The sequence below is a fragment of the Streptomyces griseofuscus genome (assembly GCF_014673495.1).
In the GTDB taxonomy this organism is placed as follows: domain Bacteria; phylum Actinomycetota; class Actinomycetes; order Streptomycetales; family Streptomycetaceae; genus Streptomyces; species Streptomyces murinus.
Map to the genome: position 1 here is coordinate 6201599 of NZ_CP051006.1, position 333402 is coordinate 6535000.

Sequence of the window (333402 nt, forward strand, 5' to 3'; positions counted from 1 at the left end):
ACAGGTACCCGGGCCGGCCGGGTCGGTCCGGGGCTCACAGGCTCAGCTCCGGGTGCAGCCGGTCCAGCGTCCACACCTGCCGCTTGCGGGCCGCGAGCGCGGTCAGCGCGAGGGCGCCCACGGTGAACGCGGTCAGCACCGCGCACGCCTGCCACACCGGGCCGAGCCCGCCGCCGGTGATCAGCCGGCGCAGCGCCGACACGACGTAACTCATCGGCAGATACGGGTGGATGGCGTTGAAGAAGCCCGGGCTGGTCTGCACCGGATAGGTGCCGCCCGCCGAGGTCAGCTGGAGCATCAGCAGGGCGAGGACCAGGATCCGGCCGGCCGCGCCGAAGCGGGCGTTGAGCCACTGCACGATCGCCGCGAAGCACGCGGTGACCAGGAACAGGAAACCGATGGTGCCGGCCGCCCGGAGCATCTGGAGCCCGATCGCCCAGTGCAGTACGGCCATCAGCGCGCCCACCTGGAGGACGCCCAGCGCGACCACCGGCAGCCAGCCGGCGAGCGCGATCCGCCACGCCGGTGAACCGGCCGCCAGGGCACGCCGGTTGAGCGGTGCGATCAGCATGTAGGCCACCATCGCGCCCACCCACAGGGACAGCGGGATGAAGTACGGGGCGAACCCGGTGCCGTAGTTGGGCGCCTGGTGCAGATCGTGGGAGGCCAGCTGGACCGGGTCGGCCATGACGCCGGTGCGCCGGTCGCGGTCGTGCTTGTCGTAGTCGGGGATCTTCTTGGCGCCGTCGTGCAGCCCGCCGGCGAGCTTCCCGGAGCCGTCGGTCAGCTTGTACAGGCCCCCGTCGAGGGTCTGGGCGCCGGTCTTGGCGGTGCCGATGCCCGCGTCCAGGGTGGTGGCGCCCGTGTCGGCGGTGGTCAGCCCGGTGTGCAGCTTCTTGGCGCCGGCGGCGACCTGCTGCGCGCCGGCGTTCAGCTTGTCGATCTTCTTGACGGCGTCGCTGACGTCCTCGGAGAGGTGGGGCGCGCTCTTCTGGAGGGCGGTCGCCTGCTTCTGGAGGGTGCCCAGGTTGTCCCGCATGGTCGTCAGATCGCCGTTCTGGTCGGCGATCAGGGTGTTCAGGTCGTCGGCGACGCCGGACACGTCCGCGGCGGCCTGCTTCGCCTTCTGGAGCTGCGGGCAGGCCGGGTCGGGGACGGTGGCGCTCTCGCAGCGGTCCTTGTAGACGTCCGCGAGGACGGTGGCGGACAGATGCGCGGCCTTCGCGGCCTGGGGCGCGTGCTTCACCAGGACGTCGAGGTTGTCCTGGACCGTCTTGGCCGAGTCGGCGACCAGGCCGGCGGTGTCCCCGATGGTCTTCTCGTTGTCCTTCAGGAACGGGCCCGCCTGGGCGTAGACGCCGTCCACCTTGTCGGCGAGCGCCTGGGTGCCGTCGGCGACCTGCCGGGAGCCCTCCTGGAGGTCTCCGGAGCCGGTGTGCAGCTTCTTGACGCCCTTGGCGAGTTTTCCGCTGCCGCTCTTGGCGTCCACGAGCCCGTCGGCGAGGTCCTTGGACCCCTTCTCGGCCTTCCCCAGGCCGGTGTTCAGCTTGTCGGCGCCCTTGGCGGCCGTGACCGTCTTGTCGTGGATGCCGGAGAACGAGATGAAGATCTTGTCCAGGAATGACCGCGACGCCTTGCTGGACGCGGCCGAGCGCACCTCGTTGAAGACCGTGCGGGATATCTGCCCGACGATGTAGTTGTTCGCGTCGTTGGTACGCACCCGCAGGGCGCCGGTCTCCGGGTCGTCGCCGGAGCTGGAGGCGATGCGCTCGCTGAAGTCCGTCGGCATGGTGAGCGACAGGTAGTACGTGCCGTCCTCCACGCCCTCGCGGGCCTCGGCGTCGCTGACCTCGTGCCAGTCGAAGGTCTTGCTGTCGCGCAGCCCCGACACGAGGTCGTCGCCCGCGGTGATCTTTTTGCCGCCCGCCGTGGCGCCCTTGTCGTCGTTGACCAGCGCCACGGGGATGCGGTCCAGGCGGCCGTACGGGTTCCAGAAGGACCACAGGTACAGGCCGCCGTAGAGCAGCGGCAGCACGAGCAGGGCGACGAGGGCGGCGCGCGGGAGCCTGCCCCGTCCGAAGCGCCGCAGTTCGAGGGCGGCGAGCCTAGGCGAGCGCATCGGCGTCCTCCTCGGTACGGCTCTCGGTCCGGGGGCTCGGGGCGTCCTCGTCGGTACGGACCGTGGACACGGTGACACAGCCCTCGGGGGCGGTACGGCACACCGCGAGGACCGTGGTGCCCGCGTCCGCCAGTGAGCGCAACAGGTCCCACACCTCGGCGAGTTCGGCCTCCGACAGCTTGGTGTCGAGGTCGTCCACGCCCAGCAGCCGGGGCCGGCCGATGAGCGCCAGGGCGACGGACAGACGCAGCTCCTGCACCCGCTTCAGATCGCGTACGGCCGTCCGGGAGCCCTTGGGCAGCGTCTCCAGGTCGAGCCCCGCCGCGGCGAGCGCCTCGTCCACGCGCAGCCGCGCCTCGTGCGAACGGCCGGCCCGCGGGTGCAGCAGCTCGCGCAGGGAGTCGCCGAACCGGTGCTGGAGCAGGGCGCGTTCGCGCAGGTGCTCGCCGACGGTCAGGGCGGGTTCCAGATCCGTCACCCCGGCCACATCGGCGAGCGCGCTGAAGCGGCGCACGGCCGCCAGGTGCCGGGGAAGTGTGGATCCGCCGATGGTGGCTACTCCCTCACTGCACTTCATCCGACCGGTGAGCGCGAGCAGCAGACACGTACGGCCGGAGCCGGACGGTCCCTCGATCGCGATCAGCGAGCCGGGTTCCGCGTCGAGGGTGACGCCCCGAAAGGCCCACCCCCGTGGTCCCTTGAGCCCGAGGCCCTCGGCCGTGACGTGCGCGCCGTCCACAAGCCCCCCTGCGGTTGGGTAATTTGAACTGACTGGTCAGTACAAAACTATGCCCGACCTTCTCCTGAGGCAAAAGCCCAGGTCGGATCGGATTGTCAGTGGCATACCTCACGATGGGCACATACGGCATCCGTGCCGTCACCCAGACGACAGGAGGTTCGTCATGGCCCACTCCTCCGCAGCCGCCGCATCCCGGCGCCGCGCCCTCGGCCCTGCCCCCTCACTGACCCGCGCCACCCCCTCCGCGACCGGCCCGGCGAGCGATGTGCACCCCGTGCTCCGGCACGCCACGGCCCCGCCCGCCGCCCTCGACCTGCTCGCCCAGGCCCACGCCGGCCTCTCGGAGGCCCTCGCCCTCCGAACGCCGAACGAGCGCTATGCGACGGCCCACCTCGCCGCCCTGCGCACCGCCGCCGCCGTGCTCGCCGCCCGCGGCCGCCCCGAGACCTCCCCGCGCCGCCGCGCCCGGATCCGCAGCGCCTGGGAGGTCCTGCCCGAGATCGCCCCCGAACTGACCGAGTGGAGCGCCCTCTTCGCCTCCGGCGCCGCCCGCCGGGCCCGCGCCGAGGCCGGCATCCAGGGCGCCGCGAGCAGGCGGGACGCCGACGACCTGATACGGGACGTGGCGATGTTCCTGCGCCTCGTGGAGCGGATGCTCGTCCTCCAGCCGGTCCTGCCCCGGCCCCGCCCGGACGCCGAGGAGCCCGGCGCCGCCGGGGGCCCGCGGTGACCTGTCGGATGCGGGCTGACCACGGGTGGTGTGCCCGGCGTCCGCCGAGCGAGACGGACACGGCCGCGACCCCCGCGATGACCAGGCAGAGCGCCGAAGGCAATAGGGTGGAGACGCCTGAAAGACGTCCAGCCCTGCCGAGGAGCCAACTGCCGTGCCGGACCCGATGCGCCCGCCCGTCTCCCCTCCCCACTCGCATACGGCCTCGCTGCGCTCCGACCGTTCCGGCACCCGCGCCTCGCTGCGTACCGCCGTGGTCTCGGAGGTCCTCCAGGACGCCCTCGACCGGCGGGTCAAGGCGACGGGACGGGACGCGCTGGACGTCCTCGACACCGGCGGCGGCAGCGGCAACTTCGCGGTGCCCCTCGCCCGGGCCGGCCACCGGGTGACCGTGGTCGACCCCAGCCCCAACGCGCTGTTCGCGCTGGAGCGCCGCGCCGCCGAGGCCGGCGTCGCCGACCGGGTCAAGGGCGTCCAGGGCGACGCCCACGGCCTGTTCGACGTGGTCGAGCGCGGCGGCTACGACGCGGTGCTGTGCCACGGCGTCCTGGAGTACGTGGACGACCCGGCCGAGGGCATGCGCAACGCGGTCGCGGCCCTGCGCCCCGAGGGCGTCCTCAGCGTGCTGGCCGCGGGCCTCGGCGGCGCCGTGCTCGCCCGCGCCCTCGCCGGCCACTTCACCGACGCCCGGCAGGCCCTCCAGGACCCCGACGGCCGCTGGGGCCCCGGCGACCCGATGCCGCGCCGCTTCACCGCCGAGCAGCTGACCGCGCTGGTCGAGGACGCGGGCCTGCGGGTCGGCGCGGTGCACGGCGTGCGGGTCTTCGCCGACCTGGTGCCCGGCGTCCTGGTGGACACCGAGCCCGCCGCGCTGGACGCGCTGCTGCGGCTGGAGGCCGCCGCGGCCGAGCTGCCCGCGTTCCACTCCGTGGCCACCCAGCTGCATGTGCTCGGCGAGACGCCGGGCGCCACCGAGGTCTGAGCACACGGCCGACCCGCCGCTGATCAGGGCATCGGCGGCGGATGGAGTACAGCACAAGCCCCCCGATCGTGGGGTTTGCGCCGTATGATCGAGGTACACCACCCGGCATGACGGGTCGGCCGCCGGGGAATGGAAGCATCGGCGAGCCGGGACGGCCATGGCGGGACCCCGGTTGGTCAATTGGCGCAGAGGGGCGGGTTTCACGGGGGCGATTCCCTGCCTATCCTGAAGGGACCCCCCGGGTCGCCCCGGCGACCGCACGATGAGGAGGACTCCGTGCCGCTCTCGGAGCACGAGCAGCGCATGCTCGAGCAAATGGAGCGAGCGCTGTACGCCGAAGATCCCAAGTTCGCGTCAGCGCTTGAGGGAAGCGGGCTGCGTACGTACACCCGGCGGCGGGTCTACCAGGCGGTCGCGGGCTTTCTCGTCGGTATCGCGCTCCTCATGGCCGGAATGGTCGCCCAGCTGATCTGGATCAGCGTCGTAGGTTTCCTCGTCATGCTCGGCTGCGCGGTGCTCGCGGTCACGGGCTGGCGCAAGGCGCCCAAGCCCGGGGAACAACCCGCGGGCGCGGTAAGGCGCCCGGTGCGGGCCAAGCGGTCCATGATGGATCGCATCGAGGAGCGGTGGCAAAGACGGCGGGACGAACAGGGACGGTAGCGCTCCGCTGGTTCGGCCGTTCTTGATCTGAGCTTTTCCGAGGGGTGACCACCGGGACCGGTGGTCACCCCTCGGGCTTTGCCTCCAGCTTCGCCGCCGCCTCGCCGTCGTCGGGTGTCCCGCCGTGGTGGCCGGTCGCGCGGTTCCCCGCGCCCCTCGCGGGGCGAGGGGCGCGCGTCCGGCTAACGCTCCGAGGGGCGCGGGCGTCGTAGCGACGGCCGGGCCGCCGTCGCCCGGGTGCGGAGCGTCGACCAGCGGGCCGAGACCGCCCACAGGGCACGGACCGCCGAGCGGGGCAGGAGGCGGGCCCGCAGACGGGCCTTGCGGGGGGCGGTGCCGTAGAGGGCCGCCGCGACCTGGCGTACGTCGTCGGCCACGCCCGGGGCGGGATGCGGCCGGGGGGCGTACAGGACCTGCTCCAAGGCGCCGGCGACGCGGCGGACCGCGGCGCCGGCCGACCCGTCGAGGCGGCCCAGGCGGATGATCCGGTCGGCCGCGCCCCGCGGGGTCAGCGACTCGTCCGGCAGGATGCCCAGGTCCCACGCGCTGTCGGTCAGCTCCTGCCACGCGGCCAGTGTGTGCGCCGCCGCCCCCGCGTCAGTGCGGGCATGCTCACCGAGCCGTACCGACCGCACCCGCGTCCGCCACAGCAGCGGCGCGAGCGGAACGGCCAGCACCACCAGGACGGCCAGCGCGGTCAGCGCGAACCACCAAGGGCCCGGACCGCTGCCGCCCCCGGCCGGGACCGCCGCCGCCGACGGCGTGTCACACGCCCCCGGACCGCCCGCGCAGTCCGCACCGGCCGACGGGGCCGCCGACGGCTTCGACGAGCCGTTCTTGGACGGCAGCGACTGATCCGGCTGCGAGGTGCCGGACGTCACCGACTGGGTGTACGACGGCACCACGCCCCGCGTCGGCGTCGGCTCGAACCGCGTCCAGCCCACGCCCTGGAAGTACAGTTCGGGCCAGGCGTGCGCGTCCTTCAGGCTCACCGCCACCGAACCGTCCGCCTGCGGGGTGCCGGGCGCGAAGCCCACCGCGACCCGGGCCGGAATGCCGAGGGTGCGCGCCATCGCCGCCATCGCGAAGGAGAAGTGGACGCAGAACCCCTGCTTCTTCTTCAGGAAGCTCGCGATGGCGTCCGGACCGCTGCCGACCGCCACCTGGGTGTCGTACTGGAAGCCGCCGTCGGTGGAGAACCAGTCCTGGAGCCGTACGGCCTCCTCGTAGTGGTTCTTCGCGCCCGCCGTGACCTCCCGGGCGGTCCGCGCCACCACCTTCGGCAGCGTGCCCGGCACCTTGGTGTACTCGCGCCGCAGCGCGGCCGGCGGCTCCGGCGCGGTCGCCAGCTCGCCCGCGGTCGGCCGCACGTCCAGGCTGGTCACCTGGTACGTCTTGCCGCGCGTGGTCTGGCCGTGGTCGCCCACCAGCGTCATGCCGACGGGTTCGTACCGCCAGCTGCCGCCGATCTGCACCTTGCTCGGCGGATAGGGCATCGGCAGCCAGTCCTGCGCGTACCAGTCCGCCGCCGTGACGGTGGTTCGCTGGGTGTCCCGCCGGACGTCAGGGCTCAGCCCGGACGGCGCCGGGAAGGTGTTCGGCACGCCCACGATGTGCCGCTGCGCCGGCTTCCAGGTGGTGCCGTCGAAGTCGTCCAGGGAGACGATGCGCAGATACAGGTCCGAGAGGTCGGGGCTGCTGGTGCGCACGGACAGCACTGTGCGGTCGTCGGTGGTGTTCAGGCTGTCGCGCAGCGACACCAGCGGGTTGACCGCGGAGATGGTGCCGCCGCGGCCCGGACCCGCGCCGGCCCCGGCGCCGTCCGCGGCCAGCAGACCGCCCTGCATCGCGGGCAGCACCAGCGGCACCAGCAGGGCCACCCCGAGGGCGACCGCGCCGATCCGCCGCCCGGTGCGCACCGGGGCGGCCGTGCCCCCGTCCGGGGCGCCGCCCTGGGCGCGGGGCGGTGCGCCGAAGACGCGGCCCCACTGGGCGAGCCGGTCCCGGCCCTCGGCGAGCAGCAGCATCAGATAGCCGCCCGCCGCCACCAGGAACCACAGCCAGTCCGGGCCGCCCTGGGACAGCCCGGCGGCCACCGAGTACAGCGCGAGCAGCGGCAGCCCGGCGGGCGCGGCGCTGCGGAAGGTCACCGCGAGGGTGTCCACCAGCAGGCCGATCAGCAGCACACCGCCGATCAGCATCAGCCGGATGCCGTCGGTCAGCGGTGCCGGTATGGCGTACTGGCTCACGTCCTGCGCGCCCTGCCGCAGCAGTTCGGCGAGGTACGAGAAGGTGTCGGGGCCCGGGATCACCCCGGCGATCGCGTGCCCGCGGGCGAAGACCAGGGTGAGCAGCAGCAGCGTGGTCACCGCCTGCACCAGCACGGTCAGCGGCCGGCCGAGCGGCACCCGCCGGGCCGCCGCGCCCACCCCGCTCTGCACGACCACCAGCGGCACCAGCTCCAGCAGCCAGGACGGTCCGTTCACCAGCGGCAGCAGCGCGCACGAGGCCATCAAGGTGGCCGCCGCCGCGCACAGCGCCAAGCGCGCCCGCCCGCTCATGCCCGTGCCTCCCCGGCCACCGCGGCCAGGCCCGAGCGCTCACGGTCCGCCCGGTGCCACAGCTCGTCGAGGGCGGCGCCGCGCGGCACACCGACCACCGTCCAGCCCGCGTCGCGCAGCAGGTGCAGCCGGTCCGGGCGCGGGTCCTCGGGGCGCGGGGGCTCGGCCGGGTCGCGGGTCCAGACGGCCGGATCCAGGACGAAGGCGACGGCGCCGCCGCCGCGCCGGTTCATCCCGGCGACCGTGGTGGCCTGCTCCTCGTCCAGGTCGCCGAGGAAGGCGATCAGCAGGCCCTCGCCGCCGCCGCGCAGCGCGTCATGGGCCCGGGAGAGGTCCTCGCCGCCGGAGTGGTCGATCACCGCGAGGGTGTCCAGGATCAGCCCGGCCGCGTCCGCGGCCTCCTGGCCGCCGCCCGCGAAGCCGTCGGCGCTCTCGCCGGGCACCGCGCTGCCGGTGTCCGTCAGCAGCCGTACCGAGAAGCCCCGTTCGAGCAGGTGCACCAGGGTGGAGGCGGCGCCGGAGACGGCCCATTCGAAGGCCGAGTCGGGGCCCGCGCCCTCGTAGGCGCCGCCGCGGGTGTCCAGCAGGACGGTGCAGCGGGCGCGCCGTGGCTGTTCCTCGCGGCGCACCATCAGCTCGCCGTAGCGCGCGGTGGAGCGCCAGTGCACACGGCGCAGATCATCGCCGTACCGGTAGCCGCGCGGGATCACGTCGTCCTCGCCCGCGAGGGCCAGTGCGCGCCGGTGTCCGTCGCCGTAGCCCTTGGCCTCGCCGGCGAACCTGGCCGGGGCCAGCGGGGTCACCCGGGGGATGACGGTGAGGGTGTCGGACTCCGCGAAGGAGCGGGTCAGTTCGCACATCCCGAAGGGGTCGGTGAGGCGCAGCTGGAGCGGGCCGAGCGGATAGCGGCCGCGCAGGTCCGAGCGGACCCGGTAGGACACCTCGCGCCGGCCGCCCGGCTCCATCCGGTCCAGCACGAACCGGGGCCGGGGCCCGAGCACATAGGGCACCCGGTCCTGGAGCATCAGCAGACCGGTGGGCAGCCGGGAGACGTTGTCCATCCGCAGCCGGACCCGGGCCTCGCCGCCGGCGGGGACGCGCGCGGGGGACAGCGCCCGGGTGCCGGAGACCCGGTAGCGGGTGCGGTAGAGCACGGTCGCGCAGGTCAGCGGCAGCGCGGCCAGCAGCAGGCCGACGCGCAGCAGTTCGCTCTGGCCCAGCACATAGGCGCAGATCGCGGCGGCGATCCCGGCCGCCAGGAAGGAGCGGCCGCGGGTGGTCAGACCGGCCAGCGCGGTACGGATCCCGCCCGCCTCCGGGCGTTCGCCGACTGCCCGCTCCGTCCCCCCGGCGCTCATCACAGACCCCGCGGGGGCTGCTGGGGATAGGCGGGCACGGCGCGGCCGATGCCGTCGAGCCCGCCGCGCGTGCCGGGGGCCGCGGGCACCGGGGTGCGCTGGAGGATCTCCTGCACCACCTGCTCCGCGCTGCGGCGGTTGAGCTGGGCCTGGGCGGTGGGCAGCAGCCGGTGCGCGAGGACGGCCACGGCGAGTTCCTGGACGTCGTCCGGCAGTGTGTACTCCCGGCCGGCCAGGGCGGCGGACGCCTTCGCGGCGCGCAGCAGATGCAGGGTGGCACGCGGGGAGGCGCCGAGTCTGAGATCGGGATGGACGCGGGTGGCGGCGACCAGCTCCACCGCGTACCGGCGCACCGGTTCGGCGACATGGACCCCGCGCACCGCGTCGATCAGCTTCACGATCTCGTGGGCGTGCGCCACCGGCTGGAGGTCGTCCAGCGGGTTGGCCCCGCCGTGCACGTCCAGCATCTGGAGCTCGGCCTCCACGCTGGGGTAGCCGACGGAGACACGGGCCATGAAGCGGTCGCGCTGGGCCTCGGGCAGCGGGTAGGTGCCCTCCATCTCGACCGGGTTCTGGGTGGCCACCACCATGAAAGGACTGGGCAGTGCATAGGACTGTCCGTCGATGGTGACCTGGCGCTCCTCCATGGACTCCAGCAGCGCCGACTGGGTCTTGGGCGAGGCGCGGTTGATCTCGTCGCCGATCACGATCTGCGCGAAGACCGCGCCCGGCTTGAACTCGAAGTCGCGGCGCTGCTGGTCCCAGATGGAGACACCGGTGATGTCCGAGGGCAGCAGGTCGGGCGTGAACTGGATGCGCCGCACCGAGCAGTCGATGGACCGCGCCAGCGCCTTGGCGAGCATCGTCTTGCCCACACCGGGGACGTCCTCGATCAGCAGATGGCCCTCGGCGAGCAGCACGGTCAGCGCGAGCCGTACGACCTCGGGCTTGCCCTCGATCACGCCTTCCACCGAGCCGCGTACCCGTTCCACGGTGGCACTCAGATCGCTGAGGTTCTCTCGACCGTCATAGGTCGTCACCCGGCCCTCCTCGGCCCGTTCTTCCCGGGCCGGCACGCTTGATCACGGCCGGCCCACCCCGAAACACGGACACCACGCGGAAATGGTTCCGCGCGATGTCGCACACCGTATTCTCGCTGCCGTTACCGATTCGTGTCACCGCCTGTGGACAACTGCCCGCACGATGTCGGTCGTACGGACCTTTGGGCCAGGCTTTCGGTACGTTTCGGTGGGGATTGCCTCGGGGGCGGAAGTCGGACGGAAAGTGCCCCGGGCCGCCGGGGCGCCGGTCAGGCCGGGTCCACCTCGCGCAGCGCGCCGGTGCGCACGTCGAAGACGAAGCCGCGCACGTCCGAGGTGCTCAGCAGGAACGGCGAGGTCCGCACCCGCTGCATCGACTGCCGTACGTCCTGGTCGACGTCACGGAAGGACTCCACCGCCCACGCCGGGCGCTGGCCGACCTCCATCTCCAGGTCGTGCCGGAACTCCTCGGTGATGGTCTCCATGCCGCAGCCGGTGTGGTGGATGAGCACCACGCTGCGGGTGCCCAGCGCCCGCTGGCTGATGGTCAGGGAGCGGATGACGTCGTCGGTGACGACCCCGCCCGCGTTGCGGATGGTGTGACAGTCACCCAGTTCGAGGCCGAGGGCGGCGTGCAGGTCGAGACGGGCGTCCATGCACGCCACGACGGCGACCTTGAGCACGGGACGGGCGTCCATGCCGGGATCGGTGAACTCGGCGGCGTACCGCTGGTTGGCCTCCACCAGGCGGTCGGTCACAGCGCCACCGCTACTTATGGCGCCTTCGGATCCAGTGGGAACTGCTGCGGAAGTCGACATACTCATGACGTTACTGGTCACTCGTGGACGCGGCCTGCCGTGAGAGCGGACAAAGAGCGTCATCGTGGCTTGTTGTGAGCTACCCCATACGGACGGCAAACCAGGGCCGGAAGGGTGAATCTGTTCGAAAGACGGCGTCCGTGCGGAGGCGGTGCGCGACGCGCAGGCCGGTTGATTGACCGTGAGACACCGTGGACTAAAGTGACGCGAAGCGGGAGGCGTGCTTCTCCCTGCTGGTGAAACCCCCGGAGACCCGGCACCCGCCCGGACCCGTCTCCCCGCGTGCGCGGCGCGTACGTACGGCTCGGCCTCCTCCCGCTCCCCGGTCGGCTGACGCTTCCGGCGCCGGCCGCGGCCCTGTTCACGAGCTGGCGGGGGCCCGCGGTGCGCACGGCGCCTCGCCGGAATGAGAGGCCCCCTTGAGCCAGAGTCGACACGTCCCGGTGATGCTCCAGCGGTGCCTGGACCTGCTGGCACCCGCCCTGGAGCGCCCGGGAGCGGTGGTCGTCGACTGCACCCTGGGCCTCGGCGGGCACAGCGAGGCACTGCTGGACCGGTTCCCCGAGGCCCGCCTGATCGGCCTCGACCGGGACAAGGAGGCGCTGCGTCTGTCGGGGGAGCGCCTCGCGCCCTTCGGTGAGCGGGCCACCCTGGTGCACGCCGTCTACGACGAACTGCCCGAGGTCCTGGAGCGGCTGCGCGTCCCGCGTGTCCAGGGCGTCCTGTTCGACCTCGGCGTGTCCTCCATGCAACTGGACGAGGCCGACCGCGGCTTCGCCTACGCCCAGGACGCGCCGCTCGACATGCGCATGGACCAGACGACCGGCATGAGCGCCGCCGAGGTCCTCAACACCTACCCGGCGGGCGAACTGGTGCGCATCCTGCGCGCGTACGGCGAGGAGAAGCAGGCCAAACGGATCGTCGGGGCGATCGTGCGCGAGCGCGAGAAGGAGCCGTTCAGCAACAGCGCCCGCCTGGTGGAGCTGATCCGTGACGCGCTGCCGCAGGCCGCCAAGCGCACCGGGGGCAACCCGGCCAAGCGCACCTTCCAGGCGCTGCGCATCGAGGTCAACGGCGAACTGTCGGTCCTGGAACGGGCGATCCCGGCGGCCGTGAAGGCCCTCGCCGTCGGCGGCCGGGTCGCCGTGCTGTCGTACCACTCGCTGGAGGACCGGCTGGTCAAGCAGGTGTTCGCGGCGGGAGCGGCGAACACCGCGCCGCCCGGACTGCCGGTGGTGCCCGAGCGCTACCAGCCGCGGCTCAAGCTGCTCACCCGCGGTGCCGAACTTCCCACCGAGGAAGAGATCGCCGAGAACCGCCGGGCCGCCCCCGCCAGGCTGCGGGGTGCCGAGCGCATCAGGGAGGACGCCGAGTGAGCCGGACGGGTGGGCTGGTCTCCGGGACCTCGGTCCTCGGAACTCACTGGGGGAGCGGTGCCTAGGAAACCCGAACTGAAGGGGCGGGCCGCGCGGCTCGCCCGGCTCTTCCCGGCCGGCCGCGCCAAGGCCGCCCGCACCCCGTTCGTCCTCCTTGTCGTCCTGCTCCTCGGCGGCGGCCTCATCGGGCTGCTGGTGCTGAACTCCGCTCTGAGCGAGGGCTCGTTCAAACTCGCCGACCTCCAGAAGCGCACCCAGAACCTCACCGACGAGGAACAGGCCCTCCAGCGGACCATCGACGCCTACTCGGCCCCCGACGCGCTGGAGCGCCGGGCCCATGAACTCGGCATGGTCCCCGGCGGCGACCCCGCCTTCCTCGACCCGGACGGCACGGTCAAGGGCGTACCCGGCGCCGCCACCCCCGAGGCGGCGGTCCTGGAGGGCCCGCCCGCCCCCGAGGCCCTGGACCTCACCCCGCCGCCCGGCCTCCCGGCCACCCCCACCCCGGTGACCGGGGCGCAGCGTCCCGCGCCGTTCGGAGGCACCTCCGCCGCGGCCCCGGCCGCCTCCACCACCCCCCAGTCCGCTCCCACCCCGACCCCCGGCAGGTGACGGAAGTGTCCGACAGGGAACCCCCGCGCCGCCGCGTGCCCCGCCCCGCGAAGCCGTCCCGGCCGCAGGGCGCCGTACGCCGGCGGCCAGGGCCCGGCGCCCGCCCGGCCCGGCGCCCGAGCACCGGCCGGGTGCCCGCCCAGCGCCCGCTGCGGCTCGGCAGCCCCCGGCCCCGGCTGCGCCTGGTGGGCCTCGCCCTCGGCCTGGTGCTGGCCGTCTTCGTCGTACGACTGCTCCAGGTGCAGGCCGTGGAGGCCAGCGCATACGCGGCCAAGGCCGAGGTCAACCGGTACGTCGTCCATACGCTGGCCGCCGAGCGCGGCGGTATCACCGACCGCAACGGCGTGGCCCTCGCCGTCAGCGAGGACGCCTACGACATCACGGCCGACCCGACGATGTTCAGCGCCAAGCAGCTGAAGATCGCCGACGGACCCGAGCGGGCCGCCGCCCTCCTCGCGCCGATCCTCGGCCAGGACCAGGCCGCCCTGGTCAAGAAGTTGCGGCCCGCCGACAAGAACTCCCGCTACGCGCGGCTCGCCACCCGGCAGACACCCCAGGTCTGGAAGCAGATCAAGGACCTGAAGTCGGCCCTCGCCCAGAAGACCGCCACCGCCAACGTCCTGGCCGGGGTCTTCGCCGATCCCAGCAGCCAGCGCGTGTACCCCAACGGCGACCTCGCCGCCGGGATACTGGGCTGGGTGAACGCCGACGGCCAGGGCGGCGGCGGCATCGAGCAGATGCTGGAGAAGCAGCTCGTCGGGAAGAACGGCAAGATCCGCTACGCCCAGTCCGGCGGCCGCGAGGTGCCCACCGCGGGCTCCGCCGAGACACCCGCCGTGCCCGGCTCCGACGTCGAGCTGACCATCGACCGCGACATCCAGTGGGCGGCCCAGAACGCCATCACCGAGCAGGTGAAGAAGTCCAAGGCCGACCGCGGCTACGTCGTCGTCCAGGACACCCGCACCGGCCAGATCCTCGCCATGGCCGACGCCCCGGGGTTTGACCCCAACGACCTCTCCAAGGCGGACCCGGACGCCCTCGGCAACGCGGCCGTCCAGGACGCCTACGAGCCCGGTTCCACCGCCAAGGTGATGTCCATGGCCGCCGTCCTCCAGGAGAACGCGGCGACCCCGCTCACCCATGTCGTCGTACCCAACCGGCTGCACCGCGGCGACCGGCTCTTCCAGGACGACATCGACCACGCCACCTGGGACCTCACGCTCAACGGCGTGCTCGCCAAGTCCAGCAACATCGGCACCATCCTCGCCACCGGCCAGCTCGGCAGGACCCAGCCGCAGGCCAACAAGGTCCTCTACTCCTATCTGCGCAAGTTCGGCATCGGCGGCTACACCGGGCTGCACTTCCCGGGCGAGACCCCGGGCATCCTGGCGCCGCCGCAGAAGTGGTCCACCTCGCAGCAGTACACGATCCCTTTCGGCCAGGGCTTCTCCATCAACGCCCTCCAGGCCGCGTCCGTGTACTCGACCATCGCCAACGGCGGCGTCCGCATCCAGCCGAGCCTGATCCGCGGCACCAAGGGACCCGACGGCCGGTTCACCCCCGCGGCCAAGCCCGAGGAGACCAGGGTCGTCAGCGCGAAGACCGCCAAGTCGGTCGCCGAGATGCTGGAGTCCGTGGTCGACGACGAACAGGGCACCGGCATCTCCGCGCGGATCCCCGGCTACAACGTCGCCGGTAAGACCGGCACCGCCAACCGAGTGGATCCGGCCACCGGCAAATACCGCGGCTACACCTCGTCCTTCGCCGGCTTCGCCCCCGCGGACAAGCCCCGCATCACGGTCTACTGCGCCATCCAGAACGCCACCTCGGGCGGCTACTTCGGCGGCCAGATCTGCGGGCCCATCTACAAGAAGGTCATGGAGTTCGCCCTGAAGACCCTCCAGGTCCCGCCCACCGGCGCGCCGCCCGCGAACCTGCCGGTCTCCTACAAGCCCTGACCAGCACCGAAAGCACAGGATCCAGCCAGTGACAACGATCACCCCAGGACCCGGGAATCACCGGCCCCCCGAGCCCTCGCTTCGCTCCGAGGCGGGTACGCCCGGTACGCTCACCGCCGTGCCACACGCTGATCAGTCCCAAACCACCCAGAAGGGCGCTTCCGTGACATATCCGGGACCGCCGCGACCGGTCCACGTCTCCGCCACACCCCTCGCGGAGCTGGCCGATCAGCTGGGTGCCGCCGCCCCGGACGCCACCGCCGAGATCACCGGGATCACCCACGACTCGCGCGCCGTCCGCCCCGGCGATCTGTACGCCGCCCTCCCGGGTGCCCGCCTGCACGGCGCCGACTTCGTCACCCAGGCCGCCGGCCTCGGCGCGACCGCCGTGCTCACCGATCCGACCGGCGCCGAGCGCGCCGCCGCGACCGGACTGCCGGTCCTGGTGGTGCCCGACCCGCGGGCCCGGATGGGTGAACTGGCCACCACCATCTACGGCCACCCCGGGCGCGACCTGCTCCAGATCGGCATCACCGGCACCTCAGGCAAGACCACCACGGCCTACCTGGTCGAGGGCGGCCTGCGGACCGCGAAGGCCACCGGGCTGATCGGCACCGTCGAGATGCGCATCGGCGACGAGCGCATCAAGTCCGAGCGCACCACCCCCGAAGCCACCGACCTCCAGGCCCTGTTCGCCGTCATGCGCGAACGCGGCGTCGAGGCGGTCGCCATGGAGGTCTCCAGCCACGCCCTGGTCCTCGGCCGGGTCGACGGCTGCGTCTTCGACATCGCGGTCTTCACCAACCTCAGCCCGGAACACATGGAGTTCCACTCCGACATGGAGGACTACTTCCGGGCCAAGGCTCAGCTCTTCACGCCGAAACGCAGCAAACTCGGCGTCGTCAACGTGGACGACGAATACGGCCGCCGCCTCGCCGCCGAGGCCACCGTCCCCGTCGTCACCTTCTCCGCCGAGGGCCACCCGGACGCCGACTGGCGCGCCGAGCACGTCCAGGTCGGCCCGCTGGACTCGACGTTCACCGTCCTCGGCCCGAACGGCGAGCGGGTGCGGGCCAGGTCGCCGCTGGCCGGCCCCTTCAACGTGGCGAACACCCTCGCCGCCGTCGTCGCCCTCGCCGCAGCCGGCCTGGACGCGCAGACCGCCGCCGACGGCATCGCCGCCGTCCCGGGCGTCCCCGGCCGCCTGGAGCGCGTCGACGCCGGACAGCCCTACCTCGCCGTCGTGGACTACGCCCACAAGACCGACGCGGTCGAGTCGGTGCTCAAGGCGCTGCGCAAGGTCACCAAGGGCCGGCTGCACATCGTCCTGGGCTGCGGCGGCGACCGCGACCAGACCAAGCGCGCCCCGATGGGCGCCGCCGCGGCCCGGCTCGCCGACACGGCCGTACTGACGTCGGACAACCCCCGCTCCGAGGACCCGCTCGCGATCCTCGCGACCATGCTCCAGGGCGCGGCCTCCGTGCCCGCGCACGAGCGCGGCGAGGTGCTCCTCTTCGAGGAGCGGGCCGCCGCCATCGCCGCCGCCGTGGGCCGCGCCCAGGCCGGCGACACCGTGCTGGTCGCGGGCAAGGGCCATGAGCAGGGCCAGGACATCGCCGGTGTGGTCCGTCCCTTCGACGACCGCCAGGTGCTTCGCGAAGCTATCCAGAAGACCCAGGGATGAACTTGTGATCGCCCTCTCCCTCGCCGAGATCGCAGCTGTCGTCGGCGGGCAGACGCACGACATACCGGATCCGTCCGTGCAGGTCACCGGACCGGTCGTCCGGGACTCCCGGGAAGTGGTGCCCGGCAGCCTGTTCGCCGCATTCGTCGGCGAGCGGGTGGACGGCCACGACTTCGCGCCGCAGGTCGTCGAGGCGGGCGCGGTCGCCGTACTGGCGTCGCGCCCCGTCGGCGTGCCCGCGATCGTGGTCGAGGACGTCCAGAACGCCCTCGGCGCCCTCGCCCGGCACGTCGTCGCCCGGCTCGGCGCGACCCTCGTCGCCCTGACCGGCTCGGCCGGCAAGACCAGCACCAAGGACCTCATCGCCCAGGTGCTGAGCGGCAAGGCGCCGACGGTGTTCACACCTGGCTCGTTCAACAACGAGATCGGGCTGCCGCTGACCGCCCTCACCGCGACCGAGGAAACCCGTTTCCTGGTCCTGGAGATGGGCGCCCGCGGCATCGGCCACATCCGCTACCTCACCGGCCTCACCCCGCCGCGGATCGGTGTCGTCCTCAACGTCGGCACCGCCCACATCGGCGAGTTCGGCGGCCGCGAGCAGATCGCCCAGGCCAAGGGCGAGATCATCGAGGGGCTGCCCGAGGACGGCGCGGCCGTGCTCAACGCCGACGATCCGCTGGTGCGCGCCATGGCACCGCGTACCAAGGCGAAGGTGATTCTTTTCGGAGAGTCGGCCGAAGCGGACGTACGTGCCGAGAATGTACGACTCACGGACACCGGACAGCCCACCTTCAGGCTTCACACACCCTCCGGTGCATCTGATGTGACCATGCGCCTGTACGGTGAGCATCACGTGTCGAACGCGCTCGCCGCGGCCGCCGTCGCCCATGAGCTGGGCATGTCCGCGGAAGAGATCGCCACCGCGCTCTCCGGAGCGGGCTCCCTCTCCCGCTGGCGCATGGAGGTCACCGAGCGCCCGGACGGCGTGACCATCGTCAACGACGCCTACAACGCCAACCCCGAGTCCATGCGGGCCGCCCTTCGGGCACTCGCGGCGATGGGCAGGGGACGGCGCACATGGGCGGTGCTCGGCAAGATGGCCGAGCTGGGGGACGAGGCGCTCGCCGAGCACGACGCCGTCGGACGGCTCGCCGTCCGGCTCAACGTCAGCAAGCTCGTCGCCGTCGGGGGGATTGAGGCCTCCTGGCTGCAACTGGGCGCATATAACGAGGGTTCGTGGGGTGAGGAGTCGGTGCACGTGTCCGACGCACAGGCGGCGATCGACCTGTTGCGCAGCGAGTTGCGCCCGGGGGACGTCGTCCTCGTGAAGGCGTCCCGTTCGGTGGGGCTCGAAGGTGTCGCCGCGGCGCTGCTGGAGACCGGTGCCGAGGGTGAGGTTGCCGCCCGATGATGAACCAGATCCTGTTCTCGGGTGTCATTGGCCTCTTCCTCACCCTGGTCGGCACCCCGCTGCTGATCAAGCTGCTGGCCCGCAAGGGCTACGGCCAGTTCATCCGTGACGACGGGCCGCGGGAGCACCTCAGCAAGCGCGGTACGCCGACCATGGGCGGTATCGCCTTCATCTTCGCCACGGTCGCCGCGTACTTCCTGTCCAAGGTGATCACCGGCAAGCCGCCGTCCTTCTCCGGTCTGCTGGTGCTCGGCCTGATGGTCGGCATGGGCCTGGTCGGCTTCCTGGACGACTACATCAAGATCGTCAAGCGGCGTTCGCTGGGTCTGCGCGCCAAGGCGAAGATGGCCGGCCAGCTGATCGTCGGCATCTCCTTCGCCGTCCTGGCGCTGATGTTCCCCGACTCCCGCGGCAACACCCCGGCCTCCACCAAGCTGTCGTTCATCACGGACTTCGGCTGGTCGATCGGCCCGGTGCTGTTCGTGATCTGGGCGCTGTTCATGATCCTCGCGATGTCGAACGGCGTGAACCTGACCGACGGTCTGGACGGCCTCGCCACCGGCGCCTCCGTCCTGGTCTTCGGCGCCTACACGTTCATCGGCGTCTGGCAGTACCAGGAGTCCTGCGCCAACGCGCAGACCCTGACCAACCCGGCCGCCTGCTACGAGGTGCGCGACCCGCTCGACCTCGCCGTGGTCGCCTCCGCGCTGATGGGCGCCTGCCTGGGCTTCCTGTGGTGGAACACGTCCCCGGCGAAGATCTTCATGGGCGACACCGGCTCGCTCGCCCTCGGCGGTGTCCTCACCGGCCTGGCCATCCTCTCCCGCACGGAGCTGCTGGTGGCCATCATGGGCGGCCTGTTCGTCCTCATCACCATGTCGGTCGTCATCCAGGTCGGCTCCTTCCGGCTCACCGGGAAGCGCGTCTTCCGGATGGCGCCACTCCAGCACCACTTCGAACTCAAGGGCTGGTCCGAGGTCCTGGTCGTGGTCCGCTTCTGGATCATCCAAGGCATCTGTGTGATCGTCGGACTGGGCCTCTTCTACGCGGGATGGGCAGCGGAAAAGTGACCACCGGCTCGGCGCCCTTCGACTTCCAGGGCAAGCACGTCACCGTCGCGGGACTCGGCGTCTCCGGTATCCCGGCGGCCAGAGCACTGCACGCGCGCGGCGCGCTCGTCACCGTCGTCAACGACGGCGACGACGCCCGCTCCCGCGAGCAGGCCGAGGCCCTGGAGGCACTCGGCATCACCGTGCGCCTGGGTGACGGCGCGACCCTCCCGGAGGGCACCGAGCTGATCGTCACCACCCCCGGCTGGCAGCCCGGCAAGCCGCTCTTCCAGGCGGCCGCCGAGGCGGGCGTGCCGGTCTGGGGCGACGTGGAGCTGGCCTGGCGGCTGCGGGGGCCCGACGCGGCCCCCTGGCTGGCCGTCACCGGCACCAACGGCAAGACCACCACCGTGCGGATGCTCGCCGCCATCCTGGAGGCGGCGGGCCTGCGCACGGCGGCCGTCGGCAACATCGGCGTCTCGCTGCTGGACGTCGTCCTGGGCGAGGAGACGTACGACGTCCTCGCCGTGGAGCTGTCCAGCTACCAGCTGCACTGGGCGCCCTCGCTGCGCGCCCACTCGGCCGCCGTCCTCAACCTCGCGCCCGACCACCTCGACTGGCACGGCTCCATGGAGGCGTACGCCGCCGACAAGGGCCGTATCTACGCGGGCAACCAGGTCGCCTGTGTCTACAACGTGGCCGACAAGGCCACCGAGGACCTGGTGCGCGAGGCCGACGTCGAAGAGGGCTGCCGGGCCATCGGGTTCACCCTCGGCACCCCCGGACCCTCCCAACTCGGCGTCGTGGACGGCATCCTGGTCGACCGCGCCTTCGTGGAGAACCGGCAGAAGAACGCACAGGAGCTGGCCGAGGTCTCCGACGTCCGTCCCCCGGCCCCGCACAACATCGCCAACGCCCTCGCGGCGGCGGCCCTCGCGCGCGCCTTCGGGGTGCCCGCCCAGGCCGTACGGGACGGACTGCGCTCCTTCAGGCCGGACGCCCACCGCATCGAGCACGTCGCCGACCTCGACGGCGTGGCCTACGTGGACGACTCCAAGGCCACCAACACCCATGCCGCGCAGGCATCGTTGGCGGCGTACGAGTCGATCGTATGGATCGCGGGCGGCCTCGCCAAGGGCGCGACCTTCGACGAACTGGTCGCCGCCTCGGCGAAGCACCTGCGCGCCGTCGTCCTGATCGGCGCCGACCGGGCCCTGATCCGCGAGGCCCTCGCGCGACACGCCCCGGAAGTACCCGTGGTCGACCTCGACCGGACCGACACTGGGGCGATGCTCCAGGCGGTGACGGAGGCCAAGCGGCTCGCGGTCGCCGGCGACACGGTGCTCCTCGCTCCGGCCTGCGCCTCCATGGACATGTTCACCAACTACAACCAGCGCGGTGACGCGTTCGCGACGGCGGTCGGCGAACTCCGCGCCTGACCCCGGCCGCCCGCCGGGCGGATCCTGGGAGGGACGCGAGGGGCGGCCGACGTCCAGTGGAGGCGCCGATGCCCAGTAGCCGTACCGGAAAGCCCCCTGTGCAGCGGGCGTCCCGGCGTCCCGTCGTCCCCCGGCCCGGGCGCGAGAACCCCGTACAGCGGTTCGTCACGCGCGCCCGGCGGGCCTGGGACCGGCCGCTGACCGCCTATTACCTGATCGTCGGCGGCAGCATGCTGATCACGGTGCTCGGCCTGGTGATGGTCTACTCGGCCTCCCAGGTCACCGCGCTCCAGATGTCGCTGCCCGGCTCGTACTTCTTCCGCAAGCAGCTGCTGGCCGCGGTGATCGGCGGCATCCTGCTCTTCGCGGCCTCCCGGATGCCGGTGAAACTGCACCGGGCGCTGGCCTACCCGATCCTCGCCGGCGCCGTCTTCATGATGGCCCTGGTGCAGGTCCCCGGGATAGGGATGTCGGTCAACGGCAACCAGAACTGGATCTCCCTCGGCGGCTCCTTCCAGATCCAGCCCAGCGAGTTCGGCAAGCTCGCCCTGGTGCTGTGGGGCGCCGACCTGATCGCCCGCAAGCAGGAGCGGAAACTGCTGACCCAGTGGAAGCACATGCTGGTGCCGCTGGTGCCGGCCGCCTTCCTGCTGCTCGGACTGATCATGCTCGGCGGCGACATGGGAACCGCGATCATTCTCACAGCGATCCTGTTCGGACTGCTGTGGCTCGCGGGCGCCCCGACCCGGCTGTTCGCGGGCGTGCTCTCGGTCGCGGTCGTGATCGGGGTGATCCTGATCGAGACCAGCCCCAACCGGATGGCCCGCCTCGCCTGCATCGGCGCCACCGAACCGCGGGCCCAGGGCGCCGACTGCTGGCAGGCCGTGCACGGCATCTACGCGCTGGCCTCCGGCGGACTCTTCGGCTCCGGGCTCGGCGCGAGTGTGGAAAAATGGGGTCAACTGCCGGAAGCGCACACCGACTTCATCTTCGCGGTCACCGGTGAGGAACTGGGCCTGGCGGGGACACTGTCGGTGCTCGCCCTGTTCGCGGCTCTAGGCTATGCGGGTATCCGCGTGGCCGGACGCACGAAAGACCCCTTCGTGAGGTACGCCGCGGGAGGCGTGACCACCTGGATCATCGCTCAGGCGGTGATCAACATCGGTGCGGTGCTCGGTCTGCTGCCGATCGCCGGTGTCCCGCTCCCGCTGTTCTCCTACGGAGGATCCGCCCTGCTGCCGACCATGTTCGCCATCGGACTGCTGATCGCGTTCGCGCGCGACGACCCCGCTGCGCGGACGGCGCTTGCGCTGCGGCAACCTCGCTTTGGTAGAAAGCGGGCGGGAGGCTCCGGAGCGGATCGGGGGTCTCGGAGATGGAACACGATGCGACGGCGTGCCTCGGCGGCGCGTTCGTCCGGAGAGCGGTGAATTTCGGTGCATGTCGTACTCGCCGGTGGGGGGACCGCCGGCCACATCGAGCCCGCGCTCGCCCTCGCGGACGCCCTGCGCAGGCAGGACCCGAGCGTGGGGATCACGGCCCTGGGCACGGAGCGTGGCCTGGAGACCCGGCTCGTCCCGGAGCGCGGCTACGAGCTGGCGTTGATCCCCGCGGTGCCGCTGCCACGCAAGCCCACCCCCGAGCTGATCACCGTCCCGGGCCGGCTGCGCGGCACCATCAAGGCCGCCGAGCAGATCCTCGAACGCACCAAGGCGGACGCCGTGGCCGGCTTCGGCGGCTATGTCGCGCTGCCCGCCTACCTCGCTGCCAAGCGGCTCGGCGTGCCCATCGTGATCCACGAGGCCAACGCCCGCCCGGGCCTGGCCAACAAGATCGGGTCCCGGTACGCGGCGCAGGTCGCCGTCTCCACGCCGGACAGCAAGCTGCGCGGCTCCCGCTACATCGGCATCCCGCTGCGCCGCTCCATCGCCACGCTGGACCGCGCGGCCGTGCGCCCGGAGGCCCGGCACCGCTTCGGCCTCGACCCCAACCTGCCCACGCTGCTGGTCTCCGGCGGCTCGCAGGGAGCGCGCCGGCTCAACGAGGTCGTCCAGCAGGTCGCCCCGTGGCTCCAGCAGGCCGGTATCCAGATCCTGCACGCGGTCGGCCCGAAGAACGAACTGCCGCATGTGCAGCAGATGCCGGGGATGCCCCCCTACATCCCGGTAAGTTACCTGGACCGGATGGACCTCGCGTACGCCGCGGCCGACATGATGCTCTGCCGCGCGGGCGCGATGACCGTCGCCGAACTCTCCGCCGTCGGACTGCCGGCCGCCTACGTACCGCTGCCCATCGGCAACGGTGAACAGCGGCTGAACGCCCAGCCGGTGGTCAAGGCGGGCGGCGGACTCCTCGTGGACGACGCGGAACTGACGCCCGAGTGGGTGCAGCACCATGTGCTGCCCGTGCTCGCCGATCCGCACCGGCTCTACGAGATGTCGCGCGCCGCAAGCGAGTTCGGCCGCCGGGATGCCGACGAGCTGCTCGTCGGCATGGTGTACGAGGCCATCGCCTCGCGCCGTTAGGACCGTATGACGAAAGGGTAGTGAGGGTGGCCGGACCGACGACTCGCGAACGCGGGGAACGCCAGCAGGAGTCGTCCGGCCCTCCGCTTGTCCGAAGGATAAAGCGACTACGTCTTCGTACGATCGTCATCCTGGCGATGGCCGTGGTGCTCGTAGCGGCCGGTACCGTCTGGGTGTTGTACGGCTCCTCGTGGCTGCGCGTCACCCGGGTCCCGGTCTCCGGCACCCGGGTGCTGACGCCCGCCGAGGTGCGTGACGCCGCCGCCGTACCGGTGGGGGCGCCTTTGGTGTCGGTCGACACCGATGCCATCGCGGCCCGAATGCGCCGCAAACTGCCACGAATTGACACGGTCGACGTGTCGCGTTCCTGGCCGCACGGCATCGAGCTGAAGGTGACCGAGCGAACCCCGGTCCTCCTGATGCGAAAAGGAAAGAATTTCGTCGAAGTCGACCACAAGGGTGTCCGGTTCGCCACGATCGCGCAGGCCCCCAAGGGCGTTCCGCTGCTGCGGATGTCCGTGTCCTCGTCGGGCTCGGCCGCCGCGAGCCTGCGGCGTTTCGGCACCGACCGGCTGGTGCGCGAGGCGGTCCTGGTGGCCGGCGAACTGCCGGGCTCCGTCCGGCGCCTCACCGGCACCGTCGAGGTGCACTCCTACGACGACATCCGGCTGGAGCTGGCCGACGGCCGCACCGTCGCCTGGGGGAGCGGGGAGAACGGCCGCGCCAAGGCACGGACCCTCACCGCACTCATGAAAGCAGCTTCCGGCGCACGCCACTTCGATGTCAGTGTTCCCACCGCCCCTGTGTCATCGGCGAGTTGACGCGCATCAGTGCAGGCCAGCACCCTGGTTGGGCAGCGCTATGGCTGATCACATAGGGTGAAAAGAAAAACGGGAGGTTCGGCGTGTTCGTTGAACGGGCGCCGCTTGTCGACTTAGTGTCCTGTTCAGAAGACTCCAGGGAACAGACACACTGGTAACCCTAAACTTCAGGCTTAGGGTTCGGGTCGGCGCTACGGACCGTCCCATTCGGCATCTGTCGTCACGGCGCGGGCAACCGCCCGCGGCGGCGACGTAATTCGAGGCGAGAGGCCTTCGACGTGGCAGCACCGCAGAACTACCTCGCAGTCATCAAGGTCATCGGTGTCGGCGGCGGTGGTGTCAATGCCATCAACCGGATGATCGAGGTCGGTCTCAAGGGTGTCGAGTTCATCGCCATCAACACCGACGCACAGGCGCTGTTGATGAGCGACGCCGACGTCAAGCTGGACGTCGGCAGGGAACTCACCCGCGGACTCGGCGCCGGCGCCAACCCGGCCGTCGGCCGCAAGGCCGCCGAGGACCACCGCGAGGAGATCGAGGAGGTCCTCAAGGGGGCCGACATGGTCTTCGTGACCGCCGGTGAAGGCGGCGGCACCGGCACCGGCGGCGCACCCGTCGTGGCCAACATCGCGCGCTCGCTTGGCGCCCTCACCATCGGCGTGGTCACGCGCCCGTTCACCTTCGAGGGACGGCGCCGCGCGAACCAGGCCGAGGACGGCATCGCGGAACTGCGCGAAGAGGTCGACACCCTCATCGTCATTCCGAACGACCGGCTCCTGTCCATCTCGGACCGCCAGGTCTCGGTCCTGGACGCCTTCAAGTCCGCCGACCAGGTCCTGCTCTCCGGTGTCCAGGGCATCACCGACCTCATCACCACCCCGGGCCTGATCAACCTGGACTTCGCCGACGTGAAGTCGGTCATGTCCGAGGCCGGTTCGGCCCTCATGGGCATCGGCTCGGCCCGCGGCGACGACCGCGCGGTGGCCGCCGCCGAGATGGCGATCTCCTCGCCGCTCCTGGAGGCGTCCATCGACGGCGCCCGGGGCGTGCTGCTCTCCATCTCCGGCGGCTCCGACCTCGGCCTCTTCGAGATCAACGAGGCGGCCCAGCTGGTCAGCGAGGCCGCCCACCCCGAGGCCAACATCATCTTCGGCGCGGTCATCGACGACGCCCTCGGCGACGAGGTCCGCGTCACCGTGATCGCGGCCGGCTTCGACGGCGGTCAGCCGCCGGCCCGCCGGGAGAACACCCTGGGCGCGGCCTCCACTTCGGCCCCCGCCCGCCGTGAGGAGCCCACGCCGGTACGGCAGTCCGAGAGCCGCCCGTCCTTCGGCTCGCTCGGCAGCGTGAAGCCGAAGGAGGAGCCCGAGCCGGCCCCCGAGCCGGTGGCCGACATCCCGGTCGCACCGCCGCTCACCCCGGCGCCGCGCCCCGCCTACTCGGACAGCGCGGCCGAGGAACTGGACGTCCCGGACTTCCTGAAGTGATAGGTCGGCGCGAGAGCGTGAGCGGCGCGCACTTCGCCTTCACCGACAGGTGGGGCGGGGTGAGCGCCGCTCCGTATGAGGAGCTGAACCTGGGCGGCGCGGTCGGCGACACGCCCGAGGCGGTGGCGGCCAACCGGAAACTGGCCGCCACGTCGCTCGGCCTGGACCCCGCCCGTGTGGTGTGGATGAACCAGGTGCACGGCGCCGAGGTGGCCGTGGTGGACGAGCCCTGGGGCACCCGTCCGGTGCCGGAGGTCGACGCCCTTGTCACCGCCCGGCGCGGACTCGCCCTCGCGGTCCTCACCGCCGACTGCGTGCCGGTACTGCTCGCCGACCCCGTCGCCGGGATCGCCGCCGCGGCCCACGCGGGCCGGCCCGGCATGGTCAAGGGGGTCGTCCCCGCCGCCGTACGGGCCATGGTCGAACTCGGCGCCGCGCCCGAGCGGATCGCCGCCCGCACCGGACCGGCCGTCTGCGGCCGGTGCTACGAAGTACCCGAGACCATGCGGGCCGAGGTGGCGGCGGTGGAGCCGACGGCGCACGCTGAAACCAGCTGGGGCACACCGGCGGTTGACGTGAGCGCCGGAGTGCACGCGCAGCTCGACCGGCTCGGGGTGTGCGACCGGGCGCATTCGCCGGTGTGCACGCTGGAGTCGGGGGACCACTTCTCATACCGCCGCGACCGCACCACCGGGCGGCTCGCGTCCTATGTCTGGCTGGACTGATGGGGAATGACGGACCGTAAGACCGAACTCGCCGAGAATCTGGCGAATGTGGAGGAGCGCATCGCCCGCGCCTGCGCGACCGCGGGCCGGCGGCGGGAGGAGGTGACCCTGATCGTGGTCACCAAGACCTACCCGGCGAGCGATGTGCGGATCCTGTCGGAGCTCGGTGTGCGCCATGTCGCCGAGAACCGCGACCAGGACGCCGCGCCGAAAGCGGCGGCTTGTGCGGATCTGCCCCTGAAGTGGCACTTTGTCGGCCAGTTGCAGACCAACAAGGTGCGTTCCGTGGTCGGTTACGCCGATGTCGTGCAGTCGATCGACCGCGCACGGCTCGTCACCGCGCTGTCCAAGGAGGCGGCGCGCGCCGGGCGCGAGGTGGGGTGTCTGATCCAGGTCGCGCTCGACGCGGACGCGAGCGGACGGGGGGAGCGCGGGGGCGTGGCCCCCGAGGGAATCGAAGAGTTGGCCGACCTCGTCGCCGGCTCGCCCGGACTGCGGCTCGACGGACTGATGACCGTGGCTCCGCTCACCGGTGAGTACGCGGGACGCGAACAGGCGGCGTTCGAGCGCCTCATGGATTTGTCGACTGACCTGCGCCGAGCCCATCCGGCTGCAACCATGGTGTCGGCAGGGATGAGTGCGGACCTGGAGCAGGCCGTGGCGGCCGGGGCGACACATGTGCGCGTCGGTACTGCGGTACTCGGTGTCCGTCCCCGGCTCGGGTAACGTCGCCAGGAAGTCGGACCACAGCAGAAAATATGGTCAGTGTTCGCGAAACGGACACAACGACCGCGTGGATCGCGGGCACTTGGCAGTCGTCAGCCGATCCACCACAGAGCGGAGGACTCAGAGCATGGCCGGCGCGATGCGCAAGATGGCGGTCTACCTCGGCCTCGTGGAGGACGATGGGTACGACGGCCGCGGATTCGACCCCGATGACGATTTCGAGCCCGAGTTGGACCCGGAGCCCGAGCGGGACCACCGGCGGCACGAGCCGCTGCATCAACCGCATGATGCACATCAGCCCCAAAGGGATGAATCGGTGCGAGTGGTGCAGCCTCCGGCACCCCGTGAACCGGTGTCCCGGGCGGCTTCGCTACCCGCGGAATCCGGTCGCCCGGCGCGGATCGCGCCCGTGGCGTCCATCACACAAGAACGTCAGTCCCTGGAGAAGAACGCGCCGGTGATCATGCCCAAGGTCGTGTCGGAACGAGAGCCTTACCGGATCACCACATTGCACCCACGGACCTACAACGAGGCCCGTACCATCGGGGAACACTTCCGTGAGGGCACCCCGGTGATCATGAATCTGACTGAGATGGATGACACAGACGCCAAGCGACTTGTCGACTTTGCGGCCGGTTTGGTGTTTGGTCTTCACGGCAGTATCGAGCGGGTGACGCAGAAGGTGTTCCTGTTGTCTCCTGCTAACGTCGATGTCACGGCGGAGGACAAGGCCCGCATCGCAGAGGGCGGGTTCTTCAACCAGAGCTGAGACGCAGACCGGACCGCAGTACGCAAGAGCTCGGAACAGGGGAGAGGGAAACACAGGCCATGGGCGTGTTCGCGCAGGTGATCTACATCGCGCTGATGGTGTTTCTCGTCGTGCTCATCTTCCGGCTGGTCATGGACTACGTCTTCCAGTTCGCCCGCTCATGGCAACCCGGCAAGGCGATGGTGGTCGTACTGGAGGCCACCTACACTGTCACCGATCCACCGTTGAAGCTTCTGCGGCGGTTCATTCCGCCGCTGCGTCTCGGGGGCGTGGCGCTCGACCTGTCCTTCTTCGTACTGATGATCATCGTCTACATTCTCATCGCCATCGTGCAGAACTTCGTGAGATGAGCGTGTGGACGATCCGGTCTTGCCGACTGCCGATGACTACGTTGAGGTGAAGAGATGCCGTTGACCCCCGAGGACGTGCGGAACAAGCAGTTCACGACCGTCCGCCTCCGAGAAGGCTATGACGAGGACGAGGTCGATGCCTTCCTCGATGAGGTCGAAGCCGAACTGACCCGTCTGCTCCGGGAGAACGAGGACCTGCGCGCGAAGCTGGCTGCCGCCACGCGAGCCGCGGCGCAGAACCAGCAGAACTCCCGAAAGCCTCCGGAGCAGGAACAGCAGCAGCAGGGCATGCGAGGTCCCGGCGCTCCGGTACCCGCCGGCATATCGGGCCCGCCGCAGCAGCAGATGGGTGGCCCCATGGGTGGTCCGCCCCAGCTGCCGAGCGGTGCCCCGCAGCTGCCCGCCGGTCCCAGTGGGCAGGGTGGTCCGCAGGGTCCCGGCCCGATGGGCCAGGGTCCGATGGGACAGGGCCCGATGGGCCAGGGCTCCATGGGTCAGGGTGGCATGGGCCAGGGCGGTATGGGTCAAGGCGGCATGGGCCAGGGCCCGATGGGTGGCCAGCCGCCCATGCAGCAGCAGATGGGTGGCCCCATGGGTGGCCCGATGGGCGGTCCCATGGGCGGTCCCGGTCAGGGCCCCGGTGGCGACAGCGCCGCCCGTGTCCTCTCGCTGGCCCAGCAGACCGCCGACCAGGCGATCGCCGAGGCCCGCTCCGAGGCCAACAAGATCGTCGGCGAGGCCCGCAGCCGCGCCGAGGGTCTGGAGCGTGACGCCCGTGCCAAGGCCGACGCCCTGGAGCGGGACGCGCAGGAGAAGCACCGCGTCGCGATGGGCTCCCTGGAGTCCGCTCGCGCCACGCTGGAGCGCAAGGTCGAGGACCTGCGCGGCTTCGAACGCGAGTACCGCACGCGCCTGAAGTCGTACCTGGAGTCGCAGCTGCGTCAGCTGGAGACCCAGGCCGACGACTCGCTGGCCCCGCCGCGTACCCCGGCCGCCGCGTCCCTGCCGCCGTCCCCGGCGCCTTCGATGGCTCCGGCCGGCGCGAGTGCCCCGTCCTACGGCGGCAACCAGACGATGGGTGGTTCGCCCGCTCAGACGTCCGGTCCGTCCTACGGCGGTCAGCAGCAGATGACGCCCGCCATGACCCAGCCGATGGCTCCGGTCCGCCCGCAGGGCCCGTCCCCGATGGGCCAGGCCCCCTCGCCGATGCGCGGTTTCCTGATCGACGAGGACGACAACTGAGCGCCGGCCACGGTGAGTAGTACGCCATAGGCGTCGGCAACGCTGAGAACGCGGCCCCGGACTTCGGTCCGGGGCCGCGTTCTTGTGTGCGCGGCGCTCTTTCGAACGGGGCGTGTTGAAGCTTTCAGGGGCGCGGGGAACCGCGCACGACAAGAGTTCCAGGCCGCACCCACCAAGGAAGGCCGCACCCACCAAGAAGGGCCCGCCCTCCGAAGTGGAGGCCGGGCCCTTCTCGAACTACTGGTGGCGCCTACGCCTTGCGCAGCCGGAACACCAGGCTCAGACCCTCGTCGCTGAAGGCGTCCCCATAGCTGTCGTCGGCCTCGCCCTGGGCGAAGTCCGTCGCCAGGACCTCCTCCGCGATCAGCTCGGCATGCTCACCGAGCGCCGCGATCACCGCCGGGTCGGTGGACGTCCACCGCAGCGCGATCCGGTCCGCGACATCCAGGCCGCTGTTCTTGCGCGCCTCCTGGATGAGCCGGATCGCGTCGCGGGCGAGACCCGCCCGGCGCAGCTCCTCCGTGATCTCCAGGTCCAGCGCCACCGTCGCACCGGAGTCGGACGCCACCGACCAACCCTCGCGCGGCGTCTCGGTGATGATCACCTCGTCCGGCGCCAGGGTGATCGTCTCACCGTCGACCTCCACCGAGGCCGTGCCCTGCCGCAGTGCCAGCGACAGCGCGGCGGCGTCGGCTGCGGCGACCGCCTTGGCCACGTCCTGCACCCGCTTGCCGAACCGCTTGCCCAGCGCACGGAAGTTGGCCTTGGCCGTGGTGTCCACCAGGGAGCCGCCGACCTCGGACAGCGAGGCCAGCGAGGAGACGTTCAGCTCCTCCGTGATCTGCGCGTGCAGTTCGCGGTCCAGGGTCTCGAAACCACTCGCCGCGATCAGCGCACGGGACAGCGGCTGACGCGTCTTGACGCCCGACTCGGCACGCGTGGCACGGCCCAGCTCCACGAGCCGGCGCACCAGCACCATCTGCCGGGACAGCTCCGGGTCGATCGCACCGAGGTCCGTCTCCGGCCAGGACGCCAGGTGCACCGACTCCGGCGCGCCCGGGGTGACCGGCGCGATCAGGTCCTGCCACACCCGCTCGGTGATGAACGGGGTGATCGGCGCCATCAGCCGGGTGACCGTCTCCAGCACCTCGTGCAGCGTGCGCAGCGCGGCCTTGTCGCCCTGCCAGAAGCGGCGGCGCGAACGGCGGACGTACCAGTTGGAGAGGTCGTCGACGAACGCGGACAGCAGCTTGCCGGCGCGCTGGGTGTCGTACCCCTCAAGGGCCTGCGTCACCTGGTCGGTGAGCGCGTGCAGTTCGGACAGCAGCCAGCGGTCCAGCAGCGGGCGCTCGGCGGGGGCCGGGTCGGCCGCGCTCGGCGCCCAGTTCGACGTACGGGCGTACAACGCCTGGAAGGCGACCGTGTTCCAGTACGTCAGCAGCGTCTTGCGGACGACCTCCTGGATGGTGCCGTGGCCCACCCGGCGCGCCGCCCAGGGGGAGCCGCCCGCCGCCATGAACCAGCGCACCGCGTCCGCGCCGTGCTGGTCCATCAGCGGGATCGGCTGGAGGATGTTGCCCAGATGCTTGGACATCTTGCGGCCGTCCTCGGCGAGGATGTGGCCGAGGCACACGACGTTCTCGTACGAGGACTTGTCGAACACCAGGGTGCCGACGGCCATCAGCGTGTAGAACCAGCCGCGGGTCTGGTCGATGGCCTCTGAGATGAACTGGGCCGGGTAGCGGCTCTCGAACAGCTCCTTGTTCTTGTACGGGTAGCCCCACTGCGCGAACGGCATCGAACCCGAGTCGTACCAGGCGTCGATGACCTCCGGCACGCGCGTGGCCGTCTTGCCGCAGCCCTCGTGCGGGCAGGCGAAGGTGAGCGCGTCGATGTACGGGCGGTGCGGGTCGAGCTCGGACTGGTCGGTGCCGGTCAGCTCGGACAGTTCGGCGCGGGAGCCGACGCAGGTGAGGTGGTCGTCCTCGCAGCGCCAGATCGGCAGCGGGGTGCCCCAGTAGCGGTTGCGGGACAGCGCCCAGTCGATGTTGTTGTTCAGCCAGTCGCCGAAGCGGCCGTGCTTGACCGTGTCGGGGAACCAGTTGGTCTTCTCGTTCTCCTGGATCAGACGGTCCTTGATGGCCGTCGTACGGATGTACCAGGAGGGCTGCGCGTAGTAGAGCAGCGCGGTGTGGCAGCGCCAGCAGTGCGGGTAGCTGTGCTCGTACGGCAGATGCCGGAAGAGCAGGCCCCGCTGCCCCAGGTCCTCGGTGAGCTGTTCGTCGGCCTTCTTGAAGAAGACGCCGCCGACCAGCGGCACGTCCTCCTCGAAGGTGCCGTCGGGGCGCACCGGGTTGACGACGGGCAGGCCGTAGGAGCGGCAGACCTTGAGGTCGTCCTCACCGAAGGCGGGGGACTGGTGGACCAGGCCCGTACCGTCCTCGGTGGTCACGTAGTCGGCGTTCACCACGTAGTGGGCCGGCTCCGGGAACTCGATCAGCTCGAACGGGCGCTGGTAGGTCCAGCGCTCCATCTCGGCGCCGGTGAAGCTCTGCCCGGTGGGCTCCCAGCCCTCGCCGAGCGCCTTGGCGAGCAGCGGCTCGGCGACGACGACCTTCTCCTCGCCGTTCGTGGCGACGAGGTAGGTGACCTCCGGGTGGGCGGCGACCGCCGTGTTGGAGACCAGGGTCCAGGGGGTCGTCGTCCACACCAGGAGTGCGGCCTCGCCGGCCAGCGGGCCGGAGGTGAGCGGGAAGCGGACGTACACCGAGGGGTCGACGACCGTCTCGTAGCCCTGCGCCAGCTCATGGTCGGACAGGCCGGTGCCGCAGCGGGGGCACCAGGGGGCGACGCGGTGGTCCTGGACCAGCAGGCCCTTGCCGAAGATCTCCTTCAGCGACCACCAGACGGACTCCACGTACTCCGGGTCCATGGTCCGGTAGGCGTCGTCCAGGTCGACCCAGTAGCCCATGCGGGTCGTCAGCTCGGCGAAAGCGTCGGTGTGCCGGGTCACGGACTCGCGGCACTTGTCGTTGAACTCGGCGATGCCGTACGCCTCGATGTCCTGCTTGCCGGAGAAGCCCAGCTCCTTCTCCACGGCCAGCTCCACGGGCAGGCCGTGGCAGTCCCAGCCGGCCTTGCGGGCCACGTGGTAGCCGCGCATGGTGCGGAAGCGGGGGAAGACGTCCTTGAAGACGCGCGCCTCGATGTGGTGGGCGCCGGGCATGCCGTTGGCGGTGGGCGGGCCTTCGTAGAACACCCATTCGGGGCGGCCCTCGGACTGCTCCAGGGTCTTGGCGAAGATCTTCTGCTCACGCCAGAAGTCGAGCACGGCGTGCTCAAGCGCGGGCAGGTCGACCTGTGCGGGCACCTGGCGGTACGTCGGCGCTGTCATCTGCGAGCATCCTCCAACGGACTTGCTGCCTTCCGTCGGAGGGACGAGAGCTTCGATTCGTACGCCGTGTGCGGCGCGCTCCCGCGGTACCACCCTCCTTGGCCCGCCGCCGTGCCTCGGTCGCCGGTGGGCCCCCTCATTGGGTTCGCGAAACCGGTTCTACTGGCCTGGCCCTGCGGCTGCGGCTTTCTTCCGGCGGCTCCGGGGTGATCTTCACGTCGCGCTCGCCCCCGGGCTTCCACCGTCCCCGGGTCGCTCTGGGCTGCGTACGCCGCTACTCGTCCCCATCCATGCTGCTCGCTGCGCCCAGTGTACGGCGCCGCGCGGACAGCGGCCGACCGCTTTTCGGGGGGCCGGTCGGCGGTGGCCCGGTGCGGGTCGCCGGATGCCCCGAATGGCGAGGGTGCGGGGGTGATGCCCGGCGTGGCGGATTACCCGGCGGGGAGCTGGGCACAACGGATGCAGGCCCGTCGCGCCGGGGGTGCGGCCGGGCGAATCGGGCGGTGTGCCCCGTTGCCGCGGGAGGCAAGTCGATTTATCGTCCCAGCACGATTCGCGAGCGAGATCACCCTATGTGAAGGGGCCGCGGCCATGGTGGCGAGAGAGAGCGCGAAGAAGACCGTGGCCAGGAAGTCGGATACCGAGAAAACCACTGCTCACAAGGCCGCTGCCAAGAAGGCGGCGGCGCGGCGGGCGGTGGCCGAGGAGGGGGAAGGGAAGGCGGTGGCCAGGAAGGCCGCCGCCGAGAAGGGAGCCGCCGTGAAGCCGGTCCTGGAGCAGACGGGCGCGGCCGAGGAGGCCGCCGCCCACCCGGTGGCGAGGAAGACGGCCGCCAGGAAGACACCGGAGAAGAAGGCGGCGGCCGAGAGGACCGCGGCGGCCGGGCACAAGACGCCCGCGGCGGCGAAGGCCCCGGCCGGGAAAACGGCGGTCTCGGCCGAGAAGACGGCGGCCGGGAGAACGGCGGGCAAGAAGGCGGCGGCGAAGAAGTCGCCCGCCAGGAGGACCGCGGCCAAGGACACGGCGGCCGGGGACGCGGCCACGGGCGGCACGACGGCCGGGGACGCCACCGCGGCGGGAACCGCCGCCGGGAAGGCCGCGAGGACCGCGGCCCACAAGGCGGAGCCGGACGAGAAGAGCACGGCCAAGAAGGCGGGCGCGGCGCGGGCCGCGAAGCAGACGGGAGCCACGAAGGTGGTTGCGAAGAAGACCCCTGGCACGGCCACGGCGGAGGACACCGCCGTTCCCAAGGCGCGCCTGGCCGCCGCGGACCCCGGCGAGCTGGCGGTGCGCCCCGGCGAGGACCCCTGGACCGACCAGGAGGTTTCCGAGGCGCGTGCGGAGCTCCAGTCCGAGATGGAGCGGCTGCGGCGGGAGATCAGCTCGTCCGAGGAGTCCCTCGTCGGCCTGATGCGCGACTCCGGGGACGGCGCGGGCGACGACCAGGCCGACACCGGGACCAAGAACATCACCCGCGAGCACGAACTGGCGCTGGCCGCCAACGCGCGCGAGATGCTCACCCAGACCGAACGCGCGCTCGAACGACTGGACGCGGGCACCTACGGCCTGTGCGAGAACTGCGGCAACCCCATCGGCAAGGCCCGGATGCAGGCCTTCCCGCGGGCCACCCTGTGCGTGGAGTGCAAGCAGAAGCAGGAACGCCGTTCCTGAGCGTGTGGGGCCGCTCAGGCGTGCCGTAGTCTCGTCCTCAGTCAGGTACCTAGGTCGAGGGACGCACGTGGCAGAGGCGGAGCGCATCATCAATACGCCGGACACCCCGGAGGACGGCGCACATCAGGCCCCCGAGCAGGCGGCGGACCAGGAGCGGGAGCGGACCGGCCGTGGGCGCCGGATCGCCGTGCTGTTCGCCGTGGCCGCGTTCGCGTACGCGCTCGACCTGATCAGCAAGACGCTGGTGGTGGCCAAGCTGGAGGGCCACGCGCCGATCAAGCTCGTCGGGGACCTGCTGGAGCTGCACGCCATCCGCAATCCGGGCGCCGCCTTCGGCTTCGGCGCGGCCTTCACCGTGATCTTCACGGTGATCGCCGCCTCGGTGATCGTGGTGATCATGCGGCTGGCCCGCAAGCTCTACAGCTTCCCCTGGGCCGTCGCGCTCGGCCTGCTGCTCGGCGGCGCGCTCGGCAACCTCACCGACCGGATCTTCCGCTCGCCCGGCGTCTTCAACGGCCAGGTCGTGGACTTCATCGCGCCCAAGGGCTTCGCGATCTTCAACCTCGCCGACTCGGCGATCGTGTGCGGCGGCATCCTGATCGTGCTGCTGTCCTTCCGCGGTCTCGACCCGGACGGCACGGTCCACAAGGACTGACGGCGCGGCCCCGGCGGACCGGGGCCGGAGCCGGTTTTCCACAGGCTCGGTCGGGGCCGTGCCGCCCGTCCGGCATACTCGACGGGTGAGCACGATTCCCGAGATCCGTACCCTGCCCGTGCCCGACGGCCTGGAGGGCGAGCGCGTCGACGCCGCCATCTCCCGCATGTTCGGCTTCTCCCGCACGAAGGCGGCCGAGCTGGCCGCGGCCGGCAAGGTGCAGGTCGACGGCGCGGTCGTCGGCAAATCCGAGCGGGTGCACGGCGGCGCCTGGCTGGAGGTCGAGATGCCGCAGGCCCCCGCGCCGGTGCAGGTGGTCGCCGAGCCCGTCGAGGGCATGGAGATCGTGCATGACGACGATGACGTGGTCGTGATCGTCAAGCCGGTCGGCGTGGCCGCGCACCCCTCCCCGGGCTGGACCGGCCCGACCGTCATCGGCGGTCTCGCCGCCGCCGGCTACCGCATCTCCACCTCCGGCGCCGCCGAGCGCCAGGGCATCGTGCACCGCCTGGACGTGGGCACCTCCGGCCTGATGGTGGTCGCCAAGTCGGAGTACGCCTACACCTCGCTCAAGCGCCAGTTCAAGGAGCGCACGGTCGACAAGCGCTACCACACCCTGGTCCAGGGCCACCCGGACCCGACGAGCGGCACCATCGACGCCCCGATCGGCCGCCACCCGAACCACGACTACAAGTGGGCGGTCACCGCCGACGGCAAGCCCTCGGTGACGCACTACGACCTCATCGAGGCCTTCCGTGCCGCCTCCCTGCTCGATGTGAAGCTGGAGACCGGCCGCACCCACCAGATCCGCGTCCACATGGCCGCCCACCGCCACCCGTGCGTCGGCGACCTCACCTACGGCGCCGACCCCACCCTCGCCAAGCGGCTGCGCATCACCCGCCAGTGGCTGCACGCCGTGCGCCTCGGCTTCGAACACCCGGGCGACGGCCGCTGGGTGGAGTTCTCCTCCGACTACCCCGAGGACCTCCAGCAGGCCCTGGACCTGGTCCGCGAGGAGACCTACGGATGACCGGAGCCCCCACCGTCCGCGTCGCCGAGGACCCCGCCGACCTGGAGGCGTGCTTCGCGGTCCGCAAGGAGGTCTTCGTCCATGAGCAGGGCGTGGACGAAGCCGTCGAGTACGACGTGTACGACGCCGTCGCCGTGCATGTGCTGGCCCTGCGCGCGGACGGCACCCCGCTGGGCACCGGCCGGCTGCTGACCGGTGAGGCGGCCGTCGCCAAGACCGGCGCGGACGCCTCCGTCGGCTCCCTCGGGCGGCTCGCGGTCTCCCGTCGGGCCCGCGGGCTCGGTATCGGCGCCGCCCTGGTGCGGGCCATCGAGGAGGCGGCCCGCGCGCGTGGCCTGGCCGCGGTGGACCTGCACGCGCAGACCCAGGCGCTCGGTTTCTACGAGCGGCTCGGCTACGCGGCGTACGGACCGGAGTTCCTGGACGCCGACATGCCCCACCGGGCGATGCGCCGCGCCCTGTAACCACCGGCGGAAGAGCCGGTGAACGGGGTGCGGTGACACCCCCCGGGGCGATGCCCTGGAACGGCCGGTGGCCGGGCGGCATGGCAGGCTTGAAGCCTCGCGTGCCATGTCGACCCCGGAGCGCCGGCCTTGGATCAGTTGGCTCTGTTGTTCGCCCTGCTGCTCGGGGCCCTGGTGAGCGTCCCGGTGGGCGACCGCCTCGGGGTGCCGGCCCCGGTGCTGATGACGCTGTTCGGCGGGGTCCTCGCGGTGGCCGACTTCGTGCCCAACGTGAACATCCCGCCCGAGCTGATCCTGCCCGGACTGCTGCCGCCGCTGCTGTACGCGGCCGTACGGCGCACCTCCTGGCGACAGTTCACGACCAACAAACGCCCGATCCTGACCCTGGCCGTCGCCCTGGTGTTCGTGACCACGGTGTGCGTCGCCTTCGTGGCCCACGCGATCGTGCCCGGTCTGTCGGTCGCCGCCGCCGTGGCGCTCGGCGCGCTGATCGCCCCGCCCGACCCGGTCGCCGCGACCAGCGTCGCCGGACAACTCGGGCTGCCGCGCCGCCTGGTGTCGGTCCTGGAGGGCGAGGGGCTGTTCAACGACGTGACGGCCATCGTGCTCTACCACGTGGCGATCGCCGCCGCGGTGAGCGGACTGTTCTCGCCGTGGAAGGCCGGGCTCGCGCTGGTGCTGTCCGCCGTGGTCGCGGTGGCCGTGGGGCTGCTGCTCGGCTGGGGCGCGAACCGGATGATGGACCTGCTGGGCGACCCGACCCTCCAGATCGGCCTGACCCTGCTGGTGCCGTACGCCTCCTACGTGCTCGCGGAGAAGCTCCAGGGCTCCGGCGTGCTCGCCGTGCTCACCACGGCCCTCTACCTCTCCGAGTACGCCACCGGCGCCGACGATGTGATGACCCGACTGGCGGGACACACCTTCTGGGACATCATCGACACCCTCGTCACCGGCGTCGCCTTCGGGCTGATCGGCCTGGAGCTGCACAACGCGATCCGTACGGCCAGCGGACGGTGGGGCGAGCTGCTCGGCTGGGCGGTGGCCGTCGCCGGTGTGGTGATCGTCGTACGACTGCTGTGGCTGCTCCCGGCGACCTGGCTGACCAAACGGCTGCACGCCCGGCGCGATGTGGAGGAGGAGATCCCCACGAGCTGGCGGGAGACGGTCGTGATGTGGTGGTCCGGGATGCGCGGGGTGGCCTCGGTCGCGCTGGCGCTGGCCATCCCCCTGGAGACCGACGCCGGCAAGCCCTTCCCGGACCGGGACGAGATCGTCTTCATCGCCTTCGGGGTGATCGTCGCCACCCTGGTGATCCAGGGGCTGACCCTGCCGTGGCTGGTCAGACGGCTGGGGGTGCAGGCCGACTCCGAGCGGGAGAAGGAGTACGAGAAGGAGCTGGCGGTGCGCGCGGCCAAGGCGGCCAAGCGCCGGCTGCGGGAGATCGAGCAGGTGGAGGACCTGCCCGAGGAGCTGTCCGAGCAGATGCTGCGGCAGGCCTTCGACATCGGCATCCGGATCAGCCCCGACATGGGCGAGGAGGAGCGCCGCGAGGCACAGCACCAGCGGGCCAAGCGGCTGAAGCGGATCCGGCGTATCCAGGGCGAGATGCTCAGCGCCGCCCGGCACGAGGTGCTCGCCGCGCGCAGCGAACCGGGGATGGACCCGGAGATCGTGGACCGGGTCCTGCGCCATCTCGATGTGCGCAGCCTGCGCTGACGGCGCCCGGCCGGCCGGGTGTATCGGCCAGCTGTGTATATCCGGTCATACAAATACCCGGTGGCTGTGGACAACCGGAAGCGCCGTCCGCCGCGGACTCCTACTCTCGGATCATGACTCGCAACATCGTGATCAGCGGAGGCGGTACGGGCATCGGGCTGGCGACGGCACGTGCCTTCGCCGCGGACGGGGACCGGGTGCTGCTCCTCGGACGGCGTGCGGAGGTGCTGGAGAAGGCCGGGGTGCCGGGGGCGCTCACCCACGCGGCCGACCTCACCGAGCCCGCCGAGGTGCGGGAGGTTGCCCGGCTCGTCGCCCGGGAGTTCGGCACCGTCGATGTGCTCGTGCACAGCGCGGGGGGCTCCGGCGCCCTGGAGCCACCGGCCGGCAGCGAGGACCCCCTCGACCGGGTGGCCCATGCCTGGACCGTCGCCTTCAGACTCAACACCCTGACCGCGGTGCTGCTCACCGAGGCCCTTCAGGAGCGGCTCGCGGAGCCCGGCGGCCGGGTGCTCTTCCTCAGCTCCATCGCCGCCTACCGCGGCTCGGGCAGCGGCGCCTACGCGGCGGCCAAGGCCGGGCTGCACCCCTACGCCCATGATCTGGCCCGCCGCCTGGGCCACCGGGGCATCACGGTGAACGTGGTCGCGCCCGGTTACATCGAGGACACCGACTTCTTCGGCGGCGGCATGTCCGAGGAGCGGCGCGGACAGCTCGTGGCCGAGACCTCCACCGGCCGGGCGGGCGAGCCGGGCGATGTGGCGGCCACCCTGCACTGGCTGGCCTCGCCAGCCGCCGGGCACATCACCTCACAGATCATCCAGGTCAACGGAGGCGCCGAACGCGGCCATTGAACCGGACCGAGGCGCCCGCCCGCCCCGCTCAGCTCCGTCCGGTGCGCGGGAACTCGTACGCCTTGCGCAGGGAGTGGCGGTCCGGGGAGGGCACGCGGTAGGGCGGCAGCACCGCGTCCGAGGTGTTGACCCGGGGCAGCGCGTAGGGGTGCTCCGCGGACAGCCAGGTGATCATCTGCTCGCGGACGGCGACCCGCACCGTCCAGATGTCGTCGGCGTCCTTCGCCGTCACCAGCGCGCGCACCTCCATGGTGTTGGCGGTGGAGTCGGTGACCACCAGGTTGGAGGCGCGGCCGTCCCAGGCCGGGCACTGGCGCAGGATGTCCCGCAGCTTCTCGCGCATCGCCTCCAGGGGCGCGCTGTGGTCGAGCTGCCAGAACACGATCCCGGTCATCTGCGGGGTGCCCCGCGACCAGTTCTCGAAGGGCTTGGAGGTGAAGTACGACACCGGCATGGTGATCCGGCGCTCGTCCCAGGTCCGTACCGTCAGAAAGGTCAGGGTGATCTCCTCGACCGTGCCCCACTCGCCGTCCACGACCACGGTGTCGCCGATGCGGACCATGTCGCCGAAGGCGATCTGAAGCCCGGCGAACAGGTTCGACAGCGTGGACTGCGCGGCGACACCGGCCACGATGCCGAGGACACCGGCCGAGGCCAGCAGGGAGGCACCCGCGGCCCGCATCGCCGGGAAGGTCAGCAGCATCGCGGCCACCGCGACCACGCCGACGACCGCCGAGACCACCCGCATGATCAGCGTGACCTGGGTGCGCACCCGCCGTACCCGCGCCGCGTCGTGGTGGGCGCGCGCGTAGCGGCTGTACGTCGTCTCGACCACGGCGCCCGCGATCCGGATCGTCAGCCAGGCCGCGGCCCCGATCAGCACCAGGGTCAGGGTCCGGCCGACGCCGACCCGGTGCACCTCGAACAGCTCGGCCTGGTCGTACGAGCCTCTGAGCAGGGCCGCGCACAGGACCAGCTGGTACGGCACACGGGCGCGCCGCAGCCGGTCCCACAGGGGGGTCTCGGGGTGGCGTTCGTCCGCCTTGCGCAGCAGCACGTCGGTGGCCCAGCCGATGAGAACGGTCAGGAACACGGATGCGCCGACCACGATCACAGGGCGCAGTACGGTCTCCATGCCTTGGAACGTAACCGGCTACGGCGATCGTGAACCTGTGACTTGTCCCGCTCCCGGGCACGGCCCCCGGAGCTGGCACCATGGGCTCATGAACATCATGCTCTTTCACTCGACCTATGGGCTCAGGCCCGCGGTGCGCGATGCCGCTGACCGGCTGCGCGCGGCCGGCCACGAGGTGTGGACGCCGGACCTCTTCGAGGGGCGGACGTTCGACACCGTCGAGGAGGGCATGGAGTTCAGCGACGGGGTCGGCAAGGAGGAGCTGCTGAAGCGGGCCGTGCTGGCGGCTGCGCCGTACTCGGAGCGGGGTCTGGTCTACGCCGGGTTCTCGCTCGGCGCCTCCGTGGCGCAGACCCTCGCCCTCGGCGACGACAAGGCGCGCGGGCTGCTGCTTCTGCACGGCACCTCGGACATCGCGCCGAACGCGCACGTGGACGAGCTGCCGGTGCAGCTGCACGTGGCCGAGCCGGACCCGTTCGAGACGGACGACTGGCTCAGCGCCTGGTACCTCCAGATGGGCCGGGCGGGCGCCGATGTGGAGGTCTACCGGTACGCCGGGGCCGGGCATATGTACACCGACCCCGACCTGCCGGATTACGACGCGGAGGCCGCCGAGGCGACCTGGCGCGTGGCGCTCGGCTTCCTCGACGGCCTGCGGGCCGTCTAGGGCCTCTCGTTTGGATCATGCCGGGCTCGGCCTGATCCAAACGAAAGACCCTAGACCGGGTCGTAGGTGCGCTCGACCTTCTGTGTGCCGGTGCGGGTGCGGTACGAGCGCTCCCACTTGACGGTGGCGTTCTGGTCGGTGCGGTCGGAGAGGACGTAGTAGTCCATCTGGGCGCGGTCGGTGGTGATGTCGAGCACGCCGAAGCCGTGCCGGTCGGTGTCCACCCAGTGGACGTGCCGGTTGGCGGCCTCGATGAGCGGCGCGGCGGCCGTGGAGACGAGGCCCTCGGGGACCTTGACGATGTCGTCGAGGTTGTCGGAGGTCACCGAGGTGATGACGAACTCGGTGGCGGCCGACTCCGACAGCGGGTAGGTGCCCGCGTCCACCGGCACGTCGTTGGCCCAGGACATGTGGATGTCACCGGTCAGGAAGACGGTGTTGCCGATGTTGTTCGACGTCAGGTGGTCGAGGAGTTCCCGGCGGTCGTGGGTGTAGCCGTCCCACTGGTCGGTGTTGACGCCTATGCCGCCCTGCGGCAGGTCGAGCAGCTGGGCGAGCGGCTTGAGCAGGTCCGCGGTGAGGGAGCCGATGACGAACGGCGCGATCATCACCGAGTTGCCGACCAGCCGCCACTTGGTGTCGGACGCCTTCAGGCCCGCCTTCAGCCAGTCGAGCTGGGCCCGGCCGGTGATGGTGCGGCTCGCGTCGTCCACCGAGCCGCTGGTGCCGGACACCTGCTGGGAGCGGAAGGAGCGCAGGTCCAGCAGGGACAGGTCGGCGAGCTTGCCGAAGCGCAGCCGCCGGTAGGTGGTGCCCTCGATCGCCGGGCGTACCGGCATCCACTCGAAGTAGGCCTGCTTGGCGGCGGCCTTGCGGGCGGTCCAGGTGCCCTCGGCGCCCTCGGTGTGGTTGACCGCGCCGCCCGACCACGCGTTGTCGGCGAACTCGTGGTCGTCCCAGATCGCGATGACCGGCGCCTTCAGGTGCAGGGCCTGGAGGTCGGCGTCGGTCTTGTACTTGCCGTGCCGGGTGCGGTAGTCGGCGAGCGTGATGGTCTCGTTGGTGGGGGCGTGCTGCCGGATCACCTTGCCGCGGGCCGCGTACTCGCCGGACTTGTACTCGTAGATGTAGTCGCCGAGGTGCAGCCAGGCGTCGAGGTCGCCCCGCGCCGCGAGGTGGCGGTACGAGGAGAAGTAGCCGGCCTCCCAGTTGGCACAGGTGACCACGCCGAAGCGGAGCCCGGAGACGTCCGCGGTGGCGGCCGGGGCGGTGCGGGTGCGCGCGACGGGCGAGTCGGTGCCGCCGCAGGAGAAGCGGAACCAGTAGTCATTGGCCGGCTGGAGGCCGCGGATGTCCGCCTTCACCGTGTGGTCCGAGGCGGCCGTCGCGGTGGTGGAGCCCTTGCTGACGACCTGGGTGAGCGCCTTGTCGGTGGCGACGACCCAGCTCACCACGGTGTCCGGGCCGATACCGGAGCCGGGAGTGGCGTCCGGGGTCGGGGTGATGCGGGTCCACAGCAGGATGCCGTCGGGCAGCGGGTCACCGGAGGCCACACCGTGCAGGAAGGCGGGGGCCTGACCGGAGGCGCGGGCGGGCAGGGCGGCGGCGAGCGGCCCGGCCAGCACAGCCGTCGCCGCCGCGGCCTTGACGACCGTACGGCGGCGAGGGGAAGGGGAGTTGAGGCCCTGGGAGGCCGGGAGTGATCTGTTTCGACTGGTCACGGCCGATCAGGTTACCGAGCGGTAGAACAAAAGAGCGAGCGAACAAGGAATGTTCGCCCGCTCTTCACCGAGCCGTCGGTTTTCGAAGGGGTGCCGGCACCCTGGAGTGCGTCGGCCGGGAGGGAGTCGTCAGCCCTTGACGGCCGCGTCGATGACCTTGTTGAACTCGTCCACCGACGTGATCATGTTGCCGCCGTTGAGCTGCTTGCCGTCCATGACGAAGGCCGGAGTGCCGGTCACGCCGTCCTTGTTGTTGTCGAACTGCTTCGACATGTTCACCGCCCAGGCGTCATAGGTGCCCTTCTTGACGGCGTTCTGGAAGGTGACGTTGCCCTTCAGCGCCGGGACGGTGTCGGCGATCTTGATGAGGTAGTTGTCGTCCTTGAACTTGTCGTCGTTCTCGTCCGGGTGCCACTTCGTGGAGTACAGCGCGGACTTGTAGTCCAGGAACGCCTCGGGGCTGATGTTCAGCGCGGCGCCGAGCGCGCTCAGCGCGTTCTTGGAGCCCACACCGTTGTCATGGGCGTCCAGGAACGTGGCGCCCACGTACTGGTACTTGAACTTGCCGTCGTCGATGTCCTTGTGCAGCGTCGAGCCGACCGTCTGCTCGAACTGGGCGCACACCGGGCAGCGCGGGTCCTCGTACATCTTGAGGGTCTTCTTGGCGCTCGCCTTGCCGATGACGACCGTGGCGCCCTTGGCGCCCTCGGTGTGGGCCGGGGCGACGACCTTCGCGTTCTTCAGACCCTCCCAGTAGCTGGGCTTGTTGGCCTGGACGACGGCGTAGCCGATGCCGCCCGCGGCCGCGAGCGCGACCACGACGCCGCCGGCCACGAACGCCTGGCGCCTGGCCTTGTCGCGCTTGGCCTGGCGCTCGCGCTCCACGCGCAGCCGCTCCCGGGCCGCGTTCTTCGACGCCTGGCTGTTCCGCTTGCTCATCTGGGTGTTCTCCCTGGGGGTCGCGCAGTTGCCCTGCGCGGGGTACGAGTGGGGGACGGGCGCGTCGCTCACCAGGAGGCGAGCGGAGCGGCGCACGGCGGTCCACGCCGTCCCAGGGAGTGGGCGAGAAGCCGGTCACGGGCGGCGGCCCGGCGCCGGGCCGGGCGGGGCGGGCGGCCCTCCGGCAGCCGTCGTACGGCGATCGCGGCCACCGCGAGGAGCAGTGGCCGGAAGGAGGCGGCGGCCACCGCGCGCAGCAGCTGCACCAGGGCGCGCTCGCCCCGGCGCAGCCAGGCGGCGGCCAGCAGGCTCACGCCGATGTGCGCGGCGAGCAGCAGCCAGGCGGTGGCCGGGGAGGCGTTCGCCAGCACCCCGGCGGCCTGCCCGCGGCCCACCTGGGCCAGCGGGGTGCCCACCGCGCCGCCGTGGCACAGCAGGTCGAACCCGAAGGCGTGCAGGGGGCCGGCGACCGGGCCGCCCGCCCGGCCGTAACAGGTCTGCTGGCCGGTGGTGAACACCGTGTCCGCGGCCAGTTCCAGCGGCACCAGCAGGGCCGCGATCCGGCCGAAGCCGCGCTCGCGGCCCGCCAGCGCGTACGCGCCGGTGAAGACACCGGCGGCGACCGCGGCCACGGTCGCGGCCGGCAGCGGGGTCCGGGACAGCAGCACGTGCGACGCGGTGCCGAGGGTCACGACGAAGGCCGTGAACAGCACCGCGCGAACGGCTCTGAGGTAGGTCCCGGATATGTCCATAGCGATAGCAGAGTCTGTCACGAACCGGAGTAAGGGACCCCTAAAGGGGGCCTGTGAGTACGCGCACGCCACCGCCTCGGCGGGGCGCTCTACAGCCCCGGGATCCGGCCGTTGCGGAACAGGTCCACGAAGATCTGGTGGTCCGCGCGGGCCCGTGCGCCGTACGTGTGCGCGAAGTCCACCAGCAGGGGCGCGAAGCCCTCCTCGTGGGCCGCGATCGCCGCGTCGATGGCGCGCTCGGTGGAGAAGGGCACCAGGGACTCGCCGGAGGTGTCGTCCGCCGCCGCGTGCATGGCGGCCGTGGCCCGGCCCAGGTCGGCCACGACCAGCGCGATCTCCTCCGGGTCGTCGAGATCGCTCCAGTCCAGATCGACCGCGTACGGCGAGATCTCGGCGACCAGCTGGCCCGCGCCGTCCAGCTCGGTCCAGCCCAGCCACGGGTCGGCGTGCGCCTGGAGGGCGCGCTGGGAGATCACCGTGCGGTGGCCCTCGTGCTGGAAGTACCCGGCGACGGCCGGATCGGTGATGTGCCGGGAGACGGCCGGGGTCTGGGCCTGCTTGATGTAGATCACGACGTCGTTCTCCAGGGCGTCGCTGTGGCCCTCCAGGAGGATGTTGTACGACGGCAGCCCGGCCGAGCCGATGCCGACGCCCCGGCGGCCCACGACGTCCTTGACCCGGTAGGAGTCCGGGCGGGCCAGGGAGGAGTCGGGCAGCGTCTCCAGATAGCCGTCGAAGGCCGCGAGGATCTTGTAGCGGTCGGCCGCGTCCAGCTCGACGGTGCCGGGACCCGACGCGAACCTGCGTTCAAAGTCGCGGATCTCGGTCATCGAGTCCAGCAGTTCGAACCGGGTGAGCGAGCGGGCCGCGCGCAGCGCGCCGAGCAGCGGGCCCTCCGCGGTGTCCAGGGTGAACGGCGGCACCTCGTCGCTCTTGGCGCCGGTGGCCAGGGCGTGGATCCGCTCCCGGTACGCGTCCGCGTAGACCGTCACCAGCTCGGTGATCTGCTCGTCGCTCAGCGCCTTGGCGTACCCGAGGAGCGCGATCGAGGCGGCGAAGCGCTTCAGGTCCCAGGTGAAGGGGCCGACGTACGCCTCGTCGAAGTCGTTGACGTTGAACACCAGGCGGCCGTACGAGTCCATGTACGTGCCGAAGTTCTCCGCGTGCAGGTCGCCGTGGATCCACACCCGCGAGGTGCGGTCGTCCAGGTAGGGGCCGCCCCGCCGCTCGGCGTCGAGGTCGTGGTAGAAGAGGCACGCCGTGCCCCGGTAGAACGCGAAGGCCGAGGCCGCCATCTTCCGGAACTTCACCCGGAACGCGGCCGGGTCGGCGGCCAGGAGCCTGCCGAAGGCGGTGTCGAATACGGCGAGGATCTCCTCGCCGCGCTGCTCGGCGCTGAGCTTAGGGACCGACATCGCGGGATGCCTCCTGGTGCGGGAGTGGTGCGTCACTGTGTGTCCATGGATACGACAGCGCTTTCGCCGTCTCCAACGGGCGACGCGGCGCGGGAGTGCCCGGTTCCCGACCGACGTACGCGGGGATCCACTCCGGCTGTCAGTGCCAGGGCATAGGATTCGACGCTGTCCCCCAGAGTGTCCGCCCGCCCGTCGCCTGACGTTCTCCGTTGGAGGCCAAACCGTGTCAAAGCCGCCGTTCACGCACCTGCACGTCCACACCCAGTACTCGCTGCTGGACGGTGCCGCGCGGCTGAAGGACATGTTCAATGCCTGCAATGAAATGGGCATGACGCACATCGCCATGTCCGACCACGGCAACCTCCACGGGGCGTACGACTTCTTCCACACGGCCCAGAAGTCCGGGGTCACGCCGATCATCGGGATCGAGGCCTATGTGGCCCCCGAGTCCCGGCGCAACAAGCGCAAGATCCAGTGGGGCCAGCCGCACCAGAAGCGCGACGACGTCTCCGGTTCCGGTGGTTACACCCACAAGACGATGTGGGCGGTGAACCGCACCGGTCTGCACAACCTCTTCCGGCTGTCCTCCGACGCGTACGCCGAGGGCTGGCTCCAGAAGTGGCCCCGGATGGACAAGGAGACCATCTCCCAGTGGTCCGAGGGCATCGTCGCCTCCACCGGCTGCCCCTCCGGCGAGCTCCAGACCCGGCTGCGCCTCGGCCAGTTCGACGAGGCACTCAAGGCCGCCAGCGAGTACCAGGACATCTTCGGCAAGGACAAGTACTTCCTGGAGCTGATGGACCACGGCATCGAGATCGAGCACCGGGTCCGCGACGGCCTCCTGGAGATCGGCAAGAAGCTCGGCATCCCCCCGCTGGTCACCAACGACTCGCACTACACGTACGCCCATGAGGCGACCGCCCATGACGCGCTGCTGTGCATCCAGACCGGCAAGAACCTCTCCGACCCGGACCGCTTCAAGTTCGACGGCACCGGCTACTACCTGAAGTCCACGGACGAGATGTACGCCATCGACTCCTCGGACGCCTGGCAGCAGGGCTGCGCCAACACGCTCCTGGTGGCCGAGATGGTCGACACCACCGGCATGTTCGAGAAGCGCGACCTGATGCCGAAGTTCGACATCCCCGAGGGCTACACCGAGGTCACCTGGTTCAAGGAGGAGGTCAGCCGGGGCATGCAGCGCCGCTTCCCCGGCGGCATCCCCGAGGACCGCCAGAAGCAGGCCGACTACGAGATGGACGTCATCATCTCGATGGGCTTCCCCGGCTACTTCCTCGTGGTCGCCGACTTCATCATGTGGGCCAAGAACAACGGCATCGCGGTCGGCCCCGGCCGAGGCTCCGCGGCCGGTTCGATCGTCGCCTACGCCATGGGCATCACCGACCTCGACCCGATCCCGCACGGCCTGATCTTCGAGCGGTTCCTCAACCCCGAGCGCATCTCGATGCCCGATGTCGACATCGACTTCGACGAGCGCCGGCGCGTCGAGGTGATCCGGTACGTCACCGAGAAGTACGGCGCCGACAAGGTCGCCATGATCGGCACCTACGGCACCATCAAGGCCAAGAACGCGATCAAGGACTCGGCGCGCGTGCTGGGCTACCCGTACGCGATGGGCGACCGCATCACCAAGGCCATGCCCGCCGACGTCCTCGGCAAGGGCATCCCGCTGTCCGGCATCACCGACCCGCAGCACCCCCGCTACTCGGAGGCGGGCGAGGTCCGGGGAATGTACGAGAACGAACCGGACGTGAAGAAGGTCATCGACACCGCGCGCGGCGTGGAGGGCCTGGTCCGGCAGATGGGTGTGCACGCGGCCGGCGTGATCATGTCCAGCGAGACCATCACCGACCACGTCCCGGTCTGGGTCCGGCACACCGACGGCGTGACCATCACACAGTGGGACTACCCGAGCTGTGAGTCGCTCGGCCTGCTGAAGATGGACTTCCTGGGCCTGCGCAACCTCACGATCATGGACGACGCGGTCAAGATGGTGAAGGCCAACAAGGGCCTCGACATCGACCTGCTGTCCCTGCCGCTGGACGACCCCACGACCTTCGAACTGCTCCAGCGCGGCGACACCCTCGGCGTCTTCCAGTTCGACGGCGGCCCCATGCGCTCACTGCTGCGCCTGATGAAGCCCGACAACTTCGAAGACATCTCCGCCGTGTCGGCCCTGTACCGGCCGGGCCCGATGGGCATGAACTCCCACACGAACTACGCCCTGCGCAAGAACGGGCAGCAGGAGATCACGCCGATCCACCCCGAGCTGGAGGAGCCGCTCAAGGAGGTCCTGGACGTCACCTACGGCCTGATCGTCTACCAGGAGCAGGTGCAGAAGGCCGCCCAGATCATCGCCGGATACTCGCTCGGTGAGGCCGACATCCTGCGCCGCGTGATGGGCAAGAAGAAGCCCGAGGAGCTGGCGAAGAACTTCACCATCTTCCAGGGCGGTGCCCGCAAGAACGGCTACAGCGACGAGGCCATCCAGGCGCTGTGGGACGTGCTGGTCCCGTTCGCCGGCTACGCGTTCAACAAGGCGCACTCGGCCGCGTACGGCCTGGTGTCGTACTGGACCGCCTACCTCAAGGCCAACCACCCCGCCGAGTACATGGCCGGACTGCTGACCTCCGTCAAGGACGACAAGGACAAGTCGGCGGTCTACCTCAACGAGTGCCGCCGCATGGGCATCCGGGTGCTGCCGCCGAACGTCAACGAGTCGGAGTCCAACTTCGCCGCCCAGGGTGACGACGTGATCCTCTTCGGCCTCTCCGCGGTGCGCAACGTGGGCACCAACGTGGTCGAGTCGATCATCAAGTGCCGCAAGGCCAAGGGGAAGTACGCCTCCTTCCCCGACTACCTCGACAAGGTCGAGGCGGTCGTCTGCAACAAGCGCACCACCGAGTCGCTGATCAAGGCCGGCGCGTTCGACACCATGGGGCACACCCGCAAGGGCCTCACCGCGCAGTACGAGCCGATGATCGACAACGTGGTCGCGGTCAAGCGCAAGGAGGCCGAGGGCCAGTTCGACCTCTTCGGCGGCATGGGCGACGACAGCGCGGACGAGCCCGGCTTCGGTCTCGACGTGCAGTTCACCGACGACGAGTGGGACAAGACCTATCTACTCGCCCAGGAGCGGGAGATGCTCGGTCTGTACGTCTCCGACCACCCGCTGTTCGGCCTCGAACACGTGCTGTCCGACAAGGCCGACGCGGGCATCTCCCAGCTCACCGGCGGCGAGCACGCGGACGGCGCGGTGGTCACCATCGGCGGCATCATCTCGGGCCTCCAGCGCAAGATGACCAAGCAGGGCAACGCCTGGGCGATCGCCACCGTCGAGGACCTCGCGGGCTCCATCGAGTGCATGTTCTTCCCGGCCACCTATCAGCTGGTGTCGACCCAACTGGTCGAGGACGCCGTGGTGTTCGTCAAGGGCCGCCTCGACAAGCGCGAGGACGTGCCCCGGCTCGTCGCCATGGAACTGATGGTGCCGGACCTGTCCAACGCGGGCGCCAACGCGCCGGTGGTCCTCACCATCCCGGCGACCCGGGTCACCCCGCCCATGGTCAGCCGCCTCGGCGAGATCCTCAGCCACCACAAGGGCGACAGCGAGGTGCGGATCAAGCTCCAGGGGCCCCGCAAGACCACGGTGCTGCGCCTGGACCGGCACCGGGTCAAGCCCGACCCGGCGCTCTTCGGCGACCTGAAGGTGCTGCTCGGCCCGTCCTGTCTCGCGGGCTGAGCCGGCTCCCGGCAGCGTGAGAGGGGCGCACCCGTCAGGGGTGCGCCCCTCTTTTCTTACGCAACAGGCGTCAATCGCCCATTAGTTGTGGCCGAAGCTCTTCTGCTTCTTGCCACGCCCGGTATCACCGGAACTGCCCTGGATGTGTGTCACCGGAGACTCGTGGGCCTCCGTGGTGTGCTGCGCCTGCTCGTGAGCCTGACCGGCGTGCTGCGCGGCGCGGTTCTGCGAGCCACCCTGCTTACGGTTCTTGTTCTTGGCCATGGTGATCTGCCTCCTGCGGGGGATCTAGGGGCCAGGGCCGGATTCAGATTCACATACGCTGACATCAATCGCATGTCGGACAATTACCCTGTGTGACAGGGTAGGTTGGCGAGTAACAGCCGCAAACGCCACGCCGAAGATCGAGTTCGGGCCGTTAACCCCCGCGCGGTCGGGCAGACTCGAAGGAAGTCCGAAGCAAAACCTCCCGGGAAGAGGGTGAGTCGCGTGGACCGCTGCATCGTCCTGGTGGACGCTGGGTATCTGCTGGGCGCAGCCGCCAGCCTCCTCGCGGGCGAGCCCTCGCGGTCCCGGATCACCGTCGACCACACCGCACTGATCCAGGCGCTGCGCGACCGCGCCGAGTCCGACACCGAACGGCCGCTGCTGCGCATCTACTGGTTCGACGGCGCCCCCGACCGGGTTCCCCAGCCGGAGCACCGCCGGCTGCGGGTGATGCCCCGGGTCACCGTCCGCCTCGGCGCCCTCACCCGCAGCGACGGACGCTGGGCGCAGAAGGGCGTGGACGCCGCCATGCACGCCGAGCTGACCGAGCTGGCCCGCAACGGGGCCTGCTCCGACGTCGTCCTCGTCACCGGCGACGGCGATCTGCTGCCGGGCATGATGGCGGCCAAGGAGCACGGCGTCGCCGTACACCTGTGGGCCGTGCAGGCCGCCGACGGCGACTACAACCAGTCCGAGGACCTGGTCGCCGAGGCCGACGAGCGGCGCGTCCTGGACCGGGCCTGGATCACCCAGGCCGTCCGCGCCAAGGAACTGACCGGCGTGTGCGCCCCTCAGCCCGTGCCCCGCCCCGAGATCGCCGCGATCCTCTCCGCCCCGCTGCCCGAGTCCGCGCTCGCCGCGGCCGCCGAGCGCTCCGCCGAGCAGGAGCCGCATCCGCCGAACGGCGCCGCGGACAACGGCGGCCAGGAGCGGGTGCCCGCGGCCAAGGGCGTCCCCACCCCCAAGGACCTCGCCGCGCTGCGCGCCCCCGGTGCCGTCCAGCCCGCACCGCAGCCGACCACCGCGACCCTGCGCTGGTCCTCCGACAAGGGCTGGGTGGACCGGCCGGGCGCGGTGGCCGAACCGGCCGAGGCCGCCGCCATGCCGACGCTCGCCCAGCTGACCACGGCCGAGCAGCGCTGGGCGGACCGCGAGGAGGACATCACCACCGTCGGCGGCGACCCGTACGAGGTGGGGCAGGTCTTCGCCCGCCGCTGGATGTCCCGGCTCGGCGACCAGAGCCATCTCCAGCGGCTGTCCCAGATGTACCCGCGCATCCCGCACCGCATCGACGGAGAGCTGCTGCGCTACGCCGCCCGCTTCGGCCTGCTCGCGCACAAGGACGACCAGATCGACGAACACGACCGCTACGCCATCCGGGCAGGCTTCTGGCGAGAGTTCGACATCCCGGCCGCCGCGGAGCACGCGAACGCGGGGGAATGAGCCGACGGGGTACCGGCGAGCGCCCCGGGGGAGGGCGGGGCGGATCTTTCGGGCGGCAGAGGTTCGGGTGGCCCCAAGGGCGGGTAAAGGTCCCGACCCCGTACCCTCTTCCCTTGTGAGTACGCGCGTGGGGCAGGCACTTCGGCAGGACGAGGTCGTCCGCGTACGCGGGCTCGCCAAGACCTATCCGGCCGTCAAGGGCCGCCGCGGCGCACCCGGCACCCCCGAGGTGCGCGCCACCGACGCCCTGGAACTGACGGTGCGGCGCGGGGAGATCTTCGGACTGCTCGGCCCCAACGGCGCCGGCAAGTCCACCCTCGTACGACAGCTCACCGGGCTGCTGCGCCCCGACCGGGGCAGCGTCGAGATCCTCGGCCACGACATCGTGCGCCACCCCGAGCGGGCCGCCCGCCTCCTCGCCTACCTCGGCCAGGAGTCCACCGCCCTGGACGAGCTGACCGTCTCCCTCGCCGCCGAGACCACCGGCCGCCTGCGCGGCCTGGACGCGGCGCGGGCCCGGGCCGAGCGGGACGCCGTACTGGAGGAACTGGGGCTCACCCCGATCGCCGGGCGGCCGCTGAAGAAGCTGTCCGGCGGTCAGCGCCGGCTCGCCACCTTCGCCGCCGTCCTCGTCGGCGAGCGCCCGCTGCTGGTCCTCGACGAGCCGACCACGGGTATGGACCCGGTGGCCCGGCGCGCGGTCTGGTCCGCCGTGGACCGGCGGCGCGCCGAACACGGCACGACCGTCCTCCTCGTCACCCACAACGTCATCGAGGCCGAGACCGTCCTCGACCGGGTCGCCGTCCTCGACCGGGGCCGGGTCATCGCCTGCGACACCCCCGCCGGGCTGAAGGAACAGGTCGCGGGCGAGGTCCGGGTGGAACTGGTGTGGCGGGAGCGGGCCCCGCTGGACGTGCCCGAGGTCGCCGTGCTGCGCGAACGCGCGGTGGAGGCCGGCCGGCGCTGGACGCTTCGGCTCGCGCCCGAGGAGGCCCGCGCCGCCGTCGCCACGGTGACCGGCGGCGCCGCCTTCGCCGCCCTGGACGACTTCACCCTGGCCACGCCCAGCCTGGAGGACGTCTATCTGGCCCTCGGCGGCGCCGCCCGGCAGGGGCTGGTGAAGGCATGACGGCTGGTGAGGACATGACGGCTGGCGCAGGCATGAGCACACGGGCCGCCGTACGCGGCACGGCCGGTACGACTGCCGTGGGGAAGATCGGTACGACCGCCGTAGGGAAGAGGAGCAGCTCGTCGTGAGTGTCGTACCCGCGCAGGTTCTGCCGGACACAGCCCGGAGCGTGCCGGAGGCGGGGCCGGTCGTCGTGGCCGAGCTCGCCCCCGCGGCGCGGCTGTGGCCGTCGCTGGTGGCCGTGTACCGGGCGCAGCTGTCCCGGGCCCGGGTGGCGCGGATCCCGCTGCTGTTCGTGGCGACCTTCCAGTCCATCGGCATCACCGTGATGATGCGCGGCGTCGTCGACAACGGCTTCGAGGCGCGGTCCGTGGTGGCCGGCTCGGCCGTGCTGGTCGTCGCCTTTGTCGCGCTGAACCTGCTGGCCCAGTACTTCGGGCAGCTGCGGGCCGGCGGCGGGCTCGACCACTACGCCACGCTGCCGGTGCCGCCGGCCGCGGTGGTGCTGGGCACGGCTGCGGCGTACGCCTCCTTCACGGTGCCCGGGACACTGGTGACCGCCGTCTTCGGCTGTGTGCTCTTCGGGCTGCCGCTGGCCAACCTGTGGGTCCTGCTGGCCGTCGTGCCGCTCGCCGGGGCCGCGCTGTCCGGGCTCGGCGCGGCGCTCGGCCTGCTGGCGCCCCGCCCCGAGCTGGCCACGCTGCTCGGCCAGCTGGGCATGTCGGCGGCGCTGCTGCTCGGGGTGCTGCCGCCCGACCGGATGCCGGAGCTCGTCCGGCTGGCACGGGACCTGCTGCCCTCCACCTACGGCGTGGAGGCGTACGCCCGCACCTTCGACACCCACCCGGACTGGGCCGTCGTCCTCGCTGACCTGGGGGTGTGCGCGGGGGTCGGGGTGATCTCGCTGGCCGCGGCCGCGTGGGCGTACCGCAGGGCCGCCGTCCGGTGACGCGGCGCACAGGCCGACCTGGCACGATGGCAGGGTGACCGCACCGCTGAATCCGCCCCCGCCCCCGCACGACCACTCCGCGCACCAGGTCTGGCAGGCGCCGCCCGCCGGGGCGCCGATGGCGGGCGCCTACGAAGAGGACGGCCCCGGGATGAAGACCGAAGCGCGCGAGGCCGCCGTGCTCACCGTGCTGGTGACGGTGTGCGGGGCGCTGCTCGGGCTGCTGTGGTGGCATCTGGCGCCCCAGGTGCCCCTGGTCGGCGACCGGTCGGGCAACAGCTGGGTGGTCTATCTCAAGGACACCGAGGGGGAGCAGGCGGTCGGTGTGGACGGCACGTTCACCCTGCTGGCGCTCGCGTTCGGCGCGGTGAGCGGGCTCGCGGCGTTCCTGTGGCGCAGGCGCGGCGGAGTGCCGCTGGTCGTCGGTCTGGCGCTCGGCGGACTGCTCGGCTCCCTGCTGGCCTGGCGGCTCGGTGTGTGGCTCGGTCCCACGTCCGATGTCATCGCCCATGCCCGCGCGGTCGGCAAGAGGGTCACCTTCCCGGCCCCGCTGCGCCTGGGCGCCAAGGCCGCGCTGCTGTCCTGGCCGTTCGCCGCGGTGCTGGTCCATCTCGGCCTGACCGCGCTGTTCGGCCCCCGCGACCCCGAGCCCCAGCAGCCGGGCGAGGTACCGCTCACGCCCGCCCAGTAGGCGCCCCTCAGCCCCCGGGGCTTCCCTCAGCCCCGGCCGATGGGCGCCGACACCGCTCCGGTCAGCTCCGCCAGGTCGTCCGGCGCCAGCTCCACCTCCAGGCCCCGCCGCCCCGCCGACACACAGATCGTGGCGTGGGTGAGGGCCGAGTCGTCCAGGACGGTGGGCAGCCTCTTGCGCTGGCCGAGCGGGGAGATCCCGCCGCGGACGTAACCGGTGGTGCGCTCGGCGAGGGTCGGATCGGCCATGGCGGCGCGCTTGCCGCCCACCGCCGAGGCCAGGGCCTTCAGATCGAGGGTGCCCGCGACCGGGACGACCCCGACGACGAGGTTGCCGTCCACGTCGGCCACCAGGGTCTTGAAGACGCGGTCGGGGGAGACGCCCATCGCCTCCGCCGCCTCCTCGCCGTAGGAGGGGTGGGAGGGGTCGTGGTCGTAGGCGTGGACCGTGAACTCCACGCCCGCCGCGCTCAGCGCCACCGTCGCCGGGGTACCGCCGGACTGCTGCTGCTTCTTCGACTTCTTCGCCATGAGGTGGTGGACTCAGTTCAGACTGGTCGGCGTCCGCGTCAGCTCGAACGCGGGCAGCGACGGCAGATTACGGATGATGGCGGTCTCGCCGCGCAGGAGCCGCAGTTCGTCCCGCAGCCGGGACGCGGTGTCCGGCGCCTGGAGCAGCCGCTGCTTGGTAGGCGTGTCGTGCACCATGGCGGCCGCCACCAGGTACGACACCACGCTCGGGTCGTCCGGCAGCTCCGCGCTGGTCGCGAGCGACCGCTCCCGGGCCCCCGCCAGCCGCTTCTGGTACTGCCTGAAGGCCCGCAGCACGCCCTCCGCGAGCGCCCCCGCCTCGTCGCCCGGCTCCTCCGCCAGCTCCTCCAGTTCGGCCGTCAGATAGGGCCCTGAGGCGTCCACGGACAGCAGCCGCACCCGGGTCGTACCGGTCGCGAGCACCTCGAAGGTGCCGCCGGGGCGCTCCCGGACGGTCGCCGCGTCCGCGATACAGCCCATCTGGTGGAAGGCCGCGAGCGGGTCCGGGCCGAAGCCCGCGGCCGGGCCCCGCTCGGGCTCCGCCGTGGGGTCGGGCATGCCGGGGGCGCTGGGCGCCACCTCGTACCCGTCGCGGATGGCCACGACGGCGAACCGCCGAGGCTCCTCCTCGGGGGTCTTCAGCAGCTCGCGCATCATGGCGCGATAACGCTCCTCGAAGACGTTCAGCGGCAGCACGAGTCCCGGGAAGAGGACCGTGTTCAGCGGGAAGAGCGGCAGACGGACGGTGGTCACGGCGCCCCAGCCTAATGGTCGGCGACGCGGGCGTGTCCGCGGTGCCCGGGCAGAAGGTCCTCGGGCACCGGCAGCAGCCCGGCCGGAACCGGTGCCCCGCCGCCCGACAGCAGGTGCTCGCGCAGCCGCAGGAAGTGGCCGAGCGGGTCGTCCGAGAACCGGTCCCAGGGGCAGGAGGTCACATAGGGGCCGATCAGCCGCAGCAGGGCGCGGGCGTCCTCGGGGCGGTCCAGGCGCAGCAGCACGTAGAGCAGCTTGTTGCGCACCCCGGCGGGCCAGGGATCGGCCGCAGCGAACCGCGCCGACAGGGTTATCGCCCGGTCGGCCGCCGAGTCCAGCCGCTGCCGCGGCACCCCGGGCCCGCCGCCCTCGGTCAGATAGCCGTACGCGGCCCACGCGGGCAGCATCTGCACCAGCGAGTCCGCCGGCGCGTCCTGCGCGGCCAGTTCGGCGAAGTCGAAGCACGCGCGGTGCGCGGCGCTCGGCACATGCGGGGTGTCCCCGAAGCGGACGCAGCAGAACGCGCCCAGATAGCGCAGGGCTGCCACATGGCAGCCGTAGTGGTGCGGGGCGCGGCGCAGCGCCGCCTCCCACAGTTCCTCGAAGTAGCGGTGCCCGGCCCGTGAGCCGCGCGCGTGGTCCAGCGCGATCCGCCAGGGCACCGGGTCCCGGTCGTCGGCCCGCGCGGCGGCCGTGATCAGCGGGCTGACCTCGCGCAGCAGTTCGGCGCGGGCCGGCGAGGACCACACCCGGTCCACCGCCAGCTGGGCCGCGACCAGCAGGGCGCCGGGGTCGTCCGGCTCGGCCGCCCGCCAGTCCTCGAACCACTCCGAGCGCAGCAGGGCGAACGCGGCCAGCCGCCGGGCGTACCGGTCGTGGTTCTCCCACTCGGCCGCGGCCCGGGTGCCGGCCAGCAGCTCGGCCGCGGCCCGGTACTCGCCCCGCCCGGCGGCGACCAGCGCGGGCGAGAGCCGGTCGTCGGGCGCGTCGAGCACGGCCTCGTCCCCGGAAGGAATCCCCTCGGGTGGGCGCGCGGAATGTCGGGACATCCAGGAGCGGCGGATGAACGCGGGCAGCGGAACCATGGTGCGGACCATTGAAAGTCCGCTGGTCGGGGCTGCGCCAGGGTCTTGAGGGAAGTCATGGAAGGTTGTACGGCCAAGGGTCAAGGACCGGTAAAGGGCGACTGTTCGACTTTTGTACGACGTGTGGGGTCAAGGGCACTCTTTACGCACATGACCGCACATGCCCGCACATCAGCCGCGCCGCAGCAGCCGGCTCGCCCCCGCCGCCACCGTCGTCGCCAGGACCCAGCCCAGCAAGATCATCGCGGCCGACAGCCACACCCAGGGGCCGCGCAGCTGCCACTCACCGACCTGGCCGAGGTCGATCACCGGCAGCAGCAGGTCCAGCGTGAACAGGGCCGGGCTCCAGTAGGGGTGCTCGTCGTGGTTCGTCGGCGGGTGCGCGGCATGTGAGAAGGCGAGGGTGCCCGCCGCCCAGAGCACCGCCATCCACACCGCGGCGCGGCCGGGCCGGTAGCCGTAGGCGACCGTCAGGTCCTGGACGTAGCCCCAGAGCTTGCCCGCCAGCGGCAGTGTCTCCCGGCGCCTGCGCTGCTTGGCGAGCAGCACCTCCCGGGCGTCCTCGTCCTCCCCGGCCTCGCGCAGCACCGAGGCCAGGCGCTCGTACGGCTCCGGGGCGTACTCGGCGGTGGCCGCGGCGATCCAGTCCAGGCGCCGGGCCAGCGGGAACGGGCCCTGCGGCACCAGGTTCTCGTAGGCGAAGCCGCCCATGTGCAGCCGTCCGGCGCCCGGCCAGGCGCCCGCGCGGTCCACCAGGTTCATGATCTGCGCCCCGGACAGCACCACCTTGCCGCGCCCCGGACCGTCCCCGAGGAAGCGCAGCTCGGGCGCGTGCACCCGGCGCAGCGACAGCTCCTGGTCGTCGGTGAGGGTGAACCGGGCCCGCTCCAGGTCCACCGCGTCCCCGAACCGCCCGTCGTCCAGCCGGAGCCCGCCCTGGCACTCGAACCGCTGGATCCGGGTGCCGCGCGCCGGTGTGGTCCCGCTGAGCAGCGGGTTCCCCACGCCGGCCGGGGTCAGGTACAGGGTGCGCTCCACGCTGAGCTGGGGCGCGTTCAGGGCCTGCCGGGAGTACGGGTTGGACAGGCGCGCGCCGCGCAGGCTCAGCGACACCCCGATCTGGGCGCCGCGCAGCCGCAGCTCGCCGTGCGACTCCAGCAGCTCCGCCTGGAGGTCCTGGCCGACATTGAGGCCGTCCGCGGAGATCGAGCGCCCGCTGCGGTCCCGGTACACGATCGCCTGGTTGAGCAGCAGATCGGTGCCGATGTGCGCGTCGGTCAGCCGGACACCGTTCTGGAAGCGGCAGCGCGGCAGATGCAGATCGCCCTCGGTGTGCACCCGGGCCGCCTCCAGGCGCGGCACCGAGCAGTTCACCAGGCGCAGCGTGCTGAACCGCGCCTCCGGCACCAGCACCTGTTCGTCGAAGCGGCAGTCGCGCAGCTCGACGTACGGCTGCACGGTGCCGCCCGCCAGGTCCAGGGCGCCCATGACGCGCACCCCGGCGAGCTTGAGCGCGGACACCCGCCCGGCGAGCGCCGGCGGCCCGTCCAGCAGCAGCCAGGCGATGATGCGCGCCCGCACGGACCGCTCGGGCCCCCAGGGATGCCCGCCGTGCGGATCGTCCACGACGGAGTCGCCGCTGCTCAGGTCGTACACACTGCCGTTGCGGAAGGCCTGCCACATGCCCGCTTCGGCCGCGGTCAGGTCGTCCGGCAGGTCCCCGGCGGCGAAGCCGGTCCCCTCGGTCACCGCTGTTCCTTCTTTCTCCGCTGTTCGGGTGGTTCGTCCAGCCGTTGATGCCCGCTGAGTGACGCGCGGAACACCCGGGGTGAAGGGGATCTTCCGAGTTCCGGCCAGCGTCTGTACCAGGCATTGGTCCACGCCGTGTATCAGCCATTGATACGTGCGGACGACTACGGACGGCGGTCTGAGAGAATTGGGACTGTGATTTCCCGAATCGATCTGCGCGGCGACGCCCTCCCCGAGGGACCCGCCCTGCGTGACCTGCTGCCCCGAGCCGACTTCGACGTTCAGGCCGCCCTGGAGAAGGTGCGTCCGATCTGCGAGGACGTGCATCATCGTGGCGACGCGGCGCTGATCGACTTCGCGGAGAGGTTCGACGGAGTACGGCTGGAATCCGTCCGTGTCCCGGCCCAGGCGCTCGCCGACGCGCTGGCCGGCCTCGACGCGGACGTCCGCGCCGCCCTGGAGGAGTCCATCCGGCGCGCCCGCCTCGTGCACCGCGCGCAGCGCCGCACCGCCCACACCACCCAGGTCGTCCCCGGCGGCTCCGTGACCGAGAAATGGGTCCCGGTCGAGCGCGTCGGGCTGTACGCGCCGGGCGGCCGCTCGGTCTACCCCTCCTCCGTGATCATGAACGCGGTCCCGGCCCAGGAGGCGGGTGTCGAGTCCATCGCGCTCGCCTCTCCGCCGCAGTCCGACTTCGGTGGTCTGCCGCACCCGACGATCCTGGCCGCCTGCGCGCTGCTCGGCGTGGACGAGGTGTACGCGGCCGGCGGCGCCACCGCCGTCGCGATGTTCGCGTACGGCACCGAGTCCTGCCCGCCCGCGAACATGGTCACCGGACCCGGCAACATCTGGGTGGCCGCCGCCAAGCGCTACTTCACCGGCCGGATCGGCATCGACACCGAGGCCGGACCCACCGAGATCGCGATCCTCGCCGACGACACCGCCGATCCGGCGCACGTGGCCGCCGACCTGATCAGCCAGGCCGAGCACGACCCGCTGGCGGCCGCCGTCCTCGTCACCGACTCCCCGGACCTCGCGGACGCGGTGGAGAAGGAGCTGGAGCCGCAGGTCGCGGCCACCAAGCACGTCGACGACCGGATCCGCCCGGCCCTCGCGGGCCGGCAGTCCGCGATCGTCCTGGTGGACGGCGTCGAGGAGGGGCTGAAGGTGGTCGACGCGTACGGCGCCGAGCACCTGGAGATCCAGACCGCCCACGCCACCGCCGTGGCCGACCGGGTGCGCAACGCGGGCGCGATCTTCATCGGCCCCTGGGCCCCCGTCTCCCTCGGCGACTACGCGGCCGGGTCCAACCACGTCCTGCCCACCGGCGGCTGCGCCTGCCACTCCTCGGGCCTGTCCGTGCAGTCCTTCCTGCGCGGCATCCACATCGTCGACTACACCGAGGACGCGCTGGCCGAGGTCGCGCATCACGTGGTCACGCTGGCGGAGGCGGAGGACCTGCCGGCGCACGGCGCGGCGGTCAAGGCGAGGTTCGGCTGGAAGGTACCGGAGAGCAAGTGAGCGACGTAAGGATCGACGACCTCCCCATCCGGGACGAGCTGCGCGGCAAGTCCCCTTACGGCGCGCCCCAGTTGGACGTTCCGGTCCGGCTGAACACCAACGAGAACCCGTATCCGCTGCCCGAGCCGCTGGTCGAGCGGATCGCGGAGCGGGTCCGGGAAGCCGCCCGTGATCTGAACCGCTACCCCGACCGGGACGCGGTCCAACTGCGCACCGAGCTGGCCAAGTACCTCAGCGACACCGGTGGGTTCCCGCTCGCCCTGGAGAACGTCTGGGCGGCCAACGGCTCCAACGAGGTCATCCAGCAGCTGCTCCAGACCTTCGGCGGTCCCGGACGCAGCGCGATCGGCTTCGAGCCGTCGTACTCGATGCACGCGCTCATCGCCCGCGGCACCGGCACCGGCTGGATCTCCGGTCCGCGGGGCGAGGACTTCACCATCGACCCGGCCGCCGCCGCGCGCGCCATCGCCGAGCACCGGCCGGACGTCGTCTTCCTCACCACCCCCAACAACCCCACGGGCAACGCGATTCCGCCCGAGACGGTCCGCGCGCTGTACGACGCGGCGCAGGCGGCCAAGCCGTCGATGGTGGTTGTGGACGAGGCGTACGTCGAGTTCAGCCACGGCGCCTCGCTGCTGCCGCTGCTCGAAGGCCGTCCGCACCTGGTGATCTCGCGCACCATGTCCAAGGCGTTCGGTGCGGCGGGCCTGCGCCTCGGCTACCTCGCGGCCGCCCCGGCCGTGGTGGACGCCGTACAGCTGGTCCGGCTGCCGTACCACCTGTCGGCGATCACCCAGGCGACCGCGCTGGCCGCCCTGGAGCACACCGACACCCTGCTCGGCTATGTCGAGCAGCTGAAGTCCGAGCGGGACCGGCTGGTCGCCGAGTTGCGCGCGATCGGCTACGACGTCGTCGAGTCCGACGCCAACTTCGTGCAGTTCGGCCGGTTCGCCGACGCCCACGGCGTCTGGCAAAAGATCCTCGACCGGGGCGTCCTGGTCCGGGACAACGGCGTACCGGGATGGCTGCGGGTCTCGGCCGGCACCCCCGCGGAGAACGACGCGTTCCTCGACGCCGTACGTGAAGTCAAGAAGGAGCTTGAGGCATGAGCCGCGCAGGGCGCGTCGAGCGCACCACCAAGGAGACCTCGGTCCTGGTCGAGATAGACCTCGACGGCACCGGGCGGACCGACATCGCCACCGGCGTCGGCTTCTACGACCACATGCTCGACCAGCTCGGGCGGCACGGTCTGTTCGACCTGACCGTGAAGACCGACGGCGATCTGCATATCGACTCCCACCACACCATCGAGGACACCGCCCTCGCGCTCGGTGCCGCCTTCAAACAGGCGCTCGGCGACAAGGTGGGCATCTACCGCTTCGGCAACTGCACGGTCCCGCTGGACGAGTCCCTGGCCCAGGTCACCGTCGACCTGTCCGGCCGCCCCTACCTCGTGCACACCGAGCCCGAGCGCATGGCGCCGATGATCGGCGAGTACGACACCACGATGACCCGGCACATCCTGGAGTCCTTCGTGGCCCAGGCGCAGATCGCGTTGCACGTTCACGTACCGTACGGACGTAACGCCCACCACATCGTGGAGTGCCAGTTCAAGGCGCTCGCCAGGGCGCTGCGTTATGCCTCCGAGCGCGACCCGCGCGCGGCCGGCATCCTCCCGTCGACGAAGGGCGCGCTGTAACCATGACCGGTCTGTCGACCATCCTGATCGTCGTCGGCCTCTTCCTGGTCGGCGGCATCATCTCCTTCGTCAAGCAGAAGATGCCCACCAGCCTGATCGTGCTGCTCTCCCTCGCGGCCGGGATGTGCCTGGTCGCCGGCGTCATGCGGCTGGCGGTGTGGAGTTGACCGCCGCCAAGAAGGTCGTCGTCTTCGACTACGGCTTCGGCAATGTCCGCTCGGCCGAGCGCGCGCTGGCGCGGGTCGGCGCCGAGGTGGAGATCACCCGCGACTTCGATACGGCCATGAACGCCGACGGGCTGCTGGTGCCGGGTGTCGGCGCCTTCGCCGCCTGTATGCGCGGCCTGCTCGACGCCCGCGGTGACTGGGTCATCGACCGCCGGCTGTCCGGCGGCCGCCCGGTGATGGGCATCTGCGTCGGCATGCAGATCCTGTTCTCGCGCGGCATCGAGCACGGCGTCCAGGCCGAGGGCCTGGAGGAGTGGCCCGGCACCGTCGGCCCCCTGGCGGCCGATGTCGTGCCCCACATGGGCTGGAACACCGTGGACGCGCCCGCCGACTCCGAGCTGTTCGCCGGCCTGGACGCCGACGCCCGCTTCTACTTCGTGCACTCCTACGCCGTCCATGACTGGACGCAGGAGACCCACAACCCGCTGATCGCCGCGCCCAAGGTCACCTGGGCCACGCACGGCAAGCCCTTCGTCGCGGCGGTGGAGAACGGCGCCCTGTGGGCCACCCAGTTCCACCCCGAGAAGTCCGGCGACGCCGGTGCCCAGCTCCTCACCAACTGGATCGGAAGCCTGTAGACCATGGCCAAGCTCGAACTCCTCCCCGCCGTCGACGTCCGCGACGGCCAGGCCGTACGCCTCGTCCACGGCGAGTCCGGGAGCGAGACCTCCTACGGCTCCCCGCTGGAGGCCGCCCTCGCCTGGCAGCGGTCCGGCGCCGAGTGGCTGCACCTGGTCGACCTGGACGCGGCCTTCGGCACCGGTGACAACCGGGCGCTGATCGCCGAGGTGGCCCGCGCCATGGACATCAAGGTGGAGCTGTCCGGCGGCATCCGCGACGACGACACCCTCGCCGCCGCCCTCGCCACCGGCTGCACCCGCGTCAACCTCGGCACCGCCGCCCTGGAGACCCCCGAGTGGGTCGCCAAGGTGATCGCCGAGCACGGCGACAAGATCGCGGTGGGCCTGGACGTGCGCGGCACCACCCTGCGCGGCCGCGGCTGGACCCGCGACGGCGGCGACCTCTACGAGACGCTGGACCGCCTGAACAAGGAGGGCTGCGCGCGCTACGTCGTCACCGACATCGCCAAGGACGGCACCCTCCAGGGCCCCAACCTGGAGCTGCTGCGCACCGTGTGCGCGGCCACCGACCGGCCGGTCGTGGCATCCGGCGGCGTGTCCTCCCTGGCCGACCTGCGCGCCATCGCCGAACTGGTGCCGCTCGGTGTCGAGGGCTCCATCGTCGGGAAGGCCCTCTACGCGAAGGCGTTCACCCTGGAAGAGGCCTTGGAGGCTGTGGCGTCATGACATCGGAAGGCGCCCGGCGGGTGCAGAGCGGAAGTCCCTGGGAAGAGAGTTTCGGTTTTGCACGCGCCGTGGCGGCGGGGGACCGGGTCCTGGTGGGCGGCACCACGCCCTTCAAGGGCACCGTCCTGTACGGCGAGGGCGATCCGTACGAGCAGACCAGGGTCGCCTTCGGCAACGCCCTGGAGGCGCTCAAGGAGTTCGGGCTCGGCATCGACTCCGTGATCCGCACCCGTATGTACCTGAGCCATGTGCGCGACGTCGACGAGGTGGGCCGAGCCCACAAGGAGATGTTCGACTCCGTGCGCCCGGTGTCGACCCTGCTGGTCGTCGAGGGCTTCGTGGACCCGCGCATCCTGGTCGAAGTAGAACTTGAAGCATTCAGAGGAGCCTGAGCGGTCATGACCCTGGCGGTCCGAGTCATCCCCTGCCTGGACGTGGACAACGGCCGGGTCGTCAAGGGCGTCAACTTCCAGAACCTGCGCGACGCGGGCGACCCCGTCGAGATGGCCAAGGTGTACGACGCCGAGGGCGCCGACGAGCTGACGTTCCTGGACATCACCGCGTCCTCGGGCGACCGGGAGACGACGTACGACGTGGTGCGCCGCACCGCCGAGCAGGTGTTCATCCCGCTCACCGTCGGCGGCGGCGTCCGCACCGCCGAGGACGTGGACAAGCTGCTGCGGGCCGGTGCCGACAAGGTGGGCGTGAACACCGCGGCGATCGCCCGGCCCGAGCTGATCCGCGAGATCGCCGAGCGCTTCGGGCGCCAGGTGCTGGTCCTGTCGGTGGACGCCCGGCGCACCGCGTCCGGGTCCTTCGAGGTGACCACGCACGGCGGCCGCCGGGGCACCGGCATCGACGCCGTCGAGTGGGCGCACCGGGCCGCCGAGCTGGGCGCGGGCGAGATCCTGCTGAACTCGATGGACGCCGACGGCACCAAGGACGGCTACGACCTGGAGATGATCGCGGCCGTCCGCAAGCATGTCTCGGTGCCGGTGATCGCCTCCGGCGGCGCGGGCAGCCTGGCCCACTTCCCGCCGGCGATCGCCGCCGGCGCGGACGCGGTCCTCGCGGCCTCCGTCTTCCACTTCGGTGACCTGCGGATCGGCGAGGTCAAGGCGACCCTGCGGGAGGCGGGACACCCCGTCCGCTGACGCGCGCGTTCCCCGGGCCCCGGTGGCTGAGCCGCCGGGGCCTTCATATGTGCGGATACGAAAGAGAAGTCGCGCAAAGTTTATTGCGCAAGATTTCTTTCGCATCTAAGGTCATGGGCATGGCAGAGAAGGAAAGAGACCGCCGGATCCAGGACATGGGCACGCTCAAGGCGCTCGCCCACCCCCTGCGGATGCGGCTGTACCGGGCCCTGACCCTCACCGGGACCGCCACCGCCTCCCAGCTCGCCGAGCAGGTCGACGAGGCGGTCTCGCTGGCCAGCTACCACCTGCGCAAGCTCGCCGAGCACGGGCTGATCGAGGCGGCGGAGCCGGGCAGCGGGGACGGGCGGGAGCGCTGGTGGCGGCCGGCCTCCGACGGTGTGCGGATCCGTGACGAGGACTTCCGCGACGCCCCCGAGCAGATCGCCGCGCACACCGCCGCGAGCCGGCTCTTCTTCGCCCAGCGGTCCGACATGTACCTGCGCTTCCTGGACGAACGCCCGCACTGGGGCGAGCAGTGGGCACCCGGCGCGGTCTCCTCCGAGGCCGTGCTGCGGCTCACACCGGCCGAACTCGCCGAGCTGACCGGCGAGATGCTCGCCCTCGTGCGGCGGTACGACGAGCTCGGCCGGGCGGCGGAGGCCGCGGGGGACGCCGAGGGCCGCGAGAACGTCGCGGTGCACACGTACGCGTTCCCCTTCCGCACCTGAGCCCCGCCGACGCCTCCCCGGCCCTTAGTCCCGCCCTGCCGCCCCGGCCCCACGCCTTCCGGCCCCCAAGGAGCCCGCCTTGAGCTCGACCCTCGTCACCCCGGCCGCCGTACAGGCCCACCGGGACCCCAATGTGCGGCGCTGGCTGACCGCCTACACGTGCTCCATGCTCGGCGACAGCGTGTACTACCTGGCGCTGTCCTGGGCGGCCGTACGGGCCGGGACCGCGGCGCAGGCCGGTCTGGTGATGTCGGCGAGCGCGCTGCCCCGGGCCGTGCTGATGCTCGGCGGGGGAGTGATCGCCGACCGGCTCGGGCCCCGGCGGGTCGTCATCGGCAGCGACGCCCTGCGCTGCGCCGCCGTCCTCGCGGTGGCCGCCCTGCTGTACCTCACCAGCCCCGGACTGTGGCCGCTCGCCCTGCTCGCACTGGTCTTCGGCACCGTGGACGCCGTGTTCGTGCCCGCCGTGGGCGCCCTCCCCGCCCGGGTCACCGGCAAGGACCAGCTGGCCCGCGTCCAGGGCATGCGCGGTCTGGCCATCCGCTTCGCGAGCGTGGTCGGCGCCCCGCTCGGCGGCCTCGGCGTGGCCGTCGGCGGCGCCTCCGCGGCCTTCGCCCTCGCCGGAGTGCTGATCGCCGTGTCCGTGCCGCTGCTGATCTCCGTGCGGATACGGGAGCTGCCCGGCGACCGCGCGGACGGCCCCCGCGCCACCGCCCGGGCCGATCTCGCGGCCGGGCTGCGCTATATCCGCGGCCACCGTGTCCTCGCCCCGCTGATGCTCGCCATCGCCCTCGGCGACCTCGGCTTCGTCGGCCCGCTCAACGTCGGCCTGACGCTGCTCGCGGACCACCGCGGCTGGGGCGCCTCCGGGATGGGCTGGGTGCTCGCCGGTTTCGGCGTGGGAGCCGGCGCCGCCTCGCTGCTGCTCACCCTGCGGGGCCGGCTGCCGCGCGCCGGACTGGTCGCCGGGGTCACCATCGTGGCCGGATCCCTGGCCATCGGCGCCCTCGCCTACGCGCCCGGCCTCTGGGCGGCCGTCGGCATCGCCCTGCTCGTCGGACTGCTGACCGGGCTCAGCGGCGCCATGTGCGGCGCCCTGCTCCAGACCCAGGCCGACCCCGCCTACCTCGGCCGGGTCACTGCCGTCTCCAGCCTGATCAGCCTCGGCTTCACCCCGCTGAGCATGCCCCTCGCCGCCGCCGCGATCGGCACCTGGGGACTCGGCCCCGTCTATCTGGTCAGCGCCTCCGTGTGCGCCCTCGGCGGGGTCGTCGCCCTCGTCGTACCGGCCCTGCGCCGCGCCGAACTGCCCGCCTGAGGCCCATGACCGCCCGCCTGGCTTCCATGCCCCCCGGCGTTCATCCCTTCGGCTGAACCAGCTGGACCAGATTGCCGCACGTGTCGTCGAACACCGCCGCCAGCACCGGCCCCTGCTCCCGCGGACCATGGGGGAAACGGACACCCAGGCCGCGCAGCCGCCGGTGCTCGGCGGCCAGGTCGTCCACCGAGAAGACGATGCAGGGAATGCCCGCCTCGTACAGCGCACGGCGGTAGGACTCGGCGATGGGGCCCTGGCCGGGCTCCAGGAGGAGCTGGAGGTCGGGCTGGGCGCCCTCGGGCGCGCCGACGGTCACGAAGAGGACGCCGTCCCCGAGATCCGTACGGGTGCGCGTCTCGAAGCCGAGGACGTCCGTGTAGAAGGCATGCGCCCGCGCCACGTCGTCCACGTACACCCCGGTCATCGCGACCTTGATCACGGGCGGCCTCCCTGGTCAGAACCCCAGCTGCTTGGAGGAGTGCAGCTTGTCGATGGCGTCCGCCTCGCCCTCCAGCTCGACCCGCGCCGCCCGGTCCCGGCCGAACGCGAACAGCAGCAGCTCGGAGGGCTCCCCGGTCGCCGTGACCACCGGGACGCCCTTGTGCGCCACCACGGTCTGCCCGTCGGGCCGGCGCAGCACCAGACCCGTCGGCACCCCGCGCCCCAGCAGCCGCGCCGTCCGCTCCAGCCGCGACCACAGCGCGTCCTGGAACACCGGGTCCAGCTCCCGCGCGCTCCAGTCCGGCTGCGCCCGGCGCACGTCCTCGGTGTGCACGTAGAACTCCACCGTGTTCGCGGCCTCGTCCACCTGCTTGACCTGGAACGGCGAGAACCGCGGCGGGCCCGTGCGGATCAGCTGGATCAGCTCCTCGTACGGCTTCGCGGTGTACTCCGCCGTCACCTTCTCCAGGCGTGGCGCGAGCTGCTTGATCAGCGCGCCCCCGGCCGCGTCCGGGCGGCGCTCGCGCACGATCACATGCGCGGCCAGGTCCCGGGTCCGCCAGCCCTCGCACAGAGTCGGCGCGTCCGGGCCCACGGTTTCCAAGAGGTCGGCGAACAGGAGCCGTTCACGCTTGGCGAAGGTCGACATGGGGTCAGCCTACGGCCAGCCACCGGTCCGCGCAGTGGACACCCGCCCGGAGTTGTCAGTGGCGCGCGGCACAATGGCACCCATGACCAGTACGCCCGGCACCCCCCGGCCCAGCAGCCTCGACCCGGAGATCGCCGCCCGCCTCAAGCGCAGCGCCGACGGCCTCCTGCCCGCCATCGCCCAGCAGCACGACACCGGAGAGGTGCTCATGCTCGGCTGGATGGACGACGAGGCGCTGCACCGGACCCTGACCACCGGCCGCTGCACCTACTGGTCGCGCAGCCGCCAGGAGTACTGGGTCAAGGGCGACACCTCCGGCCACGTCCAATGGGTGAAGTCGGTCGCCCTGGACTGCGACGCCGACACCGTGCTGGTCCAGGTCGACCAGGAGGGCGCCGCCTGCCACACCGGCGCGCGCACCTGCTTCGACGAGGACGTACTCCTCAAGGACGCCGGTCTGCCCGCCGGCGCGGACCAGTGAGGCCCGCCGCCATGGACCTGGAGACCTTCCGCAAGCTCGCCGCCGACCGGCGTGTCATCCCGGTCACCCGCAAACTGCTCGCCGACGGCGACACCCCGGTGGCCCTCTACCGCAAGCTGGCCGGCGAACGCCCCGGGACCTTCCTGCTGGAGTCCGCGGAGAACGGCCGCTCCTGGTCGCGTTACTCCTTCGTGGGCGTGCGCAGCGCCGCCACCCTCACCGCCCGCGACGGCGCGGCCCACTGGCTCGGCACCCCGCCGGTCGGCGTCCCCGTCGACGGCGACCCTCTCAAGGCCCTGCGCGCCACCCTCCAGGCCCTGCACACCCCGCACACCGAGGGCCTGCCCCCCTTCACCGGCGGCATGGTCGGCTACCTCGGCTACGACATCGTGCGCCGCCTGGAGAAGATCGGCCCCGGCGAGCGCGACGATCTCAGGCTGCCCGAGCTGACCATGCTCCTGACCAGCGACCTCGCCGTCATGGACCACTGGGAGGGCTCGGTCCTGCTGATCGCCAACGCGATCAACCACAACGACCTGGACACCGGCGTGGACGAGGCGTACCACGACGCGGTGGCCCGTCTCGACGCCATGGAGGCCGACCTCACCCGCGCCGTGGCCCAGCCCCCGGCCGTGCTGCCGCCCTCCGAGCTGCCCGAGTACACCGCGCTGTGGGGCGGCCCCGACTTCCGGCGCGCCGTGGAGGACGTGAAGGAGCGCATCCGCGCGGGCGAGGCCTTCCAGGTCGTCCCCTCCCAGCGCTTCGAGACCCCGTGCACGGCGAGCGCCCTGGACGTCTACCGGGTGCTGCGGGCCACCAACCCCTCGCCGTACATGTACCTGTTCCGCTTCGACGGATTCGATGTCGTCGGCTCGTCCCCCGAGGCCCTGGTCAAGGTCGAGGACGGCCGGGCCATGGTCCACCCCATCGCCGGCACCCGGCACCGCGGCGCCACCCCGCAGGAGGACCAGGCGCTCGCCGAGGAGCTGCTCGCCGACCCCAAGGAGCGCGCCGAGCACCTCATGCTGGTCGACCTCGGGCGCAATGACCTCGGGCGGGTCTGCGAGCCGGGCTCGGTCGAGGTGGTCGACTTCATGTCCGTCGAGCGGTACTCGCATGTGATGCACATCGTCTCCACCGTCACCGGCCGGGTCGCCGGCGGCCGCACCGCCTTCGACGTGCTCACCGCCTGCTTCCCGGCCGGCACCCTCTCCGGCGCCCCCAAGCCCCGCGCGATGCAGATCATCGACGAACTCGAACCGTCCCGGCGCGGTCTGTACGGCGGCTGTGTCGGCTACCTCGACTTCGCGGGCGACTCCGACACCGCGATCGCCATCCGTACCGCCCTGCTGCGTGACGGCACGGCATATGTGCAGGCCGGAGCGGGCATCGTCGCCGACTCCGATCCGGTCGCCGAGGACCAGGAGTGCCGTAACAAGGCCGCGGCGGTGCTGCGGGCGGTGCACACGGCCAACCGGCTCGGCGAATAGGGCGCGTCTCACGGAACCCCGGGTGACACTTCGCCCGGGGTTCAGGCGATAGTGGAGTACGTGACTGCCGTTCCTCACCCCCGTTCCGAAGCCACCGAGCCCGCACGGACCGGCCGCCGGAGCCTCGCCGTGGCCCTCCTGTTCGGCGCGCTCGGCGCGGCCGTGGCGCTGCTCGCCAGCCGGCAGCGCTGGGCGGAGGGCACCGCGTCGGTGGCCGGCGGCGCGTTCCCGCTCACCGCGAAGGGCAGCGATGTCACGGGCGTGCCCGCGGCCCTCGCCATAGTGGGCCTCGCCGCGCTCGTCGCCGTCTTCGCCGTCCGCCGGGCCGGCCGCTTCCTCGTCGCCGCGCTGCTCGCGCTGTCCGGCGCGGGCATCATGGCCGCCGCCCTCATCTCCGCCTCCGACAGCACCGCGCTGGACGAGAAGGCCGCCCAGGCCAGCGGCGACACCACCGCCACCGTCGCGGCGCTGAGCCACACCGGCTGGCCCTATGTGGCGGCCGTCGGCGGCCTGCTGATCCTGCTCGCGGGGCTGCTCGCGCTGCGCTTCGGCAGTGGCTGGCCCGCCATGTCCGGGCGCTACGAGCGCGGCACCGACCGCCCCCGCAAGACGGCCAGGCCGGTCGATCCGGAGCGCCCCGAGGAGATCTGGAAGGCCCTGGACCGGGGCGAGGACCCCACCGGCGCCTGACCCCGCGCGGATGTGGCGAACCAGACGCCACCCCCGCGTCCGACGCGCGTGCGCGTACGGGACAATGGACGGCGAGCGTCCGGCTTGACGGGCGGGCTCGGAGCCGTACGACACGTACGTCGCTCTTCTGGGACACGTACACAGCAACGAGGAGCACAGACATGGCGGGCAGCAGCCACGGCCACGGTCACACCCCGGCCGCCTGGACCGGCGTCATCATTTCCTTCATCGGCTTCCTGGTCGCCGGTGCCTTCATGGTGATGGCCAACGCCATCGGCTTCTGGGTCGGCATGGCTCTCATCATCGGCGGCGCGATCGTCGGCGGCATCATGAAGGCCATGGGCCTCGGCGACCACCAGAAGCCCCTCGCGATGGTCGGCGGTGCGCCCATCGCCGCGCGCGAGCCCGTCGCGGTGGAGAGCTGAGCGGCCGAGTACGGCACCTCTTCGCAAAGGGCGGCCCGGCGGTCCCTGACGGACCCGGGCCGCCTTTTCGCGTCCGCCGGGACCCCGCCGCCCGGGCGCTCTCCCGCGCGCACGGCCGCCGCGTCGGCGAGAATGCCTGACGTGACAGCCGCCGACCGACCGGCCCCGCCCGCCGCGTCCTTCCCCGCCGCCCGGACCGACCGCCGCCCGGCCTCCCAGGGCCAGCCTTCGCCGTCGGACGCCTGGGCCCAGCTGTCAGTGTCGGCCGCTCAGGCCCAGCCTTCATCACCGGCCTCCCAGGCCCAGCCCCCAGTGCCGGACGCCCGCCGCTGGCCCGCAGGTGCCGTCGCCGCGTCGCCGGCCCCCCGGTGGCGGCGCCTCGCCACTCCCGCCGGTGTGCTCGCGGCCGTCGCCGGTGCCTTCGCCTATGTCGGCGTCGTCGATCCGGACCATCCCGGCCACTACCCGGTCTGCCCCCTCTACCGGTTCACCGGCCTGTACTGCCCCGGCTGCGGCGGGCTGCGCAGCGCGCACGCGTTCGTACACGGGGACCTGGCGGCCGCGCTGCACGACAACGCGCCCGCCGTGGCCGGCTACTTCCTCTTCGCGGTGCTGTGGGTGGTCTGGGCCGCACGGGCGTGGCGCGGCCGGCCCGCACGGCTCGAACTCGGCAACGCCCAGATGTGGGTCATCGGCACGCTGCTGCTGGCGTTCACCGTGATCCGCAATCTGCCGTTCGGCGCCTGGCTGCACCCCTGACCTGCGGCGCCGATGTCCAAGGAGTGAAACCGGCGTCCACCGGATGCGAGGCCGGGGCCCTGCTCCGGATACCATCGAGTGACCAAGGGTTTTCACAACCTGAACGAACCTGAAGGAACCAACCGTCTGAAAGGGGGCCGCTCGCGTGAGTGTGCTCGACGAGATCATCGACGGAGTCCGTGCCGACCTCGCGGAGCGGCAGGCACGCGTCAGCCTCGACGAGCTCAAGGAGCGCGCGGCCAAAGCACCCGCCGCCAAGGACGGGGTCGCCGCGCTTCGGGGCGACGGCGTCAAGGTGATCTGCGAGGTCAAGCGCTCCAGCCCCTCCAAGGGCGCGCTGGCCGCGATCGCCGACCCGGCCGGGCTCGCCGCGGACTACGAGGCGGGCGGCGCGGCCGTCATCTCCGTCCTCACCGAACAGCGCCGCTTCGGCGGCTCCCTCGCCGACCTGGAGGCCGTCCGCGCCCGGGTGGACATCCCGGTGCTGCGCAAGGACTTCATCGTCACCTCGTACCAGCTGTGGGAGGCCCGCGCGTACGGCGCCGACCTCGCCCTGCTGATCGTGGCCGCCCTGGAGCAGTCGGCCCTGGAGTCCCTGATCGAGCGCGCCGTCTCCATCGGTCTCACCCCGCTGGTCGAGGTGCACGACGAGGACGAGGTCGAGCGCGCCGTGGCCGCGGGCGCCCGGATCATCGGTGTCAACGCGCGCAACCTCAAGACCCTCCAGGTGGACCGCGGCACCTTCGAGCGGGTCGCCCCGGAGATCCCCGAGGGCATCGTCAAGGTCGCCGAGTCCGGCGTGCGCGGTCCGCACGACCTGATCGCCTACGCCAACGCCGGCGCCGACGCCGTCCTGGTGGGCGAGTCCCTGGTCACCGGCCGCGACCCGAGGACCGCCGTCTCCGACATGGTCGCCGCGGGCGAGCACCCCGCGCTGCGGCACGGCCGCGACTGAGCTCCCGCTAGGCTGACCCCGATGACTGTGACCATGACGACCGCCGCGGACCGCTACGCGCGCCTCGCCCGTGGCTGCCGCCCCCGCGGCTGCCGCGCGCCCGCGCGCCGCGTCCACGGCCGCCGGGTCCGCTACGTCATCGGTGACGAACCGGGGCAGGTCAACGGCATGCGATGGCACCGGCCGACCTTCAGGGGCGCGGGGCAGAGTTGAACTGCGGCTCCGCCGCGTGAGCGCGGCGAGCCATTGACGGCCCGCAGTCGACAGACGACCTCCCGCCCCACGGCGAACAGTGTCTTTTCACCGCACTCACCGTGAGGTTTCCGCATGCCCAGCAACTACTTCTTCCCCGACCCGGAGGGTCAGGTCCCCAGCTCCGAGGGCTACTTCGGAGCGTTCGGCGGCAAGTTCATCCCGGAGGCCCTCGTCGCCGCCGTGGACGAGGTCGCCGTCGAGTACGACAAGGCCAAGCAGGACCCCGAGTTCGCCCGCGAACTGGACGACCTGATGGTCAACTACACCGGCCGCCCCTCGGCGCTCACCGAGGTGCCCCGGTTCGCCGAACACGCCGGTGGCGCACGGGTGTTCCTCAAGCGCGAGGACCTGAACCACACCGGCTCGCACAAGATCAACAACGTGCTCGGCCAGGCGCTGCTCACCAAGCGCATGGGCAAGACCCGGGTCATCGCCGAGACCGGCGCGGGCCAGCACGGCGTCGCCACCGCCACCGCCTGCGCCCTGTTCGGCCTCGACTGCACCATCTACATGGGCGAGATCGACACCGAGCGCCAGGCCCTGAACGTGGCCCGGATGCGGATGCTCGGCGCCGAGGTGGTCGCCGTGAAGTCCGGCAGCCGCACCCTCAAGGACGCCATCAACGAGGCGTTCCGGGACTGGGTCGCCAACGTCGACCGCACCCACTACCTGTTCGGCACCGTCGCGGGACCGCACCCCTTCCCGGCCATGGTCCGCGACTTCCACCGGGTCATCGGCGTCGAGGCCCGCCGCCAGATCCTGGAGCGCGCCGGACGCCTGCCCGACGCGGCCGTCGCCTGCGTCGGCGGCGGCTCCAACGCCATCGGCCTCTTCCACGCCTTCGTGCCCGACGAAGGCGTCCGCCTCATCGGCTGCGAACCGGCGGGCCATGGCCTCGACACCGGCGAGCACGCGGCCACCCTGACCGCGGGCGAGCCCGGTATCCTGCACGGCTCCCGCTCCTACGTCCTCCAGGACGAGGAGGGCCAGATCACCGAGCCCTACTCGATCTCGGCCGGTCTGGACTACCCCGGCATCGGACCCGAGCACGCCTACCTCAAGGACTCGGGCCGCGGCGAGTACCGCGCGGTCACCGACGACGCCGCGATGCAGGCCCTGCGCCTGCTGTCGCGCACCGAGGGCATCATCCCGGCCATCGAGAGCGCCCACGCCCTCGCGGGCGCCCTGGACATCGGCAAGGAGCTGGGCCCGGACGGGCTGATCGTCGTCAACCTCTCCGGTCGCGGCGACAAGGACATGGACACCGCGGCCCGCTACTTCGGGCTGTACGACACCGACGCGGAGGTGGCCGCGGACGCCGCCGCCACCGCCGAGATCGCGGGGGACGCCAAGTGAGCGGAAACATCAAGCTGTTGACGGACACCCTCGCCGCCGCCAAGGCCGAGGGCCGGGCCGCGCTCATCGCCTACCTCCCGGCCGGGTTCCCGACCGTGGACGGCGGCATCGAGGCGATCAAGGCCGTGTTCGACGGCGGTGCCGACGTGGTCGAGGTGGGCCTGCCGCACAGCGACCCGGTCCTGGACGGCCCGGTCATCCAGACCGCCGACGACATCGCCCTGCGCGGCGGTGTCAAGATCGCGGACGTGCTGCGCACGGTCCGGGAGGCCCACGCGGCCACCGGCAAGCCCGTGCTCGTGATGACGTACTGGAACCCCATCGACCGCTACGGCGTCGAGCGGTTCACCGCCGAGCTGGCCGAGGCGGGCGGCGCGGGCTGCATCCTGCCCGACCTGCCGGTGCAGGAGTCCGCGCTGTGGCGGGAGCACGCCGACAAGCACGGCCTCGCCACGGTCTTCGTGGTGGCGCCGAGCAGCAGGGACGCGCGGCTCGCCGAGATCACCGCGGTGGGCAGCGGCTTCGTGTACGCCGCCTCGCTCATGGGCGTCACCGGCACCCGTGCGTCCGTGGGCGCACAGGCCCAGGACCTGGTGCAGCGCACCCGGGTCACCCGTGCCGAGCTGCCCGTGTGCGTAGGACTCGGCGTCTCCAACGCGGTCCAGGCCGCCGAGGTCGCCACCTTCGCCGACGGTGTGATCGTCGGCTCGGCCTTCGTCAAGCGGATGCTGGACGCCCCGGACCACGCGTCCGGCCTCGCGGCGGTGCGCCAACTGGCCGGGGACCTGGCGAAGGGCGTACGCGGCCAGGCGTGACCCGCGGACCGTCGCGGAGCGCCCGGCGCCCGCCGATCGTCATGTATCGGGCATTACGGTCACTCGAACGGGTGGACCTCGGGCCGGGGAGGCGCGCTGCGCCTCCCCGGTTCGTTCTGGGGGTGTGAGCGAGAAGAACCGTGACGGAAAGCGGACCGCCCGCCAGCGGCTGGCGGCCGAACGCGAGAAGCAGAAGTCCGCGGAGAAGCGGCGGCGGTCGCTGATCGTGGGCGCCAGCGCCATCTGCGTCCTGGCCCTCGCGGCGGTGATCGGCGTGATCGCCGCGAACGCGGGCAAGAACAAGGCGAGCAGCGACGCGGGCCCGGTCGTGGCGCCCTCCGGCGCGCAGGGCAAGGACAGTCTCGCGATCCCGGTCGGCAAGGACGGCGCGAAGTCGACGCTCACCATCTGGGAGGACTTCCGCTGCCCCGCCTGCCAGGCCTTCGAGACGGCGTACCGGCCCACCCTCCATGAGCTGGTCGACGCGGGCAAGCTGCGCATCGAGTACCACCTGGTCCGGCTGATCGACGGCAATCTCGGCGGCACCGGCTCGCTGCGCGCGGCCAACGCGGCGGCGTGCGCCCAGGACGCCGGGAGGTTCCGCGGCTACCACGACACGCTGTACTCGAACCAGCCCAAGGAGACCGACGACGCCTTCGCGAGCAACGCCAAGCTGATCACACTGGCCGGCAAGGTCGGCGGCCTGGACACCCCGGCGTTCCAGAAGTGTGTCGACGCGGGGACGCATGACAGCTGGGTGAACCGCTCACAGAAGGCGTTCCAGGGCGGCGGCTTCAGCGGGACGCCCACGGTGCTGCTCGGCGGCAAGAACATCTACCAGGACCAGACGATGTCCCCGGCCAAGCTGAAGCAGATGGTGGAGTCGGCGGACCAGGGGTAGGGGGCCGGGGACAAATGAATCCCATGGCCCTGTTACGGACCCGTAGCCAGGCGGCTTGGTGTCCCCGGGGCCCGGCACGGTAGCGTCGGACTTGCCATGGAACTTGCCTACATTCCCAGTCCGTCCCGCGGGGTGCTGTACCTCGGCCCCATTCCGCTGCGCGGCTACGCCTTCTGCATCATCATCGGCGTCTTCATCGCCGTCTGGCTCGGCAACCGGCGCTGGGTCGCCCGTGGCGGGCAGTCCGGCACGGTCGCCGACATCGCGGTGTGGGCCGTGCCGTTCGGCCTGGTCGGCGGCCGGCTCTACCACGTGATCACGGACTACGAGCTGTACTTCAGCCCCGGCCGTGACTGGGTGGACGCCTTCAAGGTGTGGCAGGGCGGTCTGGGCATCTGGGGCGCGATCGCGCTCGGGGCGCTGGGCGCGTGGATCGGGGCGCGGCGCCGGGGCATCCCGATGCCGGCGTACGCCGACGCGGTGGCGCCCGGAATCGCCCTGGCGCAGGCCATGGGGCGCTGGGGCAACTGGTTCAACCAGGAGCTGTACGGCAGGGAGACCCATCTGCCCTGGGCGCTGCACATCACGTCCTCCGAGGGCGGCCGGGTGCCGGGGTACTACCACCCGACCTTCCTCTACGAGTCCCTGTGGTGCATCGGCGTCGCCTTCCTGGTGATGTGGGCCGACCGCCGCTTCAAGCTGGGCCATGGCCGGGCGTTCGCCCTCTACGTCGCCGCGTACTGCGTGGGCCGCGGCTGGATCGAGTACATGCGGGTGGACGACGCCCACCACATCCTCGGCCTGCGCCTCAACGACTGGACGGCGCTGATCGTCTTCCTCCTGGCGGTCACCTACATGATCGTCTCCTCCCGCCTCCGCCCGGGCCGCGAGGAGACCGTGGAACCCCTCGCCGCCGACGGCCCGACCGACGGCCCGGTCGCCTCCGGCGGTTCGACGGAGGGCACGGAGACGGACGCCGAGGCCGGGAAGCCCGCCGCGTCGGAGCCGAAGGCCGAACCGGCCGACGAGCCAAAGCCGAAGGCGCCTGCCGAGGAACCCGAGTCGGCGACGAAGAAGAGCTGACGCCGGCCTGTACGACCCCGAGGGCGCCCGGATCACCCCGGGCGCCCTCGGCGTTTGCGGCACCGGACGCGGGCGGCCCGGGTATCGCCGTGATGGCCGTGTGCCGGTGATGCCGAGCGGGCCGATGGGCGTGGGCGGGCCGGGTACCCCTGCGGTGGCCGTGTGCCGGTGCGGTCGAGAGGCGGCGGGGGGGGCATGGGTGGGTTGCGGCGGAGGGCCGGTCGCCGGCCGGTCGCGGGTGGTGCACCGGGCGCGGGCGGCCCGGGCATCGCCGTGATGGCCGTGTGCCGGTGATGCCGAGCGGGCCGATGGGCGTGGGCGGGCCGGGTACCCCTGCGGTGGCCGTGTGCCGGTGCGGTCGAGAGGCGGCGGGGGGGGCATGGGTGGGTTGCGGCGGAGGGCCGGTCGCCGGCCGGTCGCGGGTGGTGCACCGGGCGCGGCCGGCACGCCGGGGCGGACGCCGGGAAATAGCGGAGGCCGGGCCGACACGGGACGCATCGTCGGCTCGCCCGTCCGTTGCCCCGTCGCCCCGTTGCCCGATCGCCCCGCGCACGGCGGTTGGCGGTCGGGGACCGCGCGGCGGCGGAAAGCGGGTGCCCGAGCGCCGGGCGCCCGGCCGCACCCTTGCCGCCGCGCCCTCTTTCCGGCGCAACGTCATCGTCTCTGCGCAGGCCCGCTGACCTCTCTGCGCAGGTCTCCTCTCCCTGTAAGCCACTTCTCCCGGCGCCGCCCCCCGGCATCCGCCGCGACGGCGACCGGCGGTGTCCGAGCAGCCGCAGCCCCAACCCGGCCGGAGCCACCGTCGGCGCCAGGGTCCCCGCCCGGTCCTCAGTGCCTCCGGGCCAGTGACAGGGTGCGGTGGGCCGTTGCCACCACCGCCGCGTCGATGAAGCGGCCGTCGGGGAGGGCCTGGGCGCCGGGGGTGGTGGTGGCGGCTTTGAGGATGGTTTCGGCGTGGTCCAGTTCGGCGGGGGTGGGCAGGTAGGCGCGCTCGATGACCGGGAGCTGGCGGGGATGGATCGCGGCGCGGCCGAGGAAGCCGAGGGCGCGGCCGTGGGCGCAGGAGGCGGCCAGGCCGTCGAGGTCGCGGATGTCGGGGTGCACGGTCTGCGCCGGCGGGGGCAGCCCCGCGGCGCGCGCGGCGACGATCACCCGGGAGCGCGGCCAGTCCAGGCCCGAGTCGGCCCGTACCCCGAGGTCCGCCCGCAGGTCCGCCTCCCCGAGGGAGATGCCCCGCAGCGAAGGGTGCGCGCCCGCGATGGCGTACGCGTGCTCGACGGCCAGTGCCGACTCCAGCAGCGCGTACAGGGGGAACGGTACGGCGGCGGCGACCCGGCGTACCTCCGCGGGACCGCTCACCTTCGGCAGCCGTAGCCCCGACAGCCCCCGCAGCCCCCGCAGCGCCGCCAGGTCCGCGCTCGCCCACGGTGTGTCCAGGGCGTTCACCCGCACATGCACCGGCACCGGGTGCGTCTCCGTCAGCAGCTCCGCCGTGGCGGCGCGCGCGTACTCCTTGCGCTCCGGTGCCACCGCGTCCTCCAGGTCGACCACCACCACGTCCGCGCCCGCCACCAGCGCCTTGGTCACCACCTGGGGCCGGTCCCCGGGGACGTACAGCCAGGTCAGCGGCGTCACAGGGCGCCCTCCGCGCGCAGGGCGGCGATATCGGAGGGGGCGAGGCCCAGCTCGGTGAGGACCGCGTCGGTGTCCGCGCCGTGCGGCCGCCCGGCCCAGCGGATCGCGCCGGGCGTGGCGGACAGCCGGAACAGCACGTTCTGAAGGCGCAGCGGACCCAGCTCCGGGTCCGGCACGGTCGTCACCGTGTTCAGCGCCTGGTACTGGGGATCCTCGAACACGTCCCGCACATCCTGCACCGGCGCCACGGCCGCCTCCGCCTTCTCGAACGCCGCGAGCACCTCCGTACGGCTGCGGGCGGCGATCCAGGAGCCGACCGCCGCGTCCAGCACCTCCGCGTGCGCGGCCCGCTCCGCGCCCGTCGCGAACCAGGGCTCCTCGATCAGCTCCGGCCGCCCCACCAGCCGCATCACCCGCTCCGCCACCGACTGCGCGGACGTGGAGACTGCCACCCAGGTGCCGTCGGCGGTGCGATACGTGTTGCGCGGGGCGTTGTTCGCGGACCGGTTGCCGGTGCGTTCCTGGACGTAGCCGAGCTGGTCGTACCAGGTGGGGTGCGGCCCGAGCACGGATAGGATCGGCTCGATGATCGCCATGTCCACGACCTGCCCCGTGCCGGTGCGTTCCCGCGCGGTCAGCGCCGTGAGCACGGCGTACGCGGTGGTGAGGCCCGCGACCGAGTCGGCGAGCCCGAAGGGCGGCAGCACCGGCGGCGCCTCCGGCTCCCCGGTGAGCGCGGCGAAACCGCTCATCGCCTCCGCGAGGGTGCCGAACCCGGGCCGGTGCGCATACGGCCCGAACTGCCCGAACGCGGTGACCCGGGCGAGCACCAGGCGCGGATTGGCCGCGGACAGATCCGCCCAGCCCAGGTCCCATTTCTCCAGCGTCCCGGGGCGGAAGTTCTCGATCACGACATCGGCGGTGGCGGCGAGCCGCAGCAGGGTTGCCCGGCCGCCCGGCCGGGACAGGTCCAGGGTGATCGCCCGCTTGTTGCGACCGAGCACCTTCCACCACAGTCCGATCCCGTCCTTCGCCGGTCCGTGCCCCCGCGACGGATCGGGACGCCCCGGATGCTCGACCTTGATCACTTCGGCGCCGAAGTCACCGAGCAGTGTCGCGGCCATGGGCCCGGCGAAGAGCGTCGCCAGGTCCAGCACCCGCAACCCCTCCAGCGCCCCGGCGCGCGCCGTCGTACCCCCGCTCGCTCCCTCGCTCCTGCCCCCGTTCACGCGGTGAACCGCGCGTCGATCTCCGGGCGGTACGGCATCGACGCCGACGCCCCGGCCCGCTCGACCGAGAGGGAGGCCGCGGCGGCGGCCCAGGACAGGGCCTCCCGTACGGGTTTCTCCTCGGCGAGGGCCACCGCGAGCGCCCCGGTGAAGGTGTCGCCCGCGGCCGTGGTGTCCACGGCCTCGACCCGGGGCGCGGGCACCACCAGCGGCTCGGCGTCCCGGGAGACGTACAGACAGCCGGTGGCGCCCAGGGTGACCACCGCGCGCGGCACCAGTTCGAGCAGTGCGGTGGCGGCCTCGCGCGGGTCGGTGCGGCCGGTGAGGGTGATCGCCTCGTACTGGTTGGGCACCAACAGGTCGGTGGCGGCGAGGAGTTCGGGTGGCAGCGGCTGGATGGGTGAGGGGGTGAGGATCGTCCGGACCCCGTGCCGGTGCGCGGCGGCGGCGCCCGCGACCACCGCCGCCAGCGGGATCTCCAGCTGGAGCAGCAGGGTGTCGGCGGAGGCGATCAGCCCCTCGTCGCCGGGTGAGAGATGGTCGACGGTGCCGTTGGCGCCCGGGATGACGACGATGGAGTTGCCGCCCTCGTCGTCCACCACGATGTGCGCGGTGCCGGAGGGACCCTCGACCGTGCGCAGGAAGTCGGTGTCCACGCCGGAGTGTTCGAGGGTCTCGCGCAGCCGGGTCCCGGCCGCGTCGTTGCCCACGGCGCCGATCATCGAGACGGTCGCGCCGGCCCGCGCGGCGGCGACCGCCTGGTTGGCGCCCTTGCCGCCGGGGATCGTACGGAACTCCCGGCCGGTCACCGTCTCGCCGCGCTGCGGGGCCTTGGCGACGAAGGCGACGAGGTCCATGTTGGTGCTGCCGAGCACGGCGATATGGGTCATGGGCGGTACGCCTCCAGGTGGGTGAGATGGGCGAGGGTGTCGAAGCCGGTGCCGTCGAAGTCGGCGACGGTGGTGGCGAGCCGGTTCTTCAGCGGGGCCCGCCAGTGCTCCGGGATCACGGCGGGGGAGCCCGCGAGCAGCCCGGCGACGCTGCCCGCGCTCGCGCCGACCGAGTCGGTGTCCAGACCGCCCGCCACCGCGCGCCCGATCGAGCCGGTGAAGTCGCCGTCCGCGTGGGTGAGCGCGGCGGCCAGCAGAGCGGTGTTGGGCAGGGCGTGCACCCAGTGGTGGGTGGGGGAGTAGCGGGCGTGGAGTTCGTCCACCACGGCGTCGAAGTCCTCGTGCCGGGCGGCCAGTTGGACGGCGTGGTCGAGGGCCCCGGCGAGCCGGGAGCGGTGCGGGACGACCGAGCGGCCGATCCGCAGACAGGTGTGGACGTCGTGGTCGCCGGTGGCGGCCGCGGCGAGGGTGGCGGCGGCGAACATGGCCGCGTAGACGCCGTTGGCCGTATGGGTCAACACGGCGTCCCTGTAGGCCTGTTCGGCCGCCGCACCCGGGTCGCCCGGGTTGGTCCAGCCGTGGACGTCGGCGCGGATCAGGGCGCCGATCCACTCCCGGAAGGGGTTGCGGTGGCGGGCGGTGTGCGGGGGTTCCACGCCGCTGAGGAGGTTGCGGTAGGCGAGGCGCTCGGCTGTGAACGTGCGCCCCGGCGGCAGCTCGTCCAGCCACAGCCGGGCGACGTCCGCGGTGCTGAAGCCCCTGCCGTGCCGCTGGAGCAACAGGAGGTTGAGCAGCGGGTAGTCGAGGTCGTCGTCCTCAGGCATGCCGTCGATGTTCTCGGCGAGCGAGGTGGCGGCCGAGCGACGGTTCCACGGGTGCGCGTCGAGCAGTTCGGCGGGCACGCCCCGGGCGGTGAAGTAGCCGGTCAGCGGCCAGTTGCCGCTCGCCCGGGCGAGGGCGCGCACGCCGTCCAGGCGCAGCTTCTCGACCGGCTTGCCCAGCAGGCAGCCGGCGGCCCGGCCCAGCCAGGACGCCTCGAAGGCGAGCGGTCCCGGCGTCCCGGCGAGCCGTGCGGTGGGCCAGTCGGGGCAGGCGGCCCGGATCGCGGCCGGCTCGGTCGGCTCGTCGTCGGCCAACCGGCTGGGCAGATCGGCCAGTTCGTCCAGCAGGTCCTCGGCGAGCAGCCGCAGATAGCGGGAGACGCGGTGCGGGGAGGCGCCAGCGCGGTCCGGGGCGTCCGGGCCGCCCGCCGCCCGCCAGCGCTCCTCGATCCGGGACGGCTCGCGGCCGTCGAGGCGGGCCTGGCGCAGCTCGTGCCCGAGCAGGTCCTCGGGCTGGACCCAGGTCAGTCGGAGCACCGCACACCTCCCCGGTCGGAGCGGGACGCGTCGCCGGGCTCCGGCGTGCCGCCCAGGGCCGCGAAGGCCAGCTCATGGGCGCGGCGCCGGCCGTGGTCGAGGGCGAACACCTCGCGCGTGACCTGGGCGAGCGTCCGGGCCGGCTGCCACAGGTCAAGGCGGCTGGCCTCCGCGACCGGCTTCGCCCACTCCTCGGGCACCGGCGAGCCGAGCGCGCCCGCGAGGGCACCGGCCATGGTGGCGATCGAGTCGCAGTCGCGCCCGTAGTTGACCGAGCCGAGCACCGCGTGCCGGTAGTCGCCACCGGAGATCACCAACATGCCGAGGGCGACGGGGAGTTCCTCGATGGAGTGCAGCCGCGAGGGGCGGCGGGCGCCGAGCGAGGGGGCGCGGTAGTCCGGGCCGACGGTGTCGTACGGCTCGACCGCCGCGCGCAGCGGACCGAGCGCCGAGGCGAAGTCGCTGTGCCTGCGGGCCACTTCGCAGACCTTCTCGATCGCCTCCCGGGTGCCGTCCTTGGCCAGCGCGAGACAGGCGGTCACCACCGAGTCCGCCGTCGCGTCCGGCGCGGTGGCGGCGGCGACGGCCGCGGCGAAGACACCGGCCGCCTCCCGGCCGTACGACGACTGGTGCGCACCGGCGATGTCCAGCGCCTCGGCGTAAGCGGCCCGCGGATCGGCCGCGTTGACCAGGCCGACGGGCGCCATGTACATCGCCGCACCGCAGTTGACGATGTTGCCGGTGCCCGCCTCCCGGGGGTCCGCGTGACCGTAGGCGAGCCGGGCCACCAGCCACTTCTCGGCGAGGAAGAGGCGGTGCAGCGGCAGCGCCTCCGCCTCCAGCTCGGGGATCCAGCGGGGGTTGGTCATCAGGTCCGGCACCAGGTGCTCGGCGAGCGCGTAGGCGTCGAGGTGGTCGCGGACGCGGTCGTAGACCCGGACCAGGGCGTGTGTCATCAAGGTGTCGTCGGTGACGTGTCCGTCGCCCTTGTGGTACGGCGCGAGCGGGCGGGCGGTGCGCCAGGCGTCGCCGTGCCAGGGGCCGACGATGCCGTGCACCAGGCCGCCGTGGCGCTCGGCGATCTGGTCGGGGGAGTAGCCCTCGACCGGTCCGCCGAGGGCGTCGCCGACGGCGGCGCCGACGAGGGCGCCGGTGATCCGTTCGTCCAGATCGGGCTGTCCGGTGCCTTTGGGTTGCTTGGGCGTCATGCCCGAATCATCCTCCCGGGTGGGCCGGTTGCGCGGCTTCCAGGAGTCCGGCGAGTTCCACCAGATCGGTGCCGGTGAGGCGGGGCAGGGCGCAGCCGGGCAGTACCCGGCAGGCGTCCCGCCAGGTGTCGGGGATCGCGGCGGCGCCGCCGAGCGCGCCGGTGAGGGCGCCCGTGAGGGCGGGGGCGGAGTCGGCGACCCGGGACAGGCAGGCGGCGGCGGGTACGGCCGCGGCGATACGGCCGTCGGTGGCGGTGGTCAGCGCGAGCGCGACGGGGACGGTCTCGGCGGCGGCGACGCCGTAGCTGTAGACGTGGTCCACGATCTGGTGTTCGAGGAGCGGTACGAGGGCGAAGGCGGACGCGCCGTCCTCGGCGAGCGCGAGCGCGTGCCGGGCGTTGCGGCCGATCTCCGTGTCGGGCGGGAGTTCGGCGAGGGCGGCGGTGACGCAGGTGCGGGTGTCCGCGCCGGTGAGGGCGAGCGAGACGGCCGCGGCCATGGCGCGGGCGCCGTGCACACCGTCGCCGTCCTGGGTGTAGCGGGCGTCGAACTCGGCGAGGGCGGCGGCGCGTTCGGGGTCCCCGGGGTGGGCCACGGCGAGGGCGCAGGCGCGTACACAGGCGGCGTCGTCGAAGTAGTGCGGGTTGTCGTGGCCGCTGGCGGGCGGGCGCAGACCGGTGGCGAGGTTGCCGAGTCCGGCCCGGACCGAGATGCGGGCGCGCAGCGGCAGTACGGCGGACTCGATCTCCGGCGCGCGGTCCGCGGCGGCGGCGACCTCGCAGGCGACGGCGGACCAGGTGAGGTCGATGGCGGCCCGCATACGGCGGTCACGGCTGAGGTCGCCGAGGGCGTCGTCGGGGCCGGCCCGCAGTACCGCCTCCGCGGCGAAGGCCGCCCATTCGGCGTCGTCGGAGGGGCCGAGGCGGAGGGGTTCGGGGGGCTGGTTGAGGGCGATCGGCACCGGGAGGGTGGTGGTCGCGTTCTGCTCCGCGAAGGTGTCCAGCTCGCGGGTGAGCCGACGGGTCCACTCGGGCATCCGCGCGGCGCGGTGCCGGGCGGCGGGCCAGCCGGCGGCGTCCCCGGCCGCCAGCCCCAGCAGCATCCCTTCGACGCGCCCGGCCATCACACGGCCCCCTCGGTGCCGACCCTGGCGGCGCACCCGACCGCGCCCCTGCCGCCGTCCACCGCGACGCCCGCCTCGGCGGTGAGGACGGGGAGGGAGACAGGGACGGGTGCGGGGACGGCGGTCGGCCGATGGGCCGCGAGAGCGGGCAGGGGCGGGGCCGTCGGTTGAAGCGCGGCTGGTGTCGGTTGGGGTGCGGCCGTCGGTCGGGGTGCGGCTGGTGTCGGCTGAGGTGGGGACGTCGTATCGAGGACGGCTGGCGTCGGCTGAGCTGGGGCCGGCGTGTCAAGGGCCGCCGCTGCGGGCCGGGGTGGCTCCGCGGGCTGGAGGAGGAGGTCCGCCAGCTCCAGGACGTGCCGCCCGCCCATCGACGGCAGGCACCTGCCCCGCGCCGGGCCGATCGCGTCCGCCCAGGCCGCCGGGATCGCGGACAGTCCCTGGGTCGCGCCCGACAGCGCGCCCGCCACCGCCGCCGTCGTGTCCGCGTCGCGGCCCATGTTGACGGCGGTCAGGACCGCCTCGCGGAAGTCGCCGTCGGCTGTGGCGTAGGCGCCGAAGGCCAGCGCGACGGCCTCCGGGGCGAGGTCGGTCCAGGGATAGCCGCCGATGACGACCGCGGAGCGGACCGCGCGTTCGCCGCGGTGGGCGACGGCCACCGCGCGGCGCAGCGAACGCGCGGTCCAGGAGTCGTCCGGGATCACCGCGAGGGCCGCGGCGATCACCACCGGGACCGGGGCACCCGCCATCGCCGCGGCCACTCCCGCCGCGACGGCCTGGCCGCCGTAGATCCCCTCGCCCTCGTGGCTGACCGAGCCGTCGATCGCGACCAGCCGGGCCGCCTCCCCGGGGCGGCCCGCCGCGAACACCCCGAAGGGGGCCGCGCGCATCGCGAGCCCGTCGCTCCAGGCGTGCCGGTGCTGCGCGGAGATCGGCGCCGCAAGGCCCCGGCGCAGATTCTCCAGCGTGCCCCGCTCGCTGAAGCCCGCGCCGCGGAACGTGGCCCGCTCGGTGATCCACTCGTGCCAGGCCGCCTCCGCGTGCGCCGGGGTGAGCGCGGAGCCGTGCCGGGCGAGCAGCAGTCCGGAGAAGAGGGCGTACTCGGTGTCGTCCGTACCCTGCGGCCGGTCCGCGACGAACCCGGTGATACGGCCCCAGCGGGCCCGGATCTCGGAGGGCTTCAGATTCTCCGCGGGGGCGCCGAGCGCGTCCCCGACGGCCAGGCCGAGCAGCGCGCCCCGGGCCCGGGAGCGGGGACCGGTGAGCTCCCCGGGCGCCGGGGGCGGGGGAGTGCAGGCGGTCGATGCCATGGGCGGCCTCCTTCGGCGGGGCCCGTCCGGGCCCGCGGACCCTTTGCGGATGTGTGCCACGACGGGCCGCGCTACGTGCCTGGGAAGGGGACCTGTCACCCGCTCGGCAACCTGAGCAGTAAGGGGCACCGATGAGCGCAAAAACCGTAAAGTCGCAGGTTAGCCCAGCCTTTCCTTGCTGGCGGCGCGATCACGAACGGCGTAGATTCTGTGGTGTCGAAAAGTAGAACTCGTCCAAAGTTAGCTTTGGCTAAGCTAAATCGGGGAAGAAGATCATGGCCCTCATCGAGACCACGGCGGCGCTGCACGAAGCGCACCGCGACAACCACACGCACCGCGATGTCAACGGCGGCTGGCTGCGCCCCGCCGTGTTCGGCGCTATGGACGGCCTGGTCTCCAACCTCGCCCTGATGACCGGCGTGGCCGGTGGCGCCGTCGGCCACCAGACCATCGTCATCACCGGGCTCGCGGGCCTCGCCGCCGGCGCCTTCTCCATGGCCGCGGGCGAGTACACCTCCGTCGCCTCCCAGCGCGAGCTGGTCGAGGCCGAGCTGGACGTCGAGCGCCGGGAGCTGCGCCGCCACCCCCAGGACGAGGAGGACGAGCTCGCGGCGCTCTATGCGGCCCGGGGTGTGGCCCCCGAACTGGCCCGCGAGGTCGCCCGGCAGCTGTCCAAGGACCCCGAGCAGGCCCTGGAGATACACGCCCGCGAGGAACTGGGCATCGACCCGAGCGACCTGCCCTCGCCGCTGGTCGCGGCCGTCTCCTCCTTCGGTTCCTTCGCGCTCGGCGCGCTGCTGCCGCTGCTGCCGTATCTGCTCGGCGCGACCGTCCTGTGGCCCGCCCTGCTGCTCGCGCTGATCGGGCTCTTCGGCTGTGGCGCCGTCGTGGCCAAGGTGACCGCGCGCAGCTGGTGGTTCAGCGGTCTGCGGCAGCTCGCGCTGGGCGGTGCGGCCGCCGGTGTGACGTACGCCCTCGGCGCACTGTTCGGAACGGCCGTAGGATGACGCGCGCCGGTACTTATACGTGATGACGAATAAGTAGCCGTTACCCGTTGGTTTCGGATGCGTGACCACGGGGCATGAGCCGTAAGCGCTGTGGGCAATGACGCCTGCCGCACCCCTGTGGGGTGGGCCGACGAAGACCCCCCTGCTCCCCGGACCGATGGACACCGATCCGACCGATGGTGTCGCAGCGGTCCACCCCCCACGCGTTTCGCCGCCACCGCGGCGGCCAGGTCGCCCCGGGCGGTACCGGCCGTCGCGCCATGCGGCACCGGCCGCTTCGTGCGGTACCCGGCCGCCCCGCGCGGCTCCCGGGCACCCGTCATGAACCCCCGTGGTGTCCGCATGATGAAACGGAGTATCCGCTTCCCGAGAACCGGGTCATCATGTAACCTGCACGAAATTTCGCCATCTCCGCAGAGGGCCAACGTCGTCCCTCGGCACACGCCACATGCCATATGACGACGACGGGAGAGCCGATGCGTACGCCGCGCCAGCCGTCCCAGCATTCCGAGAACGGCCAGAACTGGTCGTTCATGGATGCTCGCCCTGCTGCGCAGGGTATGTACGACCCCCGCAACGAACACGACGCCTGCGGCGTCGGTTTCGTCGCCACTCTCACCGGCGAGGCCTCCCACACCCTGGTCGAACAGGCGCTCACCGTGCTGCGCAATCTGGAGCACCGCGGCGCCACCGGCTCCGAGCCGGACTCCGGCGACGGCGCGGGCCTGCTCTCGCAGGTGCCGGACGCCTTCTTCCGAGAGGTGGCCGGATTCGAACTGCCCGCCGCCGGTTCGTACGCCGTCGGTATCGCCTTCCTGCCCGGCGAGGGCATCGAGGACGCCGTCTCGGCGATCGAGACGATCGCCGCCGAGGAGGAGCTGACCGTCCTCGGCTGGCGCGAGGTGCCGGTCGCGCCCGAGCTGCTCGGTGCCACCGCCCGCGCCACCATGCCGGTCTTCCGGCAGATCTTCGTCGCCGACGGCGCCAGCGAGGGCATCGCCCTGGACCGCAAGGCGTTCGTGCTGCGCAAGCGCGCCGAGCGCGAGGCGGGTGTCTACTTCCCGTCGTTGTCCGCGCGCACCATCGTCTACAAGGGCATGCTGACCACCGGCCAGCTGGAGCCCTTCTTCCCGGACCTCTCGGACCGCCGCTTCGCCTCCGCGATCGCGCTGGTGCACTCCCGGTTCTCCACGAACACCTTCCCGTCGTGGCCGCTCGCCCACCCGTACCGCTTCATCGCCCACAACGGCGAGATCAACACGGTCAAGGGCAACCGCAACTGGATGCGGGCCCGCGAGTCCCGGCTGGCCTCCGACCTGTTCGGCCCCGCGGAGAAGCTGGACCGGATCTTCCCGGTCTGCACCCCGGACGCCTCCGACTCCGCCTCCTTCGACGAGGTCCTTGAGCTGCTGCACCTCGGCGGCCGCTCACTGCCGCACTCCGTGCTGATGATGATCCCGGAGGCCTGGGAGAACCACGCCTCCATGGACGCGGCCCGGCGCGCCTTCTACGGCTTCCACGCCACGATGATGGAGCCGTGGGACGGCCCCGCCTGCGTCACCTTCACCGACGGCACCCAGGTCGGCGCCGTGCTCGACCGCAACGGTCTGCGCCCCGGCCGCTACTGGGTCACCGACGAGGGCCTGGTCGTCCTCGGCTCCGAGGTCGGCGTCCTCGACATCGACCCCGCCCGGGTGGTCCGCAAGGGCCGCCTCCAGCCCGGCCGGATGTTCCTCGTGGACACCGCCGAGCACCGCATCGTCGAGGACGACGAGATCAAGGCCTCGCTCACCGGCGCACAGCCGTACGCCGAGTGGCTGGAGGCCGGCGAGATCGAGCTGGGCGACCTGCCCGAGCGCGAGCACATCGTGCACACCCACGCCTCGGTCACCCGCCGCCAGCAGACCTTCGGCTACACCGAGGAGGAACTGCGCGTCATCCTCGCCCCGATGGCCCGCACCGGCGCCGAGCCGATCGGCTCCATGGGCACCGACTCCCCGATCGCGGCCCTGTCCGAGCGCCCCCGGCTGCTCTTCGACTACTTCACCCAGCTGTTCGCCCAGGTCACCAACCCGCCGCTGGACGCCATCCGCGAGGAGCTGGTCACCTCCCTGCGCAGCGCGCTCGGCCCGCAGGGCAATCTGCTCGACCCGACCGCCGCCTCCTGCCGGTCCGTCATGCTGCCCTTCCCGGTGATCGACAACGACGAGCTGGCCAAGCTCATCCACATCAACGCCGACGGCGACATGCCCGGCTTCAAGGCCGCGACCCTCTCCGGACTGTTCCGGGTGAGCGGCGGCGGCGAGTCGCTGGCCGCCCGTATCGAGGAGATCTGCGCCGAGACCGACGCGGCCATCGAGAACGGCGCCCGGCTGATCGTCCTCTCCGACCGGCACTCCGACGCCGAGCACGCCCCGATCCCCTCGCTGCTGCTCACCGCGGCCGTCCACCACCACCTCATCCGCACCAAGCAGCGCACCCACGTGGGTCTGCTGGTCGAGGCCGGTGACGTCCGCGAGGTCCACCATGTCGCCCTGCTGATCGGCTTCGGCGCCGCCGCCGTCAACCCGTACCTTGCGATGGAGTCGGTGGAGGACCTGGTCCGCGCGGGCACCTTCCTCGACGGCGCCGACCCCGAGAAGGCCATCAAGAACCTGATCTACGCCCTCGGCAAGGGCGTCCTGAAGGTCATGTCCAAGATGGGCATCTCCACCGTCGCCTCCTACCGCGGCGCCCAGGTCTTCGAGGCCGTCGGCCTGGACGAGACCTTCGTGGAGAAGTACTTCAACGGCACCGCCACCAAGATCGGCGGCGTCGGCATCGACGTCATCGCCGACGAGGTCGCCGCCCGGCACGCCAAGGCGTACCCCGCCTCCGGCATCGCCCCGGCGCACCGCACCCTGGACATCGGCGGCGAGTACCAGTGGCGCCGCGAGGGCGAGCCGCACCTGTTCGACCCGGAGACGGTCTTCCGCCTCCAGCACTCCACGCGCACCGCGAGCTACGACATCTTCAAGAAGTACACCTCGCGTGTGAACGAGCAGTCCGAGCGCCTGATGACGCTGCGCGGCCTGTTCGGCTTCGACTCGGGCCGGGCGCCGATCCCGGTCGAGGAGGTCGAGCCGGTCAGCGAGATCGTCAAGCGGTTCTCGACCGGCGCGATGTCGTACGGCTCCATCTCCAAGGAGGCGCACGAGACCCTCGCCATCGCCATGAACCAGCTGGGCGGAAAGTCCAACACGGGTGAGGGCGGCGAGGACCCGGACCGTCTGTACGACCCCGCGCGCCGCTCGGCGATCAAGCAGGTCGCCTCCGGCCGCTTCGGCGTCACCTCCGAGTACCTGGTCAACGCGGACGACATCCAGATCAAGATGGCCCAGGGCGCCAAGCCCGGCGAGGGCGGCCAGCTGCCCGGCCACAAGGTCTACCCGTGGGTCGCCAAGACGCGGCACTCGACGCCCGGCGTGGGCCTGATCTCCCCGCCGCCGCACCACGACATCTACTCCATCGAGGATCTCGCCCAGCTGATCCACGACCTCAAGAACGCCAACCCCCGGGCGCGGATCCACGTCAAGCTGGTCTCCGAGGTCGGCGTCGGCACGGTCGCGGCCGGTGTGTCCAAGGCACACGCGGACGTCGTGCTGATCTCCGGCCATGACGGCGGCACCGGCGCCTCCCCGCTGACCTCCCTCAAGCACGCGGGCGGCCCCTGGGAGCTGGGCCTGGCCGAGACCCAGCAGACGCTGCTGCTCAACGGACTGCGCGACCGGATCGTCGTACAGACCGACGGTCAGCTCAAGACGGGCCGCGACGTGGTCATCGCCGCGCTGCTCGGCGCCGAGGAGTTCGGTTTCGCGACCGCGCCGCTCGTCGTCTCCGGCTGCGTCATGATGCGCGTCTGCCACCTGGACACCTGCCCGGTCGGCATCGCCACCCAGAACCCGGTGCTGCGCGAGCGCTTCGCCGGCAAGGCCGAGCACATCGTGAACTTCTTCCGGTTCATCGCCGAGGAGGTCCGCGAGCTGCTCGCCGAGCTGGGCTTCCGCTCCATCGAGGAGGCCGTCGGCCACGCCGAGGTGCTGGACGTGCGGCGCGCCGTCGACCACTGGAAGGCGCAGGGCCTGGAGCTGGCGCCGCTGTTCCATGTGCCGGACCTGCCCGAGGGCGCTGTCCGCCACCGGCAGATCGCGCAGGACCACGGCCTGGAGAAGGCCCTGGACAACCAGCTGATCAAGCTCGCCGCCGACGCCCTGGCCGCCGACGACGCGACCGAGGCCCAGCCGGTGCGCGCCCAGGTCACCATCCGCAACATCAACCGCACGGTCGGCACCATGCTCGGCCACGAGGTGACCCGGAAGTTCGGTGGCGCGGGCCTGCCCGAGGACACCATCGACATCACCTTCACCGGTTCCGCGGGCCAGTCCTTCGGCGCCTTCCTGCCGCGCGGCATCACGCTGCGCCTGGAGGGCGACGCCAACGACTACGTCGGCAAGGGCCTCTCGGGCGGCCGGATCATCGTCCGCCCGGACCGCGCCGCCGACCACCTCGCCGAGTACTCGACGATCGCGGGCAACACCATCGGCTACGGCGCCACCGGCGGCGAGCTGTTCCTGCGCGGTCGTACCGGTGAGCGGTTCTGTGTGCGCAACTCCGGCGCGCTGGTCGTCTCCGAGGGCGTGGGCGACCACGGCTGCGAGTACATGACCGGTGGTCACGCGGTCGTCCTCGGCCCGATCGGCCGCAACTTCGCGGCGGGCATGTCCGGTGGCATCGCCTACGTCATCGACCTCGACCCCGACAACGTCAACGCGGGCAACGCGGACGCCGTCCAGGAGCTCACCGACGCGGACAAGGCGTGGCTGCACGACGTGGTGCGCCGGCACGCCGAGGAGACCGGTTCGACCGTCGCCGCGAAGCTGCTCGCCGACTGGGACGCGGCCGCGGCCCGGTTCAGCAAGATCATCCCCAGCACGTACCAGGCAGTGCTCGCCGCCAAGGACGCCGCCGAGCGAGCCGGTCTCTCCGAGACCGAGATCACCGAGAAGATGATGGAGGCGGCGACCAATGGCTGATCCGAAGGGCTTCCTCAACCACGGCCGCGAGGTCGCCAGGACCCGTCCCGTCGGTGAGCGTGTCCAGGACTGGAACGAGGTCTATGTCCCCGGCTCCCTGCTGCCGATCATCAGCAAGCAGGCCAGCCGGTGCATGGACTGCGGCATCCCGTTCTGCCACAACGGCTGTCCGCTCGGGAACCTGATCCCGGAGTGGAACGACTACGCCTACCGCGAGGACTGGGGCGCCGCCTACGAGCGGCTGCACGCCACCAACAACTTCCCGGAGTTCACCGGGCGGCTGTGCCCCGCGCCGTGCGAGTCGGCGTGTGTGCTCGGCATCAACCAGCAGCCGGTCACCATCAAGAACGTCGAGGTCTCCATCATCGACAAGGCGTGGGAGGGCGGGCACGTCGCCCCGCGCATCCCCGAGCGCCTGTCCGGCAAGACGGTCGCGGTCATCGGCTCGGGCCCCTCCGGGCTGGCCGCCGCCCAGCAGCTGACCCGGGCCGGCCACACGGTCGCCGTCTACGAGCGCGCGGACCGCATCGGGGGCCTGCTGCGCTACGGCATCCCCGAGTTCAAGATGGAGAAGCGGCACATCAACCGCCGTATCGAGCAGATGCGCGCGGAGGGCACCCGCTTCCGTACCGGCGTGGAGGTCGGCCGCGACCTCAACGCCCGCGACCTGAAGAAGCGCTACGACGCGATCGTGATCGCCGCCGGCTCCACCACCGCCCGTGATCTGCCCGTCCCCGGACGGGAGTTGAAGGGCATCTACCAGGCGATGGAGTACCTGCCGCTGGCCAACAAGGTCCAGGAGGGCGACTATGTGGCGGCGCCCGTGACGGCCGAGGGCAAGCATGTCGTCGTGATCGGCGGCGGTGACACCGGCGCGGACTGCGTGGGCACCGCCCACCGCCAGGGCGCGGCCTCGGTCACCCAGCTGGAGATCATGCCCCGCCCGAACGACGAGCGGCACCCGACCGGGCAGCCCTGGCCCACCTTCCCGATCCTCTACAAGGTCACCTCGGCCCACGAGGAGGGCGGCGAGCGGATCTACTCCGCCTCCACCACCCACTTCGAGGGCGACGAGGACGGCAATGTGCAGTGGCTGCACATCGCCGAGGTCGAGTTCGTGGACGGCAGGCTGACCCAGAAGCCGGGCACCGAGCGCCGCATCCCGGCCCAGCTGGTCACCCTGGCGATGGGCTTCACCGGCACCGACCGGGAGAACGGCCTGGTGGAGCAGTTCGGCCTGGAGCTCGACGAGCGCGGTAACATCGCCCGCGACGCCGAATTCCAGACCAACGTGCCGGGAGTGTTCGTCGCCGGTGACGCCGGCCGCGGACAGTCCCTCATCGTCTGGGCGATCGCGGAGGGCCGCTCGGCCGCCCGCGGCGTCGACCGCTACCTGACCGGGGCCAGCGACCTGCCGGCCCCGATCCGCCCGACCGACCGCGCGCTCGCGGTCTGACGGCACCCCGGAACGTCCCGCACAAAGGCGTGCGGAACACCAATGGCGTCTGCCCACCTGTCCCCGACCGGACGACCGGGCAGACGCCGTTGACTTTTCCGCGGCACCGCGCGGTGCCCCGGCTCAGGCGGTGAGCGAGGCCGCCTTCAGCCAGGCGAGCGCGGCCAGCAGGGCGAGCAGGGCCACGCACACCCCCGCCTGCACCAGGGCGCGCCGCGCGTCGCGGGGCGCGTAGGCGTACGCCAGCGTCACCACGGCGCCCGCGAGCAGCCCACCGAGGTGGCCCTGCCAGGAGGTCAGCCCCGCGGAGATCATCAGCCACAGCAGCAGGCCGGCCATGTACCGGTTGACCTCGCGCATGTCGTGGCCGAGGCGGCGGCCCATGACCCAGTAGGCGGCGCCCAGCCCGAAGATCGCACCGGAGGCGCCGACGGTGTACGACTCCGGGATCAGCAGCAGCTCCAGCACCGAGCCGCCGAGCGCCGACAGCAGATACAGGGCGAGGTAGCGCGCCCGGCCCAGCTGGGTCTCCACGACCCGGCCGATGTTCCACAGCGCCACCATGTTGAACAGGATGTGCGTGATCCCGAACGTCCCCTCACCGGGCGTCAGATGCAGGAATGCGCCGGTCAGCAGCCGGTACCAGTCCCCGTGCGCGACCCCCTGCGGGACATAGCCGGCGGGCGTGGTGCCGAGCATCGCGAAGCGGTACTCGAACGACGGCCGGGCCAGCTCCACCAGATACGCCACCACGTTCAGCCCGACCAGTACATAGGTCACCAGCGGCACCGCGGCGATCCGGCCCCCGAACACGGTCCGCGCCTGCCGGATCGAACGGGCGCCCTCCTTCACACAGTCGACGCACTGATGGCCGACGGAGGCGTCCCGCATGCAGGACGGGCAGATGAAGCGGTCGCAGCGGGTGCAGCGGACATACGACTCCACCTGCGGATGGCGGAAACAGGTGGTCACGACGGACTCGGCGGCCACGGGCCGGCTCCTCGAAAAGGGAAGTACGACAAGGAAAGGGGAGGCGCGGGGGGAAGCACAGCGAGCCGGTGGGGCGGCAGCGAACAAAATAGCGAACCTGTGGGGCGGCCGTGACGCCCGGTGCGCGTGATCACGTAGGCTCGGCCCCTCGGAACAGCCGGAGGGGGCGGGCCATGGCCGCGATCAGTCTGCGCAAGGTGGAGGAGACCGCGCCCGCGCTCGTCGGCGCCTACCGCTCGGCCGGGGTCAGCCTGCGCGAACACGGCCTGGACGGGTCGCGGGCCGCGGTCTACCTCGTCCTCGACTACTCCGGCTCCATGCGGCCCTACTACCAGGACGGGAGCGTCCAAGCGCTCGCCGACCGGGTGCTGGGGCTGTCCGCGCACCTGGACGACGACGGCCGGGTGCCGGTGGTGTTCTTCTCCACCGACATCGACGCCGTCACCGAACTCCCCCTCGCCGGTCACGAGGGCAGCGTCGAGCGGATCGTCGCCGGGCTCGGCCACATGGGCAAGACCAGCTACCACCTGGCGATGGACGCCGTCATCGACCACTACCTGGACAGCGGCGCCACCGACCCCGCCCTGGTCGTCTTCCAGACCGACGGGGGCCCGATCAACAAGCTCGCCGCGGAACGCTATCTCTGCAAGTCCGCCAAGCTCCCCCTGTTCTGGCAGTTCATCGGCTTCGGCGACCCGCACAGCAAGCAGTTCGACTTCCTGCGGAGACTGGACGAACTCCCCGTGCCCGGCAGGCGGATCGTGGACAACGCCGGTTTCTTCCACGCGGGCGAGGACCCCCGGCGCGTCCCCGACACCGAGCTGTACGACCGTCTCGTCGCCGAGTTCCCCTCCTGGCTGTCGGCCGCGCGCGCCGCGGGCATCCTCCGCACCTCCTGAACCGGGCCGCTCAGCCGGTCACCTCCCCGAGGGCGTCCGCCAGGACCAGCTCCCGGCACTCCTCGGGCGTCCCCCACGCGCCGCGCAGCGCACGGGCCTTGATGAGCCACAGGGAGAGGTCGTACTCCGCGGTGTAACCGATCGCGCCGTGCAGATGCAGCGCCGTCCGCGCGGTGGTGTACGCCGCCTCGCACGCCCTGAGCTTGGCCGCGGCGACGTCCGCCGGGCGCATCGACACCGCCGCGCCGAGTACGAGGGGCCGGGCGAACTCCAGGGCCGTCTTCGCGTCGGCCAGCCGGTGCTTGACCGCCTGGAAGGAGCCGACGGGCACCCCGAACTGGGTGCGCTGCCTGACATAGCGCACCGTGCGGTCGAGCAGGGCGAGACCCACACCGAGGGCCTGGGCGGCGACGGCCAGCCGAGCCCAGCAAAGAGCCCGTTCGTACGGGGGAGCGGTGAGCAGCGGCGCGCCGTCCGGGGTGAGCGGGGTCAGCCGGCGGGCGGGATCGAGGGACGCGCGCACCGGTCCCGGGGTCGCCAGGTACAGCCCGCCGGGGGTGAGCGCGAGCCGGAGCGCGGCCGCGTCCCCGTCCAGGGCGAGGCCGCCGGGCGGTGCCACGGTGGCCGCCGCCTCGCCCGCCGCGAGCCTCGGCAGAAAGCGCCCGGCGTGCGGCGGCGCGTCCAGGAGCACGGCCCCCGCGACCGTCTCCACCAGCGGCCCGGGCATCGCGTGCCGCCCCAACTCCACGAACGCGAGGGCCAGTTCCACAGGATGCCGCCCCGCCCCGCCGTACTCCTCCGGCACCGCGAGCCCGAACACCCCCGCCGCCCCGAGCCGCGCCCACAACGCCCGCCCGCGCGCGTGCTCGCCACGGCTCCACTCGCGGACCACCGCCGGGGTGTCCGCCGCCGCCAGCAGGGCGCCCAACGCGTCGGTGAAGGCCCGCTGTTCGGCATCGGGCAGGAAGCGCATCAGCGGCGTCCCTTCGGCAGGCCGAGCAGCCGCTCGGCGATGATGTCGCGCTGGATCTCGTTGGTGCCCGCGTAGACCGGCCCGGCCAGCGCGAAGACATACCCCTGCGACCAGGCGCCGTCGGCCGCCTCGCCCTCCGGGCCCAGCAGATCGAGCGCCGTCTCATGCAGTGCGAGGTCCAGCTCGGACCAGAACACCTTGTTCATGCTGGTCTCCGGGCCGAGCCGGTCGCCGGCCAGGAACCGGGAGGCGGCCGCGTAGGTGAACAGCCGGTAGGCACGGGCGCCGATCACCGCGTCCGCCACCCGCTCCCGCGCGTGCTCCGGGCAGCCGCGCGCCCGCCACAGCCCCACCAGCCGGTGCGCCGCCGCGAGGAAGCGGCCCGGTGAACGCAGCGTCAGCCCCCGCTCGTTGCCCGCCGCCGACATCGCGATCCGCCAGCCCTGCCCCGGCTCGCCGATCACGTCCTCGTCCGGCACGAACACCTCGTCCAGGAACAGCTCCGCGAACGCGGGCCTGCCGTCCAGCCGGCCGATCGGACGCACCGCCACCCCGGGGGCCCGTAGATCGAACATCAGATAGGTGAGCCCCTGATGCGGTCGCGCGGCCCCCGGATCGCTGCGGAACAACCCGAAGGCCCGGTCGGCGAAGGCCGCCCGCGAGGACCAGGTCTTCTGCCCGCTGAGCAGCCAGCCGCCGTCCGCGCGCACCGCTCGGGAGGTGAGCGAGGCCAGATCGGAACCCGCTTCCGGCTCCGACCACGCCTGCGCCCACACCACCTCGCCCGAGGCCATCGACGGCAGCACCCGCGCGCACTGCTCCCGCGTCCCGTGCTCCAGCAGGGTCGGCGCCAGCAGATCGACCCCGTTCTGCCCGACCCGGCCCGGCGCGCCCGCCGCCCAGTACTCCTCCTCGAACAGCAGCCACCCCAGCAGCCCCGCGTCCCGCCCGCCGTACCGCCGCGGCCAGGACACCACCGACCAGCGGTCCGCGGCCAGTTCGGCCTCCCAGGCGCGATGGGCGGCGAACCCGGCCGCCGTCTCCAGCGAGGGCAGCGGCACCCGCGGCACATGCGCCGCCAGCCAGGCGCGGGCCTCGGCGCGGAACTCCTCGTCGGCCGGGGAGAAGGTCAGGTCCATGGTCGCTGTCACCATCCTTCCCTAACAAGTGTTTGGTAGGTTAGCTTGGCCCTATGACAGGCGTCGAGAGCCCGGCGTACGTCCCCGGGCACGGACTGCTCAAGGGCCGCACCGCCGTCGTCACCGCGGCGTCCGGCACCGGCATAGGCGGGGCCACCGCGCGCCGCTTCCTGGAAGAGGGCGCCCGCGTCCTGCTCAGCGACGCACACCCCCGGCGCCTCAAGGAGCACGAGGCCGAACTGGCCCGGCGGTTCCCGGGCGCGGTGACCGCCCTGCCCTGCGACGTCACCGACGAGCGGCAGGTCCAGGCCCTGTTCGAGACGGCCGCCGCCGAGCACGGCCGACTGGACATCGTCGTCAACAACGCCGGACTCGGCGGCACTTCGCCCCTCATCGACATGACCGACGACCAGTGGACCCGCGTCCTGGACGTCACCTTGAACGGCACCTTCCGCTGCACCCGCGCCGCCCTGCGCGCCCTGCGGACCACCGGCGGCGGAGTGATCGTCAACAACGCCTCCGTCATCGGCTGGCGCGCCCAGGCAGGTCAGGCCCACTACGCCGCCGCCAAGGCCGGGGTGATGGCCCTGACCCGCTGCGCCGCCATCGAGGCCGCCCCCTACGGGGTGCGGGTCAACGCGGTCGCGCCCAGCCTCGCCCACCACCCCCACCTGGCGAAGGTCACCACCCCCGAACTGCTGGCGGACCTGGCCGGGCGCGAGGCCTTCAAACGCGCCGCCGAGCCCTGGGAGGTGGCCAATGTGATCGTGTTCCTCGCCTCCGGCTACTCCTCGTACATGACCGGCGAGACCGTCGCCGTCAGCAGCCAGCGCGCCTAGGACCGAAGGGGGAGCGTCCAGAATGGGTGCGTGCCGACCAAGAAGAAGCCCCAGGTGACCGCCGCCGCTATCCGGCGCGGCGAACTCCTCAACACCGCCGCCGAAGTGTTCGCCGAACACGGCTACAACGCCACCACGGTCCGCCGCATCGCCGACCACGCCGGCATGCTCGCGGGCAGCCTCTACTACCACTTCGACTCCAAGGAGTCGATGCTGGAAGAGATCCTGCGCACCTTCCTCGACGAGCTGTGGGGCGGCTACGACACCGTCCTCGCCGCCGAACTGGGGCCCCGCGAGACGCTGGAGGCCCTGGTCACCGAGTCCTTCCGGGAGATCGACCGGCACCGCGCCGCCGTCGCCATCTACCAGAAGGAGAGCCGGCAGCTCGTCGCCCAGGACCGGTTCGCCTTCCTCGCCGAGTCCCAGCGCCGGTTCGAACGGGCCTGGCTCTCCACCCTGGAACGCGGGGTCGCCGAACACGTCTTCCGCTCCGACCTGGACGTCCGGCTCACCTACCGGTTCGTCCGCGACACCGTATGGGTCGCCGCCTCCTGGTACCGGCCCGGCGGACAGCACAGCCCCGAGGAGATCGCCCGCCAGTACCTGTCGATGGTGCTGGACGGCATCGCCGTACGCGCGACACAGCACGAAGAGCACAGCGAGAAGAACAGACACAGCGGATAACACCCCTTTCCTGGTGAGGGAGTCGAGTCGCATGGCCGAGGCCTACATCGTCGAAGCGGTCCGCACGCCCGTCGGGCGGCGCGGGGGAGGACTCAGCGGCGTCCACCCGGCCGACCTGGGCGCCCATGTCCTTCGAGCCCTCGTGGAGCGGGCCGGTATCGACCCGGCCGCCGTCGAGGACGTCGTGTTCGGTTGTCTGGACGCGGTGGGTCCCCAGGCCGGGGACATCGCCCGCACCAGCTGGCTGGCCGCCGGACTGCCCGAGGAGGTGCCGGGCGTGACCGTGGACCGGCAGTGCGGCTCCTCGCAGCAGGCCGTGCACTTCGCCGCGCAGGCCGTGCTCTCCGGCACCCAGGACCTGGTGGTCGCGGGCGGTGTGCAGAACATGTCCCAGATCCCCATCGCCTTCGCCTCCCGCCAAGCGGCCGACCCGCTCGGTCTGACCGAGGGCCCCTTCCTCGGCAGCACCGGCTGGCGCGCCCGCTACGGCAACCGGCCCGTCAACCAGTTCGCCGGCGCCGAGGCCATCGCCGCCCAGTGGCGCATCGGCCGCGCCGAGCAGGAGGAGTTCGCCCTGCGCTCGCACCGCCGGGCGGTGTGGGCCATCGACACCGGCCGCTTCGCCCGCGAGACCGTCCCCTACGGCCCGGTCGCCGTGGACGAGGGCCCCCGTCGCGACACCTCCCTGGAGAAGATGGCCGCCCTGAAGCCGGTCCTCGACGGCGGCACCATCAGCGCCGCCTGCTCCTCCCAGACCTCCGACGGCGCCGCCGCCCTCCTCCTCGCCTCCGAACGCGCGGTCCGCGACCACGGGCTGCGTCCCCGCGCCCGCGTCCACCACCTCTCCGCGCGCGGCGAGGACCCCATCCGTATGCTCTCCGCCCCCATCCCGGCCACCGCGCACGCCCTGAAGAAGACCAGCCTGACCATCGACGCCGTCGACCTCGTGGAGATCAACGAGGCCTTCGCCCCGGTCGTACTCGCCTGGCTGAAGGAGACCGGCGCCGACCCCGAGAGGGTCAACGTCAACGGCGGCGCGATCGCCCTCGGCCACCCCCTCGGCGCGACCGGCGCCCGCCTGATGACCACCCTGCTCCACGAACTGGAACGCACCGGCGGCCGCTACGGCCTCCAGACCATGTGCGAGGGCGGCGGCCAGGCCAACGTGACCATCATCGAACGCCTCTGATCGGGGCACGACCCCGGGCGTTCACGGGGCTCGCCCCCGCCCGTTGGCCAGCCGCCTTCGGCTGACCGCTTCTGGCCGACTGCCTCCGGCCGACCGTCTTCGGCCAGTCGCCTCCGGCCGCCCGGCTCCGGGTCTCCAGCCGTCTCCGGGGGTCTTCGCCTGGGGCTGTCGGACTTCCGGTTTCCGGGCCTGGCGCCGATTGGGCTCGCTGCCGATTGGGCCCGCTGGTAACTGGGCTCGCTGGGCAACGGGGCCTGGCGGCGACCGGGCCCGTCGTCGTCCGGGGTCGTCCGCCTCTGGCCGTCCGCCTCTGGCCGACCGTCTTCGGCCAGTCGCCTCCGGCCGCCCGGCTCCGGGTCTCCAGCCGTCTCCGGGGGTCTTCGCCTGGGGCTGTCGGACTTCCGGTTTCCGGGCCTGGCGCCGACTGGGCTCGCTGCCGATTGGGCCCGCTGGTAACTGGGCTCGCTGGGCAACGGGGCCTGGCGCGACCGGGCCCGTCGTCGTCCGGGGTCGTCCGCTGTCCGAGCCCGCCAGCTGGCCGGCCTCGTCGTCCGGGTCCGCTGCCCGAGTCCGTTCGTCGTCCGGGGGCGCCGCCCAAGCCCTTCCGCCGCCCGAGGCTGCCCGTCCGAGTCGGCCCGCAGTCCGGGGTCGCCGTCCGGGTCCGCCGCCCGAGCCCGCCCGCCGTCCGGGTCCCCCCCCCGGGGCGGTCGGCCCCCGGCCCCCGAGGGCTCATGGACCCGTCAGCCCCGTGTGCCTTTCGCCAGGCCGGCCAGCGCTTCCAGCACCTCCTCCGCATCCTTCACCATCCGTTCCACCAGTTCCGCGCACGAGGGCAGGTCCTCGATCACTCCGGCGACCTGTCCGGCCGCCATCACCCCCAGGTCCGTACGGCCGTCCACCATCGCCGACTTGAGCAGCATCGGTGTGTTCGCCGCGAGCAGGAGGCTGCTCCAGGACAGTTCCTTTCCGTGTCGCAGGGCGAGGCCGTCCCGGGCCAGCTGCCGCCAGGTCAGTCCCGACAGCCGCCGGAAGCCGGCCGCCCGCCGCAGCGCGTGCCCGAGGGGCCGTATGCGGCCCGAACGCTCCAGCGCCGCCACCAGGTCCGTGCGCAGCATCCGGTGCGGCAGGCCGTCCACCGCGCGGGTCACGGTGACGTCCCGGACCGTGGCCGCCAGATATCTGGCCTTCACCGGATCCGGCACCGTGGAGTCCGAGGTGAGCAGGAAGCGGGTGCCCATCGCCACCCCCGCTGCCCCGTACGCCAGCGCCGCCACCAGGCCCCGCCCGTCGAAGAACCCGCCCGCCGCCACCACCGGTATCCGCACCGCGTCCACCACCTGCGGCAGCAGCACGCTCGTGGCCACCTCGCCGGTGTGCCCGCCGCCCTCGCCGCCCTGCACGATCACCGCGTCCGCGCCCCACGCCGCCACCTTCTCCGCGTGCCGCCGCGCCCCGACGGACGGGACTACCACCACCCCCGCCTCCTTGAGCCGGGTGATCAGCTCGGCGGAGGGAGCCAGTGCGAAGGAGGCCACCCGGACACCCTCCGCCAGCAGGATCTCCACCCGCTCGGCCGCGTCCTGGGCGTCCGCGCGCAGATTCACCCCGAACGGCGCTCCCGTACGCGACCGCACCTCCCTTATCGCCGCGCGCAGTTGAGCGGGTGTCATCGTGGCCGAGCCCAGGATGCCCAGCGCGCCCGCGTTCGCCGCCGCCGACACCAGCCGGGGTCCGGCCACCCAGCCCATCCCGGTCTGCACCACCGGATGACGGACGCCGGTCAACCGGGTGAGCGCGGTCTCCATCAGCCCCGCACCTCCTCGGGCACCGCACGCTCGCGGGCCCCGTCCGGGTCCAGCACCTCGCGGATCAGCCGCAGTTCCTCGGGCGCGGGCTCCCGGGTGCCCGGCACCTCGTCCGGCACCACGAGGTCAAAGCCGGTCGCCTCTCGCACCTTGGCCACACGCACCCCTGGATGCAGCGAGGCCAGCCGCATCGAGTGGTCCGGCGTCGCGAAGTCGAGGACCCCGAGATCGGAGACGACCCGCCCGAGACGATGGAAGCGGGCCGTCCGGCCGAGCGCGGCCGCCCGGTCGTACCCCACCCCGCACACCATGTCCACCCGCTCCACGAACACCCGCCGGGAGTGCCGGGGGATCCAGTAACTCGTCGGATTGTTCAGCGTGTTGAGGGAGGCCCCGCGCACCCCGAGCAGCTGGCGGCGGGGGCGGGCCCAGTCGCCGACGCAGGAGATGTTCTGACTGCCGTACCGGTCGAGCTGGCTCGCGCCCATCATCACGTGCCGGCGGCCGCCCGCCACCAGCGTCAGATGCTCCCGGAAGGTCAGCCGGCCCTCCGGAGTGCCGTCCGGGCGGACCAGCAGGGCTTCCCCGTCGGTCAGCAGCAGGTCCGGAGCGAAGGTGAGCCGGGCCAGCCGGGCGCCCAGCGAGGGGATCAGGCCCATCGGGCTCGCCAGTATCTCCCCGGCCCCGCGCCATGCCTCGGCGCAGGCGATCACGCAGTACTCGGCCCGGGTCGCCCTCATCGCCCCTCCTCCTTGCGCCACTCGGCCACCGCCGCCCGGTACCCGCCCTCGTCGGCGCCGAGAAACCGCCCGGCGAACTCCGGCCACGGCGTCTTCGCGTACAGCCGCTGGAACTCCTCGTCCCGTTCGTAGTCCGGCGCGCAGGACGTGAAGTGCGCGCCGTTCGGCGCCTCCACCACGCCCGTCACCGCGAGCCGCCGCAGCAGCAGCGACTCCACCGGCGCCTTCTCGGTCAGCTCGGCCGTGTCCACGATCCGCTCGCAGGAGACGTAGGCCGTATCCGCCGCCGCGCAGAACAGATCGTCGAAATACGGGTCCGGGCCCAGGCACTGGCCGGTGCCCAGCCGATCGGCGCGGTGCACATGCACCAGGGCCGCGTCCAGCCGCAGCGCGGGCATCGCCACCAGCGTCTCCCCGTCCTCGTACGGCGAAGTGACCGTCCGCAGACCGGGGTTGACCCGCATGACGTCCGAGCCGACGCCCGCCCGCACCGGCAGGAAGGGCAGCCGGTGCGCCGCCGCCTCCAGGCCGCGCAGCAGCATCCCCTCGTCCACCTCCGCCAGTTCGAGCCCGCCGCGCTCGCGGACCGCACGGTAGTGCGGTTCGAGCGGGATCGAGTCGAGGGTGACGAAGGCCGTGACCAGTCTCCGCAGCCGCCCGGCCGCGGCCAGCATCCCGACGTCCGGGCCGCCGCAGGAGACGACCGTGAGATCGCGTAACCCGGACCGCAGCAGCGCCCGCACCAGGGCCATCGGCTTGCGGCGCGCGCCCCAGCCGCCGATGCCCAGGGTCATCCCGCTCTCCAGCCGGCCGACGACCTCCTCGGCGGTCATCGTCTTGTCGCCCATCTACACCCCCTCCTCCCTGTCCTTGCCGAATGTGTCGCGCACCCGGTCGGCCAGGCCGCTGAGGCCCGCCTCGAAGGTGAAGCCCTGCTCGAATCGGTAGCTGCGGCGCACATCGACCGGATCGATGCCGTTGATCGCGGCCTTCGCCATGCGCAGCAGCCGGCCGTCCTTGGCGGCGATCTCCCGGGCCAGCTCCAGCGCCCCCGCCCGTAACTCCGCGCCCGGTACCACGCGCCACACCGAGCCGTGCCGATGCAGCTCCGCCGCGCTCGCCGTCCGCCCCGTGTAGTACAGGGCGCGCATCAGATGCTGCGGGACCAGCCGGGCCAGATGGGTCGCGGCGCCCAGCGCGCCCCGGTCCAGCTCGGGCAGCCCGAAGACGGCGTCCTCACTCGCCACGATCGCGTCCGCATTGCCCACCAGGCCTATCCCGCCGCCCAGGCAGAACCCCTGCACCGCCGCGACGACGGGTGTCTCGCACTCGTACACCGCGGCGAAGGCGTCGGCGCAGCCCTGGTTCGCGCCGATCAGCGCCCGCTGTCCGTGCGTCTGTATCTCCTTGATGTCCACGCCCGCGTTGAACCCCCGGCCCTCGGCGGCCAGCACCACGCAGCGGACCTCGGGGTCGCGGCCCGCCGCGCGCACGGTCTCGGCCAGCGCGGACCAGCCGGTCACCGGGAGCGCGTTGACCGGCGGGAAGTCGACGGTGACGACGGAAATCCCTTTTTCCGGGGACGAACGGGAGACACCCATGGGCGCATCAGCTACCTTTCCACCAAACATTTGTTAGGTGCGATGGCTTCGAAATTAGCAGCCGCCACGGACCAGCGGGAGGCCCTGTGGAAAACTCGACCGCGCGCCCTGTGGACAACTCCTGGCGCGCCCCGGCCGACTCCCTGCGCGGCCGCACCGTCCTCGTCACCGGCGGCACCCGCGGGGTCGGCGCAGGCATCGCGCGGGCCTTCGCGGACGCGGGCGCCCACGTCCTGACCTGCGCCCGCAGACCTCCCGAACAGCCGCTGGACGGCGTCGAGTTCACCCCGCTCGACCTGCGGGACCCGCCCGCCGTCCGGGCCTTCTTCGGCGCGCTGCCCCGGCTCGACGTACTCGTCAACAACGCGGGCGGGACGCCCTACCGGCGACTGCTCGACGCGGAGGCCGAACGGCACGCCAAGGTCCTGGAACTGAACCTGACCGCCCCGCTGACCGCGTCCCTCGCCGCGTACGAGCAGCTGCGGCGCAGCCGGGGCTCCATCGTGATGATCGGCAGCGTCAGCGGGGGCCGCCCCTCGCCCGGCTCCGCCGCCTACGGCGCGGCCAAGGCGGGGCTCGCCCATCTCGCCGCGTCCATGGCGGTCGAGTGGGCGCCGCATGTACGGGTCAACACGCTGGTGGTGGGCATGGTGCGCACCGAACAGTCCGCCGCGCACTACGGCGGCCCCGACGGCATCGCCGCCGTCGCCCGCACCGTCCCGCTCGGCCGGCTGGCCACTCCCGCCGACGTCGGCGCCGCCGCCGTCTTCCTCGCCTCCGACGCCGCGGCGTACATCAGCGGGGCGAGCCTCCAGGTGCATGGGGGCGGGGAGTGGCCGACGTTTCTGGGGGCGATGGGGCGGGGGCCGACCGGGGACCCGGTTGCGTCCGAGGGGCCGGTCGATGGCCCGGCAGCTTGCACGGAAGGGGGCGAGCCGTCCGATGGCCCGGCATCTGCCGGGGACGGGCGGCCCGGTGGCCCGGGTCCTTCCGCGAAGGGACGGTCCGGTGGCGCGGGGCCTTCCGAGGAGATCCGAGGGGAACGGAGAGGGGAGTGGGGATGAGCGGAATCTGCTCGGGTCGGGTGGTCGTCGTCACCGGTGCGGGGCGGGGGCTGGGGCGGGCGCACGCCCTCGCCTTCGCGGCCGAGGGGGCACGGGTCGTCGTCAACGATCTCGGGGTACGGCTGGACGGCGAGCCCGGCGGTGAGAACCCCGCGGAGGCCGTCGCCGCGGAGATCCGCGCGGCGGGCGGCGAGGCGGTGGCGCACGGCGGGGACATCGCGACGAGCGCGGGCGCGGCATCGCTGGTGCGGACCGCGGTGGAGGCGTACGGGCGGCTCGACACGCTCGTCAACAACGCGGGGTTCCTGCGCGACCGGATGCTCGTCAATCTTGACGAGGACGACTGGGACGCCGTGCTCCGGGTCCATCTCAAGGGGCACTTCCTGCCGCTGAAGCATGCCGCCGCGTACTGGCGGGCCGAGGCGAAGAGCGGGCGCGAGCCGGTCGGGCGGGTCGTCAACACCAGCAGCGGGGCCGGTCTGCTGGGCTCGCTCGGGCAGGGGAACTACAGCGCGGCCAAGGCCGGGATCGTGGCGCTCACCCTGGTCGCGGCGGCCGAACTCGACCGGTACGGCGTCCAGGTCAACGCCATCGCCCCCGCGGCCCGCACCCGGATGACCGAGCGCACCTTCGCGGAGACGATGTCCGTCCCGGCGACCGGCTTCGACGCCATGGCGCCGGAAAACGTCTCGCCGCTGGTGGTGTGGCTGGGTTCGGCCGCGAGCGCGGGTGTGAGCGGACGGGTGTTCGAGATCGGGGGTGGTCGGCTCAGCGTCATGGAGGGCTGGCATCACGGCCCCACGGCGGACAAGGGGGCCCGGTGGGGGGTGGAGGAGGTGGGCAAGGTGGCGCTACGGCTGCTGGGTGAGGCGGAGCGGCCGGGTGCGGTGTACGGGACGGGAACCGGCTGACCGCGCCGCAGCCCAACGATCCCAGTCCCCAGATCGCAGAGCCCAGGCCCCAGCTTTGCAGCCAACTGATCCCAGTCCACGGATCCCAGGCCCCAGGCCCCCGGTCAGACCACGGGACAACCGCGCAACCCCCTGCCGGCCTGCCCCGTCGGCCGCGCCCCCGCTTACGTATCGCACTCCAGCACCACCCCACACAACCCGCACCGCGCCCGCACGCGCCCCCTTACCGGAACCCTGATCCGTTGATGGCAGGTCGGGCAGGGGAAGGTGACGTGGAGGCCGCCGGAGGGATCGGAGCCGAAGGAGTAGGGGGCGCCCGGGGGAGCCGGCGCCGCGTGGCGGCGGTCGTGGGCGTAGCGGCGGCGGCCCGTCCAGCCGGCGCCGGTCAGCGGGGGCTGCCGGCTGTCGTGGCGGGCGCGCGCCAGCCCCTTCGTGTACGCGGTGTACGCCTGCGGGCTGGTGAACCGGATCGAGGGGTCCTCGTCGAAGAGCAGGGCCCGCTTGGCCAGCACGTACCCGAACTCCTCCGGGGTGAGATAGCCCAGCTTCTGCGAGGAGAGCGAGTCCTCCCGGTAGGCGTCCAGCAGCAGCCAGCCCGCGCCCAGGTACGTCGTCACCGTGTCCGTGAGGATCTCGTTCTCCGCCGTCGTGGGGAAGGCGAGGTCCAGGCGGTGCAGATAGACGTGCGCCACCTCGTGCGCGAGCGCCGCGCCGATGTCCTCGCGGTGGGTGCGGAAGCGGTCGTTCAGCTCCACGAAGTACTCGGGCCCCGCCGTCAGTTCGACGTTCGCGGCATGGGTCATCTCCCGGAAGCCGACGATCAGCCGCGCGTCCGGCAACCGGAAGTGCCGCACCATCTCCCGGGCCACCCGCTGCGCCCCCAGATGCAGGTCGTCGGTGTCGCAGAACGCCACGTCCGCGGGGGCCACACTGGTCGCGAAGGTCTGTACGGTCGTCGGCGACAGCCGCCGGTACAGCGCGGTGATCGCCGCCCGTACCGTCTCCAGATGCGGGAACCCGTGCTCCACCGGTCCGCCGTTCGCCATGTCGGCACCCCCAAACCCCGAACAGCCCGCGCCGGTCCCCGACGACCGCTCTTCCAGGGTAGGTGCCGCACCGCCCCCTCACACGGGCAGCAACCGCGGTACCGGCGTCGGCACCGCCCCATCCCCCTCCGCCCCCTCCAGCTCCAGCACCCACACCTCGTTCTCCCCCTCACGCAGCACCGGCCCGGGTACGTACAGCGACCGCTGGGGCCCCACCGACCAGTAGCGGCCCAGGCAGAAGCCGTTGACCCACACGAATCCGCGCGTCAGGCCGGGCAGTTCCAGGCGCGCGTCCCCGGCCGCCCCGAGGACGGTGGCCGTGCCCCGGTACAGCCCGGGCGCCCCCGCCGAGGGCGGCGCGGTGAACGGCACCGCCGACACGCCGTCCTCGAACGCGTCCAGGTCCAGTCCCCGGGCCCGCACCCCGTGCAGGTACTGCCGCTCGTGCAGCACACCCCCGGTGATCCCCTTCGCCTCGCCCAGGAGCGGCCCGTAGTTCACCCGGCCGAGGGACTCCACCCACAGCTCCACCCGCGCCGGACCCGCGACGGGCTCCTTGAGCCGCGGTTCCGCCTCGGTGAGCACCCCGGCCCGCACCCCGTCGACGTACACCACGGCCAGATCCCGCAGCCCCCGTACGGACAGCGGGTACGGCTCGCGCGGTCCGGGCACGTCCACCTCGTAACGCACCAGGCCCCGTGTGATGCCCAGCTCCTCGAACGTGGGCGCCTGGGGGCGTGTCGTCTCCTCGCCGCCCAGGACGGCCAGCACGGCGCCCATAGGAGCCCATTCGGCGAGCGAAACCTCGGTGAGGGAGGCCAAGCGGGCGGGTTCCGGCGGGAGTTCCGGCAACGAGCCCTCCTGGTGGCGCGCCAGTACCTCTCGAAAGCGCCGGAACTTCTCCGTGGGGCGGCCGTATTCGTCCACCGGGGCGTCGTAGTCGTACGACGTCACATCCGGCTGGAGCTCGCCCTCGTGCAGCTCGCCGCCCCGGTTCGCGCCCGCCCAGCCGCCGAAGCTCGTACCGCCGTGCGCCATGTAGAGGTTCACCGAGGCACCGCACTCCAGAATCTCCCGCAGCGCCTCCGCGGCCTCCCCGGGATCACGGACGGCGGGCGTGCCGGACCAGTGGTCGAACCAGCCGCACCAGAACTCCATGCACATCAGCGGGCCCTCGGGGCGATGGCGGCGCAGCGCGGCGAAGGACTCGCGCGCGCGGGAGCCGAAGTTCGCCGTGGCGAGCACCCCGGGCACCGATCCGCCGGTCAGCATGTGGTCCTCGGGGCCGTCGGAGGTGAACAGCGGCACGGTGACACCCTCGGCGCGCAACAGGGCGGCCAGTTCGGCGAGATAGCCCGCGTCGGAGCCGTAGCTGCCGTACTCGTTCTCCACCTGGACCAGGACCACCGGGCCGCCGCGGTCGGCCTGCCGGGACACGATCTCGGGCAGCAGCCGGCCGAACCAGGCGCGGACATGGCGCATGTACCGCTCGTCCCGGGTGCGCATCCGCCCGCCCGGTTGTGCCGTCAGCCAGGCCGGCAGACCGCCGTTCTCCCACTCGGCGCAGATGTAGGGACCGGGCCGCACGATCGCCCACAGGCCCGCCGCGCGTGCCGCGTCCAGGAACCGGCCGACCGCCGCCACGTCCCGGTGGCGCCCCGGGGCGGGCTGGTGCAGATTCCACGGCACGTACGTCTCCACGCAGTTGAGACCCATCGCCCGCAGCATCGCCAGCCGGTGCCCCCACTGCTCCTCGTGCACCCGGAAGTAGTGCAGCGCGCCGGACAGCAGCCGCACCGGCCGCCCGTCCAGCAGGAAGTCCCTCTCGCCCACGCTGAACTCGCTCATACCGCCAAGGCTCACCCCTTCCGGTGCCCGGCGCCATGGACGAAGATCGGCACCACTTGGACAAAAAGCGACCACCGCCGACGCCGGGAGGAGCAGCGATGTACCAGACCTGGATGCGGTTCTTCAGCCCCGGCCCCGCCCACCACCGCCTGGGTCTGGTCTGCCTCGGGGTCGGACTCCAGCACGGCGCGCTGCCCACCGTCGGCCCGCGCACCCTGGACCACCATGTGGCCGTCGTGATCAGCTCCGGCGGCGGCTGGTACGCGGGCGCGGACGGCCGCCGTACGACCGTCACCGCGCCCGTGCTGCTCTGGCTCACCCCAGGCGTGCCCCACCACTACGCACCCGATCCGGACACCGGCTGGGACGAGGGCTTCGTGGACTTCGCCGGGCCCGCCACCGCCACCTACGCGGAACTGGGCTACATCGAGCCCGAGCGGCCCGTGGTGGCCCTCTCCGACGCCGCGGGACCGCGCGCGGTGGTCGCCCGCATCGCCCGCGCCGCCCGCCGCGGCAACCCCCTCCTGGAGGTGGAGACCGGCGCCGCCGTGCACGAGCTCCTGGTCGCTCTGCGCCGTGCCCGCGCCGACCTCGCCCCCGACGGCGACCAGGTGCTCGAAGCCCTCGCCCGGGACGCCTGCGCCCCGCTCAGCGTCGCCGACCACGCCGCCCGGCACGGCATGACCACCGCCGAACTGCGTGGCGCGGTCCGCCGGGCGGCAGGCTGCACCCCCAAGGACTATCTGCTCGGCATCCGGCTCGGCCGCGCCAAGGAACTCCTCGCCGCCACCGAACTGCCCGTCGCCGCCGTCGCCCGCCGCGTCGGCTACGACGATCCCGCCTACTTCTCCCGCCTGTTCACCCGGCGCGTCGGCCTCGCCCCGGTCCGTTTCCGCGCCCAGCAGGGCCGCAGCGTCCCGGGCGGCTGGAGCGACCGGGTCCCGGACCCGGACGATCCCCCGATGATCGACCCTGGATTTCCCCTGAACATCGACCCCGACCCCGGTCTTCCCCCGAAGCCCCGACCATCGATCCGCCCATAGGCCCACCCATGGGCCGGCCCACTGGCCCGCCCATACGTCCGTCCATCGATCCGTCCGGTGATCCATCCATCGGACACCGTATGAGTCCCACCCCGCCGACCACATAGGGTTGGCGACCATGACCACCAGCAACACGGGTACGGGTGACGTGGACCCCGCGGTCCGCCAGGAACTGGAGCGGCTGCGCGACAGCATCGACAACATCGACGCGGCCGTCGTCCATATGCTCGCGGAACGCTTCAAGGCCACCCAGCAGGTCGGCCGGCTCAAGGCCGTGCACCAGCTGCCGCCCGCCGACCCGGCCCGTGAGGCCCGCCAGATCGACCGGCTGCGCCGGCTCGCCGAGAACGCCAAGCTCGATCCCGCGTTCGCCGAGAAGTTTCTGACGTTCATCATCGCCGAAGTGATCAGGCACCACGAACGCATCGCCGAGGACACCAACGGGAGCTGAATCCGGAACCCGGATACCCGGCACCGATTTCCGAACAAGGGGAAGGAAAGGGGCGGGTCGGATAATAACCGTGTAACGCTCCTCCTCTGTGCGCTGTCAGTCCCATCAGGCAGCATGGCGTGTATGTCCGCACTCACGCGCGATGAAGCGCAGCTCCGAGCTCAGCTCCTCGACGTCCACCGCTACACGGTCGAACTGGACCTCACCACCGGGGACGAGACCTTCGACTCCCGTACCGTGATCCGGTTCACCACGCGGTCCGACGGGGACACGTTCCTCGAGGTGAAGCCCGCCGAGCTGCGCTCCGTCACCCTCGACGGACAGCCCCTGGACCCGGATTCGCTGCACGAGGACCGGCTGCCGCTGAAGAACCTCACCGCGGGCGAGCACGAGCTGCGCGCCGAGGCGTCCATGCGCTACTCGCGCACCGGCGAGGGCATGCACCGCTTCACCGACCCGGTCGACGGCGAGACCTACCTGTACACGCAGCTGGCCATGGACGACGTCCAGCGCGTCTTCCCCGCCTTCGACCAGCCCGACCTGAAGGCCGTCTTCGAGGTTTCGGTCAAGGCACCCGACGAATGGACCGTGCTCGCCAACGGCATCACCGAACGCGGCGCCGACGGCATCTGGCGGGCCGCGCCCACCCCGCCGATCTCCACCTACCTGGTCGCCGTCGCCGCCGGCCCCTGGCACTCGGTGCGCACCGAGCACCGCGGGCTGCCCTTCGGCATCCACTGCCGCCGCTCGCTCGCGCCCTACCTCGATGTCGACACCGAGGAGATCTTCGAGGTCACGCGCGCGTGCTACGACCGCTACCACGAGAAGTTCGAGGAGCCGTACCCCTTCGACTCCTACGACCAGGCGTTCGTGCCCGAGTTCAACGCGGGCGCCATGGAGAACCCGGGCCTGGTCACCTTCCGCGACGAGTTCGTCTACCGCTCCGCCGTCACCGACACCGAGCGCCAGCTGCGCGCCATGGTCATCTCGCACGAGATGGCCCACATGTGGTTCGGCGACCTGGTCACCCTCAAGTGGTGGGACGACATCTGGCTGAACGAGTCCTTCGCCGAGTACATGGGCTACCAGACCACCGCCGAGGCCACCCGCTTCAGCGACCCCTGGACCGAGTTCGGCGTCACCCGCAAGGCGTGGGGCTACGAGGCGGACCAGCGCCCCACCACCCACCCGGTCGCTCCCGAGGGGGTGGACGACGCCGCCACCGCCCTGCTCAACTTCGACGGCATCTCGTACGCCAAGGGCGCCTCCGCGCTGCGCCAACTCGCCGCCTGGCTGGGCGAGAAAGACTTCCTGGCGGGCATCAACACCCACTTCGCCCGGCACAGGTTCGGCAACGCGACCCTCGCCGACTTCCTCGACTCCCTCGCCTCCGTCACCGAACGCGATGTGCGCGCCTGGGCCGACAGCTGGCTGCGCACCACCGGCGTCGACACCCTCACACCCGTGATCGAGACCGCCGACGGCGCCCGCACGCTGACCGTCGACCACAAGGGCAGCCGCCCGCACCGCATCGTCGCCGGTCTGTACGACCACGACGTCGCCGACGAGGGCCGGCTGGTCCTGCGCGAGCGCCTCGAACTCGACGTCCCCCAGGACGCCCCGCGCCCCATCGGCAAGCGCCCCGCGCTGCTCCTGCTGAACGACGGCGATCTCACCTACGCCAAGGTCCGCTTCGACGCCGAGTCCTTCGCATCGGTCCGCAGCAGCCTGTCCGGGCTGCCCGACCCGCTCACCCGCGCGATCGTCTGGAACTCCCTGCGGGACGCGGTGCGCGACGGCGAACTCGCGCCCGGCGCCTACCTGGAGATCGCCCGCGCCCATCTGCCGCGCGAGACCGACCTCGCCATCGTGCAGGGCGTGCTCGTCTTCGCGAGCGGCCAGATCGCCGACCAGTACCTGCCGGCCGAGGAGCGCCCGGCCGCGCTCGCCACCCTCACCGCCCTCTGCCGCGACCTGCTGCGCCGCACCGAGGACGGCGACCACCCCGGTCTGCGGCTGATCGCCGTCCGCCACCTGATCAACGTGGCCGCCCACCCGGACACCATCGCCGCCTGGCTGGCCGACGGCACCGTGCCCGGCGGACCCGAGCTCGACCCCGACCTGCGCTGGCGCATCCTGGCCCGGCTCGCCGTGCTCGGCGCCACCGACGAGGCCGCCATCGCCGCCGAACTGGCCCGCGACCCGAGCGCCACCAGCCAGGAGGGCGCCGCCCGCTGCCGCGCCGCCCTGCCCGACGTGGCGGCCAAGCGCGCCGCCTGGGCCGCGATGTTCGAGGGCGACGACCTGTCCAACTACCTGTTCACGGCCACGGCCCACGGCTTCTGGCAGCCCGAACAGGCCGACCTGGTGCGGGAGTACGTGCCGCGCTTCTACGAGGAGTCGGTGCCCCTCGCCGCCCGCCGCGGCCCCGCCATCGCCGCCTCCGTCGGCCGCTGGTGCTTCCCGGCCCACGCCGTCGACGCCGAGCATGTGCGCCTGGGCGAGGCATGCCTGGACCGCGACGACCTCACCCCGTCCCTGCGCCGCGCCCTGGCCGACCGCCTGGACGACCTGGGCCGCGCCCTGCGGGCCCGCGAGGGGGAGGCACGGCAGTAGGTCCGACGGACCAGGGCCTCTCGTTTGGATCAGGCCGGGCTCGCGGGCCCTGGCACCGCGCCTCGCGGCGTTGTCGTCGGTTGCCATGGCTCCGCCATGTCGCCCTCCTCCGCCTTGCGACGCACGGCACCAGACCCCGCTCCCTGATCCGGCCTGAGCCAAACGAAAGACCCTAGGCGCCGCTGGTCCTTGACGCCGATGCGGTGCCCGGACCGCCCTCCTAGGCTCGGGGGGATCGACATGATCGACCGAGCCGGGAGGCAACCATCGTGATCGCAGTGACCGGCGCGACCGGAAACGTGGGCCGCGCCCTGGTGGACCGACTCCTCGCCGCGGGCCGCCCGGTACGCGCGCTGACCCGCGACCCGAAGCGGGCCGCGCTGCCCGAGCGGGCCGAGGTGGTGGAGTTCAGGCCCGAGGAGCCCGCCGCCCTGTTCGACGGGGTGAGCGGGGTCTTCCTCTACGCGCAGGCCGTCACCGAGCCCCTGCTGGCGGCGGCCCGCGCGGCCGGGGTCCGCCACGCCGTCCTGCTCTCCAGCGGCATCGTCCGGGAGGGCGCCGACGAGACCCACCCCATCCATGTCCTGCACGCCAACGCCGAGCGGCTGATCCGCGACAGCGGCCTGGAGTGGACGTTCCTGCGGCCCAACGGGTTCGCCACCAACGCCCTCCAGTGGGCGTCCCAGATCCGCGCCGGGAACACCGTCCGGGGCGTCTACGCGGACGCGGTCGCCGCGCCGATCCACGAGGACGACATCGCCGCCGTCGCCGAGCGCGTGCTCCTGGACGACGGCCATGAGGGCGCCGTACACCGCCTGACCGGACCGGCGGCGGCCACCAACGCCGACCAGGTCGCGGCGATCGGCGCGGCCGTCGGCAGGGAGCTGACCTTCGTCGAGATCGACCCCGCCGCGGCCGGACCCGAGCTGTTCCCCTACCTGGACGCGCACATGCTCGACCGCCTTCTCAAGACCTTCGAGGCCACCATCGGCGTAACCCCGGAGATCACCGACACGGTCGAGCGGATCACGGGCACCCCGGCCCGCACCTTCGCCCGCTGGGCGCGGGACCACGCGGCGGACTTCGGCGCCGATTCCGCGGCCTAGAAGGTACATCGCGGCGCCTGGTGCTCAGCGGCGCCCGAGACCGCCGGGCGGCCTTACCGACGCCGCGGCTCACAAACCCCCGCCCCGGCGCAGCACCGCCCGCCGCACCGCCCTCTCCCGCGGCCCCGGCCTGCGGTTGGCGCCGCTCGGCCCGGACTCCGGGTCCAGGCCGAAGCCGAGCCGCTCCAGGAAGCGTTCCCCGGCGCGCCAGCCGGCCGGGACCGTCGCCGTCACCAGGGGCGGATCCCCGGCCCGCGCCAGCAGGGAGCGGGCCAGCCGGCGGCCGAGGCCGCGGCCCCGGCACCAGGGGGCCAGCAGGAACAGGCCGACGGCCACCGCGCCCGGCTCGGGGTGGTCGCGCACCGCGTCCACGACGCCCGCGACCACCCCGTCCCGCTCCAGCACCAGCAGCACCTTGTCCTCGGGGCGCGCGCCCTCGGGCAGGCCGTAGTACAGGCTCTGCACATCGCCCGGCGCCGACGGCAGCCCGGTGGCCGCCAGGAACCAGTCCTCGCACTCCTCGAACAGCCGGACCAGCGGTGCCTCGTCCGCCGGGGCGAGTTCCCGCACCAGCACTCTCTCGCCGGGCACTTCGAGCATCCACGTCTCCACCATCCGGACGACGGTAGTGGCGGATCCCCCCGCTCCGACAAGTTTTCCCCGTACGGCAGTACCCACGTGCGGGTTCGGCTCGTTGGACATACGGGACACCCGCCCCTCTTCCCGTACCACCCGGAGCCCACGCGGCGCGCCCCCGAGCAGCCCCGAGAGCGGAGGCCAGCCCATGCCCACCCAGCCCCTCGCCTCGGGCCCGTACGGCCCGGACGCCCTCCGCCCGCTCCTGGACACGGTGCTGGACGCGCTGGCGGAAGGCCGGAAGGCGCGCGGCGGCCCCCTCCCCGCGGGCGGACCCGAGGCCACCGCCCGGCGGGTCGCCGACGCCCTCGGGGACGTACTGCCGGACGAGGGCGACCCGGACGGCCTGCGCGCTCTCGTACGGCTCCTCGCCGAGGGTGCCGCCGACCCCGCCGACCCGCTGTGCGCCGGCCATCTGCACTGCCCGCCGCTCGCCGTGGCCACCGCCGCCGACCTCGCGGTCAGCGCCCTCAACCCCTCCCTCGACTCCTGGGACCAGGCCCCCGGCGCCACCGCCCTGGAAGCCGTCGTCACCCAGGCCCTCGCACGGGAGGCCGGACTGGCCGACGCCCTGGTCACCACCGGCGGCACCGAGTCCAACCAACTCGCCCTGCTGCTCGCCCGCGAGGCCGGCCACGGCAGCGTCCAGCTCGTCTGCGGCGCCGCCGCCCACCACTCGCTGGCCCGCGCCGCCTGGCTGCTCGGACTGCCCGACCCGGTGCTCGTCCCGGCCCCCGGCGGCACCCTCGACCCGGCCGCCCTCGACGCCGCCCTCACCGCGCTCCCCGGCCCCCTGCTGGTCGCCGCCACCGCCGGCACCACCGACGCCGGCCTCATCGACCCGCTGCCCGAGATCGCCGCCCTGTGTGCGGCCCACGGCGCCCGGCTGCACATCGACGCCGCCTACGGGGGCGGACTGCTCTTCAGCGACCGGCACCGTGCCAGACTCGCCGGACTCGACGCCGCTCACACCGTCACCCTCGACCTGCACAAACTCGGCTGGCAACCGGTCGCCGCCGGCCTGCTCGCCGTCGCCGACCCGGCCGAACTCGCCGTACTCCACCACCGGGCCGACTATCTGAACGCGGACGACGACACCGAGGCCGGCCACCCCGACCTGCTCGGCCGCTCCCTGCGCACCACCCGCCGCCCCGACATCCTCAAGGCCGCGGTCACCCTGCGGACCCTCGGCCGCCGCGGCCTCGGCGCCCTGGTCGACCAGGTCTGCGACCTGGCCCGCGAGTTCGCCGCGCTCATCGAGGCACACCCCGGCTTCGAGCTGTACGACACCCCCGTCATCAGCACGGTCCTGTTCCGCCCCGCCGAGGCCACCGACGCCGCCGTGGCCGACGCCCGCCGTGAACTGCTGCACGAGGGCCGGGCCGTCCTCGGCCGCGCCCGGCTCGACGGCCGCCTCTGGCTGAAGGCCACCCTCCTCAACCCCCGCACCCGGCCGGACGACCTGGCCCACCTGTTGAAACTCGTCGAAGGAAGCACCCCCAGATGACCCCCCACCCGGTTCCCCAGACGGCCTCCCGCCCCACCCTGCTGCCGCGCCGCGACCCGGACGCCCCCCGCGACCTGGTCGGCATCGGCATCGGCCCCTGCAACCTCTCCCTCGCCGCCCTCGCCCAGCCGCTGCCCGAACTGGACGCCGTCTTCTACGAACAGCGGCCCGGCTTCAGCTGGCACCCCGGCCTGCTCATCGAGGGCTCCACCATCCAGGTGCCCTTCCTCGCCGACCTGGTGAGCCTCGCCGACCCCACCAGCCCCTGGAGCTTCCTCAACTACCTCAGAACCCGCGAACGACTGTTCCCCTTCTACTTCGCCGAGCGCTTCCACATCGAACGCGCGGAGTACGACGCCTACTGCCGCTGGGCCGCCCGGAACCTTCCCGGACTGCGCTTCGGCCACCAGGTCGACGCCGTCCGCTGGAGTTCCGAACGCGCCCTGTTCGAGGTCGACTTCACCCAGCTCGACGCCGAAGGAGAGGCCGACGCCCTGGGCCGCGCCTACACCCGCAACCTGGTCGTCGGCGTCGGCACCGTCCCCCATGTGCCGGCCCCGCTCAAGCCCATGGTGGACGCCGAGGGTCTGCCCGTCGTACACGCCGCCGACTACCTCGACCACCGCGAGGAACTGCTGGCCGCCGGGCACATCACCGTGGTGGGCTCCGGGCAGTCCGGCGCCGAGATCTTCCTCGACCTGCTGCGCCGCCGCCCGGCCGGCGAGGAGCGGCTGCACTGGATCGGCCGCAGCCCCGCGTTCTCCCCGATGGAGTACTCCAAGCTCGGCCTGGAGCACTTCACCCCCGACTACACGCGCTACTTCCACGCCCTCGCCGAACCCGTCCGCGACCGGCTGGTCGGCGCCCAGTGGCAGCTGCACAAGGCCGTCGACGCCGGCACCCTCGCCGCCATCCACGACGAGCTGTACCGGCGCACCGTGAACGGCGGCTGGCCCGACGCCGTCCTCACCCCGGGCGTGCGGGTGCGCACCGCGGGCCGGATCGCCAGCAACAAGATCGAGCTCCATCTGGAGCACCTGGACGAGAGCAGCCGCTCCCGGCTCGCCACCGACGCGGTCGTCCTCGCCACCGGCTACCAGCAGCGGCCCCTCGACCGTCTGCTCGCCGGGCTCGACCCCTATATGCGCCGGGACGCCGGCGAACGGCCGCGCATCGACGCGGACTTCCGCCTGGTCCTCGACCCCTCGGTCACGGGCTCCGTCTACGTCCAGAACGCCGAACTGCACACCCATGGCGTCGGCGCCCCCGACCTGGGCCTCGCCGCCTGGCGCGGCGCCACCATCCTCAACTCGCTCACCGGAAAGGACCCGTACCCCCTGCCGACCCGTACGGCCTTCACCACCTTCGGACTGCGCGAACCGCATACCGTCCCCCAGGCCCGGCACTCCACCCAGCGACTCACCCCGCTCGTCGAAGAGAAGTGAGCGGAATTCGCTCATAGGAGCGGCCGGCCGCACAATTCAACACTTGTCAATAAGGCTTCACGTAAAGGTTGTTGAGTGGTCATGCGGCCCGGAATCTCTACCGACGGGTAAGCCCTAGGCTCGAACCATGCGCCGAGCAAAGATCGTTTGTACATTGGGGCCCGCCACCGACTCGTACGACCAGATCAAGGCACTGGTCGAGGCCGGAATGGACGTCGCCCGCTTCAACCTCAGCCACGGCACCCGCGCCGAACACGAGGAGCGTTACCAGCGCGTGCGCAAGGCTGCTGACGAAACCGGCCGCAGTGTCGGAATCCTCGCCGACCTTCAAGGTCCGAAGATCCGCCTCGGCCGTTTCGCCGAAGGTCCGGTACTCCTTGAACGCGGCGATGAGTTCACCATCACCGTCGAGGACGGCGTGGAGGGCGATCGCCACCGCTGCGGCACCACTTACGCGGGGCTCGCCGGGGACGTCACCCCCGGCGAACGCGTGCTGGTGGACGACGGCCGGGTCTGCCTGGAGGTCACCGCCGTCGACGGCCCCCGGGTGCGCACCCGGGTGATCGAGGGCGGCATGGTCTCCGACCACAAGGGCCTCAATCTGCCCGGCGTCGCCGTCTCGGTGCCCGCCCTGTCCGAGAAGGACGAGGAGGACCTGCGCTGGGCGCTGCACATCGGGGTCGACATCATCGCCCTCTCCTTCGTGCGCAGCGGCGACGACGCCCGGGTGGTGCACCGCATCATGGCCGAGGAGGGCCGCCGCCTCCCGGTGATCGCCAAGATCGAGAAGCCGCAGGCGGTGGCCAACCTGGACGACATCGTGGCCGCCTTCGACGGGCTGATGGTCGCGCGCGGCGACCTCGGGGTGGAGATGCCCCTGGAGCAGGTGCCGATCGTCCAGAAGCGCGCCATCAAGCTCGCCCGGCGCAACGCCAAGCCGGTCATCGTCGCCACCCAGATGCTCGACTCCATGATCGACAACGCCCGGCCCACCCGTGCCGAGGCCTCCGACGTGGCCAACGCGGTCCTCGACGGCACGGACGCGGTGATGCTCTCCGGCGAGACCAGCGTCGGCAAGTACCCGGTCGAGACCGTGCGCACCATGGCGAAGATCGTCATGGCGGCCGAGGAGGACATGCTGGCCAAGGGGCTGCCGCCGCTGACCGAGCGGAACAAGCCGCGCACCCAGGGCGGCGCGGTCGCCCGCGCGGCCGCCGAGATGGGCGACTTCCTCGGCGCCAAGTTCCTGGTGGCCTTCACCCAGTCCGGGGACACCGCCCGCCGGCTCTCCCGCTACCGCCCGCCGATTCCGCTGCTCGCCTTCACCCCCGAGCCGGCCACCCGCTCCCAGCTCAGCCTCACCTGGGGCGCCGAGACCTTCCTCGGCCCGCATGTCGACTCCACCGACGCCATGGTCGAGCAGGTGGACGAACTGCTGCTGCGGTACGGCCGCTGCGAGAAGGGCGACGTCGTGGTGATCACGGCCGGCTCCCCGCCCGGGGTCTCCGGCTCCACCAACATGGTCCGCGTCCACCACATCGGCGAGGACGACGACCCGGAGGCGTGAGCGGCGACCCGGACGCGTGAGCGACGGCCGGGAGCGTACGCGGCCGGGAACGAGAAAGGGCCCCTTCGTCGAAGGGGCCCGCACAAACCTGCGAATCAAGAAAACCGGTGACCTTGGAAAACAAGGAAAAAGTGCCCCGGGTCGGACTCGAACCGACACTGTACGGGTTTTGAATCCGTTGCCTGCTGCCAATTGGGCTACCGGGGCTCGCAGAATCAAAGGTTTCCCCCGACCCTCCGCGCGTCCACCATACCGTAGCTAGGTAGGCTCTTGTCAGCAGTACCCCTGCACCGAACGAGGAGCCCCCGTGACCGCCGAGTCGCCCCAGCCCGTAGACGCGCCCGACGACGACAAGTCGCACGTGCCTCCGCTGACGACCCGTGTCGTCATCGCCGAGGACGAGGCACTGATCCGCCTCGACCTCAAGGAGATGCTGGAGGAGGAGGGGTACACCGTCGTCGGTGAGGCCGGCGACGGCGAGCAGGCGATCGAGCTGGCCCGCGAGCACCGGCCGGACCTGGTCATCCTGGATGTGAAGATGCCCAAGCTGGACGGCATCTCCGCGGCCGAGAAGATCGCCGAGGAGTCCATCGCCCCGGTCCTGATGCTCACCGCCTTCTCCCAGCGCGACCTGGTCGAGCGTGCCCGGGACGCCGGCGCGATGGCGTACCTGGTCAAGCCGTTCAGCAAGAGCGACGTGGTGCCGGCGATCGAGATGGCCGTCTCCCGCTTCACCGAGCTGAAGCAGCTGGAGCAGGAGGTCGCCGACCTCACCCTGCGCCTGGAGACCCGCAAGCTGGTCGACCGCGCCAAGTCCATCCTCCAGACCGAGTACGGCCTGACCGAGCCGGCCGCCTTCCGCTGGATCCAGAAGACCTCCATGGACCGCCGCATGTCGATGCAGCAGGTCGCCGAGGCCGTGATCACGGACAACGAGGAGAAGAAGGCCGCCAAGAACGGCTGAGCCCGTTCCCGCGTACGACGATGCCCGCGCCCCCTGCGGAAAGGGGGCGCGGGCATCGTCGTACCAGAGAGGGTGTCAGTCCTCGCCCAGATACGCCTTGCGGACCGACTCGTCGTGCAGCAGGTCCTGTCCGCTGCCGGACAGCACGATCGAGCCCACCTCCATCACATGGCCCTGGTCGGCGAGCGAGAGCGCCGCCTGGGCGTTCTGCTCGACCAGCAGGATGGTGGTGCCCTGGGACTTCAGCTCCGCGATCGTCGCCAGGATCTTCTGCATCATGATCGGCGACAGACCCATGGACGGCTCGTCCAGCATCAGCAGCTTGGGCCGGGACATCAGCGCCCTGCCCATGGCCAGCATCTGCTGCTCGCCGCCCGATAGGGTGCCCGCGGCCTGCTTGCGCCGCTCTCCCAGGATCGGGAAGAGGTCGTAGGCGCGCTGGATGTCCTGCTCGATGCCGTCCTTGTCCTTGCGCAGGAAGGCGCCGAGCTGGAGGTTCTCCGCGATGCTCAGACGCGGGAAGATGTGCCGGCCCTCGGGGGAGTGGGCGAGTCCCAGGGCGACGATCTTGTGCGCCGGGACGCCGCTGAGCGGCTTGCCGTCGAAAAGGATCTTGCCGCCGACCGGCTTGAGCAGCCCGGACAGGGTGCGCAGGGTGGTCGTCTTACCGGCGCCGTTGGTGCCGATGAGGGTCACGACCTGGCCGGCCTCGACGCTGAACGAGATGCCCTTGACGGCCTCGATCTTGCCGTAGGCGACCCTGAGGTCCTCGACCTCCAGCAGTGCGGTCACTGGGTCTCTCCCTCTGTGCTGTCGGCGGAACCAGCCGCCTCGACGTCGGCCGCCCCGGCCTCCGCCGCCTCGCCCTCGCCCTCGGCCGTGCCGGCCCGCGTCGCGTCGGCCGTGTCGGTCGCGGTCGCCGCGGCCTTCGCCGTGGCCACCGTCCCGGCCGTGTCCGCCGCGGCCGCTCCGGCCTCCGCCGCCTCGACCTCCGCGGCTTCCGCCGCGCCCGGCTCGCCCTCGAAGGGCTCGCCCAGGTAGGCGGCGATGACCCGCTCGTCGGCCTGGACGACCTCGGAGGTGCCCTCGATCAGCTTCTCGCCCTGTACGAGCACGGCGACGCGGTCGCACAGATTGAAGATGAACCGCATGTCGTGCTCGATGACGAGGACGGCGATGCCCATGTCCCGGATGGCGAAGACCAGTTCCTCGGTGGTCCGGGTCTCCTGCGGGTTCATGCCCGCCGTCGGCTCGTCCAGGAGCAGCAGGCCGGGCTCGCTGGCCAGCGCCCGCGCGATCTCCAGCTTGCGCTGCTCGCCGTAGGGCAGATTGCGCGCCAGGTGCTCGCGCTTGTCGGCCAGGCCGACGAACTCCAGGAGTTCCAGGGCCCGCGCCTCGGACTCGCGCTCGGCCTTGCGGAAGCCGGGGCCGCGCAGCAGCGCCGACCACAGGCCCTCCTTGGTCCGCGTGTGGCGGCCCACCAGGACGTTCTCCAGAACGGTCATGTTGGCGAAGAGCCGGATGTTCTGGAAGGTACGGGCGATGCCCGCCTGCGTCACCAGGTGCGGCTTGGGCGGCAGCACCTTGCCCTGGTAGGCGACGGTGCCCTCGGTGGGGACGTACAGGCCGGTGAGGCAGTTGAAGAAGGTGGTCTTGCCTGCGCCGTTCGGCCCAATCAGGCCGACGATCTCGCCGCTGTTCACCGTGAAGTCCACGGACCGTACGGCGGTCAGACCGCCGAACCGCATGGTGACGTCACGGGCTTGGAGTACAGGTGTCGTCATGGTTCCTTACGCCCCTGCCTTGGTGACGGCCGTGTCCTCGGACAGCGTCGTCTGTGCCGGTACGTCGAGCTGGCCGGTCTCGTGGAACTCCAGCTTGCGGCGGCGGTTGGCGATGATGCCCTCCGGCCGGAACCGCATGAGCAGGATCAGCGCCACACCGAAGGCGAGCAGCTCGTAGTTCTGCATGAACTGGAGCTTCTCCGGGATGAGGTAGAGCAGGCTGGCGCCGAGCAGCGGGCCGCTGACGGTGCCCATGCCGCCGAGGACGACGGCGGCCAGCAGGAAGGCCGAGTTGGGCGGGGCGGCGCCGGCGAACTGGTACGGCTGCGGGTTGACGCTGTAGTTCACATGCGCCATCACGGTGCCGGCCAGACCCGCCAGGGAGGCGCCGAGCGCGAACGCGATCAGCTTGACCCGGAAGCCGTTGATGCCCATGGCGGTCGCGGCGGTCTCGTCCTCGCGGATGGCGATCCAGGAGCGGCCGATACGGGAGTCGGCGGCGCGGGTGAAGACGAGCACCACGATGGCCGTGATGATCAGCATCAGGAACAGGTAGTTGGCGAACCGGCCGAGGGTGAACGAGCCGAGGGTGTGGGCGTCGCCCAGGTTGAACCCGAAGAGCTGGATGTCGGGGATCTGGGTGATGCCGTTGGGTCCGCGGGTGACGTTCGGACCGGAGTCGCCGTCCAGGTTGTTGACGGTGATGCGGAAGATCTCTCCGAAGCCGAGCGTCACGATGGCCAGGTAGTCACCGCGCAGCCGCAGCGTCGGACCGCCGATCAGGACACCGAAGACCAGCGAGGCGGCCATGCCGGTGAGCGCGGCGGCCCAGAAGGGGAAGTGCACCTGGAAGGGCGAGTACTCGGAGCCGGAGACCAGGGCGGCCGCGTAGGCGCCGACGCCGAGGAAGGCGACGTAACCGAGGTCGAGCAGACCGGTGAGGCCGACGACGATGTTCAGGCCGAGCGCGACGGTGGCGAAGATGAGGATGTTCACGCCGATGTTGGCGTTGTGGTCGTTGCTCTGCGTGAACGGGAAGATCACGGCGGCCACGAACGCCAGGCAGGCCGCGAAGCCCTTGTGGCGGGTGGACATGGTCGTGTACCGGTCCAGGAGCCCGGCGTGCACCAGGCCCCAGGCGGCGAAGACGCAGATCAGCAGGAAGCCGATGAAGGTCTCGCTGTCATCGTCGTCGATACCGATGCCGTAGGTGAAGACCACCAGGCCGAGGGCGGTGCCGACGGTGACGACGGCGCGTTCCACGAGCGGCGACAGGGTGCCGGGGCGGGGCTGGTCGGGCTTGGTGAGATAGCCCTTGAGACCGGTGCCCGGGGCCGGGTGCGGCAGGGCGAGGGCGCCGAGCACGGGCAGCAGGGAGGCGACCATCGCCACGTATGCGCCCGGGTCGAGGTTGACCAGTCCGCCGAGGTCGACGGCGATGGCGATACCGGTGAACCAGCAGACGGCGAACGCCGACAGAGCGGTCAGGAACACCGGGCTGGTGGCGCCCGCCGGGTTCAGCCAGCCGAGCCCCTTCACCCGCCACAGGGCGAGCACGTACAGCAGGGTGAGCGCGCCGGCGACCAGGGCCAGGATCTGGAGTCCGGCCGGGTAGCCGTAGATGGTCAGGTTGCCGGGGAAGTCGGGCGTCCAGGTCCAGCTCATGAAGGCGCTGGCGATGGTGCCGACGGCGCCGACGGCGATGAGCGGCCGGGCCACGGCGGCCGGGAGCGGCAGGGGGCCGCGCTCCACCGGGGTCTGGAGGGTGGTGTCGGTCATGGTGCTCACGCCCTGTCCGCGACGCGTTCGCCGAGCAGACCTTGTGGTCTGAAGAGGAGTACGAGGATGAGGAGGACGAAGGCCCACACCGGCGCCCAGCCCTGGCCGCCGAGCTGGTGCATGCCGGGGATGTCCGCGATGTAGGCGGTCGCCATGGCCTCGGCGATGCCGAGGACGAGTCCGCCGAGCATGGCGCCGTAGATGTTGCCGATGCCACCGAGGACGGCCGCGGTGAAGGCCTTGAGGCCGGCGAGGAAGCCCATGTCGTAGGAGACCGAGCCGTACTTGAGGCCGTACGCGGTGCCCGCGACCGCCGCGAACAGGCCGCCGATGGCGAACGCGATCACGATGATGCGGTTGGTGTCGATGCCCATCAGCTGGGCGGTGTCCGGGTCCTGCGCGGTGGCCTGCATGGCACGGCCGGTGCGCGAGAGCCGGACGAAGAAGGCGAGGATCGCCATGCACACCGGGGCGGCGATGATCAGGAAGAGGTCGCCGCTCTGCACGGTGACCGAGCCCAGGTGGTAGGGCCCGAAGGGCAGCTGCGGGAAGACCCGGGCGGCCTTGGCGTTCGGGTACAGGTTGAAGACGAGCTGCTGGAGCGCGAGCGAGAGACCGATGGCCGTGATGAGCGGCGCCAGGCGTGGCGCGCCGCGTAGCGGCCGGTAGGCGAAGCGTTCGGCGCCGACGGCGATGAGTACGGCGACCAGGGCGCCGCCGACGAGCATCGCCGGCAGGGCTATCCACATGGATACGCCGTCCGGCAGGACGAGATACACCGTGAGGGCGCCGAAGCCTCCCGTCATGAAGATCTCGCCGTGAGCGAAGTTGATGAGCTGGACGATGCCGTACACCATCGTGTATCCGATGGCGATCAGACCGTACATCGAGCCGAGGAACAGCCCGTTGGCCAGCTGCTGCGGCAGGGTGTTCACCGCATGGCCTCCATGTGGTGGGGAGAGTCAAGGGGGCGGTAGAGGGCGGGCCGCGCGGTGACGGTGGTCATTGCCGCGCGGCCCTGGAGTCGCGATGGGTGCCGCGGGCTACTTGGGGTTGGCGACGCCGCTCTTGACGGACTTCCACGCACCGTTGACGACCTGGTAGACGGTCAGCTGCTTGTTCGTGGTGTCACCGAACTCGTCGAACGAGATCTTGCCGGAGATGCCGTCGAAGGAGTTGTGCTGCACGGCGTCGACGACCTGGGCGCGGGCGTCGTCGGGGAGCTTGCCGTCCTTGATGACCTGGCCGACGGCCTTGATGATCGCGGTGGCGGCGTCGTAGGAGTACGAGCCGTAGGTGCCGTAGTCACCGGGGTACTTCTTGGCCTTGTAGGTGGCCACGAAGTCCTTGGCGGCGGGCAGGGTGTCGACCGGGACGCCGATGGAGGTCGCGAGGTCGCCCTCGGCGGCCTTGCCGGCGGTCTTGATGTAGGTCGGGGTGAACATGCCGTCGCCGCCGAACAGCGGGATGTTGGCGCCGGCGTCCTTGAGCTGCTTGGTCAGCACCTGGGACTCGTCGTACTGGCCGCCGTAGTACAGGATGTCGGCGCCCGAGTTCTTGATCTTGGTGACGAGGGTGGAGAAGTCGCGGTCGCCCACGCTGACGTGGTCGGTACCGATGACCTTGCCGCCCTGCTTGGCGAACTGCTCCTTGAAGATCTTGGAGAGGCCGGCGCCGTAGGTCTGCTTGTCGTCGACGACGAACGCCTTCTTCTTGTGCAGACCGTTGTAGGCGTAGTCCGCCGCGAAGGCGCCCTGGAGGGCGTCCGTGGTCGCGGTGCGGAAGTAGTTCTTGAACGGGCGGACCTTCTTGGTCTGCCAGTCCTTGCCCTGGGTCAGCTCCGGGGCGGTGTTCGACGGGGAGATCTCCACCAGGTTGGCGGTGTTCAGGACCTGCTGCATCTGGGTGGCCACGCCGGAGTTGAGCGGGCCGACCACACCGAGGACGTCCTTCTCGGCGACCAGCTGGGTGGCGTTCTGCTGGCCGGTGGCCGGGATCGCCTTGTCGTCCAGCGCCTTGACCTTGAAGGTCACGCCCGGGACCGTCTTGTTCTTGTTCGCGTCGTCGACCGCTATCTGCGCGCCGTACTGGATGCCGAGGCCGGTCGCGGAGTTCTGGCCGGTCAGCGGGGCGTCCACGCCGATGGTGACCGTCACGTTGCCGCTGTCGCCGCCCTTGCTGTCATTGTTGCGGGAGCCGCAGGCGGTGAGAGTCAGAGCTCCGGTCGTCAGAACGGAGGTAAGAATCACCAGAGAACGCTGTCGCACAATCGATCCTTTCCGCAGGCATGAGCGGTCCCTGGAACGGGACGGCGTAGAGCCGCGTTGGTACCGAACTCCCGTTGGAGCGGTGACTGGCCGTGACTCTAAGCCCGCTATGGAGACCTGGGCAGCGCCGTAGGCGTCCTTGTGACTTTCTTGTTATGACGGCGTGGACGGAAAAGTTCCGCCGGGGATACTCTCGGCCGGTTTGGCGGAATTTCCCCGCGGTCCACATTTTGAGAATGTGCACTTCCGGTTGGCCGTCGGGCCGAGGTCGCGGGCCGGTGGGCGTGGTGCCCCCGGGGCGCCCGGGAAAGATCACCCAGGGGTGCGCCCCCACCGGGGAGCCGACAGGTGCTTATTGCGCGCGCGTTACGCAGCGTTACGCCGGAAAATAAAGGTGCGGCATACAGCAATTTTGGGCGGCCGAAGGTCGATATCTCCACCCCGGTCCCGGTGGACCTCAAGGGGTCGTTCCGGACGGACGAGGGAATTCCACTTTTCCGTATGAGAGATGACGCCGCATCGATGACAAAAATGCCCGGTCGCACCCCTTTTGGGGAGTGGACCGGGCCTTTGCTGAGGTAACGTCAGACCGCTGCGGGTGCCTGCTCGCCGTTCCGGGCGCCGAGGTCGCGGAGCATGCAGGTCAGCCGCGCGCTGCACACCCGACGGCCCTGTTCGTCGCTGATGACGACCTCGTACGTCGCCGTCGACCGGCCCCGGTGCACGGGCGTGGCCACACCGGTCACCAGACCCGAGCGGATCCCGCGGTGATGCGTGCAGTTGAGGTCCACGCCGACCGCGACCTTGGTGCTGCCGCCGTGCAGCATCGCGCCGATCGAGCCCAGCGTCTCCGCGAGCACCGCCGAGGCGCCGCCGTGCAGCAGTCCGTACGGCTGGGTGTTGCCCTCCACCGGCATCGTGCCGACGACCTTCTCGGCGGACGCCTCCAGGATCTGCACACCCATCCGCATGCCGAGGTCACCGGCCGAGAAGAGCGCGGGCAGGTCCACGCCGAGCGCCGCGTACTCCTCGATGACCTCCTGCGGGAACTGCACCTGCTGCTGCTCGCCCATGAGCCGGCTCCGTTCGTCGTACACCTGTCTTAACCTGAGCGAACGCTCAGTCGGTCGCCGATTGTTCCAGACGGCCTTCCACGTGCGCCTCCAGGCGTACGACCACCGACTTGCTGGCCGGGGTGTTGCTGGTGTCGGCGGTCGCGTCCAGCGGCACCAGCACATTGGTCTCCGGGTAGTACGCCGCCGCGCAGCCCCGGGCCGTCGGGTAGAGCACCACCCGGAAGCCGGGCGCCCGCCGCTCCACGCCGTCCCGCCACTCGCTCACCAGATCCACGTACATCCCCTCGGCGAACCCGAGCGCACGCGCGTCCTCGGCGTTCACCAGCACCACCCGGCGGCCGCCCGTGATGCCCCGGTAGCGGTCGTCCAGGCCGTAGATCGTGGTGTTGTACTGGTCGTGCGAGCGCAGCGTCTGCAACAGCAGCCGCCCCTCGGGCAGTTCGGGGTACTCCACCGGCGCCGCGGTGAAGTTCGCCTTGCCGGTGGCGGTCGGGAAGCGGCGCTCGTCGCGCGGCGCGTGCGGCAGCGCGAAACCGCCGGGCCGGGCCACCCGAGCGTTGAAGTCCTCGAACCCCGGGACCACCCGCGCGATCCGGTCGCGGACGGCCGCGTAGTCCTTCTCGAACTCCTCCCACGGCACCACGCTGCGCTCCCCGAGCACCGCGCGCGCCATCCGGCACACGATCGCCGGCTCGGACAGCAGACGCGCGCTCGCGGGCGCCAGCCGGCCGCGCGAGGCGTGCACCATGCCCATGGAGTCCTCGACGGTCACGAACTGCTCGCCGCTCGCCTGCTCGTCGCGCTCGGTACGGCCCAGGGTGGGCAGGATCAGCGCCCGCGCGCCGGTGACCGTGTGCGAGCGGTTCAGCTTGGTCGACACATGCACCGTCAGCCGCGCCCGCCGCATCGCCGCCTCGGTCACCTCGGTGTCCGGGGACGCGGAGACGAAGTTGCCGCCCATGGCGAAGAACACCTTCGCCTCGCCGTCGCGCAGCGCGCGGATCGCCCGTACGACGTCGAAGCCGTGCTCCCGGGGCGGCGCGAACCCGAACTCCCGCTCCAGGGCGTCCAGGAAGGCGGGCGCGGGCCGCTCGAAGATGCCCATCGTGCGGTCGCCCTGCACGTTCGAATGACCGCGCACCGGGCACACGCCCGCGCCCGGCCGGCCGATGTTGCCGCGCAGCAGCAGGAAGTTGACGACCTCGCGGATCGTCGGCACGGAGTGCTTGTGCTGGGTCAGACCCATCGCCCAGCACACGATGGTCCGCTCGGAGGCGAGCACCAGCTCCAGCGCCTGCTCGATCTCCGCGCGGCTCAGACCGGTCGCGGCCAGCGTCTCGTCCCAGTCGGCGGACTCCGCGGCCTTGGCGAACTCCTCGAATCCATGCGTGTGTTCGCGCACGAACTCCTCGTCGACCGCGCCGTCCGTCGCCAGGATCAGCTTGTTGAGGAGCCGGAAGAGCGCCTGGTCGCCGCCGATGCGGATCTGGAGGAACAGATCGGTGAGCGCGGCGCCCTTGAGCATGCCCTGCGGGGTCTGCGGGTTCTTGAACCGCTCCAGGCCCGCCTCGGGCAGCGGGTTGACGCTGACCACCTTCGCGCCGTTCGCCTTGGCCTTCTCCAGCGCGGACAGCATCCGGGGGTGGTTGGTGCCCGGGTTCTGGCCCGCCACGATGATCAGATCGGCCTGGTACAGGTCCTCCAGGAGGACGCTGCCCTTGCCGATGCCGATGGTCTCCGTCAGTGCCGAGCCCGACGACTCGTGGCACATGTTCGAGCAGTCCGGCAGGTTGTTCGTGCCCAGCTCGCGCGCGAAGAGCTGGTACAGGAACGCCGCCTCGTTGCTGGTGCGGCCCGAGGTGTAGAAGACGGCCTCGTCCGGGGAGGCGAGGGCGGCGATCTCCTCGGCGATGATGCCGAAGGCGCGCTCCCAGGTGACCGGCTCGTAGTGCGCCGCCCCTTCGGGGAGGTACATGGGATGGGTGAGCCGCCCCTGCTGGCCCAGCCAGTACCCGCTCCTGGCCGCCAGGTCGGCGACGGGGTGCGCGGCGAAGAACTCCGGGGTGACCCGGCGCAGGGTGGCCTCCTCGGCCACCGCCTTCGCGCCGTTCTCGCAGAACTCCGCGGTGTGCCGGTGCTCCGGCTCCGGCCAGGCGCAGCCCGGGCAGTCGAAGCCGTCCTTCTGGTTCACCCGCAGCAGGGTCAGCGCGGTGCGCCTGACCCCCATCTGCTGCTGGGCGATCCGCAAGGTGTGCCCGATGGCCGGCAACCCCGCCGCCGCGTGCTTCGGCTCCGCGACCTGCGGCGCGTCCTGCACCGGATCACCCTTGGGCGGCTTCGTCGCCATCGCGCGCTCCCCTTCGACTGCGTGTACCACGTACGGGGCCGATCCTCCCATGGGGCACTGACAGGGGGAATGGGCGGCTCCAGGGGGCGAGGAGGGGGCGGCGAGTGGGTGAGGAGGGGGCGGCGAGTGGGCGAGGAGAGGGGCGGCGAGAAGCTGGGGCGCGTCTGCGGGGCCGGGCGTGTCCCCGCTCACCGACAAACGATCACCGACACCGCCCTCCCGCTATCACCCTCCCGGCGATACGGGACCGCCCCGAGGCGCCCGGTCCGGTCGCCGGGCGGCCGCCGTCGTCGTACGCGATCGCCTCGCGGCGCCGCCCCGTGAGCCGCCCCCGGGCCCGCGGCGGCTCGCCCCGCCGCAGGCCCCTCGGGCCGGGCCCGGTGGCGCCGGACCGGGTCCGGCCGGCGCCGTCCGCCCGGCCGCCGGAGGCACACGCGGTCCGGAGTGTCAGTGGGGCGTGGCAGGATCGGTGGCGTGGCAGAGACAGCATCGAAGAAGACCGACAAGACCCCCGGCGGCTCCCGTCCCCGGCTGATGCTCATGGACGGGCACTCGCTGGCCTACCGCGCGTTCTTCGCGCTGCCCGCGGAGAACTTCACCACCGCGACGGGCCAGCCGACGAACGCGATCTACGGGTTCGCGTCGATGCTGGCCAACACCCTGCGTGACGAGTCGCCCACCCACTTCGCGGTGGCCTTCGACGTCTCCCGCAAGACCTGGCGCTCCGAGCGCTTCACCGAGTACAAGGCGAACCGCTCCAAGAGCCCCGACGAGTTCAAGGGCCAGGTCGAGCTGATCGGCGAGCTCCTGGACGCGATGCACGCGCCGCGCTTCGCCGTCGACGGCTTCGAGGCCGACGACATCATCGCCACCCTCGCCACCCAGGCCGAGGCCGAGGGCTTCGACGTACTGATCGTCACCGGCGACCGCGACTCCTTCCAGCTGGTCAGCGAGCACACCACCGTGCTCTACCCGACCAAGGGCGTCTCCGAGCTGACCCGGTTCACCCCGGAGAAGGTTCTGGAGAAGTACGGCTTGACGCCCGCCCAGTACCCCGACTTCGCCGCCCTGCGCGGCGACCCGTCCGACAACCTCCCCGGCATCCCCGGCGTCGGCGAGAAGACCGCCGCGAAGTGGATCAACCAGTTCGGCTCCTTCGCCGAGCTGGTCGAGCGCGTCGAGGAGGTCAAGGGCAAGGCGGGCCAGAACCTCCGCGACCACCTGGAGTCGGTCAAGCTCAACCGCGTCCTCACCGAGCTGGAGCGCCAGGTCGAGCTGCCGAAGGCGGTCACCGACCTGGAGCGCGCGCCGTACGACCGCAAGGGCGTCGCGCTGGTCCTGGACACCCTGGAGATCCGCAACCCGTCCCTGCGCGAGCGCCTCTTCGCCGTCGACCCGGGCGCCGAGGAGGCCGACACCACCCCGGTCACCACCGAGGGCGTCGAGGTCGACGGCACCGTCCTGCGCACCGGCGAGCTGGCCCCCTGGCTCGCCGAGCACGGCACGCAGCCCCTGGGCGTCGCCACCGTCGGCACCTGGGCGCTGGGCACCGGCTCGGTCGCCGAGGTCGCCCTGGCGGCGGCCGGGGGAGCGGCCGCCTGGTTCGACCCCGCGGAGCTGGACGAGGCCGACGAGAACGCGTTCGCGGCCTGGCTGGCGGACACCGAGCGCCCCAAGGTGTTCCACAACGCCAAGGGCGCCATGCGGGTCTTCGCCGAGCACGGCTGGAGCATCGAGGGCGTGCGCATGGACACCGCGCTCGCCGCCTACCTGGTCAAGCCCGGCCGGCGCTCCTTCGACCTGGACGCGCTGTCCCTGGAGTACCTGCACCGCGAGCTGGCCCCCGCCGCCGCGGCCGACGGCCAGCTGGCCTTCGGCACGGACGAGGCAGCCGAGGCCGAGGCCCTGATGATCCAGGCCCGTGCCGTCCTGGACCTCGGCGAGGCGTTCGAGGGCCGCCTGGAGGAGGTCGGCGCCGCCGATCTGCTGCGCGACATGGAGCTGCCCACCTCCGCCCTGCTCGCCCGCATGGAGCGGCACGGCATCGCCGCGGATCGCGCGCACCTCGACGCGATGGAGCAGATGTTCGCGGGCGCGGTGCAGCAGGCCGTGAAGGAGGCGCACGCGGCCGCGGGCCACGAGTTCAACCTGGGCTCGCCCAAGCAGCTCCAGGAAGTCCTCTTCAACGAGCTGGCCCTGCCCAAGACCAAGAAGACCAAGACCGGCTACACCACGGACGCCGACGCCCTGGCCTGGCTCGCCACCCAGACGGACAACGAGCTGCCGGTGATCATGCTCCGCCACCGCGAGCAGGCCAAGCTCCGCGTCACCGTCGAGGGCCTGATCAAGACCATCGCGGGCGACGGCCGTATTCACACCACCTTCAACCAGACGGTGGCCGCGACCGGCCGGCTGTCCTCCACGGACCCGAACCTCCAGAACATCCCGGTCCGCACCGACGAGGGCCGGGCGATCCGCCGCGGCTTCGTCGTCGGCGAGGGCTTCGAGTCCCTGATGACCGCCGACTACAGCCAGATCGAGCTGCGCGTGATGGCCCACCTCTCCGAGGACGAGGGCCTGATCAGGGCGTTCACCTCCGGCGAGGACCTGCACACCACGGCCGCCTCCCAGGTCTTCGGCGTCGAGCCGGCCGCGGTCGACGCGGAGATGCGCCGCAAGATCAAGGCGATGTCGTACGGCCTGGCGTACGGCCTGTCCGCGTTCGGCCTCTCCCAGCAGCTGAACATCGAGGCGGGGGAGTCCCGCGCCCTGATGGACGCGTACTTCGAGCGCTTCGGCGGGGTCCGCGACTACCTGCGCCGCGCCGTGGACGAGGCCAGGGCCACGGGCTACACGGCGACCGTCTTCGGGCGCCGCCGCTATCTGCCCGACCTCAACAGCGACAACCGCCAGCGCCGCGAGGCCGCCGAGCGGATGGCCCTGAACGCGCCCATCCAGGGCACGGCGGCGGACATCGTCAAGATCGCCATGCTCAAGGTGGACACCGCCCTGCGGGCCGCGGACCTGAAGTCCCGGATGCTGCTCCAGGTCCACGACGAAATCGTCCTGGAGATCGCCCCCGGCGAGCGCGCCCGCGTCGAGGAGATCGTCCGCCACGAGATGTCCGGCGCCGTGACCCTCCGGGCCCCTCTGGACGTCTCGGTCGGCGTCGGCCCGGACTGGGAGTCGGCCGCGCACTAGCCCGCGCGGCAACGACCCGGGAGCCGCCGCACCCGGGCCGCACCTGTGAGGGGGTGCCGTATTCCGTCGGAGTACGGCACCCAGCGGCCCGCGCAAGCCGGAATCCCCCATTCCGCACCGGTACCACAAAGACGGCTCAACCCCCGGCGGGACCGTCACTCACGTGGCCCCCGTCAAAACGCCCCGCACCCTCCGCAGCCGCAAAACTGCGGGCATGGGTATACGCATGCTTCACCGCCGGACGCCCGAGGCAGTGACCCGGGTCTGGGCGGACACCGCCTCGGCGCAGGCACTGCCCGCCTCGCCGGTCCCGGCCCTCGCGGCCGACGCAAGCACCGCCCGCATCCCCGCCGACCCGGCCACGACCGTCCGCAGGGCCGCCAGGAAGGTTCGGCGCAGGCTCAAGGACCGCACCGCCAGGACCGGGGCCGCCGCCCGTGCGGGCCACGCCCCCGACTGGCGCCAGTGGGCCGATCTGGCCCGCGGCTATCTCGCGCTCGCGCTCACCCTGATCCCGAGATCCCGCCCCCGCCCCACCCTCACCGTCTTCGTCGCCCCCCTCGACGAACGCCCGGCCCGCCACGATCCCCGCGACCCCGGCCCACGCACCGCCTTCTAGGGCCGCGCCACCCCCTCCCCCCAACTCAAGAGCGGGCCATTGTCACCGCCCTGGCGGGCCGTCGGGCGCGCCCACCTCAACGTCAGGTGGCCAACCGGTGAAAATCGGGCATGAACGGGTGCCCCGGCAAAGCAAGTTGTCGTAGGGTCGCCTGCGGCGCCGTGCCGAGCGCACGGGCCGGACACCGTCACACAGGTGAAAGGGCGGCACAGGAGCAACCGGAACGCCGGGTCGTTCGTCAGACCAGGGCGGGACACACATACGTGGATACGGACGCACGACGTCCTTGGGAGGGGTTCACTCTATGGCGGCGCATTTCGGCAGGCGGCTGCGCAAGGGGGCGGCGACCACCGCCGTGGCCGCGGCAGCGGTCGCGGCTCTCTCCGCGTCCCAGGCTCCGGGAGCGACCGGCGACGACCACGGCAGACAGGCGACGGCCGGCGCGTCCGCCCCCGTACCGGACCCCACCGGCGACGACGCCACGGGCAACTCGCCGTACTACACGGACCTGCCGCCCCTGAACAGCCCCAACCCGAGCCCCTCGCCGAGCGCAGGCACCCCGGTCGTCCAGGGCGCCGCCGAGGCCGGCATACCGGCCACGGTCCTCGACGCGTACAAGAAGGCCGAGGCGGAGCTGCGCGCCTCCAAGCCCGGCTGCAACCTGCCCTGGCAACTACTCGCCGCCATCGGCAAGGTGGAGTCCGGTCAGGCCCGCGGCGGCGAGGTCGACGCCTCCGGCACCACCCTGCGGCCGATCCTCGGCCCGGTCCTCGACGGCAACGGCTTCGCGCTCATCAAGGACACCGACCACGGCGCGTACGACGGCAACGCCCAGTACGACCAGGCCGTCGGGCCCATGCAGTTCATCCCGTCCACCTGGGCCTGGGCCGGCCGCGACGGCAACGGCGACGGCAAGAAGGACCCCAACAACATCTACGACGCCGCGCTCGCCGCCGGCCACTACCTGTGCCGCGGCGACCGGGACCTGTCCCAGGCGGCCGACCTGCACGGCGCGATCCTCGGCTACAACAACTCGCAGGACTACCTGAACACCGTCCTGTCCTGGATGGAGTACTACAGCAAGGGCACCTACTCCGTGCCCGACGGCACCGGCGCCGCGCCCGGCCATCGCAGCGACGACGGCACCCCGCGCACGACCCCGTCCACGCCGGCCGAGCCCGCGAACCCGCACCAGGGCAAGCCGGGTTCGAAGGACCAGGGCGGCCGGCCGAGCCCCTCGCCGACGCCGTCGAAGCCCGGCGGCGGCCAGGACGGCGGCGACCCGGCCCCGCGGCCGCCCGGGACACCGGACCCGACCACGCCCACCCCCACCGACACGGTGGACCACCTGGAGAACGCGGGCACCGCCACGGCCGAGCTCACCGCGACCGCCGGGGACGCCTTCACCGGGACGATCAGCACCCGCGCCGAGACCAAGGCGGGCGCCGCCGTGGCCAAGGTCAGGATCCGGTTCACCATCTCCGGGGACACCGACGCCACCTTCACCGGCGGCGAGGACGTGGCCACGGTCGCCACCGACAGCAAGGGTGTCGCGAAGGCCCCCGCGCTCCAGGCGGGCGAGAAGACCGGCGACTTCAAGGTCACCGCCACCGTCGTGGGCCGCTCGCTCAAGGGCGTCGACTACCAGGCGACCGTCACCGAACGCCCCGCCGACACCCTGACCGCCACCACCAACGGCGACACCCCGCTGACCTGCACCCCCGGCGGCGAGTTCGCCGACCAGGTCCAGTTGAAGGCGACGTACAAGGGCGCCGTCGCGGACAAGGTCGCGGCCACCGCCACCCTGATCAAGTCCGCCACCGACGCCACCGAGAACGACAAGGGCCCCTACTTCAAGGACGCCACCACCGGCAAGGCCGTACGCACCCTCACCGGTCTGAAGACGGACGCCAAGGGCCTGTTGACGCTGCCGAAGCTGTACGCGGACGACACCACCGGCACGTTCCTGCTGCGCGTCACCACCCCCGGCGGCGGCACCCTCACCGTCCGGCTGACGGTGGCCGCCGACGGCACCGCCACGGCGAGCCCGTCCCCGTCCCCGAGCGTATCGGCCGGCTCCTGAGCCGACCGGACCGCCACGGCGCCCTCCCCGCTTCCGGCGGGGAGGGCGCCGTCGTTCGTGGGCGCACCGCTGTTCTCATCTCGTCCGCCCGTTGCTACGGTGCCCGCACCTGACGCCGCATCAGAAACGGCCAGAACACCGACCGGCCACCGGGAGGCCCCGCATGCGCGCCCTGATCGCCGCCGCGACCGGCCTCGCCCTCGCCTTCGCCCTGGTCCTCACGATCGCCGCCCTCGGCGCTCCGTCCGGCCGCACCTCGCCGAAACCGCTGCTGACCACGGTCCCCGCACATCCGTAACCCGCCCGGAAGGGAGGCCGCGATGCGCCGCAAGGCAAGCCTGATCCTGCTCGCCTGTGCCGTCTTCTGCGCGGCACTGTCGCCACTGACACGCTGGTACGCCTTTCCGCGCCTGGCCCGGATCCCCGCGAACCAGTACCAGGACATCGTCCTGGAGGCCAAGAACGCCACCCTCCTCGACTACGGCACCATGCGCGCGAAAAAGGTCCCCGAGGTCACCATCGTGCAGACCCTCAAGGGCGATGTGAGGGCCGCTGAGAAGATCGAGAAGAGCGCACACCGGCCGGTCGTCGTCTGGAACGCCCTGTCCTACGTCCAGGGCCCCGACGGCAAGATGGTCTCCGAGGTCCCCGAGCGCTACATCTTCGACGCCCACAGCCAGGCCCCCGTCCACGCCACCGGCGAGATGGTCGACGGCGACCCGGTCGAGCGGACCGGCATCGAGTTCAAGTGGCCCTTTCTGACCGAGAAACGGGACTACGAGTACTTCGACGCGCAGACCCGCACCACCAGCCCCATCCACTACCGGGGCACCCGCGAGTTCCACGGCCTGAAGGTCTACTACTTCGAACAGACCGTCCCCTGGACCAAGGTCCCCATGCCGAAGTCCATGCCGGTCAAGGGCATCACCCCGCAGACCGTCGCCAGGACCGGCACCACCCGCTGGTACACCACCGTGCGCCGCTTCTGGGTCGAACCGGTCACCGGCGCACCGGTTTACGGCGAGGAGATCCACCAAGAGGAACTGCGCGGCGGCACCCTGCTCGGCGGACGCGCCAAGGTCACCGCGTTCGCCGGGGACGTGAAGATGCGCGAGGACTACGTCGAGCACACGGTCGCCCTCGTCAGACACAACCGCACGCTCGTCCTCGCACTCACCTCCTACGTCCCCCGGGGCTCCCTGACCCTCGGCCTGCTCCTGCTCGCCCTCTCCCTCGTCCTGGAGGCCCGCGCCCGCCACCCCGGGGACCCGACACCCGCCCGGGCGGCGGAACCGCGGCCGGTCAGCGCCTGAGCCGCGCGTTGGTGTGCCGGGTGGGCTCGGCCGCCGCCGGGTCCTCCGGCCACGGGTGCTTCGGATAGCGGCCGCGCAGCTCGGCCCGCACGGCCCGGTAGCCGTCCCGCCAGAACGACGCCAGATCGGCCGTCACCGCGGCGGGCCGCCCGGCGGGGGAGAGCAGATGCACGAGCAGCGGCACACCCGCCACCGACGGCGTCTCGCGCAGCCCGAACATCTCCTGGAGCTTCACCGCGAGCACCGGCCGCTCCGGATCCCGGTAGTCGATCCGGATCCTGGACCCGCTCGGCACGGTCATCCGCTCGGGCGCCAGCTCGTCCAGGCGCACGGCCTCCCCGCTCGCCCAGGGCAGCAGCCGCGACAGCGCCTGCCCGGCGTCGATCCGCGCGAGATCCGCCCGCCGCCGGGCCCGGCCCAGCTCCGGCTCCAGCCACCGCTCCGCACTCGCGTGCAGCGCCTCGTCCGACACATCCGGCCACGGCTCCCCGAGCCGGGCGCCCAGGAACGCCAGCCGCAGCCGCAGCACCTGAGCGTCCGGCGTCCACCGCAGCAGCGCGGGCCCCTCCTGCCGCAACCCTTCGAGCAGCGCCGCGCGCACCAGCTCAGGCGCGGCGTCCTTCAAGGGCCGCACCGTCAACTCGACCGCCCCGAGCCGCTCGACCCGCCGGGCCACGACATCGCCGTCCGCCCAGCGCACCTCGTCCCGCTCGTCCAGCACCGCGCCCGCCGCCGCCCGCGCCACCTCCTCCGACACCGCGGCCCCGAGCCGCACCCGGGCATGCCCCTTCCCGCCCGGCCGGTCGGCCACGGCCACGACGACCCACGGCGCCCCCCGCAACGCCGACCCCTCCACCACCTCGGCCCGCGTCCCGGACACCATGAGGTACGACCCGCCGTCCGACTTCCCGATCCGCTCGGGGAAAGCGAGCGCGGCGACCAGCCCGACGAGGCCGTCCGCACCGGCACCGGCCGACGGGACCGCCTGCGCGGAGCCCCGGATCCCGGTGCCCGGCCCGGGGCTCACCCGGGGCCCGCTCTCCTGGCCGGGCGGGCCGGAGAACTCCGCCGCGACAGACCGCAGCCGCCGTACCTCCGCCGCCCACCGACCCGCGTAGGCGTCACCCCCACGCCGAGCGGAGCGCAACGCACCGGCGAGATCGTCGCCGTACTCCCGCGGCACCTCCTCCGAGAGCAGCGCGACCACCTCCGCCCCCGCCCCGGACGTGTCCAGCAGCGCCCGGCCCAGCCGAGGGTGCAGCCCCAGCCGGGAGAGCCGTACGCCGCGTTCCGTCGCCCGCCCCGCCGAGTCCACCGCGCCCACCGCCACCAGCGCGGAGCGCGCCGCCGCCATCGCACCGCCCGGCGGCGGATCCAACAGGGCAAGACCCGAGGCGTCCGGATCGCCCCAGCAGGCCGTCTGGAGCGCGAACGACGTCAGGTCGGCCACCTTGATCTCCGGCGCCGGGAACGCCGGCAGACGGCCGTCCTCGGCCTCCGCCCAGCACCGGTACACCGCGCCCGGTGCCTCCCGCCCGGCCCGGCCCGCCCGCTGCCGCCCGGCCGCCCGCGACGCCCGTACCGTCGTCAGCCCGCTGAGCCCCCGCGCATGATCCACCCGGGGCTCCCGGGCCAGCCCCGAGTCCACCACCACCCGCACCCCGGGCACGGTCAGCGAGGACTCCGCGACCGACGTCGCCAGCACCACCCGCCGCCGCTCCCCGGCGGACAGCACCGCCTCCTGCACGGCCGCGGGCGCCCGCCCGTGCACCTGGAGCACCTCGACCCCGGCCGGCGCACCCAACTGCGCGGCCACCCGCGCGATCTCGCCGACCCCGGGCAGGAAACACAGCACGTCACCGTCCCGCTCGGCCAGCGCCCGTCGCACCACCGACGCCACATGCGCCAGCAGCGCGGGGTCCACCCGCATCCCGTGCGGCGGCCGCACCGGCCGTACCGGCGGCGCCCACACCACCTCCACGGGATGCGCGGTCCCCGCCGCCTCGACCACCGGCGCCCCGCCCAGCAGCCGCGACCATCCCTGCGCGTCCGTGGTCGCCGACGCGGCCACCAGCCGCAGCTCCGGCCGCAGCGCCTGCCGTACGTCCCACAGGAAGGCCGCCACCGTGTCGGCGTCCAGATGCCGCTCATGGCACTCGTCGAGCACGACGACGTCCACCCCGGCCAGCTCCTGATCGCGCTGGAGCCGCTGGAGCAGCACACCCGTGGTCACGACCTCCACCCGCGTGCACCGCCCCACGGCCCGCTCCCCGCGCACCGTGAAGCCCACGCTCTCGCCGGGCCGCTCGCCCACCAGCCACGCCATCCGCCGCGCCGCCGCGCGCGCCGCGATCCGCCGCGGCTCGGCCACCACGACCCGCCGCGCCGGCCCGTCCCCGACCAGCCCCGCCAGCACCAGCGGCACCAGGGTCGTCTTGCCGGTACCGGGCGGCGCCACCAGGACGGCGGTGCCGTCGGCCGCGAGCGCGTCGGTCAGGGCGGGCAGGGCGGAGCGCACGGGCAGCGCGTCCAGGGCGTCGTAACGGATCACGTCCTAAGTGTCGTACGACGCCCGAACCCGCTCCCTCGTCCCCGATCGGGGAGGTTTCAGTCCCGCTCGCACACGAAGACGGCGGTACCCGGGATCAGACTGCCCCGCAGCGGGGACCAGCCGCCCCACTCCGAGCTGTTCCAGGCCGGCCACTCCGGCTCCACCAGGTCCACCAGGCGGAACCCGGTGGCCACGATGTCGCGGACCCGGTCGCCCAGCGTCCTGTGGTGCTCCACGTAGACCGCCCCGCCCCGCTCGTCCTGCTCCACATAGGGCGTGCGGTCGAAGTACGAGGCGGACACCGACAGGCCCTCGGGACCCGGCTCGTCCGGGAAGGCCCAGCGGATCGGATGGGTCACCGAGAAGACGAATCGGCCGCCGGGCCGCAGCACCCGCCGCACCTCGCTCAGCACCAGGCGCGGATCCGCGACGAACGGCAGCGCGCCGTACGCCGAGCACGCCAGGTCGAAGGAGCCGTCCGCGAAGGGCAGCGCGCCCGCGTCCGCGCACACCAGCGGAAACGATCCGCCGATGCGCAGCGCGTGCTGGAGCTGGCGGTGCGAGAGATCCAGGGCCACCGGACGGGCACCCTGGGCGGCCAGCCAGCGCGCGCACTGCGCCGCGCCCGCGCCGATCTCCAGGACCTCCTTGCCCTTCAGGTCCTCCGGCGGGCCGAGCAGCTCGGCCTCCACCTCGTCCAGACCCTCCGGGCCCCACACGAAGCGGTCGTCGCCGAGGAACGTGCCGTGATCGACCTGGTACTCGTCCGCGTTGCGGTCCCACCAGCTCCGGTTGGCCCGGCTGCTCTCCGCGACATCGGCGTCACGGCGGGTGGCTTCGGGCTCGAACCCCTCGGGCTCGGCCCGTTCGGACTCTTGGATGATCGGCTCCCTCGTCGTAATCTTCCGTCCCGACCCACCGGACGGCGGTACGCCGTGGACGGGGTCGCACGGCCCTGCCGCGCGGTCCTGTGGGACTTTTCGTGCCGGGTATACGGCGATCCGCCCCGGGTGTGCGCCTTCGCGCATTGACCCTTTCCGGCTGCCCCCGTATGCTACAAGTTGCGCTGCGGGCCTGCGCGCCTCAGACGTAGCAGGCTGCGCTCGCATCTGTATGTATGTCCCCTCGGTTTTCGAGGCGCCACCGGGCACCCGGTGTCCTGAAAAGGTGGCGCTTCCTTGGCTGTCCGGCTTCTACAGGGCGAAACAGGCTCCCGGCGTAAGCAGTACCTACGACTTCAATGTCCGTACCGGAGCCCTTTCCCACATGACGAGCAGCACCGAGACCACCGCCACCACCCCGCAGGTAGCGGTCAACGACATCGGTAACGAGGAAGCCTTCCTCGCCGCGATCGACGAGACGATCAAGTACTTCAACGACGGCGACATCGTCGACGGCGTCATCGTGAAGGTCGACCGGGACGAGGTCCTGCTCGACATCGGTTACAAGACCGAAGGTGTCATCCCGAGCCGCGAGCTCTCGATCAAGCACGACGTCGACCCGAACGAGGTCGTGGCCGTCGGCGACGAGATCGAGGCCCTGGTCCTCCAGAAGGAGGACAAGGAAGGCCGCCTGATCCTCTCGAAGAAGCGCGCCCAGTACGAGCGTGCCTGGGGCACCATCGAGAAGATCAAGGAAGAGGACGGCATCGTCACCGGTACCGTCATCGAGGTCGTCAAGGGTGGTCTCATCCTTGACATCGGCCTCCGTGGCTTCCTGCCGGCTTCCCTCGTCGAGATGCGTCGTGTCCGCGACCTCCAGCCGTACGTCGGCAAGGAGCTCGAGGCCAAGATCATCGAGCTGGACAAGAACCGCAACAACGTGGTCCTGTCCCGCCGTGCCTGGCTGGAGCAGACCCAGTCCGAGGTCCGCCAGACGTTCCTCACGACCCTCCAGAAGGGTCAGGTCCGCTCCGGCGTGGTCTCCTCGATCGTCAACTTCGGTGCCTTCGTGGACCTGGGTGGCGTCGACGGTCTGGTCCACGTCTCCGAGCTGTCCTGGAAGCACATCGACCACCCGTCCGAGGTTGTCGAGGTCGGCCAGGAAGTCACCGTCGAGGTCCTCGACGTGGACATGGACCGCGAGCGTGTCTCCCTGTCGCTGAAGGCGACCCAGGAAGACCCGTGGCAGCAGTTCGCCCGCACCCACCAGATCGGCCAGGTCGTGCCCGGTAAGGTCACGAAGCTGGTTCCGTTCGGTGCGTTCGTCCGCGTGGACGAGGGCATCGAGGGTCTGGTCCACATCTCCGAGCTGGCCGAGCGCCACGTGGAGATCCCGGAGCAGGTCGTCCAGGTCAACGACGAGATCTTCGTCAAGGTCATCGACATCGACCTCGAGCGTCGTCGCATCAGCCTCTCGCTGAAGCAGGCCAACGAGTCCTTCGGCGCCGACCCGTCGGTCGTCGAGTTCGACCCGACCCTTTACGGCATGGCCGCGTCCTACGACGACCAGGGCAACTACATCTACCCCGAGGGCTTCGACCCCGAGACCAACGACTGGCTCGAGGGCTACGAGAAGCAGCGCGAGGAGTGGGAGCGCCAGTACGCCGAGGCGCAGTCCCGCTTCGAGCAGCACCAGCAGCAGGTCATCAAGTCCCGCGAGGCCGACGCCGCTGCCGCGGCCGAGGGCGGCGAGGCTGCGGCTCCGGTCGCGACCGGCGGTGGCTCGTACTCCTCCGAGGGTGCGGACACCTCTGGCGCCCTGGCGTCGGACGAGGCGCTGGCTGCGCTGCGCGAGAAGCTCGCGGGCGGCCAGAGCTGAACGCAGGCCGCTGAGGCTTAGCAGGTAGCTGCTGAGGGGCTCCACCTTTCGAGGTGGGGCCCCTCAGGGTTTTTCGGGGGTCCGGCGGTCGTGTTTCGGGTGCGGGTCCGTCGTGGCCGGTCCCGCAGTGCCCCGCGTCCCTAGGGGATCACCGCAGCCCTTGTCAGGAGGTCACCCCGATATTCGTCAGGCCCTTGCCGCCCGTCACCGTGTTCGAGGTGTAGACCGTCGTCTTGCAGTCAGTGCCGTAGTTGGTGACGTCGACGGCCAGCTGGGTGGGGCCCGTGGCGCCGGTCAGGGTGGAGTGGTTGTTTTTGAAGACCGTGCCGCAGCCCCAGCCGGGCTGCTGGGTGTGGGTCTGGTAGCCGTCGTTGCTGGTGCGGGTGCCGGTGTTGTTCTGGACCAGGACGTCGTCGCCCTTCACATCGACCCAGGAGTCGTCGTAGTTCGCGCCGGTCAGGCCGCTGCCGTCGAAGGTGTTGCCGATGATCCGCGTGCCGGTCGTGCCCTCCTTGACGTCGACGTTCTCGCCGCCCACGTCCGGGCCGATGGTGTTGTCGAGGATCTGCACGCGGTCGCTGTTGTCGGAGAGCGTGTTGGCCGTGCCGACGTAGACGCCCTCACCCTTGCCGCCGCCGTCGTTCCCGGTGTCGTAGATCCTTGAGTTCCTGATCACGCCGTCCGTGCTGGAGTCGCGGAAGTGCACGCCCTCCATGGCCAGGCCGTGCACCGTGACGCCGTCCACGATCACGCCCTGGGACGCGTCGATCATGATGCCCTTCTGGCCACCGGTCACGGTCAGGCCGCTGACCGTCCAGTAGGAGGCGCCGTTCAGATGGAGCCCGTAGCCGCCGCTCGCGGTGAGGACGGCCTCGGCGGAGCCGGTGAGGGTGATCCGGGCGGACGCCGTGGCCGGCGCGGTCGCGTTGAAGTTGCCCTTGTAGGCGCCGTCCGCGAGATGGATCGTGACGCCGGGCCGGGCGTTCGCGAGTGCGGTCTTCAGCTGGGCCGCGGTCGTCACCTCGACCGTCGAGGCGGCCATGGCCGGAGCCGGGCCGGTGAGCAGCAGACCACCGGTGACGGTGACCGCGGCGAGCAGGGAGGTGAGCGGCATGGATATGCGCATGGGGGGGGTGCCTTCCTGTCCCAGGGCGAGCTCTTGCGTGAAACCGGTCGATCTCATACGTGAATCACGGCCGTCATGGTGAACAGTGCACCGTGAAGGTACGGACCAGGTGACGGAGCGTCAAGACGGTCCGCGGGAGATCGCTGATCAGCGGCGTGTCGTGGGAATGCCCCCGTTCCAGGGTGCGTTGTAGGGGAGGAACAGGAGGAGGAGCGGTCACAGTGCTTGATCCGCAGGGTTTGTACGCATGGGAGCCGAAGGGCCTCGCCGTGGTCGACATGGCGCTCGCCCAGGAATCGGCCGGCCTTGTCATGCTCTACCACTTCGACGGATACATCGACGCGGGCGAGACCGGTGACCTCATCGTCGACCGGATGCTCGACTCACTGCCCCACCAGGTCGTCGCCCGGTTCGACCACGACCGGCTCGTGGACTACCGGGCCCGCCGGCCTCTGCTCACCTTCAAGCGCGACCGCTGGACCGACTACGAGACCCCGGCCATCGAGGTCCACCTCGTCCAGGACACCACCGGCGCCCCCTTCCTGCTGCTGTCCGGGCCCGAGCCGGACGTGGAGTGGGAGCGCTTCTCGACGGCGGTACGACAGATCGCCGACCGGCTCGGCGTCCGCCTGGCCGTGAACTTCAGCGGTCTGCCCATGGGCGTCCCGCACACCCGCCCGGTGGGCCTCACCCCGCACGGCAACCGCACCGACCTGGTCCCCGGCCACACCAGCCCCTTCGAGGAGGCCCAGGTGCCCGGCAGCGTGGAGCAGCTGGTGGAGTACCGGCTGATGCAGGCCGGTCATGACGTCCTGGGCGTCGCCGCGCATGTCCCGCACTACGTCGCCCGCTCCCCGTACCCGGACGCCGCGCTGACCGTCCTGGAGGCCATCACCGCCGCCACCGGTCTGGTCCTCCCCGGCATCGCGCACTCCCTGCGCACGGACGCACGGCGCACCCAGACCGAGATCGACCGGCAGATCCAGGAGGGCGACGAAGAGCTGACCGCCCTCGTCCAGGGCCTGGAGCACCAGTACGACGCGGCGGCCGGCGCCGAGACGCGGGGCAACATGCTCGCCGAACCGGTGGAGATCCCGTCCGCCGACGAGATCGGGCGGGAGTTCGAGCGATTCCTCGCGGAGCGTGAGGGGGAGGCCTGAGCCCCGGGTTCCGCCGCTGCCCGGCCTCCGGTCCTGCCACTGTCGGTGGCAGGGCCTAAGCTTCCGCTCATGCTGAAAGTTGGCCTGACCGGCGGGATCGGCGCCGGCAAGAGCGAGGTCTCCCGACTGCTCGTGGAGCACGGAGCCGTGCTGATCGACTCGGACCGCATCGCACGGGAGGTCGTGGCCCCCGGCACGCCCGGCCTCGCCGCCGTGGTCGAGGCGTTCGGCCCGGACATCCTTACCGAGGACGGCAGCCTGGACCGGCCCCGCCTCGGCTCGATCGTCTTCGCCGACCCGGACAGACTCGCGGTCCTCAACTCGATCGTGCACCCCCTGGTCGGCGCCCGCTCCCGCGAGCTGGAGGAGGCCGCGACCCCTGACGCCGTGGTGATCCACGACGTACCCCTGCTCACCGAGAACGGCCTGGCGCCGTTCTACGACCTCGTGATCGTCGTGGACGCGAGCCCCGAGACCCAGCTCGACCGGCTGATACGGCTGCGCGGCATGACCGAGGAGGACGCCCGCGCCCGTATCGCCGCCCAGGCCACCCGCGAGCAGCGGCACACGATCGCGGACGTCGTGATCGACAACGACGTGCCCCTGGACGCGCTGCGCAAGCGGGTCGACGCCGTCTGGGACGACCTGGTGCACCGGGCCCACGCACGCTCCACCGGGGAGCGGCCCGCGGAATAGCGGACCGGGCAGGGGCGTTGAACCTCGGGAACAAGGGAAGGACTCTGCCGTGCCCGAGACCAGCGGTTCCCCCGGACCCACTCCGGAGACGCATGTCATCGATTTCCGTGCCGCCGAGCAGCTGCTCCACGCGCGGGATCCGCGGGGTGCGGTGAAGCTGCTCGACGGAGTCATCGCCGCGCATCCCGAGAACACCGCGGCCCGGCTGCTGCGCGCGCGTGCCTTCTTCGCCGCCGCGCAACTGCGGCCCGCCGAACTGGAGTTCACCATCGTCCTGGAGCGCGAGCCGGACAACGCGTTCGCGCACTTCGCGCTGGCCCGCACCTATGAGCGCCAGGGCCGCGCCGACCAGGCCAAGCGCCACTTCCGGCTGGCCGCGGCGCTGGATCCGAACCCGGAGTACCTGAAGGCGGCCCGCTTCGACGGCTGATGCCGTGCCCGTGACGGCTGACGTCCGTCAGGGGTGCCGGTGGCGCGGCGGCCTGGGCCAGGAGGGGCCGCGCCGCGACAGCCGGGGGTGGCGGGGCCCGTCGTCGTCCGGTGGCTGGTACGGCGGTACGTCCCGGCCCGGCTGGTAGTGCGGGCCCTGGTGGAGATGCCGGACGATCATGGCGAGGTCGACGGTGACGACCAGCAGCAGCACCCCGCAGGCGGCCGCCCAGCCGGGGCGTCCGACGAGCGCGAACACCGTCGTGCCGAAGACCGCCCAGATCAGCCCCCACACGCTCAGCCACAACCGCGCCCGCAGAGCACTGCGCGCGGTCGCCGGTTCACTGCCCGTACGCATCGGATCGCCATCTCCTCCTTGCAACGTACTCTCCGGAGCGGTGGGGTGCACGCAGCGGTGAGCGGGGGTGGCCGGAGGTGGTGGGGAGGGTGCGCCTCGGCGCCTCGGCGCCTCGGCTCCTCGGTCGGTTTTCGCGCCGCCGGTTTTCGCTCGGTCGGCTCCCGTTCCGTTCGTTCCCGGTCCCGCGAGTTTCCGTTCCGCGGTGAATCGCTCGAACGGATGAACCGTGGTCGAACGGGAACGGGAGGGCGGGGACGGGCCGTTCTTCGGGCATGACGGTCGAGATGCGTGAGGGATACGAGGGCACAGGCACGGGTGCGATCACCCCGGACGGCTGCGCGGTAGAGGTCTACACACGGCTGCCGATCGGCCCGGAGCCGGACATCATTGCCGCGGCGGTACCGGCCGGGGCGCACATCCTGGAACTGGGCAGCGGAGCGGGCCGGATGACCCACCCGCTGCTGGAACGCGGCTTCACGGTCACCGCGGTGGACGAGTCCGCCGACATGCTCGCCCGGATCCACGGGGCACGCGCCATATGCGCCCCGATCGAGGAACTGGACCTGGGCGGCGAGAAGTTCGACGTGGTGCTGCTCGCCTCGTTCCTGGTCCACGCCGGTGACGAGGAGGTGCGCCGGGGCCTGCTGCGCACCTGCGCCCGCCATGTGGCCGAGGGCGGCTGCGTGCTCATCCAGCGGGAGGGCGCGGACTACCACACCGATGTGCCGAGAGAACGGGTCGACCCGGCCGGCTTCACGATTCGCGTCGCCTCGGTGACCCCCGTCGGCGACGGAGTGGACTCCGTCCATGTGGAGTACGACTTCCCGGACGGCACCTGGACCCAGACCTTCCTCGCCCGGCCCCTGACGAAGGAACAGTTCGAATCGGCGCTTGCGGAGGCGGGACTGGAGGTGGACAAGTACCTCACGCCGGACGGGATGTGGGTACGGGCCGTGCGGACGACGCGGTAGGCGTCAGGGGGGCGTGGCGGGTGCTCAGGGGGCACAGGGGATGTCAGGAGACCTGGTGGGTGCGACGCGGGTGCGGGCCGCTGTGGACTGGTGCGGCGGGCCCGGTGTTGCCCGTCACCGTCCCCGGGGGCGTCCCTCCGGTCCGCTCATGCCACTGCTGAATCCCGGTGGTGTGAGGCCACGCAGGCGTTCCATGTCCCGGCGGTCGCGCTTGGTAGGCCGACCGGTGCCCCGGTCGCGGATCCCGGCGGGGGCGACGGTCTCGCGGGGCGGCGGGGGAGGGGAGTTGTCGATGTAGCACTGCACGGCCACGGGCGCACCGACCCGCTTGCGGATGAGGCGCTTGACGATCACGATCCGCTCCCGGCCCTCGTTCCGCAGGCGGACCTCGTCGCCCACCCGCAGCGAGTAGGCGGGCTTCACCCGCTCACCGTTCACACGCACATGCCCGCCACGGCAGGCGGTGGCGCCCTGGGAACGCGTCTTGATCAGCCGTACCGCCCAGATCCAGCTGTCGATCCGGACCGTCTCACCACTGCCGGGTCCCGCGGCTCCGGCGGCGGCGACCGCTGCGGCGATCTCGGGGTCCACCGGCTCGCCGGCCGAGGGGCCGGCGTTCCCGGCACCCTGGGCGGATTCCGTCCCGGCCGGCCCGTCGGTGCCCCGGTCCACGTTCTCGTCCGCATCCTCGGAAGCCATGTCCCGACCCTAACGCCGGGCGCCGGGTGATCTGGACAGGTTTTCCGGGTGCGGGCCGAAGGCTCGCAGAAGAAAGGGTGGCTGGTTTGAAGGAAGGGGGGTGCCAGTTCGGAGAGGGGGCGCGGAGGGGCCGGTGCGCGGGGGTCGGCGTGGAGCGGCTGGTATCGAGAGGCCAGATCGGACATGGGCGGCGGAGACCTGGGCATACGGTGACCCTATGGACGACAGCAGCCCCCTTGCCCGGTTGGACCGGCGGGTCACGGGCTGCCGGGCCTGCCCCCGGCTGGTGGAGTGGCGCGAGGAGGTGGCGCGGACCAAGCGCGCCGCCTTCGCGGACTGGACGTACTGGGGCCGCCCGGTACCCGGCTTCGGCCCCGCCGACGCCCGGCTGCTGATCATCGGCCTGGCCCCGGCCGCGCACGGCGGCAACCGCACCGGACGCATGTTCACCGGCGACCGCTCCGGCGATGTGCTGTACCAGGCGCTGTACGACCTCGGGCTCGCCAACCGGCCCACCTCGGTCCATATCGACGACGGCCTGGAGCTGTACGGAGTCCGGGTCACCTCCCCGGTGCACTGCGCGCCGCCCGCCAACAAGCCGACCCCCGGTGAGCGCGACACCTGCCGCCCCTGGCTGGTCCAGGAGCTGGGGCTGCTGCGCCCGACACTGCGGGCCGCGGTGGTCCTCGGTGCCTTCGGCTGGCAGGCGGCGCTGCCCGCGTTCACCGAGGCGGGCTGGACGGTGCCCCGGCCCCGTCCGGCCTTCGGCCACGGCACCCGCGTCGCGCTCGACGGCCTGGACCTCTTCGGCTGCTTCCACGTCAGCCAGCGCAACACCTTCACCGGCAAGCTCACGCCGGAGATGCTGCGCGAGGTACTGGGCACTGCGGCGCGAACGGCCGGGCTGCCGGTGTCCTGAACCGCTCCGCCACCGGGCGCCGCGGCGAGCCGTGACCCGCCGGCACCCCTCGATACCCGGCGTTCAGGGCCGCCAGACGTACCTCACATCCGGCTCCCGCTCCTCGTTGCCGCTGCCGTCCGTGGACTCGGCGGCGAGGAAGCCGTGGCGTTCGTAGAAGCGGTGCGCGGGCTTGTTGACCTGGAAGGTCCACAGGGTCAGCCCGTCGGGGCTGCGCTCCTTGGCCAGTGCGACGAACCGGTCCCCAAGGCCCCGCCCCCGCCGCTCCGGCTCCAGGTAGAGCTGGGACAGCAGTGGGCCGTCGAGCACCATCACCCCGATGATCCGCCCGTCCTCCTCCGCCACCCAGGTCTCCCGCGACGGCACGACGACATCCCGGAAGTAGTCGCGGACGTCGTCGTCGGTGCGCGGCCGGACGACCGTGGGCAGGGCGGCGGCGAAGGAACGCAGCCAGACATCGGCGGCGGCCCGCGCGTCGGCGTCCTGCGCCCGCCGGAGGAGGACGACGGTCATCGTCGTACCCCCTCCTCCGCCCGGTCCTCGCCCTCGGCCGTCCCGGCGTCCGGTACCACCGCCGTCGCCGTGATCTCCACCAGCTGACCGGTGTATCCGAGGCAGGCGACCCCGAGCAGGGTGGAGGAGTGCGGTCCCTTGCTCAGTCCCGAGTCCTCCACGACCTCCCAGACCGCGGACAGCGTCGCGGGTTCGGTGCTCACCACGTACACCTCCGTGCTGAGCACATGCGCCAGATCGCTGCCCACGGCGCGCAGTTGCTCCCGCAGGTTGGCGATCACCTGCCGGGCCTGGCGGACCGGATCGCCCGGTCCGACGATCTCACCGCGCTCGTCGAGCGGCACCGATCCGGCGAGGAACGCCAGCTTCGTGCCCGCCTCCACGACGGAGGCATGGGAGTAGGTGGGCGGCGGGAAAAGAGTGGGGACGGTGACACGCTGGATCATGGAGCTGCTCCTACGACGGTCAGCGGACAATCTCCCGATCATCAGCCCCCGCCGGACGCGCGCGCACCCCAATTTCCGGGTGCGGCAAGGGACACGGAGGAAAACTCGCGAGCGAACCCGGCGCACCATGACGCAGGCTGACCCCATGCCTCATCCCGACCCGGGCGCCCGCCCCGACGCCGACTTCCTCTCCGCCACCGCCGACCGGCTGGCCGCGCTCCCCACCGTCCGCGCGGTGGCCCTCGGCGGCTCCCGCGCCCAGGGCACCCACCGCCCGGACAGCGACTGGGACCTGGCGGTCTACTACCGCGGCCCCTTCGACCCCGCCGACCTGCGCGCCCTCGGCTGGCCCGGCGAGGTGAGCGAGGTCGGCGACTGGGGCGGCGGTGTCTTCAACGGCGGCGCCTGGCTGACCGTCGACGGGCGCCGCGTCGATGTGCACTACCGCGATCTGGACGTCGTGGAACACGAGTTGGCCGAGGCGGAGCGGGGACGGTTCCGGGTGGAGCCGCTGCTGTTCCATCTCGCCGGCATCCCCACCTATCTGATCGTCGCCGAGCTCGCCCTCAACCGGGTACTCCGCGGCGACCTGCCCCGCCCGCCCGGCTACCCGGAGCCGCTGCGCCGTACCGCCGCCGAGCACTGGGGCGGCACCGCCCGCGCCACCCTCGGCTATGCCAGGGCCAACCACGCGCCCCAGGGCCGCCTCACCGAGACCGCCGGTGCTCTCGCCACCGCCGCGGCCCAGGCGGCCCACGCGGTCCTCGCGGCCTGTGGCAGGTGAGTCACCAACGAGAAGCGGCTGCTGGAGCGGGCCGGACTGCGGGAGTTCGACGAGGTGACGGGCCGGCTGCGGGCCGCCCCCGACGCCCTGGTCGCGGCCGTCACCAGGGCCGAGGAGATCATCGCCGGAGCACTGCCGCCGACTTGGTGAACAGCGCCGTCGTAAACCAACCGGAGAAAATGCGCGCCTGGGCGATGAATTCCGTGTCCGCCGCCGGTCACCACCCGAACCGACCGTCGGACAGGAGGGCCCATGTCGCTACCGGAGATCGTCTCGCGCGAGCAATGGCGCGCCGCGCGCGAGGAGTTGCGGCGCCGCGAGGAGTCGGCCAGGCGGGAGCGCGAGGCACTCGGCGCCGAGCGGCGGCGGCTGCCCATGGTCGAGGTCGACCCCGAGTACCTCTTCGAGGGCGGCGACGGCAAGGCCACCCTGCTCGACCTCTTCGAGGGGCGTTCCCAACTCGTCGTCCACCACTTCATGTTCGCCCCCGAGTGGGTGACCGGCTGCCCGTGCTGCGCCGCCTTCCTGGACCAGGTCGGCCACCTCGCCCATCTGCGCGCCCGCGACACCTCGTTCGCCGCCGTCTCCCGGGCGCCGTTCACCCGCATCCTGCCGTTCAAGGCGCGGATGGGCTGGACGGTGCCCTGGTACTCCTCGGCGCCGGGCGACTTCAACGACGACTTCGAGGCGACCGTGCGGGACGGCGGGAAACCGGTCGAGCGACCGGGCCTGAGCTGCTTCCTGCGCGACCGCGACCGGGTCTTCCACACCTACTCGGTGTACGACGCCGACCTGGACGAACTGGGAACCACCGCCGCCCTCCTCGACCTGACCGCCCTCGGCCGCCGCCCCGCCGGCAGCCAGGCGCTCCGTCTGCACGACGAGTACGACTTCTGACCCGGACGGCACACTCCGTGTCGATCGGTGACCGAATCATCACGATCTGTGCCGGAATCGTGTCAACCATGTCTCAGTCGGGTCACCGGGCGAGGCGTTCGGCCCCTCCAGCGCGTTAACTCCAAACAGGACGACGCTTTGTGGAGGTGCGCGATGGTGAACGGGCGAACAGTGCTCGAACGCTTTCCCGCCGGCGGCCCGCGCGGATCGTGGCCCGCGGAGGAGTTCGCGCACGCGCGACGTCTGGAGGGCCTGCCCGCCGAGGTCGTCATGGATCTCGCGACGGACACGTTCCTGGTGATCGTGCGGGGGAGCGGGGCGATCGATTGAGGCCCGCGCGACGACGGGCCCTACCGGGTCTTGTCTGGGCAGGGCCCCGCGGTGACGGTGAACCCTACGCGGTGATGGTGCGCGACCAGTCCGGAGTCGTGCCCGTCGCCCGGCACAGCGCCAGGTAGAGGGGGATCGGCGGGGTGTACGGCGCCGTGCCCCCTGGCCGGTGGATCAGTCGCGCGCTACCCCTGACCAGGGCGCCCGGAGCGTACTGGGCGGGACCGGGCCACGGCAGGGCGTAGTCGGAGTCCGACGGGACGATCCACCACCAGTAGGCATCGTCGGCGTACACACATCCCAGCCGCGGCAGCCGCGACACGACGAGCGGCCCGAGCCGGTCGGGTACGCCAACGGCGTCACAGCCCAGCGGCACCGTCATGCCCTCCGGCACCTGGAGCCGGTGGAGCGGCTGCGTGGCCGGACGGCGGCGCTGGAGCCGTACCAGCGTGTCCATGCCCATCGCCCGCTCGGAGCCGGCGGCCTCGGAACGGACGTCGAGACGCCTGCCGGAACCCCGGGCGTCGTGCCGCCCCCGGCCCGTCGCGCCGGTCACGGCCGCTCCCAGAGCCGCGGCTCGGGCGCTCTGTGCGAACGGCGGTCCGGTACGCCGTACCGCTCCTGCGCCCCGTGCCACCGGTGATCCGGGGTCCGCAGCGGGGCCCGGCCGGACGTCTCGTACGGAGGATGCTGCGCCGGCACCCGGTGCGCGGGCTGTTCGAGAGTGCCCCAGAGTCGGTCGGTACCCATGTCACCGTCCATACCGTGATCCGGGCCGTGGCCCTTGTCGTGATCCGAACCGAGACCTGAACCGAGCCCCGGACCGAGATCCAGGCCATGACCCGGACCGCGGCCCGGGCCGTGTCCCATCCCGGGGCCCTCGGCCGGCTCCTCGCCGTCGGAGCCGGCCGGCCGGTCCGGCTTGGGTCGGGCGGCACCCCAGCCCAGGTCGTCGCGCGGCTCGGCACATCCCGGAGGCATCTCGCCCCGGCGAGCCAGCTCCGCCCAGACCAGCAGTCCGGAACCGTGCTCCTGCGCGCCCCAGGACCGGCACAGCGCCTCGACGAGGAGCAGCCCCCTCCCGTGCTCCTCGTCGGGGCGCTGTGGGGACGGGTGGGGCTCGCCGGGGGCGCAGCCCTCGTCACGCACAGCGATGCGCACCAGGTCGTCGCGGTCGTGCAGCTCGCACACCACCCGTGTGCTCGCGGTGTGCACGATCGCGTTGGTGACCAGCTCCGATATGACCAGGGCCGCGCTGTCACAGGTGTCCGCGCACACCGACCAGCCGGTCAGCCGGGCATGCGCCAGGCGCCGTGCCCGGGCCACGGAACCCGGATGCGCGGCCAGCTCGAAGCGGAACCGGCGCTCGACGGCGGCGACACCCCGAGGGGCCGCCGCCGCTGCGGCGCCGCGACCGTGACGGTCTGTGGCGGCGTCTGTTCCTAAAGGCGCGGACGGAATCACGCCTGCCACTATCGCCCCGCCGCGGACACTTGGCAAGGGTCACTCTGAAAATTGCAGAGTGCGGTGTGACTCGGTCAGGCGCCGTGGCACACTGCTCGCAACAGCACGTCGAGCGGCGCCAATTGGGTCCATCGGAGGTCCGACCCGATCTCCGAGTGAGTCTTCGAACGGCGCCGCACGGCTGTCAGGGTTCCTTTGGGAGAAGGCTTTCGGTGGAGGTGGGAGCGTGAGCGAACCGCGGTCCGCGCCGACGGTGGGTCAGGTGGTCCTCGGGCGGCGCCTGCTGGACCTGCGGGAACGCGCCGGACTGAAGCGCGAGGACGCCGCCCGGGTGCTGCGCGTCGCCCCCGCGACCGTCCGCCGCATGGAGATGGCCGAGGTCGCCCTCAAGATCCCGTACCTCCAGCTGCTGCTGAAGGCGTACGGCGTCCCCGACGAGGAGGCCGAAGCCTTCGTCCAGCTGGCCGAGGAGGCCAACCGTCCCGGATGGTGGCAGCGTTTCCACGACATCCTGCCGGGCTGGTTCTCCATGTACGTCAGCCTGGAGGGCGCCGCGAGCCTCATCCGCTCCTACGAGCCGCACTTCGTCCCCGGACTCCTCCAGACCGAGGACTACGCGCGCGGAGTGCTCAGGTCCGGAGCGATCGGCGAGACCAGCCCGGACGACATCGAGCGCCATGTCGCGCTGCGCATGCGACGCCAGGAACTCCTCCACCGCCCCGACGCGCCCCGGTTCTGGGCCGTGATGGACGAGACCGCCCTGCGCCGCCCCGTCGGCGGCCCCGAGGTGATGCGCGCCCAGCTCGAACGGCTCATCGAGGCCGCGAGCCTGCCGAACGTGACGCTCCAGGTCGCCCCGTTCGAGAACGGTCCGCACCCGGGGACGTACGGGCCCTTCGTGCTGTTTCGATTCGCCATGTCAGAACTGCCGGACATGGTCTACAGCGAGTACCTGACCGGCGCCGTCTACCTCGACGCGCGCTCAGAGGTGGCGACCCACCTCGAGGTCATGGACCGCATGGCGGCGCAGGCCGCCACGGCACAACGCACGAAAGAGATCCTCCGGGATCTCTGCAAGGAGCTGTGAATGAAACACATCAAGCCGCGCGCCCGCGTCTACAACGGCATGCCCGCACGGGAGCTGGGCAGCGAGGGCTGGCACAAGCCCTGGAGCGGCGGCAACGGCGGCAACTGCCTGGAGGCGATGAAACTGGCCGACGGCCGGATCGCCGTACGCCAGTCCACCGACCCCGACGGACCGGCCCTGATCTACACCACGGACGAGATGACCGCCTTCATAGAAGGAGCCAAGGCGGGGGAGGCCGACTTCCTGCTCTCCTGACACGTGTCGCTTGTGTTGCTACTTGCTCGACTTCTCGCATTGACAACAGACTTGACTACCCATCACCACAGACGTTTACGGAGTGCCGCATGAGCGGGCAGGACCCGACGGCCGTAGAGATCGACACCAGCAAACCGCATCCCGCACGGATGTACGACTGGTACCTCGGCGGCAAGGACAACTACCCCGTCGACGAGGAAATGGGCCGCCAGATGCTGGCGCTCGAACCCCGCGTCCCGGTCATGGCCCGGGTCAACCGCGCCTTCATGCACCGCGCCACCAGGTGGCTTGCCCAGCAGGGCGTACGGCAGTTCCTCGACATCGGCACCGGCATACCGACCGAGCCGAACCTGCACCAGGTCGCCCAGAAGGTCGCGCCCGACGCCCGGGTCGTCTACTGCGACAACGACCCGATCGTCCTCGCCCACGCGGCCGCCCTGCTGCGCAGCACGCCCCAGGGAGCCACCGAGTACCTCCAGGCCGATGTGCGCGACCCGGACGCGATCATCGCCGGCGCCCGTGAGGTCCTCGACCTGAAGCAGCCGGTCGCCCTCTCCTTGATCGCCCTGCTGCACTTCATCACGGACGCGGACGGCGCCCACGAGCTCGTCGGCCGACTGCTGTCCGAACTGCCCTCCGGCAGCTACCTGATGATGACCCACGCCACCTCGGACTTCACCCCCGAGGACTCCGTCACCGCCACCGACAAGCTCAAGGGCGCCGGCATCACCATCGCCCTGCGCTCCCGCGACGAGTTCACCCGCTTCTTCGACGGACTCGAACTCGTCGACCCCGGCGTCGAGATCGTCCACAAGTGGCACCCGGAACTCGGCGAACCGGTGCCGGGCCAGGACGACGGGGTGATCCCCGGATACGGCGCGGTGGCCCTCAAGCGGTAGGCGATAGGTGGTGAGCGGTAGGCGGTGAGCGGTATGCGGCAGGTCGTGAGCAAGTAGGCCGCAACCGCGATGGGGGTGGCGTCCACGGGCGGGACGGCACCCCCGCTCGCATCCCTGCCGGGCCACTCACACCCGCATCGGCTTGTCCCCGGGGGATATCGGCGCGGGCAACTGCGAACTGCCCGTCAGATACCGGTCGACGGCCGCCGCCACCGCCCGCCCCTCCGCGATCGCCCAGACGATCAACGACTGCCCGCGCGCCGCGTCCCCGGCCGCGAACACCCCTGGAACATTGGTCGCGAAGCCGATGTCCCGGGCGATCGTGCCCCGCTCGTCGAGCACCAGCCCCAACTGCTCGACCAGCCCGTCCTCCCGGTCCGGCCCCGAGAACCCCAGCGCGAGCAGCACCATGTCCGCCGGGATCGTCTGCTCGGTCCCCGGCACCGGCTGCCGCCGCTCGTCCACCTCCACCAGTTCGAGCGCCCGCACATGCCCGCCCTCGTCCCCGGAGAAGCGCAGCGTCGACGCCGCGAACACCCGCGCGTCCGCGTGCGCCGCCGGCGCCGTCCGCAGCTCCCCTGCCTCCTCGTGCGCGGGCGACAACCGGTAGATCTTCGGATACGTCGGCCACGGCTCCGCGTACTCGTCGCGCGCCGCCTCCGGCTGTGCGTAGATGTCCAGCTGGGTCACCGACGCGGCACCCTCCCGCACCGCCGTCCCCAGACAGTCCGCCCCCGTGTCCCCACCACCGACGATCACCACATGCCGGCCCGCCGCCGACAACGGTGAAACCGCCAGATCCCCCTCACCCACCCGGTTGGAGAGCGGCAGATACCGCATCGCCTGATATATCCCCTCCAACTCCCGGCCCGGCACCGGAAGTTCCCGCCACGCCGTGGCACCCGTCGCGAGCACCACCGCGTCGAACCGCGTCCGCAACTCCGCCGCGTCGACATCCCGGCCCACCGACATCGAGGTACGAAACCTCGTCCCCTCGGCCCGCATCTGCCCCAGCCGCCGCTCCAGATGCCGCCTCTCCATCTTGAACGAGGGGATGCCGTACCGCATCAACCCACCGATCCGGTCGTCCTTCTCGTACACCGCGACCGTGTGCCCGGCCCGCGTCAACTGCTGCGCGGCCGCGAGGCCCGTCGGCCCCGAGCCGATCACCGCGACCGTCTTCCCCGACAACCGCTCCGGCGGCCGCGCCGGCACGAACCCCTCCTCCCAGGCCCGGTCGGCGATCGCGCACTCGACGTTCTTGATGGTGACGGCCGGCTGATTGATCGCCAGCACACACCCCGCCTCACAGGGCGCGGGACACAACCGCCCGGTGAACTCCGGGAAGTTGTTCGTCGCGTGCAACCGGTCGCTCGCCGCCCGCCAGTCCTCCCGGGCCACCAGGTCGTTCCACTCCGGGATGAGATTCCCCAGCGGACAGGCCTCATGACAGAACGGCACCCCGCAGTCCATGCACCGGTCCGCCTGCTTGCTGATGATCGGCAGCAGCGCCCCCGGCACATACACCTCGTCCCAGTCCCGCACCCGCTCCTCGACGGGCCGCCGAGCCCACTCCTGACGCGGAGTGGTCATGAACCCCTTGGGATCGGCCATGATCGTCTTCCTCGCCTACGGGCACCCCGTTCCTCGCCTGCCGGTGCCCTCGCCTCGCCTGCGGGCACCCGGCACCGGCCACCCGACCGGCCATATGCCGCCGGACGGCACGTATCGGCATCCTTCCGGCCACGATACGTCCGCGCGGGGGGTGGCGCAGGGCGGGCGATGGCGGGGGGAGAGGTGAGGGGAGGAGAGTAGGGCTCACGGTCTGTAACCGCGGGCACCCGCCCCCGCGCGCCCTCAGCCCACGTCCTCCTCCCCGGCCCCCTGCCACTCCCGCAGCACACCCTCCACGGCAGGGGCGATCCGGCGCCGGGCCTCGTACCGTGACACTCCGCTCATCAGCAGCTGGTCGTACGGCGTGTCCACATGCCGTACGCCCGCCACGACCGCCGAGATCACCGCCCCCTCGGACAACGCCCGCCCCGCCGCACTGCGCCCCACCCGTCCGCTGCCCCGTACAGAGGCATGCGCCGCGATCGCCCGCGCCCGCTCCGCCGGACACCCTGGGAACAGCCTGAGGATCTCCGCCGCGAACGCCGCCGCGAACCGCTCGTCCTCCACCCCCCTGCGCCGCGCGTCCCGCGCCCGTCGCCGACGCCGTGCCTCCGCATCCGCCAGACACCGCTCCTCGGCACGGACCAGCGCCGCCTCCTCCACGAGCACACCCTGCCGCTCGTACCGGCCCTTACGCCGGTTGAACCGCACCACCACCGCCGACAACGCGCTCTCCTCCCGCGACCTGCGGGTCAGCGCCGTGTCACCACGCGGAAGAAGGACCAGGTGTCCGAGATCCGCGCAGTTCAGGCAGCGGGGAGCGCCGCTCTCCAGGACCAGGAGGGACAACGGTCCGCGCCGGCAGGCGGAGCAGCGCTGATGCTTGAGGGGCTGGATGACGACAAGGCCGTGGATGGGGTGGGGAGTTGAGGGGATTCCCATGGTTCCTTTCTTCCCCGTCGGTGGCACCGGCTCCCGTTCGGGTTCGTCGCACTTCGTGTGCGCGGATGCGGTAGCCAGATACCGAGGCCAGGCCGGACGAAAGCGTGATGGAGGGGCCCTGCGCGTGATCGACATCGCCGACAGCAACGCCCTCCGATATCTCGGAGGGGACCGGAGAACGCGTCCAGCCGCTCCTGCGCGTGCAGCTCCGCAGGTCGCCGTCGAAGTCGACTTCATCCTCGCCCCTCTCCGTCCTTGCCCCCTCCGCCCTCTCCCCCCCCACCCCGCCCTCCCCTCCACCCCCCGAACCCACCCGGCATCATGTCCCTGTGCGACTCGAAGCGATCACCTGGGACCGGCTCGCCGAACTGCTCGCCGACCGGCTGGCCGGGCTGGAGCCGGCCGACGGTGGCGCGTGGCTGCGCGTCGCCTTCGACGGGGCCCCGGCCGCCCGTCCCGGCGATCTGGCCGAGCGGGTCGGCGAGGCGCTCCGCGTGCGCGGCCGGCCCTCGCTGGTCGTCGGGGCGGAGGGTTTTCTCCGCCCCGCCTCATTGCGCCTGGAGCACGGGCGACGCGACGCGGAGTCGTACTACGGCGGCTGGCTCGACACCGGCGCCCTGTGGCGGGAGGTGTTCGGCCCGCTCGACCCCGGCGGCAGCGGGCGCGTCCTGCCCGACCTGTGGGACCCGGCCACCGACCGCGCCACCCGCAGCCCGTATGTCCAACTCCGGCCCGGCGGCGTCCTGTTGCTCCATGGCCCCCTACTGCTGCGCCACTGGTTCCCGTTCGATCTGACCGTCCACGTCCTCCTGTCCCCGGCCGCCCTGCGCCGCCGTACTCCCGAAACCGACCACTGGACGCTCCCCGCCTTCGAGCGCTACGAGTCGGAGACCGACCCGGCGGCCTCGGCGGACGTCCTCGTCCGCGCCGACGATCCACGCCACCCCGCCTGGCGCGGCTGACCCTCGACGGCCGTCGCGCAGACCTCCTCCGCCGCACGTGCCGCGTGTGCCGCCCGCGCCGGACCACGGGCCCCGCTGTCGCCCGGCATGCCCGCCGCTCCGGGGGCGGTCGGCGCGGCTCAGAGCCAGCCGTTGCGGCGGAAGCCCCGGTACAGCGCCAGACAGGCCGCCGCCATCACCGCCATGGCCAGCGGATAGCCGAACCGCCAGTGCAGCTCGGGCATGTGGTCGAAGTTCATGCCGTACACCCCGCACACCATGGTCGGTACGGCGATCACGGCCGCCCATGCCGTGATCTTCCGCATGTCCTCGTTCTGCGCGACCGTCACCTGTGCGAGGTGCGCCTGGAGGATGGAGTTGAGCAGTTCGTCGAAGGCGGCTATCTGCTCCTTGGCCCGGGTCAGATGGTCGAGGACATCCCGGAAGTACGCCTGTATGTCCGGGGCGACGACCCGCAGGGGCCGGGTGGCCAGGTCCTCCACGGGGCGGGCCAGCGGCATCACCGCCCGCTTCAGTTCCAGCAGTTCACGCTTCATCTGGTAGATCCGCCCCGGGTCGAGCCGCGCACCCCCTTCCGAGAACACCTCCGTCTCCACCTGGTCGATGTCGGCCTGCACCGCGTCCGTCACACTGAGATAGCCGTCGACCACATGGTCAGCGAGTGCGTGCAGCACCGCGGCCGGGCCCTTGGAAAGCTGGTGCGGGTGTGCTTCCAGCTCTTCGCGCAGCGGCCCGAGCGAGCCATGCCGGCCGTGTCGCACCGTGATGACGAAGTCCTCGCCGACGAAGGCCATGATCTCGCCGGTGTTCACCACCTCGCTGGTCGCCGTCAGCCGTTCGTGCTCCACGTAGCAGACGGTCTTGAACACCGCGAACAGGGTGTTGCCGTAGTGCTCGAGCTTCGGCCGCTGATGGGCCTCGACCGCGTCCTCCACCGCGAGCGGATGCAGGTCGAACAGCTCGGCGACGCCCGCGAACTCGCGGTCCGTCGGCTCGTGCAGCCCCAGCCAGACGAAGCCCTCGCCGGTCTTGCGGACCATCCGCACCGATTCCAGCAGATCGGTGCACTGCGGTACCCGTATGCCGTCCACGTACGTCACGCAGTTGACCACGGAGGAGCCCAGGGGTGAGCGGGCGGGATGGCTCAGGTCCACGCGCGGCCGCCGCCGGGCCAGCTGTGCGACCTTGCGCAGGCCGCCGGCCGTGCCCAGCTTTGTGACCTTCCGCAGATTCCCTGCCATGGACATCTGGATCTCCTCGCGTGGATCCTCCCCGTGCGACGCTTTCGCGCCCTGGCCCGAAAGTGTGCCAGTCCTGAGCAAAGAGCGGGCAAGCCTGTGGGAACGTGGAGTTCCGCTTTGTTCCCGCCTGTGGAAAACCTCCGCCCGTACGCGAGGAGGCGGCCGGCCGCCCCGGGCGAACCGATCAGCCGCGCCTGCGGAGCCGACCCCCCCTACCCGCCCGCCACCTGGGATGATGCGCGGCATGACAGCATCCGACGGGTACCTTCTGGACAACCGGCAGCGCGAGGCGGGGGAGCGCTTCGACGCATTCGCCACCCTGTTCGACCCCACGACGTTCCGGCATATCGAGGCCCTCGGTATCGAGCCGGGCTGGCGCTGTTGGGAGGTCGGGGCGGGCGGCACCTCCGTCGTGTCCTGGCTCGCGCGGCAGGTGGGGCCGGACGGCGCGGTCGTCGCCACCGATATCGACACCTCGCGGCTGGCCCCCGTGGACCACTCGCCGGTGGAGATCCGCACCCACGACGTGGGTGCCGAGGAGCCGCCGGGGGAGGGCTTCGACCTGGTCCACGCCCGGCTCGTCCTCGTCCACGTCCCGGACCGGGCAAGCGCGTTGAGCTCCATGATCAAGGCGCTGAAGCCCGGCGGCCGACTGCTGATCGAGGACGCCGACCCCGCCCTCCAGCCGCTGACCTGCCCCGATGAGCACGGCCCCGAACAGCGGCTCGCCAACCGGCTCCGCCAGGGCTTCCGCAGCCTGCTCGCCGAACGGGGCGCCGACCTCTCCTACGGCCGCCGACTGCCGCGCCTGCTCCGGGAGGCCGGACTGCACGAGGTCGAGGCCGACGGCTTCTTCCCCATGACCTCGCCCGCCTGCACCGCGCTGGAAGCCGCGACCGTCCGCCAGATCCGGGGCCGGCTCCTCGACGCGGGCCTGGCCACCGACGAGGAGATCGACCAGCACCTCGCCAACGTCGAGACCGGCGCCATGGACCTGACCACGGCACCGATGATCTCGGCGTGGGGCCGCAAGGCGTAACACGGGCCGTCAGGCATGGCACGGGCCGGCGGAGGCAACCCGGGCCGCATGGCGTATCCGCCGGTCATAAGTCGCGGCCGGCGCGGCGACCGGCCCGGCCTCTGACGCGGCCGACCCGCCCGCGCCCGCCCCGACCGACACCGACTCAAGTCCCGTTGTCCGGTGGCTCTCTCCGGCGCCCCTCAGTTGCCCCGCGCCCCACTCTCCTCGGTCGCCTCGCCCCGGTGCGGTGGCCTGCCGCCGACCCGGCTCACCGCCCGCGCGCCCGCCCGGCACCCCCGTGCCGCCGCCTCCCGCGGGTCCGCGCCCGCGAGGAGGGCGGCGAGGAAGGCGCCGGTGAAGGCGTCACCGGCGCCCGTGGTGTCCCGCGCACTCGTCGGTACGGCCGGAACTCGCACCGGCGTACCCCCGGAACGGGACACGAGCGCCCCGTCCGCCCCCGCCTTGACCACCACCAGCGGGACGACACGGCTCAACTCGGCCGCCGCGTCGGCCGGTTCCGGCAACCCCGTCAGCAGACACGCCTCGTCCCGGCTGGGCAGCAGTGCGTCCAGCCCCTCGGCGAAGGCGAGGAACCGGCCGACCCCCAGCTCCGCCAGAAAGCCGGCCGACGCCGGATCCATGCTGACCGGCACGCCCCGCGCCCGGGCGGCATCGAGCGCGGTTTTCGCGAGTGCACGACTCGACTCCGTGAAGAGCAGATAACCCGACAGATGCAGCCAGGCGACCCCGTCGAGCAAGGCGTCCGACCAGTCGGCGGGCTCCAGTCGCAACGACGCCCCGCTGTCCGTGAGAAATGTACGTTCAGCCGCCGCGCCCGCGTCGACCAGACACACCACCGTCCCGGTCGCCGCCTGCGGATCGGCCACCAGGAGCGGCCGTACCCCGGACGCGACCAGCTCCCGCCCGTGCCATGCCGCCGCGTCCGCGCCGACCCGGCCGAGCAGCCGTACGTCCGCGCACCCCGAATCGGCCGCCCAACAGGCCACGTTGGCACCCGCGCCGCCCGGCAGCGTCCGGATCACCGCGGCCGTGTCCGTGCCGGTCGCGAGCGGTCCCCGGTGCCGGGCGACCACATCGGTGACGACATCGCCGACGACCAGCAGCGCACCCGTGCGGTCCCCGGTCACCCCCGCGCCCACGCCGTGGCGATCCGCGCCCCCAGCCGCACATTTCCACGCACCGCCGCCAGGTTGGCGCGCAGTGACGCGCCGTCCGTGTGCCGTACCAGGTAGTCGAGGAGGAACGGGGTCACCGCCTGACCGGTGATGCCCCGCTCCGCACAGGCGGCGAGCGCCTCGTCGAGCACACGCGCGTGCAACTCTGGGTCGAGCTGTTCCGCCTCCGGCACCGGATTGGCGACGATCAGCGCCGACTCCGCCACGCCCAGCGCGTCCTGCGCACGCATCACCTCCGCCACCTCCTCGGGGGCGTTCAGCGTCCAGTCGACCGGATGTCCCGAGTCGGAGAGGTAGAAGCCGGGGAACCGGTCCGTGCCGTACCCGGCGACGGCCACGCCCAGCGTCTCCAGGCGTTGCAGGGTCGCGGGCACGTCCAGGATCGACTTCACGCCCGCGCACACCACCGTGATCCCGGTCCGCGCCAGCAGCCCCAGATCGGCCGACTCGTCCTGGGTCACCGTCCACTCCCGGTGCACCCCGCCCAGCCCGCCGGTGGCGAAGACCCGGATGCCCGCCAGTGCGGCCAGCCGCGCGGTCGCCGACACCGTGGTCGCCCCGCTCGCCCGCGCCGCCACGGCGAACGGCAGATCGCGATGGCCCAGCTTGCGGATGCCGCTGTCATTGGCGACCCGCTCCAGCTGCGCCTTGTCCAGACCGATCAGCGGCCGACCGTCGAGGACGGCGACGGTCGCCGGTACCGCGCCCTCGCCGCGAACGGCGTCCTCCAGCTCCAGGGCCACCCGCAGATTGCGCGGGCGGGGCAGACCATGGGCGATGATCGTGGACTCCAGGGCCACCACCGGCCGCCCTGCCTCGATCGCCTCCTGGACCTCTTCCGACACCACCAGCACCATGTGCCCGCCTCCCGTCCGCCGGTCCCTGCCGGTATCTCTGGCGGGCACCGGCCACGGCTAAACGCCCAGGAGCCCGGCGCCGTACACGAAGCGGCCGTACCTGGCCGAACGGCTACCAGCCCTGGCCGGATACGGCGGGGCCGCTCAGAGCCGGATACGGCGAGGCCGTTCAGAACAGCGGCTCGGGAAGCACCCCCTCCAGGGCGAGCAGCTGCCGCTTGGTCTCCAGACCGCCCCCGAAACCCCCGATCCCGCCGTCGCTCTCGACCACCCGGTGGCACGGCACCACCACCGGCAGCGGATTGGCGCCCATCGCCACGCCCACCGCCTGCGCCCCGCCGGGCTGTCCCACCCGGCCGGCGAGATCGCCGTACCCCACCACGCTGCCGTACGGCACCCCGGACGCCAGCTCGCGGAGCACCTGCCGGTTGAACCCGGAGATCAGCGACCAGTCCAGCGGCAGCTCGAAGTCCCGTCGCTCACCCGCGAAGTAAGCCCGCAGCTGGTGTATCGCCTCGACCAGCACCGGCGCCCGCGGGTCAGCCACGGGCGTGCTGCCGAACCGGGTCGCCAGCCGCTCAAGCGTTCGCTCGCGCACCGCGTCGGTGGCGTGGAAGACCACGTTGACCAGTCCGTTCCTGGTCGCCGCCAGCATCAGCGGGCCGATGCCGGTCTCGATGACGGCCCACACCACCCGCTGCTCGTCCTGCCCATGGCTGTCCATGCGCCCACGGTACGACCCACCACTGACAACGCCCGCCGGTCCGGTGCCGCCCGCCCCCGACGACGCGCCCGCCGCTCGCCCGGTCGGGGCCCGGTCACTTCGTGTCCAGCGCCGCTCGCACCACGTCCGCCTTGCTGCTGATGATCCCGTCGACGCCGTACCCGGCGACCTTGCGGGCCGTGGCCTTGTCGTCCACCGTCCAGGCGTACACCCCCAGCGGTCGGCCGTGCGGCCCGCGGACACCGTGCACCGCCGACACGTACGACCTGGTGAGCGATCCGTACGACGGGTTGACCAGGTCGACGAAACGCGCGTACTGCTTCAGCCGCGAGACCGGGGGCGCCCCGAGATAGGCCGTGGTCAGCGCGGGCTTCAGCTCATGGACGGTCCGCACGCTGTCCGCGCTGAAGCTCTGCACGACCAGCCGCTTCAGATGACCGCGGTCCAGCCAGCCCTCGTTGCCGAGGACCTTCAGGATCTGCTGTTCGATGCCCGGATACAGCTCCGGGTTCTTGACCTCCAGGAGCAGACTCTCGTGGTTGTGCTCGACCCGGCGCATGTACTGCTCCAGGGTCGGCACGCGCGTGCCCGCGAAGGCGGGGGAGAACCAGCTGCCCGCGTCCAGCCGGGCGATCTCGGCGGCGGTGAAGTCCTTCACCTTCCACGGCGCCCGGCCGGGGAAGACCTTCTCGGCGTTCGTGGTGCGCTTCAGGCTGTCGTCGTGGATGACCACCAGCTCGCCGTCCTTGGTGCGCTGGACGTCGTTCTCGACCCAGGTGGAGCCCAGCCGTGCCGCCTTGTCGATCGAGGGCAGCGTGTTCTCGGGAGCGTAGGCGGGGGCACCTCGGTGGGCGATCACCAAGGGCGGCCGAACGCCCGCCTTGGCGTCGGAGGTGAGGCTCACCAGGGCCACCGCGGACAACACGGCCAGGACCACGGCGGCCAGAACGGCGACCAGGCGCGCGCGCATGCTTACTCCTCGCGTCGAACGAAAACCCACGCCGGACCGGCGACCGACAGCACCAGAGTGACAGCGGAGAGCCAACGGTACGCGACCGTACGAAGGTCACATATCGCGGTAGGACGCCGCCAGGTGCTCACCGGTGCCCCACAACTGGGGCAAGGCCGTGTTTCTTTGTCGGAAAGTCGTTCGACCATTCCGGTGGCAGTCATACTCTCTGCGACACCCCCGGCCGCCCGCGCGGTCCTGGCACGGCGCGGATCTTCAGGGTTTCCGGGACACACGAGGGCGAAGGGCAGCCGCGGATGCAGGGCACGGTCGACGGTTTTGGCTACGGGGCCGTCACCCCGTTGGTGGCCTTTCTGATGGCCTGCCTCGGTGGCGCCCTCGGGCTGCGCTGCATCACGCGGTCCCTGCTGGTCACGCACGCGCACCGGCCGGCCTGGCTGGCCCTCGGTGCCGCCGCGCTCGGCTGCGGCACCTGGACCATGCACTTCGTCGCCATGATGGGCTTCAGCATCGAGCAGGCACCGGTCCACTACGACGAGCCGGTCACCTACGCGAGCCTCGGACTCGCCGTCCTCATGGTCGGCGTGGGAGTCTTCATCGTCGGCTACCGGGGCGCCACCGGTGCACCGCTCTTCACCGGCGGCACCGTCACCGGACTGGGCGTCGCCTCGATGCACTACCTCGGTATGGCCGGGATGCGTTTCCACGGGAGCTTCGCCTACAGCACGCCCAAAGTCGTCGCCTCCGTCGCCATAGCGGTCGCCGCCGCCACCGCCGCCCTGTGGGCCGCCGGACGCGCCCGCGGCCCGCTGCCGACCGTGGGGGCGAGCCTCCTGATGGGCCTCGCCGTCAGCGGCATGCACTACATGGCCATGGCGGCCCTCAGCGTCCGCCTCGACGGCACCGCCGAGATCGCCGCCGACACACCGGACGCGTCCGCGCTCGTCCCCATGCTGCTCGGCCCCCTCGTCCTCCTGGTCCTCGCCGGGGTCGTCGTGATCCTCGACCCGATGCTGGTCCTGCGCCACCCCGACCGGGCGCCCGCCCTGCCCGCCCCCGGAGTCCCGGCCGCCGCGCTCGCCCCCCGTACCGACCCCCGATCCGCCCCCCACCAGCACATACACCCCGACCGCAGGCCCGTACGGCAGGGCGCCCGCGCCTCGCAGAACCGCTGATCGGGACCCGTTGTCAGTGGGGGGTCGTACGGTTGATGGCATGCGGCCCGTTTCCCACATCGAACGCACGGTGGCGCCCATCGAGGTCGTCAGTCCCTACCAGCCCAGCGGCGACCAGCCGACGGCCATCGCCGACCTGGCCAAGCGCATCAAGGCCGGTGAGAAGGACGTCGTCCTGCTGGGCGCGACCGGCACCGGCAAGTCCGCCACCACCGCGTGGATGATCGAGAAGCTCCAGCGCCCCACCCTGGTGATGGCGCCGAACAAGACACTGGCCGCCCAGCTGGCCAACGAGTTCCGCGAGCTCCTCCCGAACAACGCGGTCGAATACTTCGTCTCGTACTACGACTACTACCAGCCCGAGGCGTACGTCCCGCAGTCGGACACCTACATCGAGAAGGACTCCTCGATCAACGAGGAGGTCGAGCGGCTGCGCCACTCGGCGACCAACTCGCTGCTCACCCGCCGTGACGTCGTCGTGGTCGCCTCGGTGTCCTGCATCTACGGCCTGGGCACCCCGCAGGAGTACGTGGACCGCATGGTCCCCCTCAGAGTCGGCGACGAGATCGACCGGGACGAGCTGCTGCGCCGCTTCGTCGACATCCAGTACACGCGCAACGACCTGGCCTTCACCCGCGGCACCTTCCGCGTCCGCGGCGACACCATCGAGATCTTCCCGGTCTACGAGGAGCTCGCCGTCCGCATCGAGATGTTCGGCGACGAGATCGAGGCGCTGTCCACCCTCCACCCGCTCACCGGCGAGATCATCAGCGACGACCAGCAGCTGTACGTCTTCCCCGCCTCCCACTACATCGCAGGGCCCGAGCGCATGGAGCGGGCCGTCAACGACATCGAGAAGGAGCTGGCCGAGCGCCTGGCCGAGATGGAGAAGCAGGGCAAGCTCCTGGAGGCCCAGCGGCTGCGGATGCGCACCACCTACGACATCGAGATGCTCCGCCAGATCGGCACCTGCTCCGGCGTGGAGAACTACTCGATGCACTTCGACGGCCGCCTGCCCGGCTCCCCGCCCAACACCCTGCTCGACTACTTCCCGGACGACTTCCTGCTCGTCATCGACGAGTCGCACGTCACCGTCCCGCAGATCGGCGCGATGTACGAGGGCGACGCCTCCCGTAAGCGCACCCTCGTGGAGCACGGCTTCCGCCTGCCCTCCGCCCTGGACAACCGGCCCCTGAAGTGGGAGGAGTTCCAGAAGCGCGTCGGACAGACCGTCTACCTGTCGGCCACCCCGGGAAACTACGAGCTGTCGCGCTCCGACGGCGTCGTCGAGCAGATCATCCGCCCGACCGGCCTGGTCGACCCCGAGGTCGTGGTCAAGCCCACCGAGGGCCAGATCGACGACCTGGTGCACGAGATCCGCAAGCGCACCGACAAGGACGAGCGCGTCCTGGTCACCACGCTCACCAAGAAGATGGCGGAGGACCTCACCGACTACTTCCTGGAACTGGGCATCCAGGTGCGCTATCTGCACAGCGACGTCGACACCCTGCGCCGTGTGGAACTGCTGCGCGAACTGCGCGCTGGTGAGTACGACGTCCTGGTCGGCATCAACCTGCTGCGAGAGGGTCTCGACCTGCCCGAGGTCTCCCTGGTGGCGATCCTCGACGCCGACAAGGAGGGCTTCCTGCGCTCCGGTACGTCACTGATCCAGACGATCGGCCGCGCGGCGCGCAACGTCTCCGGTCAGGTTCATATGTACGCCGACAAGATCACCCCGGCGATGGACCGCGCCATCGACGAGACCAACCGCCGCCGCGAGAAGCAGATCGCCTACAACAAGGCCAACGGCATCGACCCGCAGCCGCTGCGCAAGAAGATCAACGACATCGTCGCGCAGATCGCCCGCGAGGAGGTCGACACCGAGCAGCTCCTCGGCAGCGGCTACCGCAAGTCGAAGGACGGCAAGGGCGCCAAGGCCCCCGTGCCCGCGCTGAGCGACAAGGCGGTCAAGGGCGGCAAGGCGGCCAAGGGCGCGAAGGGCAAGGCCGCGGCCACGGTGCCGACGGACCGTCCGGCGGCCGAACTCGCCGAACAGATCGAGGAGATGACCGAGCGCATGCGCGCCGCCGCCGCGGAGCTCCAGTTCGAGATCGCGGCCCGGCTGCGTGACGAGGTCTCGGAGATGAAGAAGGAGCTGCGCCAGATGCGGGAGGCGGGCATCGCCTGATCCACCAGATGCCGCCGGACCTCGGCATACGCGCCCAGAGTGTTGCAACACCGACACAAAGCGCGGGCCGGGGTGCGGCGGTGTCAGTGTCTCTGCGTAGGGTTCTGAATCAGCCGCGCGGTCTGCGGCAACAGGGGACCTTCGAGAGGGGATTCAGCCGTGTCCGTCAACTTGAGCAAGGGTCAGGCCATCAGCCTGGAGAAGAACGACGGGGGCACCCTCACCGCGGTCCGTATGGGGCTGGGCTGGCAGGCGGCCAAGCGCCGCGGTCTGTTCGGCTCGCGCACCAAGGAGATCGACCTGGACGCCTCCGCGGTGCTCTTCGCCGAGAAGCAGCCGGTCGACGTCGTCTTCTTCCGGCACCTGGTGAGCGACGACGGATCGGTGCGCCACACCGGCGACAACCTGGTGGGCGGCGTCGGCCAGGGCGGCGACGACGAGGCGATCCTCGTGGACCTCCAGCGCGTCCCGGTCCACATCGACCAGATCGTCTTCACCGTGAACTCCTTCACGGGCCAGACCTTCCAAGAGGTGGAGAACGCGTTCTGCCGTCTGGTGGACGAGTCCAACGGCCAGGAACTCGCCCGCTACACGCTGGCCGGCGGCGGCGAGTACACCGCCCAGATCATGGCCAAGGTGCACCGTGCGGGCTCGGGCTGGACGATGACCGCCCTCGGCACCGCCGCCAATGGGCGCACCTTCCAGGACCTGATGCCGGCGATCCTGCCGCACCTGTAGCCGCGGATCCGGCGGCCGGGGCTTCACCACAACACGACACGGGGGCGACGGGGATGACGGCCGAGCTGGTGCGGGGACAGAACCACCCGTTGCCCCAGGTCCGGCTGGAGATCCGGATCTCGGTCGGGGTCCCGGTCCTGGCCGGTGCCACGCTCGGCGACGAGAACGGCACGGTGCGCGGCCCCCAGCTGATCGCCCACCCCGGTGCCCCCACGCTCCCCGGTGTCGAGGTCTCCGGGCAGGCAGCCGCCGAACACCGCCTGGCCGTGGACCTGTCGGCCGTGCCCGAGGCCGTCCACCGGGTCGGTGTCTTCCTCGCCCTGCCCATCGGGACCACGGGCCCGCTCCGATTCGGCGCCGTCCCCGCCCCGCGCACCGCGGTGCACGGCCCCGACGGCACCGAGATCGCCCGCTACACCGTCAGCGGCCTGGACACCGAGGCGGCCCTGATCGCCCTGGAGCTGTACCGCAGGCAGGGCGCCTGGAAGATCCGCGCGATGGGCCAGGGCTATGCCGGCGGCCTCCCCGCCCTCTTCGCCGACCAGGGTCTGCCCGAGGCCGGCATGCTCGCCGCCGCCATACACGGGACCACGAACCCCGGCCCCACGGCCGCGTACGACCACGGCACGCACCGCGCGAACGACGCGGCCCGCAACCCGTACGACACCCCGGCGCCGGAAGGCGCCCCCGCCCTCGACACCCCGGCGCCGGCGGGCGCCCCCACCCTCGGCGGGCCGATCGACTACTCCCACCCCCGCCGACCGCGGCACACCGCACCGCCCTCGCCCACGCCTGCGGCCTGCCCGGCCGCCGACGGACAGCCCGCCCCGCCGGTCGCGGGCGACGCCGTGGGGTGGTCGATGGAGGAGCGGCTGTACAACCAGGTCTGGGGCATGTTCGAGGACCTGGCGCGGGCCATGGCCGCGTACCGCGGTGCCGTCGACTTCGCCGACACCCGCCTGGAGAGAGAGCTCGACCAGGCCCTCGCCGACCCGCGCGCCCGCCTCGGCGACGGGAACGCGGCCGCGCGCGAGGCGGCCCAGACCCGCCGGGACCAGCTGGTCGACCAGGCGCGCGCCGTCCTCGACCGCGACCTCGCCCAGCTCACCGCGGAGTCCGAGGTGGTCGAACCGGCGCTCCCGCCCGCCTACGCCCGCTGGGACAGCCCTGCCTGGCACGGCTACCGAGTGCCCGCCGAGCCGCCGATGGCGCTTCGGCTCGGCGATCTGCATCTGCCCGAGAGCCTGCCGTTGCGCATCCCGCTGCTGGTCAGGTTGCCGCTGGAGCACGGTCTGTGGATCGACAGCGGTGCCACGGCCATGCCCGAGGGATCCTTCGCGGACTCGACCGCGCTGCGGCAGGCGGCCATGGAGACGGCGGTGGCGCTCGCGGCCCGGCTGCTCGCCGTGCATCCGGCGGGGGAGTTCGCCGTGCGGGTCATCGACCCGGCCGGCGCGGGGACCCGCGCGCTGTGGCCGCTGACCGGCGCCGGGGTCCTCGCGGCACCGCCCGCGACCGGGGCGGCGGGTGTCATGGACGTACTGGAACGGCTCACCCGGCGGGTCGATCTGGTGCAGATGGCGGTGCGAGGCGGTGCGGCCGGGTCACTGCCGGACGACGTGGACACCGCACGGCAGCTGCTGATCGTCAACGACTTCCCGCACGGCTTCGACGACCGGGCCATCACCCGGCTGCGCTACCTCGCGGACGAGGGCCCGGCGGTCGGCGTGCACCTGGTGCTGGTGGCGGACCGTGCGGACGCCGCAGCCTACGGCCCCCTGCTGGACCCGCTGTGGCGCTCGCTGATGCGCCTCACCCCGGCCCCCGACGAGCACTTCGCCGACCCCTGGGTGGGCCATGCCTGGACCTACGAGCCCGCGCTGGTGCCGGTCGGCAGCCGCATCGTGGAGCAGGTGCTGGCCGAGGTCGCCGCCGCCTTGATCAAGCACAAGTAAAGTCAGCGTGAGCTGCGGATTTGAACTTTCCTTTGCCTTCTACTTTACCAATGCTTGGTAATTGGGGTACTGTCTTCTCAAGCGGAGGGGAGTACTCCCTGACTGCGGCGCACCCGTCAATACGGACCGGTTCCGGTCCCGGGGCGTCGGCCCCCGTGCGGGTGGAAGAGACCTCCGGCAGTGACAACGCATCTGTGCTTGCCATCTCGAAATGCCGGAGGTTGCCGTGGAAGTTTCCATGACCCTGTGGGTCCTGACCGTCATGGGTCTGGTCGCCCTGATCGGAATCGACTTCCTCATAGGGCGCAAGCCCCATGAGGTCTCGATCAAAGAAGCCGGTGTCTGGACCGTCGTCTGGATCGTCCTGGCCGGCCTCTTCGGCCTCGGCCTGTTCCTCTTCGGCGGCGGACAGCCGGCCGGCGAGTTCTTCGCGGGCTACATCACCGAGAAGTCGCTGAGCGTCGACAACCTCTTCATCTTCGTCCTGATCATGACGAAGTTCGCGGTTCCCGCGCTCTACCAACAGCGCGTCCTGCTCATCGGCGTCCTCATAGCCCTGGTGCTGCGAGCGGTGTTCATCGCCGCCGGAGCCGCGATCGTCACGAACTTCTCCTGGGTGTTCTACCTCTTCGGCGCCTTCCTGGTATGGACCGCCTGGAAGCTCGTCCAGGAGGCCCGCGCCGACGACGAGGGTGAGGAGGAGTTCGAGGAGAACCGGCTGCTGAAGGCCGCGGAACGCAGGTTCGGCGTGGCCGACCGGTACCACGGCACCAAGCTGTGGATCCGGCAGAACGGCAAGCGGATCATGACCCCGATGCTGGTCGTGATGCTCGCCATCGGCACCACCGATGTCCTGTTCGCCCTGGACTCGATCCCCGCGATCTTCGGCCTGACCCAGGACCCGTACATCGTCTTCACCGCCAACGCCTTCGCCCTGATGGGCCTGCGCCAGCTGTACTTCCTCCTGGGTGGCCTGCTGAAGAAGCTGGTCCACCTCTCGTACGGCCTGTCGGTGATCCTCGGCTTCATCGGCGTGAAGCTGGTGCTGCACGCCCTGCACGAGTCGGGCGTCCCGGTGCCCGAGATCAGCATCCCGGTGTCGCTCGGCGTGATCTGCGCCGTCCTGGTCGTCACCACGGTCACCAGCCTCATGGCTTCCAGGAAGCAGGCCGCCGTCGCGGCGGGCGCCGACTCCGAAAGCGCGGAGAAGAAGGAGTCCGTGGACGTCTGACCCCACGGCTCGCACGGCGGTTCGTAAGGGCCGCCGCCCACAGGGAGGGCCCTCCGCTTGCGGAGGGCCCTCCTTCGGACACGATCGGACACGCGGAGCCTGGCCCGGGCCGGTCCCGGGGCGCCGCAAGGAAGGGACGGAAGCATCCGGAACGAACAGAATGCGAACCATGTGGCACTCTGCGACGATCGCGGCATGATCACTTGGCTGCGATCGCTCGCCCGGCGATGGACGATCCCCGTGCCGGTGCTCGCGGTCGTCCTGCTGATCCTCACCTGGCACCGTGCCATGCCGGGCCCGGTCATCGCCCTGGTGACGGTGGTGCTCGCCGGGGCCGTCCTCGCGGCGGTGCACCATGCCGAGGTGATCGCCCACCGCATCGGCGAGCCCCTGGGCTCCCTGGTGCTGGCCATCGCCGTCACGGTCATCGAGGTGGCGCTGATCGTCACGCTGATGGCCGACGGCGGTGACAAGAGCTCCACCCTGGCCAGAGACACCGTCTTCGCCGCCGTGATGATCACCTGCAACGGCATCGTCGGCATCTGCCTGCTCGTCGCCTCGCTGCGGCACGGCACCGCCGTCTTCAACCCCGAGGGCTCCGGCGCCGCTCTCGCGACGGTCGCCACCCTCGCCACGCTGAGCCTGGTGCTGCCGACCTTCACCACCAGCAAGCCGGGACCGGAGTTCTCCACGCTCCAGTTGACCTTCGCCGCGCTGTCCTCACTGATCCTCTACGGCCTGTTCGTGGCCACCCAGACGGTGCGGCACCGGGACTACTTCCTGCCCATCACCCGGCAGGGCGAGGTCATCAACAACGAGGACCACGCCAGCCCCCCGTCCAAGCGCACGGCCCTGATCAGCCTGGGCCTGCTCGCTCTGGCGCTGGTCGGGGTGGTCGGCCTGGCCAAGGGCGTGTCACCCGCCATCGAGGCGGGCGTGGCGGCGGCCGGTCTGCGCCAGGCCGTCGTCGGCGTGATCATCGCCCTGCTCGTGCTGCTCCCGGAGACCATCGCCGCGTTGCGGGCCGCACGCCGGGACCGTGTGCAGACCAGCCTCAACCTCGCCCTGGGCTCGGCGATGGCCAGTATCGGACTGACCATCCCGGCCGTGGCACTGGCCTCCCTCTGGCTGCCGGGGCCGCTCGTCCTCGGCCTCGATCCCGTCCATATGCTGCTGCTCGCGCTGACGGTGGTGGTCGCCTCCCTGACCGTGGTGCCGGGCCGGGCCACCCCCTTGCAGGGCGGTGTCCATCTGGTGCTGTTCGCGGCCTACCTGGAGCTGGCGATCAACCCCTGACCGAGCCGGCCACCGGTTCCACCGCGGGCACCGGCGCCGGGTGCGTCTCCGGCAGCAGCGCGAAACATCCCAGGCTGAGCAGCGCCATGCCGGTCAGATAGCCGCCCACGCCCCAGGGGACGCGCCCGCCGCCCTGTACGAGCGCCGTGGCCACGATCGGGGTGAGCGCGCCGCCGAACACCCCGCCGAGGTTGTAGCCCACCGCGGCGCCCGTGCAGCGCACCCGGGCGTCGAACAGCTCCGGCAGATAGGCGGAGACCACCGAGAACACGGTGACGAAGGCGAGCAGCGCGCCCAGCATCCCGAGGAACATCAGCACTGGCTCGCCGGTCGCCAGCAGCGAGACCATGGGCAGCATCCACAGCGCGCAGGCCGCACACCCCATCACGCACAGCGGCCGGCGCCCGTAGCGGTCGCCGAGCAAGGCCGCGGCGGGGATGAGCGGGGCCTGCACGAGCACCGCCGCCATGACACAGGTCAGCATGACGCTCCGGCTCACATCGAGCCGTTCCGTGGCGTACGACAGTGACCAGGTCGTCACCGCGTAGAACACCGCGTACCCGGCGGACAGCGCACCCGCGGCCAGCAGTACCAGCCGTCTGTGGTGCCGTACGACCTCCATGAAGGGCACGCGTGCGTGGTCGTCGATCTCCAGGAACCTGGGGCTCTCGGCGAGCGACGAACGCAGCCACAGACCCGCCAGCGCGGGCACCGCGGCCGCCCAGAACGGCACCCGCCAGCCCCACTGCGCGAACTGCGTGTCGGAGAGCCCGGTGGACAGCGCCAGCGTCACTCCGTTGGCGAGCACGAAACCGATCGCGGGCCCCAGCTGCGGAATGCTCGACCACAGGGCTCGCCGTCCGGCGGGGGCGTGTTCGACGGTGAGCAGTACGGCCCCGCCCCACTCGCCGCCGAGCCCGAACCCTTGCAGAAACCGCAGCAGCAGGAGCAGCACGGGCGCGGCCACGCCGATCGAGGCGTACGAGGGCACACAGCCCACCGCGATTGTCGAGGCGCTGGTGAGCAGCAGCGAGGCGATGAGCACCGGCCGCCGTCCGCGCCGGTCTCCGAGATGCCCGAACAGCACCGAGCCCAGTGGCCTGGCCACGAAACCCACGCCGAACGTCGCGAACGCCGCCAGCGTCCCGGTGGCCGGAGAGAAGGAAGGGAAGAACAGCGGCCCGAGGACCAGCGCGGCCGCGGTCCCGTAGGCATAGAAGTCGTAGAACTCGACCGCGGTGCCGGCGAGGGATGCGGCGGCCAGGCGCGGCAGAGAGGCTGTGGTGACAGCGCGTACGTCGTGCATGGTGCTTCAACTACCCACCGTGATCACGGGTTACGGGGGCGTACAGGGGTGACCGAGTGGCCGAAGCGCGCGCCCGGGGCGAGTGGGGCACGGGGCCGGAGCGCACGCCGGAGCCGTGATAGACCGGGGTCGAGCGGCGGTCGCGGACGCACCGCCCTGAACGACCGGAGGAACCGTGCCCCGCACCCTGGCCAACGCCCCGATCATGATCCTCAACGGGCCCAACCTGAATCTGCTGGGCCAGCGCCAGCCGGAGATCTACGGCAGGGAGACACTTGCCGACGTCGAGGTGCTGTGCGCCGAGGCGGCGGCCGCGCACGGTGGCACGATCGACTTCCGGCAGTCCAACCACGAGGGCGAACTGGTCGACTGGATCCATGAGGCGCGCCTGGGCCACTGCGGCATCGTCATCAACCCCGGCGCCTACTCGCACACTTCGGTGGCGATCCTGGACGCGCTCAACACCTGCGACGGCATGCCCGTTCTTGAGGTGCACATCTCCAACATCCACCAGCGCGAGACGTTCCGGCACCACTCGTACGTCTCGCTGCGTGCCGACGGCGTGATCGCGGGCTGCGGCGTGCAGGGCTACGCGTTCGGCGTCGCGCGTGTCGTGGCACTCCTGGGCGCCACACGGGCAGACGTGTAGCCGCCTGCCGCGCGGGGCCCGCGGCGGTCCTACAGGCGACCCGCCTCGACGATCCGCCGCAGGAAGCGCCGGGTGCGTTCCTGCTGCGGATCCCCGAACACCTGCTCGGCGGTGCCGTGTTCGAGAACGACCCCGCCGTCCAGGAAGCACACCTGGTCGGCGACGTCCCGCGCGAAGCCCATCTCATGGGTGGCCAGCACCATGGTCATGCCCTCGTCCTTCAGCCCCCGGACCACCTCCAGCACCTCGCCCACCAGTTCGGGGTCGAGCGCGGCCGTGATCTCGTCCAGCAGCAACAGCCGGGGCCGCACGGCGAGGGCCCGTACGATCGCCACCCGCTGCTGCTGGCCGCCGCTGAGCCGGTCCGGGTAGGCGTCCGCCTTGCCGGCCAGCCCGAGGCGCTCCAGCAGCCCCCTGGCCCGCTCCTCGGCCTCGGCGCGGGAGGCGCCGTGCACCCGGCGCGGAGCGAGCGTGATGTTGTCCAGCACGGTCATGTGCGGGAAGAGGTTGTACGCCTGGAAGACCACGCCGATCCGGCGCCGCACCGCGTCCTGGTCGGCCCGGGGATCGGTGATCTCCTCGCCGTCCAGCCAGATCGCGCCGTCGTCGATCTCCTCCAAGAGGTTGGCGCACCGCAGCAGCGTCGACTTCCCGGACCCGGAGGCGCCGATCAGCGCGGTCACCGTGTGCGGGGCGACCTCCAGGTCGACGTCCCGCAGGACCACCGACTCGCCAAAGGTCTTGCGGACCGACTCCATGCGCAGCACAGACGCGTCGCTCATAGGGATCCCCCCTGTTCCCGCCGCCGGTCAAGGCGGGCCGTCACCCAGTCCGTGAAGCGGGTCATCGGAATGGTCAGCGCCACGAACACGAGGCCCGCCACGATGTACGGCGTGTAGTTCAGGCTGCGGCCCACGATGATGTCGGCCGCCCGTACGGCGTCCACCGCGCCGCCGATCGACACCAGGCCGGTGTCCTTCTGGAGCGACACCAGGTCGTTGAGCAGCGGCGGCACCTGCCGGCGCACCGCCTGGGGCAGCACCACGTAGCGCAGGGCCTGGCGGTTTGTCAGACCCAGCGAGCGGGCCGCCGCGCGCTGGGAGGGGTGGATCGACTCGATACCGGCCCGGAACACCTCGGCGACGTACGCCGAGTACGTCAGCGTCAGCGCCGTACCGCCGAGCAGCACCGGATCGACCGTCACACCCTGGAGCCGCAGCGCCGGCACGCCCAGCACCACGATCATCAGATTGATGATCAGCGGCAGCCCGCGGAAGAAGTCGGTGTACGCCGCCGCCAGCACCCGCAGCGGGAAGAACACCGGGCCGCGCAGGGTGCGCGCGATCGCGATCAGCATGCCGAGGACCAGGACGGCGACACCGCAGATCAGCAGCAGGCGGACGTTCAGCCACAGCCCTTCGAGGACCTTCGGGAGCGCCTCGCGCGCGTACTGGGCGCTGAAGAACGTCTCCTTGGTGCGCGGCCAGCCGGGCGCGTCCACCACGACCAGGTAGAGCACGGCGGCGGTGACCAGGGTGGACAGCGCCGCGACGGCCGTCGCGCGGCGGGTCCGTGCCCGCTTGTGGCGTTCGCGCGCCAGCCGCCGCGCGGAGGGCACGTAGTCGTCGCCGGGCATGCCGTCCTTGTCGTCGGCCCCCTCTCGGGCCGACTCGCCCTTGGTGACGGTCACTTGAGCACCGGGGCGCCGACGGCGTCGGACAGCCACCGCTGGTCGAGCCGCGCCAGCGTGCCGTCCTTGCGCAGGGCGTCGACGGCGCCGCTCACGCACGGGGTCAGCGCGCTGCCCTTGTCGAGTACCAGGCCGAACTGCTCGGGCGTGCCGCCCTGGTTCTCGAACTGGCCGACGATCTTGGCGTTCGTCACCTCGGCCGAGGTGATGTAGAAAGCGGTCGGCAGGTCGGTGACGACGGCGTCGACCTGACCGTTCTTCAAGGCGGACTTGGCCTGGTCGTTCTTGGCGTAGACGGCGGGGTCCTGCTTCGGCTTCACCACGTCGGTGATGTAGTCGAGGCTGGTCGTGCCCACCTGGGCGCCCAGTTTGAGGCCGCGCAGGTCCGCGATGCTCTTCGCCTCGGCGGCCTTGCCGCCCTTGAGCGCGATGACGGCCTGGCGCACGTCGTAGTAGCCGGAGGAGAAGTCGACGGCCTTTTTGCGTTCGGTGCTGATCGAAACCTGGTTGATGTCGAAGTCGAAGGTCTTCACACCGGGCGCGAACGCCTTGTTGAAGGGCACGCTCTGCCAGACCACCTTGTCCTTGCCGTACCCGAGTTGCTCGGCCACGGCGTAGGCGACCGCGGACTCGAAGCCCTTGCCGTTGGCGGGCTTGTCGTCCTTGAACCACGGCTCGTAGGCGGGCTCGTCCGTCGCGATGGTCAGCTTCCCGGGCGTCTTGGTGGCCTGCTTGCCCTTGACGCAGCTCGCGGCGGCCGAACCGGGCGCGGTGGCCGACGACTTCGCCTCGGGCTGCGGGGCGCAGCCGACGGCGGTGGCGAGCAGGGCGAGGGTGGCGGCCGCTACCGCGCGGCGCACTGTGCGAGAAGCGAGGTGCATGGCGGGAGAGTGGCAGCGAACTCGGCCTTTGTCGAGGTCACGACCATTTTTGTCCGCATAGTGGGAGCGGGTGTTGCGGCCGTGTAACGCGGGCCGGGGCGGCGGTACAGGAGCCCAGGCCCGGGCCGCCGGCCCAGGGCAGGGTGGGCAGACCGGCGGCCCTGCCGCTCGGGAGCCGTCATCCCGGGCGGGGCCGCGACCAGTTGACCGCCTGCCACCGGCTCGGGGGAGCGTGCGTGTGCGCCGGCCGCGTGCGAAGCGTTCACACGGGGCGCGCGGAACGGCATTTGCGCCGGGCGCATGTGCGGGTCGTACGGCATACCCCTTACAGGCGGCCGGAGTTCACCACCCGCGCGCGTGCCACTCCGGCAGATGCGGGCGCTCGGCGCCGAGCGTGGTGTCGTCGCCGTGCCCCGGGTAGACCCAGGTCTCGTCCGGCAGCGCGTCGAAGATCTTCGTCTCCACGTCGTGGATCAGACTGGCGAACGCCTTCGGGTCCTTGCGCGTGTTGCCGACGCCGCCCGGGAAGAGGCAGTCGCCGGTGAAGACGTGCGGATGGCCGTGCGGGTCGTCGTAGACCAGCGCGATGGAGCCCGGTGTGTGCCCGACGAGGTGGCGCGCGGTGAGTTCCACCTGGCCCACCCGGATGACGTCGCCGTCGTCCACGAGCACGTCGGTGGCCACCGTGATGCCGGGCGCGTCCGCGCGGCCGGCGTGCGTGCGCGCGCCCGTAGCGGCCACGACCTCGGCGAGCGCCTGCCAGTGGTCGCCGTGCTGGTGGGTGGTGACGACGGACGCGATGCCGTCGTCACCGATCATCCCCAGGAGCGTCCGCGGCTCGTTCGCGGCGTCGATCAGCAGCTGCTCGTCGGTGGCCCGGCAGCGCAGCAGATAGGCGTTGTTGTCCATCGGCCCGACCGCGATCTTCGTGATCATCAGGTCCTTGAGCTCATGCACATCCGCCGGCCCGCCGACCCTGACCTCGCCCGTGTACGTCATGGTGATCAGCCTATGCCGTCCACGACGGCGGCGACGCCTCACTGACACAAGCGACCCGCACCGCGAACGTCCTCACCGGACGACGCGGATTTCCGGCAGCACGGAGGCGTCGACCCACCTTGACCGTCGCACGCCTCCGAACCGCAGCGCCCGCCTTTCGCCCGGCGCCTTCGCCCGGCACCTTCGTCCGGCGGCGGCAAGCGCTCTGCCGTGCCGCGGGTTCAAAACCTAGAGCGGCGGAAGCTTCGGCAGAGCGTCGCCGTCCGTCGTCAGGGCGGAGCCGTCGCGGCGGCCGGCGAGCCAGCCCAACAGGTCCGCCGGGGTGCCCGCGACGGTGACCTCGGGCTTGTCCGCGGGCCTTCCCGTGGTCCACTCGTGCGTGCCGTCCGTCACACGGGTCGCGGGAACGTCGGGATTGCCGGAGAAGCGCCGGGTCAGGAAGTCGGTCTCGCGCTCCAGGAACTCGGCCGGGAGGTCCTCCAGGTCGTAGCCGATCCCGAGGTCCACATGGTGCAGCTCCACCTCGCCCCACCGGCGGAACGGCACCCGGGCCGCGTCGTCGGTGACCCCGTTGCGCAGCTCCACCGTGCGCGTCCAGTCCGCGGGCGCGTCCCCCGCCGCCCGGAACCGCTCGGTGGACTCGCGCAGGTCGGCGAGCTGGGTCTCCAGAGGGCGCGCGGCGCCGTTGTCGATGTCGGCGTCCCGCGCCTCGGCGCTCGCGTACATGGGACGGCCCTCGAGGACGTTCACGAGCGCGTCCGCGTTGCGGGCGAGGTGGGCGAGGACATGGCCGCGGCTCCAGCCGGGAAGCCGTGACGACTCGGCGAGTGAGGCGTTGTCCAGTTGTGCGACCGCGTTGAGCAGCCGCTCGGTCGCGTCACGTACACATGCCAGGTCATGAGCGTGATCAATCATGGGCTCGACCCTAGCCCCGCCACACGTTCGGGTGAAGCTGGTGAAGCTCGTCCGTAATTCGAATGCGCGTGCTATATGGTCGAAGGCGGCGTCGGGCATGCTGGAAGGCCGGGGGTTGTTATGCAACCGAGCAATCCGACCGGCGTTGTCAGTGGCTCCCCCTAGTGTGAAGAGGCACGGGGGCTTCGCCCCTGTCACTTCCCCCAAGAAAGGTGCGGACCGGCGTGGCCGACCGTCTCATCGTCCGTGGCGCGCGCGAGCACAACCTGAAGAATGTCTCGCTCGACCTGCCTCGTGACTCGCTCATCGTCTTCACGGGCCTGTCCGGGTCGGGCAAGTCCTCCCTGGCCTTCGACACGATCTTCGCCGAGGGCCAGCGACGCTACGTGGAGTCGCTTTCCTCGTACGCACGGCAGTTCCTCGGACAGATGGACAAGCCGGACGTCGACTTCATCGAGGGCCTGTCCCCGGCCGTCTCCATCGACCAGAAGTCGACCTCGCGCAACCCCCGCTCGACCGTCGGCACCATCACCGAGGTCTACGACTACCTCCGGCTGCTCTTCGCACGCATCGGCAAGCCGCACTGCCCCGAGTGCGGCCGCCCGATCACGCGCCAGTCGCCGCAGGCCATCGTGGACAAGGTCCTGGAGCTGTCGGAGGGGAGCCGCTTCCAGGTGCTCTCGCCGCTGGTGCGCGAGCGCAAGGGCGAGTTCGTCGATCTCTTCTCCGACCTCCAGACCAAGGGCTACTCCCGCGCTCGCGTGGACGGCCAGACCATCCAGCTGTCCGAACCGCCCACCCTGAAGAAGCAGGAGAAGCACACCATCGAGGTGGTCGTGGACCGCCTCACGGTGAAGGACTCCGCCAAGCGTCGCCTCACCGACTCCGTGGAGACCGCCCTCGGCCTGTCCGGCGGCATGGTCGTGCTCGACTTCGTGGACCTCCCCGAGGACGACCCCGAGCGCGAGCGCATGTACTCGGAGCACCTGTACTGCCCGTACGACGACCTGTCCTTCGAGGAGCTGGAGCCGCGCTCCTTCTCCTTCAACTCGCCCTTCGGCGCGTGCCCCGAGTGCACCGGCATCGGCACCCGCATGGAGGTCGACGCCGAACTGATCGTCCCGGACCCCGACAAGTCCCTGGACGAAGGCGCCATCCACCCCTGGTCGCACGGACACACCAAGGACTACTTCGGCCGCCTGATCGGCGCCCTCGCGGACGCGCTCGGCTTCCGTACGGACATTCCGTTCGCGGGCCTGCCGCAGCGCGCCAAGAAGGCCCTGCTGTACGGCCACAAGACCCAGATCGAGGTGCGCTACCGCAACCGGTACGGCCGCGAGCGGGTCTACACCACGCCCTTCGAGGGCGCGGTGCCCTTCGTCAAGCGCCGGCACAGCGAGGCCGAGAGCGACGCCAGCCGCGAGCGCTTCGAGGGCTACATGCGCGAGGTGCCCTGCCCCTCCTGCGAGGGCACCCGCCTGAAGCCGATCGTTCTCGCCGTCAGCGTCATGGGGAAGTCGATCGCCGAGGTCTCGGCGATGTCCATCAGCGACTGCGCGGAGTTCCTGGGCGAGCTGAAGCTCAGCGCCCGCGACAAGAAGATCGCCGAACGCGTGCTGAAGGAGGTCAACGAGCGACTGCGCTTCCTGGTCGACGTCGGCCTGGACTACCTCTCGCTCAACCGCGCGGCCGGCACCCTCTCCGGCGGCGAGGCCCAGCGCATCCGCCTGGCCACCCAGATCGGCTCCGGCCTGGTCGGCGTGCTGTACGTGCTGGACGAACCCTCCATCGGTCTGCACCAGCGCGACAACCACCGGCTGATCGAGACCCTGGTCCGGCTGCGCGACATGGGCAACACGCTCATCGTCGTGGAGCACGACGAGGACACCATCAAGGTCGCCGACTGGGTGGTGGACATCGGCCCCGGCGCCGGTGAGCACGGCGGCAAGGTGGTGCACAGCGGCTCCCTGAAGGAGCTGCTCGCCAACACCGAGTCGCAGACCGGCGCCTACCTCTCCGGTCGCAAGGCCATCCCGCTCCCGGACATCAGGCGCCCCCGCGACCCCTCGCGCCAGCTCACCGTGCACGGCGCCCGCGAGAACAACCTCCAGGACATCGACGTGTCCTTCCCGCTGGGTGTGTTCACGGCCGTCACGGGCGTCTCGGGATCCGGTAAGTCCACCCTGGTCAACGACATCCTGTACACCCACCTGGCGCGCGAGCTGAACGGCGCGCGCACCGTCCCCGGCCGCCACACGCGCGTGGCGGGCGACGACCTGGTGGACAAGGTCGTCCATGTCGACCAGTCGCCGATCGGCCGCACCCCGCGGTCCAACCCGGCGACCTACACCGGCGTCTTCGACCACGTCCGCCGCCTGTTCGCCGAGACCACCGAGGCCAAGGTCCGCGGCTACCTGCCCGGGCGCTTCTCCTTCAACGTCAAGGGCGGCCGCTGCGAGAACTGCGCGGGCGACGGCACCATCAAGATCGAGATGAACTTCCTCCCGGACGTCTACGTCCCGTGCGAGGTCTGCCACGGCGCCCGGTACAACCGGGAGACCCTGGAGGTCCACTACAAGGGCAAGTCCATCGCCGAGGTGCTGAACATGCCGATCGAGGAGGCCATGCACTTCTTCGAGGCGGTCCCGGCGATCTCCCGCCACCTGAAGACGCTGCACGACGTGGGCCTCGGCTATGTCCGCCTCGGCCAGTCCGCCACCACGCTCTCCGGCGGCGAGGCCCAGCGTGTGAAGCTCGCCAGCGAACTCCAGAAGCGCTCCACCGGACGCACGGTCTATGTGCTGGACGAGCCGACCACCGGTCTGCACTTCGAGGACATCAGCAAGCTGCTGAAGGTGCTCGGCGGCCTGGTCGACAAGGGCAACACGGTCATCGTCATCGAGCACAACCTCGACGTGATCAAGACCGCCGACTGGCTCGTGGACATGGGCCCGGAGGGCGGCGCCGGCGGTGGCCTGGTGGTCGCCGAGGGCACGCCGGAGGAGGTCGCCGGGGTCCCGGCCAGCCACACCGGCAAGTTCCTGCGCGAGGTCCTCGGCGCCGACCGGGTCAGCGACGCGGAGCCCGTGAAGGCGCCGCGCACCACCAGGAAGACGGCCGCGGCCAGGACACCGGCCAAGAAGACGGTGACGGCCAAGGCCAACAACACGGCGACCAAGAAGGCCGCCGCGGCCACGAAGAAGACGGCTGCGAAGAAGACGGCTGCGAAGAAGACGGCCACGAAGAAGGCGACGCCCGCGAAGAAGACGACGCGGGCGAGCAAAGCCTGACATCGGGTCAGAAAAGTGGCGCCCCGCGGGAACTCCCCGCGGGGCGCCGTTCGTTCCACCATCAGCCGCACGAACCGGCGGCCGCTCCTTGACAAGAGCAGATGGAATACGGACGGCTCACACGCCACCCAGCTCGTCCGCGTACGGCGGCTCCGCCCCCGCCCGAGAACAGGTGATCGCCGCCGCACGCGCCGCGAACCGCAGCAGCCGCGCCCAGCCTTCCGTCCCAAGGGCGGCCAGTGCCTCCCGTGACAGCGCGTCCAGGGCGGACAGACCGTGCAACAGCGCCGCGTTCACGGTGTCACCGGCGCCGATGGTGTCCACGACATGGACCTTCTCACCGGGCACGGAACACTCCCCGCCGTCCCGGGTGTACACGGTCAGACCCTCGCCGCCCCGGGTCACCACCACGGCCGACGGGCCCTCGGCCAGCCATTCGCGCGGCGTCCCGCCCAACCATGCCGCGTCCTCCGCGGACACCTTCAGCAGCGTCACCCAGGGCAGCCAGCTCGCGAAACGCGCCCGATAGGCGTCCGCATCCGGGATCAGTCCCGCCCGGATGTTCGGGTCGAGCGCGGTGAACAGCCCCTGCCCGGCCGCCCGGCGCATCAGCTCCTCATAGGCGCTCGCCCCCGGTTCCAGGACGAGTGACAGGGTGCCGAAGGACACCGCGCGGGTCTCCGCGGGGAGCGAGGCGGGCGCGGTGAAGAGACGGTCGGCGGTGCCGTCGACATGGAAGGAGTAGGACGCCGAGCCGTCGCCGTCGATCGTGGCCACCGCGAGGGTCGTCGGCTCCGGCCCGCGCTGGACGCCCGCCACCTCGACCCCGGCCCGCCGCAGCCCGTCGAGCAGGGCCTCGCCGAAGGCGTCGTACGACGTCCGGGAACAGAAGGCGGTGGGAGAGCCGAGCCGGCCGAGAGCCAGGGCGGTGTTGTACGGGCCGCCGCCGGGCGCCGGTTTCAGGGCCGCGAGGGCGCCGGGGCCCTGCGGTACCAGGTCGATCAGTGCCTCACCGGCGACGACGATCACGAGGTGGTTCCCTTCTCGGACGGGGGCTCGGGCGGGATCTCGGACAGGGCGGCCGACGTGGAGTGCGCGGCTGCCTCGGGCCGCTCGGGTTCCTCCGGGCAGCCGCAGGACGTGCGGTGGACGAACGCGCAGGGCAGCCGCACGGTCCGGGACGGCCGGTCCGGCTCGGCCAGGCGTTCCAGGAGCAGTCGTACGGCCCGGGCGCCCAGTTCCCTGCTGGGCTGGGCGATGGCGGTGAGCCGGGGCGAGAAGAGATCGGCCCAGGGGAAGTCGTCGAAACAGCACAGGGCGATGTCTTCGGGCACGGACCGGCCGTGCCGGCGCAGGGCGCGCAGAGCGCCGAGGGTCATCGCGTTGTTGGCGGTGACGAGCGCGGTGGGCGGATCGGGGAGGGCGAGCAGGGCGGTGGTGGCCCGCTTGGCACCGGCGGACTCGGAGTTGCCGGACACCAGGAGACGGTCGTCGTGCGCGAGGCCCGCCGCGGCGAGGCCGTCCAGATAGCCCGTGACGCGCTCACGCGTCGTGCTGAGCCCCGCCAGCCCGGCGATCAGGCCGACCCTGTGGTGCCCCCGTCCGGCGAGGTGGGTGACGAGGCGGGCCATCGGCCCGGTGCTTTCCGCGCAGACCTGATCGAAGAACGGGGCGCCCTGAGTCGCTGCGGCAGCCGTCCCGTCGCCGGATCCGGGCGGGTCGATCAGCCGGTCAAGGAACACGGTGGGTACGGCATGACGGCCGAGGTAGTCGACCAGCTCGCCCGGCTGCGCGGACGGGGCGACGATCATGCCGTCCACCCGGCGCTCATGGAGGAGTTGCGCGACCTTGCGCTCCTGGAGGGGGTCGTCGTGCGGATCGGCCAGGAGCAGCCCGTAACCGGCCTCCAGGGCCGCGGCCTCGACGCCCTGGAGGATCTCGGTGAAGTACGGATTGCTGATCGCCGACACCGCGAGCCCGATGGAGCGGGTGCGCGCGGTGACCAAGGAGCGGGCCAGGGTGTTGGGGGTGTAGCCGAGGACGTCCACCGCGTCCAGGACGGCCCGACGGGTGCCGGGCGAGACCGGGCGGGTGCCGTTCAGGACGTGGGAGACGGTCGCCACGGAGACTCCGGCGCTCCGCGCGACGTCCGCCATGGTGGCCATCGTGCCCCCTTCCCCTAACCCGCCGTACGGGTGCTCGGCCGGGAACGTACCCCATCGGCTGACCCCGCGTAAACGCTTGCGCAAGCGTTTACGTGCTCGATTTCGCCGTACGGGACACGCCTTCCCGCACGCTGTCGTCCCTCCGCGGTCGCACACCGCACCCCGCTTCAGGCCCGGATTCCAGCCCCGGTATCGTCGCCGTCCACACCCCTTGACCAGTGGAGTTCGAGATGCCTACGCGTCCTTCCGCGAGCCGCCGTACCGTCCTTCGAGGGGCCGCCGTGGTCCCGGTCGCCGGGCTCGGCCTGGCCGCGTGCTCCGGCCCGGGGGGCAGTGGATCGGCCGCCACCCCGAGCGCGCCGGTGGACCTCGGCGCCGAGAGCGATGTCGCCAAGGGCGGCGCCAAGCTCTACAAGGACCACAATGTGGTGGTCAGCCGGGACAAGAGCGGCACGCTGAAGGCGTACAGCACGGTCTGCACGCACGCGGGTTGCCCGATCAACAAGCTCCAGGGCACCACCCTGATCTGCCCCTGCCACGGCAGCGAGTTCGACGCCGTGACCGGCAAGGTGGTCCAGTCGCCGGCCACCGAGCCCCTGACGGAGCTGTCGGTGAAGACGCAGAACGGCAGGATCGTCGCCGGCCCGGCCGCCTGATTCACCCCTGCGCCGGCCGGCCCCAGGTTCAGCGGGGCCACTCCCAGGCGATGCCCACGATGCCCGGCCGGATACGCGGCTCGACCACATGGGCGCAGTGGTGTGGCCCGGTGACGGGGAGTTCCTGCCGGGCGCTGCGCGGGGCCTCCGGCGAGTGCTGGGTGAAGCGCCGGCAGCGCACGGGCAGCGCGGCCGCGTCGAAGCGCACCTGGAGCGCGTACTGACCGCCGGGCGCGTCGAAGTGGTGCAGATACTCGTGGGCGGCCTCGGCGGCGCCGTCCTCGACGGCGTACCGGAAGAGGAAGGTCTCGCCGGCCCGTAGCCGGGTGTCGAAGAGCAGCTCGGCCACCAGCACCCCGGCATCCTGGTCCCGGCGGACACGGCCCGTGCGGCAGTTCTCCAGGGGCCGCACCCCCGTCTCGTGCGGGGCGCAGCCGGGCTCGCCCCGGTGGACGACCAGGAAGCGGTCGACGCCGTCGCGGTGGGCCCGCACGATGTGATGGGCCTCGCGGGCCACCAGCTCCCGTCCGGCGCCGATCCGGACGCACTCATGGTGGCCCAGGGTGTGCAGCCCGCTGTCGGCCGGCCGGTCCAGCTCGGCCCGGAGCCGGTCCAGCACGCCCGCGGCCTCGATCAGCGAGCGGTACGCGCGGCCCGCGGGAGTGTCGGGCTCCCCGTGCGGGTCGGACTCGGCGAGCAGCCGGATCAGGGAATCGTCCGGCAGCTGGAGGATCTCCTCCAGGGCGCGGACGGCGCGCAGCGACTCCGGGCGCTGGGGGCGGCGGGCGCCCTGCTGCCAGTAACTCAGGCTGGTCACACCCACTTTGACGCCATGGCGCGAGAGATGGTGCTGAACGCGCTGAAGCGGCAGCCCGCGCGCGGCGATCGCGGCGCGCAGCGCCACGTGGAAAGGGCCGCCCCGCAGGGCCGTGTCCAGTTCCCCGGTGGGGAGATCCGCGTGCTCTAGGGCATGCCGCATGCCGTGGGGCCTTTCTGTCGGATTCACTACGGCTGGTCAGACCGTCTGCGCGGGTGTGCGGGGCCACCCCCGTGGCGTCGTGGACGCCTGTGGCCGCGCGCGCCGCGCCCCTTCCTGCGCGTGCCGGCCCCGAGTTCCCCCGCATTGAAGCGTGTTGACCAGAACCCGACAACACCTTGGGGTCGTACGCCCCGTACTACTGGCCGGACCGTGTCCCCCGGCGGCCCGTCGGCACCGGCGGGCGGGATCTCCGGCGACCAGCGAAGGGCCCGCCGGACGAGCCGTGTGGCCGGGGTTATCCACAGGCCCGACGCGGTGTCGGCGCTCGCCAGTAGGGTGTGAGACATGGCCGATCCCTCCAGCTACCGCCCCAGGCCGGGTGAGATCCCGGACACCCCCGGGGTGTACAGGTTCCGCGACGAGCACCGCCGGGTGATCTACGTCGGAAAGGCGAAAAGCCTGCGCCAGCGCCTGGCGAACTACTTCCAGGACCTGGCGAACCTGCACCCGCGCACCCGGACGATGGTGACCACCGCCGCGTCCGTGGAATGGACCGTGGTCTCCACCGAGGTCGAGGCGCTACAGCTGGAGTACTCCTGGATCAAGGAGTACGACCCCCGGTTCAACGTCAAGTACCGCGACGACAAGAGCTACCCCTATCTCGCGGTGACGATGAACGAGGAGTTCCCACGCGTCCAGGTGATGCGCGGTCACAAGAAGAAGGGCGTGCGGTACTTCGGGCCGTACGGACACGCGTGGGCCATCCGGGACACCGTCGACCTGCTGCTGCGGGTCTTCCCGGTGCGCACCTGCTCGGCGGGCGTGTTCAAGAACGCCGCCCGCACCGGCCGCCCCTGTCTGCTCGGCTACATCGGCAAGTGCTCCGCCCCGTGCGTCGGCCGGATCAGCCCCGAGGACCACCGGGACCTGGCCGACGAGTTCTGCGACTTCATGGCCGGCCGCACCGGCACCTACCTCCGCCGCCTGGAGAAGCAGATGATGGAGGCGGCCGAGGACATGGAGTACGAACGGGCCGCCCGGCTGCGCGACGACATCGGGGCCCTGAAGAAGGCCATGGAGAAGAGCGCGGTCGTGCTCGCCGACGCGACCGACGCCGACCTCATCGCGGTCGCCGAGGACGAACTGGAGGCGGCCGTGCAGATCTTCCATGTGCGCGGCGGCCGGGTACGCGGCCAGCGCGGCTGGGTGACCGACAAGGTCGAGGAGATCACCACCAGTGCCCTGGTCGAGCACGCCCTCCAGCAGCTGTACGGCGAGGAGACCGGGGACGCCGTGCCCAAGGAGGTGCTGGTCCCGGCGCTGCCCGAGCCGGTCGAGCCGGTCCAGGAATGGCTGACCGGCCGCCGCGGGTCGAACGTGTCGTTGCGCATCCCGCAGCGTGGCGACAAGAAGGCGCTCATGGAGACCGTGCAGCGCAACGCCCAGCAGGCGCTCGCCCTGCACAAGACCAAGCGCGCCTCCGACCTCACGACCCGTTCGCGCGCCCTGGAGGAGATCGCCGACGCCCTCGACCTGGACAGCGCCCCGCTGCGCATCGAGTGCTACGACATCTCGCACCTCCAGGGGGACGACGTGGTCGCCTCCATGGTCGTCTTCGAGGACGGCCTCCAGCGCAAGGGCGAGTACCGCCGCTTCCAGATCAAGGGCTTCGCCGGCCAGGACGACGTCCGCTCCATGCACGAGGTGATCACCCGCCGCTTCAAGCGGTACCTCGCGGAGAAGGAGCGGACGGGGGAGTGGGCCGACGGCGAGGAGCCGGGCACCGACGGCGAGGCCGTCCGCACGGATGACGGGGCCGTGCCCGCCGAGACCGGCGTCACCCTGACGGACGAAGGAACCGCCCCCGCGAACACCGGGATCCCGCTCACGGACGAGCGGCCCGCGCCGACCGACGCCGAGGCCATGCCCGTCGACGCCGGCACCGCGCCGGAAGACACCCCGACCACGCCCCTCGGCACCGCGCCGCCGCTCACCCCCGTCGGCACGGACCCCGGTGCCCCGGCCGACACGGACCCCGGCGCCCCCGCCGGCACGGCGTCCCTCGCGCCCGCCACCCCGGAGACCGCCCCGCGGCCCGCCCCCCTCACCACCAGGCCCGGCCCCACCACGCCCGACCCTCTCGACGACCCCCTCGCCACCCCCCTCAACGGCTCCCTCAAGGACGACGACGGCCGGCCCCGGAAGTTCGCCTACCCGCCCCAGCTGGTCGTGGTGGACGGCGGCCAGCCGCAGGTCGCGGCGGCCCGGCGGGCGCTGGACGAACTGGGGATCGACGACATCGCGGTGTGCGGCCTGGCCAAGCGGCTGGAGGAGGTCTGGCTGCCCGGCGAGGACGACCCCGTGGTGCTGCCCCGCACCAGCGAGGGTCTGTATCTGCTCCAGCGCATCCGGGACGAGGCGCACCGGTTCGCGATCACCTACCAGCGCACCAAGCGCGCCAAGCGCTTCCGCGCCGGCCCCCTGGACGACGTCCCCGGCCTCGGCGAGACGAGGAAACAGGCGCTCATCAAGCATTTCGGCTCGGTGAAGCGGCTGCGGTCCGCCACAATCGAACAGATCCAGGAAGTGCCCGGGATAGGCCGCAAGACGGCCGAGACCATCGCCGCGGCCCTCGCCCAGGCGGCCCCGGCCGCACCCGCCGTGAACACGGCGACCGGAGAGATCATGGAAGACGAGGAACCCGAGACGACGGCGGGTTCCTCGGGGGAGCCCGTGACCGCGGGCCCCCCGGACGAACGACGGGGGCAGGAGACATGAGCGAGAACGACGCACAGCCCACACAGCGCCGAGATCAGGCGCACGCGGACCCGGGCGGGCAGACCGCCCCGCCGCCCGCCGGCCAGGAGAGCGGCCAGGACACGGGCGACCACAACGGAGCACAGCTGAGCACGGGCGGCGAGGCACCCGGGGTGCCCGAAGCGGCGATCCCCGAGCTGGTGATCATCTCCGGCATGTCCGGAGCGGGCCGCTCGACGGCCGCCAAGTGCCTGGAGGACCTCGGCTGGTTCGTCGTGGACAACCTGCCGCCCGCCCTCATCCCCACCATGGTCGAACTGGGCGCCCGCTCCCAGGGGAACGTGGCGCGGATCGCGGTCGTGGTGGACGTCCGCGGCCGGCGCTTCTTCGACAATCTGCGCGAGTCCCTGGCGGACCTGGAGGCCAAGCACGTCACCCGGCGGATCGTCTTCCTGGAGTCCTCCGACGACGCCCTGGTGCGCCGCTTCGAGTCGGTGCGCCGCCCGCACCCCCTCCAGGGCGACGGCCGCATCGTGGACGGCATCGCCGCCGAGCGGGAGCTGCTGCGCGAACTGCGCGGCGACGCCGACCTGGTGATCGACACCTCCAGCCTCAACGTGCACGAACTGCGGGCCAAGATGGACGCCCAGTTCGCCGGCGAGGAGGAGCCCGAACTGCGGGCCACCGTGATGTCCTTCGGGTTCAAGTACGGCCTCCCGGTCGACGCCGACCTCGTCGCGGACATGCGGTTCCTGCCCAACCCGCACTGGGTCCCGGAGCTGCGCCCCTTCACGGGCCTGAACGAGGAGGTCGCCGCCTATGTCTTCAACCAACCCGGCGCCAAGGAGTTCCTGGACCGCTACGCCGAGCTGCTGCGGCTGATCGCGGCCGGCTACCGGCGTGAGGGCAAGCGCTATGTGACCATCGCGATCGGCTGTACCGGGGGCAAGCACCGCTCGGTCGCGATGTCGGAGAAACTCGCCGCGCGCCTCGCGGCCGAGGGTGTGGAAACGGTGGTCGTACACCGGGACATGGGACGGGAATGACGGAACGTACACCGCGGCTGGGCCGGCTGCGCCGGATGGTGCCCGAGGCGCGCTCCGGCCGCTCGGGCGAGACCCGTGCCGGCCGCCCGGTCGAGGCCCGCGGGGGCCGACCCCGCCGCCGGGGCGCACAGCCCAAGGTCGTCGCGCTCGGCGGCGGCATGGGCCTGTCGGCCTCGCTGGCCGCGCTGCGCCGGATCACCGGCGATCTCACCGCCGTCGTCACCGTGGCCGACGACGGCGGCTCCAGCGGACGGCTGCGCGACGAGCTGGGCGTGCTGCCGCCCGGCGATCTGCGCAAGGCGCTGGCCGCGCTGTGTGGGGACGACGACTGGGGCCAGACCTGGTCCCGCGTCATCCAGCACCGCTTCCATTCCCAGGGCGATCTGCACGACCACGCGGTGGGCAATCTGCTGATCGTCGCCTTGTGGGAGCAGCTCGGCGACCATGTCCAGGCGCTGGACCTGGTCGGCAAGCTGCTCGGCGCGCACGGGCGGGTGCTGCCCATGTCGGCCGTGCCGCTGGAGCTCCAGGCCCTCGTCAAGGGGCATGATCCGGAGCACCCGGAGGCCGTGGACACCGTGCGAGGGCAGGCCACCGTGGCGCTGACGCCCGGCGAGGTGCAGTCCGTCCACCTGGTGCCGAACGACCCGCCGGCCGTCCCGGAGGCCCTCGCGGCGGTCCTGGACGCGGACTGGGTGGTGCTCGGCCCCGGGTCCTGGTTCTCCTCGGTGATCCCGCATCTGCTGGTGCCCGAGCTGCTGGACGCCCTGACCGAGACCAAGGCCCGCAAGGTCCTCTCCTTGAACCTCGTTCCGCAGCCGGGGGAAACCGAGGGCTTCTCCCCGCAGCGTCATTTGGAGGTTTTGGGGCGACACGCCCCTAAACTCGCCCTGGACGTGGTGCTGGCCGACGAGGCCGCCGTGCCCGACCGCGACTCGCTCACCGAAGCCGCCAAGCGGCTGGGAGCCGCGGTCGAGCTGGCCCCGGTGGCCCGGACCGACGGAACACCCCGGCATGACCCGGAGCTGTTGGCCGCCGCGTACGACCGTATTTTTCGGATGCATGGAAGGATCGGCCCATGGCGATGACGGCAGCGGTGAAGGACGAGATCTCCCGGCTACCCGTCACCCGGACCTGTTGCAGGAAGGCGGAGGTCTCCGCCGTTCTGCGGTTCGCCGGCGGCCTGCACCTGGTGAGCGGGCGCATCGTGATCGAGGCGGAGCTGGACACGGCGATGGCGGCCCGCCGCCTCAAGCGGGACATCCTGGAGATCTTCGGCCACAGCTCGGAGCTGATCGTGATGGCGCCCGGCGGACTGCGCCGCGGCTCGCGCTATGTCGTCCGGGTCGTCGCCGGCGGGGACCAGCTCGCCCGGCAGACCGGCCTGGTCGACGGCCGCGGCCGGCCGATTCGCGGACTGCCCCCGCAGGTGGTCTCGGGGGCCACCTGTGACGCGGAGGCGGCCTGGCGCGGGGCGTTCCTCGCGCACGGCTCGCTGACCGAGCCCGGCCGCTCCTCTTCCCTGGAGGTGACCTGCCCGGGCCCGGAGGCCGCGCTGGCGCTGGTCGGCGCCGCCCGCAGGCTGTCGATCGCCGCCAAGGCCCGGGAGGTGCGCGGGGTGGACCGCGTGGTCGTCCGGGACGGTGATGCGATCGGCGCGCTGTTGACGCGGCTCGGCGCACACGAGTCGGTGCTGGCCTGGGAGGAGCGCCGGATGCGCCGCGAGGTGCGGGCCACGGCCAACCGGCTCGCCAACTTCGACGATGCGAACCTGCGGCGTTCGGCGCGCGCGGCGGTGGCCGCGGGGGCGCGGGTGCAGCGGGCGCTGGAGATCCTCGGCGAGGAGGTGCCCGAGCATCTCGCGGCGGCGGGACGGCTGCGCATGGAGCACAAGCAGGCCTCGCTGGAGGAGTTGGGCGCCCTCGCCGACCCGCCGCTGACGAAGGACGCGGTCGCGGGCCGGATCCGCCGGCTGCTGGCCATGGCCGACAAGCGCGCGTCGGATCTGGGCATCCCGGGCACGGAGGCCAATCTGGCGGACGAGCTGGCGGACAACCTGGTCGGCTGACCCGAGCCACGCCGACACGCCGGTGCCGTCCCCCGTTCGAGGGGGTTCGGCACCGGCTTTCGTCTGTCCGCGCCCGGTGAACCGGAGTGCTCATACCACAGGTGAGCGGAGCCCTCATCAACGGTGCGGAATCGGGGTAGTCAACAGGTGAGCCGACCCGCTCACGAACGAGTGACATTGGCGTCAACAAGGGGCGACATTCGATAGCAAAAACGGGTGAATCCACTGCCGATCCGAGACGGTCCGTACCTCTACTGCCAGGTACGGAAGGCCTGCCCATGTATGCGTCATCTCGATGTCACCGAGGGGGTCGCGGAGAGGTAGGGTCGGTGGTGGTCGGGGACATCCCAAACAGAGCTCGCCGGCTCGCATGCCGGCGTACCACGAGGAGATCGGTTCGTGACGATCCGCGTAGGCATCAACGGCTTCGGCCGCATCGGTCGTAACTACTTCCGCGCACTGCTGGAGCAGGGTGCGGACATCGAGGTTGTGGCTGTCAACGACCTGGGTGACACGGCCACCACGGCCCACCTGCTCAAGTACGACACGATCCTGGGCCGCCTCAAGCAGGAGGTCTCCCACACCGCCGACACGATCACCGTCGACGGTCACACCATCAAGGTGCTGTCCGAGCGCAACCCGGCCGACATCCCCTGGGGTGAACTGGGCGTCGACATCGTCATCGAGTCGACCGGCATCTTCACCAAGCGCGAGGACGCCGCCAAGCACCTGGCCGGCGGCGCCAAGAAGGTCCTCATCTCGGCTCCGGCCAAGGACGAGGACATCACCATCGTGATGGGCGTCAACCAGGACAAGTACGACGCGGCCAACCACCACGTCATCTCGAACGCGTCCTGCACCACCAACTGTGTGGCCCCGATGGCGAAGGTCCTGGACGAGAACTTCGGCATCGTCAAGGGTCTGATGACCACGGTGCACGCGTACACCAACGACCAGCGCATCCTGGACTTCCCGCACAAGGACCTGCGCCGCGCCCGCGCCGCCGCCGAGAACATCATCCCGACCACCACCGGTGCCGCCAAGGCCACCGCTCTGGTGCTGCCGCAGCTCAAGGGCAAGCTGGACGGCCTGGCCATGCGCGTGCCGGTCCCGACCGGCTCGGTCACCGACCTCGTGGTCGAACTCAGCCGCGAGGTCACCAAGGAAGAGGTCAACGCCGCCTTCCAGAAGGCCGCCGAGGGCGAGCTGAAGGGCCTCCTCGACTACACCGAGGACCCGATCGTCTCCTCGGACATCGTCAACGCCCCGGCGTCCTGCACCTTCGACTCCTCCCTGACCATGGTCCAGGAGGGCAAGAACGTGAAGGTCATCGGCTGGTACGACAACGAGTGGGGCTACTCCAACCGTCTCGTGGACCTCACGGCCTTCGTCGGCAACCAGCTCTGATCGCCGAAGACCGCAGCAGTACGACCGTGACATGAGAGCAGGGCTCGGCCAGCGCACCGTCGCGCTGACCGGGCCCTGTCTCGCGCACGGACCACGTCCTCATACGATCAAGGTGCACCACGAGCCCTCCTCAGGAGTCCACTCAATGAAGACGATCGACGAACTTCTCGCCGACGGCGTAAGCGGCAAGCGGGTCTTCGTCCGCGCCGACCTCAATGTGCCGCTGGCCGACGGGACGATCACCGACGACGGCCGCATCCGCGCCGTGCTGCCCACCGTCAAGGCGCTCGCCGACGCGGGCGCCAAGGTGATCGTCGCCTCGCACCTGGGCCGCCCCAAGGGCGCCCCGGACCCCGCCTTCTCGCTGCTGCCCGCCGCCGAGCGCCTCGGTGAACTGCTCGGCGCCCCGGTCGCCTTCGCCGAGGACACGGTCGGCCCCGCCGCCCATGACGCCGTCGACGGCCTTCAGCCCGGCCAGGTCGCCGTCATCGAGAACCTGCGTTTCAACCCCGGCGAGACCTCCAAGGACGACGCCGAGCGCGGCGAGTTCGCGGACCGACTGGCCGCCCTCGCCGATGTGTACGTCGGCGACGGCTTCGGCGCCGTGCATCGCAAGCACGCCTCCGTCTACGACCTTCCGGCCCGGCTGCCGCACTACGCCGGCTACCTCATCGCCACCGAGGTCGGCGTCCTGAGGAAGCTCACCGAGGACGTCAAGCGCCCCTACGTCGTCGCGCTCGGCGGTGCCAAGGTCTCCGACAAGCTCGCCGTCATCGACCAGCTGCTCGGCAAGGCCGACCGGCTGCTCATCGGCGGCGGCATGGCCTACACCTTCCTCAAGGCCAAGGGCTACGAGGTCGGCATCTCCCTCCTCCAGGAGGACCAGATCCCGGCCGTCACCGAGTACATGGAGCGCGCCGAGAAGCTCGGCGTGGAACTGCTGCTCCCCGTCGACGTCCTGGTCTCCCGGGAGTTCCCGGACCTGAAGACCAAGGCGCCGAGCCAGTACAACACCGTCGACGCGGACAAGATCCCCGCCGACCAGGAGGGCCTGGACATCGGCCCGAAGACCCGGGAGCTGTACGCCTCGAAGCTCGCCGACGCCCAGACCGTGTTCTGGAACGGACCCATGGGCGTCTTCGAGCACCCGGACTACGCCGAGGGCACCAAGGCGGTCGCCCGGGCGCTCGTAGACTCGAACGGTTTCACCGTCGTCGGCGGCGGTGACTCCGCCGCGGCCGTGCGCACGCTCGGCTTCGACGAGAACGCATTCGGCCACATCTCGACCGGTGGCGGCGCCTCCCTCGAATACCTCGAGGGCAAGACGCTTCCCGGTCTCGCCGCACTGGAGGACTGACCCCGTATGACCACCCGCACGCCGCTGATGGCGGGCAACTGGAAGATGAACCTCAACCACCTCGAGGCCATCGCCCACGTCCAGAAGCTCGCCTTCGCCCTGGCCGACAAGGACTACGAGGCCGTCGAGGTCGCCGTCCTGCCGCCCTTCACCGACCTGCGCTCCGTACAGACCCTGGTCGACGGCGACAAGCTCAAGATCAAGTACGGCGCCCAGGACATCTCGCAGCACGACTCCGGTGCCTACACCGGCGAGATCTCCGGCCCGATGCTGTCCAAGCTGAAGTGCGCCTACGTGGTCATCGGCCACTCCGAGCGCCGCCAGTACCACGCCGAGACCGACGAGATCGTCAACGCCAAGGTCAAGGCCGCCTACAAGCACGGCCTGACCCCGATCCTGTGCGTCGGCGAGGAACTGGACGTCCGCGAGGCGGGCAACCACGTCGCCCACACCCTCGCCCAGGTCGAGGGCGGTCTCAAGGACCTCCCGGCCGAGCAGGCCGAGACGATCGTGATCGCCTACGAGCCCGTGTGGGCCATCGGCACCGGCAAGGTCTGCGGCGCCGACGACGCCCAGGAGGTCTGCGCCGCCATCCGCGCCAAGCTCGCCGAGCTGTACTCCCAGGACGTGGCCGACCAGGTCCGCATCCAGTACGGCGGCTCCGTGAAGTCGGGCAATGTCGCCGAGATCATGGCCAAGGCCGACATCGACGGCGCCCTGGTCGGCGGCGCCTCGCTGGACACCGACGAGTTCGTCAAGATCGTGCGCTTTCGCGATCAGTGACGGGTCGGCTACGCCATCCATGAGTAGGCGGTAGCCGCGATACGTCGTACTCTTGCGGGGGCACGGCCCAGGTGCTGTGCCCCCGTCGTCCATCCGAATCCGAGGAAGTTGGTCCAGCCGTGGTTTTGGGGTTCTCGATCGCCCTGATCGTCTTCAGCCTGCTGCTGATGCTGCTGGTGCTGATGCACAAGGGAAAGGGCGGCGGTCTCTCCGACATGTTCGGTGGCGGCATGCAGTCCTCCGTCGGTGGCTCCTCGGTCGCCGAGCGCAACCTCGACCGGATCACCGTCGTGATCGGCGTGCTGTGGATCGCGTGCATCGTGGTCCTCGGCATCCTGATGAAGACGAACAGCTGATCCCGGCCTTCCAGGCACACTCATTCCGTACGTTGAGCCCCATGTTCGGTACGCGCTCCCGAGCGCGGCCTATCATGGGGCTTGCGTCTGGGCGCGGGGGCGGTAACTCCCATCACTGGACGCGCGTTGGGCCTTACGTAGACTGAGGCGCTCGCAGCGAAGCGGTACGCCGACTCGCTTCGCGGCACCATCACGCAGGGAGTTACGACCGTGGCAAGTGGCAACGCGATCCGAGGAAGCCGGGTCGGGGCGGGGCCGATGGGCGAGGCCGAGCGCGGCGAGTCCGCACCGCGGCTGCGCATCTCCTTCTGGTGCTCCAACGGGCACGAGACCCAGCCGAGCTTCGCCAGCGACGCACAGGTCCCCGACACCTGGGACTGCCCGCGCTGTGGCTTTCCGGCCGGCCAGGACCGGGACAACCCGCCGGACCCGCCGCGCACCGAGCCGTACAAGACGCACCTCGCGTATGTACGGGAGCGGCGCAGCGACGCGGACGGCGAGGCGATCCTCGCCGAGGCACTCGCCAAACTGCGCGGCGAGATCTAGACGTTGAGCCCGGCCGGGCACCCTCGGGTGCCTGGCCGGAGCCGTATCCGCGGCTCGCTCCCGATCGATTGTCAGTGGCACCCTCTACGGTTCTCGTGAAGGCGACGACCGCGAGGGGGAGTTGTGACGACGGTGGCGGGGGAGTTGCGGGCGCCCGCGTGGCGCGGGGGCTTCGGGCGGCTGTGGAGTGCCGCCGTGCTGTCCCGCTTCGGTGACGCGCTGCGCACCGCCGCCCTGCCGCTGCTCGCCGCCTCGCTGACCGACCGGCCCCTGCTCATTGCCTCCGTGACCGCCTGCGGCTATCTGCCCTGGATCCTCTTCGGGTTGTGCGGCGGGGCGATCGCCGACCGGGTCGACCAGCGGCGCGCCATGTGGACCGTGGACACGGTACGAGGGGTGCTGGTCGCCGCCTTCGCGGTGGCCGTGGCCCTCGGACACGCCTCGATCGTGCTGCTCGTCGCGCTGGCCTTCACCCTGACCACGCTCCAGACCCTCTTCGACAACGCCTCCACCGCCCTGCTGCCCGCCCTGGTCGGCCCCGAGGCTCTCGGCAGTGCCAATGCCCGGCTGATGACCGGCCAGAAGATCGCGGGCGGGCTGTTCGGAGCGCCCCTCGTACCGGTGCTGCTCGCCGCGGGGGCCGCCGCGCCCTTCCTGGCCGACGCGGGCACCTTCCTGCTGGCCGCCGCGCTGGTCGCCTCCCTGCGTACCGGTGCGCCCGAGCGGGCCCCGAGACCGGCGGGCAGCACCCTGCGCCGGGAGATCGCCGCCGGGGTGCGCACCCTGTGGCAGGACCGGCCGCTGCGCGGACTGTGCGCCGCCACGGCGTTGTGCAACATCGGCATGGGCGCCCTGATCGCCACCCTGGTCGTGCTCGTGACCGGCTGGCTGCACGCGGGCACCGCCGGCTATGCGGCGGTCACCACCGCGTACACCGTCGGCGGCCTGGCCGGGGGTGCGCTGAACCGGCGGCTCATGGCCGCGCTGGGCCCGGTGCGCACTATCCTGCTCGCCGGTACGGCACAGACCGTGACGCTCGTCGTCATGGGCTCCGTGCCCAGCCTGACCGCCCTGGTGGCGGCCATGGCGGCCTTCGGGTTCATGGGGATGCTGTGGAACGTCACCAGCACCACCCTGATGCAGCAGCGCGCTCCCGCCGGCGCCCTCGGCCGGGTCAGCTCCGCCTTCCGCACCCTGGGCGTCGCCGGAGCCCCGCTGGGCGCCCTGCTCGGCGGGGCCGCGGCCACCGCCTGGGGCCGGGGCACACCGGCCCTTTTCGCGGCCGCCTTCTTCGTCCTCTCCGTCCTCGCGCTCATACCGGTCGCCCGGCCGGACGCACCCGTCGCCGCGCCGGGGGACGGCGCCACGACGGCTCGCGTCCCCGGGTGATCAATTAGGTTGGAACCGCTGGGACAGGCACGAAAGAAGGCGGAAGTCGGAAATGAACGCAGACGGCCGTACCAGGCTCAACCAGACGCCCGAGTGGACCGCTCTCGCCAAGCACCGGGAGGAGCTGGCCGACACCCATCTGAGGGAGCTGTTCGCCGCCGACCCCGGGCGCGGCACCGGGTACACGCTGCGGGTCGGCGACCTCCACATCGACTACAGCAAGCACCTGGTCACCGGCGAGACGCTGCGGCTGCTGCGCGAGCTGGCCGCGGCGACGGACGTGTTCGGGCTGCGGGACGCCATGTTCCGCGGCGAGAAGATCAACGTCACCGAGGACCGTGCGGTGCTGCACACCGCGCTGCGCGCGCCCCGGGACGCGGTGATCGAAGTCGACGGCGAGAACGTGGTGCCCAAGGTGCACGCCGTCCTCGACAAGATGAGCGACTTCGCGCAGCGGGTGCGCTCCGGTGCCTGGACCGGCCACACCGGCAAGCGGATCCGCAATGTCGTCAACATCGGTATCGGCGGCTCCGACCTCGGGCCCGCGATGGCGTACGAGGTGCTCCGCAGCTTCGCCGACCGCGATCTGACGGTCCGTTTCGTGTCGAATGTGGACGGCGCGGATCTGCACGAGGCCACCCGCGAACTGGACCCGGCCGAGACGCTGTTCATCATCGCCTCCAAGACCTTCACCACCATCGAGACGATCACCAACGCCACCTCCGCGCGCACCTGGCTGCTGCACGCGCTCGGTGACGACGCCGCGGTGGCCAGGCACTTCGTGGCGCTGTCCACCAACGCGGAGAAGGTCACCGAGTTCGGTATCGACCCGGACAACATGTTCGAGTTCTGGGACTGGGTCGGCGGCCGCTACTCGTACGACTCCGCGATCGGCCTCTCCCTGATGATCGCCATCGGCCCGGACCGGTTCCGGGAGATGCTGGACGGCTTCCGGCTGATGGACGATCACTTCCGCACCGCGCCCGCCGAGGCCAACGCCCCGCTGCTGCTGGGCCTGCTGGGCATCTGGTACGGCAACTTCCATGACGCCCAGTCGCACGCCGTACTGCCGTACAGCCACTACCTGTCCAAGTTCACCGCCTATCTCCAGCAGCTGGACATGGAGTCCAACGGCAAGTCGGTGGCGCGGGACGGCAAGCAGGTCGACTGGGGGACCGGGCCGGTCGTGTGGGGCACGCCGGGCACCAACGGGCAGCACGCGTACTACCAGTTGATCCACCAGGGCACCAAGCTGATCCCGGCCGACTTCATCGGCTTCGCCGAGCCGGTGGCCGAGCTGAGCGGCGAACTGAAGGCGCAGCACGACCTGTTGATGGCCAACTTCTTCGCCCAGACCCAGGCGCTGGCCTTCGGCAAGACGGCCGAGGAGGTCCGCGCGGAGGGCGTGCCCGAGGAGCTGGTGCCGCACAAGACCTTCCAGGGCAACCGGCCCACCACCACCGTCCTGGCCAGGGAGCTGACCCCGTCCGTGCTGGGCCAGCTGATCTCCTTGTACGAGCACAAGGTGTTCGTCCAGGGCGCCGTGTGGAACATCGACTCCTTCGACCAGTGGGGCGTGGAGCTGGGCAAGGTCCTCGCCAAGCGCGTCGAACCGGCCCTCACCGAGGGCGCGGAGGTCCCCGGCCTCGACGCCTCGACCAAGGCGCTGGTCGCCACGTACCGGGAGTTGCGCGGCCGTAGCTGACAAGAGCGGGGAGCACGGGGCACCGGGCGGTCCGCCGGCCGGTGTCCCGTACACTCCGATGATCATGAAAAATGCTACTCGGGGGAGTGCGCAGTGGCACGGGGGAACGGGACGCGGAGCGCCCGGGGCGATCGCAACTATCTGAAGGCCCATCACGCGGCCTGGGCGGTGTTCCATCCCGCCTGGATACCGGAACCGCTCGATCCGGGCGTCGAACAGCTCAAGCGGATCCGGGTGGCCGCGGGCACGGTCGCCGCCGTCGGCGTCTACACCTTCGTGGAGGGCGGCTTCGCCGTCACGGAGATGCTGGAGAACCTGCTGGTCGCCTGCGGGGTCCTGCTGGTGATCGCCCCGCTGACGGTCGGCGTGATGCTGTGGATCTGGCGGCGCGGTGGCAGCCTGCGCACCCTGCGGCCGCCGCTGCTGCGCGCCCTGGGACTGCTGCTCACCTTCGTGGCCGCGGCCGCCCTGACCCTGTTCCTGCTCCAGAACAGCAGCCGGACGGACATGGGACTGCTGATCCTTCCGGCGGGTCTGCTGACGCTGTGGCTGGTCTGGTTCGTCGGTGCCGGGGCCCTGCGCGTCACCGGGAACTTCTTCGGCACGGCCGCCGTGCACCGGGGTCTGCCGCCGCTGCTCGCCATCGTCACCACCTGGCTGATGGCCCTGCCCGACCTGTTCACCGGTGATCTGCACGGCCTCGGGCTCACCCTCGGCATCGTCTTCATCCTCGGCGCCCCGCTGACGGTCACCGGTATCGCGCTGTACGAACTGGCCGTCCTGAAGCGGCGGTTCGGCATACGGTTGGCGGACCATCCGTCGCTGCACCTCGGCCGGACACCGTACGACCCCCGGTACTCGTACGGCCGCTGAGCCCCGAAACGGGAGACGGCGGGGAACATCGGCCCCCGCCGTCTCCTCCGCCTACCCGTCGAGCGATGTCACGGGGACGCCGGCGGATACAGCGAGCGCGGCAGCTGGGAGGCCGCCGCCGAGTCCAGCAGCCACAGGGTGCGGCTCCGGCCGCGGGCGCCCGCCGCCGGGGCCTGGATCTCACCCGCGCCGGACAGCGCGATGGCCGCCGCCTCCGCCTTGTCCTCGCCCGCCGCGAGCAGCCAGACCTCACGGGCCGAGCGGATCGCGGGAAGGGTGAGCGAGATCCGGGTCGGCGGCGGCTTGGGCGCGCCGTGCACGCCCACCACCGTGCGCTCGGTCTCCCGTACGGCCGGCAGCTCCGGGAAGAGCGAGGCCACATGGGTGTCCGGACCGACGCCCAGCATCAGCACGTCGAAGGTGGGTACCGAGCCGTGGTTCTCCGGCCCGGCCGCCTTCGCCAGCTCCGCCGCGTACGCCTCGGCCGCCGCCTCGACGTCCGTGCCGTACGGCCCGTCGGAGGCGGGCATGGCGTGCACGCGCGCCGGGTCCAGCGGGACGGAGTCCAGCAGGGCCGCGCGTGCCTGGGTGATATTGCGCTCCGGGTCGCCCTCGGGCAGATAGCGCTCGTCGCCCCACCACAGGTCGAGACGGGTCCAGTCCACGGCGTCCCGGGCCGGCGCCTGGGCCAGCGCGGCCAGCAGACCGTTACCGTTGCGGCCGCCGGTGAGGACCACGGACGCGGTGCCCCGGGAGGCCTGCGCGTCCACGATCTTCGTGATCAGGCGGGCCGCGGCGGCCTGGGCCATCAGCTCCTTGTCACGGTGGACGACCAGCTGAGGTGTGCTCACTTCGCCGACGCCTTCCTGGAGGGTGCCTTCTTCGCGGCCCGGGACGACGTCGCCTTCTTCGCGGGCGTCTTGGCCGCCTCGGCGGCGGCCGGCTGCGCCGCGTCCGGGGAAGCCGAACCCGAATCCGAGGTCGAACCCGAGTCCGAGGTCGAAGCCGAACCCGAAGCCGAACCCGGCTTCGAAGCCTCCTGCTCCGGGACCGCGTTCAACCGGTCCACCCCGTACCGCAGCGCCGCCGCATAGGTGTCGTCCGGGTCCAGCCGGCGCAGCTCCTCCGCGATCAGCTCGGCGGTGTCGCGCCGCTTGAGCGCCACCGCGCGGCCCGGCTGCCCCTTGATGGACAGCGTGGCCAGCGAGCCGTCCGCGCGGTCCAGGGTGATCGGGCCGCACGTGGTGTCCATGCGGACGCCGGTCAGACCGGGGCCCGCGGACGAAGACCGCCGTACCGGCACGTCCAGCCGGTCCGCGAGCCACATGGCCAGCAGCTCGCAGCTCGGGTTGAACGCCTCGCCCTCCACCTCGACCGCCTGCACCCGGCAGTCGACCTGGTCCAGGGCGGCCGCCAGCATCGAACGCCAGGGCGTGATCCGGGTCCAGGACAGATCGGTGTCGCCGGGGGTGTAGGCGTCGGCGCGGGCCGTGAGTTCCCGCACCGGCTCCTCGGCGGTGTAGGTGTCGGTGACCCGGCGCTGGGCCAGCGCGCCCAGCGGGTCCTTCGCCGGGTCCAGCGGGGCGTTCACCGGCCACCACACGACGACCGGGGCGTCCGGCAGCAGCAGCGGCAGCACGACCGAGTCGGCGTGCTGGGACACCTCGCCGTACAGCCGCAGTATGACGGTCTCGCCGGTGCCCGCTTCCGCGCCCACCCGTACCTCGGCGTCGAGGCGCGAGCTGGTGCGGTCGCGCGGGGTGCGGGAGATCCGCTTGATGACCACCAGCGTGCGCGAGGGGTGCTCGCGCGAGGCGTCGTTGGCGGCCTTCAGAGCGTCGTACGCGTTCTCCTCGTCGGTGACGATGACGAGGGTCAGGACCATGCCGACGGCGGGGGTGCCGATGTCCCGACGCCCCTGCACGAGCGCCTTGTTGATCTCGCCGGCGGTGGTGTCGGTCAGGTCGATCTTCATGGCCTGCGCCAGCTCCGTCCGTCTCGTGCGAGCATCTCGTCCGCCTCGGCGGGGCCCCAGGTGCCCGAGGGGTACTGCGCGGGCCTGCCGTGCTTGTCCCAGTACTGCTCGATCGGATCGAGGATCTTCCAGGACAGCTCGACCTCCTCCGTGCGCGGGAAGAGGTTGGCGTCGCCGAGCAGCACATCCAGGATGAGCCGCTCGTACGCCTCCGGGCTGGACTCCGTGAACGACTCGCCGTAGGCGAAGTCCATGGACACGTCCCGGATCTCCATCGAGGTGCCCGGCACCTTGGAGCCGAAGCGGACCGTGATGCCCTCGTCCGGCTGGACGCGGATCACGATCGCGTTCTGGCCCAGCTCCTCCGTCGCCGTGTGGTCGAAGGGGGAGTGCGGGGCCCGCTGGAAGACGACGGCGATCTCCGTCACCCGGCGGCCGAGCCGCTTGCCGGTGCGCAGATAGAAGGGGACGCCCGCCCAGCGGCGGTTGTCGATGCCCACCTTGATCGCCGCGTACGTGTCGGTCTTCGACTTCGGGTCGATGCCGTCCTCTTCGAGGTAGCCGATGACCTTCTCGCCGCCCTGCCAGCCCGCCGCGTACTGTCCGCGCACGGTGCCCTTGCCCAGGTCCTTCGGCAGCCGTACGGCGCCGAGCACCTTGGTCTTCTCCGCGGCCAGCGCCTGCGCGTCGAAGGAGGCGGGCTCCTCCATCGCGGTCAGCGCGAGCAGCTGGAGCAGATGGTTCTGGATGACGTCACGGGCGGCGCCGATGCCGTCGTAGTAGCCGGCCCGGCCGCCGATGCCGATGTCCTCGGCCATGGTGATCTGGACATGGTCCACGAAGGACCGGTTCCAGATCGGCTCGAACATCGTGTTGGCGAAGCGCAGCGCCAGGATGTTCTGGACGGTCTCCTTGCCGAGGTAGTGGTCGATCCGGAAGACCTGGTCCGGGGCGAACACCTCGTGCACGATGGCGTTCAGTTCCTCGGCCGACTTCAGATCGTGTCCGAACGGCTTCTCGATGACCGCGCGCCGCCAGGAACCGCCGGACTGGTCGGCGAGTCCGTGCTTCTTCAGCTGCTGGATGACCACAGGGAAGGAGCGCGGCGGCACCGACAGGTAGAAGGCGAAGTTGCCGCCCGTGCCCTGTGCCTTGTCCAGCTCCTCGATGGTGGAACGCAGCCGTTCGAACGCCTCGTCGTCGTCGAAGGTGCCCTGCACGAAGCGCATCCCCTGGATGAGCTGCTGCCAGACCTCCTCGCGGAACGGCGTACGGGCGTGCGCCTTGACGGCGTCGTGGACCTCCTGCGCGAAGTCCTCGTTGGCCCACTCGCGGCGGGCGAAGCCCACCAGCGAGAAGCCCGGCGGCAGCAGACCCCGGTTGGCGAGGTCGTACACCGCGGGCATCAGCTTCTTGCGCGACAGGTCGCCCGTGACCCCGAAGATGACCAGACCCGACGGCCCCGCGATACGCGGGAGCCGTCGGTCGGCCGGGTCACGGAGCGGGTTCGCTCCGGATCCCGAAACGGGTGACAAGTCAGCCCTCCGAAGGGGCGAGGCGCTCGAGCTCCGCCTGGGTGGACTTCAGCAGGTCGTTCCAGGACGTCTCGAACTTCTCGACGCCCTCGTCCTCCAGCACCTGGACGACCTCGTCGTACGAGATGCCGATCTTCTCCAGCGCGTCCAGGTCGGCGCGGGCCTCGGCGTAGGTGCCGGTGACCGCGTCGCCGCGGATCTCGCCGTGGTCGTCGGTGGCCTCCAGGGTGGCCTCCGGCATGGTGTTGACCGTGTTCGGCGCGACCAGTTCCTCGACGTACATGGTGTCCTTGTACGCCGGGTCCTTCACACCGGTGGAGGCCCACAGCGGACGCTGCTTGTTGGCGCCCGCGTTCTCCAGCACGTTCCAGCGGTCGGAGGAGAAGACCTCCTCGTACGCCTGGTAGGCGAGGCGCGCGTTGGCCACGCCCGCCTTGCCGCGCAGCGCCTTGGCCTCGTCGGTGCCCATCTCGTCGATACGGCGGTCGATCTCGGTGTCCACCCGGGACACGAAGAAGGACGCCACCGAGTGGATCTTCGACAGGTCCAGGCCGCGCTCCTTGGCCTTCTCCAGACCGGAGAGGTAGGCGTCCATGACCGCGCGGTAGCGCTCCAGGGAGAAGATCAGCGTGACATTGACGCTGATGCCCAGGCCGATGACCTCGGTGATCGCCGGCAGACCGCCCTGGGTGGCCGGGATCTTGATCAGGGTGTTGGGGCGGTCCACCAGCCAGGCCAGCTGCTTGGCCTCGGCGACGGTCGCCTTGGTGTTGTGCGCGAGGCGGGGGTCCACCTCGATGGAGACCCGGCCGTCCTGGCCGTCCGTGGCGTCGAAGACCGGGCGCAGGATGTCGGCGGCGTCGCGGACGTCCGCCGTGGTGATCATGCGGATGGCCTCTTCGACGGTGACCTTGCGGGCGGCGAGGTCCGAGACCTGGAGGTCGTAGCCGTCGCCCCCCGAGATCGCCTTCTGGAAGATCGTCGGGTTCGTGGTGACGCCCACGACGTGCTGCTGGTCGATCAGCTCGGCGAGGTTGCCGGACGTGATCCGCTTGCGCGACAGGTCGTCCAGCCAGATCGCGACGCCTTCGTCGGAGAGGCGCTTGAGTGCGTCTGTCATGGAATTACATCTCCTACGTGTCGTATATGAGCGTCAGCGCTGGGCGGCGGCGATGGATTCCCGGGCCTTCGCGGCCACGTTCTCCGCGGTGAAGCCGAACTCCTGGAAGAGCACCTTGCCGTCGGCGGACGCACCGAAGTGCTCCAGGGAGACGATGCGGCCGGCGTCTCCGACGTACTTGTGCCACGTCAGTCCGATGCCCGCCTCCACGGAGACACGGGCCTTCACGGACGGCGGCAGCACGGAGTCCCGGTACCCCTGGTCCTGCTGCTCGAACCACTCGACCGAGGGCATGGACACGACCCGGGTCGGGACGCCGTCGGCCTGGAGCCGCTCACGCGCCTCGACGGCCACGTGCACCTCGGAACCGGTGGCGATCAGGATGACCTCCGGCTCGCCGCCCTCGGCCTCGAACAGGACGTAACCGCCCTTCGCGGCGTCCTCATTGGGCTCGTACGTCGGCACGCCCTGGCGGGTCAGCGCGAAGCCGTGCGGCTGGCCCTTGCCGAACTCCTTGGTGTAGCGCTTGAGGACCTCGCGCCAGGCGATCGCGGTCTCGTTGGCGTCGGCCGGGCGGATGATGTTCAGGCCCGGGATGGCGCGCAGCGAGGCCAGGTGCTCGACCGGCTGGTGGGTGGGGCCGTCCTCGCCCAGGCCGATGGAGTCGTGCGTCCACACGAACGTCACCGGCAGGTGCATCAGGGCCGACAGACGCACGGCGTTGCGCATGTAGTCGGAGAAGACGAGGAAGGTGCCGCCGTAGACACGGGTGTTGCCGTGCAGCGTGATGCCGTTCAGCTCGGCGCCCATGGAGTGCTCGCGGATGCCGAAGTGGATCGTACGGCCGTACGGGTCGGCCTCCGGCAGCGGATTGCCCTCGGGCAGGAAGGAGCTGGCCTTGTCGATCGTGGTGTTGTTGGAGCCGGCGAGGTCGGCGGAGCCGCCCCACAGCTCGGGGATCACCGGGCCGAGCGCCTGGAGCACCTTGCCGGAGGCGGCACGGGTGGCGACCGACTTGCCGGGCTCGAAGACCGGGATCTTCTCCTCCCAGCCGGTGGGCAGCTCGCCCGCCGCGATGCGGTCGAACTCGGCGGCGCGCTCGGGGTTGTCGTCCCGCCACACCTGAAAGGCCTTCTCCCACTCGGCCTTCGCGCGGGCGCCGCGCTCCAGGGCCTTGCGGGTGTGCGTGATCACGTCGTCCTCGACGGCGAAGGACTGCTCCGGGTCGAAGCCGAGGACGCGCTTGGTGGCCGCGACCTCGTCCGCGCCGAGCGCCGAGCCGTGCGCGGCCTCGGTGTTCTGCGCGTTCGGGGCCGGCCAGGCGATGATCGAGCGCATCGCGATGAAGGAGGGCCGGTCGGTGACCTGCTTGGCCGCCTGGATCGCGGCGAAGATCGCCGCCGGGTCCAGGTCGCCGTCCGCCTTCGGCTCCACGCGCTGCACATGCCAGCCGTACGCCTCGTAGCGCTCGGCGGTGTTCTCGGAGACGGCCGTCTCGGTGTCGCCCTCGATCGAGATGTGGTTGTCGTCCCACAGCAGGATCAGGTTGCCGAGCTTCTGGTGGCCGGCCAGCGAGGACGCCTCGGCGGAGATGCCCTCCTGGAGGCAGCCGTCACCGGCGATGCAGTAGATGAAGTGGTCGAACGGCGACTCGCCCTGGGCGGCCTCCGGGTCGAACAGACCGCGCTCGTAGCGGGCGGCCATCGCCATGCCCACCGCGTTGGCCACACCCTGGCCCAGCGGGCCCGTGGTGGTCTCGACGCCCTTGGTGTGTCCGTACTCCGGGTGGCCCGGGGTCTTGGAGCCCCAGGTGCGGAAGGACTCCAGATCCGCCAGCTCCAGGCCGAAGCCGGCCAGGTAGAGCTGGGTGTAGAGGGTCAGGGAGGAGTGGCCGGCGGACAGCACGAAGCGGTCGCGCCCCACCCACTCCGGGTCGGCCGGGTCGTGCCGCATCACCTTCTGGAAGAGGGTGTAGGCGGCGGGGGCCAGGCTCATCGCCGTACCGGGATGGCCGTTGCCGACCTTCTGTACGGCGTCGGCGGCCAGGACTCGGGCGGTGTCCACGGCCCGCTGGTCCAGGTCGGTCCACTCAAGGTCTGTGGTGGTCGGCTTGGTGCTCACCCTGGGTCAGGGCTCCTCTCCACATGTCGGGCGCCGGTCTTCGGGGCACGCGCCCCACCCGGCCGCCGGCGTGCTTCTGCCCGCCGGCCGTTGTCGAGCCTACCCTCGTAAGGACGTGCGTTTTCGCGGGTGATTCCAGACTGCCGGGCATCGACGGGATCCGCCTCCCGACTGGGCGAGACGGCATTTGGCACATGAATAAAGAGGCGCTCATCTGACCGCTCAAAAGAGTGGTGGGGGCCCTCTTATGCGATCTCCGGCAAAGGGTGTTCCGAGAGGTCCCGGGAGCGCCCCGCGGGGGTCCGTCCGTGTGACCGCCAACACGACCCCACCCCCGCGAAGGCCGGGGTATGGGCAACGTCTAAAGTGGCGTGGTACGCGCGAGCCCTTCATGAAGACCTCATCCGGGGGAGGCTCGCTGGGATGTCTCTGTCAGGGGTGTGCGTGACGGCCGTCGAATCCCGTCCAGCTGCCGTGCTCGGTGATACGAACCCGAGCCCGGCCCACCGGCCGTTCGGGGCCCGTGTCAAGGCATTCGTGGCGCTGACCAAGCCGCGGATCATCGAGCTGCTGCTCATCACCACCGTGCCGGTGATGTTCTTGGCGCAGCAGGGTGTGCCCGACCTGAAGCTGGTGCTGCTGACCTGCCTCGGCGGCTACCTCTCCGCGGGCGGCGCCAACGCGCTGAACATGTACATCGACCGCGACATCGACGCCGTCATGGACCGCACCGCGCAGCGGCCGCTGGTGACCGGCATGGTCAGCCCGCGCGAGTGCCTCGCCTTCGGCATCGGTCTCGGAGTCGTCTCCACGCTGCTGTTCGGTCTGACGGTCAACTGGCTCAGCGCCTGGCTGTCGCTCGGCGCGCTGCTCTTCTACGTCGTCGTCTACACGATGATCCTCAAGCGCCGCACCGCGCAGAACATCGTGTGGGGCGGCATCGCGGGCTGTCTGCCGGTGCTGATCGGCTGGTCCGCGGTCACGGACTCGATGTCCTGGGCGCCGATCATCCTCTTCCTGGTGATGTTCTTCTGGACGCCGCCGCACTACTGGCCGCTGTCCATGAAGGTCAAGGACGACTACGCGCGCGCCGGTGTGCCGATGCTCCCGGTGATCGCCTCCAACAAGGTCGTGGCCCGGCAGATCGTCATCTACAGCTGGGTGATGGTCCTCGTCTCGCTGCTGCTCACCCCGCTGGGGTACACGGGCTGGTTCTACACGGTCGTGGCCCTCGCGGCCGGCGGCTTCTGGCTGTGGGAGGCGCACGGGCTCCAGAACCGGGCGAAGGCCGAGGTCACCGGCGTGAAGCTCAAGGAGATGCGGCTGTTCCACTGGTCGATCACCTATGTGTCGATCCTCTTCGTCGCCGTCGCGGTGGACCCGTTCCTGCGCTGAGGCACCTTCTTCCTGACGCGGGTTTCCGCCGCGGGCGTTCCGCACGGGAGGGGTGCGTGGTCAAGGCCACGCACCCCTCCCGTCGCCGTTCGATCTACTCGTCGGTAGCATCCAGGCATGGCAGACACGCAGCAGGTTGACGCGAAGGCCGAGCGCACGGTGGCCCGGCTCGCCCAGAGGATCAGCGCCTTCTCCAAGGCCCACGGCGGCGCGGAGGGGCAGGTGGCGTACATCGGGGAGCGCGGGGCGCGGATCGTGCTCGTCGGCGAGGACGGCGGCTGGGGCGATGTGGTGGCCCCCTCCTACGCGATCGCCGAGCAGGCGGTGGCGAAGGCCGGAATCACCCGGCACGAGGAGTTCGACGGGGAGTTCGCGGCCAAGGTGACGACCGGGCCGTACGAGTGGAAGCGGATGGCGGGGATCCAGCTCGGGGGCTGATCCCCGGGCCGGCCACGGGCGCGCCGCGGTGTGCGCCCGCGCGGCGGGGCCGTATGCCTGATACCGAATACCGCCCCGCGCGCCCCGGGGGAGCGCCACACTGGGCGGCATGCGGACGCGGACGGAAGCCCTGCTCGGATGTTTTCTCGACGCCCTCACGCCGTTGCGCCCCCGTGCCGTCTGGGCGCACGGCTCGCTCGCCGGCGGTGACTACCAGGAGAGCCGCAGCGATCTCGATCTGATCGCGGTGCTTCCGGGGCCGCCGGGTCTGAAGACCGTACGCGAGGTCGTATCCCTGCACCGGCGGCTGCGCCGGGAGCCGCTCGCCGCGAAGCTGCACTGTAGCTATCTCGCCCCGGCCACCCTCGACGATCCGGGCCGGGCGCATCTCACCTGGGCGCACGGCCATGTGCTGCGCCGCCCGGTCACCCCCGTCACCCGGCGCGAGCTGCACGCCTTCGGGCGGGTGCTGCACGGGGAGGCACCGGGGGGCCTCTTACCGCCGGTTCCGGATCAACACCTGCGCGCGTTCGTCGTGGCGGACCAGCGGGACTACTGGCGGCCCGCCGTGGACCGGGCCCGGCTGTGGCGCCAGGACATCTGGGTCGACCTCGGGCTGCTGACCTTCGCCCGGGCGACCGTGACCCTGCGCGAGGGACGGCTGATCTCCAAGCGGGAGGCCCTGGCCGGGCTGCCGGACCTCGGCGCGCCCGCCGAGGTCGTCGAGGACATCACCCGCAGGCGGTACGAGGACCCGGCGCCGGTGGGTGACGACGCCTGGCTCACCCGGCGCGCCACGCTGACCCGGGCCTACCTGGGCCCGGCGATCGACGCGTTGGTCGCCGGGTACGAGTGAGCGAGGCGGGCGCAGGGGTGCGTCAGGCGTTCGTGGGAACCGTGGCTCCGGCCGCGGGCTCGGGCACCCCGAGCTCCGTCTCCGGGCGCTCGCGCAGCGCCAGCAGGACCCGCAGGACGCCGATCCACACCAGGCAGGAGCCGAGCATGTGGAGGCCGACCAGCAGCTCGGGCAGGTGCGTGAAGTACTGCACGTAGCCGATGACGCCCTGGCTCAGCAGGATCAGGAACAGCTCCCGGGTGCGGGCCAGCGGGCCGTGCGGGGCGTCGACGGCCTTGAGGATGAACCACAGGGCGAACGTCAGCGTCACCACGATCCACGCGAGCACCGCGTGCAGCTTGGCCACGGTCTCCCAGTCGATCGGGATCCGCTGCACATCGCTGGAGTCGCCCGCGTGCGGACCCGCGCCGGTGACCACGGTGCCGACCGCGATCAGCAGCACGGCCGCGACCACCAGGAACCACACCAGCTGCACCACGGCCTTGCCGACCAGCGGCCGGGGCGCGGCGTCGCCCTCGCGGGTGCGCTGCCACATCACCACGGCGACCGTGGTCAGCGCGGTCGCCAGCAGGAAGTGCGCGGCGACGGTGTACGGGTTGAGGCCCACCAGTACCACGATGCCGCCGAGCACCGCATTGCCCATCACCAGCCAGAACTGCGCCCAGCCGAGCCGGGTCAGACCGCGCCGGTACGGCTTCTGGGCGCGGGCGGCGATGATCGCCCAGCCGACCGCCGCGCACAGTACGTAGGTCAGCATGCGATTGCCGAACTCGATGGCGCTGTGATAGCTCAGCGCCTGCGTCGGCGTCAGAGACCCGTCGGTGCACTCGGGCCAGGTCGGGCAGCCGAGACCCGAGCTGGTCAGCCGTACGGCACCGCCGGTGACGACGATCACCACCGACATCACGAGCGCGATGAGGGCCGCCCGCTGCACGGTCCCCGGCTTCGGGGTCCAGCGGTCGGCGATGAAGGCGAGCGGATTACGCAGGGCCGCTACGGCGTCGGCGCGGTTCAGCTTTGGCACGCCCACCATCGTAGGCCGCCGCTTGTGCACGCTTTCACGAGGGTCCCGTACCGGCGCCGTGTCGCCGCTCACTTCCCGGCCGCCCGCCCTCGGGACGGGCCCGCTCACTCCCAGCGGAAGAACTTCCCCGCCGCCGCGAGCCCCACGACCGCCCACACCGCGAGGATCCCCAGATCGCCCCAGGGCATCCCGGCGCCGTGCTGGAGCACGTCCCGCAGGCCGTCGGAGAGGGCGGAGATGGGCAGCAGGCCGAGGATGTGCTGTCCTGCCGAGCCGAACTTGTCCAGCGGCACGATGACCCCGCCGCCGACCAGCAGCAGCAGGAACACCAGGTTGGCCGCGGCCAGCGTCGCCTCCGCCTTCAGGGTGCCGGCCATCAGCAGGCCGAGCCCGGAGAAGGCGGCGGTGCCGAGGACCAGGAGGAGGAGTACGGCGGCCGGGTTGCCGTGCGGGGACCAGCCGAGCGCGAGGGCGATCACCGTCAGGAGGATCACCTGGAGCACCTCGGTGACCAGCACGGACGCCGTCTTCGCGGTCATCAGGCCCCAGCGTGGCAGCGGCGAGGCGGCGAGCCGCTTGAGCACGCCGTAGCGGCGCTCGAAGCCGGTGGCGATGGCCTGCCCGGTGAACGCGGTCGACATCACGGCGAGGGCGAGGATGCCCGGCGCGAGGAAGTCGACGGCCTTGCCCCTGCCGGTGTCCACGATGTCCACGGAGCTGAACAGCACCAGCAGCAGGGTCGGGATGACGACCGTCAGCAGCAGCTGCTCGCCGTTGCGCAGCAGCATCCTGGCCTCCAGGGCCGCCTGCGCCGCGATCATGCGGGGCAGGGGCGCGGCCCCCGGCTTGGGCGCGTACGTACCCGACGCGGTGGTCATGAGCGCAGCTCCTTGCCGGTCAGCTCCAAAAAGACGTCTTCCAGGGTGTGCCGTTCGACCGAGATGCGGTCCGGCATCACCCCGTGCTGGGCGCACCAGGAGGTCACGGTGGCCAGCAGCTGCGGATCGACCTGGCCGACGACGCGGTAGGCGCCCGGGGTCAGCTCGGCGGCCGTGCAGCCGTCCGGGAGCGCCTTGAGCAGCGAGCCGACGTCGAGTCCGGGGCGGCCGGAGAAGCGCAGGGTGTTCTCGGCGCCGCCCCTGCACAGCTCCTCGGGAGAGCCCTGGGCGATGACCTTGCCGCCGTCGATGATCGCGACGTCGTCGGAGAGTTCCTCGGCCTCGTCCATGTGGTGCGTGGTGAGGATCACCGAGACGCCGTCGGCGCGCAGGTCCCGCACCAGGTCCCAGGTGGCCCGGCGGGCCTGCGGGTCGAGGCCGGCGGTCGGCTCGTCCAGGAAGACCAGTTCCGGGCGGCCGACGACGGCCATGGCCAGCGCGAGGCGCTGCTGCTGGCCGCCGGAGAGCCGGCGGTAGGAGGTACGGCCGCAGCCGGCGAGGCCGAGCCGTTCGATCAGGGCGTCCACGTCCAGCGGGTGGGCGTGCAGCCTGGCGACATGGCGCAGCATCTCGTCCGCGCGGGCGCCGGAGTACACGCCGCCGGACTGGAGCATCACACCGATCCGGGGCCGCAGCTCGGCCGACTGCCGCACGGGGTCGAGGCCCAGGACGCGCACCGTGCCGGAATCCGGCTTCCGGTACCCCTCGCAGGTCTCGACCGTCGTCGTCTTGCCGGCGCCGTTGGGTCCGAGTACGGCGGTCACGCCCGCCCCGGCCTCCAGGTCGAGGCCGTTGACCGCGGTCTTCGCGCCGTACCGCTTCACCAGGGCCTGGACCTGGACGACAGGCTCACTTCGCATGGGACCTGAGTCTAGGGAGAGCGCTCGCCGATCAGTCGCGGGGGTGCGGGAACCCACGCGTGACGGGCCTGCGCGCCCTGAGCCACGCCTCGGCGTAGGCCACGGCGTCCGGCACCGGGAACAGCCGGGCGTCGGCCGCGGCCACCGCGCCCCGCAGGACGGGGCGCTCCCGCTCGAAGTCGCGGCCCAGCTCCTCGAAGGGCTCGGAGCTGATCGACACCTCGGTCACCGTCTCCCAGCCGCCGCCGGGCGCGGGCCGGCCGACCCGCACGAACGGGCCGGGTACGCGGTATTCGGCCAGGTGGAAGGCGGTGCAGGTGTGGTAGCCGGTGCCGAGCAGCAGGACCCGGGCGCCCAGTTCCTCCAGGCGGGCCAGGGGGCTTCGCTCGCCGAGCCGGCAGTCGGGGGCGTGGCCGCCGGTGATCTCCCGCGCGCGGGGGCCGAGGGCCGCGAAGGAGGTCTGCGGATGGGCGCTGCGCAGGGCGCCCGGCCAGGTGCGCACCGTCTCCGGGATCACGCCGACGCCGCGGGTGGGGGTGATCAGGGGGTCGTACGGCGGCATGGTGGCCCGGATCCGGTCCCACCATTCCGCGGGCACCGGCGGGTTCCCCCACTCGGCGGGGTCGGAGAGGTCGGAGGACTGGGCCGGGACGACCAGGGTGCCGTGCGGACCGAGGGTGTCGAGAAGTGCCTGGACGACCGCCACGGCTCCGCCGTTCACCCACCCGAGGGAACTTAGGGACGAATGTACGAGGAGTGTCTCGCCGCTTTCGACACCGAGCCGCCGCAGTCCGGCGGCGATGTCGTCCCGGGTGACAAGAGGCCCGGTCGGAGGGGGTGTGGCCATGGCCGGGGAGTCTTCCGGACGGGCGCGCGGGACGCCACCGGATTCCGCGCCGACCGGGCTCAGGATGATCGATCAGAGATCATTTTCGCAGGTCACATTAGGTATACCTAAGTGATGCAGGGCACCGTCGATGATCCCGACGGCGCTTGTCAGGCCCGGATGAATTACGCAACAATGGCGTTGTGAAAAACGTCGACGAGGCTCGGGAGGCCCTCACAGGGGCCCCGCAGGAGGAGCTCGCGACCGGTGAGCGCTCCACGCGCAACCGTGTCGTGCGATCCATCCTGGACCACGGGCCCTCGACCGTCGCCGAACTCGCGGGCCGGCTGGGACTGACCCAGGCGGCCGTCCGGCGCCATCTGGACGCGCTGGCCGCGGACGACGTCGTGGAGGCCCGCGAACAGCGGGTGTACGGCACGCGCACACGCGGCCGTCCCGCCAAGGTCTTCGCGCTCACCGACTGCGGCCGCGACGCCTTCGACCAGTCGTACGACAAGCTGGCCGCGGACGCGCTGCGCTGGATCGCCGAGCACGAGGGCGGGCCCGGCGCGGTCTCCGCCTTCGCCCGTGCCCGGATCGCCTCCCAGGCGAAGGCGTACCGCCGGGCGATCGAGAGCGTGAGCCCCGACAAGCGCGCGGAAGCGCTGGCCAAGGCCTTGAGCGCGGACGGGTACGCTGCTACGGCGCGCAGCGCACCGGTCGGCGAGCAGCTCTGCCAGCACCACTGCCCGGTCGCCCATGTCGCGGAGCAGTACCCGCAGCTGTGCGAGGCGGAGACGGAGATCTTCGCCGAGCTGCTGGGTACCCACGTCCAGCGACTGGCGACCATCGCGCACGGCGACGGCGTCTGCACGACGTTCATTCCCAAGATTTCCACTGACGCACCTGCAAGCACGGCCGGGAGGAACCCCGCATGACTCTCCCCACGGAGACTGCCCACCCTGAGCTGGAGGGCCTGGGCAAGTACGAATACGGCTGGGCCGACTCCGACGTGGCCGGTGCCTCCGCCCGGCGCGGTCTGAACGACGACGTCGTCCGCGACATCTCCGGCAAGAAGTCGGAGCCGGAGTGGATGACCAAGCTGCGCCTCAAGGGCCTCCGGCTCTTCGAGAAGAAGCCCATGCCGAACTGGGGCTCCGACCTCTCGGGCATCGACTTCGACAACATCAAGTACTTCGTGCGCTCCACGGAGAAGCAGGCGGAGTCCTGGGAGGACCTGCCCGAGGACATCAAGAACACCTACGACAAGCTGGGCATCCCCGAGGCCGAGAAGCAGCGCCTGGTCGCCGGTGTGGCCGCCCAGTACGAGTCGGAGGTCGTCTACCACCAGATCCGCGAGGACCTGGAGGAGCAGGGTGTCATCTTCCTGGACACCGACACCGCTCTCAAGGAGCACCCGGAGCTCTTCAAGGAGTACTTCGGCACCGTGATCCCGGCCGGCGACAACAAGTTCGCCGCGCTGAACACGGCCGTGTGGTCCGGCGGCTCCTTCATCTACGTGCCGAAGGGCGTGCACGTGGAGATCCCGCTCCAGGCCTACTTCCGTATCAACACGGAGAACATGGGCCAGTTCGAGCGGACCCTGATCATCGTCGACGAGGGTGCCTACGTGCACTACGTCGAGGGCTGCACCGCGCCGATCTACAAGTCGGACTCGCTGCACAGCGCCGTGGTCGAGATCATCGTCAAGAAGAACGCCCGCTGTCGCTACACGACCATCCAGAACTGGTCGAACAACGTCTACAACCTGGTCACCAAGCGCGCCGTGGCGTACGAGGGCGCGACCATGGAGTGGATCGACGGCAACATCGGCTCCAAGGTGACGATGAAGTACCCGGCCGTCTACCTGATGGGCGAGCACGCCAAGGGCGAGACCCTGTCCATCGCCTTCGCGGGCGAGGGCCAGCACCAGGACGCCGGCTCCAAGATGGTCCACATGGCGCCGAACACGTCGTCCAACATCGTGTCGAAGTCCGTGGCGCGCGGCGGCGGCCGCACCTCGTACCGCGGTCTGGTCGAGATCGGCGAGGGCGCGCACGGCTCCAAGTCGAACGTGCTGTGCGACGCGCTGCTCGTCGACACCATCTCCCGCTCCGACACGTACCCGTACGTCGACGTCCGCGAGGACGACGTGTCCATGGGTCATGAGGCGACCGTCTCCAAGGTCTCCGAGGACCAGCTCTTCTACCTGATGAGCCGCGGTCTGACCGAGTTCGAGGCGATGGCGATGATCGTGCGCGGCTTCGTCGAGCCGATCGCCAAGGAGCTGCCCATGGAGTACGCGCTCGAACTCAACCGGCTGATCGAGCTGCAGATGGAAGGCGCGGTCGGCTGACCGCCCACCGCCCCACCATCACGCCACTGACCTGAGAAAGCGAGCAATACGACAGCCATGGCTGAGGCCCAGAACATCCCGGTGGGCTCCACCACCGCCGGCCAGATCGCGGTGGCCGCGGAGTCGACCGTCGCCACGCGCATGAGCGTGCCCCCGTCCTTCGACGTGGCGGACTTCCCCGTCCCGCACGGCCGCGAGGAGGAGTGGCGGTTCACCCCGCTGGAGCGCCTGCGCGGGCTGCACGACGGCACCGCCGTCGCCACCGGCGACGGCGTGAAGGTCGACGTGCAGGCCCCCGAGGGCGTCGTCGTCGAGACCGTGGGCCGCGAGGACGCGCGCCTCGGCCGGGCCGGCACCCCCGTGGACCGGATCGCCGCCCAGGCGTACTCCGTCTTCGAGCAGGCCTCGGTCGTGACCGTCCCCAAGGAGACCGTGCTCACCGAGCCGGTCCGTATCGCCGTGCACGGCCAGGGCGGCACCGCCTTCGCCCACCAGGTGATCGAGCTGGGCGCCTTCGCCGAGGCCGTGGTCGTCATCGACCACACCGGCGACGCGGTGCTCGCGGCCAACGTGGAGTACGTGCTGGGCGACGGCGCCAAGCTGACCGTCGTCTCCGTCCAGGACTGGGACGACAAGGCCGTCCACACCGCCCAGCACAACGCGCTGATCGGCCGGGACGCGTCCTTCAAGTCGGTCGTCGTCACCTTCGGCGGCGATGTCGTACGGCTGCACCCGCGCGTCTCCTACGCGGGCACCGGCGGCGAGGCCGAGCTGCTCGGCCTGTACTTCACCGACGCCGGGCAGCACCAGGAGCACCGCCTCCTGGTCACCCACAACACCCCGCACTGCAAGTCGCACGTCGTCTACAAGGGCGCGCTCCAGGGTGACGGCGCACACGCGGTCTGGATCGGCGACGTGCTCATCGAGGCCAAGGCCGAGGGCACCGACACCTATGAGATGAACCGCAACCTGGTGCTCACCGACGGCGCCCGCGTCGACTCGGTGCCGAACCTGGAGATCGAGACCGGCGAGATCGTCGGCGCCGGCCACGCCTCCACCACCGGCCGTTTCGACGACGAGCAGCTGTTCTACCTGATGGCCCGCGGCATCGCCGAGCAGGACGCCCGCCGCCTGGTGGTCCGCGGCTTCTTCGCCGAACTCGTCCAGCAGATCGGCGTCGCCGACATCGAGGAGCGCCTGCTCACCAGGATCGAGCAGGAGCTGGAGGCCTCGGTCGCATGAGTTTCGTACGCGCCTGTGGGCTGAGCGAGCTGGCGGAGGACACCCCCAAGCGGGTGGAACTCGACGGCACGCCGGTCTCGGTCGTCCGCACCGAGGGGGAGGTGTTCGCGATCTACGACATCTGCTCCCACGCGAACGTCTCGCTCTCCGAGGGCGAGGTGGAGGACTGCCAGATCGAGTGCTGGCTGCACGGCTCCGCGTTCGACCTGCGCACCGGCAAGCCGTCCGGCCTCCCCGCGACGCGCCCCGTACCCGTATACCCCGTAAAGATCGAAGGGGACGACGTGCTCGTCTCCCTCACCCAGGAGTCCTGAGGCATCCATGGCAACGCTTGAAATCCGAGACCTGCACGTCACCGTCGAGGCCGACAACGCCACGAAGGAGATCCTCAAGGGCGTCGACCTGACCGTGAAGCAGGGCGAGACGCACGCCATCATGGGCCCCAACGGCTCCGGCAAGTCGACCCTCGCCTACTCGCTCGCGGGTCACCCGAAGTACACGATCACCGAGGGCACCGTGCTGCTCGACGGCGAGGACGTCCTGGAGATGTCCGTCGACGAGCGCGCCCGCGCCGGCCTGTTCCTGGCCATGCAGTACCCGGTCGAGGTCCCCGGCGTCTCGGTCTCCAACTTCCTGCGCACCTCCGCCACCGCCGTGCGCGGCGAGGCCCCGAAGCTGCGCACCTGGGTGAAGGAGGTCAAGGAGGCCATGGAGCGTCTCCACATGGACCCCGCCTTCGCCGAGCGCAATGTCAACGAGGGCTTCTCCGGTGGTGAGAAGAAGCGCCACGAGATCCTTCAGCTCGAACTGCTCAAGCCGAAGATGGCGATCCTGGACGAGACCGACTCGGGCCTGGACGTCGACGCGCTGCGCATCGTCTCCGAGGGCGTCAACCGCGTCCGCGAGACGGGCGAGGTCGGCACCCTGCTGATCACGCACTACACGCGCATCCTGCGCTACATCAAGCCCGACCACGTCCATGTGTTCGCCGGCGGCCGCATCGTCGAGTCCGGCGGCCCCGAGCTCGCGGACAAGCTGGAGAACGAGGGCTACGAGGCATATGTGAAGGGTGGCGCATCCGCGTGACACAGCTGTCGGGCCTCCTCGACACCGAGGCGATCCGCAAGGACTTCCCCGTCCTGGACCGTGTCGTCCATGACGGCAAGAAGCTCGTGTACCTGGACAACGCGGCGACCAGCCAGAAGCCGCGCCAGGTACTGGACGCCCTCAACGAGTACTACGAGCGTTACAACGCCAACGTCCACCGCGGCGTGCACGTCCTCGCCGAGGAGGCCACGGCACTCTACGAGGGCGCGCGCGACAAGGTGGCGGAGTTCGTCAACGCGCCGAGCCGCGACGAGGTGATCTTCACCAAGAACGCCTCCGAGTCCCTCAACCTCGTGGCCAACATGCTCGGTTGGGCCGATGAGCCCTACCGGGTCGACCATGAGACCGAGATCGTCATCACGGAGATGGAGCACCACTCCAACATCGTGCCGTGGCAGCTGCTGGCGCAGCGCACCGGCGCGAAGCTGAAGTGGTTCGGCCTGACCGACGACGGCCGCCTGGACCTGTCGAACATCGACGAGGTCATCACCGAGAAGACGAAGATCGTCTCCTTCGTGCTGGTCTCCAACATCCTCGGCACCGTCAACCCGGTCGAGGCGATAGTGCGCCGTGCCCAGGAGGTCGGCGCGCTGGTGTGCGTCGACGCCTCGCAGGCCGCGCCGCACATGCCGCTGGACGTGCAGGCCCTGCAAGCCGACTTCGTGGCCTTCACCGGCCACAAGATGTGCGGTCCGACCGGTATCGGTGTGCTGTGGGGCCGCCAGGAGCTGCTGGAGGACCTGCCGCCGTTCCTGGGCGGCGGCGAGATGATCGAGACCGTCTCGATGCACTCCTCCACGTATGCCCCGGCGCCGCACAAGTTCGAGGCGGGCACGCCCCCGATCGCGCAGGCGGTCGGCCTGGGCGCGGCGATCGACTATCTCCAGTCGATCGGCATGGAGAAGATCCTCGCGCATGAGCACGCGCTCACCCAGTACGCGGTGGAGCGCCTGGCCCAGGTCCCCGATCTGCGGATCATCGGCCCGACCACGGCCGAGGACCGGGGCGCCGCGATCTCCTTCACTCTGGGCGACATCCACCCGCACGACGTGGGCCAGGTCCTGGACGAGCAGGGCATCGCGGTCCGCGTCGGCCACCACTGTGCCCGTCCGGTCTGCCTGCGCTACGGAATTCCCGCGACCACGCGAGCGTCGTTCTATCTGTACTCCACGCCGGCCGAGATCGACGCTCTGGTCGACGGCCTGGAGCACGTACGGAACTTCTTCGGCTGAGAGGCGTGTCGAAAACCGTGAAGCTGGACTCCATGTACCAGGAAGTCATCCTGGACCACTACAAGAACCCGCACGGGCGTGGTCTTCGGGATGGCGACGCCGAGGTGCACCATGTGAACCCGACGTGCGGCGACGAGATCACCCTCCGTGTGAAGTACGACGGCACGAAGATCGCGGATGTCTCGTACGAGGGCCAGGGCTGCTCCATCAGCCAGGCCTCGGCCTCCGTGCTGAACGAACTCCTCGTCGGCAAGGACCTGCCCGACGCGCAGAAGATCCAGGAGACCTTCCTGGAGCTGATGCAGTCCAAGGGCAAGATCGAGCCGGACGACGCGATGGAGGAGGTGCTGGAGGACGCGGTCGCGTTCGCCGGTGTCTCCAAGTACCCCGCGCGGGTCAAGTGCGCCCTCCTGAGCTGGATGGCGTGGAAGGACGCGACGGCCCAGGCGCTGGGTGGCGCCGAAGCCGAAAGGAAGACCGCATGAGCGACACCGTCGAGATGAAGCCGGCCTCGGAGGAGGAACTCCGCGAGGCCCTGATGGACGTGGTCGACCCCGAGCTGGGCATCGACGTCGTCAACCTCGGCCTGATCTACGGCATCCACGTGGACGACTCCAATGTGGCCACCGTGGACATGACCCTGACCTCCGCGGCCTGCCCGCTGACGGACGTCATCGAGGACCAGGCCAAGTCCGCCACGGACGGCATCGTCAACGAGCTCCGGATCAACTGGGTCTGGATGCCGCCGTGGGGCCCGGACAAGATCACGGACGAGGGCCGCGAGCAGCTGCGCGCGCTGGGCTTCAACGTCTGAGGACGGTCTGAGGACGGCCTGAGGGCGTCCGACACAGGGCCTGTGCGAGGGGCCGCGGCAGGAACGCCGTGGCCCCTTTCGCATGCCCGTCGCCCGCCCCGGCGCCCACTGTTCGCCGACCTGTCGCACAGTCGTTGTGTACGACCGTACGCATCATATGTACGCTCGTACACATGGGATATCTGACGCTCGCCGGCGCCATAGCCGCCGAGGTGACCGCCACGACGGCGATGAAGTACAGCCATGGGTTCAGCAGGCTCGGGCCCTCGCTGGTGACGGCGCTGGGGTATCTGGTGTCCTTCCTGCTGCTGGCGCAGACGCTGAAGACGGTGCAGATCGGCACGGCGTACGCGATCTGGTCCGGGGTGGGGACCGCGGCCATCGCCGTGCTCGGGCTGCTGCTGTTCGGGGAGGGGCTCGATACGGTCAAGGTGGCGGGGATCCTGCTGATCATCGGAGGAGTGGTGGTGCTGAACCTCGGCGGGACGAGTCACTGATGGCCCGGCGCTACGACCCCGACCGGCGCCAGCGGATCATCGACGCGGCGATCCGGGTGGCCGGGCGGGACGGGCTCGCCGGGCTGAGCCATCGCACGGTCGCGGCCGAGGCGGACGTACCGCTCGGCTCCACCACGTACCACTTCGCCACCCTGGACGATCTGCTGGTGGCCGCCCTGTGCCAGGCGAACGAGGGGTTCGCCGCGGTGCTCGACGCCAGTGGGGCGCTTGCCGACGACGACCTCGCGGCCGGGCTCGCCCGGGTCCTCGGCGACTGGCTGAACGGCGACCGCCCGGGTGCGGAGCTGGAGTACGAGCTGTACCTCGCCGCGCTGCGCCGCCCGGCACTGCGGCCCGTCGCCGCCCGGTGGGCCGAGGAGACCGGCGCGCGCCTGTCCGCCCGGATCGACGCGGTGACGGCGCGGGCGCTGCTCGCGCTGATGGACGGGATCTGCCTCCAGGTGCTGCTGACGGGCGGCTCGTACGACGAGGAATACGCGCGGGAGGCGTTCGAGCGGGTGATCGGCTGAACGGGAGGCGCCCGGCCGAAAGCGCCCGGCCGAGGGCGGGTGGATGAGGGAGGGCGGATCGGGTGAAGGCGGATCCCGCGACCGGCACATGAGACACGGTTCGCCCCCGCACCCCGCGCCACGTTAGGTTTTGTCCCATGACCGACACTGCTTCCCGTACCACCGGCGCCGTCGCCGCCGGCCTCGCCACGATCGCCTCCGACGGCACCGTTCTCGACACCTGGTTCCCCGCGCCCGAGCTGGTCGCCGAGCCGGGCCCGGCCGGCACCGAGCGGCTGACCGCCGAGCGCGCGGCGGAGCTGCTGGGCGGCGGCGCGACCGCGGCGATCGGCCCGGACGCCCGCAGGGGCGTCGAGGTGGTCGCGGTCCGTACGGTCATCGCCTCGCTGGACGAGAAGCCGCTGGACGCGCACGACACCTATCTGCGGCTGCACCTGCTCTCACACCGCCTGGTCAAGCCGCACGGCCAGAACCTGGACGGCATCTTCGGCCACCTCGCCAACGTCGCCTGGACCTCGCTCGGCCCGGTCGCGGTGGACGACATCGAGAAGGTGCGGCTGAACGCCCGCGCCGAGGGCCTGCACCTCCAGGTCACCTCGATCGACAAGTTCCCCCGTATGACGGACTACGTGGCCCCCAAGGGTGTCCGTATCGCCGACGCCGACCGGGTCCGCCTCGGCGCGCACCTGGCCGAGGGCACCACCGTGATGCACGAGGGCTTCGTCAACTTCAACGCCGGCACGCTCGGCACCTCGATGGTCGAGGGCCGGATCTCCGCCGGTGTCGTCATCGGCGACGGCTCGGACATCGGCGGCGGCGCCTCCACCATGGGCACCCTGTCCGGCGGCGGCAATGTGATCATCTCCGTCGGCGAGCGCTGCCTGGTCGGCGCCGAGGCGGGCGTCGGCATCGCCCTCGGCGACGAGTGCGTGGTCGAGGCGGGTCTGTACGTCACCGCCGGTACCCGTGTCACCATGCCCGACGGACAGATCGTCAAGGCCCGCGACCTGAGCGGCGCCTCCCACATCCTCTTCCGCCGCAACTCGGTCACCGGCACGGTCGAGGCCCGCCCGAACAACGCGGTCTGGGGCGGCCTGAACGACATCCTGCACAGCCACAACTGACCCGCCCGGTACGCCCGGAGCGCCCCTCGCCCGTGTGGTGAGGGGCGCTCGGTCATGTCGGGGGCAGGCCGGCGGCGAACTCCGCCAGGGTGGTGAAGTCGCCCGCGCGCAGGCCGATGCGGGGGTTCACATGGTGCAGGAGGGCCGGGCCGGGGTGGTGGTCGGCCACGAACACCGCGTCCTCGGTGCTCTGTTCGTCGTCGACCCAGGCGAACGGCCGGCCCCCGGCGTACGCCACGATCGTCTCCGTCTTCCAGTGCACCCCGTCGGGCCGGTGCGCGAACAGGCCCGCGCCGAAGTCGACATAGGGCAGTTCGGGCAGTCCGAGGACGGGGGCGATCCAGTGGTTGGCCTCGGCCATCCAGGTCGTCGCCCAGCACAGCTCGTAGTCGAGGGCCAGCAGCGCGGGGCCATGGGCCGGGTTCAGCCACACCCGCAGGGGGCGGCGCGAGGCCAGCGGCACCCGGATCGTCGTATATCCCTCGGGCCGGCGCTCCCGTTGGGCCGCGTACGGGTTCAGCGGACCGTCGACGTCCAGGAAGAGCAGGGGACGGCTCACGGGGACACCGTACGGCAGGCGGGGGGAGCGCGGATCAGGATTCGGTCAGTTCTTCGAAGCGGGCGTGCAGTTCGGCCGTCGTCCCCGGGGCGGCGGGCAGCAGCGGGGCACGGACCGGGCCCGCGGGCAGGCCGAGCCGGGACAGGAGGGCCTTGGCGGTGACCGTCCCGGGCAGGCCCGCGGCCATCATCGACTCGATCAACGGGGTCGCCCTCAACTGGAGTTGCCGCGCCCGCGCGGTGTCGGCCGCGTCGAAGGCGTCCAGGACGGCGCGGATGTGGCGCGGGGCGGCATTGGCGACGGTGCTGATACAGCCGGCCGCGCCGATGGCGTAGAGGGCGAGGTTGTGTTCGTCGCAGCCCGCGTAATAGGCCAACTCCGCCCGGGCCAGCACCTTCTGGGTGCCCAGAAGGTCGTAGGAGCAGTCCTTGACGCCGACGATCCTGGGGTGGCCGGCGAGGCGCAGGATCGTCTCCGGATCGATACGGGTGCCGGTGCGCCCCGGGATGTCGTAGAGCAGGACCGGCAGTCCGCTCGCGTCGGCGACGGCGCGGAAGTGCGCGGCGACGGCCTCCTGCGGCGGCCTGCTGTAGTAGGGCGCCACGACCAGCACGGCGTCGGCGCCCGCCTTCTCGGCCGCCAGGGCCAGTTCGGTGGTGTGCCGGGTGTCGGCGGTGCCGATGCCCGCGATCAGCGGGATCCGCGGCCCGACCGCCTCCCGCACGGCCGTGATCAGCTCCGCCTTCTCGGCGTCGGTGGTGGTCGGCGACTCGCCCGTGGTGCCGTTGAGGACCAGTCCCTCGCAGCCCTCCGCCACCAGATGGGCGGCCAGTTCCTGGGCGCCGGCCCGGTTCAGCGCCCCTTCCGCGGTGAACGGGGTGATCATCGCGCAGAGGGCGCGGCCGAAGGGGGAGGGGGCCTGTGTGATCGTCATACCCGCTAGTGTCGGCAGGTCTTCTGTGTAGCTCTACTTAATTTTCCTTCAGGGTATCGATAAGTTTGCTTACACGTTCAGGTGTGGCGCAAGGTCGTGTGTCCAACTCGGCCGTTCATGGGTCACTATGGGCGAAGGGTCACCATCGACGTCAGCCATGGAGGCACCATGAAGCTCGGCAAGGCACTGGCCACCGGGGTCGCCGAGGAGCGGCCGGACATCCGTGACGAGGAAGAGACGGTCCGGCAGCCCGCCGAGGCCGCCCGTACCGCACCGGCCGAGCCGGCCCGCGAAGAGGTCCCGGCCGGCCGATGAGGCCCCGGCTCCCGGCGGAACGCCCCACGGAGCCGCCGACCGGCTACAAGATCGCCCACCCGGTGCTGTCCCAGGACGGCACCCGGGCGGGGTTCACCGGGGTGTCGCTCGGCGGTGCGCTTCCCTACGGGGTGCTCGACCAGGCGTCCTGCGTCTACGGCCGCAGGCACCGCCCTCCCGCGCGCCTGTGCGACTGCGGTTTCCACTGCGTCCATGAGCGCACCGCCGCCGACGCCCTGCGCTGCACCGCCGAGCACCGCACCGCGCTGCTCCTCGAAGTCTCCGTGCTCGGCGCCTACATCCGCTTCGAGCGCGGATTCCGCTACGCCCGCCAGCGGGTGCGCACCGCCACCGCGGGCCCCTGCGCCTGCGGCGCCACCGCGACCCTGCTGGCCGACGCCGGCTGGGGCCGCCCCGGCTGGCGCGCCCTGGCCCCCGGCTGCGCGGGCTGTGCGCGCGGCCGTACGTCCGTCACCCTCGCGGAGTTCGCCCGGCTCGCCGGGGAGGGCCTGCGGGTACGGGCGGACGGCGGCGTCCCGGCCGAGACCGTCACCGAGTTGACGACGGGCACCGAGATGGGTGTGCCCGAACTGGTCGCCGAGGCAGCCCTGTTGCAGGCGCGGCTCGACTGGTTCCAGTCCCAGCTCGCGCGGCTCGGCGACCGCGGGACCGGGGGAGCGGACAAGGGCTGACGCTCCCCGGGCCGGGTACCCGGATGTTCCCGTACAGAAAGGAGGCGGGACACCGTGACCATGACCTCGCACACGCGACCGCACACGCGCCCCGCACTCGACGGCCACCCCTCCACGGGGGAACTCGTCAATCGGGCCACCGAACAGCTCTCCCTGCTGCTGCGGCAGGAGGTCGCCCTCGCCAAGGCGGAGCTGACCCAGAAGGGCAAGCGCGCCGGAACCGGCGGCGGGCTGCTGGGTGCCGCGGGCGCCCTCGGCTATGTCGGGCTGATCGTGCTGGCCGGCGCGGCCACCGCCGCCCTCGACCTGGTGCTGCCCCTGTGGGCGGCGGCGCTGACCGTCGCGGTCGCGCTGTTCCTGGTGGCCGCCGTGCTGGCCGCCACCGGACGCGCCCAGCTGCGCCGCGCCGGATCGCCCATGCCCGAGGAGACCCTCGGCAGTGTCCGGGCCGATGTCGACGTGATCAAGGAAAGGGCACATCGATGACCCACAGGACCCCGCACGGCTCGGGCGCCAAGGGCCCCGACGAGCTGCGCGCGCAGATCGAGCAGACCAGGAACCAACTCGGCGACACCGTGGCCCAGTTGGTGGACCGCGTCGATGTGAAAGGGCGCGCGCGGGCCCGGGCCGCCGATCTGAAGGACAAGGCCGGTGCCATGAGGGTGCAGCTGCGCTCCAGCGCCGCCCAGGCCGGGCACGGCGCCCAGGGCCGGGCCACGCACGCGGCGCACGCGATGAAGGGACGGGCCGCGCAGGCGGGCCACGCGGTGCAGGGGACGGCCGCGCGCACCGGGCACACACTCCAGAGCCGGGTCGCCCAGCACGGCGGCTCCCAGGACGGGCAGCCGCTGCGGGACCGCGCGCTGGAGGCCGGGCGCCAGGCCCAGAGCAGGGCGATGGACGCCGGGCACCGGGTGCAGGACCGGGCCGCCGTGGCCCAGCGGCAGCTCGCGCCCCCCGCCCGCAAGGCCGCCGAGGGCCTGCGCGGGGTGCCGCGCCCGGTGCTGGTGGCAGGTGCGACCGGGGCGATCGCCCTGATCGCGGCCGGGGTGCTGCGCGGTGGCCGGAGCCGTGGCACGGCCCGTGGCGCGTCCCGCGTCATGAGCCGCCGCCCCTGCTCCTGCTGAGCATCTGAAAGGAGCGTCCGACGGGGCGTCCGAAGGGCTCCCCGGCGCCCGCCCCCGGCCCCCTTTCCAGCCATACCGTTCCACCCTCCCACCGAAAACTAAGGCCGTCTGGACAAAAAAAGTTTTCGGTGGGAGGGTAGGCGCATGCTGGATGTGACCGTGATCGAGGACCCCGAGGCCGCGGCCGTGTCGCTGGACCCCGTCCGGGCCCGGCTGCTCGCCGAACTGGCCGCCGGACCCGCGTCGGCCGCGATGCTGGCCGGCAAGGTCGGACTGCCCCGCCAGAAGGTGAACTACCACCTCAAGACGCTGGAGCGGCACGGACTGGTCGAGCTGGCCGGGGAGCGCCGCAAGGGCAATGTCACCGAGCGGCTGATGCGCGCGAGCGCCGCGTCGTACGTCATCTCGCCCGCCGCCCTGCCCGCCGTGCAGCCCGACCCGGACCGCTTCCGGGACCAGCTGTCCGCGCGCTGGCTGCTGGCGCTCGGCGCCCGCCTGGTGCGCGACGTCGGCACGCTGATCGGCGGCGCGGCCAGGGCCCGCAAGCCGCTCGCGACATACGCCCTGGACGGCGAGGTGCGCTTCGCCTCCGCCGCCGACCGCGCGGCGTTCGTGCGGGAGCTGACGGCGGGCGTCAGCGCCCTGATCCGCAAGTACGACGCCCCGGACGCCGAGGGCGGCCGGGACCACCGGGTCGTCGTCGCCCTGCATCCCACGGTCAAGGACCGGCCCGCAGCCCTGGAACCCGCACCGGAAGCCGAGTAGGAGCCCCCGCCATGAGCAAGGAATTCGAGATCGTCCGCGAGTTCGAGGTAGATGTACCGCCGGAGCAGGTCTGGGCGGCGATCACCACCGGGACCGGGGGCTATCTGTGGCCGATGGAGCCGCCCGAGCCGCGGGAGGGCGGGCGGGGGCCGTTCGGCTCGACCGTCGTGGTCTGGGAGCCGCCGCGCCGCTACGTCAACCGCAGCGAGGACGTGGGCATGCCCACGCAGTCGCTCAACCAGCTCGACCACACCATCGAGCCCCGCGACGAGGGCCGCCGCGCCTTCGTGCGCTACGTCCACAGCGGGATCTTCACCGACGACTGGGACACCCAGTACGACGGCGCGAACAAGCACACCGACTTCTATCTGCACACCCTGCGCGAGTATCTGACGCACTTCGCGCCGGCCCCGGTCGCCTTCGCGCAGGTGAACGGCCCCGCGACCTCGGCCGTACCGGAGGCGCTCGCCATCGCGGCCCGCGCGCTCGGACTGCCGGACGGCGCGACCGCGGGGACGAAGGTGAGCGTCCGCGGACCCGGCGGGCGGGACCTGGACGCCGTACTCGACTACCGCGAGGCGGAGTTCATCGGACTGCGCACCGAGCGTGCCCTCGTCCGCTTCTTCGGCCGGGGCCGCTGGGGCGCGCCGTTCGGCATCAGCGTGCACGACTTCGCGCCGGGCGCCGATGCCGAGACGGACGGGGCCGCCTGGCAGGACTGGCTGAACGGGGTGTTCAGCCAGTCCTGAACCCCTCGTGGCTCAGGGGCGGAAGCGCAGCACCTGCGGGTCGTGGTCGCTGATCTGGTCGTTGAACTCCGAGTTGATGTGCACGCTGTCGTACTGGAACGAGTCGCGGCGCACCGCCGGGCTGATCAGGATCTGGTCCAGGACCTGCGAGTTGCCCTCGTAGTCGTAGGTGTAACGCTCGCTCCTGGGCAGCGACTTGATCGCCGACCACAGCTCGCCGTCACCTTCGAGGATCTTCGCGGTGCCGGAGAACTCGAAGTCGTTCATGTCGCCGAGGGCGAGCACGTTCGCGTTCTTCTGGACCTTCAGGAGGTCCTTGACGAACGCGTTGATCTCCTGCGCCTGGGCGTGGCGCTGGGTCTCCGAGCTGCGCGTGACCGGCTGGTACTGCGCGGTCAGGCTCTGGTCGCCGCCCTTGGAGATCAGGTGGTTGGCGATCACGAAGACGGTCTTGCCCTGGAAGACGAACTGGCCGACGAGCGGCTTGCGGCTGTCCTCCCAGGCGGCGCTGGTGGGGTCGATCCGGCCCGGGGACGCGGTCAGCTGGGCCTTGCCGTGCTCCTTGACGACACCCACCGCGGTGGTGGAGTCGCCGCCCGCGCGGTCCACGAAGGACACCCGCTCGGGGTTGAACAGGAACACCTGGCGGATGTTGCCGCCGGGCTCGCCGCCGTCCTTGTCGTTGACCGGGTCGATGGAACGCCAGTCGTACTTCGGGCCGCCCGCCGCGACGATCGCGTCGATCAGCTTGTTCACCGTGACGCTCGCGTCGACCGTGCCGTCGTCCGTGGCACCGTTGTTGTCCTGGATCTCCTCCAGGGACACGATGTCGGGGGACTGGAGGTTGTGCACGATCGCCGCGGCGTGCTGGTCGAACGTCTTGTCCGACGGGTCGAGGTTCTCGACGTTGTACGTCGCGACCGCGAGCTGCTTGCCGGTCTGCTTCTCCGTGGTCTCGCGCTGGAGACCACCGCTCTTGAGCGTCCCGATCTGGCCGGCGACCAGGGTGTAGCCGCCGTACTGGTTGAAGTCCAGCGGGCCGGTGGTGGTGCCGGTCAGCGTGTCGCCGACATTCGCCTTCGGGAAGTCGGCGGTGGCGCCCAGCGACTGGATCTGGAGGCGGCCGGTGTTCTGCGAGTCGTAGGACCCGTAGACCGTGCCACCGCGGCTGTCGTGGTGCTCGTGCGGCTTGACCGTGACCCACAGCTCGGCGTACCGGTCGGTGGCGGTGACCACATGGGCGTCCTTGACCTGGACGTTCATGCCCTCAAGGGACTCGTAGTAGTCCAGGGCGTACTTCTCGGGCTGGAGCGGCAGGTTGTTGATCGAGCCGCCGTTCGCGGTGTCGCCCTGCGGCGTGTACCGGCTCGGCACCGACTTCGCGTCGATGACGACCGGCGCCGGGACGGCGTTGCCGGTGGAGACGGTGGTGATGGTGGGCTTGGTGATCTCCGTGACGGACTGCTCGCCGGAGGCGACGCCGCCCGGGACGTACTCGGAGACCGTGCCGGTCACCGTCACCGAGTCGCCGACCGCGACCTTCGGCGCGGAGCTGGTGTAGACGAATATGCCCTCGCTGGTGGCGGGGTTGTCGTCGGGCGTCGTGTCCTGGAGCCAGAAGCCCTTGGACGAGCCGTAGGTGCGCGTGGCGGTGACGATGCCCGGCACGTCCGTCACCTTCTGCCCGGCGTACGGCGACAGACGGGTGGTGCCCTGGATGTCGTGGATGCGCACCGCGTCGGCGTGCGCGGGGGAGGTGAGGACGACGGCCGACGCGGCGGAGCAAACAGCGGCGACGGTGAGCGCGGCGAGACGCGCGGTGGACCTGCTCGGCAAGGGATCCCTCCGGGGATGTTACGAGGCGCCGGGACGAGGTGGATCAGCTGCGTGTGGGGGCCGTTGCCCTCCGTGACACGCATAGAGCCGAGTGAACGGTCGTTCCCCGACTTCTACGCGCGTCAATCTCCAGCCTGCGCCCGGGACTTGTCAAGGTTTCGGCCATGTACTGGGGTTGACGAGGAGATGAACCGGGCGGCATGGGCCCAAATCCGTCTAGGCTGAGGGGCTGAGCACGTTTCACGGTCCGAGGAGATCCAGCCGATGTCAGACAGCTCCCCCCTGCCGCCCGTACGGCTGCACTCCGAAGCGGAGCTGGCACGCGCCGCGCTGTCCACGCCCCTGCTCGCGCGGGCGGCCCGGCTCGCCCGCTGGGCCGGCCCCGACACCCGGGTGGACGCGGGCGGCAGCCTGGTCGAGGAGCAGCTTCCCGCCGCCGCAGACCAGCTCGGACTGACCGGCGACGACGCGGCCGCCTACGCCGCCGAGGCCTGGCGGGTCGCGCTGGACTCGGGACTGGTCGAGGTCGCCGACGAGGATCGCGGGACGGTCCGCACCGGCGAGGCGCTGGCCCTGCTCACCGGTTCCCCGCAGGAGGTGCTCACGGTGTGGCTCGCCGCACTGGAGACCGTGCTGGCGGATGCGAGCGTGCCCGATCTGGACGATCTGGTGGACGCGCTCGACGAGGGCGGGGAGATCGATTTCGCGTCACTCGACTGGGACTCCGAGTCCGAGGCCGAGTTCCTCGACGGTGTGCTCGGCAACCTCTATCTCCTGACGGTGAGTGAGGACGGCGCCGGGGACGGGCCGGTCCCGCTGCCCGCCCTCGCCGCGTCGATGATCGTGCCGGACGACATGGGTGAGCCCACCGACGACGTCCTGGAGCAGGTGTCCGACGCGATGATGCGCCTGGACGACCAGTTCCGGACGCTGGAGCCGGTCGGCCTGGTCGAGTACCGGCCGGTGGACGAGGCGTTGATGGCCGACGCCGACGAGGAACTCGCCGCGCCGGTGGAGGAGGCCGACGTCTCCCGCTACGGCATGGTGCGGCTGACCCCGCTCGGCGCCTACGGGCTGCGGGCGCGGCTGATGGAGGCCGGTTTCGAGGCGCCGGTGGTCGGCGAACTCGCCGACAAGGGGGCGGACGTACTGCTCGACGGCACCGCCGCGTTCGGCCCGTCGGCCGCCCTCGCCGAGACCGAGCTGTGGCTGAACCGGCATGAACCGCTCTCCGGCGCAAGGGAGTTGCTGGCCGCGGCCCGGGGCACCGATGCCGGGGGGCCGCTGCGCCGGCTGCGCTGCCAGCAGGCGCTGTCCCTGGTCGGCGGGGAGGCCGAGCCCGCGCTGCGGGAGGTCCTGGACGACCCCGAGCTCGGCGGCCTCGCCCGGGTATGGCTCAGCGAACGGGGCGCCGCCGAGGTGCCCGCGCCCTCCCAGGACCTGGTGTTCTGGCTGACCATCGACACCGTCGCCGCCCAACTGGCCGCCGAGGGCAACAGCGAGGAGCTCCAGGCGCTCGTGGAGGGCCTCGCGGAGCAGCACAGCGGGTTCTTCGCGGCCGCGTGGCGGGTGGAGCACCCGGCGACGGCCGATGTGCTGGAGGCGATGGGCCGGCTGCACCCGGACAAGAAGGTGGCCAAGGAGGCCCGCAAGGCCGCGTTCAAGGCGCGTTCGCAGCAAGGGGGTTGAGCGGGCCGGGGCGCCGCTGTCCGGCCCGGCCCGCTTGCCGAGCTCCGTCGGGGTGAAGAGGGAAGCGCGGGCGGGCTCTGGCGCGGTGGAAGGGGAGTGTGACCGGCGTCGGCGGGACGCCGGCCCGCCTGACGCTTGGTCCGCTCTTGGGATGGCGCATACGGTTTCTTGAACAAGGGTGCCTGTGGTGGCCCAGCGTTCAACTCCCGTTCAGGCGCCGCCGGGAGCGTGTGCGCCGAACGAGGACCGCCGCCCTCCACGGCACACCCATCCGTCACAGGAGACACCATGTCGCTCACCCGCAGGGACTTCGCCAGAACCTCCGCGATCACCGGTGCCGGGATCGCCCTGGCGGGCAGCGCCGGCGTGCTCGCCACCGCGCCGAACGCCCTCGCGTCCACGGAGACCGACACCGCGCACGGGGACGCCGCGGTGGCCCAGGGCCAGGGCCACGGCCTGCCCGGTGTCGGCTACGGCCCCCTGAAGTCCGACCCCAAGGGCATCCTCGCCCTGCCCGCCGGCTTCAGCTACCAGATCATCACCTACAGCGGCAAGACCCGCCTGGAGTCGGGCGAGTTCACGCCGTCCAACCATGACGGCACCTCCACCTTCGAGGGCCCCCGGGGCGCCACCCTCCTCGTCAACAACCACGAGCTGGCGGGTCCGCGCGCCAACTGGACCTACCCGGTGCCGCTCACCGATGGCCTGGTGTACGACCCCGCCGCGGCCGGTGGCTGCACCGTGGTCGAGGTGCGCCGCGACAAGGTCGCCGAGTGGGTCGGCATCGCCGGCACCGCCACCAACTGCGCGGGCGGCAGCACCCCGTGGGGCACCTGGCTGACCTGCGAGGAGACCGAGGACAAGGCCGGCCAGAACGGCATGACCAAGGACCACGGCTACGTCTTCGAGGTGGATCCGCTCGACCACCGGGCCAACCGCGCCCCCAAGCCGATCAAGGCGCTGGGCCGGTACGCCCACGAGGCCGTCGTGGTCGACCCCAAGCGCGGTCACCTCTTCCTCACCGAGGACGCCGCGGGCCCCAACGGCCTGCTCTACCGCTGGACCCCGCCGACCGGTTTCCGCCACGGTCGCGGCAGGCTGCGCACCCTCGCCGCCGACGCGGGCGTCCTCCAGGCCTTCAAGTGCTTCGACTCCGGCGGCCGGTTCGTGGACGACCTCTCCCGCGCCACCAGGACCGGCACGGTCTACGGCGTCGACTGGGTGGACGTGCCCGACCGCGACGCCCGGCAGGTCTCCACGCGCAAGCAGTTCGGCGAGGGCCAGGTCACCCGCGCCCGCAAGCTGGAGGGCATGTGGTGGGGTGACGGCGGCGTCTACATCGTCTCCTCCTTCGCCCGCGCGGAGAGCCCGGTCCAGCACGACGGCCAGGTCTGGTTCTACGACCCCCGGCGCCGGACCCTCACCCTCAAGGTGCTGCTCGGCGTGAACCCGGACCCGGGCAAGGACGGCGCGTTCGACGGCCCGGACAACATCACCGTCTCGCCGTACGGCGGTCTGGTCATCGCCGAGGACGGCGAGGGCGTCCAGCATCTGTTCGGGGCCACCGACAGCGGCCGCACCTATCCGATCGCGCGCAACGAGCTGAACATCGGCACCGAGGCCGAGCCGGAGTACAGCGAGTTCACCGGCGTCACCTTCTCGCCCGACGGACGGACCCTGTACGCCAACATCCAGACCCCGGGCATCATGGTCGCCATCACCGGGCCCTGGAAGCGGCAGAGGAAGTAACGGCCACCGAAGGGGGGCACGGTCCCCGCGCCCCCCTCGCTCAGAGAGCCCTGGCCGCCGGGTCCACCATGTTGCGGACCGTCCGCGCCTTCACGAAGTCGCCGATCGCGGTCATCTCCCACTCGCCGGAGAACTGGCGGATCAGCTTGGCCATCAGCACACCGGTCTGGGGTTCGGCCTGGGTGAGGTCGAAGCGGACCAGCTCCTCGTCCGTCGCGGCGTCCACGAGACGGCAGTACGCCTTGGCGACATCGGTGAACTTCTGGCCGGAGAAGGAGTTGACCGTGAAGACGAGACCGGTGACCTCCTGGGGGATGCGGCCGAGGTCGACCACGATCACCTCGTCGTCGCCCGCGCCCTCGCCCGTGAGGTTGTCGCCGGAGTGCTTGACCGCGCCCTTGAGGATCGTGAGCTTGCCGAAGTAGCAGCTGTCGATGTGGTTGCGCTGCGGGCCGTAGGCGATGACGGAGGCGTCGAGGTCGATGTCGGCGCCCCGGAACGCCGGCTCCCAGCCGAGGCCCATCCGCACCTGGGACAGCAGCGGCCGCCCGCCCTTGACCAGCGACACCGTCTGGTTCTTCTGGAGGCTGACCCGGCCCTTGTCCAGGTTGATCTTCCCCGAGCCCGAACCCGGGGTCGGAGCCGCGGGTGCGGCCGGCGGGGCGGCGGGCATCGGCGGAGCCGTCGAGGGCGCCACCGGAGGTGCCGTCGGCTGCGGGGGCGCCGCCGGAGCCGCCGCCGGTTCCTCCACCGTCACACCGAAGTCCGTCGCGATGCCCGCGAGTCCGTTCGCATACCCCTGGCCGACCGCGCGGGCCTTCCACTGACCGCCTCGGCGGTAGACCTCCACCACCACGAGCGCGGTCTCGGTGCCCAGCTGCGGCGGGGTGAACGTGGCCAGCACCGCACCGCCGTCCGCGTCCCGGATGGTGGCGGTCGGCTCGATGCCCTGGAAGGTCTGCCCGGCCGCGTCCGGGCTGGCCGTGACCACGATCTTCTCGATGTCCGGCGGCACCGCCGCGGTGTCGACCGTGATCGCGTCGGGCGCGGCACCGCCGCCGGACCGGTAGGCCACACCCGGTCCGGACGGCTGGTTGTAGAAGATGAAGTCGTCGTCCGAGCGCACCTTGCCGTCGCCCGTGAGCAGCAGGCCCGAGACGTCCAGCCGCACGGGAGCGGCCACGTCCACCGTGATGCGCGCGGCGGAGAGCGGAACGTTCGAACCAGGGGTCATAGCTGTCATGTGGGGGGTAACGAACGAAACCGCTTTACCGTTCCCTTACCACCGGCATCACCCGTCACCCACGGCACAGCCCTTCAGGGAACGACGACGATCTTCCGTCCCACCCCCGCCGCGAACTGCTCCAGCGCCTGCGGATACCGCTCCAGCGGGAGCCGGTCGCTGATGAAGACCCCCGGGTCCAGGACGCCGTTCGCGAAGAGTTCCGCCGCCCGCTCATAGCTGTGCAGCACCGCCATCGAACCGGTGATGGTGATCTCCTGGTTGTAGATGCGGTACGGGTCGATCTGCACCCGGGTGGCGTAGTCGGCGACACCGAACTGGAGGAAGGTGCCCGCCTTCGCCACCCGGCCCAGACCGTCCTGGATGGCCGCCGCGTTGCCCGTCGCGTCCACCACCACGTCCCAGCCTCCCGGCCGGTCGAGCTCGTCCGCGCCGGCCGCCGCGCCCGAGACCCCGAGCAGCCGGGCCGTCTCCAGGCGGGCCGGGTTCAGATCCACCACGTCCACGCTCGCCGCGCCGGTGCGCTTGGCCAGCTCCAGCATCATCAGGCCCATGGTCCCGGAGCCGTAGATCAGCACATGGGAGCCGAGCCGGGAGCGCAGCACGTCGTAGCCGCGCACCGCGCAGGACAGCGGCTCGATCAGGGCCGCGTCCTCGGTGCGCACATGGTCGGGCAGCTTGACGCAGTTGGCGACGGGGGCGACGGCGTACTGTGCCGCCCCGCCGGCCGTGGTCACGCCGATCGCGGCCCAGCGTTCGCACAGGTTGTTGTGGCCGCTGCGGCAGTAGCGGCACTCGTAGCAGTACAGGGACGGGTCCACGGCCACCCGGTCGCCGGTGGTGATCTCGGTGACCTGGGCGCCGGTGGCGACCACCGTGCCCGCGAACTCATGGCCCGGCACGATCGGCAGCTTGGGCGCGAACTCGCCCTGGAGGATGTGCAGATCGGTGCCGCACAGCCCGCACGCGGCGACCTCGACGACGACCTCGCGGGGCCCCGGCGCCGGGTCGGGGACCTCGGTGACGACGGCACGGCCCAGTGACTCGATGACGGCGGCCTTCATTTCACTGCTCCCAACGACAGGCCCTGGACCAGCTTGTCCTGGGCGGCGAACCCCGCGGCGAGCACCGGCAGGGAGATGACGAGCGAGGCGGCGCACACCTTGGCCAGGAACAGGCCCTGGCTGGTGATGAAGCCGGTCAGGAAGACGGGCGCGGTCTCGGCGACGACACCGGTGAGCACCCGGGCGAACAGCAGCTCGTTCCAGCTGAAGATGAAGCAGATCAGTGCCGTCGCCGCGATGCCGGGCAGCGCGATGGGGGCGACGACCCGGGCGAGGATCGTCGGCAGCCGGGCCCCGTCCACCCGGGCCGCCTCGATGACCGCGACCGGCACCTCGGCGAGGAAGGACTGCATCATCCACACCGCGATCGGCAGGTTCATCGCGGTGTAGAGGACGACCAGCAGCCAGATGTCGTCGAGGGTCCCGGTGTGCTTGGCGAACAGATAGATCGGCAGCAGCCCCGCGACGGCCGGGAGCATCTTCGTGGACAGGAAGAAGAACAGCACGTCCGTCCATTTGCGCACCGGCCGGATCGACAGCGCGTAGGCGGCGGGGAGGGCGAGCAGCAGGACGAAGAGCGTGGAGACCACCGACGCCACCGCCGAGTTGATCAGCGCGGGCCAGGGGCTCGCCCCGCCGCCGACGCCGAAGAACTCGCGGTAACCGTCCAGGGTGAGGGCGGCGCCGAAGGACGGCGGGTTGGTCGCCGCGTCCTGCTCGGAGTGGAAGGACGTCAGCGCCATCCAGGCGATGGGCAGGAAGAAGACGATGCCGGCCAGCCAGGCCACGAGGCCCAGGCCGTGACGTCGCAGCGCGGTCATGAGCGGGCCGCCTCCTCGCGGAACAGGGACGAGACCACGCGCAGGGCGAAGGTCGCGATGACAAGGGAGCCGATGACGACCAGGACGCCCGCGGCCGAGGCCAGCCCGTTCTCATGGGCCTGGTAGAAGCTCTGGTAGACGGTGTACGGCAGGTTCGCCGTGCCGAGGCCGCCGGAGGTGATGGTGAACACCGCGTCGAAGTTCTGCACGATGTAGATCGAGCCGAGCAGGGCGCCCAGTTCGAGGTAGCGGCGCAGATGGGGCAGGGTGAGATGGCGGAAGATCTGCCAGTCGCCCGCGCCGTCGACCCGGGCCGCCTCGATCTGTTCCCGGTCCCGGCTCTGGAGCCCGGCCAGCAGGATCAGCATCATGAACGGTGTCCACTGCCACACCAGGGACGCCTCCACCGCGAGCAGCGGGGTGTTCGAGATCCAGTCCGGCTGGGGGCCGCCGACGTAGTGCAGCAGCCCGTTGAGCAGGCCGTACTCGGGGTTGTAGAGCACATGTTTCCAGAGCAGCGCGGCGGCCACCGGCACCACGAGGAAGGGTGCGATCAGCAGGGTGCGGACGACGCCCCGGCCGCGGAAGCGCCGGTCCAGGAGCAGGGCGAGGAGCAGCCCGAGCACCAGGCTGGCCAGCACCACCGCCACGGTGAGCAGGACCGTCGTCCACACCGAGTGGCGCAGGTCCGCATCGGTGAGCACCTGGCGGTAGTTGGCGAGGCCGGTGAAGCGGCGGGCCTTGGGATAGAGGGCGTTCCAGTCGAAGAACGAGATCACCAGCGTGGCCACGAAGGGCAGTTGGGTGACCGCGATCATGAAGACGAGGGCGGGCAGCAGCGGGGCCCGGGTGGCCCAGGCGCGCAGCCGGGCCGGGGGCCGTTTCAGCGGCCGGGTGGAGGCGGCCGGGTACGGGGCCGTGGTGGTGGCGGTCATCGTCCCTCGTACTCCTTGGAGATCTTCTCGGCGAGCTGCTGGGACTTCTTCAGGGCCGCGTCGACGGACTGGCGCCCGGCGATGGCCGCGCTGATCTCCTGGGAGACCCTGGTGCCGAGATCGGTGAACTCGGGGATGTCGACGAACTGGATGCCGGGCGCGGGACGGGGCTGCACGCCGGGGTCGCCGGGGCGGCTGCTCTCGATGGCCTGCCGGGTCATCTCCTGGAAGGCCGCGGCGGATCGCCGGTAGTCGGCGTTGTCGTACGTCGAAGCCCGTTTGCCCGCCGGGACGTTCGGCCAGCCGCTGGTCTCTCCGACCAGCTGCTCGTACTCCTTGCTCGACGCCCAGGAGACGAACTTCCAGGCCTTGTCGGGGTTGTGGGAGGCGTGCTGGATGCCCCAGGCCCAGGTGTAGAGCCAGCCGGAGGAGGTGGTCCGCTCGACGGGGGCGGGGGCGTAGCCGAGCTTGCCCTCGACCGGGGAGCCCTTCGCCTCCAGGGAGCCGGCCGCGGAGGTGGCGTCGTACCACATGGCGACCTTGCCCTGCGTCATGTCGTTCAGGCACTCGGCGAACCCGGACTGCGCCGCGCCGGACTCGCCGTGCGCGCGGACCAGGTCGACATAGAACTTCGTCGCCCCGCGGAAGGCGGGCGAGTCCAGGCGCGCCTTCCAGTCCTTGTCGAACCAGGTGCCGCCGAAGGTGTTCACGACCGTGGTCAGCGGCGCCGCCATCTCGCCCCAGCCGGGCAGTCCGCGCAGGCAGATGCCCCGCATACCGGGCCGCGCGCCGTCGGCCTTCGCGGCGAGGTCGGCCACCTGCTGCCAGGTGGGGTGGGCGGGCATGGTCAGGCCCTTCGCCGCGAACACGTCCTTGCGGTACATCAGGAAGGACGACTCGCCGTAGAAGGGCTGCCCGTAGAGCTTGCCGTCGTCGCCGGTGAGGGAGGCGCGCATCGGCGCCAGTACGTCCTTCTCGTCGTACGAGGGGTCCTTCGCGACGTAGCCGTCCATCGGGCGCAGCCAGCCGTTGCGGGCGTAGATCGGGATCTCGTAGTTGGAGAGGGTGGCGACGTCGTACTGGCCCGCCTGGTTGGCGAAGTCCTGGCTGATCTTGTCGCGGACGTCGTTCTCCGGCAGCACGGTGAAGTTCACCTTGATGCCGGTCTCCTTGGTGAAATGCGGGGCGGTGAGCTTCTGGAGCTCCACCATCTGGGGGTTGTTGACCATCAGTACGTTGATCGAGTCGCCGCCGGATCCGGCTCCGCCCGCCCCGACCCAGCAGCCGGACAGCAGGGGGGTGAGCAGCGTCCCTGCGGCGGCCAGGACGAGCAGGGCTCGTGGCCTCCGTCGGCTCGGGGTGCGCATGGATCACTCCTGGATGTATGGGGATATAAGGGGTGTTCAGTGGGTGGGGAGCGCCCACGGGGGACGGGGGACGGGCATCTCAGACCCGGATGACCTGCGGGCCCAGCAGGGCGTAGCGATGGGCCTCGGCCACCGGGAGCTGGGTGCTGGTCACGATCGCCTCCAGCGCGCCGACGTCCGCGAACCGGCAGAAGCTCGCCGCGCCGAACTTGGTGTGCACGCCCGCGAACACGGTGCGCCGCGCCGCCCGCATCGCCTGCGCCTTGACCTCGCCGACCGCCGGATCGGGCGTGGTCAGGCCGTGTTCGCGGGAGATGCCGTTGGCGCCGACATAGGCGAGGTCGAGGACGAAGCCGGACAGCATCGTGGTCGTCCAGTGGTCGACGGTGGCCAGCGTGCCGGCCCGTACCCGGCCGCCGAGGAGCAGCACCTGGATGTGGTCCGCGCCGGCGAGGGCGCCCGCGACCGGCAGGGACGCGGTGACCACGGTCAGCGGCCGGTCCCTCGGCAGGGCCTCGGCGATGAGCTGCGGGGTGAAGCCCTCGTCGACGAAGACGGTCTCGGCGTCGCCCAGCAACTCGGCCGCGGCGGCGGCGATCCGGCGTTTCTCGGGCACCTGGCTGGTGGCCCGGAAGGCCAGCGTGGTCTCGAATCCGGCGCTCTCCACCGGGTAGGCCCCGCCATGGGTGCGGCGGATCAGCCCGTGGTCCTCCAGAGCGCGCAGATCACGCCGGACGGTCTCCTTGGCCACGCCCAGTTCGGCGGCGAGCGCGGTGACATCGACCGCGCCGGTGGCGCGCGCGGCCCGCACGATCTCGCGCCGGCGTTCCTCCGTCGTTCCGGTCATCTCGTCATCCTCCTCCCCGCGGAACTGCCCGTTCGGGCCCATGGGGGAAGTTGTACCGTCGGTCCGCCGCCCTGACCAGGCTTGTTGCCCGCCCGATGCTGCCCGCTTGAGCCCGTTTGCCGGGCACGCTGCCCGCCGCGGACCTGCGCGGCGGCGCGGGCCGGTGTGGAAACGGGCGGTGCGCATGCCCGGATGCGGGGCCGGAGAGGTCCGTTCGGCGCCCGTCCGCCCGTTTCCGGGCGGCGCGAGGGGATCCGGTGCGGCGCGATATGGCCCGGAACCGTTCATGGGGCGCCCGGTGTTGACCGCCTCGCGAGGCCCCCTTAGCGTGAGCCCGTTCATGCATATGGACGATGGTCACAACAATGCACGTCAAGGAGTCCGGGTGAAGGCCGCCGCGTTCGTCTACCCCTGGGACGTCAACGGGGACCCCGACGCCCCCGCCCGCATCGCCGGGCTCGGCGTCGAGCAGGTGACCCTCGCCGCCGCCTACCACTCCACCCGCGCCCTGACCCCGCGCCACCCCCGCCACCGCGTCGTCACCGCCGAACACGCGGCCGTCCTCTATCCGCCGGGCGACCACTGGACCGGCCGAATCCCGCGCCCGTACCCCGCAGGCCGCTGGGCCCCCGGCGACGCCCACGGCGAGGCGGCCCGGGCGCTCGCCGGCGCCGGTCTCGCGGTGCACACCTGGGTGGTCCTCGCGCACAACTCCCGCCTGGGCGCGGAACATCCGGACACCTCCGTCGTCAACGCCTACGGCGACCGCTACCCCTGGGCGCCCTGCGTCGCCCAGGAGGCGACCCGCGCCTACCTCGTCGGCCTCGCCGCCGAGGCCGCCGTACGCCCCGGCGCCCAGGGCACCGAGCTGGAGTCCCTCGGCTGGTACGGACTGCCGCATCTGCACGCCCACGACAAGATCTCCGGTGTGCCCCTGGGCGAGGCCGGGGAGTACCTGATGTCCCTGTGCTTCTGTCCCTCCTGTCGTGCGGGCTACGGCGAACAGGGCGTGGGAGACGAGGAGTTGGCGGCTGCCGTACGGGCCGCCCTGGAGCCGCTGTGGCGGGGCGCGGCGGTCGACGGCGGCCTGCCGGCGGTGCCGGAACTGCTCGGCGAGGAGCGGGCCGCCGCCGTCCGGGCCTGGCGGGACAGGACCGCCCGGAGCCTCCAGGAGGAGGCCGTGGCCGCCGTACGCGCCGCCGCGCCCGCCGGGTTCCAGATCCTGCTGCACGCCGACCCCGTCCCCGAGCACTGCGGCGCGAACGCGGGTGTCGATCCGGCCCACATCCTCTCCGTGGCCGACGGCGTCGTGGTCCCCTGCACCGCGGGCACGGCCCTGCTGGCACCCTTCGCCGCGCACGCGGGCGAGCGGACCGTGCTGGCCGCCAACTTCACCGTCGTCTCCGGGATGGGCGGCAGCCCCCGCACCCTCGCGGCGGACGCGGCCCGCGCCCGGGCGGCCGGCGCGACCGAACTGCGGCTGTATCACGCCGGGTTGGCATCGGACGGCGATCTCGCGGCGGTGCGCGAGGCGCTGGCGGCACGCTGAACCAGCGGGACCGCGCTCGCCACCGTCGCCAGGCCGTAGCAGGGCAGCAGCAGCCCGGGACCCACCGGTTCGACCGGAGCGGCGCCCGCGCCGGCGAGGACGCGAGCGCCACCGGGCCGGACGCGGCGGCCCGCGCGATCACCGCGAGCCCGGTCAGGGCTGCGCCCGCCGCCGCGAACCGCCGGGCGGCCAGCAGGCGCGGCGCGGCGCCGATGACGTTCGGTGTGCTCGCGGTGGCCGCACCCGGCCGAGCAGCGCGTCCGGGGGCTCCCGCTGCACGGCGGTGAGCGCGGTCGTCAGCACACAGGGCAGACCGAGACCGGATGCCGATGGGGACGCGAGCGCCACCGGGTCGGACGCGGCGGCCCGCGCGATCACCGCGAGCCCGGTCAGGGCTGTGCCCGCCGCCGCGAACCGCCGGGCGCCCAGCAGGCGCGGCGCGGGGCCGGTGAGCAGCCCGACCGTCACCGAGCCCGCGCCCTGGACGGCGTACGGCACGCCCGCGTAGGCGGGGGAGTGGCCGAGGCGGTCGATCACGGCGTACAGCGCGGCGCCGGCGAGGGAGGTGAGCGGCAGTGTCGTACCGCCCGCCCGGACCAGGGGGCGCAGGCCGTCATGGCGCCACAGGTACCGGACGCCCCCGGCGGCGCCGGTCGCCGCCGTCCGGAAGTACCGGACGCTCCTCGCGCACGCGCAGCAGGGCGCACGGTCCGGCCGCGGCGGCGAAACTGGCCGCGCCCGCCGCCGAAGGCCGTGTACAGAACGGCGCCGGTGAGCGGGGCGACGAGCTTCATGGCCTCGGTGACCGTCATCCGCAGCCCGTCGAAGTCGCCGAGGAGGTCGGCATGCCGAGCCATGGTGGCTCTGAGGAGGGCCTCCGTGGATCGGTCGGATTCCCTGTGCGCCGATGAGTTCCGGGCCGCCGGCCGGTCCACCCCTGAGGAACCCCCTAAGGAGCAGTCCATGACCACGACCATGATCGACCTGGGCCCTCAGACCCGTCTGGTGGCGGAACTGGCCCGGGCGGTCGCCGACGAGCAGCTGGCGGCCCCGACCCCGTGCCCCGAGTACGCGGTACGGGAGTTGCTGGCCCACCTGCACGGGCTGTCCGTCGCCTTCCGCGACGCCGCCCGCAAGGACCTCGGCCCGACCACCGGCACCAGCCCCGGCGCCGCCCTCCCGATCCTCGACCCCGGCTGGCGCGCCGAACTGCCGAAGGCGCTGGACGAACTGGCCGACGCCTGGCGCGACCCGGCCGCCTGGACCGGTATGACCCGCGCGGGCGGGGTGGACCTGCCCGGCGCGGTCGGGGGCGCCGTCGTCGCCGACGAACTGGTCGTCCACGGCTGGGACCTGGCCCGCGCCCTCGGCCACCCCTACACCCCCGACCCGGCCGCGCTGGACGCCGCCCGGTCCTTCCTCCTGGCCGCCGCGCAGGACCCCGGCCGGGGCGGTGGCATCTTCGGCCCTGTCGTCCCGACCCCGGAGGACGCCTCCCCGCTGGACCGCGCGCTCGGCCTGAGCGGTCGTGACCCGGGGTGGCGGCCGGCCGGGTGAGGGGCCGGGGCCGGGGCCGGGTGTCCCACGTCCTGACGGCGCCCTGGGGGAACCTCCTTTGATGCCCGAATTCCCGCCCCGGAACACGGAGTTCCGGGGCGGCGCTCGGACATGGCTGGAAAAAGACGTCCGTATCGATCGGGTAACAGGCCTCGCGGTACCGCTTGTTATGCGCGTAGACAATCCGTGACCTGGTCACTCACTCTAGCCACCAGATCCGGAGAATCCATGCGGAAGTCCCTCAGAGCGGCCGCCGCCGGCGCCGCCTGCGTCGTCGCCGGTGCCGCCCTGTACGGCGCGGGCGCGGCCACCGCCGGTCAGTCGACGGCCAACTCCACCCACGAGCCCTACAACATCGGGCTCCTGACGAAGGACATCGACACCTACTACGGCACCACCGCCGACAGCAACGGCGTCTACCAGGCGTCGCCGACCAGCCCGTACGCCAAGGACCTGGCGCGGATCGACGCGGACGCCAAGAAGTACATCGACCGGGCCGCCCGTACCTCGCGCGCGCGCCACCAGAAGCCCGCCGTCATGTTCGACATCGACGACACGGTGCTGCTGAGCCTCGACTACGAGAAGCGCAACAACTACGGCTACAACTCGGCCACCTGGAACGACTACGTCAACAAGGCCAGCCGTCCCGCCGTCTTCGGCAGCCCCGAGCTGATCCGCTACGCCCAGTCCAAGGGCGTCGCGGTCTTCTACAACTCGGGTCTCACCGAGGCGCAGCGCGGTGCCGCGGTCACCAACCTGAAGAGGGTCGGTGCCGACGTCAACCTGGACGCCGCCCACATGTTCCTCAAGGACTCGGCCAACCCGCCGGCCTACCTGAAGGACTGCGCCACCCCGGGCGCCTGGACGTGCACGACCGTCCAGTACAAGGCCGGTACCCGCGAGCACATCGAGAAGGACCTCGGCTACGAGATCGTCGCCGACTTCGGCGACCAGTACTCGGACCTGGACGGCGGCTACTCCGGCCGTACGTACAAGCTGCCGAACCCCACGTACTTCGTCGGCTGAGGTCTCCCAGACCTTCGTCCGAGGCCCTCGTAGGGCCCTCTGACGCCCGCGCCCCCGCCACCGGCCGCCGCATGGACGGCGCCGTGGCGGGGGCCCGGTGTTCTCGCCGGCTGTCGGTGTGCCAGGGCCTCACTTCTTCAGCGCCGCCGCCATCATGGCCCGCGCCACCGGCGCCGCCAGCCCGTTGCCGCTGACCTCCGAGCGCGCCGCGTCCGACTGCTCGACCATCACCGCGACGGCCACCTCCTTGCCGTTGCTGTCGGACTTGCCGAACGAGGTGAACCAGGCGTACGGCGTCTTGCTGTTGTTCTCGCCGTGCTGCGCGGTACCGGTCTTGCCGCCGACGGTCGCACCGTCGATCAGCGCGTTGGTGCCGGTGCCGTCCTTGACCACGGTCTCCATGGCGGACTGGAGCTGGGCCGCGGTCCGGGCGCTGATGATCCGCTTGGAGCCGGTGTCGGCGTCGTAGTCGTGCACCACGTCACCACCGCTGTCCACGGTCCGGGAGACCATGTGCGGCGAGGGCAGCTCACCGCCGTTGGCGATCGCCGCGGACACCATGGCCATCTGGAGCGGGGTCGCGGTGACGTCGTACTGGCCGATGCCGGTCAGCCCGGTCGAGGACTTGTCCATGTCCTTCGGGTAGACGCTCGGATACGCGCGCACCGGCACGTCCTGGCGGTCGTCGTTGAAGCCGTACTTCTCCGCCATGGCCCGCACCTTGTCCTGGCCGAGGTCGACGGCCATCTTGGCGAAGACGTTGTTGCAGGAGTACTGGAGCGCCACCCGGATCGAGGCGTTGCGGCACGGCGCCGAGGGGTTCTCGTTGGCCAGGTCCCTCAACGTGCCCGGCAGCCGGTACGGATCGGGGCTGTCGGTGTGCTGGTCGACGTTCTCGTACAGCCCGCTCTCCAGCGCGGCCGAGGCCACGACCAGCTTGAACGTGGAGCCGGGCGGCAGCGGCTGGCGCAGCGCCCGGTTGTTCATCGGCTTGTCCGGGTCCGCGTTCAGCCGCTTCCAGGCGCCGCCCGCCGTGTTGGCGTCGGTGAGCTGCGAGGGGTCGTACGACGGGGTCGACACCGCGGCCAGGATGCGGCCGGTCTTCGGGTCGATGGCGACGGCCCCGCCCTTCTTGTCGCCGAGCGCGTCATAGGCGGCCTTCTGCACCGCCGGGTCGATGGTGGTCACGACGTCGCCGGGGTCGGCCCGCTCACCGGTGAGGGTGTCCATGATCGTCTTCAGGCCCGGGTCCGTGCCGTTGAGCAGATCGGTGTAGATGCCCTCAAGCTGGGTGGGCGCGTACGCCTGCGAGGCGTAGCCGGTCACCGCCGCGTACAGCTTGCCGTCCTTGTACGTGCGCTTGTAGGCGAGATCGCCTCCCTTGGTCCGGGCCGAGCCGGTGATGGCGTTTCCGGCCACGATGATGTTCCCGAGCGGCTGCGAGTAGGTCGCGATCGCGTTCCGCCGGTTGTTCGTGTCGTCCGCGAGGGCCTGTCCGTCGTAGAACTGCACCCAGGTCGCCCGCACCAGCAGGGCGATCACCAGCAGCAGTGAGAAGACGGACGCTCGCCTGATCGTCTTGTTCATCCCGTTCATCCCGCACGGAAGACGCGCGGGAAGGGCACGAACGTTCCCGCACGCCGGGATTTCTCATGTCCCGTTCATCCCGAGCGCCCCCGTTCATCCCCTGCTCATGCGTCACTCATGCGTGCAGGACGAGCACGACCTCCTCGATCTCCTCGCCCCGGCCGTTGGCGAAGCCCCGGGCCCGGACGGACTCGCGGAAGCCGCATTTGGCCAGGACCCGCAGCGAGGCGGCGTTGTCGGCCGCCGCCCGCGCGTAGAGCGGCCGCTCGGGAACTTCGGCGAGCAGGGCGCGCAGCGCGGCCGTGGCCACGCCCCGGCCCCAGTGGGCGCGGTCGATCCAGTACGTCACCTCGCGCTCGCCGGGCTCCCCGTAGACCGCCGCGCTGCCGGCCACCCGCCCGTCGGCCAGCACCGTGCGCAGCACGTCGGCAGAGCCGCGGATCCGTTTGAGACGGGCCTCGAACGCGTCCCGGTCGGTCGCATCCTGGGGGCCGAACGCGGCCATCCGCAGGGCCACCGGGTCGGTCATCTGCCGGAAGAACAACGGCAGATCCTCGTCGCGGACGGTCCGCAGCGTGATCTCCATGGGGCCCGAGAATACGACGGTACGAGCGCCGTGCCGGGCCGCGCCGCGCGTGGCCCGCGCTCAGAGCCTGCGGGTCGCCAGGGTCAGCCGGTCGCGGGCCTCGGACAGCGCGTCCTTGATCGTCTGTTCATGGGCGGAGGTCAGCCGGGCCACCGGAACCGAGCAGCTGACCGCGTCGCGGGCCGGGGCCCGGTACGGCAGGGCCACGCCGAAACAGCGCAGGCCCACCGTGTTCTCCTCGCGGTCGACCGCGAAGCCCCGCTCCCGCACCCGGCGCAGCTCCTCGATCAGCCGCTCCCGGTCGGTGATGGTGTGCTCGGTGAGCGCGGGCAGCTCCGGCGGCAGCAGCGCCCGTACCTCGTCATCGGTGTACGTGGCGAGGATCGCCTTGCCGAGGGAGGTGGAGTGGGCCGGCAGGCGCCGTCCGACCCGGGTGAAGGGGCGCAGATAGTGCTGGGACTGGCGGGTGGCGAGGTAGACCACGCTGGTGCCGTCGAGCCGGGCCAGATGGATGGTCTCGGTGGTGTCGTCGGCGAGCCGGTCCAGCGCCGGGCGGGCGGCGGCCACCACCTCGTCGCCGTCGATGTACGAGGTGCCCACCAGCAGGGCCCGCACCCCGATGCCGTACCGCGTGCCCGTCGCGTCCGTCTCCACCCAGCCCAGCTCCACGAGGGTGCGCAGCAACATGTACAGACTGGACTTGGGGTAGCCGACGGCCTCCTGCACGGTCGCGAGGGAGTGCATGCCGGGGCGGCCGGCGAAGTACTCCAGCAGCTCGACCGTCCGTACCGCGGACTTGACCTGAGCCCCGCCCGCGTCGCCTGCCGTCATCGCCCTCGACCCCTTCGCCTCGACGGCGTTCAGTGTAAAGAACGCCGGGAACCGGCGGCACGGGCGCGACGTCCTCCGTGCCATGACCAGTGAACCGACCAGTGAACCCGGAAGCACCCTGGAGATCCGCACCGCGCTGCCCGCCGAGGCCGAGACCATCGCCGAGCTGCATCTGCGCGCGCGCTCGACGTACTACCCGGACGGTGTCCCGCAGGCGGAGTTCGACTGGACCGAGGCATGGCGGGGGTCCATCGAGCGGGCCGACGGACGGGTGCTGTGCGCCGTCGAGGAGGGCCGGCTGGCCGGGATCGCCTCCTTCCGGACGCCGGAGGGAGCCGGCGCGGACACCGTCAAGCTGTTCCAGTTCCATGTCGACCCGGACCGCTGGCGGGGCGGTATCGGTACGGCCCTGCACACGGCCTGCGTGGGGGAGTGGCGGGCGGCCGGGCGGCGCACGGCCGTGCTCGACGTCCATGTGGACAACCTGCGCGCCCAGGGCTTCTACGCCCGGCAGGGCTGGGTGCCGGACCCGGAGAACCCGCCCGCGGCGGGGGACCACCATCTGTTCCTGCGGTACGCCGTGCCGCCGGGGGAATGACCAGGGGCACTTGAACGTTCACGTACTCGGCGGAGATCGTCCCCGCACCCGTACGACCTGGAAAGAGCCGAAGACATGCGCGTCGAGATCTGGAGCGACATCGCCTGCCCCTGGTGCTATGTGGGCAAGGCCCGCTTCGAGAAGGCGCTCGCCGCCTTCCCGCACCGCGAGGACGTCGAGGTGGTGCACCGCTCCTTCGAGCTGGACCCCGGCCGCGCCAAGGGCGATGTCGAGTCCGTGCTCACCATGCTGACCAGGAAGTACGGCATGAGCGAGGCGCAGGCCGAGGCCGGGGAGGACAACCTGGGCGCCCAGGCCGCCGCCGAGGGCCTGGACTACCGCACCCGGGGCCGCGACCACGGCAACACCTTCGACATGCACCGCCTGCTGCACCTGGCCAAGGAGCGCGGCCGGCAGGACGAGCTGATCCAGGCGCTGTACCGGGCCAACTTCGCCGAGGAGCGGTCCGTCTTCGCCGAGGGCGACGAGCGGCTGGTCGAGCTGGCCACCGGCGCCGGGCTCGACGCGGCCGAGGTGCGCGCGGTGCTCGCCGACCCCGAGGCGTACGCCGACGCGGTGCGCGAGGACGAGCGCGAGGCCGCCGAGCTCGGTGCGAACGGCGTCCCCTTCTTCGTGCTCGACCGCAAGTACGGCGTCTCCGGCGCCCAGCCCGCCGAGGTCTTCGCCCAGGCGCTCGGCCAGGCCTGGGGCGAGCGTGCCCCGCTGAAGCCGATCGCCCAGGGCGACGCGGAGGCCTGCGGCCCGGACGGCTGCGCGGTGCCGCCGAGGGGCTGACCGCCCGGGGCGGGAACCCCAGGTCGGCGCGGTCGTATAAGAAACCCTTGGCGCGTCCCCGTGAAAACGCGCAATGGACGGGGGCCCCGCCGACCCGCACAGTGGGCTCATGGAGACCTTCGAGAGCCTCGTCCGCGCCGAGTTCCGCCCGAAGAACACCTATCTGAACACCGCGAGCAGCGGCCTGCTCCCGGCCCGTACCCTCACCGCGCTCCAGGATGCGATGGCGATCCGGGCCGAGGGCCGCCCGCTGGACCCGCTGTTCGAGGACGTCGAGCGCGCCCGCGCCGCCTTCGCCCGGCTGGCCGGGGTCCCGGCGAGCCGGGTGGCGGCCGGTCCCTCGGTCGCCGCGCAGACCGGTCTGATCGCGGCCTCGCTGCCCGCGGGCGCCGAAGTCCTCACCGCCGAGGACGACTTCACCTCCGTGGTGAACCCCTTCCATGTGCGCGGCGACCTCAAGGTGCGCGCCGTACCCCTGGAGCGGATCGCCGAGTCGGTGCGCCCCGGCACCGCGCTGGTCGCGGTCAGCGCCGCGCAGTCCGCCGACGGCCGGGTCGCCGACCTGCCCGCCCTGCGCGCGGCGGCCCGCACCCATGGCGCGCGCACCTATGTCGACTTCTCCCAGGCCGCCGGCTGGCTGCCGATCGACGCGGACGGTTACGACTTCACCGTCGCCACCACCTTCAAGTGGCTGCTCGGCCCGCACGGCGCCGCCTTCCTCGTCGTCCCCGAGGACCTGGGCGGGCTGACCCCGCTGCTCGCGGGCTGGGTCGCGGCCGAGGACCCGTGGGACAGCTGCTACGGCCCGGTCGCCGAACTCGCCCGCTCCGCCCGCCGGTTCGACGTCAGCCCCGGCCTGTTCACCTACAGCGGGGTCCACGCCTCGCTCACCCTGCTCGAGGAGCTGGGCGTGGCCGCCGTGCACGCGCACGACCTGGCGCTCGCCGACCGCTTCACACAGGGGCTCGCCCGGCTGGGGCACGAGCCGCTGCCCGCGCCCGGCTCGGCGATCGTCTCCGTGCCCGGACTCGGCGCGAAGCAGGCCGAGTTGAGCCGCGCCGGCATCCAGGTGTCCGACCGGGCGGGCAATCTGCGCGCGTCCTTCCACCTCTACAACACGGCGGCGGACGTGGACCGGCTGCTCGACGTGCTGGCCGGTTAGCCCCGTCGGGACATGACCGGGCCGGGGCCTCCCGTCCCACACGTGGAGGCCCCGGCCCGGTGCTCAAAAGCGCCTACCTCACCGGGGTGAAGTCGCGCGCGCCGATGAACTCCGGTCGGCGCACCGGCGCGGCGAACGGCTCCACCGCCGTGTTCTCCACGCTGTTGAACACGATGAAGACGTTGCTGCGCGGGAACGGGGTGATGTTGTCCCCGGAGCCGTGCATGCAGTTGCAGTCGAACCAGGTGGCCGAGCCCGGCCTGCCGGTGAACAGCTTGATGCCGTGCTCGCCCGCCAGCTCGGTCAGCGCCGCGTCGGAGGGGGTGCCCGCGTCCTGCATCTGGAGCGACTTCTTGTAGTTGTCCTTGGGCGTCTCGCCCGCGCAGCCCAGGAACGTCCGGTGCGAGCCCGGCATGATCATCAGGCCGCCGTTGGTGTCGTGGTTCTCGGTCAGCGCGATCGAGACGGACACCGTGCGCATGTTCGGCAGACCGTCCTCGGCGTGCCAGGTCTCGAAGTCCGAGTGCCAGTAGAAGCCGCTCGCGCCGAAGCCCGGCTTGACGTTGATCCGCGACTGGTGGACGTACACGTCCGAGCCGAGGATCTGGCGGGCCCGGCCGACCACGCGCTCGTCGCGCACCAGGGCCGCGAACACCTCGCTGATCCGGTGCACCTCGAAGACCGAGCGGATCTCCTGCGACTTCGGCTCCACGATGGAGCGCTCGTCGAAGCGGATCGCCGGGTCGGTGACCAGCCGGTCCAGCTCCTGGCGGTAGATCTCGACCTCGTCGGAGCCGATCAGCTGGTCGACGGAGAGGAAGCCGTCACGCTCGAACGCCTGGAGGTCGGCCGCCGCGATCGGTCCCGGTGTGCTGGGCGAACCCCAGACGACCGGATCCTGGCGCGGGACGGTCACCTCGGTGGCACCACGGGTCGGGTAGAGGTCCTTCACGGTGGCGGTGGTCATGGTCGCTCACACCTCCTCGGGCTCGGGCTCCGTGAGCAGCGGGTAGACGCCGTTCTCGTCGTGGTCCTCCCGTCCGGTGACGGGCGGGTTGAACACGCAGATGCAGTGGAAGTCCTCCTTGACACGCAGCGTGTGCCGCTCGTGCCCGTTCAGGAGGTACATGGTGCCGGGCGTGATGGTGTACGTCTTCCCGGTCTCGCGGTCGGTCAGTTCGGCCTCGCCCCGGGTGCAGACGACGGCCTCGATGTGGTTGGCGTACCACATCTGGGTCTCGGTCCCCGCGTACAGGATGGTCTCGTGCACGGAGAAGCCGACCCGCTCCTTGGCCAGGACGATGCGCTTGCTCTCCCAGGTGCCCGACTTCGACTTGATGTGCCGGTCGGTGCCTTCGATGTCCTTGAACGATCGGACGATCACGGTGGTGCTTCCTCCTGGTCGGACGTTGCGGTCAGACGGTGTGCTTCAGATGGTTCAGACGGTTTCCCGGACGGCGCGGGCGAGGATGCTCAGCCCCTCGTCCAGCTCGTCGGGGGTGATGGTCAGGGCCGGCAGCAGCTTGACGACCTCGCTCTCCGGCCCCGAGGTCTCGATGAGCAGGCCCAGCTCGAAGGCCCGCCGCGCGATGCGCCCGGCCCGGGCCTTGTCGTGGAACTCCATGCCCCACACCAGCCCGCGCCCGCGGTACTCCTTGACGTCGGCGAGGTTCTCCTCGGTGATGGAGATCAGTGCCTGCTCGACCTGCTCGCCGCGGGTCCGGGTCTGCTTCTCCATGGCCGAGCCGTCGGTCCAGTACGCCTCCAGGGCCGCGGCGGCGGTGACGAACGCGGGGTTGTTGCCGCGGAAGGTGCCGTTGTGCTCGCCCGGCTCCCAGACGTCCAGCTCGGGCCGGAACAGGCACAGCGACATCGGCAGGCCGTAGCCGCTGATGGACTTCGACACCGTGACGATGTCGGGGGTGATCCCGGACTCCTCGAAGGAGAAGAAGGCGCCGGTACGGCCGCAGCCCATCTGGATGTCGTCGACGATCAGCAGCATGTCCTGCCGCTCGCACAGCTCCTTGAGCGCGCGCAGCCACTCGGGCCGGGCCACATTGATGCCGCCCTCGCCCTGCACGGTCTCCACGATCACCGCGGCGGGCTTGTTCAGACCGGAGCCCTGGTCCTCCAGCAGCCGCTCGAACCACAGGAAGTCCGGGACGGTGCCCTCGAAGTAGTTGTCGAACGGCATCGGGGTGCCGTGCACCAGCGGGATGCCGGCGCCGGCCCGCTTGAAGGCGTTGCCGGTCACCGCGAGCGAGCCGAGGGACATGCCGTGGAAGGCGTTGGTGAAGGACACGATGGCCTCGCGGCCCTTCACCTTCCGGGCCAGCTTCAGCGCCGACTCCACGGCGTTGGTGCCGGTCGGGCCCGGGAACATGACCTTGTACGGCAGGTCGCGCGGGCGCAGCACCAGGTTCTGGAAGGTCTCCAGGAAGCGGCGCTTGGCCGTGGTCGACATGTCCAGGCCGTGGGTGACACCGTCCCGGGACAGGTAGTCGATCAGCGCCCGTTTGAGTACCGGGTTGTTGTGGCCGTAGTTGAGTGATCCGGCCCCGGCGAAGAAGTCGAGGTAGGCATGGCCGTCCTCGTCGTACATCCGGCTGCCCTGCGCGCGGTCGAACACGGTGGGCCAGCCGCGGCAGTAGCTGCGCACCTCGGACTCGAGGGTCTCGAAGACGCTGAGGTCGGGCTGGGTGATGGTCACGGTGATTCGCTCCTCAGTGGGCGTGGGAATCGGTCGGCGGGCCGATGCGGTAGAGGATTTCGGAGTCGTGCGGGCCGTCCGGGAACAGCTCGGCGGGGAACAGCACCTCGCGGGTGAGGTGCGCGCCGTGCCGCTCGGCGTACGAGGTGAACAGCCGCTCGGAGGCGGTGTTGCCGGGCGTGATGGTGGTCTCGATCCGGGTGACGCCGGACTCGGCGAGCCGCGCGGTCAATCCGTCCAGCAGGGCGGCGGCGATGCCGTGGCCCCGGTGGGCGGAGTCCACGGCGACCTGCCAGACGAGCAGGGTGTCCGGGCGGTCGGGCCGCACGTACCCGGTGATGAATCCGACGGGTGTGCCGTCCGCACCGCGCGCCACCGCCGAGGTGCCGGCGAAGTCCCGGCACCACAGCAGATAGCTGTAGGACGAGTTGAGATCGAGCGTTTTCGAGTCCTTGGCGAGACGCCAGAGCGCGGCGCCGTCGGCCGTTGCCGGTCGGTCTATGAGTAGGTCTGCGGGTGCGGCAGTCATGCGGCACGAATTTAGCGAGGCAAATTAAAAAATGCACGACCGCAGATGCGGCGCCGCTCGGAAAGCTGTGTGGAATGTCAGGATTGCCCCATGGCAAAGTGGGGCAAAATCCCCTCATTGTTGGGTGTGTCACACCCCTGAAACCGTCAGAAATCTCCTGGAAAACTGGCCCGTTTAGCCGTGCAAAAAGCGGGCAGAAGACTATGGGAAGCTACCGTCCGGGAAATTGACGGGAATTGTGAAACTAAATTGAATTCAAGCTCCGGTGGCGCCGTCTATTCGTTCGCGGAGAATGTCCGCGTGTCCGTTGTGGCGGGCGTACTCCTCGATGAGGTGGATCAGCACCCAGCGCACGCTGACCTCCGTCCCGGCCATCGGACCGTCCGCGATCCGGCCGGTGGCCTCCAGCGGCCGCCCGGCGCACAGCTCGCGGCCGCGCGCGATCTCCCGGTGCCAGACGGTCAGCGCCTCGTCCAGCCCGCGCGCCGGATCCAGGCCGTACCCGGACTCCTCCTCGAACAGCGGCGGCAGGTCGAGGCCGCCCAGCACCCGCTGGAACCAGGTCCGCTCGACCTCCGCGAGATGCTGCACCAGGCCCAGCAGGGTCAGCTCCGACGGCTGCGCCGAGGCGGCCCTCGCCTGCCCGTCGGACAGGCCCCGGCACTTCAGCTCCAGCGTGGCCCGGTGGAAGTCCAGCCAGCTCTCCAGCATGGGGCGCTCGGGGCCGGTGGGCAGGGGGATCGGGCGGCCGTCGGGGAGGGCCGGGTGTGCGGAGGTGTGGTCCGGTCGCGGGGTGTGATCGCTCGTCATGGGCGCAGCATGGCAGCCGGGTGTGACAACGGCCCGCGCCTCGGGGCGCGGGCCGTCGTGATGCTCACCGGTGGATGGCGGTTATCGCCAGGCCTGTTCCACGGCCTGCCGGGCGGCCGCCGGGTCCACCGTCGCGCCCTGAGCGGCGAGGGCCGCACCCAGGGCGGCCAGCGAGGCCTGGACGGCGGACTCGGTGGCGTCGGGGCCGTAGTGGTTGACCCGGATCATCTCCTTGGCCAGCGCGCCGCCGCCCGCGGCCAGCGGGAGGGCGGGGTCGGCGGCCAGCGCGGCGGCGACCAGGGCGGAGGCCGTGAGCGACGGCGGGACGCGCAGGGTCGTGGCGACCGGGGCGGCGTCCGCGGCGTCGTGGACGTACGGCTCCAGGCCGCCGCCGAGGGCCGAGGCGCCCGCCCGGGTCGCCGCGGCCGCGCGGCGGTGACGGGCCATCACCGTGTCCGGGCCGGCCGCCTCGATCCGCTCCAGGCAGGCATCCAGCGCCAGCATCTCCAGCTGTGCGGGGGCGTGCGGCAGGGCCCGCCGGCCGGCGTCCAGCCAGCGCTCCTTCCAGTCCAGCAGGGAGAGGTAGGAGCGGCGCGGCGCGTTCGGGTTCGCCGCCATCCGGGCCCAGGCCCGCTCGCTCACCGAGATCGCCGAGACTCCCGCCGGTCCGCCCATCGCCTTCTGCGCGCCGATCACGCACAGGTCCACGCCCCAGGCGTCCGGCAGCACCGGCTCGGCGCCCACCGAGGCGACCGCGTCCAGATAGAACAGCGCGCCCTGCTCCCGCACCGCCGCACCGATCTCCGCGACCGGGTTGGTGTTGCCGGTCGCCGCCTCCGCGTGCACCAGCGAGACGAAGTCGATCTCCGGGTGCTCGGCGAACGCGGCACGGATCTGCTCGGCCCGCACCGCCGTGTGGAAGGGGACCGAGATGTCGTACACGGTCGCGCCGGCGTCCCGCAGCCAGTCACCGAAGGTCTGCCCGTAGGGGCCGGTGATCACGTTCAGGGCCACCGTGCCCGGACCGGCGGCGGCGCGGATCGCGCCCTCCAGCGGCAACAGCGCCTCGCCCTGGGTGATCAGGACGTCCTGCCGGGTGTCCAGCAGCCGGGCCACCCGGTCCTCGATCGCGGCGAAGCGCCGCGCGGTCAGCGGGGGCAGGTCGAGGAGGGGGTGCGTCACGGCGGTGCTCTCTCTTCGTCGGGCGGTTCGCAGGGGTCACGGCGGCCTGCTCCCCCTGATCTTAGGTCCAGGCCCCCCAAGGCCATGGGTTTGGTTTGAGATACCCAAACATTTCCTTATAATCGGAACCTATCGTTCCCTCCTCAGGAGACTCCCCCCATGAAAACGCCCTTCGGACGCCGGACCCGCCTGCTGGCCGCCACCACCGCGACCGCGGGCCTCGTGCTCGTCGTGGCGGGCTGCTCCTCCGGCGGCTCGGGGAGCGGCCAGACCGTGGCCGGCGGTGTCCACCTCGCCAAGGCCGGGCAGCTCACCACCTGCACCCACCTGCCCTACCCGCCGTTCCAGTCGGTGGTCGACGGCAAGGTGCAGGGTTTCGACGTCTCCCTGATCGACCTGGTCGCCAAGGACCTCGGCGTCAAGCAGCAGATCGTGGACACGCCGTTCGAGAACTTCAAGACCGGCGCCTTCCTGAACTCCGGCCAGTGCGACCTGGCCGCCGCCGGTATGACGATCACCGCTGAGCGTGCGAAGAACGTCGACTTCTCCGACCCGTACTTCGAGGCCACCCAGGCCGTGCTGGTCGCCAAGAACAGCGGGATCACCTCGCTCGACGGCGCCAAGGGCAAGAAGCTCGGCGCCCAGGCGCAGACCACCGGTGAGGACTTCGCCAAGAAGAAGGGCCTCGACCCGGTCTCCTTCGCCTCCTCCGACGCCGTGCTCAACGGTCTGCGCACGGGCCAGGTCCAGGCCGTCGTCATCGACTACCCGGTGGTCCAGGGCTGGCTGAAGGACAAGGCCAACGCGGACAAGTTCAAGGTGGTCGACAACCTGAAGACCGGCGAGCAGTACGGCTTCACGGTCAAGAAGGGCAACAAGCCCCTGCTGAAGGCCATCAACAAGGCTCTCAAGGACGCCAAGGCCGACGGCACGTACAAGAAGATCTACGAGAAGTGGATCGGCCCGTACGACTCCTCCGTCGCCTCCCCGGCCGGTTCCTGACCCCATGGCCGACACGGACACCGGCATCCAGCCGAAGCGCACGGGGCTGACGCGCACGCAGAAGCGCAGGCTCTCGCGCGGCGCCCAGTACGCCGTCCTCGCCGCCGCGGTGATCGCCTTCGCGCTCACCGCGGACTGGGGGCGGCTCCAGAACCAGTTCGCGCAGCCCGGCATCGCCAAGCAGCTGTTCCCCGACCTCATCACGGTCGCCCTGAAGAACACCGTGCTGTACACGCTGTCCGGGTTCGTCGTCGGCCTGGCCCTCGGCATGGTCATCGCCCTGATGCGGCTGTCCTCCGTGGGCCCCTACCGCTGGCTCGCCGGCATCTACATCGAGATCTTCCGCGGCCTGCCCGCGCTGCTGATCTTCATCTTCGTCGGCGTCGGGGTGCCGCTGGCCTTCCCGACCGTCCAGTACCCCGGCGGCACCTACGGCAAGGTGGCCGTCGCGCTCGGCCTGGTCTCCGCCGCCTATATGGCCGAGACCATCCGCGCCGGCATCCAGGCGGTGCCCAAGGGGCAGATGGAGGCGGCCCGTTCGCTCGGGTTCTCGCCCGCGCGGGCCATGGTCTCGATCATCCTGCCGCAGGCCTTCCGCATCATCCTGCCGCCGCTGACCAATGAACTCGTCCTGCTCTTCAAGGACTCCTCGCTGGTGCTGTTCCTCGGGGTCACCCTGGAACAGCGCGAACTGTCCAAGTTCGGCAACGACCTGGCCAGCCAGACCGCCAACTCCACGCCGATCCTGGTCGCGGGCCTGTGCTATCTGCTGATCACCATCCCGCTCAGCCTCGTCGTACGCCGTATGGAAACCAAGGCCCTCAGGGAGATCAGGTGACCACCCCCGAGATCCGCGTCCAGGGTCTGCACAAGTCCTTCGGCGACAACCATGTCCTGCGCGGCATCGATCTGGAGATCGCCCAGGGCGAGGTCGTCTGCGTCATCGGCCCGTCCGGCTCCGGCAAGTCCACGCTGCTGCGCTGTGTGAACCTGCTGGAGGAGCCCACCGAGGGGCAGGTCTTCGTCGGCGGCACCGAGGTCACCGACCCGGACGTCGACATCGACGCCGTCCGCCGCCGGATCGGCATGGTCTTCCAGCAGTTCAACCTCTTCCCGCACCTCAGCGTCACCGAGAACCTCACGCTGCCGCAGCGCCGGGTGCTCCGGCGGGACAAGGCGGCGGCCGAGCGCGTCGCCGCCGAGAACCTGGCCCGGGTGGGCCTCGCGGAGAAGGCCGGCGCCTACCCCTCCGCCCTCTCCGGCGGCCAGCAGCAGCGGGTGGCCATCGCCCGCGCCCTCGCCATGGGCCCCGAGGTGATGCTCTTCGACGAGCCGACCTCGGCGCTCGACCCCGAGCTGGTCGGCGATGTCCTCGCGGTGATGCGGTCCCTCGCGCGCGAGGGCATGACGATGATGGTCGTCACCCACGAGATGAGCTTCGCGCGCGAGGTCGCCGACCGGGTCGTCTTCATGGACGGCGGGGTGATCGTGGAACAGGGCCGCCCCGAGCAGGTCATCGGCGCCCCCCGGCACGAACGCACCCGCCACTTCCTCTCCCGCATCCTCGACCCGGCGATGGCCGAGGTGGAGGAGGGGGTCGCGGACCAGGGGGGAACCGGCTGACCCTGGCCCTCTAAGGTGCCGGTATGAGCGATCAGCCGGTGCTGCATGTCAAGGGCGGGGTCCTCGTCGGACCGCGGGACGTACGCGACGAACTGTGGGTGGTCGGCGGCCGGGTGTCGTACGACCGCCCCACCGGGGCCCGGGACGTGCGGACCGTGCGGGGGTGGGCGCTGCCCGGGCTCGTCGACGCGCACTGCCACGTGGGCCTCGACGCGCACGGCCCGGTCGACGCGGAGACCGCCGAGAAGCAGGCGCTGACCGACCGGGAGGCGGGCACCCTGCTGATGCGGGACGCGGGCTCGCCCTCCGACACCCGCTGGATCGACGACCGGGCGGATCTGCCGAAGATCATCCGGGCCGGGCGGCACATCGCGCGCACTCGCCGCTACATCCGCAACTACGCCTGGGAGATCGAGCCGGACGACCTCGTCGCCTACGTCGCCCAGGAGGCCCGGCGCGGTGACGGCTGGGTCAAGCTGGTCGGCGACTGGATCGACCGCGAGGTCGGCGACCTCTCCCCCTGCTGGCCCCGGGAGGCGGTCGAGGCCGCGATCGCCGAGGCCCACCGGCTGGGCGCCCGGGTCACCGCGCACTGCTTCGCCGAGAACTCCCTGCGCGATCTGGTCGAGTCGGGCATCGACTGCATCGAGCACGCCACCGGCCTCACCGAGGACCTGATCCCGCTGTTCGCCGAGCGGGGCGTCGCCATCGTGCCCACCCTCGTCAACATCGCCACCTTCCCGCAGCTCGCGGCAGGCGGTGAGAGCAAGTTCCCGAACTGGTCGGCCCATATGCGGCGGCTGCACGAGCGCCGCTACGACACGGTGCGCTCCGCGTACGACGCCGGGATCCCGGTGTTCGTCGGCACCGACGCGGGCGGCTCGCTGCCGCACGGACTGGTCGCGGCGGAGGTCGCCGAGCTGGTCACCGCGGGCATCCCGCCGATCGAGGCGCTCGCGGCGACCAGCTGGTCCGCGCGCGCGTGGCTGGGCCGGCCGGGCCTGGAGGAGGGCGCCCCGGCTGACCTCGTGGTGTACGACGAGGACCCCCGGGCCGAGGTGGGCGTGCTGGCCGCACCGCGCCGGGTGGTGCTGAACGGGGCGGTGGTGGAGTAGTGCCGATGGGCAGGCGAGGGAACGCGTGTGCACGGTGATTCGAAGAGGCGTACGGAATTTCCACGTTTGAGTGAAGTGACCGAAGTTTGCTGACCGTTCACCCACACTGACGACAAGGTTGACGGGTCCCAAGCAGTTTCAAGTGGGGGGTCCCACCGCCTTGAACAGCACCAACTTCCGTATGCCCGTGCGTCGTCTGGCCGCCGCGGCGACCGTCACCGCACTGGCCACCGCGCCCGCCGTCCTCGGCGCGGGCACGGCGCACGCGACCGGGAATCCCGGCCGCGCCACCGCCGTCGTCCTGCACACCGGGCTCGATGTGTCCCTGCTCGACAAGTCCGTCGACGTTCCGCTCGCCGTCTCCCTCAACGAGGTCACGGCACCGCGGAGCGCCGACCGAACCGCCCTGTCCGCCCGCCTCGACGGGGTGTCCGGCGGCAGTCCGTTCACCGTCCTCAGCGCGGACGTGGCCCAGTCCCGGGCCACCGTCACCGACCGGCGCGCCGCGGGCTCCGTCCGCCTGGTGCACGCCAAGCTGCACGTTCCCGGCCTGCCCCTGCTGTCCCTGATCGAGGTGGACACCGTCACCGCGCAGGCCACCTGTGAGGTGGGCCGGGCCCCGGTCGCCGACTCGAAGATCGTCGGCACCGTCACCGTCCTCGGCCGCAAGGTCTCGGTCACCGCCGGGGGGCCGGTCGAGGTCAAGGTGCCCGGCGTCGGCGAGGTCCGCCTCGACCTCGCCCAGCGCAGCACCACCTCCCGTACGGCGGCCGCGACCGCGCTCCGACTCAAGGTCTCCGTCAATCCGTTGAAGCTGAACGTGGCGGATGTCGAGGGCACGGTCACGCTGGCCAAGGCGACCTGCGAGTCCCCGATGGCGCCGCCCTCGAAGCCCCCGACGCAGAGCCACGACCCGGGCTCCGGCACCAAGCCGGGCTCGGCCTCCGGCACCAAGTCCGACGCCGCCCCGGTCTCCGATGTGAAGCCCCAGGGCGGTGCCTCGGACGCGGACCTCGCGGAGACGGGGGGCGACCCGGCGACGCCGTACATCGCGGGCGGCGCGGTGGCGCTGCTGGCGGCGGGCGGCGGCGCGGTGCTGATGGCCCGCCGCCGCAGGAGCTGACGGCAGGCGGGGGAACGGGGCGGGACCGGTGAGGCCGGGGGAGCCTCGCCGGTCCCGCCCTGTGCGGACAGAGCGGGGGGTATCCGTCAGTCCAGGGCGGTCGCGAGCGCGGCCAGGAAGGCGTTTGTCGTGGGCCGGTCGCGGACGGCGAGGCGTATCCAGTCGGTGCCGAGTCCGGGGAACGTGTCCCCGCGGCGCACGGCATAGCCGAGGGCGCGCAGCCGCTGCCGTACGGCGGCCGCCTCCGGGACGGCGACCAGGACGAAAGAGCCTTCGGCCGGTCCCGCGACCCGCACCCCGCGGGGGGCCAGCGCGGACAGGCCCGCGACCAGGTGCGCCCGGTCACCGGCGATGCGGTGCGCCGCGTGGCCCGCCTCCGCCATGGCGCGGGGCGACACACACGCCTCGGCGGCGGCCAGCGCCGGTGTGGACACCGGCCACAGCGGCTGGGCCCGCTCCAGCTCGGCGATGATCTCCGGCTCGGCCAGCGCATAGCCGATGCGCAGACCCGCGAGGCCCCAGGTCTTGGTGAGGCTGCGCAGCACCACGAGGCCGGGCACGTCCGTCCGCCCGGCCAGCGCCTCCCGCTCGCCCGGCACCGCGTCCATGAACGCCTCGTCGATCACCAGCACCCGCCCGGGCCGGGCGAGTGCGGCGAGCACCGAGGCCGGGTGCAGGACCGACGTCGGGTTCGTCGGATTGCCGATCACCACCAGATCGGCTCGCTCCGGCACCAGCGCGGCATCCAGCCGGAAGCCCTCCTCGGGCCGCAGCAGCACCCGCTCCACCGTGTGCCCGGCGTCCCGCAGCGCCGCCTCGGGCTCGGTGAACTGCGGGTGCACCACGACCGGTTGGCGGACCTTGAGGGCGCGGGCGAGCAGCACGAACGCCTCCGCCGCGCCTGCCGTCAGCAGCACCCGCTCCACCGGCAGCCCGTGCCGCGCCGCCACCGCCGCCCGCGCGGCCCGCCCGTCCGGGTAGGCCGCGAGGGAGGTCAGGGAGGCGGCGATCCGCTCGCGCAGCCAGGGCGGGGGCGTGTCCGCCCGTACGTTGACGGCGAGGTCGACCAGCGCCGCGCCGTCGTCCCGTACCTCGGCGTCCCCGTGATGGCGCAGATCGGGACCGGGGGAGTCCTCAGTGGGCATGGCTGTGCGTGTGCCCGCCGTGGTGGTGTCCGTGCCCGTGGTCATGGCCGTCGTCGTCCGGGTGGAAGTGCGGCTGCTGCGGCAGTCCCACCTTGTCCTCGAAGCCGGGCAGCGCGATCCGGTACACGCAGGAGTCGCAGTTCATGCGCAGATCGCCCTTGACGGCCTCCTCGTACCGTTCGAGCACCAGGTCGAGCAACTCCGGCTCGGGACCGATGACATCGGCCGAGGTCACCGGGGTCTCCGGGTGCGCGGCCGCCCACTCCTCGGTCTGCCGCCGCACCCGGTCCGGCAGGATCCCGGTGAACAGGAAGTAGGGGAGCACGACGATCTTCCGCGCCCCCAGCGCCACACAGCGGTCCAGACCGCTCGGCACGTCCGGCGCCGCGAGCGACACGAACGCCGTCTCCACACCGGCGTACCCCCGGCCCTCCCACAGCAGCCGGGCCGCCTTGAACACCTCCGCGTTGGCGTCCGGGTCGGTCGAGCCGCGGCCGACCAGGAGTACGGTCACCTCCGCGCGGTCCTGGTCGCCGATCGCGTCGTCCAGGCGCCGCTCCAGCACGTTCAGCAGCGCGGGGTGCGGACCCAGCGGGCGGCCGTAGGTGTACGAGATGCCCGGGTGCCGCTCCTTCTCACGGGCCAGCGCGGCCGGGATGTCGCCCTTGGCGTGTCCGGCGGACACCAGCATCAGCGGCACGGCCGCGAACCGGCGTACGCCCCGCTCAACCAGCTCGGCCACCGCGTCGCCGAGCGGCGGCGGGGACAGCTCGATGAAGCCGCCCGCGACGGGCAGGTCGGGACGGCGCAGCCCCAGCTCCCGCACGAAGGCACGGAACGCCTCGGCTCCGGCGTCGTCACGGGTGCCATGGCCGGCGATCAGCAGGGCGGGCGGGGTGGTCACAGGGTCTCCTCGGGTGAGATCGGTTGGTACAGCAGGGCGTTGAGGGCGGCGGCCGCGACCGCCGAGCCGCCCTTCTCGGACACGTTGCTCACGGCGGGCAGCCCGCTCTCGCGCAGCGCGGCCTTGGACTCGGCCGCGCCGACGAAGCCGACGGGCAGACCGATGACGAGCGCCGGGTCGGCGTCCAGGGTCAGCAGCTCCTCCAGGGCGGTCGGCGCACAGCCGATCACCCACAGGGCGCCGGGCCCGACCTCCTCGTGGGCGAGCCGGATCGCATGCGCCGAGCGGGTCAGCCCGGGACCGGACCTGGCGTCCTTGAGGCGGCACACGGTCTCGCGCCGGGTGATCCCGGCCGCGACCATCTCCACGTCCACGACGACCGGCGCCCCGGCGTGCAGCGCGGCATGCGCCTTTGCCAGGTCCGCCTCGGCCAGGACGAGGTCGTTCGCGTACTCCAGGTCGGCGGCGGAGTGGATGACCCGCTCCACCACCGCCCGGGTCAGCGGCGGGAGGTGCGAGGTGTCCAGGCGGGCACGCAGCCGCCGGAAGGACTCCTGCTCGATGGGGTGCACGATCCTGTTCACCGGGTCGCCTCCGGCTGCTCGCTCCGGCCGTTCTGCCAGCGGTAGCCGCGCGGGGTCACCATGCGCCCGGCGACGGTACGGGTCGCGGTGTTGCCCACGGTGACGACCGTCATCATGTCGACGCTCGCCGGATCGAGCCCGGCCAGCGTGCTGACCCGGCTCGATCCGTCCGGCCGCGAGGCGTTGCGTACGACACCCACGGGCGTCGTCGGCGCGCGGTGCTCGGCGAGGATGCCGAGCGCTTTGGGCAGCTGCCAGTCGCGGCCCCGGGAGCGGGGGTTGTAGAAGGTGACCACGAGGTCCGCCTCGGCCGCCGCCCGCACCCGCCGCTCGATGACCTCCCACGGCGTGTGCAGATCGGAGAGGCTGATGGAGACATGGTCGTGGCCCAGCGGCGCGCCGAGGATCGCGGCGGCGGCCAGCGCGGCCGTCACCCCGGGCACCCCGATCACCTCGATGTCGTCGGACGCCTCGGCGAGCGCGGGCGAGGCCATGGCGTACACGCCCGCGTCCCCGCTGCCGATCAGCGCCACCGCGTGCCCGAGCCGGGCCTGTTCGACCGCGGTGCGGGCCCGCTCCTCCTCGGCGCCGAGCCCGGACTCCAGTACCCGGGTGCCGGGCCGCAGCAGATCGCGGATCTGGTCCACGTACTGGTCGAGACCGACCAGCACCGAGGCCCGGCGCAGCTCGGCCGTCGCGCGCGGGGTGAGCAGATCACGGGCGCCGGGTCCGAGCCCCACCACCGCGAGCCGCCCGCGCCCGGGCCTGCGCACCACGGCGCAGGTCGCCATCGCCGGGGAGGCGTCCGACTTCCGCTTGGGGACGAGGAGTTCACCGCCGCCGAGCAGCGCGGCCGCCTCGGCGACCGACGGGGTGCCGACGGCCGCGAGCGGCGCGGCGGAGGGGTTGGGCACCTCGACCGCGGCCAGCTCCTCGGCGGAGTACGTCACCACGGGCACACCCAGCCGCTCGGCGGCGGCCAGGATGCCCGGCTCCTCCGACTTGGCGTCCACGGTGGCGAGTTCGGCGACGGACCGCGGGGACAGCCCCGCCTCCCGCAGCGTCTCCTGGATCAGCCCGAGCACCTCGTCCACCGGGGCGCCCCTGGACGCGCCGACCCCGACGACGAGGGACGGCGGCCGCAACAGCACTTCCCGCGGGCCGGGTTCGACGTCCTTGTCGGTGAGCCGGATCGTGTACGACCCCTGCGGCGACACCGGCAGCGGTGGCAGCGGCCACGCCAACTCGGCATCGAGCGCTACCGGTTCGCCGTCCAGCAGGGCCCGGGACACGGCGGCGACCGCGCCCTCGCAGGGCAGCCCGAGCGTGTCGAGACCGGCCAGTCCCACGGCGTCCGTGGCGGTGGTCACCACCGGCTCGGCGCCGAGCAACTCACCGACTTCCCGGGCGAGTCCGTTGGCGCCGCCGCCGTGTCCGCCGACCAGCGACACCGCGAACCGGCCGCCCTCGTCCACGCAGACCACACCGGGGTCGGCCGCCTTGCCGGCGAGCAGCGGCGCGAGCAGTCGTACCGTCGCGCCCGTCGCCAGGAAGCACACCAGCTGCTCGCACTCGGAAAACGCGGACCGCACCGCCTCCCCGACCGGGCCCTCGTACACCCGGGTGCGGTCCGGCCAGGCCGCGGCCAGCCGGTCCCGTGCCGCCGCCCCCGCCGCGGTGGCGGAAATCAGGCCGATCACTGGTCAACTCCTTCGATGGGAACGGGGGTTCTGACGCCCCAGAGCAGAAACACCGGGTTGGTGGCCGCGAGCCGGGTCACCTCTCCCGGCAGCGGGGCGAGCCGCGAGGACTGGAGCAGCACGCCCTCACAGCCGAACCCGGCGTCGGTCAGCGCCGCGCGGGCCGCGGGCACCCGGTCCAGGGCGGCCATGGCCACCACCACGGACCGGCGCGCCCGCAGTGCGCACGCCCGGATCACGGCGGGCAGCTCGCGCCCCCCGCCGCCGATGAACACGGCGTCCGGATCGTCGGCCAGCGCGGCCAGCGCGTCGGGCGCGGTGCCGTGCACGACATCCACCTCGACGCCATGGGCGCGGGCGTTCTCCCGGATCCGGTCCACCCCGTCCGCGGCCTTCTCGACCGCGACGACGGCCGCGCCGAGCCGCGCGCACTCCACCGCGACCGACCCGGACCCGGCGCCGACGTCCCACACCAGATCCCCGAGCCGCGGCCCGAGCCGGGCCAGCGCCAGCGCGCGCACCTCGAACTTGGTGATCATCGAGTCGCGGTGGGCGAACTCGGCCTCCGCCAGGGCCCAGCGGGCCGGACCTGCGGGCACCCCGGCGACGGTGCGCAGGGGGCCCGGCGCCGAGGGCTCGGCCAGGCACAGCACCACACTGACCGCCGTACCCCAGTCCCGTGCCGCCGCCCGCGCGGGCGTCACCCGCTCCACCCGCTCCCGCTCCGGGTCGCCCAGCGCGGTGGCCACCACGAGGGTCCGGTCGCGGCCGGCGAGCGCGGCGCCCAGTTCGGCGGGGCCCGCGCCCGGTCCGGTGAGGACGGCGACCTTCGGATGCGCGCGGCAGACGTTCGCGGCGGTGCGCAGGTCCCTGCCGTGCGCGCTGACCACGAGCGCGTCGTCCCAGGGCAGCCCGAGCCGGGCGAACGCGGTGGCCACCGAGGAGACCCCGGGCCGTACCGCGAGCCGCTCGGGGCCGAAGCGCTCGGCGAGCGCCCGGACGATCCCGAAGAAACCGGGGTCCCCGGAGGCCAGCACGAGGACCGGCAGCTCCTTGTCGACGTACCCGGCGATGGCGTCCAGGGCGGGCGCCAGCGGGCCGAGCACGATCCGCCCGGCCCCGGCGGGCAGCCGTACCGCGTCCAGATGCCGCCGCCCGCCGACGACGAGCGCGGCGCCCGCCGCGACGTCCTCGGGAAGCGGTGCCCCCGTCCCGGTACCGACGACCGTGATCAACTGCCCGCCCCCCGCTCGCGCAGCGCCCGCCGGGCCCCCGGGTCGGCCTTGCGGAAGCCGTGGAAGTGCCCGGGGTGGTAGAGGTGCGAGCGGGTGCCCTGCGCCGCCAGGGCGGGGCCGACCAGGAACAGCGTGTGCTTCCACAGCTTGTGCTCCTTGACCGTCTCCTCCAGGGTGCCGATCGTGCACCGCACGATCAGCTCCTCCGGCCAGGTCGCCTGGTAGGCGACGATCACCGGCGTGGACGTCGGGTAACCGCCCTCCAGCAGCTCCCGCACCAGCTGACCGCTGCGCGCCGCCGACAGGAAGAGCGCCATCGTGGTGCCGTGCCGGGCGAACTCGCGCACCTCCTCGCCGGGCGGCATCGGCGTCTTGCCGCCGCCGAGCCGGGTGAGGACGACGGACTGCGCCACCTCGGGGATCGTCAGCTCGCGCCGGGCGAGGGCGGCCACCGCGGAGAACGACGACACCCCGGGCACCACCTCGGTGTCGATGCCCAGCTCCGCGCACCGGTCCAGCTGCTCCTGGGTGCCGCCCCACAGCGCCGGATCGCCGGAGTGGATCCGCGCGACCTTCAGGCCCTCGGCGCGCGCCCGCGCGTAGACCGCGACGACCTGCTCCAGGGACATGGCCGCCGAGTCCAGCACCTCCGCGTCCGCGCGCGCGTGCTCCAGCACCTCCGCCTGCACCAGGCTCGCCGCCCAGATCACCACGTCCGCCTCGGCGATCGCCCGCGCGGCCCGGAAGGTCAGCAGATCGGCGGCGCCGGGGCCCGCTCCGACGAAGGTCACTTTTCCGCCACCGTCACCCAGGGGGGTGGCGGCGACGGTCTCGGCGGCGGTTTCGGCGGTGGCGCCGGCAGCGGCGTCCGGGACGGCGTCGGCCATCGGAAAAGTCCTCTCGTACGGAAAGCACACGGCAGTAGCGGGGTGAAATGTCAGGATGCGAGGCGATATGTAAGGCGCTCGATGTGCGCGAAGGCGCCTTCATCGGATAGCAAGTGCCTATGGCGGTCTTCGTCGCGCTCGGCGCGTTCCTGATGACGCTGGCCGGCGGCTGGACGGCTCAGCGAGTGACCGACCGTCGGCATCTCGTCCTGGGACTCGCCGGCGGTCTGATGTTGGGCGTGGTCGGCCTCGACCTGCTGCCGGAGGCGCTGCGCGCCGCCGACCGCGAGATCTTCGGCGTCCCCGCGGCCCTGCTGCTGTTCGTGGCCGGATTTCTGCTGGCCCATCTCGTGGAACGCACCCTCGCCGCGCGCCAGGCCGCCCACGGCGGGGACGAGCACGACCACCACCGGGCGCCCGAGGTGGGTCTCACCGCGGCCGGCGCCATGGTGGGCCACAGCGCCATGGACGGCGTCGCCATCGGCGCCGCCTTCCAGGTCGGCAGCGGCATGGGCACGGCCGTCGCGCTCGCCGTGATCGCCCATGACTTCGCCGACGGCTTCAACACCTTCACCATCACCAGCCTGTACGGCAACGCCCGCCGCCGCGCCATCGGAATGCTGGTCGCGGACGCCTGCGCACCCCTGCTGGGCGCGCTGTCGACCGTCTTCTTCCACATCCCCGAACCGGTGCTCGGCGGCTATCTCGGCCTCTTCGGCGGCGTCCTGCTCTACCTCGCCGCCGCGGAGATCCTGCCCGAAGCCCACCATGAGCACCCCGCCCGCTCCACCCTGCTGTGCACGGTGGCCGGGGCCGCGTTCATCTGGCTGGTGGTCGGCATCTCCGGCTGACCGCGCGGGGCGCCGGGCAACGCTCACAGCTTCCCGCCCCGCCCGCCGTCCCGCCGCGGCGGCGCGATCAGCGTCGACAGATACGGCAGCGGGGAGCCGTTCAGCTCCGCCGCGGGCCGCACCGACTCCTCCGGCAGCCCCAGCGCCGAGCCCCACACCGCGTCCTCCAGCCGCCCGGCCCGCGCCAGCGCCCCGGCGACCTCGGCGGCCTGCCGCCCGAACTTGTACGCCACGACCGTCCCCGGACCGGCCAGCGCCTCCTCCAGCACCGCCGCGCCCGCCGTCACCGGCACCAGCGTCAGCGGCTCGGTGCCCTCGGTCAGCACGGCACCCGAGCGCGCCGCGAGATCCTGCATCGCGGTGATCCCCGGCACGGTCTCCACGACCACCCCGGGCACCAGCTCGGCGATGGTCTGCGCGAGGTAGGTGAACGTCGAGTACACGTTCGGGTCACCGATGGTGGCGAACGCGACCGAGCCGTGCCGCCCCAGCAGCTCCGCGACCCGCGCGCCCGCCGCGTCCCAGGCGGCCTCCCGGCGCACCCGGTCGGACCGCTCGTTCAGCGCGAACACCACGCGGACGATCTTCTCCGCGGACACATAGTGCGCCACGGTCGCCTCGGCCCGCCCGCGCTCACCGCTGTCCATCACGGGTACGACGACCACGTCGGCCGCCCGCAGCGCGTTGACCCCCTTCACGGTCACCAGCTCCGGGTCCCCGGGGCCGACCCCGACACCGATCAGCCTGCTGCTCATGACGTCCGGCACCTCTCCACGAACCGACGGGCCACACCGGGCTCGGACGCCCAGTGCGTGTGCAGATAGCTCGCGTGCACGCCCCGCTGTACAAAACCCTCGACCCGCCGCTCCCGGCCCCGGATGCCCCAGGCGGGCGCGGCACCGGCCCCCGGCTCGACCACGGTGCGATGGAACTCGTGCCCCCGCATCCGCGTCCCGGCGGCGGCCAGCACACTGTCCCCGACGGCCACGGCGTCCCGGTACCCGAGCGTGAGCCGCTCCGCCATCCGCGCGGTGGCGTCCAGCACGCCGCACATGGGACTGCCGTCCAACTCGCGGCACAGGTACAGCAGTCCGGCGCACTCCGCGGCCACCGGCGCCCCGGACCGGGCCAGTTCGGCCACGGCCTTGCGCAGCGGCCCGTTCGCGGACAGCTCGGCCGCGTACACCTCGGGGAAACCGCCACCGATCACCAACCCGGCGGTGCCCTCGGGCAGTTCCTCGTCATGCAGCGGATCGAAGGTGACGACCTCGGCTCCGGCGGCGGTGAGGAGTTCGGTGTGCTCGGCGTAGGAGAAGGTGAAGGCGGGGCCGCCGGCGACGGCGACACGGGGCTTCGGCCCTTCGGCGGACGGCGACGGGCCGTCGTGGGTGGGCGAGAGGCCGGGGGCCCAGGGGGCGGGGTCTCCCGGGACGGTGCCCGCGGAACGCGCCAGCCGCTCCAGCGCGGGCAGGTCGCACCCGCGAGACACCAGCTCCGCCATCTCCGAGACGGCGGACACCGCGAGCGCCCGCCGCTCCGCCACCGGCACCAACCCCAGATGCCGGGACGGCGTCTCCACCGGCCGGGCCCGCCGCAGCGCGCCCAGCACCGGCACCCCCACGGAGTCCAGCGCCTCCCGCAACAGCTCCTCGTGCCGCGCGGACCCCACCTTGTTCAGGATCACGCCCCCGACCCGCACCTGCGGATCCCATGACACGAATCCGTGCACCAGCGCCGCCACCGACCGCGACTGCGCGGACGCGTCCACCACCAGCACCACCGGCGCCCCCAGCAGCTTCGCCACCTGCGCGGTGGACGCCAGCTCACCCTCCCCGGCCGCCCCGTCGTACAGCCCCATCACACCCTCGACCACGGCGATGTCACACCCCCGCGCCCCGTGCAGGAACAGCGGAGCGACCAGCTCCGGCCCGCACAGATACGCGTCCAGGTTCCGCCCCGTCCGCCCGGTCGCGAGCGCGTGGTACCCGGGGTCGATGTAGTCGGGCCCGACCTTGTGCGGGGACACGGCGAGCCCCCGCGCGGCGAACGCGGCCATCAGCCCCGTGGCCACGGTGGTCTTGCCGCTGCCCGAGGAGGGCGCGGCCACGACCAGCCGAGGCGTCGACGGTGTCACCACTCGATCCCCTTCTGGCCCTTCTGCCCCACGTCCATGGGGTGCTTGACCTTGGACATGTCGGTCACCAGATCCGCGAAGTCCACCAGCGCGGCCGGCGCGTTCCGCCCGGTGATCACCACATGCTGGGTACCGGGACGGCCCCGCAGCACCTCCACCACCTCGTCGGTGTCCACCCACCCCCAGTGCATCGGGTACGCGAACTCGTCGAGGACGTAGAACCGGTACGTCTCGGCCGCCAGATCCCGCTTGACCTGCTCCCAGCCCTCCCGCGCCTTCTCCTCGTTGTCCATCTGCGCGTCCCGCTGCACCCAGGACCAGCCCTCGCCCATCTTGTGCCAGTCCACCCGCCCGCCCTCGCCGGAGGCGCCGAGCACGCGCAGCGCGTTCTCCTCGCCGACCTTCCACTTCGCGGACTTGACGAACTGGAACACCCCGATGGGCCACCCCTGGTTCCAGGCCCGCAGCGCCAGCCCGAACGCGGCGGTCGACTTCCCCTTGCCGACGCCCGTGTGCACCACGACCAGCGGCCGGTTGCGCCGCTGACGGGTCGTCAGTCCGTCGTCCGGTACGACACTCGGCTGTCCCTGCGGCATTACGCGGCCCTCCTCGACGTCCCCTGCACATCCCGCACAAGCCCGGCGATGGAGTCCGCCCGCAGCTCGTCCAACGTGACGGCCGTACCCGCGAGTTCACCCGCGAGCCGCCCGGCGAGCCCGAGCCGCACCGGCCCCGACTCGCAGTCCACCACCACCGAGGCGACCTGCTCGGCCGCGAACAGCCGCGCCGCCCGCCCCGCGAGCGCCACCGGCTCAGGACCGCCCGTCGCCCGGCCGTCGGTCACGACGACCAGCAGCGCCCGCCGCGCCGGATCCCGCAGCCGCTCCACCCGCAGCACCTCGTGCGCCTTGAGCAGCCCGGCCGCGAGCGGGGTACGGCCACCCGTCGGCAGCGACTCCAGCCGTACGGCCGCCGCGTCCACCGAGGACGTCGGCGGCAGCGCCACATCCGCGCCCGAGCCCCGGAAGGTCACCAGACCCACCTTGTCCCGCCGCTGATAGGCGTCCAGCAGCAGCGACAGCACGGCGCCCTTCACCGCGCCCATCCGCTGCCGGGCCGCCATCGACCCCGAGGCGTCCACGACGAACAGCACGAGATTGCCCTCGCGGCCCTCCCGGCTCGCCTGCCGCAGATCGTCCCGGCGGATCACCAGACCGGGCCCGGACCGGCCGCGCGCCCGCTGATACGGCGCCGCCGCCTGCACGGTCGCCGCCAGGTGCAGCTTGGTCAGGGCACCCTGCGGCCGGCGCGCCCCCGTGGTCCGCCCGTGCTCGGTCCGCGCCCGCGAACGCCGCCCGGCGGCGCCCTCCCCGATCCCGGGCACGCTGAGCACCTTCGTCCGGAACGGTTCGGCCGCCCGCACCGGGGCCTGCTCGCCCGCACCGGCACCGGCGGGCCGCGGCTCCCCGCCCTCACCGGCCTCCGGGCGCGCGGCGGTGTCCCCGCCGCCCTCGGGGCCGGACTCGGGCGCCGGCTGCCCGCCGCCACCGGGACCGTCGGGATCGTCGTCGCCGTCCCCGTCCTGACCGGCGGACTGCTCCAGCGTCTCGTCCAGCTTGTCCTCGTCCAGGCCCGGCGCGTCGAAGGGGTTGCGGCGCCTGCGGTGCGGCAGCGCGAGCAGCGCCGCCTGCCGTACGTCCTCGGCGAGTACGTCCGTCCGCCCGGCCCACGCGGCCAGCGCGGTCGCCGTGCGCGCCATCACGATGTCGGCGCGCATGCCGTCCACCTCGAAGGCCGCGCAGGTCGCCGCGATCTGCCGCAGTGCCGCGTCACCCAGGCGCACCTGGGGCAGCAACGCCCGTGCCGCGACGATCCGTTGCCGTACGGCGGCCTCCTCGCCTGCCCAGCGCGCGGCGAAGGCGGCGGGGTCGTCGTCGTACGCGAGACGCCGTCGTACGACCTCCACCCGCTGGTCCGGCTCCCGCGAGGCGGCGACCTCCACGGTCAGCCCGAACCGGTCGAGCAGCTGCGGCCGCAGCTCGCCCTCCTCCGGGTTCATGGTCCCGACGAGCAGGAACTTCGAGGCGTGCCGCACGGAGACGCCCTCGCGCTCCACGTACGAGGCGCCCATCGCCGCCGCGTCCAGCAGCAGGTCGACCAGATGGTCGTGGAGCAGATTGACCTCGTCCACGTACAGGATCCCGCGATGTGCGTCGGCCAGCAGGCCCGGCTCGAACGCCTTCACGCCCTCGGCGAGCGCCCGCTCGATGTCCAGCGCGCCGACCAGCCGGTCCTCCGAGGCCCCGACGGGCAACTCGACCATCCGCGCGGCCCGTTCACCGCCCGGGCCCGCCTCGTGCGGCCCGTCCGGGCACCCCGGGTCCGGCGCCCCCGGATCACAGGAGAACCGGCACCCGGGCACCACGGCCACCGCGGGCAGCAGCGCCGACAGGGCCCGCACGGCGGTGCTCTTCGCGGTGCCCTTCTCGCCGCGCACCAGCACACCGCCGACCGCCGGGGACACGGCGTTCAGCAGCAGCGCGAGCCGCAGATCGTCCTGGCCGACAACGGCCGTGAAAGGAAAGGGGGTGGTCACTGGTCGTCGCCCTCCAGGTCGCCCTCAAGCTCCAGATAGGTGGCGCGCAGCCGCTCCAGCGTCTCCGCGTCCGGCTCCGCCCACAGGCCCCGGTCCGCCGCCTCCAGCAGCCGCTCCGTGACGCCGCGCAGCGCCCACGGGTTGGACTTCTTCATGAAGTCCCGGTTCTCCGGGTCGAAGACGTACTCGGCCGACAGCTTCTCGTACATCCAGTCGTCGACCACGCCCGCCGTGGCGTCGTACCCGAACAGGTAGTCCACGGTCGCCGCCATCTCGAAGGCGCCCTTGTACCCGTGCCGGCGCATCGCCGCCATCCAGCGCGGGTTGACCACCCGCGCCCGGAAGACCCGGTGCGTCTCCTCGCCCAGCGTGCGCGTCCTCACCTGGTCCGGCACGGCCGAATCGCCCACGTACGCCTCGGGGTTGGCCCCCGTCAGGTGCCGCACCATGGCGACCATGCCGCCGTGGTACTGGAAGTAGTCGTCGGCGTCGACGAGGTCGTGCTCGCGGGTGTCGACGTTCTTCGCCGCCACCGCGATCCGCTTGAACGCCGTCTCCATGTCCCCGCGCGCCGCCCGCCCGTCCAGGCCCCGGCCGTACGCGTAACCGCCCCACACCGCGTACACCTCGGCGAGGTCCGCGTCGGAGCGCCAGTTGCGCGCGTCGATCAACGGCAGCAGCCCCGCGCCGTACGCGCCCGGCTTGGAGCCGAAGATGCGGGCGGTGGCCCGGCGCCGGTCGCCGTGCTCGGCGGCGTCCTCCTCCACATGCGCCCGCACATAGTTGGACTCGGCAGGCTCCGCCAGCGCGGCCACCGCGCGCACCGCGTCGTCGATCAGCCCGACCACATGCGGGAACGCGTCCCGGAAGAACCCGGAGATGCGGACCGTGACATCGATGCGCGGGCGCCCCAGCTCGGCCGGCGGGATCACCTCGAAGCCGGTCACCCGGCGCGAGGCGTCGTCCCAGACCGGGCGGCAGCCCAGCAGCGCCAGGATCTCGGCGATGTCGTCGCCCTGGGTGCGCATCGCGGACGTGCCCCAGACCGTCAGGCCGACGGACTTCGGGTACGCGCCGGTGTCGGCCAGATACCGCTGCACCAGGGAGTCCGCGAGCGACTGTCCGACCTCCCAACTCAGCCGGGACGGAATGGCCTTGGGGTCGACGGAGTAGAAGTTCCGGCCGGTCGGCAGGACGTTCACCAGTCCGCGGGTCGGCGAGCCGGAGGGCCCCGCCGGGACGTAACCGCCGTCCAGCGCCCGCAGGATGTGCCCGATCTCGTCCGTGGTGCGCGCGAGCCGCGGTACGACCTCGTCGCAGGCGAACTCCGACACCGCGATGGCGTCGGGGAGTTCGACGCCCCCGAGCGCCTCCCGCACGACCTCCCGTACGGCCTCGCGCGCCCAGTCCCGGGCCTCCATGCCCTCCGCGATCCGCCGGCACAGCTGCTCCAGCAGGTCGATCGTGTCGGCGGCCGTCCGCGCCGGTCCCGCGACCAGGTCCGTCAGCTCCACGGGCACCTTCACCGGCGCGCCCGGCTCGGCCAGCAACTCCTTCTCCACCAGCCCGAAATGCTCGGCCAGGGCGGCCCGCAGACCCGGCAGCGCGTTCGCCTGCCCGCCCCACACCTGGGAGGCGCGCAGCACGGCGAGGACGAGGTTGACGCGGGGCTCGCCGACCGGTCCGCCGCCCAGGATGTGCAGGCCGTCGCGGATCTGCACGTCCTTGATCTCGCACAGATAGCCGTCGATGTGCATCACGAACTCGTCGAACGCGGCGTCGTCCGGCTGCTCGTCCACATGCAGGTCGTGGTGCAGCTCGGCGGCCTTGACCAGGGTCCAGATCTGGGCGCGGACGGCCGGCGCCTTCGTCGGGTCGAGGTCGGAGACGAGCGCGTACTCGTCCAGCAGCTGTTCCAGCTTGGCGAGGTCGCCATAGGTGTCGGCGCGGGCCATCGGCGGCACCAGGTGGTCCACGACCGTGGCGTGCCCGCGCCGCTTGGCCTGGGTACCCTCGCCGGGGTCGTTGACGATGAACGGGTAGATCAGAGGGAGTTCGCCGAGCACCGCGTCCGGCGCGCAGCCGCCGGACAGGCCGAGGCCCTTGCCCGGCAGCCACTCCATCGTGCCGTGCTTGCCCATGTGCACCACGGCGTCCGCGCCGAAGCTGTGGTCCAGCCAGCGGTAGGCCGCCATGTAGTGGTGGGAGGGCGGCATGTCGGGGTCGTGGTAGATCGCGATCGGGTTCTCGCCGAAGCCGCGCGGCGGCTGGATCATCACCACGACGTTGCCGAACCGGAGGGAGGCGAGCACGATGTCGTCGCCGTCCACGTAGAGGTTGCCCGGCGGCTCGCCCCACGCCTCGGTCATGGCCTCGCGCAGCGCGGGGTCCAGCTTCTCGAACCACGCCCGGTAGTCGGCCAGCGGCACCCGCGCGGGCGCGGCGGCCAGCTGCTCCTCGGTCAGCCACTCCACGTCGTGGCCGCCGGCCTCGATCAGCCGGTGGATCAACTCGTCGCCCTCGGAGGGGTGTTCGCCGATGGAGTACCCGGCGTCCCGCAGCGCGTCCAGCACCCGGACCGCGGAGGCGGGCGTGTCCAGGCCGACCGCGTTGCCGACCCGGGAGTGCTTGGTCGGGTAGGCGGTGAAGACCAGCGCGACGCGTTTCTCGGCGTTCGGCTTGTACCCGAGCCGGGCGTGCCGCACCGCGATCCCGGCCACCCGGGCGGCCCGCTCGGGGTCGGCGACGTACACCGGGACCTCGTCGGGGCCCTGCTCCTTGAAGGAGAACGGCACGGTGATCAGCCGCCCGTCGAACTCCGGGATGGCGACCTGCATCGCCGCGTCCATGGGGGAGAGCGCGGCGTCCGACTCGTCCCAGGCGGTGTGCGAGGAGGTGAGGCAAAGACCTTGCAGCACGGGAATGTTGAGGTCGGCCAGCGCGCCGATGTCCCAGGCCTCCTCGTCGCCGCCCGCCGACGCCTCCGAGGCATGGGTGCCGCCGGCCGCGAGCACGGTCGCCACCAGCGCGTCGGCCCGGCCCAGCAGCTCGTACAGCCCGGCGTCCGCGCCGCGCAGCGAACCGCAGTACACCGGGAGGGCGTTGGCGCCCTGTGCCTCGATCGCCGTGCACAGGGTGTCCACGAAGGCGGTGTTGCCGCTGAGTTCATGGGCCCGGTAGAAGAGCACGCCCACGGTCGGGCGGCCGTCCCGCACCTCGTACCCGCCGTGCAGCCCGAACTCCGGCATCCGGCGCGGTTCCTCGAAGCCCTCACCGGTCAGCAGCACGGTGTCGGACAGGAACCGGGACAGCTCGCGCAGATTGTCCGGGCCGCCCTCGACCAGATAGCGCAGCGCCTCGGCCACCACTCCGGCGGGCACGGTCGAGTCGGCCATCAGCTCCGCGTCCGGCACCGCCTCACCGCCCAGCAGCACCGCGGGCACCCCGGACGCCTTCAGCGCGGCCAGCCCGTCCTCCCAGGCGCGCTTGCCGCCGAGCAGCCGTACGACCGCGAGGTCAGCGCCCGCCAGCAGCCGCGGCAGTTCCTCGGCGACGTCGACCCGGGTGGGGTTGCCGATCAGATAGCCGGCGCCACAGGCCCGTGCCGCCAGCAGATCGGTGTCGGCGGTGGACAACAACAACACTGTGCTCATGCGGGCGCTCCCGGTGGGATGAAGGGCAGTCCTTGCGGCGCGCCGGACTCGATGAGCCGCCACAGCGCGTCCGTGTCCGCGTGCTGTTCGATCAGATCGCCGAGCCGGTCGAGCTGCTCCTCGCGCAGCGCGGCGAAGGAGGTGTCCGGCGCGGGCACGAAGCGGCGGCCCGCGGCGGCGGCCACCTCGCGCAGAAAGGCCCGCCGGAAGCCGTCCGACTCCAGTGAGCCGTGCCAGTGGGTGCCCCAGGTCTGGCCGACCCGGCAGCCGTCGAGGAAGGGTTCGCCGCCGGTGACTTCGGCGACGCCGTGGTGGATCTCGTACCCCTCGACCGGCTCGCCGAGGGCCCGGCCGGTGGGGCGGGTGAGGGTCTTCTCGCGGGCGAACCGCACCCGCACGGGCAGCAGTCCGAGGCCGGGCACATCGCCCGCCCGCGACTCCACGTCGTCCTCGATGTGCTCGCCGAGGATCTGGAAGCCGCCGCAGACGCCGAGCACCGGCCGGTGTTCGGCGGTCCGTCGGGCGAGCGCGTCGGCGAGGCCGCGCTCGCGCAGCCACCTCAGCGCCCGGACGGTGCCCCGGGTGCCGGGGACGACGACCAGGTCGGCGTCGGCCAGCTCCTCGGGGCGGTCCACGAACCGCACCACGACGCCGGGTTCGGCGGCGAGCGCGTCCACATCGGTGAAGTTGGACATCAGCGGGATCGCGCACACGGCCACGCGCAGCACGTCCGCGCCGAGCGGGGGAGCGACGGCCGACTCCCGCACCGCGCCCCGCAGGGAGACACGCAGGCCGTCCTCCTCGTCGATCCCGAGCCCGTGCCAGAACGGCAGCACGCCGTACGCCGGCCGCCCGGTGAGCCCCTTGAGCATGTCCAACCCCGGTTCCAGCAGCGAGACATCGCCGCGGAACTTGTTCACCAGGAATCCGGCGACCAGCTCCTGGTCCTCGGGCGAGAGCAGGGCGAGGGTGCCGAAGAAGGAGGCGAAGACGCCGCCGCGGTCGATGTCGCCGACGACGAGCACGGGCAGCCGGGCGCCGCGCGCGATCCCCATGTTGACGATGTCGGTGCGGCGCAGATTGATCTCGGCCGGGCTGCCCGCGCCCTCGCAGATCACCGCGTCGTACTGGCCGCGCAGCTCGGCCAGGCAGTCCAGGACCGTGCCGAGCAGCCGCTGCTGGCGCCCGCCGTGATAGCCGCGCGCGCTCATCTCGCCCACCGGCTTGCCCAGCAGCACCACCTGGCTGCTCTGCTCGCCGCCCGGCTTGAGCAGCACGGGGTTCATCAGCGCGGTCGGCTCGATCCGGCACGCCTGGGCCTGCATGGCCTGGGCCCGCCCGATCTCGGCACCCTCCCGGGTGACGAAGGAGTTGAGGGACATGTTCTGCGCCTTGAACGGCGCGACCTTCACACCCTGGCGCACCAGCCACCGGCAGATCCCGGCCGTCACGACGCTCTTGCCGGCATCGGAGGTGGTGCCGGCGACGAGGAGACCACCGTTCATTTCCCGCGTCCCTTCGGTCCGTTGACGAGGAGGCGCGCGGCGACCGTGGTGCCGAGCGCGAGCAGGCCGACACGCCGGGAGAGCCGTACGGCCCGCCCGATGTCGGGGACCTGTACGGCCCGTCCGGTGGCGCCGTTCAGCACGGGACGGTGCTCGACGCGGCCGCCGTAGGAGAGGGTGCCGCCCAGGCGCACGCCGAGGGCACCCGCGAAGGAGGCCTCCACGGGACCGGCGTTGGGGCTCGGATGGCGGCGGGCGTCGGCGCGCCACGCCCGTACGGCGCCGCGCGGATCGGGTCCGGCCGCGGCGGCGAGGACGGCGGTCAGCCGGGCCCCCGGCCAGCCGGCCACGTCGTCCAGGCGCGCGGACGCCCAGCCGAAGCGGCGGTGCCTGGGGGACTTGTGACCCACCATGGCGTCCAGGGTGTTGACGGCCCGGAAGCCCAGCAGTCCCGGCACCCCGGCGACCGCGCCCCACACCAGGGCGCCCACGACCGCGTCGGAGGTGTTCTCGGCGACCGACTCGACCACGGCCCGCGCGATCCCGTCGGCGTCCAGGGCCTGCGGGTCCCGGCCGCACAGATGCGGCAGCCGGGCGCGGGCCGCCTCGATGTCCCCGGCCGTCAGGGCGGCCCCGACGGCCTGCGCCTCGCGGGCGAGGGAGGTGCCGCCGACGACGGCCCAGGCGGCCGCGGCGGTCAGGGCGACGGAGGCGGCGGGGGAGGGGCGTACGACACGGGCGGCCAGTGCGCCGAGCGCGACGGCGCCACCGGCGCACACGGTGGTGTGCAGAGCGCCCCAGCCGCGGTGGTCGTGCCACAACGCGCCCTCAACAGCGGCGGCCGCGCGCCCGAACGCGGCGACCGGATGCCCGCGGCGGGGATCGCCGAGGAGGAGGTCGCCGAGAAGTCCGGCGGCGGCGCCGTACGCGTACCTGCGATCGGCGGCCATCGGCTCAGTCGGCCGTGGTCACCGCGACAGTGGTCCTGGTACTGGTCCTTCGGCAGCCGAGCATGGCGATGTGTCCTCACTCAGGGTGTCCGCGCCCTGGTTCGACGTGATCCGGCAGCGAGAGTTCCTGGCTACCCGGGGGTTCTTCCCCGGTGACAGTGGCGGGACCGCGCCGGATTCGCACCGGCTTCCTCTTCTGCTGCCGTAAATGGCGTGGGCAGTCCACCACGCCCCTGGAACGGCCGTCAACTTGCCGTTGACCTGCGGGAGTGTGCAGATTCCCACACCACGAGGGGTGGCCGGGCACACGAGAGGCTCCCCTGCCGCGGGTGGCGCAGGGGAGCATTCGGGAACCGCCGGGGCCTTGGCCCCGGGCTCAGGACTTGGAGACGATCAGGAGGATGCCGTACGCCACCGCCGCCGCGCAGGCCGCGAAGCAGACGTAGGCGCCGGTGACGGCGAGCGTGGCGGTGCCGCCCTCGGCCGCGGCCTTCTCGCGCCGGGCAAGGCCGTTGATGCCGAGGGTGAACAGGACCACCAGGCCCACGGTGAACGCGAGGCTGACGCCGAAGACGGAGCCGATGGACGCCCAGTCGATCTTCATGGGGATGCTTCCTTGGTGAACGGGCTCGGGGTCAGACGGTGGCGGCCGGCGGGGCCGTGGTGGCGGGGGCCGGCGTCTCGGCGGCCGGAACCTGCGCGGGGGCCGGGATGGTGGCCGTCAGGTCCTCGGTGATCGCGCCCGCGGGCGGGGGGCTCACCGCGGCGATGGCGGTGGTCACCACGCCGGAGGGCTCCGCGGCCGGGTCGGCGACCACATTGGTGTGGTCGATGACCTCGCGCCGGGACAGCTTGTAGATCCAGGCGCTCGCGGCGATCAGGAAGACGGCGACCGCGGCGGTGCCCCAGTCACCGAGTTCGGTGACGGCCTCGGCGCCCGCGCCGACCAGCGCGGCGGCCGGCAGGGTGAGCACCCAGGCGACGGTCATCCGGGTCGCGGTGGACCACCGGACCACACCGCCCTTGCGGCCGAGGCCCGAACCCATCACCGCGCCGGAGACGACATGCGTGGTGGAGAGGGAGAAGCCGAGGTGGGAGGAGGCCAGGATGGCGGTCGCGGCGCTGGTCTGCGCGGCGAAGCCCTGACGGGGCTCCAGATCGGTCAGGCCCGTGCCCATGGTGCGGATGATGCGCCAGCCGCCGATGTAGGTGCCGAGCGCGATGGCCAGGCCGGCGGAGAGGATCACCCAGGTGGGAGGGTTGGAGCCGGGGGCGATGGCGCCGCCCGCGATCAGCGCGAGGGTGATGACGCCCATCGTCTTCTGCGCGTCGTTGGTGCCGTGCGCGAGGGAGACCAGCGCGGCGGAGGCGACCTGGCCGACGCGGAAGCCCTTGCGGGTGGCCTCGCCCTCGGTCCTGGTGCCAGCCTGGTAGGAGAGCCGGGTGGCCACCAGGGCGGCGACACCCGCCACGACCGGCGCGGCGACCGCGGGCAGCAGCACCTTGGTGACCAGGACGCCGCCGTGCACGGCGCCGAATCCGGCGGAGGCGACGGCGGCGCCGATCAGACCGCCCATCAGGGCGTGCGAGGAACTGGAGGGCAGGCCCACCAGCCAGGTCAGCAGGTTCCAGAGGATCGCGCCGACCAGGGCGGCGAAGATGACCTCGGGGCGGATGCCGCTCTCGTCGACGAGTCCCTTGGAGATCGTGTTGGCGACCTCCACGGAGAGGAAGGCGCCCACCAGGTTGAGGGTGGCGGACATGGCTACCGCGAGCTTCGGCTTCATCGCGCCGGTGGAGATGGTGGTGGCCATCGCGTTCGCGGTGTCGTGGAAACCGTTCGTGAAATCAAACGCGAGTGCGGTAACCACCACAATCGCGAGGATCAGCGAGAAGCTTTCCATTTACCCAGACAATCATTCGAGGTCGTTGTCCGGATGAACGTAGGCAACCTGGGTGAACGGAAGATGAACTGGGGCGGGCACGGGGGTGTCCGCATCGGGGGTGTGAGCCTCCGCTTCCGCTTCCCGAACCGGACGCGCCCGTGCGCCCCTTGGGCTACCAGCCCGCGGCGAAGGTCCGCAGCCCGCTGGAGCTGCCGTTGAAGAGATTCTGGTCACCCGGCAGCCGGCCCGCGGTGGCGTACTGCCAGAAGGTCCAGTACTGCCAGCCGCCGGGCAGCCTGCCCGGATCCGAGGTGCCGTGGCGGGCGACCCACAGGGGATGGCGGGAGGCGAAGGCGTGGCTGTCGCCGGTGCACTGCTTCCACCACTGGGCCGTGGTGTAGATCACGGGACGGCGGCCGGTCTCGCGGGCCATCTCGTCGCTGAACGACCAGATCCACGACTTCATGCGCTTCCAGCCCAGCCGGTAGCAGGGGTGCTTCGCGCTGTACGGGTTGTACTCGATGTCCAGCGCGGGCGGCAGCGTCCAGCCGTCGGCCCGCCAGTCCCCGCCGTGCGCCACGAAGAAGCGGGCCTGCGCGGCGCCCGAGGACTCGTCCGGCAGCGCGAAGTGGTAGGCGCCGCGGATCAGCCCCGCGTCGCGGGCGCCGTCGTACTGCTGGCGGAAATAGGGGTTGCGGTAGCTCGTGGACTCGGTCGCCTTGACATAGGTGAAGCGCGCCCCGCGGGCCTGCGCGGCCGGCCAGTCCACCTCCTTCTGGTGGGACGACACATCGTGCCCCTTGGGGCGGCTCGCGATCCGGTCCGGGGGGTCGGCCGCGGCGGTGGCGGCGCAGGTGAGGGCGAGGGCCGCGGTGGTCGCCGCGAGGGCACCGGCGCGGCGGCGGAGGTGGGTGCGGTCACGGGCCATGGGCCGGCTCCCCGGGGGTGACGGACGACCAGGTCGCCCGGAGGGCAAGGAGGGCTCATTCAAGGGCCGGTGATCATCGAAGCGGTGGAGATTTTTAGCGTTTGGCCCGATATACACCCTTTTGGTGGTGCGAGAGTTCGGACGGAGGTGCGGCGACCGGCTGCCGGGTGTACAAGCGGCTGGCAGGATCGCGGGCATGACCTCCAAGCTGCGGGAGACGGGCGGAGAAGTGCGCGAGGAAGTGGCCCGGTCCTGGGCGGCGGTGGTGGCGACGGCGCGGCGGAGCGTCGCCGACGGACTGGTCGTCGGCACCTCCGGCAATGTCTCCGCGCGCCTCGGGGACCTGGTGCTGGTCACCCCGTCGGGTGTGCCCTACGACCGGCTCACCCCGGACGACGTCACCGGCGTGGACCTCACCGGGCGTCAGGTGCTCGGGACGCTGGTGCCGACCAGTGAGCTGCCCATGCATCTCGCCGTCTACCGCACCACCGACGCCCGCGCGATCGTCCACACCCACGCCGTGCACGCCACCGCGGTCTCCATGCTGGTGCCCGAGCTGCCGCTGGTCCACTACATGGCCGCCGCCCTCGGCGGACCGGTGCGCGTCGCGCCGTACGCCGCCTACGGCACCGACGAGCTGGCCGAGCACATGCTCCGGGCCCTCGCCGACCGCTCCGGCTGCCTGCTGCAGAACCACGGCACCCTCACGTACGGCGCCACCCTCGACCAGGCGTACGACCGCACCGCCCAGCTGGAGTGGATGTGCCGCCTCTGGCTGACCGCATCCTCGGTCCCGGGTCTGACCCCCTCTTTGCTGACGGAGGCACAACTCGCCGAAGTCGGGGAACGCCTGAAGGGATACGGCCAACGGAGGTGACCCGTGTCCCGCAGCTTCCCGATCGACTCCTCGATCAGCTCCTCGATCCATGACCTGACGTCGACTCTGCACCTTTCGTCCCGATATCTCCCTCCTTCACTCCGCCCCGCCTCTCCGCTGGCCGGGCGCCGCGCCCCCCATGACACTGGTGCCGTGCGCCCCCTCAAAGCGACCGCCGCCGCGGTCACCGCCGTCGTGGCCGCCGGTCTGGCCTCCGTGGCCGCCGGGCGGTTCGCCAGTGATGTCGCGCTGAAGGCGACCGGCGGCCGGCCGCTGCCCACCGAGCCCCGGCTCACCGTGCACGGCACCGCGGCCGGCCAGATCACGCTCACCCGGGACCTGGCCTCCCTGCGCCCCGGCACCTACGGCCTCGCGGGCGACGGCTCGCACGCGGTCGTGGGGCCCGTCCTGGAGACCGCGCCGCACACCGCCGACACCGTCGTACGCCGCCTGGACGGCGTGACGCACGGCACCCTCGCGCCCGGCGACTCCGTCTGGCTCACCCCCAATGTGCACGTCGGCAACCCGCGCACCGCGCTCGGCCTCGACCACGCCGACGTGGACGTTCCCGGCGAACTCGGCGCGCTGCCCGCCTGGTTCCTGCCCGGCGACCGGGACACCTGGGTGATCGCCGTGCACGGCCTGGGCACCACCCGCGAGCACGCCATGAACGTGATGGACTTCCTGCGCGCCCGCAGACTTCCGGTTCTGGCCCTCGCCTACCGCGGCGACCTCGGCGCGCCCCGCCCGGCGGACGGCCTGAACCACCTCGGCGAGACCGAGTGGCGGGACGTGGACGCGGCGATCCGCTACGCCGTGCGCTACGGCGCCCGCCGCGTCGTCCTGCTCGGCTGGTCCACCGGCGCCACCATGGCGCTGCGCGCCGCCGAGCACTCCGCCGTGCGCGAGCACATCGCCGGGTTGATCCTCGACTCGCCGGTGCTCAGCTGGGAGGCCACGTTGCGTGCCCTCGCCCGCGCCCGGCACACCCCCGCCCCGCTGCTGCCGCTCGCGGTTCGCGCCGCCCAGGGCCGCGCCGGGCTGCATGCCGACCGGGTCGCGGAGATCACCGACCCCGAGCGGCTCGCCGTCCCCACCCTGATCATCCACGGCCCCGGCGACCGGGTCGCCCCCTGGGAGTTCTCCCGGCTGCTCGCCGCCCGCCGCCCCGACCGCGTCGCCCTGCACACCGTGCCGAACGCCCCGCACGCGGCGATGTGGAACCCGGACCCACCGGCGTACGAGGAACGGCTACGGCGCTTCCTGACCCCGCTGATGTGACGGCGTACGCCGGGGCGCACAGGGTGCACCGGGAACGGCCGGGCCCGTTCCGGTTGTGACCGTGCGATTGGCCGAAACACGCCTGCCGACCCCCTGGGGGACCCGGTGCGTTGGCCAGCCCTGTCGCCCGCCGTGACATTCCGTTTGGGTTTTCGGACCGTCAACCGGAAGACTGCTCCTGTGACGTCCCGTATCCCGCGCGACTCCAGGCTCCGACTCGTCCGACCTCGACCCCTGGCCGCCGCCCCCGCAGCTGTGAACCAGCGGCGCCCGCGCCGCCCCGCACCCCGGCCGCCGGAGGGCACACCCGCGCCCGCCGAGCTGGCCAAAATGGCCCGCACCGGGCTGGCCGGCGCGGTCCGCGTCGCCCGCTGGGCGGACAACGCCCTGGGCCCCGGCCGTGACGCCGCCACCGCCGACGGCAAGGCCACCCTCTCCGCCGCCACCGCCGACCGTGCGGCCGCCGACCTCGGGCTCACCCCCGAGCAGATCCGCGCCGACTGGGACACCGCACGCCTGGCCGGACTGGTCGAGGTGCACGGCGACAGCGCGCGCCCCGGCTGGCGGCTGCGCGCCTGGGACCGGGACGACAGCGCCGTGCTGCGCGGCTGGGTCGCCCTCTTCGACGCCTGGTCGCTCGCGCTGCCCGAACCCGAGGCACATGAGCCGGCCGCCGTCGCGGAGGCCGTCTCCGCCATGCCGCAGGTGCTCTCCTTCCTCCAGCTGTCCGCCGGGCCCGTCCCGGTCGAACAGCTGCTCGACCTGCTCCAGCAGCGGGTCATCGAGCTGCGCACCGAACGCTGCGAGGTCTCCTACGAGCCCGGCGCCGAGCCCCCCGTCGAGGCCGCCGAGCCCACCGGGACCCCGGACGCCCCGCCCGCCTCCCTCGCGCCGCTCCTCGACTGGGCGCTGGAGGCCCTCGCCTCCGTCGGCGCCCTCACCTGCGGCGCCGGCCAGGCCACCCTCACCCCGCTGGGCAGCTGGGCGGTGTGGGTCAAGCTGGAGCAGATCTGCGTGGCCGCGCAGAGCCCCGCCGGCAACATCGAGCAGTCCGCCGAGGACATGCTGCGCGGCTGCGCCCAGCTGCGCCCCAACGCGGCCCGCGCCGAGTACCGTGCCTGGCTCGCCGCCCGCACCGTCGGCAGCGCCGTCAGCGAGCTGATCGACGCGGCCCGCGGCGAGGACGCCCTGCTGCGCGGGCTGGCCTTCGAGGCGCTGCGCGTGGTCGGCGCCCCCGCCGAGCCCGACGTACGCGCGGTGGTGGACGAGCCGACACTGCGGCCGTACGCCCTGCTGTGGCTCGCCGAGCACGACGGTCTCGACCCGGAGGACGCCCACGAGGTGCTCACCCGCGAGGAGGCCACCTGGCTCTGGGTGGACACCGCCGCGGCCGTCGCCGACCACGGCGAGGCACCGATGCTGGTACGGCACCTGGAGTCCGCCGTGCAGCCCACCGTGCCCCGGCTGCTCGACGAGGTCCGCGCCGTCGGCCACCCGCGCACCGTGCAGGTCCTGGTCGCCCTCGCCGCCGCCCACCCCGACCCGGCCCTCGCCAAGGCCGTGCGCCGGGCCGCGTTCCAGGTGCACACCGGCGGCTGAGGCCGTACGTCGGCGGGTGACGGTGACGCACCCGCCGGGGACGGCTCAGACGCCGATCTCCGGCGCGTACGTCCCGAAGCTCCAGACGTTGCCCTCGACGTCCCGGGCCAGATAGTCCCGCGAGCCGTAGTCCTGGTCCGTCGGGGGCATGAGGATCTCCACGCCGTACGCCGCGGCCCGCCGGTGGTGGACGTCCACGTCGTCCACCACGACATAGACCCCGGCGGGCCCCGCCTGCCGCATCGCCGCCTCGAAGGGCCCGCCGCGGCCCTTGGAGGCGATCATCACCGCGCCGTTGCCCTGGACCAGCTCGGCGTGCAGCACCTTCCCGTCGGCCGCCTCGTACACGGTCAGCTCGGTGAAGCCGAGGCCCTGTGTGAGCTGCCGGATCGCCGCCTTCGCGTCCGTGTACAGCAGCGTCGGACAGATGCCCGGCCGCCCTCCACCCATCGATGCCATGCGGATCGCTCCTCCCGTGGCTCCCGGGAATTCCTCCCCGGTCCGCCGCCCGGGGATGCGGGTGCGGAGGCGCGGACGCGGGAAAACGGCTTGCACGGCCCCGTTAGACTTGTTCCCATGGCCATTCTCCTCGCGCATTAGACGGCGGGAACGTCCTCAGCCGCCCACCCGCCAACCTCTGTACGCCCAGGAGTCTGTCCGTGATCTCCGCCACCGGAATCGAGCTGCGCGCCGGCGCCCGCATCCTCATCGAGAACGCCACCTTCCGGGTGGCCAAGGGTGACCGCATCGGCCTCGTCGGCCGCAATGGCGCAGGCAAGACCACCCTCACCAAGTGCCTGGCCGGCGAGGGCATCCCCGCGGCCGGCACCATCACCCGCTCCGGCGAGGTCGGCTACCTCCCGCAGGACCCCCGCACCGGCGACCTGGACGTCCTCGCCCGCGACCGCATCCTGTCCGCGCGCGGCCTGGACGTGCTGCTGCGCAAGATGCGGGAGAACGAGGAGCGGATCGCCAACGGCAAGGGCTCCACCCGCGACAAGGCGATGAAGCAGTACGAGCGCCAGGAGACCGAGTTCCTCACCAAGGGCGGGTACGCCGCCGAGGCCGAGGCCGCCACCATCGCCGCCGCGCTGAATCTGCCCGACCGGGTGCTCGGCCAGCCGCTGCACACCCTCTCCGGTGGTCAGCGCCGCCGAATCGAGCTGGCCCGGATCCTGTTCTCGGACGCGGACACCCTGCTCCTGGACGAGCCGACCAACCACCTCGACGCCGACTCGATCATCTGGCTGCGGGACTACCTGAAGACCTACCGCGGCGGCTTCATCGTGATCTCCCACGACGTCGACCTGGTCGAGACGGTCGTCAACAAGGTGTTCTACCTGGACGCCAACCGCTCGAACATCGACGTCTACAACATGGGCTGGAAGCTCTACCAGCAGCAGCGCGAGGCCGACGAGAAGCGCCGCAAGCGCGAGCGGGCCAACGCCGAGAAGAAGGCCGCCGCCCTGAACGCGCAGGCCGACAAGATGCGCGCCAAGGCCACCAAGACGGTCGCCGCGCAGAACATGGCCCGCCGCGCCGACAAGCTGCTCTCCGGCCTGGAGGCGGTCCGCCAGTCCGACAAGGTCGCCAAGCTGCGCTTCCCCGAGCCCGCGCCCTGCGGCCGCACCCCGCTGATGGCCGAGGGCCTGTCGAAGTCGTACGGCTCGCTGGAGATCTTCACCGACGTCGACCTCGCGATCGACAAGGGCTCCCGGGTCGTCATCCTCGGCCTCAACGGCGCTGGCAAGACGACCCTGCTGCGGCTGCTCGGAGGTGTCGAGACGCCCGACACCGGCGCGGTCGTCCCCGGTCACGGCCTCAAGCTCGGCTACTACGCGCAGGAGCACGAGACCCTCGACCCCGGGCGCACCGTCCTGGAGAACATGCGCTCGGCCGCCCCGGACATGGATCTGGTCGAGGTCCGCAAGGTGCTCGGCTCGTTCCTGTTCTCCGGCGACGACGTGGACAAGCCCGCGGGCGTCCTGTCCGGCGGCGAGAAGACCCGGCTCGCGCTCGCGACCCTGGTGGTCTCCTCCGCCAATGTGCTGCTGCTGGACGAGCCGACCAACAACCTCGACCCGGCCAGCCGCGAGGAGATCCTCGGCGCGCTGCGCACCTACAAGGGCGCCGTCGTCCTCGTCACCCACGACGAGGGTGCCGTGGAGGCGCTCCAGCCCGAGCGGATCATCCTGCTGCCCGACGGCGTCGAGGACCTGTGGGGCTCCGACTACGCGGACCTCGTCGCCCTGGCGTGATCGAAAGTCTGATCCACTGAGTATGGATCATTCGGCCGAGCCGTGATCCACCATCTGTGTGAGATCTCCTCATACCAGGGTGTGTCGTACACCGATTTCCCGGCCGATCCCTTGTCCAGCAAGGGGTCGGCCGTGGCGCGTCTCTGACCTGGTACTTCGTGAGCCCACCCGTTCGGCCCTGTCGACGGCGACGGCTGGAATTGGGCATTCCGCTTGTGGGGATCCGCTCCTGTCGTCACAACGATGTCTCACCGACCTTGCCGAATGGGTGGCCATCACGCCCCGGAGGGGTGATCATGAGGAGACCAGAGCGCACTTCCCATGAGGAGGCACGGGTGGCCGAGACTCTGAAGAAGGGCAGCCGGGTGACCGGCGCCGCGCGCGACAAGCTCGCGGCAGACCTGAAGAAAAAGTACGACTCCGGTGCGAGCATCCGGGCACTGGCCGAAGAGACCGGCCGCTCGTATGGCTTCGTGCACCGGATGCTCAGCGAGTCGGGCGTCACGCTGCGAGGGCGTGGCGGAGCGACCCGGGGCAAGAAGGCCGCATCGTCCTGACTCCGGGCGGCCCATCGGCTTCGATGGTGGCCACCCGGTCGGCGATCCGACCGGCCGGGTGGTTACTGTGCAGTCACTTAGCTCTGCTTCGCTGACCGCACCCATCGGAGGCGCCCCATGGCCACGCCCGACCAGGACCTCGCTCCTGTACTCGACAAGGACGGCGTACGGCTCACCGTCGACGACGCGATCGCCACGGTGACGCTGACGAATCCGGCCAAGCGCAACGCACAGAGCCCCGCCCTGTGGCGGGCGCTCGCCGAGGCCGGCCGGCTGCTGCCGGGCTCCGTCCGTGTCGTGGTGCTGCGCGGCGAGGGCAAGTCCTTCTCCGCAGGGCTGGACCGACAGATGTTCACCCCTGAGGGGATCCCGGGCGAGCCGACCTTCACCGATATCGCGCGTCGTGACGACGCCGGGCTCGACGCGACCATCGCCGAATTCCAGGAGGCGTTCACCTGGTGGCGACGCAATGACATCGTGTCCGTCGCCGCCGTACAAGGACATGCCATCGGTGCCGGATTCCAGCTGGCGCTCGCCTGCGATCTGCGGATCGTCGCCGACGATGTGCAGTTCGCCATGCGCGAGACCAGCCTCGGCATCGTTCCCGACCTGGCCGGCACGCATCCGCTGGTCGGCCTGGTCGGGTATGCCCGTGCGCTGGAGATCTGCGTGACCGGGCGGTTCGTCGGCGCGCAGGAGTCGGTGGCCTCGGGCCTGGCCAACCTGGCCGTCGCCGGGGACGAACTCGACGGCGCCGTACGCGATCTGACCGCCGCGCTGGTGGCCGCCCCGCGGGACGCCGTGGTCGAGACCAAGGCACTGCTCAGTGGTGCGGCCGGCCGTTCGTACGACGAACAGCGCTCCGCCGAGCGCGCCGCCCAGGCACGCCGGCTGCGCGACCTGGCCGGCATCGGCGAATAGGGCTCAGCCCACCGAAGTGACCAGGACGGCCACCGTCGGCCTGTCCTCCAGCGCGTCCCGTACGACCGCGCGCACCCGCCGGGCCACCTCCACGGTCCGGTGGGTCGCGTCGGCCGCCAGGTCCACCCGCACATGGCGGTGCGCCAGCGCGGCCGTGCCGTCCGTCCGCTCCTCGATCCGGACCGCCCGCCCCGGGCCGGTCAGCCGGACGACCCCCGGCACCGCGAGCGCCGCCTCGGCCGCGCGCAGCTCGGACAGGTCCGTCGGCTCCCGGGCCGCCGGCGGTCGCGGCGGCCGTACCTCCACGAGCCGCCCGTCCGGCTCCAGCAGCTCCGTGATCCGCAGATCCACCTCCGTCACCACCAGGCCGAGGCGCTCGGCCGCCGCAGTCGCGAGCAGCTCCCGCAGCCGCTCCGCGGTGGCCGGCAGCGGCTCGACGGCGGTCGCCGCGAAGTCCGCCGTCACCCGCAGGGCGCCCGGCGGCAGCGCGCTCGGCGGGGCCGGTACGACCGGCTCGGCCACCCGCTGCGGGTCGGCGAGCCCGATCCGCAGTGCGCCCAGCCGCACCCCGGGCAGACCGTCCGCCGCCGCGCCGCGCAGGACCGCGCCCGCCGCGTCCTCCGCGATCCACGCGCCGTCCTCCGGCCCGCCCAACGGCAGCATCCTGCCGAGCCCGACGTGATGCCTTACGACCTGGGTCCACGCGTCCGTCATTCCTCCAGCCTGCCGCATCCCCGGCGCGCGGTCGCGCAACCTTGCTTACGGTGGTTCAAGGAGGACGACCGAAAGGGACGTACGGCGATGACCGACATGACGACGACCCCCGAAGGCGGCGGCGAGCCGCACACGTCGACCCGGAAGGCCGTCCGGCGCGGTGGCGGGGATCCGTCCACCCGGGGGCGGACCACCATCGCCGACGGCGTGGTGGAGAAGATCGCCGGGCTGGCCGCCCGGGACGTGATCGGTGTGCACGCGATGGGCGGCGGCTTCGCCCGCACCCTCGGCGCCGTGCGCGACCGGGTGCCCGGCGGCTCCAAGTCGGTGACCCGCGGAGTGAAGGCCGAGGTCGGGGAGGTGCAGACCGCCCTCGACCTGGAGATCGTGGTGGACTACGGCGTCTCCATCGGCGATGTCGCCGGGGCCGTGCGCGAGAACGTGGTCGCCGCGGTGGAGCGGATGACCGGCCTGGAGGTCGTCGAGGTCAACATCGCGGTCAGCGACGTCAAGCTGCCCGACGAGGAGGAGGACGAGCCGGAGCCCCGGATCCAGTGACCGGGCCCGCGCCGGACCCCGTACACCCGACGAGCTGAGGAGCGCTGCATGAGCACGGCCATGATCGGCATGATCGCCGGAATGGCGCTGGGGTTCGCCGGGTATTTCGGCGGGTTCGGCGCGTTTTTGCTGGTGGCGGCGCTGGGCGCCGTCGGGTTCGTGGTCGGCCGGTTCGCGGAGGGCGACCTGGACCTCGGTGACTTCTTCCGCAGCCGCGACCGGCGGCGGTGACCGCCGTGACCACCGGGACCGGGGCGGTACGACACCCGCCGCCCCGGGTGCCGCCCGGGGAACGGGGCGCCACCCGGATCGCCGACCGCGTCGTGGCGAAGGTCGCCGCACAGGCCGCCCGCGAGGCCCTGGGCCCGCCGCCCGCCGACGCCGAGGCGCCGCACGCCACGGTGGTCGTCCACCGTGACACCGCCCGGATCCGGGTCCATCTCGAACTGGGCTACCCCTGCGACATCGGCGCCCGCTGCGCCGCCGTGCGCCGTAAGGTCACCGAGCGGGTGGGCGCGCTGGTGAACATGACGGTCTCCGAGGTCGCCGTCCGCGTCGAACGGCTGCACCCGCCGACGGCCGGGGGCGGGAGGACCCGATGAGCCAGGTCACCCTCGACAAGAGCACCGACGCCCCCGCGGACGCGGGCGGCAGCGGCCGCTTCTGGGCGCCGCGCCGCGTCCCCGCGGGCATCGTCGCCGTCCTGGTGCTGGCCGGCGCGGGCCTGCTGCTCTACGACATCGTCGCGGTCCGCGCCCACCGGCCCGCGATGCGCTGGCGCCGCGCGCTGGCCCGCCAACTGGCCGAACGGCCCCTGGACAACACCTGGGTGCTGGCCGGCGCGGCCCTCGCGGTGGCCCTCGGCCTGTGGCTGCTCGCCCTCGCGCTCACCCCGGGACACCGCTCCCTGCTGCCGATGCGCCGCCCGCACCCGGACGTCCGCGCGGGGCTCAAGCGGGACGCGGCGGCCCAGGTGCTGCGCGACCGCGCCATGGAACTGTCCGGCGTACGGTCCGTACGGGTACGGATGCGCCGCCGCAAGGCCGCCGTCCACGCCGTCTCGCACTTCCGCGAACTGGACGACGTACGCGCCGACCTGGACACCACCCTCACCGAGGCGATCCACGGCCTCGGCCTGACCCATGCGCCCCGGCTCGCCCTGCGGGTGACCCGGGCCGCGCGAAAGGGGTGACGGCGATGCGCTCCGGGCGGCTCAACCGCGTCCTGCTCGCCCTGGCCGGACTGATCCTGCTGGCCCTCGGCGGCTCGGTGCTCGCCGTCGGCCTCGGCGTCCGGCCGCCCACCTGGTGGATCCACGGCGGCCCGCACGACGTGCTGCTCAGCCATGCCGAGCGCACCCACTACCGGGCCGCCGACTGGTGGTGGCCCGCGCTCATCGCCGCCCTGGCCCTCCTTGTGCTGGGGGCCCTGTGGTGGCTGACCGCGATCCTGCGCCGGCACCGCCTCGCCGAGATCCGGGTGGACACCGGCGACGGCGCCGCCGCCGTCCTGCGGGCCAGGGCACTGGAGAGCGCCCTGGCCGAGGAGGCCGCCACGGGATCCGGAGTGGCCCATGCCCAGGTGCGGTTGCGGGGCCGGCGCAAGAAGCCCAGGGCGCGGGCCCTGCTGCGGCTGGCCCCCGAGGTGGACCCGTCGACCGCGCTGGCCGACTTCACCACCGGGCCCTTGGCCCACGCCCGCGAGTCGGCGGGCCTGGCCGCCCTCCCGGCGGAGGTCCGCCTCGGCGCGGTCAAGCACCGGGCGGAGCGCGTCACCTGACGGGGCGATCGGCGAGGGCCGCGCTGATCGCGGCTCAGAACCCGTGCCGCATCCCGCCGTCCACCGGCACCATGATCCCCGTCAGATAGGACGCCGCCGGGGACAGCAGGAAGGCCGCGACCCTGCCGAACTCCTCCGGGGCGCCGTAGCGGCGCAGCGGGATGCGGGACTCGTTGGCGGCGCGGGTGGCCTCGGGGTCGGCGGACAGGGCGTCCAGCTCACGCACCCGGTCCGTGTCGATACGGGCCGGGAGCAGGCCCAGCACCCGGATGCCGCGCGGACCCAGCTCGTCCGCGAGGGACTTGGCGAAACCGGCGAGCCCGGGGCGCAGCCCGTTGGAGATCGTCAGCGCCGGGATCGGCTCGTGCACCGAACCGGACAGCACGAAGCCGATGACACCGCCCTCGTCCAGCTCGGCCGCCGCCGCACGGGCGAGCCGCACCGCGCCGAGGAAGACGGACTCGAACGCGGCCCGCCACTGTTCGTCGGTGTTGTCGGCGACGAAACCGGGCGGCGGCCCGCCCACGCTCACCAGCACCCCGTGGAAGCCGCCGAAGCGCTCACGGGCGGTCTCGATCAGCCGCTCGGGCGCCTGCTCGTCGGCGTTGTCCATGGCCACGCCCACCGCGTTCGGGCCCAGTTCGGCGGCGGCCGCCGCCGCCCGCTGCTCGTCCCGGCCGGTGATCACCACCTTCGCGCCGTCCGCGACGAGCTGCCGCGCGGCCGCGTTGCCCAGGCCGCGGGTGGCCCCGGTGACGATGTACACCCGGTCCTTCAGTCCAAGATCCATGGCCCCTATCCTGCCTCCTCGCTCCCGAACAGTGCGAGGGCGGAGTTCACCAGGCCGAGATGGCTGAACGCCTGCGGGAAGTTGCCCAGCTGGCGGTCCGCGCCGGGGTCGTACTCCTCGGCCAGCAGCCCCACGTCGTTGGCCACCCGCACCAGCCGTTCGAACAGCTCCCGGGCCTCCTTCGGGCGGCCGGTCAGATGCAGCGCGTCCACCAGCCAGAACGAGCAGGCGAGGAACGCGCCCTCGCCGCCCGGCAGCCCGTCGACCACCGAGTCGTCGTCCTCCTCGGAGACGTAGCGGCGCAGAAAGCCGTCGTGGCCGAGGTCGGCGCGGATGGCGTCGACGGTGCCGATCACCCGGGGATCATCCGGCGGCAGGAAGCCGACGCGCGGGATGAGCAGCAGGGCGGCGTCCAGTTCGCGGGAGCCGTAGGACTGGGTGAAGGTGTTGCGCTCCGGGTCGTAGCCCTTCTCGCAGACCTCCCGGTGGACCTCCTCCCGCAGCCGCCGCCAGCCGGCCAGGTCGCCGCTGCTCTCCTGGTGCTGTTCGAGGGTCCGCACCGCCCGGTCGGCGGCCACCCACACCATCACCTTGGAGTGCACGAAGTGGCGCCGCCCGCCGCGCACCTCCCACAGCCCCTGGTCCGGCTGCCGCCACGCCGACGCCAGGAAGTCCATCAGCGCCCGCTGGATGGACCACATGTGCGGCCGGGTGGGCAGGCCCGCGCTCCGGGCCAGCGACAGCGAGTCCATCACCTCGCCGTACACATCGAGCTGGAGCTGCTCCACGGCGCCGTTGCCGGTGCGCACCGGGGAGGAGCCGGCGAAGCCGGGCAGCCAGGGCAGCTCGGCCTCCGGCAGGCGCCGCTCGCCCGCGACGCCGTACATGATCTGGAGGGCGGCGGGGTTCCCGGCGACCGCGCGCAGCAGCCAGTTGCGCCAGGCCTCGGCCTCCTCCTGGTAGCCCGCGGTGAGCAGCGCGCCGAGGGCGAGGGTGGAGTCGCGCAGCCAGCAGTACCGGTAGTCCCAGTTGCGCACCCCGCCCAGCCGCTCGGGCAGCGAGGTGGTGGGCGCGGCGACGATCCCGCCGGTCGGGGCGTAGGTGAGCGCCTTGAGGGTGATCAGGGAGCGGACGACCGCGTCCCGGTGCGGCCCGTCGTAACGGCAGTGCCGGGCCCAGCGCCGCCAGTCGGCGACGCTGCTCTCCAGGGCCTCGTAGGGGTCGACGAGCCGGGGGCGCCGCTCATGGGAGGGGTGCCAGGTGAGCACGAACGCGACCCGTTCGCCCTCGTCGAGGGTGAACTCGGAGTGGGTGCCGTAGTCCTCGCCCCAGGTGCGCACCGGCGGCTCCGAGCGCAGCCACACCGAGTCGGGGCCCGCGACCGCCACCCGGTGGTCGTCGGAGCGGCGCATCCACGGCATGATCGAGCCGTAGTCGAAGCGCAGTCGCAGGGTGCTGCGGACGGTGACCCGGCCGCTGACGCCCTCCACGATGCGGACGACATCGGGGGCGCGCTCGCGCTGCGGCATCAGATCGGTGACGCGGACCGTGCCGTCGGGGGTGTTCCACTCGGTGTCCAGGACGAGGGTGTCGGGGCGGTAGGCGCGGCGGGTGCAGACGCCCGCGTCGCCCGCGGTCTCGGGGGCGATCCGCCAGTGGCCGTGGTCCGCGTCGCCCAGCAGCCGGGCGAAGCAGGCGCCGGAGTCGAAGCGGGGCAGGCACAGCCAGTCGATCGAGCCGTCCCTGCCGACCAGCGCCGCGGTCTGCTCGTCGCCGATGAGGGCGTAGTCCTCGATCCGGGCACAGTCCCTGCTACGGGCGTTCACGGGATGCGGTTTCCCGGTGGGCCCGGGGGCCAATCAGGTGGTGCGCCGGGGGAGTGACCTGACGTCCCCGCGGTTTCAGACCGCGGCCGGTTCGCTCTCCTGGGGCTGCGGCGCCGCCGCGGCCTCCTCCTGGTCCCGGATCTCCCGGCGGAGCAGGAACCACCAGCCGACCGGGACGGCCGCCGCGAACAGCCACCACTGGATCATGTAGGCGTAGTTCAGCGGGGCGTCCTCGGTGCCGGGGTCGGAGATCTGCTCCGGGGAGCCGCCCTTGGGCGTCGGCGCGGTCTGCTCCATGTAGCCGCCGAGCACCGACGCGCCGAGCCGGTGCGCCTCCTCGGTGCTGTTGATCAGCATGATCTGCCGGTCGGGCAGGCCCTTGAGGTTCTTGATGCCGCTGGCCGCGGTGGTCTCGTCGGCCATCAGGCGTCCGCTGATGGTGGTCCGGCCCGCGGGCGGGGCGGGAATCTTCGGGAAGGTGGTCTGGGACGCGTCCGCGGCGATCCAGCCGCGGTTGACCATCAGCACCTTGCCGTCGGCGAGGTCGAAGGGGGTCAGGACGTGGTAGCCGACATCGCCGTTCTCGTTGGTCCGGCGCCGGACCACTTCCGTCTTCGCGGTGTCGAAGGTGCCGGTCGCGGTGACGGTGCGGTACCTCTCGGTCCGGGTCACGGCGTGTCCGGGGGAGGACAGCCGCTCCACGGGGACCGGCTCGGCGTGCAGCGCGGTGGCGACGAGGTCGTTGCGCGCGGTGCGCTCCTCGTAGCGATGCTTCTGCCAGAAACCCAGCTTGATCATCGTCGGGATCAACGCGATCGCGACGATGGTGAGGATGACCCACTGGAGGGACAACAGGAAGCGGTAGCGATGCACCCCACGACGGTACATCCGGGCCGCGGGGTGCATTCAGGCGGGTACCGGGTCACTCCCGGTGGCGCCGGGCCGGCCGGTCACACCCGGTCGACGACCCCCGTACGGCCCTCCGCGCGGGCGCAGTGCGCGCCGCAGTACCAGTGGCCGTCCACCTCCACGCCCTGCCCGATGACCTGCACCCGGCAGTGCTCGCAGATCGGGGCCATGCGATGGATCGCGCAGGAGAAGCAGTCGAAGACATGGACCGCGCCCTGGGCGTGGACCTCGAAGGTCATTCCGTAGTCATTGCCGCACACTTCGCATCTCGCCATGTGCCACAGGGTGATCCGTCGCACGGGTCGGGGCGAGAGGACGCCGGGTGAGTCGTGCGTCAATCACTCTTTCGTACGATCACCCGTCCGTGAGGTTCGCGTCCACCCGTCCGTGAAGTCCGCGTCCACCCGTTCGTGCGGTCCGCGTCCCGCTTCGACGGCGCCGGACTCATTCGTCCGCGGGCTCGACATCCCGCAGCAGCTGTCCGAACGCGGCCTCGTCCACGACCGGCGTGCCGAACTGCCGGGCCTTGACCACCTTGGAGGTGCCCGAGTCGGGGTCGTTGGTCACCAGCAGGCTGGTCAGCCGGGAGATGCTGGACGCCACATGCAGCCCGCACTCGGTCGCCCGGTCCTCCAGCAGCTCCCGCTCGGTGGAGGTGTCACCGGAGAACGCCACCCGCATGCCCTGTTTGAGAGGTTTGCCGTCTTCATAGCGGCCCGGGTTGGGATAGGGGCATGCGGGCCTTTTGCGCGAGGGGCGCCAACTGCCCGCGCGGTAGCCGCCGTAGCCGGGGGAGGACTGCCGGGGCACCGGCGCGTCCGACCACTCCGTCAGCGAGCGGCACTCCAGCAGCGGCAGCCGTACGCCGCCCGCCGCCGCGGCCCGCAGACTGGGCCGGAACGCCTCCGCGAGCACCCGCGCGTCGTCCAGCGCGTGGTGCGCCCGCTGCTGCACCACGCCGAAGTGCGCGGCGAGCGACTCCAGCTTGTGGTTGGGCAGCGGCAGCCCCAGCTCCTTCGACAGCGCGATGGTGCACAGCCGCTGGCGCACCGGCGCCTGGCGCTCGGCGCGCGCGTACTCCCGTGCGATCATCTGCCAGTCGAAGACCGCGTTGTGCGCGACCAGCACCCGGCCGTCCAGGCGGGCCGCGAACTCCTCGGCGATGTCCGCGAACAGCGGCGCGCCCTCCAGCACCTCGCTCGTCAGACCGTGTATCCACACGGGTCCCGGATCGCGCTCCGGGTTGACGAGGGTGTACCAGTGGTCCTCGACCTCACCGCGCGCGTCCAGCCGGTAGACGGCGGCGGAGATGATCCGGTCGTGCCGGGCCAGGCCGGTGGTCTCCACGTCAACGACCGCGTATCCCTGGGGATACGCGGTCGGCCACTGGGTGGCGGAGGACACTGCGGTCGCACGGTCTTCGAGCATGGTCATTGAGGATACGGGCCGCGACCGACATCGCCGCCCCACAGGTCCCCCCGGGCCGGTCCGCACGGGTACCGGCGGCGGCCCCCGTCCGCGCCGAACGGCCCTTTTCCCCGGGCCTGTTGTCGCTCCGTGGAGCGTCGGAGCGGCACGGGCCCGCCCGGAGTGCGATCCTCGCTGCTGTGACGGAACCCAAGCACGAGGAGAACCACGGCGGCGCGCTCGGCTCGCGGCTGAACTGGCTGCGCGCCGCCGTGCTGGGCGCGAACGACGGCATCGTCTCCACCGCGGGCCTCGTCGTCGGCGTGGCCGGGGCGACCGGGAGCCGCGCCGCGCTGCTCACCGCGGGCCTCGCCGGGCTGCTCGCCGGATCGATGTCCATGGCGGCGGGCGAGTACGTCTCCGTCTCCACCCAGCGCGACTCCGAGCTGGCCGCGCTGGCCGTGGAGAAGCGGGAACTGCGCGAGCAGCCCGAGGCCGAACTGCGTGAGCTGACCGAGATGCTCCAGGCGCGCGGGCTGTCCGAGGAGGTGGCCAGGGAGGCCGCCGAGCAACTCACCGAGCGGGACGCGCTGCGCGCCCACGCCAGTGTGGAGCTGGGCATCGACCCCGACGAGCTGACCAATCCGTGGCACGCGGCCTGGGCGAGTTTCCTGGCCTTCACCGTGGGCGCGCTGCTGCCGCTGCTGGCCATCGTGCTGCCCCCGGCCGGCTGGCGGCTGCCGGTCACCGTGCTCTGCGTGCTCGCCGCGCTCGTCCTCACCGGCTGGACCAGCGCCCGCCTCGGCGCCGCCGCCCCCCGGCGCGCGGTGCTGCGCAATGTGGGTGGCGGGGCGCTGGCGATGGCGGTCACGTACGCGGCGGGCAGCCTGCTGGGGGCGGTCGGCGTGTGATCCGGGGCGCTCGTCCCCAGGTGACCGGGCTCATGCCCAGGCGGCCCGGTCCGAACCCCATGGCGTCGGCGGGTGGGCCCAATCCGCGGGCCCGTCCGCGAAGTTCACCGGGGACAGGGCGTACCGCAGCCGGCCGAGGGGACCGTCGGCCTCGGTGAGCCAGGCGCTCTGGGGGACATGAGCGTCCTCGTCCGCCCGCGGGGTCCCGGCCGCCTCCGGGCCGTCGTCGTACGGCATCCCGTCCGTCAGCCAGTGCGCCGTGCGGGCCAGTGCCAGCCGGACCGAACGGCCCGCGCCGTCCCGCGACCGCTCGGTCAGCGCCCGCAGGACGGCCGCCGCCAGCAGATAGCCGGTGCCGTGGTCCAGGGCCTGCGCGGGCAGCGCGCCGGGTTCCCGCGCCGAACCCTCGGTCACCGCGATACCGGTGGCGGCCTGCACCAGGCTGTCGAAGCCGCGCCGCCCGCCCCAGGGCCCGTACGCGCCCCACGCCGACACCTGCGCCACCACCAGCGCGGGGTGCCGCTCCGCGAGCGCCTCGGGAGAGAGGCCGAAGCGGTCCAGCGCGCCCGGCCGGTAGCCGGTGACCACGACGTCCGCTCCGGCCAGCAGCTCCTCGAAGGTGTCCCGGCGCACGGCGAGGTCCAGGATCGCGGAGCGCTTGCCGAGGCCCGTGTCGGCGTGCTGGTCTGGGAGTTCGGGCAGCCAGGGTGCGTCCAGGCGCAGCACGTCCGCGCCCAGCAGGGCGAGGGTGCGGGTGGCGACCGGACCCGCCAGGACCCGGGTCAGGTCCAGGACGCGCACCCCGGCGGCGGGCAGCAGCGGGGCGGCGGCCGCGTCGAGCGGCGGCAGCGCGCGCACGGGGGCCGTACCGAGCGTCGCGCGTTCGACCAGGGGGCGGGCGGCCACCAGGGCGGCCTGTTCGCTCGCCCGCCACTCGTGCGGGGTGCGCAGGGCCACCGCGAGGCCGCCGGCGGCGTGCACCGTCTCCTCGGTCCCGAGGGCGGTGCGCCCGGCGAGCAGGGCGGCCACGGTCGCGGGCGCGGCGTCCGCGGGCAGGCCCAGCGCGTCGAGCAACCGGGCCCGGTGGTGCGGGTAGTTGGCGTGTGTGCGCACCCAGCCGTCGGCCGTGCGCCAGAACCGCGACAGGGGCGCGAAGGAGAGCGGCGCCCGCCCGTCCACCCGCAGCAGCCGCTCGCTGTGGAACGCCGCCGCCACGGCACCGTCGTCGACCCGGACCCCGGGCACCTCGGCGCGCCCGGTCCGGCGCGCCCCGAGTTCGGCGGCGGCCAGGGTGCACGCGCCGACACAGGCACGCGCGAGCCGTCGTACGGGAAGGCGGGCCGCGAGGGTGCCGGGCCGCTCGGCCGTCGTCACCCGGGAGAGCAGGGCGGGGTCGCCGCCCAGCGCAGTCCATGCGAACGCGATATCCGTCATGACTGCACTATGCATTATTGATTCGATCAACTCATGTATGGACTCGCTGTCGACCGGTAAAGGTGCACCTCTTTACGGACATCGGAGGGCCGCAGCCGCCGGCCCTGGGCGAGCGCACGCTCCGCGACGTACCGGGTGCCCGCGCCCCGGTGGTCGCGCAGCGGTATCCGCCAGTTGGGCGGCACTGTCGGCCGGGGCCGGGAGACCTGCGCGGTGCGGCGGGCGATCGCCCTGTCGACGCGTGGGCCGACGGATCCTCGGAGGGGTGCATGGCTGGATCAAGCCGTACGGGCGGGTGGCCGGATCTCCCCGTGTCACCCGCCCGTACGGGGGCGCTAATAGGTCACTGCGGCGAGGGCGTCCGCCATACCCCGGCCGTAGAAACCGTTGCGGTTCGCCGGACCCTGGCACACGGCGTCGATCTTGCCGTCGCCGTTGATGTCGTACGGGTCCGTGCACGGCGTGGCGTCGGCCTCCGCGTACAGGAGCGCCTTGACCAGCGCGGCGGACGCATGCGGATGGGTTGACTTGATCAATGCCGCAACCCCGGCCACATGCGGGGTCGCCATGGACGTCCCCGCCATGTAGCCCCACTTGCCGCCCGGCAGCGTGCCCAGGATGAGGCCGCTGGTCGCCGGGGGCGCCGGCGTCTGGTAGACCGTCGAGTCACCGCCGGGCGCCGCGATGTCGATGACGCCCCGGCCGTAGTTGGAGTACGACGACTTGAGCCCCTTGGCGCCGGTCGCGGAGACCGTGACGACGCCGGGCAGCTGGGTCGGGATGTCGAAGCACCGGCGCGGATCGATCACCCGGTCCGAGGCGGTGCCGTCGTTGGGCGACTTCGGGTCGGTGATCGAGTCGGCGGCCAGGTCGTAGCTCTCGTTGCCCGCCGCCGCGATGTTGACCGTGCCCCGCCTCTCCGCGTACCGCGAGGCCCGGTCGACGGCGTCCACCAGCGCCCTCTGGTCCGGGTCGGTGGTGCAGTTGAAGTACCAGGGGTCGGTGAAATAGCTGTTGTTGGTCACGTCCACGTGGTGCTCGGCCGCCCAGACGAAGCCGCAGACCACGGACTCGGCGTAGAAGTACCCGTCCGGGTTTGCCACCTTGATGCCGGCCACCTTCACACCCGGCGCCACCCCCGTCATGCCGACGCCGTTCCTCGCGGCCGCGATCTCGCCCGCCACATGGGTGCCGTGCGGGCTCTCCGAGGCGCTGGGCCGCCAGGCGCCGTCGGCCGTGTCCGGCCTGCCCGACACACAGTTGACGGAGGCCGTGCGGTCGAAGTTGGGCGCGATGTCCGGGTGGGTGTCGTCCACGCCGGTGTCGATGACCCCGACCGTGACGTCCCGGCTGCCCAGCGTCTTCGCGTGCGCCTTGTCCGCCTTGATGGCGGGCAGGTCCCACTGCAAGGGCTCCAGCGGGTCCTGGTCCCCGGTCGCCGCCGCCCGGGCCGCGGCCGCCTGCGCGCCGCCCAGCACCTGCGGGGTGCCCATGTCCGCGGTGGACGCGGCGGCCAGCGGGGTGTGCCGGGTGACACCGGCCGAGGCCACCCCGGGCACCGCGCGCATCAGCCGGGCGAAGTCCGGGTTCGCGGAGTGCGCGACGAGAACGCCGATCCGGTCGTAACCCACCACCAGGGTGCCGCCGTTGCGCCCGATCTCCCGGCGCACCGAGGCGAGCGTCCGGTGGTCCGTGCGGGTGTTGACCAGGTACGACAGCTCAGGTCCTGTCCCCGTCGAGGTCGCCCCGGCCGAGGCTCCCGCCGCGGCCGTCGCAGCGGTGGCCGGGCCAGGCGCCGCGGCGGCAGCCCCGGGCAGGAAGCCGAGCGAGGCGGTCAGCGAGAGCACGGCCGGCACGGCGAGCGACGTCCGGCGTCCGGTGCGCAGATGAGCCATGGGTTCTCCACTTCATCCCGATACGAAGCCTGCCCGAGACACGGATCGGTGCTCGGGCAGGTGCATGGCGAGTGGTGCAGGCGGAACGTATCCCGTCATCTCTGTGACCGGCAATGACATGGCAATGACTCAATCAGATCGCTTGCGAAAGAACTCATAGGACTTGAATCGGTCTTCGCGTGGCGCCGTGGACCTGGGCGGGGAGCGCTAGCACCATCGAGCCCCGGCCGCCCTGCCCGACCGCACCCGCGAGGAGAACCCGTGGCCACCGAGACACCGCCCCCTGTCACACCGGGGACCACCCTTCCCACCGCCGAGGAGTTCACACAGGTGCAGCAAAGCGCGGACTTCGCCGAACTGCGCCGCGCCCACCGCTCGTTCGCCTTCCCGCTGACCATCGCCTTCATCGCCTGGTACCTGCTGTACGTGCTGCTCTCCAGCTACGCCGACGGGTTCATGGGCACCAGGGTCGTGGGCAACCTCAATGTCGCCCTGGTCCTCGGACTCGCCCAGTTCCTCACCACCTTCCTGATCGCCTGGTGGTACGCCCGGCACGCCGCGGCCGAGCTCGACCCGAAGGCAGCGGCCATCAAGTCCCGTATGGAGAGCGCCGAATGAGCCCCGCGACCCACCCCGCCCTGCTGGCCGCCGGCGAGGCGAGCGAGCACCGGACGCTGATCGTCACCCTGTTCGCCGTCTTCGTCGCCGCCACCCTCGTGATCACCGTATGGGCCGGCCGGCAGACCAAGGACGCCGCCGACTTCTACGCGGGCGGACGGCAGTTCACCGGCTTCCAGAACGGCCTCGCCGTCTCAGGCGACTACATGTCCGCCGCGTCCTTCCTCGGCATCGCCGGCGCCATCGCCCTCTTCGGCTACGACGGCTTCCTCTACTCCATCGGCTTCCTGGTCGCCTGGCTCGTCGCGCTGCTCCTGGTCGCCGAGCCGCTGCGCAACTCCGGCCGTTACACGATGGGCGACGTACTCGCCTACCGGATGCGCCAGCGCCCCGTGCGCACGGCCGCCGGGGCCTCCACCATCGTGGTGTCGATCTTCTATCTGCTCGCCCAGATGGCCGGCGCCGGCGTCCTGGTCTCCCTGCTGCTCGGCATCACCAGCGACCTGGGCAAGATCGGCATCGTCGCCCTGGTCGGCGTCCTGATGATCGTCTACGTGACCATCGGCGGCATGAAGGGCACCACCTGGGTCCAGATGGTCAAGGCGGTGCTGCTCATGGCCGGCGCCGTCCTGCTGACCTGCCTGGTCCTCATGAAGTTCCACTTCGACGTCTCGGACCTGCTCGGCCGGGCCGCCGAGAACAGCGGCAAGGGCGCGTCGTTCCTCCAGCCCGGCCTGAAGTACGGCGCCACCGGCACCACCAAGCTGGACTTCCTCTCCCTCGGCCTCGCCCTGGTCCTCGGCACCGCGGGCCTGCCGCACATCCTGATCCGCTTCTACACGGTGCCCACCGCGAAGGCCGCCCGTAAGTCGGTGCTCTGGGCGATCGGCCTGATCGGCGTCTTCTACCTGATGACCCTCGCCCTCGGCTTCGGCGCCGCCGCGCTGATCGAACCGGCCGAGATCATCGCCTCCAACAAGGCGGGCAACACCGCGGCCCCGCTCCTCGCCCTGCACCTCGGCGGGACCGGCTCCACCTGGGGCGCCGTCCTGCTCGCCACCATCTCCGCCGTCGCCTTCGCCACCATCCTCGCCGTCGTCGCCGGCCTCACCCTCGCCTCGTCCTCCTCCTTCGCGCACGACATCTACGCGAACGTCATCAGGAGGGGGCGGGCCACCGAGAAGCAGGAACTGGGCGCGGCCCGCTGGGCGACCGTCGGCATCGGCGCGGTCTCCATCGTCCTCGGCGCCCTGGCCCGCGACCTCAATGTGGCGGGCCTGGTGGCGCTCGCCTTCGCCGTCGCCGCCTCCGCGAACCTGCCGACGATCCTCTACAGCCTCTTCTGGAAGCGCTTCACCACCGCCGGCGCCCTGTGGTCGATCTACGGCGGCCTGGTCACCGCGGTCGGCCTCGTGCTGTTCTCCCCGGTGGTCTCCGGCGGCCCGGCCTCGATGTTCCCCGGCGTCGACTTCCACTGGTTCCCGCTGGAGAACCCCGGGATCGTCTCCATCCCCGTGGGATTCCTGCTCGGCGCCGTGGGCACTCTGCTGTCCAAGGAGGCGCCGGACGCCGACAAGTACGCGGAACTGGAGGTGCGCTCCCTGACCGGGACGGGCGCGCACTGACGCTCGTACGACCGTCGTACCGCGGACCGCGTCGCCGGGGCCGGGCGCCCCTCAGGGCTGTACGGTCCTACGACGCGGCCGCCGGAGACCTCGTTCGATCGGGCCGGTGCTCCTGTCAGCGGTGTCACGTAGGCTCGCAGGTGACACGGAGAAAACACCGATGATCGAGGGAGGGGGCCCACGTGCTCATCGACACGTACGGCCGCGTGGCCACCGACCTGAGGGTCTCGCTGACCGACCGGTGCAATCTGCGCTGCACGTACTGCATGCCCGAGGAGGGCTTGCAGTGGCTGGCGAAGCCCGAACTGCTCACGGACGACGAGATCGTCCGCCTCATCGACATCGCGGTGCGCCTGCTCGGCGTCGAGGAGGTCCGCTTCACGGGCGGCGAGCCGCTGCTGCGCCCCGGCCTGGTCGGCATCGTCGAGCGCGTCGCCGCCCTCGGCCCGCGCCCGCGGATGTCCCTCACCACCAACGGCATCGGCCTCGGCCGCACCGCCGCCGCCCTGAAGGCGGCGGGCCTGGACCGGGTCAATGTCTCCCTGGACACCCTGCGCCCCGATGTCTTCAAGACCCTCACCCGCCGCGACCGCCACAAGGACGTCCTCGAAGGACTCCTCGCCGCCCGCGCGGCCGGTCTCACCCCCGTCAAGGTCAACAGCGTGCTGATGCCGGGGCTCAATGAGGACGAGGCTCCCGACCTGCTGGCCTGGGCCGTCGAACACGACTATGAGCTGCGGTTCATCGAGCAGATGCCGCTGGACCCGCAGCACGGCTGGAAGCGCGAGGGCATGGTCACCGCCGGTGACATCCTGGCCTCCCTGCGCACCCGCTTCGACCTCACCCCCGAGGACGCGGGCGAGCGCGGCTCGGCACCGGCGGAGCGCTGGCTGGTGGACGGCGGCCCGTACCGGGTCGGGGTGATCGCCTCGGTCACCCGCCCGTTCTGCGCGGCCTGCGACCGCACCCGGCTGACCGCCGACGGCCAGATACGCACCTGTCTGTTCGCCACCGAGGAGACCGACCTGCGCGGCGCCCTGCGCTCGGGCGCGCCCGACGAGGAGATCGCCCGGCTGTGGCGGGTGGCGATGTGGGGCAAGAAGGCGGGCGCGGGCCTGGACGACCCGTCCTTCGTCCAGCCGGACCGCCCGATGTCGGCGATCGGCGGCTGAGCGGGGGCCTCAACTCCCGTTCTGCTCCCACTCGTCGAACCGGACGACGTCCTTCAGGAACCCCCGCGCGCCCAGGAACTTCGACAGATGCTCGCGGTGCTCCTCGCAGGCGAGCCAGGTCTTGCGCCGCTCCGGTGTGTGGATCTTCGGGTTGTTCCAGGCCAGCACCCACACGGCGGCGGTGCGGCAGCCCTTGGCGGAGCAGATGGGGGTCTCGTCACTCACAGATTCGTCTCACCAGATCGGGTGCAGAACGAGGCGACGCCGAGCAGCCACGGGGGGAGCTGCCCGGCGTCGGTCCGTCGCTCCGACGGGGGATGCGGAGCGCTTACGCAGTATGTCACGGCCGACCCGTCGCCCGGCACCGGAACTGCGTGATTGATTCTGAGCTTTTCTTGAGCATGGAATGCGACCGGCGTCCGCTTTCTTCGCGTCAGCCCTGATCACGCGGGGGCTGCTCGTCCTCGCCGCGCGGCGCCCCGATCACCGGGCGCATCGGCGCGGTGACGAACGTCGAGGGCAGCGAGGGCGGCCGCTCACGGCCCGCGTTCGCGATCACCACGGCGACATAGGGCAGGATCGCGCCTGCCACCAACGCCACGACGGCGAAGGGCCGTTCGACATTCCACAGCGTGGCCGCGAGGATCACCGCCACCGTGCGGATCACCATCGAGATGACGTACCGCCGCTGCCGTCCGCGCACGTCCTCGGCGAGACCGGTACGGGCGCCGGTGATCCGGAACACCTGGCCGCCGTCGCCGTGCTGTTTCCGTGTCGCCTTCACGCGTCTTACGGTACGCCGCGCCCGCCCCGCCGACGAGACCGGGTCGCCCGCTGCCTGCGGCAACGCCTCGGCCGTACGGCCGAACCGGACATGCGCCCCAGGGTGTCCCGGCCGACACTGACCGTAAAGCTCACGTCGACCCGGACGAGGAGGCAGCCATGGGCTGGTTGTGGGCGATCATCGTGGGATTCGTACTGGGTGTGATCGCCAAGGCGGTCATCCCCGGCAAGCAGCACAGCCCCCTCTGGCTGACCACCCTCTGCGGCATCCTGGGCGCCATCGCGGGCAACGCGATCGCCGCCGCGCTGAACGTCCGCGAGACCCGGGGCATCGACTGGAGCCGCCATATCTTCCAGCTGGTGGCCGCGATCATCATCGTGGCCGTAGTCGACTCGCTCTACATGGCGACGCTGGGCAAGAGGAAGCAACGTCAGAGGATCTGACAATCCGGACGCGCCGAGCGGGGACGCGCCAAAAAGGGGGCGCGGGGGACCGCGCGAGCCGAAACGCGACCCGCACACCGCGGTCCACCGCGCCCCTCGGCACTACCCGGCGACAACCTCCACCGCCGCCAGATTCCGCTTGCCGCGCCGCAGCACCAGCCACCGCCCGTCCAGCAGCTCCTCCGGCGAGGCCACCGCGTCCTCGGCGGTCACCTTGACGTTGTTCACGTAGGCGCCGCCCTCCTTCACGGTCCTGCGCGCCGCGGACTTGCTCGCGACCAGGCCCACCTCGGCGAACAGATCCACCACGGACCCCAGCTCGGTGACCTGGATGTGCGGCACCTCGGACAGCGCGGACGCCAGCGTCCTGCCGTCCAGCTCCGCCAGCTCGCCCTGCCCGAACAGCGCCTTCGACGCGGCGATCACCGCGGCCGTCTGCTCCGCCCCGTGCACCAGCGTGGTCAGCTCCTCGGCCAGCGCCCGCTGCGCCGCCCGCGCCTGCGGCCGCTCCTCGGTCAGCCGCTCCAGCTCCTCGATCTCCTCATGGGACCTGAAGCTGAAGATGCGCAGGAACTTGGCGACATCACGGTCGTCCGCGTTGATCCAGAACTGGTAGAACGCGTACGGCGTGGTCATCTCGGGGTCGAGCCAGACCGTGCCGGACTCGGTCTTGCCGAACTTCGTGCCGTCCGCCTTGGTGATCAGCGGCGTGCCCAGCGCGTGCACCACGGCGTCCGGCTCGACCCGGTGGATCAGGTCGGTGCCGGAGGTGAGGTTGCCCCACTGGTCGCTGCCGCCGGTCTGGAGCGTGCAGCCGTACCGCCGGTACAGCTCCAGGAAGTCCATGCCCTGGAGGATCTGGTAGCTGAACTCGGTGTAGCTGATGCCCGCGTCGGAGTTCAGCCGCCGGGAGACGGCCTCCTTGGCGATCATCTTGTTGACCCGGAAGTGCTTGCCGATGTCGCGCAGGAACTCGATGGCCGACAGGCCCTGGGTCCAGTCCAGGTTGTTGACCATCACCGCGGCGTTCGGACCGTCGAAGTCCAGCAGCGGCGCGATCTGGCCGCGCAGCCGCTCCACCCACTCGGCGACGATCTCCGGCGCGTTCAGCGTGCGCTCGGCGGTCGGCTTCGGGTCGCCGATCAGACCGGTCGCGCCCCCGACCAGGCCCAGCGGGCGGTGGCCCGCCTGCTGGATGCGGCGCATCGTCAGGATCTGCACGAGATTGCCGAGGTGCAGACTGGGCGCGGTCGGGTCGAAGCCGCAATAGAACGTGACGGGACCGTCCGCGAACGCCTTGCGCAATGCGTCCTCGTCCGTGGAGAGGGCGATGAGCCCGCGCCACTTCAGTTCGTCGACGATGTCCGTCACGGTTCTCGTGTCTCCTCGATGATCCTCGGCGGTCGGGTGACAGCCGACTACGAGGTTATACGCCCTGGCTGACAGAACTCATGTTGAAATCGGGGACCCGCAGCGGCGGCATCGCGGCCCTGGTGAACCAGTCGCCCCATTCGCGCGGCAGCGTCTTCTCCGTGCGGCCCGCCTCGGTCGTCCGCCGCAGCAGGTCCACCGGCGACTCGTTGAACCGGAAGTTGTTCACCTGCCCGGTCACCTCGCCGCCCTCCACCAGATAGACGCCGTCCCGGGTCAGGCCGGTGAGCAGCAGCGTCGCCGGGTCGACCTCGCGGATGTACCACAGGCAGGTCAGCAGCAGCCCGTGCTCGGTGTCCGCGACCATCTGGTCCAGGGAACGGTCGCCGCCGTCCAGGATCAGATTGTCCGCGGCCGGGGTGACCGGCAGCCCGGTCAGGGCGGCGCTGTGCCGGGTCGTCGTCAGGTTCCGCAGGGTGCCCCGCTCGATCCAGTCGGTGGCCGGCGCCGCGAGACCGTTGTCGAACACCGACCGGTCGCCGTTCGAGGAGTGGGCGATCACGAAGGGCGCGCACTCCAGGCCGGGCTCGTCCGGGTCGCTGCGCAGGGTCAGCGGCAGCTCGGAGAGCCGCTCACCGATCCGGGTGCCGCCGCCCGGCCTGGAGAAGACCGTGCGGCCCTCCGCCGCGTCCCGGCCCGAGGCCGACCACAGCTGGTAGATGAGCAGGTCCGCCACCGCGGTCGGCGGCAGCAGCGTCTCGTAGCGGCCCGCGTGCAGCTCCACGCGCCGCTTCGCCCAGCCCAGGCGCACGGCCAGCTCGGCGTCCAGGGCGGCCGGGTCGACGTCCTTGAAGTCCCGGGTGGAGCGCCCGGCCCACGCGGAGCGGGTGCGGTCCGGCGACTTGGCGTTCAGTTCCAGCGTGCCGGTCGGCTGGTCGTGCCGCAGCCGCAGCCCGGTGGAGGTGCCCAGGTAGGTCGAGACCATCTCGTGGTTGGCGAAGCCGTACAGCTCCCGGCCGCCGGCCCGGGCGCGGGCGAAGGCGTCGCCGAGCGCCGGGGCGAAGTCGGCGAAGACCGCGGAGGAGGTCTCGGCGGGCGCGTCCGTGAAGCCGGGGTCCGCGGCCACGCCCGTGACCAGCGGCCGCGCGTCCTCGGCGGGACCCGCCCCGCGCGCGGCGTCCTCGGCGGCCCGCACCAGCGGCTCCAGCTCGTCGGCCGTCACCGCCGACCGGGAGACGACACCGCAGGCGGTGCCCTGCTGCCCGTCCACGGTCGCGATCACCGTGAGACTACGGCCCCGGGTCACCCCGTTCGTGGTGAGGGCGTTGCCCGCCCAGCGCAGATTGGCGGTGGACGTCTCGTCGGCGATGACGAGGCACCCGTCCGCCCGGGACAGCGCGAGGGCCCGTTCGACGATCTCGTGCGGCTTGTTGCTGCGGGCGCTCATCGACCGGCCTCCTGCGTGGTGTTCAAGACGGGGCGCCCCGGCACAGGGCAAAGGGCAACCGTGGGGCGGTGGATCCGTGCAGAGAGTACCCACCGACCGCGGGGACGAGGGCCGTTATGCGCGCCGAGCCGCTCTATCCGCGCTGGCGGGAGCAGATCAAAGCCATCAGTGGCTGTGCTCATCCGATTTACCTGTCCGGCTCCACCCTCACCCGTGATGCGGTTACGGGTGAGGTGACCTCGTCTTACTCGACCGCCGGGGAGCCTGGTGAGCGGCTGGCCGTGCGCTGCCGTAACAGGCGCGCCTCGGTGTGTGAGCCCTGCTCGCGCCTGCATGCGGGGGATACCTTCCAGCTCGTTCGTGCTGGAAGGTATCCCCCGCGGCAAGGGCGTGCCCGATGCGGTGAAGGATCGCCCTCGGCTGTTCGTCACGCTCACGGCCCCCTCGTTCGGGCCGGTGCACCGCGTCTTGGGCGGGGAACGCTGCCGTCCTCGCCGTGTTTGATCCGCGCTGTGAGCATGGGCGGCGGCTCGGCTGCGGCTTGGTGCACGCCGAGGATGACCCGCTGGTGGGTCTGCCGCTGTGCCCAGACTGCTACGACTACGTGGGCCATGTGCTGTGGCACGCGCACGCCGGGCGTCTGTGGGACCGGTTCACCACCGCCGCGCGGCGCTATCTGGCCTCGGCTGGTGGCATACCCCGCTCCAAGCTCGGTGAGCACCTGGTGGTGTCCTTCGCCAAGGTCGCCGAGTTCCAGCGGCGCGCGGCCGTCCACTTCCATGCCGTTGTGCGACTGGACGGCCCGGACGGTCCCGGCTCGTCGGCTCCGGCCTGGGCGGCAGAGGACGTGCTCTTGGATGCGGTCGAGCATGCCGCAGCGTTGACCTTCGTCACGGTGCCGGACTCCGACGCATACGGCGCCGAACGGGTCAGCTGGGGCGGGCAGTTCGATGCTCATCCGATCCGGCCGTTCCCCGATGGCGACGTGCCGTCGGATGCGGCTGTCGCCGGGTACGTGGCGAAGTACGTGACGAAGGGTGCGGCCGACACGGCCGGCGGGCTGGACTACCAGGTCACCAGCCTGGAGAACATCCGCGCGGCGGTCGTCAACCGCCATGTGCGGGCCCTGATGGGCACCTGCTGGCGCCTGGGCGGCCTCGTGGAACTGGAACACCTCCGACTGCGCCCCTGGGCTCACAGTCTCGGCTACCGGGGCCACATCCTCACCAAGTCCCGCCGCTACTCCACCACGTACGGCGCACTGCGCGAGGAACGGGCCGATCACCGCAGGGGCGGGCCAAGCCCATGGACGGCCTGGACACGGTCACGGAATCGGCCTGGCGCTACGTCGGCTCCGGCTACACCCCCGGTGAGGCTGGCGTTGCCCTCGGGATCGCTGAAGATCACGCGCAGAGTATCCAACTGGGCAGGGAGGCACGGGAGGACGCGCAGAAGCGGGGTGAGCGGTGGTGAGGGGTGGAAGCAACCTGCTCATGACGCCGGATGAGGCAGCCTCGGAACTTGGCGTGACGAAGCGGGTCCTCATGGACTCGTACCGGCGCTGGGGCATCCCGTTCCTCAAGGTCGGCAAGCATATCCGGTTCCGAACTCGCGATCTACGCAACTGGGTTGAGGGGCGCATGCAGCGAGGTTAGGCTGACGATCAGTCACTAACCAATCAACATGTGAGGGGTTAACAAGCGTGGCGACCATCAAGAAGGAAGACTGCACCTGCCCCCGGCGCAAGAAGCCCACGTGCTCTCACAAGCCGTACCGGGTGACGTACCGGGAGCCCGGGGGCAGGGCAGGCAAGCCGCGACAAGTGTCCTTCAAGAAGCTCGAAGACGCGGAAGCGTTCGCGGTCAAGGTCGAGCGGGACAAGGACTTGGGGACCTACATCAACCCCAAGGCGGGACAGCGGACGTTCGAGCAGGTGTGGCACGAGTGGGTTGACGCGGGAACTCTGGAAGAGTCATCGAAAAGGAATTACCAGAGTGTCTACGACAACCACTACGGGTCCTTCTTCGGAAACAAGCCCATCGGCAGTATCTCGCCAACAATCATCCTGGACTGGGAGGCAGACCAGAAGGAACGCGGCTACAAGGAAACCGGAATCAATGGACGTAAGAACGTCCTCTCATCCGTCTTCAACTATGCGGTAGCGGCCGAGATCATCGGCCGCAATCCGTGCAAGAAAGCGAACCCCCGTAGGCGCTCGGGTCAGCAAGTAACCCCGGTCACCGACGAAGACATCCCGACCATGGAAGAGGTGCTGGGGATCATCGCGGAGGCTCCGAAGCTGATCCGCGCTGGCTTCTGGGCCATGGCGGGCTGCGGGACGCATCCGGGAGAGTCCCTGGCACTGTCCGATGAGTCCATGGAATGGGAGCGCAGCATCCTCGTCGTGGATCACCAGGTCTCGGCCTACGGCTGCCAGGAAATCTCTGGATACCGGCGCGGCGTGAAGCGGGGCACGAAGCATCGCGCCTTCGAACAGGCGCGGAAGACTCCGGTTCCCGAGTCAATCAAGGAGATCTTCAACGATCACATCGACGCCTTCGGGATGTGGGGAGATCGGGGCTGGTTCTTCGAGTCTCCTCGGCTGAATGATCGCCACCCGTCGTATGACTGGTTCCTGGACCAGTTCAAGGCGGCGGCCAAGCTGGCCGGGACTCCGCAGTACACCCCGAAGAGCTTCCGGCACTTCTTCGTCTCCGAGGCCATCCACGCTCAGATCCCGCTGTTCGAGGTGGCGGCATGGGTCGGGCACCGAACCACCAGGACGACGGAACTGGTCTACGGCCACCTCGTCCGCCGGGCCATGGACCGTGGCGCCCGCACGATGCACAACCGCCTGGGGCTGAAGCTGGAGCCCTTCAAGGGCCTCATCGTCCCGCCCTCGCTGACGCCCTCTGAGGACGACATTGAGGACTGGGACGACGTGGCGTAGATGGTTCGCTGTGATTGCGTGTCGACCAGGTGCAGACTTCGGGCCGGATCGGTCGCCCTCTTAGGCGCGGCCGGACTCGTTCGCAGTGTTCAGGATGTTCACACTCCGAAACATTGCGGACGGGCACCCGTGAGACACGGAAGCGACCTGCCCCGGCTGGGCCTTTCCACAGTTGAAAGCCCCTCCTAGTACATAGGTCCGGGGGCCACCGACGGCTTCCATAGAGCCCCAGAACTCGGGAGTGATCCCCTGATATGCAAAGTCCTTGACTTGTCCCTCAAGGCGACCGTTCCGGATCATGTATGCCCTCTGACCCGTAAACTGGAAGTTGTAGCGCTGCATGTCGATCGACCACGAGCGGTCCCCGACCACGTAGATGCCCCGCTCCACGCCCCCGATCAGATCCTCGGTGGACAGCCCCGCGGGGTCCGGGCGCAGCGACACGTTGGCCATGCGCTGCACCGGCACATGGGCGGGGGAGTCGGCGTACGCGCACCCGTTGGACCGCTCGAAGCCGGTCAGCCGGGCGATCCTGCGGTCCAGCTGGTAGCCGACCAGCGTGCCGTCCTTCACCAGGTCCCAGGACTGCGCCTGGACGCCCTCGTCGTCGTAGCCGATGGTGGCCAGGCCGTGCTCGGCGGTGCGGTCGCCGGTGACGTTCATCAGCTCGGAGCCGTACCTGAGCTTGCCCAGCTGGTCGAAGGTGGCGAAGGAGGTACCGGCGTACGCGGCCTCGTAGCCGAGCGCGCGGTCCAGCTCGGTGGCGTGCCCGATGGACTCATGGATCGTCAGCCACAGGTTGGAGGGGTCGACCACGAGGTCGTACAGGCCCGGCTCCACGCTCGGCGCCCGCATCTTCTCGGCCAGCAGCTCCGGGATCCGCGCCAGTTCGCCGTCCCAGTCCCAGCCGGTCCCGGTCAGGTACTCCCAGCCGCGCCCGGCCGGCGGCGCCAGCGTCCGCATGGAGTCGAACTCCCCGCTGGACTCGTCCACCGACACCGCGGTCAGCTCGGGATGCAGCCGCACCCGCTGCTGGGTGGTGACGGTCCCGGCCGTATCGGCGTAGAACTTGTTCTCGTGCACGGTGAGCAGCGAGGCGTCCACATGGCTCACCCCGTCCGCCGCCAGCAGCCGCGCGCTCCAGTCCGCGAGCAGCGCCGCCTTCTCCTCGCCCGGCACGCTGAACGGATCGATCTCGTACGAGGAGACCCACGTCCGGTCGGCATGCACCGGTTCGTCCGCCAGCTCCACCCGCTCGTCGGAACCGGCCGCCTTGATCACCTGCGCGGACAGCTTGGCCATGGCGACCGCCTGGGAGGCGACCCGGGCCGCCGCGTCCAGGGTCAGATCGACCCCGGAGGCGAAGCCCCATGTACCGCCGTGCACGACCCGGACCGCGTACCCGAGGTCGGTGGTGTCCGAGGACCCCGAGGGCCGGGCGTCGCGCAGCCGCAGGGCCGCGCTCCGCACCCGCTCGAAGCGGAAGTCCGCGTGCTCGGCCCCGAGCGAGCGAGCGCGGGCGAGCGCGGCGTCGGCGAGGGACCTGAGCGGAAGCGCGGTGAAGGCTTCGTCGATGGAATGGGGCACGGAGGTCTCCCTGCTGTCGTGGCCTGTGGGCTCCGATCATGGCGCGCGAGCGGCCCCACGGACCACACCCCTTTCGGACCCGGACCCCGCGATTATGTAGGGACCCGACAGCGACGGTCCCGCGCCACTGTCGGTGCCCGAATGCCCACGGACGCGGCCGTACCGATAGGTTTTCGATGAAGCCGCCTGCCATCCAGGTGTTCGGGCGGGTTGTCGGACCTCTAGCAGACCGCTATCGAAAGGGTGATCCGTTGAGCCGCTCGGTTCTCGTCACCGGAGGAAACCGGGGCATCGGCCTCGCCATCGCCCGCGTTTTCGCCGACGCCGGCGACAAGGTCGCGATCACGTACCGCTCGGGTGAGCCGCCGGCGGGCTTCCTGGCCGTCAAGTGCGACATCACCGACCCCGAGCAGGTGGAGCAGGCCTACAAGGAGATCGAGGACCAGCACGGTCCCGTGGAGGTGCTGGTCGCCAACGCCGGCATCACCAAGGACCAGCTCCTGATGCGCATGTCCGAGGAGGACTTCACCTCGGTCATCGACACCAACCTCACCGGTACCTTCCGCGTCGTCAAGCGCGCCAACCGCGGCATGCTGCGCGCCAAGAAGGGCCGTGTCGTCCTGATCTCCTCCGTGGTCGGCCTGCTCGGCTCGGCGGGGCAGGCGAACTACGCCGCCTCCAAGGCCGCCCTGGTGGGCTTCGCGCGCTCGCTCGCCCGTGAGCTGGGCTCGCGCAACATCACCTTCAACGTCGTCGCGCCCGGTTTCGTCGACACCGACATGACCAAGGTGCTCAGCGACGAGCAGCGCCAGGGCATCGTGTCGCAGGTGCCGCTCGGCCGCTACGCACGGCCGGAGGAGATCGCCGCGGCGGTCCGGTTCCTCGCGTCGGACGACGCCTCGTACATCACTGGAGCCGTCATCCCCGTTGACGGCGGACTGGGAATGGGTCACTGATCACCATGAGTGGAATTCTCGAGGGCAAGCGCATCCTGATCACCGGTGTGCTGATGGAGTCCTCCATCGCCTTCCACGCCGCGAAGCAGGCCCAGGAGCAGGGCGCCGAGATCATCCTGACCGCCTTCCCGCGGCCCACGCTGACCGAGCGCATCGCCAAGAAGCTGCCGAAGCCGACCAAGGTCATCGAGCTGGACGTGACCAACGAGGAGCACCTCGCGCGCCTGGCCGACCTCGTCGGCGAGGAGCTGGGCGGCCTGGACGGCGTCGTGCACTCCATCGGCTTCGCGCCGCAGGACGCGCTCGGCGGCAACTTCCTGAACACGCCGTTCGAGTCCGTGGCCACCGCCATGCATGTCTCGGCGTTCTCCCTGAAGTCGCTCACCATGGCCTGCCTGCCGCTGATGCAGAACGGCGGCTCGGTCGTCGGCCTCACCTTCGACGCCCAGTACGCCTGGCCGCAGTACGACTGGATGGGCCCGGCCAAGGCCGCCCTGGAGGCCACCAACCGCTACATGGCGCGCGACCTGGGCAAGCAGAACATCCGCTGCAACCTCATCTCCGCGGGCCCGATCGGCTCCATGGCCGCCAAGTCCATCCCGGGCTTCGGCGACCTGGCCGCCGTGTGGGACAGCCGCTCCCCGCTGGAGTGGGACCTGAAGGACCCGGAGCCGGCCGGCAAGGGCATCGTCGCCCTGCTCAGCGACTGGTTCCCGAAGACCACCGGCGAGATCATCCACGTGGACGGCGGTCTGCACGCCATCGGCGCCTGAGCGCTCATGCCCGGCTGAGACGCCGCACGGCAGCACGGCGAAGGCCCGCACCCCGCACGGGGGGCGGGCCTTCGCCGTACCCGCCCCGTCCCGTGCCGCCCGGCGTCCTCACCCGTTCGGCTCACCGGTCGGGCGGGCCACCCCGCGCGCGACGCACCCTGAAGAGGCGCGCGTTCATCCCGCGCATCCCTCCGCAGCCCGGCCGAGGAGGTCCCCCTTGTGCGCCTGTCCCGCTGCCTGGCCCCGCTGACCCTGGCCGCCGCCCTCGCACTCGCCCTGCCGTACGACGCGACCCCGCACGCGCACGCGAGCGCGGGGCCGCCCGCGCCGGACCTGTTCGGGGCCGCCTGCCGGGCCGCGGTGACCGGCTCCCATGTGGTCGCCTACTGCCACAACCCCTATGTCGACACCGACCGGGTACGCCTGCACATCGAGTGCACCCGCTGGTGGGACATCGACACCGACAGCGCGCCGGTGGACGCCGGGCCCGCGCTGACGGTACGGCTCACCGGGCGTTGCTGGAAAGAAGTCGGCTCGGCGTGGATCAGCCACCAGAAGGTGCGCTGAACCGGGCCGTCACCCGATGCCGATGCCGGGCCGTCCCGGACGGCACTGGAAGGGGTAGCTCGCCGCCTCCCTGGCCGCCGCCTCGGTGTCGCCCGTGCGGATCGCGTCCACCAGGCGGGTGTGGTCCATGTGCGCCCCCGGCGTCAGCTCGGCGCCGACGTCCGCGCGCAGCGCGTCCCGCAGCAGCTCGCCCAGGTCGGCGTACATCGCCGTCATGACCTCGTTGTGGGAGGCGCCCACCACGGCCAGGTGGAAGGTGGCGTCCGCCGTCACGAAGGACTCCGCCTCACCGCTCTCCCAGGCCTCCTCGCGGCGCAGCAGCAGCGCGTCCAGCTGCTTGAGGTCCTTCTCGGTGCGCCGTTCGGCGGCGAGCTTGGCCGCGGCCGACTCCAGCGTGGCGCGCACCTCGGCGATGTGCCGGGGGTCCGCGTCGGCGAACCGGCGGTGCATCACGCCGGCCAGCTCGCTGGTCGCCACCACATAGGTGCCCGAGCCCTGCCGGATGTCCAGCAGTCCGTTGTGGGCGAGCGCGCGCACGGCCTCGCGGATCGTGTTGCGGGCGACTCCCAGTTGCTCGACCAGCTCGGGCTCGGTCGGGATACGGGAGCCGACCGGCCACTCACCGGTGGCGATCTGGTTGCGCAGTTCGGCGATCACCTGCTCGGAGAGGGCCGAACGGCGCGGGTGGCTCAGAGGCATGGCACACCTTCGCACGACAGACCGGGGCACGCACGCTCCGGTGGTTCCTGGAATGGACAACTAATCATCCTATGATTCTATGATGGGTCTCATGGCTAGTGAGGAAACCCGGGCAGTGGACACTCGTACGGCGATGTCACCGACCGAACGCGACACGCCCGCCCCAGTGGGCGCATCCGAGACGACGACCCTGGAGACGGGCCCCGCGCGCGCGTGGGCGACCCGTCTGGTGGTCGCCGGCATCGTGCTGTCCGCCGTCAACCTCCGCCCGGCCATCACCAGCCTCGGCGCCCTCCTGGAGGAGGTCCGCGACGGGCTCGGCATGAGCGGCAGCGTGGCCGGACTGCTCACCTCCGTGCCCCCGCTGTGCTTCGCCGTCTTCGGCGTGATGGCACCCCGTCTGGCCCGCCGCTTCGGACCGGCCGCCGTGGTGTGCGCCGGCATGGCCGCGATCTTCGCGGGCCTCTTGGTACGGCCGTACGCCGGCGGCACCGCCGGATTCCTGGCCGCCAGCGCGCTCGCCCTGATGGGCATCGCCGTCAGCAACGTGCTGATGCCGGTCATCGTCAAGCGCTGGTTCCCCGACCGGGTCGGCTCCATGACCGGCCTGTACTCGATGGTCCTCGCGCTCGGCACCTCCCTGCCGGCGGCGGTGACGGTCCCGATGACCCACGCCCTGGGCGGGAACTGGAAGCTGGGGCTCGCGGTGTGGGCGGTGCTCGCGGCGGCCGCGGTGGTGCCGTGGATACCGCTGGTACGGGAGGGCCGGGAGCGGCCTGCGCCCGCCGCGCGGTCGGCAAAGGCATCGGCAAAGGCACAGACGCCGGCTTCGGCTTCGGCGCGGGCCGCCGAGGAGCAGCCGCCGCTGCGGATCACCCGCAGCCGCACCGCCTGGGCGCTCGCCGTCTTCTTCGGCCTCCAGGCCACCGCTGCCTACATCACCATGGGCTGGATGCCGCAGATCTTCCGGGACGCGGGCGTCTCCGCCGGCACCGCGGGTCTGCTGCTCGCCGTCACGATGGTGATGGGCGTGCCGCTGGCCTTCGTCATCCCGCGGATCGCCACCCGGCTGCCCCACCAGGGCCCGATCGTGCTGGTCCTGGGCGTGTGCGGGCTCGCCGGATACGCCGGTCTGTACCTCGCCCCGGCCGCCGGCGCCTGGGCCTGGGCGCTGCTGCTCGGCATCGCCAACTGCGCCTTCCCGCTCGCGCTGACCATGGTCGGCATGCGCGCCCGCAGCGGTCCCGGCGTGGCCCAGCTGTCCGCGTTCGCGCAGAGCACCGGCTATCTGATCTCCATCCCCGGCCCGCTGCTGGTCGGCGTGCTCTACCAGCACAGCGGCGGCTGGGGGCTGCCGATCGCCCTGATGGCGGGCCTCATGGTGCCCCAGATGGTGGTGGGCGTCCTCGCGGGCCGCGACCGCACGGTCGAGGAGGAGGCCGCGGCGCGCTGACCCCCGCGCACGGCCGCCGGGGCAGAGGTGCGAGACTGGGCGCATGCAGCCTGTGCTCGACCCGAATCCGCGAAACGGTCAGAAGAAGATGCTGCTCGTCTTCGGCTCCTTCTTCGCGATCTTCGTCATCATCGCCATCGTCGCGACCATCGCGTCCCCCTGACGCCCCCCGCCGGGCGTCTCTGACGCCGCCCGGCCAGGCCCCGCCCACCAGGTGTTTCCGGTGGATGGTGGTGCTGGCCCCCCTGTCCCCTAGGGGGTAAGGGTCAGGGGTAACTGGGTGGAAAACCTGATGGGTTGGCGGCCCGGGATTCCGTACCTTCGAGTGGTGACCGCAGGGGGCGGTCGCACGAACCGCTCAAGGACCACGGAGGCGACCATGCCCGCCCGCACCCACTTCCGGACCCACCCGGCGACCACGGGCGGCGTCGACATGCGGCTGCCCTGGTGGGCCCTCGCGCTTCCCGTGCTCGCCTTCGGCGTCCTGTTCCTGCTGATACTGAACCCCTCGGACGCCCACGCGGCGAATGCGGACCCGGCGATAGCCCACCTCGTCGAGCGCGCGCGGCTGCTGCTCACGCGCTGACCGGGAGCCGCCCCGCATGGCGAATCCGCATGTCAACTCCCTGCGCCCCATGGCCTGTTTCATGCGAAGCTGGGACGCATGAGCGTCGCAGAACCCCGCAGGATCGCCCTTTTCCGGCATGCGAAAGCCGACTGGCCCCCGGTGTCCGACCATGAGCGCCCGCTCGCCGAGCGGGGCCGGATGGACGCGGCCGTCGCCGGGCGCAGACTGACCGACTCCGGCCTCGGCTTCGACCTGGCCCTGTGTTCCACCGCGACCCGGACCCGCGAGACCTGGAAGCTCGCCGTTCACGAACTGGACCACCGGCCGAAGACCGTCTACGAGGAGCGGGTCTACGAAGCCTCCCCCGGCCAGCTGATCGCGCTGCTGAACGAGGTCCCGGACGACGTGGGCACCCTGATCCTGATCGGCCACAACCCGGGGATCCATGGCCTGGCCGAGATCCTGGCCGGCTCGGCCGACGAGGACGCCCGCGACCGGATGAACCGCCGCGGCTTCCCGGCCGCCGCCTTCGCGGTGCTCTCCTTCGAGGGTTCCTGGAAGGGCCTGGAGCCGGGCGTGGCCAGGCTGACGGACTACTGGGCGCCGTCGGAGTGAGATGACCCCGAAGCGCCGGACCCGGGCATGGACGCGGGCCCGGACGGCATGACGAAGGCCCGGCGCCGCGAGCCGGGCCGCCGGGCCTGTCCCAGCACCGGGCAGCGGGCGCTCGGGGCCCCCGCAGCCGTGCGTGCGCCACGCCGGGGATCGACCCGGCGTCCGTGTGTGCGGGGTGCCAGGGGTCCGGTGACGCTCGCGGGGGCGTCTCAGCTCTCGTCGTGGGTGTCGGCCGCCTCGACCTCTTCGCGGGTGATGCCGAGGAGGTAGAGGACTGTGTCGAGGAAGGGAAAGTTCACGGCCGTGTGCGCGGCCTCGCGCACCACGGGCTTGGCGTTGAAGGCCACGCCGAGGCCGGCCGCGTTCAGCATGTCGAGGTCGTTGGCGCCGTCACCGATCGCCACCGTCTGCACCAGCGGCACCCCGGCCTCCGCCGCGAACCGGCGCAGCAGCCGCGCCTTGCCCGCGCGGTCCACGATCTCGCCGGTGACCCGGCCGGTCAGCTTGCCGTCGACGATCTCCAGCGTGTTGGCCTGGGCGAAATCGAGGCCGAGGCGTTCCTTGAGATCGTCGGTGACCTGGGTGAAGCCGCCGGAGACCACGCCGACCTGGTAGCCGAGCCGCTTCAGGGTGCGGATCAGGGTGCGGGCGCCGGGGGTCAGCCGGATCTCGTTGCGCACCTTCTCGACCACGGAGGCGTCGAGGCCGGCCAGCAGGGCGACACGGGCGTGCAGCGACTGCTCGAAGTCCAGCTCGCCGCGCATCGCCGCGGCCGTCACCTCGGCGACCTTGTCCTCGCAGCCGGCGTGCGCGGCGAAGAGCTCGATGACCTCGTCCTGGATCAGGGTGGAGTCCACGTCCATGACCACGAGACGCTGTGCGCGCCGGTGCAGGCCCGCGGAGACGACCGCGATGTCGACGCCGAGCGCCCCGGCGTCCGAGGCGAGCGCGGTGCGCAGGGGCGCGGTCTCCACACCGGAAACCGCGAACTCCACCGCCGTGACGGGGTACTTGGCGAGCCGGAAGATACGGTCGATGTTGCCGCCGGCCTTCGCGATCCGGGCGGCGATGGCGGCCGTCGACTCGGCGGTGAGCGGATGGCCGAGGACGGTGACCAGGGAGCGTCCGAGGCCGCGCGGACGGTTGTCGCCGTGACCCGAGATGATCTCCGCCTGCATCTTCATCGACTCGGCCCAGCTGTGCACGGTGGCCCGCAGATCACCCTCGATACCGGCCGGCGGCTGGCTGACCAGCGCGCACAGGACCAGGCGTCCCCGGGTGACGACCTGCTCGATGTCGACCACGTCGACGGAGTACGCGGCGAGGGTGTCGAAGAGTCCGGCCGTGATGCCCGGCCGGTCCTTGCCGAAGATCTTGACGAGGAGAGTGGGGACCTCGGGGGTCTGCGCAGCAGTCATGGTCTCACCACCGTATCCGGCACCGGGTGCCGCCCGCCGCCGAGGTCCGCCTGACGGACACGGAACAATGGATGGCGTCCCGGCATCAAGGATCTTGCCGACAGCTTCCCACCGAGTGCGCCACCATCGCGACCGAGAGCACCGCCGCATGGCCTGTTTCGCCGGGTACCGGGAACATGCCCGCGGCCCGACGGCGGGTGCGGACACGGCCCGCTCGACGGACGCGCCCCGCCGCTGTTCCCGTGCGCGGGACGCCGTACCGCGCCCCCCTTCCGATCCCGTCGCCCCGGCAGCGGCGCCGCCCCGCCAACTCCCCGCGCCCGCAACGCCGTACCCTCCGCCTCGCGCCCGGCACCTCCACCTGTCCCCACTCGCCCGAATTGCCGTTCTCCCGCTGGAGCGCCGTACGGCGATTCGCGCAAGGCCCGGGTTTTGGTCAGGGGTGCGGGCCTGAAATAGTTCCCCACGATGTTCGACATCCCTAGACTCCCTGCGATGGGGGTAATTCGGGGGACAACTCAGTGGGGCATGGAGTGCCGGAACTCGTACTGGAAACAAACGGACGTACCTGGACGCTCGACCCGTCCAGGCCTTACACCCTCGGCAGAGATCCGCAGGGTGACATCGTGTTCGACGACGCCAGGGTCTCCTGGCGACACGCCACGGTCAGCTTCGACGGCCGCAGTTGGGTCATCGAGGACCACGGCAGCACCAACGGCACCTATCTCCAGGGTCAGCGCGTCCAGCGCACGGAGATAGGCCCGGGGACGGCGCTGCGCCTCGGCAACGCGACGGACGGACCGCGGCTGGATCTCGCCGGTGTCGCCGTCGGCCAGGCGCAGCAGGCGCCGTACGCCGCGGCCCCCGCGGGGTGGGCCCAGCAGGGGGCCCCTGAGCAGGCGCCCGCCCAGCAACCCGGCTGGCAGCAGCCGCCGCAGGCACAGCAGCCGCCGCAGGCGCAGCCGGCCCAGCACGCCCCGCAGCAGGCGGGCTTCCCGCAGCAGAGGGACGCGGGACCCGCCGCCTTCCCGCAGCAGGCCGGTCCGGGGGCGCCCGCGCACGGGGACCGCAGCCCGACCACGTTCCACCAGTTCTCCCTCGGCCGGGTCATGCGCATCGGCCGTGCCCTGGAGAACGAGCTGGTCGTCTCCGATCTCCAGGTCTCCCGTCACCACGCCGAGTTCCACTCGACGCCCGACGGCCGCTTCGAGATCCGCGACCTCGGCTCGCACAACGGCACGTACGTCAACGGCCACCCGGTGCCCAAGGGCGGCTCGGTGCAGCTCGGCCCGGCCGACATCGTCGGCGTCGGCCACTCCACCTTCCGGATCGTCGGCGACCGGCTGGAGGAGTTCGTCGACACCGGCGAGGTCTCCTTCTCCGCGCGCCATCTGACCGTCACGGTCGACGGCGGCAAGCAGATCCTCAAGGACGTCTCCTTCGGCGTCCCGGAGAAGTCCCTGATCGCGGTCATCGGCCCGTCCGGCTCCGGCAAGTCCACGCTGCTGAAGGCGCTCACCGGCTACCGGCCCGCCAACCAGGGCGAGGTGCTGTACGACAACCGCAACCTGTACAAGCAGTTCGCGGAGCTGCGCCAGCGCATCGGTCTGGTCCCGCAGGACGACATCCTGCACAAGGAACTGACCGTCAAGAAGGCCCTGAAGTACGCGGCCAAGCTGCGCTTCCCCGCCGACACCACCGCGCAGGAGCGCGACGCCCGCATCGAGGAGGTGCTGCGCGAGCTGAAGCTGGACATCCACAAGGACAAGAAGGTCACGTCCCTGTCCGGCGGTCAGCGCAAGCGCGTCTCGGTGGCCCTGGAGCTGCTGACCAAGCCGTCGCTGATCTTCCTGGACGAGCCGACCTCCGGCCTCGACCCGGGCATGGACCGCGATGTCATGCAGCTGCTGCGCGGCCTCGCCGACGACGGCCGTACCGTGCTCGTCGTCACCCACTCGGTGGCCGAGCTGGCCCTGTGCGACAAGCTGCTGGTGATGGCGCCGGGCGGCGCGGTGGCCTACTTCGGTCCGCCGGAGGAGGCGCTGAACTTCTTCGGCTACGACAGCTGGGCCGATGTCTTCTCCGCCTTCGAGAACTACCGCGACTACGACTGGGCGGGCCGTTGGAAGGGCTCGCAGCACTACCAGATGTACGCCGCGGACTTCGACGCCGTCGCCCCGCAGCAGACGGCGTACATGCCGCCGCCGGCGGCGATCAAGCCGCCCAAGCCACAGGCGTGGGGCTCCCAGCTGCTGACCCTGATCCGGCGCTATGTGTCGGTCATCGTCTCCGACAAGGGCTTCCTCGCGCTGACGGTGATCCTGCCCGCGGTCCTCGGCTCGGTCAGCCTGCTGATGAACCACGACCGGGGCCTGCTGGTGAACCCGGCGGTCGACCCGCGCACCGGCCTGCATGTGCCCAACGGCACCGCCACCACCGTGCTGCTGATCCTCTCGGTTGGCGCGTGCTTCGCGGGCGCCGCGAACTCCGTACGTGAGCTGATCAAGGAACGGGTGATCTACGAGCGGGAGCGGGCGACCGGCCTGTCCCGGTCGGCCTACCTGATGTCCAAGGTGGTCGTGCTCGGCGCCGTCACCGTGCTCCAGGGCCTGATGGTCGGCCTGATCGGCTTCTCCCCCCGCAAGATCCCGGGCCAGGGCGTCATCCTCGGCAGCTCGACCCTCTTCGAGCTGTGCCTGCCGATCATGGCGCTGGGCTTCACCTCGATGATGGTCGGCCTGGTGATCTCCTCGCTGGTGAAGACCGCCGAGAAGACCATGCCGCTGCTGGTGATGTTCGCGATCATCCAGGTCGTCTTCACCGGCTGCCTGTTCACCCTGCACGGCACGCTCGGCGTCAACGAGTTCTCGTATCTGATGCCCTCGCGCTGGGCGGTGGCCGCGGCCGGCACCACGCTGGACCTGAACAACATCGCCCCCAACGGCGACAACCCGGGCAGCACCGATCCGCTGTGGAACCACACGGCCGGGGCCTGGAGCCTGGACATGATCGCGCTGCTCGCGCTCGGCGCGATCTGCGGCTTCTTCGTGGCCCGCTTCCTGCGCCGCCACGAGCCCGAGGTCATGCGCAAGTAGCCTCCTCGGCACGACACGCCCCGGTACGTCACAAAGGGCGGCACCCCGTTACGGGGTGCCGCCCTTCGGCGTTCGTCAGAGGTCCGCGCCGACCTCAGTACGCGCTGTTGACGTTGTCCATCGAGCCGTAGCGGTGGGCAGCGTAGTTGGCGGCGGCGGTGATGTTGGCGACCGGGTCGTAGATGTTCCACGAGGTACCGGGCACGTGGTACGTGTTGAAGGTGGGCTGGATCACCTGGAGCAGGCCCTTGGACGGGATGCCGTTGATCGCGTTGATGTCCCAGTTGTTGATGGCCATCGGGTTGCCCGAGGACTCACGCATGATGTTGCGGTACAGACCGTTGTAGCTGCCCGGGATGCCCTTGGAGTGCATGATGTCCAGGGACTGGCGGATCCAGCCGTCGAGGTTGTTCGCGTAGGTCTTCGCGGCGACGGTCTGCATCTGCGGGCGCTGCGCGGAACGGTTGGCGCTCTGCTTGGCGGCACGCTCCTGCGCGGCCTTCTTGGCGGCGGCGTCGGCGGCGGCCTTCTTCGCGGCGGCGTCGGTGCGCTGCTTGGCGGCGGCCTTCTGCTGCGCGGCGATGGCGTCGAGCTTGACGGCCTGCGCGGCGGTGGGGTCGGTGACCGAGCCTTTGACGTTCGGCAGCGTGGCGTCCTGGGTGGCGACCTTCGCGACCTGCGCGGCGGTGGCCGGGGAGCCGGTGGTGACGGTGTCCGCGTTACCGGGGACGGCCGACAGGGCGATGGCGGCGGTGCCGAGAGCGGCGACACCGGCGACGGCGATCTTGTGCTGCTTGGTCAGGGCACGATCTCGAGCACGACTGAGGATGTTCTTGGGCATGGCGTTGGACCTCTTCGTTAGCGCGGAGGTCGCTCCTGCGTCCGCCGGGGGAATCGGTTCCTCCCGCACAGAAGCCGCGGGGGGAAACCCACGGCGCTGAGCGACGGGAGCAATTCTTAGCGGCCGCAAAATGCCCTGGCAAAGGTGTGACGTACGAAGCTGGATAGTGGATCAGGGAAACCCAAAACGGGACAGATTGGACCATCTGTCCCGTTCGCGGCAGGGGGTATATCTCCTATGTCCGTTCGTACGTGATGTAGGCCCTATGCGCGGGCTCACAGGGGACGCAGATCAAACTCACGGGGAGTTGCCACCGCAACTCACTCTGTGAGGCTCAGCGCGGGGTCTCCTCCCCAAGGAGGAGATGGACGTCCCCGAACTCGTGCCACAGGTAGAGCCCGCGCAGCGCCTCCTCGTACGCGCGGTCGACCGCGGCCCGCCCGGCGACGGCCCGCAGCATCAGCAGATGCGAGGCCTCCGGCTCGTGCAGCCCGGTCAGCAGCCCGTCCACCACCCGCACCCCGCGCTCGGGCGTGACCACCAGGTCCGTCCACCCCTGGCACGCCCGCACCGCGCCGTCCGCGCCCACGGCCGACTCCACCGCGCGTACGGCCGTCGTGCCCACCGCGATCACCCGGCCGCCTCCGGCCGCCGCCGCGCCGATCGCCCGCGCGGACGCCTCCGGCACCGTGAACCACTCCGGGTAGGGCGGCTCGTGCGCCTCCGCCGACGCCACCCCCGTATGCAGGGTGACCCGCGCGAACCCCACGCCCCCGCGCACCAGCTCCGCCACCACCCGCTCGGTGAAGGGCCGCCCCGCGCTCGGCATCTCCGCGCTGCCCGCGCCGTCGGGGGAGGGGAGGGAGAACAGGGTCTGGTACGCCGACAGCGGCTGGTCCCGCGTCGTATAGGAGTACCGGATCGGCCGCCCGTGCCCCCGCAGCAACCCCAGCACGGCCCCACCCTCGACCCGCGCCCACCACAGCCTGTCCCTATACCTACCTACGGGATGCCCACCCAGGGGATGCCCGCCGACGGGCTCCGGCCCGCCCACCGGCTCCTCCACCACCAGCCGGACCCCCTCCGGCAGCCGTACCTCTGTCCCCGCGCGTGTGCCCGGCCGCGCGCGTGTGGTGCCCCGGCCGTCGGGCTCCCGGAGTTCCACCGCCCAGCGGCCGTCGTCGCCGCGGGTCGAGAAGTGCACGACCACGGGCGCGTCCCCGATCCGGCCGTCCACCGCGGCGGCCAGCGTCGGGGAGGTGTTCACCACCAGCAGGTCCCCGGCCCGCAGCAGCCCCGGCAGCTCGCGGAACGCGTGGTGCGTCACCCGGGTGCCGCGGGAGACGAGGAGCCGTACGTCGTCCCGGGCCCGCCCCGGCCCCCGCTGCTCGGCCGGCACCCGCGCGGACAGCTCCTCCGGCACCCGCACGATCGTGGTCATCGGCCCGCCACCAGCGTCGGCGCCGCGTACCGCCCGCTGGCCGGGCGCTCGTCCAGCAGCCGCAGGAACGCCGGTACGACGGTGTCCGGCGCCGGCCGCTCGTCCGTGTCGCCCGGTACGGCCGCCGCGTACAGGCCGGTCGCCATGTCCCCGGGGTCCACCGCCCACACCCGCAGACCCGGCTCCTCCACGGCGAGCACCGCCGCCAGTTGCTCCAGGGCCGCCTTCGAGGCGCCGTAACCGCCCCAGGTCTCGTACGCCTGTGCCGCCGCGTCCGAGCTGACCGCGATCACCGTGCCCGCGGCCGCCGCCCGCAGCAGCGGCAGCGCCTCCTGGACGAGGCCGAGCGCGGCGGTGACGTTCACCTCAAGCGCCCGCCGCAGCCCGTCCAGCGGCAGCTCGGCCAGCCGTACCAGCGGCTCGGCGCCGAGCGCGCTCGCGTTGCCCACCAGCAGATCGAGACCGCCCAGCGCACGGGCGGCGGCCACCAGCGCGGCCCGGTGCCCGGCGTCCGTGACATCCCCGGGCAGCGCCGACACCCGGGTGCCGTACCGGCCGACCGCCGCCGCGGCCTCCGCCAGCGCCTCCTCGCCCCGCGCGTCCAGCACCAGATCCCAGCCGCGCCCGGCCAGCGCCTCGGCGAGCGCCCGCCCCAGCCCCTTCGAGGCGCCCGTGATGATCCCTACCGGCATGACTACCGTCCCCTCGTCGCTCCCCGCCCGCTCGGACGGATGCCGATCACCGTAGGAACGCCCCTACGGTCACCGCCTCGGCCGCGGGTCCCGTGCGAGAGGGGCACTTCGGCGTACGACACCGGGCGGGGTCCCGGGTCCTAAGCCGGTCGGTCTAGGACCAGCGGACGGCGCCGGGCCGTCGGCGGTCCGATCCGCGCCGGCGCGCCCCGCCGGTACCGTGAGGGCATGAGCCACCGCCCCCGGTCCGGCCTCGCCGCGGTGAGTTCCGCGTTGCTGGCCATGAGCAGGCATCTGGAGACGCGCGACGTCCTGAAGACGATCGTCGCCTCCGCCCGCGAACTCCTCGACGCGCAGTACGCCGCCCTCGGCGTCCCCGACGACCACGGGGGCTTCGCCCAGTTCGTCGTGGACGGCGTCAGCGACGCCCAGTGGAAGGCGATCGGCCCGCTGCCCCGCCAGCACGGCGTCCTCGCCGCGATGCTGCACGAGGCCCGCCCCGAACGCCTCGCCGACGTACGCAAGGACCCCCGCTTCGAGGGCTGGCCCGACGCCCACCCCGACCTCGTCGACTTCCTCGGGCTGCCCATCCGCGACGGCGACGAGACCATCGGCGCCCTGTTCCTGGCGAACAAGAACTGCCCCAAGCCGGAGGGCAGTTGCGGCTTCACCCAGGAGGACGAGGAACTGCTCGCCCTCCTCGCGCAGCACGCCGCGATAGCCCTCACCAACGCCCGCCTGTACGAGCGCAGCCGCGAACTCACCATCGCCGAGGAGCGCTCCCGGCTCGCCCATGAACTGCACGACGCGGTCAGCCAGAAGCTGTTCTCGCTGCGCCTGACCGCCCAGGCCGCCGCCGCCCTCGTCGACCGCGACCCGGCCCGCGCCAAGGGCGAACTCCACCAGGTCGCCGCGCTCGCCGCCGAAGCCGCCGACGAACTGCGGGCCGCCGTCGTGGAGTTGCGCCCCGCCGCACTGGACGAGGACGGACTGATCGCCACCCTGCGCACCCAGATCCAGGTCCTCGACCGCGCCCACACCGCCCGGGTCACCTTCACCGGCGCCAACTACCGCGCACTGCCCGCCGCCCAGGAGGAGGCCGTGCTCCGGGTCGCCCAGGAGGCCCTGCACAACGCGCTGCGCCACGCGGACGCCGAGCGCGTCGATGTGAGCGTGGAGCGGCGGGGCCCCGGAGCGGTGCTGCGGATCAGCGACGACGGCACCGGCTTCGACCCGGCCGCGGTCGGCCGCGCCGGGCGCCACCTCGGACTGGTCTCGATGCGGGACCGGGCGAGCGGGGTCGGCGGCACGCTGACCGTGGATTCGGTGCCCGGCAAGGGCACCACGATCGAACTGGAGGTCCCCGGTGGCTGAGCCCATCAAGGTGCTGCTCGTCGACGACCACCAGGTGGTCCGCCGGGGCCTGCGCACCTTCCTGGAGGTGCAGGAGGACATAGAGGTCGTGGGCGAGGCGGCCGACGGCGCGGAAGGCGTGGCCCGCGCCGAGGAACTGCGGCCCGACGTCGTCCTCATGGACGTCAAGATGCCGGGCATGGACGGCATCGACGCCCTGCGCAGGCTGCGCGAACTCGACAACCCCGCACGGGTGCTGATCGTCACCAGCTTCACCGAGCAGCGCACGGTCGTACCGGCCCTGCGCGCGGGCGCCGCCGGGTATGTGTACAAGGACGTGGACCCGGACGCCCTCGCCGGCGCCATCCGCTCCGTGCACGCCGGGCACATCCTGCTCCAGCCCGAGGTGGCGGGCGCGCTGCTGTCCCAGGAGGAGGCCAACTCGGGTCAGGGCCGGGGGAGTTCGCTCACCGAGCGGGAGCGCGAGGTGCTCGGGCTGATCGCCGACGGCCGCTCCAACCGGGAGATCGCCCGCGCTCTGGTGCTCTCCGAGAAGACCGTCAAGACGCATGTCTCCAACATCCTGATGAAGCTCGACCTCGCCGACCGCACCCAGGCCGCGCTGTGGGCCGTACGACACGGGGTTGCCGGCTGAAACGTCCGTACGGACGCCGTACGCCGGTTCCCCCTAGAAGCCCCGTTCCGGACTGAGATTCATACCGTCGTGGGAATGTCACCCGGATGGCGCATCCCCGGGCGATCTCCGCCGTTCTCCAGTGCGTGCCACGGAGAACCGCCGTGGTGAACGTCCAAGAGGGGTTTGAAAGTGAAGAACCTGAAGAAGGCAGCGGCCGTGACGATGGTGGCCGGTGGCCTGCTGGCCGCCGGTGCCGGCCTGGCCTCCGCCCAGAGCGAGGCCGGCGGCGCGGCCGTGAACTCCCCGGGCGTCGTCTCGGGCAACGCCATCCAGGCGCCGGTCCACGTCCCGGTCAACGTGACCGGTGACAGCATCGACGTCATCGGCGTGCTGAACCCGGCCTTCGGCAACGTCGGCCTCAACCACTGAGGCATCTCGACCGCGGCGCGGGCCCCCCGGATCCACCGGGGGGCCCGCCCCTTTGCCCGGCCCCGGAGCTCACCTCACCCCGCGCTCCCGCTCCTCCACCATCGAGTTGTACGCCGCCACCTGCGCCCGCCGCGCCGTCCGCTCCACCGGGCGCAGCGCCTGGGTGCGCGCCGCCATCTCCGAGGCGGTCACCGCGGCCCCGTGGCCGTGGTCGTGCGCGAGGGCGATCAGCAGGGTGATGCGCTGCGCCAGCTCAAGGACCCGGGCCGCGCGGGGCGGATAGCCCGGGGCCAGGACCTCGCGGCCGGCCTCCGCCCGTGCCCGGTACGCGTCGATCGCGGCCTCGGCCACCGGGCCCGAGGCGGCCACGTCCAGGCGGGCCAGCACCGCCGTGGCGTCCCGCAGGGCCTCCGCCAGCTCGCGCTCCGCCTCGCCCAGGGAGGGCACGTCCGCGGGCGGGGCCTCGCGCACCGGCAGGGCGTGCCAGACCACCTCGACATGCACATCACCCGCGGGCCCCGCCTCGGACACCTCAGGCACCAGCCCGAACGCGGTGCCGAAGCAGACCACCGCCTCCGCCGCGTCCAGTGCCCGCGCGTTGAACTCCGGCGGGCCGCTCAGCCCCAGCGGATGGCCGGGCGCCGGCAGCGCCACCCGCAGCCCCGTCGCCCCCAGCGCCCGCAGCCGCCCCAGCGCGAGCGTCAGTCCCACCGGCGCCGCCTCCCCGGGCAGCCCGGCCACCCGGTGCACGGCGTCGTCACCCACAATGGCGAGCGCGGCGTCATCCGGCGAGACAAGTCCGGCCAAAAGGGCATTTCCCCAAGAGGCAAGGCGTCCTGAACGCGGTTCCGTGAGCATGCCCCCACCCTAAGGACCGGACCGATGGAATGGACCGGCGCACCGGTGGCGTAGATTTCATAAGGGCCGTGCCCACCGGCGCGGCGGACCGCGCCACAGGCGTACGCGACAGCCGAGACCGGCCACACTGCAAGGGGAGACAACGCGCTCATGAGCGATGTTCTGGAGCTTCAGGACGTATCCGTGGTCCGTGAGGGCCGGGCTCTGGTGGACCAGGTCTCCTGGTCGGTGAAGGAGGGCGAACGCTGGGTCATCCTCGGCCCCAACGGCGCCGGCAAGACCACCCTCCTGAACGTCGCCTCAAGCTACCTCTACCCCACCACGGGCTCCGTCGCCATCCTCGGCGAGACCCTGGGCAAGCCCGGCACGGACGTCTTCGAGCTGCGCCCCCGCGTCGGCGTGGCCGGCATCGCACTCGCCGATAAGCTCCCCAAGCGCCAGACGGTCCTCCAGACGGTCCTCACCGCCGCCTACGGCATGACCGCCGCCTGGAACGAGGAGTACGAGGACGTGGACGAGCAGCGCGCCCGCGCCTTCCTCGACCGCCTCGGCATGAGCGACTACCTCGACCGCCGCTTCGGCACCCTCTCCGAGGGCGAGCGCAAGCGCACCCTCATCGCCCGCGCCCTGATGAGCGACCCCGAGCTGCTGCTCCTGGACGAGCCCGCCGCCGGCCTCGACCTCGGCGGCCGTGAGGATCTGGTGCGCCGCCTCGGCCGGCTCGCCCGCGACCCCATCGCGCCCTCGATGATCATGGTCACCCACCATGTCGAGGAGATCGCCCCCGGCTTCTCCCACGTCCTGATGATCCGTCAGGGCAAGGTCCTCACCGCCGGCCCGATCGAGCTGGAGCTGACCTCCCGCAACCTCTCCCGCTGCTTCGGCCTCCCGCTCGTGGTCGAGCAGGTCGGCGACCGCTGGACCGCCCACGGCCTGCCGCTGTCCTGACCCCACCGGCACCCCCGGCCGCCCCCCGGCCGTCCGTGACCCCACCCCGATCCCACTCCGCCGGGACCCTCGCGCAAACCCGTCGGGGTCCTCAACGCGCCCTGTCCGCCGCCCGATCGTGGCCCTACGATGACCACGTGAACGACATCGACGCATGGGTGTGGTGGCTCGTCGGCGCGGCCGCGCTCGGAATCCCGCTCGTCGTCACCGCCATGCCCGAGTTCGGCATGTTCGCGGTGGGAGCCGTCGCGGCCGCGGTCGTCGCGGCCCTCGGCCCCGGCGTCGTCGCCCAGGTGATCACCTTCCTCGTCGTCTCCGTCGCGCTCATCGCCGTCGTACGGCCCATCGCGAACCGGCACAGCAGACAGCGGCCCCGGTTCGCCAGCGGCATCGAGGCGTTGAAAGGCAAGCAGGCCGTCGTACTGGAACGGGTCGACGGCTCCGGCGGCCGCGTCAAGCTCGCCGGGGAGATCTGGTCGGCCCGCGCCCTGGACGCCGACCGGGCCTACGAGGCGGGCCAGGAGGTGGACGTCGTGGACATCGAAGGAGCCACCGCGATCGTCATCTGAGCCATCCTGCCCCCGAGTTGGGCCGGAGTCTGTCAGACTCGACGGGCAAGATCCTTTGAACAGGCGCGAGCCGCGGACACAACGGCGTCCGCGGGCGTCCAGGCGGAGAGGGGTACGGGGAACACGATGGAACCGGTCATCATCGTCCTGATCATTCTGGTGGTGTTGGTCTTCATCGCCCTGATCAAGACCATCCAGGTCATCCCACAGGCCAGCGCGGCCATCGTCGAGCGCTTCGGCCGCTACACGCGGACCCTGAACGCGGGCCTGAACATCGTGGTCCCGTTCATAGACACCATCCGCAACCGCATCGACCTGCGCGAACAGGTCGTACCGTTCCCGCCCCAGCCGGTCATCACCCAGGACAACCTGGTCGTCAACATCGACACCGTCATCTACTACCAGGTGACGGACGCCCGCGCGGCCACCTACGAGGTCGCCAGCTACATCCAGGCGATCGAGCAGCTCACCGTCACCACGCTGCGCAACATCATCGGCGGCATGGACCTGGAGCGCACCCTGACCTCCCGCGAGGAGATCAACGCCGCCCTGCGCGGCGTCCTGGACGAGGCCACGGGCAAGTGGGGCATCCGAGTCAACCGCGTGGAACTGAAGGCCATCGAGCCGCCGACCTCCATCCAGGACTCGATGGAGAAGCAGATGCGCGCCGACCGTGACAAGCGCGCCGCGATCCTCACCGCGGAGGGCACCCGACAGGCCGCGATCCTCACGGCCGAGGGCGAGAAGCAGTCCCAGATCCTGCGCGCCGAGGGTGAGGCCAAGGCCGCCGCCCTGCGCGCCGAGGGCGAGGCCCAGGCCGTCCGCACCGTCTTCGAGGCCATCCACGCCGGCGACCCGGACCAGAAGCTGCTGTCCTACCAGTACCTCCAGATGCTCCCGAAGATCGCCGAGGGCGACGCCAACAAGCTCTGGATCGTCCCCAGCGAGATCGGCGACGCCCTCAAGGGCCTCTCCGGCGCCATGGGCAACTTCGGCTCCCTGGGCGGCGGCAACAGCGGCGGCGGCGCCACCCTACCGGCCCAGAACAAGGGCCCCGCGACGGAACGCCGCGAAAAGCCGAGCATCGACTAGCGATCACTTCGCAAGGCGGGGTTCCTTCCGCGCCCCTTCAGGGGCGCGGGGCTGTACCGATAGGCGGCTCCGCCGCGTGGCGCGATCGACCGCCTACCACCCGCACTCACCGTCAGGCAGCACTCGGCAGACGCTCAGGCCGCGTCCCGAGCGAGCCACTCAGGAAGCCCGTCCAAGTCGTCCTGCCGCAATGCCAAGAGCATCGCATCCGCCGGCGTCGGCTCAAAAGGCACCCGCAGCAACGTCATCCCGGCCTCCTCCGGAGTCCGGTCCGCCTTCCGGTGATTGTCCTCCGCACACGCCGCCACCGTGTTCAGCCATGTGTCCTGCCCACCCTGGGCCCGCGGCACCACATGGTCCACCGTCGTCGCCCTGCGCCCGCAGTACACGCACCGGTGCCGGTCCCGCACCAGCACCCCCCGCCGCGACCACGGCGCTTGTCTTCGGAACGGCACCCGTACATATCTGCACAGCCTGATCACCCGGGGCGCGGGTATGTCCACGGCGGCCCCCCGCATCCGCAGCTCGGGATGGGCCTGCTCGACCACCGCCTTGTCCTGGAGCACCAGGACGACGGCGCGGTTCAGAGTCACCGTAGACAGCGGCTCGAAACTCGCGTTCAGCACCAGCGTGTCACGCATCCAGCCCACCTCCCGTGCGCACCTGCCCACCCCCCGGCGGGCTTGGATCAACTCTGGACGGGCGCGCCGAGATGGACAACGCAATAAAAAATGCCCGCCTCCGATCACTTCCAAGACCGGAGGCGGGCAAACGTTCAATGAACGCTTGGCTCAAACGAGGCGGGGCGGTCAGCCCTGCTCGGTGTTCTCGTACTCGCCGATGAGCTGCGCCCGCGCGATCGCGTGGAAGCGCAGATTGAACCCGACAAAGGCCGGCGAGGCGTCCGCGTCGGGACCCAGCTTCTCCTGGTCCACCGCGTACACCGTGAACACATAACGGTGCGCGCCGTCACCGGGCGGCGGGGCGGCGCCGCCGAAGTCCCGCGTCCCGTAGTCGTTGCGCGCGTGTACGGCGCCCTCGGGCAGGCCCTCGAACTTGCCGCTCGCCGCACCCGCGGGCAGCTCCGTCACCGAGGCCGGGATGTCGAACAGAACCCAGTGCCAGAACCCGCTGCCGGTGGGCGCGTCCGGGTCGTAGCAGGTCACAGCGAAGCTCTTGGTCTCCGGCGGGAAGCCCTCCCACCGCAGGTGCGGCGAGGTGTTCCCGTCCGCGTAGACCTGAGCGCCCTTGAGCGTGGCGCCCTCCTGGACGTCCTCGCTGGTCACCGTGAACGACGGCACCGGCGGGTGGAAGTCATGGGGGAGCGGTCGCCGCTTCAGCTCGGTCACCTTGGTACCTCCTGATCGAAGATCTGGAAAGAACAGAGCGAACTCTAGAGCCAGTTGCGCCGGCTGCCGACCTCGGAGAGCCACTGGTTGAGGTACGCCGCCCAATCGGTTCCCTGCCAGTCGTGGTGGCCCACCTGGAAGGAGCGGTAGGTGTCCGAGCCCTCGCTGAACAGACCCGCCTTCTTGTCCATCTCCAGGACGACGTCCATGGCGTGCTCGTCGGCCACGAAACTCAGCTCGACCTGGTTCAGGCCCCGGTACTGGGACGGCGGGTAGAACTCGATCTCCTGGTAGAACGGCAGCCGCTGCCGGGTACCCCGGATATGGCCGCGCTCCATGTCGGCGTTCTTGAAACGGAATCCGAGGGCGATGAACGCGTCCAGGATCGCCTGCTGCGCCGGCAGCGGGTGCACATTGACCGGGTCCAGGTCGCCGGAGTCGACGGCCCGGGCGATCGCCAGCTCGGTCGTCACCCCGATGTGCATCCCGCGCAGCTCCTGGCCGTCGATCATCGTCACCGGCGTCTCCCAGGGAATCTCCAGGCCGAACGGCACCGCGTGCACGGCACCCGCCTGAAGTTCGAAGGCACCGCCGAGTCGCACCTTGGCGAACTCGATGTCCTGCTTGTACTCCTCGTCGCCGCTCTCGACCTCGACCCGCGCCTGAAGACCGACGGACAGCCCCTCGATGGCCTGGTTCACGGAACCGCCCTGGATCCGCACCTCACCCTGGACCACGCCACCCGGTACGACATTCACCTCGGTCAGCACCGTCTCGACCGAGGCACCGCCGGCTCCGAGGCTCGCGAGCAGCTTCTTGAACGCCATTGACTCTCCCTTTACGAACGGACCTCGCCCCTACAAACGCGATCACCCCCATGCCCGGTTCCGCCCCGGCCGTGCCCCGTCCGGACCAGCCCCGTGGACTACCCTCGGACGGCATGATCGCGCCCCGGGACCGTATGCCACTGCCCAGGAAATTCTTCGACCGCCCGGTCCTCGACGTCGCCCCCGACCTCCTCGGCCGCGTCCTGGTCCGCACGACACCCGACGGCCCGATCTCGGTACGCCTGACCGAGGTCGAGGCGTACGACGGCCCGAACGACCCGGGCTCCCACGCCTACCGCGGCCGCACCCCACGCAACGCGGTGATGTTCGGGGAGCCCGGACATGTGTACGTCTACTTCACCTACGGCATGTGGCACTGCATGAACCTGGTCTGCGGTCCCGAGGGCAGGGCGAGCGCCGTACTGCTGCGGGCCGGCGAGGTCGTCGAGGGCGTGGAGCTGGCCCGCAAGCGCCGGCCCTCGGCCCGCAATGACAGGGAACTGGCCAAGGGCCCGGCCCGGCTCGCCACCGCGCTGGAGGTCGACCGCGCCCTGGACGGCACGGACGCCTGCACCGCGGGCGAGACTCCGCTGCGGATCCTGACCGGCACCCCCGTCCCCGTCGAACAGGTACGCAGCGGTCCGCGCACCGGCGTCGCGGGGGAGGGCGGGAACGGTGAGGTCCACCCCTGGCGTTACTGGGTGGCCGACGATCCGACGGTGAGTCCGTACCGGGCCCATGTCCCGCGGCGCAGGCGAAGTTGACTCGCCCCCCGAAGGTGCGTAATGTATCCCGAGCCGCTGAACC

310 protein-coding genes, 1 tRNA gene, 3 pseudogenes and 1 riboswitch are annotated in these 333402 nt (G+C 71.8%); of the genes and pseudogenes, 178 read left to right on the forward strand and 136 right to left on the reverse strand.

All coding sequences use genetic code 11. The features are described from left to right. Nucleotides 1-34: 34 nt before the first annotated feature. The gene (locus HEP81_RS28200; RefSeq protein ID WP_190276042.1) at nucleotides 35-2119 is read right to left on the reverse strand and encodes a YhgE/Pip domain-containing protein; all 2085 of its coding nucleotides are present in this window, start codon (nucleotides 2117-2119) and stop codon (nucleotides 35-37) included. Then, nucleotides 2106-2858, reverse strand: a complete 753-nt coding sequence (locus HEP81_RS28205; RefSeq protein ID WP_037653065.1) for an ATP-binding cassette domain-containing protein — start codon at nucleotides 2856-2858, stop codon at nucleotides 2106-2108. The genes HEP81_RS28200 and HEP81_RS28205 overlap by 14 nt, the downstream gene beginning before the upstream one ends. Before the next feature lie 163 nt (nucleotides 2859-3021). On the opposite strand from HEP81_RS28205, the gene HEP81_RS28210 reads away from it, so the two are divergent. The 3 genes from HEP81_RS28210 to HEP81_RS28220 all read left to right on the forward strand — a co-directional run bounded on the left by HEP81_RS28210 (nucleotide 3022) and on the right by HEP81_RS28220 (nucleotide 5230). Continuing rightward, a complete protein-coding gene (locus HEP81_RS28210) occupies nucleotides 3022-3588 on the forward strand; it encodes an SAV_6107 family HEPN domain-containing protein (RefSeq protein ID WP_037653068.1) in 567 nt (188 codons plus the stop codon). A 154-nt stretch (nucleotides 3589-3742) separates the two neighbouring features. Then, nucleotides 3743-4570 (forward strand): class I SAM-dependent methyltransferase, encoded by an 828-nt coding sequence (locus HEP81_RS28215; RefSeq protein ID WP_037653070.1) that lies wholly within the window; start codon nucleotides 3743-3745, stop codon nucleotides 4568-4570. 276 nt (nucleotides 4571-4846) lie between these two features. After that, nucleotides 4847-5230 (forward strand): DUF3040 domain-containing protein, encoded by a 384-nt coding sequence (locus HEP81_RS28220; RefSeq protein WP_037653071.1) that lies wholly within the window; start codon nucleotides 4847-4849, stop codon nucleotides 5228-5230. Between the two features lie 182 nt (nucleotides 5231-5412). Here HEP81_RS28220 and HEP81_RS28225 read toward each other — a convergent pair whose 3' ends face one another. From HEP81_RS28225 to HEP81_RS28240, 4 genes are all read right to left on the reverse strand, one after another. Continuing rightward, a complete protein-coding gene (locus tag HEP81_RS28225; protein ID WP_037653073.1) occupies nucleotides 5413-7791 on the reverse strand; it encodes a transglutaminase TgpA family protein in 2379 nt (792 codons plus the stop codon). Then, nucleotides 7788-9149, reverse strand: a complete 1362-nt coding sequence (locus HEP81_RS28230; RefSeq protein ID WP_037653076.1) for a DUF58 domain-containing protein — start codon at nucleotides 9147-9149, stop codon at nucleotides 7788-7790. The genes HEP81_RS28225 and HEP81_RS28230 overlap by 4 nt, the downstream gene beginning before the upstream one ends. Next, nucleotides 9149-10189: an AAA family ATPase gene (locus HEP81_RS28235; protein ID WP_037653078.1), complete on the reverse strand. Its 1041-nt coding sequence runs from the start codon at nucleotides 10187-10189 to the stop codon at nucleotides 9149-9151. The genes HEP81_RS28230 and HEP81_RS28235 overlap by 1 nt, the downstream gene beginning before the upstream one ends. A gap of 269 nt (nucleotides 10190-10458) precedes the next feature. Then, a complete protein-coding gene (locus tag HEP81_RS28240) occupies nucleotides 10459-11007 on the reverse strand; it encodes a beta-class carbonic anhydrase (RefSeq protein WP_037653080.1) in 549 nt (182 codons plus the stop codon). Nucleotides 11008-11426: 419 nt separating this feature from the next. On the opposite strand from HEP81_RS28240, the gene rsmH reads away from it, so the two are divergent. From rsmH to HEP81_RS28320, 16 genes are all read left to right on the forward strand, one after another. After that, the gene (gene rsmH / locus HEP81_RS28245; protein ID WP_078967214.1) at nucleotides 11427-12383 is read left to right on the forward strand and encodes a 16S rRNA (cytosine(1402)-N(4))-methyltransferase RsmH; all 957 of its coding nucleotides are present in this window, start codon (nucleotides 11427-11429) and stop codon (nucleotides 12381-12383) included. 57 nt (nucleotides 12384-12440) lie between these two features. Beyond that, nucleotides 12441-12995, forward strand: coding sequence for a cell division protein FtsL (gene ftsL / locus HEP81_RS28250; RefSeq protein ID WP_037653081.1), 555 nt, complete (start codon nucleotides 12441-12443; stop codon nucleotides 12993-12995). A gap of 5 nt (nucleotides 12996-13000) precedes the next feature. After that, nucleotides 13001-14953: a peptidoglycan D,D-transpeptidase FtsI family protein gene (locus HEP81_RS28255; protein ID WP_274599505.1), complete on the forward strand. Its 1953-nt coding sequence runs from the start codon at nucleotides 13001-13003 to the stop codon at nucleotides 14951-14953. 163 nt (nucleotides 14954-15116) lie between these two features. Beyond that, nucleotides 15117-16637 (forward strand): UDP-N-acetylmuramoyl-L-alanyl-D-glutamate--2,6-diaminopimelate ligase, encoded by a 1521-nt coding sequence (locus HEP81_RS28260; protein WP_037653086.1) that lies wholly within the window; start codon nucleotides 15117-15119, stop codon nucleotides 16635-16637. Nucleotides 16638-16641: 4 nt separating this feature from the next. Beyond that, the gene (locus tag HEP81_RS28265) at nucleotides 16642-18048 is read left to right on the forward strand and encodes a UDP-N-acetylmuramoyl-tripeptide--D-alanyl-D-alanine ligase (protein WP_037653088.1); all 1407 of its coding nucleotides are present in this window, start codon (nucleotides 16642-16644) and stop codon (nucleotides 18046-18048) included. After that, the gene (gene mraY / locus HEP81_RS28270) at nucleotides 18045-19118 is read left to right on the forward strand and encodes a phospho-N-acetylmuramoyl-pentapeptide-transferase (protein WP_037653090.1); all 1074 of its coding nucleotides are present in this window, start codon (nucleotides 18045-18047) and stop codon (nucleotides 19116-19118) included. The genes HEP81_RS28265 and mraY overlap by 4 nt, the downstream gene beginning before the upstream one ends. Then, on the forward strand, nucleotides 19100-20536 hold the full coding sequence (murD, locus tag HEP81_RS28275) for a UDP-N-acetylmuramoyl-L-alanine--D-glutamate ligase (RefSeq protein WP_172636991.1): 1437 nt from the start codon (nucleotides 19100-19102) through the stop codon (nucleotides 20534-20536). The genes mraY and murD overlap by 19 nt, the downstream gene beginning before the upstream one ends. 68 nt (nucleotides 20537-20604) lie before the next feature. Beyond that, nucleotides 20605-21966 carry a putative lipid II flippase FtsW gene (gene ftsW / locus HEP81_RS28280; protein WP_037653095.1) on the forward strand — a complete coding sequence of 454 codons (1362 nt, stop codon included), beginning with the start codon at nucleotides 20605-20607 and terminating at the stop codon, nucleotides 21964-21966. A gap of 6 nt (nucleotides 21967-21972) precedes the next feature. Continuing rightward, on the forward strand, nucleotides 21973-23061 hold the full coding sequence (gene murG, locus HEP81_RS28285; protein WP_037653096.1) for an undecaprenyldiphospho-muramoylpentapeptide beta-N-acetylglucosaminyltransferase: 1089 nt from the start codon (nucleotides 21973-21975) through the stop codon (nucleotides 23059-23061). A 26-nt stretch (nucleotides 23062-23087) separates the two neighbouring features. After that, nucleotides 23088-23882: a cell division protein FtsQ/DivIB gene (locus HEP81_RS28290; RefSeq protein WP_037653263.1), complete on the forward strand. Its 795-nt coding sequence runs from the start codon at nucleotides 23088-23090 to the stop codon at nucleotides 23880-23882. A 278-nt stretch (nucleotides 23883-24160) separates the two neighbouring features. Further along, nucleotides 24161-25369, forward strand: coding sequence for a cell division protein FtsZ (ftsZ, locus tag HEP81_RS28295; protein ID WP_037653098.1), 1209 nt, complete (start codon nucleotides 24161-24163; stop codon nucleotides 25367-25369). Then, nucleotides 25366-26094, forward strand: coding sequence for a peptidoglycan editing factor PgeF (pgeF, locus tag HEP81_RS28300; RefSeq protein ID WP_037653100.1), 729 nt, complete (start codon nucleotides 25366-25368; stop codon nucleotides 26092-26094). Before ftsZ ends, pgeF begins: the two co-directional genes overlap by 4 nt. A 6-nt stretch (nucleotides 26095-26100) precedes the next feature. After that, the gene (locus HEP81_RS28305) at nucleotides 26101-26820 is read left to right on the forward strand and encodes a YggS family pyridoxal phosphate-dependent enzyme (RefSeq protein WP_037653101.1); all 720 of its coding nucleotides are present in this window, start codon (nucleotides 26101-26103) and stop codon (nucleotides 26818-26820) included. A 127-nt stretch (nucleotides 26821-26947) separates the two neighbouring features. Continuing rightward, nucleotides 26948-27589 (forward strand): cell division protein SepF, encoded by a 642-nt coding sequence (locus tag HEP81_RS28310; RefSeq protein WP_037653104.1) that lies wholly within the window; start codon nucleotides 26948-26950, stop codon nucleotides 27587-27589. 59 nt (nucleotides 27590-27648) lie between these two features. Next, nucleotides 27649-27939, forward strand: coding sequence for a YggT family protein (locus tag HEP81_RS28315; RefSeq protein ID WP_037653106.1), 291 nt, complete (start codon nucleotides 27649-27651; stop codon nucleotides 27937-27939). 54 nt (nucleotides 27940-27993) lie between these two features. After that, on the forward strand, nucleotides 27994-29181 hold the full coding sequence (locus HEP81_RS28320) for a DivIVA domain-containing protein (RefSeq protein ID WP_063755208.1): 1188 nt from the start codon (nucleotides 27994-27996) through the stop codon (nucleotides 29179-29181). Between the two features lie 250 nt (nucleotides 29182-29431). On the opposite strand, the gene ileS is transcribed toward HEP81_RS28320, so the two are convergent. Continuing rightward, entirely contained in the window at nucleotides 29432-32575 is a 3144-nt protein-coding gene (ileS, locus tag HEP81_RS28325) for an isoleucine--tRNA ligase (protein WP_037653108.1), read from the reverse strand. A 591-nt stretch (nucleotides 32576-33166) separates the two neighbouring features. On the opposite strand from ileS, the gene HEP81_RS28330 reads away from it, so the two are divergent. The 6 genes from HEP81_RS28330 (at nucleotide 33167) to HEP81_RS28355 (ending at nucleotide 38965) form a co-directional block, all read left to right on the forward strand. Continuing rightward, nucleotides 33167-34246: a TraR/DksA family transcriptional regulator gene (locus HEP81_RS28330; RefSeq protein WP_078967215.1), complete on the forward strand. Its 1080-nt coding sequence runs from the start codon at nucleotides 33167-33169 to the stop codon at nucleotides 34244-34246. Between the two features lie 67 nt (nucleotides 34247-34313). Next, nucleotides 34314-34901: a signal peptidase II gene (gene lspA, locus HEP81_RS28335; protein WP_037653109.1), complete on the forward strand. Its 588-nt coding sequence runs from the start codon at nucleotides 34314-34316 to the stop codon at nucleotides 34899-34901. Nucleotides 34902-34986: 85 nt separating this feature from the next. Then, complete coding sequence (locus HEP81_RS28340) at nucleotides 34987-35931, forward strand: RluA family pseudouridine synthase (protein ID WP_037653111.1); 945 nt, start codon at nucleotides 34987-34989, stop codon at nucleotides 35929-35931. After that, nucleotides 35928-36395, forward strand: coding sequence for a GNAT family N-acetyltransferase (locus tag HEP81_RS28345; protein ID WP_037653113.1), 468 nt, complete (start codon nucleotides 35928-35930; stop codon nucleotides 36393-36395). Before HEP81_RS28340 ends, HEP81_RS28345 begins: the two co-directional genes overlap by 4 nt. Nucleotides 36396-36524: 129 nt before the next feature. Next, nucleotides 36525-38111 (forward strand): Na+/H+ antiporter, encoded by a 1587-nt coding sequence (locus tag HEP81_RS28350; protein ID WP_037653116.1) that lies wholly within the window; start codon nucleotides 36525-36527, stop codon nucleotides 38109-38111. 113 nt (nucleotides 38112-38224) lie between these two features. Then, nucleotides 38225-38965 carry an SDR family NAD(P)-dependent oxidoreductase gene (locus tag HEP81_RS28355; protein WP_037653117.1) on the forward strand — a complete coding sequence of 247 codons (741 nt, stop codon included), beginning with the start codon at nucleotides 38225-38227 and terminating at the stop codon, nucleotides 38963-38965. 28 nt (nucleotides 38966-38993) lie between these two features. On the opposite strand, the gene HEP81_RS28360 is transcribed toward HEP81_RS28355, so the two are convergent. Next, on the reverse strand, nucleotides 38994-40100 hold the full coding sequence (locus tag HEP81_RS28360) for a mechanosensitive ion channel family protein (protein ID WP_037653119.1): 1107 nt from the start codon (nucleotides 40098-40100) through the stop codon (nucleotides 38994-38996). Nucleotides 40101-40188: 88 nt separating this feature from the next. Between HEP81_RS28360 and HEP81_RS28365 the strand changes: the two genes are divergently transcribed. Beyond that, a complete protein-coding gene (locus tag HEP81_RS28365; protein WP_037653121.1) occupies nucleotides 40189-40767 on the forward strand; it encodes a dienelactone hydrolase family protein in 579 nt (192 codons plus the stop codon). Nucleotides 40768-40817: 50 nt separating this feature from the next. On the opposite strand, the gene HEP81_RS28370 is transcribed toward HEP81_RS28365, so the two are convergent. From HEP81_RS28370 to HEP81_RS28385, 4 genes are all read right to left on the reverse strand, one after another. Continuing rightward, complete coding sequence (locus tag HEP81_RS28370; protein ID WP_037653123.1) at nucleotides 40818-42488, reverse strand: alkaline phosphatase D family protein; 1671 nt, start codon at nucleotides 42486-42488, stop codon at nucleotides 40818-40820. 129 nt (nucleotides 42489-42617) lie between these two features. Beyond that, nucleotides 42618-43427, reverse strand: a complete 810-nt coding sequence (locus tag HEP81_RS28375; RefSeq protein WP_037653267.1) for a thioredoxin domain-containing protein — start codon at nucleotides 43425-43427, stop codon at nucleotides 42618-42620. Nucleotides 43428-43495: 68 nt separating this feature from the next. Continuing rightward, complete coding sequence (locus tag HEP81_RS28380; RefSeq protein ID WP_037653125.1) at nucleotides 43496-44179, reverse strand: hypothetical protein; 684 nt, start codon at nucleotides 44177-44179, stop codon at nucleotides 43496-43498. An 89-nt stretch (nucleotides 44180-44268) separates the two neighbouring features. Then, complete coding sequence (locus HEP81_RS28385; protein ID WP_037653127.1) at nucleotides 44269-45594, reverse strand: DUF2252 domain-containing protein; 1326 nt, start codon at nucleotides 45592-45594, stop codon at nucleotides 44269-44271. A 223-nt stretch (nucleotides 45595-45817) separates the two neighbouring features. Here HEP81_RS28385 and dnaE point away from each other — a divergent pair, with 223 nt between their 5' ends. Continuing rightward, on the forward strand, nucleotides 45818-49357 hold the full coding sequence (gene dnaE / locus HEP81_RS28390) for a DNA polymerase III subunit alpha (RefSeq protein WP_037653129.1): 3540 nt from the start codon (nucleotides 45818-45820) through the stop codon (nucleotides 49355-49357). A gap of 81 nt (nucleotides 49358-49438) precedes the next feature. Here the strand turns inward: dnaE and HEP81_RS28395 are convergent, their stop codons facing one another. Further along, nucleotides 49439-49621 carry a hypothetical protein gene (locus tag HEP81_RS28395; RefSeq protein ID WP_037653130.1) on the reverse strand — a complete coding sequence of 61 codons (183 nt, stop codon included), beginning with the start codon at nucleotides 49619-49621 and terminating at the stop codon, nucleotides 49439-49441. Nucleotides 49622-49846: 225 nt separating this feature from the next. On the opposite strand from HEP81_RS28395, the gene HEP81_RS28400 reads away from it, so the two are divergent. From HEP81_RS28400 to HEP81_RS28415, 4 genes are all read left to right on the forward strand, one after another. Next, on the forward strand, nucleotides 49847-51067 hold the full coding sequence (locus HEP81_RS28400; RefSeq protein ID WP_037653133.1) for an NYN domain-containing protein: 1221 nt from the start codon (nucleotides 49847-49849) through the stop codon (nucleotides 51065-51067). A gap of 115 nt (nucleotides 51068-51182) precedes the next feature. After that, nucleotides 51183-52196, forward strand: a complete 1014-nt coding sequence (locus HEP81_RS28405) for an ABC transporter ATP-binding protein (protein ID WP_037653134.1) — start codon at nucleotides 51183-51185, stop codon at nucleotides 52194-52196. A 124-nt stretch (nucleotides 52197-52320) separates the two neighbouring features. After that, nucleotides 52321-53145, forward strand: a complete 825-nt coding sequence (locus HEP81_RS28410; RefSeq protein ID WP_037653135.1) for an ABC transporter permease — start codon at nucleotides 52321-52323, stop codon at nucleotides 53143-53145. Between the two features lie 34 nt (nucleotides 53146-53179). Further along, nucleotides 53180-53836 (forward strand): hypothetical protein, encoded by a 657-nt coding sequence (locus HEP81_RS28415; RefSeq protein WP_037653136.1) that lies wholly within the window; start codon nucleotides 53180-53182, stop codon nucleotides 53834-53836. Between the two features lie 26 nt (nucleotides 53837-53862). On the opposite strand, the gene ybaK is transcribed toward HEP81_RS28415, so the two are convergent. The 4 genes from ybaK to HEP81_RS28435 form a co-directional block, all read right to left on the reverse strand. Further along, on the reverse strand, nucleotides 53863-54366 hold the full coding sequence (gene ybaK / locus HEP81_RS28420; protein ID WP_037653139.1) for a Cys-tRNA(Pro) deacylase: 504 nt from the start codon (nucleotides 54364-54366) through the stop codon (nucleotides 53863-53865). 12 nt (nucleotides 54367-54378) lie between these two features. Further along, complete coding sequence (locus tag HEP81_RS28425; protein WP_037653141.1) at nucleotides 54379-55119, reverse strand: LON peptidase substrate-binding domain-containing protein; 741 nt, start codon at nucleotides 55117-55119, stop codon at nucleotides 54379-54381. An 11-nt stretch (nucleotides 55120-55130) separates the two neighbouring features. Continuing rightward, nucleotides 55131-56216, reverse strand: coding sequence for a hypothetical protein (locus HEP81_RS28430; protein ID WP_243279619.1), 1086 nt, complete (start codon nucleotides 56214-56216; stop codon nucleotides 55131-55133). A gap of 159 nt (nucleotides 56217-56375) precedes the next feature. Further along, entirely contained in the window at nucleotides 56376-57953 is a 1578-nt protein-coding gene (locus HEP81_RS28435) for a hypothetical protein (protein WP_037653142.1), read from the reverse strand. Between the two features lie 195 nt (nucleotides 57954-58148). Here HEP81_RS28435 and hisD point away from each other — a divergent pair, with 195 nt between their 5' ends. The 10 genes from hisD (at nucleotide 58149) to HEP81_RS28485 (ending at nucleotide 65889) form a co-directional block, all read left to right on the forward strand. After that, nucleotides 58149-59474 carry a histidinol dehydrogenase gene (hisD, locus tag HEP81_RS28440; protein ID WP_037653143.1) on the forward strand — a complete coding sequence of 442 codons (1326 nt, stop codon included), beginning with the start codon at nucleotides 58149-58151 and terminating at the stop codon, nucleotides 59472-59474. Continuing rightward, nucleotides 59471-60583 carry a histidinol-phosphate transaminase gene (locus HEP81_RS28445; protein ID WP_037653144.1) on the forward strand — a complete coding sequence of 371 codons (1113 nt, stop codon included), beginning with the start codon at nucleotides 59471-59473 and terminating at the stop codon, nucleotides 60581-60583. The genes hisD and HEP81_RS28445 overlap by 4 nt, the downstream gene beginning before the upstream one ends. After that, nucleotides 60580-61173, forward strand: a complete 594-nt coding sequence (hisB, locus tag HEP81_RS28450; protein WP_037653146.1) for an imidazoleglycerol-phosphate dehydratase HisB — start codon at nucleotides 60580-60582, stop codon at nucleotides 61171-61173. Before HEP81_RS28445 ends, hisB begins: the two co-directional genes overlap by 4 nt. A 2-nt stretch (nucleotides 61174-61175) precedes the next feature. Next, nucleotides 61176-61340 carry a hypothetical protein gene (locus HEP81_RS28455; RefSeq protein ID WP_037653147.1) on the forward strand — a complete coding sequence of 55 codons (165 nt, stop codon included), beginning with the start codon at nucleotides 61176-61178 and terminating at the stop codon, nucleotides 61338-61340. After that, entirely contained in the window at nucleotides 61331-61978 is a 648-nt protein-coding gene (gene hisH / locus HEP81_RS28460) for an imidazole glycerol phosphate synthase subunit HisH (protein WP_037653148.1), read from the forward strand. Before HEP81_RS28455 ends, hisH begins: the two co-directional genes overlap by 10 nt. Nucleotides 61979-61981: 3 nt before the next feature. Beyond that, nucleotides 61982-62707: a bifunctional 1-(5-phosphoribosyl)-5-((5-phosphoribosylamino)methylideneamino)imidazole-4-carboxamide isomerase/phosphoribosylanthranilate isomerase PriA gene (gene priA, locus HEP81_RS28465; RefSeq protein ID WP_037653149.1), complete on the forward strand. Its 726-nt coding sequence runs from the start codon at nucleotides 61982-61984 to the stop codon at nucleotides 62705-62707. Beyond that, nucleotides 62704-63099, forward strand: coding sequence for a RidA family protein (locus HEP81_RS28470; protein ID WP_037653150.1), 396 nt, complete (start codon nucleotides 62704-62706; stop codon nucleotides 63097-63099). Before priA ends, HEP81_RS28470 begins: the two co-directional genes overlap by 4 nt. A gap of 6 nt (nucleotides 63100-63105) precedes the next feature. Beyond that, nucleotides 63106-63861, forward strand: coding sequence for an imidazole glycerol phosphate synthase subunit HisF (hisF, locus tag HEP81_RS28475; RefSeq protein WP_037653152.1), 756 nt, complete (start codon nucleotides 63106-63108; stop codon nucleotides 63859-63861). Nucleotides 63862-63980: 119 nt separating this feature from the next. Continuing rightward, the gene (locus HEP81_RS28480) at nucleotides 63981-64571 is read left to right on the forward strand and encodes an ArsR/SmtB family transcription factor (protein WP_037653153.1); all 591 of its coding nucleotides are present in this window, start codon (nucleotides 63981-63983) and stop codon (nucleotides 64569-64571) included. Nucleotides 64572-64650: 79 nt separating this feature from the next. After that, nucleotides 64651-65889 (forward strand): MFS transporter, encoded by a 1239-nt coding sequence (locus HEP81_RS28485; RefSeq protein WP_037653154.1) that lies wholly within the window; start codon nucleotides 64651-64653, stop codon nucleotides 65887-65889. Between the two features lie 40 nt (nucleotides 65890-65929). On the opposite strand, the gene HEP81_RS28490 is transcribed toward HEP81_RS28485, so the two are convergent. Together HEP81_RS28490 and HEP81_RS28495 are read right to left on the reverse strand one after the other, a co-directional pair. Next, the gene (locus HEP81_RS28490) at nucleotides 65930-66328 is read right to left on the reverse strand and encodes a VOC family protein (protein ID WP_037653156.1); all 399 of its coding nucleotides are present in this window, start codon (nucleotides 66326-66328) and stop codon (nucleotides 65930-65932) included. Nucleotides 66329-66343: 15 nt separating this feature from the next. After that, nucleotides 66344-66979, reverse strand: coding sequence for a TIGR03085 family metal-binding protein (locus tag HEP81_RS28495; RefSeq protein ID WP_037653158.1), 636 nt, complete (start codon nucleotides 66977-66979; stop codon nucleotides 66344-66346). An 82-nt stretch (nucleotides 66980-67061) separates the two neighbouring features. On the opposite strand from HEP81_RS28495, the gene hisI reads away from it, so the two are divergent. The 11 genes from hisI to lgt all read left to right on the forward strand — a co-directional run bounded on the left by hisI (nucleotide 67062) and on the right by lgt (nucleotide 76189). Beyond that, nucleotides 67062-67460, forward strand: a complete 399-nt coding sequence (gene hisI, locus HEP81_RS28500; RefSeq protein WP_037653160.1) for a phosphoribosyl-AMP cyclohydrolase — start codon at nucleotides 67062-67064, stop codon at nucleotides 67458-67460. Nucleotides 67461-67471: 11 nt separating this feature from the next. Beyond that, the gene (locus HEP81_RS28505) at nucleotides 67472-68950 is read left to right on the forward strand and encodes an anthranilate synthase component I (protein ID WP_037653270.1); all 1479 of its coding nucleotides are present in this window, start codon (nucleotides 67472-67474) and stop codon (nucleotides 68948-68950) included. A gap of 51 nt (nucleotides 68951-69001) precedes the next feature. After that, nucleotides 69002-69640 (forward strand): TIGR02234 family membrane protein, encoded by a 639-nt coding sequence (locus tag HEP81_RS28510; RefSeq protein ID WP_037653162.1) that lies wholly within the window; start codon nucleotides 69002-69004, stop codon nucleotides 69638-69640. A gap of 161 nt (nucleotides 69641-69801) precedes the next feature. Further along, nucleotides 69802-70065, forward strand: coding sequence for an HGxxPAAW family protein (locus HEP81_RS28515; protein WP_037653164.1), 264 nt, complete (start codon nucleotides 69802-69804; stop codon nucleotides 70063-70065). Nucleotides 70066-70377: 312 nt separating this feature from the next. Then, complete coding sequence (locus HEP81_RS28520; protein WP_037653167.1) at nucleotides 70378-70824, forward strand: DUF2752 domain-containing protein; 447 nt, start codon at nucleotides 70378-70380, stop codon at nucleotides 70822-70824. 145 nt (nucleotides 70825-70969) lie between these two features. Beyond that, nucleotides 70970-71779 (forward strand): indole-3-glycerol phosphate synthase TrpC, encoded by an 810-nt coding sequence (gene trpC, locus HEP81_RS28525; RefSeq protein WP_037653169.1) that lies wholly within the window; start codon nucleotides 70970-70972, stop codon nucleotides 71777-71779. A gap of 21 nt (nucleotides 71780-71800) precedes the next feature. Continuing rightward, the gene (gene trpM, locus HEP81_RS28530; RefSeq protein ID WP_037653171.1) at nucleotides 71801-71992 is read left to right on the forward strand and encodes a tryptophan biosynthesis modulator TrpM; all 192 of its coding nucleotides are present in this window, start codon (nucleotides 71801-71803) and stop codon (nucleotides 71990-71992) included. A 114-nt stretch (nucleotides 71993-72106) separates the two neighbouring features. After that, complete coding sequence (gene trpB, locus HEP81_RS28535) at nucleotides 72107-73390, forward strand: tryptophan synthase subunit beta (protein ID WP_037653174.1); 1284 nt, start codon at nucleotides 72107-72109, stop codon at nucleotides 73388-73390. Further along, a complete protein-coding gene (gene trpA / locus HEP81_RS28540) occupies nucleotides 73387-74205 on the forward strand; it encodes a tryptophan synthase subunit alpha (RefSeq protein WP_037653176.1) in 819 nt (272 codons plus the stop codon). The genes trpB and trpA overlap by 4 nt, the downstream gene beginning before the upstream one ends. 124 nt (nucleotides 74206-74329) lie before the next feature. Further along, nucleotides 74330-75106: a DsbA family protein gene (locus tag HEP81_RS28545; RefSeq protein WP_037653177.1), complete on the forward strand. Its 777-nt coding sequence runs from the start codon at nucleotides 74330-74332 to the stop codon at nucleotides 75104-75106. A 96-nt stretch (nucleotides 75107-75202) separates the two neighbouring features. After that, nucleotides 75203-76189: a prolipoprotein diacylglyceryl transferase gene (lgt, locus tag HEP81_RS28550; RefSeq protein ID WP_037653179.1), complete on the forward strand. Its 987-nt coding sequence runs from the start codon at nucleotides 75203-75205 to the stop codon at nucleotides 76187-76189. Nucleotides 76190-77017: 828 nt separating this feature from the next. On the opposite strand, the gene HEP81_RS28555 is transcribed toward lgt, so the two are convergent. Genes HEP81_RS28555 through HEP81_RS28585 form a run of 7 tightly spaced genes read right to left on the reverse strand, consistent with a single transcriptional unit; the run spans nucleotide 77018 to nucleotide 84939 of the window. Continuing rightward, nucleotides 77018-77824 carry an HpcH/HpaI aldolase/citrate lyase family protein gene (locus tag HEP81_RS28555; protein WP_037653180.1) on the reverse strand — a complete coding sequence of 269 codons (807 nt, stop codon included), beginning with the start codon at nucleotides 77822-77824 and terminating at the stop codon, nucleotides 77018-77020. Continuing rightward, a complete protein-coding gene (locus HEP81_RS28560) occupies nucleotides 77821-79053 on the reverse strand; it encodes a CaiB/BaiF CoA transferase family protein (RefSeq protein WP_381125608.1) in 1233 nt (410 codons plus the stop codon). Before HEP81_RS28560 ends, HEP81_RS28555 begins: the two co-directional genes overlap by 4 nt. Further along, complete coding sequence (gene rbsK / locus HEP81_RS28565) at nucleotides 79050-79943, reverse strand: ribokinase (RefSeq protein WP_037653183.1); 894 nt, start codon at nucleotides 79941-79943, stop codon at nucleotides 79050-79052. The genes HEP81_RS28560 and rbsK overlap by 4 nt, the downstream gene beginning before the upstream one ends. Further along, nucleotides 79940-81301: an ADP-ribosylglycohydrolase family protein gene (locus HEP81_RS28570; protein WP_037653185.1), complete on the reverse strand. Its 1362-nt coding sequence runs from the start codon at nucleotides 81299-81301 to the stop codon at nucleotides 79940-79942. The genes rbsK and HEP81_RS28570 overlap by 4 nt, the downstream gene beginning before the upstream one ends. Further along, nucleotides 81289-82509: an ADP-ribosylglycohydrolase family protein gene (locus tag HEP81_RS28575; protein ID WP_051849979.1), complete on the reverse strand. Its 1221-nt coding sequence runs from the start codon at nucleotides 82507-82509 to the stop codon at nucleotides 81289-81291. The genes HEP81_RS28570 and HEP81_RS28575 overlap by 13 nt, the downstream gene beginning before the upstream one ends. Nucleotides 82510-82516: 7 nt before the next feature. Continuing rightward, on the reverse strand, nucleotides 82517-83632 hold the full coding sequence (locus tag HEP81_RS28580; RefSeq protein WP_172636993.1) for an ADP-ribosylglycohydrolase family protein: 1116 nt from the start codon (nucleotides 83630-83632) through the stop codon (nucleotides 82517-82519). Next, nucleotides 83632-84939, reverse strand: coding sequence for an ADP-ribosylglycohydrolase family protein (locus tag HEP81_RS28585; protein ID WP_243279621.1), 1308 nt, complete (start codon nucleotides 84937-84939; stop codon nucleotides 83632-83634). The genes HEP81_RS28580 and HEP81_RS28585 overlap by 1 nt, the downstream gene beginning before the upstream one ends. Nucleotides 84940-85214: 275 nt before the next feature. Here HEP81_RS28585 and HEP81_RS28590 point away from each other — a divergent pair, with 275 nt between their 5' ends. The 3 genes from HEP81_RS28590 to HEP81_RS28600 all read left to right on the forward strand — a co-directional run bounded on the left by HEP81_RS28590 (nucleotide 85215) and on the right by HEP81_RS28600 (nucleotide 92474). After that, nucleotides 85215-85946, forward strand: a complete 732-nt coding sequence (locus HEP81_RS28590; RefSeq protein WP_037653190.1) for a VIT1/CCC1 transporter family protein — start codon at nucleotides 85215-85217, stop codon at nucleotides 85944-85946. Nucleotides 85947-86506: 560 nt separating this feature from the next. Beyond that, nucleotides 86507-91018: a glutamate synthase large subunit gene (gene gltB, locus HEP81_RS28595; RefSeq protein WP_037653192.1), complete on the forward strand. Its 4512-nt coding sequence runs from the start codon at nucleotides 86507-86509 to the stop codon at nucleotides 91016-91018. Next, nucleotides 91011-92474: a glutamate synthase subunit beta gene (locus HEP81_RS28600; RefSeq protein WP_037653193.1), complete on the forward strand. Its 1464-nt coding sequence runs from the start codon at nucleotides 91011-91013 to the stop codon at nucleotides 92472-92474. Before gltB ends, HEP81_RS28600 begins: the two co-directional genes overlap by 8 nt. A gap of 123 nt (nucleotides 92475-92597) precedes the next feature. On the opposite strand, the gene HEP81_RS28605 is transcribed toward HEP81_RS28600, so the two are convergent. Beyond that, on the reverse strand, nucleotides 92598-93464 hold the full coding sequence (locus tag HEP81_RS28605; RefSeq protein WP_037653195.1) for a rhomboid family intramembrane serine protease: 867 nt from the start codon (nucleotides 93462-93464) through the stop codon (nucleotides 92598-92600). A gap of 173 nt (nucleotides 93465-93637) precedes the next feature. Between HEP81_RS28605 and HEP81_RS28610 the strand changes: the two genes are divergently transcribed. Continuing rightward, the gene (locus tag HEP81_RS28610; protein ID WP_037653196.1) at nucleotides 93638-94363 is read left to right on the forward strand and encodes a vWA domain-containing protein; all 726 of its coding nucleotides are present in this window, start codon (nucleotides 93638-93640) and stop codon (nucleotides 94361-94363) included. 10 nt (nucleotides 94364-94373) lie between these two features. Here HEP81_RS28610 and HEP81_RS28615 read toward each other — a convergent pair whose 3' ends face one another. Together HEP81_RS28615 and HEP81_RS28620 are read right to left on the reverse strand one after the other, a co-directional pair. Next, on the reverse strand, nucleotides 94374-95336 hold the full coding sequence (locus HEP81_RS28615) for an acyl-CoA dehydrogenase family protein (protein WP_037653198.1): 963 nt from the start codon (nucleotides 95334-95336) through the stop codon (nucleotides 94374-94376). Next, nucleotides 95336-96475, reverse strand: coding sequence for an acyl-CoA dehydrogenase family protein (locus HEP81_RS28620; protein WP_037653200.1), 1140 nt, complete (start codon nucleotides 96473-96475; stop codon nucleotides 95336-95338). The genes HEP81_RS28615 and HEP81_RS28620 overlap by 1 nt, the downstream gene beginning before the upstream one ends. 53 nt (nucleotides 96476-96528) lie before the next feature. Between HEP81_RS28620 and HEP81_RS28625 the strand changes: the two genes are divergently transcribed. From HEP81_RS28625 to HEP81_RS28635, 3 genes are read left to right on the forward strand one after another with little or no spacing between them, the layout of a single operon-like run. After that, entirely contained in the window at nucleotides 96529-97314 is a 786-nt protein-coding gene (locus HEP81_RS28625) for an SDR family oxidoreductase (protein WP_037653201.1), read from the forward strand. Between the two features lie 30 nt (nucleotides 97315-97344). Beyond that, nucleotides 97345-97998, forward strand: a complete 654-nt coding sequence (locus HEP81_RS28630) for a TetR/AcrR family transcriptional regulator (protein ID WP_051849980.1) — start codon at nucleotides 97345-97347, stop codon at nucleotides 97996-97998. Nucleotides 97999-98029: 31 nt separating this feature from the next. Further along, nucleotides 98030-99187 carry an acetyl-CoA C-acetyltransferase gene (locus HEP81_RS28635; RefSeq protein WP_037653203.1) on the forward strand — a complete coding sequence of 386 codons (1158 nt, stop codon included), beginning with the start codon at nucleotides 98030-98032 and terminating at the stop codon, nucleotides 99185-99187. Nucleotides 99188-99927: 740 nt separating this feature from the next. On the opposite strand, the gene HEP81_RS28640 is transcribed toward HEP81_RS28635, so the two are convergent. Genes HEP81_RS28640 through HEP81_RS28655 form a run of 4 tightly spaced genes read right to left on the reverse strand, consistent with a single transcriptional unit; the run spans nucleotide 99928 to nucleotide 103333 of the window. After that, a complete protein-coding gene (locus HEP81_RS28640) occupies nucleotides 99928-100992 on the reverse strand; it encodes an NAD(P)H-dependent flavin oxidoreductase (protein ID WP_037653205.1) in 1065 nt (354 codons plus the stop codon). After that, nucleotides 100992-101732 (reverse strand): CoA-transferase subunit beta, encoded by a 741-nt coding sequence (locus tag HEP81_RS28645; RefSeq protein ID WP_037653207.1) that lies wholly within the window; start codon nucleotides 101730-101732, stop codon nucleotides 100992-100994. The genes HEP81_RS28640 and HEP81_RS28645 overlap by 1 nt, the downstream gene beginning before the upstream one ends. Continuing rightward, nucleotides 101729-102580, reverse strand: a complete 852-nt coding sequence (locus HEP81_RS28650) for a CoA transferase subunit A (protein ID WP_037653209.1) — start codon at nucleotides 102578-102580, stop codon at nucleotides 101729-101731. The genes HEP81_RS28645 and HEP81_RS28650 overlap by 4 nt, the downstream gene beginning before the upstream one ends. Further along, complete coding sequence (locus tag HEP81_RS28655) at nucleotides 102581-103333, reverse strand: enoyl-CoA hydratase family protein (protein ID WP_037653211.1); 753 nt, start codon at nucleotides 103331-103333, stop codon at nucleotides 102581-102583. A gap of 143 nt (nucleotides 103334-103476) precedes the next feature. On the opposite strand from HEP81_RS28655, the gene HEP81_RS28660 reads away from it, so the two are divergent. Continuing rightward, nucleotides 103477-104397 carry an SDR family oxidoreductase gene (locus tag HEP81_RS28660; RefSeq protein ID WP_078967224.1) on the forward strand — a complete coding sequence of 307 codons (921 nt, stop codon included), beginning with the start codon at nucleotides 103477-103479 and terminating at the stop codon, nucleotides 104395-104397. After that, a complete protein-coding gene (locus HEP81_RS28665) occupies nucleotides 104394-105308 on the forward strand; it encodes an SDR family oxidoreductase (RefSeq protein ID WP_037653212.1) in 915 nt (304 codons plus the stop codon). The genes HEP81_RS28660 and HEP81_RS28665 overlap by 4 nt, the downstream gene beginning before the upstream one ends. 164 nt (nucleotides 105309-105472) lie before the next feature. On the opposite strand, the gene HEP81_RS28670 is transcribed toward HEP81_RS28665, so the two are convergent. Together HEP81_RS28670 and HEP81_RS28675 are read right to left on the reverse strand one after the other, a co-directional pair. Next, complete coding sequence (locus HEP81_RS28670; protein WP_037653214.1) at nucleotides 105473-106354, reverse strand: hypothetical protein; 882 nt, start codon at nucleotides 106352-106354, stop codon at nucleotides 105473-105475. A gap of 78 nt (nucleotides 106355-106432) precedes the next feature. Then, a complete protein-coding gene (locus tag HEP81_RS28675; RefSeq protein WP_037653216.1) occupies nucleotides 106433-108202 on the reverse strand; it encodes a glycoside hydrolase family 35 protein in 1770 nt (589 codons plus the stop codon). 98 nt (nucleotides 108203-108300) lie between these two features. Between HEP81_RS28675 and HEP81_RS28680 the strand changes: the two genes are divergently transcribed. The 4 genes from HEP81_RS28680 (at nucleotide 108301) to HEP81_RS28695 (ending at nucleotide 113418) form a co-directional block, all read left to right on the forward strand. Further along, entirely contained in the window at nucleotides 108301-109245 is a 945-nt protein-coding gene (locus tag HEP81_RS28680) for a helix-turn-helix domain-containing protein (protein ID WP_051849981.1), read from the forward strand. Nucleotides 109246-109363: 118 nt separating this feature from the next. Next, on the forward strand, nucleotides 109364-109696 hold the full coding sequence (locus HEP81_RS28685) for a chorismate mutase (RefSeq protein WP_037653217.1): 333 nt from the start codon (nucleotides 109364-109366) through the stop codon (nucleotides 109694-109696). A gap of 123 nt (nucleotides 109697-109819) precedes the next feature. Further along, on the forward strand, nucleotides 109820-112312 hold the full coding sequence (pepN, locus tag HEP81_RS28690; RefSeq protein ID WP_190276043.1) for an aminopeptidase N: 2493 nt from the start codon (nucleotides 109820-109822) through the stop codon (nucleotides 112310-112312). 269 nt (nucleotides 112313-112581) lie between these two features. Beyond that, nucleotides 112582-113418: an SDR family oxidoreductase gene (locus tag HEP81_RS28695; RefSeq protein ID WP_037653218.1), complete on the forward strand. Its 837-nt coding sequence runs from the start codon at nucleotides 112582-112584 to the stop codon at nucleotides 113416-113418. A 69-nt stretch (nucleotides 113419-113487) separates the two neighbouring features. Here HEP81_RS28695 and HEP81_RS28700 read toward each other — a convergent pair whose 3' ends face one another. Beyond that, nucleotides 113488-114033, reverse strand: coding sequence for a GNAT family N-acetyltransferase (locus HEP81_RS28700; protein WP_093893039.1), 546 nt, complete (start codon nucleotides 114031-114033; stop codon nucleotides 113488-113490). 169 nt (nucleotides 114034-114202) lie between these two features. Between HEP81_RS28700 and HEP81_RS28705 the strand changes: the two genes are divergently transcribed. The 3 genes from HEP81_RS28705 to pyk all read left to right on the forward strand — a co-directional run bounded on the left by HEP81_RS28705 (nucleotide 114203) and on the right by pyk (nucleotide 118573). After that, the gene (locus HEP81_RS28705) at nucleotides 114203-115561 is read left to right on the forward strand and encodes a pyridoxal phosphate-dependent decarboxylase family protein (RefSeq protein ID WP_037653220.1); all 1359 of its coding nucleotides are present in this window, start codon (nucleotides 114203-114205) and stop codon (nucleotides 115559-115561) included. Continuing rightward, on the forward strand, nucleotides 115558-117006 hold the full coding sequence (locus HEP81_RS28710) for a lysine N(6)-hydroxylase/L-ornithine N(5)-oxygenase family protein (RefSeq protein ID WP_051849982.1): 1449 nt from the start codon (nucleotides 115558-115560) through the stop codon (nucleotides 117004-117006). The genes HEP81_RS28705 and HEP81_RS28710 overlap by 4 nt, the downstream gene beginning before the upstream one ends. 127 nt (nucleotides 117007-117133) lie before the next feature. Further along, nucleotides 117134-118573 carry a pyruvate kinase gene (gene pyk, locus HEP81_RS28715; RefSeq protein WP_037653221.1) on the forward strand — a complete coding sequence of 480 codons (1440 nt, stop codon included), beginning with the start codon at nucleotides 117134-117136 and terminating at the stop codon, nucleotides 118571-118573. Nucleotides 118574-118705: 132 nt separating this feature from the next. Here pyk and HEP81_RS28720 read toward each other — a convergent pair. Beyond that, nucleotides 118706-118780 (reverse strand) — tRNA-Leu (locus tag HEP81_RS28720). Between the two features lie 100 nt (nucleotides 118781-118880). Here HEP81_RS28720 and HEP81_RS28725 point away from each other — a divergent pair. Further along, nucleotides 118881-119537 carry an ANTAR domain-containing response regulator gene (locus tag HEP81_RS28725; RefSeq protein ID WP_037653222.1) on the forward strand — a complete coding sequence of 219 codons (657 nt, stop codon included), beginning with the start codon at nucleotides 118881-118883 and terminating at the stop codon, nucleotides 119535-119537. Nucleotides 119538-119612: 75 nt separating this feature from the next. On the opposite strand, the gene HEP81_RS28730 is transcribed toward HEP81_RS28725, so the two are convergent. From HEP81_RS28730 to HEP81_RS28760, 7 genes are all read right to left on the reverse strand, one after another. Continuing rightward, nucleotides 119613-120329: an ABC transporter ATP-binding protein gene (locus HEP81_RS28730; RefSeq protein WP_037653223.1), complete on the reverse strand. Its 717-nt coding sequence runs from the start codon at nucleotides 120327-120329 to the stop codon at nucleotides 119613-119615. Then, nucleotides 120326-121321 (reverse strand): ABC transporter ATP-binding protein, encoded by a 996-nt coding sequence (locus HEP81_RS28735; protein WP_078967219.1) that lies wholly within the window; start codon nucleotides 121319-121321, stop codon nucleotides 120326-120328. Before HEP81_RS28735 ends, HEP81_RS28730 begins: the two co-directional genes overlap by 4 nt. Before the next feature lie 6 nt (nucleotides 121322-121327). Continuing rightward, a complete protein-coding gene (locus HEP81_RS28740; protein ID WP_037653280.1) occupies nucleotides 121328-123100 on the reverse strand; it encodes a branched-chain amino acid ABC transporter permease in 1773 nt (590 codons plus the stop codon). A gap of 5 nt (nucleotides 123101-123105) precedes the next feature. Beyond that, entirely contained in the window at nucleotides 123106-124035 is a 930-nt protein-coding gene (locus HEP81_RS28745; RefSeq protein WP_037653224.1) for a branched-chain amino acid ABC transporter permease, read from the reverse strand. Between the two features lie 108 nt (nucleotides 124036-124143). Next, complete coding sequence (locus HEP81_RS28750; RefSeq protein ID WP_202517409.1) at nucleotides 124144-125352, reverse strand: branched-chain amino acid ABC transporter substrate-binding protein; 1209 nt, start codon at nucleotides 125350-125352, stop codon at nucleotides 124144-124146. A gap of 599 nt (nucleotides 125353-125951) precedes the next feature. After that, a complete protein-coding gene (locus tag HEP81_RS28755) occupies nucleotides 125952-126440 on the reverse strand; it encodes a hotdog fold thioesterase (RefSeq protein ID WP_037653226.1) in 489 nt (162 codons plus the stop codon). 46 nt (nucleotides 126441-126486) lie between these two features. Next, a complete protein-coding gene (locus HEP81_RS28760) occupies nucleotides 126487-128790 on the reverse strand; it encodes an FdhF/YdeP family oxidoreductase (protein ID WP_037653227.1) in 2304 nt (767 codons plus the stop codon). A 474-nt stretch (nucleotides 128791-129264) separates the two neighbouring features. On the opposite strand from HEP81_RS28760, the gene polA reads away from it, so the two are divergent. The 5 genes from polA (at nucleotide 129265) to pgfA (ending at nucleotide 136006) form a co-directional block, all read left to right on the forward strand. After that, on the forward strand, nucleotides 129265-131991 hold the full coding sequence (polA, locus tag HEP81_RS28765) for a DNA polymerase I (RefSeq protein ID WP_037653228.1): 2727 nt from the start codon (nucleotides 129265-129267) through the stop codon (nucleotides 131989-131991). Nucleotides 131992-132205: 214 nt separating this feature from the next. Then, the gene (locus tag HEP81_RS28770; RefSeq protein ID WP_106979859.1) at nucleotides 132206-132610 is read left to right on the forward strand and encodes a hypothetical protein; all 405 of its coding nucleotides are present in this window, start codon (nucleotides 132206-132208) and stop codon (nucleotides 132608-132610) included. A gap of 304 nt (nucleotides 132611-132914) precedes the next feature. Beyond that, complete coding sequence (locus tag HEP81_RS28775; protein WP_037653229.1) at nucleotides 132915-134693, forward strand: lytic transglycosylase domain-containing protein; 1779 nt, start codon at nucleotides 132915-132917, stop codon at nucleotides 134691-134693. 163 nt (nucleotides 134694-134856) lie between these two features. Further along, the gene (locus HEP81_RS28780) at nucleotides 134857-134991 is read left to right on the forward strand and encodes an SPW_0924 family protein (RefSeq protein WP_106979860.1); all 135 of its coding nucleotides are present in this window, start codon (nucleotides 134857-134859) and stop codon (nucleotides 134989-134991) included. A gap of 22 nt (nucleotides 134992-135013) precedes the next feature. Then, nucleotides 135014-136006 (forward strand): cell envelope lipid trafficking protein PgfA, encoded by a 993-nt coding sequence (gene pgfA / locus HEP81_RS28785; RefSeq protein WP_037653230.1) that lies wholly within the window; start codon nucleotides 135014-135016, stop codon nucleotides 136004-136006. On the opposite strand, the gene hrpB is transcribed toward pgfA, so the two are convergent. Together hrpB and HEP81_RS28795 are read right to left on the reverse strand one after the other, a co-directional pair. Next, entirely contained in the window at nucleotides 135996-138557 is a 2562-nt protein-coding gene (gene hrpB, locus HEP81_RS28790; protein WP_037653231.1) for an ATP-dependent helicase HrpB, read from the reverse strand. The genes pgfA and hrpB overlap by 11 nt on opposite strands. 56 nt (nucleotides 138558-138613) lie before the next feature. Beyond that, nucleotides 138614-139585, reverse strand: coding sequence for a class I SAM-dependent methyltransferase (locus HEP81_RS28795; RefSeq protein ID WP_220511557.1), 972 nt, complete (start codon nucleotides 139583-139585; stop codon nucleotides 138614-138616). 238 nt (nucleotides 139586-139823) lie between these two features. On the opposite strand from HEP81_RS28795, the gene rpsA reads away from it, so the two are divergent. Next, nucleotides 139824-141317: a 30S ribosomal protein S1 gene (rpsA, locus tag HEP81_RS28800; RefSeq protein WP_037653232.1), complete on the forward strand. Its 1494-nt coding sequence runs from the start codon at nucleotides 139824-139826 to the stop codon at nucleotides 141315-141317. A 163-nt stretch (nucleotides 141318-141480) separates the two neighbouring features. Here rpsA and HEP81_RS28805 read toward each other — a convergent pair whose 3' ends face one another. Continuing rightward, on the reverse strand, nucleotides 141481-142443 hold the full coding sequence (locus HEP81_RS28805; protein WP_037653233.1) for a right-handed parallel beta-helix repeat-containing protein: 963 nt from the start codon (nucleotides 142441-142443) through the stop codon (nucleotides 141481-141483). Between the two features lie 221 nt (nucleotides 142444-142664). Here HEP81_RS28805 and HEP81_RS28810 point away from each other — a divergent pair, with 221 nt between their 5' ends. The 3 genes from HEP81_RS28810 (at nucleotide 142665) to HEP81_RS28820 (ending at nucleotide 144729) form a co-directional block, all read left to right on the forward strand. Then, entirely contained in the window at nucleotides 142665-143603 is a 939-nt protein-coding gene (locus HEP81_RS28810) for a PAC2 family protein (protein ID WP_037653234.1), read from the forward strand. Between the two features lie 69 nt (nucleotides 143604-143672). Continuing rightward, on the forward strand, nucleotides 143673-144299 hold the full coding sequence (gene coaE, locus HEP81_RS28815; RefSeq protein WP_037653236.1) for a dephospho-CoA kinase: 627 nt from the start codon (nucleotides 143673-143675) through the stop codon (nucleotides 144297-144299). 49 nt (nucleotides 144300-144348) lie between these two features. Next, nucleotides 144349-144729 (forward strand): tetratricopeptide repeat protein, encoded by a 381-nt coding sequence (locus tag HEP81_RS28820; RefSeq protein WP_037653237.1) that lies wholly within the window; start codon nucleotides 144349-144351, stop codon nucleotides 144727-144729. 27 nt (nucleotides 144730-144756) lie between these two features. On the opposite strand, the gene HEP81_RS28825 is transcribed toward HEP81_RS28820, so the two are convergent. Further along, on the reverse strand, nucleotides 144757-145086 hold the full coding sequence (locus HEP81_RS28825; RefSeq protein WP_051849984.1) for a DUF6343 family protein: 330 nt from the start codon (nucleotides 145084-145086) through the stop codon (nucleotides 144757-144759). 272 nt (nucleotides 145087-145358) lie between these two features. On the opposite strand from HEP81_RS28825, the gene HEP81_RS28830 reads away from it, so the two are divergent. After that, a complete protein-coding gene (locus tag HEP81_RS28830; RefSeq protein ID WP_243279623.1) occupies nucleotides 145359-146057 on the forward strand; it encodes a class I SAM-dependent methyltransferase in 699 nt (232 codons plus the stop codon). Between the two features lie 114 nt (nucleotides 146058-146171). Here HEP81_RS28830 and HEP81_RS28835 read toward each other — a convergent pair whose 3' ends face one another. Continuing rightward, nucleotides 146172-146756 carry an RNA-binding S4 domain-containing protein gene (locus HEP81_RS28835; RefSeq protein ID WP_037653238.1) on the reverse strand — a complete coding sequence of 195 codons (585 nt, stop codon included), beginning with the start codon at nucleotides 146754-146756 and terminating at the stop codon, nucleotides 146172-146174. 217 nt (nucleotides 146757-146973) lie between these two features. On the opposite strand from HEP81_RS28835, the gene HEP81_RS28840 reads away from it, so the two are divergent. Continuing rightward, nucleotides 146974-147675 carry a uracil-DNA glycosylase gene (locus HEP81_RS28840; protein ID WP_037653239.1) on the forward strand — a complete coding sequence of 234 codons (702 nt, stop codon included), beginning with the start codon at nucleotides 146974-146976 and terminating at the stop codon, nucleotides 147673-147675. 63 nt (nucleotides 147676-147738) lie between these two features. Here the strand turns inward: HEP81_RS28840 and HEP81_RS28845 are convergent, their stop codons facing one another. Together HEP81_RS28845 and HEP81_RS28850 are read right to left on the reverse strand one after the other, a co-directional pair. Then, the gene (locus tag HEP81_RS28845) at nucleotides 147739-148188 is read right to left on the reverse strand and encodes a GNAT family N-acetyltransferase (protein ID WP_037653240.1); all 450 of its coding nucleotides are present in this window, start codon (nucleotides 148186-148188) and stop codon (nucleotides 147739-147741) included. Further along, nucleotides 148185-148634 carry a RidA family protein gene (locus HEP81_RS28850; RefSeq protein ID WP_051849985.1) on the reverse strand — a complete coding sequence of 150 codons (450 nt, stop codon included), beginning with the start codon at nucleotides 148632-148634 and terminating at the stop codon, nucleotides 148185-148187. The genes HEP81_RS28845 and HEP81_RS28850 overlap by 4 nt, the downstream gene beginning before the upstream one ends. A 145-nt stretch (nucleotides 148635-148779) precedes the next feature. On the opposite strand from HEP81_RS28850, the pseudogene HEP81_RS28855 reads away from it, so the two are divergent. From HEP81_RS28855 to HEP81_RS28865, 3 genes and pseudogenes are all read left to right on the forward strand, one after another. Next, nucleotides 148780-149568 (forward strand): annotated as a pseudogene (locus HEP81_RS28855) (nucleotidyltransferase domain-containing protein). A gap of 102 nt (nucleotides 149569-149670) precedes the next feature. Then, a complete protein-coding gene (locus tag HEP81_RS28860) occupies nucleotides 149671-150315 on the forward strand; it encodes a DUF899 domain-containing protein (protein WP_037653241.1) in 645 nt (214 codons plus the stop codon). Between the two features lie 153 nt (nucleotides 150316-150468). Next, the gene (locus tag HEP81_RS28865; RefSeq protein WP_167739838.1) at nucleotides 150469-150645 is read left to right on the forward strand and encodes a hypothetical protein; all 177 of its coding nucleotides are present in this window, start codon (nucleotides 150469-150471) and stop codon (nucleotides 150643-150645) included. Between the two features lie 64 nt (nucleotides 150646-150709). Here the strand turns inward: HEP81_RS28865 and HEP81_RS28870 are convergent, their stop codons facing one another. Continuing rightward, complete coding sequence (locus HEP81_RS28870) at nucleotides 150710-151108, reverse strand: hypothetical protein (protein ID WP_037653288.1); 399 nt, start codon at nucleotides 151106-151108, stop codon at nucleotides 150710-150712. Between the two features lie 416 nt (nucleotides 151109-151524). Beyond that, a pseudogene (locus HEP81_RS28875) lies at nucleotides 151525-152145 on the reverse strand (ATP-binding protein); the annotation flags it as partial. A gap of 190 nt (nucleotides 152146-152335) precedes the next feature. On the opposite strand from HEP81_RS28875, the gene HEP81_RS28880 reads away from it, so the two are divergent. The 3 genes from HEP81_RS28880 to HEP81_RS28890 all read left to right on the forward strand — a co-directional run bounded on the left by HEP81_RS28880 (nucleotide 152336) and on the right by HEP81_RS28890 (nucleotide 154350). Continuing rightward, the gene (locus tag HEP81_RS28880; RefSeq protein WP_037653242.1) at nucleotides 152336-153196 is read left to right on the forward strand and encodes a helix-turn-helix domain-containing protein; all 861 of its coding nucleotides are present in this window, start codon (nucleotides 152336-152338) and stop codon (nucleotides 153194-153196) included. Next, the gene (locus HEP81_RS28885; RefSeq protein ID WP_037653243.1) at nucleotides 153197-153451 is read left to right on the forward strand and encodes a DUF397 domain-containing protein; all 255 of its coding nucleotides are present in this window, start codon (nucleotides 153197-153199) and stop codon (nucleotides 153449-153451) included. A gap of 89 nt (nucleotides 153452-153540) precedes the next feature. After that, nucleotides 153541-154350, forward strand: coding sequence for an SAM-dependent methyltransferase (locus HEP81_RS28890; RefSeq protein ID WP_037653244.1), 810 nt, complete (start codon nucleotides 153541-153543; stop codon nucleotides 154348-154350). A 126-nt stretch (nucleotides 154351-154476) separates the two neighbouring features. Here HEP81_RS28890 and HEP81_RS28895 read toward each other — a convergent pair whose 3' ends face one another. Together HEP81_RS28895 and HEP81_RS28900 are read right to left on the reverse strand one after the other, a co-directional pair. After that, nucleotides 154477-155964 carry a glutamate synthase subunit beta gene (locus HEP81_RS28895; protein ID WP_037653246.1) on the reverse strand — a complete coding sequence of 496 codons (1488 nt, stop codon included), beginning with the start codon at nucleotides 155962-155964 and terminating at the stop codon, nucleotides 154477-154479. Between the two features lie 243 nt (nucleotides 155965-156207). Continuing rightward, a complete protein-coding gene (locus HEP81_RS28900; RefSeq protein WP_037653247.1) occupies nucleotides 156208-156906 on the reverse strand; it encodes a DUF2293 domain-containing protein in 699 nt (232 codons plus the stop codon). A 329-nt stretch (nucleotides 156907-157235) separates the two neighbouring features. Here HEP81_RS28900 and HEP81_RS28905 point away from each other — a divergent pair, with 329 nt between their 5' ends. Further along, nucleotides 157236-157868 (forward strand): nucleoside/nucleotide kinase family protein, encoded by a 633-nt coding sequence (locus HEP81_RS28905; protein ID WP_037662666.1) that lies wholly within the window; start codon nucleotides 157236-157238, stop codon nucleotides 157866-157868. 119 nt (nucleotides 157869-157987) lie between these two features. Here the strand turns inward: HEP81_RS28905 and corA are convergent, their stop codons facing one another. Further along, the gene (gene corA / locus HEP81_RS28910) at nucleotides 157988-159115 is read right to left on the reverse strand and encodes a magnesium/cobalt transporter CorA (RefSeq protein ID WP_037662668.1); all 1128 of its coding nucleotides are present in this window, start codon (nucleotides 159113-159115) and stop codon (nucleotides 157988-157990) included. Between the two features lie 238 nt (nucleotides 159116-159353). On the opposite strand from corA, the gene HEP81_RS28915 reads away from it, so the two are divergent. Continuing rightward, complete coding sequence (locus HEP81_RS28915) at nucleotides 159354-160148, forward strand: methyltransferase domain-containing protein (protein WP_037662726.1); 795 nt, start codon at nucleotides 159354-159356, stop codon at nucleotides 160146-160148. 182 nt (nucleotides 160149-160330) lie between these two features. On the opposite strand, the gene HEP81_RS28920 is transcribed toward HEP81_RS28915, so the two are convergent. The 4 genes from HEP81_RS28920 to HEP81_RS28935 all read right to left on the reverse strand — a co-directional run bounded on the left by HEP81_RS28920 (nucleotide 160331) and on the right by HEP81_RS28935 (nucleotide 163877). Beyond that, nucleotides 160331-161290, reverse strand: coding sequence for a carbohydrate kinase family protein (locus HEP81_RS28920; RefSeq protein ID WP_037662670.1), 960 nt, complete (start codon nucleotides 161288-161290; stop codon nucleotides 160331-160333). Next, on the reverse strand, nucleotides 161275-162183 hold the full coding sequence (locus HEP81_RS28925) for a pseudouridine-5'-phosphate glycosidase (RefSeq protein ID WP_037662674.1): 909 nt from the start codon (nucleotides 162181-162183) through the stop codon (nucleotides 161275-161277). The genes HEP81_RS28920 and HEP81_RS28925 overlap by 16 nt, the downstream gene beginning before the upstream one ends. A gap of 169 nt (nucleotides 162184-162352) precedes the next feature. Continuing rightward, complete coding sequence (locus HEP81_RS28930) at nucleotides 162353-162907, reverse strand: methylated-DNA--[protein]-cysteine S-methyltransferase (RefSeq protein ID WP_037662676.1); 555 nt, start codon at nucleotides 162905-162907, stop codon at nucleotides 162353-162355. A 94-nt stretch (nucleotides 162908-163001) separates the two neighbouring features. After that, a complete protein-coding gene (locus tag HEP81_RS28935; protein WP_037662678.1) occupies nucleotides 163002-163877 on the reverse strand; it encodes a glycerophosphodiester phosphodiesterase in 876 nt (291 codons plus the stop codon). A 296-nt stretch (nucleotides 163878-164173) separates the two neighbouring features. On the opposite strand from HEP81_RS28935, the gene HEP81_RS28940 reads away from it, so the two are divergent. The 6 genes from HEP81_RS28940 to HEP81_RS28965 all read left to right on the forward strand — a co-directional run bounded on the left by HEP81_RS28940 (nucleotide 164174) and on the right by HEP81_RS28965 (nucleotide 172460). Then, a complete protein-coding gene (locus tag HEP81_RS28940) occupies nucleotides 164174-165052 on the forward strand; it encodes an MHYT domain-containing protein (protein WP_037662679.1) in 879 nt (292 codons plus the stop codon). A 40-nt stretch (nucleotides 165053-165092) separates the two neighbouring features. Then, nucleotides 165093-167240 (forward strand): excinuclease ABC subunit UvrB, encoded by a 2148-nt coding sequence (uvrB, locus tag HEP81_RS28945; protein ID WP_037662681.1) that lies wholly within the window; start codon nucleotides 165093-165095, stop codon nucleotides 167238-167240. 159 nt (nucleotides 167241-167399) lie between these two features. Continuing rightward, the gene (locus tag HEP81_RS28950; RefSeq protein WP_037662684.1) at nucleotides 167400-167978 is read left to right on the forward strand and encodes a TerD family protein; all 579 of its coding nucleotides are present in this window, start codon (nucleotides 167400-167402) and stop codon (nucleotides 167976-167978) included. A 53-nt stretch (nucleotides 167979-168031) separates the two neighbouring features. Then, a complete protein-coding gene (locus HEP81_RS28955; protein ID WP_037662687.1) occupies nucleotides 168032-169933 on the forward strand; it encodes a TerD family protein in 1902 nt (633 codons plus the stop codon). Between the two features lie 226 nt (nucleotides 169934-170159). Further along, nucleotides 170160-171164 (forward strand): TerC family protein, encoded by a 1005-nt coding sequence (locus HEP81_RS28960; protein ID WP_037662688.1) that lies wholly within the window; start codon nucleotides 170160-170162, stop codon nucleotides 171162-171164. Between the two features lie 195 nt (nucleotides 171165-171359). Next, nucleotides 171360-172460, forward strand: a complete 1101-nt coding sequence (locus HEP81_RS28965; RefSeq protein WP_037662728.1) for a calcium:cation antiporter — start codon at nucleotides 171360-171362, stop codon at nucleotides 172458-172460. Here the strand turns inward: HEP81_RS28965 and HEP81_RS28970 are convergent. Continuing rightward, on the reverse strand, nucleotides 172450-173766 hold the full coding sequence (locus HEP81_RS28970; protein ID WP_172636996.1) for an MFS transporter: 1317 nt from the start codon (nucleotides 173764-173766) through the stop codon (nucleotides 172450-172452). The two genes, HEP81_RS28965 and HEP81_RS28970, sit on opposite strands and share 11 nt — an antisense overlap. Before the next feature lie 175 nt (nucleotides 173767-173941). Between HEP81_RS28970 and aroQ the strand changes: the two genes are divergently transcribed. Continuing rightward, a complete protein-coding gene (aroQ, locus tag HEP81_RS28975; RefSeq protein ID WP_037662690.1) occupies nucleotides 173942-174415 on the forward strand; it encodes a type II 3-dehydroquinate dehydratase in 474 nt (157 codons plus the stop codon). Nucleotides 174416-174444: 29 nt separating this feature from the next. On the opposite strand, the gene HEP81_RS28980 is transcribed toward aroQ, so the two are convergent. The 5 genes from HEP81_RS28980 to HEP81_RS29000 all read right to left on the reverse strand — a co-directional run bounded on the left by HEP81_RS28980 (nucleotide 174445) and on the right by HEP81_RS29000 (nucleotide 178900). Beyond that, a complete protein-coding gene (locus tag HEP81_RS28980; RefSeq protein WP_037662691.1) occupies nucleotides 174445-175197 on the reverse strand; it encodes an amino acid ABC transporter ATP-binding protein in 753 nt (250 codons plus the stop codon). After that, nucleotides 175194-176105, reverse strand: coding sequence for an amino acid ABC transporter permease (locus HEP81_RS28985; RefSeq protein ID WP_037662693.1), 912 nt, complete (start codon nucleotides 176103-176105; stop codon nucleotides 175194-175196). Before HEP81_RS28985 ends, HEP81_RS28980 begins: the two co-directional genes overlap by 4 nt. After that, the gene (locus tag HEP81_RS28990) at nucleotides 176102-176986 is read right to left on the reverse strand and encodes an ABC transporter substrate-binding protein (RefSeq protein ID WP_037662695.1); all 885 of its coding nucleotides are present in this window, start codon (nucleotides 176984-176986) and stop codon (nucleotides 176102-176104) included. Before HEP81_RS28990 ends, HEP81_RS28985 begins: the two co-directional genes overlap by 4 nt. A 342-nt stretch (nucleotides 176987-177328) precedes the next feature. Next, entirely contained in the window at nucleotides 177329-177985 is a 657-nt protein-coding gene (locus HEP81_RS28995) for an MBL fold metallo-hydrolase (RefSeq protein ID WP_037662697.1), read from the reverse strand. 228 nt (nucleotides 177986-178213) lie between these two features. Beyond that, nucleotides 178214-178900 (reverse strand): maleylpyruvate isomerase family mycothiol-dependent enzyme, encoded by a 687-nt coding sequence (locus tag HEP81_RS29000; RefSeq protein ID WP_037662699.1) that lies wholly within the window; start codon nucleotides 178898-178900, stop codon nucleotides 178214-178216. 224 nt (nucleotides 178901-179124) lie between these two features. Between HEP81_RS29000 and uvrA the strand changes: the two genes are divergently transcribed. Next, entirely contained in the window at nucleotides 179125-182190 is a 3066-nt protein-coding gene (gene uvrA / locus HEP81_RS29005) for an excinuclease ABC subunit UvrA (protein ID WP_037662702.1), read from the forward strand. Nucleotides 182191-182307: 117 nt separating this feature from the next. Here uvrA and HEP81_RS29010 read toward each other — a convergent pair whose 3' ends face one another. Further along, nucleotides 182308-183219, reverse strand: coding sequence for a carbohydrate kinase family protein (locus tag HEP81_RS29010; RefSeq protein WP_037662704.1), 912 nt, complete (start codon nucleotides 183217-183219; stop codon nucleotides 182308-182310). Beyond that, a complete protein-coding gene (locus HEP81_RS29015; protein WP_051850620.1) occupies nucleotides 183216-184355 on the reverse strand; it encodes a LacI family DNA-binding transcriptional regulator in 1140 nt (379 codons plus the stop codon). Before HEP81_RS29015 ends, HEP81_RS29010 begins: the two co-directional genes overlap by 4 nt. A 230-nt stretch (nucleotides 184356-184585) precedes the next feature. Between HEP81_RS29015 and HEP81_RS29020 the strand changes: the two genes are divergently transcribed. Then, on the forward strand, nucleotides 184586-185011 hold the full coding sequence (locus HEP81_RS29020; protein WP_037662735.1) for a Rieske (2Fe-2S) protein: 426 nt from the start codon (nucleotides 184586-184588) through the stop codon (nucleotides 185009-185011). Between the two features lie 28 nt (nucleotides 185012-185039). Here HEP81_RS29020 and HEP81_RS29025 read toward each other — a convergent pair whose 3' ends face one another. Beyond that, nucleotides 185040-185990, reverse strand: a complete 951-nt coding sequence (locus tag HEP81_RS29025; RefSeq protein ID WP_037662706.1) for a hypothetical protein — start codon at nucleotides 185988-185990, stop codon at nucleotides 185040-185042. A 345-nt stretch (nucleotides 185991-186335) separates the two neighbouring features. Here HEP81_RS29025 and uvrC point away from each other — a divergent pair, with 345 nt between their 5' ends. The 12 genes from uvrC (at nucleotide 186336) to HEP81_RS29085 (ending at nucleotide 200277) form a co-directional block, all read left to right on the forward strand. Next, nucleotides 186336-188768 carry an excinuclease ABC subunit UvrC gene (uvrC, locus tag HEP81_RS29030; protein WP_037662708.1) on the forward strand — a complete coding sequence of 811 codons (2433 nt, stop codon included), beginning with the start codon at nucleotides 186336-186338 and terminating at the stop codon, nucleotides 188766-188768. Then, complete coding sequence (gene rapZ, locus HEP81_RS29035) at nucleotides 188765-189793, forward strand: RNase adapter RapZ (RefSeq protein ID WP_037662710.1); 1029 nt, start codon at nucleotides 188765-188767, stop codon at nucleotides 189791-189793. Before uvrC ends, rapZ begins: the two co-directional genes overlap by 4 nt. Then, nucleotides 189790-190881: a gluconeogenesis factor YvcK family protein gene (locus HEP81_RS29040; protein ID WP_037662712.1), complete on the forward strand. Its 1092-nt coding sequence runs from the start codon at nucleotides 189790-189792 to the stop codon at nucleotides 190879-190881. The genes rapZ and HEP81_RS29040 overlap by 4 nt, the downstream gene beginning before the upstream one ends. Then, entirely contained in the window at nucleotides 190872-191861 is a 990-nt protein-coding gene (whiA, locus tag HEP81_RS29045) for a DNA-binding protein WhiA (RefSeq protein WP_037662713.1), read from the forward strand. The genes HEP81_RS29040 and whiA overlap by 10 nt, the downstream gene beginning before the upstream one ends. Nucleotides 191862-192260: 399 nt before the next feature. Then, on the forward strand, nucleotides 192261-193268 hold the full coding sequence (gap, locus tag HEP81_RS29050) for a type I glyceraldehyde-3-phosphate dehydrogenase (protein ID WP_037662715.1): 1008 nt from the start codon (nucleotides 192261-192263) through the stop codon (nucleotides 193266-193268). A 145-nt stretch (nucleotides 193269-193413) separates the two neighbouring features. Next, on the forward strand, nucleotides 193414-194625 hold the full coding sequence (locus HEP81_RS29055) for a phosphoglycerate kinase (RefSeq protein ID WP_037662716.1): 1212 nt from the start codon (nucleotides 193414-193416) through the stop codon (nucleotides 194623-194625). Between the two features lie 6 nt (nucleotides 194626-194631). Continuing rightward, nucleotides 194632-195408 (forward strand): triose-phosphate isomerase, encoded by a 777-nt coding sequence (gene tpiA, locus HEP81_RS29060; protein WP_037662718.1) that lies wholly within the window; start codon nucleotides 194632-194634, stop codon nucleotides 195406-195408. 125 nt (nucleotides 195409-195533) lie between these two features. Beyond that, nucleotides 195534-195764, forward strand: a complete 231-nt coding sequence (gene secG, locus HEP81_RS29065) for a preprotein translocase subunit SecG (RefSeq protein WP_037662719.1) — start codon at nucleotides 195534-195536, stop codon at nucleotides 195762-195764. A 210-nt stretch (nucleotides 195765-195974) separates the two neighbouring features. Beyond that, entirely contained in the window at nucleotides 195975-196310 is a 336-nt protein-coding gene (locus tag HEP81_RS29070; protein WP_003957010.1) for an RNA polymerase-binding protein RbpA, read from the forward strand. A gap of 123 nt (nucleotides 196311-196433) precedes the next feature. After that, nucleotides 196434-197699 carry an MFS transporter gene (locus HEP81_RS29075; protein WP_037662721.1) on the forward strand — a complete coding sequence of 422 codons (1266 nt, stop codon included), beginning with the start codon at nucleotides 196434-196436 and terminating at the stop codon, nucleotides 197697-197699. Between the two features lie 52 nt (nucleotides 197700-197751). After that, complete coding sequence (gene pgi, locus HEP81_RS29080; RefSeq protein WP_154823467.1) at nucleotides 197752-199404, forward strand: glucose-6-phosphate isomerase; 1653 nt, start codon at nucleotides 197752-197754, stop codon at nucleotides 199402-199404. Between the two features lie 93 nt (nucleotides 199405-199497). After that, nucleotides 199498-200277, forward strand: coding sequence for a hypothetical protein (locus HEP81_RS29085; protein WP_051850214.1), 780 nt, complete (start codon nucleotides 199498-199500; stop codon nucleotides 200275-200277). 68 nt (nucleotides 200278-200345) lie between these two features. On the opposite strand, the gene pgl is transcribed toward HEP81_RS29085, so the two are convergent. Genes pgl through tkt form a run of 5 tightly spaced genes read right to left on the reverse strand, consistent with a single transcriptional unit; the run spans nucleotide 200346 to nucleotide 207028 of the window. Next, nucleotides 200346-201128, reverse strand: a complete 783-nt coding sequence (gene pgl / locus HEP81_RS29090; RefSeq protein ID WP_037656733.1) for a 6-phosphogluconolactonase — start codon at nucleotides 201126-201128, stop codon at nucleotides 200346-200348. After that, the gene (gene opcA / locus HEP81_RS29095; RefSeq protein ID WP_037656732.1) at nucleotides 201125-202252 is read right to left on the reverse strand and encodes a glucose-6-phosphate dehydrogenase assembly protein OpcA; all 1128 of its coding nucleotides are present in this window, start codon (nucleotides 202250-202252) and stop codon (nucleotides 201125-201127) included. Before opcA ends, pgl begins: the two co-directional genes overlap by 4 nt. Then, complete coding sequence (zwf, locus tag HEP81_RS29100) at nucleotides 202249-203787, reverse strand: glucose-6-phosphate dehydrogenase (protein ID WP_085564178.1); 1539 nt, start codon at nucleotides 203785-203787, stop codon at nucleotides 202249-202251. The genes opcA and zwf overlap by 4 nt, the downstream gene beginning before the upstream one ends. A gap of 1 nt (nucleotide 203788) precedes the next feature. Then, nucleotides 203789-204907 carry a transaldolase gene (tal, locus tag HEP81_RS29105; protein WP_037656730.1) on the reverse strand — a complete coding sequence of 373 codons (1119 nt, stop codon included), beginning with the start codon at nucleotides 204905-204907 and terminating at the stop codon, nucleotides 203789-203791. A gap of 33 nt (nucleotides 204908-204940) precedes the next feature. Then, the gene (gene tkt, locus HEP81_RS29110; RefSeq protein WP_037656728.1) at nucleotides 204941-207028 is read right to left on the reverse strand and encodes a transketolase; all 2088 of its coding nucleotides are present in this window, start codon (nucleotides 207026-207028) and stop codon (nucleotides 204941-204943) included. Between the two features lie 438 nt (nucleotides 207029-207466). Here tkt and HEP81_RS29115 point away from each other — a divergent pair, with 438 nt between their 5' ends. From HEP81_RS29115 to HEP81_RS29125, 3 genes are all read left to right on the forward strand, one after another. Further along, nucleotides 207467-208423, forward strand: a complete 957-nt coding sequence (locus HEP81_RS29115; RefSeq protein WP_037656727.1) for a heme o synthase — start codon at nucleotides 207467-207469, stop codon at nucleotides 208421-208423. A gap of 117 nt (nucleotides 208424-208540) precedes the next feature. After that, on the forward strand, nucleotides 208541-208861 hold the full coding sequence (locus HEP81_RS29120) for a hypothetical protein (protein ID WP_037656725.1): 321 nt from the start codon (nucleotides 208541-208543) through the stop codon (nucleotides 208859-208861). A 109-nt stretch (nucleotides 208862-208970) separates the two neighbouring features. Further along, nucleotides 208971-209717, forward strand: coding sequence for a DUF4111 domain-containing protein (locus HEP81_RS29125; protein WP_037656724.1), 747 nt, complete (start codon nucleotides 208971-208973; stop codon nucleotides 209715-209717). Nucleotides 209718-209739: 22 nt separating this feature from the next. Here the strand turns inward: HEP81_RS29125 and HEP81_RS29130 are convergent, their stop codons facing one another. The 4 genes from HEP81_RS29130 to HEP81_RS29145 all read right to left on the reverse strand — a co-directional run bounded on the left by HEP81_RS29130 (nucleotide 209740) and on the right by HEP81_RS29145 (nucleotide 213386). Beyond that, nucleotides 209740-210750, reverse strand: a complete 1011-nt coding sequence (locus HEP81_RS29130; RefSeq protein ID WP_037656723.1) for a COX15/CtaA family protein — start codon at nucleotides 210748-210750, stop codon at nucleotides 209740-209742. A 95-nt stretch (nucleotides 210751-210845) separates the two neighbouring features. Continuing rightward, entirely contained in the window at nucleotides 210846-211619 is a 774-nt protein-coding gene (locus tag HEP81_RS29135) for an ABC transporter permease (RefSeq protein WP_037656722.1), read from the reverse strand. Beyond that, nucleotides 211616-212539 (reverse strand): ABC transporter ATP-binding protein, encoded by a 924-nt coding sequence (locus HEP81_RS29140; RefSeq protein ID WP_037656720.1) that lies wholly within the window; start codon nucleotides 212537-212539, stop codon nucleotides 211616-211618. The genes HEP81_RS29135 and HEP81_RS29140 overlap by 4 nt, the downstream gene beginning before the upstream one ends. A gap of 31 nt (nucleotides 212540-212570) precedes the next feature. Next, the gene (locus HEP81_RS29145) at nucleotides 212571-213386 is read right to left on the reverse strand and encodes an AAC(3) family N-acetyltransferase (protein ID WP_037656719.1); all 816 of its coding nucleotides are present in this window, start codon (nucleotides 213384-213386) and stop codon (nucleotides 212571-212573) included. A 182-nt stretch (nucleotides 213387-213568) separates the two neighbouring features. Here HEP81_RS29145 and HEP81_RS29150 point away from each other — a divergent pair, with 182 nt between their 5' ends. From HEP81_RS29150 to dapD, 11 genes are all read left to right on the forward strand, one after another. After that, nucleotides 213569-214303, forward strand: a complete 735-nt coding sequence (locus HEP81_RS29150) for a helix-turn-helix transcriptional regulator (protein ID WP_037656717.1) — start codon at nucleotides 213569-213571, stop codon at nucleotides 214301-214303. Beyond that, a complete protein-coding gene (gene sufB / locus HEP81_RS29155; RefSeq protein WP_037656716.1) occupies nucleotides 214300-215721 on the forward strand; it encodes a Fe-S cluster assembly protein SufB in 1422 nt (473 codons plus the stop codon). The genes HEP81_RS29150 and sufB overlap by 4 nt, the downstream gene beginning before the upstream one ends. A gap of 57 nt (nucleotides 215722-215778) precedes the next feature. Beyond that, nucleotides 215779-216963 carry a Fe-S cluster assembly protein SufD gene (gene sufD / locus HEP81_RS29160; protein WP_106979943.1) on the forward strand — a complete coding sequence of 395 codons (1185 nt, stop codon included), beginning with the start codon at nucleotides 215779-215781 and terminating at the stop codon, nucleotides 216961-216963. Then, nucleotides 216960-217277, forward strand: a complete 318-nt coding sequence (locus tag HEP81_RS29165; protein ID WP_037656714.1) for a non-heme iron oxygenase ferredoxin subunit — start codon at nucleotides 216960-216962, stop codon at nucleotides 217275-217277. Before sufD ends, HEP81_RS29165 begins: the two co-directional genes overlap by 4 nt. 7 nt (nucleotides 217278-217284) lie before the next feature. Next, the gene (sufC, locus tag HEP81_RS29170; RefSeq protein WP_037656713.1) at nucleotides 217285-218049 is read left to right on the forward strand and encodes a Fe-S cluster assembly ATPase SufC; all 765 of its coding nucleotides are present in this window, start codon (nucleotides 217285-217287) and stop codon (nucleotides 218047-218049) included. Beyond that, a complete protein-coding gene (locus HEP81_RS29175) occupies nucleotides 218046-219302 on the forward strand; it encodes a cysteine desulfurase (RefSeq protein ID WP_037656712.1) in 1257 nt (418 codons plus the stop codon). Before sufC ends, HEP81_RS29175 begins: the two co-directional genes overlap by 4 nt. A gap of 17 nt (nucleotides 219303-219319) precedes the next feature. Continuing rightward, entirely contained in the window at nucleotides 219320-219787 is a 468-nt protein-coding gene (sufU, locus tag HEP81_RS29180) for a Fe-S cluster assembly sulfur transfer protein SufU (RefSeq protein WP_037656711.1), read from the forward strand. Then, complete coding sequence (locus HEP81_RS29185; protein ID WP_037656710.1) at nucleotides 219784-220116, forward strand: metal-sulfur cluster assembly factor; 333 nt, start codon at nucleotides 219784-219786, stop codon at nucleotides 220114-220116. Before sufU ends, HEP81_RS29185 begins: the two co-directional genes overlap by 4 nt. Nucleotides 220117-220289: 173 nt before the next feature. Then, nucleotides 220290-220613, forward strand: coding sequence for a DMT family transporter (locus HEP81_RS29190; RefSeq protein ID WP_037656709.1), 324 nt, complete (start codon nucleotides 220290-220292; stop codon nucleotides 220611-220613). Continuing rightward, complete coding sequence (locus HEP81_RS29195) at nucleotides 220613-221143, forward strand: TetR/AcrR family transcriptional regulator (protein WP_037656708.1); 531 nt, start codon at nucleotides 220613-220615, stop codon at nucleotides 221141-221143. The genes HEP81_RS29190 and HEP81_RS29195 overlap by 1 nt, the downstream gene beginning before the upstream one ends. A gap of 137 nt (nucleotides 221144-221280) precedes the next feature. Then, the gene (dapD, locus tag HEP81_RS29200; RefSeq protein ID WP_037656706.1) at nucleotides 221281-222267 is read left to right on the forward strand and encodes a 2,3,4,5-tetrahydropyridine-2,6-dicarboxylate N-succinyltransferase; all 987 of its coding nucleotides are present in this window, start codon (nucleotides 221281-221283) and stop codon (nucleotides 222265-222267) included. Between the two features lie 52 nt (nucleotides 222268-222319). Here the strand turns inward: dapD and HEP81_RS29205 are convergent, their stop codons facing one another. After that, complete coding sequence (locus HEP81_RS29205; protein ID WP_037656705.1) at nucleotides 222320-222826, reverse strand: hypothetical protein; 507 nt, start codon at nucleotides 222824-222826, stop codon at nucleotides 222320-222322. Between the two features lie 34 nt (nucleotides 222827-222860). Then, a complete protein-coding gene (dapA, locus tag HEP81_RS29210) occupies nucleotides 222861-223760 on the reverse strand; it encodes a 4-hydroxy-tetrahydrodipicolinate synthase (protein WP_037656704.1) in 900 nt (299 codons plus the stop codon). A 168-nt stretch (nucleotides 223761-223928) separates the two neighbouring features. Here dapA and HEP81_RS29215 point away from each other — a divergent pair, with 168 nt between their 5' ends. The 6 genes from HEP81_RS29215 (at nucleotide 223929) to HEP81_RS29240 (ending at nucleotide 227408) form a co-directional block, all read left to right on the forward strand. Beyond that, nucleotides 223929-224075 (forward strand): hypothetical protein, encoded by a 147-nt coding sequence (locus HEP81_RS29215; RefSeq protein WP_167408664.1) that lies wholly within the window; start codon nucleotides 223929-223931, stop codon nucleotides 224073-224075. Continuing rightward, entirely contained in the window at nucleotides 224072-224767 is a 696-nt protein-coding gene (locus HEP81_RS29220) for a hypothetical protein (RefSeq protein WP_037656702.1), read from the forward strand. Before HEP81_RS29215 ends, HEP81_RS29220 begins: the two co-directional genes overlap by 4 nt. A gap of 60 nt (nucleotides 224768-224827) precedes the next feature. Then, the gene (locus tag HEP81_RS29225) at nucleotides 224828-225253 is read left to right on the forward strand and encodes a phage holin family protein (RefSeq protein WP_037656754.1); all 426 of its coding nucleotides are present in this window, start codon (nucleotides 224828-224830) and stop codon (nucleotides 225251-225253) included. Next, nucleotides 225250-225894, forward strand: a complete 645-nt coding sequence (locus tag HEP81_RS29230) for a DUF3618 domain-containing protein (protein ID WP_063755238.1) — start codon at nucleotides 225250-225252, stop codon at nucleotides 225892-225894. Before HEP81_RS29225 ends, HEP81_RS29230 begins: the two co-directional genes overlap by 4 nt. 144 nt (nucleotides 225895-226038) lie before the next feature. Then, complete coding sequence (locus tag HEP81_RS29235) at nucleotides 226039-226659, forward strand: ArsR/SmtB family transcription factor (RefSeq protein WP_037656701.1); 621 nt, start codon at nucleotides 226039-226041, stop codon at nucleotides 226657-226659. Between the two features lie 11 nt (nucleotides 226660-226670). Continuing rightward, nucleotides 226671-227408: an SRPBCC family protein gene (locus tag HEP81_RS29240; protein ID WP_037656700.1), complete on the forward strand. Its 738-nt coding sequence runs from the start codon at nucleotides 226671-226673 to the stop codon at nucleotides 227406-227408. A 12-nt stretch (nucleotides 227409-227420) separates the two neighbouring features. On the opposite strand, the gene HEP81_RS29245 is transcribed toward HEP81_RS29240, so the two are convergent. Continuing rightward, entirely contained in the window at nucleotides 227421-229244 is a 1824-nt protein-coding gene (locus tag HEP81_RS29245; protein WP_037656699.1) for an endonuclease/exonuclease/phosphatase family protein, read from the reverse strand. A gap of 264 nt (nucleotides 229245-229508) precedes the next feature. On the opposite strand from HEP81_RS29245, the gene HEP81_RS29250 reads away from it, so the two are divergent. Beyond that, nucleotides 229509-230933: a hypothetical protein gene (locus HEP81_RS29250; protein ID WP_037656698.1), complete on the forward strand. Its 1425-nt coding sequence runs from the start codon at nucleotides 229509-229511 to the stop codon at nucleotides 230931-230933. 288 nt (nucleotides 230934-231221) lie between these two features. Next, entirely contained in the window at nucleotides 231222-232682 is a 1461-nt protein-coding gene (locus tag HEP81_RS29255) for an alkaline phosphatase PhoX (protein ID WP_037656697.1), read from the forward strand. A 40-nt stretch (nucleotides 232683-232722) separates the two neighbouring features. On the opposite strand, the gene HEP81_RS29260 is transcribed toward HEP81_RS29255, so the two are convergent. From HEP81_RS29260 to HEP81_RS29285, 6 genes are all read right to left on the reverse strand, one after another. Continuing rightward, complete coding sequence (locus tag HEP81_RS29260; protein WP_037656696.1) at nucleotides 232723-233916, reverse strand: TerD family protein; 1194 nt, start codon at nucleotides 233914-233916, stop codon at nucleotides 232723-232725. 83 nt (nucleotides 233917-233999) lie between these two features. Continuing rightward, nucleotides 234000-234989: a zinc-dependent alcohol dehydrogenase family protein gene (locus HEP81_RS29265; protein ID WP_037656695.1), complete on the reverse strand. Its 990-nt coding sequence runs from the start codon at nucleotides 234987-234989 to the stop codon at nucleotides 234000-234002. Continuing rightward, nucleotides 234986-235810, reverse strand: a complete 825-nt coding sequence (locus HEP81_RS29270; RefSeq protein ID WP_037656693.1) for a carbohydrate ABC transporter permease — start codon at nucleotides 235808-235810, stop codon at nucleotides 234986-234988. Before HEP81_RS29270 ends, HEP81_RS29265 begins: the two co-directional genes overlap by 4 nt. Next, a complete protein-coding gene (locus HEP81_RS29275) occupies nucleotides 235807-236745 on the reverse strand; it encodes a carbohydrate ABC transporter permease (protein WP_037656692.1) in 939 nt (312 codons plus the stop codon). The genes HEP81_RS29270 and HEP81_RS29275 overlap by 4 nt, the downstream gene beginning before the upstream one ends. Beyond that, complete coding sequence (locus tag HEP81_RS29280; protein ID WP_037656691.1) at nucleotides 236742-238112, reverse strand: ABC transporter substrate-binding protein; 1371 nt, start codon at nucleotides 238110-238112, stop codon at nucleotides 236742-236744. Before HEP81_RS29280 ends, HEP81_RS29275 begins: the two co-directional genes overlap by 4 nt. Before the next feature lie 79 nt (nucleotides 238113-238191). Next, a complete protein-coding gene (locus tag HEP81_RS29285; RefSeq protein WP_037656751.1) occupies nucleotides 238192-238959 on the reverse strand; it encodes a DeoR/GlpR family DNA-binding transcription regulator in 768 nt (255 codons plus the stop codon). A 385-nt stretch (nucleotides 238960-239344) separates the two neighbouring features. Here HEP81_RS29285 and HEP81_RS29290 point away from each other — a divergent pair, with 385 nt between their 5' ends. After that, complete coding sequence (locus HEP81_RS29290) at nucleotides 239345-240508, forward strand: hypothetical protein (RefSeq protein WP_037656689.1); 1164 nt, start codon at nucleotides 239345-239347, stop codon at nucleotides 240506-240508. A gap of 153 nt (nucleotides 240509-240661) precedes the next feature. Here HEP81_RS29290 and HEP81_RS42740 read toward each other — a convergent pair whose 3' ends face one another. Continuing rightward, entirely contained in the window at nucleotides 240662-241045 is a 384-nt protein-coding gene (locus tag HEP81_RS42740) for an MFS transporter (RefSeq protein ID WP_051850213.1), read from the reverse strand. A 426-nt stretch (nucleotides 241046-241471) separates the two neighbouring features. Between HEP81_RS42740 and HEP81_RS29300 the strand changes: the two genes are divergently transcribed. Together HEP81_RS29300 and HEP81_RS29305 are read left to right on the forward strand one after the other, a co-directional pair. Further along, nucleotides 241472-242065, forward strand: coding sequence for a TIGR03086 family metal-binding protein (locus HEP81_RS29300; RefSeq protein WP_037656688.1), 594 nt, complete (start codon nucleotides 241472-241474; stop codon nucleotides 242063-242065). 228 nt (nucleotides 242066-242293) lie between these two features. Beyond that, nucleotides 242294-243091 carry an HAD family acid phosphatase gene (locus HEP81_RS29305; RefSeq protein ID WP_037656687.1) on the forward strand — a complete coding sequence of 266 codons (798 nt, stop codon included), beginning with the start codon at nucleotides 242294-242296 and terminating at the stop codon, nucleotides 243089-243091. A 129-nt stretch (nucleotides 243092-243220) separates the two neighbouring features. On the opposite strand, the gene HEP81_RS29310 is transcribed toward HEP81_RS29305, so the two are convergent. The 3 genes from HEP81_RS29310 to HEP81_RS29320 all read right to left on the reverse strand — a co-directional run bounded on the left by HEP81_RS29310 (nucleotide 243221) and on the right by HEP81_RS29320 (nucleotide 246095). Then, on the reverse strand, nucleotides 243221-244678 hold the full coding sequence (locus HEP81_RS29310) for a peptidoglycan D,D-transpeptidase FtsI family protein (protein ID WP_037656685.1): 1458 nt from the start codon (nucleotides 244676-244678) through the stop codon (nucleotides 243221-243223). A gap of 115 nt (nucleotides 244679-244793) precedes the next feature. Next, nucleotides 244794-245264 (reverse strand): GNAT family N-acetyltransferase, encoded by a 471-nt coding sequence (locus HEP81_RS29315; protein WP_037656684.1) that lies wholly within the window; start codon nucleotides 245262-245264, stop codon nucleotides 244794-244796. A 60-nt stretch (nucleotides 245265-245324) separates the two neighbouring features. Then, nucleotides 245325-246095, reverse strand: coding sequence for an IclR family transcriptional regulator (locus HEP81_RS29320; RefSeq protein WP_037656683.1), 771 nt, complete (start codon nucleotides 246093-246095; stop codon nucleotides 245325-245327). An 82-nt stretch (nucleotides 246096-246177) separates the two neighbouring features. Between HEP81_RS29320 and HEP81_RS29325 the strand changes: the two genes are divergently transcribed. From HEP81_RS29325 to HEP81_RS29335, 3 genes are all read left to right on the forward strand, one after another. After that, nucleotides 246178-246693, forward strand: a complete 516-nt coding sequence (locus HEP81_RS29325; protein ID WP_051850212.1) for a GNAT family N-acetyltransferase — start codon at nucleotides 246178-246180, stop codon at nucleotides 246691-246693. Nucleotides 246694-246768: 75 nt separating this feature from the next. Continuing rightward, nucleotides 246769-247488 carry a DsbA family oxidoreductase gene (locus tag HEP81_RS29330; RefSeq protein ID WP_037656682.1) on the forward strand — a complete coding sequence of 240 codons (720 nt, stop codon included), beginning with the start codon at nucleotides 246769-246771 and terminating at the stop codon, nucleotides 247486-247488. Nucleotides 247489-247597: 109 nt separating this feature from the next. Continuing rightward, nucleotides 247598-248650, forward strand: a complete 1053-nt coding sequence (locus HEP81_RS29335; RefSeq protein WP_037656681.1) for an aminotransferase class V-fold PLP-dependent enzyme — start codon at nucleotides 247598-247600, stop codon at nucleotides 248648-248650. Between the two features lie 73 nt (nucleotides 248651-248723). On the opposite strand, the gene thpD is transcribed toward HEP81_RS29335, so the two are convergent. The 6 genes from thpD to HEP81_RS29365 all read right to left on the reverse strand — a co-directional run bounded on the left by thpD (nucleotide 248724) and on the right by HEP81_RS29365 (nucleotide 253881). After that, complete coding sequence (gene thpD, locus HEP81_RS29340) at nucleotides 248724-249617, reverse strand: ectoine hydroxylase (RefSeq protein ID WP_037656680.1); 894 nt, start codon at nucleotides 249615-249617, stop codon at nucleotides 248724-248726. Nucleotides 249618-249623: 6 nt separating this feature from the next. Continuing rightward, the gene (locus HEP81_RS29345; RefSeq protein WP_037656679.1) at nucleotides 249624-250034 is read right to left on the reverse strand and encodes an ectoine synthase; all 411 of its coding nucleotides are present in this window, start codon (nucleotides 250032-250034) and stop codon (nucleotides 249624-249626) included. Nucleotides 250035-250088: 54 nt separating this feature from the next. Continuing rightward, nucleotides 250089-251360: a diaminobutyrate--2-oxoglutarate transaminase gene (ectB, locus tag HEP81_RS29350; protein ID WP_037656678.1), complete on the reverse strand. Its 1272-nt coding sequence runs from the start codon at nucleotides 251358-251360 to the stop codon at nucleotides 250089-250091. A gap of 13 nt (nucleotides 251361-251373) precedes the next feature. Next, the gene (ectA, locus tag HEP81_RS29355; RefSeq protein ID WP_037656677.1) at nucleotides 251374-251889 is read right to left on the reverse strand and encodes a diaminobutyrate acetyltransferase; all 516 of its coding nucleotides are present in this window, start codon (nucleotides 251887-251889) and stop codon (nucleotides 251374-251376) included. 255 nt (nucleotides 251890-252144) lie between these two features. Beyond that, the gene (locus HEP81_RS29360) at nucleotides 252145-252699 is read right to left on the reverse strand and encodes a DinB family protein (RefSeq protein WP_037656676.1); all 555 of its coding nucleotides are present in this window, start codon (nucleotides 252697-252699) and stop codon (nucleotides 252145-252147) included. Nucleotides 252700-252780: 81 nt separating this feature from the next. Next, nucleotides 252781-253881 carry an aminotransferase class V-fold PLP-dependent enzyme gene (locus tag HEP81_RS29365; protein ID WP_037656675.1) on the reverse strand — a complete coding sequence of 367 codons (1101 nt, stop codon included), beginning with the start codon at nucleotides 253879-253881 and terminating at the stop codon, nucleotides 252781-252783. 159 nt (nucleotides 253882-254040) lie between these two features. Between HEP81_RS29365 and HEP81_RS29370 the strand changes: the two genes are divergently transcribed. From HEP81_RS29370 to HEP81_RS29390, 5 genes are all read left to right on the forward strand, one after another. Then, nucleotides 254041-254883, forward strand: coding sequence for a basic amino acid ABC transporter substrate-binding protein (locus tag HEP81_RS29370; protein WP_037656674.1), 843 nt, complete (start codon nucleotides 254041-254043; stop codon nucleotides 254881-254883). Between the two features lie 4 nt (nucleotides 254884-254887). Further along, on the forward strand, nucleotides 254888-255721 hold the full coding sequence (locus tag HEP81_RS29375) for an amino acid ABC transporter permease (RefSeq protein WP_037656673.1): 834 nt from the start codon (nucleotides 254888-254890) through the stop codon (nucleotides 255719-255721). Beyond that, entirely contained in the window at nucleotides 255718-256506 is a 789-nt protein-coding gene (locus tag HEP81_RS29380; RefSeq protein ID WP_037656672.1) for an amino acid ABC transporter ATP-binding protein, read from the forward strand. Before HEP81_RS29375 ends, HEP81_RS29380 begins: the two co-directional genes overlap by 4 nt. A gap of 23 nt (nucleotides 256507-256529) precedes the next feature. After that, on the forward strand, nucleotides 256530-257621 hold the full coding sequence (locus HEP81_RS29385; RefSeq protein WP_037656671.1) for an amidohydrolase family protein: 1092 nt from the start codon (nucleotides 256530-256532) through the stop codon (nucleotides 257619-257621). A gap of 160 nt (nucleotides 257622-257781) precedes the next feature. Beyond that, nucleotides 257782-258744, forward strand: a complete 963-nt coding sequence (locus HEP81_RS29390) for an SCO1860 family LAETG-anchored protein (RefSeq protein WP_037656748.1) — start codon at nucleotides 257782-257784, stop codon at nucleotides 258742-258744. Nucleotides 258745-258830: 86 nt separating this feature from the next. Here HEP81_RS29390 and cobC read toward each other — a convergent pair whose 3' ends face one another. From cobC to cobM, 6 genes are read right to left on the reverse strand one after another with little or no spacing between them, the layout of a single operon-like run. Further along, nucleotides 258831-259889, reverse strand: coding sequence for an Rv2231c family histidinol phosphate aminotransferase CobC (cobC, locus tag HEP81_RS29395; RefSeq protein WP_051850215.1), 1059 nt, complete (start codon nucleotides 259887-259889; stop codon nucleotides 258831-258833). Next, the gene (locus tag HEP81_RS29400; protein WP_037656670.1) at nucleotides 259879-260793 is read right to left on the reverse strand and encodes a sirohydrochlorin chelatase; all 915 of its coding nucleotides are present in this window, start codon (nucleotides 260791-260793) and stop codon (nucleotides 259879-259881) included. The genes cobC and HEP81_RS29400 overlap by 11 nt, the downstream gene beginning before the upstream one ends. Next, nucleotides 260790-261377 carry a precorrin-8X methylmutase gene (locus tag HEP81_RS29405; protein WP_037656669.1) on the reverse strand — a complete coding sequence of 196 codons (588 nt, stop codon included), beginning with the start codon at nucleotides 261375-261377 and terminating at the stop codon, nucleotides 260790-260792. Before HEP81_RS29405 ends, HEP81_RS29400 begins: the two co-directional genes overlap by 4 nt. Beyond that, a complete protein-coding gene (gene cobJ / locus HEP81_RS29410) occupies nucleotides 261374-263077 on the reverse strand; it encodes a precorrin-3B C(17)-methyltransferase (RefSeq protein WP_037656668.1) in 1704 nt (567 codons plus the stop codon). The genes HEP81_RS29405 and cobJ overlap by 4 nt, the downstream gene beginning before the upstream one ends. Continuing rightward, nucleotides 263074-264312 carry a bifunctional cobalt-precorrin-7 (C(5))-methyltransferase/cobalt-precorrin-6B (C(15))-methyltransferase gene (locus tag HEP81_RS29415; RefSeq protein ID WP_037656667.1) on the reverse strand — a complete coding sequence of 413 codons (1239 nt, stop codon included), beginning with the start codon at nucleotides 264310-264312 and terminating at the stop codon, nucleotides 263074-263076. Before HEP81_RS29415 ends, cobJ begins: the two co-directional genes overlap by 4 nt. After that, on the reverse strand, nucleotides 264309-265199 hold the full coding sequence (cobM, locus tag HEP81_RS29420; protein WP_243279625.1) for a precorrin-4 C(11)-methyltransferase: 891 nt from the start codon (nucleotides 265197-265199) through the stop codon (nucleotides 264309-264311). Before cobM ends, HEP81_RS29415 begins: the two co-directional genes overlap by 4 nt. A gap of 119 nt (nucleotides 265200-265318) precedes the next feature. On the opposite strand from cobM, the gene HEP81_RS29425 reads away from it, so the two are divergent. Continuing rightward, nucleotides 265319-266050 carry a ZIP family metal transporter gene (locus HEP81_RS29425; RefSeq protein ID WP_037656666.1) on the forward strand — a complete coding sequence of 244 codons (732 nt, stop codon included), beginning with the start codon at nucleotides 265319-265321 and terminating at the stop codon, nucleotides 266048-266050. Nucleotides 266051-266073: 23 nt separating this feature from the next. On the opposite strand, the gene cobI is transcribed toward HEP81_RS29425, so the two are convergent. The 10 genes from cobI to HEP81_RS29475 form a co-directional block, all read right to left on the reverse strand. Then, entirely contained in the window at nucleotides 266074-266805 is a 732-nt protein-coding gene (cobI, locus tag HEP81_RS29430) for a precorrin-2 C(20)-methyltransferase (protein ID WP_106979945.1), read from the reverse strand. Continuing rightward, the gene (locus HEP81_RS29435; protein WP_037656664.1) at nucleotides 266802-268187 is read right to left on the reverse strand and encodes a cobyrinic acid a,c-diamide synthase CobB; all 1386 of its coding nucleotides are present in this window, start codon (nucleotides 268185-268187) and stop codon (nucleotides 266802-266804) included. The genes cobI and HEP81_RS29435 overlap by 4 nt, the downstream gene beginning before the upstream one ends. Further along, nucleotides 268181-268780 (reverse strand): cob(I)yrinic acid a,c-diamide adenosyltransferase, encoded by a 600-nt coding sequence (cobO, locus tag HEP81_RS29440; protein WP_037656663.1) that lies wholly within the window; start codon nucleotides 268778-268780, stop codon nucleotides 268181-268183. The genes HEP81_RS29435 and cobO overlap by 7 nt, the downstream gene beginning before the upstream one ends. Continuing rightward, nucleotides 268780-270780, reverse strand: a complete 2001-nt coding sequence (locus tag HEP81_RS29445; protein ID WP_037656662.1) for a putative cobaltochelatase — start codon at nucleotides 270778-270780, stop codon at nucleotides 268780-268782. The genes cobO and HEP81_RS29445 overlap by 1 nt, the downstream gene beginning before the upstream one ends. Then, nucleotides 270777-274433: a cobaltochelatase subunit CobN gene (gene cobN / locus HEP81_RS29450; RefSeq protein ID WP_106979941.1), complete on the reverse strand. Its 3657-nt coding sequence runs from the start codon at nucleotides 274431-274433 to the stop codon at nucleotides 270777-270779. The genes HEP81_RS29445 and cobN overlap by 4 nt, the downstream gene beginning before the upstream one ends. Then, a complete protein-coding gene (locus HEP81_RS29455) occupies nucleotides 274430-275938 on the reverse strand; it encodes a cobyric acid synthase (protein ID WP_037656660.1) in 1509 nt (502 codons plus the stop codon). The genes cobN and HEP81_RS29455 overlap by 4 nt, the downstream gene beginning before the upstream one ends. Further along, a complete protein-coding gene (locus HEP81_RS29460; protein WP_037656659.1) occupies nucleotides 275935-276888 on the reverse strand; it encodes a cobalamin biosynthesis protein in 954 nt (317 codons plus the stop codon). The genes HEP81_RS29455 and HEP81_RS29460 overlap by 4 nt, the downstream gene beginning before the upstream one ends. A 99-nt stretch (nucleotides 276889-276987) precedes the next feature. Continuing rightward, nucleotides 276988-277130: riboswitch (cobalamin riboswitch) on the reverse strand. A gap of 134 nt (nucleotides 277131-277264) precedes the next feature. Then, nucleotides 277265-277492, reverse strand: a complete 228-nt coding sequence (locus tag HEP81_RS29465; protein WP_037656658.1) for a hypothetical protein — start codon at nucleotides 277490-277492, stop codon at nucleotides 277265-277267. A 31-nt stretch (nucleotides 277493-277523) separates the two neighbouring features. Continuing rightward, the gene (locus HEP81_RS29470) at nucleotides 277524-278792 is read right to left on the reverse strand and encodes an inorganic phosphate transporter (protein ID WP_037656657.1); all 1269 of its coding nucleotides are present in this window, start codon (nucleotides 278790-278792) and stop codon (nucleotides 277524-277526) included. Nucleotides 278793-278946: 154 nt separating this feature from the next. After that, nucleotides 278947-279702: a lysozyme gene (locus HEP81_RS29475; protein ID WP_037656656.1), complete on the reverse strand. Its 756-nt coding sequence runs from the start codon at nucleotides 279700-279702 to the stop codon at nucleotides 278947-278949. 196 nt (nucleotides 279703-279898) lie between these two features. On the opposite strand from HEP81_RS29475, the gene HEP81_RS29480 reads away from it, so the two are divergent. The 3 genes from HEP81_RS29480 to HEP81_RS29490 all read left to right on the forward strand — a co-directional run bounded on the left by HEP81_RS29480 (nucleotide 279899) and on the right by HEP81_RS29490 (nucleotide 283459). Next, a complete protein-coding gene (locus tag HEP81_RS29480; RefSeq protein ID WP_037656654.1) occupies nucleotides 279899-280579 on the forward strand; it encodes a class II aldolase/adducin family protein in 681 nt (226 codons plus the stop codon). A 153-nt stretch (nucleotides 280580-280732) separates the two neighbouring features. Further along, on the forward strand, nucleotides 280733-281860 hold the full coding sequence (locus HEP81_RS29485) for an alpha/beta hydrolase (protein WP_037656653.1): 1128 nt from the start codon (nucleotides 280733-280735) through the stop codon (nucleotides 281858-281860). Nucleotides 281861-282040: 180 nt separating this feature from the next. After that, nucleotides 282041-283459 carry a hypothetical protein gene (locus HEP81_RS29490; protein ID WP_172636998.1) on the forward strand — a complete coding sequence of 473 codons (1419 nt, stop codon included), beginning with the start codon at nucleotides 282041-282043 and terminating at the stop codon, nucleotides 283457-283459. A 45-nt stretch (nucleotides 283460-283504) separates the two neighbouring features. Here the strand turns inward: HEP81_RS29490 and HEP81_RS29495 are convergent, their stop codons facing one another. Then, complete coding sequence (locus HEP81_RS29495) at nucleotides 283505-283918, reverse strand: VOC family protein (RefSeq protein WP_037656650.1); 414 nt, start codon at nucleotides 283916-283918, stop codon at nucleotides 283505-283507. A gap of 200 nt (nucleotides 283919-284118) precedes the next feature. On the opposite strand from HEP81_RS29495, the gene HEP81_RS29500 reads away from it, so the two are divergent. The 3 genes from HEP81_RS29500 to HEP81_RS29510 all read left to right on the forward strand — a co-directional run bounded on the left by HEP81_RS29500 (nucleotide 284119) and on the right by HEP81_RS29510 (nucleotide 287195). Further along, nucleotides 284119-285717: an ABC-F family ATP-binding cassette domain-containing protein gene (locus HEP81_RS29500; protein WP_037656649.1), complete on the forward strand. Its 1599-nt coding sequence runs from the start codon at nucleotides 284119-284121 to the stop codon at nucleotides 285715-285717. A 335-nt stretch (nucleotides 285718-286052) separates the two neighbouring features. Continuing rightward, nucleotides 286053-286274, forward strand: coding sequence for a helix-turn-helix domain-containing protein (locus HEP81_RS29505; RefSeq protein ID WP_004002281.1), 222 nt, complete (start codon nucleotides 286053-286055; stop codon nucleotides 286272-286274). Nucleotides 286275-286391: 117 nt separating this feature from the next. Further along, nucleotides 286392-287195, forward strand: a complete 804-nt coding sequence (locus HEP81_RS29510) for an enoyl-CoA hydratase/isomerase family protein (RefSeq protein ID WP_037656647.1) — start codon at nucleotides 286392-286394, stop codon at nucleotides 287193-287195. A gap of 3 nt (nucleotides 287196-287198) precedes the next feature. On the opposite strand, the gene HEP81_RS29515 is transcribed toward HEP81_RS29510, so the two are convergent. Continuing rightward, on the reverse strand, nucleotides 287199-287909 hold the full coding sequence (locus tag HEP81_RS29515; protein ID WP_037656646.1) for a hypothetical protein: 711 nt from the start codon (nucleotides 287907-287909) through the stop codon (nucleotides 287199-287201). An 87-nt stretch (nucleotides 287910-287996) separates the two neighbouring features. Between HEP81_RS29515 and HEP81_RS29520 the strand changes: the two genes are divergently transcribed. Genes HEP81_RS29520 through amaP form a run of 5 tightly spaced genes read left to right on the forward strand, consistent with a single transcriptional unit; the run spans nucleotide 287997 to nucleotide 290246 of the window. Continuing rightward, nucleotides 287997-288467, forward strand: a complete 471-nt coding sequence (locus HEP81_RS29520) for an Asp23/Gls24 family envelope stress response protein (protein ID WP_037656645.1) — start codon at nucleotides 287997-287999, stop codon at nucleotides 288465-288467. Nucleotides 288468-288515: 48 nt separating this feature from the next. Further along, nucleotides 288516-288698 (forward strand): hypothetical protein, encoded by a 183-nt coding sequence (locus tag HEP81_RS29525; RefSeq protein ID WP_037656643.1) that lies wholly within the window; start codon nucleotides 288516-288518, stop codon nucleotides 288696-288698. Further along, complete coding sequence (locus HEP81_RS29530; protein WP_037656642.1) at nucleotides 288695-289069, forward strand: Asp23/Gls24 family envelope stress response protein; 375 nt, start codon at nucleotides 288695-288697, stop codon at nucleotides 289067-289069. Before HEP81_RS29525 ends, HEP81_RS29530 begins: the two co-directional genes overlap by 4 nt. After that, complete coding sequence (locus HEP81_RS29535) at nucleotides 289066-289659, forward strand: DUF6286 domain-containing protein (protein WP_078967404.1); 594 nt, start codon at nucleotides 289066-289068, stop codon at nucleotides 289657-289659. Before HEP81_RS29530 ends, HEP81_RS29535 begins: the two co-directional genes overlap by 4 nt. Before the next feature lie 5 nt (nucleotides 289660-289664). Next, nucleotides 289665-290246, forward strand: a complete 582-nt coding sequence (gene amaP / locus HEP81_RS29540; protein WP_037656640.1) for an alkaline shock response membrane anchor protein AmaP — start codon at nucleotides 289665-289667, stop codon at nucleotides 290244-290246. 34 nt (nucleotides 290247-290280) lie between these two features. On the opposite strand, the gene HEP81_RS29545 is transcribed toward amaP, so the two are convergent. The 5 genes from HEP81_RS29545 to HEP81_RS29565 all read right to left on the reverse strand — a co-directional run bounded on the left by HEP81_RS29545 (nucleotide 290281) and on the right by HEP81_RS29565 (nucleotide 295199). Then, nucleotides 290281-291036: an SDR family oxidoreductase gene (locus HEP81_RS29545; RefSeq protein WP_037656639.1), complete on the reverse strand. Its 756-nt coding sequence runs from the start codon at nucleotides 291034-291036 to the stop codon at nucleotides 290281-290283. A gap of 5 nt (nucleotides 291037-291041) precedes the next feature. Further along, entirely contained in the window at nucleotides 291042-292862 is a 1821-nt protein-coding gene (locus tag HEP81_RS29550) for a glycoside hydrolase family 15 protein (RefSeq protein WP_037656638.1), read from the reverse strand. 75 nt (nucleotides 292863-292937) lie between these two features. Further along, a complete protein-coding gene (locus tag HEP81_RS29555) occupies nucleotides 292938-293735 on the reverse strand; it encodes an SURF1 family cytochrome oxidase biogenesis protein (protein ID WP_078967403.1) in 798 nt (265 codons plus the stop codon). 77 nt (nucleotides 293736-293812) lie between these two features. Next, nucleotides 293813-294046: a hypothetical protein gene (locus HEP81_RS29560; RefSeq protein ID WP_078967409.1), complete on the reverse strand. Its 234-nt coding sequence runs from the start codon at nucleotides 294044-294046 to the stop codon at nucleotides 293813-293815. A 169-nt stretch (nucleotides 294047-294215) separates the two neighbouring features. Beyond that, nucleotides 294216-295199, reverse strand: a complete 984-nt coding sequence (locus tag HEP81_RS29565; protein ID WP_037656738.1) for a DEDDh family exonuclease — start codon at nucleotides 295197-295199, stop codon at nucleotides 294216-294218. A gap of 179 nt (nucleotides 295200-295378) precedes the next feature. Between HEP81_RS29565 and HEP81_RS29570 the strand changes: the two genes are divergently transcribed. After that, a complete protein-coding gene (locus HEP81_RS29570) occupies nucleotides 295379-296089 on the forward strand; it encodes a VIT1/CCC1 transporter family protein (protein ID WP_037656635.1) in 711 nt (236 codons plus the stop codon). Nucleotides 296090-296119: 30 nt separating this feature from the next. Here the strand turns inward: HEP81_RS29570 and HEP81_RS29575 are convergent, their stop codons facing one another. Further along, nucleotides 296120-297523, reverse strand: a complete 1404-nt coding sequence (locus HEP81_RS29575) for a CoA transferase (RefSeq protein WP_037656634.1) — start codon at nucleotides 297521-297523, stop codon at nucleotides 296120-296122. Between the two features lie 335 nt (nucleotides 297524-297858). Next, nucleotides 297859-299418 (reverse strand): S8 family peptidase, encoded by a 1560-nt coding sequence (locus HEP81_RS29580; protein ID WP_037656633.1) that lies wholly within the window; start codon nucleotides 299416-299418, stop codon nucleotides 297859-297861. Nucleotides 299419-299679: 261 nt separating this feature from the next. Between HEP81_RS29580 and HEP81_RS29585 the strand changes: the two genes are divergently transcribed. From HEP81_RS29585 to moaA, 3 genes are all read left to right on the forward strand, one after another. Beyond that, nucleotides 299680-300036, forward strand: a complete 357-nt coding sequence (locus HEP81_RS29585; RefSeq protein WP_037656632.1) for a DUF485 domain-containing protein — start codon at nucleotides 299680-299682, stop codon at nucleotides 300034-300036. After that, nucleotides 300033-301661, forward strand: coding sequence for a solute symporter family protein (locus tag HEP81_RS29590; RefSeq protein WP_037656630.1), 1629 nt, complete (start codon nucleotides 300033-300035; stop codon nucleotides 301659-301661). The genes HEP81_RS29585 and HEP81_RS29590 overlap by 4 nt, the downstream gene beginning before the upstream one ends. A 182-nt stretch (nucleotides 301662-301843) precedes the next feature. Further along, on the forward strand, nucleotides 301844-302833 hold the full coding sequence (gene moaA / locus HEP81_RS29595) for a GTP 3',8-cyclase MoaA (RefSeq protein WP_037656629.1): 990 nt from the start codon (nucleotides 301844-301846) through the stop codon (nucleotides 302831-302833). 9 nt (nucleotides 302834-302842) lie between these two features. Here moaA and HEP81_RS29600 read toward each other — a convergent pair whose 3' ends face one another. Both HEP81_RS29600 and HEP81_RS29605 read right to left on the reverse strand, forming a co-directional pair. After that, nucleotides 302843-303058 carry a hypothetical protein gene (locus HEP81_RS29600; RefSeq protein ID WP_037656628.1) on the reverse strand — a complete coding sequence of 72 codons (216 nt, stop codon included), beginning with the start codon at nucleotides 303056-303058 and terminating at the stop codon, nucleotides 302843-302845. Nucleotides 303059-303266: 208 nt separating this feature from the next. Beyond that, nucleotides 303267-303617, reverse strand: a complete 351-nt coding sequence (locus tag HEP81_RS29605; protein WP_051850211.1) for a DUF3099 domain-containing protein — start codon at nucleotides 303615-303617, stop codon at nucleotides 303267-303269. A gap of 158 nt (nucleotides 303618-303775) precedes the next feature. Here HEP81_RS29605 and HEP81_RS29610 point away from each other — a divergent pair, with 158 nt between their 5' ends. Then, nucleotides 303776-304060 (forward strand): GlsB/YeaQ/YmgE family stress response membrane protein, encoded by a 285-nt coding sequence (locus tag HEP81_RS29610; RefSeq protein ID WP_037656627.1) that lies wholly within the window; start codon nucleotides 303776-303778, stop codon nucleotides 304058-304060. Between the two features lie 102 nt (nucleotides 304061-304162). Here HEP81_RS29610 and tyrS read toward each other — a convergent pair whose 3' ends face one another. Beyond that, nucleotides 304163-305431 carry a tyrosine--tRNA ligase gene (gene tyrS / locus HEP81_RS29615; protein ID WP_037656625.1) on the reverse strand — a complete coding sequence of 423 codons (1269 nt, stop codon included), beginning with the start codon at nucleotides 305429-305431 and terminating at the stop codon, nucleotides 304163-304165. Between the two features lie 55 nt (nucleotides 305432-305486). Further along, nucleotides 305487-306878: a metallopeptidase TldD-related protein gene (locus HEP81_RS29620; RefSeq protein WP_037656624.1), complete on the reverse strand. Its 1392-nt coding sequence runs from the start codon at nucleotides 306876-306878 to the stop codon at nucleotides 305487-305489. A 116-nt stretch (nucleotides 306879-306994) separates the two neighbouring features. On the opposite strand from HEP81_RS29620, the pseudogene HEP81_RS42400 reads away from it, so the two are divergent. The 4 genes and pseudogenes from HEP81_RS42400 to HEP81_RS29635 all read left to right on the forward strand — a co-directional run bounded on the left by HEP81_RS42400 (nucleotide 306995) and on the right by HEP81_RS29635 (nucleotide 309828). Next, nucleotides 306995-307382 (forward strand): annotated as a pseudogene (locus HEP81_RS42400) (replication initiator). 40 nt (nucleotides 307383-307422) lie between these two features. Beyond that, the gene (locus HEP81_RS29625) at nucleotides 307423-308385 is read left to right on the forward strand and encodes a replication initiator (RefSeq protein WP_338058754.1); all 963 of its coding nucleotides are present in this window, start codon (nucleotides 307423-307425) and stop codon (nucleotides 308383-308385) included. Between the two features lie 37 nt (nucleotides 308386-308422). Beyond that, complete coding sequence (locus HEP81_RS41680) at nucleotides 308423-308533, forward strand: hypothetical protein (protein ID WP_243279831.1); 111 nt, start codon at nucleotides 308423-308425, stop codon at nucleotides 308531-308533. Between the two features lie 47 nt (nucleotides 308534-308580). Then, complete coding sequence (locus tag HEP81_RS29635) at nucleotides 308581-309828, forward strand: tyrosine-type recombinase/integrase (protein WP_078967401.1); 1248 nt, start codon at nucleotides 308581-308583, stop codon at nucleotides 309826-309828. Between the two features lie 60 nt (nucleotides 309829-309888). Here HEP81_RS29635 and HEP81_RS29640 read toward each other — a convergent pair whose 3' ends face one another. Then, the gene (locus HEP81_RS29640; RefSeq protein ID WP_037656621.1) at nucleotides 309889-311415 is read right to left on the reverse strand and encodes a TldD/PmbA family protein; all 1527 of its coding nucleotides are present in this window, start codon (nucleotides 311413-311415) and stop codon (nucleotides 309889-309891) included. 251 nt (nucleotides 311416-311666) lie between these two features. Between HEP81_RS29640 and fabG the strand changes: the two genes are divergently transcribed. From fabG to HEP81_RS29655, 3 genes are all read left to right on the forward strand, one after another. Further along, a complete protein-coding gene (fabG, locus tag HEP81_RS29645; RefSeq protein ID WP_037656620.1) occupies nucleotides 311667-312371 on the forward strand; it encodes a 3-oxoacyl-[acyl-carrier-protein] reductase in 705 nt (234 codons plus the stop codon). A gap of 5 nt (nucleotides 312372-312376) precedes the next feature. Next, a complete protein-coding gene (fabI, locus tag HEP81_RS29650; RefSeq protein WP_037656619.1) occupies nucleotides 312377-313144 on the forward strand; it encodes an enoyl-ACP reductase FabI in 768 nt (255 codons plus the stop codon). A gap of 219 nt (nucleotides 313145-313363) precedes the next feature. Further along, nucleotides 313364-313711 (forward strand): hypothetical protein, encoded by a 348-nt coding sequence (locus tag HEP81_RS29655; protein ID WP_037656618.1) that lies wholly within the window; start codon nucleotides 313364-313366, stop codon nucleotides 313709-313711. A 9-nt stretch (nucleotides 313712-313720) separates the two neighbouring features. Here the strand turns inward: HEP81_RS29655 and HEP81_RS29660 are convergent, their stop codons facing one another. Then, a complete protein-coding gene (locus HEP81_RS29660) occupies nucleotides 313721-314410 on the reverse strand; it encodes a FadR/GntR family transcriptional regulator (protein ID WP_037656616.1) in 690 nt (229 codons plus the stop codon). A 91-nt stretch (nucleotides 314411-314501) separates the two neighbouring features. Between HEP81_RS29660 and HEP81_RS29665 the strand changes: the two genes are divergently transcribed. From HEP81_RS29665 to HEP81_RS29675, 4 genes are all read left to right on the forward strand, one after another. Continuing rightward, a complete protein-coding gene (locus HEP81_RS29665; protein WP_243279628.1) occupies nucleotides 314502-315863 on the forward strand; it encodes a CynX/NimT family MFS transporter in 1362 nt (453 codons plus the stop codon). A 43-nt stretch (nucleotides 315864-315906) separates the two neighbouring features. Beyond that, on the forward strand, nucleotides 315907-316026 hold the full coding sequence (locus tag HEP81_RS42205) for an SGM_5486 family transporter-associated protein (RefSeq protein WP_086806966.1): 120 nt from the start codon (nucleotides 315907-315909) through the stop codon (nucleotides 316024-316026). Between the two features lie 216 nt (nucleotides 316027-316242). After that, the gene (locus HEP81_RS29670) at nucleotides 316243-316449 is read left to right on the forward strand and encodes a hypothetical protein (RefSeq protein WP_037656614.1); all 207 of its coding nucleotides are present in this window, start codon (nucleotides 316243-316245) and stop codon (nucleotides 316447-316449) included. 78 nt (nucleotides 316450-316527) lie between these two features. Then, nucleotides 316528-317046 (forward strand): SixA phosphatase family protein, encoded by a 519-nt coding sequence (locus tag HEP81_RS29675; protein ID WP_037656612.1) that lies wholly within the window; start codon nucleotides 316528-316530, stop codon nucleotides 317044-317046. Between the two features lie 209 nt (nucleotides 317047-317255). Here the strand turns inward: HEP81_RS29675 and serB are convergent, their stop codons facing one another. Further along, nucleotides 317256-318464 carry a phosphoserine phosphatase SerB gene (gene serB, locus HEP81_RS29680; RefSeq protein WP_037656611.1) on the reverse strand — a complete coding sequence of 403 codons (1209 nt, stop codon included), beginning with the start codon at nucleotides 318462-318464 and terminating at the stop codon, nucleotides 317256-317258. A gap of 533 nt (nucleotides 318465-318997) precedes the next feature. Here serB and HEP81_RS29685 point away from each other — a divergent pair. Then, nucleotides 318998-321559: an FHA domain-containing protein gene (locus HEP81_RS29685; protein ID WP_037656608.1), complete on the forward strand. Its 2562-nt coding sequence runs from the start codon at nucleotides 318998-319000 to the stop codon at nucleotides 321557-321559. Nucleotides 321560-321653: 94 nt separating this feature from the next. On the opposite strand, the gene HEP81_RS29690 is transcribed toward HEP81_RS29685, so the two are convergent. From HEP81_RS29690 to HEP81_RS29700, 3 genes are all read right to left on the reverse strand, one after another. After that, nucleotides 321654-322400, reverse strand: coding sequence for a transglycosylase SLT domain-containing protein (locus tag HEP81_RS29690; protein WP_037656607.1), 747 nt, complete (start codon nucleotides 322398-322400; stop codon nucleotides 321654-321656). 334 nt (nucleotides 322401-322734) lie between these two features. Beyond that, a complete protein-coding gene (locus HEP81_RS29695) occupies nucleotides 322735-323841 on the reverse strand; it encodes an S-adenosylmethionine:tRNA ribosyltransferase-isomerase (RefSeq protein WP_037656604.1) in 1107 nt (368 codons plus the stop codon). After that, nucleotides 323838-324533: an SDR family NAD(P)-dependent oxidoreductase gene (locus HEP81_RS29700; RefSeq protein ID WP_037656603.1), complete on the reverse strand. Its 696-nt coding sequence runs from the start codon at nucleotides 324531-324533 to the stop codon at nucleotides 323838-323840. Before HEP81_RS29700 ends, HEP81_RS29695 begins: the two co-directional genes overlap by 4 nt. A 228-nt stretch (nucleotides 324534-324761) precedes the next feature. On the opposite strand from HEP81_RS29700, the gene HEP81_RS29705 reads away from it, so the two are divergent. From HEP81_RS29705 to HEP81_RS29715, 3 genes are all read left to right on the forward strand, one after another. Next, nucleotides 324762-325907: a GAF domain-containing sensor histidine kinase gene (locus HEP81_RS29705; RefSeq protein WP_037656602.1), complete on the forward strand. Its 1146-nt coding sequence runs from the start codon at nucleotides 324762-324764 to the stop codon at nucleotides 325905-325907. Further along, nucleotides 325900-326541 carry a response regulator gene (locus HEP81_RS29710; RefSeq protein ID WP_037656600.1) on the forward strand — a complete coding sequence of 214 codons (642 nt, stop codon included), beginning with the start codon at nucleotides 325900-325902 and terminating at the stop codon, nucleotides 326539-326541. The genes HEP81_RS29705 and HEP81_RS29710 overlap by 8 nt, the downstream gene beginning before the upstream one ends. A gap of 171 nt (nucleotides 326542-326712) precedes the next feature. Continuing rightward, nucleotides 326713-326952, forward strand: coding sequence for a chaplin (locus HEP81_RS29715; protein ID WP_037656599.1), 240 nt, complete (start codon nucleotides 326713-326715; stop codon nucleotides 326950-326952). 69 nt (nucleotides 326953-327021) lie between these two features. Here the strand turns inward: HEP81_RS29715 and HEP81_RS29720 are convergent, their stop codons facing one another. Further along, on the reverse strand, nucleotides 327022-327810 hold the full coding sequence (locus HEP81_RS29720) for a hypothetical protein (protein WP_051850210.1): 789 nt from the start codon (nucleotides 327808-327810) through the stop codon (nucleotides 327022-327024). A 150-nt stretch (nucleotides 327811-327960) separates the two neighbouring features. Between HEP81_RS29720 and HEP81_RS29725 the strand changes: the two genes are divergently transcribed. The 3 genes from HEP81_RS29725 to HEP81_RS29735 all read left to right on the forward strand — a co-directional run bounded on the left by HEP81_RS29725 (nucleotide 327961) and on the right by HEP81_RS29735 (nucleotide 330419). After that, entirely contained in the window at nucleotides 327961-328758 is a 798-nt protein-coding gene (locus HEP81_RS29725; RefSeq protein ID WP_037656596.1) for an ABC transporter ATP-binding protein, read from the forward strand. 137 nt (nucleotides 328759-328895) lie between these two features. After that, nucleotides 328896-329327, forward strand: coding sequence for an NfeD family protein (locus HEP81_RS29730; RefSeq protein WP_037656595.1), 432 nt, complete (start codon nucleotides 328896-328898; stop codon nucleotides 329325-329327). Between the two features lie 126 nt (nucleotides 329328-329453). Further along, the gene (locus tag HEP81_RS29735) at nucleotides 329454-330419 is read left to right on the forward strand and encodes an SPFH domain-containing protein (RefSeq protein ID WP_037656593.1); all 966 of its coding nucleotides are present in this window, start codon (nucleotides 329454-329456) and stop codon (nucleotides 330417-330419) included. 134 nt (nucleotides 330420-330553) lie between these two features. On the opposite strand, the gene HEP81_RS29740 is transcribed toward HEP81_RS29735, so the two are convergent. The 3 genes from HEP81_RS29740 to HEP81_RS29750 all read right to left on the reverse strand — a co-directional run bounded on the left by HEP81_RS29740 (nucleotide 330554) and on the right by HEP81_RS29750 (nucleotide 332595). Next, entirely contained in the window at nucleotides 330554-331060 is a 507-nt protein-coding gene (locus HEP81_RS29740) for an HNH endonuclease (protein ID WP_037656734.1), read from the reverse strand. Between the two features lie 168 nt (nucleotides 331061-331228). Continuing rightward, nucleotides 331229-331768, reverse strand: coding sequence for a YbhB/YbcL family Raf kinase inhibitor-like protein (locus tag HEP81_RS29745; RefSeq protein WP_037656592.1), 540 nt, complete (start codon nucleotides 331766-331768; stop codon nucleotides 331229-331231). Nucleotides 331769-331812: 44 nt separating this feature from the next. Beyond that, nucleotides 331813-332595 carry a sporulation protein gene (locus HEP81_RS29750; protein WP_037656590.1) on the reverse strand — a complete coding sequence of 261 codons (783 nt, stop codon included), beginning with the start codon at nucleotides 332593-332595 and terminating at the stop codon, nucleotides 331813-331815. A 113-nt stretch (nucleotides 332596-332708) separates the two neighbouring features. Here HEP81_RS29750 and HEP81_RS29755 point away from each other — a divergent pair, with 113 nt between their 5' ends. Further along, nucleotides 332709-333359 (forward strand): DNA-3-methyladenine glycosylase, encoded by a 651-nt coding sequence (locus HEP81_RS29755; RefSeq protein ID WP_037656589.1) that lies wholly within the window; start codon nucleotides 332709-332711, stop codon nucleotides 333357-333359. Nucleotides 333360-333402 lie beyond the last annotated feature (43 nt).

Bases quoted from the DNA above. Each gene is read 5' to 3' on its own strand.
- HEP81_RS28200 (WP_190276042.1), bottom strand. From the start codon at position 2,119: ATGCGCTCGCCTAGGCTCGCCGCCCTCGAACTGCGGCGCTTCGGACGG.
- HEP81_RS28210 (WP_037653068.1), top strand. From the start codon at position 3,022: ATGGCCCACTCCTCCGCAGCCGCCGCATCCCGGCGCCGCGCCCTCGGC.
- HEP81_RS28225 (WP_037653073.1), bottom strand. From the start codon at position 7,791: ATGAGCGGGCGGGCGCGCTTGGCGCTGTGCGCGGCGGCGGCCACCTTG.
- HEP81_RS28230 (WP_037653076.1), bottom strand. From the start codon at position 9,149: ATGAGCGCCGGGGGGACGGAGCGGGCAGTCGGCGAACGCCCGGAGGCG.
- HEP81_RS28240 (WP_037653080.1), bottom strand. From the start codon at position 11,007: ATGTCGACTTCCGCAGCAGTTCCCACTGGATCCGAAGGCGCCATAAGT.
- mraY (WP_037653090.1), top strand. From the start codon at position 18,045: ATGATGAACCAGATCCTGTTCTCGGGTGTCATTGGCCTCTTCCTCACC.
- murD (WP_172636991.1), top strand. From the start codon at position 19,100: ATGGGCAGCGGAAAAGTGACCACCGGCTCGGCGCCCTTCGACTTCCAG.
- ftsW (WP_037653095.1), top strand. From the start codon at position 20,605: ATGCCCAGTAGCCGTACCGGAAAGCCCCCTGTGCAGCGGGCGTCCCGG.
- HEP81_RS28305 (WP_037653101.1), top strand. From the start codon at position 26,101: ATGACGGACCGTAAGACCGAACTCGCCGAGAATCTGGCGAATGTGGAG.
- HEP81_RS28310 (WP_037653104.1), top strand. From the start codon at position 26,948: ATGGCCGGCGCGATGCGCAAGATGGCGGTCTACCTCGGCCTCGTGGAG.
- HEP81_RS28315 (WP_037653106.1), top strand. From the start codon at position 27,649: ATGGGCGTGTTCGCGCAGGTGATCTACATCGCGCTGATGGTGTTTCTC.
- HEP81_RS28320 (WP_063755208.1), top strand. From the start codon at position 27,994: ATGCCGTTGACCCCCGAGGACGTGCGGAACAAGCAGTTCACGACCGTC.
- ileS (WP_037653108.1), bottom strand. From the start codon at position 32,575: ATGACAGCGCCGACGTACCGCCAGGTGCCCGCACAGGTCGACCTGCCC.
- HEP81_RS28330 (WP_078967215.1), top strand. From the start codon at position 33,167: ATGGTGGCGAGAGAGAGCGCGAAGAAGACCGTGGCCAGGAAGTCGGAT.
- HEP81_RS28345 (WP_037653113.1), top strand. From the start codon at position 35,928: ATGACCGGAGCCCCCACCGTCCGCGTCGCCGAGGACCCCGCCGACCTG.
- HEP81_RS28355 (WP_037653117.1), top strand. From the start codon at position 38,225: ATGACTCGCAACATCGTGATCAGCGGAGGCGGTACGGGCATCGGGCTG.
- HEP81_RS28360 (WP_037653119.1), bottom strand. From the start codon at position 40,100: ATGGAGACCGTACTGCGCCCTGTGATCGTGGTCGGCGCATCCGTGTTC.
- HEP81_RS28365 (WP_037653121.1), top strand. From the start codon at position 40,189: ATGAACATCATGCTCTTTCACTCGACCTATGGGCTCAGGCCCGCGGTG.
- HEP81_RS28375 (WP_037653267.1), bottom strand. From the start codon at position 43,427: ATGAGCAAGCGGAACAGCCAGGCGTCGAAGAACGCGGCCCGGGAGCGG.
- HEP81_RS28380 (WP_037653125.1), bottom strand. From the start codon at position 44,179: ATGGACATATCCGGGACCTACCTCAGAGCCGTTCGCGCGGTGCTGTTC.
- HEP81_RS28385 (WP_037653127.1), bottom strand. From the start codon at position 45,594: ATGTCGGTCCCTAAGCTCAGCGCCGAGCAGCGCGGCGAGGAGATCCTC.
- HEP81_RS28395 (WP_037653130.1), bottom strand. From the start codon at position 49,621: ATGGCCAAGAACAAGAACCGTAAGCAGGGTGGCTCGCAGAACCGCGCC.
- ybaK (WP_037653139.1), bottom strand. From the start codon at position 54,366: ATGGCGAAGAAGTCGAAGAAGCAGCAGCAGTCCGGCGGTACCCCGGCG.
- HEP81_RS28430 (WP_243279619.1), bottom strand. From the start codon at position 56,216: ATGGTCCGCACCATGGTTCCGCTGCCCGCGTTCATCCGCCGCTCCTGG.
- hisB (WP_037653146.1), top strand. From the start codon at position 60,580: ATGAGCCGCGCAGGGCGCGTCGAGCGCACCACCAAGGAGACCTCGGTC.
- HEP81_RS28455 (WP_037653147.1), top strand. From the start codon at position 61,176: ATGACCGGTCTGTCGACCATCCTGATCGTCGTCGGCCTCTTCCTGGTC.
- priA (WP_037653149.1), top strand. From the start codon at position 61,982: ATGGCCAAGCTCGAACTCCTCCCCGCCGTCGACGTCCGCGACGGCCAG.
- HEP81_RS28470 (WP_037653150.1), top strand. From the start codon at position 62,704: ATGACATCGGAAGGCGCCCGGCGGGTGCAGAGCGGAAGTCCCTGGGAA.
- hisF (WP_037653152.1), top strand. From the start codon at position 63,106: ATGACCCTGGCGGTCCGAGTCATCCCCTGCCTGGACGTGGACAACGGC.
- HEP81_RS28480 (WP_037653153.1), top strand. From the start codon at position 63,981: ATGGCAGAGAAGGAAAGAGACCGCCGGATCCAGGACATGGGCACGCTC.
- HEP81_RS28495 (WP_037653158.1), bottom strand. From the start codon at position 66,979: ATGTCGACCTTCGCCAAGCGTGAACGGCTCCTGTTCGCCGACCTCTTG.
- hisI (WP_037653160.1), top strand. From the start codon at position 67,062: ATGACCAGTACGCCCGGCACCCCCCGGCCCAGCAGCCTCGACCCGGAG.
- HEP81_RS28505 (WP_037653270.1), top strand. From the start codon at position 67,472: ATGGACCTGGAGACCTTCCGCAAGCTCGCCGCCGACCGGCGTGTCATC.
- HEP81_RS28515 (WP_037653164.1), top strand. From the start codon at position 69,802: ATGGCGGGCAGCAGCCACGGCCACGGTCACACCCCGGCCGCCTGGACC.
- trpM (WP_037653171.1), top strand. From the start codon at position 71,801: ATGACTGTGACCATGACGACCGCCGCGGACCGCTACGCGCGCCTCGCC.
- trpB (WP_037653174.1), top strand. From the start codon at position 72,107: ATGCCCAGCAACTACTTCTTCCCCGACCCGGAGGGTCAGGTCCCCAGC.
- lgt (WP_037653179.1), top strand. From the start codon at position 75,203: ATGGAACTTGCCTACATTCCCAGTCCGTCCCGCGGGGTGCTGTACCTC.
- rbsK (WP_037653183.1), bottom strand. From the start codon at position 79,943: ATGACCCATATCGCCGTGCTCGGCAGCACCAACATGGACCTCGTCGCC.
- HEP81_RS28575 (WP_051849979.1), bottom strand. From the start codon at position 82,509: ATGACGCCCAAGCAACCCAAAGGCACCGGACAGCCCGATCTGGACGAA.
- HEP81_RS28580 (WP_172636993.1), bottom strand. From the start codon at position 83,632: ATGGCCGGGCGCGTCGAAGGGATGCTGCTGGGGCTGGCGGCCGGGGAC.
- HEP81_RS28585 (WP_243279621.1), bottom strand. From the start codon at position 84,939: ATGGCATCGACCGCCTGCACTCCCCCGCCCCCGGCGCCCGGGGAGCTC.
- HEP81_RS28590 (WP_037653190.1), top strand. From the start codon at position 85,215: ATGGCCCTCATCGAGACCACGGCGGCGCTGCACGAAGCGCACCGCGAC.
- gltB (WP_037653192.1), top strand. From the start codon at position 86,507: ATGTACGACCCCCGCAACGAACACGACGCCTGCGGCGTCGGTTTCGTC.
- HEP81_RS28600 (WP_037653193.1), top strand. From the start codon at position 91,011: ATGGCTGATCCGAAGGGCTTCCTCAACCACGGCCGCGAGGTCGCCAGG.
- HEP81_RS28610 (WP_037653196.1), top strand. From the start codon at position 93,638: ATGGCCGCGATCAGTCTGCGCAAGGTGGAGGAGACCGCGCCCGCGCTC.
- HEP81_RS28615 (WP_037653198.1), bottom strand. From the start codon at position 95,336: ATGCGCTTCCTGCCCGATGCCGAACAGCGGGCCTTCACCGACGCGTTG.
- HEP81_RS28620 (WP_037653200.1), bottom strand. From the start codon at position 96,475: ATGGACCTGACCTTCTCCCCGGCCGACGAGGAGTTCCGCGCCGAGGCC.
- HEP81_RS28625 (WP_037653201.1), top strand. From the start codon at position 96,529: ATGACAGGCGTCGAGAGCCCGGCGTACGTCCCCGGGCACGGACTGCTC.
- HEP81_RS28635 (WP_037653203.1), top strand. From the start codon at position 98,030: ATGGCCGAGGCCTACATCGTCGAAGCGGTCCGCACGCCCGTCGGGCGG.
- HEP81_RS28640 (WP_037653205.1), bottom strand. From the start codon at position 100,992: ATGGAGACCGCGCTCACCCGGTTGACCGGCGTCCGTCATCCGGTGGTG.
- HEP81_RS28645 (WP_037653207.1), bottom strand. From the start codon at position 101,732: ATGAGGGCGACCCGGGCCGAGTACTGCGTGATCGCCTGCGCCGAGGCA.
- HEP81_RS28650 (WP_037653209.1), bottom strand. From the start codon at position 102,580: ATGGGCGACAAGACGATGACCGCCGAGGAGGTCGTCGGCCGGCTGGAG.
- HEP81_RS28655 (WP_037653211.1), bottom strand. From the start codon at position 103,333: ATGGGTGTCTCCCGTTCGTCCCCGGAAAAAGGGATTTCCGTCGTCACC.
- HEP81_RS28665 (WP_037653212.1), top strand. From the start codon at position 104,394: ATGAGCGGAATCTGCTCGGGTCGGGTGGTCGTCGTCACCGGTGCGGGG.
- HEP81_RS28670 (WP_037653214.1), bottom strand. From the start codon at position 106,354: ATGGCGAACGGCGGACCGGTGGAGCACGGGTTCCCGCATCTGGAGACG.
- HEP81_RS28675 (WP_037653216.1), bottom strand. From the start codon at position 108,202: ATGAGCGAGTTCAGCGTGGGCGAGAGGGACTTCCTGCTGGACGGGCGG.
- HEP81_RS28680 (WP_051849981.1), top strand. From the start codon at position 108,301: ATGTACCAGACCTGGATGCGGTTCTTCAGCCCCGGCCCCGCCCACCAC.
- HEP81_RS28685 (WP_037653217.1), top strand. From the start codon at position 109,364: ATGACCACCAGCAACACGGGTACGGGTGACGTGGACCCCGCGGTCCGC.
- pepN (WP_190276043.1), top strand. From the start codon at position 109,820: ATGTCCGCACTCACGCGCGATGAAGCGCAGCTCCGAGCTCAGCTCCTC.
- HEP81_RS28700 (WP_093893039.1), bottom strand. From the start codon at position 114,033: ATGGTGGAGACGTGGATGCTCGAAGTGCCCGGCGAGAGAGTGCTGGTG.
- HEP81_RS28705 (WP_037653220.1), top strand. From the start codon at position 114,203: ATGCCCACCCAGCCCCTCGCCTCGGGCCCGTACGGCCCGGACGCCCTC.
- HEP81_RS28710 (WP_051849982.1), top strand. From the start codon at position 115,558: ATGACCCCCCACCCGGTTCCCCAGACGGCCTCCCGCCCCACCCTGCTG.
- pyk (WP_037653221.1), top strand. From the start codon at position 117,134: ATGCGCCGAGCAAAGATCGTTTGTACATTGGGGCCCGCCACCGACTCG.
- HEP81_RS28735 (WP_078967219.1), bottom strand. From the start codon at position 121,321: ATGACGACACCTGTACTCCAAGCCCGTGACGTCACCATGCGGTTCGGC.
- HEP81_RS28740 (WP_037653280.1), bottom strand. From the start codon at position 123,100: ATGACCGACACCACCCTCCAGACCCCGGTGGAGCGCGGCCCCCTGCCG.
- HEP81_RS28755 (WP_037653226.1), bottom strand. From the start codon at position 126,440: ATGGGCGAGCAGCAGCAGGTGCAGTTCCCGCAGGAGGTCATCGAGGAG.
- HEP81_RS28760 (WP_037653227.1), bottom strand. From the start codon at position 128,790: ATGGCGACGAAGCCGCCCAAGGGTGATCCGGTGCAGGACGCGCCGCAG.
- HEP81_RS28770 (WP_106979859.1), top strand. From the start codon at position 132,206: ATGGGTATACGCATGCTTCACCGCCGGACGCCCGAGGCAGTGACCCGG.
- HEP81_RS28775 (WP_037653229.1), top strand. From the start codon at position 132,915: ATGGCGGCGCATTTCGGCAGGCGGCTGCGCAAGGGGGCGGCGACCACC.
- HEP81_RS28780 (WP_106979860.1), top strand. From the start codon at position 134,857: ATGCGCGCCCTGATCGCCGCCGCGACCGGCCTCGCCCTCGCCTTCGCC.
- pgfA (WP_037653230.1), top strand. From the start codon at position 135,014: ATGCGCCGCAAGGCAAGCCTGATCCTGCTCGCCTGTGCCGTCTTCTGC.
- HEP81_RS28795 (WP_220511557.1), bottom strand. From the start codon at position 139,585: ATGCGCGAAGGCGCACACCCGGGGCGGATCGCCGTATACCCGGCACGA.
- rpsA (WP_037653232.1), top strand. From the start codon at position 139,824: ATGACGAGCAGCACCGAGACCACCGCCACCACCCCGCAGGTAGCGGTC.
- HEP81_RS28805 (WP_037653233.1), bottom strand. From the start codon at position 142,443: ATGCGCATATCCATGCCGCTCACCTCCCTGCTCGCCGCGGTCACCGTC.
- coaE (WP_037653236.1), top strand. From the start codon at position 143,673: ATGCTGAAAGTTGGCCTGACCGGCGGGATCGGCGCCGGCAAGAGCGAG.
- HEP81_RS28825 (WP_051849984.1), bottom strand. From the start codon at position 145,086: ATGCGTACGGGCAGTGAACCGGCGACCGCGCGCAGTGCTCTGCGGGCG.
- HEP81_RS28830 (WP_243279623.1), top strand. From the start codon at position 145,359: ATGACGGTCGAGATGCGTGAGGGATACGAGGGCACAGGCACGGGTGCG.
- HEP81_RS28835 (WP_037653238.1), bottom strand. From the start codon at position 146,756: ATGGCTTCCGAGGATGCGGACGAGAACGTGGACCGGGGCACCGACGGG.
- HEP81_RS28840 (WP_037653239.1), top strand. From the start codon at position 146,974: ATGGACGACAGCAGCCCCCTTGCCCGGTTGGACCGGCGGGTCACGGGC.
- HEP81_RS28845 (WP_037653240.1), bottom strand. From the start codon at position 148,188: ATGACCGTCGTCCTCCTCCGGCGGGCGCAGGACGCCGACGCGCGGGCC.
- HEP81_RS28850 (WP_051849985.1), bottom strand. From the start codon at position 148,634: ATGATCCAGCGTGTCACCGTCCCCACTCTTTTCCCGCCGCCCACCTAC.
- HEP81_RS28860 (WP_037653241.1), top strand. From the start codon at position 149,671: ATGTCGCTACCGGAGATCGTCTCGCGCGAGCAATGGCGCGCCGCGCGC.
- HEP81_RS28865 (WP_167739838.1), top strand. From the start codon at position 150,469: ATGGTGAACGGGCGAACAGTGCTCGAACGCTTTCCCGCCGGCGGCCCG.
- HEP81_RS28870 (WP_037653288.1), bottom strand. From the start codon at position 151,108: ATGGGCATGGACACGCTGGTACGGCTCCAGCGCCGCCGTCCGGCCACG.
- HEP81_RS28885 (WP_037653243.1), top strand. From the start codon at position 153,197: ATGAAACACATCAAGCCGCGCGCCCGCGTCTACAACGGCATGCCCGCA.
- HEP81_RS28890 (WP_037653244.1), top strand. From the start codon at position 153,541: ATGAGCGGGCAGGACCCGACGGCCGTAGAGATCGACACCAGCAAACCG.
- HEP81_RS28895 (WP_037653246.1), bottom strand. From the start codon at position 155,964: ATGGCCGATCCCAAGGGGTTCATGACCACTCCGCGTCAGGAGTGGGCT.
- HEP81_RS28900 (WP_037653247.1), bottom strand. From the start codon at position 156,906: ATGGGAATCCCCTCAACTCCCCACCCCATCCACGGCCTTGTCGTCATC.
- corA (WP_037662668.1), bottom strand. From the start codon at position 159,115: ATGTCCATGGCAGGGAATCTGCGGAAGGTCACAAAGCTGGGCACGGCC.
- HEP81_RS28915 (WP_037662726.1), top strand. From the start codon at position 159,354: ATGACAGCATCCGACGGGTACCTTCTGGACAACCGGCAGCGCGAGGCG.
- HEP81_RS28925 (WP_037662674.1), bottom strand. From the start codon at position 162,183: ATGGTGCTGGTGGTGTCGGAAGAGGTCCAGGAGGCGATCGAGGCAGGG.
- HEP81_RS28930 (WP_037662676.1), bottom strand. From the start codon at position 162,907: ATGGACAGCCATGGGCAGGACGAGCAGCGGGTGGTGTGGGCCGTCATC.
- HEP81_RS28935 (WP_037662678.1), bottom strand. From the start codon at position 163,877: ATGCGCGCGCGCCTGGTCGCCGTTCTGGCCGCCGTGGTCCTGGCCGTG.
- HEP81_RS28940 (WP_037662679.1), top strand. From the start codon at position 164,174: ATGCAGGGCACGGTCGACGGTTTTGGCTACGGGGCCGTCACCCCGTTG.
- uvrB (WP_037662681.1), top strand. From the start codon at position 165,093: ATGCGGCCCGTTTCCCACATCGAACGCACGGTGGCGCCCATCGAGGTC.
- HEP81_RS28955 (WP_037662687.1), top strand. From the start codon at position 168,032: ATGACGGCCGAGCTGGTGCGGGGACAGAACCACCCGTTGCCCCAGGTC.
- HEP81_RS28965 (WP_037662728.1), top strand. From the start codon at position 171,360: ATGATCACTTGGCTGCGATCGCTCGCCCGGCGATGGACGATCCCCGTG.
- HEP81_RS28970 (WP_172636996.1), bottom strand. From the start codon at position 173,766: ATGCACGACGTACGCGCTGTCACCACAGCCTCTCTGCCGCGCCTGGCC.
- HEP81_RS28980 (WP_037662691.1), bottom strand. From the start codon at position 175,197: ATGAGCGACGCGTCTGTGCTGCGCATGGAGTCGGTCCGCAAGACCTTT.
- HEP81_RS28990 (WP_037662695.1), bottom strand. From the start codon at position 176,986: ATGCACCTCGCTTCTCGCACAGTGCGCCGCGCGGTAGCGGCCGCCACC.
- HEP81_RS28995 (WP_037662697.1), bottom strand. From the start codon at position 177,985: ATGACGTACACGGGCGAGGTCAGGGTCGGCGGGCCGGCGGATGTGCAT.
- HEP81_RS29000 (WP_037662699.1), bottom strand. From the start codon at position 178,900: ATGATTGATCACGCTCATGACCTGGCATGTGTACGTGACGCGACCGAG.
- HEP81_RS29015 (WP_051850620.1), bottom strand. From the start codon at position 184,355: ATGGCCACCATGGCGGACGTCGCGCGGAGCGCCGGAGTCTCCGTGGCG.
- HEP81_RS29020 (WP_037662735.1), top strand. From the start codon at position 184,586: ATGCCTACGCGTCCTTCCGCGAGCCGCCGTACCGTCCTTCGAGGGGCC.
- HEP81_RS29025 (WP_037662706.1), bottom strand. From the start codon at position 185,990: ATGCGGCATGCCCTAGAGCACGCGGATCTCCCCACCGGGGAACTGGAC.
- uvrC (WP_037662708.1), top strand. From the start codon at position 186,336: ATGGCCGATCCCTCCAGCTACCGCCCCAGGCCGGGTGAGATCCCGGAC.
- rapZ (WP_037662710.1), top strand. From the start codon at position 188,765: ATGAGCGAGAACGACGCACAGCCCACACAGCGCCGAGATCAGGCGCAC.
- HEP81_RS29040 (WP_037662712.1), top strand. From the start codon at position 189,790: ATGACGGAACGTACACCGCGGCTGGGCCGGCTGCGCCGGATGGTGCCC.
- whiA (WP_037662713.1), top strand. From the start codon at position 190,872: ATGGCGATGACGGCAGCGGTGAAGGACGAGATCTCCCGGCTACCCGTC.
- HEP81_RS29055 (WP_037662716.1), top strand. From the start codon at position 193,414: ATGAAGACGATCGACGAACTTCTCGCCGACGGCGTAAGCGGCAAGCGG.
- tpiA (WP_037662718.1), top strand. From the start codon at position 194,632: ATGACCACCCGCACGCCGCTGATGGCGGGCAACTGGAAGATGAACCTC.
- pgi (WP_154823467.1), top strand. From the start codon at position 197,752: ATGAACGCAGACGGCCGTACCAGGCTCAACCAGACGCCCGAGTGGACC.
- opcA (WP_037656732.1), bottom strand. From the start codon at position 202,252: ATGAAGATCGACCTGACCGACACCACCGCCGGCGAGATCAACAAGGCG.
- tal (WP_037656730.1), bottom strand. From the start codon at position 204,907: ATGACAGACGCACTCAAGCGCCTCTCCGACGAAGGCGTCGCGATCTGG.
- HEP81_RS29120 (WP_037656725.1), top strand. From the start codon at position 208,541: ATGGCAGACACGCAGCAGGTTGACGCGAAGGCCGAGCGCACGGTGGCC.
- HEP81_RS29125 (WP_037656724.1), top strand. From the start codon at position 208,971: ATGCGGACGCGGACGGAAGCCCTGCTCGGATGTTTTCTCGACGCCCTC.
- HEP81_RS29130 (WP_037656723.1), bottom strand. From the start codon at position 210,750: ATGGTGGGCGTGCCAAAGCTGAACCGCGCCGACGCCGTAGCGGCCCTG.
- HEP81_RS29135 (WP_037656722.1), bottom strand. From the start codon at position 211,619: ATGACCACCGCGTCGGGTACGTACGCGCCCAAGCCGGGGGCCGCGCCC.
- HEP81_RS29140 (WP_037656720.1), bottom strand. From the start codon at position 212,539: ATGCGAAGTGAGCCTGTCGTCCAGGTCCAGGCCCTGGTGAAGCGGTAC.
- HEP81_RS29145 (WP_037656719.1), bottom strand. From the start codon at position 213,386: ATGGCCACACCCCCTCCGACCGGGCCTCTTGTCACCCGGGACGACATC.
- sufB (WP_037656716.1), top strand. From the start codon at position 214,300: ATGACTCTCCCCACGGAGACTGCCCACCCTGAGCTGGAGGGCCTGGGC.
- sufD (WP_106979943.1), top strand. From the start codon at position 215,779: ATGGCTGAGGCCCAGAACATCCCGGTGGGCTCCACCACCGCCGGCCAG.
- HEP81_RS29165 (WP_037656714.1), top strand. From the start codon at position 216,960: ATGAGTTTCGTACGCGCCTGTGGGCTGAGCGAGCTGGCGGAGGACACC.
- sufC (WP_037656713.1), top strand. From the start codon at position 217,285: ATGGCAACGCTTGAAATCCGAGACCTGCACGTCACCGTCGAGGCCGAC.
- HEP81_RS29185 (WP_037656710.1), top strand. From the start codon at position 219,784: ATGAGCGACACCGTCGAGATGAAGCCGGCCTCGGAGGAGGAACTCCGC.
- HEP81_RS29190 (WP_037656709.1), top strand. From the start codon at position 220,290: ATGGGATATCTGACGCTCGCCGGCGCCATAGCCGCCGAGGTGACCGCC.
- HEP81_RS29195 (WP_037656708.1), top strand. From the start codon at position 220,613: ATGGCCCGGCGCTACGACCCCGACCGGCGCCAGCGGATCATCGACGCG.
- dapD (WP_037656706.1), top strand. From the start codon at position 221,281: ATGACCGACACTGCTTCCCGTACCACCGGCGCCGTCGCCGCCGGCCTC.
- dapA (WP_037656704.1), bottom strand. From the start codon at position 223,760: ATGACGATCACACAGGCCCCCTCCCCCTTCGGCCGCGCCCTCTGCGCG.
- HEP81_RS29215 (WP_167408664.1), top strand. From the start codon at position 223,929: ATGAAGCTCGGCAAGGCACTGGCCACCGGGGTCGCCGAGGAGCGGCCG.
- HEP81_RS29220 (WP_037656702.1), top strand. From the start codon at position 224,072: ATGAGGCCCCGGCTCCCGGCGGAACGCCCCACGGAGCCGCCGACCGGC.
- HEP81_RS29225 (WP_037656754.1), top strand. From the start codon at position 224,828: ATGACCTCGCACACGCGACCGCACACGCGCCCCGCACTCGACGGCCAC.
- HEP81_RS29230 (WP_063755238.1), top strand. From the start codon at position 225,250: ATGACCCACAGGACCCCGCACGGCTCGGGCGCCAAGGGCCCCGACGAG.
- HEP81_RS29235 (WP_037656701.1), top strand. From the start codon at position 226,039: ATGCTGGATGTGACCGTGATCGAGGACCCCGAGGCCGCGGCCGTGTCG.
- HEP81_RS29240 (WP_037656700.1), top strand. From the start codon at position 226,671: ATGAGCAAGGAATTCGAGATCGTCCGCGAGTTCGAGGTAGATGTACCG.
- HEP81_RS29250 (WP_037656698.1), top strand. From the start codon at position 229,509: ATGTCAGACAGCTCCCCCCTGCCGCCCGTACGGCTGCACTCCGAAGCG.
- HEP81_RS29255 (WP_037656697.1), top strand. From the start codon at position 231,222: ATGTCGCTCACCCGCAGGGACTTCGCCAGAACCTCCGCGATCACCGGT.
- HEP81_RS29260 (WP_037656696.1), bottom strand. From the start codon at position 233,916: ATGACCCCTGGTTCGAACGTTCCGCTCTCCGCCGCGCGCATCACGGTG.
- HEP81_RS29265 (WP_037656695.1), bottom strand. From the start codon at position 234,989: ATGAAGGCCGCCGTCATCGAGTCACTGGGCCGTGCCGTCGTCACCGAG.
- HEP81_RS29270 (WP_037656693.1), bottom strand. From the start codon at position 235,810: ATGACCGCGCTGCGACGTCACGGCCTGGGCCTCGTGGCCTGGCTGGCC.
- HEP81_RS29275 (WP_037656692.1), bottom strand. From the start codon at position 236,745: ATGACCGCCACCACCACGGCCCCGTACCCGGCCGCCTCCACCCGGCCG.
- HEP81_RS29280 (WP_037656691.1), bottom strand. From the start codon at position 238,112: ATGCGCACCCCGAGCCGACGGAGGCCACGAGCCCTGCTCGTCCTGGCC.
- HEP81_RS29285 (WP_037656751.1), bottom strand. From the start codon at position 238,959: ATGACCGGAACGACGGAGGAACGCCGGCGCGAGATCGTGCGGGCCGCG.
- HEP81_RS29300 (WP_037656688.1), top strand. From the start codon at position 241,472: ATGACCACGACCATGATCGACCTGGGCCCTCAGACCCGTCTGGTGGCG.
- HEP81_RS29305 (WP_037656687.1), top strand. From the start codon at position 242,294: ATGCGGAAGTCCCTCAGAGCGGCCGCCGCCGGCGCCGCCTGCGTCGTC.
- HEP81_RS29310 (WP_037656685.1), bottom strand. From the start codon at position 244,678: ATGAACAAGACGATCAGGCGAGCGTCCGTCTTCTCACTGCTGCTGGTG.
- HEP81_RS29315 (WP_037656684.1), bottom strand. From the start codon at position 245,264: ATGGAGATCACGCTGCGGACCGTCCGCGACGAGGATCTGCCGTTGTTC.
- HEP81_RS29320 (WP_037656683.1), bottom strand. From the start codon at position 246,095: ATGACGGCAGGCGACGCGGGCGGGGCTCAGGTCAAGTCCGCGGTACGG.
- HEP81_RS29325 (WP_051850212.1), top strand. From the start codon at position 246,178: ATGACCAGTGAACCGACCAGTGAACCCGGAAGCACCCTGGAGATCCGC.
- HEP81_RS29330 (WP_037656682.1), top strand. From the start codon at position 246,769: ATGCGCGTCGAGATCTGGAGCGACATCGCCTGCCCCTGGTGCTATGTG.
- HEP81_RS29335 (WP_037656681.1), top strand. From the start codon at position 247,598: ATGGAGACCTTCGAGAGCCTCGTCCGCGCCGAGTTCCGCCCGAAGAAC.
- thpD (WP_037656680.1), bottom strand. From the start codon at position 249,617: ATGACCACCGCCACCGTGAAGGACCTCTACCCGACCCGTGGTGCCACC.
- ectA (WP_037656677.1), bottom strand. From the start codon at position 251,889: ATGACTGCCGCACCCGCAGACCTACTCATAGACCGACCGGCAACGGCC.
- HEP81_RS29360 (WP_037656676.1), bottom strand. From the start codon at position 252,699: ATGACGAGCGATCACACCCCGCGACCGGACCACACCTCCGCACACCCG.
- HEP81_RS29370 (WP_037656674.1), top strand. From the start codon at position 254,041: ATGAAAACGCCCTTCGGACGCCGGACCCGCCTGCTGGCCGCCACCACC.
- HEP81_RS29375 (WP_037656673.1), top strand. From the start codon at position 254,888: ATGGCCGACACGGACACCGGCATCCAGCCGAAGCGCACGGGGCTGACG.
- HEP81_RS29385 (WP_037656671.1), top strand. From the start codon at position 256,530: ATGAGCGATCAGCCGGTGCTGCATGTCAAGGGCGGGGTCCTCGTCGGA.
- cobC (WP_051850215.1), bottom strand. From the start codon at position 259,889: ATGCCCACTGAGGACTCCCCCGGTCCCGATCTGCGCCATCACGGGGAC.
- cobM (WP_243279625.1), bottom strand. From the start codon at position 265,199: ATGGCCGACGCCGTCCCGGACGCCGCTGCCGGCGCCACCGCCGAAACC.
- HEP81_RS29425 (WP_037656666.1), top strand. From the start codon at position 265,319: ATGGCGGTCTTCGTCGCGCTCGGCGCGTTCCTGATGACGCTGGCCGGC.
- cobI (WP_106979945.1), bottom strand. From the start codon at position 266,805: ATGAGCAGCAGGCTGATCGGTGTCGGGGTCGGCCCCGGGGACCCGGAG.
- cobO (WP_037656663.1), bottom strand. From the start codon at position 268,780: ATGCCGCAGGGACAGCCGAGTGTCGTACCGGACGACGGACTGACGACC.
- cobN (WP_106979941.1), bottom strand. From the start codon at position 274,433: ATGAGCACAGTGTTGTTGTTGTCCACCGCCGACACCGATCTGCTGGCG.
- HEP81_RS29455 (WP_037656660.1), bottom strand. From the start codon at position 275,938: ATGAACGGTGGTCTCCTCGTCGCCGGCACCACCTCCGATGCCGGCAAG.
- HEP81_RS29460 (WP_037656659.1), bottom strand. From the start codon at position 276,888: ATGGCCGCCGATCGCAGGTACGCGTACGGCGCCGCCGCCGGACTTCTC.
- HEP81_RS29465 (WP_037656658.1), bottom strand. From the start codon at position 277,492: ATGAAGATCGACTGGGCGTCCATCGGCTCCGTCTTCGGCGTCAGCCTC.
- HEP81_RS29470 (WP_037656657.1), bottom strand. From the start codon at position 278,792: ATGGAAAGCTTCTCGCTGATCCTCGCGATTGTGGTGGTTACCGCACTC.
- HEP81_RS29475 (WP_037656656.1), bottom strand. From the start codon at position 279,702: ATGGCCCGTGACCGCACCCACCTCCGCCGCCGCGCCGGTGCCCTCGCG.
- HEP81_RS29480 (WP_037656654.1), top strand. From the start codon at position 279,899: ATGACCTCCAAGCTGCGGGAGACGGGCGGAGAAGTGCGCGAGGAAGTG.
- HEP81_RS29495 (WP_037656650.1), bottom strand. From the start codon at position 283,918: ATGGCATCGATGGGTGGAGGGCGGCCGGGCATCTGTCCGACGCTGCTG.
- HEP81_RS29510 (WP_037656647.1), top strand. From the start codon at position 286,392: ATGGCCACGCCCGACCAGGACCTCGCTCCTGTACTCGACAAGGACGGC.
- HEP81_RS29515 (WP_037656646.1), bottom strand. From the start codon at position 287,909: ATGACGGACGCGTGGACCCAGGTCGTAAGGCATCACGTCGGGCTCGGC.
- HEP81_RS29520 (WP_037656645.1), top strand. From the start codon at position 287,997: ATGACCGACATGACGACGACCCCCGAAGGCGGCGGCGAGCCGCACACG.
- HEP81_RS29525 (WP_037656643.1), top strand. From the start codon at position 288,516: ATGAGCACGGCCATGATCGGCATGATCGCCGGAATGGCGCTGGGGTTC.
- HEP81_RS29535 (WP_078967404.1), top strand. From the start codon at position 289,066: ATGAGCCAGGTCACCCTCGACAAGAGCACCGACGCCCCCGCGGACGCG.
- amaP (WP_037656640.1), top strand. From the start codon at position 289,665: ATGCGCTCCGGGCGGCTCAACCGCGTCCTGCTCGCCCTGGCCGGACTG.
- HEP81_RS29545 (WP_037656639.1), bottom strand. From the start codon at position 291,036: ATGGATCTTGGACTGAAGGACCGGGTGTACATCGTCACCGGGGCCACC.
- HEP81_RS29560 (WP_078967409.1), bottom strand. From the start codon at position 294,046: ATGGCGAGATGCGAAGTGTGCGGCAATGACTACGGAATGACCTTCGAG.
- HEP81_RS29565 (WP_037656738.1), bottom strand. From the start codon at position 295,199: ATGCTCGAAGACCGTGCGACCGCAGTGTCCTCCGCCACCCAGTGGCCG.
- HEP81_RS29575 (WP_037656634.1), bottom strand. From the start codon at position 297,523: ATGACGGATATCGCGTTCGCATGGACTGCGCTGGGCGGCGACCCCGCC.
- HEP81_RS29580 (WP_037656633.1), bottom strand. From the start codon at position 299,418: ATGGCTCATCTGCGCACCGGACGCCGGACGTCGCTCGCCGTGCCGGCC.
- HEP81_RS29590 (WP_037656630.1), top strand. From the start codon at position 300,033: ATGAGCCCCGCGACCCACCCCGCCCTGCTGGCCGCCGGCGAGGCGAGC.
- HEP81_RS29610 (WP_037656627.1), top strand. From the start codon at position 303,776: ATGGGCTGGTTGTGGGCGATCATCGTGGGATTCGTACTGGGTGTGATC.
- HEP81_RS29620 (WP_037656624.1), bottom strand. From the start codon at position 306,878: ATGAGCGCCCGCAGCAACAAGCCGCACGAGATCGTCGAACGGGCCCTC.
- HEP81_RS41680 (WP_243279831.1), top strand. From the start codon at position 308,423: ATGGACTCGTACCGGCGCTGGGGCATCCCGTTCCTCAAGGTCGGCAAG.
- fabI (WP_037656619.1), top strand. From the start codon at position 312,377: ATGAGTGGAATTCTCGAGGGCAAGCGCATCCTGATCACCGGTGTGCTG.
- HEP81_RS29660 (WP_037656616.1), bottom strand. From the start codon at position 314,410: ATGCCTCTGAGCCACCCGCGCCGTTCGGCCCTCTCCGAGCAGGTGATC.
- HEP81_RS29665 (WP_243279628.1), top strand. From the start codon at position 314,502: ATGGCTAGTGAGGAAACCCGGGCAGTGGACACTCGTACGGCGATGTCA.
- HEP81_RS42205 (WP_086806966.1), top strand. From the start codon at position 315,907: ATGCAGCCTGTGCTCGACCCGAATCCGCGAAACGGTCAGAAGAAGATG.
- HEP81_RS29670 (WP_037656614.1), top strand. From the start codon at position 316,243: ATGCCCGCCCGCACCCACTTCCGGACCCACCCGGCGACCACGGGCGGC.
- HEP81_RS29675 (WP_037656612.1), top strand. From the start codon at position 316,528: ATGAGCGTCGCAGAACCCCGCAGGATCGCCCTTTTCCGGCATGCGAAA.
- serB (WP_037656611.1), bottom strand. From the start codon at position 318,464: ATGACTGCTGCGCAGACCCCCGAGGTCCCCACTCTCCTCGTCAAGATC.
- HEP81_RS29690 (WP_037656607.1), bottom strand. From the start codon at position 322,400: ATGCCCAAGAACATCCTCAGTCGTGCTCGAGATCGTGCCCTGACCAAG.
- HEP81_RS29695 (WP_037656604.1), bottom strand. From the start codon at position 323,841: ATGACCACGATCGTGCGGGTGCCGGAGGAGCTGTCCGCGCGGGTGCCG.
- HEP81_RS29700 (WP_037656603.1), bottom strand. From the start codon at position 324,533: ATGCCGGTAGGGATCATCACGGGCGCCTCGAAGGGGCTGGGGCGGGCG.
- HEP81_RS29705 (WP_037656602.1), top strand. From the start codon at position 324,762: ATGAGCCACCGCCCCCGGTCCGGCCTCGCCGCGGTGAGTTCCGCGTTG.
- HEP81_RS29720 (WP_051850210.1), bottom strand. From the start codon at position 327,810: ATGCTCACGGAACCGCGTTCAGGACGCCTTGCCTCTTGGGGAAATGCC.
- HEP81_RS29725 (WP_037656596.1), top strand. From the start codon at position 327,961: ATGAGCGATGTTCTGGAGCTTCAGGACGTATCCGTGGTCCGTGAGGGC.
- HEP81_RS29735 (WP_037656593.1), top strand. From the start codon at position 329,454: ATGGAACCGGTCATCATCGTCCTGATCATTCTGGTGGTGTTGGTCTTC.
- HEP81_RS29740 (WP_037656734.1), bottom strand. From the start codon at position 331,060: ATGCGTGACACGCTGGTGCTGAACGCGAGTTTCGAGCCGCTGTCTACG.
- HEP81_RS29750 (WP_037656590.1), bottom strand. From the start codon at position 332,595: ATGGCGTTCAAGAAGCTGCTCGCGAGCCTCGGAGCCGGCGGTGCCTCG.
- HEP81_RS29755 (WP_037656589.1), top strand. From the start codon at position 332,709: ATGATCGCGCCCCGGGACCGTATGCCACTGCCCAGGAAATTCTTCGAC.